The organism is Pseudoalteromonas thalassia, from assembly GCF_049257215.1.
Lineage (GTDB): Bacteria > Pseudomonadota > Gammaproteobacteria > Enterobacterales > Alteromonadaceae > Pseudoalteromonas > Pseudoalteromonas lipolytica_C.
The window spans coordinates 1-365,494 of the sequence record NZ_JBMMUE010000003.1; the positions used below are offsets into that span (position 1 = coordinate 1).

Sequence of the window (365,494 nt, forward strand, 5' to 3'; positions counted from 1 at the left end):
TTGAGGCAATAAAACCTCGTTGATAGCAAGGCAAAAATTTCGTTATTTAGTTGTTCTAAATCAGAAATTTTTAACGCAGATAGCGACAGGTTTAATCCCTCAAAATGATTAAGTATTATTGCGAATTGGTATTAACTAAGCATATACATCAACGCCAATAAGGCTTTGCACTTCGGCGCGGCGCTCTAAGTTAGCAAATTCGGTGTAGGTTGAAATTGCCCGGCTGATTTTTGGGTTGCTTGGTTTGTCATAAATTGTTTGCTGATAGTTTTGCGACTCAGCTTTAAACTCATCAGCAATAGCAACTGCTTGAGGGCTCGATTTAACATATTCGGTTGACGATTTTTGCTCAGCCGTTTGGTCTGATATCGCCTTAGGCTTATCAGTAACGGTATTTTTACGGCTATATTGACCGGGAATGTCACCGGTATAAAAGCCTGAGCCAATTGGTAAAGTCAAACTCGTAATTCCACATCAAACATGACTAAATTATGTGCCATAACTGACAAGCACGCAAGTCTCGTTATTCTCTCAGTTAATATCTCAGTTACTCTCGGCCTGGTAGCTTTTTCCAAGTCACTGTATCACGAACATATTTAGGCTGTGCATTGGCTGCTGTCACTGTTTCACCGTTAGCAAAAGCCGTTGCAACCGAGGCCAGCATGTATTTCGCATCAGGCAGTAAAATAGTTTCATTTAAACTTACATTTGCCGATTCTGAAACAAGCGAAGGATAGGTCTGCCAGCCAGTACCCACCGCAGTTGCTGCTGTTTCAGGTAGCGTTAGCAACTCAGGTTTAATAACTTGCTCTTCATCAACAAGTAGCATTAAGCCATTATCATCTGCTTTGTAGTGAGCGAAATAAATCTCACCCATACGCGCATCAATCGCAGAAAACACATCACTTGCTTGGTGTTGTTCAAATGCTTGCTGCGCCATCATCTGCAATGTTGATACGCCAACCAAAGGTAAACGTGCGGCGTAAGCTAAACCTTGAGCAATTGCAACACTGATTCGCACGCCCGTGAAGCTACCCGGTCCTTGACCAAAACCAATGACATCTAAGTCGGTTAATTTACATTGCGCCTTTGCGAGTAACTCATCAATTAAAGGCAAAATCTTTTGGCTGTGCTGCTGTGGGCACTCTTCAAAATGATGAAATGTTTGCCCTTGATAATGTAGCACCAGCGATAACGCTTCAGTTGATGCATCTAAGGCAAGAATATTGTGTTTAATCATCTAAGTTACTCTAATTGATCTGTTCTAAAAACGCGTTTGCCATTGCTAAATCGCGTGTGCGGCGCATGGGTGGCAAACTTTTTAAAAATACTTGGCCGTAATGGCGTGTTACTAAGCGATTATCGCAAATAACCAGCACACCTTTATCTTTACTATCGCGAATAAGTCGCCCTACCCCTTGCTTTAATGCAATCACCGCTTGGGGTAATTGAATATGCGCAAATGGGTCTTTACCTTGCAGCTGGCAATCTTGCATTTTTGCTTGCAATAAAGGGTCATCTGGTGCGGCAAACGGCAATTTGTCAATGATAACACAACTTAATGTGCTGCCTCTAACATCTACGCCTTCCCAAAATGAGGCTGTGCCGAGTAAAACGGCATTTCCGTGACGGGTAAACTTCTCAAGGATAATGCGTTTAGACATTTGCCCTTGCATATAAACCGGATAATCCATTTGTGTGGTTAAACCTTCAGCCACTAAGTGCATCATACGATAGCTAGTAAATAGCACAAAGCAGCGACCTTTTGCTGATTTTATCAACTCAAGGGTCAACTTAATAATAGCATGGGGCATATTATTCGCATGAGACTCAGGTAAGTAGCGCGGTAAGCAAAGTAGCGCTTGTTGTTGATAATCAAACGGACTTTCAACAATCATGCTTTGCGCTGGTTTTAAGCCAAGGCTGGCGTTAAAGTGCGCTAAGTCGTTATCGACCGATAAAGTGGCCGATGTAAACACAAAGCCAGCTCCCGTGTCTTTCATCATTTGTGCGAATTTAGCCGATACATTAAGCGGTGTAATGTTTACCGTTAGGTATCGGCGAGTGGTTTCGTACCAATAACTATAGCCCGTTTGTGCGGTATCAAATACCCGCTCTAACTGACCTTTAAAGGCCAGTGTACGCTCAAATGGATGCTCTATTTTTTCGCTACGGTCTAAGCATAACTTTAATACTTGGTATAAAAAGTCGAGGTCACTAATTACTCGGTGCAGTGCTGCACAAATCTCTTTATCAGCCAGCTTTTCACGCCAATCACCACGGCTACCATCAACCCCAAACTGCAAGCGTAAATCTGCTACGCTGGTTTCTAACTTGTTGAGGGTTTTACCTAATTGCAGCATATCCGGGATATCTGCACGGTATATTGCTCGTAAGTCATTAATTAAATCGACCAGCTTTTTAGTGCTAACACTTTCACCAAAATAGTCACTGGCAATTTCACTAAGCTGATGAGCCTCATCAAAAATATAGGCATCTGCGGTAGGCATTAATTCAGCAAAACCCGTGTCTTTCACGGCCATATCAGCAAAAAACAAATGATGGTTGATCACTACCACATCGGCTTCCATGGCGTTTAAGCGCGCTTTACGAATATAGCAATCTTGAAAATCGGGGCACTCTTTACCCAAACAGTTATCAGCAGTTGAGCTAACATAAGGCAGTACTTTGGCATCTTCTTCTATGCCTATACAATCTGCTAAATCGCCCGAACGGGTTTCACTTGCAAACTTTGCCACCATCGCGAGTTGATGCATTACATCAGGATCATCTGTTGGCACATGCGCAACATGCTGACTTAAACGATACGTACACAAATAATTCGCGCGGCCTTTTAAAAGGGCAACTTTTTTAGTGGCGCTCAGTGCTTTGACTAAATTGGGTAAGTCACGGTGAAATAACTGCTCTTGCAGTGCTTTTGAACCCGTTGAGATGATGGTTTTGCCTTTTGATTTTAACGCAGGCGCTAAGTAAGCATAGGTTTTACCCGTGCCTGTGCCCGCCTCAACCACTAATTGGTGACGTTTTTTTAAGGCATCATCAACTGCAACAGCCATGTCAATTTGTGGCTGCCGAGGAGTATATCCATCAAGAGAAAGTGCAAGAGGGCCCGTGGCACTGAAAAGTTGTTTGATAAACTTCGCCAATAGATTAAAAGTGATGGGCAGATTTTACGTAACTGACTTGCCAAGGGCAAGACTAAATGAGGAAGCAACGCTTCCTCATGGTTAAAAGTATGATTGCGTTTATATCATTGTCCTTGAATCGTTAATGTCACGCCTGATGCAGCTCTGTAACCTTGCAAATCTATGTACCAAGTACCACTTTGTGGGTTATCAAATTGACAACTTTCTTCGTTACCATTTTTGTAAGGTCGGCACAGATAATTTGAGCTTGTTGATGCTGAGCCATAGTTAACATACAAATCTGCATCGCCACTACCGCCAGTAATCGTCACCGTTAAATTACTAAGGCCTGCGGGTATTTGTTGAGTAAAACGCTGCCAACTACCGGTAGCCACACTCACGTTTGTCTCAGTTCGGTCAACGTTTTCGCTGCCACCTGAGGTGCTGTAGCTTCCCGTGAGTGACACATTCGAAATCTCATTCCACGCTTCGACCATGACATGATAGGTGCCAGTTTGAACTGACGACATCACACAACTTTCATTACTTGTAGAGGTAGTACTTTTACAGTCAAAGTCTTGTAAGGTCGGCTTACTGCCAAATTTAACGTATAAATCGGCATCACCGGAGCCGCCCTCAGTTACAAACTCAAGGTTACTGCTCATTGCAGGTACCTCGAGCGTAAAGAATAGCTGCTCTTTTGCTGCGCCAGCCAAACCCGTTTTAGCTACGCCATTTTCAAGCTGATTAGTCGGCTCAGTCACCACATCACCGGCATTTTTGGCCATTTCAGCAACATAACTCACTGCTAGTTTGGCAAATTTACTCGCGTGAGCCGCATCAAACTGGGCATCATTTGATGTGTGGATCAATGGGTTGATATCACTCATTGTTGATTCAAATGGCATTGAGGCGGCAAATCCTTGTTGATACCAAGAGGCATGATCTGAGCAGCCATACCCACATTGATCAAAGCCATAGCTCACTGTGGGTTGATAAGCATCGAGCAACTGCGATAGATACTGATTTTGCGATGAGTTTGTGTAGTCGGTCATCATCACAATATCTGTGCTGCTGCCGTTATTACCAGTCATATCAAACTGCACCATGCCTACAACATTCTTACCCTGTGCTTTATAACTTTGAGCAATATCTTTTGAGCCTCTAAGACCCACTTCTTCAGCAGCAAACCCCATAATTTGAATGGTTCGCTGAGGTTGGTAGTTATTTTCTACAATCGCTTTTAGGGTTTGTGTAAGCACCGCAATACCCGAGGCGTTATCATCTGCACCGGGAGCACGACCATTACTTGGATTTGACTGATTGATTGAGTCTAAATGACCACCAATAACGACGATTTCATCTGCTTTTTCTGCACCAGGAATAGTCACAATAACTGATGACTGCGAAAAGCTATGGTTAAAATATTCAACACTGATATCACTGCGACTACTGGCTATTTGTTGCCAATGGCTCTTTAACCAATCTGCTGCATCAACACCACTTTGCACTGCATAATAACGGTTATGAAAGTTCATCATACTATTAACCGTATCGCTTAGTTCACTAGTATTAATCGAAGATATTAATGCATTGACTGTCGCGGTATTATCAATGCTGTAGTTAACAAGGCTGGCATTCATCGCAATGTTCGATACCGCATTTAATTGCTGGGTATAAAGCTCTGCATCTGCTAATGAATCGTGTGCTACAAAACCACCACAGCGATGATAGTTATCGTGCATAAATTCACTTAATCCAGCGATATCCTGCTTGTTAACGCGCATAAAATTAACTTGATTTAAAGCTGATTTTTGCATCGCAAAATTGCTGTTTTGTTTACGTTTACTCACTGTATCTTGTTGAAAGTGCTCTGCAGCAAGGGCATCAATGGTGACCCAAATTGTTTCGTCTTGCGACGCATAACTTAATTGGCTTAGTGATAGTGTGGCAAAGCCCACTAGGCACTGTGTTAGGCGGGTTGTCATAATCAATCCTTTTATTATTTGTATTAATAAAAAAGGGAGCCGAAGCTCCCTAAAAGGGTGGCTAGTTAGCCGAAATGGTGAGTGTTACACCACTTGCAGCGCTGTAGCCGCGAAGGTCGATATACCAAGTACCCGCTTGTGGGTTTGTAAATGTGCAAGTTTCGCTATTGCCATTTTTATATGGGCGGCAATCATAGCTAGATGTTGTCGATTGCGAACCAAAGTTCACATACAAGTCAGCATCACCAGAGCCACCAGAAATAGTTACATCAAGTGACGAATAACCCGCATCTAGGTCTTGCGTGAAACGAGTCCAGCTATTTGTAGCAACACTTAAGTTAGACTCAGTGCGGTTAATCGGTGTTACACCACCACCGCTGCCAGAATCAAAACTACCTGTAAGTGATACACCTGAAATTTGATTCCACGCTTCTACCATTACGTAGTAAGTACCCGCTTGCACATTACTAATAGCACAGCTTTCTGTGCTGGTAGATGAAGTGCTTTTACAATCAAAGTTGCTCAGTGTTGGTTTTGCGCCATACATAACGTAAAGGTCTGCATCACCACCTCCACCAGTTGTATTGAATTGTAAATTCGTTGCACCTGCTGGCACTTCAAGAGTAAAGAACATTTGCTCTTTTGCTGCACCACTGATCCCTGTGCGTGCAACGCCATTGGTTAGTTCTTCATCACCGCCCGGAGGTGGCTCAGTCGTACCACAGCTACTACCCGCACTTAAGCTTGAAGTCACACCGACCGCTGCAAGTGCCGCTTGTACATCTGCTGGGTCATAACTTAAATCACAGGCCGCATCCATTACGCCGTTACCTGCTAAATCCCAGTTTGTGCTGGCTGTCCAGTAAAGTTGGTTAGCACGTGCCATAACAACGAACGCCTTTTGCGTATCCCAACCAGGTGTGGTTGCAAGGTTATAAAATGCCTTGTTGAATACACCTGAGCTGTAGTGCACATCCATGCCTGAGTAGTAACTGTTTTGATGATCAATGGAGCTGCCATCTTGGGTTGGGTTATTCATGTAACGTAATGCACCGTTACCTTTGAAAATTTCCTGACCTACTAACCAGTCGTTTGAGCCTTTCATGTAAAACTCAGCCGCTTCACCTGCCATATCAGAGAACGCTTCGTTCAAACCACCTGATTTACCAGAATAAATAAGCCCTGAATTTTGCTCAGTAAAACCATGGCTTACTTCATGCGCTGACACATCAAGACTTACCAGTGGATAAAACGTATTTTGACCATCACCAAAGGTCATAGCACTGCCATCCCAAAACGCATTTTCGTAGTTATTGCCGTAATGAACGCGCATTTTCAATTGGAAAGTTAATGGCGCAGTGCCTACCCAATCGTTATACATATTAAAAATAACGTTACCGAAATAATGCGCATCATTTAAAGGTGAGTACGCACCGTTAATTTCTTTAAAGGTATTTTCAGGGCATGTAAACGAATATGCTGTAGAACCACTCGTACTTCCATTTAAGTTAATGGTTTTTACGTTAGCGTTATTCATCGTACAAGTGTTGCCAGACTGGGTTACATCTAGGCTATCAAAGTCAGTACCGTAAATGTATTTACCGGTTTTTAAGTTACCACCTGGGCCTGTTGCACTAGCATGTTGTAAGTTATCGAAGCTGAATAAGACTTCACCGCTGTTGGCATCAATAATTTGATACGGACGAGATGGGTTATCACCATAAGTCACATAAGATACTTCATACACTAGGTGTGCAACGCTATCTTCATCTAGCCAAATAGCTAAACGTGATTGTTCATTATGCTTTTTTAACCCAGCTGATTTAATTGCAGCAGGTGAGTTAGCAAGACCTTTCGCCATTGCTTTTTTCTTGTTAAGAGCCGGAGAGACAGAATCGATGTCGGCGGCAATATCATATACCGCAGCACCATGTGCACGTTTTAATTGGCCATTACCATCAAATGTAAGGCTAACCGTATCGCCAATGACAGGTAGACCTTGATACATCTGTTGATAACGGCGAGTGGTGTTGCCGTTACTGGTTTTGATTTCTTTTAATACAACTAAATCATTCCCTGCACCTAAACCAACTAACTGATTAGGATTTGCACTCAATACCGATGACGCATTGGTTTGCAAAGCTTGGTTAATCCCTGTTTGTTCGTTTAGGTATTTCTTGTTCGCAGCTACTGCACCTGTTGCTTGAGTCAAAGCAAAAGCAGCAAGAGTTGCTAATGTGATTTTAGATAAATTCACGTTTACGCTCCGTTAGATTGTTATGTATTTAATATTTTCATAGTAACCGGACTGCACTGTTCCCGATTAGTGACCAGCCTAGATTGAATGGAGCGAAATTGAAAATGAAACAAAAAATTTACAAGTAAAGTATTAGCTCTAATTTAAAACACCTTAATTAACAACTAGATAAGGATTTTTAGGTTTATCAAATGTTAACGAGCACGGCTTAAATGTAAATTTATTGATACAAAAAGATAACATTTAATAAACATTTGTACCTTTTATTTATATTTATTTTGCTCACCTTACCATTTGTGATTCACCGCTAATAATTCAGCTATTAACCAAAAAGCCTAGGTACATAACTTGCAGCTATCGCAAGTATCTAGGGTTTAAGGACTAAGTATGATTACTGAACTAATACAAAATGAATGGCTAAATGAGCCTTGGCTGGTCGTCATTGGCGGCACTGTACTAGCCGCCATAACCCTGTTTTTATTAAAGTTTGTAATTATCTATTGCCTAAAAAAATGGACCCAACGAACTGATTTTGTGTTCGATACCTTGCTGGTTAACTCACTTTCTACGCCATTGACCTTGTGCACAATGATGGTGCTTGTGATCATTTTTGGTCAATTATTAAACATCACCGGCTTTATGGCCGAACACCCCTTACCCATTGCAGCCACCGCTAAAGCCATTTGTATTTTTGCCTTAGTGTTATTTTTAGACCATTTCTTATTTGGCACCGTTGATTATTACAGTGCCCGCTCAGTGGTTGTTTCGAATAGTCATAGCATCATTAAAGGGTTGATCCGCTGCGCAATAGTCTGTATTGGCTTATTGGTGTTATTGGGCACGTTGGGGATTTCAATCACTCCGATTATTGCCTCTTTGGGCATTACCTCACTTGCTGTTGCTTTGGCTTTGCAACCTACACTTGAAAACTTCTTTTCAGGCGTTCAGTTGGTGATTGATAAACCTATTCGGGTTGGCGATTTTATAGAACTTGAAAGTGGCGACCAAGGTTTTGTTGAAAAAATTGGTTGGCGCTCTACATGGGTAAAAATGTTGCCGAATAACATGATAGTCATCCCAAATAGTCAGCTGTCTAAATCACGCATCATTAATTACTTTTATCCCGAAAAAGAACTCAGCGTCCCCGTTGAGGTGGGTGTTCATTATGGCTCAGATCTTGAAAAAGTTGAGCAAGTGACTTTGGATGTTGCCAGACAGATTTTAAAAAGTCATCAATGGGGTGTTGATGACTACGATACTTTTGTGGTGTTTCATACCTTTGATCAATCAAGTATTAACTTTACGGTGATGCTAAGAGCAAAAGAGTACTTCAACCGATTTTGGGTTAAATCAGCGTTTATAAAAGCACTCCATAAACGTTACGCCGAAGAAGGCATTGTGATTCCTTATCCAATCAGGGCTATAAATACCAGTCAAGAATCTGCCCAGTTCAACAAATTGACCTAACTAAACTTATCAATGCTACATATTTTGCAGGGCTTTTTATGTCTCTTTTTAGACATTTTTAACAGCAATTATACATATGCAATCAGCATCAAGTATTTTTACTCTAAAAAGTCATAAAAATCGCATAAACACTGTGACATACCTATATTAGAGGCGTACTATATGCGGCCAGAAAGTGACAGCTTTCTGCGTCTTGTTATAAAAATATTTAAGGTCAAACAATGAATGCTTGGTACCTCATTTGTTTTCTTTCAGCATTAGCTATTTTTATTGCTTTTGCTAATCAATATATCCTCAAAATGCAAACCACGATTGCTATAACAACTGGCTCTGTTGTTATTTCTTTGCTACTTATTCTTGCCGTTAAAATGCTTGGTGATACAACGGCCCTCGAAATAACTCAGATTGTTTCTAGTATCAACTTTAATCAGTTGCTATTAAAAGGCATGCTTGGGTTTTTGCTATTCGCAGGGGCATTGGAAATCAACTTGGCAGCCCTTCGTAAACAACGATGGGAGATAACTGCATTAGTGCTATTTTCAACCATAACCTCCACGGTCATAGTCGGTTATTTAAGTTATTACTTATTTGCCTTTGTTGGCTGGCCAGTGCCGTTTATTTATTGCTTGCTATTTGGAGCATTAATAAGCCCAACCGATCCGATTGCCGTGTTAGCCATTATTAAACAAATGCGAGCCCCAGAAGGAATTTCTGTGCAAGTTGAAGGTGAGTCTTTGTTTAATGATGGTATTGGCTTAGTCATATTCACCACCATATTTTCAGTGGCCTTTTATGGCACCGAAGCCACTTTTGCTGATGTTGCTGAACTGTTCTTAGTGGATGCCATTGGCGGTATTGTGTTTGGGTTAGTCATTGCATTGGTTGGGCACTTTTTGATCATCAATAGCCGCGATGTGAATATTCGGTTACTTCTAACTTTGACCATCCCAACCGCTGGTTTTGCTGCGGCAAATATATGGGAAATATCGGGCGCACTTGCCATGGTTACCAGTGGTATTTTGCTTGGCAATATTACCCGCTCAAAGGCAACAGAGCGCACAGGGCCTGAAGATACCCGTTATGTAAAAGACTTTTGGCATGCCACCGATAGTTTTTTAAACGCCTTGCTGTTTTTGATCATCGGTATGCTCATCGTGACTATGCCTATTACCTTTGAAGAAATCGGTTTAGGTCTACTCATGGTACCTGTGGTGTTGCTAGCGCGATTTATAAGTGTAGGTGCGCCATTTGTATTCTTTAAAAAGTATCGTCAATACGATAAACACTCGGTAAAAATCTTAACTTGGGGCGGCCTGCGTGGTGGATTAGCACTAGCAATGGCTGCAGCTATACCTCGTGATCAAGTGATGATTGCAGGGTCTGACTTGCATGACCTAATAGTAATAGTGACTTATGTAGTTGTGATTTTTTCGATTATTGTACAAGGCTTAACAATCTCACCATTGATCCAAAGCAGTATTCAATCTGCTAAAACGCAACAGTGAGTATGCCATTAGTCATTAAAAAGGCTCATAATTGAGCCTTTTTTTGTACCTTTGCGTTATACATTCTACTATCAGCAATAGCTAATAGCTTTGCAAGTGAACAGGGTTGCTGGCCCGAAAAATCAGCAATTCCATAAGAAAAACTCAATATGCTTTGACCTGTAAAGCTCGAAGGTAAATTACAAAATGACTGCAGTAGACGTTGCATGATTGTTTCGCATTCTGAGGTGTTTAAATCAGTGAACAGAATCACGAACTCATCCCCACTCAAACGTGCATATAAGTCTGCTTTTCGGCAGTATTCTTTCAGTAATGATGCAAATTCTTTCAGAACTCTATCACCAGCAGAATGCCCAAAGTTATCATTAATGTATTTGAAGTTATCTAAATCTATAAATACCAATTTGGCATTTAATTGCTGCCTAATACACAAATCTAAATAATGCTCAGCAGTGCTTGTAAAACCTCGACGATTAGGGAGCAAGGTCAATTCGTCCATTGTAGCAAGTTGCAATATGGCAAATTCACGCTCAATAATTGCAGCAAAATCTTTCAGCGCTTGAAGATTTTTATTACTCAATGTGCGTGGTTTATAGTCAATAATACACAGTGTTCCAATACAATTACCTGATTTAAGGATTATTGGGCATCCCGCATAAAAGCGAATATGTGGCTCTCCAACTACTAGCGGATTATCTGCAAACCTTTTGTCTTTCAACGCATCATTAATCACAAAAGGTTCGTCTTGTAGGATTGCATGGCCACAAAAAGAGATATCTCGGGCAGTTTCAGTGACATTTAAACCAACACAAGACTTAAACCACTGACGTTGCTCATCAACTAAACTTATGATGCAAATTGGCACTGAAAAGAATTGCTGAGCAAGGCGTGTGATTCTGTCGAAAACAGGTTCACTTTGCGTATCTAATATTTCAAGCGAACGCAATTCGTCAAGGCGAGCTTGCTCATTCAATGGCACTGCGGGTTTATCCATTAATCTGCCCTGTAAAATATAAATGAACTTACTTAAACGTTAGCAGAAATTGCGCTACTGTTGCAGAAAAATTTGGCTTTCGTTTAAGCCCAGGTATCTAGGTGCTTATTACCCTCTTCATCTTCTTCAATAGCATTTTTACTGTTTTTATCGCCATTTTCAGCAGCTTTTTTACGTCGTTCAATTTCACGTTTTTGCCGTTTTTCGAGCTCAATTCGCTGCACGTTCGCGTCTTTTACGCCCGCAATATGAAACGCACCTTTACTCTCCAACTGTAAGCGCGTTATGCGACCTAAAAAGGGGATCATGATATCCATTTGTACCTCCTATCACTCCATTTATTATCGGCAGTTATAGCATATACTTTAATTTAGAAAAAAAATGCTTGCCAAAGATTAGCAAAGCATGTTTATCTATATACGTAAATTATTTAAACAGATATACGCACTGGTTTACACAAACGAGTGCAATACAGGAAAAATTATGCGTTTCAATCTGACAACTATCCATCATCACCATCATTCACCGGAATAGCCTGTCAGGTTTTTCGCTGAGAGGTTATTCCTAAAAGGAACCTCTGGCGAGCAATCAACCAAATTATTTATTTTCGCCCTGAGGTTCCCTCGGGGTTTTTAGTTTTTGAATTAAAGGAAAATAAATAATGAGCAATACCAACCGTTTACGAATCGCCATCCAAAAAGGTGGCCGCTTATCAAAAGACTGCCAAGAATTACTTAAGCAATTAGGCGTTAAATTAAACCTTCGTGAACAACGTTTAATCGCACACTCTACCAACATGCCAATTGATGTACTTCGTGTACGCGATGACGATATTCCGGGCCTAGTAATGGACGGTGTGTGTGACCTAGGTATCGTTGGCGAAAACGTACTTGTTGAAGTACAAGCCGAACGCGAACGCCAAGGCGCAGCATTCGAAGTAAATAAACTTTCTAAACTTGATTTCGGTTACTGCCGCCTAGCACTTGCATGGCCACAAGAACTTGGCCCGCAAGATAAAAGCTGGTTTGAAGGTAAACGCATTGCCACTACCTACCCAGAAATCTTGAGCCAGTACCTAAAACGCGAAGGCATTAACGCAAGCACGGTAATGTTAACGGGTTCTGTTGAAGTAGCCCCGCGTGCAGGTTTAGCTGATGCAATCTGTGATTTAGTGTCTACTGGTGCAACATTAGAAGCAAACGGCCTAATGCAAGGCGAGACCATCTTAGAATCAAACGCATGTTTAATTCAAAACAAAGACCTTAAAGACCAAAGCAAACTTGATTTAATCAATACGCTAATGCCGCGTCTACGTGGTGTTCGTCAAGCTAAAGAAAGTAAATACATTATGTTACACGCACCAAAAGCAAAGCTTGATGAAGTGTGCGACTTACTACCAGGTACTGGCCAGCCAACATTGTTAGCACTTGCTGGTAGCGACGATTACGTAGCACTGCACATGGTTAGCAGCGAAACTCTATTTTGGGAAACAATGGAACAGTTAAAAGCACTGGGTGCCAACTCAATCCTTGTTATGCCAATTGAAAAAATGATGGAGTAATAATCCATGTTTCGCTGGAATGAGGAAAATCAACAAGCACAGCAGGCGGTACTCACCCGCCCTGCTGTTACTGCAAGTAAAGAGGTCGAAGCAATTTGCATCGACATCTTAAATGCAGTTAAAACCGAAGGTGACGCTGCGTTGTTAAAGATGGCTAAAGAGTTTGATAAGCGCGAGACACCACGTTTATTAGTGCCAGTTGAAGAAATTAATCAAGCTGAGCAGTTATTATCAAACGAGTTAAAAGCCGCCATCGAAACGGCCTACGCCAATGTAAAACGTTTTCACCAAGCACAATTACCTAAAGACATTAAGTTAACAACGCAACCTGGTGTGTTATGTGAACTTAAATATCAAGCCATTGAAGCGGTAGGTATTTACGTGCCAGGTGGCAGTGCGCCATTGCCATCATCAGTGATCATGCAAGGAGTGCTTGCACAATTAAGCGGTGCACAAACTGTTGTGCTTACTACACCTGTAAAAGCCGATGAAACCATCAACCCTGCCATTTTATATGCAGCAAAACTATGTGGTATTAAAACCATTGTAGAAAGTGGTGGCGCCGGAGCGATTGCAGCAATGGCATACGGCACAGAGTCAGTGCCTAAAGTGAACAAGATTTTTGGCCCGGGAAATAGCTTTGTCACCATGGCAAAACAACTTGTTGCGCAAACCATTCCGGGCATGGCGATTGATATGCCAGCGGGCCCTTCTGAAGTGTTAGTGATTGCAGATGAGCGAGCAAACCCAGAGTTTATTGCGGCAGATTTATTATCGCAAGCAGAGCACGGTGCCGATTCGCAAGTTATTTTACTGTGTAACAGCGAACGTATTATTGAAAAAACACAGCAAGCTTTAACTGAGCAGCTAGAAAAATTAAGTCGTAAAGACACTGCCGAGCAAGCGCTTTCAAACTCAAGCTTGATATTAGTGGACTCGGTTGAGCAAGCCTTTGCGGTGTCTGCTCAATATGGTCCTGAGCACCTTATTTTACAACTTGCTGATGCGCAGCCTTATTTAAACTTAGTGAAAAATGCTGGCTCAGTATTTGTAGGCGATTACACCCCAGAGTCTGCCGGTGATTATGCGTCTGGCACGAATCACGTACTACCAACGTATGGTTACAGTGCGACCTATTCGAGCTTAAACTTACTGGACTTCTTTAGAACTTACACAGTACAAACCATCAGCAAAAATGGTTTACGTGAATTATCTAAAGCAATTTTACCTTTGGCCGCAGCAGAGGGGCTTGATGCTCACGCTAATGCTGTTTCAATTCGTCTTGAGGCTATGAACAATGAGCGATAATTCAAAAATAACAACGCTGTTGCCAGATAACATTGCAGCGCTTACAGCCTATAGTTCAGCGAAAAGTGAAAAACTAACAGGTACAACGTGGTTAAATGCCAACGAAAGCCCGTATTCACGTACGCCAAATATCAATTTAGCTGATTTAAACCGCTACCCAGATCCGCAGCCTCAGCAAGTGATCAATCGTTACGCTTGCTATGCTAATTTAGAGCCAGAGCAAGTACTGATGACCCGCGGTGCTGATGAGGGTATTGAACTATTAGTACGTACTTTTTGTAGCCCAGCTAAAGATAGCATTGCACTCTTTTTGCCAACTTACGGCATGTACAAAGTAACAGCTGATACCCACAACATTGCGATTAACGGTTTAACTCAAGAGCTGTTATTAAAAGGCACAGTTGATGAGATTGTCACTGCAGTTGCTGATTCAAAGTTGGTGTTTATTTGTAATCCAAATAACCCAACCGGCAGCATGACAAGCCTAGACAAAATCAGAAAAATCACCCAACAACTTGCGGGTAAAGCGATTGTGGTGGTGGATGAAGCTTATATAGAATTTTGCCCTGAACAAACAGCAGCAAGCCTGATCAACGAGTTTAGTAACCTTGTGGTACTAAGAACCTTATCAAAAGCATTTGCACTTGCGGGTTTAAGAACTGGATTCACTTTAGCCAACAGCGAGCTACTTGCGCCTATTCGTAAAGTGATTGCGCCTTATCCTGTATCAACGGTGGTTGCTAGCATTGCAGCAGATGCATTAAGTAGTGACAACATCGCTTCAATGCGCCGTCAGGTGACTATTCTAAATAGTTTAAAAGGCAAACTGAAAAGCTGGCTTGAGCAATCACCTGCCGTTATCAAAGTCCTGAGCGGTGAAGGTAACTTTGTCACCTTAAAATTAAAAGACAAACAATCATTTAATATCGCATTAGAGCAAGGGCTTGTGATGCGTGCCTTCACCTTATATGGCGAAAATGATTGGTTACGAATTTCTATCGGTAACGAGCAAGAACTAGAACAAGTAAAAATTTGGTTAGATGGCTTATCACTGACCAGCAATACAGTAGAACAGGAATTATCATGAGCAACCCGTATTTATTTATTGACCGCGATGGCACGATTATCGAAGAGCCTATCACCGACAAACAGGTTGATAGCCTAGAAAAATTAGTGTTTTTGCCAAATGTGATCCCTGCTCTGTTACAACTTCAAGCGGCAGGTTACCGCCTTGTAATGGTTTCAAACCAAGATGGTTTAGGCACTGATAGCTTCCCGATAGCTGATTTTGATATTGCTCAAGACAAGATGATGGATATCTTAAATAGCCAAGGAATTAAATTTGATGAAGTTCTGATTTGCCCTCACTTTGATGAGCAAAATTGTGAATGCCGTAAACCAAAAACCGGCTTACTTACAGAGCTTATGCGGTCAGGTAAAGTCGATTTAGCACGCTCATTTGTGATTGGCGACCGCCAAACAGATATTGGACTTGCCAATAACTTATGTTGTGAAGGTATTTTGTATGAAGGCAGCTGGGATGCCATTGTCACTAAACTGACAACCGCGAACCGTGAAGGCCGTGTCACTCGCAACACCAAAGAAACGCAAATCGATGTGCAAATTAATTTAGACCAAACAAAAAATGGCGAAATTAGCACTGGTCTTGGCTTTTTCGATCACATGCTTGACCAAATTCGCACTCACGCCAATATCGGACTTAATATTCAAGCCACTGGCGACTTACACATTGACGAGCATCACCTTGTTGAAGATATCGGTATTGCGCTTGGCCTAGCCCTTAAACAAGCCCTAGGTACAAAAACGCAAATTGGTCGCTATGGTTTTGCATTACCTATGGATGAATGTAAAGCAGAAGCGCAAATTGACTTATCGGGCCGTGCCTCGTTTGTATTAAATGCCGATTTTAGCCGTGAAAAAGTGGGCGACTTAGATGTACAAATGGTTGAGCACTTCTTTAAAAGCTTAAGTGATAATGCCGCCATGAGCCTAATTCTATCGGTTAGCGACGGTAACTGTCACCACCAAGTTGAAGGCCTATTTAAAGCGTTTGCAAGAGCACTTCGTGCTGCGATTGCAAAAGATGCTTCGCAACAAACTGCCAGCTCTAAGGGGTGTTTATGATTGCCATAATTAATACCGGTTGTGCCAACATTAACTCTGTTCGCTTTGCCTTTGAACGCTTAGGTGAAAAGCCAGAGGTGATCACCTCACCTGAACAACTAAAAGGCTTTGAACGTGCGATTTTACCTGGTGTAGGCCATGCTTCCGTTGCAATGAAGCGTCTAAAAGACGGTGGTTGGCAGCAAGCAATTGATGAATATCAACGCCCGCTGATGGGAATTTGTTTAGGCATGCAATTACTTTGTGATAGCACAGAAGAAGGCAATGTCGATTGCCTTGGCAAAATTCCGGGTGTTGTTAAGCACTTAGATGTGGGTACATTAACTTCTCCACACATGGGGTGGAACGACTTAAGCGTACTAAAAGAGCATGCCCTTACCAAAGGGTTATCGGCGCAGGATCAAGTGTACTTTGTGCATAGCTTTGCTCACACAGTGAACGATGCCACCCTAGTAAGCGGTGAATACGGGCAAGCTTTTTCAGCAATTGTTGCCAAAGATAACTACGCAGGCATGCAGTTCCACCCAGAACGAAGCGCCAAAGTAGGCACACGACTTTTACAAAACTTTTTAGATTGGCAGCTGTAAGCGCAGCAAAAAATAAGAGAAATAAACGTGATTATTCCAGCACTCGATGTATTACAAAACCAAATTGTGCGCTTATACCAAGGTAAGTATGATACAGCACAATTTTACCCTTACGAACTTGGCGCACGCTTACAAGAGTACGCAAGCAGCGGCGCAGGCAAACTGCACCTAGTTGATTTAGAAGGCGCGCGCGATCCAAATAAAAAACAATGGCAGCATATTCAAGCCGCAACCAAAGCGCTTAATGTACCTTATCAAGTGGGCGGCGGTATTCGCTCTGAGCAAGATGTTGCTGACTGGCTTGAAGCCGGTGCTAACCAAGTTGTAATAGGCTCAATGGCCGTTGAAAAGCGTGAGCAAGTGCAGGCGTGGATTGAAAAATTTGGCAGCGAACACTTTGTTATCGCATTGGATGTTAATAAAACTGACAACGGCTGGGCGCCAGCAACACATGGTTGGTTAAGTGAATCTGAGTTTGGTTTGTTCGAACTTGTTGATTTTTACGTGGCACTTGGTGTGGTTGATTTTCTGTGTACTGACATCAGTAAAGACGGCACCATGACCGGCCCTTCGTTTGCACTTTATGAAGATTTAACCAACCACAACAGCGAGATTAAAGTTCAAGCATCAGGCGGTGTAAGCTCTCTTGATGATATCGCAAAGCTGAAAAAACTAGGCGTTGGCGGTGTTATCTTAGGTAAATCATTGCTCGATGGTGCCTTTAATGTTGAGGAGGCGTTAGCATGTTATCAAAACGCATAATCCCTTGTTTAGATGTAAAAGACGGCCAAGTTGTTAAAGGCGTTAAATTTAAAGGCCATGAAGTAGTTGGTGATATTTTAACGCTTGCCAAGGCTTACAGCGATGCTGGTGCGGATGAACTGGTGTTTTATGAAATCAGTGCCAGCGTCGAAAAACGCCTACTTGATGTCAATTGGGTAGAGAACATTGCACGCCACATTGATATTCCATTTTGTGTGGCTGGCGGTATCAAATCTGTTGCCGATGCAGCACGTGTTTTAGAACGTGGTGCAGATAAAATCAGTATTAACAGCCCTGCTATCGCGCGCCCTGAGCTTATCAAAGAGTTACACGATGAGTTTGGTAAACAGTGCGTGGTTGTGGGTATCGATAGCTTTTATGATGAAAACACTGGCGAGTATTTAGTCTACCAGCTAACTGGCGACCCAAATGCATCAAGCCGTACTCGCTATAAAACCGAAGAATGGGTTAAGCGTGTGCAAGACCTAGGTGCTGGTGAAATCGTACTCAATTGCATGAACCAAGACGGCGTGCGTAAAGGCTACGACAATGTTCAGCTATCAAAAATGCGTGCACTGTGCGATATTCCACTTATTGCTTCGGGTGGCGCAGGGACGATGCAAGACTTTGTTGATGTATTTCAGCAAAGCCAAGTTGATGGCGCGCTCGCTGCCAGCGTATTTCACAAGAACGTCATTGATATTGGCGAACTAAAACAATTTTTAATCGATAATAATGTAGCGACAAGACTATGCAATTAACCAAAGACACTCTTTCTCAAGTCGACTTTGCCAAAAGCGAATTGATCCCAGCTATCGTGCAAGACGCACGCTCTGGGGTGATTTTAATGCAAGGCTTTATGAATCAAGACGCATTAGCTGCCACTTTCGACAAACAAAAAGTAACCTTTTACTCGCGTTCTAAAGAGCGCTTATGGACGAAAGGCGAAACATCAGAAAACTACCTTGAAGTAGTTTCTGTACACACCGATTGTGATTACGACTCACTATTAGTACTCGCAAACCCTCTTGGGCCAACATGCCACCTTGGTACACAAAGCTGCTTCGGCGATGATGCTAAGCCTAGCTTGTCGTTTTTAGCTGAGCTTGAACAAGTGATTGTCTCGCGTAAAGACGATGATCCAAGCAAAAGCTACACAGCGTCTTTGTTTGCAAAAGACTTAAGCCGTAGTTGCCAAAAAGTGGGTGAAGAAGGTGTCGAAGTTGCCCTTGCAGCCATGAAACATGATAACGATGAATTAACCAATGAATCGGCAGACTTACTGTATCACTTAACTGTGTTATTGCAGCGCCAAGGCCTATCGTTGGCCGATGTAGTGAGCTGTTTACAAGGCCGCCATAAGTAATTGAAATTGATTAAGATGCACCTTTTTAGGTGCATCTTTTTTAGTGCATCTGAAATCTGATTTTATCTACCCAGAGCTTTTAGAACATCACGAGTAAAGTCATGTTCACTAAAGCCTTTAAGACCCGCAAGGTCATACCCTCGCCTAACAATAACTAGCTGCTCGCTTGGAATAATCACCAAATATTGACCACGGTTGCCTCGCGCAGCAATAGTATCGTTTGGTAATTCAGGAAAACGTTCGTTATAAAGCCACCACTGTGCACCGTAGCCCGGTGCCGTTTCTGGGGGTTGAGCAGGAGCTGGTTTACTAATATAACTTAACCAGTCTTTTGGTAATATTTGCTCATCTTGCCAGCGACCATTGTTCAAGTGTAATAGCCCTAAGCGAGCAAGATCCCGTGAAGTAGTCCACACTTGCGATGACAAAATAAAGTCACTTTGCCAATCTGACTCTAAAAATGTGTGCTGCATGCCGATTTTATCGAGTAAATTGTCATACGGATAACGCAAATAGCTCGATTCATCGTTGAACGTTTCTCGTAAGGTGCGTAGCGCTAACATGGTGTCGTTATTGGCGTATTTCCAGCGGCTACCTGGCTTTACTTCTAATGCGGTATGCGTTGCAGTATCAGACACTAAACCGCCGCCCATATACACACGGTCTGTCCGGTTGCCCGCTTTATTACTGTCTAAGCCTGATGCCATGTGAAGCAAGTTTTCAAGGGTAATTTCGCCACGTGGGTCAAGCGGGTGAGACCAGCTTTCAAGCCCCGCAGGCTTAGTAACATCAAGTCGCTTTTGCGCTACCGCCACACCAATGATGCTCGCGCCAATACTTTTTGCAACAGACCAAGTACGCTGTGCGGTTTCTGGGGTAAAGCCTGCTTTATATTGCTCTGCTAAAATCGCCTGAGGGCTTGCTATTAAAATAGCTGAAGTGCGTGCGCCTTCACCATAATGACTAGTAAAAGCCTGAGCAATAACCTCATCAAGCGCCTTATTACCCGTTGCTTTATTAACACCATTTAGCGTTTGCCAAGGCTTACCGTCATCCTTTTGGTAGGCTAAGTTTTCTTTGAACGGCGCTTGCACAAGTGGTGTAGCTTTAAGGCTTGCCCCTACTGGCAAATCAACACAACCTAAACGAGGACGCCACACCGATATGCGTTGCTTATCTTTATCGTAATCAACAATGACTCGTTTATGCTCGTTATCAATGTTCGCTTTCAATGTTTTTACAGTATCTGCAATTAAAGGGTAAATACCGGTTAGTTCATCAATATCGATTTGATCTTTGCTTTTGCCCGCGTTAAAGGTGGCACTACAGGTAAAATTGGCGACGTACCCGGCGGCATAAGCGTTTAAAGTTGTATCTGTTTCTTCGCTACAAACAAAAAAGCTGGTGCACAACAACGCGCTTAGGAAGGTTATTTTTTTCATTATTACTCCTTGAAGGCCAAAGAGTTTAAATTAGCAAAAGAAAAAAATAATGGTATATTTTTACGGCAGTATTCGCTCCTTGAGCGACAAATAACCCAACAAAATAGGTTCATTGTTAATAAACAAAATGAATTTAGAGTCCGAAGCTCCTATTGTCTACGCAACTTTTTTTCTATTTATGTAAAAATTTTTTAAAGCCTTTAAACCTTTTTTATCAGCACTTGCGACTAAGCTAATAACACCACACATATGAAAGGGAACAACCATGTTAAGTACAGTAAAAACACTCTCGCTAATTGCCGCAGGTTTATTATCAGCACAAACTTTTGCTTGGGGTGAAATGCCACTGCAAGCAACTAAAAACCTAACGCTTGATACAGCAACATTAAGTGCTTTAAAAGTAGAAGCGGGCTCAGGTTTTTTACACATTACCGGTAGTGACAGTGATGAAGTGAGCGTTAAAGCCGAGATTTATCAGGAGCAGCCACATGATGAATATTGCTTAACGCTTGAAGCTAAAGGTAAGAGTGCAGCGCTAAGTGCAGGTCAATGTGAATATCATACCAATAAGCAAACTCGCATTGATTTAACCGTTGCGATCCCTCGCTCATTTAATGTCGATGTGCACGATGGCTCTGGTGAAATTATCATTAGTATAGTTGCGAATACCGTTATAAACGATGGTTCTGGTTCTATTACCGCAAATGACATTGAAGGCACATTAGAAATCAATGATGGTTCAGGCAGCATAGATGTTCGTAATGTTAGCCGTGATATTAAAATTCATGATGGCTCTGGCAATATTGATGTTGCAAACGCACTGGGCAATATTGAAGTACACGATGGCTCTGGTGGTATCGACTTAAATGATATTTCGGGTGATGTTGTCGTTTCAGATGGCTCAGGCAGCATTCGCGTTGATACTGCAGCAAACTTTGAGTTACTAAGTGATGGCTCTGGCTCAGTAAAAGTAACCAACATTGCTGGTAAAACTAAGATGTAAGCTTACGCTTTTTTTTAATATACGCAACTAAAATGCCTTCCTTTGCGAGGGCATTTTAAATTGTAATCACCAATCTTTATTAGCATTTTTACAAGGGCTTAGGTATCCTTTAGGAAACGTTTAAGGAACTGCTATTTAAAAGGATAGCCTGATATGAAAAAGCCACTCGCCGCCTTACTAACTGGCCTTGTATTAACAGGTTGTACAGGACTGACAACTGAACAACAAGCAGCCATTGATAACTTAACCCCTTGCGAGAAAATTAACGCCCTGTTAGGTGCTTACGATAACCGCTTTGAAGGCTTAAAACGTAGCCGTGTAAATACTAAGTACATGGAAACATGGACAGCAAAATACAACCTAATTGCCGATAACTGTCAAATCACGGCGCTTGATAAAGACAATGTTACCTACCGCTGTGTAGGCAACTACGAGCAACAGCAACAAGCTGTCGCCGATCACACCCGTGCAGTTAATTTTACCCAAGCTTGTTTAGCAGGTAATAATTGGCATCAAACACAAAAAGAGTCAGCTGAATCGTTACGCACCACGTTTGTGCTTGACGAAAACAACCCTGTTATCTCAATTCATTCGGGTAAAACCCTATCGCGTAAACAGCCTTGGTCTACTACCCTTGAAATTGGTAAGCCAATTGAAGGTAAGTAATACACTCATGAAGGCTAATATTAGCCTTCACATCACTATGACAAATTCAAAAAAACCAACCAGCCAATTTAAAACAGATTGCATCGGTCAATGTCATCGCCTCAATGGTTATTGCACTGGCTGTGGTCGCAGTAATGATGAGATTTTTGATTGGATCATTTTATCCGAGCAAGAAAAACAAGCGATTTTAAATACTCCTCGCCCTGACATAAAAGCGAAATAGTTCTGACACCCAAGCGTCATTAAAGCTTGTTAGCCTGATTCAAACTGACCATCAGGTAACGATAATGACCGCTATTTTTGTAATTAACTTAGCAAGCTCTACTGAACGATTACACCGTGTGAGCCATGAGCTAAATGCACAAAATTTGGCATTTGAACGCCTTGATGCAATTGATGGAAGAGAGCTGTCTGATACAGAGATAGCCAAGCACTATAATGCTGATTTAAACCTAAAAAAATACCATAAGCCATTGAGTAAAGGTGAAATTGGCTGTTACCTGAGTCACAGAAAAGCATGGCAAACCATTGTCGATAGGCAATTAGATTACGCCATTATTTTAGAAGATGACTTTGTGCTCGACCGCTCTATTCACAGTGCAATTGAAAACATTAATACCTTGAAACAGCCTTGGCAGATAATAAAATTGGCCGCTTATAAAGACCGAAATCGGGAAATTGCCTTTACAAAACCCCTCGCTGATGAGCAGCATTTAGTCATTCATAAAAAGCTTATGTCTGGCTGCTGTGCAACGGCTGTTAGTTTAGCTGGTGCAAAAGCGCTATTAAAAGCCACTGCTACATTTGGCCGCCCTGTCGATTGCGATTTACAGCATGTGTGGGAAACCGGCGTATACGGTTATTCTTTACTGCCCTACCCGGTATCACAACCTGATAATTCACAAAGCGATATTCGTGATAGATCAGACAAAGTTAAAAAGTCGTTTTGGCGACGTAAAAATCAGCAACTAAATAGTGCACTACTAAATGCAAAATACACTAAGCAGTTTATCAAGGCGCAGCAAACGCCGAATAAAAAGAAAGGAGCCGCAGCTCCTCTCTTACCAATTAAAGATCATTAACGAGTTATTTTGCTAGGTTTGGGTGGTCAACGCCCATCCACGCTTTAAACAATGCCATTTGAGCTGGTGTTGCATCTTTTAATGCTTTGACCTTTTTCTCTTTATCAAAGTCTTCGCTCAGTGTTAGCGTTGTGCTTTGTAATGCATCACGTCTAATAAAATCAACAGTCACTGTGTCGCCTGCTTTAAACGTTTCAAGGCTGGCTGTTAAGTCTTTACCAACATGCTTTTTGTTAAACGCAACGATTTTATCATCTGTAGTTAAGCCTGCTTGCCATGCAGCGCCACCACGACGAACATGAGTTAGGGTTAATAACTCACCGCTGTTTTTAGCAAACGAGTCAATACTAGGTACTGATTTAGCGTCTTCTGGGCGAATTAAACCTAAGCCCACTTTTTCAAGTAGCAAATCAAAATCGATAACTGCTGGTTCATCCACATTTGCTTGCCACCAAGCACTGTAATCACGACCTGTAAGTTCTTTTAAAATCGCTTTAACATCATCAGGCGTAAAACCATCAGGTAAACGATGCTTGTTGTACAGTTCACGGTGAACATCGCGGTAACTGATTTTGCCATCGCTTTTTTCTAGCAAATCAATATCAAGCGCCATTGAGATCAATGAACCTTCTAAATAGATATTGGTGCTATAGTTGCGAGCGTGGTCACCGCCTTGGTTGATCCACTTATCAAAACTGGTTTCGGTTGCGCTTTGTACTTCGCGACCCGGTGTTTGTAAGTGACGATTAATCGTTTTCGTTAACGTACCAAAAAACTCATCGGTTGTTTCAATTCCAGAGCGAACCATTAAGTGATCTTCAAAGTAGCTGGTTGAGCCCTCTGCAATCCATAATGTTTTAGCGTAGTTAATATTGGTGTAATCGTATGGAGCAATACCTTTTGGACGGTATGCTTTAACGTTCCAAGTATGAATAAATTCGTGAGCTGCAGTACTGATAAACGCAAGGTAGTCTTTACGAGAACCAAAACGGTCACGTGGGCGCTGGATAATCGTAGAGTTTAAATGCTCTGTTGCGCCACCGGCACCAGACGTAGCATGGACCATAAATACATAGCGCTCATATGGGTAACCGTCCCAAATTACATTGCCAGTTGTCACTAGCTTTTTAAGGTCAGTTAGCATTTGATCTACGTCGTAGTTGCCATCGCCCCAAATAACTAATTCGTATTCACGGCCATCAACGGTGAACTTGTGTAGCTCATTGATACCACTTTCGATTGGTGAATCAACTAAAATGTCGTAATCAGCGGCTTTAAAGCTATGTTTAGAGCCCGCATTTTCCATACCCGATACTGAGCGCCATTGTTTTGGTACGTTTAATTTTACGGTTACCGGGTCTTGACGGAATGATTCACTAAACATGAAAAAGCCAGATGCATCAATAAATGCATGGCTGTCATCAATATGACGAGCGCGTTTACCTAGCTCGTTAGCGTAAACTTGGTAATCTACATTGACTTGAGTTGGCTCGTTTAAGTGAACACGCCACGTGCTGTGATCAATTTTTTCCCACTTTAATGGCTTGCCGTCATCATCTTTTGCTTCGAAAAAACGTACGCCATTAGCAAGATTCAAAATTTCATAACGACCAGTACGCCAAGCGGGAAGTTTAACATCTAAATGTGCTTGTGCAGTTTCAGGAAACTCAACACTCACATTACCTAAATGATGCTCTGGCTCAGTAATCGACAGTGAATAGTTTACATCTGCAAACACACTGCTTGAGCACGCTGCCAAAATTGACAGTGCCAAAAACTTTTTCATAACAACTCTTTTTATTACTTTTAAAATTGCGGACAAGCCTAACAATTGCGAGAAAAAATGTGAATTAAAAACCGATAAACAGCCATTGCAACAGGTTTGATATACAAATTAACTAAGTTTTTGACTTGGAACCTACATTTCGTATTAATTTGTTGTAAACTTACCCTATAGATAATTTGAATCTTGACGGCGGTATTACTAGGTGCAGCAACAGCATGATGTTCTTAATAAAAAGTTAAAGCAGGCTATCGACGCACGCACAGTGGTCGAAGATGCACGCAAACATCAAGTTGAAGTGCTTTCACAGTTTGCGGCAAAACTGTCGCTCAGCTGTAAAGGGCTAGACATTGAGCTAGATAACCGTTTAGCCAAATTTAGAAACGCACTAAAAAAAGGTGTTAATTTTGAATTACTAACACCTTTCATAGATGATGTACTTGGTCTTCTAAAACAACAAGAAACCAAGCAAATGGCTCAACAACGCGAGCTTAACAAAAGCATCACTGATGCAGGTAAACAATTACAAAAAGTCCAAGGTTTACCTGATAATGCCCGTCGAACATTGCGTTATCTGCTTGACCACGAATTGAATAATATACAGTCTAATCATGACTTTATACCTTTATTGTCTAAGCTGGTTACTATTTATCACCAAGCACTTCAAGCAAAGCTCGCTAAAAGTAGTCAAGCCGAGGCATTAATCAAACCTGAGTTAGCGTCTGAGCTGCTGTCTCTTGCTAATGAGCTTGTGCTCGAGGATGAAAGTGCAGAGCAAATAAATATAATTAAAAGCAAAATCACTCATAATGACAGTGTTGACGATTTACTTGATTCTGCGCTGAGTATTATCACCATCATCACGCGTAATATGAGTAAAGAGCGTCAATCTGCACAAAGCTTTTTAATCTCATTAAATCAAACTATTGAAGATTTACATCACTCTATTGTTTCAACCAGTAAACACTCAGAGTCGATTAGCGCAGAATACGATTCGCTGAACAAACAGATTGAAGCAAAAATTAAGAATCTTCATACGCAAACTCAGCAGGCTACCTCAATAACATCACTTAAAGAATTAGTAGAAGAAGAACTTAAATCTTTAAGTGATGATTTAATTGCCAAAGAAAAACTAGAGCAAACGGAGCGAGAAAACTTGCTCGCTAGCTTTAACGATATCAATAGCCGTATTAGCCATTTAGAAACTAAACTTTCAACTTATAAACAACGCTTAAATGAACAGCGATTTAAAAGTTTGCTAGATGGTTTAACAAAATTACCCAACCGCGCAGCGTTTGATGAACGGTTTAATCAAGAGTTTCAATTATTTGATCTACAAGAGTCGGCAGTGACATTTGTAGTAATTGATGTAGACCATTTTAAATCAATTAATGACCAATATGGCCACAGTGCCGGTGACAAAACATTGCAAGTCATCGCTAAAGCACTACAAAAATCAATACGTAAATCAGACTTTATTGCCCGTTACGGTGGCGAAGAGTTTGTGTTACTAATGAGCGGTATGTCACTTGAAAGTGCAGCAGCTCCACTTGAAAAGTTGCGTAAGACAATTCAGGGTATTCCATTTAAATTCAAAGATAAGCAAGTAGAAATCACCATTTCTGCTGGCGCAACCCAGTTGAAAAAAGGTGATACCCCACTGATTGCCTTTGACCGTGCAGACGAAGCACTATACAAAGCCAAGAACGAGGGACGAAATAAAGTTTGCATTAGCAAATAAAGGCCTCATCTTGTTAGTAAGGTCTTTGACACACAATGATAAAGGCTCATTGACGAGCCAGGAGAGTGCTTATGTTAAAACAACTGAATCCTACAGGTGTACTGGATTTACTATCGCAACTAGAAGTTGATCTACTCGAACAATCATCCACCAGCGAGCGCTATAAATTATTTAGGAACTGTGTGCTCGCGGTTCTTAATGTGGGCAGCCACACTGACTCAAGCTCTGAAATTTACAACAAATACGAAAATTTCGATATTCGCTTATTGAGCCGCGAACGCGGGATTAAAATTGAACTTGAAAACCCACCCGAATCAGCCTTTGTCGATGGCGAAATTATCACTGGTATTCATGAACATATCTTCTCGGTTATTCGCGATATTCTATTTATTTGTCAAAAATACGAAAAAGATTTAACTGAGCAAAAAGCCATAACTCATATGGTGTTTGACATGCTCAGGAATGCAGGTGCACTAAGAGTCAATAGCGATCCGAGCATGATAGTTTGCTGGGGTGGCCACTCTATAAACGAAGTCGAATACAAATACACCAAGCAAGTTGGCTATGAGCTTGGGCTTCGTGGCTTAAACATTTGTACAGGTTGTGGCCCAGGTGCAATGAAAGGCCCAATGAAAGGCGCGACGATAGGCCATGCCAAACAGCGTATTACTAATAATCGTTATTTAGGTTTAACTGAACCAAGTATTATTGCCGCTGAGCCACCTAATCCAATTGTAAACGAATTAGTGATTTTGCCTGATATCGAAAAACGTTTAGAGGCGTTTATCCGTACAGCTCATGGCATTATTATTTTCCCAGGTGGCGCGGGTACCGCAGAAGAGCTGTTATATCTTTTAGGTATTTTGCTGCACCCTGAAAACGAAAAACAATCTTTACCTGTGATCTTAACTGGCCCTAGAGAGAGTGAAAATTACTTTATTGAGCTGTGTAAATTCGTTGAGAAAACGCTTGGTAAAGAGGCGCTTGATAAGTTTGAAGTGATCATCGATGACCCAGAGCGAGTTGGCAAAACACTCAAATCAAAAATGGCTGAAGTGCGTGAATACCGCAAGAGTCAAGGTGATGCATACTACTTTAACTGGACGCTAAAAATCGATAATGATTTTCAACAGCCGTTTGCACCGACTCATGCCAATATGGCGAGTTTGGATTTACACTTAGATCAGCCGACTCAGCAACTAGCCGCTAATTTACGCCGTGCGTTTTCAGGTATTGTGGCTGGTAATGTTAAAGACGAAGGCTTGCAAGCCATCAAGCAACATGGCCGATTTGTATTAAGTGGTGAGCCTGCATTAATGGCTGATATGGATAAACTACTTGCTGCTTTTGTTGAGCAAGGGCGAATGAAATTACCCGGTAGTAAGTATATTCCTTGCTATGAGATAAAAGCTTAACAGGAGACTATGTGACAACCCAGTTACTTTTAATAGATGCGTTAAATCTTATTAGGCGCATCTATGCTGTTGATAGTAATCAGAGTCATCACAGTGAAGAACATATGATAAAAGCAAGCTGTGCCCGCGTGGCACATGCTTGTAAAAAGTTACGTCAGCAAACTAATGCTACTCACGCGATTGCTGTGTTTGATGGTGAAAAAAGCTGGCGTTATCACTACTATGAGGCGTACAAAAGCACTCGCTCACCGATGCCAGATACCCTGAAACAAAACTTATCGCTTTTTAAACAAGCCATTGAACAAACAGGCATTGTGGTGTTTTCACCTAACAATGATGAAGCTGACGATATAATTGCCACGCTGGCACATAAAGCCGCGACTAATGATGTACCTTCTACTATCGTTTCTACAGATAAAGGGTTTTTACCATTTTTATCTGAGCAGATTGCTATTTATGATTACTTCAAAAAACAGTATCTTGAAGCCGACGACATTAAACAGCGCTTTAATGTTCCAAAGCATCGACTCGCTGATTTTTGGGCTTTAGCTGGTGATAAAACCAATGACATACCCGGCGTGAAAGGTATTGGTAACAAAACTGCGCAGCAATTAGTAAATGAGTATGAGTCAATTGCAGCAGCAATCAACGACGATGAACTAAACCCTTCAGTAAAGCGCAAATTGAACGATGAGATGGATATGTTTGTTATTTCGAAAAATCTTGTGATGTTACGCACAGATATTCACTTAGGCTTTAGTTTAAAGCAGTTAAGGCTCAATTAATCGCAATCTCGTAGCGCACTTGGATATCACAGCGTATACTGCAAATTCGCGTTAATTTTAAAGAGTTACACATGTTTAAAAAGGTTTTCCAATATCTGGTGCTGGGTTTAGGTGTTTATGCACTTATCGCCACTCTTGTGATCACTTTTTATAAAGATGACCCACAAGCCATGATCTGGCAAGACCGTGAAGCTTTTAATAAACGTTACATCTCGAAACTATCTATCGATAAGCCTGAAAACTTAAACGCCGTACTTGATTACTTAGGCAGCCCAGATCTAACCTATGCTAAACGAGTCGAAGATAATGTTTGGCAAATCATTTTTTACCGCACACAACACGTAAAATCGGATGGTATTACAACGATAGATGAGTGCACTGGCTTGCTGTTTAAAAATGGTCAATTAGTATTGTGGGGACCAAGTGCCTATGAAAGCTATCAACAAGAAACCTAACCGCTTATGATGGAAAACGTGACGCCTCGTGAGTTGGCACGCTTATTTGATAGTACGCACCAGTTGCTCAAGCTTTATTATCAAAAGCAGAAATGGTCGCAAATTTATCCTTTATTAAGCAACCTTGCTGAGCGATATTACTTAATCTACCAAGCCTGCCCAAAGGGTATGCAAGCGCAACTTAGCTTATATGTTCCTAATCATGGCTACACAACAAATTTAGTTGTAAACCAATGCGTTATTGCTTGTATTCTATGTCGCAGCCTAAATTACAACCAAGCAATTAGTGAACAAATTATTAGCTGCTGTTTAGCTAATTACCTGTGCGTACAAACTCAAAGCAATAAGTTAGCTGCCTGTGAAAAGCTAACATTACAAGATAAAAAACTTTGGCAGAGTCGTCACCAGCTTGCTGCAAAATTACTGCAAAGCTCAGGTCCTCATACATTATCTATTCAGCATTTATTAGCGCGGTTAAATAAATACAAACAAGCACTTTTAAGTGCGCCAAAAATTATGATTTATGACGGAGCAACAACACTTGTAGCTTTAGCTAACATTATCGCCATGAATACCACTTATCGTGAATCTGGTGGGCATATTAGTATACATAAAGCATTGGCTGATATTTATCTTCGTACACCTAATGAGTTTGCTCAAAATGCAATAAAGGCGCTCATTGCGCACATAGGCCCATACATTCCAGCAAGTGAAGTAAATTACGCTGAACGCATTCTTATCTATTTAACCACCGATGAGCAAGGTAGGCATATTTTAGTCGATGCTAGCCGCCCAGAAAAAGTACGCTGGCATCGCATCAAAGCTAATTTAAGCATTTTAGACAAACAAAGAACATGTAAAGACACGCGTTTGCTCTACACCGTATGGTTTAGTGAGAACATCAATTTTACAGAACCACCACCTATAAATCAGCAACGCAGACAGCAATACTTAGCATTAATTAGTGACTTAAAAGTCTCAAAAGAATACAGCTATCGTGGTTTAAATAAGCTGTTAAGTCCCTACCCTGAATTAATTACGCAACTTACAATTGCCGCTAAGCCCTATAATAAAGAGCAGCAAAGAGCCAAAGACTTGCGTCATTGTTTATCGATGGTTGGATACGACAATGCACCGGCAATCATTCAGAAAGTATTGTTTCAACGCTTAGTAGCAACAACTACTCACCCACTGTTTCAGCATATTTCTAAACGACTTGAAAATATGGTGCGGATTATTCAAGCATTGTTTAAACACTCTGACTCAGTGCAATTTGAACACGTTAGCTTGCCATTATATGCCTACGTTTTATACCTTTGCGAATATCAAGCTACGAGCCTGTCTCGAAAAACTATATTTGAACAAGCCGAAGAGCATGTTATTAGCCCACCATTGGCCTGCCTATTTGGTGTGAATCAACTAGATCAAGCCCTATTGACTGAATATTTAAATCAGCTAATTGGTGACAACGTCTGGACTCAACATTTACTGGCTAGTGAACAACACAAAAAACAGCAACTCACCATAAATGAGAAACATTGGATAGCTATTAAATTATTTACTTATTATGTTTTTCAACCAAAAGCTTTATTTAGCAGCTGGCAAGAGCAAATCATTTTCGACAGCCTATCGGCTGCTGGTTGGGACTCAAAAGCTAATTTTTATGCATATTTGAAAAATTGCGAGTTTGCAGACAATTTTTAGAATGTGTTGTTAAAAAGTGCGAAAACGTTAAATAAATATGAACTTTAGTCTGTTTATAGTCAGTATTCACAGGATAAACTGGTAAAAAGCTGAATAAATTGCTATAAAAGCCGCTTAAATTTTCAAACACATCCACGTAAACCTTCTAACAAGTAAATCGCATGCTATTTCGCGACGAGTTTACGTGTTTATCTACTCATAAATAGGAAAAGTAAATGGCTAAACAAACCATCACAGTGATCAAAGGCGACGGCATTGGTCCTAGCATTATTGATTCAGCACTTGAGATCCTTGAAGCTGCAGGTTGCGATTTTGATTATGAATTCGTTGATGCTGGCCTTGCTGCCCTAGAAAAAACTGGTGAGTTACTTCCGCAAGAAACAATCGACACAATCGCGCGTAACAAGATCACTTTAAAAGGCCCATTAACTACACCAGTTGGTGAAGGTTTCACTTCAATCAACGTGACTTTACGTAAAAAGTTTGGCCTATATGCTAATGTTCGTCCTGTTAAATCATTTGCAGGTACACAAGCTCGTTACGATGATATCGACATCATCACTGTTCGTGAAAACACACAAGGTATGTACTCAGGTCTTGGCCAAGTTGTATCTGAAGATGGTAACGAAGCAGAAGCAATGTCAAAAATCACCCGTGAAGGTGCAGAAAAAATCGTAACTTTTGCATACGAGTTAGCAGTACGTGAAGGCCGCAAAAAAGTAACGGCTGTTCACAAAGCTAACATCCTTAAATCAACATCTGGTTTATTCTTAAAAGTTGCACGTGAAGTAGCTGAGCGTTACCCGCAAATCGAATCAACAGAAATGATTGTTGATGCAACATGTATGAAACTAGTTATGACTCCAGATGAGTTTGATGTAATCGTTACTACAAACTTATTCGGTGATATCTTATCTGACCTATGTGCTGGTCTAGTTGGTGGTCTTGGTATGGCTCCTGGCGCAAACATTGGTGAAGATGCAGCTATCTTCGAAGCAGTTCACGGTAGTGCACCAGACATCGCAGGTAAAAACCTTGCAAACCCAACTTCAGTGATCTTAGCATCAATCCAAATGCTAGAGCACTTAGGTATGGCTGACACTGCAGAGCGCATCCGCAGTGCAGTTGCAGATGTTATCAAAACAGGTGACCGCACAACGCGTGACCTTGGCGGCAGCCACGGAACTACAGACTTCACTCAAGCTGTAATTGAGCGTCTATAAGAGAATAATTGTTTAGGGCTTAAGACAACCTAACCCTTAAACACTCCCTACCCAAAGCCAGTCTAAGACTGGCTTTTTTATACCCTCAATTAATTGGACATCCATATTAATTGAACAGCCACATTAATTAGACATCCATAACACACACATAAAACTAGACACCCAACTTAATAGTTCTCACTTCTCAAAATTATGACTAAACTTACATAGTTCACTCATGGAGGAGAAGAACATGGCAACCCCTCGCAGAAACTTAATTAGCGTTTCAAACACACCCTATTATCACTGTATTTCACGCTGCGTTCGTCGCGCTTTTTTGTGTGGGCATGACCCACTAACAGGCCGCTCATATGAACATAGGCGGGATTGGGTTGAAAAGAAACTACTTCAACTTGGTCGGATATTTTGTATTGATATTTGCGCCTACGCAGTAATGAGTAATCACACACATCTGGTTCTGCACATTGATATAGCAAAAGCGAAGCGTTTAAGTAATAAAGCTATTTTGATTAGGTGGCACAAGTTATTCAACAGTACATTCCTATGCCAACGCTTCTTAAATGGCGAATTACTAACACAAGCAGAGCTCTCGGCAGTTAATGACAGAGTTAATTTATATCGAGAAAGGCTAAGTAGTATTAGTTGGTTTATGCGTGTTCTTAATGAGAGCATCGCACGAAAAGCGAATCAAGAAGATGATTGCAAAGGGCGCTTTTGGGAAGGTCGCTTTAAATCGCAAGCCTTGCTTGATGACGCAGCACTTGCAGCTTGCCTTGCTTATGTTGACTTGAACCCTGTGAGAGCAAAAGCAGCTAATTTACCAGAGCAATCAGACTACACCAGTATAAAGTCACGTATTGAGTAAGCTCAAAAAGCAAAGCAACCGAAAACACTTATGCGCTTTGCAGGTAAACTACGCAAACATATGCCTAAAGGACTCCCATTTGAACTTAAAACCTATTTGCAACTTATTGATTGGACTGGCCATTCTATAAGAGAAGGTAAACCTGGTGTAATCCCCCTAGATGCAGCACCTATATTAGAAAGATTAAATATCTGCTCTGATAATTGGCTTACACTCACCACTTCCTTTACCCGCTCATTTAAAAATACTGCAGGTAAAGAGCAAGCTATCACGGCTTATGCAAATAACATGAAACGAAAGCGAAGAAGTTCAATTACTAACAGCTTAGCTTTATTTGCTTAATTATAAATTAAACCTCCAGAACATAATTAAAGATCACAACCTCGTTGCAAACCTGAGGTAATCACTCTTTACAACTAATTCTTAGCAAATTGTGTCCAAGAAGAAACTAAATCCATCATTTTTAGTGTTAATTTGCATTTTAGTGGGCAAATATTATTCATACCTTAATATCCACACGCTCTTTTAGTTAAAGACCATATAGATTGTTAATTACGATTGAAAAATAAAACTGGGTGTCTTGTTTAGTTAAGTCGCGTATTGGCTGTAAGTAAAAGTTAAAGTGGGTGTCTTATTAAAAGAGTTTTAAAAAGTGGATTTTACTAGGCTAAGTTATGCGTATCAGTGATAAGTACGCATTATCTATATGCAAAGCTCAACATTCATCACACAATCAATTTAATGCATAGTTACACCTGCAAAAACATAAAACCACACTTTAATTTGCAATAAAAACATACAAAAATGAAAATATAGAAAAATTAATGCAAAATAACACTTTTGCGGTTGACATCAGTTTCTAAAACACTTAAAAATACATCTAACATTTTTTAAACAACAGCCTTCTAGTCGGCTGTGATTTTTAGAAGAAATTAATAAACAATGAATATTAGCCGTCACCTTTTAGTCGTCAATGTACTCGTACTGGTCTTAGTTACAAGCCCAGCGGGAGTCTATTAAAAGGTGAAAGCACGCTTTTTAAAAAACCCCCGCCCTATGCGGGGGTTTTTTTATGCATTTATGCTTGCACACACAGAGGAATGAGGATGAGTACAACAGAATATAATGGATCCGAACTAGTTGTTCGGGCACTTAAAGAATTGAATGTAAAGTATATTTTTGGTTACCCTGGTGGTTCTGTACTTGATTTATACGACGCGTTATTTCAGCAAGAAGATATTGAGCATATTTTAGTTCGACATGAGCAAGCCGCAACACATATGGCCGATGGCTATGCCAGAGCAACAGGTGACGTTGGTGTTGTTCTTGCCACCTCAGGTCCGGGTGCAACAAACTGTATTACCGGTATTGCAACCGCTTATATGGACTCTATTCCTATGGTGGTGCTTTCTGGGCAAGTGCCTACAGGTTTAATTGGTGACGATGCTTTCCAAGAAACAGATATTGTTGGTTGTTCTCGTCCAATCGTTAAACACAGTTACAACTGTCGCAGCGCAAAAGATATCCCTACTATTTTAGCTAAAGCATTTTACTTAGCGAGCACCGGACGCCCAGGCCCAGTTGTGGTTGAATTACCAAAGGATATGTTAAACCCTGAGCTTAAGTTTCCTTTTGAGTTTCCAAAAACAACTGAACTACGTACTTATAATCCAAATACCAAAGGTCATTCAAAACAAATTCGTAAAGCTGTCACAGCAATTTTAGAAGCGAAGAAATTAGTGATCTATTCTGGTGGCGGTATTATTTTATCAAACACCTCTGAGCAACTAACTCACTTGGTTGAATCATTAAACGCACCAATCACTAACACCTTAATGGGCCTAGGCGGTATCAGCGGTACCCACCCTAACTTTATTGGCATGTTAGGAATGCATGGTAGCCTTGAGGCAAATAAAGCCATGGCGAACGCGGATGTGATCTTAGCGCTAGGTGCACGATTTGATGATCGGGTTACGAATAACGTTAAAAAATTCTGCCCAAATGCAACCATAGTACATGTTGATGTCGATCCAACTTCAATCTCTAAAACAATTAAAGCGCATATCCCGGTTGTTGGCTGCTTAAAGACCGTACTCGAACAATTACAAACGGCTATTGATAAGAGCTCAATATCGATAGACCGTTCTGCGCAAGAAGATTGGTGGCGACAAATCATCAGCTGGCGTGAGCAAAAATGCCTTAGCTACAGCACAGATGGCGATAAAATCAAACCACAAGCAGTTATCGAGGCAATTTACAAAGCAACCAGTGGCGATGCTTACATCAGCTCTGACGTAGGCCAGCATCAAATGTTTGCAGCTCAATATTATCCATTTAAACATCCGCGCCAATGGATTAACTCTGGTGGTTTAGGCACCATGGGCTTTGGTCTACCAGCGGCAATGGGTGTTAAGCTTGCTTTTCCTGACAAAGAGTCAATCTGTGTAACTGGTGATGGTTCAATCCAAATGAACATTCAAGAGCTATCAACATGCTTACAATACAATTTAGCAGTAAAGGTTGTGTCGTTGAATAACCGCTCATTAGGCATGGTACGTCAATGGCAGGATATGATGTATTCAGGACGTCACTCATCTTCTTACATGGAATCACTTCCAGATTTCGTAAAATTAGTAGAAAGCTATGGCCATGTAGGTATTCGCGTTGATCATATTGATGAACTACAGCCTGCTATTGAAAAAGCCATGTCGATAAACGACAGACTGGTATTTTTAGATATCTGTGTTGATGAAAAAGAACATGTTTACCCAATGCAAATTAAGCTAGGGGCTGTAGATGATATGTGGTTACGTAAAGGAGTAAAAGCATAATGCGCCGTATTTTATCAATCTTATTAGAAAACGAACCTGGTTCACTATCGCGCATTGTTGGCTTATTTTCACAACGCGCTTATAACATCGACAGTTTGACTGTTGGTACAACTGACGATCATTCATTATCACGAATTACCATTACCACCATGGGTGATGATCGTATTGTTGAGCAAATCACCAAGCAAGTTAATAAGCTAGTCGATGTACTAAAAATTATCGATCTAACTGAGATGGCACATATTGAGCGTGAACTGTTATTAGTTAAAGTATTCGCACAAGATGAGAATACACGTGCTGCTGTTACACGAGTTGTTGATGTATTCCAAGGGGCTATCTTAGATATGGGCCGTCACAGCTATACTCTGCAGCTTGTAGCGAGCACAGAGAAGGTTGAATCCTTCCTTGATACATTACGTCATGAAAGTGATTTGATTGAAGTAGTTCGCTCTGGCGCGGTTGGTATTGGTCGTGGTGATAAAGCGTTAAAGGCATAAGCCTTTTTCGCCACTTCGATTCAAATATAACAAATACAAAAAAAGGGCTATAAGCCCTTTTTTCAATATAAACCTAGTTACCCAATTATGGATTAACTTGGTCTTTAAGACCTTTACCCGCTTTAAAGCTTGGGATAGTTGCTGCTGCGATTTGAATTTCTGCACCAGTTTGTGGGTTACGGCCAGTACGCGCTGCACGCTCTTTTACTGAGAAAGTACCGAAACCAACTAATGCTACTGAGTTACCTTCTTTAAGAGAATTAGTAACTGCGCCAGTGAATGCATCTAGTGCACGCGTTGCTGCCGCTTTTGAGATTTCTGCATCAGTAGCAATTTTTTCAACTAATTGAGCTTTATTCATTGTTAGATTCCTATTCGTTATTATTTTGCCTTCGCAAAACCTATCTTTATGCATTTTTGAGAAGTTAGCAACAGCAAATTGCTATTTTTACGTAATTTGTTCAAAAATGACTACTATTTAACTATCAAAAACGAGGTTAGCGACGTTGATATTAATAAAGACTTAATTTAACCAACATCGCGAAGTTTTCTGGTAATTAAACGATTACTCGATTTTCTCGATAACTAAGGTTACTTCCCCGACCTCGATGCCAAACTTATCAATAGCAGTGCGGTTTATCAAGCGTGATTGTGTTACCAAGTACATCCAATCATCGAAATTTACCACTAAAGTACTATCATCATATGGAAGCTCGACAGAATATGTCCAATGGAAAACACTGCCATTACTTTCACCTTTTGCTTCGCCAATAACATCTGATGCCGTACCTGTTATACTGCCATCATCATTAATGGTGATGTACCAAACACGTGTTTGCGTTTCACCGTCATCATAAACAAATTGCTCGTCAATCACGCCTTTGTTGCCATCCCAGCTTGCTTGCATGTCGACTACCAGCTTACGAGTTAATTCGCCTTTGTGGTCCTGTACTACCCCATAGGCTTTTAGCTCACCACTAAAAAACTGCTTAAAGTTAAATTCAGGTTCTGTACCTCGATAATAATCAACATCGGGCGCAGAGCAGCTGGTAATTAACATTACCATAGCTAAAATAAGGATTGCTTTGAGTTTAATCATGTTTCCCTCCAATAAGCTGTTTGCGTAGTGATGGCTCAGAAGTCCCTGCGCTTAGCCAAATTGCTAAAAAGTTATCGGCAAACTTGTCATCATTTATCTGTCCAAGTGGCTTGCCATTAAAGTAAAAGGTTCCTATTGCCTGCTCATTTGTTTGAAACGTTAATGAATCGTTTTTAGAAATATCAGGCCATAAGTCCAACAGTTGTTTGTCGTAAGCCCCTACCATTTCATCCAAGCCTAAATGCTGCCATTGCTCGTTAGTGGCTTTAACAATGTCTTTGGCTTTAAAATCACGCAAATAGGTAAGTGTTAATTTACTAGGGTGTTGACCGAATGTGTAAGTGCCGTTGGGAGTTTCAAGTTTGGCGTTATAAACATCCCAAAATAAATACTCCATTTTAGCTTGGCCAACGGTTTTAAAACCATTTGCAGCAACATCTGCCATAAACAATGAGCACATAAATGCCGCTATAGTCATAAACTGTTTCATCGTCTTATCCTAAAAAACTAGTTATGCAATGTTACGTAAAACCATCACTAACTGATCATTTAGCGGCTAAAAAACGCTTATTAAAGGTAATAATGCATACAAACATCGTTGCCCAGCCTACACCGTAATACAGCCAAAAACTCACAACAGTCAGATCCGTGCTTAATACGCCAAATCGTATACCTGCATAATAGCTAGCCGGAGCAAAGGCTAAACAAACCAACCAAGCGAAATACCAAGGAAGCTTTTGCAAAAACTGCATAGACGTATTAACGGTGAGTAATAGTGCAGCCCAAAGAAAAGCGAGCCACAGAGGCAATGGAGATACTTTATAATTAATTAGCTCAAAACCACTTGCAAGCCATTCATAGCCCAGCGCAATTGGTAGCCCACATGCTAAAAGCAGTATGTCTTGCTTGCGTTGCTCTGATAAAAAAAGCATTAAACAAATAATAAAAGAGGCGGGGATTACCGCATCGCGCTCAAGGAGTAAGGCACTAAACCATACTCCTTGAAACAACACGAAATTAATAATCGAGCGCAATGCCATCGTCAGAGTGTCCAAATCGCGGTTTACGGGCTACGAGGTGCACAGTGCTTATTGCACGAGTTCTAAATGCACCTTCACAATAGGCTAGGTAAAACAACCATAAACGATAAAAGCGCTGATCAAACTTAACTTTATCAATTTCAGGCCAGCTGGCAACAAAGCGCTCTCGCCAATCAGCCAATGTTCTTGCATAGTGAACACCAATATCTTTTACACTATGTACCACCATGTCTGTTTGCTGTTTAATTTGCTTATTCATTTCGTCTAAGCAAGGGAGACAACCACCCGGGAAGATATACTGCTGAATGAAGTCAGAGTTTTTCAGATAATGACTATAACGTTGATCAGCAATGGTAATGGCTTGGATCAGCATTGCGCCGCTGTCTTTCAACAAAGAGTGACATTTGGCAAAAAAGCCTGGTAAATACTCATGCCCAACAGCTTCAATCATTTCAATAGACACGAGCTTGTCGTATTTGCCCTCTAAGAGACGGTAATCCTGCTTTAATAAGGTGATTTTATGCTCAAGATTTAGCTCTTTAACTTTTTCTTCAACATAGGCATATTGCTCATCTGAAATAGTTGTAGTCGTTACATGGCAGTCAAAATGCGTTGCCGCGTAAATCGCAAAGGCGCCCCACCCTGTGCCAATCTCAATAACTGAGTCACCTGGCTGTAGATCAACTTGCTCACAAATTAATGCCAGTTTGTGATCTTGGGCTTGTTCAAGAGTGGCTTGTTTTGAAGGGTACACGGCACATGAATACAACATTTCATCGCTTAAAAACGCACTATAAAGGTCGTTACCTAAGTCATAATGCGCTGCGATATTTTTCTTAGAACCTTGAGCTGAATTTCGATTTCTAAAATGGTTTAAGCGATGAGCTAAACCACTAAAAAAAGAGAATTTTTTCTCAAAAGCATCAAGCTCGTCTTGGTTTAGGGCAAATATTTCAATTAATTTAGTAAGGTTATCACAATCCCAGAAACCTAGAATATAGGCTTCACCAGCCCCAACGCTTCCTGACAATGCAAACAATTTGTACATGGCCGAATCGTTAACTGTAACAGTGGCGTGTATATCACTGGCAGTATCACCAAATTGTGTACGGTCATTTCCTTCAATTAAAGTAATGCGACCAATTTTGATGCTATTAAATGCACCTATTACTAATTTTTTGTATAGTTTTGCCACCCAACCTGTTGCTTGAGTCTCAGTCAAATTTGATACTTTTTCCATCACATCACCTAGTTTAATTCTCTTGTTTGCCCGAATGACCAATAAATGGCACACGTTTACAAAATAGTTTCAGCGCGTGAATATAAATACCTTTGAATATACTCAACGTCATTGCTGGAAACTGCTTGAGCACCGCACTCATCCTCTCTTTATTGAGTGGATGCTTTTGTAAACGTAGCGTTGCGTCAAACAAGAGTGTGTCGTCTTTTTTATTTTCAATATGAATCATGGTGTTATCAGGATTCATTCTGATATGCCAATAATAGTTCATATCTAAGTTCATGAAAGGTGATACGGAAAAAACCTTTTTAAAGTTCACTTTTTTTTCGAGCGGCACGACATAATAATGACGTTCATTCCACGGAGTATTACTGACTTCAGCAAGCATATGCGTGAAATTACCATCATTACTTTGATAGAAAAAAAAGTTAACAGGACTGAAATATATTCCCATACAACGAAGTTGCCCAAGCATATACACTTTAGTAAAGGTTTGCTTTACGCCTAATTCAGCTATCTTGGCGAGCGCACGTTGCTGTACTGATAGCTGCATGTTTGTCTGAAAATTAAAATAGTCGCTTTGTTTAAACTTTAGAGCTTTAAAGCCTGAACAACCCAGCCATGGGTGAATGTCATTAAGTTCTTCAGGCTGAGCTAAATCTACCCACATCATGTAAAGTGGGTATTTGAAATGATGTTTTTTAACTGCAAAACGTCGGTGTCTTACGTCACCAACATAAATGGCGCTATTCAAATTCAACCCCAAGCTGCTTTGCCACGTTGACCGCACTTCTTACACCATCTTCATGAAAGCCGTTATACCAATAAGCGCCACAGAAATAGCTATTATTTTTGCCGTCTATTAATGACTTTTGCTGCTGTGCGGCAATCGACTCTTTATTAAATACCGGATGGTGGTAGGTAAACTCGCGTAAAATTTTATCTTTATTGATACCGTCAAGGTGGTTGAGGGTTACACAAAATTGCTTGTCGCTTTGAATACCTTGCAGAATATTCATTTGATAAGTCACAACAGCCGCTTTGTCTGTGTTGTTATTCAACAAGTAGTTCCAGCTAGCCCAAGCTGCCTTGCGTTTTGGCAACAACGCTGTATCAGTGTGTAAAACCACTGAATTAGCAGTATAAGGAATGGCTGAAAGTACATTCTTTTCGTCTTCACTTGGGTCAAGTAATAACTTTAAAGCCTGATCAGAATGGCAAGCAAACACCACTTTGTCGAATATTTCGCTATGACCATCATCAAAATGAACGTGAACACTGTCATCTTTTCGAGATACCGAGCTGATATTGCTATTTAAACGAATTTTATCAGCGAAGCCTTGGATCATGGGTTTAATGTATTCGCGAGAGCCACCCGGAATAACATACCACTGCGGACGATTAGTGATATCCAGCAAACCGTGGTTATAAAAGAACTTAACAAAAAACTCTACGCCAACTTGTGCCATTTCTTTAATACTGGTTGACCAAATAGCAGCGCCCATCGGCAAAATATAATGGAAGCGAAAGAACTCGTTAAAGTCATGCTCATCCAAAAACTCGCCTAATGTTTGATTGGCCTTGTAGTTTTGTTGTGCATGCAATGATTTACACACTTCATTGAAGCGCACTATGTCTTTTAAGAGTTTCCAAAACTTAGGACGAAAGATATTACGCTTTTGAGCGAACAAGCTCCAAAATGTATGACCGTTATATTCAAAGCCCGTTTGCTCGTTATGCACACTAAAGCTCATTTGAGTTTTCTGACGCTCGACACCCAAACGCTTAAGTAATTTTTCAAAATATGGGTAAGTGCGGTCGTTAAATACAATAAAACCTGTGTCTACAGCGTATTCAACGCCATCAACCTTTACGTCAATGGTTGCAGTATGGCCACCTATGTAGTCGTTTTTCTCAAATACGGTTACATCGTAGTGCTTATGCAATAGGTGCGCACAGCTTAAACCCGCTATGCCAGATCCAATAACAGCCACTTTTTTCAACGTGATAATCCTTTTGCAAGCTTCAGCCAAAGTGGCGTAGGAAGCATTCTTAAAAATTTCAAAATGAAGGTAAAACGGTGCGGAAAGTGCACTTCTTTGCGCCTTTTCGCGACCCCTTTATAAATATAATTTGCCGCTTTTTCAGCACTCACCGCCATTGGCATTGGAAAGTCGTTTTTATCAGTCAGCGGCGTTTTAACAAAACCAGGGTGAACTAAAGTCACATCAACATCTTTTAAATCAACCGCTAAGCTATTAGCTAAATAACTTACACCGGCTTTAGACGCGCCATAAGCCTGGCTGCGCGGTAGCGGTAAGTAAGTCACACTAGAGCTTACAATCACCAGCTGACCACCGGGTTTTATCTTTGGTAGTAATGCCTCAAGGCAATAGCCCATACTGAGTAGATTAGTGGTGATCACACGTTCGAACAAACTGCTATCAAAATTACGAGCATCATCAATATATTCACAATTGCCTGCATTTAGAATGACACGATCGAATTGTGTATAGGCGACTGTGCTCGAACGTATATCCTGAAGGTCTGTTGCATCAAATTGGCAAGACTCAATGTTTTGATGTTGGCTCAATTTAGCAAGCTTTTCTGTATTCCTGCCGCATGCAATCACATGCTCATTATTGTCTGCGTATAGCTTTGCTAATGACTCGCCAATACCGGAAGTTGCGCCTGTAATTAATGTTGTCATTATGCACTCGCCCTTTTATCAATAAATTTAACAGCCGAGCCAAGTACAGGGATATGCCTGTATAGCATAGCGCCTACGTCAAAATAATCGCGATGATTAATTATTTTATCACCAGCAAACTTTAAACGGCTATGGCCTGCAACCGAGATTGCTTGCCCTTTATTGAGCTTGGGATGACGGTATTGCATGGTCCAATAGATAAAGGCGGTATCATCTTTGCTCTGAGTATTTTCAGTAACATAGCTGTCTTCAATAACAAATTCACAAGATATAACGTTAGCATAGAGGTTTTTGAAATACTCACGTAGCTCCCCAAGACCATTTACCGCATGCAAGGGATCTGCAAAGTGAATATCTGGATGATAGATTTCATCCAGTAGCTGTAAATTGTCTTTATTGAGTGTTTGATAAACATCAATAAATCTATCAAGGATCGCCTTGTCCATGTCACACCTTAAATGCGTTTAGCGCTCGCTCTCGCGCGGCTTTATGATCAACAATTGCTGGCCAATAACTGCTCGACTTACCGTGTTTCGCTAAATAATCATGCGGAAAATGGATTTGCTTTGCAGGTATTTTTTCCAACTCTGGTAGATATTTACGGATAAATTCACCATCTGGATCAAATCGCTCACTTTGGGTGATTGGATTGAAAATTCGAAAATACGGCTGAGCATCACATCCCGTACTTGCAGCCCATTGCCAGCCACCGTTGTTAGAGGCAAGGTCGCCGTCTATAAGGTGCTGCATAAAAAAGCGCTCGCCTTTACGCCAATCAATTAATAAGTGCTTAGTTAAAAAGCTTGCGACCACCATGCGTAAACGATTATGCATCCAACCAGTTTGCAGTAACTGCCTCATTGCAGCATCAACTAGTGGGTAGCCTGTTTTACCTTCGCACCACGCTTTAAAGTCGCTCTCATCATCACGCCATTTCACAGCGTTGTATTTATCATTGAAGTTGGCGTATTTACTTAGGTTTGGATAAATCGCGATAAGGTGACGATAAAACTCACGCCAAATCAATTCGTTAACCCAACAAAACAAGTTACTTTTGCTGCTACGTAGTACATCAGGATGGCGCTGCTGAATAAGTGCCAATAATTGCTGAACGCTAACAATACCCAAGGCTAAATATGGGCTTAAACCTGAGGTGCCTTTAATGCTTGGGATATCACGCTGGTCTTGATAGGTTGCTAGCTTTTCTTCAATAAAGCGTGCGCAAACGTGGCTGAGGGTATCATCATCAACAGGCCATTTTTCTGAGCTGCCGTCTGAGTCTAATAACTCATTTGGCTGCCATTCAATGGCCTCGAACATCTTAGGCGGCTCAGCAAAATAAAAGTGGGTGTCTTGATAAGTTTTAAGCCATGCATTTTTAAATGGCGTAAATACTTTGAACATTTCACCACTTTGATTTTTGATGCTTCCAGGTGGCGCAATTACATCGCCGTCGTATGCATAAAAAGCAATATTTTTACTGTCAGCATGCTGTAAAAACGCTTTATCACGGTTTACTTCGTTAAGCTCATATTCGTTGTTAGCGTATACATTTTTTACCTGATTTTGCTCACAAAATGACGCTAATTTTTCAACGCACCCATCGTAATCAACCGCATCAATGACATGTAATTTAATACCTTTACTGGCTAAAAGCTCACCTAAAAAGCCAAGCCTACGCTTTAGTAAATCAAGCTGTATAGCTGCCACATCATGTTTTTGCCATTGCTTTTCAGTAATAAAAAAAACTGCATTCTCGCAACCATTTTCGATTGACTGATACAGTGCATCGTTATTAAAAAGGCGCAAATCGCGCCTAAACCAAAATAAAGTGTTCATTAAATTCCGTAGCGTAGTTTTAATTCGTTCGGATAGGGGTCTAGATAAACTTGTTTCGCCAAGTATTCATTTGGGTGAACTTTTAAATGATGCTTAATTAATGTCAGTGGAACATAAAGTGGTACGAGACCTTTACGGTATTCGTCGATTGCATCTCTTAGTTCTTGCTTTTCTATTTTAGAAAGTGACTTTTTAAAATAACCCTGTAAATGCATCAAGGTATTTGCATTATTTTTGCGAGAAGCTGGTTTTTTGAGGGCTGTCATTAATCCTAAAATATATTCATCTGCCAAGGCTTGGATATCTTCACCATCAAAGGTGCCCAGTAAATTCCCTAAACTACGGTAAGCTTCGTAATTATGTGCCATCAATAAATACTTATATTGAGCATGAAACTGGGTCAATCTATGAACTGTGAGTGGCTGCTCACATAGTGTTTGCCAATGCTTGTAGGTGTAAACGCGCATAACAAAGTTTTCGCGAAGATGCATATCGTTTAAACGACCGTTTTCTTCACAAGGCAACAATGGATTGTGCGCCATTATTTGCTCTGCAAAAAAGCCGACACCTTCTGAGGTATTACCTGTACCCGCTTCGTTGTAGATTTTAATACGTTCCATACCGCAACTAGGGCTTTTTGCACAAAACACAAAGCCGCTTAACTCTGCGGTTTGCTCTGTTGCCACTCGTTTACCATATTCCGTAAGCTTAGGGCCAACATCGCCAGTACCATCAGGGCGGCACACTTTAATGGTGTCACCAACTCGCACTTGGCGAATCGTTGGTCTAGGGATTGGCAACCCTACCGCTACTTCAGGGCAAAACTTTTTATACTCAACATGGTTAGCCAACTCATCCATGCAAAAATTAGATTTTTTGTGTCCACTGTCAAAGCGAACTTTGTCGCCTGCTAAACAGGCGCTTAAACCAATTTTAATTGTCGATTGCTGCATATAAACTCTACTAATAGATTAGATTACCAATTGGATTTAGTAATTTACTAATACCTTTATTGAAGTGTAGGGCACTACTAACAACTGTAAAGCACAAGCACCCTTCAATTGTTTTTGGCGTGTGATTGTGGCGACCATCTAACATCATAAAGTCACCTGGTACATAGTGTCCGTCTTCATCACTAAACTCACCATCTAATAATAAAGTTAGCTCAAACCCCGTATGTGTGTGCTCAGGTATTTCACCACCCGCATCAATGTGCAATAGACTTGCTCGTAATGGGCCGTCGTCTAAATCAATGCGAGAGCGGGCAAGTTTACCTATTTGCATAAAGTTACTGTGACCAATACGCGTAAGTGCTCTAGGTAATGTGTAGGTTTTATCTTTAACATCAACCGATACCTGTGCTTGCTCGTATACCTCATCGATTGACTCGTCAGCTATGATGGCATCAAAAAGAGTTTTATCGAACATATCATCCATATCATTAGCAGATTCGATAAATATGTCGTCAGCATTTTTTGCCTCAAGCGCGGCTAACTCTTTTTGGCACACAGGACACATTTCAACATGAATAGCGACTGCAACACTCAAAGTGGCAGGTAAATTACCTTCACTGAACTTGGCAAGTAATTCGTTGCTAGGATGGTGCTTAATCATGGTGATCTCCCATTTCATTGCGTAACTTCTGCAAGGCTAAGCGAAGACGTGACTTCACTGTGCCTACGGGGATATTTAAATGTTCAGCAAGTTGCTCTTGCGACATATCTTGAAAGTAAACGCCACGCACGACTTCACGTTGTGCAAGTGGTAATTTATCAAGATATTGTTTAATTTGTTTATCTTCTAAGTGGTCACTAAATTCGTGTTGACCCGGCTGGGCTTCATCAATTAGAGGCCAAATATCTTCACTGATACACTCTTCTTTACTGCTCTTCATTTTTCTGAGCATGTCGAAAGACGCGTTACGCATCACGGTATAAACCCATGTCGTCGCCGCCCCTTTCTCTTTATGGTAAAGATGTGCTTTACGCCAAACTGAGGTTAACGTTTCTTGAACTAATTCCATTGCTTGTGCTTCAGAGCCGAATTGCTTTATCCCAAAACGTTTAATTTTTGGTGAGAAATATTGGAAAAGTATTGCAAACGCACGTTTATCACGGTGCGTAGCAACAGCAAATAATGCATCAGCAAGCTCTTTGCTTGGTGTATCTGGCATGGCAGAGTATTGACCTGTGTTAGGTTTACAACCTGTTTGAAGTTGTTGACTTACCATCTTTATGTCATCCAATTATTGTCGTTTGTAGTAATACGCCAAAAAGTTGATGTTAGATCACATTAATCAGTAAATTCGTTGTTAATTAGAGTATGGAGGAAACTTAGCAAGTTTTCAAAGCTAGATTTATAAGCAAGTTGTTGTTTTTTAACTAACGATATAGGCAGGATCTCTAGCCAACGAGCAGCGACCCAAGCAAGGTTATCAAATTGTGGAGTTTTATATAGACCCGCTAAGTCAGGTTGATTTGCAAACACAGCACGAAGTGTGTCGCTTAGTAAGGTGTTTTCGTCATTAATTGGCGCGCTTACATACCATGAAGGTGACGTAATTATTTCGATGTCAGCATGGCGTAGCTGCTGCTTATCCTGACTAGCGTTGTGAATAGAAACCGCATGTTCAGCATAAACATCAATTAATAGTTGGCCATTATCATCTTGATTGAAATCGGTTATTTGCATTAAACAACCTATCTCGGGCAAGTTAAGATCTGTGTCGTGTTGGTAAGTGCAAAGCACAAAACCTGTATTATCTTGCACAGCTTCTTTGACCATTGTTAGATAACGTTGCTCAAAGATTCTTAGCTTGGTGAACCCTTCAGGTAAAATAAAAACCGGTAAAGGAAAAATCGCACGCTTCATAAAGTCTACTATTCTAAAACCACATGCCTTTAATTACGTGCGCTTTCTATCCGCCGATCAATATTTCATGAAATCTTAATATCTACTTGTACTTTAGAAGTTGAACCATTGCGCAACGTTCCGAAATAATTCGATTGATGCATATGCACTGAGTAAACTCAAAACCGGTGCAACCATAAGTAAAAATAAGCTGATTTCACTACTCATTGTCTTGTTTCCTTACTGCTTGTTTGTTGCTTTAGGAGCTTGAGCAATTTTTAACTCTTCTTCTTTCGAAGCAATTGCATCTTCACTCATGTAAGTATCTAGTAACTTTTGAGCATCAAACTCAATGCTGTTCATTACGCTTTGTTTCAATTCGTTACTTGCTTGTTGAACATAGCTTTTAACAGATTGTGTAATTGTGTTGCTGATATCTAATTCAAAGTCAGTAGCACTTGCTTGAGTTGACGCAAATACAAGTAACGCAGCAGTAGTTAATTTAAGTGAGTTATTCATAGTGGTATTCCTTGTCTCTTTAAGTAATTAGTCGTAATTACTTAATCAAAGGTTGTGCCACCCTGAAAATAAATTTTAAGTTATTGATTTCAAACAATTTAAAAATATATTTATTTTTTAACCCCATTCAGTGTTGGTTAATAAAACCAACCAATTTAAATATTTTGACCAATATTTAGTGAAAAAATAAGCATTGCCAACTTCGGCGTACACTTGTACACTGAAACTGTTTTAATCACTCATTTTTAGTAGATAGATATGACAGAACAACTCCCCTACTCACGCCAAGAAGAACAACTTAACGTGCTCACTCATGGCCTAGGAGTCCTGTTTGCGGTATATGTGCTGTGGGATTTAATATCACAATCTAACGTTATATCAGCTACGGTAAGTGCCATCGTCTATGGAGCAAGCCTACTGGTATTATTTTTAGCTTCAACTTTGTATCACGCAAGCACAAAGGAGCGTATACGGGCCATTTATAAAAAATGTGACCACTGTGCTATTTACTTGCTTATTGCGGGTACTTATACGCCTTATTTGGTTATTTCGTTATCAGGGGCATGGTCAATTGCAGCTTTGGTGTTTATTTGGTCTTTAGCACTTGGCGGCGTTGCGTATAAATTACTAGTCAAAAACACCAATAAAAAGGTCTCACTCGCTACCTATTTATTAATGGGTTGGTTTGCATTAGCGCTTGTTTACCCACTTTATTTAAACCTTGATTTAAGCGCTTTATGGTGGCTGCTAGCAGGTGGGATTGCTTACAGTTTAGGCACTGTGTTTTACAGTGCTAAAACTCGCCATTACAGCCATGCAATTTGGCATGTATTTGTGCTGGTTGGCTGTGTTTGCCACTACTTATCAATTAGTTTGTATGTTTATTAGTGCCACTGATGCAAGCGCATATTAATTTTGGCCTTGTTAAAGGTAACGCCTTCACTGAGTAGTTTTTGTCGTTGCTCAAGATGTTTATTGCTACCCTCTGGAAACGATATTTTGCCTTGGCTATTTACTACTCGATGCCACGGAATACGTGAACCTTCAGGCATCACTTTCAATAACCGCCCTACTAACCTTGCGTTATTAGGATAACCTGCAAGCTTTGCAACTTGCCCATAACTGGCTACTTTTCCCGCTGGAATGGCGCAAATAATGGTATAAATTAAATCTTCTTTAGTTGCCTGCTGCACGACTAGACTCCAAATACTGTTTGCTGACTTCGCTAAAATCTTGCCAAATTGCTCTCGCAACAGGGCCATGATGGACAGAGTGCTGCCTAAAAACACGTATTTCAGCGCCAAACTGGTGTTCACGGTCAGTAATTTTTATTTGCTGCAACAAACCGGCTTCAATCTCAGCTTGGCAATGTTGCAAACTAATCATCGCCCAACCCGCACCAGACAGTAAAAACGACTTTACACTGGTTATATCGTCAATTTTCATTAATGCAGAGCCCAATGTATAAGACAACCTATCACTATCGAAACTCAAGTCACTCTCAAACATAGCCAAGCATGGGTAATTTTGAATATCAGCAAAGCTAATTTTACTAGGTACCACATTAGGTGCGCTGACTATACCGATATCAAATTTACCTATAGGCAAACTTTCAAGATCCCCTGTTGCATGGAACAGGTCAAACCAAGGCCCAATCCCTAAATCCGCTTGATGACTGTTTACTTGTTCAAGGGATACAAAGCGTTTACCTGAAGAAATACTAAACTCAGTACTAGCAAAACGTTGGAAGGTTTCACTTATGACTTGATTGTAACTATGCTGGTGGCAAAGTTGCTCGTAGCAAATTTTATAATTAGCTTCATTTCCTAGCGCCAACTCTTTAGCAAGCGAGCTCAGTTCACTGTTTGCGTTTAGTAACTGACGTGCCTCACGATAAAAAATACGGCCTTTTTCAGTAAGATGTAAGCGATACTGGCTACGGTCTAAAAGCTCAAACCCAAGCTCAGATTCGAGTTTTTTTATCGCCAGTGTTAGTGCAGGTTGGGTTTTATGAAGTTTTATAGCGGCTTGGCTCAAACTAGCACTCTGTACAATTGCATCTAAAATAACGAGTTGATTTAGGTTCATGATATAAAAAACACTATATAAATAAAATTAATGATGTTTCTAAAATTTAATAATTTTTATTTTATATGTTTGCAGCGTATCCTGCAGCTAATTTATGCATCATATCTATGGAGAAGACAATGAAATTGGCATTCGTTGCGATAACTACGAGCCTAATTTTGATGCTTGCGGCATGTTCTGAGCAGGCATCTAATACTGAGGTTGAGCCAGTTGTGCGCCCGGTAAAATTATTCACTATAAGTAATCTTTCAGATGAAACTATACGTAGTTTTCCAGCTGAAGTTGTTGCTAACCAAGGTTCATATCTCGCCTTTAGAGTGAATGGTGAGTTACTTGAGTTCCCAGCGCTTGCCGGTCAGCATGTTGAAAAAGGACAACTGCTTGCCAAACTCGACCCTGAAGACTTTCAACTACAATATGATGAGCGCAAAGCGCGCTTTGAACTCGCAGAATCTCAACTTGAACGTGTACAAAAGCTTTTTGACCGTTCAATCGCCAGTCAATCTGAGTTAGACCAAGCTCTTGCTAACAAGCAAGTAGCAGAATCAGCATTAAAGATAGCCAAAACGAATTTAGATAACAGTGAATTACGTGCGCCGTTTGCAGGCACTGTAGCAAAGGTGTTTGTTAAAAACTTTGAGAACATTCAAGCCAAGCAGAATATTTTACGACTTGAAACCCGTGATTTAATGGATGTTGTTATTCAAGTCCCAGAAAAACTCATTGCACGCATCGATAAAGATGTTGAATATCAACCTGATGTTGTCTTTGATGGCTATCCTAACAAATCTTATAAACTGTCTGTGAAAGAATTTGATACTCAAGCAGATCCCATCACCCTAACCTATAAAGTGGTATTTTCTTTACCGGTTCCTAAAGATTTTAATCTACTTGAAGGTATGACTGGCCGCGTTGATATTGATTTAAGCAAGATCACCAACTCACAATCACCCTATACATTATTACCTGTAGAAGCTGTTTTCTCTGAGCCAACCGAGCCTGAAAGTAACAATAGTTATGTATGGATTTATGACGAAGAAAGTGGCCTTGTCCATAAGCAAGTTGTAGAAGTAGGACAGCTACATCGTGATAGCATTGAAGTATTATCGGGTATCAAAGCAGGACAAAAAATAGTCGCTGCAGGGGTTAACTTTTTAGAAGAAGGCATGAAAGTTCGTCCTTGGCAAAAAGAGCGAGGCTTATAATGAGCTTTGCTGCACTTGCTATCGAAAGGAAAGTGGTAAGTTGGATGTTTGCGCTGTTTTTGCTTATTGGCGGAACAGTGGCTTACTTTGGCTTAGGACAACTTGAAGACCCTGAATTCACCTTAAAAAAAGCCATGGTGATCACCCTGTATCCAGGTGCGTCGCCACAACAGGTTGAAGAAGAAGTTACATTTCCCATAGAGAATGCGATTCAACAACTGCCGTATGTTGATTACGTAACCAGTATTTCATCACCGGGTAAATCGCAAATTACCGTCGAGATGAAAAGCAATTATCGTAAACAAGACTTACGCCAAATATGGGACGAACTGCGTCGTAAAATCAACGACCAAGCAGCCTCAATGCCATCTGGGGTTTATCCGAGCAAAATTATGGATGACTTTGGTGATGTATACGGTGTGATGTACGCGGTAACTGGCGATGGTTACTCTTACGATGAACTGAAAGATTACGTTGATTATTTAAAACGTGAGCTTGTGTTGGTTGATGGCGTTAGTAAAGTAACTGTTGGTGGCGAGCAACAAGCACAGGTTATGGTTGAAATTTCAACCCGTAAACTTGCCCAGTTAGGTATTTCGCCTAATCGTATTTATCAACTTTTACAAACTCAAAACAGTGTGTCGAACGCAGGTAAGGTACGCGTCGGCGATGAGTCAATTCGCTTACACCCAACCGGTGAATTTAAAGACGTTAAAGAGCTTGAAAATCTTCTTATTTCAAAGCCAGGTGAAAATGAACTTATTTATTTAGGTGATGTTGCTAAGGTATTTCGTGAATACGCTGAAGTACCAAACAATATTATTCGCTATAACCAACAGCAAGCATTACTGGTAGGTGTGTCGTTTAGCACAGGCGTAAACGTCGTTGATGTAGGAGCAAATATTGATGCTCATTTAGCGTCACTCGAATACCAGCGACCGCATGGTATGGAAATCAACAGCGTTTATAACCAACCAGCCGAAGTTGAGAAGTCAGTAAGTGGCTTTATTATCAGCCTGCTTGAAGCGGTTGCCATTGTTATTATTGTACTTTTAGTCTTTATGGGCTTTAAAAGTGGCGTATTGATTGGTGTAATACTTCTGCTTACCGTATTAGGCACCTTTATTTTCATGAAGTTGTTCGCCATAGATTTACAACGTATCTCATTAGGCGCCCTGATTATTGCCTTAGGTATGCTGGTTGATAATGCCATTGTAGTAACCGAAGGTATATTGATAAACCTCAAGCGCGGACAAACAAAACTGCAAGCTGCAACTAACATAGTTGATCAAACCAAGTGGCCGTTACTCGGTGCGACGGTTATCGCTATTACGGCATTTGCGCCAATTGGTTTGAGTTCAGATGCCAGTGGTGAATTTGCTGGCAGCTTGTTCTGGGTGTTGTTTATTTCATTATTATTAAGCTGGATCACAGCTATCACCCTGACGCCATTTTTTGCTGATTTAATGTTTAAACAAGCAACTGAAAAACAGCCACATCATGATGAAGACCCTTATCAAGGTGTTATTTTTAATGTCTACAAAGGCGTGTTACATGCGGCAATGCGTTATCGTAAAACCACATTGTTACTAATGGTAATTATGCTAGTGAGTGCTGTGTTTGGTTTTAAATTTATCAAGCAGTCGTTTTTCCCTGCATCTAATACACCAATGTTTTATGTTGATTATTGGCATACACAAGGTGCTGATATTCATACCACAATGGATGGCGTCGCAAAACTTGAAAAATTCTTACAAGCAGACCCTCTTGTAGAAGAAGTAACAACGACAGTCGGCCAAGGTGCGCCTCGCTTTATGCTGACTTACGCACCTGAAAAATCATACCCAGCTTATGGGCAATTGATTATTCGTGTAAAAGACCGTGAAGCCGTCACCACTATGATCAAAAAAGTACGTGATTACCAACACGAGCATGTACTTGATGCTCAGCTTAAAGTTAAACGTATGGAAATTGGCCCATCAACTGATGCAAAAATCGAAGCGCGTTTTTCTGGTGCTGATCCTGTGGTACTTCGCCAGCTAGCAAAAGAGGCAAAAGACATTCTGCATCAAGATGCAGGAGCATTTAACATTCGTGACGATTGGCGAGCACGCTCTAAGTTAATTCGTCCTCAGTTTAACGAGCAAAAAGCCCGTCGCTTAGGGATTGCCAAGTCTGACCTTGATCAGCTGCTGTTAACCAGCTTATCAGGTAAGCAAGTGGGTGTTTATAAAGATGGCACGCAAATGCTGCCCATTATTGCCCGCTCGCCTGCAGAAGAGCGCTTAAACGTTGAAAGCCTGCGTGACTTACAAATATACAGCCCTGTGTTAGGTGTGTTTGTACCCGTTACACAAGTGGTTGATGACTTTGTGGTTGAGTGGGAAGACAGCTTGATCATGCGACGTGATCGTAAGCGTACTATCACAGTGATGGCCGACCACGATGTTATTGGTGATGAAACACCAGCAAAGCTCTTTGCACGTGTTCGCAAAGATATAGAAGCCATTAAACTTCCTAATGGCTATGAACTGCAATGGGGCGGCGAGTTTGAGTCGTCAAGCAAAGCACAAAAAGCCATTTTCGGTTCATTGCCACTTGGTTATTTAGCCATGTTCGCAATCACAGTACTGCTGTTTAACTCTGTTAAGCAACCATTAGTAATATGGGCGACGGTGCCGTTAGCAATCATTGGTGTATCGGCAGGTTTATTACTAATGAATGCAGCATTTAGCTTTATGGCACTGCTTGGCTTACTTAGTTTAAGCGGCATGCTCATCAAAAACGGCATTGTATTAGTTGATCAAATTAACCTTGAACTCTATAGCGGGAAAGACCCTTATAAAGCAGTGTTTGACTCTGGTGTAAGCCGTGTTCGCCCTGTAGCGATGGCCGCAATTACTACTATCTTAGGCATGATCCCACTGCTATTTGACGTGTTCTTCCAGTCAATGGCGGTAACCATTATGTTTGGTCTTGGTTTTGCAACAGTGCTAACACTGATTGTTGTGCCTGTGCTTTATACCATGCTGTTTAAGATCAAAGTACCTAAACAGCGTCACGCTAATTAATACAGATTGACTCTCAACCAAAAGCCCTAACAGCAAACTGTTAGGGCTTTTTCTTTATTAGAATGACTGGTAACTAAAACCGCCACAGCATAAAAAGCTATTCAAACACTACATTTTAAAAGCTCAAGCTTACTTTTTCAGGCTTAATGTACCTGTGCGTTTGGTGCTGCTACGCTTAGTTTGATTTGGTTTTGCTGAGTGCGAATTGCCAGCCTTTGATCTTGATTGACCTTGTTTGGCATCATTGCGTGCTTTTTTCACGTATTTTGAAAAGTCGCGCTTTTTTTCTTCTTCATTGCGTGGTTTTTGCTTGGCACGGGCTTGGGTTGGCTGTTTATTTTCATCAATTGAGCGCTCTTCTGTTTTACCTGAGTCGGCAATTGAGTTATTGATCTCTGCCATTTCTTGCTCGGTTAAATGACGCCACTGCCCTACTTTTAACCCTTTTAGGGTAACGTTCATGATACGTGTGCGTTTAAGAGTCACCACTTCATAGCCTAAATATTCACACATGCGGCGAATTTGGCGGTTTAAGCCTTGTGTTAGCACAATGGTAAATTGCTGTGGGCCAGTTTGTTTTACCTTACACTTTTTAGTAACAGTATCAAGAATAGGAATACCGTTTGCCATCTTGTTAACAAACTGGCGGTTTAGCGGTTTATCAACTGTCACTACGTATTCTTTTTCATGATTATTACCAGCACGAAGGATTTTATTAACGATGTCGCCTTCGTTGGTTAAAAAAATCAAGCCCTCTGAAGGCCTATCTAAGCGTCCGATTGGGAAAATACGCTCTGGGTAGTTAACCGCTTTAACAATGTTACTTTGAATTTTTCGCTCAGTTGTACAAGTAATACCAACAGGTTTGTTATAGGCGATATAAACTCGTTTAGGTTTTGCTTTTAATGGCTGACCATCAATCAGAACGTCATCATCATTGCTGACTTTTACGCCCATTTCAGGCAAGTTGCCGTTAACAGTTACACGACCTTCTTCAATATATTTATCTGCCTCACGGCGTGAACAAAAACCTGTTTCACTGATAAATTTATTTAATCGCTTTAACTCTGTCATGGCATACTTCTGTCTGGATTTTAAAGCCGCTAGTTTATACCAGAAGCCTTTGCCAAGCTAGGTAGAATCTAGGCTCTTTCGCAGCACTTTTAGTGCAGCGCTGCATTTTTAGGCTTTTCACTCAATAAACTATGCAGGGTATCAAAATCGAACGCGTACTCGCTACTTTTAGTGTTTTGCAGTAAAAAGGTTTCAAAGGGGATAACCGACCAATCTTTAATATTTCTAAGCCAGCCATAACTTTTTATGTTGTGCTGTGTAATGACCCCAAGTTGAAACTTAATCGCATTATGGTTTTGCCAATAAGGATTACCATTATTATGATCGACTAAGCTTATTAATGCCCACGCCCCCATCATAAAGTGCCCGCCAACACTGGCCGTGAGTTTTTGCTGTTCAATCAAGTCTAAATTTTCATCAAGCCAATCTATACCACCAATAAAATAGGCTTTCTCTGCTTTTTCTTTTACTGCTTCAAGTGCACCTTGTGCCATTAAATCAGAAGCGCACCAAATTACATTAGTATCTGGATATCGTTGTAATAAACGACTTACTTTATGCACTGCCTCTTGCTTGCTCCAATTAGCATAAACAACTTGCTCAAGCTCGACATCTTGTTTACGTAAGTAATGAACAAGGCCATCACTGCGGGTATCTGATTCGGAGCCATAATGACCATTAATCGCAACAAAATGCGGCGTTTGCTTTGCAGCTATTGCCTCATTAAGCAAAGCTTTGCCAAGTTGCTCTCCCGCTTTAAAGTTATCGTGAAAAACCTCTCCTAACCAGTATTTAAAGCGCTGGCGAGGCTTACCAACTTCATCTCGCTCAACGCCGACAATAGTTTCTTCCAGTGTTATAAAGTTAACTTTGTGCTGCTCAAGTAGAGTCATTGACTGCTCAGCACCACCTGGGTAATTGATCAAAATAGCGTAATCTGGCTTGGGGTTATATTGTAGGTACTGTTTTAATTCAGCTAATTGAATATGACGATTACCACCGCCATAAATGGTCGTGAGATTGACATTATTTTGCTCGGCAGCCACGTGCATAATATCACTCACTTTTTGCCAAAATATGTCGGTTTTAACTGATGGATTAACGAGCAACACAGAAAACTGATCGCCTGCATAAAGTGGTGAACAGCAAAGCAATGTTAAAACTAACCAGCAAGTCCGCATAACCACTCCGTTTTGTTTTCTTTTATTGTAGTATACGAGACATTATCTCGACAATTTTCGCCAGATTAATTCACACGGACCATGTTTAAAGTACTGGCTATAGACTTTACAAAATACCAATTGAAAAACAAGCACACCCGCAATAACCAACCAATAATCTATTCGGTCGAAATTAAGTGCAGCGCTTGAGAATGCAACTTTAAAAAACAGTATAAATATTACTGTTTGCATCAGATATAAAGTCAATGACATGCGTCCAGCCTGCTGTAGCAGTAACCATTTACTGGATTTATTTTTAACTATTTTTACAATGATATGGCAATAGCAAATGGCCATAGCTAAAGCTGCTAGCCAATTTATAGGCTCGACAATCGCGTACATAAATACACTACTGTTAGGGTCTATCATCAACCTTACGAGTGTTAAACCAATAGCCGCTGGAACAATCATGTTAAGCTGAGCTTTCGTTAAGCCGTCAACAAAAACCCCTTGTTTATATAGATAAACGCCCACTAGCATTAGCCCTGCGGCCATCCACATAGTGATCAGCGGCACTGCAATAAGCATCACAGTAAACATTAATACGTTACTGACAAATCCAGCAAAGTAGGAAGAATAAGCCGCATCATAAGCCATCAAAAACTCGTCTGAGCTTCGCGTTAAAGGCGTTAATTCAGGTTCGACAAAGGCAAGTAAAAATGAAATAAAGGCACCGAGAAGTAAAAACAACATGCCCATACGCAGTATTTTTTCGTTATCTTGCTGGCTAAATTTAAGGGTTAACCAACCAGCACAGGCATAAATAAACAAAATATCGCCGGCCCAAAGCAAAAAGCCGTGAGCAAGGCCAATATAAGCAAGCACTTTTAAGCGATTGTGTTGTTTATCTATACTTTGCCAAAGATGCCATTGAATAACCAATGAGGCACCAAATAATAGGCAAAAAAGGCTTCTAAAACGTCCATCAATAAATAACACATTAATGATGTTTATGACGGTATCAGAAAGTGGTGGCGATGAGCTTGGGGTATAATCATACTCAAACATAGCAAAGGTATAGATGTTCATAAACATCAAACCTAGCACCGCAATACCTCGTAAAACATCCATATTTATATTGCGCATAGTTCCCTTATAAGTTTTGTCTACAGCTATCGCTCCAATTTACCGCATTTTCGTATATTTTGGGAAGCTCCCCACTCTCAATATTTAAATAGGCAACTGCTTGCTCCAGTGCCCACCAGCTTCCTGTTTCGTATGCTTTAACAGTTTCGAGAATGTAATAGAGAATATTCTTTTCTTGCATTAATGCTGCATGTATTTCGTCAGGAAACGGCAATCTATCCAACAGCTTTTCCATCGGCTGATCTAATATTGCATCGAGTAATGAAAACAGCCCCGTTAAAAATGCCTCTCCGGTTTGTTGTTTTGCGACACGCTGCGCTATTAATTCACAAAAACGCGCTCTGACAACACAAAGCCGAGTAAGCTCGGCTGGTTTTGATTGGGCGCTATGGGCGGTGATGATCAAACTAACAAACTTTTTCAGTCGTTCATGACCTAGGTACACAAGCGCTTGCTTTAATGAACCTATTTTACTTTTTATTGGAAATACACCACTGTTTATTAAGCGTAATAGCTTGTAGGCAAGTGCAGTATCTAAAGAAAAAAGTCCCGCGATTTCGCTAATATTAGGATCTGGACGCATTACTTCAGCATAAATCGACAAAACTAATGCATAGTTGTAATCAATATCGCGATGTTGGATCATTTTTGGTTTTGCAAAAAAGTAACCTTGGAAAAAATCGAAACCCATTTTGTAGGCTTTCTCATAATCATCGGCAGTTTCAAGCTTTTCTGCTAATAGTTTTATTTTTTTATGCTTTTTCAGCTTCTGTAAAACAGGCGCAATGTCCTCAAAGGGGGTTTGCTTCACATCGAACTTAATCAAGCGAATTAACTTTAAAAAGCGGTCCCATTCAGGTTGGTATACGAAATCATCAAGAGCAAGTTTGTAGTTATTATGGAAAAGCTCCCGACAAAATTCATAGTTTTCATCTGTTGGCTCCATCGTTTCGAGAAGCTCAATAACCACGTCTTGAGTTGGCAAAAACGCGCATAGGTCCAGTTTCAACGATTCTGGACCTATGTTAATTAACGCCTTTTTGCCCGACGTAATATGGCGAGTGCCTAGATTGAGCTGGTTTTCCATAATCAGACGCGCAGTAGCTGTGCTCTCTGAAACATCCGGGAAACTGTTTTTTAAACTATCTCTAAATAGTAGCTCATAGGCGACAACTTGTTGACGACGATTAAAGACCGCTTGCCTAGCAACAAATACAGCCACTTTACCTACTTTTGAATTTTTATATCACACTAAGTAATTAATAGCTGAAATAGACAAAAAAGTCACTTAATTACCATGAATCACGCAATATTTATTGATATAAGCCTGATAAATAGCCATCTGCAACAGATCCCCATGTAAAACGAGCATTTTTAGCTTGTTCACATATCGAGCGCCATTGCTCAGGTTGAGACTTTTTAAGGTCTAGCGCATCACTAAAACCAGTAATAAGTTCGTAGCTTTGAGAGGCTAAACTCTCACCTCTAAAACTAAAACCACTGACATTATGCTCGACCGTATCCTGTAAACCGCCAACACCATGAACTAAGCATGGCTGTCCAGCGCGCATTGCTAACATTTGACTTATTCCACATGGCTCAAATGAGCTTGGCATTAAGAATAAATCACCCAAGTGATACATATATTCACCAACCAAGTGTGCATAGCCTTTTAAAAATAGCAGATTCTCTTGGCGTGCCATGACAGTTGTCATGATTTGCTCAAGTTCAGCATCACCAGAGCCAAGAATTATCATGTAGCCATCATGTTGCTTTAAGCGTTGACATAACTCATCTAAAACCAATGCTTTTTCATAAGGTTGACGCAGTAAAAGTGCCTTTTGATCTGTTAATCGGCCAACACTCGTAACAAGCGGACCCGCAAAAGGTTTTGTTTTGAACTGTAATAAACGTTGGTGAGCAAGATAATAACTTGAATCTAAGATGGGGCTCTTCGCCATCCATTGAAATAGTGCCGACTCTGCATGATGGTAAAGTGTTGCAAGGCTGATATCTTTGAGTTCCATTCCTGGATATTCACAACCATTTAGGATCCCTACCACACGACCTTCACGATAGGCTGCCTGCAAATCAGCTTCTAGTCCTTCTCCACCAAAAAAACCATTTGCAGCATCACTCGGACGCAATACTTCTTGACAGTAGGTTGGTGAAACAAGGTGCACTTTATCAACTAAATTAATCGCTGCTCGCATCGGATTAAAACAATCGTGATAACGCGGATCGCACAATTTCTCGCCGTTATAATTTAAGCCCGGAAACCATGCTTCTAAACTTGAGCTATCGCCTTTAAATGGGCGAATACCCTGCAATGCCAAATTATGAACGGTATAAGCTAAAAATAACTTAGATAATGTACGGTAACGACCGTCATTTTTTAGTAATAATGCCACACAGGCGCTATGCCAGTCATGTAAATGCATTACATCAGGGGTTCGGATAATTCCTTGTAGTAAGGCTTCACACACCGCCGCATTAAACAATGCAAACTTACTCGCATCGGTTGCAAAGGGCCTGCCAGGTTCATCATTACAATACACAGCACCATTATGGCGACTAAATTCCCAATGAGAAATAATCAGTTGCGTAACACCGTGTTCACTATTGGCAAGTTTCCACACGTCTAGTTGCTGCATATGCCCTGCAAATGGAACATGTACAACACCGATATGATGACGTTCAAGATAATGAAATCCGTAATCAGGGATCACAACATCAACAGTAAGGCCTTTATCAACTAACGCTTTAGGACAATCCCTAACAACATCCGCTACACCACCGACTTTAGCATTCGGTAATGCGTCATTCTCTGCAGCCACCATCAACACATGCATGATTAGCAGTACTCCATAACATTAATTCTTACTATGAAACAAGGAGTAGCAATTGCTACTCCTTACTACACTATGACTTTACCATTAAACAAAGTATTTATTACTTTGCTTTTGTTGCCTTTGCTTTTTTCTCAAGCTCATTCAACATGTCTCGGGTAACAAGTACGATCCCCTTTTTCGACACTCTAAAGCCATTTTCTTTATCAGCTTCATTATCAAAACCAATTTCAAGGCCAGCAGGGATCTCACAGTTACGGTCTATAATAGCACGCCTAATGCGGCAATTACGGTTAATTTTAACCCCAGGTAAGATCACTGACTCTTCGATTTCACAATATGAATGAACATATACATTCGAAAACAGCAGTGATTTTCTAACCATTGAACCAGAGATAATACAGCCACCCGATACCGTTGAATCCACAGCCATACCACGTCTATCATCATCATTAAAAATGAATTTAGCAGGTGGTAATTGCTCTTGATATGTCCAAATCGGCCATTTAGGATCGTATAAGTCAAGCTGAGGCTCTGGCATAACAAGCTCCATATTGGCTTCCCAAAACGAATCCAGGGTACCTACATCACGCCAGTATGGCTGGCCTTCATTTTCATCTCTAAATGGGTATGCAAATACATTGTGCTCTTCAATGATGGCTGGGATAATATCGTGACCAAAGTCACGACCAGAACCCTCTGTTTCTGCATCTTTTTTTAACTGTTCAAATAAGAACTCTGTGTTAAAAATGTAGTTACCCATTGACGCTAAACAAGTACCTGGTTTACCCGGCACTGAAGTTGGCTCAGATGGTTTCTCATCAAAACGGCGAACTCTGTTATTCTCATCAACAGTCATTACACCAAAGGTACCTGCGGCTTCTTCACACGGTACTTCGATACAGCACACTGTCATATCTGCACCAGTTTCAACATGCTTAGCAAGTAAACCGCCGTAATCCATGCAGTAAACGTGGTCACCGGAAAGAATCATCACGTATTTAGGCAGCTCATGACGAATGATATCCATATTTTGGAAAACGGCGTCTGCCGTACCACAATACCAATCATCACCTTTACGTTGTGATGCCGGCAGTATTTCTACCGACTCACCGAGTTCTTTCTTAAAGTGTCCCCATGCACGGTTTACATGGCGGATTAATGAGTGTGACTTGTATTGAGTTGCTATACCAACACGACGAATGCCTGAGTTAATACAGTTTGATAGAGGAAAATCGATTATTCGATGTTTCCCGCCAAAATACACTGCTGGCTTAGCACGCCAGTCTGTTAATTCATGTAAACGAGAACCACGCCCACCTGCTAAAATGAGTGCATACGTTTCTCTTGTTAAACTACTTATGTATCGATTTGCATAACTAGGCATAACTCTCTCCGTCTTAAGTTAGCTGCTTTTCTTCTGTGTGTTTTGCTTTGCGCTAATGTCTAACAGTGGTTCCAAGTGCCAGATGTCATCACTGTATTGACTAATTGTTCTATCGCTCGAAAACATGCCACTAGCCGCCGTATTTAAAATACTCATTTGCGTCCAGTGAGCAGTGTCTAGGTAAGCTTTTTCAACTTGCTCTTGTGCCTCAACGAAGCTGGCAAAATCATGTGCAACTAACCACGGATCGTGCGGGCTCTTAATCGCAGCAATAATGTCGTCGAATAGATTTGGTTCAAACAAGTTAAAGTGACCGCTTTCAAGTAACTGCATTACCTTGTATAGGCTGTCGGTTTGATGAATAATTTGCTCAGGATTATAGTGCGCTTTGATATCATCAATTTGTTCTGCTCGAGCACCAAACAAGAAGAAATTATCAGCACCTACTGCGTCACGGATCTCGATATTGGCACCATCTAACGTACCAATGGTCAAAGCACCATTCATCATGAACTTCATGTTACCGGTACCCGATGCTTCTTTACCTGCTGTTGAAATTTGCTCAGACAAATCCGTTGCTGGGCAAATAGTTTCCATTGCTGTCACGTTATAATTCGGTAAAAAAGCCACTCTCAAGTACGGTTTTGCCAATGGATCTTTATTGATCACTTCAGCAACATTATTAATTAACTTAATTATCTTCTTCGCCATGTAGTAACCAGGTGCGGCTTTACCACCTAATAACACACAACGAGGGACAATATTTGAAGTATCACCTTGGCGAATACGATCATATAAGTGAATAACATGTAATATATTTAATAATTGGCGCTTGTATTCATGAATACGTTTTACTTGCACATCAAACATCATTGATGGATCAAACTCAACGCCACAACGAGCCTTAACAAGTTCAACAAGGCGTTGCTTATTGCTATGTTTAACTGCTTGCCATTCTTTGTGGAATTTAGTGTCGTCGTATAAGCGACGTAATTGACTGACTTTACTGAAGTCACCTACCCACTCATCACCTATGTGCTTATTGAGTAGTTTGGCTAAATCAGGGTTACAATGTGCAAGCCAACGACGTGGCGTAACCCCATTGGTCTTATTATTGAATTTTTCTGGCCAAAGCTGATAAAACTCATTGAATAAGCCCGCTTTAAGTAGCTCGGTATGAAGTGCAGCAACGCCATTTACTGAGTAGCTACCAACAATTGCCAAATACGCCATGCGGATTTGTGGCTCTGGGCCTTCTTCAATAAGCGATAATGCTCGTTGTTTTTCAACATCTCCAGGCCATGCTTGAGCAACATCTGCTAAGAAGCGGGCATTGATTTCATAGATTATTTCTAAGATACGCGGTAATAATCGCGCAAATAATGATACTGACCACTTCTCTAATGCTTCTGGCAGTAAAGTGTGGTTAGTATAAGCCATGGTTTTAGTGGTAATAGACCAGGCTTCTTGCCAATCTAGCTCATACTCATCAACCAAAATACGCATCAGTTCTGCTACAGCTATACTTGGGTGTGTATCGTTTAATTGAAAAACATGGTAATCAGCAAAGTCAGAGAAATCTTCGCCATGTTTGCTAACCCACGTATCTATGATGTCTTGTAAGCTCGCCGATGATAAGAAGTATTGCTGGCGTAAACGAAGCTCTTTACCATTTTCACTGCTATCATTTGGATAAAGTACCATGGTGATTTGTTCAGCAAGGTTTTTACGAGCAACAGCTTCTGAATAACTCCCTGCGTTGAATTCACTCAAATCAAATTCGTCAGTCGCCTCTGATTTCCATAAACGTAGCGTGTTTACGATATCGTTTTTATAGCCTGGAATTGGCACATCATAAGGCACAGCTAAGACATCGTGAGAATCAAGCCATTGACGGTGCTCACGCCCGTATTTATCAGTATAACTTTCAACATGACCAAAGAATTTTACGCGCTTTGATTGCTCTGGGGCACTTAGCTCCCAAGGATGACCTTCGCGTAACCAGTTATCGGGCTGTTCAATTTGATGGCCATTTTCAATCGCTTGATTAAACATGCCATATTCATAACGAATACCATAACCAATCACAGGTAGTGCCAAGCTTGCACAACTATCCAAGAAACACGCAGCTAGACGGCCCAAACCACCGTTACCTAAACCTGCGTCGTGCTCAGCTTCTGCAACTGTCTCTAACTTTGTACAGTAATCTTGTAATGCTTTTGCAACTTGATCGTCTAAATCTAGGTTTAGAATGGCATTACCAAGAGCACGACCCATTAAAAATTCAAGAGATAAATAAGCAGTTTTACGACGCTTTTGTCCGTGAATTTGCTGATTAGTTACACGGCAACGTGCAACCAATCTGTCACGAATAGTTAATGCTAAAGCATGATATAAATATAATTGCGATTCACCGACTTTGTCACGCCCAAGGGTGTAATAAAAATGGCGAGATAAATCATCATCTAAGGTGCTTTCATCAACGGTAGGGGCATCCTGCCAGCCCTTAACAACACATACTTGATCGGCATTTTTAGCCATGATTAGGATCCTCTGAATTGGCGGTAAAAACCCAGCTGCTCATTGCAGCAATCTGTTGTTCCTTATCAACATCATAAGTTGACATAGGATGTATACTTGTCAGTGCTAAATGCCACTTCCCTTTCGCAAGAGGGGGTAATTGACAAGTAACAGACTCTGACCCAGCATTTAAAATGATCAATAAAGCTTGGTTTGTGTGTTTATCAGTCAGGCTATAAATCAACACTTGGCGATCACCTTGATGCCAATCGTCTTGTTCCATTACAGTGCCTGATTCGGTGAACCACGCGACGTCGTAACGTGGATCATTATCATGAACAAAAAAACGATGCTTAAAGACACTAAACTGCTTTCGTAAACGCAAAACATCATCGATGAATCGGGTTAATGGATGATTAATTTGCGAGTCTTTCCATGCAAGCCAGCTAGTGCGATTATTTTGGCAATACGCGTTATTATTACCACCTTGTGAATGGGCCATTTCGCTTCCTAGTGAAAGCATTGGAACCCCTTTTGAAAGTAATAACGTCAATAGAATATTTTTTTGTTGCTGCAAACGTAATGCGTTAATTTCTTTATCGTCAGTAAAACCTTCTACACCACAATTAAAGGAGTGGTTGGCACTGTGTCCATCTCTATTTTGTTCACCGTTGGCTTCATTATGTTTCTGTTCATAACTCACTAAATCATTAAGCGTGAAACCATCGTGGCTCGTCACAAAATTAATGCTGTTAAGTGGTCCTCTGAGATTATGCTCAAATAAGTCGAACGAACCATGTAAACGCTTTGCAAGCTCACCTATAACCCCCTGCTCTTGTCGCCAAAAACGTCGGATAGTGTCACGATACTTGTCGTTCCACTCACGCCAAGGTGCAGGAAAAGCCCCTAATTGGTAACCGCCCGGGCCAATATCCCATGGCTCAGCAATCAGTTTTACTTTACTCAAAACAGGATCTTGGTTGATTGCTTGGAAAAACGCATGCGCTTGATTAAAGCCATTAGGATTACGAGCAAGAATCGTTGCAAGGTCGAAACGAAAACCGTCTACCCCCATTACTTCAACCCAATATCGCAAGCTATCAAGCACCAGCTGTAAGGTTCTTGGTGAGTCAATATTCACAGTATTACCACAGCCGGTATCATTGATATAATGCTGAGGTTTATCAGCCACAGTGCGATAATAGCCAAGGTTATCTAAGCCGCGTAAAGAAAGAATAGGCCCATCAGTTCCTGCTTCAGCAGTATGGTTATAGACAACATCCAAAATTACTTCGATATCAGCCTTATGAAGAGCCGCAACCATTTGCTGAAATTCGCCGATATCATCATTCACTAGATAATCTTTGTGCGGCGTGAAGAAATTAAGCGTGTTGTAACCCCAATAGTTTTGTAGGCCTTTAGCCGTTAAGAACTGCTCACTTATAAATGCGTGCACAGGGAGTAATTCAAGACAAGTCACCCCTATAGTGCGTAAATGCTCAATAAAACTCGGATGGCTTAAGCCTAAAAACTTACCTTGTAGTGCTTTAGGGATCATTGGGTGTCGACATGTTGCGCCAGTAACATGGCACTCATAAATCACCGTTTTACCCCAACTATGGTTAGGTTTTTTACCCGTATAAGGTGCAAGCTCGCGAACTCGAGACTTGGGCATATCAACAGCGTTATTGACTTGACTCAACTTACCTACAGGCATCTGACCATAATGGCGCTCACTCCAAGTAAACTCACCATGCAAGTCTCGCGCATAAGGATCTAGTAGTAGCTTGTGATTATTAAAGAAAAGCCCTTTTTCTGGTGCATATTCACCATCTGCCCTGTAACCATACAATGCCCCTGCTTTTAAAGGGCTAACGTGCAATGTCCAAATGCCACCTTCGTTAAGGTGCATTGAAAGAGTCATTACTTCTGAATGACCGCTATTGTCAAATAAACACAATGACACATGCTGAGCTTGGGGTGCATACACAGCAAAATTAACACCGTTTTCAACTATAGATGCCCCCAGAGGCATCGTTGAACCGATTTGAAGCTCTACTCTATGACTCATCGTTCATCTTCTTCAGGTAAATAGTTGCAAGCCCAGGTAAAGACACGCTTATACTTTGATTGTAACCATGACTCGCAGTAGGCTGACTAAAGATAAGTTGTTCTGTATTACCGCTAACTTCAACACCCGAACCAAAGTATTCTTCATTGTCAGAATTAAAGATAACTTGATAACGACCTGGCTTAGGAACGCCTATTACATAGTCATGATAAACTTGCGGTGTTAAGTTACTAATTACCAGAACAAAATCGTCAGCATGCTTGGCATAACGGATGAAACTAAACATGCTTTGTTCTGCATTAGAACTATCTAACCATGCAAAGCCCGCTGGGCTAGTATCTTGCTCATAGAGTGCAGGAGTCGTGGTATAAATATTATTCAGTTGTTTAATTGTTTGTTGCATACCACTATGACTAACATGCTCAAGCAAGTGCCAGTCAATTGATTGGTCATGATTCCATTCACTACGCTGAGCAATTTCAGCTCCCATAAATAACAGCTTTTTACCCGGATGAGCCCACATAAATGCGTAGTATGCTCGTAAATTAGCAAACTTCTGCCAATCATCACCTGGCATTTTCTCTATCAATGAGCCTTTACCATGCACAACTTCGTCGTGACTTAAAGGCAAAATGTAGTTCTCGCTATAGGCATACACCATTGAAAACGTCATTTCATGATGATGGTGGGCACGATATAAAGAATCACGCTGCATATAATGCAAGCTATCGTTCATCCAACCCATATTCCATTTATAGCCAAAGCCTAAACCGCCATGATCGACCTGCCGTGTCACTCCCGGCCAAGCAGTTGATTCTTCAGCTACCATCATAATGCCAGGATTTTTACCGTAACAGCGCAGATTAACCTGCTTTAAACATTCTATTGCACCAAGATTTTCACGACCGCCATACTGATTTGGGATCCATTGCCCTTCTTCTCGGCTGTAATCGAGATACAACATTGATGCAACCGCATCAACACGCAAACCATCAATGCCAAATTCATGCAACCAATACATTGCATTAGCAATCAAAAAGCTGCGAACTTCAGCACGATCATAGTTGTAAATATAGGTATTCCAATCAGGGTGAAATCCTTGTCTTACATCTGCATGCTCGTATAAATGCGTGCCATCAAAACGATGTAAACCATGTGGATCACTCGGGAAATGACCCGGCACCCAATCTAAAATAATACCGAGATCAGCGTCATGGCATTGCTCAATAAAATATACAAAATCCTCAAAACTGCCATAACGGCTAGTTGGGGCAAATAAGCCCACAGGCTGATAACCCCAAGAACCATCAAATGGATACTCACTGATAGGCATTAATTGTAAATGCGTAAAACCAAGATCTTTAGTGTACGGAATAAGGTTATCGGCAAGCTCACGCCATGTTAAATAGCGGCCCTCATCATCGCGTCGCTGCCAAGAGCCTGCATGCACTTCGTAAATACTGATAGGAGCATCGATACTGTTACGCTTTGCGCGATTTGCTAACGCTTCATCAGACAACTGTATCTTCTTATTTAGCTTTTGTAAGACAGAAGCAGTGCCCGGCGCTTGTTGCATTTTAAATGCAAACGGATCGGCTTTATCAAGTACTTCACCAGAAGGTGTACTAATCGCAAACTTATAGCACTGATGCTCTTTTAAACCTGGGATAAATAATTCCCAAACGCCACTGGCTGGGTGAAAGCGCATAAAATGACGGTTGCGCTGCCAATAATTAAATTCGCCAATAACTGAAACGCTACTCGCGTTAGGTGCCCAAACAGTAAATCGCACACCTTCAACACCTTGCTGGGTTACAAAGTGCGCACCAAAGTGCTGATAAGCGTGTTCAAGACTACCTTCGTTAAATAAGTACATAGCTTGTTCATCAAGTGTACTTGTAAAACGATACTCATCTTCTTGAAGATACTGACTGCCATCCCCATAATTCACATTCAGTTGGTAATCAGGGATTGATTTTGCTTTGACAGTTGCAATAAATAAATCGCTGTCACCTTGCTTTTTGGCCTCAATAACCTGCTTGCCTTGCAAAATTGACAACTGGCTTGCCCCAGGTAAAAAACAGCGAATCTCAAAGCTTGATGCACTAACTTTATGGGGTCCTAAAAAACTGAAAGGATCTTTATAACAACCTGAAGACAATGCATCGATATGTGCTTGATAAACCATGGGTTCAGCAAAAGGCTTTTGACCAACACGACTGCTCATTTATTGATTCCTTATCGAAATTAAATTGGCTAAAAATGCATGCTGAGCACGAATAATTTGCTCAGTTGGGCGTGAAAGAACGCGCCGCCAATTTGGGTATTCTTTATCAGTTCCGGGAATGTTCACCGGCAAAATTTGCTGATCTAAATCGTCAATTTGAATGGTAAATAATCTGGCTGGAGCAGCTGCTAACGATGAGGCTAATAACTCATACACCACAGACGCTTCAGAATCTAATGATAAGTGCTGCCCTGATTCTCTTGCGATAAAATTAAGCATACGATGCTTTTCGACATTTCTCGCTTCAAGTTGCGCAGCGCTTTGTGCACTATCAAGCAAACCATACTCTTGCTTAACAGTAATATCATGACCAGTCCACCACCCTTTAAATGGCGGTACATCATGATTAGCAATCATCAACAAACTATGTGGTGCAAAGTGCTCTGATGCTAAAAATTCACCTTGATAATCTTTTTCAAAATAGAACAAGCCATTTGAATAAATTGCACTTGCTTTTAGTGCTTCGCGAACCTCACTTGGTACAACACCTAGATCCTCACCTATCACGACACAGTGATTAAGATAAGATTCTATTTTCAGTATCGCCAATAAATGTTCAAATGGGTAGTAAACATAACAACCATCTTGCTGGGCGTTATTTTCAAAACACCACCATAGCCTTCTGATTGCCATCACATGATCTATGCGCAATCCACCAACATCTTCCATATTGGCGCGGATCAAAGAGCGATAGAAGGCAAAATTATTTTTACTTAACTTTTGAGGATTTAAAGCTGGCAACCCCCAATTCTGACCTTGTTCAGCCCAAGGATCAGGAGGCGCTCCCACATTTGCCCCCACAGCAAATAACTCTTCTTGGCTACGAAACTCACTGCCATCACCAGCGCAACCAACAGCTAGATCGTTAATAAGACCTATCGCCATATTTGCTTCATTTGCAATATGCTGACAATGATTTAGCTGTAAATGTGCCTGCCACTGCAAGTAACTGGCATATTCATTATCTTCAACTACCAAGGTTGCTAGACTGTGCTTATGATTACTACAAAACTGCTTAAACTCTGCTTTTCGTTCAGCTGACGCTGTCCGGCAAAATTGAGTGTATAAACAACGAAATGCATCATATTTAAATCGACTAACAGCAGAATAATCTATAAAAGGTTCAGTTGTAGCGGGTTTATCACTGAGCAATTGTGATAATGGGTCATTATTCAATGCATCTTCACACAGAGAAATCGAAATATATAGCGGGTTTAACAACGCTCGGCTGTTAGGGCTATAAGGGCTAGCTCGCTCAGGACTGTGTTCAAATAATAAATGCAATGGATTAAGTAAAATGTAATCCATTTCTTGTTGCGCCACTTCACGGATTAAAGTTGCTAAATCAGCAAAATCGCCAATACCTAATCCTTGCGCATTACACAAACTGTAAAGTTGGATGGAAAGTCCCAAACGCTTTTTATCATCAATTGAGTAACACTCTTTAGGTGTTATCCATAATTGGCTATGAGCTTGTTGATCAGCAACAGTTATCACTGCATCATGATAACCAATTGGCATAGCAGGAACAGGTAAAGCGACTTCAAGGTAACGAACCCCATTAAAGCCATAGTCTCCTGTCACAGCAAGTCCTTGCAGATTTTCACGTGTCAGATTTATGGACAAGGATGGTATGCTAAGGTGGCAAGCTCGGCTCAACAAGCGTTCATCGATACGAACTTTTAAGTAAGGGTCATGCGCCTCAATAATGCTAGTTTGAGGCAACAAAGTCAGCCACGTTCCTGCATCTAAAGCAAAATTTAACTGATTTATTTGATCAGAATTAGCTGTGTCTATACCACAACAACTTAGTGCCTGGCAGCGTGTATTTTCTTCGAAAATAACATGCTCGCCAGTATACTTCGTATATTCATAGCCTATGCCATGCAGATAATATAACTGCGAAAGTGACTGCATCAACTCACCTAAACGCGTTGGGTATTAACAATACTATTATCTGTTCCAAATTCATTTGGAATATAGCCATCAGCCTGGTGGTCGTTATCCCACTCTTGACCATTAATTAGATAACGAAAATGAAATTCTTTATCAAGCGGTAGGCGTTGTTTACATTTAAACACTTGTTCTTTTTTATTGAATTTCATTGGCACTGGTTGCCAATCTGTAAATTCTGCAACTAACTGCACGTCATCTGCATCGGGATGCTTAAACTCAAAGGTAACTTCTGTTTCGTCTTTAGTCTTAAAAAAACGTTTACTTAACATAGTGGGCTCCAATCAACCAATTGGTAAATTTATCCTTGTCACAGTACCGCTTTTAAAAACTTACTGCGCGAAACTGTGCGTTTAAGGTTTATTTATCTAGATACTTATGAAAATAAGTGAACTTAGTAAATCAAACCTATGTTTACGCATTATGACAGTGCATCAGCTTATTTTTTGCACCAAAAAAGAGCAAAAAACAAACTATCCTAACACCCATCATCTTGCTAACTTGTTATGAGCAATAACTGAACCAAGTTGGCTATAAAATATAGTTTAATTTCAATATGTTTTTTAGGTGTTGCTTTTAAAGCATTGTAAAAGTAGTTAACTTGCGGACTTTGGTAAAGTGAATAAATTTGAAGCTTATTTAGAGTAAAAACACTAAATACAATATTACACTTAATACAACAAACTGCATGAGTAGTTAATTTCTAAAATAAAAAAACACATTCAACAGCGACGAAAACTCAACCTTTATTTTTACTTATATTTTTAGTTTAAATAAACACGATAAAAACAGTATCACCTCATTATATTGCAAACAAATATATAAAATAAAAAGACCACTATATAAGCTGGCGATACAATTTACATTTTTTAAAAAATATCTCAGCAATAAAACGAAGACAATAAGTAGAAAAGCGTAAATTTTAGACTTACATGCAGTCCCTTTTGAAAAAAACTTTCCAAATCTATGCAACAAGCTAATGATTTTTCCCTACAGTTTAAAATCAGATCTCTCACTAGTCTGTAAACACTTGAAAGCTTGAAAACCACAAAAAACGCAACTTTTATACAAAAACAACCACAGGGGTAAAGTTATCATACATATTATTATTATAAATAAATTGATCATGCACAAAGAAATCACCACCTCAAATGCGCTAAACTAGAATATCTGCTCGATAATACGCTTACTCTGCCGCACCACAATTCAGCAATTGGCAACAATGGAAGAATCATTTGAGAATGAAAAGGTTAGAGCAAATATACTAAACAATGTGAAATTTCACATTTACTTACACCCATTGTTCCATTAGACAAGAAAGGCTTTGTTAATTAAATTTACAAGCAATATACTCAAGGCATTAAGCTGGTGAGTTTTATAGTAAAAAATTAACACCAAAACGGTAGTAATCTATGACCAAATCTTTTCGTATAACGTGCATAACCATAATAACCTTAATGGCTTTTTGTTATGGCTGTAACATACTGTTAACCAAGCAAGTTAATGATATACAATTCAATATTAATACTGCAGAATTGAGAACATTTGAGCGAACGTTGTTAAATGTTGAGCCATCGCCTTGGTACAATGTGATACTATATGGTCAGAAAACGTTTCTCGCTGATGACTCTCAATTTGTCGTAATTCAAGCAACCCCAGTTGCAATTAATGCAATTGAGGCGAATAAACTTATCAAACTAACACTTTTATCACCTGTTAATATTATTGTGTTTCTTCTGCTTGCATTAGCAATAAGCCTGGTAGTTACAAGAAAAAAGCAATCAAGTAGTGAAAAGTATTTGTTAAAGGAGCTAAATAAACAAACGACAGAGCTATTAGAGAACTTAAATGTTGTCCATGTGCCATCTGAGCCTACAGTAAAACCTATTATTCAACTTAAAAAAAATGTTCAAGCACTTAGCTCGCATATAACGACCTATACGAGAGAATCTGAAGTGAGTATTCATCAAGACAAACTCACCTTATTACTTGACCGCCATGCTTATATTGAATACCTCGCAGAACAATTACAAATAGCCGAAAATAACAAACTCAGATGTTCTTTATTATTCATAGATTTAGATGGCTTTAAGCAAGTTAATGACTCTTTTGGGCACAGCTTTGGGGATGAAGTGCTCATTCAAGTTGCAGCCCGTTTAAGTAGTGTATTACGTCATCATAAATTAATAAATTTGTCTCCTAAAAGTCAGCTTGAACAAAACTTAGCTCGATTAGGTGGTGATGAGTTTTCAATATTTATAAGCCAACAACTAGATCAACAAAAAACTGTTGAAGTTGCTCAAAATGTGTTGAGAGAGATTGAACGTGATTTTGTTCTTGGTAATAAGTTAATAAAAATTAGTGCAAGTATTGGTATTGCCGTTTACCCTGATAGTGCGGCTACACCGCAATCTTTATTACAGATGGCCGATGTTGCTATGTACCGCGCTAAAACAGATGGGCGCGGTATTTTCAAAGTTTATTCACCTGAAATGGGTAAAAAGATCCGCCGATACCACTATTTACTTGAAGAAATGCGTTTAGCAATCGCAAGTGAAAGCTTTCATTTGTCTTTTCAACCCATCGTACATGTTGAGGATTGCGCGATAGATTACTTTGAAGCGCTGATCCGTTGGGATCATCCAGCTGAGGGCTCTATTGCTCCTGACGAATTTATACCAATCGCTGAAGAATCAAACCTAATCTTAGATTTGGGTGACTGGATAATGCTTGAATCGTGTCGACAAATGTCAGCATGGCATAACGCAGGCTTAAAGAAGGTTAAAATTTCAGTAAATATCTCTGGTGTGCAATTAAAGCATCTTGATATTTATAAATTTATCACAGAAAAACTAGCTAAAACAGGTCTACCAGCAACGGCACTGATGCTTGAAATCACAGAGTCTACGCTGATAAAAGCTAGTAATAAAATCATTCATTCTCTAGAGCGCTTGCGTGAAGAAGGCGTCACTATTGCAATTGACGATTTTGGTACAGGATTTAGCTCATTGAGTACATTGGCTGAATTACCAATTGATGTTATTAAACTCGATAGAATGTTTGTCTCACAGGCTGATCAAAATCCTAAATATAACCAGATATTACATACGTTGAGTGAATTAGGGCAAAAACTTGGATTAAAAATTGTTGCTGAAGGTGTTGAAGATCACAGCCAGTTTGAGCTTGTCAAATCACTTGGCATAAGAAGTGTGCAAGGCTATTTAGTTAGCCACCCTGAATCATCCGTTTATGTAGGCCATAAAGTTTTACAAGACAACTTAAACTTTATGTCTGTAACAGGCACTGGTGTTTGGAATATACAGTAATTATCGTTATGACTATAATAGCGTGTACTTTTCCAAATATGTGCCTTAAATGTTAAAAAAAAGCCTATTATCTATATTACTGTTTTCCATCACGTTGATGGGAATTTTTGTAGCCTCTTCAATTTACACGCTTTACAGTAAAAAGCGTTTAACTGTTGACCCTAAAGTGAAAGAAATTTCAGGAATTGAATTTGATAAATATAAACGACTATGGGCTATTAACGACAGTGGTGACCAACCGAAGCTCTATCGGCTCAATAAAGATGGCTCTATTGCTAAAGAAATCTTAGTAACAAATGCCAAAAACATTGATTGGGAAGATATGACACAAAATAAATTTGGTCATTTTTTTTTAGGCGACTTCGGCAATAATAACAATGATAGAAAGTGGTTAACCATTTATAAAATCGAAAACCCTATTGATATCAAAGGCGACACCACTGAAGCCGAAATTATCAAGTTCACCTATCCAGAAATGGATGGTAACCCCATTACTCCAGATCAAAAAAACTTTGATTTGGAAGCGTTTGTAGCTCTCGGTCGTCACCTCTATTTATTCACTAAAAACAGAACAGAACCATTTGATGGTATCACCAAAGTATATAAAGTAGGCGATCATGCCGCTAATTTTGATGCAGAGCTAATTGACTCATTTAAAACCTGCACCACCATGGAAAAACTCTGTTGGATCACTTCTGCAGCACTTAGCCCAGACCGCTCCAAGTTAGTACTGTTAGATTCAACTAGCATCTGGCTATTTGAGAATTTTCAGGGTGATAAGTTTTTTTCTGGCGACGTTTCGCTTATAGATTTAGGTATCGTGACCCAAAAAGAAGCGATTACTTTTTATGATGACAATACGATTGTTTTCACTGATGAAGAATTTAAAGGTATTGGTGGCAACGCTTATGTGATTGAACTTGATAAGGTTGAGAAAAAAGTCATCCGAAAAGCGCCTAAACCTAATCACTAAGGGCTACTTACTTTATTTGAAAGTGCCTTTTCAATATCGATTCCCAAAATCAGCACACCAATGTGCTGATTTTCATCATCTAATATGGGTACACTAAACTGCACCTGAAAGTGCTTTGTCGACTCATCAAACTCAACCGAGTCAATGTAGTAGTCATCATCTTGCAAATACATATTTAAAAACTTAGCTTCATCACCCTGCCAATAATCGGTTGTGACTTCACTGATTATGACATTCTTGCCTTGTTTGTCGGTGACGATTGTTTCTGTAATTAGGCCTTGCATTTGCTTTTGCCACACTTGTAAGAATTGTGAACCCTCAAGTTTGAGAAAGCGCTCTGCAAGTATTGGTTTATTGTCAATAACTTGCTTAGCCCACTGCTGATCAATCTGCTCTAACTGTTTGATATCAATTGGTTCTTCATTACTTTTTATTACCGCCTGTTGCACCTGTTCTGAGCTTGCTAAATGCTGTATTTTTTCTAGGAGCACTTTCACTAATGTTAGTTTTTCAATTTTTGACAATATGAAAGGGTTTTGTGAACAGCTACTTATGTGGCTATTAAATATGTTTAAAAACTCGGGAAACTCCTTGAGCGTTTTATTTGCCGCAAATAAGCCAAGTGGAACATAGCGGTAAAATGCCTGCGCGTACTCGTCAGGTTTTATTTGCAGTTGCACAGCGTTGTATTCAAATTCTTCTAAATCAAGCAAAATTCTGTCTACACGCTGCTTTTTAAATACTTTCAGTAGTTCATGTGTGGTGTTAACTTCTACTTCAATATTTTTATTGCTTAGTTGATACCAGTCAGCCTGATGGCTTCCCCTAACAACCCCATAACGAAGGTCTTCTTCAGCGATCGTCGCTGAATCTGCATGGGTAAACCAGTACCAATTTTCTAAATACATAGGTGCAGAAAGTTCACCATACTCTTGCATTTGCGATAACAGGTTTGCGGTAAAGTAACCATCGAGCCGATTTAACTGCACTTCCCTTTTTGCTCTGAGCCAAGGTAGCTTATGTAACTTAAATGGCACATTGATTTGCTTAAATATACATTCAACATGACTTATTGCATTATGAGGTACGTTAATTGGCAGATTCGTTCCTATCTGAAGCGGTTGAGCCACAGTGAGAGAAAGCAAAAAAGAAGCAAGCATTAATATCAGCCTAAACAACTAATAAATTAATTTTATTATAGACAATAAGCGCATTTTTACTTGCTAAACAATTAACGCTTAAATTTTGTCTCTAAAATCACCGACGAGGTCGTACGCTCAACACCATCTAAGTTACCAATGTCATCTAAAAGATGGCTCAGCTTTTCAAGGTTTTGGGCTTGTACAACAGCAATCAAATCAAATTCACCGCTAATTGCATAGAGCTGTGAAATAGCATCAATCTGCTTTAGCTCTATGTTAGTTTTAGTGGTGAGTTTCTGTTTAACCTTGATTGAAACATGCGCTGACACCATTTGGTTCAAGTAGGCATCTCCATAATCAACGCTGTAGCCTTTTATTACACCTGACTCTTCTAGTTTTAACATACGACTTTGTACTGTTGAGCGAGAGAGATTAAGCGCTCTAGCTAAGTCTGAAATACTAGCGCGGGCATTAGTTCTTAAGATAGATAAGAGCTTTTCATCTTGAGGAGTTATCACTTTGTTCACTTTCATCGTTAATTTGCTTTTTATTTTAGTCATTTTTCACAAAATAGCACTGCAAATTTAAGTTCCTAACCAAGATAATAAGAAAAATAGATAAGAAAAATAATCTCATCGTGCTTAATTAGGCAGGAACGGCTTAACTGATCTAATTTTCGCAATATACTTTTTTCATACTAAGCCAGATTTAGGTGCAACAAATGCAAGTAACAAGAGAACTTTTTAACGACGTAATGGTACCAAACTACAACCCATCAGAAGTGATCCCTGTAAAAGGTCAAGGCTCGCGTGTTTGGGATCAAGACGGTAAAGAATTTATCGATTTTGCAGGTGGTATTGCCGTTAACTGTTTAGGTCATTGTCATCCAGCTCTTGTCAATGCGCTGAAAGAGCAAGGCGAAAAAATTTGGCACTTATCAAACGTAATGACCAATGAGCCTGCACTGCGCTTAGCTAAAAAATTAACAGACGCAACGTTTGCAGATAAAGTGTACTTTGCAAACTCAGGCGCAGAGGCTAACGAAGCAGCATTAAAATTAGCACGTCGCTGGGCATTAGATGTACACGGCGAGCAAAAAAATCAAATCATCGCGTTCAACAAGGGCTTCCACGGTCGTACATTCTTTACCGTTACCGTAGGTGGTCAAGCCGCTTACTCAGATGGTTTTGGTCCTAAGCCAGCTGCAATCGATCACTGTGATTATAACGATTTAGCTGCTTTTGAAGCACTTATCAGTGACAATACATGTGCAGTGATGATGGAACCTCTGCAAGGTGAAGGCGGTATTATTTCACCTACAAGCGAGTTTATCGAAGGTGTACGTGCATTATGTGATAAACACAATGCTTTACTTATTTTTGATGAAGTACAAACAGGTGTTGGTCGTACAGGCGATTTATACGCTTACCAAGGTACTAATGTAACTCCAGATATTCTTACAACAGCTAAAGCATTAGGCGGTGGCTTCCCAATTGGTGCGATGATCACAACAGCCAGTATTGCAGAGCATCTAAAAGTTGGTACACATGGCTCTACTTACGGTGGTAATCCACTTGCATGTGCTGTAGCAGAAGCTGCTTTTGATACCGTAAATACAGCAGAAGTACTTGCTGGTGTGAAAGAGCGTGAACAGCTTTTCCGTGAAGGCTTAACGGCAATCAACAACAAATATGATGTATTTAGTGAAGTTCGTGGTAAAGGTCTTTTATTAGGCGCAGCACTAAATAGTAAATTTGAAGGCCGTGCACGTGATTTCTTAGTTGCAAGCACAAAGCATGGCTTAATGAGCCTTGTTGCTGGTACAAACGTTGTGCGCTTTACGCCATCTTTAGTGATCCCACTTGAAGATATCAAAGAAGGTTTAGCTCGCTTTGAAAAAGCGGTTGCAGACGTTGTAAACGGTTAATTCTAGTTGGCGCATGCTTTTAAGTGTGCGCCATTGGAGTGCAATTAATGCAAGTATTACGTCCTATCACAGCAAATGATTTTGCTGCGTTGAAACAAATTGCTATCGAGTCAGGCCATGGTTTTACCTCACTGCCAGTCGATGATAATTTATTACAACAAAAAATCGAACGCGCAGAACGCAGTTTTGCTAAAGATATAAATAAACCACAAGACGAAACCTACTTATTTGTACTAGAAGACAGCAAGACCGGTGACGTTATTGGCACAACAGCTATCGAAGCCGCTGTGGGTATGTCGGTTCCTTTGTATCATTATCACTTAGGAAAAACCGTTCATCACTCCCCTACACTAAATGTTTATAATACTGTCGATATCTTGAGCATGTGTAATGATTACACCGGTTGCTCTGAGATTTGTACATTGTTTTTGCGTGAGCAAAACAGAAAAGGCTTAACTGGTCGCTTTTTATCGCGTTCACGTTTTTTGTTTATGGCGCAACATAGTGAGCGTTTTGCCGATACCATCATTGCAGAAATGCGAGGTGTTAGTGATGAAGACGGTCACTCACCTTTTTGGCAATGGCTACAAGAACACTTTTTTAGCATTGAATTTCCACAAGCTGATCACTTAGTTGGCCTTGGCGATAAAGTGTTTATCAGTGAGTTAATGCCTAAGTACCCTATCTATGCCAACCTGCTTAGCAAAAAAGCACAAGCTGTCATTGGTCAAGTTCATGAAAAAACCAAACCTGCACTGAAACTTTTAGAAAAAGAAGGGTTTGAGCATCGTGGTTATGTCGACCTATTCGATGCAGGACCAACTGTAGAGGCAAAACTTGGTAATATTCGCAGTGTTCGAGAGTCACAAGTATGCCCTATTACTATAGGTGAACTTGATCATATCAATGAGAAATGCTCAGACACACTGGCAATTTGTAATCAAGGCGTGAATGACTTTAGAGCCACTTTTACTAAACATGCTCATTACAATCACGCTAAGCACACCTTAATCGTCAGCCAAGAAGTGGCAGAAGCACTTAAATTAAAACAAGGGGATGCAGCGCGGTTCTTCCGTCTGTAACCACTTAAGGAGTTTAAAATGAGTGTAACAACTCAACTTATAGATAACCAATGGCAAGTTGGCCTTGGTCATGATTTTAGTTCAATCAACCCAAGTAATGGCGAGGTTGTTTGGCAAGGTAAAACCGCCACAGCTGAACAAGTAGCTGATGCAATTAAAGCAGCCCGCAATGCGCAGCTTGGCTGGGCTGATATGAGCCTTGAAGATCGTATCGTTATTCTTGAAAACTTTGCAGCCGAGCTTAAAGAAAACAGCGAAGAGTTTGCGACTATTATCGCCCGTGAAACAGGAAAACCACTTTGGGAAACACGTACTGAAGTAGGTGCAATGACGGGTAAGATTGCTATCTCTATTAAGGCATACCATGAGCGCACGGGTACGACAGAAAACCCAATGCCGGGTGCTAAAGCGTTTATTCGTCACAAGCCACATGGTGTTGTTGCGGTGTTTGGCCCATACAACTTCCCAGGTCATTTACCAAATGGCCATATTGTTCCTGCTATTTTAGCGGGTAATACAGTTGTATTTAAGCCATCAGAACTAACGCCTCATGTTGCTGAGTTCACTTTAAAGCTTTGGCTAAAAGCAGGCTTACCAGCCGGTGTCATCAACCTTGTTCAAGGTGAAGTAGACACAGGTATTGCTCTTGCATCTCACCAAGATATTGATGGCTTATTCTTTACGGGTAGCTCAAATACAGGTCACCTATTACATAAGCAATTTGCAGGTCACCCAGGTAAAATTTTAGCGCTGGAAATGGGTGGTAATAACCCACTGATCGTAAAAGATGTCGCAGATGTAAGTGCGGCTGTACACGACATTATTCAGTCTGGTTTCATTACGTCAGGCCAACGTTGTACCTGTTCTCGTCGTTTATTTATTGAGAACTCAGCAAATGGTGATGCAATTTTAGAAAAATTAATTGCTGCAACAAAAAACATCAAAGTGGCAGACAGCTTCAGCGAGGATCAACCATTTATGGGTGCAATGATCAGCGAAAAAGCAGCACTAGGTATGGTTGCAGCTCAGCAGCAGTTACTTGATATGGGAGCGACCTCTCTTGTTGAGCTTAAGCATCTCGAGCCGGGCACAGGTTTTGTAAGCCCAGGTATTATTGATGTTACTGCCGTCAAAGATATGCCAGATGAAGAGCATTTTGGTCCTCTTATCAAGGTATATCGTTATACAGATTTTGATAGCGCGATTAATGAAGCAAATAACACCTCGTTTGGTTTATCTGCAGGTTTATTAAGTGATGATAGCAACGACTACCAGCATTTCTTAAAACGTATTCGTGCCGGTATCGTTAACTGGAACCGACCAATTACAGGCGCATCAAGCGCTGCACCGTTTGGTGGTATTGGTGCCAGTGGTAACCACAGAGCAAGCGCGTATTATGCTGCTGACTACTGTGCATACCCTGTTGCTTCTGTTGAAGCCGATAAAGTTAATTTACCACAGACCCTTGCGCCGGGCTTAATTATTGAATAATTGATTGGCGGCCTTGCCGCCTTAATTGAAGGAATTAAACATGCACACAGATGTAAACGCCCTATTTGAAAATCTATGGGAAAACTATTTATCAGTTACGCCTTCGGCGGTAAAAGTACACGAGCTACTAGGCTCTACACAAAAAGATGACGTGATTAACGATCACATCGCTCTACGTACTTTTAATCACGAAAAAATCGGTTTAGAAAAACTAGCTGCGCACTTTTTAGCTGTTGGCTACAAAGAATGCGGCGAGTATCATTTCGAAGCGAAAAAACTATACGCTAAGCATTTTGAACATTCAGATCCTAAACAACCTAAAGTTTTTATCTCTGAATTACTTGTTGAGCAATGCTCAGAAGAATTACAAGCTATTGTGAACGACATGGTTGATCAGATTGACGAAAGTGCAGTAACAGCTGATAACTTCCTTTACTCTGGAACGCACTGGCAAGTAAGTTCAGACACTTACAAAAAGCTGTTAGCAGAAAGCGAATATGCAGCGTGGATGTCGGCGTGGGGTTACCGTGCTAATCACTTTACTGTGAGCATCAATGAATTAGCAAAATTCGATGATATCGAAAGTGTTAACCAAGCACTTAAAGATGCTGGGTTTGCTTTGAATACATCAGGCGGCGAAATCAAAGGTTCGCCTGAGGTATTGCTTGAGCAATCTTCAACCCTTGCTGATGACAGCGAAGTGGAATTCAGCGATGGCAAAATGGCTGTACCAAGCTGTTTTTATGAGTTCGCACTACGTTATGCAAAACCAGATGGCGAGCTTTACACAGGCTTTGTAGCAGCATCTGCCGACAAAATTTTTGAGAGCACCAATTCTCGATAAGTAACGGCTTGTTAGCTAAACCAATAATTAAAAAATCCCCTTTTTTGGGGATTTTTTTTCGTTTAATAAAATCTATTTCTCTAGAGTATCAAAAATTTAAATCGTTATAATCATTTAAAAATCAACAGGTTAAAAATATATTTCTGTTTTTGAAATTTTTTATTGCGCAAATAAAAAAGCAGATCTATTATCACGCCGCTTCTTGATGATAGCCAATCCGAGTACATTACAAACACTGTTTGTAGCAAGGCGATAGAGCAACTATCCAAGAGTGTATTTGATTGCACAGAACATACTGTGCGCTTAATAACACTCAACTGACTCGGACTTCCATTTTTTTCCGGGCAGTTGCTTAATTGCCGGAGAGTAAAATGGCTATTTCAACCCTTACACAAGACTTAACAATCAAAGTACCTGCAGCGTCGGTTGCTGCAAATGAATCAATTGCACAACCATCAAACCAATTTATTGAGCAACTTGTTGCACAACATGGCGCGCCATTAATGGTGCTAGATTGTGAATCTGTTCGTCATCAATACCGTGCATTAAGCCGTGCTTTACCTGGCGTTGTTTTACACTTTGCATTAAAGCCACTGCCTCATCCTGCGGTTGTTCGTACGCTTTTAGAAGAAGGTGCCAGCTTTGATTTAGCAACCAGCGGTGAAGTAGACTTAGTCGCCAGCCAAGGCGTACCAAGTGACCGAACGATTCACACGCACCCAATCAAACGTGATCGTGATATCCGTGATGCACTTGAATACGGTTGTAATGTGTTTGTGGTTGATAACATCAATGAATTAGAAAAGTTCATTGCATACAAAGACCAGGTTGAGTTACTTGTTCGCTTAAGTTTTCGTAATGCGGAAGCATTCGCTGATTTATCGAAAAAATTTGGTTGCAGCCCAGCAATGGCCATTGAAATCATTAGCTACGCGCAACAATTAGGTATCCGTATCAAAGGGTTGTCGTTCCATGTTGGTTCGCAAACAGCGAGTCCAACTAAGTATGTCACTGCTATTGCTGCATGTAACCAAGTGATTAACGACGTAGCCGCATTAGGATTACCTGCGCTTAGTACGCTTGATATCGGCGGTGGTTTCCCAGTGCCTTACAACAAAGATGTGCTGCCAATTGATGAGTTTTGTGCGCCTATTAATGATGCCTTAGCACAGTTACCAGAGACAGTTCGCGTAATTGCTGAACCAGGTCGCTTTATTGTAGCTAGTGCTGTAACCAGTGTTGCATCGGTAATGGGTCAAGCGTTACGTGATGGCAAGCCTTGGTACTATTTAGATGATGGAATTTACGGCTCATTCAGTGGTTTATTGTTCGATGAAGCCTCGTACCCTATCGACTCGTTCAAACAATCAAACGAACGTGTTGAGTCAGTGTTAGCAGGCCCGACTTGCGATAGCATCGACGTAGTAAGTGAGTCAATTATGCTACCAAAATTAAACAATGGTGATTTAATCATCAGCCGTATGATGGGTGCATACACATTAGCAACCGCAACAGATTTTAACTTCTTCAAACGTGCAGAAGTTATCGTACTGAATGATGTAGTGCAGGTTGACGCACTCACCGGTTAATCGTTTCCTCGACTAAAAGCATGTAAGGCAACATGCTTTAACTCTTAAAATGCAGCTGCTCATTCCAGCTGCATTTTTTTATATATTTATTCAAATAAAGAGTGGTTTATAGTCGTTTTCTAATTGCTCAAACGATAAGTTGCCGATAAAACGGCCAAAGCTTAGCCAAGTTGCTAGGCCTCGTAAGTCTTTAAAGTGTGGCGGAATAAATTTAGGGTCTTCAATCACACCTAGATCATGCAATTGTGATATCAGTCTGAAATCATCAATCGAAATTTTACCAACCAATAACAAGTGCAATTGATCAATTCGACCTAACTGAATGGCAACTCGGATAAGGTTATACACCAACACGAAACCTTTGATATAAGCGATATCTTTGGTAAAAGGTAAGCCTGTTGCTGTACTGCCTCTAAACACTCGTTGTGTGAGTGTATAGCTGTCGTCTTTACTCAAACCTTGCGCTACATAGTCACGATAAATATCAACAAACTCCGCGCCATCAATAACCTTAGTAATACCTTGAATACGGTTCACTAATTTTGCTAAACGTCGTGGCGTCGACTTTAAAGTAATAATTTCGGTTAAGACAGCAAGGCCTTCTTGGGTGACCGTGGAGCTCGGTGTGCCTTTACTTAAACAAGTTAAATATGGCTGAGCAAGACCGTTTTGCGTCGTACCCACATGGATCCAGCCTTCATGCACTTCAAGAATATCAAGCTCACGCTGAGAGAACTTAACATCTTGATTAAGTTTAATATTATTTGCACCAGCTGCGGCATCACTGACGATACCATCACTCAGAATGACCTCAACATCAATGCCTGGCATCGTTTGAGACACTTGAGCTGCTAGAATTTTCACCGCATCTTCTGCATCGATATTTTTTGGATCATCAGGCAAGATATCGGCATCAAGCATACTCTTTAGTGGCTGCTCAAGCATAGTTGCAAGCTCTGAAAGTGACGGCTCTCCAGCATGGAATAAATCTTTAGGGTGACCGAACAGCTCTACAGACAGATCATGAAATTCAGGGGTACCACGATACTCAATCATACTAAGTACGGTTTTATATTCAGTACACATCTTGCTCATGTATTGCGCAATCGGGTTTAGTTGCCCTAATTGGCTGATGATATCGCGATTTAAATCAGAAAACGCACGGCGCAGTTCGCTTGGTACAAAACCAAGGTCACGCTGTTGGTAATAGGCTTGATCAACTGTTGGGTTTTTCTGGCATTTATGCTTAAAAAACTCTTCTTTGATTTGTTTATCCCAGTTGATCGCATCAAGGATACGAATGGGTGTTTGCAGTGCGATTAATCGGTCAGATAACTCGCGTGTTTTTGCTAATAATGCCTTATCTATCATGCTCTAGGCTCACTGTGTAATGAGCCTTGAGCATAGGCTAAATTTGCATAATTACAAAGCAAAATCACACGGTTTTTATTAAAATTTAGCCTGTGTTGAGACTATTTTTCCATCGTTGTAAAGAAGTAAACTTGGTACCGAATTAATGCCATTTTCGATAAATAACTCATTTCCATAATCGATTGAAACTGGCATGGTTACAGAGAATTTATCAATATATTCTTGCACTGCACTTTGATCTGTCCATAACTGACTCACTTTAACCTCGACATCAATTCCTTGCTTTGCCAACTGATTAACATGTTGCTGCGCCAATTCACACTGCTTTGCCATTGCAGGGCGAGTGTCTGCTAAGTACCAGTCGCACCATGTTGCGGTGAATAGCACTGCTTTTTTGCCTTTATTCGGAATAACCAAAGGAGCCGCTTTACCTTGCTTTTCACCTAATAATCGCGCTTTTTCAACTTTACCATTGTGTGACAACAAGCGTAACGTGTTATCAAGCGGCTTATCAGCTTCGTGGCCTTGAAAAATAACCTTTTCATCGCTATCAATTAACACATGAAAAGGGGTGCCCATAAATTCATAATGTTTAGCAACCCGGCCTGTATGATCGGTAAATAATGGCATGCTAAGTGAAAAACGCTCTTTAACCTTAGCAACAGCGTGTGCATCATCATTGAGGTCGATATTAATTGCTACAAATTGAATTTTATCGCCATACTGTTCGTAAGCATGCTGAAAATGCGGCATCTGCTCCATACATGGCTTGCACCAAGTAGCCCAAAACTTTAAGTAAACTGGTTTTTTGCCTAAGTAGCTTTCAAGTTTGACTATTTTCCCTGTTTCATTTTCTAAAACAAGGGGGGCTGTATTTGCTGATATGCTTTGGCTTACAAGCAACAAGCCTGTTAGTAGTATCAGTAGTATTAATTTATAACTCATTGTGCGTCCCTCAAATAAAACCAATTTTAAGTTTAAGGTAAGACAAAATATTGTAAATTTTCGACATCTGCTGGCTAAATGCAGATTTAATGATTTATCGCAAACTAAGCCATAGAAACACTCAAAACATTAAAAATAGCACTAAACTTTTTATAGATATGAAACGTACTACATTAAAAAGGAGTCATCATGAAAAATGAACTAGACGGTAAATTAATTCTTTCTGTGTATGAAAAAATCATTCAACACGGTGAAGACCATGAAGATGGAAAGCTTTATGAAGGTATTTGCGCTTTTTCTGATATCGATGGATATACAGTCTATCTAAAAGGCAGTGGTGTATTACTACGCTTTGGTTTTCATAATACCTATCACCTTGACTATCAACACGAAAAAAACAAAGAAGACTTTATGAAGAAAGTGCTTTATATCGCAGAGCAGGAACTATAAATAAGTAATGAAACGACGGGTAAAAGCTGAATCCAAGCAGCAAGTTGCATTTATAAATCAGGTTATTAATGAATTAAAAAATGACCCAAGTAAGCTAGATATTATTCGCGACAATCTTAGCTACTATCGTGAGCAACAGTTTCTTAAACGAGGTTTTTTACTTGCTATTGAGCGTTTTGATTGGGTGTTTGAAGCAACGAATGATGTAGAGCAAGTCTGTGCGCAAATTTTAGCCGATGATTACATTGGTAAGCGTTTGCGCCGCTATCCCTTGCTATACAAGGGCGTATTGGAACGTACCTATTAGATTTCCCACCGCTAAAACATGATCTGTCCGGTAAAAAATGCTAGGTTAGCGCCATTTTGAAATAACGAGAACTGGACATGTCAAAAACTATAAACTCTCACAACACCCATGAGGGTGGCAATAATGGGTTGTTTAACCGATTTTTAGCCACCGTTGAATTTTTGGGTAATATGCTCCCTCACCCAATCACATTATTTGCAATGTTTTGTGTTGCCATTATTGTATTTAGTGGCATTGCCGATTGGTATGGTTTAAGTGCCATCGACCCACGCCCAGAAGGCGCTGCTGGACGCGACCCCGATGGTGTTATTGAAGTTGTCAGCCTGCTCAGTGCCGAAGGCCTGCAGCGTATCGTCACAGGCCTTGTTACAAACTTCACGAGCTTCGCACCTCTTGGTACAGTATTAGTTGCTTTATTAGGTGTGAGTGTTGCAGAGCACTCAGGTTTACTTTCTGCAGCTATGCGAGGCATGGTAATGGGCGCATCTAAACGCCTAGTTACTTTCATGGTGGTATTTGCTGCGATTTTATCAAATACAGCATCAGAGCTTGGTTATGTCGTACTGATTCCACTAGCAGCCATGATATTCCACAGCCTTGGTCGCCACCCACTTGCGGGCCTTGCTGCGGCATTTGCAGGTGTTTCAGGCGGTTACAGTGCCAACCTATTGCTAGGCACCATTGACCCTCTTCTTGCAGGTATTACTACACCTGCAGCACAAATGATTGATCCAAATTACCAAGTTGGCGCTGAAGCAAACTGGTATTTCATGATGATCTCAGTATTTTTAATTGCCATTTTAGGCACTTTCGTTACTGAAAAAATCGTCGAGCCACGCCTTGGTAAGTACAACCCTGATGAAGCAAGTAATGATTTGCCAAAAAATGACATTGCAGGTTTAACCGATAAAGAAAAATCAGGCCTTAAGTGGGCGGGTGTTTCACTGTTAGTGGTTTCATTATTACTTGCATGGACAATTGTTCCTGAAGACGGCATTTTGCGTAATCCAGAAACAGGCCTTGTTGCACACTCGCCATTTTTAAAAGGCATTGTGGTATTCATCTTTGTTACTTTCGGTATTCCGGGTTTTGTTTACGGCCGTGTTGTTGGCACTATGAAAAACGATAAAGATGTCATCGATGCCATGAGTAAAAGCATGAGCTCGATGGGGATGTACATTGTGCTGGTTTTCTTTGCCGCGCAGTTCGTTGCCTTTTTTAAATGGACTAACCTAGGCACAATTTTAGCGATTAACGGCGCTGCTCTGTTACAAGCTCTAAACCTAACAGGTCCAGAAGTATTCGTGCTATTCATTTTAATGTGTGCATTGGTAAACTTAAGTTTGGGATCTTCTTCAGCGCAGTGGGCTGTAACTGCACCTATCTTCGTGCCAATGTTAATGCTAATTGGCTACGCGCCAGAAACTATTCAAGCGGCGTATCGAATTGGTGACTCGGTTACTAACCTTATTACACCAATGATGAGCTATTTTGGCTTGATACTGGCTGTTGCAACTAAGTATAAGAAAGACATGGGTATTGGTACATTGGTTGCGACCATGCTTCCATACAGTATGATTTTCTTTGTTGGTTGGGTGGCGTTATTCTACTTATGGGTGTTTGTACTGGGCTTCCCTGTTGGCCCTGAATCACCGATTTACTATCAGCCTTAATCTCATCAAAGAGATGAAAAAAGCCAAGCTAATGCTTGGCTTTTTTATTTTTAACGGCGTACTTTTTGCGAGTAACGTCTATAAAGCGTATAGAAGAAGAGATAAACAATTAAACCTAGAGGCAATGAACCTCCACGTGTTTTACTCTCAACAGTTACCCGTTTTTTAGAGTTCACTAAAACATTAAATTGCCCTTCAACAGTACCACCATCACCGTCTGATACTGTAAATGTCACCGTATCGATCCCTTCAAAACCAACGTTTGGTGTATAGGTTAAGGTGTTATCAGCATTGATAATGACCGTACCATTATTTGCCGATGCGAAAATAATAATGAATGAATTATTATCTTCATCTGACACATTTGCTAAAACGTCTACAGTTACTGGGTTTTGATCCTCAGTGCTCACATCCACGATGAGAGAAATACTTGGTGCTTCATTTTCAACAACATCAACATTTACCTTAGCGTAGCTTGAACCACCTTGACCATCAGAGATTGCATAGGAAATGCTTGCCGTTCCTAGATGCTCTGCTTGTGGAGTGAAATACAATTGATTATTAGCGATACTAACTTGGCCAATATCAACTGAGGCAGATGTTAAGGTCAATGAGTCGCCATCAGCATCACTATCATTTGATAACACATCAAGATAAGTAGCTGTATTACGTTTAACCACTACAGTATCGTTTTGCGCATCAGGTTTAGTATTTGTGCCGGCTAACGTTGCTAAACCACTTGGGTCTTCGATTGCACGATTGACTAGTCCATCCGCATCATTAGGACCACCATCTTCGATAGTCAATTGCACACACCAGTAGCCTTCTTTTAAGCCTTCTTCATATTGTTCATCACGAGGTGGTGGGCAGAACCCTTCAACACCCGGTGCTGAAGCGATACTATTCTTACTATCTACGACAAACTCAGTCCAACCTGTAGGCATCAACTTGCGATAAACCGCATTGCTCGGAACCGGAGAAAATTGCGCCATAACAATACTCACAGATTGCCCTGGCACTGGTATATCAGTCACATTGAAATCAAATACACCATTTTCATAGTTAAAGCTTGCGTCAACAACGTTGTTTTGACTGTTATTTGCATATTGCTCAACTTCTTCTCCAGTAATTCCCGTTTGCGTACCGTGTGCAACAAAGGCAACATGTCCTAGGCTAAGCTGCAAGCCTGGCTCTGTTTCCATTAAGAAAAACTCACTTTCGTTGAACTTCTCTTGCAACACATTTTTCGCCAAAGAGACTGAATCGATATAATCAGGAATACCGTCATTATCACTGTCACCATAACCTTCTTGTAGATCACTAATACCGTCAAAATCTGTATCTTCTGAAGTGAGTAAAGGTGCAGACTCTAAAATTGTTAATTCTAATTTCATTGAGCCTGTTTTATCACCATCACTGGCAACAATGGTAAATTGATAAGTACCATTTTCCACATTGCTAGGGTCAAAGCTAAATTGATCGTCAATCTGATCGATATCTACAATACTGTCGCTCGACACACTCCAATCATAACTATGGGTATCAGCTAAGTTTGCATCGATCACTAATGCACTAATCGTCACTTCACCGGCATGCTTATCTATTATTCGTGTAGTAAGGCCGTTTTGACTTGCAAATAATTGTACGCTTGGTGCGACATTACCCTCTGCAATAGTCAATGTATGTGTACCTAAAGGACCAATTACAGCACTTTGTGGATCAGACAGGCTAACTACGACTGTTTCGCTGCCTTCTTCAAACTCATCTTGTGCTAAATTTACAATAAGTTGCGCCTCTCGCTGTCCTTTGTTAAAGACAAACTCTCCATCCACTAAATCATGGTCAAGCCCTTGTGTTGCATCGCCTGACACTGAGTATGGAACAATAACAGGGTAACTTACTGCATCACCATTGAGAATGGCTTTAATCGTCACTGTTGTCCCTTCTGTAGCTGTTTGGTCTTTACTAAAGTTGACTTGGGGTACAACATGGATCAGCTGTGTTGCCGAGACTTGGTCACTGCCTTCACCAGCAGTCCACACAACGGTATGGGTACCTGATGCAAAAAATCCTTTAGAGCTAGCTGTTACTCGCACTGGATTACCTAAAGAATCAAGTGCAATCGCCGTTCCCATGTTTACTTTTGTGAATAACCCCTCAGATGCAATTGTTCTGTCATCTGGCGCTATAATTGTAATGTTCTGTGATGTTGAGACTAACGAAACAACTAAAGTCACTTCGGTTATTTCACCACTGCTATCTCTAATTTGATAAGTGATTACAACTTCACCAGTCATTCCAACAGGTGCGAGATACTCAAGCTTATTATCAACAATCCGGACAACACCTGCACTGGCTGTAGCATTGAGAATAGTTAACTCATCGCCATCTGCATCACGATCATTTGCCAGCACGTCTAAAATCATAAACTCATTTAAGTCAGTATTAATCGTAAAGCTATCCGGCACAGAGATAGGTGCATCACTTACTGGATTCACTATGATAGTAACGGTGGCAAGCTCTGAACTTACTTTTCCATCTGATACTTGATAACTAAAACTGTCAGTACCGTAAAAGTCAGCATTCGGCTGGTACGTGAAACTATTAGCATCCATCGTTAACGTACCATTACTAACCGGTGTCACTAGGTTGAATGTCAGATCATCGCCATTTTCATCAAAATAGCTGAGTGTAAAGGTGATGCTCTCGTCTTCATTTGTGCTAAGTTGTTCACCGTTAGCCACAGGCGCAGTGTTTGCAATAATGACAGGGCTGGTTGCACCCGATGTAAAGGTCTCAGTATTACCGTTGCCATCAACATAGGTTACTACAACCGTTATCGTCGCGCCGATATCAGCATCGGTTAGCATGTACTCCGATAGTGTTGCACCTGAAATTAATACCCCATTGCGCATCCATTGATAAGTAAATTCACCCACGCCATCAGGGTCTTCAATGGTTGACTCAACACGCAAGGTTTGGCCTTGTTTAGCCTCGCCACTGATACTAATACCACCGGTTGCTTCATCGTTAACATCGGCAACTGTGATAACAAAGGTTTGTGTATCAGTTAACCCTTCGGCATCAGTTACTAATAAAGTAACAGCATGAGTGCCCACATCATCATTAGTGGGTGTACCACTTAGCTCACCTGTTGCAAGATTAAAATTAAGCCAACCTGGCAGTTCTGGGGCGCTCAACTTATAGCTATCAGCACTGTCTACATCATTGATAACTAATGTATAACTATAAAACTCATCTTGTGTCGCAGAAGTTAACGCTGCCGATTCAATAACAGGCGCATCATTTACAGACAAGATGGTAATAGTCACTGAAGCAATATTGGATTTAGCACCTTCGTTATCAAAAAGGGTATAACTGAATGAATCGATTCCTACATAGTTACTAGTATGTGTATAAGCAAACGTACCATCTGCATTGTTCACAACCTGCCCGAAAGAAGGAGAATTCACGATTTGCAGTGAAGAAACATCAATGCTGCCATCTACGTCATCATCATTGATAATCACATTTATCACTATTGATTCATCTTCATTTATTTGCACAGTATCATTGTTAGCTAACGGTGCATCATTTACAGGTGTGACCGTTAATGACACGCGCGCTGCGTTTGACCATTCACCTAGATCATCTTTTACCCGATAGGTAAACGTATCCTCGCCATTGCTATTGGCATTAGGTGTGTAACTTATAACTCCCTGAGACGCGATAGCAATACCTTGAAGTGGAGCGTTCACAATTTCAATACTGCTTTCATCTAGACTACCATCAACATCAGAATCGTTTCCTAACACATTGATATTATGAAGTGTGTCTTCCAAAATCACGGCTGTATCATTGTTAGCTATTGGAGCATCGTTTATGCTTTTAATAGTTAAGTTAACAGGTGCAATATTTGACATAAGAGATTGTTCATCTTTAACCGCATAGCTGAAGCCATCACTACCAAAATAGTTACTTTGTGGTGTGTAGGTGATTTGTCCTGATTCACTATCAATATTTAAAACACCATGACTTGGATCTTTTGTAACTGTTACATTTTTTACCAATAACTCACTGTCAACATCGACGTCATTATCTAAAATAGAAAGTATCGTAGGGATATCTTCGTTTAACTCAAACGTATCAGCGCTTGCAACCGGTGCGTCATTAATCTCACCAATAGTGATCAGCACAGTGGCACTTTTAGAAAATGCCCCTGCTTTATCAGCAATACGATATGTAAACGAATCGCTGCCACTAAAGTTGGCTTTTGGTGTATATATAATCAGTTCATTACTTACTTTGGCATCCCCATTTTCAGGCAATGTAACGACTTCGAGAGTTGATAGATCAATTGCATCATTACTATCAATATCTTTATCGTTTGCCACCACATCGATTTCGACCGCCATGTCTTCGTCTGTTGTGATCTCATCACCTAGAGCAATCGGAGCATCATTCACTGCATTGATAGTTATCGAGACAATTGAAGTATTCGAACGACTGGCTTCCATATCCTCTACAGTATAAGTAAAACTATCTTTGCCGTTGTAGTCCTTATTCGGAGTATAGGTAATTACCCCCGTTGCTGTATTAAGACTCGTTTTACCATGCTCTGGGGGTGTGACAACCATCACACTAGCAGGGTTCAGTTGACTATCGACATCAGTGTCATTCTCTAAGACATTTATCGCAACAATATTATCTTCATCAACACTAGCTGTATCATTTTGGCTGACAGGCGCATCATTAACATTCAAAACTGTCAGCGTATATTTCTGAGTACTTGCTTCATTCTTTGAATCAACAGCAAGCAAGGTAATCGCATGTTTCCCAACATTTTCGTTTGTGGGAGTACCACTTAAGACTTGGCTGACACTATTAAAGGTTAACCAAGAAGGCAGATTTAAACCTGAGTATGTGAGCGAATCACCAGGATCAACATCTACTGCAGTAAACTTATAACTATAGAGCTCGCCCTCTTTTGCTGTTGTGACAGGAGTAGATGTGATCGTTGGTTTATCATTAACATTAGCAACATTAATAACAAAATCCTGTCTGTCCGATGCATTTAAAGAATCTGTTACAACAACGGCAACATAATGCGTGCCAACATCATCATTTGTTGGTGTGCCTGATAAAACGCCAGTTTTTGAATCAATTGTTAGCCAACTAGGTAAACCAATGGCACTAAATGTAAGGGTATCACCTATATCCGCATCACTTGCCTTAACTGAATATAAATATTCAGTGTCTTCAGTTGCCCAAACCTGTGCAGAGGAAGTTATAACAGGCGCCTCGTTCTTGCGAGTTACATTTAAAGAATATTCTTGTTTAAGTTTTTCAACTCCATTTTCAAGTACATGAATCGTGATAGGGTAAATACCAATATCCGCTTGTTCTGGGAGACCTGTTATCGTTCTCGTTGAGTTATCATATGCAACCCAGCTAAGAAAAGAGTCGCCAAAAGAAGCGGTTATAGATATCTCATCATTCTCAGCATCGGTAACTATAATTTGATATTTATATAGCTGATCAACTTGCACAGCTGTTACAGGTTCAGATTCAATAACGGGTAGATCATTAACTGGGATGACTGTGGTACTAAAGACTTGATTTGTAATTGGTTCGACAGAGTCTTCTCCTCCATCAGCTAAGTCAAAATTAAAACTATCTGACGTAGTTTCACTACCATCATGCTTATAATAAAGCTTTGAATCATCAAGTGTTTGCTGGGTAAACGTGCCATTCACAGCAAGCTTTTCACCTGAGTCTAAACTACCATTATCATTAGCATCGACAAACAAACTACCATTCGTAGGTACTGATTTAAGCGTATATGTTAACCCTGTACCAGAGTCATCACTATCTTTTGCAGATAACATACTATTAGTAATAACTTTTGAATCGCCTTCATTAATTGAAAGTCCTGTATTTATACTAACTGAAGGTGGGTCATTAATTTCTTTAACAGAGTAGTTGCCAACGATAATTGAACTTGAGGCCGTACCATCGGTTACAGAAAAGCTAATTGTAAAATTCCCAGCTCCATTTGTAGAACCATTAAATACAATACTTGCAATTGACGCATTAACATCAGTTAGATTTCCAGAGAGTGTTAAGATACCCGTAGCTTCATCATAACTAATTGATGCTGAACCGCTTGCTGTACCAGACAACGAGCCAAACTGTGTATCTGAGAGTGTTACAGTTAATGTGACCTCATCATTATCTGCATCTGCAATACTCACATTATTGAATAAGGTTTCGCCTGTAGTGCCTTCTGAAATATTTTTACTGTAGTTTTCAAAAGCAGAATATGTTTTTTTAACAACGAACGGAGAACCAATCTCAGTCGTTGTATCAATTGCATAAAACGTATTAGCACTATCGAGTGCCGCCCTCATTCTGATACCGAAATAAAACGCTTTATCTGCAGGGGCAACCTGACCTAATGAACTCCATGTATTGTTTTCATAAATATATAATTGCCCTCTCCCGTTAGTCGCTTGTTCACTAAACGCAATTAAAGGTTTATCGTTTGAATCTATTAACAGATTCAAGATTCTAATTGCCGAAAAGGTTGAGGTATCCCCCACTTCAGACCAGCTATCATTGACAAGTTTAACTACCTTAACTGGGCCCTGATATGACGTTGAATTAATAAGTGAGACGTAAGCGGTGTCTTGACTATCAAATGCAATTTGAGGATAACCACCTGATAGACCACTTAAACCTGTTGAGCTTAGACTGTGCCAATTGGCGCCATCAAATTTTCTAACTTCTACAAAGGCAGGAATACGCTCTGTTATTCGAGATACTATATGTAGCTCATTCATTGAGTTAAATGCTATTTCAGGGCTTTCTGAGCGTCCGCCACTTGCCTGAGAGCCTACACTAACCCAGTTCGTGCCATCCCATTTTTTTACATAAGAGTAAGAATTACCATAAGCAAGATATAGCACGCCATTCTTATCTGTTTTCAAGTCAATATGATTTAGGTTTGAGCCTGTTATTTGATCAGAACCAAGTTCATTCCAACTACCATTTACCAGCTCTTTAACCACAACTTTCTTCGAAACACTCGTGCCCGAAATGAATGCAGCGTATAAACGGTTATTCGTATCAAACGCTATATCGGTGTTAGAGGCTGAGTCTGTTGAAAGCGCACTTCCTCCTACTAATTCCCATGTATTTGTATCGCTAAACTTATAAACAACCGCCTGACTTTGACCATTTTTAAAAATAATGTAAGGGATATTGTTGTTATCTACAGTAATGTTTAAATTTGTCGAATCCCCCACTGACGAAGGAATTGAACCTACTTGCTGCCAAGGACTATTAGCACTAAAGCTAGGTGCTGCATTCGATTTAGTTACATTGAGTGTTGAATTTTTTTGCACATTATAATCAGACAATGACCGACCATTTTCTAATGTTTGACCATTAAAGGTGATAGTCTGCCGAGCTTGCGCAATACTCGTCTGCTGCTCAACAAGCCCTTTTACCGTATCAATGCTGTCACTTGGCTCAACATCGAGTGTGAAAGTCTCGTTCGGTGCAATGATTGTTATTGGCATAGCCAATATAGACATAGGCGCAATAAGCGCTATTAGGTATAGGTATTTAATAATTGTTGATAGCATGACGTAGTGTTCCTGTAGAAACTTCAAGCTGCGAGTAATATCATCAAGAGTGATTTACTCATGTTCTCAGCTATTCCTTGAGATAATTTAAAATGTACGCCCCTTGCGCACATCGATAATGAGTTAGTCGAAGTAATATCTTGCGCCAATAGAGAGCATCGAAGCATCAGTTGCATCCAGCGCTGCATGGTCGTAACTAATAAAAACTTGAGTACTTTTAAAAACAGCAATACTTGCTTCAATGCCAAAGGTGACATTGTTGCCACTTCGTTTTGCATTAAATAGCTGTGAAGAGTCTATTTGGTATTGGTAATCTTGTTGCCAATCTAAATACCCCAACTTACCAGTCAGTGATATCTCTTTGGTAACAGGCCACGATGCTAAAAGTGATATTTGCGGCCCCTTTGCTGATTCTGGGTAAATTTGTTCCATGGTACTGTGTAAGCTGTCTATGTCGCTGACTTCACCAGTAAAGCTGAAATGTCTTTCGCCAAAATCTACATAACCAACTTGCAGTGAGTAGAACGAATTGAATTTATAACCAATTGCAGCTTGATAACCTGTATCTGAGTCCTTAATCGACACAGAGTTAATTAAGGCTCCTTGTTCAATTAATGATGACGTTAGTTTTTTTTTGCTGAGGTCTGTTGAAGCTGAACCTATTTGTCCTGATAAAAACCAGCCTGTTTGCTCAGCTTTGCCCTGTTGACTGCAAAATAAAGAACCAGCAAATAGGATGAATGTAGTAAGCTTTAAAACAAAGCCATTTGAACTAGCATTAAAATATGAAGCATTCAAAGTGGGACCTCTTGAACAGATTGAATCTAATTGCAACGAATCCACTGTTAATTACGAACATCCACTTTGTACATGCCATTTACATTAGATTAAAATATTACGAGTTCGAATGAGAAAATTCTGATTCGAGGTGAGTTTGTGAAAATTCCGACACCCTTTGTTGCTAGTTCCGAGGAAGGAGTTTTGTATTACATGGATACCAATTAGGCACCAACACAACAAGATTCATGCTGCTGAATTTACAATGCTTTTATATGAGATTTAAAGTTTTGATGAATAACCGTATTAAAAAGGTTTTTACTCTGTGCACAGTGTGGGCTTTGATCTACTGCTCATACAGTGATGCAAATCCAACGAAACAACTTGAATCAGCATTTTCCACCTCATTGGTTTTAACTGATGGTGACAGCATTACTTTAGGATTTGGTGATTTTGATCCTCAAACCATATTTAACCCACAAAATACTGTCAATGAAGAAGACAGCATAGCACTGAGAAAGAAGTTAAAACTCTACAGCATCCCGCTTAAATGGCAGGTAAATACCCCTATCTACCAACACAACATTAATGTAGTAAGTCGGATCAGCTACCTAAATCAATCAGATTTCATTTCGCTGTTTGATAATGTAGCTGACGACTATATTTCTGAAACTGTGTATAACGGGATGCTCGGCTTTAACGCAGAAAAAGCTCTTGGCTCTAAGTGGTCATATCAATTTGGTTTGAATACTCACTACTTACATTACAACAATGATTATGAGTACAACTCTCCCGAGTCTAGGCGTAATTTAAAGCCTTTAACTGATAACCTTTACACCAATCTTAATAGCAATGCACTGGTGTTAAACCCTAATGCAACCATGATTTATCGCCTGCCTAGATATTGGGGCTATTACGAATATAAGCTTAACTTTAATTATTACTATGGCTGGGCACTATCTCACCCTGACGGTATACATAATGCAGCCCCTGAAACTTGGCGAACACTAAATGGTATTAAAGCAACGTTTAACATGTTTAAAATTGGACCATTTGAGCAAGCATTTTATATCAAAGGACAACGTATCGACTTAGGTGGTGATAGTCGAGTTGCATTCGGAACTGATCACTTTTATGAGTATGGTATAGGCTTTTTATGGGATGCACAGCGCTGGACGTCTTGGTTCAACAATTTTGGTATTGGCATCAACATCCATAACGGTAGCAGCCTAGATGGTGCTGCAATTGTCTTATACTTTAATGAAATTTAAGTCCATTTTTAAAAGAAAAAATTTTTAAACAGACTATATTCTTATATTACTCAACGACATAATTATTAGCTAATATACATGGAAGATATATGAAACATCACCTCGCACTTGCCTGTTCATTACTCACTTTAACGGCCTGCGATAAAGCCCCAGAACAAACAGCTAAAACACTACCACTCCAAGTTAGCGTAGCAGATGCTATTTATTACGGTGGCGATATTCTCACCATGACAAGTGATGAACCAAAGTACGCACAAGCAATTGCAACGCAAGGCGACAAAATCATCTTTGTTGGTGATAAAAGTAAAGCACTTGAGCATAAGTTTGGCAAAACAAAGCTAGTTGATCTACAAGGTAAAACCTTAATGCCGGGCTTTGTCGATGGTCATAGCCATGTCTATGGTGTTGGGTTACAGGCTATGGTAGCCAATTTATTACCGAGCCCTGATGGTGATGCCAACAGTGTTGAGCAAATCGTTAATATTCTTACAGCCGCACAACTTAACCCTGATTACACAACATTTATCGAAAAAACCGGTGCTATATTAGGATTTGGTTACGATGATGCTGAGCTTGATAGATACCCGACTAAAATGGACTTAGACCGCGTTAGCACCGAAAAGCCGGTCATTATCATTCATACCTCGGGTCACTTAAGTGTCGCAAACAGTAAAGCCTTAGCCATGGCGGGCATCGACGAAAACTCAGAAAACCCTAAAGGCGGGCTAATTCGTCGTATGTCGAACTCACAAGAACCCAATGGGGTGCTCGAAGAAAATGCGCACTTTGGTTTACTGTTTAAACTCATGCAGTCTTTTGATCCTGAGTTACAAGATTTAATGCTACAAGAAGGACAAAAACTCTATACAAAATACGGCTACACCACAGCACAAGAGGGCCGAGCAACTCAAGAAGCCTATGATTCAATGGTAAGAGCTTCAAAAGCGAATAAATTTTTGATTGATGTGGTTGCATATGCCGATATGGTCACCAGCAGCAGCTTTATGGACTCAGCCTATAATAGTAAAAGCTACACGAATCAGTTTCGGATTGGTGGTGTAAAACTTAATTTTGATGGCTCTCCACAGGGTAAAACAGCCTGGTTATCAGCCCCCTACCTTAAAGCACCTGAAGGTCAAGAAGCTGGCTATTTAGGTTATCCTACCTTTAATGATGAACAAGCATTTGAATATGTTGAGACTGCCTTTGCTAATGGCTGGCAGGTTATGACCCATGCCAATGGAGATGCCGCAATTGAACAATTTTTAGATGCTGTTGAAAATGCCAACAATAAATTAGGGAAAAAAGACCGCCGCCCGGTGCTGATTCATGGTCAAACAATTCGTCAAGAGCAGGTAAATCGCCTTAAAGAATTAGGTATTTTTCCGTCGCTCTTCCCAATGCATACCTTTTATTGGGGCGATTGGCATGTAGATTCGGTACTTGGCCATCCGCGTGCTGATTTTATTTCACCAACCAATGCGGTCAAAGAGCAAGGGTTGATGTTTAGTACCCATCACGATGCACCGGTAGCATTGCCAAATGCGATGCGCGTTCTCGATGCGACAGTTAATCGCACAACACGCACTAACCAAGTACTTGGCCCAGATCAACGCGTCTCTGTGTATACTGCACTACAAGCAATGACCACTTGGCCTGCATATCAACATTTTGAAGAAGCATCAAAAGGGCAATTAAAACAGGGGATGCAAGCTGATTTAATCATTTTGGATAAAAACCCACTTAAAATTGAGCCAGAAAACCTACATAAACTGCAAATTTTATACACTATCAGTCGCGGTAAAACCGTTTACACAAAACAATAATGGAATAGAAAGATGATCAATAAACTCATAAAAACAATGTTCATAGTCTTATTATCATTTACAGCACTAGCTGAGCAAGCAACCAGCATACAACTCGATATTTTAAATTTACATGCCCAATCTGAACACGTTTATACATCAGGTCAACCAAGCCAATCAGACTTTGCAAAATTAAAAGCGCTGGGGGTTGATACCATTATCAATTTACGCGGCGACAATGAAACGAGTTGGTCAGAGCAAGAGGTAGTTAAAGGATTAGGGTTAAACTACTACCCTATTCCAGTGCAATCAAAAGCCGACATCACCCTAGAAAATGCGACCAAATTACACAACTTGTTGGATCAGGAATCTCAGCATACTACCTTAGTTCATTGCGCCAGTAGTAATCGTGTAGGCGCGCTAGTAGCGCTCTATCAAGGTGTCACTTTAAAAAAGCCAATTGATGATGCTGTTGAAATTGGAAAACAATGGGGACTAAAGAGTTTAGAGCCTGTGGTAAGAAACAAAATAAAAGAAGAAATTGGTCAGCACTAAGCTGACCAATTTTAAATTTATCAAAGCTGCCATGCATAGCTTAGCTTGGTAAAAAATGTACGTTGATCGCGCTCAACACCTTGCAACGAATCGTCTTGATAACCTTTGTCTGAATAACCTAAGTAAAACAGCGTCTGCGAGTTAATTTTGTATGAATACACTAACTGACTGCCATAATCACGGTTAGTTTGGCTTACATCAAACCGATAAGCTTCATTATTTCGATCAACATCTTCAAACTGCAAAACAAGCTTTAACATTGAGCGCATATTAAATTTATAATAAACACGTAAATCGGTTAAGTTCACCGTATAAACACGTTCATTTTGTTCGTTATCTAGGTAGCTATAACTATGCTCAAGTTGCACTTGCCAATGATCGTTAATATCCCATGTCATCTCAGGTTCAATTCGTACCATAGTACCTAGAGCTGCATTACTGTAGTCAATTTTGCTGCCATATTGAGCATACAATAAGAAACGAACATCCCGAATGGGCCTAAAACCGCCGTAGATATAACCTATGTTCTGATTAAAGAACTCACCAGCATAAAACTCATTACGATGAATAAAACCAATTTCGGTTTGCGACTGCATCTTACCTTTAAAAGTAAAATAGCCATCATATTCTTCTTCAAGTAGGTCACCATTTTGTGCCCACGTTTTATCCCACTCGGTATTATAGCTATACTCAGTAATAGCATCATCAGCGTTGCGATACCAAGTTTGCCCACCGCCTAGTTCAATTTTTTCATAATCGACTTTCGCCTGATAACCGAGATCTGAACGATACTCTTCGCCGATATTTTCGTAGCTCGCATACAGCTCATAGTCACGTTTAGATCTTGTAAACTCAATGGCATAAGCTTGATCCGATTGATTTTTATCAACCCCGTAATAGTCTACTAAAAAGTCTGCATTCGTAGTGTCTGTCGTTGCTACTTGATACTGCAAACTATCTGACTGGTTAAACCAATAACTCCCATCTATCGATAATACCGTATTATGGTAATCATCATTTTCGCGGTGGGTGCTCATTACGCCAATCGTCCCTTTTTGGCCTATATCAAATTGATATCGCCCTGCCACAGCTTGCGTTTTATCCGCCAAATTCGCAAAACCTGAACCTTGATTAGTCGGTAACAATACACTGGTATTCTGATCGTCAGCGTACATAAAGCCATAACTGTGTGCGCCGGTTTTGCCTGTTAACTTCAAACCGACATCAGGTTCAGCAATCATTCGCGTATATAAAAGCTCTAGTTGGCTTGTATTAAAATAAGAGGCACCATCTAAAAAGAATGGACGCTTTTCAGCATAATAAATCGAGTAAGTTGTATTTACATCAAGCTCTAAAGAGTCTGCTTCTACTTGAGAAAAATCAGGGTTAATAGTGGCGTTAATTACCGCATCTTGAGTCACCCCCCAACGTAAATCTAACCCCGCTTCAGTATCAATATCACCATTTTGCCAATCACCTGGCACTGTGTCTTTGGTATCATGACGAAGCGCCGTTAAAGTTGGTGTAAGCTGAATGTTTTGGCTTTCAGTCATGTTGGCAAAACCAGTAAGTTTATCAAACTGACAAAAACTACATTTTACATCTCGGTCAAAGCCAACATTCGACATCTGATAATACACATCACGCGGGTAGTTTCGCCAAACTGCAAAGCTCCACGTTAACTCTGTTTGGTCTTTTGGAAACCGAAGTGCTGTGAATGGAATACGCATTTCAACCACATACCCATCGTCAGTTATTTGCCCTGCACTATCCCAAATAGCATCCCATGATGGGTCTTCCACCCAATCATCAATATCAGTCATGCGCATATCGCCTTGCGCACCAAGGGGGTTTACGTAAAACTCATAGCCGGTACGTTCATCATTGAAAGTATCTATCATCAAGGCAACATTATCGTCTTGCCAAAGAGTATCGCGATCACGAAGAGCGGCGCGAATTTGTGAAGGGTCATTGTCTTTTGCAATAAACCCAACATACAAGTATTTACCATCTTCGTATATAAACGCATCAGTTTGAACAAGTGGTGTGCCTTTTTCGGTCGGTTCATTTTGATATTTCAAAGGCACTTTTGTCGCATATTTCCAGTGAGGCTCATCCATCACACCATCAACACTAATAGACTCTTTAATATGGGCAAGCGAAAATTCTGCTTTATCAAATGCATGTGTGTAAAAAGGCATGCTGATAACGCTAAATAAACAGGTAGGGGCGATGATTTGATTTATTATTCTTTTTAAGTACTGCATAAACATCCATTTAGAGACTGATGCGTTAAAAACGCTATTTAACTGATTTCAAAGCGATTGTAATTCAGTGAGGTACATTTGTTAACCTAATTCTACATTTCGACAGCCAAAAATTAACAAAACACGCCTTTTGTATTAATTTCAGAGTAAAAAAAAGCCCCATCACCTTTCAAAGTGATGGGGCTTTTTTTACAACTAAATTATTTTTTAAGACTTAACTTATTGCCTTTTAATGATTTACGCACATTTGCAATACGCGAACGGTTCTTTGCGCGGGCCTCACCTGTAGCTTGGCCTGATGGCTTGTTTGTACGACTACGGCGTAAATGCGATGGCTTTTTACCTATTTTCTCAATTAATACATCACGGTTACTTACTTCGTAACCAGGCAATACGATTCGTTTAATGCGTTGACCAATCAGCTTTTCAATATCGAATAAAGTATTTTCTTCTTCACGACTAACAAATGAGATAGCCTCACCTGGTTTTCCTGCACGACCAGTGCGGCCAATCCGGTGAACATAGTCTTCTGCAAGCCATGGTAAATCGATATTAATAACACGCGGCAAGCCTTCAATATCAATACCACGCGCAGCCACTTCGGTTGCTACTAGTACGCGAACTTTGCCTTCTTTAAATTCACGTAATGCGCGGCGACGGTTACCTTGAGTCTTATCACCATGACAAACAACAGCAGGGATACCATCAAGATTAAGCTCTTTAACAAGCTCATCAGCTGTTTCTTTCATGTTCACAAAAACCAGTACTTGCTGCCAGTTTTTCTTACCAATTAATTCAGATAAAAGCTCTTGTTTACGGCGCTCTTCGACTGGATAAACAACGTGTTGCACTGTTTCTGCGGTACTGTTTGTTTGGTCTACATGAATGATTTCTGGTTGTTTTAGAACTTTACTTGCAAACTGTTTAATTGCCGCAGGAAAAGTGGCAGAGAATAATAAAATCTGACGCGCTTCATTACAGCCGTTGATGACTGTTTGCATATCATTGATAAAGCCCATATCTAGCATGCGGTCAGCTTCATCAAGCACTAAATGTTTTACACTTGCTAAGCTGATATTACCTAAACGAATATGATCAAGTAAGCGCCCAGGTGTTGCTACAACAATATCGACACCCGCTTTAAGATCATTTGCTTGGCCAGCTAAATTTATACCACCAAATAAGCACACTGTTTTAAGTTCGGTATACTTAGCAAACGATTTGAAATTATTAGCAATTTGTTCAACAAGTTCACGAGTCGGCGCAAGCACTAATGCACTCGGGGCATTATTATCACTAACTGCTGATTCTGATAACTTTTGGATTATTGGTAATGCAAATGCCGCGGTTTTACCCGTACCAGTTTGCGCACTAACCAGTACGTCTTTGCCTTTTCTTACCGCAGGAATTGTACTACGTTGAACGGGAGTAAGCGTTTCGAAATTAAGCTCATCTAATGCCTGTAAAAGCTCAGAAGAAAAACTAAATGATTTAAAATTCATGCTGTATAACCTGCGGCCATTATATCAAGGGTCGCAAATTATACAGAAAAAAAATGATTTTAGTTAGTTATAACTTAACTAAATATGCGCTAAATGACTTAATCTGCACTTAAAGCAAAATAACGTCTTGCTCAGCTAAAATATTTGCCTCACTACCCACAATATCAGCAACATTAAGTTCGTTAATATAACCTAAGCCAATTTCTTGCTGCGCATTTGTTAGTGGCACATAAGGTAAACGGAACACAGGGTTCACCGCACCAGTCATCATCAGCGCCGTATTGATCGCAATCGGATTAGGCTCGCAGAATAACCAGTTCATAAGTGGCTGTAGTTTTGTATTTAGTGCCTCATTTTTTTCATCCATCAATTGACGGAAAAGGCCGGGAATTAAGTTAGATGTAACTGAGATCACGCCATGGGCATTATGAATATGCCTTGCATCATGCGCTTCATCGTCATTACCTGACCAACAAGCTATGCCTTGCTGTTCATAATGTGCGATACGCTCATTACCACCGCACTCTTTTACACCGATAAAATGCTTGTGTTTTGCCAAAGGTTCAATGATATCAGGTGTTAAGTCTTGACCTGTGCGACCCGCAACATTGTAGATAAACGCCGGGCCAATATCGAGTAAACGATTAAAGTGCTCTTTTACACCAGCCATTGACGTACGGCCATAGTATGGATTAATTTGCAGCGCCGCATCCATACCTGTTGCAAAACCATATTCAGTTGCTTTTATAGCTTCACGCGTATTGTTACTTCCTGTGTTACCAACAATTAATAAGCGGTCAGAGAATTTGCTCACACTGTGTGCGATTAGCATTAAGTGCTCTTCCCAATTCATTAGTTGACCTTCACCGGTCGTCCCACCGACAATAATGCCATCAACTCCAGCTGCAATTTGCTGTTCAACAAGGTCGTCATAACAAGCAAGATCAATTTCACCATTGGTTAAATAAGGTGTTTTAATAGCTGTGATCAAGCTTGCTTGTTTAATTGTTTCTAGGCTGCGCATAACTTTTTTAATGTTTGGAAAATTTGCGCTAGTTGTATCATAAACCCAGCCATTTTCCGAGTAGTCTGATGCAATAAATAAAAAAACTTGAGAAAAAATCAAACTTAAGCCAAAATAAAACACTGTATAAATTAACAGTATTTATTGTGAGTAATTGATAATGCAACTTTCCAAATTTTTGGCAACCTACTTTTATACTACTGAAGAGCTATGTCAAACCCTCTCAATTGATGAGGATACGCTTGCAAACTGGCAACAAAGTAGCTTATTTCCCAAACCTAGTTATTGTTTGCAGAGTCAATTAGAGTGCAGTTCATATTCAGGTATTTATCAGTGTGAAGAGTATCAAGACTATTACCCGCGTGGTGCAGCAAGTTGGGGGCAATTAATCATAAAACATGACATAAGCTCATCATGCCAAGCATTTAATTATTTTGCTCAACATTACTCAACACAACTTGCTAAACTTGCTGAACAAGGGTTTGCCATTGACGAAGAATTGTTTGGTAGCGACATAGATGAGCATTTACAACAAGTATGGCAGCAATTTCTATGCAGCAAGTATGGCGTGCTAACACAAAATGGTCTCGTTGAAGAAGCTGTGCAACTTGATGTTGCTAAACTGCTTATTGATGATATTACTGAGCTTCGGACAAAGACTGGTTTGAGCGTGGAAGAGCGCCAAACCCTGCATAAAGCACTCAAACTCATGAATCGCGCATTGAGTCACGGTACCGGGCACGAAGGTAAAAATACCCTTCGCCATCGTTACATTGATGATTTGGTGGCAAAATATGATTTATCAGTAAAATAACTGCTATAAAATCCGTTTTTTCTTGAAAGTGAACATACCATGAACCCACGCACAAAGTTACAGCAATGTATCACTTGTTAATTTTTGGTTAGTACATTTTGCTACTTTTGTTTTGTAGGTTTTCAGCTAGATAGCCGTTAAATTCATCTCGAAGAGTTATCTTTGGGTCATTAAAAACATGACAGCCTCTCGATAACTCCTTTCTTCCCAATAAATTATATTAAAACGAAGGATGAATAGATGAAACCTTTCCCAAGGCTTGGTCGCGTCAAAGCGACCTACTTGGCTATGCTCGGTCTAACCTTTGCTCAGCCAACTTTAGCGCAAACTAATGTAGTAACTAATCAAACTAAAGCAGATGCGCTTACATTTACCCTGATCACCGGTGATAAAGTCTCTGCTGTCGTAAACAAAGATGGCGAACTAAGCGGCATTCGTTTGCTCAATGCTGATGGCTCCGATGCAATTACCAGTATTTTTAAACGCGGTAAAAGTACATACGTTGTACCTAATCATGCACAAGCGCTTGTTGACTCTCAAGCAATCGATTTAGAACTATTTAACATTAATAAGTTGTATGAATCTGGCTATGATGATGCGTCAACAGATGCTTTACCTGTGATTGTTGAGTACAAAGACGGAACTCTAGCTGGTGCGGCCGTTCCATCAGCCTTAGCAGGCATGTCTCTGACTGGCGAAATCGAGCTAATCGATAGTGCAGCGTTTGCTATTAGCAAAGAAAAAGCGGCACAAACCTGGCAAACTTTGGCTTCACAAGCTGATGTAGAAGGTATTTGGCTGGATGCTGTAGTGCATGCGCACAAAGTAACTCAATCAGCAGCCCTAACACCTACTGTGCCATTAACAGGTGCCTATGGTGAATCTGCAATTAACTTCAATGGTGCAGGCATTAAAGTAGCCGTACTTGATACAGGTTATGATACTGAACACCCAGACTTACAAGGTCGTGTTATTGCATCTCGTGACTTTACCTATTCAAGCAATGGTGTAGATGACTTAAACGGGCACGGTACGCACACAGCTTCAACTGTTGCAGGTAATGGTCATGAGTCAGATGGGAAATGGGTAGGTGTTGCCCCAGCAGCTGATCTCATCATTGGTAAAGTACTGAGTAATACTGGCTCTGGTTCAACCTTCGGTATATTAAATGGTATGCAATGGGCTGTGCTTTCCGAGCAAGCTGATATCGTAAATATGTCATTAGGTGGCTCGGGCACTAGCTGTGGTGGCCCACTTGTAGAGATGGTGGAAGCGCTGAGCGACAAAGCCCTGTTTGTTATTTCTGCAGGTAATAGCTTTACCCGCGAGACAATTGGTCTACCAGGCTGCGCGCCAAGCGCACTGACTGTTGGTGCAATTGATAGAGAAGGTAATACAGCTTCATTTTCATCACGAGGCCCATCGCCAGATGGTCATTCAGCAAAGCCTGATATTGCCTCACAAGGTGTGTCTGTTGTAGCTGCTGCTTCAGGTGGTCTAGGCGATACTGCATACCGCGTCTATTCGGGTACCTCAATGGCTGCGCCTCATGTTGCTGGTGGTGCTGCGCTTGTTATGCAGGCTCGTGCAGAGCTTAGTCCACAAGAAATTAAAGACGTTCTAACTTCGTCAGTATTTAGCGGTGATTCTCACGTTCTTGAGCAAGGAGCTGGCGCGATGAATATCGACCGTGCCATTAATCAAGCTATAGTTGCCCCTGCCAACCGTGAACTAGGCTTTTTTGAAAACAGTAATAGCGATGAGTTTACACAAACTCACATCACACTGACTAATACGTCTGATTCAGATATTACCCTTAAACTGAAGCTAGATTTAATTGGAGAGGATGGCAAAACGCAATTACCTGCTACGCTGGCAGGTTTAGATACCAAAACAATCACCATACCAGCTCAAGGTGAAGCAAATGTGCCTATGTGGATTGACCCACGCGTTGCACTTAATAACGGTGCATATGGTGCTATCACAGGTCGAGTTACAGGCACGACTGTTGGAACAAGCGATCATCAAGTTACAGTTCCTGTCTCTTTTTGGGTTGCTCAACCTACCGTTCAATTATCTGTTAACTTAACCGACCGCTGGGGCAATCCAGCCACTTCACCATCAAAGCTTTATCTAATCAACGAAGAAGATGATTGGGGTAGCTTGGTCAGATTATCTGGCGGCAAAGCGAGTATTGATGTTCCTGCAGGTTACTACACACTGATTGCAAACATCATGACATTCGACAACCCGCAAACAAGCTCAGGTTTAGTTGAATCAGCAGCACAGATGGCTGTTTTAAACCGTAAAATTGATGGCCAAACGCATATCGATTTTGATGCCCGCAGCGCTCAAAAGGTTACCTTTAAAGCCGATCAGCCACTCGATCCACAAGGCTATTCTTTTGGTTTTACCTATGCAATTGACGATGAAAAAGTAGCTAAACTCGCAGCGATTGAGATGGCACCAGATTACGTCAATGAGATGTATGCTTGGTCACAGGGCCATGATGATCGTTTTCGCTCATTCATTACCACTCGCGCCGTTGCACCTGAGACAACGGTCATGATGCAAAATGGCGAAAAGCTTGATTACATCAAGCAAGGTTTAGCATTATCATTCCATGGTGAAGGGTCTGCTGAAGTTCTCCCTGTCGGTGATGCTGGTTATAGCACGGATTGGAGCCAGTTTGATCTGGATGGTAAAATTGCACTTATTGCAAATCCAAATTATCTCACCTCTTACATGGTAGGTAATGCTATGAAACATGGCGCCATAGGCGTGATTTTCTATCGTCCAGACCGTGGTGGTCGCTATAAAGGTGCAATTACAGGCACACCAAAGGTACCAGTTATCGGTATCAGCACTGAACAAGGCGAAAGATTAATGGCCGAGATTGAAGCCGGCAACAATCTTGTTAGTTGGTCAGGTATAGCGGCTGAACGCTCGCCATACGCTTATTCAATTAATCACATTACTGATGGCAGGATTGAGTCAGGGCAAATCAATATCGCTGACCATAGAATGCATAAGATCACTGCCTCGTACCATTCACAAAATGATGAACGTCCAGCTTGGACTGATGTAATGGCAATGACCAATAGTACCGGTGAATTTTATTCGACGGGTAGCTCACAACTTATCATGTTGCCTCAGGTACGAGACGAGTATTACACCGCGACAGCTAAAAATGCCTGGACTAACGTTGTTATGCCTAATTACCAAATTCAAAGTGCGGGCGCTTATTTTGACGGTCCTCGTGCTATGACCGAAGGGGCTGAAGAAACAACAACATGGTTTAAAGGCCCTCGAGCAGGTAGCTTGGGCAGCGGTGGTTCACCGATTATTCGTCGAGATACTAATGTACTTTACTTTAATCTTGCCTCGTTTGGCGATGCGTCAAACCATGACGGTATTTTTGGTTATATGGGCAGCTCTGCATTTGGTTTACGTTTAGATGGCGAGCCAGTATTTCCATATCAAGGAACCTTAACACTCGAGCCAGGCGACCACCAAGTAACCCTTGAAATGCGCTCTTATGCTCGTGGTGTTGGTGAGCGTTCACCTGTTAAAGATCATTTAGGGTCACTCTATCAAGGCTTCTACACCTTTACTGCTAACGAACAACAGCAGGGTGCACAACCTATCTTGGTGCCTATGATCGACTTACCTGTTGATATTAATAACAGCATGCAAGTGGGTGAAGCGGCGCATATTAAACTAACAGGTTTACTCGATGGAGTTGGTGAAGTACCGCTTGCAAACGTAGAGTTCCAATACGCTTACGGTCAAGAATGCGGTATCGAAACAGTCCCTGCTTATATTTATTGTCCAGTATCGACTCAGTTTTCAACCGAAAATTGGCTTGATGCTAAAGTAGAACAAATAGACGGTGAATGGGTTGCTACTATTCCAAATACCGGCGTTAAAGGAGACTTTGTACATATCCGTACTATCGTTTCTGACTATGGTTCAAGTTCTGCCGAACAAATTACTATGCGAGCATACATGCTTGACTAATAAGTTAATGCTATAAACTAAAAGCCGCCTTTGGGTGGCTTTTTTAGTTCAAAAAAGCAACAAAACAGTTAATATGTTTAGGTAATTCAGCTATCAGCTAATCTAAATGCTCATAGTGTCCACGATAGACTTCAAAGGTTTTAACCACGGTATGTTGTTCTTTACTTAGATTATCAAACCAATGATCAAAACGCTCATCATCGTCCTGCTCACTAAGTGCTAGATACTGAGCCAAAAGCTCTATTATGTCGTTATGTGAACACAGCAAAGTATCAACTTGGTTTGCTAATGTAGAGTGATCTTTATCGCGAAGCGTGTTCATTACATTTTGATCTAGTTCTTCGCGGCCAGCTATATCATTCACTTCCATATCTCTCTCTTAAATAAGCACGCATACCTAGTTATAACAGCCTTATTAACAATAGCCAGTTTTTTAAATTCAACTGCTCACTGATTGTTCACAATGATTAATTTTAAGCCAACCAACCTACAAATAAGAATTATTTTTACCTTGAAGCCTGTCTCTTTTTGCTTTATATTTGATATATTATCACATAACACAAAAGGTAAATAATGAAGCCTAATATACACCCTGAATACCATCAAGTAGCATTTCACGATACTGCTGCCGACAGCTACTTTATTATCGGTTCGACGATTAAAACATCGCGTACTATAGAGCTTGATGGTAAAACATACCCTTACGTACCAATTGATGTATCGAGTGATTCACACCCATTTTATACCGGCAAGCAAAAAGCAGTAGCAAGCGATGGTCGTGTAGCTGCATTTAATCGTCGTTTTAAAAACTTAGCGAGCAAGTAAATCGCGTTTAGGAGTTAAAATGAAAGTATTAAGCTCTCTTAAAAGTGCAAAATCCCGTCCGGGTTGCCAAATTGTCAAGCGTAAAGGCCGCGTTTATGTAATTAATAAAGACAATCCGCGCTTTAAAGCAGTTCAAGGTAAAAAGAAAAAGCGTTAAAAAAGGTGCTTCAGCACCTTTTTTAAGTCTAATTTCGAAAATTAAATAATATTATTTTCCAAATAACAGCTGCCAAAAACCTGGCGGTTCATGGAGTTCATGGTATTTTTTTCGTAAATCATCTATTGATTTAAGAGGTACTTTCGCTGCATCAAGTCCCTGCTTGCTGGCTAGTTCTTTAGCCAGATTTGCCTGTTTGATTACTTTATCAAGTCCTTCAAGAGATGCTGTTTTATGCTGTTTAAAATCGGCTGTCCGTGCTTTTTCTAACAAGTGAATAAACTCATCAATTGATGTATTAAACACTTCAATACTCGTTGCACGAACCGAGTTTTTATAAGCCAGCCCCATGTTCTTCATATTTGCTTCAAGATCGAGCTCTTCTGCTACACAGACTGCCGAGAAAAATACCAATAAGGTAACTAGAATAAATTTCATAAAGTACTCATGTGGAAAAACTTGGCCGCATTATATGTCGAAACACATCATCAGCCTAATTCAAAAAGTTAGCATCAGTTTATAAAGCATTATTACGATACCAAAAATCACATCTATTGATAATCATTTTCATTGCATAAAAGCCAACTATAAATAGCCACATTATCAATCTAAAAAACCAACTCAACAATAAACCATTGTTATAAAAAAGTTTTAAGTGGCTACATTTTGCTACGAACTTTTGATTTGGGAACAATAGGGACAATGCTAGAGTGATCTCGTTAACATTTGGAAAACATAGTTAACACCCCACCCAGGGATAGAACAATAAAGTAACAGGTGAAATAATGATAAAAAATAATCTTTTAGGTGATAGCATCAAGCTTGCTCTATGCTCATCGGCGCTTGCCATTTCTAGCCAATCTATAGCTGCTGAAGAAGAAGTAAAATCAATCGACCGTATAGAAGTAACTGGTTCACGTATTTTACGTGAAGGTGCTATTGCCCCTGCTCCAGTAACTGTTATCAGTGGTGAAGACTTAGTTAACACAGGTGCTGTAAATATTGGTGAAGCACTAAATAAATTACCAGCCCTTGGTAACACTTATTCACTAGCAAACTCAGGTCGTTTTATCGGTACTGCTGGTCTAAACATTCTTGATTTACGCAATATGGGTACAGACCGCACACTTGTACTTGTTAATGGTAAACGCCATGTTTCTAGCTCTGCAGGTTCTCAATCTGTTGATACCAATACAATTCCAAGCACATGGGTAGAGCGTGTTGAGATCATCACAGGTGGTGCATCAGCTGTATACGGTGCCGACGCTGTAACAGGTGTAGTTAACTTTATTCTTAAAAAGAACATCGAAGGCTTAAGTGTTAGTGTTACTAAAGGCGCCTCTGAACTAAGTGACTACAAAAACGAAAAAGCAACGTTTTCATACGGCACGAATTTCGATAATGACCGTGGTAACGTAGCCTTTGCTGTTGAATATTCAGGCCAAAATACATTAAATGCGCTTGATCACCCATGGACTGATGGCTCTTTCTTTAGCTTGCGTAACCCAGCTCAAAACGAAGAAAACAAAGACGATCCAAATTTCCCTGATAGAATTTACACACCCAACGCTGGCTATTATGCGATTAATAATGCAGGTGTTTTTGCATCAAGCAATGGCTATGTTAACTCATTCAACCCAGATGGCAGCCTTCGTGACATTTATATAGGTGACCGAGTAGATGGTCTTGCATGTGCTGACTGTGATTCATTCAACCTTGCACAATTCAATGAAATTCAGCCTGAATTTGAACGCTACAACGTAAACTTCAAAGTAAACTATGACGTTGCTGAAGACATGAATGCTTATTTCGAAGCAAAATATGTAAACAGCGAAGGCGAAAGCATTGGCCAGCCAGCATTTTTCTTCTTTAACCCAAATAACAGCATCAAGATTGACAACCCATATCTTGACTCGAGTGTTAAAGATCTAATGGAACAAGAAGGTGTTAGCTCAATCATGGTTAACCGTATGATGACAGATTTAGGTCGTCGTATCGAAAACAACACTCGTGAAACAACCCGTTTTGTTGCTGGTTTGAGAGGCACAGTATTCACTGATTGGGAATTAGATGCATCAGTTGTTCATGGCCAAACAGACTTAGAGCGTATTAATGGCGCTAACATGATTATGGCAAACTACTACAATGCTCTTGACGCTATTGATGATGGCGAAGGTAATATTGTTTGTCGTAGTGAAGAAGCACGCGCTGAAGGTTGTGTACCGGTAAACATCATGGGCTTTGGCACACCAAGCCAAGAAGCAATTAATTACATTAATACGGTATCAACAGGTACTTCTGAGATTACTCAGACAGTAGTAACTGCATCACTTGCAAACTCAGCAATCTATGAATTACCAGCGGGTTATGTTGGCTTTGCTGCTGGTGTAGAATACCGTAAAGAAGAAAGTGAAACTAAAGAGCCAGATAATGCAGTAGGTACATTCTTCAACGCACTGGGTGAAGATAAAGGTGATTTTGATGTAAACGAGATTTACTTCGAAGCATCTATCCCATTACTAGCTGACTTACCACTTGTTCAAGACCTAGTACTTGATACAGCAGTACGTTACGCTGACTACAGCACAATTGGCGATGCAACAAGCTGGAAAGTTGGTTTAGATTGGACAGTAAACGATCAACTACGTGTTCGTGCAACACAATCTGAAGCACTTCGCGCACCTAACATTGGTGAGATCTTCGGTGCACCGAGCCAAACATTCTACAACGTTGATGACCCTTGTTTAGCTGATAACCTAGATGATTTACAAAATTCAGAGGTTCGTCGTGCAAACTGTGCTGCTTTAGGTGTTCCTGCAGGCTTTGAATCAGATTACGACTCACAAACCCTAGAAGGTTTAGTAAGTGGTAACAGATACGTTAAAGGTGAAGAGTCAACTAGTACAACTATTGGTTTAGTTTACCAACCGTCATTCCTAGAAAACTCTGTTATTACAATCGACTATTGGAAAATTGAATTAGAAGACGCAATCTCAACAATTGCCTCTCAAGAAATTCTTGACCGCTGTGTTGACGCTGAAGGCGGTATCAATAACCAATATTGTAATCTAATTACACGTGATAGCACATCACATGAAATTACACTGATTCAAAACTCAGTATTAAACGTTTCTGGTCAAGAAGCATCGGGTGTTGACTTTGAGTTAGGTTATGATTTTGACGCACTAGAAGGCAACTTCTCTACACGTTTAATTGGTACATACCTAATTGAACGTAAAGACTTCCCGTTCCAAGATCAACCTGAAGATTACATCGAGTATGCTGGTACAACTGGTGAAGCGAAATGGCAAGCTAACTTAACTATCTCTTATAAGCGTGATGGTTTCTTTGCAACGTTTGATACACGTTACCTAGATGAAGTAAGCCTTTACACAGACCAAGAGTTAGAAGATAACCCGAATCCAAATAGCTTAATGAAGTTTGGTAGCTATGTTATTTCTGACGCAACAGTTGGTTATAACTTCGAAAGCGGCTTTGGCGTTAAAGTAGGTGTTGATAACATCTTTAACCGAGAGCTTCCATTCGGTACTCGAGGTACAGGTTCTGGTAGTGCAAGTTACGATAACATCGGTCGTTTCGGCTACTTAAGACTATCTTACGATTTCTAATCGTTAAAAACTTTGATTCTCTTAGGGCTGCACATTTGTGCAGCCCTTTTTCTATCAGATATTAAAAAAATATCCTATTCCAATCATTTACTTAAAATCTACCAATTCGCGCTATACTCTACCCTACCGGTCTTTTAACCTAATAAAGCCATGCTTAAAACAGTATTTATCACTATCTGTCTATTTTACCTGCCTGGTGTTTTTGCCAAGCAAAGTATTATTTTTATTAATCCAGGTCATGCAGATACCAATGTAACAGGCCCGTTTTGGTTTGAAGTGTCGCAGTTGATGCAAAACGCTGCAAAAGACTTTGATCTCGATTTAACTATTCATTATGCCAATCGAAATCATATTGAAATGAAATCTTTAGTGGCTAAAGCAATCAAAGCTAAGCCAGATATGCTCATTTTAGTTGATGAGAAAAGTGTGCTTACGCAACAGCTTTTAAGCTTGTCTCCTGTACCTACACCCATCTATTTTTTACTCAACCGCCCATCTAAGCAAGAGCTAAAACTTATGAGTGATCATGGTATTAATGTCGCTGGTAGCGTAGTACCCGATAACAAACAAGCAGGTCAATTATTAGCCAAAAAACTAATTGAAAAGAGCCAGCAAGCTGCCAACATTTTCGCAATTAATGGAGACTACACCACCCATGCAGCCCTTGATCGGGAGCAAGGTTTAAAGCAAAGTGTGGCAGCTAATACTAGTGCAAACATTACTGCTAATACAGTTGCCAATTGGTCAACCAAACAAGCCTACCGTCAAAGCCTTGGTTTTTTTAGGCATCAACCAACTATTAATATTGTTTGGGCGGCAAATGATGCGATGGCGTTAGGGGCAATTGCTGCGCTTGATGAGTTAAACAAACGCAAAAACGTAGTGGTTGGAGCAATTAATTGGCCGCTTAGGGCGGTGGCCAAAAAAATAGATGTCACAATCGGTGGTCATGTTACGCTCGGAGCTTTAGCTATAGTAAATGTTCATGATCTACTCAATAATTACTCAACTGGAGCAATGCATCAAGAAGTGGCTATTTTCAGCCAACATAACGAACAAACGCTAAAGCTCGTTGAACAAATTCACAGTAATAACGTGGCAATTAACTTTCGCGTTTTCAGTAAAGCACATATAAACCCTCTTCCCTTTAGTGTTGAATCTCTTCTCTTAGAGTCAACAAAAAGCGCACTGTAAAGGGCGTTGACAGTGCGCTTTTAAAGGGGTTTACAGCTATAGTGATTGTAAAAAGCTGATTAACTGTGCTCTTTTTTCACTGCTAAGCTCTGTAAATTCACGCTTACTTTTTTCAGCTTCACCACCATGCCATAAAATCGCTTCTTCAAGTGTTGCTGCACGCCCATCATGTAAGAAACCAGCGGCAGGGTTAACTGTTTTCGTTAAACCAATCCCCCAAAGCGGACGCGTTTTCCACTCACGGCCTGTTGCCATAAAATCACGGCGGTTGTCTGCGAGCTCTTCACCCATGTCATGCAACAACATGTCGGTAAATGGCCAAATTTCTTGCCCTTTTACTGCCGCAGGCGCTGCAACACCGCCCAGTAATAAAGCGGCACCATTTGCGGTTACAAAACGAGGCGTATGGCAACCAGTACAGTTTAAATCATCGAATAAACGTGCACCGGCTTTAACACCTTCGTCTGCTACATTACGACGTGCTGGCACAGCAAGTGTTTCTGCGTAAAACACGACCGTATCAGCAAACTCATCACTGGCTTCTGGCAATCCTTGCTCATCAGAACCAGTATCTTGATAGTTAGTACGAGATAAATAACTTTCGTGCATTAATGTATTGGCAATGCTTTCTTCAGGGAACAATGAGTTCGTTACCCCCATGTCACCACGCAATGCACCCAGTGATTGCTGTCTGACTGACGGTGTACTGGCTTTCCAACCAAATCGTCCAAGTGATACAGGGTTTTCATCACCCGCTTGAGCCTTAACAGCATCAAATACCCAGTTTGCTTTACCAGAAATTCCATCGTTGTCGGCATCATCGACATCTTCAAGCGCTAGAATATCTTGCTCTTCAATCGCTTCAAGCAATCCAAGACCAAAGACAGGCATACCATTACGGGCACTAAAACGTACATCTTCATTGGCAAGGGCACTTAAACTGAAGTTTTCAGGTGAGTCCCATGCATTGTCGATAGTAAATACCGGCTTTTTCAACGTGACAGTACTGCCATCTGGGTAGCTAAACTCCGTGTAATCATAGCTTAGATATACATCAGCTTGGCCACCAAAATTATGCGTTTGCCAGTCTTCACGGGCTTGTAAAATCCCCCTGTGAAAGAGTTGATCCCCAAACCCTTCAACGCCTGTAACCTGACAAAAATCATTGATACTACTTGGCATTTCACACACGTCATCGGCTAAGCTAACGCGTAAAAAGATCCCAGCATCATTCTCTAACTTCACAGTTAGCTGTTCAGCGGTTGGAACAATAGTACTTGGGCGACCATCTCGTTGGTGACACGCATTACAGTTATTGTTATTAAAAACAGGCCCTAAACCATCGAGTTCCGGGTGTGCATCATTCGGGGCTGTCGTAAAGGATGTTTCAAAATTAGCATCGCCAGTTAAGTGAATATCGCGTTCTGAATCACTTAAATTAGGCATAGGTGTAGAGAAACCATGGCCTGAATTATTGGTATCGAGGGCTGTCGCATCACCTGCCAACGCAACGACATCAATATAATTTGGATCCGTTTCGCTACTTGTCGGTGGTGGTGTTGTCGTTTCGGTCGCGCTTTTATCGCTGGTTTTACTTCCACATGCCACTAAAGATAAGGCTGTGAAAGCAAATAGAATTGGTTTAATTGCTTTTACATTCATGACGGTATCTTGCAAAGTGGGGAAGCAAATGCTTCCCCAGCGATTATAAATTCCACTCTTTGATAAGTGGCACAACTTCTTCTTCAAGGGTCGCTTGTAATTCACCTAACGCATCAATCGCAGTTTGAATTCGAACGCGACCAGCATCATCCTTAATCGCTTGTCTAAATGGCATATCATCTGCACCTGCAATGGCATCAATCGCTGCAATCGCTGCTGTAATTTGAGTTTCAACTTTCGCAGCTAGCTCAGCGTCACCGGCAGTAATGAATGCTTTTAGGCCTGGGCTGTCGTTTTCATCGCTGAATGTGCCTAAAAATACATTTTGTACACCTACAATGTTGTTGCTAAAGTCGGTTAATGAGTTCCAGCTATATTGTGATTCAACCAATGATGTGTCAGCTGTGTCTTTGCTAGTACCAAATGGTTCTGCAATTTTACCGTTACCTACCTCATCAACAATACCGATAACACCATTGACTAACTCTTCAATAACACCTAACTCAGATGAGTATTTATCATTACCCGGCGTTAATAAATAATCTTTATAAGCAGGTTCATCATCCGCATTTGCTGATATACTCCATGCATCAACAAGGCTTTGTGTATGAATATTAAATACTTCAGCACATGCAATTAAGTATTCCATTTCACGCACAGTCATTTCGTCAATTGACTTATCGTTATCTTCAACGCCATTACCGAATAATAAGAACTCCATAGTGTGGAAACCTTGTACACCATCGTCAAAGTTCTTTACATTATCAGCCGAGAACGTTGTGTTACTTGCAAGTAGTGCTTCTAAATCAGCTGTATTAAGTGGCCAAGTATCAAGGTGTGGATCAATTGATAAGCTATCAACAGGACCAAAGATATGCGACTCACCTTGCTCCCAGAATACACGTGCATCTTTCCATGCTTGTTGAGCAGCAAGCAGCGCGGCTTCGTTTTTGTTTTCTAATAATGTCAGTGTCGCATTATGTAAAACAGCCGCCTTGCTGTTTAGCATTTCATAACCATCTACAATTACTTGCTCAGTTACGTTTTCAATTAAATCTGTTGCGTCATAGCTAAAGCCTGTTACTTCAGTAACAGGTGTGCTTGTATCTGAAGAATCGTCCGAAGAAGACGAACCACATGCAACAAGTGTTGACGCTAACATTACAGCTGTAATGCTGTTTAATACAGTTTTCATCCCAAGATTCCTTTATAGTTCTGTAGAAAATTTATAGCCAAGAGAGGCGCTAAAGTGAGTCGTGTCATCGATATCGTCTTGTGCGTAATAACGTTGACCGCCCTGAAGTTTTAGAATTAAGTTTTTGTTTGGAAGGTAATTTAAACCAAAGTTAAGCTCACGAATGTCGTAACGATGGATAGCCGCACCACTGGCCACTTCAAGCATTGGGTTGGCATAATCAAACGAGGTAAATACATACAGCGGCGAAGATAAATCAAACAGCCCCTGCATATTATAAGCGGCTTCTACAAATGCAGATTCTGCTTTGCTACCAAGCTGTGCAAAGCTTCCCGGACGCAGACCCGGTGTTGTTTTATTCGCAGCAGTGATAGCAACTGAGTCTTCTAACTCGCCATATAAGTACTGACCACGGAACACAAGATCATCTAACGTCCATGCACCATGTAACCCGAGGATAGATACGTTTCCATCCTCATCGAGCTTGCCCTGATTGCGACGGTTATCTGATGTGTTTGCCGTATAGTAACTAACACCAAAACCTTTACCATCTTTAACATTGCCATAATCAAGGCGTAATGTGAGCGCTAAATCATCTGCGGTATTTTCTTCAAAGCGTTGCTGTGCACCACCCTCGACCCAATTAGTCGAACGGAAGTATTCAGAGTTAAGACCTGTCGTCACCAATGTTTGCAGTGTAAAGTCAGACCAACGAGAAATTAAGTTAACTCCAGTTTCGTGCCAAACTTGCGGGATCATGGTTGCCTCACCCCAGTGGCGAGTCGTGGTAAAGTATTGATCAGGCTTGTTTAAGTCTGTGCCTAAGCCTACCGGAACATATATATGACCAAACTTGACAGTAAAGTTAGGGTTATATTCATATTCTAGTTGCAGCTTTTCGACAATAACTTCACCACCCGCTTCGACTTCTGATTCAAATTCGCCAAATTCTTCAAAGCCATCGTATTCAAGCGTGGTACCTGTACCGCCATGCTCATACTCAAGTTCAAATTCGACTTTCCACTTATCATCAATTTCATATTCAAACTCAGTGACAACTCGCTCTAAGTCTGTAGTGGCGCGGCGCTCTGGTGAAGTATCTTGAACGTTGGCAAACACTTCGTCACTTTTGTAAAGCAAAGTACCATAGCTTTTAAAAGTAAGTTTTGAGTCTTTTTTGCTTGCGACTGAAGCAATTGGGGCTGCTTGCTCAGTAACAACTGGGGCTTTTTGCTGCACTGCAATTTGCTGGGTGTTTTTCGCATCTAATTGACTTTTTAAGTAATCAATCGCTTTTTGTTGTTCAAGGAGTTGTTGTTGAAGTTTTTCGAGTTGGGCTTGCATGTCATCATTCGCAACACTATAAAGTGGAGTCAAAGCCAATGACACCGCGAGAGAAAGTACTGCTTTGTTCATTGTAAAGTGCACCTGAAAATAAAACCAAATGATAATAGTTATCTTTTACATTGTAAATATTGTTAACTTTACTTTTTACTAAAAACGGTAAATTAGATTAAATAAGATTTAATTTCTAAGACTATTTCATTGAAAATTAAGCTGGAATGATAATCTGGTGTGCAATAAGGGAGCAATTTACGATAACTGTAAGTTACTTGTTAACAAGCAAACCTACCTGATAGGCTTACTTGTTAACGATAAGACTTGTATTATCTTGATGATAGGATTATTAATTGCTGAGCCAAACTGCTTGATATGGAGTCAGCGACAATGTTTGTGTTTGCTCAGTAATTTGCTCCCCGCTTATTAAATCTCGCCACTGCTCGGTACCAATCAAATTTAAGTCTGCAAGAGTAAGAGTTTGCGTCTCATCACTAATGTTATAAACACAAAACATGCTTTGTGAACGGTTAATACTTTGTCGCCAAAAACCAAACAACCCCTCACTTAAATGTAACGTATATTGCGTCGCATTAGGGTGAAATGCGCTTTGCGCCTTACGAATAGCCATCAAGTTTTTCATCGCTTTAAACACAGTACGGTGATGGGCATTTTCATTACTCAGTTTTGCTAGTAAATCTGATTCTTGCCAACGGTGACGGTTAATAGCCCGATTATGTTGACTATTTTCAAAGCGCTCATAATCGTTGGTAGTACCGAGTAAGCTATGAATATACAAACCAGGAATGCCTTCAAGCGCAAACATAATGGCATGTGCACATAAAAAGCGAGCAACTCCCCACTTATCAGGGCCTTTATGAGTACCTTGCAATGCATCAAATAAAGCAATGTTTAACTCATAAGGGGTGTTAGTTCCATCTGGTGCGGTACGAAGTGAGACTTTACCGCCATACTTTGCAGTCGTACTGACCATTTCGGCAATTTCACTTTGCTCCAATAACCCTTCGACAGGCCTTAAACCAATACCATCATGTGAAGCTATAAAGTTAAAGTATGCGGTCCCTTCTTGAGGAGGTGGCATACTCATCATCCAATGCTTTAATGCCGTGCTGTCGCCACTGAGTAAAGTGTGTAACAACAACGGTGGCAATGAGAAGTTGTAAATACAATGCGCTTCGTTGGCATTACCAAAGTACGATAGGTTTTCGCGATTTGGAATATTGGTTTCAGTGATAATAATCACATTAGGCTCAAAGTGCTCAATAAGGGTGCGAAGTAGCCTGATCACTTCGTGAGTTTCAGGTAAATTAATGCAACGGGTATTGAGCTTTTTCCATAAAAAAGCCACCGCATCAAGGCGGAATATACGCACACCATTATCTAAATAATGACGAATAATACCCACAAACTCGTTAAGTACATCTGGGTTGGCAAAATCAAAATCGACTTGGTCATGACTAAACGTACACCACACATGTTGCAAACCATCTTTTGTTTCGACCGCTTGTAAAAGAGGCGATGTACGCGGACGAACAACCTGCACCAGGTCGTCACTCGGGCTTGCCGTTTTAAAATACCCTTTACCCGGCTCTTTGCCTTGAATAAAGTTTTCAAACCAGACACTTCGGCTTGAACAATGATTGATCACCAAATCAGCCATCAATCTAACATCTGCTGAAATATCACGAATATGCTGCCAACTGCCTAACGCTTCATTCACTTGCACATAATTCATTACCGCAAAGCCTTCATCTGAGCTATATGGGTAAAATGGCAAAATGTGCAGTGCATTAAGCTCAGGCAAGCATTGGCTTTTTACAAACCGATGTAAAGTATGCAAAGGTGGCTCTTCAGGCTTTGCCACGGCATCATCCGTATTCGCATGGCGAATGATTGAATCACCATAAGCAATTAAAATCATGTCTTGCTCATCCCAACGGTTTTTATGCGGCGTTGGGTCACGTACAGGATCATCACCTAACATGGTATTGATAAGCCTGTCTGCAAGTTGTTCAAGCGAGGTTGATAACTCAACCTCGGCGTAGATACAGGTTAAATGCTGTATAACCCTTTGTTGGAGTAGCTCTAAAGTCACGTGTCTTCTCCGTTAAATAAATTCTTTGTTATCAAGCTCTACGGCTTCTTCTAAGCGAGCAAATACATCTGGCATTGCCGAAGCGACTCGGTTCCAACTCGGCACAAATGGTGCCTCCATTGGGTTTTCTAAGAAGTGCTGACCCGCATTCATAATGTTTTGCGCAAACATTTCAACGGCTTTTTCTTCATGGTGAATATCAAGTGTTAAACCATTCATCAGCGCATCGTTGTGATAAGTTTCGATAAAATCGAGTGCGATACGGTAGTAAGTTGCTTTTAATGAACGAATTGTTTCGCTGGTAAAGGTCACCCCTTGGGTAGCCAGCTTTCTGAATAAAGCTTTAGTAATATCAATCGACATTTTCGACAAGCCCGCTGCTTGGTTTTCAAGCGATAGGTCTTGGTGTTTATGATCATAGTTATCAGCAATATCGACCTGACATAACCGGTTATGCGAATAGTTACGATACATCTCTGATAACACGCCAATTTCGAGACCCCAGTCACTTGGAATACGAATATCATTAAGTACATCGCGACGGAATGAGAACTCACCCGCTAGCGGATAACGAAACGAGTCCATGTATTCTAAATAATCGTTGCTACCTAAAATTGTTTTAAATGAGCGTAATAGCGGTGTTACCAGCAAACGTGACACACGGCCATTAATTTTGCCCTCAGCGGTGCGCGGGTAAAAGCCTTTACAAAATTCATAGTTAAAACGGGGGTGAGCAACAGGATAAATTAAGCGTGCTAAAAGTGCTCTGTCGTAAGTCAAAATATCGCAGTCATGTAGCGCAATTGACTCTACTTTTGAGGTTGCCAACTTATAACCCATGCAATACCAAACATTGCGACCTTTACCTAGCTCTCGTGGCGCAACGCCAAGTTTTTGTAGTTCTTTATCAAGCGCTTGTAAACGCGGGCCATCATTCCAAAGTACCTTATGATGCTGATCAAGCTCAGCAAAAAACTGTAACGCATGGCGATATTGGCTTTCGTCAGCGCGATCTAGGCCAATGGTAATTTGTGATAAGTAAGGCACATGTTTGAGCTCAGCTATAATATTTTGCAAAGCGGGTCCTTCTAACTCACTGTAAAGTGAGGGTAAAATCAAACCCATAGGACGCTGTTTTGAAAAATCCAATAACTCTTTTTCTAGTTCTTCGACTGGACGGTCAGCAATATTGTGTAAGGTCGTGATAATGCCATTTTGATAGAAATCAGCCATGAGATTGCTCCTGTTTTGCTGCAAAACGCGCTTTGATGATAGTTAACGCAGAAACTTCTTGAACCCAACCTGCTGGGGCTGGTTTTTCGCTTAGCTGCCAAGCTTTTTGTAATATTTGCGATTGTACTTGGCTGCCAGGGTTATTAATTAAAATGGCGGTGTCGGCCGCTTTTAGCATGGCGACATCGTTTTGACTGTCGCCGAGCGCTATTACAGTGAATGGATTGCGATAAGCTTTTTTGAACTGATTTAACAACCATTTTTGTGCAAGGCCTTTGTTGTTACCTTTAGTTAGGTGAATGAAGCGACCACCAACAAGCACTTCGTATCCTGCTTGACTCATTGCCTCTATCAAACCTTGTTTCTCTTCATCACTGCCAGAAAAGCAAATTGGGTCTGAATATTGACGCTTTAAAGCCAGTTCGCTTTTATCAACGGGTAGCCCTGTTAGTTTGGCTATTTCTTGTGCACTAAATTGACTAAATAAGCGCACACAATGGCTAAATTGACTGGCATATTGTTTAAGATCTTCATGCAATTTATCGGTGCTTTGTGTCATCGCAAAACGCCAATAACCTTGATATTCATCACAGCCAATCGGCTTTACTTTAAAATAATCTTTCGGGATATAAACGGCCGCGCCATTTTCCACAATAAAGGGTTGGTGATGATTTAAAGCTTTTTGAATATCAGTGACTTCTGCAAATGTTTTGCTGGTATTAAAAATGACATTGACACCGGTATCATTCAACTTAGCCAAAAATGGTTTGATCACCTCACATTCGTAACTATCGTGATCAAGCAATGTGCCGTCTAAATCAGTAAAAATAAGTGGTTGAGCAATTTGGTCAGCGAGTAGTTCCATTTTGGTAATATCACGCTCAGTATCAAGCAACAATAAAGCATCAACACTGTGCGCAAGAGTGGCTAAGTTTTCACGCGTAATACGTTCAAAATGAGAGATAAAACGCTTTAAACTCACTTCGTCAAACGTGCCCTGCCCTTGGCCTTTTTTGGCAATTAACTTTTGCTCTTGCTCTAAGCGCCAAGCATACACATCTTCAAATGATGGCGCTTTTAACATAATGGTGTAATCGGCCATTGCGAATACATTTTGATATTCATTTGCTAAGCAGCTATTTACGCAGCGACGCCAAATGCCGTCGGCATCTTCTAGTTGTTCTAATTCATTAACTGGAGTTTGCAGTTGATAAGGTTGCTGAGGTGTACTGGCTACACACCAACCTTCAAAAAACACGATATCTACGGGCTTTTGGTTGCTCGGCCACAGGGCTTGTGGCACTGGATCATCGGTTAGCTTATCAAATTGAGGTAATGGCACATCCACTTTACCTGCCAACAAGGCCGATAAGGTTTGCTCCATTAATTGCGTATCATGCGTGCCTGGTACACCACGACTGGCAAACAAGGGATGAACATCTTTAGCAAGCTCAGTGCGTGCATCACGACTTAAATAAAAGTCATCGATTGATAATGACACACTGTTAAATTCAGTATTGCTATTAACCCAAGTCACTAAAAAATCAGCGAGGGTTGTTTTTCCTGAGCCTTGGCAGCCGTTGATAGCCACCAGCATAGATTGGCCGGTCATTTTTGCGCTCAAGATATCTTGCGCGAGGGGTATAAAAAACTGCTCACTTAAGTATTGATACTTGAGTGGTAACTGATGCTTCGCTAAAAACGGGGTAATATCCACAACATTTGCCTCTTGCATAATCGCTCCTACCAGTATGACATAGAGATAAATGCAGTTAGTAGACCAGTTTTATAACTCGTTATTTTTTATATAGTTACAAAAAAAGCGCGTATTTAACGCGCTTTTTTGGTGCAATATTTAAGCAGTTTTTAAGTTCTAATCAACTTGTTGCACTGCTTTGGGGAGGACAGCATTTAAGATAATCCCTAAAATTGCGCATAAGCTCACACCTTGCAAACTAAACTCGTCACCGCCAAGGTGCATGCCACCAATACCAAACACTAAAATCAGTGCGATGATAGTCAAGTTTCGAGGCGCGGTAAGGTCTTCACCTGATTTTACTAAAGTATTTAAACCTACAACGGCAATTGAGCCAAATAGTAAAATCATGATGCCGCCCATCACAGGAACCGGAATAGTTTGTAAACCCGCCCCCATTTTTGCCACAAATGCGAGCACAATCGCGATAATAGCAGTCCAAAGCATCACTCGAGGGTTGAAGTTACGCGTAAGCATGACCGCCCCCGTTACTTCAGAGTAGGTTGTATTAGGTGGACCACCAAAAACCGATGCCGCAGAGGTTGCTAAACCATCACCCAATAGAGTGCGATGTAAGCCCGGTTTCTTTAAATAGTCTTTACCCGTGACTTGGCTAATTGCCATCATGTCGCCAATATGTTCTATAGCTGGCGCAATGGCCACAGGCACCATAAATAAAATAGCTTGCCACTTAAACTCAGGGTAAGTAAATGCAGGTACAGCAAACCAGCGAGCTTCAGTAACCGCATTAAATTCCACAATACCTATAAATAACGAAGCAAGATAACCTGCGATAACACCAGCAAGAATAGGAATAAGTTTAAATACACCTTTACCCCATACCGCAAAAATCAACGTAACCAATAATGATAAACCAGACACCCAAATAGCTTGTTCATAAGGAACTAGTTGCGCGCTGCCATCCCCTGCTTTACCCATTGCCATATTCACAGCAACGGGCGCTAAGGCTAAACCAATCACCATAATAACTGGGCCAACAACCACAGGAGGTAACACTTTATGCAGTGCATTCACGCCTTTAAATTTTACAATCAAGCTAAGTGCGAAATAGCAAAAGCCTGCCACCATTAAACCGCCCATAGTTGCAGGAATACCCCACATTTGTACTGAGGCGATAATAGGTGCAATAAAAGCAAAAGACGATGCTAAAAAGATAGGAACTTGGCCTTTGGTAACCACATGAAACAGCAAGGTTCCTAGGCCTGCGGTAAATAAAGCCACATTGGGATCAAGGCCTGTCAGTAACGGCACAAGTACCAGTGCGCCAAATGCAACAAACAGCATTTGCGCGCCGGTTAGAATTGTTTTTAACGAAAATGTTTGATGATTTTCCACGTGCACGCCTTACACTGTACCAAAGATCTTGTCACCGGCATCTCCTAAGCCTGGGATGATATAGCCTTTTTCGTTTAAGTGACTATCTAGTGATGCCGTGAAGATTTCAACATCTGGGTGCGCCTCAAGGGTTTTTTCTACACCTTCAGGTGCTGCCACTAGTACAATCACTTTAATATCTTTACAACCTGCTTTTTTCAGCATATCGATTGTGGCGATCATTGAACCACCCGTTGCCAGCATTGGGTCAATAACAAGGCTTAAACGCTCATCAATTTTACCAACCAGTTTTTCAAAGTATGGCACAGGCTCCAATGTTTCTTCGTTACGCTGCAAACCTACAACACTAACTTTTGCAGCAGGTAATAATTGCATAACGCCATCCATCATACCAAGGCCGGCACGTAGAATCGGCACAACAGTAATTTTTTTACCTTTAATGTGCTCTACATTGAGGTTTGAACCATCCCATCCAGTGATCTGCACGCTTTCTAATGGTAGGTTTTTTGTTGCTTCGTATGTAAGCAAAGTACCTACTTCAGACGCTAGCTCACGGAAACTTTTTGTGCTAATACCTTGTGCGCGCATAAGGCCAAGTTTGTGTTGAACTAACGGATGAGTAATAACATGGATAGACATAAGTAGAACCTAAATGAAATAAATTACGCCTATTTTAGCGCAAAATAGTCTACTCGACTGCAAAAATTGCATACTTACTGCATTAATTCGAACAACTGGTCTAAAATTAAACAGCTGTGTGCAAATTTTAATTTTTTTGCAACAACACGTACGGTCAATATTTAAGATTTAATTATTTTTTGGGTTAAGCTGTAATGAAAACACTCACATTTACCTTAATACTATTTTGTTGCATTTCCTTACCAACCCACAGTGAAACACTCAATATTCAAATGATGGCTGACTTTATCCCTCAAGATGGCGGCAATCCAGAAAATGAAGCCACTACGTTTTTACTTGCTGCTGCCGCTGAGTTAGGTGATGAAATCAGCCTGCACTTTATACCGGCAAGTCGGTTAAGAGAATGGCAGCAGTTGAGCAAAATGAATAATGTTTGCTTATACAATAAATTAAAAACCCCTGACCGTGAGGCCCAAGCCGTATTTAGTCAATACCCTCTGATGGCTTTTCCTGCTAACAAATTGGTGGTATTCAACAAGCCAAAGATCCCTGATTCCATTACCCTGCTACAAGCTATTAATGACTTCAATTTAACAATAGGCATCATCAAGGACCGCTCATATTCAGAGGAAATTGATAACTTTATACGCTTAGATGATGAGCACTTTTTTATGTTAGAAGGGGCAACCAATGCACCTCGGCTTGGTCAGATGCTATTTCAAAATAAAATTGATGCAGTTTTAGAATACCAAACTGTATTTAACAATCGCTATAAGCGAGCACCGGGTCTAAGTCACATTCGCTATATCAGCCTTAAGCCAGAAAAAGCCGCGTTGTTTGGTTATATTGCCTGTTCACCGACAGAGGTCGGCAAACAGGCCGTTGCACTGTTCGACAAAGCACTTAAAACAGAAAAGGTACGCACATTAATTAGTCAGCGTTTAATGGCGCTATTTCACGAAGGTGAAAACACACAAATTGTAAATGCCTTCAATGCAGCGTTTGAGCACTAAGCCGATAAAATCTGCTCCATAACCCAGCTTGTATGTAGTGCGGTTTCACCAGTTGATGGGTGTGGTTGCTGGGCATGAAAATAATTCGCCATGTTTTCAACATGATATTGTTGAATGTGTGCTGGGTTATCAATTACAAACTGTTTTGTTCCCTTTACGTTGTTAAGCACAATGGGCTTTTCATCAAATACACTAAAGCTAAGCTCGCCTTCACTGCCATAAATCATTACATCATCAAAACGATTTGCTGAGGCAAAGTTCCAGCTTCCGGTGCCAGTGACGCCGGATTCATGCTGCCAGTGCGCGGTTATGGCATCGAATGCAGAATATAAGCCTTGTTGATTAGTACATAAACCATGCACCTTATTAAAATCACCTAAAAGGTAGGCAAGTAAATCAAGGCCATGGCTGGCTAAATCGTCAAAGTAACCGCCTCGTGCTACTGTTTGATCGGTACGCCAATTATACTCTCCCGATAAGTCTAGGGGATTCGGCGATTTACTTAAATGCCAACTTACATGACGCGGCTTACCAATGGCACCTTGTTCAAGTAACTGTTTAACTTGATTAAAGCGCGGTAACGAACGACGATAATAAGCCACAAACAGCGGCTGTTTAGCTTCTTTAAACGCTGCGACAATGTCAAGGCTATCTTGATAACTTGGCGCAAGTGGCTTTTCTATACAACAAGGTTTACCTGCCGCTGCCACCTCAAGAGCAAACGCTTTATGGCTATCTGGCGGCGTGGCAATATACACTGCATCAACACTGTTATCGTTTATTAGTTCACTTGGCGATGTGTACACCTTTGCTACATTATGGCGTTTAGCATAATCATGGGCTTTTTCTAGGTCGCGGCGTGTCACCCCAATAAGCGCAATACCTTCTGCTTGCTGATAAGCAGGGCCGCTTTTCACTTCGGTTACAGCACCACAGCCAATAATGGCAAATCGCATTGGCTTATTCATTGTTATTCCTTTGTATTTGTTAAGTACGTTGCAAATTGCTGCTGCATGTAGCCATTTATTTTTGCATGAGTTGGGCTCCAACCTGCTAAAAAGCGATAAAAATCACTCCATGCGTAACACCATAGCGCTCGCCAACTACTAACAACATGCACAGGATTTATACTCGGTTGATAGCGTTTTAGTGCTATGGTAAGAGTGTCAAAATAACGATTTAAATAATCATCTGCAACTGATTTTAATGCTGTATCATCTAAACAACTGCCTAAAAAATACATCACATCAATCACCCCAACACCCTTGCCAATATATTGAAAATCATAGCCAAGAACATGTTGGTTTTGTGGCGCAATAGCAAAGTTGGCAAGCTTAGCATCACCATGAATTATCGTTTGGTAAGGTGACTCACTCAGCGCAGTATCAATAGGTTGCGCCTGCGCTTTTAAGCTTAAATCGCTCATACGCTGTAACTCATCTGGCCGTGTTGCTAAATGCCAATAACTACCTCGAGGCCAAAGTCCCTCTGATGAGCTTGCTAAATGAAAAGCATGAAAATGTGCAAGCCAGTTTATAATTGCTTGAATGTGGCTGTGTGTAGCATGTGCTTGCTGGTAACCATGTGCTACGAAATCACTAAATAATAACGCTTGCTTAGTGCCCTCTTGTATTGCATCAATACAGTGGATTGTTGCAGCTTCATGGGGTAATTGCTCAGCGTAATGCCGATACCAGTTAAATTCGACTAAGTACGATTGGCGCTTTCTGGCAAGAGCAAAATCACTTTGCGTTATACGGCTATGATTAATCTGGCTAGGCACTTCAATCGCTTTAATTACAGTCGCTGCACCGTTCACTTGGCAACGAATAATCTCACCGCACCCGCTCCAAACTGACGCGGCTTGCTGTAAATTTGTAATGTTTGATAAGTGAGAAGTAACAAATTGCCTAAGATCCATAACGCTCTATGATTTAAAAAACGAATGGCAATGGTAGGTGAAATTAGCTATTGGCACAACGGCCCGTAGGCAATAAAAAACCCGTGCTAAGCACGGGTTTTCGAAGATAAAGTCCTCATACTGCTAAGGACTTGCATTGTTGAATTACTCGTTTACCACACTTTTAAGTGGGTTAACTGGCTTTGCATTGTCATCCAGTAAGTTCATATCAAAATCGAACTCATCAACACGAATCGCTTTCTCACGTTTCTTGTTGTAGTCAATCAGTTTTGCATATTCTTCTTCGTTGATAACACTTGCAACAAGTGCATTATCAAGTGTTTCTGCAAAACGAACGCCCGGCTTGATAGTTTTAGCACGCAGTGCTTTTTTAACTTTTGCAAGTAAATCAAGACACGCCATTTTCGCTTTGTACGCTTGCTCATTGATGTAATGACCATCACCTTCAATTGGATTAACCAAGTGAGTGATTTGCGCTTTAAATGCCGTATCCATTTGCGCTTGAGTCGCAAGTTCACGGATTAAATCATCGCTGATCTTAGGCATTTTCTTTGAGTAGTTCATAGTAATGAAACGCATAAACTTACGAGTACCACTTGCAGGGAAGTTATCTAGGAACTTATGCAATGCTTCTTCAGCGCTTTGTAGTGCAAAGCGAGTCGCATAGTGGAAGTAAGGCGCAGCTTGCTCACGTTCACTGCTTGCTACTTTTTGCTCGTAGTATTTAATCGATGCCATCGCGGCATACAAGAAGCTCATTACGTCACCTAAACGTGCAGATAACATTTCTGCTTGCTTAAGTTTGCCGCCCAGTACCAATAACGAGAAGTCAGCGTAAACTGCAAGTTTTGCAGATAGTTTGTGTGCTGCTTTTTCGTATTCACGTACTTCTGGTAGTGACGATTTAGCACCCGCAGTAAACGGTAATACACCTAAACGGAAAGCACGTAAGCTGTTAGCTACGCTGTAGCCCACTGTTTTACGTAAGATACTGTTGAATTCTTTGTCTGCATTTTTGTCTTCGCTATGGATAGACTCAACCATAGATTGCAGGTAAGGGTGACAACGCATTACACCTTGACCAAAAATCATTAGGTTACGAGTAAGGATGTTTGCACCTTCAACCGTGATTGCGATAGGTTGAGCAACATAACCACTTGCTAATGTATTTTGCGGCCCATTTTGAATCGCTTTACCTGCTTGAATATCCATTGCTGAATCAAGCACGTTACGGCCAATTTCTGTCATGTGGTATTTAGCAATCGCAGTGACTACAGATGGTTTTAAGCCCATGCCTAAACCTTCTGTTGTTAATACTCGCATTGCTTCTTGAAGGTAAGTTTTACCTGCAATATCAGCAAGCTTCTCTTGAATACCTTCGAATTGACCAATCGCCAGACCAAACTGCTCACGCACTGCTGCGTACTCAGAAGCACCTTTAAATGCCACTTGTGATGAACTAACACCTAGTGCCGGTAACGAGATACCACGGCCAGCACCTAAACAGCTAACCAGCATTTGCCAGCCACGACCGATGTTCTTTTGACCACCAATGATGAAGTCCATTGGTACAAATACTTTTTCACCGCGTGTCGTACCGTTGTAAAAACGGATGCCCATAGGGTCATGACGATTACCAAGCTGAACACCTGGGTGATCTTTAGGAATAAGCGCACAGGTAATACCTAGGTTTTCTTTACCACCTAGTAAACCATCAGGGTCAACCACTTTAAATGCTAAACCTAATACTGTCGCAATAGGTGCTAGAGTGATGTAGCGTTTGTCCCAAGTAATTTCTAAACCTAAAACTTCTTCGCCATTGAATTGACCACGTTTAACAACACCGATATCTGGAATACCACCAGCATCTGAACCCGCTTCTGGGCTAGTCAGCGCGAAACATGGAATATCACGACCATTTGCAAGGCGTGGTAAGTAGTGATCTTGCTGCTCTTTAGTACCGAAGTGTAGTAATAGCTCACCTGGGCCTAGAGAGTTAGGAACCATCACGGTTACCGCAACCGCAGAACTCTTAGTCGCAATAGTCGCAACAATTGTAGAGTTTGCATAAGGGCTGAACTCTAAACCGCCGAATGATTTAGGAATGATAAGCGAGAAAAAGCGCTCTTTTTTCAAGAAATCAAGAATGTAGTCAGGAAGATGTACACCATTTTGAATTTCAGAATCATCAATCATTGATAATAATTCTTTAACTGGGCCATCTAAGAATGCTTGTTCTTCAGCGCTAAGCTTAGCTGCTGGCACGTCACGAAGTGCATCGAAGTCAGGTTTACCTTGGTAGATTGAACCTTCTAACCAAACATCACCCGCATCTAACGCTTCTTGTTCTGTAATTGAAATACTAGGTAATACTTTTTTTAATTTTGTACGTAAGCTCATAATAAACTCATCCGACCAGATAGTAATACCTACATTACGTCACAAAATGAGCAATAGATCAATTGGTCCAACCAGTTTTTTTAACATTTTTTTATATTTATTTTTTCTTTGTATGCTAAGCACTTGAATACAATGGGTTTACACGTGTACGCTCAATTGCAATTTTTTATCCCTAAATAGTTAACAACTAAAGACTGAGAACAAAAAGCCCAACTAAAAAGTTGGGCTTAGATACAAATACTGAGTGAATGATTTAGAGTTCATCTTCTATGGGGAATAGCGAAATAAACCAAACCTGAAAACGCCGCCAAGATGATGTTTGTGGTTCTTCATCAAACTGCTCATTACTTACTGTGTCGAGCCAAACTAAGTCATCATCTTTAAGTGCAACTTTCCAGGCATATTCGGGCATTTGCGTATCAACCCACTGGGCTAAAAAGCGACTAAGCTTTTCGCTTTCGATTAACACTCCCATCTCGGTATTTAAATCAAGTGAGCGAGGGTCTAGATTCATGGTACCCACAAAAATCCTTTCATCATCAAAGGTCATGGTTTTTGCGTGTAAGCTTGCTTGCGATGACCCTGTAACTTTACGCCCTGCTTTGCGCTTAATAGCCATTAGATCACTGGGTTTTAACTCCCAAAGCTTTACCCCAGCCTTGATGAGATCTTCTCGGTATTTTTTATAACCAGCATGCACCGCGGATACATCCGTAGCGGCTAAAGAATTCGTTAAAATAGTGACATCAATACCTTTTTGAGCCCAGTTTGTTAACAGTTTCACACCTGAATCGCGAGGAATAAAATAGGGTGAAATAATAATTGCTCTGTGCTTGGGCTCACCCATTTCTTTAAATAATAGTGGTGACATGTTTGCAGAGCGCTCATTGACATCATTCATCACTTTATCGGGATGGTCGTAAAACAGCACAGATTTTTGCCAATCAAACTTAATATCATCATTTTGAAGCCGTTTTACAAACTCACTTTCACGTAATTGTTCAACATAATTACTTTGCTGGTTTTGCTCAACATAGCTTGAAAGTGTGTTTGTAATATCAACCAAAGATTGCTCATCTCGTGAACCATGTAACTCTTCAACAGGGTAAGAAAGTTGATGATTCCAATACAAATCAAAGGCTTTTGATGCCTCTGGAACAATCTCTCCAGCACTCATCACATCTAAATCAATAAATTCAGAATGATCTTCTGCCGAAAAATAAGCATTGCCAATATTTCGGCCACCAGTGATAAAAATCCGATTATCAACAATAAAACTCTTATTATGCATTCGTCTTGAAAGTTGACTGTAATTACTTAGAAAGCCAAGCGCTTTAAAACGACGGTTAGGAAATGGATTAAATAAACGAACTTCAATATTAGGATGAACAGCCAGTGCAGCGAGGTCTAATTCACTATCTGCTTGCGATAAATCATCGAGTAGTAAACGTACTCTTACCCCACGCTCCGCAGCTTTTAATAAAAAAGCCGTAAATAATATAGTGGTTTGCTGTCTGTGGTATAAATAGTACTGCACATCAATGGTGTGCTCTGCAGAATCAATAAGTGCCAATCTAGCTACAAAGGCATCGACCCCATCTGCTAGAGGATAAAAACCAGATAATCCAGGATGATTATTACCCACCGCATCTCCTATAGTACTGGGTGTATCTGCTGCAATGGCATAACTTGGTTGAATAGACTCTCTTGAAGGTAATTGTGCGCAACCAGAAATATACAAAAATAATACACAAAAAAGGAGTTTTGAAGAGTCTAGTATCATGGCTTCCTACCATTGATTTAACGTGAGATACACGTGATCGTTATACTATTACCCTAATAAATGAACGGATTAAAAGCAAATAAAAACTAATATGGAGGGATAAAGAAGTAAAAAGTAGTAATAAAAAGGTTTTAACGGCTTTAAGAGCAAATAGATTAAGCTACTTGCTCAGTAATATCAGCAATTTCGATTAGTTTACGATTGAGAATTTTTTTACAACAACCACAACACTTGCCGCACTGGGTACCCACCTGCAGCTCTTTTGATAATTCACGCATAGTCATCGCGCCATCATCAATTGTTTGTTCAATTTTTTTGTCAGTTACACCATGGCAAAGGCAAATATACATGAATGCAAACCACTCTCATTTCTGTTGATGGAATGCATATTAATCTAAACGGTAATAGTTCGCAATATTGTTATAGACAATATTTGCATAACTTTTGAACCAGAACTGTCTAAATGGCACACGCATAAAAATTTCCCCTTATGTTATGGACGGTTAGTCAAAGGCGGGGAAAGAAAAATTTTTAAATTTTTTTGTAAGATCTAATTTGCTAGTTGTTGTTTGTCAGTAATGTGGGCAAGTAGTTACTTAAGACGACCGCACCAAAAGCATAATTAAAGTTAATGATTTGTCAGTAACTCCAAATTAACAGGCTTAATAATTTAGCTATTAAAGCCTGCGGCAATTTTGCACTACTTACCCAAACGTTGAACCGCAAAAGAGTCCCTCTAATTACACTTTATGCTTTGTTATTGAAAAGCATACCGGAGTGATTATTGCTAGGCATTGAAAATAGTGAATTGATCATCGAAGAAACATTGCTTTTCACTGCTCGCTGAACAGCGTTAACCTCATCGTCTAACTGCTCATTTAATTCTTTTAGTTGCACTTCACGCTGCTCAGGCGTTAACTCTTCATTTGTCTCTACAATATTAATTTTATTTTGCAGTTCTTTAATCTTAGCAACTAACTCTTGCTGAGTGAGTGGGGTATCTGGTTTTGTCTCTGTGTCAGAATCTACATTGTTATTTTGCTGATTATTTTTGGCATAGCTGTTTGTTGCATTATTGGTGTTTAGATTTAGATCATTTTTATTTTTCTGACCCACAGGGTCTGACAATACAGAAGATGAAAATGGAGTAACTTGCATGATATTCCTAAGGTTATTTTTTTGACACTTTTAAGCTGTGCTGTTTAAAAAGAAATTAATGCACAAAACGTACCTATTAAGCATCCAAATCTTTCTATTTAAAGTCTTAAGGCATACTCAAGCACTCACCTTGTACTTATTTCCCTAAAGCATAATTTAGTTAATTGCAAAAACTAGTTATAAATTACTATTTGATAACTTTTTAATAACCTTTTGTGATCGCTTTTCAAATCTCCCTCGTTCACTTTGTTGTGATGGACACGTCGTAACGTCCGAACATACAAATATATAAGGAAGAACGATGAAATACTTACTCTTGGCAACAAGCCTGCTATTTATCACAGCATGCAGCGATGATGACGACGATAAAACCGAAGTGGTTACTCCACCCCCAGTTCAAGAATTCAGCCCAAGCATGACCTACTCCGTTACATTGAGCGGCAAGCAAGAAGTGCCGATGAATAACTCAATGCAAACAGCAACTGCAACAGTAGAGCTTGACGAAAGTTTAATGCAATTTCGCGCAACACTTGACGCAAGCTCAGTCGAGGGCTTTAGCGCAGCTCACATACATGACGGCGACTTAGGTGCTAATGGCGATGTTGCATTCACATTTGAAGCCACCACCGATGGTATGTATGAAGTCGCAATTACCGACCTTGATGAAAGCTTAATCGCTGATTTAATGGATGGCGATTGGTATATAAATCTACACACTGAGCAGTATGCTAATGGTGAATTACGTGCGCAAATTGTGCCTGATACAACCAGTATCATCACGTTTGTTTTAAATGGCGATCAACAAGTGCCTATGAACGACAGCGACGCAATGGGTTATGGCTATGCGTCTTACGACAGTGCCACAACAGAATTGCGCCTTCGTGCAGTGACTATGGGTGTTGATGACGCAACGGCGGCTCATATCCACACTGGAAAATTAGGTTCAAATGGTGATGTTTTTGTTGCTCTAGAGCAAGATGATGAAGTAATGACAGATTGGGTAGTCCCAGAAGGTACAACAATCGATAGTGATACCTTAGCAATCCTTTTAGATGGTGGTCATTATGTCAACGTTCATACGCCGGAGTATGCCGGTGGTGAAATCCGCGGCCAGATTCTAACGGATAACTACGCTGTTGCTACATTCGCTTTAAGTGGCAATCAAGAAGTACCAATGGTGAACACAATGGCAAGTGGTGATGGCTATGCATTAGTTGATACTACCGACTACAGTGTCGAGCTTACTGTTGTAACCTCAGGCTTAGACGATGCCAGCGCTGCGCACATTCATACAGGCCGTATTGGTACAAATGGCGATGTATTAGTCGCTCTTGAACAATCGATGGACGACAGCAACGTGTGGATGACGCCAAGTAATACTCAAATCAATGCTGATATTTTTGCAGTACTGGCTTCTGGAGGTCATTACGTAAATGTCCATACTCCGGGTACCCCTGGTGGCGAGCTTCGCGGACAAATTCTTACCAGCAATTATATCTTCACAACCTTTAAACTTAGCGGTAAGCAAGAGGTACCTGCCGTTATGAGTAACGCTAGCGGCGAAGCTTATGCATTAATTAACATGGATAATTACGGCTTAGAACTACGTGTTAGCACCATGGGCGTTGATGATGCAACAGGCGCTCACATTCATACAGGCCGGATTGGCACAAATGGCGATGTATTAGTTGCGCTTGAGCAATCAAGTACTGATACAGGAATGTGGATGACACCGGAAAACACGCAAATTAATGCTGATATTTTCGCAGTACTTGCTTCAGGTGGCCATTATATTAATGTTCATACGCCAGCTAACCCAGGTGGCGAAATTAGAGGTCAGATCCTAACAGACAACTATCAGCTTGTTACTTTCCCACTCAGTGGAATGCAAGAAGTTCCTGCTGTCGACACTATGGCATCAGGCAGTGGTTATGCATTAGTGAACATGGATAATTACCATCTAGAATTAAGAGCATTAACTGAAGGTGTTAGTGATGCTACTGCTGCACACATTCACACTGGCCGTATCGGTATGAATGGTGATGTACTTGCTGCGCTAGAGCAGTCAAGCGAGAATACAAATCTGTGGCAAACACCTGAAAACACCATGATCAATGCCGACATTTTCGCAATACTCGCATCAGGTGGCCATTACGTTAATGTGCATACGCCTGCTAACCCAAGTGGTGAACTGCGTGGCCAAATCCTTACCGATAACTATGTATTCGTGACCTTCCCACTAAGTGGTGAACAACAAGTTCCTGCGGTGACAACAGATGCCTCTGGCGATGGCTATGCATTAGTAAACACCAATGATTACAGCGTTGAATTGCAAGTACTTACATCAGGAGTAAGCGATGCGAGCGCTGCGCACATTCATACCGGTTTTGCAGGTGAAAATGGCCCAGTGCTAGCTCCTCTTGAGCAAGACAGTGATGATATGAATCGCTGGATGAGCACTACAGGCTTAATGATTAATGCTGAAATTTTCTCTGTTCTCGCTTCAGGAGGTCATTATGTAAATGTACATACTCCTGCTAATCCAAATGGAGAGATAAGAGGCCAAATTCAATAATTCCCGTGTTACTGAGGCCAATAGTTAATTGGCCTCTTTATCTAATTAAGCGAAAATTAGACCCTACAATTAAAATTATACTTTCAACTTTATTGTAAATAGCGAATGTGTAATTTTCTTCCTACCTAATCTCACAATAACACCCCTCGGCATCTGAATTAATAAACCGACTATTAAACCCAGCACGTAAGTTTGCAATTACTAACTCGACAAAGCCATCTAAGCTTGAACACGCTAGTCCTTTTGACAATGGACCTGCGTATACAAGCTGTTGATTTTCTGAAATTAGTACAGCAGCCGGGTAAGCGGGTAATAGTGCCGCCACTGCTGAGGTTGGTTTAAGATTTATAACTTTAACATCTTGTTCAGTAGCATAATCTGTAAGGCTAGCAATATGGGCTTGGGAGCGAGCTGAACAGACACAGCTATTATCATCAATAATATATAAAGTATTGCTGCTCTTTGCGCTAAGCCCCATGGAGGTTTGAAATAATGACAGCCAATTTGGCTTTGCTAGTTTTCTATCTGGGTCAAAAAGTGTGATTTGTTGAGAGTAGGCAATCGATAAAGCAGCTACAACCAAGGCAATCCAAACTAGGATTGCCACAATCACTCTCTTGCTACTTGAATTTGGCAATACCCTGCTCCATCACATCAATACTTTCATCAATGAGTTGCACGCGCTCGGTAAGCTTTTCGATCATCAGGTTGTCTTTGGCTTGGTTAGCAATTAATGCTTGTGAATTCTCGGCAATGGCACGTGTATTTCCCGCTTGGCTCTGTACTACATGCGCAACCGATTGAGAGCTGTTTGCAGCAAGGTTAACTTGCTCTGTCATTTCAGTAATTTGTAGTTTCATCTGTGAGCTTATCGCTGACAGTTGCTCAATGAGTGCCACACTGCCTTGCATTGATTTAGTTGATGAAGCACTATTTTGCATCAAGCTTTCGAGCGTATTGGTTATTTTATCGGTGGTATGTTTACTGCGCGTTGCCAAGTTTCTGACTTCATCAGCCACTACCGCAAAGCCGCGGCCTTGTTCACCAGCACGCGCAGCTTCAATAGCTGCATTTAGCGCAAGTAAGTTAGTTTGCTCAGCAATTGATGAAATCTCATTAAGTAGTTCAGAAATATGACTACAAGCATTCACTAACTGAGAAATATTCTGATCAGCTTCTTGTAAGTTGCTTGCCAACTCTGCTGCTTTGGTATCGGTATTTGCAACTTCATTTAATGCGTCTGCGGCACTAACATGCAACTGCTCAAATTGCATTTGTAATTCATTACTTTCGTGTTCAACATGGGCAAAACCTTCAGCAACACGCTCGCCTGATTGTGCAATATCTATAGACAACTGCTCACGCAACACGGCTTGCTCATGCAGCTCATCATGAACCTCAAGCAATTGTTTAGATTGATTTTTAAGAACATTAGTTTGACTTTTCACATCCCCCACAACCCGAGATAAAAAGCCAAGTAAACGATTAAAACCCGCCACAGCTTTACTATGGCGCTCATCTGCTCTTAGGCTAATATTTATACGGTTTTCATCAGCCATAATTTGTTCTGTTGTATCGCTTAAAGAAAGACCTGAGCTTCTCTCCCGATGCAGAGTTTTGGCAATATAACCTGCCACAAATGCTTCAACGATGGCATATACAGCATGAATAAGTACAGTGCTAAAATACAGCCTGTCTGGATCGAAAACATAAAAACCAGCCTCGTTTATCTGTAAAAAGTAAAAGCTCAAATGGTGAACGGCAACAAAGACAAGCGCTGTAATAAACACGCGCCAATCAACAAACATGATCAACACTGCCATTAAAATAAATATTTCAAAGTGAACTTCAATGAGGCCGTAGCTTTGTTGGATGTGTAAAAACGAAAACATCATGCAACCGGCAGCGACTACATGAGCTGTTAATTTGCTCGTTGGATATTGATAGAGCATCCAAAGTGGTAAAGACAGCAGTAATAGGCCTGTTACCACACCCGTTATTAGCGTCGAATAAACAAAACTTAAAACCAAAGATTCAATAAACAACAACAGGAACAAATAAGTAAAAAGGCGGCGCACACTCGTCATAGTTAAAGCCTTAATTATTAAATAATTTACAAAAACACAATTAATCGAGCCAATACGGCTTGATGCGCATCACGGTTCACTTTATTAATTGCAATAATGCTCTAAATTGATCGGTCCCTGCTTTTTCTAGCCATTGAAATATCACACTCTCTGTACAAGTAATAATAGCACCCGCTGCAGATAGCTGCTTAATAGCTAGCTTTTTGTGGTTTTGATTTCGAGAAGCAATGGCATCTTCAACAACGAATACTTGAAAACCTGCAGCCAGCAAGTCTAAACATGTTTGCAACACACACACATGTGCTTCAGTTCCTGTGACTACTACCTGAGCTCGTTTATAGTCAGCTAACTTGTGGTTAAAATCATTTTCTAAACAGGCGCTAAAATGAATTTTATGGTAACAATTTTCTGCTGTAATAAACGGCACGAGTTCTTCACTGGTATGGCCTAATTTCGAAGGATTTTGTTCTGTAAATAAATAGGGGATCGCCAGTAACTTAGCACTATTTAACAAGGTAGCTGTGTGTTGTACAACATTAGTAAAATCGTCAATAACAGGGGCTAATCCAGCTTGCTCATCAATGATCAGCAGCATTGCTTGGCTTTGTTGGCATATATATGAATGGCGCATTACTTCCTCAAACTATGATAATTACTAAAGTTATAGCATAGCTTTCTAAATATGAACTAAGCAGACATTGTTACTAAATTATCTTTTCAGAACCATAAATTACGTTCATAATTGTGCTATATTTTGTTAAAAATTATGCGCAAACACTAATTTAGGGTTAATCAGTCAGTGCCTAAACGTTTTCTTTTTGTTTTCTTATTTGTCTTTTCCGCGCTCATTCCCACTGCGTTGGCACAAAACTATGCACTGCAAATCCAACGCATTTCTACCGATGAAGGCCTAACACAAGGTAGCGTAACTAAAATTGTTCAAGATGATCTGGGCTTTATATGGATTGGTACTTATCAAGGTTTAAACCGTTATGATGGCTATAAAGTAAGCTCTTTTGCTGGCGAGTATATTCTCGATCAACGCCAAATTACATTTCTAGCCAAAACACAAAACGGTAAAATATTTGTGAGTACGGAGTTTTCTGGGGCGTTTTTTATTGATCCAAAGACTCTAAAAGTCGAAAAAATATATTCAGGCAAACTCAATCCAGAAGATCCCTACTTTTCACCGATTTTAGCTATCACAGAAGATGATAATTTTTATTATTTTGCAATCTCTCAACACGTTTACTCTTACAATAAGCAGTCGAAAAAGTTTTTACATGAGTTTTCAATAAATAAAGAAGAACATATTGTTCGTGCGCTTACTATTTACGATAGCTTTTTATACATAGGGACATCGACGGGGCTCTTTTCTAAAAATTTAGCGGATGACCATGTTTCTCATATCCCGCTCACCGAGAAAAAAAATATCACCGAAGATAATAGAAACGTCAAACTTCTTCATGTTGACCCTCAACTAGGCTTACTCGTAGGTACAGTTGAAGGAATGTATGATATTCCCTTTAACGCTAATCGTTTACTTGCATTTGAAAAGGTCAATCTCTTAATTCCTCAGTTAAATATTTGGGACTATTCTGCAAGTTCATTTGGTGAATATATTGTCACCGAAAAAGGATTGTATGAGTTCAACCGTGAATCTTTAGCTATCGACTTTATCCTAAGCTTCGACCAAAGTAAGTTTTTGATGACTGATAACACCATACCTGATGTGATGGTTGATAAAACTGGCTTGCTTTGGCTTGCTTCGCGCTCGCAAGGGGTGTTTACATGGTCAACACTAGCAAGGCGGTTTAAGCATATTGAGTTAAAAACACCTCAATATAGCTATAACAATAATGTATGGACCGTATTACAAGAAGATGATGTGTTGTGGATAGGCACTGATAATGGCCTTATAAAGTATAACCAAAACAACAAAGAGCTAACGCCCTATTTAGTAAGCAATGATGAAAAAGCTTTCCATGGTGAACATGGGATTTATGGAATAGCTAAAGCCGAACTTAATGGCAATAACCGCTTTTTATGGTTAATGAAGTACATAGGGCTTGGCCTATTTGATAAACAAACAGGCAAGCTTGTGCAACTAAACGGTGACCCAGAAACAATCGAGGCGCTTACCAAAACGCCTAATTGGGGTTTTCATACCATGGGACCAGACCAGTTTGCATTTGTAGATGAAGAGAATTTTTACAAATACAATGGTAAGTCAGGTGAGCTTAGCCCTATAAAAGGATTAAAAGAACAGCTAGAGGCCGCGAACACTTACACTTTTTTAAAACCTCTATCAACTCACCCTGACGAGTACCTAATCAGTATGTCTAGTAAGCTGTTTAGGTATAATGAAAGCACGCAAAAGCTCACGCTTGTCTACGAGGCTACAAACTTTAACCCATTAGCTTTTGCGACTATCCATGATTGGGTGATTGATTATAACAATATACTTTGGCTCGCCTCTTCTGATGAAGGGTTAATAGGTATTGATGCAGATACATACGAAATAAAACACCGTATTAATCGTCAATCAGGTTTAAAAGCTAAATCAGTATTCGGTCTTCAAATTGATCGTTTCGGCTTTTTATGGATGAGTACACAAAATGGTCTATATCGTTTAGATTTGAGCTCACTTGCGCTCGATAGCTATTTTATAAGAGATGGTCTGGCTGTTAATGAGTTTAATTTCGACGCAGATACGACTTTCGAAAACGGTGAGATTGCTTTTGGCTCTACCCGTGGTGTACTTATCGCAGCTCCCGAAGACTTCTTATCATCTGCTGTAGAAATAGGTAACATCACGACCGAAATAACGGATGTATCATTACTATCGCGAGAGCTCAATTATCATCCTTACAAATATGTAAACTCGCCTTTGCAGATCACCTCAGAAGATATGGGCTTAGGTGTGAGTTTTTCTAATTTTGATACCATTAATAAAGATAAGACACTGTATAAGGTTACGCTGGATGGCCCAACATCGTTGCAATACGATAAATTAAAGACCAATGAAGTTTTCTTCACAAAATTACCTCCCGGTGATTACGTTTTATCGATTTCGTCTTCATCAGAAATCAGTGAGGCTATTTCAGCAACAAGACAACTGCGCTTTAATGTCGCTCACGCCCCTTGGACATCCCCCATAGCAAAGACCTCATATGGTGTAATTATTTTCACAATATTACTGATCATCTTTTGGCAATATCGAGCTCGCCAACAAGCGATCAGCCGTGCTCACGTTGAGGTTTTAAAATCACAACAACAAACAGAGCTTGCCTTAAGCAGTAACAAAAGTGGCGTATGGGAGATCAATCTAGACAATGACATACTCTACACCAACCGTTTTTCGGCTGAACTTGGCTATAATGAGTTCAAAGACCGCATAGCGATTAAAGACTTTATTGCCTTAATTCACCCACACGATCGCAATTATGTTATCAATAAATGGCAGTTGTTCTTAAAAGAAGCCAACAAACAACAGTGGAATATTACCTATCGTTTAAAACATAATAATGGCGATTGGCTTTGGTATGAAGATGTTGGCCGGGTAGTAGAAACGAATGAGACAGGCGGCCCCTTAAAGGTTGCGGGCTTTTACACTAATATCACCGAACAAAGAGCTAATGCCCAGCAAGCAAGTGTACTTGGGGAAGCCTTTAGTCAAATTAATGATTGGCTGCTTATTTTAGATAATACACTCATGCCTTTTTCTGCAAACGCCAGTTTTAGCGAAACATTTGCAACACCAGCAAATATTGCTGACTTAACAACGAGAGACTTTATCAACGCGATAGGTCGAACTAAATACTTTGAATATGTAAGTATTTTAAAAACACTCAAACCCAAGCAAAACTGGAAAACAGAAGCCTTTATTCGCACCTTAAAAAATGCTTCGCATCCAGTGCATATTAGTGTCACAGCGGTTGCTAAAGACAGTCAAACGATTAACTATTACGTCATCGTGATTTCTGACTTAACGGAACAAAAACGCGCTGAGGATGAGTTAAGATATTTAGCAAATTACGACTCTTTGACTGGGCTACCAAACCGTACCTTAATGTATGCAAAAATCAATAGCAGCATTAATCGCGCTAAAAAGCACAATAAGTTAGCCGCCCTGTTATTCATTGATTTAGATAAATTTAAACCTGTAAATGACTCATTTGGTCATGCTGTCGGCGACCAACTGTTATGTAATGTAACACAACGAGTTAAACAGATACTGCCACAAAGTGCGCTCGTTGGCCGTCAAAGTGGTGACGAATTTTTAGTGCTTGTTAAAGATTTACAATCTCCTCAAGCATTGAGTGAGCTAGTTAAAAAGCTCACCAAAGAGCTTGCCAATAAAGTAATCATTGATGATTTTTCTATCAATATATCAGCAAGTATCGGCGTAGCACTTTACCCATTCGATGCAAAAACAGCAGATGATCTCATTCGAAATTCAGATATTGCTATGATGCATGCCAAACAATCTGGCAGAAATAACTTTAAATACTTTACTGAGCAAATGAATAACCAGTTAACTAAAAAGTTATTGCTAGAAAATGCGTTAAAAGACGCATTCAAAGACGATGTTTTATTCAACAATTATCAACCTATTGTCAATGCAAACACGAAAACCATTAATGGTGCAGAACTTCTAATGCGCTGGAAAACCGTACAAGGTTATGTGTCTCCTGCAGAGTTCATTCCTATTGCCGAAGAAATTGGTTTGATTGATTTAATGACCGAGCAAGCACTTGACCGAGCACTGACAGAGTTAAAACCTATACTGCGTGCCAACCCAAAATTTTACTTGTCTTTGAACTTGTCGCCCACCCATATTCTAAAGTCAAACTTAACTGAACGTTTGCTAATGATCCTCAACAATCATCTAGTTAAACCTATTCAGCTGCGTCTTGAAATCACCGAAAACACGTTACTCGAAGACAAAGACAAAGCATCAAAACAACTGCAAAAACTCAAAAATGCAGGCTTTAAGTTGTTACTTGATGACTTCGGGACTGGTTACTCGTCACTAACCTATTTAAACCAATTCCCGATAGATGTGATAAAAATTGACCAAAGTTTCGTACGTAACATTGGTTCTGATAACAGTAATGAATCAATCATTAAGACCATTCACGCCTTATCCGTTAACCTAGGCTTGTATTGTATCGCCGAAGGTGTTGAAACACTTGAGCAAATTAACTTTTTACGCAATATGGGTTGTGATGATTTACAAGGCTATTATTTTGCAAAGCCAATGGAAGCTGAAGATCTAATCAAAGAAAGTACCATTCAAACTATTGTAGATCGTTTAAACGAGTTGTAAGCCACTTATTTAAACACTGATAAAGCTCATCTTTGTTTATTGGTTTAGATATAAAGTCATCCATTCCCGCGACCAAACAACGCTTTTGATCTTCTTCAAACGCATTTGCAGTGATAGCAATAATGACTGCATCACCATAACGTTCAGGGTTTTGTTTTATTTTTTGAGTACATTGGTAACCATCCATATTTGGCATCTGACAATCCATTAGAATGATATCTACATCAGACTTTTCTAAGTGCGCAAGCGCTTCAATACCATCATTAGCTTGATGCAATGAACACGAGGTATCTAACATCATTTTTTTAAGGACAATTTGATTTATAGGATTATCTTCAACAATTAAAACTTGGATCCCTTTTAAATCAGGTTTTTGTATATTTTGGCTTTGCATTACTTTTGCATCACTTTGCACAATAGGCACTTTAATTGTAAATTCACTACCTTGGCCTTGTTGACTTTCCAGTGATAACGTACCGTTCATCAACTCCACAATACGCTGGCTGATTGTTAAGCCTAAACCCGTTCCACCGTATTTACGGGTAGTTGAAATATCTGCTTGGGTAAACTCATTAAATAGTTTGGCTTGCTGCTCAGCTGAAATACCAATACCGGTATCACGCACTCGAATAACTAAATACGGCTCTTCAATAGTGCAGTTTAATGAAATTTCACCAGTTTCTGTAAACTTACCCGCATTACTCAAAATATTATTAACGACTTGGCTAAATCTTAATGGATCTAAACTAATATAATTTGGAATGTCGTCTGCTATAGACAAGCTGAACTTTACCGTCGGCTTAACACTTGTATTGCTAAACACCTTGGCGAGTTGACTAAGCAAAGCTTTGATTTCAACGGCCCGATACTCTAATTTAAGCGCCCCTGCTTCAATTTTTGAAAAGTCTAAAATATCATTTAAAATCAGCAGTAAATTATTGGCACTTTGATGTATCATCGCCAACTCTTCACGCTCAGTCTCAGGTAAGGTTTGGTTATCTAACAACAGTTGCGTCATCCCTAAAATGCCGTTGAGTGGGGTACGTATTTCATGACTCATATTTGCTAAAAACTGTGACTTAGTTCTATTAGCCTGATTGGCAAGCCTTGCCGCTTCAACAAGCTCATTCGTTTTATCATTTACTTGCTGCTCGAGTTTGGCGTTAAAGTCTTGTAATTTATTATTAAGCTGTTCATTTTCGTGATTAGCGTGATGTAAGCGACTAAAGCTCAAGGCAAGCTTATTTGCCAAACTCGAAAACAGAGCCTGCAATCGACTTACTTCTAACCATGTTTCGGGTAAGTGAGCTTTGGTAATTGCATTTTCAGGATCAAACTTATCTATTTGCTCTGCCAACTTTAATATTGGCGTTGTAAGCCAGCGGCTAAGTTGAGTGATGAAAATACTGGTCAGTAAGATAATAAAAATAATCATCACAATAGATTGCCCCCATGCACTGACCGCAACGTCATTTGCATAACGACGATTAAGCATGGTTACAACCAACCAATTATGCTCACTTGAACGCGCCTCACGAGCATAAAATTGTTGCTCATTTTCAATATTAAACATTTTAAAGCGTGTATCATCGGAAAAGGTTGTTAGTTCATCAGTTGTCAGTTGCTGTAGCTCAGTAAAATCATCTAAAGTGCTATAAACAACCTTGTTTGATGCATCAAGTATTAATAGCTCACCTTCGTGCGTAAACAAGCTTGGTCGCAAGCCAGCAAAATAATCAAACATCAGTGAACCTTCTACAACACCAGAAAACATCCCATCTTTGTAAATTGGCGCAGATACAGCCACTATAGGTAAAGAGCCAAATCCCCTGCCTTTAAAGATTGTTGATATGTAGCCGTTGTGATTGTTAGGGGCGTTAATGAAGTAGTCTCTATCTGCAACATTGGCGCGAATATTAGATTGCTGTAGGCTGACAGCTAATGACTTAGGATAAAAATGTGTAACATCAGCAAGCGCATCAACGATGATTTGTGTTCTAAAACCAGGATATAACTGCGCCATGTTTTCGAGGGCAATTTGCTTAGGAACACCACTGGCAATACTTTTTGCAGTTAGAACAACCCCCTTCTTGTGATGATCAAGATGAGCATCAATATTACGTGTGATCTCCTTAGCTTTTTCTTTTAATTGGGCATTTATCTCATACTCAATCCGTGCATAGTGATTGTTGGTTAATACTATTGAGGTCAAAATAACAACTAACACAACGAGTAGGGTAACAACGTAATTTAAAATTTTATAAAGAGACGAGTAATGTTTATGCCAAGAGTAACGGCTGAAAAAGAAACTTAATAAGTCGATAACCGAAAGATAAATCGCGGCATTTAAGCAATATTTAGCCAACGCAATTGCGATAGTTAGAATAGGAAGAGCTAAGAAGATGTGCCCAAAGGCCCACAATGCAGGTAACCCTAAAGCAAACCAAAACATCATCCCTCTGAGAAAAACCGGCTTTGCTTTAGATAAACAAACTATCTGCAGATAAATTAATTCGAGTGCAAAAACAATGGATGGCCATGCATGACCCCATCGATAAAAGATAAAACCAGTGCTCAAAATAAAGGTGATAACTGCAAATCGCCAGCCTAAAAGCAATAAGCTTAAGATAACGAAAAGCTGACCGAGTAAAAATTCAGAGCTATCTAGAAACCAAATAGGCAGTAAATTAACAACACCTGCGATGCATCCTAAAAGCACCGCAGTCATAAAGTTAAAATATACTGGTTTATTTTTAAGCAAAGGCGCTATTCCACTAATATGTTCTACCTTTAACTTAAAAGAAAAATTAACATTTTACCAATTTAATTAACATGGTGACATTCATGACTTTCTACCTGCAAAACACTTTTTTCGATATTAAAGCGCACACGCAGTAGCGTCTCAATTTTTAAGCGACAGGCCTCATCATGCTTTTCAACAGTACAATGGCGCTTTAAGACCACGTGCGCACCAACCACGATGTCTTTGTCATGGCGTACCACTGTAACATTATGAACATTTTGTACATGCTCAACTGAGGCAATACTTTGCTCTATCTCTGAAACATCTGGAAGTTTACTCTGGTTTTCCATAAGTCCTTTGATACAGCGGGTAATTACTTTTACTCCCGTAAACAAAACAAAGGAAGCGATCAACATACTTGAGATGATATCGATTTCAGGCCAGCCAGTTAAATGAATTAAAATACCTGCAAAGAAAGTAGAAACTGTAGAGATTAAGTCAAAAAATGAGTGCAGAAATACCGCATACACATTAATACTGGCTTTACGTCCTTTGTACAGAACCCACGCAGCAGCACCATGAAATAAGAAGCCAATCGCTGAAATCACAGACATTAAATAGCTATTAATCTGTAAATCATGTCCATCAGAATGGTGTAAAAACCGCTCTCCCCCTTCAAATAAGATGATCACACTAATGCTCAGATACAAAATGCCATTGATTAGGCCCCCTGTCAGTTCTGCACGCTGGTAACCATCGTTATAATTTTTTGCAAAATGAATCGCCATGCTTGAAGCGATCAAAGCAATAAATAAAGAGCTGTTATGAACAAATAAATGCCCAGCATCGGCAAGTACAGCAAGCGAATTTGAAAAGTAGGCACCGATGATTTGAATAACCATAAACGAGCATGTTATTGCTAAGGCAATTAACAAGCGGCGTCTAGATGCTTGGTGCGTAGTAATATCTGTCATGAAGAAGTGAAAAACCTATTCGCTGTATAAAGAAATGATATAAAGTAGCAATTGTAATACGAGAAGCACTTAAACGCACTAAAAACTTAGGTACTTAGCCCTTTTTGAAAGTTATTTGCGCGATTCATAAGTTAAAAAGAGTTCAACCTACAGAAGAGAGTAAAGCGTTAACAACGAAATGGTTAACGCTTATGACAATGACAAATCACACCTTAAATTGGCTCACTAAATCTTTAAGGTGCTGTGCACGCGATAATAAGCTTTGCGTACCACGTTGTTGTTGCTCTGCGTTATCATGAATTTGTGTTGCACTGTCTGAAATATCATGTGCCGACTGATTGATATGTTCAACGACTGTACCCTGCTCCTCAGTCGCAGCAGCAACTTGATGATTACCTTGACTAATAACTTCAAACTTTTGCTGAATAGATTGCAACGCAGATACTGCAATATGTGTCAGCTCAGTCACCTTTTGACTACTTTGAGTACCTTCAGCTATCGCTTCTTGTGATTGCAATGAAGAACTTTGTAAACGTGATACCTGCTCTCTTATTTCTGATGTCGACTTTTGCGTACGTTGTGCAAGTGAACGCACTTCATCTGCAACAACAGCAAAACCACGTCCTTGTTCACCTGCTCTGGCGGCTTCTATAGCTGCATTGAGCGCCAACAGATTAGTTTGTTCCGAAATAGCATTGATCACTTCAACAACTGAGTTAATTTCTGCAGCCTGATTGGCAAATTCGCCGATACTCTTATCAACCGTGAGCAGAATGTCGTTAAGTTCATTCATAGTTTGAGCGGTCGCAGCCATGCTTTGATTCGTTGCAACGGTTTCTTTTACGGCCTCTTCGGTGTCGTTAGCAGTACGATGGGCGATATCAGACACTTCATTGATCGTTTGTCCCATTTCTGTGATAGCTGTCGCAACTTGATCGGTCTGTGCTCGTTGGTCATCAGTTGCGGTAAATGTCTTGTTTGCAAAACTTGCTAGCTCATCAATGCCTTCACGCATGGCTTGCTCTGTAACACTGATTTCATCAACGAGCTCAGCGACTTTACCTATAATTGCGTTAAATCCCTTAGCAAGATGACCCAATTCGTTATCAACGCTATCGTCCAAACGCTTTGTTAAGTCACCACCGTGGCCGGCCATACCGAGCAGTTCGTCTCCCACACCGCGTATTTTCTTACTTAACCAATTCGCAAAATAAAGAGTCAGTACCAAAAAGATAACAGCAAGCACAACGCTAACAACAATAGATATCCAAACAACCTTATTAATCGCACTGGAAATCTCTTGCTTTGGCTGTATCGCAACTAAGGTCAAACCTGTTCCCTCAATTGGCATAACCCCAGCGTAAACATCTTCACCACTCAGTTCTACTTGCGATAATATAAAACCATCATGTTGGTTTTTCATTAGCTGCTGCAATGTGCTCAATGAACTTACATCTGAAACTGGTTTGCCAATGTAGGCATCATTTGCATGGGCAATAATGCGCTTACTATCGTCAATTAAAAATAAGTAACCTTGCTCGCCAATTTTGCGCGACGTGACAATACTAGAAATATCTGAAATATCATATCCAAGCCCAGCAACACCAAGACGTTGCCCTGCTATTTCAACCAAAGTATTTACATATAGAGTCAGGTGTCCACCTTGTTCACTGACATCTAATGCGAGCGCTTGGCGTTTATCTGAGCGGATGAAATCAAAAAACCAACTGTCTCTTGGCTCACTTTGTGAGATTGATTTAAAAAAGCCATCTTGTGTGTAATAACTCATCGAGTTTTTACTCACCCAAAACACCGATGATGCCCCACTCTTTTTTTGTAAATCAGCAAAGTAAGCCATTACGCGTTGATGGATAGGCGAGTTTTTCTCACCTTCGGTCATCCACGTATGCAGAATTTGGTTTCCTGCCAATGATTTTGAAACAGAGATGGGGTAACGCATCTGTGCATCAATTTCAGCAGCAACTTTACCCACAGCATCTGGCAGAAGCTGTTGTTCAGTTTGTTGATAATAAAGCCCTGAAAATTGGCTGGTGTTAATTAAAGCACTAACCACAGTGACAACAAATAGTGCAATTAATACAAAACTAATAAAAATAGTCCGCAGCGATAGATTTCGCATGTGGCAAACCTCACACTTTAATGGTGGATTTTCAGGTTAGAGGCCATCCTTGCGTCTTATTTGCAATTTTAGGTAACAAGTCAATGTTAAGCAATTGCAATTTAAGCTTTTATTATTGTTTTAAGTTAAATGACTATCAAACTCAAGCACACCATTAACAGATTCCACGCTGCTTCTCTCCTACTCTAAAAGACTCACTAAATTAACGCTGATTGTCGTAAATACTTTGACTCTAAGGTTCGGTGATTATTGTTATTTTTTGTTTATATGCTTTAGGTGACATGCCGTACCAGCGATTAAATGCATGATGAAATGCACTAACCTCTGAATAGCCACACAAAAAAGCAATTTCTGTTAGTGATAAGTCTGTTTCGCTTATAAGCGAAGTACTTTTTTGTTGTCGAAGTTTGGTTAATTCTTGACTAAAAGTCGTGCCCTCTTTTGCAAGGCGCCTTTGCAGCGTTTTCTCGCTCACATTTAGTGCGTGCGCCATTACACTGCAACTAACTTGTCCTTGGGTTAAATGCTCTTCCAGTAAAATACGCAAAATATCTGTGACATTAGTTTGTGTTGTGATTTTAATTTGACCTGACACGACTGACTGGCTTTCTACTAATTCACTAAAAAATAAGCTATGGGTTTTAGCGCCATATTCGATTGGGCAGTTAAAATGTTCATTAATTTCGGCATTAGGCTCTTTACGTTGTAAATAAACTCGACTTGGACACCAGTCCTTTCCCTTTACTGTTCGCGCTATTTTTAAACAAAATGCCATTGGCGCTTCATAGCTAAGTAATGACATATCGCGTTCACCATCGTTAAAGTTAAATCGCAACTCATACTCGTTACCATGATCAATTAACGACACATTATGGGTATCTCCCATCAGTTTTTGATAGCGTAAAATCAGTCGAAATGCACTCAGCAAATGTGTTGCTTGAATAATGGCCATACCAACGACAGGAATAGCACGTACATTCATATTGCTGCCTACATACAACCCCAAGTGCGTATCGGGCAATAAAGCTTGTGCTTGTTTCCATAGTGTACTGACATTAGCCTGTGGATACCGTGCTGTTTGACTGCTCAAATCGGCTAACGGAATATTAGCTTGTGCAAATAACTCATTAATCGGCAAACCTTGCCACTTAAATGACTCAGCCATAGCCCTAAGCCACCAGCTTGATAGGGTGCGCATACATGTCCTATAAAAACAATTTAATGACCCATATTATCAAGTAAAATAATAAATAAAAGCCTATTGTTTACCTGTAATTAACAAAGGAGACAACAATATGGGCACTGTAGCAAGTAAACGCGAGTTCGCGAGCTTTAAAGAGTTTTACCCCTACTACTTACAAGAACACAAAAATAAAGTCTGTCGTCGCTTACATTTCTTTGGCAGTTGGTTAGTTTTGGCAATTTTGTTTGCCGCTATTTATCAACAGCAATATAGCTGGCTAATTTTATGCCCACTTGTGGGTTATGGCTTTGCTTGGGTGGGGCATTTCTTTTTTGAGAAAAATCGCCCAGCCACCTTTACGCACCCATTTTATAGCTTCATAGGTGATTGGGTGATGTTTAAAGACATTATTATTCGTAAAGTGCCATTTTAGGAAGCTATCATGACCATAAAAAACACAGTATCAGAGCAAGAATGGCAGGCCCGTGTTGAGCTTGCTGCCGCATATCGATTGGTTGCATTGTATGGCTGGGATGATTTGATTTTTACCCATATTTCTATGCGTGTACCAGACACTGAAAACGAATTTTTGATCAATCCTTACGGCATGATGTTTCACGAAATCACTGCATCTAGTCTTATCAAGGTAGACCAACAATGTAATAAGCTGCACGACAGTGAATACCCGGTCAACCCTGCGGGGTTTAATATTCACAGTTGCATTCATATGGCGCGCAATGACGCCCATTGCGTTATTCATACTCATTCACTGAATGGCACAGCTGTGTCGGCTAATAAAGATGGTTTACTACCAATTTCACAACAGGCTGTCGTGGTGCATTCAGGGTTAAGCTATCACGACTATGAAGGCATTGCGCTAAATCCCGCTGAGCAAGACCGATTAGTTAATGATTTAGGTAGTAACAACTTTTTAATGCTGCGCAATCATGGCCTATTAACAGTAGGTAAAACTGTTGCTGATGCATTTTTATTTATGTACGTATTTGAAGCAGCGTGTGCTGTGCAAACCCGTACGTCACAAAACACCGAGCAACTCGTGCAAGTGCCAAGCGCTATCATTGATGGGATTAAAGGGCAAACAGAAATAGCAACTAAAGGGCTAGGTGGTGCAATCGCATGGCCTGCGTTACTGCGTTTATTGGACAATAAGAGCCCCGGATATGATCAATAAGGATTACCTATGCAAGTAGATATCATGACTAAAGTAGTGCTGCCTTTAGCACTATTTATCATCATGTTTGGCATGGGTTTAGGGCTTAAAAAGAAAGACTTTGGGGCTTTATTTATCAGCCCCAAAGCGCTCAGTATCGGTCTAAGCTGCCAACTGTTATTACTGCCTTGTGTGGCGTTTCTACTAGCTGTAAGTTTTAACTTACCAGCAGAGCTGGCGATAGGCTTGATTTTAGTAGCCTGTTGTCCTGGAGGAGTGACCTCTAATTTATACACATACTTATTTAAGGGTGATGTTGCCCTTTCAATTAGTTTAACAACAATAGCAACCTTTATATCGCCATTTACACTGCCAATAATTATGCATTTTGCAATGGAAATGTTTAGCGTTCCAGGACACGAATTCCAGTTACCTATCGTAAAAACAATTGTGCAAATGTTAGTCATCACCTTACTACCAGTGAGTTTGGGAATGCTGTTTAATCATTATCGCTCACACATAAGTAAAAAACTTGAGCCTCTTACTCGCAGTTTTTCTAGTATTTTTTTAATCGTTATTGTCATTGCAATAATTCATAAAAATTCAGAGCAAATGATTGGCTTCTTCGCCAGTAGCGGTATCGCAACATTCACATTAAACGTGAGTACCTTATTACTTGGACTCTTGATTGCTAAAATGTCGGGGTTATCAAACAAACAACAAATGAGTATTGCCGTAGAGGTTGGCTTGCAAAATGGCACACTGGCGATTTTAATTGCCAGCACTTTAATGAATAACCCTACGATTGCTATTCCAGGGGCAACTTACAGCTTATTTATGTTCGTAACGGGGTATGCTTTTTGTGCTCTATTCAAGTTACAAAATAACAGACAAGCGCTACAACTTATTAAAGATAAGCCATAACAATCACACCTATTTCTGATCAAAAAAAACAACCTTAAAACTAAAGCATGCCAAGGACTTGCTTGGCGCTTTTTACATTTGTAATCGTTCTTGTACATCGGCTTTTTTTGGGTCAATATCTCTGTATGGCTGTTTTTATAGGGACATAGTGTGGCCAAATATAACGATACTCAATTACCAATTCATACCGCCGAGTTAAAGCTAGCGCTCGACAACTTACCTGCGTATGTGTACATCAAAGATGATTACTCACGATATGTTTATGCAAACAAATTAACGTTAAACCTATTAGCATGTAATGAATCAGAGCTGCTTTTTAAAACCGATATGGATCTATTTCCGCAAAGTACTGCAGAAAAACTATTAAACATCGATGCGCGTGTTCTTAGTGGAGAGCGCACTCGTGAAGAAATTGAACTTACTTTATCAAAAGGAGAGAAAAGTATTTTCTGGGAGGTAAAATCCCCCATCTTTTCCGATTCGGATCCTAATAAAGTCATTGGCATATTGGGAATTTCAACCGATATAACCGAACGAAAAGAACTTGAACAACAACTCCTATACGATGCCTCCACAGACCCATTAACCGATTTATTAAACCGACGTTATTTCTTCCTTCGCCTTGCTCTAGCGCTACAATTAAGTAAAAGCAAGCAAACTTACGGTGCTGTTATCTTTATCGACCTCAATAAGTTTAAAAAGCTAAATGATATGTATGGCCATAATGTTGGCGACGACTACTTAATAGAAATTTCAAAGCGAATGAAAACCACTATGCGTGATAACGACTGTATAGCGCGTCTAGGAGGAGATGAATTTGTTATTCTTTTAGAAGGACTTGGCCGTGAAGAGCAACATGCAAAAGATAATGCGCGTAGAGTAGCCCATAAGATCCAATCAGCAATAGAGGTCGAATTTAGACACCCTCATGTTACGTATTACGGTTCGGCTAGTGTTGGGGTTACCATGTTTTATGGTAATACCAAAAGTGCTGAAGAAGTCGTTGCTCAAGCTGATCAAAGCATGTATCTCATAAAACACTCTCTTAACAAACGGATTGATTGCTAGCCTATTAGCAAAAAGAGCTTAGCTAGAGATGTGTAATGAATAGCATAAATCATAAACACCACCTCATTAATGCAATAAGGTGGTGTTACTCGCTGATTTGTATCTAGTCATAGGCCCATTTTTCATAGTGCCATGTTTTGCTTTTACTCGTTTGTGACACCAGGCCAACACCGGCATTTTGCTGAAATGAAAAAACGTTCATTTACCAAAGCTTTAAATACTTCTTTTTAAAAAATGGGAGCTATCAACTGTATTTTTTATATTGCAAAATGATGGCAGCACTTACCCTGTAGTGATAGTCTCAATATTTGGTAAAAACATTAACCGTATCTAAGGAAAGTACATGGATCCAGTATCACAAATTCTCGACTTACTTTTGAATGTCGAAACCTTTATTCTTATTTTTGTATTAGTGCTACTAAAAAGCAGCGTTAAATTCGTGCCACAAAACCGCGCTTGGCTTATAGAGCGATTTGGTAAATATCATTCAACCAAAGAAGCGGGCTTAAACTTTATTGTGCCATTTATCGACCGTATTGCAGCAGACCGAAGTTTAAAAGAGCAAGCACAAGATGTGCCTTCTCAGTCAGCTATCACTAAAGATAATATCTCACTTATCGTCGATGGCGTACTGTATTTCCGAGTACTTGATCCATATAAAGCAACCTATGGTGTTGATGATTATGTATTTGCCGTTACTCAGCTATCGCAAACAACCATGCGTTCAGAGCTTGGTAAAATGGAGCTAGATAAAACCTTTGAAGAACGTGACATGTTAAACACCAACATAGTTAGTGCTATTAACCAGGCTTCTGAGCCTTGGGGTATTCAAGTTTTACGTTACGAGATTAAAGACATTGTGCCGCCTAATTCTGTAATGGAAGCCATGGAAGCACAAATGAAAGCAGAGCGAGTAAAGCGTGCACAAATTTTAGAATCTGAAGGCGACCGTCAGTCAGCTATCAATGTGGCTGAGGGTAAAAAGCAAGCACAAGTCCTTGCTGCAGAGGCTGAAAAAGCAGAGCAAATCTTACGCGCTGAAGGTGAAGCAAAAGCAATTATCGCCGTTGCAGAAGCACAAGCCGATGCACTTCGTAAAGTCGGTGAAGCCGCTGACACTGAACAAGGTCAAAAAGCAATTCAACTCGACCTTGCTACTAAAGCCATTGCCGCTAAAGAAGCGATAGCTCGTGAATCATCAGTAGTTTTATTACCTGAGAGTGGCACTGATCCAAGCTCGCTGGTTGCTCAAGGTATGTCTATTATTAATTCTTTAAATAAGAAACAACAAAATTAGGTGGAGCGATGGCGTTTTTAGATACCCATTTAGCCGAAGCATTAATGATTTTAGGTGTTATCGCGCTAATCGTTGAGGTTGCCGTACTGGGTATGAGCACCTACGTATTATTGTTTTTAGGCTTATCTTTATTTGCCAGTGGCTTGCTTATGAATATAGAGCTACTTGCAAGTACTTACACCACGGCACTTTGGAGTAATACTGTGTTTACTCTTGGTTTTGCGGTCGTGCTGTGGCGTCCCCTAAAACGCATGCAAGATAAAACAGAGACTCAGCCTGTTCACAGTGACTTTGCTGAACTGACCTTTGTTGTAAATGCAGATGTTGATGACCAAGGTTTAACCACACACCAATATTCGGGCATTCAGTGGCAACTAAAAAGCCACTCCCCCATTGCGGCTGGGAGCACTGTAAAAGTCACCGACAAACAAGTCGGTGTACTTTGGGTTGAAGCTATTTAACTCGCTTAGAGTCAAAACTCTATTTAATTTTGTAACCGTGTTTGTTATGGTTAGTAGCAATCACGGTTATAAGCAAGGTAGCAGTAATGGATAATAACAAGGCACTCGTTGTAGAAGGCGGCGCTATGCGCGGTATTTTCGCCACAGGTGTGCTTGATACGTTTATTAAAGAAAGCTACCAACCTTTCAAGCAATGCTATGGTGTTTCAGCAGGAGCCACCAACATCGCAGCTTATTTATGTGCTCAATATAAACGTAACCATGCGGTGATCACAGATTACTCGTGTCGACCTGAGTTCATTAATTATGTTCGCTTTTTAAAAGGCGGTCACCTGTTTGATTTAGACTGGCTATGGCAAGAAACCATTCGAGATATTCGCCTTGATTTAGACACCTTCGAAAAACAAGCGAGTGAGTTTTATATCGTTGCAACCAATATTAAAACAGGTAACGCTGAGTATTTAAAAGCAACTGCTGAACTTATTGAAGAGCAATTGAAAGCCTCATGTGCACTACCAATTGCATACCGCCAATACCCACAGATCAACAGTATGCAATTAACAGATGGTGGTGTAGCCGATTCTATTCCTATTCGTAAAGCTTACGAAATGGGTAATAAGGAAATTACAGTTATTTTGTCTCAGCCGATTGGCTATCGAAAAAAACCATCGAAAGCACCTTGGCTTGTTAAACGACTTTACAAAGAAACACCCGCGCTTGCTAAGGCATCCATCTTACGAGCAGAAAACTATAATCAAAGCATTGACTTTGTTATGAATCCACCGAGTGACTGTAAAGTTAACATCATCGCTCCTCCTCCTGATTTTGCTGTAGGTCGAACAACAAAGTCTTACGCTAAGTTATCAGCAGGATATGAAATGGGTATTGCGGCAGGAAAACAGTTTTTAAGCAATTTAGCTTGATAGCTAGTCGCGTATAGAAACGAATTATTGCAATACACACCCCAAATTATTGCAAAAACTTGCTTAAATAATATTCTCTATTAGTTTTAATACTAAGTCCTTACAAACATTCTAATGCTCATGTTAAACAACTATACCGTTCGTACGCGATTAGCCATTTTGGCTTTGTTACCGGTCTGCGTTTTTGTGATTACGTCAATATTTACGATGTCCATTATGTCGAGCATGGTAAAAGGCATCGACAGTCTTTACGACGATAGAGTCATCCCGCTTGAACAAATAAAAACAGTATCGGACAATTATGCCGTTAGCATTGTCGATTTGTTTCATAAATACCGTGCTGAGCAAATTTCAAAAAATGATTTTCTTGCTGCGGTTGAAAACGCAAAGGGTGTTGCCGACAACAAATGGAAAAGCTATTTAGGAACCAAGCTCACAAATAAAGAGCAACGCTTAGTAAATATCGTTGAAAAGAATCTCACTGTGGTAGAAAGCGAACTAAGCAAACTTTTAAATCAAGTTAAAAACAATGAATTAAAAGCAATTCCTAATGAGGTGTTTGTAAAAAGCCTTTACGATGTGTTCGACCCACTCAGCGAAAGCTATCAAGGGTTGATAAACCTTCAAATCAATGAAGCTAATAAGTTTAAACTTGCATCTGAAAAAGATTTTAAACAAGTCACTATAGCCATGAGCGCATCCATCAGTATTTTAATAATCATCTTATTATTTATTGCATTTGTCATTTACCGCTCTATTCATAACCCTCTGTTATCATTAAGTAAAACTATTGGTTCTATCTCTAAAAGTGCTGACCTACGGCTCAGAGCAGAAACTTATGGCAACGATGAAATAGCTCAAGCAGCCACTCATTTCAACGCGATGATGAAGCGAATACACGACCTAGTAAATGATGTAACTAATGCAACATTGACCTTATCTTCAGCAGCAGAGCAAATGAACTCAATTAGTGATCAAGTAGCAAGCACTGCCACAGAGCAAGAGCATCAATCAGCAATGATTGCTACCGCAATTACACAAATGAGTAGCGCGATTGAGCAAGTGGCCGCAAATGCGCTTTCAACCTCAGAAAAAGCCACCCATACAGATAAAACAGCTAAACTTGGCCAGCAATCGGTGCAAGAAAACATTGATGCAATAAACCGCTTATCGCAAATAGTTAATGCAAATACACAACTTATCAATGAGTTAAATACACAAACAACTGATATAAACCAAGTTGTGATGATGATCCAAGGAGTCGCAGAACAAACTAATTTATTAGCTCTTAACGCGGCGATTGAAGCAGCTCGTGCGGGAGAATCAGGTCGTGGTTTTGCAGTTGTGGCTGATGAAGTCAGACAGCTTGCACATAACACCCAAAAAGCGACCGCTAATATCAATGAAATGATTACTAAACTACAAGCAATGGCACAGCAAGCAGTCACCGCCATGGGTAATGCAGATGACAGTGCCAAACAAAGTGTTGAGTACGCTGAGCGCTCTTCACAATTACTCACTGAAATCACTCAAGAAATGGCACTTATTGCCGATATGAACAACCAAGTATCCACCGCAACAGATGAGCAAACGACTGTTGCAAACGAGCTAAGTTGTAATATTAATGAGTTCAGTAGCAGCATTTCACTGGTTAGCGAAAGTTCGCAACAAAATGCACAAGCCAGCCAAGAATTGGCTTCTTTGGCTTCGCGTTTACAACAGCAGGTGCATGTTTTCAAAGTATAAATGTAGAGACTCAAATAAATGAATAGAACAATATTTATTTTATTGATGGTATTCGCGCTATTCATTAAACAGAGCTTTGGTCAAGAGCAAATTGTTATTCAACTTGCAAAGCCGAGCTATACCGACGCGGTAAAAAATCAATACATCCACGATATTCTCATTAAAAGCTTCGCCGCAATGGGCGTAGACGCTGTATTAATGTACAACGCCAAGCCAATGAATGATAAACGCATTATTGAACAACTTAGTCATAATAAAACAATTACCTTAGCTTGGCTGTCTTTCCCTTATAAGCAACCCACTTCATTAGTTAACACCACAATTCCTTTATACAAGGGTTTGCACGGTAAGCGTTTGCTTATTATTCGTGGTGATGACCAAGCAAAGTTCAGTGCAATAAAAAGCCTTGATCAATTAAAACCATTAATTGCATTACAGCAGCAAAGTTGGTCTGATTATACGGTGCTAAGAGACAATGACTTAACCGTTAATGGTGAGCTTGATTATCCTGGCATGATCAAAGCTCTAGAGACAGGCTTTGCCGATTACTTTCCACGCTCAGTACTGGCTATTGGCACTGAACTCAATAGACTCAAACAGTTCAACTTTATCATTGCACCAAACATTATGCTGCAATATCCCAGCGACTATTACTTTTACTTAAGTAAAGAGAATCAACACATTAGGGATTTGCTAGAACAAGGTATGCAAAAGCTAAAACAATCAGGTGAACTTGAGCGGCTCTATTTGCAATATTTTGGTGATGTTGAAAAACAATACTCTTTAAATCAACGCCACACCATAACGCTAAAGAACAAGGAGTAAGCATGCTAAAAGCAGTGCTAATTATCATCATGGCATTGGCTATTTTTGCCATGGGCTTCATGGCTGGGGTTTACAGTTTGCCTATTTTAACGGAGCAACCAGCGCCCGATGTTGCTATTTTGAAGCAGCATCAAGATAGAGCTCAGTTTAGTGCTGCGTTTAAGCCGGACCTTAAAGGCTCAGATCGCCTTCATTATGGTGATGGGATGGTCTATCTAACAAATGATGCTATTTCTATGCAAGGTACTTTATCACCAGGACCTGACTATCAAGTATACCTATCGCGCAACTTTGTTGATAACGAAGCTGATTTTTTAGCACAAAAAGGCACCATGCAACGTGTTGCAGGAGTACGTTCATTCAATGGCTTTAAATTAGTTGTGCCACAAGGTATTGATGTCAGCGATTACAATACAGTGGTTATTTGGTGTGAAAGTTTTGAGGAATTTATTACTGCAGCACAGTATCAATAGCTGGATTAATAAAAACAAAGCCGCCTTTGGAGAGGGCGGCTTTAAAGCGGCAGCTATGGGTGTGAGCTGCCTAATCAAGAGTCGCTAATTAAGCTGCATCTTCAGTGCTTTGTACCTCTTCGCTGTGGCGAATTAAGTAATCAAATGCACCTAAACTGGCCGTTGCACCACTGCCCATTGCAATAATGATTTGCTTGAACGGCGTTGTTGTTGCATCACCTGCCGCGTAAACACCCGGTAATGATGTCGCACCTTTGCTATCAATTTCAATTTCACCAAAGCGAGTTAGTGATAACCCAGAATCTTTTAACCATTCAGTGTTTGGCACCAAGCCGATTTGCACAAAGATACCTGCAAGCTCAAGTGATTTTTCATCGCAAGAGATGCGATCAATATAGTTTAAGCCTGTTACTCGTTTACCATCACCAACAACTTCTGTTGTTTGCGCGTTTTTGATAATCGTAATGTTGTTTAAGCTATTTGCTTTACGAATAAGTACTTCGTCAGCACGTAAGGTATCTGCAAATTCAAGCACAGTGACATGCTCAACAATGTTTGCAAGGTCGATTGCAGCTTCAATACCTGAATTACCACCACCGATAACCGCTACCGCTTTGCCTTTAAATAACGGACCATCACAGTGAGGACAGTAAGCAACGCCATGACCGCGATACTCTTTCTCACCCGGTACGTTCATTTCGCGCCAGCGGGCACCGGTTGCTAATACCACTGACTTCGCATTTAAAACCGCGCCATTTTCTAGCGTGATTTGATAATTACCTTGCTTAGTAAGTGATGCCGCACGTTGGTTTTGCATAACATCAACGTCGTATTCTTTGACATGCTCTTCAAGTTGAGCAACTAATTTAGGACCTTCGGTCGCTTTCACTGAAATAAAGTTTTCAATTGCTAAAGTATCTGAAACCTGACCACCAAAACGCTCTGCAACCACGCCCGTGTTTAAGCCTTTACGAGCTGAGTAAATTGCCGCAGAAGCCCCTGCCGGACCACCACCAACAACAAGTACATCGAATAACTCTTTGTCGTTTAGTGCTTCGGCTTGGCGTGCAGCCGCTTTGGTATCTACTTTATTTAAGATATCAGTCAGATTAACTGCACCTTGACTAAACAGCTCGCCATTTAAATACACCGCTGGCACCGCTAGAATATTGCGCTCATTCACTTCGTCTTGAAACAAGGCACCATCAATCATAGTGGCCGTAATGTTTTTATTGTGTGCTGCCATTAAGTTAAGTGCTTGCACTACTTGCGGGCAGGTTTGACAACTTAATGAAATATACACTTCAAAGTTAAGCGGCCCAGGTAATGATTTAATTTGTTCAATTTCACTCTGTGATGCCTTACTTGGATGACCACCAGTGTGAAGAAGTGCAAGGATCAAGCTGGTGAATTCGTGGCCCATAGGCACACCCGCAAATGTGATTTGCGTGTTGTTAATAGGTGAAGATACCACCATAGACGGACGTCGTACGTCTTGGTTAGGGTTATCTCGCACCGAGAATTTGTCGCTTAACGATGCTAAATCGTTTGCTAAGTTTTTAAGTTCTGTTGATTTATTGCTGTCATCCAAGGCGATAAGCAGCTCAACAGGGCTGGTAATAGAAGCAAAGTGGCTTGTTAATTGGTTTTTGATATTCGTATCTAACATGGCTTAGCCCTTGAGTTCAGAATAAATAATCTAGAAAAATTTTGGGTGTAACTGCCCACCACCCGCTAATGTGCTTAATGTGAGTTGTGATGGGCAATTAAGGTTGCATTGGGATAGCAAAGCAAAGCTTTGCTATCGTTTAATGCCGTGGCAAATTAGATTTTGCCAACTAGGTCTAATGAAGGAGCAAGTGTCTCTTCACCTGGCTGCCATGATGCAGGACATACTTCACCGTCGTGGTTAGCAATGTACTGTGCAGCTTGTACTTTACGTACTAACTCTTTCGCGCTACGGCCGATACCTAGGTCGTGAGTTTCGATTACTTTGATTTCGCCTTCAGGGTTCATTACGAATGTACCGCGAAGAGCAAGACCTTCGTCTTCGATCATCACACCGAAGTTACGTGTAATACGACCTGTTGGGTCACCAATCATTGGGAATTTGATTTTACCAATTGTCTCAGACGTATCGTGCCATGCTTTGTGAGTGAAGTGCGTGTCGGTTGATACAGAGTAAACTTCAACACCCATTTCTTGTAGTTGCTCGTAGTAGTCTGCAACATCACCAAGCTCAGTCGGACATACAAAAGTAAAATCTGCTGGGTAGAAGAAGAAGATTGACCACTTACCTAGCACGTCTTTTTCTGTTAGTTCTACAAAGTCACCATTGTGGTAAGCTGTTGCATTGAATGGTTGTAGTTTTGTGTTAATTAATGAAGTGCTCATAGTATTCCTCATTGATGTACTTAAAAAAGTTTAATTAACGCAGCCTTGCGTCTGCTTGATTAATACAATAGAGGTGTGAGCGATTAAAATAAAATTGATTGTTTAGATTAAATTGATTTGTTTTTTAGATTGAACTACATATAATCCTTAATAAACATAAAGCCCTCAATAGCTTACTGCAATTAAGGGCTTTGCTTCAGGGAATAAAATTATTTACTAAAGCCGTATAAGCTCTTAGGTTTAATGTAGTTAGGCTCAATTCCTTGCTCTTTTGCAGCTGCTAACATCACTTGCTCAATCCAACCTGCATCCATAATGTTCATATAGTTGCCATCAGGGTCAAAGTTGATGTTAGATCCCATAACCACCATAAAGGTATCTGTCACTTCAGTGTTGTCTTCAGGTACTTGAAATTGATGAATCGAACCGCCTGGCTCAAATAAATAACTGCCCGCTACTTGTAAATCATCTGGATATTCAGTGTAGTGCCAACTTCCCGCTAACGTATATAAGTGCACAACACCAGTATGAAAATGTTTTGGTAAAACCGTACCTGGTTCAAATAAAACACGCAAAACCCATACTCCATTTTCAGAATCCAGCATCAGTGGGTAGATATGCACGCCCGGTAAGGCGTTTTTGATTAGCTTTTCATCATTGGTATGAATTGTCAGTAAGAAATCTTGATGGTTAATAATATCTGGTAATGCCATGTGTGTGCCCTCTTTTCAATTGCTTTCAATAAGTTAACTAGTTGTCTTTAATTTGCTTCTACGGTATTGGTGCGTGGCTCTTCTTTACAAAGCCCTTGCTCATACGCCCACTGCAACGCATGTTGCATACCTTGCTGTAAGGTAAATTCAGGTTGATAGCCAAAAACACGGTGCGCTTTTTCACTACTATATGCCGCACTTTTTCGGCTTAGCATGCGCATAGTTGATGGATTGATATCGGTGGTTTTACCAAAAAGGTGATAACACCACTCTATAAAGCCCGTTAGTTTTAGCACTAAGGACAAGTTCACAACTGTGACGTGCTTTTTCCCTTGTGCTTGCGCTAAATAATTAAAATAAGTTTGATTAGTTACTTGCTCTGGGCCCGATAGATTAAAAATCTCACCATTTGCCCCCTCGCTCATGGCACTTTGATAAATGCCTCTCACTAAATCATCAATATAAACAGGGCCGAACATGCCCTGTGGTACCATAAACGTGCCTTTAGCGATTTCTTGCAATGGGTAAGCTATCCAAGGCTTTGAACCAGGGCCATAAACATCGCCAGGACGAATTATTGTTACATTGAGTTTTTTACTGGCGTGATAGCTTAGCGCTAAATGTTCACTCATCATTTTTGAGTCGTTATAGGCTCGCCCATCAGGTAACAAAGGCGCGTCTTCTTTAATATCTGTTTGCCAATTACTGCCATAAATGGCAGTCGACGAAATATGAATAAAACGCCTTACTGTGTTTGCTGCGACCGCTGCATCAAGTAAGTTTTTCGTCCAGCCTACATTCGCCTGCCATGTTTGCTTGTAACTAAACGCATTTGAGACAATTGCCGCAGTATGAATAACCAAATCACAGTCATTCAATAATGAACGCCAGCCAGCAGGCTCATTCAAGTTACCTGCAACAATATTGAATTCTTTACAGGGCGTTAAATCTACGCCGCATACATCGACTCCATTCGCTTTAAAGTAGCGCGCCAGCGTGCGGCCAATAAAGCCATTACCACCACTTATAAAAACTTTTGAGTAGTTCATTGTGTGTTCCTCTAAGCACGTTACAGCCTCAATTGCATTTAGCAGGCCATTTGGTTAATACATTGTTAAACTTTAATGACCTGTATTACTTTACTTTTTACGCAAAATTTTTTACTTTTTACGCCAACGCACTAAAAAAGAGCAAACTATGCCTCGCAAAACACACACACCCGACCTAATTAGAGCATCTGCTTTACATGGCTATGTCGAACTGATTGAAAGTAAATTAGTAAACCCAGATGCACTATTAGAGCGCGTAGGCTTAGACAGAAAACAGCTCATTGAGCCCAATAATTTTGTGCAATATCAGCAGCTCATTGAGTTACTAGAAATCACAGCGAAAGAATTAAACCTGCCCTATTTCGGCCTAGAGCTAGGTCGCTGGCAAAGTCTTAACATCTTAGGTTCGGTTGGTTATTTGATGGGTAACTGCGAGACTCTTGAAATGGCGTTAAAAAACTTAACCAAGTACTATCATATTCATCAAAATAGTGCTGATCTGTTGCTCGAAAGTGGCCAAGACTTTGTAAAACTGTCTTTTTTAGTGCGCAGTAGTTTAAAAGTCGGTGTATATCACGGAGCAGACCTAGCTCTGAGTGTTGGGGTTAATCTTTTAAAACAATTAACCGATGACCAAATAAAGCTTCACCGCTTAGAACTGCCTCATAGCTGTGATGCAAACACCAGTGTATACCGCCAAGCCCTTGGTCAAATACCGGTATTTAACTGTGCTCATACCGCATTAGTGTTTGAGAAAAAATACCTAAAGTTAGCCATTAAGAACTCAGATAAGCAGTTGTTTTCTATTCTTAGCCAACAACTTGGACACCCGAACGAGTCTAAGCGAGAGAATATTTGTGAACATGTTGAAGTGCTTATAAAACAATATCTACTTCATGAACAATTTGGTGTTAATTTAATCGCTGAAAAGTTGTCAATGAGTGCGCGAAGTCTACAGCGACATTTAGCCCAGTATGACACAACATTTCGCGAACTCGTTGATGAAGTTCGTTGCAATTTAGCTCACCAATATTTAACTGAATCAAGCCTAAGCTTATCAAACATTTCAGATATCTTAAGCTTTTCTAATTACAGCGAATTTACCCGAGCATTCAAACGCTGGTATGGCATGCCACCAAAAGACTATCGTAAGTCACATTGATTATAATGGCGCAAAAAGCTAAAAACAGGTCGTATAAAGTTAATTAATTGATTAACAATTTATATATATTGACTAGCTAGTTTCGCTAATCAGTGGTCGTGTAATGTTAAGAAGAGTGTTTATTACCGGTAGTAATAGTGGTATTGGGTTCGAATTAGCAAAGCAATATATTCGTCGTGGTGATGATGTTGCGTTATTCGACAAGCAATTTAGCGATATAACAAAGCAAACCTTGTGTAGCCTTGCACACAGCAATCAATATATAGAATTTTTTGCCACCCATATCTGCGATATTGAAGGGTTACAAATCCAAGTAAATAATGCAATTGCCGCTATTGGTAAACCCGAATTGGCTATTTATTGTGACCGTTCGGATGAAATAACCAACAGTGATCACGCTCTTGCACTACGAAACATTGCCACAGTTATAAGCCCAGAACTGGCGATGAATAGCCACCTTGCATTAATGGTTCCTGTTACAAATAAAGCTCAAGTTTCACCAGAACCAAGTGTATTGATACTTGCAAAGGAACTACGCCAAACATTTAAGCCAAACAAAATTAAACTCAGCTTGATGTGTTTCAACAAAGCACATAACGCCTCAGAAAATGCTGCAGACACAGCTAAGCAAATAGTAAAAAGCTTAGATAAACAAAAACGAATGGTGATCCTTAGCTTACAATCTAAACTAACTTATGTCATGAGCCATTATTTACCTAATTGGGTTATGGACTCTGTAATGGATCGCCTCATCAAACAACAACTAATAAGAACAACACGCTAAGGAACAACCATGAACACACATGATAACCTCACGCAATTGATAGACCAAACATGTCAAACCTATGCAGAACTCCCAGCCTATAATAGTGCGGGTAAAACACTTACTTATTCACAAATCGAACAGCAATCTCGTTACTTAGCTCAGTGGTTTCAACAGCAAAGTAACCTTAAGGTTGGCGACCGAATCGCGATCCAATTGCCTAATATAGTTGACTACCCTGTCGTTACTTATGCTGCATTTCGTGCCGGATTAATCGTTGTTAATACCAATCCGCTTTATACTGCTCGTGAAATGCTTCATCAGTTCAATGACGCAGGCGTAAATGCCATCGTAATACTGGACGCACTAACCGATAAACTAGCCACTATCATTAGTCAAACCTCCATAGAAAAAGTGATTGTTACTTCAGCGGTGGGTGAACCTTCACTGCAACCGGGCCAATTGTCATTACCTGAACTCATTCACCAAGGGGAAAAACTCGCTCCACTTAAACCACACCAAGCAAGCCGTGATGATATTGCCGTTTTGCAATATACGGGGGGAACAACAGGAGTTGCTAAAGCTGCAATGCTTAGTCATGGCAATATCTTAGCTAATGCCGAGCAAATGAATGAACGCTTTGACGAAATTTTAACCCCTGGCCAAGAAACGGGTATTTGTCCGCTTCCGCTTTATCATATTTACGCCTTTACGGTGAATATGGTTGGCCTATTCGCAATGGGGCAATTTAATGTGCTTATACCAAACCCTCGTGATTTAGATGCCTTAGTAAAGCAAATTGAACCATTTGAAATTAATTACTTTTCTGGCATTAACACCTTATTTATTGGCTTGTGTATGCATCCTGGTTTTAAAGCCCTGAATTTTTCAAACCTAAAAATGACAGTCTCAGGGGGCGCAGCTCTAACACATGCAGCTGCTGATGCATGGATGAGCACCACAGGTTGTACAATCACAGAAGGCTATGGCTTATCAGAAACCTCGCCAGTTGCGACGTTAAACGACTTTAAAAAAGAAGAGATTGGCAGTATTGGCCGCCCATTATCAAACACCACAGTTGAGATTTGGGATGAAAATGATGAACCTGTTGCTGACGGTGAGTCTGGCGAGATAGTCGTTAAAGGCCCACAGGTGATGATGGGTTACTGGCAACGCCAAGATGAAACCGATAAATGCATGAAACGCGGCTTTTTCAAAACCGGAGATGTAGGCCTAAAACTGCCAAGCGGTAACTACAAAATTGTAGATCGTTTAAAAGACATGATTATTGTCTCTGGCTTTAATGTTTACCCTAACGAAGTTGAAAATGTACTTTGCCAGCACCCGGCTATCTGCGAAGCCGCTGTAATAGGTGCAAAAGATGAAAAAACCGGCGAGCGTGTCTGTGCCTACATAACCTTAAAAGAGCAGGTTAATGAGCAACAAGTGACTGATTATTGCCGCGAAAACCTAAGTGCTTATAAAGTACCTAAGTCAATCGTTTTTATGGAGCAATTACCAAAATCAACGGTAGGCAAAATTTTACGTCGTGAATTACGCCAATAATAAAGCGATCGTTTTAGCCGCATAACTGGTATAAAATAGTTAAAAGATAAAAGCATGCCGTTAGGGCGTGTTAACCTTTTATGATTAATTTTGCAGCAGTGTGTTTGGTATTTAGGCAAGGCAGAGCCTATGTAGTGTGGTTGTTCCACATAAATAGGCGATAACGCCGCATCAATGCCAAACACGCGCTGCCCTTCGGGTTCTTCCTAGGGGCGATTAACTCTTTGTTGCTCGATTTTTACTTAGCCCACTAGGTTACAAATCTCGCGCCGCGATTAAATCGCCCCTAGAGTGAACAAATTTTAATCTACAAAGGTCAACACGCCCTATTTGCTTTTTAATTTAAGCGGTTTAAAGGTCATTATGGAAAAGTTTATTAATCACATTCAACTTGGTTACTTGGGTTTACTACCGTTTTTAGGTTGCGTTAGTTGGCCACTTATCGCAGGCAGTAGCGCAGTTAATTTAGAGTTTTTCACCTTTTACAGTATTGCTATTTTGGCCTTTATGTCTGGTAACTTATGGCATGCAGGCCAGCAAAGCCAAGCAGATGCAATCAAAGCGATTATTCCTATTTTACCTATTGGGTTTTTAAGTTTTCTGCCAACACCATGGGCTTTAGGTTGGTTAGCAGCAAGTTTTTGGCTTGTATTATTATTCGAGAAAACTTCACCGCAGTGGCAAAATTACCATGTTGATTACCAGAAAATGCGATTTGTTTTAACCTCAGTCGTTTTTGTTTGTCACATCTTTGTAATTGGCATCAGCATCTATCCTGAGTAGCCCTTTAGCCCGGTTTGCGGTAACATCCGCGGCTCAGTTTCTTAAGGACTTGCTATGATAGATCAATTGCGCGCCAAACTAGACCTACTCGGCGAAAATTACGTTGAAAAAGGCGCTCACTTTAAAATTAAAGTGATTCCTTTTTTTTGTGCTATCCACATTAAAAAAGATCACAAAAACCAAGGTACTTTAAAGATATATTCTAATCAGTTGATTGAGATATTTTTAGCCACCATGTTTTTGCTTTTCGGTTTAATGCTCTTTGACACCGACGCAGGGTTTACGCACGGTCCTATTCATATCGTTATTGCCGTTTTGATTAGCTTTAACTTGATCTTTAAACAAATTGCCATTGAAGGGCTAAAAACTCGTTTAGCGCTTTGCCCAAAAACTGCAGTTGAAACAGCGCCAGAACAAGGCAAATAACGACATGTTTTTAGACCCAAGTTGGCGCATTTTGACGGTAGGCGATGGTGATTTGTCATTTTCGCACGCCATAGCTCGTCATATAAAACCAACCAAGCTTGTTGCTTCGACTTATGATGATGCAAACACTATTGAGCAAAAATATGCCGACAATGCACTAAGCGCATTGCAACAACTAAATGTAGCTACACTCACTGAATTTGATGTAACAAAGCCAGACTCGTGGCTGAGCTTAGTCGGTGCACGTTTCGATGTAGTTATTTTTCAATTTCCACTTATACCCGCATTTAAAGGTGAGGCAGCATTTAAAGCAAATACCCAACAAGGTGGTATGAATGTTTTAAACCGTGCCTTGTTGCATCGCTATCTAGACTACGCAAGCCAATTTGCATTAGATAAAAACGGCCCAATGCTGTGTTACATCACCTCTAAAGATGTAAAACCGTATCGCGAATGGAATATTGAAGGCAGCTTAAATCAGGGGCTAAACTGCCATTATTTAGGCCAAATGCCATTCGATATTAATTTATTTCCAGGCTATAAAATTCGCAATGTTGACCGTGATAAACATGTAAAAGACACCAGTGGCATTACCTATGTATTTAGCGAAAAAACTGATAACAACATTACTACTAAGCTGACTTTACCCGCTTATTTAGGTGATAAACACTGTGCATTATGTCGCGTTGGCCCTTATATGGCCCAAGAAGACGAAGACAAACATTTGTTAAGCAAAAAGCACAAACAGATGGAAAAATTTGAACAGGATTGGCAAACATGGCTTGCACAAAACAACGAGGAGTAACCATGAACTTTGTGATTGTAGGTACCAATTTTATAAGCGACACGCTTTTGAGCGCAGCCAAACAAATTGAACAATTCTCCTTATATGGCGTTTGCTCTCGAGAGCAGCAAACAGGCGAGTCTTTCCTTGCAAAGCACGATATGACAGACGCTAAAGTGTTTACCAATATTGAACAAGTATGCCAAGACCCTCTGGTCGATGCCGTCTACATTGCGGCACCAAATAGCTTACACAAAGACTATGCTGTTATGTGTTTAAAAGCGGGGAAACACGTTTTAGGTGAAAAGCCTTCGGCAACAAACAGCGTAGAGCTTGAGCTCATTATCGAAGCAGCTAAAGAAAATCAACGCTTATACATGGAAGCGATGATGACCACGCATTTACCAAACTTTGCGCGCTTAAAAAATGCCCTCACTAAAATTGGCGTACCTCGCAAATATATTGGTCAATATAGTCAGTACTCATCACGTTACGATAAGTATAAAAATGGTGAGCGCCCAAATACCTTTTTACCGGAGTTTGCTAACGGCGCATTAGTCGATTTAGGTATTTATCCCCTGTATATTTTACTCGCTTTATGGGGCGCGCCTCAGAGTGTGAAAGCCAGTGGTGTGTTACTTGAAACCGGTGTTGATGGCGCCGGCGATGTATTATTAAATTATGCCGATAAACAAGCAGTAATAAGCTACTCTAAAATCTCACAAGGCGATAATTTTACTGAAATTCAAGGTGAAAAAGGCCGTATTCGTATCGAAGCTGTCTCTTTATTAAAGCGTATGCAATATATTGGTAACGATGGCACGGTCGAAGAACTCTCTGAGCCATTTGATGAACACTTTATGCGCCATGAAGTAAGCCACTTTATTCAAGCGGCCAATGCAGGACAAATTGAGTCGTCAGTTAATACCCATGCACTTTCAAAGCAAGTCATGGCAGTGCTTGATGAAGCGCGAAGTCAGCTTGGTGTTGTCTATCCTGCAGATAAAAGCGAATAGCGTTTAAGGGCAACTATTCTAGTTGCCCTAACAAACTCAAAATTCCATTCTTAGTAATATCTCTTGCTTGCATAGCAACACTAACACTCGCTTGCTGAACAATATCTAGAGATACTTTTTCTGCCATTACTTTTGCAAAATCAGTATCTTCAATTCGCTGATTTGCTGAGCTTAGCATCGACGATTGATTAGATTGATTGCGCATAGTTGACTCAATAGCGTTCATTTTTGCACCGATTTCAGCTCTAAATCCACCGATTCGCGACAATGCAGTGTCGATTCTGGCAATTGCATTTTGAGCTAAGTCTTCGCTGCTTATAGTAATGCCGTCAATCGTTAAAGAGCCAGCACTGGCATCTATATCATCAAATATAATATAACCATCTTCGCCAATTGCTTGGTCTGTTGATGTTACCATCATAGGACCATCACTTGATTCAGCAGATGATGAATTTAAACTCCCCAAAGAATCCCAACTAGCAGTAATTCGAAACATACCCGAGCCAATTACAGTAAGAAGCAGCGGCTCGGTTACATTATCAATGAACAATTCTTCATTTGAACTTCCTGAGCTTGGGTTACCATTCCCCGAGTAGGTAAAGTTCATTCCATTGATGGTTTGACTATTTACAGCTGGGAAATTAAAACCTCCCCCCGTAAATAAATTGCCATTGCTATATGTTTCTGTTCCTTGGTAACCATTTGCTGGAGTAAATAGATTTGCCTCAATTCTAGATTGCACAGACGATAAATCTTGCCCCACTAAATGTTCGCCAGTTTGGGTAAATAGATTTAAATCATCATTCGCACCATTATCATTTATTTGAATTCTAACGTTCGTTGAACCTGCAGGTATTAGGCCTAAAGAAACATCCCCTGATCTCATTCCTTGCTGAACATTATTAGAAAACACCTCATTCAATACAGGTACATTATCTAAATTCGTCTCTTGCTCAGGCTTAGACATTAATGGTTTTTTACCAAAAATTTCTGTATTGGCTACAACGCTGTTTATATGATCTCGTAACTGTGAAAACTCTTCATTTAACGCTTCCCTATCGATATCTGTATTTGAGCCATTTGCGGCTTGAAGGGCTAAAGTTCGCATGCGTTGAAGCGAGTCTGTTAGCTCGGATAAGCCAGCATCTGCCACTTGCCCATAGCTGATCCCATCTTGTAAATTTCTAAGCGTTTGCTGCTTTACTGCTATTTGCGTTGTTAATCGATGGCTTATTTGTAGGCCTGCAGCGTCATCTTTAGCAGAGTTTATACGCTTTCCAGAAGCTAACTTCTCATAGGTTGAGGTGATAGATTGCGCATTTTGCAGTAAATTTGGCGTTCGTAGTCGTGGCGAATTGATCGTCAACATTTTGTCTTCCTTGGCAAAAAGGCTAGACACAGCAAAACTCATACCATTTTATTAATAATTAAGACTTTTAACTTTCCTTAAATTAACCTTTTTATAAATAATCATTTGTAACAATATTTTTTGCGGTTGTAGGTTATTGCACTATGTTTAAATCATGCATTATTTAATTTGTGAGAATTAGCCTTGTCTATAAGATTTTTATTAAGAGCGGTTTTTGCGGCTACCATTACCCTTGCAACCGGCCTACTCCTCATAATTTTATTTCTACAATCAGGACAAGAAGAAAGTATGGAGTCGGCTCAACAGCGTTATGAACTAAGCCACCTTGCTAAGTTTTCATCTTCAAATTCGATTCACCTTACAGAACTTGCTCGTCAACATGTTGTAACCTTAGATCCTCGCTATGAAGTTGAATACCATCAACTTGTTGATCAAATTCAAGGAAAAGCTGCTTGGCTAAATGGCGAAAAGAAAAGTTATGAACAGCGTTTAAGAGCTTTTAATGTGGCTGCTGATGATTTAGCTCTCTTGCAAAAATCCAACGACTTATCACTCAAACTAGTCGAAACAGAAGAACAAGCATTTAGCTTAGTCAGTGATTTGCTTGGTCGTGATACAAATAACTTAACCGTAAGCGAACATAAAAGATGGGTACAAGCTATCGAGCTTTTAACCAACGCGGCTTACATGGCAGAAGTTGAGAAAATTCAGCAGCCCGTGAAAGTATTTTTAAGTTCAATTGAGAAAAAAAGTGCCGCAGAAGTAAAAAGTAATCATGACCGTGTGATCACCTTAAGTTTAACTAGCACCATTTTAGTGCTAACCATTATAGCTACCTTGATAGTGTGTTACTGGCAATTAGAGAAAAAAGTGATTAAAGCAACCCATGCCTTAATTGATGAAGCTAAGCGTATATCTGAAGGTGATTTATCTTGTTATATTGACCATAAAGCTAATGACGAAATAGGTCAGCTTGCGAGCACCTTTAACGTTATGGTTGATAAGCTTTCCCAGCTTCTTAAAGAAATTCATGATCATTCAGAGCAGGCCCAAGTAGCAGCAAAAAGCCTCGATGAAATTTCACGACAGGCCAAAACGTTGAATGATATTCAAAGCCAAGCAATTGAAGTGATTTCAAGCTCTGTCTATGAAAACTCAACGGCCGTTAAAGAAGTTTCACAAAACTGTGCAGAAGCAGCAAACAGTGCGACCTCTGCCAATCAAAAAACCAAAGAGGGTTTGCAGGTTGTACAACAAGGAGTGAGCTCTGTTGAGTCAGTGGCCGATACTTTAACCAAATCACTAACAGACCTTAACCAACTGGAAGTCTCAGTGAATGAAGTAACCGCTATTTTAAGTGTTATAAGTAACATTGCTGAACAAACTAATTTACTGGCACTTAATGCCGCAATCGAAGCTGCAAGAGCCGGTGAACAAGGGCGAGGGTTTGCAGTTGTTGCTGATGAAGTAAGAACTTTGGCTAGTCGTACGCAAAGCTCCACTCTTGAGATCCAAGATAAAATTAACTCGTTACAAACGGCAACCAATGCTGTGACGCAAAGGATCCGCGCAAGTGATACGCAAATAAAAGAGGCGGTGGTAAATTCAGAAAAAGTGGGCCATATGCTTGATGAAATTAGCGTGCAAGCAAAAGCTATTTCGGATGCTAATATGACCATTGCTTCTGCATCTGAGCAGCAATCTCAAGTGACCGAAGAAATAGCCCAACGCTTAAACGAAGTACAAGACACCAGCCGAAAATCACAGCAACAAACGCAAAGCATATCGGATTCATCGAGTAAACTGGCTAGCTTGGCAAATAATTTAAACAAACAGATAAATCGTTTTAAATTGAGCTAATTAAAAGATAAATTATGCTGGCTTTAATTAACTTAAAGACAGCATAATCCAATCTAATTTAGACTACATTTTCCGCAACTTGACGTGTTCCGTTACGCACACAACAGCTTTATCGATAATCCATGTCCATTTAACGAAAAACGTTTCTTATAAACTAAAACATCAGTAAAATCGCCGCAAACTTAAGCTCTTAATAATTCATAAGGACAGTGATGCAACGCACCATCCCACCGTTTTTTGTTGCTGTTATTTGCGTACTTCTTGCAATGGTTACCATTCAATCGGGAGCCTCTGTTGCAAAGCAATTATTTCCTGTAATAGGCCCTGAGGGAACCACTGCCCTACGCTTGGGTTTTTCAGCTGCCATTTTGTGCCTTGTGTTTAAACCTTGGCGCGCGCTTCCGCCAATGGGTCAACGCATGCCAATAATCATCTATGGTCTGAGCTTAGGTGGTATGAATATTCTATTTTATTACGCAATTGAGCGTATCCCTTTAGGAATAGGTGTTGCGCTGGAGTTTACTGGTCCCCTTGCGGTTGCTCTCCTTTCGTCACGTAAAAAACGCGACTTATTTTGGGTAGCCTGTGCTATTGCAGGCATTATTTTATTATTACCTGATATGAAAGGCGAAGACAGCCTCGACCCCGTGGGGGTGATTCTAGCCCTTGCGGCTGGTGCCTGTTGGGCGTTTTATATTTTGTTCGGCAAAAAAACAGGTAACCAAGGCTCTGGCGGGATGACGGTTGCTATGGGGATGAGCGTTGCTGCTATTGTACTTGTACCTTATGGCGCAGCTTCACAAGGCGCAGCAGTCTTGAGCTGGGAAGTCCTGCCGCTTGGTATTTTAGTCGCCATCATGTCAAGTGCGCTGCCATACACTTTAGAGATGGTTGCGCTGCGTAATATGCCAGCACAAGGCTTTAGCATCATGATGAGCCTAGAACCTGCCATTGCTGCACTTGCTGGATTTATTATTTTAGCTGAGCTGCTTAGTGTATGGCAGTGGTTAGCGATTTTATTGGTTATCACGGCTTCTGTTGGCAGCTCAATGTCTCACTCATCGGAGCAGGATCAGAAAAGTCAGAAATGTGATTGATTGACTCTAAAAGAGCCTATTTTTAATAGTAAAGGATTAATTTCAAAACTTAAAAACAGCTTTTCTCGGCATTCGTAAAGTTACTGTTCTCACTATAATGCTCATTATTAATACAAAGCCCACTTTTTTGCTTTGTATCCTAATGTACTAACTAGTGGATTATATTTATGTCTAAGAAAAATAACTTGTTATTATCGACCCTTGCTGTTGCTGGTGTGATGACAGCAAGCAATGCAACTGCAAATAGCTGTCAGGGCGAGTTGTTTGCGATGAATTCAGGCCGAGGCGAACTTGGCATTATGTTTAGCCTAGACGAACAAAATAAAACAGCTAAAGCCGATTCAATCGCTAAATTTAGCTCATCGGCTATTGCTTATGATGAAACAACAAATCGAACTTATTATGTTTCATCACCTATTCCACTAGAGTACAAAGTTGATACCTCTCACCTTAATATTAGTGAAGAGCAATCATCACAATTGCCAATCCAAGGCGAAAAGTTTAAATATAGTCGTTTAGCGTATTTAGACCATGCTACAGGTGAGCATGTTTCTGTTGGCAGAACGAGTTCTGTTATTGGTTTAACCTATGACCCTCAAACTGACTCATTAATTGCAGTTAGTTATTCTAAGCTACTAAAAATTGATAAAAATACTGGTAGTACAACTGAGCTTGCAGACTTTAGTGATGTTGATGGCTTAAGTCGAGCTGATTTAGTTATCAAAAATGGCGAACTTTTCCTGATCACTGCGACATCGGTTTACAGTGTTGATCGAAGCAATTATCAATACACAAAGCTTGCTGAACACAACTTAGTAAATGTTGGTGGTGCAACACTGAGTCAAAAAGGTGACATTATCATCAGTCGCTCAGTTATCAATGACCATGGTGACAAAAACGAATCAAAACTTTATAAATTAAGCCCATACACAGGTAAATCATGTTTTGTTGCAAGCTTGCCTGTACGTATTAATGATTTAACGACTAACACGCAAAATACGACTGAATGTTACACCCAAGCGCCTTGTTTAATCGATAACGAAGGTATCGCTTATTATTCAGAAAAAGTGATGGACCAACTGGGTGCTAAATGGCAGTCATTCGACTTTGCTGACCAATATTTTACCGCACCGGCTATCTTCACATCGGCGCCTACTAATAATGATCCTAATGGTGGAGCACTAAGATTAACCAATGTAAGCGACAATAGCTATTCTGTCTCATTTCAAAAATGGCAATACATCAAAGATGCGCATAAAGATGTTGAGTCGTTTGACTTTCTAGCAATGGATGAAGGCCGCTACACTATGAATGATGGCACTATTGTTGAAGTTGGCAGCTTTACGTTGAGTGACACAAGAGAATATAAAGCTGTTGAGTTTAAAGACTCATTTTCACAACAGCCTTACTTGTTTTTACAAGCACAGACTTTCAATGGTAGCCACACTTTCTATACTCGCGCTACTAACCTAACGAGCACTGGATTTGATGCAGCATTTTACGAGCAAGAAAGCTTGAATGACGGGCACTTTGCAGAGCGTGTTTCGTACCTTGCTATTTTACCTGGCTCTGGCAAATCTGGGACGCTAGATACAGTTGCTGGCTACAAAGAATACAGTCTCCACGAAGCTTATATCGATCATAGTGGTGGTCAGATTGGTAATCACTTCTATATGCTTCAAGAAGAGCAATCTCTTGACTCAGAAGTCCTTCACACTAGAGAGCGTGTGGTTGTAATGGATATTGAAGAGGTAAGTCTTGCGCAAACTGTAACGCTTAGAGGTAATGATACGTATTCTCTGCGAAGAAAATAAAATACCCCGAATTTAAGGCGCCAACTGGCGCCTTTTTTGTGTTTACTTCATTTGAATTTCATTAATTGGCAATAAAGCTTAATTATTTTAAAAAATAACACCTTTCACTACTAGCTTTAAAATTAGCTTATTTATAGCTTTATAGGCGTCCCAGCTAAAGCAATCAAGGTTCAATTGCAGAGAACAACTAAGCAACAAATTTTTGCCTAATATCACTCAGGTTTTATTACCTAAAAACCCTTCTCTTAATTAGCCGAATTAATATAAGCACCTCAAGAGCATTTCAAAAAACTAATTTTTAAACTTATTTGTATTAACATACCACCATTTGCGATAAATGGTGATGATAGTTATTATCATTTGTGATAACTTACCCGCAAATTGCTTATCAAACACAAAAACCCTAAAAACCAGCTAAATAACACGCGGAGATAAAAATGAAATTCACTCAGTTGCCTGTTGCAACCGCTATTCTTTGTGCACTGTTCCCTCAAATCAGTTTTGCGGAGCAAACAGCTGACGTAGAGGCAAAGCTCGAAAAAATCGAAATTGTTGGCATACGTCAAAACCGTATTAGTGAAGGAGCGACAGGTTTAGCGCTAGAAATTGATGAAACGCCGCAATCTATCAGTGTGATCTCTGCTGAGCAACTAAAAAATTATTCCGCTTTTAACATTAATGATGCTTTACGCTTAGCCCCAGGTATCAATGTTGAAGAATGGGAAACTAACCGTACCAACTATACATCGCGAGGTTTTGAAATTAAGAATACACAAATCGATGGGGTTGGCTTACCAAATGACTGGGGTATCGTTACCGGCGCAATGGAAGCATACGGCTACGAAAAGATTGAAGTTATTCGTGGTGCCAATGGCTTACTTACCGGCGTAGGTAATGCATCGGGTACCCTTAACTATGTACGCAAACGGCCTAAAAACGAAAACGGCGGCGAAATCGGTGTCTCTGTTGGCTCATGGGATTTTAAACGTTTACAAGCTGACTACTCACTATTATTAACTGAATCAGGTAGTTGGGCTGCTCGCTTTGTGGCTGCCGCAGAAGATAAAGAGTCATACCTAGATGGCCTTGAGAACAATCGTGAGTTTTTCTCTGCGGTGGTAGATGGTCAGCTTACAGATAACTCAACGGTTACTATGGGTTATTCTTACCAAGATGCTGATACCGATGGCAATACCTGGGGCGGCCTAGTTTATAACTACACAGATGGTACGCAAGCTAAATGGGATGTCAGCGACACAACCACTCAAGAGTGGACTATGTGGGACACTATTAACACCTCAGCATTTGTTGAATACAACTATATTTTTGCAAACGCGTGGCAGCTTCAAGCGAGCTACAACTTCCGTGGTTTTGAAGAGCAAGACAAACTATTTTATGCCAGCGGCAGCATTGATAAAGACACCAGTCTTGGCCTAAGTGGTTGGCCGGGTCGTTATGATAGCGAAGTGGATGCTGACTTATTTGAAATCAAAGCATTTGGTGCCTTTGAATTGTTTGGTAAAGAGCACCAAGCAAGCTTTGGGGTAAGCCATGCAAAAAGTGATGATGTGATGTATCAACACCCGTTTGATTTTGCAAATACACCGGCTTACGGACCAACGCCTGCGTTCCCGTACGATTTAGATGCGATCCCAGAACCTGATTGGTTAACGCCGGTTCTGTATTCAGATATTGAACAAAAGCTAACCCGTTACTTTGGCTCGGCTCAGTTAAATATTACTGATAAATTATTTACCGTGGTTGGTTTTAACGCTATTGAGTTTGAACGCTCAGGCATGAATGCCGGTGCATCTATCGATAATGACGAAAGTGAAACAAGCCCATATATCGGTTTTACCTATAAGTTAAACGACGATTTAAATCTATATGCTAGTTACTCTGATATTTATCAGCCGCAAGAACAAACTGATTTCAACGGCCAATACTTAGCACCGACTAAAGGCACTAACTTTGAAACCGGTGTAAAGGCTTCTTGGTTTGATGATGCCTTAATGACAACATTTGCCTACTTTACTGCTGAGCAAGATAACTTTGCGCAATACGCGGGCCTCACTGAAGATGGTATTTATTACTATGAAGGCGTGTCTATTGAGTCAGAAGGCTATGAATTTGAAGTCACAGGTAAAATCACCGACGCTATGAATATCGTTGCATCTTATACACATATTGATGTAACTGATGAAAATGGTGATGACACTAATAAATGGGCACCTCGCGATGTTGTCGCTGTAACAGTAGATTATGCGGTGACCGATGCGGTGGTTGTGGGCTTAAATGGCCGTTGGCAATCTAAAATCGAAAGCACTGACTACAATGTAAAACAAGGGAGTTATGGCTTACTTAATGCCTTTGCTCGATGGAATATCAACGACAACATTGACATACAAGCAAACGTCAACAACATCACTGACGAGCAGTACATTAATAGTTTACAAACTGTGGGTTATTATGGTGCGCCTACAAACGGCAGCCTAACCTTAACTTATAAGTTTTAACTCGGTGGATGTGTCGCCCATCGGGGCGACACAATTTTATTAATTAGGGCAACTGCCTAACTCGTAATACCCCGCACTAGTTTGCGCTAAGGTACTGATATAAAAAGTGTTTTAAAGACCTAAGCTATCACCTGAGCCCAACGCATAAGCGTATGATCCGTTCGTCGTCGCACGATTAGCCTGTACATGTGCATAGTTACTTGAAGTCGTCTCTGTACACATATAATCGCCAGTAACCCCAGCATCGATGACAAAACTAATGCTGTCAGTTGATGACTAACCCAATGTAGTAGAACAATTAAAAAAGCGAACTATAACTATAGTGCTATAAAATTAAGGACAATAAAGCCAAAAGAAGCAACGCGTTTATAATGTCAATATGTGAAATTACACCAAAACCGATTAACAAAACCCAATAAAAAAGCCTCACAATCTTATTGTTAGGCTTTCAGTAAAAAATACAACTTAACGCTCAAATTTAACGCTTTAGGTGTTTAGGGTCTGGCTTCCTAACTTTTGCAACCAAGGGATGATTCATCTTCTTTAATTCTGTTAACACAAGCTGAGCAACCTCTGTTGCACCCAGTTGGTTCAAATGGGTGTCATCTGTTACACCTAACGGGTAATTAGGGTGCAAATCAGGGGCAATATGCATGAAACGTAATGCAGAGCCGTCATCACCTAGCGCTTGAAAGTAGCGTTTAGTAATTGCTTCCATGTCAATAAAATCAACCTTTGTTTGTTTAGCAACATCTCTTACCGCATCTGCATACAGCGGGTGCGTCTCTTTAATCGTTCCGTCTTCATTAAAATAGCGGCGCGTTACCGGTGTCATTAACAGGGGATGAGCTTGCTTTTCGCGCACATCTTTGATGAAGCCAAGTAAATTTTCTTTAAAGTCGGGTACGGATGTGTAGCGGTCACCTTTTTGTTTTGATTGATCATTATGACCAAACTGTATGATGACGTAGTCTCCTTGCTTAATCTCGTCCATAATCATTTGCCAACGACCTTCTGATTTAAAAGTCCGTGTGCTGCGACCATTTTTAGCTAGGTTAATTACCTGTACTTGATCATTAAAGAAGTATTGAAAAGGCATTCCCCACCCTGTTTCTGGGTAATCTTTCACTTCTTTTATTGACATTGTAGAGTCACCCGCCATAAAAACGTTGATCTTTTCACCTGCCTGAACTGAAGACGAAAGTGCAACACCGACACATAAAAACCTTAAAAAATGCTTAAACATCGACCTACTCCTGTAGAAAATTAAATCAATTAAAATGACCCTAGCATACAATGCCACCGGTGGCAAATAAAATAAATAAAATCAACCTACTATTGCACCATCATGTAACTTGCAGCGGTTTTAAAAACGTTAATTTGTAAAGGAAATATTAATATTATTGGTTTATTTGGTTTGACAGCACGAATTTTTACGTATAATTTCTACCTAAATGCCACCGGTAGCAAAACAGGGATTAAAGTGGCATTTTACTCTTTGCGTAATTGAACACACAATCGCATAAAAAAATAACAGGATATGACTTATGCCGTTTGAAAGTCATGTAATTTATAACAATAAACTACAACTGGAACAGCAATGACAACAAGTAAGCAAACATTCAAACTAAGCTGCCTTATGACCTCATTAATGCTTAGTGGTGTAATGGGTAGTTATGCAGCTAATGCACAAGAGCAACAAAATAACGTAGAAGAAGATGATGGCATCGAAATCATCCAAGTCAAAGGCTATCGTGGCAGTATCAATGCAGCCCTAATGTCTAAACGTGAAGCGGTAGGCACACGCGAAACTATCATTGCTGAAGATATTGGTAAATTTCCTGACCTTAACGTCGCAGATTCACTCTCTCGCGTTCCTGGTATCTCTATTGAAGAAGATGCTGGCGAAGGACGTCAAATAACAATACGCGGATTAGGCTCTCGTTATGTTAAAACGACAATAAATGGCATGGAATCAGCTTCCGCTGGTGCTGCAACTGATGCAGCTGGCGGCTCTAATACTTCACGCGCGTTTGACTTTAACGTCTTTGCATCTGAATTGTTTACTCAAATTGATATTAACAAGACTATTTCTGCCGAATTAGAAGATGGCGGTATTTCTGGTAATGTTAATTTACAAACTGCGCGTCCATTCCAATACGATGGCTTTAAAGGCTCATACAATGTCAATGCGCGCTACAGTGACGTTGATGAAGATGTATCACCCCGTGTGTCATTTATGCTGAGCAATAATTGGGATAACAAATTTGGTATCCTTGCTTCTGTTGCATACAGTGATGGCACAGTTCAAAGTGAAGGTTCATCAACTGGTCGTTGGACTGTCAATAACCCAAATTATGTCGATGGCGGCTCACCCGTAGGCCAAGGTGGAACAAACTACTTATCGGCAGAACCAAGAACCCTACTCGTTCCAAATGGTAATTATACCAATGACAATTTAGACGGTTTATATCTACCACGGATCCCGCGTTATTCTTTATATTCAAAACAGCAAGAGCGTATAGGTGCAACGCTTGCCTTACAATATGCACCAACTGACGACCTTTCATTTAACCTTGATATACTGCATGCCAGCCTTGAAAATGATATGGAAGAGTTCCATTACGAAGTGCTATTTCGTGATCAAAAAGACATTGTTCCTGAAAATATTTACGTCGATAGTAACAACACAATCGTTGCGGGTGCATATTCGAACGCGATTATTCGTTCAGAAACACGACGCGACGCATCTGAATCAGCATTTGATCAAGCTAGCTTCACGGGTGATTGGTACATTAACGACCGTTTTAAAATGAACTTTCTAGTTGGTCAAGGCAAGTCTGATTTAGATATTCCTTACATGACAACATTTGCTTTAGATAGCAATCAATCAACTGTGGCTTATAGCTTCGACAGTAATATTGATCCGCTAACGTTAATAAATAACACGGGTGGCGAAGCTATTGGTAGCGGTGAATTAAATACCAATATGCCATCTTTTGCATTTGCGGCAGCTCAACCTCCTGGTGGCAACTACACCAAAGAACAAATCGAATCAGTAATGACTGATCCTAATAATTATACGGCAGGTTTGGTAAGAAACCGCTCGCAAACGATTGTTAGTGAAAATAAAACTATCCGTATCGATTTTGATTATGAGATTTCAGATGAATACAGAGTTAAGTTTGGTATTGGTAAGCGTAGCTTTGAAACTGAGCAACACTACAACTTAAATAACTGGCGTGATATTGATACTGAAACGAATAAGACTTCTGGAGAAAGCGCCGAAGAACGTGTTATGTACTTAGATGAAGAGCTCATTAATGGCAGCTTATTTAACACGACTCTTGATGAGCAAGGTGTTCATTTTGGTAATAACGCATCAATTCCAAGTAATTCAACACTCAATGCAGGGACTTGGTTAGCTCCCGATTTCAACGCCATGTACGACGCATTCTCTGACCGCGATTTTTTCCAAGCAAAAGAAGATTATCGCCGTACCTATTACATTAAAGAAGAAGTCGCAACGGCCTTTTTACAGTTAAACTTTAGAAAGTACATCTTTGATAATGAGCTAAGAGGTAATGTTGGTGTGCGCTATGTAGATAATAAAAATACAAGCCGCATCGTAAATACCGATCACCTATATAAAGACAGATTCACCGCAGGACGCGGCGATGGCGCCAACTTTGAAAATGGTTATGGTTGGCGTGAATCAGTGAGCGAAGGAGATGAGTGGCTACCTTCTCTAAATCTTGCTTATGATATCACTGAAGATTTAGTCGGTCGTTTTAGTTATTCACACGCCATTACCCGACCAAAACTATCTGACTTGCGTTCATCAATTAGTATTAATACCCCGAGTATTGAAGATCCAACTGCAACAATAAGAATGGGAGCAGGCCCATCACTGCAACCGTATAAAGCTAAACAATATGATGTAGGTTTAGAGTGGTACTTTGCTGATGAGTCACTAATTGCATCGTCGCTGTTCTTCAAAGACATTTCTGGCTTAACAACATCAAGCAAAGATGAGGTCCTTTCACAGGCTGAACTTGACAGACTGGGTATTGACTTGGGCGACACTGATCCAAGCACGGTAACATGGCAAATTTCGCAACTAGTGAATACCGATCCTGAAAGTATGTGGGGAGCGGAGTTTATCTACCAACAGCCCTTTACATTCTTACCAGAACCGTTCAATGCATTAGGTATACAAGCTAACTATACATACATTGATTATACTCGCGATATCGAAGATCCATTTTATGGTACACCTTTGAATTTAGTCGAAGAAGAAACGTCTAAAAACACTTTCAATGTAACGATGTATTACGAAGTAGATAATTGGTCAGCACGTTTCTCATACAACTATCGTGGTGGTTATAACAAACAATACCTCGATGAATACAAAGATGAATCAACGTTTGTACGTGGCTATGATGACAAAGCAAAACTCAACTTCTCTGCTCGCTATGAACTGACAGAAAATATGAGCTTGTCGTTTGAAGCCGTTAACTTAACTGATGAAAAGCAAGAGATGTGGAATGATATTTACACACCTCGCCCATACGAAAGCTTATCATCAGGACGCCAATATTTAATCGGCTTGCGCGGATCATTTTAACAAATGACTCCCCTCCAAATAACCAATACTGTGTGGTTGGTTATTTTTTATAAAATCTCTAGCAACAATTGCCACCGGTGGCAATTGTTGCTAGAGTACTTCAACTATAAAAACAATTAGCACACACGTTGTGACTACAGGAACCTTGAGTATGAACAATAATCGCCGATTTTTTCTTAAAGCCTTCGCCTCGAGTAGTTTAGTAGGTACTGCTGCATTAATGGGCTGCAAAAGTGCGGGTGTAAATACCTTACTGACGCCAACAGAAAATAATGATTGGTCAGCAGCCGAAGCGATTAAAAAGAACATTAAAGTACCACAGTTCGCCGAGAGTGCTTTTAATATCGTTGACTTTGGCGCTCAAAGTGGCGGTACGTTTAATAATAGCCATGCTATAAAAAAGGCTATTTTAACCTGCCACCAGCAAGGTGGTGGAAAAGTTATTATTCCTGAAGGTGTATTTTATACCGGCCCGATTCACTTATTATCGAACGTTAATTTACACCTTGAAAAAAACGCAGTGCTAAGTTTTAGTACTAATCCAGATGACTACCTACCTGCAGTATTCACTCGTTGGGAAGGCCTCGAGATGATGGGGTATTCCCCTTTAATTTATGCGTATGGCCAACAAAATATAGCTATCACTGGCGAAGGTATACTAGAGGGTAATGCGAATAATACCACTTGGTGGCCATGGAAAGGTCCGCACAAAGAAAAACACTGGGAATTACAATACCAAGAAAATGGTCAATTGATGGATCAAAAACCAGCACGTAAACAATTAATGGTTGATGCTGAAAACGCCTTACCTGTTGCTAAGCGAATCTACGCTGATGGTGCATATCTGCGCCCCCCTTTCATTCAACCCTACCGCTGTAATAATGTGTTAATTGAGGGAGTGACTATCAAAAACTCTCCTTTTTGGTTAGTAAACCCCGTGTTATGTAACAGTGTGACAGTCAGTGGTGTCACGTTTTCAAGCCATGGACCAAATTCCGATGGTTGCGACCCAGAAAGCTGCAATCATGTGCATATAAAAGACTGTACGTTCGATACGGGTGATGACTGTATTGCAATTAAATCAGGGCGAAATGCTGACGGTCGTCGCGTCAACACGCCATCTGCCAATATAGTGATCGAAAACTGTCATATGAAAGAGGGTCACGGTGGTGTCGTCATTGGCAGTGAAATATCAGGCGGTGTGAACAATGTTTACGTACAAGATTGCACGATGGACAGTCCACATTTAGAACGTGCCATCCGTATTAAAACCAATTCTGTCCGCGGTGGATTAATTGAGCATATTCGCATTCGTAATGTTGAAGTTGGCACAGTAAAAAATGCAATTGTTATTAATTTCTTTTACGAAGAAGGTGATGCAGGCCAATTTGACCCCACCGTACGCGATATCGTTATAGACAATCTGCACTGTAATAACGTGCTTGATAAAGCGTTCTATTTAAATGGATTTGAGCGGGCACCTATCAAAGATTTTACAATTATAAATAGCCACTTTGATAACGTCGCAAAACAGTCAATCGTTAAAAATATCACCGATTTCAATGTTGAAAACGTCACCTTGAACAATCAATCAATTAGCGCAAAACAATTATTAGCGGAGTCAATCTAATGGCACAGAGCGCATTTTCTAAATTAATGGCAGGACAACCGATTTTGCCAATCATCCAAGCACATGATCCACAGCAAGGAGTCGCCGTTGCTCGGGCTATGCAAGATGCTGGTATTAATTTAGTCGAAGTTGTACTTCGCACTGAGCAATCATTAGCTGCAATAACAGCGATAAAATCGGCATTACCAAATCTCATCGTGGGTGCGGGGACAATTACCCGTAGTGACACATTAAATAACGCCATCAATGCAGGCGCTGATTACATTGTAACGCCAGCAGTATCGCCTCGCTTGCTAGATGCTTTAGCAAGTTGTGGCAAACCATGCTTACCAGGCGTATCGAATAATGCCGATATTCTTCTCGCCAGTGAATATGGCTTTACAGAACACAAGTTATTCCCAGCTTCATTGTGTGGCGGAATCGATTTTTTACACGCTGTCTCGAGTGTTTTTCAAGAGATACGCTTTTGTCCTACAGGCGGTGTAAATGCTCAAAATTTCAAAGATTTTTTAGCATTAGATAATGTATTTGCTGTGGGTGGAACGTGGGTCGCAAAACCTGATTGGGTGAATACAAAAGACTGGCAAAGTATCACTCAAGCCTGCGCTAACGTACTAACAAAATAAATTGGCCTATTTTGCCACCGGTGGCTAATAAGTAAATGAATAAAGGAAACACTATGACTCGTCAATCACAGTCTCTTAAACTACATCCTGATCGCCTATTTTCAAGCGATCCCGCTGTCGTAAGCATTGCCCGTGAACTTTACAATGAAATAAAAGGTCTCCCTATTGTAAGCCCACACGGACACACAGACCCTAAATGGTTTAATGAAAACCCTCATTTTGGTAACGCTACTGAGCTTTTCATAAAACCAGATCACTATGTGTTTAGAATGCTCTACAGCCAAGGCATCGACTTAACAACGTTAGGAATTCCTGAGCATGGCTTAGAAGGTGATATGGCACGTTCTAAAAGCGTTGATCCAAAAAAAGCATGGCAAATTTTTGCGGACAATTATTACTTGTTCGCAGGTACACCCAGTGGCTATTGGCTAGACGCTGTATTTAGCGATGTTTTTGGTTTTACTGAAAAATTAAATTCAGAAAATGCGCAAGACTATTATGACAAAATAACCGCAGAGCTGGCGACTGATGCCTATAAACCGCATGCGCTAATGGACCGTTTCAATATTGAGCTAATTGCAACCACAGAAGGTGCGCTAGACTCGCTCGATCATCATCGTGGCATGGCTGGTACAAACATGGCAAAGCGAGTTATTACAACGTTTAGACCAGATGATGTGGTTGATGCAAGTCGCGAAGACTTTATCGATAATGTCGCAAAACTAGGGGAGCTAACCGAGCAAGATACCACAACGTGGCAAGGGTATTTAGACGCTATACGTATTCGCCGTGAGTACTTTAAAAAAGAAGGTCGCGCAACAGCCACTGACCATGGGCACCCCAGTGCAATAACTGCCGACTTGTCACTGAGTGAATGTGAAGCATTGTTCGAAAAATGCCGAACTGGTCACGCAAATGAGCAAGAACAAGAGCTGTTTCGTGGACAAATGCTGACCGAGCTTGCAGGCATGAGTATCGAGGATGGTTTAGTAATGCAAATCCACCCAGGTGCACACCGCAACCATAACCAACCGATTTTCAATCAATTCGGTCGTGATAAAGGGGCAGATATCCCAAGCCAAACAGAATATGTAAACGCGCTTAAACCACTATTGAGTAAATACGGTAATCATCCAAAGTTAAAAATCATCTTATTCACTCTCGATGAAACCACCTATAGCCGCGAGCTTGCGCCACTTGCAGGCCACTACCCTAGCCTAAAACTAGGGCCTGCATGGTGGTTCCATGATAGTCCGGCTGGTATGCTGCGTTTTCGTCAACAAACCACTGAAACAGCGGGCTTCTATAATACTGTTGGTTTTAATGATGATACGCGTGCATTTTTATCTATTCCGGCCCGCCACGATGTCGCGCGTCGTGTGGATTGCCGCTATTTAGCTGAACTTGTTGCTAATCACCAAATTAGTATTGAGTCAGCACATGAACTCGCTTATCAGTTAACCTATGGTTTAGTGAAAAAAGCATACAACTTATAATAAAAACACTTAGGCCAAAGCTTTGCTTTGGCCTTTTCAGGGGAGAACAACAATGAAACATTTACCCTCACGTCACCTGATACACACATCACTGATTACTTTCGCTGCTTTGTCTGTTACCGCTTGCCAACAAGCAGAACAACCCCAGCATCACAGCATAAAAGAAGCACAGACAGGTTCTGTTGCCACTGTTGATATTGCTAATCCCAGTCCGTTTAATCGCGAAGATGAAGCTATTTATTTAAGCTACTACGACTTAGGTGTAGCACCTAATACAACGCTTGCGGTAAATATCGGCGATAATCAAGTTGCCAATCAAGCGATTGATAAAGATTTGGATGGAAAGAACGATGGTATTTTGTTCGTTACTGATCTTTCTAAAGGTGAAAATATACACGCAGAGATAATCTCAACAACACGTCTCGCACCTTCCAAAAAGCGTGTACAAGCAGATTTAGCCCATAAAGTGGGTGGTGAATGGGTACCTCATACTCGCCCACCAAAACACCAACAAAATGCTGGAATGAAAGAATATGTCGGTGGCCAGTTTAAAAATGTTCAATCCATAACCCCTCCTGAATATTACACAGACCATTCAAACTGGATCCGCTATGAAGGACCGGGGATCGAATCAGATAAGGTCGGTTATCGCATTTACCTCGATTGGCGTAATGGTTTTGATATCTTCGGAAAACTGACTCCAGAACCCGTATTGCACAACGTTGGTTTAGATGGTTATAAGTCGTATCATTCGTTGCAAGATTGGGGAATGGACTTATTAAAAGTAGGAAGATCGCTAGGTGCAGGTGGTTTTGCCTATACCAATGAGAAAGGTAAGCTTGAACATGTCAGCAAAGTAGATACTCGTACTGCAAGCATCACTGCGAATGGCGATCTATTCGCCCAAATTCAACTTGATTACCATGGCTGGCAAAACAGCGTACAGCAACAAGACCTCAGTGCATTTATCAGTATGCAAGCGGGTTCTCCACTGGCAGAAGTCACCTTAAAACTCGACAAACCACTTGATAACATCACCGCAGGCCTTGTAAAACATCCCGATACAACCTTTTTAAAAGCCGATTTACAAAGCATGAGCAATTATGGCTATGGGTATATTGCTAGTTGGGGCAAACAAAGTCTCGACGGTAAGGCGCTAGGCATGGTGGTTTTTTTCAAAAAAGGGGATGTAAAAACAGTACGCCAAGATGATAAAAACTACTTAGTAGAATTAACACCAAAAGGCCAGCAAGGCAGTCAGCAAGTTCACTATTATTTTGCATCTTTATGGCAAGCACAAAGCGGTATTAATACCGTAGAACAATTTGAGCATTATATTAAACAACAAGCGCAAAAGCTGACCATTAAGCCTCGAATTCAGCTCAAAACATCGTTGACAAAGAATGCAATGCAAGCGTCTATCTCCGCAGAGTCTGCACTTAAGTGGACACAAGCATTCGCAGATTCTGAACTGGCGCGTAAAACGCTAGGCTACCACTACAATGGATGGGATGTTAACCGTAAGCGCTCTCCAAAGTTTGAATATGACATTATTGGTATTCAACCGTATGCTTATTACACACTTGGTGAACTCACAGATAATGCGGAATATAAACAAGTAATTGAAAAAGTGACCGGAAGCTTTATTTCTGAAGATGGCCTTATTTTAGCCTATAAACAAAGCAATTTTAATATTGATAATATTCCGCCTGGTCGCAATTTAATTACGCTATACCAGCAAACAAATGAACAAAAGTATCTAAAAGCAATTCATGCGCTAAGAGAGCAATTACATAAACACCCTCGCACGTCGACAGGGGCTTTTTGGCATAAGAAAAAATACCAAGGCCAAGTATGGCTTGATGGTGTGTATATGGGTATGCCTTTTTTAGCTGAGTACGCAGCCTTATTTGAATCGGGTCACCAACAACAAGAGACCTTTGCCGAAGTGGTGAACGAATTTAACTTAACCCGCGAGTTTTTAAAAGATACACAAACAGGGCTTTATTATCACGGCTGGGATGAGCTTAAACAACAGGCATGGGCTAATAAATCAACGGGACTTTCACACGAGGTATGGGCTCGCGGAATGGGCTGGCTTGCGATGGCCGTTGTCGATGTACTTGATTATATTCCTGAACAAAATAGTCAGCAACGAAAACTCTTACTTACCATGGTGCAAGAAATTGCCGACAGTCTAGAAAAAACGCAAGACCCAGCAACCGGTACCTGGTGGCAAGTAATGGATAAACCCAATGCGATAGGTAATTATAGAGAGTCATCAGCAACGGCGATGTTTACCTACTTCTATGCAAAAGCAATAAATAAGGGCTACTTAAGCACCGATTACCTTGCTACTGCATATAAGGCCTACCAGGGATTGTTAAACGAATTTACCTTATTGCACCAAGATGGCACTGTGTCTATGACTAACCAATGTTATGTAGCGGGGCTTGGCTATGGCCGTGATGGGAGTTATGACTACTACATGAGTGAACCTGTTGTTGCAAACGACCCTAAAGGCAACGCGGCGTATATTTTAGCTGGCACAGAAATGGTAAAATTGCTTCGTCAGAAAAGTAAATAATCATGCAAACATTTCGCTACTTATCGATTTTATTAACCTGTATTTTAAGCGTTTTTTGGTCAGTAAACAGCATTGCAAGCAATGTTAAACCCCCCCCTATTATGTGGTCGATATGGATGGCTGAATCAGAAATGCAACGTCATCCGCATGCCTATTTGATTGACTGGCGCACTGCTGCTCGCTGGGACTATACCCATGGCTTAGAACTTATGGCATTTGCTAAGCTTTATCAAAAAACAGGCGATACACGCTATTTCAATTACATAAAAGAGTATGTTGATAGCCTCGTTATGGACGATGGCACGATTAAGACTTATCAACAGAGTAAATACAACATCGATATGCTCAATGCTGGTAAGTTATTGTTTTTCATGTATGACGAAACTGGCAACAAAAAATATCGACTCGCCATCGACACACTAGTAAAGCAATTAGAAAAGCATCCCCGCACTACAGAAGGGGGATTTTGGCATAAAAAACGCTACACCTCACAAATGTGGCTCGACGGTTTATACATGGGCGCACCATTCTACGCTGAGTACATTCGTCGTTATGGTCAAAAAGAGCAATTTAGCGATGTTATCAAGCAATTCCAACTTATTGAAAAGCATTTATACCGACCTGATACCCAACTCCCTGTTCACGGCTGGGATGAGTCAAAGAGTCAAAAATGGGCTGACCCAATCACTGGACAATCAGCAAATCACTGGTCACGTTCAATAGGTTGGTATGCCATGGCGATGGTTGATGTGTTAGCGCAATTGCCAGATGATTATCCTGAAAAAGCATGGTTATCTCGCCGCTTTAAACACTTAATCGATCGCTTATTACATTATCAAAATGACACTGGAACTTGGTATCAAGTCACAGATAAAGGCGATGAAGCCGGTAATTATCCTGAATCCTCTGGAAGCAGCATGTTTACCTACGCAATCATCAAAGGAGTATTAGATAACGCCTTACCTGCCTACTACTTAGTGTACGCAGAGCAAAGTTATGCTGGATTAATCGATGAATTCATCGCTGTCGACAAAAAAACAAAACGTATTTCAATCACATCAGCCTGTGAAGTCGCAGGGCTTGGCGGCAAGCCATATCGTGATGGTAGCTATGATTATTACTTAAGCGAAAATATCCGAGATAATGACCCTAAAGCAGTTGGGCCTTTTATTTTAGCGAGTCTTTTATTAGGCAGATAAGGAAATCAAGTGAAAGCGATTTATGTCTTAATAAATACCCTTTTTTTTGTCAGTGTTACTTTACCGGCTATTGAACTGATAGAGTTCCCCACTGAAAAAAATAACATGCCGCTCATTTGGCAGGCAGATTTAGAAAATGGGTATTACCAAAACCCTATCATTCATGCTGACTTTTCAGATCCTGATATCGTTGCCCTGGGTGATGATTATTACATGACGGCATCAAGTTTTAACTCTGCGCCGGGGTTGCCTATTTTACATTCAAACGACTTAGTTAACTGGCAACTCATAAATTACGCACTCCCTATTCAACAACCGCGTGAGCACTACAACACGCCACAACATGGTAATGGCGTTTGGGCACCCAATATTCGTTATCATAATGGCTTATTTTGGATTTTTTACCCTGACCCAGATTTTGGGATCTATGTTATTACAGCCAAAGACCCCGCTAAAGCATGGTCAACACCCACATTAATTCTAAAAGGGAAAGGAATTATCGACCCTACACCCTTATGGGACGATGATGGCAAAGCTTACTTGCTCCATGCGTGGGCAAAAAGCAGGGCCGGATTTAACAATATTCTCTCAATTCGTGAAATGAGTGCTGACGCCAGTTGGGTAAGTGACGAATACCAGCATATCGTCGATGGCAATACCCTGCCCTCATATCGTACCTTAGAAGGTCCTAAGTTTTACAAGCGTAATGGCTTTTATTACATTTTTGCTCCTGCTGGCGGAGTCGATTTAGGTTGGCAGTCAGTTTTTAGAAGTAAACACATACTAGGCCCGTATGAAGACAAAATTGTAATGGCACAAGGAAACTCGCTAACCAACGGCCCACACCAAGGAAGTTGGATCAACACGCCATATGGCCAAGATTGGTTTGTTCATTTTCAATCTAAAAATGCCTACGGCCGTATCGTGCATTTACAACCGCTTCAATGGCTTAATGATTGGCCCGTGATTGGCCGAGATCCCGATAAAGATGGCATCGGCGAGCCGGTTTTAAAGTATCGAAAACCCAAAGCTAAACGGTTCTTAAGCACTCAAATACCCAACAGCGATGAATTTAACGCTGAGCAACTTGGTTTACAATGGCAATGGAACGCAAATCCACAGCCACACTGGTTTTCTTTAACTGACAGTGCTGGCTATTTAACACTATCCCAACAGCAAAAAGTAGCAGACAGTTTGTGGCTTACTCCTTCGCTGTTATTGCAAAAACTACCGGCAGAGCGCTTTTTCGTTGAAACAAAATTAGTATTTAATCCAGAAACTTATCAGGGCGACAGCGGTCTTTTATTGTTTGGCGAAGACTATGCGTGGATCGGTATATCGCGTTCAGATGAAGGCGCACTCCACCTTGTTTATAGCCAATGCAAAGGAGCACGAAAAGGATGTACAGAACATAAAACAATCATTACAGAGGTTACCACTGAGACAATGTATTTAAGATTGCTGGTGCAACCTGGCGCTCATGCGGTATTTAGTTATAAAACGTTAGAAGCCTCACCATATCGGGCCATCGGAGAGCATTTTAGTGCCAAAAAAGGCCGTTGGGTTGGTGCCAAAGTGGGCTTATTCAATGTCAATAAGTTGGTCAGTCGCAATTCTCACTCTGTACATTACGATTATATTCGCTTTTCTAAGGTAGCTGATAAATGAAACACACACTCCCCCTTATCGCTTTTCTATTAAGTGGAATATCAAACCACGTTTATAGTGCGTCTTATACTCTTGAAAACACTTATAAAAAGTTAAAACCACGCTACAGCGAGTTGCATCTACCAGATGACAGCCCAATCAGTAATTTAAACGTCGAACAGCATACGTACCAAGGTAAATTGCGCTTCCAGTCAATCACTATTATTCGACCTAATAACAACACCGTATTACCACTGATTGTATTGGTGCATGGTGGTGGATGGGGCTCGGGTTCACCGGCCATTTTACAAACCCTCGCAGCAAAACTTGCCGCTAAGGGCTTTGTTGTGGCAACCCCTGCTTATACACTTTCGGATGAGGCGCAATACCCTGCATCGATTCATGATATTGCACTAGCAACACAGTGGTTAAAAAGTAACGCTTCACGCTTTCACTTAAACGCTGAAAAACTGACCCTTGCAGGCAGTTCAGCAGGCGGGCAAATAGCTGCCCTACTGGCTTATAGTCATGGCACGTTATTGAATCAAAGTGCCTCATTGGCAGTGAATGCGCGCGTGTTAATCAACATTGATGGCCTGTCTGATTTCACTACCCCTTTGGCACTGCGCTACGAGAATGATAAAAGTAAGGCGGTTACATCTGCCAGTAAGTGGCTAGGAGGTCGTTATGAAGAAGTCCCTGCAATTTGGCAACATGCATCCCCAATTAATTACATCTCAAACACAAGCCCTGCGACTTTATTTATCAACGGTGGCTTTGCGCGATTTTACGCAGGAAAAAAAGCAGTTCAAGAACAATTAACTGAGCGTGGCATTACAAACAAGGAGCATGTGTTTAAAGAGGCTCCCCATTGCTTTTGGCTATTTCACCCTTGGCAAAATAACACGGTTGAATTAATCAGTGAGTTTATTAATAAACAGTTAGCCGTTGACCCTTCCCGTTGACTCGCGTGTAACGAGGTTAGGTGTCACTGTCTTTTGTAAGGCTAACTTTTCCTGATTATTACGGGATTTATTGATCAACTTTTGGACTGCCAAACACGCCATATTAAACACAGGGCGTCGGATAGTTGTTAATGAGGGAATAATACGTGATGCCAAAATATTATCGTCGAATCCAGCCACTGAGAGCTCATCGGGCACTCTAATATTTAAGTTGTTTGCAACCCGAAGAACCGCTGCAGCCATTTCATCGTTATTTGCAACGATTGCAGTGGGTCTTGGTAAAGTATTAAGTAATTGCTCAGCACACGCCAAACCACTGTCATAATTGTTTTTACCTTCAACTATGCGGTCTGTTGGTAGCTTAACGTTATATACCTGCAACTCAGCCAAAAAGCCTGCTAAACGTTCAATCGACGAACGGTAATGTTGAGGGCCCGAAATAAACCCAATATCTGTATGACCTAACTCGACTAAATGTGTCGCCATATCACGCATTGCAGCACGCTCATCAGACACAACAATATTGTCTGCATCATCTAAATCAACTGACGCAAGACGAACATAAGGACAATTAATTTCTCGAAGCGCTGCTGCCAATGCTTTATTTTCAGAGACAGGAGGTAAAATAATCACGCCATCTAGTTTTGAGCGCGAAATAAAACTAAGGCAATCACTAATGAAGTCATCGCGTTTTGATGATCCAGGGTGCACAACAAGCTCATAGCCAAGCTCAGCACAAACACTCAATGCGCCACGTTGCACTTCATCAATATACAGTGCATCGGGGTTATCATAGATTAAGCCCAGTAAGTAAGAACGACTCGACGCCAAACCGCGCGCTTGCTTATCTGGCGAGAACCCTGTTTCTTTAATAATTTCTAACACCCGCTCACGGGTTGCTTTACCGACCGCCGGTGAGCAGTTTATCACTCTCGAAACAGTGCGTTTAGAGACCCCTGATAAACGAGCAATATCGTTGATTGTTACAGACATATAAAATTCCAGAGTCAACTACTTAGCGACAGTAGTGTTCAGCTTTTAATTATTAAAAGTACACAAATTCGTTACATTATAAATGACAAAAGAGGCGACATGCACCTCTTTGGTGATTTTAATCTAATAAACCGAATAAGCGTGGTAAAAATTCACTAATTGCAGGTACATACGTAACCAACATTAGTACCAGAAACATCACTAAATAGAGTGGCATCATGGGTTTTATTATTTTATGTATCGCTGTTTTTGCGACTGCACAACTTACAAATAATACACTCCCCACTGGCGGAGACACTAATCCTATCGATAAATTGAGAACAATCATGATACCAAACTGAACAGGAGACATACCAAATTGCATTGCCACCGGTAAAAATATCGGTGTGAATATCAGTACAGCTGGCGTCATATCAATGAATGCGCCCACAAGTATCAAAATTAAATTAATTAATAACAAAATAATTATTGGGTTATCACTTAATGTTAAAAAGAATTCACTGACCATTTGTGGAATATGCGTATAGGACAAAAGCCACGACATTGCCGAAGATGCCGCAATAATAAGCATCACAATGGCGGTTGTTTCGCAGGCCTTAAGTAATAACTGAGGCATTTCATTTAAACGAATTTCTTCATACACAAACACAGCAAGGACGAGAGCATAAATCACGGCAACGGCCCCGGCTTCTGTCGCCGTAAAAACACCACCAATAATGCCCCCAATCACAATAAAAACAAGTAATAAACTGGGCAATGCTGCGATTATTTTTTCGAACATGACCGAAAAAGGCAGTCGCGCTGTCACAGGGTAATTGTTCTTAATAGAATAAATTGCACACACCATCATCAGTGCTAAACCGAGTAAAATACCCGGCAAATAACCAGCAATAAATAAGGCTGCAATCGATACTCCCCCACTCGCAATAGCGTAAATAATAAGAATATTACTCGGGGGTATTAGCATACCTGTTGTTGCCGCACTTGCTGTGACTGCTGCTGCAAAGTTTTCGCTGTAACCGTGCTTTTTCATTTCTGGCACCATAAAACTACCGATAGCCGACGTAGCAGCAACAGCAGAACCCGAAATAGCACCAAACATCATGCACGACATTACATTCACAAGCGCTAAACCACCGGGTAAGAAGCCAATCATTGCCATAGCACACTCAATTAAACGCTTGGCTATGCCTCCTTGGCCCATAATTAAACCAGACAAAATAAAGAATGGGATGGCTAACAAGGCAAAGCTATCCAGACCGCCCATCATCTGTTGGGAAATCGTAATACTTGCTGGCGTAAAATCCATATGTAACGTAAGCGCAATCAGTGTCGATAATGCGATACAAATAGAAATAGGGACATTAATAAACAGTAAGATGAAAAAACACACAATTAGAATTATGGCTGTCATTTCCATTATGATTCCTCCATCACATTCATTAAGCAATTAACAATATTTTCAACGCAGTTAAATACAATTAATAGGCCACTTAACGGCAATACAGCATAAACAAAGCCCATATTAATACCCAGAGCTGCCGAGCTTTGTTCAAGCTCAAAACTCAGCATCATTAACAAACTGCCTCCATACACTAAAATGCAAGATGCGGTTATCAATACCGATAATTCAATAATAAAGGTGCATTTTCTGCGTAGTGTCGGAACCATTTTTTGATAGAACAGATCAAGTCCTAAATGGGCGCGAGTTCTGTATGCGTACGATGCGCCTAAAACCCCAATCCACATTAATAAAAAACGTGCTAACTCTTCTGTGTATGAACTTGGCGAACGCAAAATAAAACGCGAAAACACCTGCCAAGTCACGACAGCCACGATGGCGATCATCGCTACTATCAAAATCCGTTCTATTAATGAGTTAAGATGTGAATTTAGCTTTGTCATTTTGCCTCCCCCATCGCTTTGATAGCCTTGATATGTTGCTCAACAGGCGTACCTGCAAATGAAGCATGAAAATCGGCGACTTTATCCTGAAACGCTTTTTTGTCGGGGTAGGTAACTTCAACGCCGGCCTCAATAACCGCTTTAAGCGCTTCATCCGATGCTGATTGCCAGAGTGAACGTTGGTATTCAACAGAATCAGCCATGGCTTTAGTTAGCCATGTTTGCTGTTGTTCACTCAAGGACTCCCACACTTCTTGGCTGGCCAAAATAACATCAGGTACAAAGGTATGTTCATCTAACGAGTAATACTTCGCAATTTCATAGTGGCGAGATAAGTAATAACTGGGTGGGTTATTTTCAGCGCCATCAACAACCCCCTGCTGCAGAGCCGAATACAGCTCAGCCCACGCAATAGGTGCTGCAGCACCGCCCAGTGCTTGTACCGTCGCAACAGCCGTAGGGCTATTCAATACACGAATTTTCTGACCAATTAAATCGTCAGGCGTGTGAATGGGTTTTTGGGTCGTATAAAAGCTTCGGCTACCTGCATCGTAATAACCTAACCCTTTGAGTCTTGCAGAAGATACTTTATCGAGCATGTCTTGACCTAACTGACTGTTTAATACGCGCCAAAAATGCGCACTGTCATTAAACAGATAAGGAATACCAAACACCTTCATTTCTGGCACAAAGCCCTCAAGCGGACTCGCAGACACTTTGGTAATAGCAAGACTACCTATTTGTAGCAACTCGATAAGCTCTCGTTCTGACCCTAATTGACCACCGGGATAGATCACTATTTCCATACTTCCGTTGGAATAGTAATCTAAACGTTTTGCCATATACTCCATCGCTTGATGCACCACATGCCGGGTATCCAGCGTGTGGGCAAGCGTCAAGCGTGTGGTTTTGTTGTCATTGCTGCAGCTGGTTATAAAACCAAGCGTAAAAACCACGAAAACGCTGTAAAGAAGATTTCTATTCATTATTATTTCTTCATTGTGTGTTCTGTTAAATGTGGACTATCTCAATTGTTGCGGTTGATACTTGTCCATGTCGTCATAATCTAAGTTTTCACCAGCCATCCCCCAGATAAAGCTGTAATTCTGTGTCCCTGCACCAGAATGGATTGACCACGGTGGCGAGACCACAGCTTGCTCATTATGAATCCATAAATGCCGCGTTTCTGTTGGCTCGCCCATAAAGTGGCAAACCGCTTGCTCTTGAGGTATTTCGAAATAAAAATACACTTCGTTACGACGATCATGTTGATGAGCTGGCATGGTATTCCACACACTACCAGGCTTAAGTTCAGTTAAGCCCATTTGAAGTTGACACGTTTGTACCACTGTATTGATGAGCATTTGGTTGATATAACGCTCATTCGATGTCTCTAAACTTCCTAAATGAAGTACATTAGCATCTTGTTTAGTAACGTGTTTATTTGGATAACTGTGATGCGCAGGTGCTGAATTTAAGTAAAATTTAGCTGGGTTTTTAGCATCATCACTGCGAAAAGACACTGATTTGTTACCCCGACCTAAGTAAAGTGCATCTTTATAGTCTAATGAGTAAATTTCACCATCCGCTGTAATACTGCCTTTGCCCCCAACATTGATAATGCCCAATTCGCGACCATCAAGAAAATGGGCCGCTTTTAAGTTATCTAATGTTTCAAGCGTTAATGCGTTATTTAAAGGTACTGCACTGCCAACCATAAAACGTTCATAGTGGGTATAAAGCCAATACACTTTGTCTGCTTGCATTAATTTGTCGACTAAAAACTCGCTTCTCAATTGCTCAGTGTCAAACCCCTTTACTTCATTTGGGCCTACTGCGTAACGTGATTCAATTTCTGTGTTCATTGTTTTATTTTCCTACTAACGTGCTAACCATCCGCCATCAACTGCCAAAATATGTCCATTGACATAATCACTGGCTCGTGATGATAAAAAGATTGCGGTACCAATTAAATCTTCAGCTTCTCCCCAGCGCCCTGCTGGGATACGTTTTTCTATTTCGCTATTACGCCCAGGATCATCCTGAAGCGCTTGCGTGTTATCTGTTCTAAAATACCCAGGTGCTATCGCGTTAACCTGAATGTTATATTGTGCCCATTCATTTGCTAAGGCTTTGGTAACGCCTGCAATAGCATGCTTACTTGCTGTGTAAGCGGGCACAGTCATTCCGCCACTGTATGACAGCATGGATGCAATATTGATAATTTTACCTTGACCCTTTTCGATCATTTTCGGTGCTAATGCCTGAGCAAGTAAAAAGCTGGCATCAAGGTTAACCTTTATCACCTTTTGCCATTCATCGTAGGGGTAATCGATAGCGGGACTTCTAAAAATAGTGCCACCCACATTGACCAGAATATCGATGCCATCATTAACCGACAACGCCTGTTCTGCTAATGCTGACACGCTTTTGGCATCGCTCAAATCAGCGGCAATATCCCATGTTTTCGATGCGCTTTTAGCTATTTCGCTGCATGTTTCTTCGCAACCATGCTCACGACTACTGCTACAGATCACATCAGCCCCAGCAGCGGCTAATCCCTTTGCAATTTGCTTTCCTAAGCCACGGCTCGCACCTGTTACTAAAGCCGTTTTCCCCTTTAAATCGAATAGCTGTGTTGTCATAAAATTAACCTTTTTATCTGTTAACTCTCTGTATCAGCCTCTCCAAACAAGATGATACAAAAGTTTTAATGCCTGTTTTAACACCACTTTAATAAACAAGTTGTAAAAAACATTCATAAAGTTGTTAATAGCCATTCTTCGCTACCGGTGGCAATTTGTCAAATTTTATTTGCCACCGGTGGCAAATATGTCTAAGATGTAAAAATCAACACGCCAATTAAGGTTAAAAATGGGTCAAATGTATGTACACACTAAATAGAAAAAACGTCAATAAAAACAAATACCCGACGACTATAATGCAATTCGGTGAGGGGAATTTCTTACGCGCTTTTGTGGATTGGCAAATCGACAAATTAAATGAACAAACAGGTTTAAACGCGGGTGTCGCCATTATTAGACCAATTGATTACGACACATTACCGCTACTTAATACTCAAGATGGTCTCTATACCAGTATTATTCGAGGCATTAATGAGCAAGGTGAATCGGTATCTAATGAACGCATTATTAGCTGTGTAAACGAAGAAATTCCTATTTATAAAGAATTCGATAAATATTTACAGCTCGCAGAAAGTGAAGATCTAAAGTTAATTTTTTCTAATACAACCGAAGCAGGCATCGAGTACATTAGCGAAGACTCACTCACTGATAAGCCAGCAAAAGCCTTCCCTGCGAAATTAACTCAATGGTTATTTCACCGCTTTAATCACTTTAACGGTGCAAGTGATCGCGGCATGATCATCATTCCTTGTGAACTAATTGATTATAATGGTGAAAAATTAAAAGAAATTGTCCTCAAGTACTGCCAACTATGGGATTTACCCAGCGAGTTTGTTAGCTGGCTTAACGAGCATAATCATTTTTGCTCATCGTTGGTTGACCGCATCGTGACGGGCTTCCCACGTGATGAACATCAACACTTGCAAGAACAATTTGGCTACTACGACAACTTCATGGTCACAGCTGAATATTTTCATTTATTTGTTATTCAAGGGCCGCAACATTTAGCTGACGTATTATGTTTAGAAGGCAGTGATGTCAATATTAAAATTGTTGACGATATAGCCCCTTACAAACAACGTAAAGTCGCTATTTTAAACGGGGCACATACTGCGATGGTGCCTTTGGCCTATATGGCAAATATCGACTCTGTGGGCGAAGCGCTCGCCTCACCATTAATCGAGAAATATGTAAGTAAACTGATTTTTGACGAGATTATTCCCACACTATCTTTACCTAAAGATGAATTGCAGGTATTTGCCAATGATGTGCTTAATCGCTTTAGAAATCCGTATATTTGTCATTTACTTATGTCGATATCACTGAATAGTATGACCAAATTTAAAACGCGATTACTGCCGCAGTTAGAGCAATATATTGTAGATAATAAAACCGTTCCAGCACTTATTGCGACAGCAATTGCGGGGCAAATTTTGTTTTACCGCGGCGAGCGTAATGGTCAACCCATTGAGCTTTCAGATAGTCCTGAGTGGATCACTTTATTCAAATCCATTTGGCAACAGCACCAAGATGGTGCGATAACATTGAAAGAGCTTGTCAGCAGTGTGCTTGGCGCTGAGTGGCATTGGGATAAGGATCTCAATGAACTGACAGGATTGACTGATCTAGTAACAGAACAGCTTAACAGCATGCTTACGACCTCTGTTGAAGAGACACTATCAAAACAAGTGGAATTATAATCATGGCACAGTTATTAAGACTTCATAATACTGATGATGTTGCTATTGCCCTAAGCCCAATTAGTGCGGGTGAACACATTGAGTTTGAAGACTTCTCGTTCACCGCATTAGACGACATCGACAAAGGACATAAAATTGCGTTAAAGCCAATTTCAAAAGATGACCGTGTTATAAAATATGGCGCTCCTATCGGCTTTGCTCTTGAAGATATAAAGCAAGGCGCTTGGGTTCATACGCACAGCATTAAAACGACCCTGCATGATGAGTTAGAGTATCAATATCAGCCTGAATTTGTCAGTCAAGCTCCTGCTGAGCCCTCACCCCCCGTGAATATATACCGCAGAGCGAATGGCGAAATTGGTATACGTAACGAAATTTGGTTGATTCCAACGGTTGGCTGCGTCAACGGTATGATCAAACAAATGAAAGATGAATTTCTACGAAATCACCCCGATCTTGGCATTGACGGGGTTCATATATTTCCTCATCAATTTGGGTGTTCACAGTTAGGTGACGATTTAGAAACCACGAGAATTTTACTGCAAGATATGGCATTACACCCTAATGCCGGTGGTGCATTAGTTGTCGGTTTAGGATGCGAAAATAATCAGCTTGCCGCCTTTAAAGCGGGGTTAGGTGATATTGATGAGAATCGAATAAAATTTTTAATATCTCAACATTCCGATGACGAAGTAGAAGATGGTGTCGCGCTGCTAGAACAAATTTACGATGTAATTAAACATGATAAACGTGAACCCGGTCTGCTTAGTGAAGTAAAGTTTGGTCTTGAGTGTGGTGGCAGTGATGGTTTATCGGGTATCACAGCAAACCCAATGCTAGGTTATTTTTCTGATTACTTAATTGCTCAAGGTGGAACGACCGTACTGACCGAAGTACCCGAAATGTTTGGTGCAGAAACCTTACTAATGTCTCGCTGTAAAGATGAAGACACCTTTAACCAGCTTGTCAGCATGGTAAATAATTTTAAAGGTTACTATAAAGCGCATAACCAACCCATTTATGAAAACCCGTCTCCGGGTAACAAAAAAGGCGGCATAACTACATTAGAAGACAAATCGTTGGGCTGTACTCAAAAAGCAGGTACCAGCAAAGTACAGGCAGTGCTTGATTATGGTGAACGATTAAGTACTCCAGGACTCAATTTACTCAACGCCCCCGGCAATGACCCCATTGCCACCAGCGCACTTGCAGCTGCGGGCTGTCATATTGTGCTCTTTACCACTGGGCGAGGTACGCCTTACGGTGGTTTTGTGCCTACCTTAAAAATAGCCACTAATTCAGAGCTTGCGAAAAAGAAAACCCGCTGGATCGACTTCGATGCAGGTGTGCTGGTGAATGGCAAAACCATGCCTGAAGTTCATCAAGAATTTGTCGATTTGTTGGTGGATGTAGTGAATGGTAAACCGACCTGTAATGAAGTGAATGATATTCGCGAAGTAGCCATCTGGAAAAAAGGAGTAACCCTCTAATGTCAAAAAAGAAAATTGCCATTATTGGGGAGTGTATGGTGGAGTTGTCAGGGGCTATTTTTGGCGAAATGCAACAAAACTTTGGTGGCGATACCATGAATACAGCCATTTACATGAAAAAATTGGCAAGCGAACGCATTGATGTCAATTACGTCACTGTGATGGGAGAGGATGCGTTAAGCCAAGCAATGATTGCTCGCTGGCAAGACTATCAGGTTAACTGTGACACTGTATTAACCGACAGTAACAAACATGCTGGTTTATACATGATCCAAACTGACGCCCATGGCGAACGCACTTTTCAATATTGGCGCAATGATTCTGCGGCAAAATACCTCGTTCGCCATGCTAAATTTGCTGATATTGTTAGCCAGTTAAAAGCAGTCGATGCAGTTTATTTGTCGGGTATTTCACTCGCAATTTTGCCCATCGATGATTGTAATGTTTTACTAAATGTATTGGCTGATCTAAAAGTTCATGGTGTTAAAATTATCTACGATAGTAACCACCGGCCAACGCTTTGGGCATCTCAATCTCATTGCCAACAGAGCAACAACCGTATGTATCAGCTTGCTGATTTAGCCTTGGTGACATTTGAAGATGAAGCCCAAATTTGGGGCTTTAACAACCTCACAGAATGTCGTGAGCACTTGCATCAACAAGGTGTAAGGCAGCTGGTCATTAAAACCGGTGAAAAGGGCTGTCAATACAGTGAAAATAGTCACAATATTGTCAATCAGTATGATGCCAGACTGGTAGATAATGTTGTTGATACCACTGCAGCAGGTGATTCATTTAATGCGGGGTTTTTAAGTTATTGGTTGCTAGACCATGACATTGCAAGCTGTGCAGAGGCTGGAAATCTCGTTGCAGGACAGGTTATTCAACAACGAGGGGCCATCGTTCCAATAGATAACTCAATACTGAACAGCACACTTTAGGAGACAAGTATGCGTTTATTTTTATCATTGCTCGTGGTGTTATCTATTGTTCAGAGTGTTTTTGCTGCGACGCCTGCAATTGGTACCGAGCCTGTCACATTTATGCATGTAGAAAAAAATAATAAGCATGCCTATAACAGCATTCAAGCTGCAATTAATGCGAGTAGCCCCTATAAAGAGGTGGTGATCACTGTTGCAGCTGGTGAGTACAACGAAAAACTGTTTATCACCCGCAGTAACCTCAGTATTGTCGGTGAATCCGCCGCTAATACTATCATTCGTTACGCACAGTTGAGGAATAGTTGGCGAGAACACAATGACAGTGACTGGGGAGCTGCCGTGGTTAATATCACTGGCAGTGACATAACACTCGCCAATATCTCCGTTATCAATGATTACGGAAAAATTCATAACACACTTGAACATCAGTTTGCGATCCGCGGCTTTGAAAACGCATCACGAATCATCTTTCATCAATGTGACGTACAAGCCTATGGTGCTGATACAGTGAGTCTTTGGAACAAAAAAGATGGTCTTTATTACCACTCTTACTGCTCTTTCACTGGGGCTACAGATATGGTCTGCCCAAGAGGTACCGCCCTCATTGAGCATTCTCAATTTTACAACTTAAAACAAACCGCGACTCTTTGGCATGATGGCGAATTGAGTAGCGAACAAAAGTTTGTTGTTGCTAATAGTGAATTTAATGGCGTAGAAGGCTTTTGGCTTGGCAGACATCATTATGATGCCCAGTTTTATTTATTAGGAAATCAGTTTTCTGATAACTTAGCAGATAAACCTATCTTTAAAAAAACCTATGCGGATAAGCAAAGAGACCAACCAAATCGTTGGGGATCCCGTTATTTCTTCGCCAATAACAAAGCCCCGTATGCTTGGTTAGATGATAACTTCCAACCGAAACAGCTAAACATAGAAGAAAACAACCTTGTTGACTGGGTTTTCAAAGGCGAATGGCAACCCAAACAACAATTGCAGATGCTGAAACAACAGCTGGCTACTCAAAATTTTAAAACTGATGCATTTCAGTTGAAATAAGTTGCGTTAACTTTAGAGTGCATGCTTTGGGTTTCAATGTCACTGTAAGTTATATCGTTACTCACCTCTCACAGGTATGCACTCAACCTCGTTCGATAAAGATGAGTGTGGCATAATTACGCCACACTCATATTACTCATCACATTTAGAAGTTAACACCCACTGACAACCAATAACGGCGACCATCTTCAACATAGCCGTATTCAGCTTCGGTGATTTCTTTATCAAACAGATTATAAACACCAAATCCTAACTTAATGCTGCGGCTTAAATCGTAGTTACCACCAATATCAGCCAAGGTGTAATCTGGCGCAATTAGGCTACTTTGCGATGGGCCTGTTGTCGGCTGGCTTTCTTCGCCGCGGTAATGTACACGAAGCCACGTGCCTAATTTATCAACCGGGCGCCAATTAACTGAAGTTTGTAAAATATGCTTAGGTAATTGGTTAAGTGGGCTGCCTTTGTATTCACCGGTTTTTTGCTCAGAATCGGTGTAAGTATAGTTGGCACTGACATCAAGCTCACTGGTAATGTCGTAAGATACTGATAACTCAAAGCCTTGTGTGACGGCCTCATCTACATTGACATAGGTCGTTGGCATCGAGCCAAACTGGTTTGGACCATCGGCACACTGTGTAACTGGGCACGAAATGCGGGTAATTTTATCTTCAAACTCGTTGTAAAAAACCGTGCTTGAAAGCGATAAATCACGGCTGGCATCATAGTAAATACCCATCTCGTAGTTTACTGATTTTTCAGGGCTTAAATCTGGGTTACCGTAAATATTACCACCTCGGCTCACTTGCCCCCAGGCCGCGGTAGATTGACGAATATTCGGCGCTCTAAAGCCTGTAGAGATACCACCTTTTACAGTCAACGATTTAGTCGCTGTATAAACACCATACAAACGTGGGCTGAAATGGCCTGAAAAATTGCCATCATGGTCATAGCGAAGTCCGCTTGTGAGTTTAAATTGCTTCGTTGCTGCCCACTCATCTTCTGCAAATACTGACCACTGCTCGTTCTCAACGTGCGTTAAATCACTAATGCGGTTACTGGTATAATCGTCCAGCTCTTCTTTTAAATATGACGCACCAAATGCTGCATTATGATTGGTAAACGGTAAAGTCCAACTTGTTTGTGCATCGGTATTTTCGACGTACATTTCACGAGAGGTATTATCGAATTTATCGTACTTTAAGTAACTGCGTGATGAGCCAAAATCATAAAAACCATTATGACTTAGTGAGTAGCTTTCTTGGTCATACTCTGTAGTGGATGACTCTGGGCAACCATTACGGCCACAACTTTCACCTTCAGCTAAGGGAGCAACTGTTTTACCTAGTGTTTCGTCGAGTTTTTGTTTTGCAGAGCCTACTTCAAGCATAATTTCATGGCTATCAGAGGGGGTTAATATAAACTTTGCTTTGATATTGCTTTGCTCTTTACCACGAAAACCGGCTACAAAATCGTCTTCGTCACGTTTTGAGAACTGACCCGATAACTGCATACCTAATAACTCAGGAATTAAGCCACCCGCAGTAAAGAAACTACCTTGATTAATATCACCCGATTCACTTGATTCTTGAATGGTGCTATCTAAACGTAGCTCGCCGTACCACTTTTCTGGTGTTTTACGGGTTATAATATTGATAACCCCACCAATGGCATCTGAGCCATATAACGACGACATAGGGCCACGAATAACTTCAATTCGATCAATCGCTGAAATAGGCGGAGTCCATGCCCCTTCAACACCTGGGCCATCACTATTTGGTCGTGTTTCACGTGAGGTTTGACGCTGACCATCAATTAAAATCAAAGTATATTGACTTGCCATACCGCGAAGGCTGATATCTTTTCTGTCGCCACCACCTGTAACAACCACACCGGGTACGTCAGTCATCGCATCGGTTAGATCACGATAAAAACGTTTTTCAAGTTGTTCACGATCAATAACGCTGATACTGGCTGGCGCCTCTTTTAGCATTTGCTCGTAACCGGAAGCCGATACAACGATGACCTCCATGTCTTGTTTTTTGTCATCAGCGTATGCAAAATGGGAAAGACCTGCTAACACAGCAGCGGTGAGTGGTAAAACAGAAGAAACAACCCTCGTCATAATAATACTCCGTGACTTTTTGTTTATAAATGATAATAATTAGCGTTTGCATACTAATTAGAAGTCCCGATTTTCACAATTTACGATTTCTTAAAACTGAATTAAGAAGGCCTGAACCATGAATTCCAAGCTGATCAAAACATTGCGTGTATTTTCTCGTACTGTTGAAACGGGCAATATGAGCAGTGCAGCGGCAGAGTTATCGATGACCACATCGGCTGTCAGTCAACACATTAAGCAATTAGAGCAAGAAATCGGATTAAGCCTATTTAACCGCAGCCCTCGCGAACTCACTTTGACTGAAGCTGGCCACCTGTATTATCAAAGCTGTTTAAAAATGCTGGCACTGGCAGATCAAGCCAGTACGCAGTTACAAAATCTACAAAATAAGCCAAGTGGTGAGCTCAAATTAGTTGCGCCTGTGGGATTTGGTGGTGGATTGCTAAGTGAACCACTAGATCGCTTAATTAACGAGTTTGATGATTTACGTATTCAGTTAATTTTGACTGATGAGCCAATTGATATGATCAAATGCGGCGCTGACTTAGCGATTGCGATTGGCCCGTTAACTGACTCTAACCTCGTTGCTCGTAAATTAGCGACTTGGCCGTTAAAGTTATGTGCCCATAAAGACCATGCAATTAGCAAACTCGATAAAGCCAGTTGGGATGACCTTGGTAACTTTGCCCGTATTGCACACAGCAACGCCGACAGTAATGCATTTAACCCGTTAACGCTGGCAAGTAAGCCATTACCGAAAGCGAAAATCACTGTAAATAATATGCAAAGCTTAATTAAATTAGTGTGTGACGGTGTTGGCTATGGCGTGCTACCAGAGCCAGAAGTAAGGCATTTACTAAAATCGAAAGAGCTGGTTGAAATTGCACCCGAGTGGGCAATGCCTAATTACACTGTTTACGCAGTAACGCCTGCCAGAGACAGCTTAGCGGCAAAAACAAAAACCGCCATTGATACTTTAAAACTGTGCTTTAACCATGTATCAAAGCAAGTTGAGTTAGTTGATTAAGACTCAATAAGGATAATACCCATATGCGGATGGGTATTATCCAAATTAGCGTTAACCCAGCGCTAGCCAAACGCCCACACACATCATTAGCGCGCCAGCAATACGGTTTAACCACTTCACATTATCGCCTTTATCTAAAAACAGCCTTAAGCTCTTTCCGCCTGCTGCGTAAATCAACATACAGATAAATTCGCTCAGCATAATAATGCTCACTAATACAGCAAGCTGAGGGGCAACCGCTAAATCAACATTAATAAACGGAGGCAATAGAGAAATCATAAATGCCCACCCTTTTGGGTTTGCAATGGCAGTGATATAACCCTGCGAAAATAATTGCCCACGACCAATTTGTTGCTGTGTATCATCGTTAGGTTTAAAGCTGGTTTTAGCGCGCCACATATTAACACCTAAGTATATTAAGTACGCGCCACCTAGGTATTTTAAAAAGGCAAATAACTCAGGGTAATTAAGCATAATACTGGCAACCCCTATCACCGCAGCAATGGCTACCGTGGCAACGCCTAACACCTCGCCTACCATCATCCAAAGCGTACGTCTAACGCCCACACTCATCCCCAACGTCATAGCGAGCGTCATACACATACCGGGTGTAATAGAAACAAAGAAAAAGGTCGGAATAAAAACCGCGAGTACTGCTAAATCGAGCATATATGCAATCACATGATTATTACTTAAAAAGAGAAAGCGATTAAATCACATTCACTTAAATAAGCAAACAAACACGCGATTGCTAACAGGGTTATAAATACACATTCAAAAGATAGTTTCCGCTAAATCTTAAGAGGCTTTATTATAAGCAAGTAGCCAATACAAAAATCCCCACTTAAAAGCGGGGATTTTAATTTAAGTATTAAACTAATTACTGAGTGACACCTTCAACGGCAACTGGTTCTTCGGGTTTTTCGTCACTTAATAAGTATTTATCTAACCACTGCTCTTGCTCCCAGAGCACATGTAGCAGGCTCTTACGAGCGCGATAGCCATGCGCCTCATAAGGCAACATAACTAAACGTGCCTCTTTACCTAGGCCTTTTAATGCAGCGTACATACGCTCACTTTGCATTGGGAAGGTACCCGAATTTGGATCTTCTTGACCGTGGATCATCAGCATAGGCTCATTGATTTTCTCAGCATGGAAAAACGGTGACATCGCCGCGTACACATCTTGTGCTTGCCAAAAATCACGCTCTTCACCTTGGAAACCAAATGGCGTTAGGGTACGGTTGTAAGCACCACTGCGTGCAATACCCGTTTTGAATAAATCGCTATGCGCTAATAAATTCGCCACCATAAAGGCACCATACGAGTGACCGGCAATGGCAATTTTGTCTTTATCTGCCACACCCTTTTCAACAAGTACATCTACCGCAGCTTTAGCACTTGCCACCAGCTGCTTACGGAATAAGTCGTTTGGCTCTTTACCGTCAACACCCACAATTGGCATTTTCGGGTCGTCAAATACGGCAATACCTTTTGCAAGATAAGGCATTGGACCCCAATAACCGATATAGGTAAATTCATACGGCGATTCGCGCATTTGTGACGCAACAGCTTTATCTTTATATTCAAGTGGATAAGCCCACATTAGAACTGGTAACGGGCCTTGTGTTGAATCATAACCCGGCGGCAAATAAAGCGTACCACTTAGTTCAACGCCATCGTCACGTTTGTATCGAATTAACTCTTTAGTCACTCCTTTAAATTCTGGGTAAGGGTGCTCAAAGGTCGTAAGTTGAGTGAGGGTTTTATCGTCTAAGTCGCGAATAAAGAAGTTAGGCTGCTCAGTTTTAGATTCACGAATGGTAATTAAACGTTCGCCTTCGTCATCAAGCATTGCACGCACACGCTCATAGTATGGCGCTTCTGACTGCCAAACGCGTGTTGTGGTATTGGTTTTTACATCATAACGGTCTAAAAACGGAATATTGCCTTGTTCAGATGCACCGTTACCGCGTAAGAAAAGGTAACGACCGCCAACCACTTTTAATACATCAGCACCTAAGTCATTCTTTTCATAAATTGGATAGCCGGGATCTTTGTAGGCATCGTTATAGCTACGCTCAGAAAATAGCACGCGGTTTTTATCTGCATTACGCGGTTGAATAACAAAAACTCGTTTTTGTCGGTCGCTAAAGCGCCACTCAGATAATAAGGCTACATTGCCATTGCCCCAAGCAATTGAGTCAAAACGGCGTTCAACTTTGGCAAATAACTTAGCATCGCGTTTAAAAGGGGCTTTTAAACTATAAAGATGATCGTGATAAGGCACGTCGTTTTTCATATCGCCGCCGTCTTGGGCCTCAGCCCAAATAACCTCAGCCCCTAGATCTGCTCGCCATTGAAAATCACGGCGACCGGTTCTAACACTGTCATAGCCTTGTGGAATGTTATCAGCTAAAGGCTGTTTTGCGAGCTCAGCTAAAGTATAACCACGCATCCCCCAAATTTGCCATGTAGCAGCAAAACGACTGAAAGGTACTTGATATGAAAAAGGCTCATCAATCATACCAACCAAAATGTTGGTTGAATCAGGCGAGACCGAAAACGCTTTAATTAACCCAGGTTGACCAATCGGTTGGCCCTGACCACTGAGCGGAATATAAGTTAATTGGCTTTGTGCGTAAAACTTAAATAGGGCTTCATCAAATGGGCTGGTTAATAAGTTTTGATAAGTTCTCGCTGGTGCTTTCTCACCACTACTTTGTTGAATAACAGGCATCACTTGCGTGCTATCGTTTGTTAAGCGAGCTTTACCAATATTAACCGCTGCATTAGCAACAATGGCGCTGCTATCTGGTAGCCATGTATAAGGTGTGCTGGTTAAAACCGAATTAAGCGAGGTGTCACTTAACTGACGGGCTTGTTTAGTACTAACATTATAAACCCATAAATTAGCACTCGACTCTTGCTCAACCACAAACGCTAAGTACTGACTGTCACTTGACCAACTTGGTGAGCGTAAAATGCCATTTGGCAAACCCGATACAACAATTTCAGAGCCGGTTTCAACATGCTTAAGCACTAAAGATGTAAACTTATTACGCACTCGTGAGCGCGAAAAATTAGCAGGGTTAAGCTTAATACCCGCAAGTTTTAACTCTTCTTTAGCTAAATCTTGTAGTGTATCAATGCGTTTTCTATCAAATAACGCCAGCCACTGACCATCATTTGATAAATAACTACTCGGCGCAAGCTTAGCGTCAACCACAGCAGCTAGCGCTGGCGATGGAGTTTGATAACCTTGATTAGCAAAACTTGGTATGCAAACAGCTGCGCCAATGACTAGCGCAAAAAGCAATTTAAATGCTTTCATGTTCGTTCCTTTTTCGTTTTTATTTTCGATTATGTAAACAAGTAGAACATGTTTGCAGCATTTCATAAAGAGTTTCGGCTCTTTTAGCAGCCAATCAGTGACTTAAACACCTACTTTAAGCTAAAATAGACACACGCTATTCACCACTTTTGCTAATAAAAATGAAAAAATCGACAGGCAAAGTCACTATCTGGGATGTTGCTGAACAGGCACAGGTTTCAAAATCAACCGTGTCTTTGGTCCTTACCAACAGTGATAAGGTCAGTAAAAAGAGTAAAGAAAAAGTGCTGGCAGCCATTGATAAGCTAGGCTATGTGTATAACCGTGATGCAGCAGCGCTTCGCAGTAAACGATCAAACCTAGTCGCGTTGGTTATAAATGATTTAACCAACCCCTACTCAGCTCAACTTGCTGTTGGCCTCGAAAAACACATTTTTGAGCTTGGTATGTTGCCGATGCTGGTAAATATTGCAGAGTGCGTAGAAAGACAAACCCAAGTGGTGAAAACCTTAAAAGAATATAATGTAGCAGCATTTATTATGTGTCCGGCTCCGGGCACACAGCAGCAGTGGCAAGATGATCTCATAAATAGTGGTTTTCCGGTTATTAATATCATGCGCGAAATTCCATTTTCAGCAGCGCCATGTATTTTGCCTGATAACAAGAAAGGCACACACATTTCAACCAGTCATATTTTATCGCAAGGTATTGAAGATATAGCCTTTTTAGGTGGCACCGCAGAAATATCTGATTACCATGAACGTTTAAGTGGTTTTTTATCTGCGCTTGAGCAATTTAATATCACTGACGAAAAACCTGTTATTCAAGCGCCGACCAATCGCCAAGGTGGTAGAGAAGCCTTTAATACCCTTATAAAGCAAGCACCAAATACCAAAGCCATTGTTTGTTTTAATGATGTTATTGCCTACGGCGCGATTGAAGCAATGCGTCAACACGGTCTCGAGCCGGGTAAAGATATCAGAGTTATTGGCTTTGATGACTTAGAAGATTCGCGCTTAATGCTGCCTTCTCTTTCGACCATCGCTATTAATGCCGACGAGATCGGTAAACGCACCTGTCAGGTGCTAAAAGAACTATTAGATAAATCAACACCCCCAGTTCGCACCTTGGTGGATGTTAACTTAAAAATACGAGACTCAAGTCAATGAAAAAAGTGTTAGTGATCGGCTATGTTTGGCCTGAGCCTAATTCGTCTGCAGCCGGCACCCACATGATGTCACTCCTACGCGCCTTTCGTGCAGAAAATTGGCAAGTTGAATTTGCAAGCCCAGCGCAAAAAACCGAACATATGGTAGATCTCAGCGAAGATGGCATCACCACGCAGGTAATTGCATTAAACTGCTCAAGCTTTGATGAGTACGTGCAAGCGTATAATCCTGATATTGTGATGTTTGATCGCTTTATGATGGAAGAGCAATTTGGCTGGCGAGTCGATAAATACTGCCCTAACGCACTTAAAATTCTTGATACCGAAGATTTACAGTGCCTCAGAAATGCACGCCACGAAGCTCACAAAGCAGGCCGAGAATTCAGCCATAGCGATTTACACAGTGATATTGCAAAGCGAGAAATTGCCGCTATTTTACGCTCAGACATCAGCTTAATTATCTCGCACTACGAGATGCAGCTGCTAAATGATGTTTTCAACGTCGATAGCGCCCTACTTCACCACTTACCATTTTTGGTTGATTTGCAGCATATTCCTACCAGCACCAAAGCATTTGCAGAGCGTAAACACTTTATGACCATAGGTAATTTTCGTCATGCGCCAAACTGGGATGCTGTTTTGTACTTACAACAAATTTGGCCGCTGATCCGCAAACAATTGCCCGATGCCGAACTTCAAATTTATGGCTCTTACCCGCCACCAAAGGCGACAGCGCTGAACAATCCAAAAACCGGTTTCTTAATCAAAGGCTGGGCTGATGATGCCTACAAAGTCATGGAAGATGCACGTGTGTGTTTGTCTCCACTGCGTTTTGGTGCAGGTATTAAAGGCAAGTTACTCGAAGCAATGATCATGCAAACACCAAGCGTAACAACTCCGATTGGCAGTGAAGGCATGCATCAAAACGAGCCGTGGTCAGGTGCAATATGTGAAGATGCACAGCAATTTGCTGATGCAGCAGTGGCACTTTATCAAGATGAAGCGTTATTTACTCAGGCACAGCAAAATGGCCAGCTGTTATTGCAAAAATATTATGATAAATCAAAACTTCAGTCGCAGTTAATCGCTAAAATCACCACCATTAGTGAGTCATTAGCACAGCATAGACAGCAAAATTTTACCGGCCAAATGCTCAAACATCACACCATGCGATCTACCCAATATATGGCGCAATGGATTGAAGCTAAAAATAAGTAATTTTGCTGTAAATAACACTAGACATAGCGGCTTTTGTCGCTAAAATCGCGCTGGTCAATTTAAGCGATATTGTCTTACGACTAGACTATATCTTATTGAATTTTGGTCTATCCTTAACTGAACAATTTAACCTTTGGTTCAAAACGCCTTTGAAAACCGCAACGTTTACTGAAAAACGAAAATTTATCGTGAAGCTTGGCAAAATGCTTCATAAATACGGTACACCTGCTTACCGACTAGAAGCGCACTTAATGGAAGTTGCGACTTACCTCGGCTTAAAATCATCTTTTGTTATGTCGCCAACATCAGTGACCTTTGTTATTTGGACAGATGGTCACGAAGAAGAGTATACCCATGTTGCGCGTGTTGATCCGGGCGATCACGACTTAGGCTCGCTGGCAGATACCGATGATTTAGTAAACAAAATGCTTAACGGTGAGCTAACGCTACAAGAGGTCGATAAACAACTCGACATCATTTACAACCTGCCAAACCCGTATAATAAATTTATGACCGGCGTTGCTTTTGCAACCTCTGGCGGTGCATTTGCCATGTTAATGGGTACCGGTTGGAATGATGTGTTTTGGTCAGCTCTGATCACCTTAGTGGTGTACTTATTTGTGCTTTGGTCAACACGCTCAAAACGCGTTGCGCATATGCTTGAGCCTTTAGTGGCCATTGTTTCTGCAATTATCGCGTGTGCGGTCAGTGTTTACCTAGACGCCGAAATAAACATACGATTGGTGGTGCTATCAGCCATCATTGTGTTTATACCCGGCTTAGCATTAGCTTTGGGGTTAGCAGAGTTAGCAGCTCGGCACTTGGTGTCTGGTACAGCACGGGTGATGGACTCATTCATGCTGCTGTTTAAGCTGTATTTTGGTGCTTTTATTGGTATTGGAATTGGTTTCGCTATGTTTGGTCAAGCAGACTACGTGCAACCAGAGCCTTTACCAAAATGGACAGCATGGCTTGCTATATTCATGCTATGTAGCAGCCTAATCGTGATTTTTAGAACCAAACTAAAGCATGCGGGTTGGTCTATTGCCTCTGGCTTTATCGCCTATGGCACAAGCATTGGATCTGCCATGTATCTAGACTACACATTAGGCACATTTGTTGGCGCTTTATCTGTAGGGGTTTTTAGTAACTTGTTTAATCGTGTTGCTAATGCACCTGCCTCCATTGTTGCTATGCAAGGTTTAATCGTATTAGTACCGGGGAGTAAAACCTATATTGGTTTGAACTCATTAATTGAAGGTCAAGATTTCGTCTATGCAGAGCATATTGGCCAACAAACCTTCTTGATATTTATGTCATTAGTGGCGGGACTTATTTTTGCTAACGTCGCACTTCCACCAAAGAAAAGTCTATAATCTACTAAGCCCGAGTTTATCGGGCTTTTTTACACCCTCGTTTTAATAAGCCGACTTTGCTTATCAGTAACAAACTGATATAACTCATAAGTGCATGTGGTAAAAATAAAAAGGATTTATTTAGTGATAAGATTGGCTTGGCTGCTATGCAGCTTGTTCGCATTTAGTGTGTTTGCAGAATCCCAGTGTGTTAACTGTCATCAGAGCCAAGTTGAAGACTGGCAAACATCCCATCATTTTCATGCTATGGAAAAAGCCACTCCCACTTCGGTGCTTGGTAATTTCAATGATCAAACTCTAGACTACCAAGGCCAACCAGCGCGCTTCTATCAACAAGGCCAACAACTTTTTATAAGCATGCCAAACCTTAACGGCAAGCTGACCGACTACCCTGTTTTATACACATTTGGCTATGAGCCATTGCAGCAATACATGTTTGATATCGGCAATGGCCACATACAGCTATTTCCGTTTGCGTGGGACTCACGCAGCAAAGCGCAAGGCGGTCAGCGCTGGTTTGTATTGCATCCTGAGCAGAAACAGCATGACCTATTTCATTGGGCGCAAAAAGGCCAAAACTGGAATCATATGTGTGCTGATTGCCACTCAACTGATTTCAAAAAGCAATTCGACCTTAAAACGAATAGCTTTAACTCAAGTTATTCAAGCATTAACGTGAGCTGTAAAGCGTGTCATGGCGATAGCCAAGCTCATTTAAAATGGGCTGATGGCGATAGCAGTATTGCCGATAAGGGCTTTACCCATAACATTAAAAAGCAAACCCCACTGTTTACTCAACAAGCTGATGGCAGTATGCAAAGCGTACAGCCACTGGTAAAAAGCGAGCAAGTGCAAGTGTGTGCAACCTGCCATGCTCGCCGCTCACAGCTTGATGACCGTAAAGACCCACATAGCTTTTTACAAAACTTTCAAGGCTCATTACTCACTCCTGAGCTTTATCACGTTGATGGTCAAGTATGGGATGAAGACTATGTATGGGGCTCGTTTTTACAAAGTAAAATGTTCAATGCAGGGGTTACCTGTACTAACTGCCATAACCCTCATTCGGGTAAATTAAAACTGCCAGGGAATCAAACTTGTACGCAATGTCATAGCCAAGAGGTGTTCGATACACCTAAGCATCACGGCCATAAAGTGGCAAGTACAGGTAGCCAATGTGTCGATTGTCATATGCCCACCACGACCTATATGCAAGTAGATGCAAGGCGCGACCACAGCTTTCGAGTTCCTCGCCCTGATTTAACGTTAAAAACCAATGCTCCCAATGCCTGTAATAGCTGCCATGAAGATAAAACGCCGCAATGGGCGGTTGCCAAAATAAAAGACTGGCACCCAAATTCAAAATATCTTGGTACTGCACATTTTTCTGAGGCGTTTTATGCCGCCGATAACCGCCTACCTAATGCATCGACCATGCTGACTAAAATTGTGCAAGATAAGGGCTTCCCTGAGATTATTCGCGCATCAGCGCTCAGCCGCTTAGCCGCAAGCCCCGATAACAATGCTATCGTTGCGATTGCCCGCTCAATAAAAGACAACGAGCCATTAAAACGCCAAGCAGCCATTGAAGCGGCAATGCCTTTTGATATCAACCAACGCTGGCGCCTATTAAATCCTCTTTTAGATGATGAACATTTACCAATCAGAGCCGAAGCTGCAAGAGCTCTGGCGGCCATGTTAACTCAGCCGTTCCCAGCAGGCCTCAATGAGCAAGACACTAAGCGCTTAAATTCAGCGCTCGATGAGTACAAAGATATTCAACAATACCAAGCAGAGCGCGGCTACTCGCATACTAATTTAGGGAATCTGGCGCTCACATTACAAAAGCCAGAACAAGCCAAAGCACATTATTTACAAGCAATCAGTGTTGAGCCTATTTTTGCTCCTGCTTATGTCAATTTAGCTGATTTATATCGCAACCAAGGCGATGAAAAAGCAGCGCAAGCTATCTTAAAACAAGGCTTAGCAGTAAACGCAGAAAGCGGCGATATTCATTATGCCCTGGCAATGAGCCTTATTCGCTCTAAACAAAAGAACACCGCGCTTAATCATTTACAAAAAGCTGCACTGTATGCACAAGAAAATGCAAACTATCAGTTTACCTACGCATTACTGTTACAAGATTTAGGTAATATGCCAGCAGCTATATCTGCACTTGAACGCGCCTTTAATCTGACTCCGAATAACCCGGATATTAGCTACAGTCTGGCACAGTGGTATGTGGCAGAAGAAAACTACAGCCAAGCGTTGTTTTATGCCAGAAACTTAGCGAGGTTAGTGCCCGGTAACCAGCAAGTTCAGCAGTTTGTGAAACAGCTCGAAATGATGAAGAGTATTAATTAATAAGCATTAAAAAAGGGCCAAGTAGGCCCTTTTCTATTGAACTTAAGGAGAACTATTAATGTCCATAGTTCAGTGATTTTGCTTTTTCGATTGCTTCATTCACGTTAAGTGACGCCGCTTCCTGACGCGGTGGAAACTCAACAAAAGTTTGTACATGTTCATTTAGCTTAGCAATGATCGGCTGTAGCAACCAACTCTTACGCATAATTTGGTGAAAGCCAGTGATACCGTCGTAGTGCTCTAATGGATCTTTACGTAAGTTAAATAGCTTAGGCATACTGTGCGTTACCATATCATCGTAATATAACCCTGTTGGTTTGGTTGCAAAATGCATTTTCCACGGGCCAAAACGAACAGCTGTTAGCTGTGATTCATAGTAGTAAAAGAAGAAGTTACGCGCCGATTTATCCGCCTTACCAGTCCAGTACGCTAAGTTATTCTCACCATCAATATAAACTTTATCTGACTTTTTAAGCTTTTCACGTAAGTTGTTCTCGCCAAGTGCTGCGGCAATCGTTGGGAAAACATCTTCATGCGATGAAATACCATTTAGCTTTAAGCCTTTTGGTATTTTGTTTGGCCAACGAACTAAGAAAGGCACACGCACGCCCCCTTCCCATGTTGTCATTTTTTCACCGCGGAACGATGTTGTTCCAGCATCTGGCCAACTTGATTGTTCAGGGCCATTATCGCTGGTGTAAATAACAATGGTGTTATCGGCAATTTTTAGCTCATCCAGTTTATCCAGCAGCTTGCCAACATGACCATCGTGTTCCATCAAACCACTACCAAAAATATCTTCTTCAGAGCTAATGCCCGTCGCTAAATTACGACTTTCAGGTTTTAAGTGAGTGTATACATGCATTCGGCTTGTAGCGTGCCAAATAAAGAATGGCTTTTTCGCTTTAACTGCACGCTCCATAAAGTTAAGTGAACGCTCTAACACTTCTTCGTCAAAGGTTTCCATACGTTTGCGAGTAAGTGGACCCGTATCAATGATTTTGCCATTGGCGTAAGATTCGATAACACCACGTGGGCCAAATTTTTTCACAAACTTAGGATCTTTTGGGTAATCCGCTTGCTCTGGCTCTTCAGATACATTTAAGTGATACAAATTACCGTAAAATTCATCAAAGCCATGCTTTGTTGGTAAGTGTTCATCTAAATCACCTAAGTGGTTTTTACCGTATTGCGCCGTCATATAACCGCGATCTTTTAAAAATTCAGCTAAGGTAGGATCAGCTTCTTTAATACCAAGAGGATTTCCCGGTTGGCCTACCGTTGTTAAGCCAGTTCGAATAGGTAATTGCCCCATTAAAAATGCGGCACGACCCGCTGTACAACTAGGCTGAGCATAGTGATCTGTAAACAACGCACCTTCGTTAGCAATGCGATCAATATTAGGGGTTGGGTAGGTCATACCATGTGAGTAGGCACTGAGTGAAATTGGCGCAACGTCATCAACCATAATGGCCAATACGTTTGGCTTATCTGACGCTAGGCTTACTGTTGAAACCAAGCTGCAAATAGCCGCCGCTATTAGTTTTTTCATAAATTATCCTTTTTTATTAATAGTACTATTTACTCCTAAAGAGCTCAGTTTAGTATAAGATGAAAACAAAATACGTCTAGTTTCTAATCTAGTAAAAAACGATTTAAATCAATTATTCATAAAATCAAAACTTTTTTATTAAAGTATACTCTCTACTGTTTTTACTAGGTTAGCCATTATCATAAGTAAACCCAAACCCACTTTATTATATTGCAGCGGGTAGATTCTAAACCGCTATATTCATTTAAAATACTCCAAATTATTTAGCGGCTTGATGATTGAATTCAATAAATAAATAGACTATAAGTACCTTAAGAATTAGTAAGCAACTTTTTATTACTTGTGTAAGGAGAACACATGCCTTTTCTACGAATTTCGTTCTTATTTTCACTTGCGTTTCAACTATCAAACTTGTCAGCTAATGAAAAAGAAGTGCAAGATATGTCGGACCCACTTGCGGTATATACCCAAATAGGCGCAGGCTCAACTAACAAGGGGATTAACCTTAAAGTAGGACAAGCCTATGACACCGGTATAACAACAACTGCTGGCATGAATGTTATCGAAGTGAAAGGGATTTACGGTGATGCGCTAGGCTGGGAGAGTGATAACAAAACCACTGATTCCATTGATTCTTTTCGCTTTCGTAACTTTTCGGTTGATTTAACTTCGATGAGCGCTAAACAACTTGATGCTTCCTACAACCTAAATGCGAATTTGGTTGCAGATGAAAGTATGGATGTTTCGTATAGCTACATAAAAGCATTAAAACCAGTGGGCAAGTTTAGCTTTTACCCGCTTGCCGGAGTCGGAGCATCGATTGGAGAAAATGCCCTTGAAGATGACGATAGTCGAGACAGTGGTTACTCCATAATGGGAGCCTATGGCTTAATTGGCATGTACGCAAAAGTGACTATAACTGACAAAATATGGCTTAATTACAATCCTTTTTGGCTAACCACCATTGGTGGAAGTGATAATTATAAAGACCATTACTATGGCCTAAACCAAAGCCATATTTTAACTCATGAGTTTGCTGCAAGTTATCAGATTAACCCGCGTATGAATCTACGCTATTTCGCTAACTGGAATAGAAACGTTGACTTTATGGATGGCGATCATCGTCTAGAATTTAACTATCAACTTTAACAAGACAGCAATTGATATTTAAGGTAAGGGATTAAGTGAAAAAAGTAGTAGTAATAAGTGTATTGTCAACAAGCTTACTAAGTGATTATTGCCTTGCCTCTAGCTATGATGAATACGCAATTAAACCAGCAGAACAACAATTAAGTAATCAGCAACAAAAAATTGATGAGCCCATTTCGTTTTTGCCCATCCCCACGTTTATTACAGAGCCAGCAGTAGGGCCTGGTCTTGGTGTGGTTGGTTTATTTTTTCACGATAATGAAAAGAAAGCTAAAAAAAAGAAAGAGGGCTCTACCCTACCTCAAAGCATCAGTTTAGTTGGCCTAATGGGCACTAAAAATGGCACAAAAGGGGGTGCCGTTGGCCACATAACGTTTTGGGACGAAGACAGAATTCGCTACCAAGGGATTGTTGGCTGGGCGAGTATTAATCTCGATTTTTATACCTTTGATGAAATAAAACTACTCACACCACTTTCGCTAAATATTGAAGGCCCTGCAGTATTTCAAAATCTTAAATTACGTTATGACAACAGTAACTTTTTTTATGGTTTTAAGCAGATTTATCGCCAAGTGGATATTAGTCTAGCAGAAAATCCAATTGAAGATTACTTGCTCGAGAATGGCATTATCAAAGAACACCTGTCTCTAGATGTAAATACGTCAGGTATTGGCCCCTTGTTAGAGTACGATAGCCGAGATAACCCACTTAACCCTGAGCGTGGCTTTAACTATAAAGCCGAGTACTTATATTTCGATGAGGCGATCGGCAGTAAAGTTGATTACAGCAGCTTAAAATTAACTGCTCTTAATTACTGGCGTTATACCGATAAGTTTAACTTTGCATTACGTATGCAATATGACTCTGTTAATAATCGAGGTGAAAAACGCTTACCAGTTTATATTCCGCCAAGTATTAGCCTGCGCGGTGTGTCTGCTACCCGTTATCAAGGTTTGGATGTTTTTGTTACTGAAGCAGAAGCAAGCTATAAAATCACCCATAAAATAAAGCTTAATGTGTTTACTGGCATGGGCTGGGCTGCTGATAATTTTTCTGACTTATCAAAGGCAGAAACCATTGATACAGTCGGTGCGGGTTTTCGTTATCTCATCGATGAGCATTATGGTATTACCATAGGGTTAGATGTAGCACATGGCCCAGAACAGAATGCTATTTACATTCAAGCCGGTTCGACTTGGTAATAAAAAAACAATACTTTTATTGTTATTTTAGCAATCTTGTTGGGCTAAATATTGAATTAATCTATTACACTGCTATTATCAATAGCTTAATAAACATTCAGGGATTGAACGGATGCATAACAAAGTATCAACTAACCATTATCCATTCAAAGATTTTAAGCCACATGGTCTTGTCGAGTTTTACCAACGAGAGCACACGCTTTTAACGACAGCTACAGGGCCGTTCAACGAAGAAATAATTGAAGCTCACTCTTTCATGCAACAAGATTATATCAACAAACTCACCACGGATTATGGTCAATGGTATGAATTGGTTGAATTTGAAAACTCATGCATGGCAACACCTGGGGCTCTTGAAAAACTAATGGTGTATTTTGTTGAGCTTCGACGCAAAGGCATTGCGCCGGCTAAAACAGCCTTAGTCATAAAAGAGGGGCTTGAAGGTGGTAGCTTGCTCACCGATACCTACTGTAATTTATATAAACGAGCAGGTATGGTGATGAATGTATTTAAGTCAAAAACAGCGGCTCTAAATTGGTTAGCAGAAGAGCCTGTTGCTGAATTAGCTTAAAAAGTGGTGCTCTTCTTCGCGCAAGGTTAGCACTTCAACGCCCTCAGCCGTTACCGCTAAAGTGTGCTCCCATTGTGCCGAGAGCTTTTTATCCCTTGTTACCACTGTCCAGCCATCAGGCTTAGTTTTCACTTTAGCAGCCCCCTGATTGATCATTGGCTCTATCGTGAAGGTCATACCCTCTTTTAACACCAGCCCAGTGTTTTTCTTACCGTAATGCAATACTTGTGGCTCTTCGTGCATTTGCTGGCCGATACCATGACCACAATATTCTTTAACCACGCTGTAACCATGTTGATGAGCAAAATTTGCAATCGCATTACCAATATCCCCCAGCCGCACACCGGGTTTTACCATTTTAATCGCATGCCATAGCGCTTGCTGAGTTGTGTCAACCAAACGTTTCGCTAACGGCGACACCTCTCCAATTAAATATATTTTGCTAGAGTCAGCTAAATAGCCATTTTTCTCAAGAGTGATATCAATATTAACAATATCACCCGCTTTCAAAATGCCTTTTTCGTTAGGGAAACCATGACATACCACCTCGTTGACAGAGGCATTTAGTACATAAGGGTAGTCGTACTGCCCTTTACTAGATGGCCTTGCTTGTAACTGATCAACTATGTAACGCTCAACGAGATCGTTTATTTGCATTGTAGTCACTCCTTCTTTTACCAAAGGATCAAGGTAAGCAAATACATCGGCAAGTAATCGGCCAGATTCTCGCATCAAAGCAATTTCGTCTGCATTTTTAATCACAACCTTACTCATCACGCACATCCTTAGCCTTCACATCAGCTAGGCGAAGTTGCTCTTTGATAATATCGCTGTAGGTCATAGTTGGATTTAGCTCAGCAAGCATGCCGATTTTAATCCAATACTCAGATTGTGAGTTGATTGAACGCACCATCGCTGTGCTTGCTTTACGGATTTCTTCGTGTAGCTCATCGCTAATTTTAACAATACCCATTATATGACCTATATATAAAACGTATACAGATCGTAATCGTATAATATAAAAAAGCAAGTTAATATTATTTAATTACAACTCAGCTATCATTTTAACAAGCGCTTGTGTTGTCCATTCAAGTTCGTTGAATTTAATATCAGGTTGATAGTAAAAGCCTTTTTCGCGAGGCCTATTTACATATACTTTAATAGGCAGTATGACTTTTGCAAAGCCTGAAGGTAGGGTTTCGAGCCTCACCTCCATGTAGGTAGAATCTGTACTACTTGGTGCGCCAACTAATTGTGTGTTTGCAAACAGCTTAAAACTATCCAGCGCATCTAAACAAGCACTGGCACATTGCCCTGGCACAATCACATAAACAGGTGTAGTAAACTGACTGACGTTTTTTGGCATTGCTTGTTGCTCTGCAGAGACTATCTCGACATAAAATTGTTCACCCTTTTCATAAGCCGCCTTCATACTTTCGTGGGTTGTCTTTAACCATTGATACCAAGGACTAGCCGTATCATAGCTTGCGACTACATCGCCAAAATAGTCAGTATTGCCTTTAGAAGTTCGCCACCACACTTGGGTATTTTTGTGTAGCTTATAGCGGCCATATTTGAATTGTTCACTGCCCCAAAGTGCTGAGGCTATTTGCTCACTCCACATCGATGAGCCACCTTGATTATGGCGAAGATCAAGCACCACAGCTTTAGCTTGCATTAACTTATCATGTTGCTGTTCAATGGCACTCAGCATCGTTTGGTAATCCGCTTGCTGCTGCTCATTAGGTGCATACGTTGGCATACTGATCCAAGCAATATTCTCTAAAGGCCAATTAAGTTCAATTGGCAACTTATCGCCATTGTAGGCATTTTTAAGTTTTTCAGTGACATCATCAGGCCTAACAGTCCAGTTTAATTTTAGGCTATAGCTAGAACCGTCGGCTTTTTCAAATGTACAGCTTTCAAGCGGCGACAAAAACGGGTTGCCATCATCAATTGTTAGTCGCCAGCCATGGTTCCACCAACTACCAGGCTGCTGAACTTCGCCGTAATAGCGAAAAACACGCTCAACCAGCAAAGTATTAATTGCTGTACTGTCACAACTCACTAGCTTATCGCCCTTGGCAATTGCATCTAACTCACTGTAATACACTTTTAACGCATCACCGCGCCATACTGTTGAAAAGCCCGGCCAGCTTTTTTGTGGCTTAAGTTCTCTGGGCAAGGTATCGATAGCTCCTGCATGACCATCTTGTAGAACAGTTCTAAAACGTGAAATAGCCGCAGCAAAAGCTTGTGAACTATGCGCTTTTACTGCCAGCTTTAAGCCTTCTTGCTTTGCTTTTTCGAGCTGTTTAGCAAAGCCTGGATTACGTACATCATACATACCAGGGTGATTGATAACCGATAACTGATAGGCCGCTTCAACATCTTTTACAGCAAGTTCAGACCAATTAATCTCAGAGTTAGTTACTGAATGGCTATCTTCGCCATTACATAAGCTCACACCAAGTTGGCTGAGGTTAAGAGCTGTAAAAATAAGTGATGAGTAAAGCGTCAAGGGTTTCATAAAAATCCATTTTAAATAATTATTATGTTTAAAAAACATCCCATTTAAACACTAAGGCATTGTTGTGGCAATAAAAAGTACAACACATGCCAATAGATTAAAAAAATTCATCTATCAAGTTTATTTTAATCGTTTGTCGGTTTAGATGGATTACTCTAAAGTTAACTCATCAGCAAACGATGCTGCGATTAATGAGGAAACCAATCATGTTTAAACCACTTTTAAAACGACTTGCTCTTAGCTCTTTACTGACATGTTCAGCTTTTGCAATCGCTGATCAAAGTGACTACAAACTGATGGTAATTAGCGACTCAGATTCATCGCAAGCTATTATGCAAGGCCAATATGAAGCAGTGTTAAATAACACAACTAAAGCCTCTGACGTAAACAGCCAATACGAACTTGCATTTAATCGTTGCGCAGCAAGTGTGAAGTCTAAAAACTTCAGCCACGCAGAATCACTTTGTACTGAAGCTATCAAGCTTCTTAATCAAAGCGAAGTACGCGGATACAAACGCCGAGAGCTTACTTCATTCGCTTTAAGTAACCGTGGTATCGCACGCATCATGTCGAAAAACGACACTGCTGCACTGTCTGATTTTTATGAAGCGGTAAAAATGTCGGGTAATGATTTAGTTAATCACAACCTAAACCGCGCTAAGCGAAACTTAGCTTTATAACCGAATTGTTGTCACAAAAAGTCTAGTTTGTGTGTTCTCTGGGCTTTTTTATATACCGAGTCATTGCACACGCGGTGACTCAACCAAATTGTTGTCAAAAGCTTAGTTTGTGTGTTCTCTAAGCTTTTTTATTCCGAGTTACTGCACACGCGGTGACTCAAGCAAATTGTTGTCAAAAGCTTAGTTTGTGTGTTCTCTAAGCTTTTTTATTCCGAGTCACTGCACACGCGGTGACTCATCCAAATTGTTGTCAAAAGCTTAGTTTGTGTGTTCTCTAAGCTTTTTTATTCCGAGTTACTGCACACGCGGTGACTCAAGCAAATTGTTGTCAAAAGCTTAGTTTGTGTGTTCTCTAAGCTTTTTTATTCCGAGTTACTGCACATGCGGTGACTCAACCAAATTGTTGTCGAAAAGCCTGGCTTGTGTGTTCGCCGGGCTTTTTTATGCCCGTTATAAAATAAAAACGCCACTAGATGTGGCGTTTGGGTAGTTTCGACAACAATAAGAAATTGCTTTTAAAAGAAGCCCAGTGGGTTTTCGCTGTAACTTACTAATAAGTTTTTGGTTTGTTGGTAATGATCAAGGGCGAGTTTATGTGTTTCTCGACCAATGCCTGACTTTTTATAACCACCAAACGCAGCATGCGCTGGATACATATGATAGCAGTTGGTCCAAACACGGCCCGCTTCAATCTTACGACCAAAGTGATAAGCACGGTTCATGTTTCGACTCCACACACCCGCACCTAAGCCGAACTCTGAGCTATTAGCAAGCGCTAACGCTTCATCTTCATCTTTAAAAGTCGACATTGAAATAACAGGGCCAAAAATCTCTTCTTGGAACACACGCATGTCATTGGTGCCTTTTAATAGTGTTGGTTGAATGTAGTAACCGCCGTTAAACTCATCTGACAGTTGCTCGACTTCACCACCAGCAAGGACTTCTGCCCCTTCCTTTTTACCGATTTCGATGTAGCTTAGGATCTTATCAAACTGAGCTTGTGATGCTTGAGCACCTACCATGGTTTCAGTATCAAGAGGGTTACCCCGTTTAATTTGTAAAGTGCGGGCAAGTACACGCTCAATAAATTGCTCGTAAATATCTTCTTGAATAAATAAACGCGACGGACACGTACAAACTTCGCCTTGGTTAAAGTACGCAAGTACAGCTCCTTCAACAGCCTTACTCAAAAACTCATCGTCTTTTTCCATAACATCATTAAAGAAAATATTTGGCGATTTACCACCTAACTCAACCGTCGAAGGAATAATATTATCAGCTGCACATTTTAAGATATGCGACCCTACGGGTGTTGAACCTGTAAAGGCAATCTTCGCAATTCGAGTACTGGTTGCCAGAGCCTCGCCTGCTTCTTTACCATAGCCATTCACCACATTTAATACACCTGCTGGTAATAAATCACCGATTACTTCAAGCAGTACTAAAATTGATGCAGGCGTTTGTTCAGCTGGTTTTAAAATAACACAGTTACCCGCAGCAAGAGCTGGAGCAAGCTTCCACGCAGCCATTAACAATGGAAAATTCCAAGGAATAATTTGCCCTACTACACCTAATGGCTCATGAAAATGATAGGCAACCGTGGTTTCGTCTATCTCACCGATTGAACCTTCTTGCGCGCGCACACAGCCTGCGAAATAGCGAAAATGATCAGCCGCGAGTGGCACATCTGCTGCAAGTGTTTCACGAATTGCTTTACCGTTATCCCAAGTTTCTGCAACCGCGAGCATTTCTAGATTTTGTTCAATGCGATCGGCAATTTTTAATAAGATATTGCTTCGCTCTGTGACTGACGTTGTTCCCCATGCTGCTTTTGCATCGTGTGCTTTATCAAGTGCCAGTTCGATATCTTCTTTTGATGAGCGAGGTACTTTACAAAACACTTTACCGTTTACTGGGCTAATGTTTTCAAAGTATTCACCCTTTACAGGGGCAACCCACTGGCCGCCAATATAATTCTCGTACTGCGCTTTAAAGTTAACTTTTGCGCCTTCACTACCTGGGTTTGCATAAATCATAATGTGTTCTCTCTTCAAATTGTTGTGTTTCATTTAGCATTGACTAAATTATGCGGTAGGTTATTGTTTAATGAACCGCTAGCATTTGAAGTTAGCTCAGTTACTGAAAACACACTTGATTCCTAGTCCAGACTTTTTGACTATTTGTCCAGAATTTAGGGCAACAGCGAGGCAACAATGAACACATCAGTTAGCAACAGAAGTTTAGATAAAAAACGACAACGTATTGATGTGCTTATTGAAAATAAAGTTAGTTTTGCTGGCGAGCATGCTGAGTTAAGTATTTACGACACCTATTTAGATGCGCAAAAAGTGGCCTTACATTCCACTGAGTTACTATTTTGTGGCATGATCAGCGGCAAAAAAATCATGCATGTTGCCGACAGTGATTATCATGAAGAATTTTTGCCAAACCAGTCTTTTGTGCTTGCTCCAGAGCAAGGGGTGTTAATCGATTTCCCTAATGCGTCTCTTAATCAACCAACAACCTGTTTAGCGATTGAAATCAGTACCGATAAGATAAGCCAAGTAGTTGATGCTCTTAATTTTAACCAACAAATTACACAGGATGACTTTTTCCAATATCAAGCAAAGCTAGTTCATGCCCAGCATAACCAGCAAACTCAACAACTACTTGAACGGATGATCACCCTGTTTAGTGAAAATGAGCAACACCGGGATTACTTAATTGATTTATCACTCAATGAACTGATAACCCGCCTGTTACAGCAGCAAAGCCGAGATTTAATGATAGCAAGCTGTAAACAAGGCAAGCTTGCAACCCCGCTAAGCCATGTAATTAGTTATATTGAACAGCACCTTGCTGAGAATATTGATATTGATGTGTTATGTAAGATAGCGTGTATGAGCCGCAGTAAGTTTTATCAGCAATTTAAGCTAGCGTTTGGTGTTACGCCAGCTCTTTGGCAACAGCAATTACGCTTACAAAAAGCGTATAAACTACTTCAAAAAGGTGAAGCGATTAGCCAAGTTTGTTATCAGTTAGGCTTTAATAACCCAAGCCATTTTAGTCGTGTGTTTAAACAAGCCTTTGGCGCAACCCCCAAAAGTATCGCTAATCATTAATTTTTGGGTTTCGATGAGAATAAACCCGATAGGTAAATGCCAACAATATACAAATGGCGCTTGGCACATAAAGCGCTGCAAAGCTTAATTTAGCAAATAACCATGCCCCAGCTAAGCCACCAAAGATAAAGCCTAAAATGATTAGGCCAAACAGTTTAGCCTTACGTTGATCAAGCGCCTCACCGCGGAAAACTCGACCAAACATAATACCTAAATCGGTAAAGATACCAGTTACATGGGTAGTGCGAACAATTGCGCCGCTGTAAGTTGTTGCTAATGCATTTTGTAACCCACATGCCGCAGAAGCTAAAAAGTGCCCGTAGCCAGAGCCATTACACAGTAACCAAAGTGCACCGAGTAAAAACCCTGCCTCAATAAATAGTGCGGTGTCGTAATGACGCCCTAACTTAAGTGCTGAACTGTGCAGTAAAAACCCAGCAATACCAGACCCTACTAAAAATGACAGTAATACGCCTAATAAATGTAAAGCATCAAGGCTATTGCCATGCATCAGATCTGCGCCAAGCAAGGTTGCAGTTCCCGATAAATGCGATACCGCTTGATGCTCAAAGCTAAGTAAACCAACCGTATTCACGCATCCGGCAACCAATGCCAAAATAAATGCGCCTACTTCAACCCATTTTGGTAACTTAGAAATCACTCGCTCTTTACCTTTTTTATGACCTGTTCTCTCATTCTTTTATGGTACGCCTATTTTTATGACTAAAAACACTTTTTTTCGACTCTTTATATGGTAATTTACAGGTAAGTAAATCGATTAAGTGACGATAATGCCCAAGCCAAAAAATTGGACGCTAAAAAGTATTGCCCAAGAGTTAGGCGTTTCAAATGCCACCGTATCAAATGCGTTTAACCGCCCTGATCAACTATCAAAATCTCGCCGCGAGGAGATTTTGGCTGCCTGTAAAAAACTCGGCTATTTTGGCCCTAACAAAGCGGCGCAATCACTGCGCAGAGGGACCTTTAATATCGTTGCCTTGGTGTTGCCAGACAGTGTTGAATACATGGTATCAGATCCGGTTGCAAGCAGCTTTATGCGGGGCGTATCGGCGGTACTCGAAAAAAATGGCATTAACCTTTTATTATTTTCTGGTAATAGCAATAACCTAAATAGCGTAGTCGATTTTGTAGATGGCTTTATCTGTTATGGCCGCCCTCGTAATAAGCAACTTGTTGAACAATTGAAACAAGTACCAAAACATGTGGTGACAGTTGATTTTAATATCGGTCGCGATGCCTCGGTAAACGTTAATAACCAACAAGCCAGTTTTGATATTGCCAAACACGCACTCCAAAAAAATGATGATCGGGTGGCAATTTTAGGGCTGCGCTTACTTGATAACGACGTACTATGCCGAGTTTACGAGCATCACGAGTTTGAAGCTGGTCAGTCTATCGCTCATCAGCGACTACGCGGTTATCACCAAGCAATCAGTGATGCTGGCATCACCCTTGGTGATGATAGAACATGGAATATTCCAGAAAGTAGTGAGCGTTTTGCTAGTATTGCCGCCAAAGAAGCGCTTAGCAGCACACCAAGACCAAACGTTTTGTTGTGTATGAGTGATTTAATCGCCCTTGCTGCAATGCGTGAAGCATTAAAAATGGGCTTATCGATTCCAGAAGATGTCAGAATTGTTGGTTTTGATGGCATCGATGAAGGACAACGATTTGTGCCAAAGCTTACGACTGTTCACCAAAACAGCGAAGAAAAAGGCCGCTTAGCAGCGACCTTATTTTTATCGAAAGAGCAGCAAACAGCCGAAATCGACTATCAACTGCAATTGGGGCAAAGTAGTTAAGCTAAAAAGTCAGCCAAATCAACTATGCTTTGTTCGCTGTCGCGGTGATCGACAATGAACACTTCACGGCTAGTAAAGTCGACTTTTAACTCAATTGAGCTGGTATCATTATGCCAGCTTAAACGACACACACTGCCTTCACCGTTCACTGTGAATTCACCGTTAAAAGCTGGGTGCTCATTTCGCAATTGAATAAGTTTAATCAATCCTTTAACCACAGGTTTTGCTAGAGCAGCTTCAATATCTTGTGCATTTAAATAAGGACGATTGATATCACGGCCAACATTTGTACGTGCCAGTAATTCCATATCGTTTTCACAAGCGAACAGACCGCCATAATAAACTTGTGGAATACCTGGCGCGAAGAATTGAATCGCACGCGCTAATAGATAATCAAAGTCATCTGCACCCAGGGCATTATAATACGTACAATTTACTTGATATAAATCAACGTTACTGGCTGCAGCCCCTGTTGCAAGGCGACTTTGCCCATCACTTTTTTCATGAATGGTTTCAACCAAGTTATCAATTTGATCGGCGTTTAGTAAGCCTGGTTTATCACCCATTGGACCTGCGTCAATAATGCCAATGCCATCATGAGTATCAAGCACTGTTAAACAGTTACGCGGTGAAATTGTTAGCCAATTCACCAATGCTTGCGCATCATTGCTAAATAAACTGTGCAAAATAAGCGGTGGAAGTGCAAAGTCATATACCATATTTACACGTTTTGCGACTGCTACCTGAGTTTGATAATGGCTATGAATTTCGGCAATAGTCTCCATACCAGCATCATTTGCCTGTGCTGAAAGCTTATTTAAATACTCAAATGTTTCGTCCAGCATAAAACAGTTAGTGCCTGCTTCTTTGATAGCATAACCAGCGGCGTCTAAACGAATGATGTTGACATTATTATCAGCAAATTTGCCAAGTACAGTGTTTAAATACTCAATGCCTGCTGTTGATTTCACATTAATATCAATTTGGTTATCGGTAAATGTGGTCCAAAAATCATAGGTTTGGCCATCTCCACATTTAATTGGTGTAAAGCAACTACCTGGACGCGGACGATAAATCGCTTTTTGTTCAGCCTCCGACATGCCATTTGGGAATACATCGTCTTTGGTTAGAAATAAATCCCAAAATTCAGATTGTTTGCCTTTTGCTAGCACGTCTTTAAATTGAAACGACTGTGCTGAAACATGGTTAACAATCAAGTCAGCCATCAAATCATAGTTTGCACCAAGCACTTTGATGTCTTCCCAGCTACCAAGACGCGAGTCTACTTCACTATGATCAATAGGATCAAAGCCAGCATCACTGCCATCAATCGGATTATAAAATGGCAACAAATGTACACCTGCAAACACATTGTTAAGTGGGCCATTTAATAAATTACTTAATTCATCAATACCTTGACCGGTAATACGGTCTGCGTAGGTGATTAATTGCACTTTATTGTTGATCATAATTGTTAATACCAAGTTGAAACTTAATCGATTAAGATATATCTTTAACCACGACAGCAAATTATTCAAGCAGTTTTTACAACTTTTATACACTAAGATACATAGTAAAGGTGTAAGCCTTCACATGAGGATACAACAATGAATAGAACACACGATCCTTTGCAAATGATTAGATGGTTGACATACATGATGTTTTTTATGTTTGCCATGACCTCTGATGCGGTTGGTATGATCATTCCTGAGTTAATAAAAGAATTTGACCTCAGCATGACACAAGCTAGTGCATTCCATTATGCCCCAATGGCACTGATTGCTTTTAGTGGCCTATTTTTAGGATTTCTTGCCGACAGTTTTGGCCGTAAACAAACGATAATGTTGGGCCTGGGTTTATTTACGATTAGTTGTTTTTTATTCGCGATAAGCAGCAGCTTTAGCATATTTGTAGTGCTACTTAGCTGTATTGGCCTTGCTATTGGTTTATTCAAAACAGGTGCTTTAGCATTGTTAGGTGATATCTCTAAAAACAATTTAGAGCACACAAAAACCATGAATTTAGTCGAAGGCTTTTTTGGTATCGGTGCTATCGTAGGCCCTGCTTTAGTGAGCTTTTTAATTACGCAAAAAGTTAGCTGGACTTACCTATATGTTATTGCAGGGGTTTTATGCTTAATTTTAACCATTATAGCTTGGCGTGCAGATTACCCTAAACCTAAAAAGCAAGAAGAACACGCAAAACCTGCCTCCCTTGCCACTACTATGAGCATGATGAAAAACCCTTACGCACTTGGTTTTTCTTTAGCGATTGCCCTTTATGTAGCAACCGAAGTGGCTATTTATGTGTGGATGCCTACTCTACTTGGCGATTACACTGGCCCATGGCAATTACTGGCAACCTACGCATTGACCTTATTTTTTATTTTACGCGCTGCGGGACGTTTCTTAGCGGTATGGCTTTTAAACCACTTAAGCTGGCAAGCGGCGATGCTGTATTTAAGCTTAGGGATCGCACTATGTTATTTAGGCTTAATATTTGGTGGTGTTGATTGGGCAATATTCTTATTACCCTTGTCAGGTCTGTTTATGTCAATGATTTACCCAACCTTAAACTCGAAAGGTATTTCTTGCTTTGCCGTTCAGCAGCACGGTGCGGTAGCTGGGGTCATCCTGTTTTTCACTGCATTATCTGCAGCTGCAGCCCCACTTCTTATGGGTATGATCAGTGATTTCTTTGGCCACATTCGTTATGGGTTTTATCTCGCAACAGGTTTCGCATGTTTACTGTTTTTAGCCATGCTATATAACTACTTACGCAACCCTGCTGAGCAAGCTTTAGCGCAGCACAGTGCATTAAGCCACTAAATAAAAATCGTTAAAAATCAATTATCGAACATAAATTGTGCAAGTTTTTCGCTAAAAAGACTTGCACTGTGTAAAATTATTGTTATCTTTACTTAATCGATTAAGATAACAATTTAGACAACAAACCATCTGGGATTGACACGAGGCACATTATGACAACACACAAACATGCCCTTTACACATTAAGCGCGCTTGCGCTAGCAGTAAGCCAAAACTTACACGCCGAAGAGCAAGCACAACCAGCAGAGGCTAAAAAAAGCGGCCTTGAAACAATCGTTGTAACAGGTGTACCGCGCCGTACAACGATTATGGCATCAAGTTCATCGGTTAGCAGTGTTACATTAGCAGAAATTGAAGTATCAACACCACGCTCTACAGCAGAAGCATTCAGAACAATCCCGGGTGTTCGTTCAGAATCAACAGGTGGTGAAGGTAACGCGAATATCGCAGTACGTGGTTTACCGGTTGCATCGGGTGGTGCTAAGTTCTTGCAACTACAAGAAGATGGCTTACCTGTTATGCAGTTTGGCGATATTGCCTTTGGTAATGCAGATATCTTCATGCGTTTAGATTCAACAGTACAAAGTGTTGAATCAATCCGTGGTGGCTCAGCTTCGACAGCAGCAAGTGACGCACCAGGCGGTATCATCAACTTTATTTCAAAAACGGGTGAGAACGAGTCAGGTAGCGTATCAACCACGGTTGGCCTTGATTATGACTCTATTCGTACTGAATTTGAATATGGTACGTATTTAAACGACAGTGTGCGCTACCACATTGGTGGCTTTGTTCGCCAAGGTGAAGGCCCACGTGAAACCGGTTATACATCAAATAAAGGTGGTCAAATTAAGGCAAACCTGACTAAAGAATTTGATGCCGGTTATGTTCGTGTTTACTTTAAACACCTTGATGATAAAAGCGTAGGTTACCTACCTATGCCAATGTACTCAGATGGCGATTCAATCCCAGGCTTTGATTCGCAATCAGATACGCCGCATTCAGCACTTTTCACACAAACTCTGCGTTTAAATGGCGATAACCAAATTAGTACTGGCGATATGACCGACGGTATGAATCCGGTTGTTACCTCAGTCGGTTTTGAAGCGGCATTTGATTTAGAAAACGACTGGCGTATCGAAAACCGCTTTAGAACATCGTCAGTGAGCGGTAACTTTATTTCTCTTATTCCAGCTGAAGTTGCATCTGCAAGCTCTATTGCCTCTAGCATTGCTGGTGATGGTGCATCACTTGTTTATGCAAATGGTGGCTCAGCAGGCGAAGCTTACGGCGATGACGATTTAGCAATGCGTATTCACACATTCGATGTAACGCTAAATGACATGGGTTCAATTGTTAATGATCTTAAGTTAACTAAGTCGTTCTCTGATGACACTAGTGTTACTTTTGGTTACTTTGCATCAAGCCAATCAATTGATATGTCTTGGCTTTGGAACTCGTACGTTATGGAGCTAAAAGGCGACAACGCAGCATTACTTGATGTTACCGCTGCTAATGGCGATAGCTACTCTGATAATGGCTTGTACGCTTATGGTACTCCATACTGGGGTAACTGCTGTCAACGTAACTACGACACAGAATACGAAACACGCGCACCTTACATTAACTTAGCCACTAAGTTTGGCGATTTAAGCATTGATGCAAGTGCTCGCTATGATTCAGGCGAAGCACGTGGCAACTACGCAGGTGCAGTTACATCTACGATTGATATGAACGGCGACGGTACCATCTCAATTCCAGAGCAAAATGTTGTTGGTATTGATAACGCAAATCCAAGCATCGTTAACTACGACTGGCACTACAGCTCATACTCAATTGGTGCGAACTACCAAATTGACCCAAGTTTTGCGACATTTGCCCGCTTAAGTAAAGGTGGCCGCGCAAATGCAGACCGCTTACTATTCGGTAAAGTAGAAGCTGACGGTTCAGTTGCCGAAGCCGATGCAATTGATGAAGTAAATCAATATGAGTTCGGTGTGAAAAAACGTTTTGATTCACTATCAGTATTTGCAACAGCATTCTACGCAGAAACTGAAGAGCAAAACTTTGAAGCAACATCACAAAAATTCTTTGACCGTGAATATGAAGCAAAAGGTATTGAGGTTGAATCAACGTACTACGTTGGTGATTGGGACTTCCGTGGTAACTTTACTTGGACAGATGCAGAAATTGCTAAAGATGCGTTATCGCCAGAGTTAGTTGGTAATACACCACGTCGTCAAGCTGACCTAATCTACTCATTAATGGCAACTTACAACTTTGACAAAGGTGCTGCTGGCCTGAGCTTTATTGGTACAACGGATGCTTACGCACAAGACAGTAACGATCTTAAATTTGATGGCTATACACAAGTGAATGGCTTTGTAAGTTACAACCTGTCTGAAAACTTAAGCCTATCGCTTAACGTGAACAACCTGTTCGACACCGTAGGTATCACAGAAGCAGAAGAAGGCTCTGTACCAGATAACGACATTATTCGCGCCCGTACTATTAACGGCCGTACAACGTCGCTTACTTTAAAATATTCTTTTTATTAATACCTCTCCTCCCTCTTTTAGCCCAGTATTTACTGGGCTTTTTGCGTTTTATGTGTTCTTACTAACAGCAACAAAAGGGCTTTGTATAAGACTAGGTTGTTGCTCTTTTCTTTTGACATAACTAAACAGTATTAAGCAGCCTAAAGCTAAACTTGCAGCAAGCATTGAACCTAGGCTTGCAAATCTAAAGCTGTGAAACTGTGCAATAACTCCTGTTGCCCCTGCCCCACACATAACCCCTAATTTAATCGCGTTCGTGTAAAACGCCGAAGTAAACCCTATACGCTCTGGAAGCTGATCTTGTAATACGGTTAAACCAATGCCCGCAAAAATACCGTAAAACAGGCCATTTAAAACTTGCAGCGCGATTAAATGCCATACCTGCGTGGCAAAAAACACCCCTAAATAAAATACAATGGCGCAACAAAATGCGACTACAAGCATCGAAACCTTACTGTATCTTTTAGCAAGCTTTGCCCCATACAGCATGATAGGAATTTCTAACAGTGCCACAACACCCATAAATAGCCCTGGCGTATGCTCAGCAAATCCTAGTTCAGTAATGCTATAGAGCGGCAGTGCCGATGAATACATAATATTGCCCGTTGAGCCAAGCATAATAGCTAAGCCCATCAACCAAAATGATAAACTCGCAGCGGCTGCTGGCTCTGAGCTATATTGTGACTTTTTAGCGCTATAGTCAGGAATGAACTTAAATGCAAAGATAAGCGCAACCAATGCACACGCTGCAGCAAAGTAAAACGAGCGGCTAAACTCGCCTCCCGTGGCTAACAAATAGCCAAGCGGCGGGCCGCCCACCCAAGCAAAAGAAATAGCGGCACGTAAACGTGAATTAAAACTGGTGATGTCGATGTTCTGTTGACGCCCTGCCCATTGCCTTGCCACGGTCATCACTTGCGGAATTGCTGCATTTCCCATAGCTAGAAATAACACGCCCGCAAGTAACACTTGCCAAAATGCAGTGGCATTAGCAAAGGTCACTAACGCACAAACCATACCTGATACAGCCACCATAAATAACTTACGTGCACTAGTTCCTTTATCAGCCATACCACCCAGCCACTGACTAATAATTAACCCCGTAATAGTTACTGCTACCATATAAACACCCAAATAAACGGGTGGTGTCTGTAGCCCTTCTATGATGAATAAACTCATCAAAGGGTTAACGAATGCCCCCATTAATCCCGTTAGCATGCTTAGAAGAATAAAAATTACACCATGCTGTTTAAGCAATGCTTTCACCAACAACCCCACATCAAAACGACAATTTAATAAACAAATTAAAAGGCGCAGATTATACACAGCTTTGCTGTAATTTTCATTTTGTAATACAAATAATAGAGAAGGAGTTTCGCATAATGAAGCTATGCTTTTAAGAAGAGACAATTAACTGTTAAGAACAAACAATTACTTGCCAATAGGGTTATCCCTTAAGCTGTAACTATGACTGTAACAACTTAAGAGAACAGCTTGAACTCGTGCAATATACTTACAGCTGCGAGAATTGCTTGAAGTGATAAACCAATACCTTTAAAGCGTGCTATTTAGTAATTTATAAAAGCGAGATGTCACCCCGTTTGTCCAGCCAAACCCTTGTTGCACAGTATATTCACCGCCACCGGCTCGACTAACTAAATCACAAACGTTATATTTTTCTAATAAGCACTTATCTTCAGTAAAACGCATTTCAATCATGCTCAACCAATTTTTCATAATTGCCTGCGCTTCACTAACATAACCATAATCAAAGAGCCCTTTTACAGCAAACCACTGCAGAGGAGCCCAGCCATTAGGGCTATCCCATTGTTGTGAAGTGCTACATAAAGTTGTTACTAATCCACCCGGTTTTAAAAACTCTGACATCAGCTTTTGTTTTACCTGTTCGGCTTGCCTAGCAGACGCTGCGCCAACAAACAACGGCACCGCTGTTGCCAATGAATCAACCTCACTTTGCTGATTTAAACGAATATTAAAATCTCGATATACCCCAGCCTCACTATGCCAACAATATTGGTCAATTGCTTGCAAACGAAGAGCGGCTAATTCTTCTATGGAATGACATTTTTGATCCTTACCCAGCAGTCTATAAAAGTCTCCAAGTGTTCTTTCAAGGTTATAAAGCAAACAGTTTAGGTCAACTGGGACGATATTGGTGGTTTCAATCGTTTTTAAATCATGATGATCTACAAGCCAGCGACTACTGAAGTCCCATCCTGACTCGCATGCCGCTCGTATATGTTGAAAATAACTTAACTTTTGTACCTCATCGAGACCTTCAGCATCGTGTAAATCTTCTTTTAATGATTCAGGTCGAGGAGTTGTAGAGCTATCCCAATAACGGTTTAAAATTGCGCCATCAGGCATTCTAACAACTCGCTTTATTAAAGGTGTTTGCGTTGATAATTCGCTACAATCTTGCATCCAAAATTGATACTCAGACTCTAAAGCTTCAATAGCACTTGCAAGCCAAGTTAAATCATCCTGATGCTGATACTTAGCTTTCCAAAGCATAGTAAGCATGAGTGCTAATACAGGTGGTTGTGAACGACTACTGTAATAAATTCGATTACCATTTGGTATGCAACCATTGCGATTTTGCAGGTCAATAAAGTTGTTTACCATTGCTTCTATTGTTGCAAGATCACCAATATCCTCAAGGCCTAATGCGGTAAAATAACTGTCCCAATAATATATTTCCTGAAATCGTCCACCAGGCACAATATAGTCATAAAACAACGGTAACAATGAGCTTGATAAGTCTGTATCTGCACTTCGGTGTAAGTGAGGCCATAAATCAGCAATATACTGTTGTACTGAAGAAGTATCTATCTTAGCTGTTGGGATTGTTTGGTCGGCAAACATAAAATGAGTCATTACAAACTCACGAAGCTCCTCGCCTCTCAAAGGCCCAACGAGCACATATAATTCACAAGCACTTTGCCAAGACAAATTAGGAATGGCATCAGCAAACATCTTAGAATCGGCAAACACCTCTTCTAACTGCACATCTTTAAATAATTGACTATCAAGAAAGCTCATAAATACCCTTTATTGTTCAGCTGAAGAAGTTGTATGAGAAAGAGGTTTTAACGTGTGTTTCTTGAACACTGAAACACTCACCAATAACAATGCAATAGGTACCAAAGTTAAATAAAAGGCATGTTGGCCACTAAATTTATCAAATACCAACCCTGTAATAATTGAGCCAGTAGTCCCTCCAAGAGCAGAAAAAACAACTATCAGTCCGGTCATTGCTGCGTGCTGATACTTAGCTAACGAACTCAACATAACTGAATTAAGTACCGGATAAATCGGTGCCATAAAAAAGCCAATCAGGGGTAACATGAATGCCGCAAGTGGTACATCAAATATTGTTTTTACTTGGCTACCATCAACGATGTGCGTCATAGGTAATACAAGTAAAACCAGTACAGCCATAGATATTAAGCAACTGATTAATATACTAAACCAATTTAGATAGCGTAGTAATTGACCAGCAACCAAGCGACCTAGCGCAAGCGCCGCAGCAAATATACTTGCTAGCTGAATACTTACATCAACGGGGAGCATTAAAACTTGATTATTAAAAGTAGGTAACCAAGTACCTACTCCCTGTTCGATTAATACATAAAGAAAGGCACTGATAATAAAAATTAACACCAACGGTTTATACGCAAGCCTTAGCATGTCAATAAACGCGTGAATTTGTGAGTAGTTCGAGCCCTTTAATTCAGGTGATTTAATTGGTGCTGTAAAAACAGCTAAAAAGGCTACGGCAACAATCAAGGCAAGCAAATAATATACATTTAACCAATGAGTGCTCTGCACATCATTTGGATCGATAAATAAAGCAAAGATCCAATAGCCTGCTAACACACCTAGCATAAACACCCCTTCAATGGTGTTTAGCAACGCTGAGTGCTTATTAGCACTGTCTGTTACCTGGCCAATCACTGAATAAACAGAAATTTTCATCACTGCAAAGCTACAACCAATTGCTGCAAACAGTGCCTTTAGTACCCAGAACTGTGCAATTGTTGGTACAACTAAACACATAACAGCGACAAAAACTAAGGCAGCCAACATCGCGATTTTATAACCAACCCGAGGAATAAACGACGCAACTAAGAATGAAACAATTGCTATGCTTAAGTCTTTAAAACCCTCTAAAACAGATGCGTCTGTCTTAGTCACACCTAAACTATTTATTGCTTGCAAAATAACAGTACCGACACTGTTTAGCATAATAGCAAATACAAAATAGCTGCACGCCAATGCGACTGTTATTCTGATCGGATTCATTCACTCAAACCTAAGATTATTTTTATTTAGTCTAGTTTAGCAATCAAGCAAATGCAAACGTTTGCAAACGCATTTAAACAAATATTTAACAACAGCCCAAATCAACGCTGACTGGATTGTCTACAAATTAATTCAATATCAACAACTTGAGAGGTAGTTGTTTGCCCCGAAAACTGCGCTATTAATTTTTCCACAAGAATAACTGAGGCACGCTGCGTATTCTGTTTAATACTTGATAAGGAAGGATGGCTGATATCTGCCATTGCGATATCGTCAAAACCGACTAAAGCGACATCATTTGGAATACTAATATAACGCTCTTTTAACGCTTTCATAGCGCCAAGTGCCACCATATCGCTACATGCCATAATACCGTCAAAATATAGGCCTTTTTCAACCAAGAGTTTATTTATACTTTTGTAAGAAGCGCCGCTTGTAATATCAATAGAAACCACATGAGGTGTGGCTTTCGCACTCGCTATCGCATCTAAATAACCTCGGTGGCGCTCACCTATTTCGGCATGCCCAGGATCGCCTAAAAACAAAATATTCTTGGCTCCTTTATTCAATAAATGCTCAGTAGCAAGCCGACCACCTAAATAATTATCGCTCCCTACAATAGGGTAATTGCTGGGCGATTTAGGATCTCCCCAAACCACTAGGGGCACACCAGCATCTGCTGCAGCTTCGATATTTGCTTGATTCTTACCCTGCCCAACTACTATAAGACCGTCAGCACGACGACTATTTATGAAGTAGTTGGCCCAATCGTCGCTCGCCATAAATGAGTTTGAAAGCAGTAATTCTAAGCCAAATTTATTCAATGCAAGATTAATTTCGCCAACAACTTTAAGTAGAAAAGGGTCATTTATAGACTGCTCGGTGTCCCCATCTAGGTTAATTATCACGGCAACAACATTGGTTTTTTGTGTTCGTAAACGACTTGCAGCAGTGTTTAAACTAAAATTATGCTGTTTGGCTAAGCGTTGAAGTTTTACCCTTGTTTCCTTTTTAATCAATGGGTTATCATTCAGGGCGCGAGACACAGTTGATGTCGAAACCCCTGCTAATTTAGCCAGATCAGCGAGCTTCAATTTTTTTTCATTCATAATGCTAAAACACTGGGTGCTGTCCTTAGAATATGTGCCAGCAATATAACATCATTTTAACTAAACCGCTGCGTTTCAGCAGATAATATTTTTTCAGTAGCACGCATTTCATACTCTAATCCTGTGTTCAAATTTACAACAAAAAGTTATAAAAACCATTTGCAAACGTTTGCATTGATCTTTATGGTTTAAAAAAGCAAGGCATTAACAATTGCAAAAATCGTTTCAATAACTTGCTTTACACACAAAAGGAAATGGGAACACACAATGATGACAACAACATATACTCGCAGTGCATTAGCCTCTGCAATCCTGCTAGCAATCAGCGGCCAAACTGCAATGGCCGAAGAGCAGCCGCAAAAATCAGCAAATGAAAAAGTAGAACGAATTGTCGTATCGGGCACACCTGCCGGTATCGGTGTTCGTAAAATCGACGCTGGTTACGCCGTGACAAACATTGATGCCGATCAAATTGTTAAACTATCGCCAAAAAGTACAGCTGACTTGTTTAAAGCCGTACCAGGTGTGTGGGTAGAAAGTTCAGGTGGTGAATCTGGCGCAAACGTGTTTGTGCGTGGTTTTCCCGGTGGTGGCGATGCGCCATTTTTAACATTGAGTCTTGAAGGCTCACCAATTTACCCTGCACCAACTTTATCATTTTTAGAAAACTCGTCGTTATTCCGTTTAGATGAAACCATTGAAACAATGGAAGCACTGCGTGGTGGTCCAAACCCTGTTGTATCAAACGGCCAGCCTGGTTTAACAACGAATTTCCGCTTAAAGCGTGGTGGTGAATACACCGAAGGTGTTTTCAAATACACGACCTCAGATTATGACTTGCAGCGACTTGATGCTGTGGTAAGTGGTGAGATTTCTGATGATCTATACTTTATGGTGGGTGGTTATGTTAAAAGCTCACCAGGTATTCGTGATGCTGGTTTCACATCAGAAAAAGGCAGCCAGTTCACAATTAATATCACTAAAGAGTTAGAAAACGGCACCATTAATTTATACACCCGTCAAACAGATGACCACGGTGCTTGGTACTTACCAACACCACTGAATGTTGACGGTATTGATGCTGAGTACACGCAACTAGGTACTTTAAATCGCCAAGCAACTATTTACACAGGCCCAAATAATGACGAACGACAAATCGACTTAGGTGAAGGCCGTGGTTGGAAAGGTCATGTTTCTGGCGGTAGTATCAAACTTGAATTTGATAACGGCTGGAGCTTTACAGATCGCTTTAACTTCACCAAGGGTGATGCTAACACATACGGCTTAGTACCGGCAGGCTCAGCGACAACTGTTGGTGCAGTAGCTGAAAACGGTGTAACAGCAACAGGTGCAGTAACTGGAACAGAATACGGCGCAGACACGGCGGTGCAACAACTTGGCCGTTGGGTAGTATTAAAAGAGATCAGCGCATTCACCAATGATTTAGCATTTGCTAAAAAGCTTGATAACTTATCACTGGCATTTGGTTACTATACAGCAAGCACATCAGCAAATGACTGGTGGAGCTTAGGCAACACAGCATATCACGTACTTGAAGCTGGCGGCGAACTACTGACTGGTATTGAGTGTAATGAAAGCTATGATGGTTGTGGCTTTAACTACGATATCAATTCAACAGGTGATGCACGCACCAATGCGTTTTACACAACAGCTCGATATAAATTCAACGATGACTTTACGCTTGATGCAGGTATTCGTTTTGAAAACCACGAAGTGGAATACTCAGTTGATGAAGGTCTTGACGGTGTGATCACTAAGTCTGTTCAATATGACGAAAGCAAAACATCGTGGACAACAGGTATTAACTATTCAATTACCGATGACATGGGCGTATTTGCTCGCGTAAACCGCGGTTATAAAATGCCTTACTTCGACGACTTCCGCGATAACTTTAGTGCATATGAAGGTGGCGAAAAGCTAATTAAAGAGGTAACACAAGCCGAGTTTGGTTATAAATTATTAACAGACAGCACCGACTTTTACGCAACATTCTTCACTAACGAAGTAAAAGGTGACACCTTTGTGCGTCGCCCGGGTGTACCGGCTGAAATCTTAACCAACGAAGCATACGGTATTGAGCTTGATTATAACTACAACCATGAATCTGGTTTCTCAGTTAACTTAAACTCAACACTTCAAGAAACTGAAATCACAGAAAGCCCAGGCAATGAAGGTAACGAAAGCCAACGTCAGCCAAAATGGCAAGTACGTGTAACACCAAGCTATGACTTTGAAGTAAGCGACATGTATGCAACCTTATACGGCACAATCTCAGCGGTTGATGATCGTTGGGGTGACAACGAAAACACTGTTGTTTTAGAAGGTTACGAAAAAGTAGACATAGGTTTAATTGTTGAACCTATGGAAGGTATTAAAGTGCAGTTAGCGGTTGATAACTTAACTGACGAACAAGGCATAACAGAAGGTGACCCTCGTAATGCTGATGCACCGAATGGTCGTTACATTATGCCGCGTACTACACGCTTAAGTATTAGCTACGAGTTTTAAAAATAACTCCCTAATCCCTTGATTGTAAAATCAATACCCAAGCCACTGAGTTGTTAAAACCTGTGGCTTTTTTCATTTATTAGTAACTCTAGCAAATGCTCTGCAATAGCTCGATGCGATTCAAGGGTTAAATGTATACCTTCTTGCTGGCAAGGCGGAGCTATTGCTGTGATATCCAGGAACAGAGTTTGCTGTTTCACACACAGTTCAGAAAAAGCCTTAACTAGCTCATTAGACTTTGCAGCCGCTCCCGCATAAATAGATTGATATGCGCCAACTTCATAAACCCTAGGAGCGCTTAGTATTATAATTTTGGGTAAGTCTCGATGTAGATAATATTTCTTTATGTCTGATATGAAAGCTTCTAGTGCCTTGGCAATATCAGCAACCGACAGCGCAAAACGGCGCTTTAAATCATTAGTGCCGAGCTGAATAATAATCACATCTAAATGGTAAGCCGCTAGAAAAGGCTCTAAGTACTTAATACCCAGTTTATCGCCACTGAAAGGCGGGTCGTTCACCAGCGTGCGATTAGGCTGGCCAGCTTCAATAACTTGATAACCGGCACCTAATTTAATACCAAGTAAACTAGGCCAGCGCTCATCAGCAGCAAAGCGCTTACCATCGACGGGCGAAATACCATAAGTGTTTGAGTCACCAAAACATAAGATATTCATTAGAATGGATTAAGTGTGTAACCTTGCTGTTGCAGCTGTGCATGCGCGGTCATTGCCGATAACGCCATTTGCACACCAGGAATAAGCTGTTGCTGCTTTACCTTCATGTGCGTTGCAGACTGCCCACACACATACACAACGGTATTATGTGCCAACAATTGTGAGATCAATTGCTGATTTTTATTGTCACTGTCAAAGCGCTGTTTATAAAAACTGTTTTCCAGTACATCAACACTTGCGCCACCATGCACAACTAAAGCAAGTTGAATGTTCTCAGGCTTCACACCATGGGCTATATGCATATTAATGAACCGTGCTAATGAGTTCATTTTGTTATTCTGCGCCCCTTTTTCTGCCGCATCAGCTACATCAAATGCCACTTTGAACACCGTTTGATCAGAGATTGGCGCATGATTTGGCACATCATAATAAAAACCAAAACCTTTGATAGCAGGCTCAGCTTGCTCTGCATAACTAAACGAAGATAATAAGGCTAAAGATAAACCTAATAGTGTTGATTTCATGAAAGTTCCTGTTGTTTTTTACTTTAGCCTACCTTGTTTAGACGCGTTTAACTAGCATCAATATGTTGATGCGCTTTAAAGGTCATTCCTAAGTAATTGAAGGTGCTTTTAAACATCTCGATAAACGCGTTAGGTGCGTGTGCAGAACCTGCATTTGACAGCAATGAAAACTGCTTTTCACGCAGTGTTCTCAGTTTTGGTCTTAGCGTTTCATCATCCATATAATCAGTGATCCGGTCTAAAAATGCTTTAAACTGCGGTGTGGTGTTATACCAATACACTGGCGATGCCAGTACCCAGTGTTGATAATTTAACAGCGCTTCGAATACCGCATAAAAATCATCATTTTTATATTGCTTATCGTAGCAATAAGGCGAGATAACATAATCATCTAGGCATACCACATCGCCACCATACTGCGCTTTATAATCATTAACTTGTAAACTCGTATTACCCTTTTTTCGCGCACTTGAATAAATAATTACCGTATTTGTTATTGGTTTTTGTTGCATGACTATCACTCCTTTTTTATGATGTGCGCAGCGTAAAACCTCAAGCTAACTTTAGGTCAACACCTTGGAGAAAATTATGTCAGATAAGAAACTTATTGATGCAAACCTAGCGGTTGGCCTTGTGGCAAAACGCAGTGGCGTAAAAGTTTCGACCTTGCATTTTTATGAGTCGAAAGGGCTTATTCGCAGCTGGCGTAATAACGGCAACCAGCGCCGCTATAAACCCGATGTATTGCGCCGAATTGCCGTTATAAAAGCTGCGCAAACCATGGGCATAACTCTTGAAGACATTAAACAAACGTTAAGCACCCTACCCGAGCAACGGACACCCACTAAACAAGATTGGGCAGCCCTTTCTAAAGTTTGGCAAACGCAATTAGATGAACGAATTCAATACATGCAGCGATTGCGCGAGCGCGTTAACGGTTGTATTGGCTGCGGCTGTTTATCAATGGCAAAATGCCCTATCTACAACAAAGACGACTATTTAGGTGAAGAGCACAGCGGCGCTGTGCTTTTAGAAAGAGATTAAAGTTTATAAATCAAACAGCTGTGAAATACTAAGTAAAAATAATAAAAGGAATTTAATAATGGATATAGGAAATAAAAATACCCCAAAGATAACCACCGCATTTAAAACCGTTGATAATAAAGAGCTAAAAAGTACTGGCTTTTGGCTAAACCAATTATTCCTCGTTTTTTCAACTATTTTTGGGGTTTATCTTGCAGCCCAAAGTGGTTTAGAGCAAGCTTTAAAATTCGACTCATTCAGTAAAATGGAAGATAATTATTATCTTAGAACCTCTCTATATGATGAAGTTAAAGATAATGCTGAACATCTCAAAAAATTTGCTAACTTACTAGCAAAAAGCCCGCCTAAATCTGAACTTGAATATAACAAGCCAACAATCGAAAAGTATATTTGGCAAACCATGCAATATTCCCCCACGACTTTAGAAACGCCCAGTGAGTTCTTAACTGAAATTCGTCGTTTTTATAGCAAAAGTCAATTTATTGTTGATTCAGCAATCAGTAGAAAAATGTCGGCTAAACATGCTTCAGAGCTGTTAAATGAAGAGGTCGATAGCATAAATAACAAGACGCTACCAAACTTAAAAAGCAGTGCATTAAAGCTACAAAATGAGCTGAATAAGAATGGAATACAAATAAGCTCATTAAAAGAAAACTAAAAATGATAAGAAGTGGGCATGCTATTCAGCATGCCCACTTTGTTATTAATCTAAGCCATTTAAGCCGTCTTTTGCGGCGCGATAAAGAGCACCAAGAGTCGAGTCAAAAGCCCACTTAATAACACTGTATGTTAGTTCTACGGCTTTGCTAACAACTTTACCAGCAAAAACCAACATATGACCAATGAGGCCCAGTGTTTGTGCAGCAAATGATGCTGATGCTTTCGCAATTTTATCTAAAGTTCGAGCAAGCATATCGTAAAATGTCAGGCCTGTTCCAATCGCTGCTTGTGCAGCGACAGCACTGTAATAACCAGCGTCTTTTAATAAGGTAACAAGCGCCGCACCTAATTTATCTGCCCAATGTGAATTGAATGATGCTTGATTACGATCTTCAAAATTTAAACGCACAGGTGTATTTAGATAATGATTCGCACGAATTGTCAGGTTGCCCCAATCATTACTATTTGCGGTATTGATGTAGCCAGGTGTACCACTGAGTTTGTGGGCAGCACCTTTTAAACCTTGCCCGCTGTCTAAACGAATTTCTTGGCCCTGATATGGAGCATGAGAAAATGGCCATAACGGCACTTTAGTGACAGGATCGGCACCATGAGTACAACGATAAATCTTATCGATTCTGCCTGTTGCGGCTCTTGAGAAGTTATCTAGACCAACACGAGGAGAGCCAAATGTATACAGCTTTACAGGTAACGAATATTCAGCTTTGATCCAATCTGCCGCTAACGTTGCAAGTGCACCACCTAAGCTATGGCCAACTAAATGTACGCATCCTGTTACTTTGTCTCGTATATTTGCTGTTACAAACTCTTGCAAGCCCGGCTTCATTGTGTAAAACGTTTTATTAAAACCCGCATGGACCATACTACCGTTTGAACCACCACTTAAACCGAAGTTTGCGTCTGTTAAACCATCTCTTAAAGAGGCTGTGCCACGAATGGTGATAACAGAATCACCTTGAAACTCATTTTTTCCGTGTGCAACTAAACCAAAGCCTGTGCTTAAACCAAATAGATGAGAGAAAAACCCACCCGACACACCTTGTACAGCACTTGGGTTAATTGAGAAATTAAAATTATTTCGCAAAGATGCATGCAATGAGTGATTAAGTAAATTTGTTGTTTTAATACTTTTTGCTTTATAAGCAAGCTCAGCGAGTTGCACCGCTTGAGTAGGCGTCAAGGTATTCATATAAGTTCCCTTTGTATGAGTCGTGTTAGGTTAAAGTTTACATGATGTATAAATCGCAAAAGTATGGCTTGTATCTTCTTCGATAGGAATATCGTATGTTTCTGGCTCTTTAGAGATATCGCATTTTAAATCAGCAAGTAATCGTTTGAGGGTTTTACTGTTTTCATGAAGTGACACAAGTGTATACCACAATACTATTCCCTCTGGCGTGCCATTCTCTAAATAAATGTGCTGTACCAATGAGTCATTATCGAACATGTTAGCTGGCTTACTGGTTTTAATTGTTTTTTCTGAAAACGTAAAATAACCTTGCTCATCTGTTACTGTTTCATCAATATATTCATCACCGTAAGTAAGTGAACGCATCACTTTGGTATTTGCAACAGGTTTTCCACCATCAAATAACTGTCCTTTTACAGGAGCAGACAAAATAAAATCACTTTTATTAAAGAAACCAAACATATTCGCAAATACCTGTGTTGTAGTAAATAAAACAAATAACGTAGCAATTAATATAGCTAAATGACTAATCCTTGATGAAAACACACCAAGCCTCCTTGCAATGCAATTTATGGCAACAAAAACCTTATTATGCTGATTTATACATTATTAATTCACGCAGAATAAAAACACAAAACAGGTACAAATAATAACTGATAAATAAACCTACTTGCAAGGTTAAAAAATCAGACTTCAGTACTAAAAAACACTGCATATATAATTTTCACGATAATAGCTAATCCTATTCCCATTGATAATACATATGCATAGAAGAAAGCAATAGCGCCGCCAGAGGGATCATTTAGTTTATCAATTGCTATACACATTGAGCAGAAAATAAAAAATATGGCTATATTTATAAACAAGCCAAGAATAAAACTGCCATCAACGAGTGGAGATATACCTATTAACGCAGCCGCAAGTATCAAGAAAGTACCTGATAATGCTGGCTTTAACTGAAAGCGAAACTCGAGTACTTTAAGTAAAAATGTAAAAACCATTAAACCTAAATAGTAAAATGAAGGCCAAAATAGCTGATAAAATGGCTCAACTAACTGATCAGTATCAGCAATTGTTGTCTGAACTTCTGGTGAGCCTGTAAATAATGAAATTAACCAATATATAACGCCAAAAATAAGCAGCCACGACGTCACAAAACGCAAAGTTAGGATGATATCCAATGGCCTTTTGCCCTTTGACTCTAAAGTTTTAGCGAGTGTTAAACCTAATAGTGTGACGCCACTTAACATCCCAACTGCGAACCAAAACTGCTCCATGTAAAAATAAGCAACACTAGGTGTGATACCCAAAAGACCAAAGTTAAATAGCATGACAGTCGAATCTTGCGAGTCTTCATTAAGATCAACTTCTTTTGCAAATAACGCAAAGTAAATAAACAATGGCTGTAACAGCAGCATTAAAATGCACGCATTCATTAATGACATAAACCATCCTTGTACTTTGTTTACCTAAACTCGGGCTTTTGTAGATTACTGATTAATTCTTTGAAAATAAGGCTTAAGCTTTAAAAGTCCTGACTCAAGTTCAAACTTTTGAATGTTTGGATTGGTGGATTTTAGGCCATTAACTAAATGACTATGGATCATCGTAGCCATCCCCTCAAAGCCCGCTGGCGCACTGGCTAGCAAGTCTTTTAATAAGGGTTGAATAAGAACCTGATGTTCTTCGATTAAGTCCGGTTTGTTATAAACATCGTTAACTAGTTGAGTGAGTGTTTGTTGATGTTGTTGTTCCATACTGTTTCTATAGCGCATTTAACTGCGTTTATAGCTCCTTGCTGTGAGATTAAACTTCTTGATTTAAAATAGGTGAATAAAGCCCATGAGTTCTAAATTACCGTATATGGGCTTCATACAGTATGACCTTGTTTAACTAATTCCAATATAAGGCGATACTTTTACTGCTGCTATTACTAACTGATTGAGTTTTTCTAGCATCCAATAAAGTATTTTCTTCGCTTTGGCATAAGTAATATCAACCAAAGTAACGCCTGGCTTACCAACAAAGTTAAGTATATGGCCTAGCACCCCTTTGCAATCTTCTGCATATTTCGAGGACATTTTTGATATTTCAACCAAACTACGTGCTAAAGCATCATATATAGTTAAGGTACCAGCAACGACACCTTGCGCTAATATGCTTGTTATTTTGCCACTCTCTCGTAAGAGCGTTAATAGTGCGCTCGTGATTTTATCTGCCCAGTGAGCATTAAATGATGCATGATGGCGATTAACATACTTTAAACGTGTCATCGTCAAATTAGATAATGAGCCTCTTTCCATACTTTTATAGTCTGGGTAACGAGATGCGGTATTAATATAACCTGGTGCATTCCCTGCCATTTTGTGAGCAGCCCCCGTTAAAGAAACACAAGTACTAAGCCTATACTCGCTCCCAGCATGTACAAATGGCCAAACAGGTACCATAGGGACAGGATCACTCCTGTGTACTGCACGGTAAATACCATTTAAATTTGTTTCAGTTTGAATCGCAAATGGGTTGCAGCCGACTCTAGGAGCACCAAATGTGTATAACTTTACCGGCACCTTAAATTGCGCCTTAATCCAATTAGCAGCCAATGTTGCAATTGCTCCGCCTAAACTATGACCGACACAATGAACTGGTCTGCTACCTAATTTACTGAGTATTTTTGATAATTGTGGTTTAATAGATTCAAAAGTACGATTAAAACCTGCATGTACGGCTTTATAGTTTGGCCCCACCGTCATTCCGCAATGTAAATCTGTTAGTGTGTCAGCAATGCCTGCAGTACCACGGAAAGTGATGACAATTTCATTTTCATAAATACCACCGTTTCTTCCTTCACCAATATACCCAAAGCCACTACTATGATTTAAAACATGCTCCAAACAGGTTCCAGTAACCCCTTTTAGTGATGACTTACTGTTAAAAAGAAACTGCTTTGCCAGAACTATAGGTACATCTAACTTACCTGTAAGACTTTCATAAGCAAATTCGGCAAGGTTAACTGCCAATGTTGGGCTCAACGTTTTCATATTCATCCTTAATTAGAAAAGTTAACTACTAAAAAATTGTGTTCCATCATCCTCAAGTTCAAAAACTTCAAAATCATTTTCCCACCTGCAAATACTTAACCCATCGAATTCCAAACTCGGGTTTTTCTTATTGGGAAAAGTGAATCGCACTTCTTGTGAACTTAAATCACCATTCAGGGTAAGTAATTTTTCTTCTATCTCTTTGAATGGTTCAATACCAAGTTGTTTTGTGTTCCATAAAACATACGTTTCTTCATTACTTAAAATTGTAATGCGTTGTAATACAACATCGTGAACAAACATATCTCCAGGCTTTTTTGACGTTATTAATATTTCGGGCATTGAAAAATGGCCATTAGCATCTGTTACCGTTTCATCAACTTCAACAACTGAGTGAGCATAAGTTAACTCACGACGTATTCTTGCTCCATTTACCGGCTCTCCATGATTCAAAATACAACCCTTAACCTCAGAGCACATATGAACATCGTATTTTTTTATTAAGCCAAACATACACTTAAATCTCCCTTTAACTTATGACAGAAAGAATTTGTTACCTTCTCGGTATTATCAGTTTTAAGCTAAGATGCTTTATCCCTGAAAAATTATATAGTATTACTTTCGATTCTGATTTCTATTGCGCAACACTTCTTGCTCAATTGCTGCTCGAGCCTCTTTTATATCCTTAAAAAAATCAAACTGATATTGAACTAAACTTTGGTATTTTTCACTTTTAATTATATAAAACGCGAGTAACATCAATACGATATTGATAGCAGAGGCTATTTTATAGGGAGCTCCATCAATTAATATAAAAGCAGGCATACAAATAAGTGCTAAAAATAACGCGTAATACTTTAAAATTTTTGCACACGTATAAGAGCCGTGACTCACTTTAAAGTTTAATAGACAAAACGCTGTGCCAACAGAAAACAAAATACCGATAATCCATTCAGGCTCGGCACTAAAATATTGCGTTAAGAAAGTCATTCCAGAAAAAACAGTTCCCAAAAGTAAAAGCACGGTAACAAATAAAAATGACCGCAATAATTCCCAAGGTGGAAATATCGACACTCTATAGTTTTTTGACACTATTTACTAAACTCCTCATAAATTCCAACAGCAAGAGAGTTTACACCCCCTGATAATGCACTTCCGCTAAAGCTAATAGATGCACCTACAGCATCTTTGATTTGCAGCTTTAAAGCTTGTGTAATCTGAAGTCCACTATACCTTTTAGGAAATTGCCCTGTTCTGACCATTCTTTTCAAAATATTATTAGACACTCCTGGATGATTCATCCTAATTATATCCTGCGTTAAACGCTTCCTTTCACTACGAGTAAGCCCTTTTAGTAATACATCTGTACTCTTGTTTGTATTTGCTTTTAATAATTTCACAGCTTTTAATGTTGCAGCCCCCGCAGCTGCTGCACCTGCTAATGAAATCACATCTAACGCCATGGTTACATTTTGATACCATTCTTTAGAGTCGTACAAATCATTTAACTCTGGATTTACGCTCTCGTTATAAGTTCGTACCCCTCCATTAATACATTGAAGTGAGCTTGCCGTACTTGCTGCTACAGCCAAATAAGTAACTGCTGAACTTGTCCCTCCAGAGAGTGGAATTGCAGCAGCACTTCCAAATACAACGATCCATCCTAACACTGCAGCGCTACAGCTTAAGACTGTTCCAGCAATTTCACCGACTAAACGAGATTCTCGTACATTGTTTTGACTATTTTTAAGATGGCCTGCAAACTCAGCCTGATTCATATTTCTAGGCTGTTCACGAAGTACTATTTTGGTGGGGGCTAAAGACGTGCCACTATAAGGTCTTAACTCTACGACAGTAAAACTTGAATCTATATATACAACCCCGGCACCTGCCAAGCCAGGTATCTTATCGATACTTTTAAAAAGCCGCTCTTGATCCATTTCAAAACTAAGGCGTGCTCTTAACCCCCTTTCTTTGTAACGATGATAGTCACTATTGAACATTATTGAATCCTTTCCAACATATTTAATTTACTTTTAAAACCAACAAAAAAGTTCATGTTATAAACACAAAAATCATAACATTGAGAATTTTAAACTCGTCGCTACAATTTCATCATAAGCTGACTATTAGATAATTTATCACGCTTTCCTCAAGCAATGTAAAAATAGATTTTATTCAAAAAAACCATCTAAATAATATTTAAATGGAATTACGTGAAAATAAATTTTAACACCAAAATATCAACTAGCCATTTCAACTCCATTAGAATGAAAACATTTATATTACTATTGACTATATAAATTAACTCACACTATTTTCATATTACTTTTGCATAAAAGTAGCTTTTAAACACTCTCTTCATTCCCAACCCATTCTTTAAAACATTTACTACAAACGCCTCCACCTTCAAACAAAGGAAGTAAAACTGTTTCGATATATTCTTCTTCGAATTTATTACGTATGCTATACACATCTAAATTTAATAAAGGTTCTGGCATTTCATTTTTGACCAAATAGTAACTCACAGAATCAAAAATCATATCATTATCATAGTAATCAAGGGTTAATTTTACGTATTCAACTCTTTTGTTTCTTAAAACTGCTGTTTGCAATAACTTAGAGACATATGGATTGCCTCCTGTTTCTCCGTGCTTTTTACAATAAACCAACGACATAAAAGCCTCCTAATCTGTTGGTAAACGACCAAAATCATTTTCTTTGAAAAATTGAAAATAACCTCTTCTCGTTTTGTCATATTTTGGTCCTTCCCCAGCTGATAAAATATCTACAACATGCGATAAACAACTATTTTCATATACGTTATAAGGTCCAAGCTCCTGCCTTATCATATTCTTTTGAGTCATGATTGCTAGTTCAGCATTTGGCAGTGGTATTTTTGCTTCCCTCACTAAATGCCCTTTTTCGTTGAACCCTCCAGCCCTAACAATAGTAGTTTCACTCCAATCTTCAGTAGTTATAACTTGGTGCGTAGCATAGTTTAGATCACTATGTAATACTTCTATCGTAAAGTGTCCCTCTTGGCGCCCATTTATAAACTGCCTAACAACCGCATACCCTTCCTTACAACTCAATCCTAACGGGTCTACCCAATTAACCGGGTTCGGCGCATATTGGTAATGGTTTATCCCACCCACTAAGCCAATGGGGTCTTGATTTATAAAGCGTTGTTGCTTAGGGCTGTAATAGCGGTAGCGGTTGTAGTGTAGGCCGCTTTCTTCATCAAAATATTGCCCTTGGAAACGTATTGGCTGAGTGAAGCTGTTTTCTTTATTAAAGCCAGCATGGGTTTCTGGTTCTTCATAGCCGTACACATCAGCATGGTTTTGCCATACAACTTCTGCATTGTTGTTTGTAACAAAACGTGGGGTGTTTAATTGGTCTAGGTGGTAGTAATACAGCTCACCTTGCTTAATCAGTGCGACCGGGTGAAATTGATTGGGTAGGTTGATATACCAGGTATACTCGCCGTGCTGGTATTCACCAATTAACTGGTCGTTATCCCAAATATAATCAATCTTGCCATGCTCAGTCTGCTTAGCAATACGGCGACCCAGTGGGTCATAGTCGTAATGTGTTAGCGTGCCATTGTTGTTAAAGCGGCTTAATTGGTTGAACGCATTGTATTCACGGTGCGTTTTTATGCCTTTGCCCGTTTCGCGTACTTGGTTACCACAGTCATCGTATTCAAAATCGCTATCGCCAAAATGGGTTAACCTATCGGCATCCACTTGGCTATATGTAACAGCATCATTAGCTTCTTGTTTATTGACTGCTTCATCATGCTGCGCTTGAGTTTGGCTAATCGGGTTACCAAAGCTGTCCCACTGAAATTGCTTGGCGGTTTCTGACGCTTGTGTACCCGACTTTGCATCAGCTAGATTTTGCTGAACTAATTGGCCAAGGCTATTGTATTCAAACTGTGTATTTTGGCAGCTAATGCCTTGTTCTTCACGCGCAATAAGTTGATTAACCGCATCATATTGATAATCACAGCTATCAAATAATGTGTGCTCTGGATGCGATAGTTGCTGCTGCGTTAAACGCCCAAATACATCAAATGTCTGATTAAGGGTAACCTGATTACCGAAACGTTGAGTTTTGATATTATTTTGGCTGTCGTAGCCAAGCTCGACGAGTTTTGCTAACTCACCATCCGCTCGCTTTACCTGTATAGCACTTAACTGGCCAAAACTATTGTAGTTATAATAAAGGGTTGTTGAATCTGGCAAGCTAAGAGACTGTCGTCTGCCATAGTCATCGTAGCTATATGCGAGTTTATGGGTTTGAGACTGGTTGTGGATTTGCTCAACACTGAGTAGTCGTCCGCCTTTATCAAACGACTGTTTAATCGTTGATTGCTCATTATGAGCACGCGCTATTTTACCCTCTGGCGTATAACTGTAATGGTTAGCGTTATTAACTATGTGTTTATTTGTGGCTAGACTTGCGTGCTGCGAAATGACGCGGCCTAGCTTATCACGCTTAATATTTACATGGCGTTTGTCGCTTTGCGTGACAGCCACTAAACGATTACATGCGTCGTACTTAAATTGCTGCTCAGTACCATCAAAACCCGTGATTTGTGTTGGGTTTTCATTTGCATCGTAATTGATGCGATAAATATGGCCGTCACTACGCTCGATTGCGGTTAAATTTCGCTCTTTATCATACGTTAAATGCAGTGCACTGCCATCTGGCTGGATCACGCAGTGAGGTTGGCTTAGCCCCTCAAAGTGCTGCTCTGTGGTATCACCATTACCGTTTTGCGAACTAACTAATCGACCAGCATCATCATAAGTAAAAAGCTGCTGTTGTTTGTTATCAGGGTTACTTTGCTCAAACGCGGTTGTTTCAACTAGTTGCCCTTGCTCATTATATTTATATTGAGTAAGCAGACCGGCTTGGTTAATGGTTGCGTTTACACGACCGAGGTTATCGTAGCTGTAACGAATGAGCTCATCATTATGCTGCTTTGCAAGTAGCTCACCTTGTTCATTCCATGTGTATTTTAATACATGACCATTTGGCGTGACATGCTGGGTCAAATTACCTTGTTTGTCGTAACTGTAAAGTGCTATTCGCCCATCTGCTTGGGTTTCACTTTGTAATAACCCTGAGGCACTGTATTGGCGTTTAATCTTCTCGCCATTTGGCAAAATAACAACGACTTGTTGACCAAGTTGGTTATAGCCAAATTGAGTGCGGTTACCATCAGCTTGGGTGACTGATTCAAGTTGGCCGTATTCAGTATAGGTATAAAGCGTTTGATGACCTAAGGCGTCTGTTTGCGCTACTTTTTGTCCAAGCGAATTGTAATCATAGCGTGTGATATTACCATTGGCATCAGTGTGCTCAATCAGCTTACCTTGCTCATTGTGAACAAAGTGCTCTTGGTTGCCGCGTGAATCTATACTGGTTGTTTTATTACCTTGATACTCGAACTGATAGCAATAGGTATTGTCATCACCCCACTGTTTAATACATTTGGCATCATAACCATATGAGTCCCACTCAAAGTGATGACTAAAACCGCTTGCTCTAGTTCGCTTTATTAGTAAATTTGCTGCGTTATACTCATAACGCTCTTGTTCAGCAAATTGGTTTGTTGCCGCCACTAAGTTTGACTGTTCATCATACTCATAACTGGCTAACGGCTGATCTAAAAGAACTAATTTTCCTTGTTCATTAGTACGATAAGCGTGCACCGTTTTGAGCAAACCGTGCTTATTATATTTCAGTACACAGCCGCGTACTTTGTTTACTTCAATACGTTGTAAACGCTCCATCGAATCATAATAAAAACGGGTGCTTTGACCTTTTTCATTGATGATTTTTTCGAGCAACCATGCTGATGCACCCGGCATAAACGTCAGGTGTTTATCATCTGGTGTTACTAATACTTGCTTGCCATTTTCTTTGTAATGAAGCACCAAGTTACTACTTAACTGATAACTCGATTGCCCCGGCTTCACTTTTTCAAACTTATGAGTCGCACCATGTTCGTCGTGATACTCAAGCCAGTAGGTGCCCTTTTTCTTTGGGCCCACTTTCGGCGGTGGTAGGTAATGCTCGGTTAATTGCACTAAATAATCGTGACGCCAGCCATTACCCAGTATTGTTTTTTGATTACAGTGAGACGAACGATATAACCGACGCCACGTTAAAGGCCTATTTGCGGCTAATGAGAAGTCAGTTAAAGGAAGAATTTCTTCGCCTGTTAGCATCGAAACCGGGTCTGAACGGCATTCTTGTTCTGTTATAGGCGTTTCACTTGCGGTTGTGTTACTGGCACTGCCCTTATTGCTAGCAGGAGCTTGTGTTGCTTTTTTGGCATTACTTGGCACAGCCGAAGATGATGAGCTGCTACTTTGCGATGAGCGAGTATTATCACTGACTTGAATGGTGCTTTTTACTTGCTGCTGGTAGCACGTAATGGCACCTGAGGTTAAGGCTTTTATCAAAGCCGATGCAGTTTCGCGCGCTGTTGCTTGCCTTGGACAATTAATACCAGCAACATTTAACAATTGAATAAGATCTAATCGTTTAGCAGCATCGCCACTTAATACCGCGCCAACCTCTGCTACAAATTTGTAGGCACTATCCGGCGTATTCGTTGCGACAGCAATAAAACCACTGGGGGCTGGCTGTTTAGCTAACACGAGGCAGATGGGATAACGTGTTCCCTGTAACACAACTGCTTTACTATCCATTAGTTGCACATTTCCTTACTTATCCATAAGTATGACGCGACGGCTTGGTACTTGTTGTACTCTTGCGAAATTATTAACGCCTGCCCAAAACGCTCAGCATAAAGTGAGCTATTTGTCAGGCTTGCGAGGTTTACAACCCCTTCTATTGCTCCCATTTTGCCTAATTTATAATTAGGAAGTTGGAACATCGTTTGTTCATTAATTTTTTTACTTAAAACAGGTAAATAACTTACCCAATCATCACTTTCTAGGCCATTACCTGGGGCAAACACTAAATCTATTTTTTGTTCATTTAGCGATAAAATACGTTCAAGCTCTGCATGTATAGGCTGATGTTTTGCTATATCCACAGAAGAACACATGCTCGTAGATTGCAACGCCCAGCCTACCTGAGTAAATTCAACATATGCCTTACAAGCCGCTATACCTAAATATTCAAAGCCGTTATGCTTTGAGGCTTTAAACACACCATCAATTGCAATCACATTAAAAGCACTAAAATTTTGCTCTTTAGCTAATGCAATCGCACTGTGTATAGCGTTTGCGCCTTCAAAAATCATCTGTTCGACAGCAATGCCATAACGCTGCTGAAGGCTATTTATAAACAGTGTCTTGTGCTCAGTTTGAAAAGGCAGTGCCGGTAATAACCAAATTAACGGTTGCTGAACGTCTGACTCTTTCAATACTGACTTTGCTTTTACAATACAGTCATAAATAAAGGCATCAAATGAATGCCAGTTTTGCACTTGCTCATGACCCGAGCTCCCCTCTAGTATTAATACTTCTGGGGCTACTTCATAAGGTGTATCAAACTGCTGTATTGAAATTTTAAATGCACTCAATGCTAACTCGCTTGACTATTTCGACAGTCATATTTAAGCGCATTTAAAATTGTAATCACCTGCCAACTAAAAAAATCAACACCTTGCAGGCTTGCTACACTGACAGGCCTATTCATCGCAAAGCCATAAACCAGGGTTTGATCATTAAAGTTGATCTTTTGCTCTGGCCAACTCAATGCAAATTGGCGCTGAAAATCAACAGCGGCTTGCTTACAATCGCCAGCCTGAATTTGAGTATCAAATGCAACTAATTCATCGAGCTGACTACCTAAGCAGCGTTTAATACCAGCAACAAGATTCTTGGCCGACCTCACTTCGGTCAACAGCGCAACAGCCATGGGGACATATTTTGTTGCCCCAGTTTGCAATAGCACCGCAATAGCTTGCTCTCGAGTAAACTGCTGGCTCACATAGTTGCAAACAAAATTCATCCTTTGTGGGTCTAGTAATAATAGGTACACAGACATTAACGGTGAATTAATCATCGCAGCCTTTTCAAATGCGTTTACTGTTTCTTGCATTTCAGGCATATCAGGGAGTTGTTTTACAGCACGTTTTATTGCTTTATAAATAATCGCCTGTGTCTCTGAATTACCGTACACATTTGCCCAATTCAAAAAGTCGCTATTGACTGACTTACTTATTGTTAAGCTTTTCTCCAAAAGCTTATTTTTTAAAAATGTAAACTCATGTCGGCTTAATAACCCCAAAAACTTCTGCTTTTGAGAGCTCGACATTAATAGCAGCGCAACCAAGCACGCTTCAGCAATGTCATCCAATAAAATTTTTTGTTGTTTTAACGTCTCAAGCTCTTCAAAAATGCGTTGCACAATTTCAAACTGTAAAATACTAGCACCTTGATAAGCTTGAACTTTTAAAACTAATTGCTGACGAACTTGGTCAATAAACCCAACGCTATAAAACGCACTTTGCTGCATCACATTTAAATTTGAAAGAGCTGCTTTATGCTCATTTAAAATGAGTGATAACACCTTATCCACCAATTAAAACTGTCGGGTTACCTAAAACAATTTTGCCGCCATGTGAGGTACTATCTCCCATTCGAGCAGCGGGTTTTCCATTTATTTTAACTGTGCCAGAACCACTATTAATGCTATCTGGCGGGCCAACACATACAAGCATGTCGCCTTTTCTTGCGGCAGGCATATTACCAATCAACACATTAGCCGAACCCACTACAATTGGCCCTCCAACATGAGGAACTGTACCTGTTACTTTTGGACAAACATGCATATGCCCTAACGTTGAAGCGGGTTTTCCCATAATGCCTTCCTTGTTTTTGGCTATTCGTTTAAAGGAATAACTTGTAACTTATTTGTGCACACGAGTTTTGCTAACTCCTGCGCTATTTCGTCGTACGAAAGATCATTTATTATTGAGCTTGTTTGTGTAGCGTATTGGTAAATATGCGACAACACATTGCTACTATTGAGTACAGGGTGAAGGTTTATAAAAAATTGCTCAGCAAAATAACCATCTAGGCCCTTAAAATAATCTATTGGCAAGTTCAAAAACGGATCATCGGGGCGGTTGACACAAAGACATACCAAATGAGGTAAGCCATAACGGCAATAAACGGTAAAGCCATTGCTTGCTGCACCATGAAAGAAACCTGATTGAAACGTATTATGTAATTCCATGCTAGTTCAACTTTATCACGCCAGCAGAAAGGGTTATTGCACTTCCATCAACCTTCACGTTACTGCCTTTAATATTGATATTTGTGCCTTCTATAGAAATATTACCGCTACTACTCATAGTAATTTTTGCCGAACCGGTCTTAATAACAATTTCTTTTCCAGCTTCAATATTAAGTGATTTACCCACTTTCAGCGTGTCATTTTCACCAATATCAACCGTGCGATTCACTTTTACTTTGGCATCATCGTTGTTGCCCACTTCAAGAAAACGATCATTATCAATTTTTTCTTTTTGATCATTTTTTACATACAGCTGCTTATCTTTTTCTGCTTGCATGTAAACAAGTTCATTGCCTTTTTTATCTTCAAAACGCAGTTCATTAAAATTATCTGCACCACCCTCTTTTGTTGAGCGTGTTTTGATACCGCTTTGTGTTTTATCTGCAGGCAATGCATAAGGAGGCATTAAATCAGCGTTGTATACTGCACCGCTAATGATTGGCTGATCAGGATCGCCATTAATAAAGTCGACTAACACCTCTTGCCCTACACGAGGAAAGAAAAATGCGCCCCATTTTTTACCTGCCCAATTTTGCGCAACCCTGATCCAGCATGAACTTTGCGAGTCTTTCTTACCTTCTCGGTCCCAATCAAACTGCACTTTCACACGCCCGTATTGGTCAACCATAATTTCATCTGCGCTGTCGCCCGTCACTATGGCTGTTTGCACACCATGAATAACAGGCTTTCGCATGCTGTGCGCTGCACGATATGGCACATCTTTTGGCACACATTCAAAGTGGTTGGTAAAAACTTCTTGTGCACCAGATTGCTGAGATCCTGACTGATTTGGCACCGTAATAGAGGTTAATAACGAGGTGATAGCAAACGTTTTACCTTCTAGGCGCGGGTCTTCATGCTTTTTAAAGCTAAATAATTTACCCACGGAGAAAGAGCGACAATCACTTCTACCGCTACTTAACTTCATGTTACGCTGTAATGATTCTAGCTGTACGGCTGCTAAACCTGCAGCTCTTGGATGCGTTTCGGCTTCGGCTGTGTATTCAAAAATTTCAGCGACTGACTGAGTCGGTAAATCTGCTTTTTTGTGATCGCCATCAGGGTATCTTGGTGGTTGTTTAAAATCATAGCCAATACGCTTGTAGCTGCCAGGCGCAATACTTAAACCACCTTGCCATTTATTAATGTGTGACTCACTGAGATGACCTGACGTAAACTCAACTTTTGCTTCTGCGCACTCTTCGTAGGCCGTTATATCATCTGCGAGCACTAGGGTATGTGCACTGTTACTATGCTCGAAAAAATAAAAAATACCTTCTTGCTGAAATAAGCGTTGAATAAAGTCAAAATCTGACTCTTGGTATTGAACACAGTACTCGTACTTGGGATACGTTTTAGTTGTATTATCTTTAAAAGCGACACTGTGTTGACCAAACAAATCGGCAAAAATATCTTTTATTGTTTTCTTTTGGAAGATCCGACTGTTTTTGCGGTTTCGCATTGATGCTGCGAAAGGAACAATAGTGGCGTGGTAATCTATATAATTTTTTTGCTCATCAATATCAGCAGTGCGGCTACCATTAGATACTAATTGGCTAACTATGCCATGAAAATAACGCTCACCTGCGCTATCGGCATTTTTTACTTTAATAGAAACAGGTTTTCCCACCAGATCTTCATGCGCTATTTGTGTGCCTATAGTGAACATATTCACTGACATCACAAACAAATCAGACATAGACTCTTGCACCACCAGCCGAGTTAAGTAAAGCGTATCTTTACCTGCTGGGGTGTTAATCTGAATTACATTGTTATCTTGTGTTGCTTTTTGCATTCCATGCTTCCTATTCCTAAAGATCAAAAAAGCTCTGAGCAAAACTCAGAGCTATTAGGTACTGCAAAAAATTACATTTGCTGGCCTTTAACACCGCTGTAACCATAAACAAGTGGTGCAGTGATGTTATTTTTGTCGTCAGTAGGAGTAACAGTCATCATCATTTCTGTGTAGCTGATAGTGATTGTTTCAACTGGACGGTCATTTTGAACAGATACAGAGTAGCTAGAAATCATTGCATCTGTAAGTTCGATTTTCATGATTTCTTCAACTTTATCACCTTGCTTAGTGATGTGGAAAACAGCCGGTAGGCCTTTACCAATTGTCGCTTCTTTGAAAAGGTCTGGAGACGCTTTATCTTGAAGTTTAGTGATAGTTACATCACCTAAGCGAGTTGAGCTAGATTCACGGTCCATTGCTGTACCAGTGTGTGCTGAAATTTCACGACTAACGTTCCAATCTAATGATAAAACTGTGATTAAATCTTTAAAAGACTCAGCAGTAGTTTCGCCTTTAATTGAACCGTATTTTAAATATGTATTTGATTGCATTTGATAATGCTCCTTTTAATTTATAAATAATATCCATTACATTGGATCATTTACTTTTGGTTTCCCAAAATTCCTTTGAAATCATTATCTCTAACTGCGCAACGAAAAGGTCTTCAATATCCTTTCCCTAGACGAAGACAATGTCTCAATGTTCCATCAACTAATGAAGACGGACAAATTATAATCCGACTCCAAAAAAGAAACAAGAAACTAATTTAAATATATTAATTTATATTAACAATAAATGAATCATCATTTAAATCTAATAATATACTATTGATTTTACTACCAGTAACAAGGCTTTCAAGTAAAGATTCAGATAATAACGGCAGGACATTATTTTGCAATAATGCATGAATATTCCTTGCACCCGAACCAGAGTCATTACAATTGTTAACTATATAATCTACAACAAAATCTGAATATAAAAAATCAGATTTGTAATTTTTGTTAACTCTATCTTTTATTTTACTTAATTGAAGTTTTGCAATTTCCGCAAGAGTTTCTTTATTAAGTGGCAAATAAGGAATCACATTAATGCGACCAAGGAATGCAGCTTTAAATACTTCCAGTAAATCACTTTGAATAGCCTTTTGCAGACCCTGAACGCTTGGCGCTGTTTCTTCGTCTTCAAATAAGCTCATTGTTGTATCAGTACCCACATTCGAGGTCATGATGATAATCGTGTTTTTGAAGTCGATATCTCTACCTTCTCCATCTTTAATTGTGCCTTTGTCAAACACTTGGTAAAAGATGTCATGTACGCCTGGGTGCGCTTTTTCAATTTCATCTAGCAAAATAACACTGTATGGCTTACGTCTGATCGCCTCTGTTAATACGCCACCCTCGCCATAGCCTACATAACCAGGAGGTGATCCAAGTAGTAACGATACTTTATGCTCTTCTTTGTATTCTGACATGTTGATGATTGTGATGTTTTCTTCACTGCCATACACTTCATTCGCTAATGCAAGTGCCGTCTCCGTTTTACCAACACCACTAGGACCCGCTAGCATAAAAATTCCATTCGGACGGCTTTCGTCAGCTAATTGCGCTTTAGATGTCTGTACAACTTTTGCAATTAACTCCAGCGCATGATCTTGGCCAACAACACGCTCTTTCATTGTGCTTGCTAAATTAAGAACACTCTTCACATCATCTTCATGCATCTTGCCAACAGGGATACCAGTCCAGTCAGAAATAACTTGCGCAATTAACTCATCATCAACCTGCCAATGCACCATGTTAGAATCATATTTGGCCAAGCTTTCTTTGCATTGTTGAAGCTTTTCAATTTCTGCACTTGGCTGTTCTGTTTCATCATTCAGGCCTGTGATGACTTCTTTTACATCTTTAATAAGTGACATTTCATTTTCGAATTGCGACTTCAATGGTGAAAGCTGCTCTGTAATTTGCTGGCACTTATTTGTTAAACTCTCAAGCACCTCACTGTGATTTAACCCTGTGCGTTGCTCACGAGTTAACATATTGATTTGCGACTCTATTTCTGAGCGTTCATTTTCAAGAGTTTCGATAGAATTAGGAGTTGATGCTTGGCTCATTGCAACGCGAGCGCAGGCTGTATCAAGTAAACCCACCGCTTTATCAGGAAGTTGTCTGCCGGTGATGTAGCGGTGTGATAAATGTACTGCGCTTTCTAGTGCTTGCTCGGAAATGAACACATTATGATGTTTTTCCATAACAGGCACTAAACCACGTAACATCGCAATTGCTTTTTCTGGTGTAGGCTCTTCCACTTTAACGACTTGGAATCGACGAGCGAGTGCAGCGTCTTTTTCAAAGAACTTCTTATATTCAGCCCATGTAGTGGCTGCAATTGTTCTGAGTTCGCCGCGCGCTAGTGCCGGTTTTAATAGGTTTGCAGCATCATTTTGACCGGCTTGACCACCACTACCGATCATTGTGTGTGCTTCATCGATAAATAAAATAACCGGAGTTGGGGTGTTTTTAATTTCCGATATTAAAGACTTTAGCCTATTTTCGAATTCACCTTTCATACCGGCACCGGCCTGTAATAAAGCGAGATCTAGGGTGTGAATTTTTACATTTTTTAAAACATCTGGAACACTGCCTTGAGCAATTCTTAGCGCTAATCCTTCAACAACAGCGGTTTTACCAACTCCAGCCTCACCAGTTAGAATTGGGTTGTTTTGTCTACGTCGAGTAAGGATATCGACCATTTGTCTAATTTCAAAATCACGCCCCAAAATTGGATCTATTTTTCCTGCTTTTGCCTGGGCTGTTAAATCAACTGTAAATTGATCTAAACTAGGCGTTTTAGAACTTTTAGATACCGATTTTTCAGCTTGGCTCTTTGCCACAGGGCTTTGCTCCTGTGACTTAGCGACCATTTCAGGCCAAGCATGCAATAATTGCCCTGCTTCTATCTTATTAAACTCTTTACTACAACGACTCACTAAACTTGCTAAGTTGTCATCTTTTACCAGCGTGTAAATTAAGTAAGCACTACGAATTTGTGTATCTGTAAAATCAATGCTCGTACTAAGCCACGTTTGCTTGAGCAAACTGGTAACATGCATCGATAAGCTCGGTGATGAATTACAACCCGTTTTGTGCATTTCTAAAGACTTATTTAAATCATTTTTTAACGAGTCTCTATCAATATCGTAAGCGCTCAAAATAACTCTAAAGTCATCAAGTTGTTGCTCAAGCATCGCTAGTATCCAATGCTCTAATTCAACAGTAAAGTGGCTTCGGCTATTACAAATTGCAACAGCCTGTTCAAGACTCTTTTTGCACTCTGGGCTTAGTTTTTCTACGAGTGTATTTAGCGTCATTGTAGACATAATATTTCCTTGTATTTATTTATCCTTTGAACGAAAGTTCAGAGACTTTGCCATTTTGAGCTGCGTTTTCAGATAGCAGAAAACTATTACAGCCTAATTGACATCGTTCTTTTAATAATTGCTTTGCACCAAGCTTATAAAAGTTTGCTTTTACTATCAGTGAATGCTGGATTTGATTACCAACAAAATCACCCACAATTTGATGGGCTAAATTCCAAAGATCTTGCTTTGGTAGAAGACGGGCTGTTTGGTGCTCATTTTTGGGCTCGATAATAACTTCGATCTTTGTCGAGATATCCCAGATTTGCTTACCTGCTATTGCATCAATACCAAGCCTTGCATGTTGGCCTGCAAACCCTCCACTATTTATGCGTGTTTGCTCAGATTGTTTTAGCGGCTGCCACTGGCCTACAAATTGGTTTATGCTGACATCACAGTCTAAATAGAAAGTTAAAATATTGCGCAAATCTGCCATATTTCGCGTCTTTCGACTGAAAAGACCACTGAAATAAAGCTGATGAGGGGCATTCCCCCCACTCAGAAGTGCCAAAATTTTTGTGTGGTTATCTTGATTACTATTAGCAAAGTTAAGCGCGGGTTTATACTTTTTCCAAGCTCGGTAGTACAACGAAATCAAACGATGATTAAACATATCGTAGAAATCTCTCATTGTACTGTCTTTATAGCGCAATCGTTGCATCACCAGTTCACTATAAAAATGTGGCAATGCTCCTGAACAGCCAGTCATTCCCATAAATGATACTTCCATATCAAATTGGGTAATTCCTTCAACGTTTTTAGCGGGCTTTAAATTAGTAATTGCATTACCCGCAAAGCCAAACTTTTGTGTTGAACTAAACTTAATCAGCTCTAGTTTTGGCTGACAATCATAGCCAACTTTACGATATTGCTGGGCCACACTCGACAACTGAGACTCGATCACAAACACGGCTTTGTAAAAATCTATTTCTGTCGCGTTCTCGAGCAATTTTGCAATCATAGTAGCACTCCGGAACCTACTCTAGCTGGCCACTGATGATAAACTCGATCTTGTTCTTTTAACTTTAGACTTAAGCGTGTAAAGCTATTAATTGATGCAAATTGCGAGAAGAAACAATCAAGAACTGAAGCAAAAAAGAACACCCCACTACCAGCGTAATCATCATTTGCAAATGTAATTTCAATGTCAGTTCCTGCTGCAAAAGCGACTCGACCGTTTTGCACGACACGCGCAGTTGCAGGTTCAATTTTGACGCTATAGATGTTATCTATCATCCCTTTTGATTGGGGTGTTGCTTTAAAATCATATAGCCTCAATGTTTCTTTTAATTTCTCTGCACTTTGCTCACCACTAAATGAATCAAGAGTCAGATGATTGATCAATTGCCAGCGAGTATTACTGCCAAGCACAGGTCTTACCGCATGAGTTGGTGCAACTAAACACCTGATTTTTTTTATTACATCGCCACGCTTTGGCAATGTAAAACCAAGTTCATCATCACCAAAAGGTAAACTAGCTGGTAGATTACGATTACTGCATTGAGCGCGCGCTGTTACCACCGTATTTCCCTCACTGAGAGCTTGTGCACTATTTTCGAAGCCACCATTTACTAATGATAAATAGGTTTCGGTTCCCGCCTCAGCATAGCCACCAGCCCAAAGTGCTGTTTCTCGTCGAGTATGCCAATAGAGATCTTTATGCTCTTGATATTTAGGGTGTGTTTGCGCATAAAAAGGCGTCACTATCTGTTTATTCCCCTTGTGGTCAAATGCAACCACCTCTTCAAGGCTAATAACTTCAGATATTTCAGAGTCGATATAGCGTGGTGCGAGCTTATACTCATATTCGCTTAGCTCTGGGCGGATCGGTTCAAGTTCTTGTTCATATAAATTTATGATTGGCGTGCAGCCCATCAAGAACATGTCTTTATCTACTTGCTTCTCCAACTCGCTAGACTCAACATCTAAATAAAAATAAAGTGTTGTTGTACTGGCATTGCGAGGGAGTACCGAGCGAATATTTTGTAACTCAAAGAACTTGAACTTTTCAGGGAAAATAAAGTTTTCGACTAATAGCCTATATGCTGATGAAGAACGCATTGAGTAAGGAACAACAGCTTCATGCTCCTCAAATCCAACTGATTTTAAATGAGTTTTCGAGAGGTAATGCACTCCCTCATCGCCATTATCTACTGCTATTCCGATGCAATGTTTAAACAATAGTTCGTATACTTTGAGCGCATAATGCCATTGTCCATGAATATAAATTTTTAGATCATTTAGCTCTGTTTCATGTAATGAAACGCCATCATACTGACCTGTCAGTTGTAACTTAAATATCGCTTTAGCAGGTTCATTAAACTTTGGTTTAGGCGCAATAAAAGGACTGTTATCAAACTGAGCAGCTGTTATCTCTACGGGCCACAAATTGGTATCAAAACAGCTTTGAAATTTACACTGTTTCATTCCTTCTACATTGGTTTCAAGCTCACTCCCGCGAGGAATAATGACTCCTGTCGTTGATAGGTTTTCTGACTCTAACTTTACAATTGATAATGAAGGGATAGGCGCTTGGTAGTCTGGATAGAGCTGGCCTAAAAGCGCATCCGTTAACTCAGGAAAGCTATCATCAAGTTTTTGCCTAATGTTGGCAGTTAAAAATGCAAATGATTCGACTAACCTTGAAACATGAGGATCTTCTATCACTTCGTCTGTAAGTTTTAACCTGCCTGCCACTTTTGGGTATTTTTCTGCAAAGTCTTTCCCAAGGTGGCGCACATACGCTAATTCACGATTGTAATATTTTAATAATTCATCATTCATAGTGAAGACTCATAGATTTTCATACCTAAACTAACTGGCTCAACTTCAGAGTTAAAACTGATATATTCAGGCTCTGGATCGGCATATAACAAGGCATTAATTCTTAGGTTTAATACTCGGTTAAGGGGGAGTTCTTCATCAACTAACACTTCAACTTCAATAAACCTAGGCTCAAATCGTAAAATCGCATCTCGAACTTTTTCACATAACGCTGCTCGCCCCTCATGCGAACTTACAACCATGCTCGAAAAATCAGGCAATCCGTATGATAAACACGATGTTGCAAGCTCACTGTATTGACTTGGCCATGTATGCCACTGGATCCGAGCATTTAGTAACGCCTCGATATCTCGTCTTACGTAACTTTTTAAAAGTGATAAGCTGATACCATCCGTTCGCTGTGGCGAGTCCTGTACATCTGGCTCGTCATCAATCAAACGATCTAAAATTGATGCTTTGAGCGGCTGTTTGCTTGCAATCATGAAAATTTCACACTCAATTGATGAAAGAACCAAGTTCAGACAATAAGACTGCTTCATCATTTATAAACAGCATTTTCATTCCGCGTCCTAAGTACATTTCTTCACTTAATTCTTGCCATTCAGTCACTTGGCCTAGTTTTTCTATTTCACTCTTTGAGTGTGGGTAAACAACTGGGATATGAGCTGTACCTACAGGTCCATCTTTAATAGTGACCTCAACACGAAGCCAAATTTGCTCAACGATTGACTCTATTGGTTGAACTTCAAATTTTTCGATTTCATCAAAGCGAGCTAAATAAAACTCACCGTTGGTCCCCAAAATTTCCAGAAATGGGTTTAATGAATCATCAATATCTCTGATTGCAGTAAGTTGCTCATTTGCTGAATTGGTTCTGAAAGACTCAACTTTGGCTGCTTTTTCAGTAGCCTCTTTTAAATTTTCTTCACGTAAAGCAATATGCATCTGCAGAAATATCTCATCGAGTTCATCTGCTTCATGAAATAGTTTAGGAGCCGCTTTACCTTCATAAAAATCTTGTCGTGCTTGCTCGGCCCTGATTAAGTGTCTTAAATTAACAGCACCAACTGCTAACTCAGGTGATTTAGTCACCATAAAATCTAATTGTTTATCCGCTTTTTCAAGTTCACCATTAACACACAACAATTCCGTATAAGCGCTGCGGATATCAAAATTCAGTGGATCATCTTTTAGTTTTTGTGCGCAGTACTCTAATGCATCTGCTAATTTTCCATTGCGGATACACTCATGGATCTTTTTCATTTTTATTCCTTTATTTGATGATGAGGACTTAGTTCAGTCACTAATTTGATACTTGATACCATTTGATCAAGCTGAAAATGAGGTTGTAGTTGTAAGACAGAAAAGTAGTGGCCTGGCTTCGATTTATTTTCGGTCACTTTCACTTTCGCATTTGCCAAAGGATACTTACTTCTTATTTGCTCTGAGGCAGAATCCGATGCTGTCGTGTAGTTATTAACCCATGCTTGCAAGCCTTGTTCACAAGCTTGAGCTGTACTATAAGAACCAACCCGATCACGCGCTAGCAGCTTTAAATAGTGAGCAAAACGTGACACACATAAAATATATTGCAGCATAGACGATAAGCGGGCATTTACTGTCGATGCTTCACTATCGTAGTGCTTGGCTTGCTGAGCCGAAGCGTTACTATAAAAAACCAGATGCTCAGTATTAGTCACGGATGAGGCAGGTATAAACCCAAGTTCAGAAAATTGCTTTTCTAATTTACTGGTCACAATCAAATCTATTGGTGGCTTAGCTTCTTTTCTATATACATCGGTTGAAAAGTAATTTTTCGTCAACCCGGTAACGATACCTTTAGATATTTTACCTGGCTCAATGCCTCTGATTTGACCAAACCAACCACTTTCAGCATAAGCACGCACTAAAGTCGACACAAATTGGTACGCGGCGTTTCCCCATAACATATCTGTTTCTGGTGCTGTTATTTTTTCTGTATATAAAAAGTCTAAGTGGCGGGTACCGTCGTTTTTATAGGGTGCTCTGACTAAAACATGCGGCAATACAAGACCAACAAAACGCGCATCTTCCATGGCTCTAAAGCTACGCCACTTGGTATATTCGACCTGTTCAAATTGATTATATAAATCGAATTGGTAGCCAAGATCAGTAAAACTGTTTGTACCAAATAAGCTTGCTGACACAGCAGTAATAAATGGCGAAAAGGAGGCTGCGGCTACTTTCGAAATTTCTTTTAAGGTGTCTATATCGTTGTAAATTGTACCCGGTGCATTCCCGTTGGTAATTTCGTAATCACCAATCAATACACCAAAAGGCTCTCCACCTGGACGGTCGAACTCATTTTGATAAATTAATTGAAAGAGGCTACTTTGATCGAAATCGATAGCCTTATTAACATCTCTCGATAATGTATTCCAATCACAATCTAACAGGCGTAACTTTACTTTTTTTTCTTTATCACTGAGTTCTGTTTGTAAAGTTAACCACCACAAATTGCGCCAGCTAGCTTCTAATTGTTGTAACTTTGGGTGGTGTAAAATCTGATCTAATTGCTTTGAAATAAGCGAGTCTATTTTAACAATGGTCAGTTGCAAATATGAACTGATTGACTCTTTATCCCACTGCAGTGGCGAATCAGAAGAGCCTTCAAGCCATAATAACAGTGCTTTAAATGTCTCTTTCTCATTTAGAAAGCGTTCCAATAAAGCACTATTTTCGAAGATATCAGACGCTGTATTATGAGAAAATACAGCGTCAGCTCCTATGAATGAAAACTCTTCACAATTCATTTTGCATCATCCTTAATGCAGGAAGGGTTAACCAATCTCAGGGATTTTGGCAACCAATCTAAGTGATGACGTTAACTCTTCCATTTGTAACCATGGTCTTAACCACGCAACAGCATTATAAGCACCAGGCTGACCAGGAATTTCTTTAACTGAAACTTTTGCATCAGCTAAAGGATAACGAGCTCTGATATCTTGACCACCACCCTCTGTCGCATTTACGTAAGATAAGATCCAACGATTTAACCAAGATTCAACGTCTTCAGCTTCCATAAAGCTACCAATTTTATCACGTGCCATTACTTTTAAATAATGAGCAAAGCGAGAAGTAGCCATAAGGTAAGGCAAGCGTGCTGAAATAGCAGCATTCGCAGTTGCATCAGGTGTTGAGTAAACTTGCGGCTTTTGGCACGATTGTCCACCAAAGAACACAGCGTAATCTGTATTTTTATAATGACACAGTGGTAAGAAACCGAGCTTACTTAACTCTGCTTCACGTCGATCAGTAATACCAATCTCTGTTGGGCACTTAAGATCAGGATCACCATCATCACTAGTGAATATATGGGTTGGTAAACCTTCTACTTTACCGCCGCCTTCAGCACCACGAATAGCAGTACAAAAACCATATTGAGAGAATGCTTTTGTCATGTTCGTCGCCATCGCATAGGCAGCATTACTCCAGCAATAATCACCGTTATCAGTACTTACAGAGCGACCGGCAAGCTCATCAACTTCAAACTCTTCATAGTTGAATTCTTCAACAGGTTTAGATGCTGCACCGTAAGGTAAACGAGATAAAAATCTTGGCATCGTGAGTGAAACAAAGCGTGAATCATCGCTGTCTCTAAATGAGCGCCACTTAGTATATTCAAGTGATTCAAATACTTTTTCAAGATCTCTTGGTTTAGTGAGCTCTTCCCAACTATCAAAACCAAAGAGTGAAGGTGATGATGCCGAAATGAACGGACAGAAACCTGCAGCAGCAACATTTGACATTAAGCTGAGTGTTTCAACATCTTCTGGGTGATTAGTAAACTCAAAATCACCAACAATAGTGCCGTAAGGTTCACCGCCTGGTGTACCAAATTCTGACTCATAGATTTTTTTGAATGTTTGACTTTGATCAAACTCAACCGCTTTACTTAAATCTTTATGAAGCTCTTTCTTCTTCATATTTAGTACACGGATTTTTAATGTTGAGCCTGTATCTGAATTCATCACCAAATGATTAAGACCACGCCAAGAACCTTCTAATTTTTGAAAGTCTTCATTGTGCATGATAACACTAAGCTGTTTCGAAATTTTTTGATCGATCAATTGAATAGCTTCATTGAAAGTCACCGTCATGTTTTTATTCCATTGAACAGTGCCTTTTAAAGCTTCTTCAGTTAAAGTTCGAAGTAGCTCTTCAGCACGACTTGCATCGGTTTGTTTCGTTGCGCCAATCGCTTGGGTTAATAACGACGCCGATTCTGTCGTTGCTGCTGTGTCTAATTCTTGTGCTAGTGTTTCGGTGCTCATTTTTCAGACTCCTCTAACTTTAGCTCTTTTGCAATTGAATCTAGACTCGCTGTGTTACTTAACACTTCTTCTAAAACATTTTCTAGTTCTTCTGAGCGGTCAATCTTAGTCATGAGGTCACGAAGTTTATTGCGTGTCTCCATAAGGTTACGCAGTGGCTCAACTTGATTTACTACAGCCGCTGGCTCAAAGTCGTCGATACTTTTGAAGTTAAGGTTTACACTAAATTTAGTACCATCATCAGTTAAAGTATTATCAACATCTAACTTAAGAGACGGGCTCATTTTTTTTAAAACATCATTAAAGTTTTCTCTATCGATTTGAATAAAACGACGGTCTTTTAAAGGTTTTAATACTTCTTTATTATGACCAGAAAAATCCCCCATTACCCCAACTACAAAAGGAAGCTCTTTTTTTACAATTGCACCTTCAGTTTCAACATCATAGGTAATGTGTACTCTAGGTTTACGTACACGTTTTAATTTGTCATGGATACTCATTCAAAACTCCTTTTACTCGGTTTCTGTTTCGCTAACTTTGATGCCAGACAGCTTAAAGTATCCGGTCCTAGCATCACTATCGGTTATTAATTCATTTAATAATTCTGGTAGCGATAATTCGCTCCATCGAATAACTTGTTCAATGGTGTAAGACATAGGTGAATGCGGTTCTGTCTTTCTGAAAAACTGTGCTATTTCTTGCAACTTATTTATCGCACTTTCTCGGCTGTTGATTACCGCATCATTGCGATTAGTATTCTCAGCTATAGATGCATCATCTTCCACTCGCTCATTGTCTTGTGGTTCTTGTATTGATTTGACTTCAAGAGATTTGAGCTTATCTTTGCCTAAATGCAAAACTGCATTTAAGCATTCCTCGAGTGCTTGCTTAATATTAGAAGTGGGTTGTGACTGTTCAGTAGCAGCATCAAGTGCAATGCTTAATGCACTAAATTCTGTGAGAGCCTCTTCAATGCCGTTTTTTAAATCGAGGAAAAACTCAGCAGGAGTTTCTTGGGCACTTTTTTCTATTAATTCAAAATCAATAGCGCCTTGCGCTATTTTCTTTTCTCTTTTCTCATCATTGAGCCTAGATATGTCGTAAGCTTGCTGATATTCCCAGTAAGTAAATGGTTCATAATTTTGGCTATCTGTTAGAGCGATACTTTTGATAGGGATGATAAGCGCGCCATCACCCGCTACGCCATTTAAACCAACAAGAGCAGAAACTTTATCAGATATCTCATCGCCTTCATCAAGTGATGGATAGAGTAACTCAAAATGATTACTTATAAGCTCATGTGCAACTCGAAAGCCAAATGCCAAACCTTTAAAACCATATACACGACATAGTGCTTCAATAAACCAGGCTAAATATTCAATATCTTTACTTTCTGATTTTAATGCAGCGCTACATTGTTCTAACAATGGCTGCCAATCACGAGCAAGAGAAGCTATGCCCTCATCATCAACGAGTGCAAGGCGCTCGGCAGCACGTAGCTGATTACGCATATCTTTTAAGGAATAATACGTTGAGGTAGGAGATACATCTGATCTAGGCTCAATGCCCGCGAATGCATCTTCGCTAATTGGAGCTATATATTCATCAAATACAAACATTCCATTGCCTTACAAATTCCTTTTACACCCAAAATAGAGACGACGTAAAATAATACATCTCTTATTTTTAATTTCAAGCCACAAAACCATTAATTAAAATAAAATTACAAAAAATAAAATAATAAAACAAAGCATCATCCATATTATTTTAATAATAGGCTATTTACTCAATAATAAGGGTACAGTCAAATCATCATTAACTAGTTTTTTATTATTAGATTTATCCGATTCTTCATTTTTCACTAAAATAAAAGTAACATTATCTCTTGCACCACGCACAAGAGTGGAGTGAATTAAAGCCATACCAGAATCAATTATATTTTTAGGACCTAAAGCAATACTAATTTCTGAGTCACTTAACTCACCAGTTAATCCATCAGAACAAAGTAGGAAAATATCATCAGTTAATAAATCACCTTCAACACAATCGACTGATAATTCATTTTGTACCCCTACTGCGCGTGTAATTACATTCGCTAATGGGTGATTTATTGCTTCTTGCTCTGTGAGTAAGCCCTCGTCAATTAAATCATTAATTTGGCTATGATCTCGAGATAACTGTAGTAAAGCATTCGATCTGTAAAGGTATATCCTGCTATCACCTACCCATATTGCTGAATATTTATTATCTTTAAAAAACAAAACAGTAACTGTTGTACCAGCCGTTTTGTTCCCCAAAAAATCACTGCTATACTCAAGTAGTTTTGTATTGGCGCTTTTTATTGCCTTAATCAACATCTCAGTCGAAATTAATGAAGCAGGTAACTCTTCGACTTCAGCCTTAATGACATCTACCACTAGCTGGCTTGCAAAATCGCCCGCTTCATGCCCCCCCATACCGTCCGCAACAACCCAAATGTTATACTTATTAAGTTCGATATAAGCATCTTCATTTAATTCACGAACGACTCCGCGATGAGACACGGCATAACTAATAAAATTTTTATTCACACTCACTTACCTGGGTATAATTCCATTCCCAATGCTGCCAACGTCCATCTAGCATTGCAGCCACCTGATTTACTGGCGGTAAACCTGCTGTCACAAAAACAACAGGTTTAATATTTATAGAGCCGTGGGTCCACCAAACGCTGTAATCTCCATACTTATTGAGTAATAGCGAATGCAAGACATCGTTTAATGTCCCGGCACCCAATTCATCTCCTTGAAACTCAAATACTGCAGCTGATTTATTTTCATCTGGAGAAAGGCTTTTACTGAATTTTTTAGTTGGTGAATGATTACTTTTAAGCGTACTGAGTACCTTTTTCTGCCAAACACTTAAGTCTACACTGTCATCTAGAACAGTTAACACTGCGTCTTCATAATCAAGCGAAAGCTGGTTTGAGTTTAATGTCGCAATCGGTGTGCTATCGCTATCAACAAGAACAGTAAAGGGATAATGACGGCCTACAGCATCAACACTTGGCAAAAGCGTGCCCATTTTTGCATTCTCTGTAATTAAGTTTTCGCATAGTGCAAAGTGCCAAACAGGACTTGTTAAATAACGCTCTTGCCACTGGGCACCTAGTTGTTCTTTGCTTACTGCTATCGCAGCCTGAAGCCAATGCTCCCAATGCTCTGAAAACTGTTGACCAATACCTTCTTGAACAAAGTCACCCAAAAATGGAACTTTACCCAAATAGCCAAAACCTATAACCTTGTCGGACATGAGAAGCTCTCTATACTTGCGTTCCAAAATGGGTGTCGAATCGAATTAGGTAATAATTCAACCGTTGCATTATTTCCTTGTAACGAAAAGTGCAGCTCTAAGTCACTCTGGGTTTCTGCTCGCTGAGCTTTAAGATCATCCAGCATTCGATAGAGAGACCATTCACCACTGTAGCTGGTATTGATGGTTCTCCCCCCATAAGGTGGTGTAAACACAATTCTAGTTTTGCTTTGAGCAACTTCCCCAGGCCAAACAATACTTTTTACTTTCGGTGGGCCATGTCGATAAATCATTGACTGACCATCAATTTCGATCATGAAGCTGGAAATTGTTTGGTCCAGTTTAATCGGTTTTAAACCAAACTCTATTCGTGGCGTATTACTGTTGCCATCAAAAAACACCTCTCGAATTCTGGCCGCTTGTTCAAACATTCTGAGTGCTGACTCACTCACACCTATGTTCTTTTCAAATCGCCAAGGGCTCTTACTGGTATCAACACTAGGCGCAATATAGGTAGTGAAAAAGTTATCTATCGTGCCCTTAGGACCAAAAAAGTCTGAAAAATCTTTAAGATTGATCTCCTTATCTGAATTAGGAACCAACGGGTAACGCCCAACGATTGCAGCATTGTACTCACGTAAAACACTGCTTCTCCAAATTTCGTTTAAGTGCTGATTGGCACTTTTTCGAGTAATATTCGACGTATCTTGGCTAATGTCTAATAGCCACTTATTGGCTGGGTAAGGTAGTCCTTTACTTTGAAACTCAAGCTGACTGAGGAATTCCGGTTTATTCTTGCCACTTAACTGATTCTTTACTGATGACTTAAGTAACCCACCTCGATCAAGTTGGTTTAAGTAAATATTTAGCTCTCTTAGATTGGCTTGTATTGTTTCAAGTTGTTCTGGTTCAATATCTAAAATATCACTGAATGCTTCCTCTACTTGGTAGCCTGGAAGTTTAACTTCAAATTTCGGTGTTTCATTAGGCAAGTAACGTTTAAGTCTATTAGCTTTAGTATGCATAGCGACTTCAGCAGCGTTTGCAGCCACTTTACCGGCTGCCTTTTGATTTTCCGAAATAGGCAGTTTAGTTAACTGAACATTTTTTTGAACGGTGATAATTATATTTTTTATCGGCGCTTCAGGTCCTGCCAAAACATTAGTTACTCGAACACCTTCTGTTGGTGAATTGAACTCTTTTAGAGTCAGCTCATTAACAAACGAACGCCAATAATAGATATAATCTTGAAAATACTTTTGCTCTAATTTCTTTTCGATTTCAGCTTTTGAGATATCGTATGTGTTTGCAGCTTCTTCACCGTAAACCCAACTACTTGCCATCAAGTTACCCAACATCTTGCTTTTCTCGACATTAAAAATGCCATGATAACCATTGTAGGTATAAAGACCTGGGATACCTTTCATCGCGACTTCAGGGTTTTGAAAACTAAATTCTCGTGCGCTTTCGTAACTTATAATGTCTGTTAATTTTATTGGTGGAATGCTGCTTTCCATAAAGTCAGCTTGCAGTCTTTGATAAGCTCTTTCTGCAATTGGCAGTTTTGTTAATTCAGCTCGCGCAAGACGAACAGCTTGATGATCAATTTCCTGCCCAGAAAAACCATGATCCAGTAATGCTCGTGTATGAGCCATAAGATCACTGCGATTAGTTACGTTCACATCCCCAGGAAGAGCCCTTTCGTAATAGGCACTAAACCATGCAAGTAAATCATCTTGGTTGTAATGCTCCGGTTCAAATAGCATCAAATAGCTTCGTAAAGTCTCATATAAATAACTCAAGTAATCCGCTTGTTGCTCCATCTCTGATGTTAGCGAATTGAGTAAAAATGGTTCTAGATATGTTTTTAGTGAACGCAAGTAGGCGCTCTTTGAGGCCTCTGTTAGCTCTTCTACCTTACTAAAACCATAAGCCTCAAAATCTTCAGCATTAATTTCATTAACAGGGAAATTCTTTAACTTATTAAAGCGCTGATTCAAAACAAGCAGATTACCTTTATCTACTGTATTTTGATCTAGCACTTGATATTCAGCTAATGCTTGATTTGTTTCATCTATCAAATCACTATTCCATGAAAAGCTCACGTACCAAGAAATACTTAATGCTATTAAAGTGATACATGTCACAGCTAAGCATGACACGCGTAACCACTTACTTTGCTTTTCATGATGTTTGTTGGTACTTGCTAGGTTTTGCTCAGGAAAAATAACGCTCTCTAACAAACGCTTTATAAAGAAGCTTCTAGTTTGGTTTATATAATCTTTTTTCGTTGAATTTTGTTCAGTCAACAAATTAGAAGGAGTCCCTTCTTGCGTTGCACTAGTAAGGTATACACCACGAAATATTGGCAGACTTTCATACGCATTTGGTGTAAATATTTCTTTTAAAAAAGAATAACCTACACTTTGAAGTGCACGAAGTTGCTTTGGAAACTCAAATACCTTAGAGCGGTTTGCTAAATCATGCTCATTAATTAAACGTCGATTTAATAACGAGGTTAAATTTGAAATTAGCCCATGAAATTCCCTGTTAAACACTTCAATTTGATTGTCAGATTCAGCATCAAGCTCAAAAGTAACCCCCCAAACTTGTTCGGTTTCTTCATCACTCAGCTCACTAAAAAACTCTCTAAACCCTTCAATTAAGTCAACTTTTGAAAAAATAACATAAACAGGAAAGGTCATGCCCAGCTGCCCTTGAAGCTCCTGTAGTCGTTGTTTAATCGCGCGAGCATGCAAATTACGCTCAGTTTTAGTTTGATTCATCAGTTCAGAGATACCCATACTGATGATCACCCCATTTACAGGTCGTTTTGGCCTGTATTTTCTAAGTAGTCCTAAAAAACCTTGCCATGCTTTTGAGTCGTGTAAAGCATGACTGTTTTGCGTGGTGTAACGTCCTGCGGTATCAATAATCACTGCTTTGTTGGTAAACCACCAATCACAATTCCGCGTACCACCAACACCGTGAATTAAGTCTGTGCCTAGCTTCTCCTTTAAAGGAAAATCAAGGCCTGAGTTATTGATAAAGTTTGTCTTACCTGAACCAGGAGGGCCAATCATGATATACCAAGGAAGCTGATAGATATTACGGCCGTTAAAGAGCTTGGCATCCTTCAATAACTCGATCGCCTCAACCATTCGAGTCTTTAAGGTTTTAATTTCTTCTTGGACTTCATCTGCAGAATTAGCATCAACCTCTATCAGCTCTTCTGTCATGCTAGTATTTCGCTTGCTTTGATTTCTAAATTCAATCAGTTTAATAACGGTATATACCAGTAAAATTGCTAAAATAGTGATTGCACGAGCAGCGACACTTTCAAACGGTTTATAATCAGCGATCGCTATCAAAGGACCACCAAACCAAATAAGTAGGAAGAGAGCTAAAAAGCCAACTACGATCATTACCTTACGAGAAGTAGCAGCGTACATAGCGCGCTTGCACTTTTGAATAAAACTCATCACAACTCCATTAAAAAAGTAAGTCGATTTCAATTCGGCGGTTTAATGCCTTATCTGAATTCGTATTGCTCACTAAAGGCTCTGCAGAGCCTTTTCCTTCTGGCCATAACCTCCCCATTAAGCCCGTGTTCTTGGCCATTGAGTTTGCTACTTGTGTAGCTCTAGCTAATGATAAATGCCAATTAGAAGGATACTGACTGGTACTTATTGGACTATCGTCGGTGTGACCTGTGATTAAGATTTTGCCTTTTGTTCCTTCAAGGCTTAGCGCCAACTTCTCTAAAATTGGTTGGAAAGATGGCAGAAGTGTCGCTTCGCCTGAGTTGAACAAACTCTCATTATTAATTGTTATTCTGATTCTGTCTGCTTGCTGCTCAACGCTCACTATACCGCGTTGTATTTCAGTGTGTAATAATTGGGTTAACAAGTCGAGTTGCTTACTTTTGTTACCTTCGACTTGTGAAGATGACAAAGGATGAACTAATTTCAAGTTTTCAGCAGTAGCGTCAACTTGCTCATTGAGACGCATATTGAAAAATAAATAAACCACTAGCGCAATTAAAGCAAGAACCGAAATTACAACCCAAAGAGGAATTTGGTTTCTTAACTCTATCCCTGCTGCAACACGGCTTTTCCAGCTAGGTGTTAAAAATTGACTATGAGGCCCATCAAGCTGATTGAGGATGTGGTAAATTCTATTACGGTAATCTTCTAACTTACTTTCACCGCTTGCAGCAACTCGAAATTTCCCCTTAAAACCTAAATTTAAACAATGGTATTGTAACTCTAGAAAGTTTCGATTCATTTCTGGATGCGCTAGCGCTTCATCCAGCAAAGTAAAAAAGTACTCACCACCAAATGTTTCTTTATGAAAAGTAGATAATAAGCTCTCTTCTGCCCATTCTAACGAACTCCACTTTGCATTTAAGACGGCTTCATCAATAGCTGCACACAAACAATAGCGCGCATTATTAATTACTGTAAGTTCAATTGATTTTGCACGTAGATTCGTTTCGAATCGCTTGATTGATTCAATAGCACGATGTTTTAAAGCAGCTAAACTGTCAATTTGTGATGACTGATTAATAAAAATGATCAATGAAAAGCTATCATTAGCAGCATCGAGTAATTCATTTTTAAAAATTGATACAGAACTGACACTCGCCTTTTCTGGTGAAGAGTGACTAAACGAGACAACGGTTTTATCACTCGAACCTTTAGATGCTTCTAAATTTGACTTGTCTCGGCTCAAACGTCCTGGACGTGGTTTAATTATTGTTTCATCCATTGAAACGCTTCCTTATTAGCTTCTAATTGCCCAGAGAATTAAGTTTAAATCAGGGTAATTACCTGATAAATGAATAGCGATACCTCCACTGGATTTTAGTTTGCTCCAGTGCTCACTGTTTTTATTTAGCTCAAAATAATGATATCCAGCATGGTAAGGTACTTGACGTGGAGCTGTAGGCAAGCCATTAATTGAGATCCCTGGTAGCTGGTTATTTACTAAATCTCGAATCGACTCTACGCTACCAATTTTAATTTGCGAAGGTAATAACTTTCTTAACTCTTCATGCGGAATGCTCGCTTTAACAGCTAATACAAATTGAGCAGAATCAAGAATTGACTTATCTCTTAATGAACCAAATGAAATACCAAACTTACTTTGTTCTAGCTTAATTTCTGTGGCTGTTTGTTCAATCACTTGGCTTAATGATTGGTAAAGAAAGTTAACAACTTCTGCAAAAACAAACTGTAAGTTTGCATGATCATATTTTGGAAGTTGCGGCACCCGTTTATTTACAGCACTAAATGTTGCAAGCTCTCCAGCAAGCTCAATTAGCCGCGCGTACAGTTCTCGAGGATGAACACGAGAGTGCGTTAATAAGCTTTGAAAAATAGCATCATATTTATTTAATGTTTGTAGCATCAAAAAATCAGCCACTGATGTGCTACCTGCATACCCTTGACATAGCCTGACTGCAATACTTTCTGCACGTTGCTTTATTAAACCTGAGACTTCTCTAACAAGAGCGGTTAACGCCTTATTACTGATAACAAATAAGCTAGGAGGAACATACTTAGAATCAAGTTTAATTGCTCCCTCATTCGTTACTTCCGTGATTCTTGCCAGCGGCAGCAATACATACCCGGATGTATCATCTGACATTAACATCAATTTACTGTGAAGTTTTGCCACTTGGATGACTTCTTGAGCCTGAGAACCTAAGCTATCATCACTTACTGATAAATCTGCAACCCTGTAACGCGTAACTAACTCGTCGTCACTAGCGGAGATATTTATTCCACTTCCTTTTAGGGCTGGAATCGCTAGACACACAATTTCATCATAAGCACTTTTCGCTAACACTAAGGGGTCAGGAAGAAACTCATCACCTGGCATCTGAACTGGGCATAAATCAGGCGAGATAGCCGTCAATTTATCAATAGCAAATTGACCAGTTACAAGTAGCTCACTATCAATTTCAAGCTCTATTACTCCCCACGAATCAGGAACAGTTCCCTCTACAACCCTTCTTATTACACTAGAAAAATGCTTATCTGCTTGCTGAAAGTGCTGAGGTCTTAAGAACATTCCTTCTGTCCATGCGACCCGCGTGTAATCACTCATGTTTATTCCTTTAATCTTTCATATATACAGCTAACGACTCAACATTTACGTCAATATCATCGTAGCCTGTCGGATCAACCTCTATAACAGCTCGCCAACGGGCCTTTTCAATATCTCTATAAGCGACTACCACACCAACAAAGCGAGTATTTCTGTTTAAATTCATTTTGTATTCAATGCTTGACGAAGGTTGTAATTCAAGTTCATCTTTTTTAAGAAGATCAGGCCCAAGTACCGCTTCAGGATTTTCATATAAACTAAAAAAATCTTGCGTATCAAAAATAGTTCGGGAGCTTAGTTCAAACACTTTATAAACGACAGGTGAAGGACGGCCAGAGATATCTGGATTCACATCTGAGGCCACTGAAATGTTTAAATCAGTAGATGGGGGCACAAACTTGTTTACCGTTGTACAGGCTGTTAAAAATACCCACATAGCACCTACAAAAGTAAGCTTGAACTTCAACATTGCATTATTCCTTTATTGTAATACAACTAATTACCACTATTGTATGCCTTCAGAAAATCATCAGAAAATGCTAAAACCCCTTTAGCTTTAACATCATCTGCAATGTCAGCATACAATTCGTTATATATACGCCAGCTAGAAGCACCGCCATATGCAGGCAAAGAGCTAAGTAGACCACCTTTATTACTTTGCGCTTTTATATCACGCGGTGATAATTGCTCTAAAAGGCCATTAAGCGCCCCTGTTGCTCCTGCTAGTAACCCTTGCTCATGAAGTTTTATATCAACAAAACTTTCTTTTACAGCTTGATTCGCTTGCAAAAAACTTGCGCTATTACGAACAAAAAGATTCTGCATAACATCATCAATGGTTGCTGAAAACTTAAGAGGGTTATTTTGCTCAACTTTAAAAGTTGTGTGATTCAATTTAAGTTGATTCTTAATATTTGTTCGCTGACGAATCAAATCCATCGAGCCTTCAAGAAAAAGCTTAAAGCACTCGCCCATATGCTGCCATGTGTCTTCATTTTGCAGCTCTGCAGTTAATTTTTCATTAACACTTAAGCCATTCAAAAAAGAAATAACTAATTTCGAAGAGTTTGAAATTTGATTATTTTTTATTGGTGCACTTACAGAGCTATAAGAGCTATTATTTAAGGCATTTGTACTATTGCCACTATTGCCACTATTGAACTGCTTACTTTCATTAAGTGATGATGTGCTACTTACTGGCTCTTCAGAAGGTAATACAGTCATTCTATTTTCTTTTTCTTTAACTGTACCTGCTAGTTGCACTAGATCATCCCAGTCCTCTGGAATGGGTTGACTGAGGTTTTGTTGTGAAAATATGTCAATGTTTTCACTCGGTGCTTTCTGAAAAGTAGGAGCAAGCATTGCCTCTTCAAGTTCACTAGAACTGTCGTAAGCCAATTGCTGCTCAGAAGAAGCATTAAAATTACCGCTTAAATTTGTTGGTAGTTCTGTAGGCGGGGTATTGAAAGAGTTGACATGTGGCTCAAAATTTTGAGCTTGTTCATCTTGCTGTAAAGTTGATTCAATTTGAAAATCACCAATAGTGAGAATGTCACCATCATTTAGTCGGTGTTTATTTTCTTTACCAAGCGGTGAAACTGAAAAGTTTATAAACAATCCATTTGTCGAGTAGTCATAAACATAGAAGCCATCTGTTTCTTTTACAATTTTACCATGGCGACCTGATATTACTTTTTCCGGATCAGGTAAATACCAATCACAATCTTCTGACCGACCAAAAGTTAACTCATTTTTTACTACTTTTTTCGCATCTATCTCAGGAGAAAGCCTGTGATAACTGGTAACATTTAGAATCACTTCCATTTGATTGTTAGTCCCATAAATACAAACATTCTAATAGGATAAAATACTTCGCAGAATAAAGTCAACGCGGAAAAATACCCAAAAACAGAATTTAAATAATTTTAAAAAACAAAATAAAATACAAAAACAAATAACCAATCTAAGAACTAAACCTTAAGTACCAGTTCATTAATATAAACTGAATGATTGCTTATTGTTGTATTTTTTGTAAAATATGTCCCCAGTCAAAAGGATATTGATTTTTATAAAAGGAATTATAATGACTGCTGAGAATGATAAAACACGTATTGCCTCAATAAAAAATAAAAATGCGGTATCTAAAGGAAGCAAGCTTCATTTAATTGGTAAAACACTCTCAAACCGCTACTTAATTGAAGAATTAATTGGTGAAGGTGGCATGGGTTATATTTATCGAGCACGAGACACCTACCTAAATACTCAATTAAATCAAGATAATATAGTTGCAATTAAAGTATTACACCCTGAGTTAGCTGACTCAGAGGATGCTTTATTATTGTTAAAAGATGAAACAATAAAAACTCGCACTCTTTCTCACCCCAACATTGTCAAAGTATTTTCAGCGTCTTCAAGTGACACCTATCATTTCGTCGTAATGGAATGGATTGAAGGTGAAACTCTTGAGCAATTAATCAAAAGAAGTAAACCAAATGGTTTGTCTCAAAAACGAGCTAAACCTATTTTAAATCAGCTTATTGACGCCCTAACTTACGCTCACTCTAAGGGAATTGTACACAGCGACCTAAAGCCTTCAAACATAATTCTTGATTCGCAAGGAAACTTAAAGATCTTAGATTTTGGTATTGCAAAAACAAACCTTCAAGAAGATAAATATGCAGCCCCTGCTAACAATGAGCAACCAAACAGCAATGGTTATACCCCCACATATGCTAGTCCTGAGCAACTAAATGGAGACAAATCTTCAGCTAAAGACGATATATTTGCATTTGGTTGTATTGCATTTGAGCTATTAACGAGCAAGCATCCATACAATAGAGTCGCTGCAAATCAAGTAGCAAAAGATACAAGTGTAAAAAAACCCAGCAACAGTTCATTAAGTGTTTGGCTTAAAATCAAAAAGTGTATTTCACTTGATGCTGCTCATCGCCCTAAATCATTGTCTGAAGTTAAATATGAACTAAACAATAATAGAACTTCATTATTAATCCATGCAGCTTGCTACGCATTACTTATTGGTGGTGCTGGGTATCAGTTTTTATCCCAAAGCGATAAACAGCAATTGATTGAAGCAAACTATCAAAACTCGCTCGCAAAAGTTGAACAGCTTGAAACATGGATGAATTGGCCTAGTGATGGTTTACCGCAACGATTAAATGAAATTCCACCACAATACAAAGTATTAAAAGAAGGGCTTTTAGCTGTTCATCAAAATAAAGTCGTAGAAAAATTTACTAAACAAGTCGATGATTTACCAAGAACCGCCATAAATACAAGAGCCTACGATGAAGCTATTGCTATTTATGACGAAGCAAAAAATTTCTATCCTGATTCAGAGACATTAAATAATAAACTCGAAAGCTTGCTTACTGAAAGACAGTCAATTCTATCTGATCTAAGTTACCGTTTAGATGTACTGTTATCGCAATCTAGATACGATGAAAGTGGTGACAACAACATTCACGGTCTTGTATCTCAAATAAAAATTATCGACTCTAGTTATACCTATGTACCCAACCAAGAGCATATAAATAATTTCAAACTGGCAGTTTTAGCGTCTATTGAAAATGAAGATTTTGTTACACAAAAAACACTACTTGATGTAGGTGAATTAGTTTTTTCCAATACTTCAGAACTTGAGCCACTCGTTACTGCATTGCGAAAAAAAGAGTCAGCCATGGTCGCATTAGCTGAATATAAGAGAAAAACGAGTGAAGGGATGACTGTGAGTTACCCTGACGACGATGCCAAAATATTTTATCAAGAAAAATTAGAAAGATTTAACACTCAACTTGCAAATGTTTCGGACTATAAACAGCTTATCGAGTTTGATGAGTCATTTAGCAAAGAAGCTGAAATCTTCCCTGAATCATTTGAGCCCATTTTATTAATCAAAGATCAAATAGCAACGACTTATATTTCTATGGCCAGTAGTTTAATGAAACAAAAAATGTATAGAACAGCCGAAAGACTTGTAGAACGGAGCGAAGAAATTAGAAAGAGTCTAGAAAATACAATCTAGATCAGAAGATTAAATAATCAAACGTCAGGGAAGAGCGAATTTGCACAAATAAATTTTTGAACGCCATTCTTTTTCTTTAACGTCTAATAAATAGTGTAATTTAATGGAGTAATTATGAAAAAATTAAGTCTTGCCTGTGCACTGATGATACTAGCAGGCTGTTCATCAACCACAGAAGTTTCGCCAGAACCAGAGACTATTGTAGAACCTGTAGCTGAAGTGATAGAGGAAGTGCCTGTAACTTCATTAACGGTCGTTACTACACCTAACGATGCGCGTGTTCGTATCATGAATATTAAACCTGTCTACGAAGATGGTATTAAACTTAATGATGGTAAATACGATATTGAAGTAACCAAGCCTGGTTATTTAACCTATCGCAAATGGATTGTTGTAGATAAAAAAACAATATTGACTGTAGATCTTAAAAGCATAGAGTCTAATCAAGCTACTCAATAATATGAAATTACTTCCCACCAAAGGAAAGCAACGGCTTTCCTTTTTTGATCTACTTTTAAATTAACTGCAAATAATGCAGTGATAACAGCGCACTGCAATTAGCAATAATTGTTAACCAAAGCACGGCAATAAAACTGCGTTTTTTGGATTTGTGTCTTAACCATTGCTGTGCAATTAATGAACCTGGCCAACCACCGATTAACCCTAAAATATGCAGTGTTCGCTCAGGTACTCTTATTGTATGCTCGCCATGTTGCATCGCTAAACGTTTATCCCAGCCGTATACCAAAAAGCTTATTAAGCTCGCTACGCTGTAAGTGCCTGCAATAAAGTAGGTAATATTAAGTTGCCACGATACCAGCCATAACAGCGCTAAAAACAACAATGAAAATGTAATTAATGTTTTCTTAATCAACGAATTATCACCTATACTTTGCAAAACAAATTAATTTTATCGGGACGCTATTATGGCATACCTAAAATCACTTTTACTATCAATCTGCCTGTGTTCACTTTCTGTTTTGGCGGCGGAGCAACAACTTGATGACAAGCTAAAAGTGTTTGAGCCTTACTTAGGCACATGGCAGTCTGACTTTAATGTCGCAGCAGGTAAACCTGCGGTGCAAGATGTGAGTACCTGGCAACGCGCGCTCAATGGCACGGCTATTAAAACCATTCATTCTATCAATGAAGGTGAATATGGTGGTGAATCGATGATTTTTTGGGATAATAAAAATCAATCTTTAGTGTTTTATTACTTCACTACGGCAGGTTTTTATACCCAAGGCACAATGAATGTACTTAGCCCTACTCAGTTTGTTGCTTATGAGAATGTGACAGGCAGCAAAGAGGGGATCACTAAGGTAAAATCGACAAGCGAGTTTAAAAACAACAGCTTTGTGGTGTCGACCTCTTACCTTAAAAAAGGTCAATGGACAAAACCAGATACCCGAACTTACATCCGCAGCGAAAAAACAGTTAAGTTTAAATAACAGCTTTGAAAAAGGGTAAGGCGTTTATCACCTTACCCTTTTTTATCAATGCCTAAAGTCAGCCATTAATGCTGGGATCCCTGGCAGCATACCCACCAGCGCCATCACGCTTGTTAAAATTACAAACATTATTAATGGAATGATCCAACGGCTCATTGGTGATAGTTCAGAGCTTCGCTCTTTACAACCAATTAAGCCCAGGTTGTCGAGCAACATAGTTAACGACCAACCAAATGCAGGATTCACCAAAGTAGATGAAAACACCACAATAGCAGCCGATTGGGTGGTTTTACCTTCGCGGGTCATTTCCATGCCAGCTTCAAGAAGTGGGATAAACACACCTACAATCAAGGCGACACATAACACGGGTTGCCAAATAGCTAAATCCATTGGGTAGCCCCAAATACTGGCAATGATACAAAATAATGCCGTTAACACCGCACCTGCAGGAATGGGTCGCTTAGCGATGGCTGCTGGCACAATGTAAGTTCCCCATGATGAGGTAAAGTTAGAGCCGCCTAATAAGGAACCAAATGTCTGGCGGATTGAAGCACTAAACATGGTATCGTCAATGTTCATTTGCACTTTTTCTGTGCGTTCTGGGTAACTAATTTTTTGGAATACTTGGTGCCCTAAAAAGTCAGGTGACCACATAGCAACCGCAAGCACTGCAAACGGCAATACCACAACAAAGCTCTCAAGAGTTGGTAACCCCAGCATCCAACCGGTGTTTTCACCCCACCAATACATTGGGTTCATATTTGGTAAGCCCGGTGCTGTTTTAAACTCAAACGGCGCCCCCAGTAAAAATGCGATTAAACCGCCAAGTAAGCAACTTAATGGCACAGCTAACCAACGTTTTTTGTAGTGCTCAAGTAATGCATACAACACGATAGTCGATAAAATCACAATAAAAGCGATATGGGTCATATCAATGCCTTCAGCCCATGCAAACAGCTTTTTAACCTGCGAAATCGTGCCGATAAAACCAAGGTAGAGCAGTAAACCGCCACACACTCCTCGGCTGGTTAAGCCCGCCAGTAAACTCCCCCCTTTACTAAGCGCGAGTAACAGACCAAACGCCCCTATCAGTAAACCAAAGGCCATTGGGTGACCACCCGCTGCAACCACAATCGGGATCAATGGAATAAGCGGCCCATGCGTACCCGCCAGATTTGCCGTTGGTAAAAAGAAGCCCGAAAATAATAAAATGAAGATCGATACAATTAATAGCTCATAGCGCACGTTTTCTAGAATAAAACCTTCACCTAGGCCCAGTGGCGCTGCAAACGTTGCAGCAATAGCACCGACCATGACCACCTTGCCTATGGTTCCTGCCATTGCAGGGATAGAGTCTTCTAATTCAAACCGGTAATCACGAAATGGTAAATTAGGACGCCAGCGCTTAGGCTGCATAATTTGTAATTCGTGTTCAAGGTATTCGTCGCGACTCGAAAATTCACTGCTAGGTTTATGAAGAGCTTGATAGCTTTGCTGATCGGCATGAGTATCCGATCCTTGCTCAGCAGGCGCTGTTGACGCTGATTGCTGCCTCGTATTCATGAGTTCTCCTACTGCCTATCTTGAAAAATTATGTGAGTTTTTATTATGCAGTTAGGGTAAAGCAGTCAGGCCAAAAACACGATTAGGCAAAAGGTAGGGTATGAATTTGTAAAAAAGCCGTTCTTATAGTATTAAAAATGCAGAAAATCATTATAACCTATTGAAATATAACAACTTACCTTAATTGATAATTTAGACAACATACAGCAATTGTTAATAAATGCCTATTAATCAAGCACATTAACTATTAGTCTAATAAATCGTATGAATAGCAAACAGGCAAACTATGAGGTACGGGAATGCAGGCATCACACTTGCTTGGCGCGCGAAACAAGGTCTAGAGATGCGAGGTGCGAGTAGGTAACAGCGATTTCACATCGCGTTTTATCTCGCACCTAGCACCTCGTAACTAGCCCCTTTACTCTTGCAACTAGCAGCTTAAAGCTATTTCGTCTTTAATTTATTCAGCTCATCATCTTGCTGTGCAACAAGGGCATTAAGCGTTTGACTGCCGTCTCCAGCCTGCGTTGATAACTCTGCTAATTGCGATGCAGCATCTGAGATTAAAGTAAGATTCCTATTAATCTCTTCGGTTACAGAGCTTTGCTCTTCAGCGGCTGTTGCAATATGGGTAATTTGTTGCGTAATTTCGTCTACCTTAACAACCACTTCATGCAGCGCATCAAAGGCAACGGAGGTTTCATCTACCGCGGTTTGTGCACGCACAACACCTTGTTCAATCACTTTAGAAGCGTTGCCTACTTCAAGCTGTAAGCTGTCGATTAGACCGCTGATGTCATCGGTTGATGAACGTGTTTTTGAAGCAAGCGCACGAACTTCGTCGGCGACCACGGCAAATCCACGTCCTTGCTCACCAGCTCTTGCAGCTTCTATAGCAGCATTGAGGGCAAGCAAATTGGTTTGCTCTGCTATCGTTCTGATCACATCTAATATCTGAGTTATGTCATTACTGCGCGCTGCAACCTTTTCGACCGCTTTGTTTGCTTCTTTTATTTCATCCGACATAGTCTTAACTTGTGTTACAGCTGAAGACAAACTTTTTTCACTACTAACTACTAAACTATTTATTTCGTCAGCTTGTTGCGCCGATTGTTCAGAAGCCCTTGCAACCTCAAGTGCTGTTGCACTCATTTCGTTCATTGCGGTCACTACGCTTTCAATTTCTTGAAATTGCGCTTGTACATTATGTTTAGTATCAACAGCAACACTGGTTGCCATGTGAGCTTGCTCCTTGGTTTGCGTCGATACATTTTTAAGCTCACCAATTAAGTCACGCAATTTAGCAAGAAACGCATTAAAACCTGTTGCTAGTGCTATTAATTCAGCATGGGTATCAACATGCAGGGTTTGAGTTAGGTCGCCTTCAGCACTAGCAAGGTTATCAACACGCTGTTGAATTTGTTGTAATGGTGCCACGATGGTGCGGATCACTAAGGTCATGATAACAAAGGCTGCACCAGCAATAATAATACCTGTCACCAAGATTAAGCCGCCTAACGTATTGGCGTTTTCACTCATGCTATTTGCCAGCGCATGAGGGCCCTCAAGTGCAAGCTCAGCTGGTACTTGAATCAATAAGTTCCACTGGGTTTTAGCAAGCTTAATGGTGATTGGGTAATTAACTAAATACTCATCACCGACTTTAAATACACCACTTTGATTTTTCGCTTTAACGTAATTGTCTAAAGTGCTTTTAGCCACTGCCTCTTTTAGCGGTCTGCCTAGCTTATCTTTGTAATGGCTACTACCAACCACTAAATCAAGTGAGCTTAATAAGGTGACTCGGGCTTTACCATTATATAGCTCTTTTGACAATTTTTCGGTCATGCTTTGAAATACAGGCAAAGTTAAATCAACACCAGCAACACCAATAAATTCATTATCACGAAGAATTGGCACAGTTAAAGAGGTCATCATTTCTGAATACCCTGGGGTGATTTCGTATAGGTAAGGTTCCATTATGCAGGGTACTTTGGTGTCTTTTACACACAGGTACCACTCAGCTTCTCGCTGACCAAATTCATTAAGTGTATCGACATATTTTTCAGCCGCATCATCTACGACTTGTTGCTCAATGGCGCCATCTCGATTGCGTGTGAAATAGATTTCTAAAGTACCAACACCCGCCACAGAGTGATCATAACCACTAATAAAATTAGCATCACGGCCATCAAACGCATTTGCTTCAAACTGCGAATAAATAGATGAAAGAATGGTATTTTTTTTAAGTAGTGAGCGATTCAACTCAACCACCGCATCGCGAGTTAAAGTACTTGCTGCATCATGATCACCTAAGATAGCGGCAAATGAATAAGGCACTCGATATGCTTCGTTAATAAATCCAGCGACTTGTTCACCATATGCGGCAGCATTGGAGGCTAGTTTGTCTTCAACTTCTGCAACAATCAGCTTTTCTGATTGTGCAGCTAACTGCTGGTTGCTGTTTGACAACTGCCACCATAAAACACTCGATAAAACAAACACAGTAATAAAAATACTGCCTACTGTGAGCCATAATAACTTTTTCGCTAATGCTAACTGCCGCATCGAAATGTCCTGTTTTTATTGTAGGTTTGCTAATAGTTTAGACTATTTAACTAATTTTACAGCCCAAAAAAGGAGTAAAGCATTATTTTTAAGTAATTTATTGAAAATGCCCTGTTCGACAACGGAATTTTGCTAGCATGCAATTGAAATTTATAGCTTTGTTATGATTCGGTTTATTTAGATTAACGGCGTACAAAGCATGACAAACTATTTAATTAGATGGCTTAACATATAGCGAGTAAGCGCTGCTGAGCACTAAAAAGTTGATAAATTGCCTTTCTTTATTACTTGTTCTAAGACAAACAACCGACAAGCTTCTATATTACTAATATGTACATCCCAAATCACAATAGATAAGCAGCTAATTTACAGCGTATTTTGTAACGAGTTAATTATAATAATAAATATCAACAAGCGATGACCATGCAGCAAGACACATTTGATTTTGACCAAATAATTATAGGCTCTGGGTTTGGAGGCTCAGTGAGTGCGCTACGCCTAAGCGAAAAAGGTAACCGTGTTTTAGTACTTGAAAAAGGCCTTCGCCGCGACGATAAAGAATTTCCAAAGACCAACCTAGATATCAAAAATTATATGTGGCAACCAGAAATTGGCTTAAAAGGCTGCATTCAATTTTCGTTTACCAGCAAAGTCACTGTGCTGCATGGTGTGGGTGTTGGCGGTGGCTCACAAATTTATGCCAATGTGCACCTTATTCCTGATGATGAGGTGTTTCAATCTCCAGCTTGGACACGCATAAAATCAGACTGGAAAGAAAGCCTAATGCCCTACTATGGCCTTGCACAGCGCATGTTAGGCAGTGCCAAAAATACCTATACCAATGTTGCCGATCACACCCTTAAAGAGATTGCTGAGCAGATGGGTCAAGGTGACTCGTTCAAAACCGTAAACACCGGGGTGCTTTTTGCAAAGCCCGGCGAAGCCTATAACAAAGAGCTACCCGACCCTTACTTTAACGGCGATGGCCCAAGGCGAAATACCTGCCATTACTGTGGTAGCTGCATGATTGGTTGTCGCCATAATGCCAAAAACACCTTGATGAAAAACTATCTTTACTTTGCCGAGCGCAATGGCGTAGAGATAAGACCAAGCTCTGAAGTAATCAAAATCACCCCGCTTAATGCAGATGGCAGCGCCGGATACAAAATTAAGATTAAAGATACCAGTCATCGCGATAGCCATATTTATACGCTAACAACACGTGGTGTTGTGCTAAGCGCGGGGGTAATGGGCACCGTGCCTTTGCTTTTAAAAATGCGCGATAAAGACAAAACACTACCTAATATTTCAGCTTGGCTGGGTCAGCAAATTCGTACAAATTCAGAAACCCTCACCACCGCGAACAATACCACTAAAAAAGTTGATGATGGCGTTGCGATCAGCTCATTTATTTCGGTCGATAAAGACACCAACATTGAAATTTGTCGGTTTAAGGAAGGCGCCGATGGCACATGGCTTTATTTACCTTACGTTCCTATGGTGACAGGAAAAGGCCTCAAGCGTATCGCTAAGTTTTTAGTGAATACACTGCGCCATCCAATAAAAACAGCCAAAGTATTGCGGCCAAAAGGCAAAGCCCGCAGCTCGATTCTATTTTTGGTGATGCAAAAATCCGAGGCGTTTATTCACCTTGAATGGCGACGCAAATGGTATCGGTTATTTAAAAGCGGCATTACTGCGGTGCAAAAAGACAATGACACACCGCTTAGCGTTAGTTTTCCAAAAGCAGAAGAAGCAACCAAACTCTACGCCGAAAAACTCGGTGGTGTGCCAGGCTCTGCTTTAACTGAAGTGCTCTTTGGTGCCCCGATGACGGCACATATAATGAGTGGAGTTGCCATGGGGACTGATGCCTCTAACGGCGTAGTTGATAGCTCAGGAGAAGTGTTCGGCTATCAAAACCTGCGTGTTATTGACGGCTCAATCATACCGGGTAATTTAGGGGTAAACCCATCATTAACCATTACCGCATTGTCTGAATACGCAATGAGCCAAATACCGGTATTCGATGCAGCCCGAGCCAGTAAGATAAAGCCAATCGAGTTCAGTGAGCCGCGCGAAGGCTTAGTGTCAGCGCTTACTGGCTCAGGCGATTTAGCAAAGTCGATTGCTGAAAAACAAAAAAGCCGTGCATAAAGCACGGCCTAATTTGATCAATAGCAATTAGATAACTGATAGCTCTACAGCAATGTTACCGCGCGTTGCGTTTGAGTAAGGGCATACTTCGTGCGCTTTATTAACAAGTTCAAGAGCGGTGTCTTTATCAAGATCACCCACCGATACCGCAAGCTTAACAGCAATACCAAAACCACCTTCGATAGGACCAATTGATACTTCAGAGTTAATGTGAGTATCTGCCGGTAATTTAATTTTTGCTTGGCCAGCCACTAACTTTAATGCGCCGATAAAACAAGCTGCGTAACCTGCTGCAAATAATTGCTCAGGGTTTGTACCTTGACCATCATCACCACCTAACCCCTTAGGAGTTGATAGTGCCACATCTAAGCGGCCATCATCTGATTTTGCTGTGCCTTCACGGCCACCTGTTGCTGTTGCTTTTGCTGTGTATGCGACGCTTTGTAGTTCTTTCATGATTACTCTCCTAATTGAGTGAAAATATACTTTGCATGCAAAATATATTAGATCAGCTTTTTCGGGATTGCAAATACTTTGCATGCAAATTAAAATGCTCGTATTGAATTTTGAGGATCGAGTATGAAATACCCACAGCTAAAATTAGATAACCAGCTATGCCATCGCTTATATATGGCATCGAATGGGATTGCCCGTGCGTATCGAGATTCTCTTAATCAATTAGATTTAACCTACCCGCAATACGTAGTGATGATGGCGCTGTGGGAAAAAGATCAGATCAGCATTGCTGAATTACTTGAAAAAACCGCTATTGATGGCGGTGCGATGACGCAAATTTTAAAAAAAATGAGCGACAAAGCATTGTTGTCGATCACCAAAGATAACCAAGATAAACGCAAACGACTCGTACAGCTCGAAGCCAAAGGCAAAGCCATGCAAGATCAAGCCGCCGATGTACCGTCGCAAATTCGTTGTCGCTTCCCAAGCATTAACGAACAACAAGCGTTACAACTGATCGAGTTACTCGATTTAGTAAATAGTGACCTTAATTAACAAAAATTATTTGAAAGTGAATTTGGATTACACCGCTTTTTAATAAAACTAGATGCGCTATAGTGTTCAAAACTCATCAATACGGACACCATCATGAAAGCATTTGGATACACCACAGCAACTCCAACGTTATCAGACTCATCACTACAAGCGATTGAATTACCAGATCCCGTTGCCACAGGTCACGACATTCTTGTAGCCGTACAAGCAATTTCAGTAAACCCTGTTGATACTAAAATTCGCGCTAATGTATCACCAGACAATGGCTACAAGGTTATTGGTTGGGACGCCGTGGGAACCGTTAAAGCTGTTGGCGACAAAGTGTCGTTATTTAATGTCGGTGACCGTGTGTTTTATGCTGGCGACTTAACGCGCCAAGGCAGTAATGCTGAACTGCAACTTGTTGATGAGCGCATTGTTGGTCTTGCACCAACAAGCCTTAGTAATAGTGAAGCAGCCGCCCTGCCATTAACCAGTATTACGGCATGGGAGTTACTGTTTGACCGCTTACAGATTGAAAAATCTAAAAACAATAAGCCAGCCTCTGTATTAGTGATAGGTGCCGCAGGTGGTGTAGGCTCAATTTTAGTGCAACTTGCCAAACAGCTTACCAATTTAACAGTTGTTGGTACCGCCGCACGAAAAGAAAGCGCCAACTGGCTTAAAGATTTAGGAGTTGATCATGTTCTTGATCATAGCAAAAACCTTAACGAGCAGCGTCTTGCGGCCGACCTGAATGAATTTGATTACGTAGTGAGCTTAACGCACACCGAGCAACATCTTGATAGCATTATGGAAGTGATCAAGCCACAAGGTAAATTGGCTCTGATCGACGACCCTGCAAGCTTTGATATTTTAAAGTTAAAGCGTAAAAGTATTTCGTTGCATTGGGAGTTTATGTATACCCGCTCAATGTTCCAAACCGATGATATGATTGCCCAGCATCAGCTTCTTTCTGAGCTCTCGACCTTAGTTGATAGCGGCACAATCAAAACAACATTGGGTGAGCATTTAGGTAAGATAAACGTAGCAAACCTTGTTAAAGCCCATGGGATTTTAGAATCTCATAAAGCTCGCGGAAAGCTTGTTTTGGAAGGGTTTGAGTAACGAGTAACGAGTTACGAGGTGCGAGTATGTAGCAGCGATTTTACATCACGTTTTATTCTCGTATCTCTCCGACCTCACCCATTTCGCGGCATAAAGCCGTTGCTACCTGTAGGCGTCACGCCTGCTTGGCGCATGAAACAAGTTTCACGCCTACGGCCAAGGTTTTACTTTTGTGTGGTAGTTAATTATTCATGACTAAAGTCATTCCTGCGAGATGCGAGTATGTAGCAGCGATTTTACATCGCGTTTTATTCTCGTATCTCCCCTACCTCACCCATGTCGCGGCATAAAGCCGCTGCTACGAAAAACAAAATGCAAGCACGCATCATTAAAGTGCATTATTACGGTTGTCTTTCACTATTTTAGTGCCTGATTTTAGGGACGCTCTAGCCACAATATATTAACCAATTGATTTCTAATACATTTAAATTTAATAACGGTTTGGCACAGATCTTCCAATAGCTAAAATGAACTGGCACTAACAAGGAGACTAACGTGACTAACTTCTTTCACACTCTTTATCTACTTTGGCGATTAGACATCAGCACATGGCAAATGCATGAAGCAAACGATCCGCATAATGTTGCTGATTTGGAGCGTCGCTATGTTAAATAATGACCCCGCATTTATTGAAGCACTTAAAAAAATTTCGGTTCATCAACTAACAATCACCGAAGCGTCTGAGCAGTACGACATTCCTAAGCGTGTGTTATACAAAGCCGCACGACAGCAACAAGTTAAACAGAACAAACAAAAAGCGTATTTAATTGCTACCCAGAAGCGTTTGCAGCAAAGCTTACGCAATGTAGAAATGGAGTTAGCTAGCTTCAGCTAAATAATTTCTGTATGGTTAAAATTTACGCACAACAATGATGGAATAAGTATGCACGCAGTAGAAGTAAACTTTGATGGCTTAGTGGGGCCTACTCACAATTACGCGGGATTATCGTATGGCAATGTCGCTTCACTAAGTCACGCCTCTTCGCATTCAAACCCCAAAGAGGCCGTGCTACAAGGCCTTGAAAAAATGAAGGCGATGCACGAATTAGGTCTAGAGCAAGGTATTTTTGCTCCTCATGCTCGCCCCGACATTAATGTGCTAAGACGCCTAGGCTTTACAGGCAGCGATAAGCAAATTATCGAAAAAGCATTTAAGGCAGATCCGATACTATTAAGAGCATGTTACAGTGCATCAGCAATGTGGACAGCCAATGCAGGAACAATTTCACCTTCTGCCGATACCCTTGATGGCAAAGTGCACTTTACGGCTGCTAACTTAAATAACAAATTTCACCGCTCACTAGAGCCGGTTACAACTACGGCATTGTTAAAAGCCATGTTTAACGACGAGCGTTATTTTAGCCATCATACTCACTTACCAGATCAAGGCTTTTTTGGTGATGAAGGCGCAGCAAACCATAATCGCCTATGCGACAGTCATGCAGATACAGGACTTGAGCTTTTTATATATGGTGCAAGTAGTTTTAATAGTGCCTTACCAAAGCCTGTTAAATTTCCTGCAAGACAATCTCTTGAAGCTTCGCAAGCAATTGCCCGTCTACATCAGCTTAAGCCAGAAAATCAGTTATTTATTCAACAAAACCCTGATGTAATAGACCAAGGTGTCTTTCACAACGATGTAATTGCGGTAGCTAATGGCAATGTACTTTTGTGTCATGAACAAGCATTTTTGAACCAGCCCAGTGCGCTTAAGCAAATTAAACAAGCTTACCTTGGCAATAAACCACTGCATATTATTGAGGTGCCAACCAATAAAGTAAGTATCACAGATGCCGTGAGCAGCTATTTGTTTAATAGTCAGTTGATCACTTTGGCTGATGGCAATATGTTACTTGTTGCACCAAAAGAATGTCAGCGTAATCAGGCGGTACACGACTATATTCAAGAAATGGTTTTAGCGGATAACCCAGTTCAACAAGTACGCTTTTTTGATTTACGCCAAAGTATGCAAAATGGTGGCGGTCCTGCTTGTTTGCGCTTACGCGTTGCACTCAACAGTGATGAATTGGCAGCGGTCAATCCTGGAGTGCGTTTTAGTGAAGAAAAATATAACCAATTAGTGAGTTGGGCTAATAAGCATTACCGCGACTCTTTAAGTAGTGATGACTTTGCTGATCCACTGCTTTTAACCGAAAGCTATCAGGCACTTGATGAGTTAACCAGCTTACTTAACTTAGGCTCTGTGTATCCATTCCAACAAGAATAATTAATGAAAATTAAAGCAGTTCATTCTATTAAAGGAGTGTCTAAATCACTCAATAGTTTACTGATTGATAGCGTTGCCAGTGGCGCATCAATCGGCTTTATTGCCCCGCTATCATTACAGTCAGCCCAAGACTATTGGCAAGGGGTCGATGCCGATTTAACGACCCCTTTCCGTAGGCTTTACCTTGCCCTTGATGGTGATACGGTGATTGGTTCAGTGCAGCTTTCTTTGTGTGCCAAAGCCAATGGTGCTCATCGTGGCGAAGTAGAAAAGCTAATGGTACATAGCGAACATCAAGGTAAAGGCATCGCAAAGCAGCTAATGTCCAATCTAGAAAACGATGCCTATACTTTAGGCATTAAGTTACTGGTACTTGATACTCGCCAGGGTGATACCGCCTCTTATCTCTATCGTAAACTTAATTATTTAGAGGCAGGCACAATCCCAAACTTTGCGAAAAGCTCAACAGGCGAGCTCGATGCTACCGTGTACTTTTATAAGCAGCTTACGTAAATCGCTTAATAGACCTTTTCATATAACCATAAAGTCGACTAATAAAATTTTTTAATACCACTAAAATAGTATTGCGAATTTCTATTAGGAGCGATAAATGGCGCTATCAATAAAGGAACGGGTACTTTTTTTAGCCTTACTTCCCCCTTTGCTCATTGCGATTATGCTGACACTCTACAACTATGTGCAATCAAAACAAAGTGGCGCACAAACAGTAGAAAGTTTTGCTACACAAATGGAAAGCGATCGTAAATCTGAAGTCAGCAATTACCAAAAAATTGCCATGAGTTCAATTGCTCATCTAATAGCTCAAGATAATGGCTCTAATACTGAGGAGCTACAAGATAAGGCAAAAAGCATTTTACGTAACTTACGCTTTGATGATGCTGGTGATACAGGTTATGTATTTGTCTATGACGTTGAAGGCGTCAACGTTGCTCATGGCGTTAACGCCTCACTTGAGGGCAAAAACCTTTATGATTTTAAAGATCCTAATGGGGTTTATTTGATACGAGAGCTCATTGATGCCGCTAAAAGAGGCGGTGGCTATGTGCAGTATTCTTGGAAAAATACCAATGGTAGTGTGAATCCTAAACTCGGTTATGCCGCTTTAGTACCTAAATGGAATTGGGTACTAGGAACGGGTTTTTGGATCAGTGGCCTTGAACAACAAGTTGCAATGACAGAACAACGAGTTAATGAAGGTATCGATAATGCCTTTATAAACACAGTTATCGCTTCAGTATTCGCAGTAGCAATTACCGCAGCTATTGCAGTGGTGGTATCGCGCAGTATTACCAACCCTCTTCACACAACCGTGCTAGCAATGAACGATATATCACAAGGTGATGGTGATTTAACCCAACGATTAATGGTTAAACGAGACGATGAGCTCGGCAAACTTGGCAGTTCATTTAACCGCTTTGCTGATGACGTGGGTAAAATGGTTATTGATATTCGCCAATCATCGCAATCGATGAATCAAGCGTCACATAAACTCAACGAGCTTCTTGCCAATATGCATGCTGGTATTAATCGTCAACATGAAGAAAGTGAGCAAGTTGCAACGGCAATAAACGAAATGTCGGCGGCGTCAATGGAAGTCGCACGAAGCGCCCAAGAAGCATCAACTGCAGCAGAACATGCCGATCATCTAGTAAAACAGGCTAATAACCAGTTACTTATCGCTATAAAAGTAATTAACGGCCTTGCTAAGCAAGTTGATGAAGGTGCCAATGCGGTTGATCAGCTAAATCAGCAATCTAGCCAAATTGGCAGTGTACTTGATGTGATCCGAAACATTGCAGAGCAAACTAATTTACTGGCACTTAATGCAGCAATTGAATCGGCACGTGCTGGCGAAGCTGGCCGAGGCTTTGCGGTGGTGGCTGATGAAGTGCGTACCCTTGCCAAGCGAACTCAAGATAGTACCCACGAAATAGAGGCAATGATTGAGCAGGTTCAACAAGGAACAACAACTGTAAACAGCATTATGCAATCAATAAAATCAGGAAGTGCAACCAGTGTGAACGAAGCAAGCGAAGTCGAAAAAGCGCTCAATGAAGTACTGCTTTCGGTTAATACCATCACCTCGCAAAATGCACAAATTGCCACTGCCGCTGAAGAGCAAACTTCAGTTTCAGAAGCGATTAATCAAAACATGACCACTATTGTAGATATTGCCAACAAGACTGCTAATGATACCGATGTTGCGACCTCATATATGGATGAATTAAATAACACCGCAACGCAGTTAGAACAGAATGTAAGTCGATATAAAACTTAAATATTTAACGATTGTTAAGCAGGTCAAAATAACCTGCTTAACAAAAATCATTGGTTTTTTGTAGCGTTTTTAGCCAGTCAAATAAGTCGTTGTCATAGCGTTTTAGTCGCTGTTGGTGCTTATCATTTAGACTATAAAAAGGTGCAATACAAATACGCTTCTCAGCCATAACTATCACAGTACGAATGCCTAACACTGAATAGTGATGAATCGACTGTACTTTTTTTGCATCCATTTGACGGCATTGTCCTAGTAAATTACGGTAATGCACACCATGGCGGCACACAGTAAAATTACGTTTAGAATTAACAACTAACAAACCTAATAACAGCGAAATGCCGCAAACTAAAAAACTAAAAATAAAACTACTCACTTCTGCTTTGCTATTAATAAAACCCACCAATAAAAGCATGTTAAGTGCACTTAACAGTGCAAAGCTCCTAGATTCATAGCGTTTCTCTAAATCGATGACTGTCATTCTTGTTCCTAAGATTTTATTTTTTGCCATGTTGACAACAAAATGTGGAAGAAAAATGGATTTGTTCATTATTGAGATTTTATTTGCCAGTTTTTATTAAACCGCCTTTCACTAGCTTTTAAAAAGGTACAAACGCGCGAATCTTAACTCAGTTAAAGCAATTCAACTTACATTAAGTTTTGGTGACTAAACTATTAATAAATTTTTAGAACACAAGGGAAGAAACAATGAACTTCAAAACTACATTACTTAGCAGCGCCGTTTTATTTGCACTTGTTGGTTGTGGCTCAGACAACGACAAAAAAGAAACTGTAGATCCGCAGCCACAAACTGCGCAATTCACGCTTGGAGTTTCTGACGCACCAGTAACAGGTTTAAAAGCTGTGAATGTTGTGTTCGATTCAATCACGCTTAAAAGCCAAGGTGGTGAAGAGTTCACTTTCGAAACTCGTGAGCAAGATGATGAAACCATGCCTGAAATGGTTAACTTACTAGATTACACAGGTGATGACATTTTCTCATTATTAGAAGATGAAGAAGTGCCAGCAGGTGATTATCAATGGATCCGTGCCGATGTTATTAATGGCGACACAAACGATTTAACTATGACATCGCATGTTGTGTATGAAGATGACAGCATTGCACCACTTGTTGTTAAACGTAAAGGCAACGATGGTATTGGTGAAATCCAACTTGATGGCTTCACACTTAACCAAGCTGGTAATGATTTTGTTCTTGAGTTTGACCTTAAAAAGTCATTAGTTGACCCACAAAATAGCGACGAGATCTTCTTAAAACCTCGCGGTGTGAGATTAGAAAACTTAGCTGAATCGCAAGACATTGAAGGAACGGTAAGCGAAGAGCTAATCGCTTTTTGTGAAACAGATAACATAGACATTGCAATGACTGATGGCTCGTTTGGTCACGCTGTTTATCTATACAACAGCGATATAGAAATGCCAATGGACAACTACGAAGTAAGCGAAGACGACACGCCCGCTGATGCACCACTTGCAACCGCTAACGTTGTTTTCGATAACGAAGATAACCAATACGAATTTGAACTTGCGTTCATTCAACCTGGTGATTATCAACTTGCTTATACCTGCGCTGCGCAAATCGATGACGTAGAAACGCAAGACGAAGCATTTACGCTTTATCAAGTAAAACCAATTACAGTAACATCGGGTGAAGACTTAGACGTATCTTTCACTGTTTCTGAATAATATTGGAATATTGGAATCAATACCCCATTAAAAAGCCCGCATTGCGGGCTTTTTGTTGTTTATATGTATCGTAACGAATTATCACTTCGGATATCTGATCTACCACTTTATCCGCACCGGTTTTAATGTCTTCCATGATCATGCTGACTTCTTCAACATTTTGCTGAGACTCACCAGACAGTGTTTCTATTTCTTCGATAAGAGCCGTCATTTTTGCTGCGATTTCTTGCGTTTTTCCAATTAAGCCTGATATTTCACTGGTCGACACAGAAGTACGTTGCGATAAATTTCTAACCTCATCGGCAACCACTGCAAAACCACGACCATGCTCCCCGGCTCTGGCAGCTTCAATCGCTGCATTTAAGGCAAGTAAGTTTGTTTGCTCTGCAATGCTATTAATGGTCGTTACAATTTCACCTATTTGTGATGACTGCTGCGCTAACTCATCCGACAGTTCACGGGTTTGATGAACTTGCTTACTCACTTTTTTTGATGATTCAACACTGCTTAAAATTCGTTGCTGACCATTCGTCACAACTTGCGAGGTTTCTTCCGACGTGTGTCCGGCATTTTCTGCTGCATGTTTCACTTCTTCGGTGCTGTTAACTCTGGCGGTGACATCAGATGCAAACTTAATGATCTGTGTCACTTTACCCTGTTTATTAAAAATAGGGTTATAGGTTGCCTCTAAATAAAGCGGGCTGCCATCACGTTTTTTACGAGAAAATTGCCCAGAAAAAATGCGCCCGTTCGCCAGCTCTTGCCAAAAGTTAGGGTTCTTTTGATAAAAGTCGTCATAACAAAACAGTTTATGATGCTGACCTTGGATTTCAGCGAGACTGTACCCTACAACATTTAAGAAATTATCATTCGCAGAAATAATATGACCATCCGGCGTAAAGCGGATCATCGCGGTGCTTTTATTAACGGCATCATAAATTGCCGACATTTCATCAAGTTTTTCGACTTCTTTGGTTATTTCTGAAGCAAACTTAATTGCACAGCGTACCTTGCCATCATCACCGCGTACCGGAAAATAGGTTGCACGCAGCCAAATGGCTTCGCCTGCCCCATTAACTCGCGAGAAAACCCCAGACTTTGCTTGGCCTTTAGCGATATCTTGCCAAAAAGTTTGATACTCTTTTGAGCTGCTATATTCAGGCGCACAAAACTTACGATGATGCTGACCAATAATATCGCCAGCTTGCACTTTCATTGTTTTGCAAAACAAATCATTAGCTTCGAGAACTGTTCCATCTGGTGTGAATTCGATATAAGCAATATTTTCTCTGATCCCAGCTAAATATTGCTGACTTCTATCAACATCATGCTGCAACGCATCAATGAGTTGATCTTTATTTTTACTAAACCACATTGAAACACCAGTTATTAAGGTACTTAGCTAAAGTTTAGCTCAGCAGAGCGAGGAATAAAATTACAAAATAATTCTTTTTTCTTAATGATTAGCAGCTTAACCTATAGATAGCTTTTACACTAAAGCGCTTTCCTCTTAAAGAATGGCCAAATATATAATATTATAAGCCTTCCCCAAACAGCCTAGGCTTTGTTATGACATCGCGTATTCTAAAATCGATTTTTTACTCATCTTTTCTATTAGGTTCTGCCGTATTTTTGCAAGGCTGCCAAGAGCAACCTCAATCTGATCATATCGCCGTCACTGGTGGGCTTATTCAAGGGCAGCAGCAAGGGCGATTTATTGCGTATAAAGGCATTCCGTATGCAGCAGCTCCGGTGGGAGAGTTACGCTGGCGAGCACCGCAACCTGTGCCTAAGTGGCAAGATGTAAAAGTACTTAACGATTACGCGCCTGACTGTATGCAAAAGCCGTTTGCAGCCGACGCTGCACCGCTTACAACAACCCCTTCGGAAGATTGCCTTTATTTAAATGTGTTTAAACCCACTAAACACAGCGATGCTCCTTATCCCGTTGTGGTATGGATACACGGGGGTGGCTTTGTAAATGGTGGCGCATCACCCGCTGTTTACTCGGGTGAAAGCTTTGCTAAACAAGGGGTTATTTTTGTTAGCTTTAATTATCGCCTAGGCCGATTTGGCTTTTTTGCGCACCCTGCCCTTAGTCGTTTTGAGAACGATGCACTGGGCAATTACGCTTTGATGGATCAAATTGCGGCCCTTGAATGGGTGAAACAAAATATCGCTCAATTTGGTGGTGATGCTTCAAAAGTGACACTCATGGGAGAATCTGCTGGCGGCGCATCGGTACATGCGATGATGCAAACGCCTGCAGCAAATAACTTATTTCAACAAGCGATTATTATGTCTGCTGGCGGGCGAGAGTTATTTAACGAGTTGCCACTTTATAGCAATGATGACTCAGTATTAAGCGCCGAAAAAATTGGTGAAAACTTTGCCAAGCAACACACTATCTTAGGAAGTGATAAGAATGCGCTGGCGGCACTACGTGAATTATCTGCTGAAGAAGTCGTTGGAAACCTCAACCTAAGTACATTAAACAAACAAAGTACTAATGAGTCTACTTACGTAGGTGGGCCAATCATTGATGGCATCATCATAAATGCTTCAACTGAAACACGCTTGAGTAAAGGCACATTTAGCCATGTTGCTACCATGGTCGGCACAACTGATATGGATTTAGGCTTTGCAAACTTTTCTTCAAAAGAGGCGCTATTTGAAAGCTTTGCTCCTCACTCGATACAAGCCAAAATGGCTTACGATGCACAAGGCGACACCCCACTGCCAATAATTAATTACCAAGTCGGACAGGATGCTTTAATGCAAGAGCCAGCAAGGTTCGTTGCAAAGCGTGTGACAGATATGGGTAATGATGCCTTCTTGTATCGTTTTGGTTATGTAGCGCAAACCTTAGATAAACCCGGTGCTGAACACGCCAGCGAGATTCCGTATTTTTTTAATACTTTGGCAGCGAAATATGGCCATGTTACCACTGAGCAGGATAAGCAAGCTGCTAAAATAATGCACCGTTATGTGACTAATTTTATTAAATTAGGCACCCCCAATGGCCCCGGCCTACCAACATGGCAAGCATATAAAAATGATGAGTCTTTTATTCTGCAAATGAGTAAATCAGGGACTGCAGAATTTTTACCAGATCCCTTACAAGCGCGGTTAAACATCACAGCAATAAAAGCTGAACAGCAATAATGAAATAAGGCGCTAAATTAAGCGCCTTATTTTTATCCCTGCTGCTGGATATATTCAAGCGCAGTCATTTTTTGGTATGTCACATTAGGATGAAATACATGGGTAGGTTCGGGGTCAACTACTTCAATGGGTATGCCCTGGCTGCGTGCTATATCGAGTGCCATTTGCGTAATATTGACGCTAAAAGAGGTGCCTATAAACACAATTTTATCGGCATCGAGCATACGCTGTTGCGCCTCAGAAATTCGATAAAGTTCAGTGTAGTACTCATCAAATAACAACACGTAAGGCTTAAACGATTCGTTTAGCTTGGGACTTTCATTATTGATATTGAACACCTCAAGCAATGAGTTGTGTAGGTTGTCTTCGTTAACTTTATCCCACGGCGCGTTGAAGGCCATCACATCATCACCTTGATGGTGAAACAGTGTCATTTGATCCAAACGACCATGAATTGCAATATAATCCGTGTTACCGGCTTTGCCATCGAGGCCATCAATATTTTGTGTAATGAGGTTTTTATCGCTCAACCAATGATGCACCTCATTGGGACCATGGTGTCGATACGTTGCAAAGCGATGGTAATACCAAGCTAAAAATTCTCGCGGATTGTTTTCGTACATAGCGCGGGTTGCCATTTCCATCGGCGTATAATTTTTACTGCCTATGGTCCAAAATCCATCTTCGCCACGAAAGGTCGGTATACCGCTTGCGGCACTGACTCCGGCACCTGTGATATAAAGTGTATTCATAGTGATAATTCAACCTTATAGCCAAGTGCATCGGCAGTCACTTGTTGATTATTGTCCATACCACCAATACGGTACAAACTACCTTGATGCTCTAATAAACCACGATGATCCATACTTGCTGTTTTAGCTTTTGGCATCATTTGCCAATTGTTTTTATCAATATCAAAACGCCAAACATGATTACTCGCCGGTGCTGGCTTCCCGTTGTATCCTATACCATTGTAGTTATATGGGTTTGCAGAACCGCCCAACATATAGATATCACCATTAAAACTGGTTGCAGCCATACGATAGTGGGCAACACCTGTTGGATGTGGCACGGTACGCCAATCTATTTTTAATGGATTATTAGCATCAATAGTGCCTTTTAAACACTGTGCAACCGCAGCAAAAGAACGACGTTTATCTGCATTGGCCTGCGTTTTTACACCATCACACACTAAAATTGTGTTGCCACTAATTGCCGCAGCCTGGCCAAATACTGGTTGACCTAAAAATGGCGAAGCCTGTTGCCAAGTATCTGTTTTGGTGTCATAAACTTGTACTAAGTTAACATTACCATCGTTATGCCAACCACTGACTAAATAGATGTAACGTTGTTGGTACGAAAGCGCCACACTGTCATCAACAGGCACGGGCATATTGGCGAGTTGCGTGTAAGAATTCGTAAGTACATCGTAGCGATATACATCAGGGGTAGAAATTTCTTGATGATCCGCACTTACAGTATAGCCACCAAATACATAGGCGTGTTGACCAACACCCACTGCGGTGCTCGCTAAACGTCCAACTAGAGGCTGGCTACTCGGTACCGCTTTTGCTGTTCGCCATGCCGACTCACCAACTTTGAGTACCCATACTTTATTGTGAATATCATGGTGTGCTTTCCCTTTTCCTATCCCCATAAAACTTAGGAAATAAGCTTGTTCATTTACAACAACTTTAGCGACAGCATTATTTGCAACTGCTTCGGGTAGGGCAGGAATTGTTGCAAGCGCAACAGAAAATAATAGGCTCATATCATGATAAAATCAGCTAAAAAACATCGCATAAGAATACCATTTTATGAGCCTGAGAAAAGTATCAATAAGCGATACTTATACGTTGATTTAAATGCGCTGCAGACTGCGCTTCATCAAGCATCGCTTTCGCATAATCGGTTACTGATATTTTGCTTTCGCCGTTGGCATCAGTAAAGAAGCTATCACCACCAACACGGTATGGGCGCTCTGACTCACCAGGATAAATAACCGCAGCTGGTGATACAAACGTCCATGGCGTATCTGTTGTTGACGCTTTAAATACTTCAAGCGCTTCGCCTTGAGCGATTGCTTCTGCTTTGTATTCAGCAGGAAAATCGGGGGTTGATACAAGCGTTACACCCGGTGCAACTTCTAAGCTACCTGCACCACCCACCCATAAAATACGCGTGCCAGTACCGGCAAATGCATTCAGCAATTGCTGTGCTGTGTTTGCTACAATTTCATGGTTACCTAATGCGCGACCACCAATTGCCGCAATAACAACATCACTACCTGCAGCAGTACTTGCAATATCGTCTTTTGTTAAATCAAATTCAGTTACAGTAACATTATCTTGCGTTACTTTACTTACGTCTCTTACTAACGCATTAACTTGATGACCACGTGCTAATGCTTCTGATGTAATGTGGCTGCCAATCCAACCTGTTGCGCCAATAACTGCTAATTTCATGAGGAATTCTCCGTTGTTTGTTTCAATGATGGCAGTTTACTTGTTCACTATTTACTGATAAATACACTATATAGATACACATTGTTTCACTTTAAGATACCAATGGATAAACTCAACTCAATTACTAGCTTTGTCGAAGTTGCCCGCACAGGCAGCTTTACTCAGGCCGCTGAGCACTTAGGTTTAAGCAGATTACAAGTTTCTAGGCATATTCAAGATATTGAAAAGTGGCTAAATTTAAGGTTGTTTCATCGCACAACACGAAAAGTCAGTTTAACTCTTCAAGGCGAAGAGGCCCTTAGCTATTGCCAGCAAATACTCAATCAAGTGTCTGACTTACAAAGCCGAGCACACAGCCACAACAACGAATTGGTGGGTACCATTCGAGTTGCCTCTCCGATTGGGCTTGGCCAACATAAACTGTTTGATGCCATTGAAGAGTTCACCAAGCGCCATCCACAGACGCGATTTGAACTGTTACTCTCAGATAGTTTATCGCAGCTGGTTGATGACCGCGTTGATATCGCTTTGCGTTATATCCACCAGCCCGATGAAGGACTCATTGCCCGTAAGCTAATGTATATCGCAACCGCAGTGTGTGCATCAAACGACTATTTAGCTGCGAGCCCACCGATTAATGAGCCAAATGACTTAACTGCACATAATTGCCTTATTCATAACAAACACAATATTTGGCAATTTCAACGCGACGACAACACTCAAAAAGTGACTGTTAAGGGCAACATTGTTGCCAATGATATGGGTGTGCTTTTAAAAGCAGCAAAACAAGGAATGGGGGTGGCTCATTTACCCTGCGATCTCGCCAATGACTATTTAGCATCAGGTGAGCTTATTAAAGTGCTACCAGAGCATACAACTATAGGCTCTCATTTATGGGCCGTGTACTTATCGCGGAACTTCCAACAAAATGTGGTCAGAGCGTTCATCGACTTTTTAGCTGAGCACTGGCAACACGATATCTTATAATCCAAATCTGCTGCATGTACGTATAAGCAACAAAAAGGAGTCGTAATGCAGCACTTAGATCATGAAATATCACGCATCATAGAAATGGCGTGGGAAGACAGAACCCCGTTTGAAGCAATAAACCAACAGTTTGGCTTAAATGAAAAAAGCGTTATCACGTTAATGCGTGAACAATTAACAAGCTCGAGCTTTAAACTTTGGCGAAAACGCGCAGCAGGTAGGCAAACTAAACACTTAAAACTACGAAACCCTGATATCACTCGCGGCTACTGTAAAACCCAGTACAAACATCGATAACGCTACTTGAGTTGTTCAGCAAACTGCCCAACAGCATCAACAACTTTTTGAGCGCCATTTTGTATATCGGCCATCACTTTTCCTGACTCAGTAGCAAGGCTGAAACTTTGTTCTGCCTTGCTTTTACCTAATTGAATGACTCCAACTGTATTTTGTGTAAGCACACGGTTTTGTTGCACCACATCAACAATCTCAATGGTTGCGTTTGAAGTTCTGCGGGCAAGTTGCCTTACTTCATCAGCAACCACAGCAAACCCTCTTCCTTGTTCGCCAGCACGAGCAGCCTCAATTGCAGCATTTAATGCTAATAGATTGGTTTGGTCGGCTATACTTCCTATGCTTTGCACAAGTGAAGCTATTTGTTGCGATTGCTTATCAAGGGCAGCCATTTCTTGCGCTGCTTGTTCCATTTGTTTTGCTAGCGCATCCATAACTTGCACCATGTTATGCAATACTTCAGCACCTTGCTGAGCAATCTTGTCGGTTTCTGTGGAAGTGCTATAGGCTATATCTGCGGCCTGAGAAATAGCCATTTCAAGCTTTACTTGTTCTGTAATGACAGTGGCAAACTTTACAACCTTATAAAGTTCACCTTGCTCATTAAAGATCGGATTATAAGTTGCCTCAAGCCACACAGGATCACCTTGCTTATCGACACGTTTAAAGCGTGAAGCAATAAATTCACCTTGTTGTAGCTTTTGCCAAAAATCGGCATATTGATCAGAGCCAACTTCATCAGATTCACAAAACATACTATGATGCTTACCAATAATTTCTTGTGCTGTGTAACCAACCCCCGCTAAAAATTGCTCATTTGCTTTAAGCACATAACCGTTTAAATCAAATTCAATCACAGCCATTGAGCGATGGATTGCCTTCACTAAATCCTGATTTTCACGGGAGGTTTCAATGGTCCGCGTCAATACGCTTGCATGCAGAGTAATTTTTTGAAATTGCTTATCTTTGTTAACAACACGGTGTAAAAAACACGCAACCATACTGGGCTATTTTTTGCGTTTATAAGCTGTACAGCTCCCACCCAAACGGTTTGTTCATATAGCGCTTGCTTAAAAAGCTCAAAGTAGGGTGTTTTTCGGGCAGTATCAGGGACAAAATCAAGTAAAGATTTGCCAAGCAATTGTTTTTCAGAATACCCAAGCTCAGTTAATACGTGCTCATTAACCGAGAGGATATAGCCATCTTCATCAAGCTCTAAAGTAAACATACTCTGGTCTAAAGTATCTTTTACTTGCATAACACTAAATAATTCATTCTCTAGATCGGCAATTCTATTCTTCAATGGCTGAGTAAAAAACATGGCCCTTCTCACCTTAAAATCATATGAAAACAACACAGAGCAGTACTCTAAGAACTACATGAGCTGTAACTTTTAATGATTTTAGCCGAACTGAATGAATAAAAACTCAGCTTTTACGACAATAAGAAGTTTCTCGGGTGAAAATAAGAAATAATTTAATTTTTTGAAATAATAAAAAGCCTAGTAAAACTAGGCTAAGCATATAAGACTATTTAAGTTTGTTTACAAACTGACCAATTGTATCAACCACCTGTTGAGCGCCATGCTGAATATCTTCCATCACTTTACCCGAGTCATTTGACAACGAGAGTCCTTGCTCAGCTTGTATCTTACCTTCTTCTATCACTTTTACGGTGTTTTTGGTTAGTGACTGGTTGTGTTGTACTACATCAACAATTTCTTCAGTCGCTTTTGAGGTTCTTGAAGCTAACTGCCTTACTTCATCAGCAACCACAGCAAATCCTCGCCCTTGGTCACCTGCTCTAGCCGCTTCAATTGCAGCATTAAGCGCTAGTAAATTGGTTTGTTCAGCAATACTACTAATACTTTCTACGATATTTGAAATTTGCTGTGACTGCTTATCGAGCGCCGTAATTTCCTCTGCAGCTTGCTCCATTTGCTGAGCAAGATCTGCCATCACCTTCATCGTGTTACGCAAAACATCAGCTCCTTGCTGAGCCAGTTTGTCCGTCTCAACCGACGTGCTGTAAGCTATTTCTGCAGCTTGCGTGGTTGCCAGTTCACGGTTTACTTGTTCAGTAATAACCGTTGCAAACTTCATAACTTTATATTGCTCACCAAAATCATTAAAAATAGGATTGTATGACGCTTCAAGCCACACGGTGTTACCGTATCGGTCAACACGCTTGAAACGATCAGCAATAAATTCTCCTCGCCTTAATTGCTGCCAAAACTGCGCATATTCAGGTGACTCCACAACCTCTGATTCACAAAAAATACGGTGATGCTTGCCAACAATCTCTTCTTTCTTATAACCCATAGAATCTAAGAACAGCTGGTTTGCATTAATGACTTTTCCTTCAAGATCAAATTCAATAACAGCCATTGAGCGGTTTATCGCATTAATAACATCACTATTTTCACGAGATGTGGTAATTACATCCGTACATACAGAACCATAAATAGCATAATAATTAAATTCACCATGCTCATTTAAAACTGGTTGAACAATAATACACAGCCACTCAACCTGCCCATCATAACGAGCAACCTGCATTTGCCCTACCCAGTGTCGTTGATTTGAAAGTGCATTGTTTAAGTCTGAAAACTGATAAGTATTGCGTGATTGAGGGGTTACAATCGTTTGAAAAGGAGCATCAATTAACTTTTCATGTGGATAACCAAACTCATTTAAAAAGTTTTGATTCATGTAAGAAATCGTACGATCTTTACGAAGTTTCAATACCAGCATTTCTTCATTAATGCCTGAAATAAGGCCCTTGAGTGGATGGAGCTCAGCATTTAATGCTGCTATTTCATTTTGTAAAGCTTTATTGAACCACATATAACGCCCTAGATTAAATCACTAACATATTGTTGTTAATGTGATTGTAGAACATTCAGTATGAGATGCTAGTTTTGGGCACTTATATTGATAAGGATTAGCAAGGCTGTGAGGTTAATTTGACATACTTGTCGGCTAATTCATCTAGTGACTCTCGGTGATTTGGATCTGGCTTAATGCAGTCAATTGGACACACACTCACACAGGTAGGATTATCATAATGCCCAACACATTCAGTGCATTTGTTAGGGTCAATTTGATATATCTTCGCCCCCATATAAATAGCCTCATTCGGGCACTCAGGATCACACATATCACAGTTAATACATTTGTTATTGATGAGTAATGCCATGACACACCTTTAAGCACGATGATGGAGTATTGCCTTTAAAAGCTAACCTAGATTTCAAAAAGCAGCGAAAATTGCAGCCGCGTAATATAGATGGCTGCGAATGAAATTTCTTTGATATAGATCAAGTTTACAAGTAGTTAGGGTTTTCATAGCTCTATGTTGTGGAATTAATGCAATCATCAAAGCGCTCAGGGGTTTCTGGTTTTATCATTAAATGATTAATTTTATGGTCATTTTTGCGAATGATACTGTGTAAGGCATTGATTGAATTTATAAAGTTTAATGTACTTACATATCTTAGAGACATACTCCTTTCCTTTTGGTTTGAGTTATAAAAAGCTTTTAACTAAAAAAGAATGAAGAAGGGCGAATATTAAAAAATGAACCAGAGGCTTCACCAGTTTTAGCTTTTCGACGATTTCTAACCAGTTATCTTCAGCGTGACTGAAAAAAGTTGTTAGTTTAGTTAAAAATATCGCTTCGAACTCCGCCGAAAATACATTACCTACCCTATCTCTGAGCATATAAATGTAATAACTCAAACTTCCTGTCTACTGCAGAGCAACTTTCTGCTTATTATGGTTCTGAAGGGGTGTGATAAATCTTTCGGGCAACAAACAAAAGGTCACAAAGAGTTAGCAAGGTTCTACATAAAGAATCTTAACTAATTTAAAAACTACACAATTACTTTGCCGCAGATAGGCAGAATACTAAAAGAAAGTGCTTCAATAATATGAGCATAGAGCATTTCTATGAAGGCGAACTGCACAATGCATACATTATTGACATAAGCCTTTGTGAAAAAAGGTTGATACGGGAAAGTTTAGATCAAAGCATTTTTCAATGATGAAGCAAACATACAAAGTTATAATAGTTATAAATTCAACAAATCTGAGTTAGTTCACTTGAATGATAAGTCGTAACTCCTTCATCATTTGTGTTCATGAACGAGTTAAAATATCAGTCAGATTGTTCTTATCACATTGAGTTAGAAGTTATCTGAAACTGTCCTGCGTCAGCACTGCAAATGCACCCAAATACAATTGTTCTTTTAGATGAAGCAGCTGCGAGTCAACTAGATAATAAAGAATATCTTCAATGGGTCGCTAAACAAAATGAATCCATCGTAAAGAAACATGGTTACTTTAAGGATTTATAACAAACAGAATTATACTGGTTGTCATGCTTGCTCTTGATGAGTTAATCCTGTCCTCTTCTTGAGTAAGCATTTTTATCTGTAGTTGATAGTATGTATTTAATAACTACTTATTTGAGTAAGTTTTTAGCTTAGTCTAAATGCCTTACCCACTTTTTTCTTACCTTACATTCTTAAAATATGAAACCAACTTTTATTTAATAGAAACCTTTATCTATTACCTCTAAAGCATCTGTTTTATCAATCAAATAGATTTAATTTATTAGTTAGAGAGTTAAAGCGAAACTTGATAATTTTAATTCTAATTTCTCCAACTATAAATGAGGTCACATGTCTATCCGTAACATTTTACTTGGTCTATTTTTCTCAGGGGTCATTTCAGCTGCTCATGCACAAGACAATTGTACAGTCGATGTAGAAGCTACTAACAATATGACATTTTCTAAGGACAAAATAACCGTACCTGCAACATGCTCAACAATCACTGTTAATTTAAAGAACACAGGAAAATTACCCGCGGCTTTAATGGGACATAATTTGGTTATCTCCAAAAAAGAGGATTTAATAGGGTTAACGAATGACAGCTTTGAAGCTGGTTTTGAGAATAATTATGTCAAGCCTAATGACTCGAGAGCAGTTGTGGTTTCGAAGGTTATTGGTGGGGGTGAGTCTACTTCAGTGACTTTTAAAAGCGATTTATTCAATAAAGAAGATGAATATGTCTTTTTCTGCGCATCACCTGGTCATTGGTCAATAATGCAAGGGAAATTCACATTAGTACAATAACGAATCTATAACTAAGCCACACTTAAGTGCCTTCATATCTAATTATTTAAAGTATCCACTATATCTAAAATTATCACTGTATTCAGTGAACTAATAAATTAAAAAAGGAGTAGCACGCTACTCCTTCATTGCCCTTAAGCCTCGCCTTACATTATGGTTGGCAACACGCTTTTGCATTACCACAGTGGAAAAATATATTTGCATACAATTCCTTCACTAGTGTTATCAGAGTAAACTCTGACTACCCAGACATTGATTAGTGAGCCGGCAAATAACAGCTCGTTGCGTATTTCGTGATTAATGGTTAGGCCGCTATTTTTAAATGCAAAAATAGCTTTATTTATCCCATGAATGCGTTTTTTTGATTTGCGATATGGTCTCTTTTATAGAATTTTGAGCACGCTCATTATTAAGCTCTGGCTCGAACTCATGCTCAATTTTATCCTTATAGTCATCATCGAAGTCATTCTCTAACTCCGTATCGAATAAATCATCAAAACGCTCAAAGTTTTCGTAACAAAGTTGGTCATCGTAATCCGAATAATCAAAAGTGCACTCCTGAATATTTTCGAGTAGAAAAACCATCATTTTATAAAACAACACTTTTACACCACGATAGGCTAGTTGCTTATTTAAAACCCTAAAAAGAGCCAACTCATTTTTACTATCCGGTATTTAAAAACACTGTATTTCATAAAGTTACCATCTTGACTTTACTTTTTAACTGCCTGAACAAAAAACAGCTTTTAAATATTTCGTTGCGATAGAAGCTGTCAAAATCGACCCATTCCTCGTTTAATTTTCACACAACTTTTTTAACAATTTATTGATATAGCTGTTGACGTAAACTGCAAATCACACTACCCTCTTCTGGAAGCGCTTTCATAAGGGCGATTTTCAACCTCTTTATGGTAGCGCTTCCATATGCATTTAATAATCTATTTTCGACAACAATATCATGCCCTAATTGCATGAATAACAATGATAAAAATGAGGGAAACCTGATGCCAAGCCATAACTTCAAAAGAACAAAGTTAGCTTCTAGCTTATCTTTGCTTTTAGGTGCTAGCACCTGCTTTTCTGCCTATGCAGAGCAGTCTGAACACAACGATGACATTGAAGTCATTCAAGTAACAGGATTTAAAGGAAGTATTAAAGAATCAACCCAATTAAAGCGCTACTCTTCAGGTGTTGTTGATGCTATTTCATCAGAAGATATAGGTAAATTCCCAGATACTAACCTAGCAGAATCTTTGCAACGTATTACAGGTGTATCGATAGACCGTAGTAATGGTGAAGGCTCAAAAGTAACAGTACGTGGTTTTGGTCCAGATTATAATATGGTGACTTTAAATGGGCGTACTATGCCAGCAGCCTCACTTCCTGCTGGCGGTGGCTCTCCAAATTCTCGTGCATATGATTTTGCTAATTTGGCATCAGAAAGTGTTAAGTCAGTTGAAGTCTATAAAACCGGAAAAGCGAATATTGCATCAGGTGGTATTGGGGCCACAATAAACATTAATACTGCCCGCCCTCTAGACAATCCAGGTTTAATTACCAATGTTGGTGTAAAAGCTATGCACGATACAACTAATCGTGTCGGCGATGATATTACACCAGAAATCTCAGGTATCTTTAGTTGGACTGACGAAGAAGCAAAGTTTGGTGTATCACTTACTGCAAGCGTTCAAAAACGTGATAGTTCGGCAGCAGGTGCTTTTGTTAACGAATGGAGAACGACTGCATACGACGGCACAATTCCTCAATCTGCAGATGACATCATCATCGAAAATGCACCTGCAATGGGGCAATATTATTCAATGCCTTCCGATCTTCGTTACACAATCGCCGATCGTGAACGCACTCGAACAAACGCGCAGCTAACACTGCAATATAGTCCTGTAGAGTCACTTACCGCAACACTTGATTACACCTACTCTCAACAAGAGTTATTCGAGTCACGTGCTGAGCAGTCAATCTGGATGGATAACTATAAAACGCACTTAATCTTTGATGACAATGCGGTTAAAACACCAATCTACTATAAAGAAGAACGCCGCGATCTATCAACGCGTGATCTAGGCTTAGCGTTACAAGAGCTCAATCAACTTAATAAAAATGACTCTATTGGTCTTAATCTTGAGTACTTTGTAAATGACCAACTCAGTTTTGTATTTGATGCGCATAGTTCAAAAGCAACGAGTGAGCCCGATGCGCCTTATGGCAGCTGGGTAAATGCAGGGTTAGGAGCGAATATTGTCGCTTCTCAAGAAGTCGATTTTAGTCGTGATTTACCCTCTATGGTGATTGATTTTGATGATTGTAGTCGTGCTAATTTAAACTGTAATGGAGTGTTAGACCAAGATGATGTTGGTACTTCTATACTTGATTCTAACTTTGCACGCCAAGAATCAACGGTTGATGAATTCCGATTACTTGGTAAATATGAAATTGAGTCAGGGGTAATAGACTTTGGTATTGAGTCACGCTCAATGGAAAGTCACTCATTGCAGTCACTTACTCGTAATACGATGGGTAACTGGGGTATCGAAAACCCTGGTGAGTTACCTGATGGCTACCTTGACCCGACAAATTTCTTAAGTGAATTAGACGGCTACAATACCTCAGGTTCATTTGATCAAGGTTTCACTGGCAGCGCGTCAGAAATTGGTTATTGGGCAGCAAGCCAATACGGGTTTAATTTTGCTGCAGATGGCGCATTTGCAACAAATCGCACTATTAAAGAAGATATTCAAGCGGCATTTGTACAATATAAGCATCAAGGTGAAATTGGTGATATGCCATTTAACCTCTTAGTTGGTGCTCGTTACGAAACCACAGATATCACATCAACAGCAAATATTGACTTACCAAATGCAGTCGCTTGGGAAGGTAATAACGATTTTAATGTGCGATATGGCACTGACAAACAAGATTACTCTCTAAGCTCTGATTATAATCACTTCCTACCTAGTATCGATTTTGATATTAACGTGGTTGATGATGTAAAAATTCGTGCTTCATATAGCACCACAATCGCACGACCTACTTATGATAATTTAAGCTCTGCAGCAACGGTTGGAGTACCAACGGGGCCAAGTTTAATTCCAGGTACCACTAATGCACCAGCTTCAACCGGTAACCCAGGCTTAGTACCGCTTGAATCAGATAATATCGATGTTTCAGCTGAGTGGTACTACAGCGATGTTAGTTATGTTTCTGTCGGTTATTACAATAAAAAAGTTGATAATTTTATTGGTTTAACACCAATGACTCAAAATTACTATGACTTACGAGATGTTTCAGCAGGTCCCCGCGCTCAAGCAGCAAAAGCTGAACTAGAGGCTAGAGGTCTTGCCGTTACTGACTCAAACCTATTCCAAATGGTTGCGGCTATGGAAAATGGAGTTGCATTTGATTCAATGACTTATGAAGAATTTGAAGCAGCCTACGATATCTTGCCTAACAGCGATGATCCACTAATGGAATTTACAGCTCAAGTTCCTACTAACAATAAAGATGCAAAAATTGACGGATATGAATTTGCTATTCAACATTTCTTTGGTGATTCGGGCTTTGGTATTCAAGCAAACTACACGATTGTAAATGGCGATGTTGACTTTAATGTCGAAGCAGATCCTACGACAACGCAGTTTGCATTAGTAGGTTTAAGTGACACAGCTAACTTAATTGCAATGTACGAAAATGATAAGTTTCAAGCTCGTATAGCCTATAACTGGCGTGATAAATTCTTAAACAATGCAGCTCGCTATGTAAATGAACCTGCATTTACTGAAGAGTATTACCAGGTCGATTTTAATGTAGCTTATAACTATAGTGAGAAACTCTCTTTCTTTTTAGAGGGAATTAACATTACAGAGCAAGACAACCGCCAACATGGACGATACAAAGCGCAGTTATGGAATTTAGACAAAAATGGTGCTCGCTACAATTTAGGTGTACGTTATAACTTCTAAGCTATTGCTGAAGCAAGAGTATACGGTCTAATAGCAATTTACATAATATGTGGGCTCTTGGGGATAGAAAGGCGTTATTATTTAGTTATTCTTAATTAGATATTTTTAACGCTAATAGCGTCAATTTAGATCCCTAAAAGTTCACGATTAGCGTGAATTGATAAAAAGCCGCTCCTATTGAAGCGGCTTTATATTTAAAGTAAGCATATGAGCAAAATAATTAATAATATTGTGATCATTGGCGGTGGCGCTGCGGGGTGGCTTACAGCCGGATTACTAGCCAAAGAACATCCACATCTTCATATCACTCTCATTGAATCTGCTGATATTGGTATTTCTGGTGTTGGTGAAGGCACATGGCCGTCAATGCGAAATACATTACAGCGAATTGGGGTCAAAGAAACTGACTTTTTACGTCAATGTGATGCGTCCTTTAAACAAGGTTCAAAGTTCATCAATTGGCGAGGGGAACAGCAAGGAGATAACTACTATCACCCTTTTATGATTCCTGAAGGCTACTATGAATATGATGTTCATGCTGCTTGGAAGCAATTATTTTCTCAGCAAAAATATGCTGATGCTATGAATATGCAAAGCTTTATTTGCCAAGCAGCACTAGCGCCAAAACAGATTAATACACCACAGTATGCTGGTGTTACAAATTACGGCTATCATTTAGACGCTCATAAATTTGCACGCTTTTTAACACAACATTGTGTAAATACGCTTAACGTAAAACATATTGTTGATAATGTGATTTGTGCAAATAACGATGAGCAAGGCTACATTAAAAGTGTCAGCACACAGCATAATGGAGCGATAACAGGTGACTTATTTATTGACTGTTCAGGTAGTCAAGGGCTATTAATCGCCAAGCATTATCAAATCCCGTTTTTAGATCAAAGCCACATTCTATTTAATAACACAGCAGTAGCAGCCCAAATACCATACGAAAGCCAATCTCAAAATATTGCCTCTGCGACATTATCAACTGCACAATCCGCAGGTTGGATTTGGGATATAGGTTTACCAACCAGACGCGGAATTGGCTATACATTTAGCGATAAATATTGTGACGAAGCAAGCGCAATAGAAACACTAAAAAGTTACGCGGCACAAACGATAGGCACTCAACAAGCAGACACAATTGAAACACGAACACTTCGTTTTACCCCGGGTTACAGAGAAATATTTTGGCATAAAAACTGTGTCGCGATTGGCATGTCACAAGGATTTATAGAACCATTAGAGGCATCTGCGTTAGCCATGGTTGAACTTAGTATCAGTATGCTAAGTGAGCAGATGCCTGTAGACCAAGATCACATGCAGCTATTGAGTACCCGGTTTAATAAACGTTTTAAATACCGCTGGGAGCAAGTCATTAACTTCCTAAAACTTCATTATGTATTGAGTAATCGTGATGATAATGGTTATTGGCATGCTAACCGCAACCCTAATAGTATCCCACTTGAATTACAGAACTTGTTAACACTGTGGCAGTATCAAGCACCCAGCCGATTTGATTTGGTCGAAAATGAAGAAATCTTTTCTTCTGCAAGTTATCAATATGTGCTGTACGGTATGGGGTTTGAAACCAGTCTAACCACAAAACTTGATGGCCAAAAGTGCCACAAAGCAGAACAACTATACCAACTCAACCGCAACAAGATTGCACAATACTTACAAAAATTACCCACTAATCGACTGTTATTAGAACAATTACAAGGGAGTAAGGTGGCAACATGAGACAACAATCAATTAAACAGGTGATCATAGCTGGCGGCGGAACTGCCGGTTGGATGACCGCAGCTGCGTTAGCCAAATTACTAAATAAAGATATCAAAGTCAGCTTAGTTGAATCGGACGACATTGGCACCGTAGGTGTTGGCGAAGCAACCATCCCACCTATTCGTACCTTTCATAAATTACTAGGTATTGATGAAAAACTTTTTATGAAAGCCACCCAAGCAACCTTTAAATTGGGGATCAGCTTCGAGAACTGGCACAAGCCACAAAGTGACTATATTCACTCTTTTGGTATGACAGGTAAAGAATGTTGGGCTGGCGAGTTTCATCATTTTTGGTTACATGCAAAAAAAATGGGGAATAAAGACGACTTTGGAGATTACTGCTATGAATTACAAGCAGCTAAACAGGGTAAATTTGGTATTAGCCCTCATAACCCAATTAATTATGCATTTCATATGGATGCTAGCCGTTATGCGGCATTCTTACGAGAGTTTGCAGAAAATCTAGGTGTAAAACGCTTTGAGGGCAAAATTGAACGAGTAAATAAGAATGCTGATAATGGCTTTATAAAGAGTTTATTGCTCGATGACGGCACAGAGGTAACGGGTGACTTCTTTATTGATTGCACTGGTTTTAAAGGTTTACTAATAGAGCAAGCCTTACATACTGGTTATGAAGACTGGTCACATCTATTACCTTGCGATAGTGCGGTAGCAGTTCAAACGAAAGGGACACCCGAAATCGCTCCTTACACGCGATCCATTGCTCATCAATCAGGTTGGCAATGGCAAATTCCTTTACAAAATAGAGTTGGCAATGGCTTAGTCTATTGTAGCCGTTATTTATCGGACCATGATGCAACTCAGTTATTATTAAATAATCTAAGCAGTGAAACTCTCACCGAGCCAAAAATTATCAAATTTAAAACTGGCCGACGACGCAAGGGTTGGAACAAAAACTGTTTAGCGCTGGGTCTTGCCAGTGGTTTTTTAGAGCCTCTTGAATCAACCAGTATCCACCTCATCATGACTGGGATTATTCGCTTTATGCGATTATTTCCTTTTACAGGCATAACCCAGCACGCTATTGATGAATACAATAAACAATTACAGTCAGAGCTTGAAAGTATTCGTGACTTTATTGTTTTGCATTACAAAGTCACCGATAGGGATGACAGTGAATTTTGGCAGCATTGTAAAACAATGGAAACACCTAAGTCACTTGCCCATAAAGTCGCATTGTTTAAAGAGACTGGAAGAGTTTTCTTAGATGATGGTGATATTTTCCGCGTCGACTCTTGGGTGCAAGTCATGCTTGGGCAAGGCATAATGCCAGAGCAATACCATCACGTAGCTTCTTTAATGAATGATCAAGAGTTATGCCGATTTATGCAGGGGATCAAACAGCAAATAGCGCAACGCTTACAACAATTACCGACACATAAAGCGTTTATTGAACAATACTGCCCTGTAGATACTTAAGTCTAAAAAAGGCATTACTATTGCCAAAATATTTATAATTAAACAAACTGTAAAGCCACATCAAAAATGTCGGCTTTACCTTAATTGCAAGCTAAATGATGTCTCTTTTGACGATACTTATAAGCGTTAAACTTTCCTAACTATTGAAGAGCTGAGCGTACTGGCTGTAAAAAGTTAAAGCTAGCAACATAATACAGCACCTAGCTTAGTTACGTCGTTATTAGCTCTTGAATTAGCGCTAAAGTTATAAAAGTAATAAACCATTAACCTATTAATTATTAAAAGATAAAGCAGATTTTCACTGTATATTTAGGGCTAAATAAAATAAACGGTTGACCGTTTGCAGATTAGCCTCTAACCTAAATATGGAAGCGCTACCACAAAACACCAAACACCTTTATGGGTTATTACGGTAATTTTATGGAAGCGCTACCATAAAATTTTAAATTTAGCCGCAAGATTTACTTGCTCTTGTTTACCAAAGGTTTCATTTCATGACTCAGCTCACGTTACCAAAAAACTCAACAATGCTTAGCAAAGACTTTATCTATGGCGTTGCGACAGCTTCGTTTCAAATAGAAGGAGCTGCCGATAAGCGCCTTCCATGTATTTGGGACACCTTTTGCGCGACTCCAGGAAAAATCGCTGATAACTCAAATGGTAATTTCGCTTGCGAGCATGTTAAAAAATGGAAAGGCGATATTGAACTAATCGACTCTTTGGGTGTAGATGCTTACCGTCTTTCTATTTCATGGCCAAGAGTCATAAAATTAGATGGCACTTTAAATCAAGAAGGTATTAACTTTTACATTAATATTTTAGACGAGTTAATGCGTCGAAATATTAAAGCATTCGTCACTTTATATCACTGGGATTTACCACAGCATTTAGAGGATAAAGGCGGCTGGTTAAATCGCGAAACTGCTTACGAATTTGCGCATTATGTAGACCTAGTAAGTCAGGCATTATCAGGAAAAGTCTATTCATACGCGACCTTGAATGAACCTTTCTGCAGCTCTTATTTAGGCTATGAAATTGGTGTTCATGCGCCAGGGATCAAAGGCCGGGAATTTGGACGTAAAGCTGCTCACCACTTGCTGCTTGCACATGGCTTAGCTATGAAAGTACTAAATAAAAATAGCCCAGAGTCACTTAACGGTATCGTACTTAACTTTACTCCTTGTTATCCTGTATCGTCTAGCGAAGCCGATTTAGCTGCAACAGCTTTTGCTGATGACTACATAAACCAATGGTATATGAAACCAGTAATGCAAGGAGCTTACCCTGACATTATCGAACAGTTGCCAGCCGCTCATAGACCTGACATTCTAGCTGGCGATATGGAGATTATTTGCCAACCATTAGACTTCTTGGGCGTTAACTTTTATACCCGATTACGTTATGAAGCAAGTGACACTGATTATTATCATGAACTGCCTCATCAAGCGCCAATGACAGATATCGGCTGGGAGATATATCCACCAGCATTGACTGAGTTATTAGTCTCTTTGCATGAAAAATATGAGTTACCGCCGATCTATATCACTGAAAATGGCGCTGCGATGGCTGACAAAATGGTAGATGGAGAGGTAAACGATCAAGACCGTGTTGACTATTATAATGCACACCTAAATGCTGTGAATGACGCAATACTACAAGGCGTAAACATGGCTGGCTACTTTGCATGGAGCTTAATGGATAATTTCGAGTGGGCAGAAGGTTATTCAAAACGCTTCGGAATTGTTCATGTTGATTACGATACACAAGTACGAACAGTAAAGCTAAGTGGTAAAGCATATAGTCAGTTAATCACGCGCCGATAATAAGACAACAATAATGATAAAACACACACTTCCCATCTACGAAAAAATAGGCTACGCGATGGGCGATGCCGGCGCTAATTTAGTTTGGCGTGGTGCTTTGGCCTATTTAGCCGTTTTTTATACAGACACATTTGGTATTTCTGCCGCCGCTGCTGCGTTACTTTTTTTAGTTGTGCGCTTATCAGATGGCGTGACAGATATAATAATGGGGATGATTGCAGATAGAACGCAAACACGTTTCGGTAAATTTCGTCCTTGGATATTGTGGTCAACTCCTTTTCTAGCCTTGTTTATGGTGTTGTGCTTCACAACACCTGACATAAGCCCAGCAGCTAAGCTATTTTATGCTTATTTCACTTATATAGGGCTCACTCTAGCTTATACGGTAAGTAACGTACCCTACTCTGCTTTAATGGGGGTTATGACTGGTGATGACCTAGAGCGAACTAAACTGTCTGGCTTTCGCTTTGCCGGAGCATTTGCAGGTGGCTTATTAGTTATGGGCTTTTTACCTGATTTAGTCGCATACTTTGGGCAAGGAAATAGCGCACAAGGTTACCAATACACTATGTATGTATTTGCAGCCTTACTCACTGTACTCATGTTAATCACGTTTGTAAGTACAAAGGAGCGCGTTCAACCTGCAACAAACACGCAAGTTTCACTAAAAACTGAGCTAACTGATTTAAGTAAAAGCTTACCTTTTATCATTCTTCCTTTATTGGCGATCACATTATTTTTCTATTATCGCGAGCTCTACTCCGGTTTGTTTTTTGCGGCAACAATGATTTTTATGACTGTCGTAATTCGTCGCTTACTTGCAAGCGATCATAGTAAGCTAAGTGGCACTCAACGAGATATGGTTGATTTACTTACAAATAAACCATGGCTGATCTTATTAGGTATGGGCTTTTTAACAATGATGTTTAATGGCATTAAATATGGTGTCATTGCTTATTATTTTAAATACTACGTAGGTAATGAGCTTTTAACTGGCCAATATTTTATTGCTTTATTAATCGTCTCAATTTTCGGCGCGTTAAGTACAGGAAAATTAGCTGAGATTCTGGGTAAACGTACTTTGTTTATCGCTTCATTATTACTAAGTGCCTTCTTTACTGTTTGTTTCTTTTGGCTGCCAAATGATAACCTCAGCCTGATCTTTGTTATGGGTTGTCTGTCTGAATTCTTCGCAGCCATGATGCCTACCCTGTTTTTTACGATGCTTGGGGATAGTGCTGACTATTCTGAGTGGAAAAATAAACGCCGTGCCACTGGCCTCATATACTCAGCAGGAACTTTCGTGCAAAAAACGGGGGGTGGATTTGCCGGAGCCTTAGTGCTTGTTGTACTTGCAAGTTATGGCTATGACGGAATGGACGAAACCACCATTGCACACTCACTCGATGGCATGATACTACTAATGAGTTGGCTACCAGCAGCGTTTGCTCTAATAGCCGCAGCACTGATGGCCTTTTATCCATTAACATCTGAAATGACAGAAAAAATAACAGAAGACTTGGCAATTAGGCGTGCAAGTCTGTAAATTAAACAGTTAAGGTTTATATCAAACAGTAATTATGGCAACTATTTATCAGGTATCAGAGCTCGCTGGCGTTTCTTTATCAACCGTATCTCGGGTGTTAAATGAAAATGATTACGTCAGCAAAAAAACCAAACAAAAAGTCCTCGATGCGATGGAGCAGCTAGGTTACAAACCAAATTCGATAGCGCGCTCTCTTGCTTCAAATTGCACCAATAGTGTGGGGATTTTAGTCTCTGAACTAGACGGTGCATTTTTTGGTGAAATGATGTCTGCTATTGAAGCTCAATTAAGGGCAGCTGGTAAACATGTCATTATTACGCCTGGACACAGTGAAGAAGACAAAGAAAAAAGTGGCTTAGAATTTTTAATTTCTCGTAACTGTGATGCGATCATCGCCCACGTTGAAGCCGTAAGTGATGAATATTTAGTAAAATTAAATAAAGGTAAAACCCCAATCTATCTAATCAGTCGCTATGTAGATCAAATGAAAGAAAACTGCATTAGCCTTGATAACGTAATGGGTGGCTATTTAGCGACTAAGCACTTACTTGAGCAAGGCCATAAACAGATTAATTACATAGCAGGCCCTTTATTCAAGCCAGATGCTTATAACCGACTTGAAGGCCACAAAAAAGCGCTAAAAGAATATGGTATTGCATTTGACGAGCAGTCTCTTTTCGTGGGTGACTTTAAAGAAACTGGCGGATACAAAGGCTTACAGCATTTCTTCAACATCAATAAAGAATTTACAGCTGTTGTATGTGCAAATGATGAAATGGCCTCGGGCGTAATGAAATGTGCAAGAGAGCACAAGCTTGATCTTCCCAAAGATCTGGCAATCATCGGCTTTGATAATGTTCATTTCACAAATTATTTATATCCAACTTTGACGACCGTTGATAACCCTGTCGAAAAAATGGGTATTATGGCCGCGAACTTAGTGTTAAAACAGGTGTATAAACAAAATCGCGCTAATATTGAGCATATATTTACGCCAAACTTGTTGATCCGCGATTCAACAACACGTTTAACCAGATCTTAATAAAAAGCGAATACGATATCGCTTGTTAAAAAGTAACGAACAAAATTGCTATAGAAATGGAGAAGCAGGTGTTTATCGGTGAAGTAGCCAAAAAAACCAATTTATCCGTTAAAACAATTCGCTTTTACGAAGAAAAAGGCCTCATAACAACCCCTCAACGTCAAGGAAAGTACCGTGTTTATACAAATGAACACATAGAGGTATTAAAGCTAATCTCAGAAGCAAAATTACTGGGGGTTACACTCGCTGAGTTGAAGGGCTTTATAAAGTATGAAAACGGGCAAGCAAACTGGGCCGAGATTAGAGAATTTTTGTTGCATCTTAAGAGTCGTTTGCAAACACAAATTGAGCAGACAAAACAAAAAATCGCCCATATTGATTCATGTGTTGGCCTTATTAACATCAAATAGTTAGTTGACTTTCCCCTTAAGTGGAGAGTTTATAATCGCTGTAGGTTATTGATTTAATCAAGCTAGATAGCATACACAGTGTGCTTTCAATAAAGTCGTTTTTATATTTTCAAAAATTGGGCCTTTAATAACTTCGATTTCATACCAATTCGCTCTATTAGGTAGCAATTTAGACAAATTAAATCTCGTTGATAACGGGGCAAAGATTACTGAGTTAGTTGTTCTAAATAAGAAATCATTAATGCAGGTAGCGACAGGCTTAATCACTGAAAATAATTAAGCGTTCTTACGAATTAATTAAGGAAGATCATGGAAAAGTTAGCAACCGACATTTGGATTTTTGATGGTGAAGCAGTAACGTTCTTTTTTTTACCTTTTACAACCCGCATGACTGTTATTAAACTCGCGAATGGTGATCTATGGGTACACAGTCCTATCCACCTGAGCGATGCCTTAAAGAGCCAAATAGACCAGTTAGGGTCGGTTAAATACCTTATAGCTCCTAATCACTTACATCACTTGTTTTTACCACAATGGATTGCAGCATATCCCGATGCTAAAACTTATGGCACTAGTGAGGTCATAAAAAAGCGCAATGATATCTCTTTTGATGCATCCCTTAATGACGACTTGGACTGGCAGTGGCAGGCAGATATTTTCCAAGAGTTATTTACAGGCTCACCCTTTATGGAAGAGTGTGTGTTTTTCCATAACAACTCAAAAACATTGATTGTGACTGATCTGATTGAGAACTTTTCTGGTGACAACTTTAAGGCTTGGCAAAAATGGCTCGCAAAAGGTGCGGGGATCTTAGCTCCTAACGGAAAAACACCGATAGATTGGCGCCTCAGCTTTATGTTTAAAAAGCCTCAAGCTAGACAGCATTTTGAAAAAATATTGGCTTGGGAGCCGGAAGTTATCGTTATGGCTCATGGAGAATTAATAAAACACCACGCCATGGGGTTTTTACGTGAGTCGTTTAGTTGGCTTAATAAAACCTAACTATATTGCACCTGTTGACCACTTTATAAAAGCGTCTATATCAGTTTAGTAACTGCACTTACGGAAATTTCATCGGAACGTTGACTGAACAAAATTTCAAAATTTTTTCAGATAGTGATTGACTCTCCCGTTAAGGGGAGGCTTTAGAGTAGCAATTATTTCCTAACACAAAGGTCTTGATTGTGAAAAACATACTCATTTTAAACGGAAACCCAAAACCCAATAGCTTTGCTGACTCTTTAGTGGATGCATATGAATGCACTGCTAAAGAAACGGCAAATATACGTACTTTTAGACTGTCTGAAATGGACTTTAACCCAGATCTCAGCTTTGGTTATGATCAGGTACAGCCGTTAGAGTCATGCTTAGAAGCATTTACAAATGCACTCCTTTGGGCCGATCATCTCGTGCTTATTTCGCCGGTTTGGTGGGGTAGCCTACCCGCTAAATTAAAAGGGCTGTTTGATCGCGTTTTATTGCCTGGGGTTACCTTTACGTTTGAACAAAATAGTTTACTTCCAACACCACTTTTAACCGGCAAAACTGCAAGACTTATCCTAACCATGGACACCCCAAAGGAGCTAATAGATCAATTAGCACAGCCTATTTTAGAGCAGTTGGGTCGACACACGCTTGAGTTTTGCGGTTTTGCACCGCCAAAAGTTAACTTATTTGGTTCAGTTATCTTATCAAGTGACAGGCAAAGATCGGACTGGCAGACTACTGTGGGAGAACTGGGTTCTCAATGTGACTAAAGGCTTATGTTTTTTGTGTAAAATATAATATATTATTATTTCTATTAGGCATTGCTGTAATGATTGAGCAGTGCTTAATTAGAAGTTAGCTGGATAGGACGCATATGGATTATATTAAAGTAAATAGAGATACATGGAATAAAAGAACTGATCTTCATACCCAGTCTAGTTTTTATAATATACCAATGTTTAAAAATGGGAGAAACTCCCTCAACCCCATCGAGCTTGCCCTACTCCCAGATGTGAAAGATAAATCGCTATTGCACTTACAGTGTCATTTTGGTCAAGACACGCTCTCTTGGGCAAGGCTTGGCGCGTGTGTAACGGGTGTTGATTTGTCGCCTACTGCAATTGAGTATGCCAATGAGCTCAAACAAAACTTAAATTTAGAAGCCACTTTTATCGAAAGTAATGTTTACGATTTTGACGCTATCAACCAGCAACTTTTTGATATTGTTTACACTTCTTATGGTGTTCTAAATTGGTTACAAGATTTAAATCGATGGGCTAAGGTAATTGCTAACTCTTTACAAGCTGGCGGCACTTTATGTCTGGTTGAATTTCACTCTTTTAATGAGTTATTAAATGGCTACTCTTATTTTCATGACTCTGAACCTACCATTGAAGAAGAAGGAACATACACCGAAAATTGTGATGGTACAAAGTCAAAAACAGTAACCTGGAGTCACTCAATTAGTGACATTATAAACTCACTCATTCAGGCTGGTTTGACGATAGAGTCATTCGACGAATACCCATATAGCCCTTATGACTGCTTTGAAGGCTTAGAGTATGTTCATGATAAAGGCTACCAATTACTTCACAAAGGACATCAAGTTCCTTTAGTGTTTTCGATTAAAGCAAGAAAAGGATGTTAATTTGACCCATTTAATTTTTGAATATGGCAATTCACTTAATTAAGCAATCTACTCTGAGGCAATAAAACCTCGCTAGTAACACGGCAATAATTTCGTTATTTAGTGGTTCTAAATAAGAAACTTTAACGCAGCTAGCGACACGTTTTATCCCTTAAAATAATTAAGTATTGCAGATTGGTATTATTATTTTTTGAGGAATTTATGGATATTAATTTAATCAGTATATTTGTTTCGGTTGCAGCTGCACACTTTCTTGCATTGCTAAGTCCTGGGCCCGATTTTGTTTTGGTTGTTAAAAGTGCATTAAAAGGCAATCAAAAGAATGCGATTGGTGTAGCACTTGGGATTGCAACAGCTAATGCAGTGTATATTACCTTATGCTTAATTGGAGTTGGTGCCATATTATCCACCTCAATTGGTTTGATGGTAACGCTCAAAGTTATTGGTGGCTTATTTTTGATGTATATAGCCTATCACGCCTTAAAAGCCCCTAAAAATGCCTATGCTAATTTCTCCACAAATACCAAGGCATCCACTGAATTTTCATTATCATGCTTTTGCAAAGAGTTTGTAACTGGGTTTCTCTCAGGTATTTTAAACCCTAAAAACTTATTATTTTATTTAAGCTTGTTTACTGTTGCACTAACCCCTGAGGTCAGCATTAGCTTTAAAGTGCTTTTAGGAGTATGGATGGCATTAGTCGTCTTTTTTTGGGATGTGGCAATTATTTATATGTTGTCAAAAACGACTATCAGACAAAAATTCATTAGAGCCGCATTTTATATTGATAAAGTAACAGGTGTCGTTCTCGGTGCGATAGGGTTTAACATTCTAAAATCAGTTTGGTCAAAACAGCCATAAATACTACTGCATACTAAGGTGCTGTTTATAACGCGGTGTTGTAAAACAGCACCGATTTATTTAAATCAGCTTTTTTAATTGCTTACTGTAGGTTCGACTTACTTTTAAGGTTTTACCTGTAGTTAAGGTTGCCATGTACTCTGAGTTGCGCAATGGCTCAAGCTGTCTTACATAGGCTAAGTTAACAATTGTCGACTTATGGATCCGCAAGAATGCCTCAGGCAGCATATTACTTTCGAGTTCCTTTAATCTTGCTCGCATAACATGGGTATCGGTCGCGGTGTGCACACACATATAATCGCCAGCCGCATCAATCCAAAGAATATCGGTGAATGAAATTATTTGAATCGGGTTTTTAGAATCCCGGATAACCAAGTGATCACTGTCAAAATTATAATCAGACTGATTAGCAGAGTGTTTGTTTTGCTCTGACTTGCTACTCACTTCTTGTTGTAGCGCTATCAACTCACTTTTTTGAAATAGCTTTACTTTACTTATAACTCTTTCAATAGCTTCAGCAAGTCTATCTAGTTTTACCGGTTTTAATAAATAATCGATGGCTCTAACTTCAAAAGCTTGGACCGCATGTTGATGAAATGCTGTGACAAAGATGACCGCAGGACATGCTTCAGGTTGAAAATGCTTTATCAATTCAAAACCTGATTTAGAGGGCATTTCGATGTCTAAGAAAATTAAATCTATTTCTTTGTTATTTATCAGCTCAATTGCATCGTCAACACTGCATGCACTACCAACAATATTAATTTCAGGAAAATGTTCGAGTCGAATACGTAAACCTTCGACGGCGCTGTATTCATCATCAACCAGTATCGTGTTTAGTTTTATCATTTATTATGACCACTCATAGGTAATGTTATACATACCCAAGCGCCACCTTCGCTTAAGTTACCCTTTTCTATACGGTGTGACTTTCCATACATTAGCTTTAAACGTTGCTCACAATTAGCTAACCCGATACCTCTTTTGTTGGTACTTTCCTCACCAAATCCCTTACCAGTATCAGACACTTTTATATTTAAAAAACTCTTCGTTTTTTCTATTGCAATGGTGATACACATTTTCTGGTTTGAACACATGCCATGCTTTAAAGCATTTTCGACAAGGGGTTGAATCAACATAGAGGGGATCAACAACTCGTTGCAACCATCGGCAACAGAAATATCAACAACAAGCTTATCAGTAAATCGACACTTTTCTATATCTAAATAATTGCTAAGAATGCCAATTTCTTCCTTAATTGTTACCTTCTCAAGTGGATCTGTATATAAGCTGTGGCGCAATAGATCACACAGTTTTTCGAGCATTTTGACAGCTTCTAAACTTTCTTTCTTCAAAATCAATGTACAAATCGCATTTATACTATTGAACATAAAGTGGGGATTAAGCTGATAACGCAGCATTTTTAATTGTGACTCTTTTGCTAGGTGTGTGGCTTCAGCTGCTTTTTGCGTTTGCTCTAAGTTATCTAAATAAATCTTGATCCCATAATAAAACGCGGCCCATGTTGAAAGCACTGTTAATGACGCCGACGTCCATGTACCAAAGTCAAACCACGTCATTGGTTGCCAAAAGTTTCCATAAAACCACTGCAGCGTAATCCACTTTATTTGTGTCCAAATTAACGTCGCAGTTATAACAACGACAACATGAAGCGCAATCTTCAGTTTTAGCTCAATAAAATTGATATAGGAGAATACTTTTCGCAGGAACAGGGTAATTAAAAAGCCGCAGATTGTATCAATAATCAGATGCGGGATATGGATAGTCCAAGGCTCATCACTTGGTACTTTAATCATTAATTCGGTTAGCATTGCGTAAACAACCCAACCACATATCTGAAACAGCCAAAATAAGTGGCTGCGGGGGTTACTAGTATTCAAATTATTCAATCCATAAGGTAAAGCTGATGGGCATTACTTGCTCATCAGCTTTACTAAGATTTAGTCAGAGCATGAGAGTAAATAAGCATCTGCATTTGGTTTACTAGTCAGTGCTATATCCGCAACAGCTAAGCTGGCAGCATTTGCTGAAACGTTTAACACCTCTGTCACCTTGGTCATAGTATTTAACGCAGATGGACAATTTAACGGTATCGCTAACGTATGCCATTTCTTATCATTCATCAAGGCTTCTATTGATTCAAACTTAATGTTACGCATGCAATGGTTATTGTTACACATTAATTGTATTTGAGTCGCTTTACTTGGCGCTGTGTTAACTCTCATTTTAAGTTCAAGAATAGCTGACTTACTTGCATCACTGAGCACTTCAGGCTGCTGATAGCTTAAGCTCAAAGTAGCTTTCTTTGCGCCTGCTCGCCAAATGAATTGTCTTGCATCTTCCTGATAAGACAAGTTAACTGATTGCATTAACAAACTAGCACCATCACCACTGGTTGCTGAAGAACCTGTTGTTTCGATGGCAGCGGTATTTGCGTCTTTTAAGCGCCAAACTAAGTTCTCTGCTAAGCCTCTAACAAACAGTGGCTTTGCGTCTTCATTAGCTTGCTTTTTAGGTGATGTTTTTTCACTCAGTAAAGGCACATTAACCGTATCTTGGTAGGTTAATCCGTAGTCGTAAGCAAACAATGGATCATAGTTTTCATCACCTAAGTTTAATGTGTATTGCGTGTCATACTTTGGCCATGAAAAGCTCAACTTACCTGAAAAATCATGTTGAATGTTGCCCTTCGTATCGGTCAATAAAACATCTGCTACGCCCTCGCCTTCTGAGCCAGGTAACCATGCAGCAACAAATGCATCAGATGCATTGAGTTCTTTATTTATCCAAAGTGGTCTACCGCTCAAAAATACAGTAACAACCGCAATGCCGTCTGCTTTTAACTTTTTCAATAATGCTAGATCTGCTTTTGTTTTATGCTGATATTCAAGATATTCGATATCACCAAACCACTCTGCATAAGGTTCTTCGCCAATAACAACAATAGCTACATCAGGTTTGACCGAGTAGTTTCCGGCTTCGTTTAGTTCAATTTGCCCACCGGCATTTTCAACTTGCTTCTTTAAGCCAGCAAAAATTGACGTCGCATTTGGAAAGTCGTCATTGGTGTTGTCTGTGCCTTGCCACGAAACACTCCATCCACCTGCTTGCTTTGCAATACTATCGGCACCATCACCAGCAACCAGTATCTTGCTTGTTGCTTTAATTGGCAGTATTTGGTCATTATTTTTCAATAGTACTAATGACTTACGAACAGCTTCTCTAGCAAGCTCACGGTGCTCGGCAGCACCTAACCATTCAGGATGCTGAGATTCAGATCGGCTTGATGGTTTACCTCTTGAGAATAAGCCCCATCTGATCTTCGCTCTTAAAAAACGTCGAACAGCATCATTAATTCTTTCTTCAGAAATAGTACCCTCTTTCACTTGCGCAACCGTGTTGTGATAAAAGGCTTCAAAGTGCTCTGGAACCATAATAACATCAACACCTGCATTGATAGCTGCAGCACATTGCTCTAAATCACAACCCTCAACAAATTTGTGAGCATTCCAGTCACTGACAACAAAGCCATCAAAGCCCATTTGCTTTTTAAGTACCTCTGTTAGCAAGTATTTATCACCGTGCACACGTTGACCGTTCCAGCTATTAAAAGATGCCATAACTGACTGAACACCTTCATTTATTGCTGAAAAATAGCCAGGACTATGAATATCTCTCAAACCTTTTTCATCAATAATAGTGTTGCCACGGTCTATACCACGCTCAGTTCCACCATCACCAACAAAGTGCTTTGCTGTTGCAATACGATTTGTTCCTGTTAAGAAATCATTGTTGATGCTTCCCTGAATACCTACAACCATTTCGCCTGCGTAATCTTTAACTAAATCAGGGTTCTCAGAATAACTCTCATATGTTCTGCCCCACCGATCGTCTCTGACCACTGCGACAGTAGGCGCAAAACTCCATTCTATTCCGGTTGCAGCAACTTCTTTTGCTGTCGCTTGACCAATGCGTTTAATTAGCTCTTTATCTCTGGTTGCACCTAAACCTATGTTATGTGGAAATAACGTAGCTCCATAAACATTGCTATGTCCATGCATTGCATCTGTGCCCCAAACCGTCGGAATTGCGCTTCCATCTATCGATGCATCTACTGATGCCTGATACATCTCATCGGCATATTGAAGCCACTGTTTCATCGAGGCACGTTTATTACCATAAGGCGCGGTGTTACCACCATTTAAGTACGATCCAAAGCCATACTTGCGCATCTGTTCGACACTTAAATAGCCTATTTCAGGTTGAACCATTTGTGCTACTTTTTGCTCAATTGTCATTCCTTCAATGAGCTCATCAATTTGCTTCTCAACAGCAGGGTCTTGTTTGAGTTTAGTGTTTACATCAGGCCAGTTTACCTGTTCGCTGTCGATGGCATGTGAAAGATGACTATAAACAAGCCCAATAAGAACCAATGGGCTTAATAATAATGGTGAAAATTTAAATCTAGACATTTAAAACCTATAATACAACACGTTGAAAAATAAATAGTTAGTTAGGTATGTATTCAATAAAATCATAATATACCCAAGATGAAGCACCATAATATTGCCCAGGAAAGTAATTGGCTTCTTGTGAGTTATCGCCGTGCCAGTGATTAATCATAATTTTGGTGTTATCAACAGGCCAAGCGTATGCGGGTATCTCATTATTTGCCAGCACACCATCGCCATTATCTTTATAAACGGTACGAATAGTTTGCTCTTGGCCATTGGCATCATACAGATACCAACGAATAACACTGCTAGACCAATCAAAGCCTATCATGAGCAGATTTTCACGGTAATCAAGCCCAAATTGGCTTAAATCGATGTCTTGTTCCCAGCTTTGATATAAACCACCTTGCGGTTGATAGATAATATTTGTATGTACAACATTACCAAGTGAGGGCAGCAATTCAATGTCTATTTCTTGCCATGCTCGACCTGGACTATCCCACCATGAGGTATAAGTGAATATCGATGAAACCGTACCAGCAACATTGCCTGACTTTAATCGACCTTGTACCTTGCCATAACTGTAAAACTGATTGCTCTGTAATTCTGAGCATGTGCCTTGCGATAATGTTAGTGTTAAGCCATGCTCGCTGGGGCTTTGCATATTAGGCTCAAAGGAGCACCCAAATGGCGTGCCATTGTCACCTTGTCGTGCAGTCCAAATACTCGTGTTGTATCCCCAAGAAAAGTTATCTTTGAAGTAGTTTGCACTTAAACTAGGGGATAAAAAAGTAACACATAAAGTTGCTAGAGGTAGCCATAATTTTTTCATTTTTTTGCTTCTTAATCTGGTTAGCTCTCATATTGCTGAGCAATATGAGAGCGCTTAATCGTAAGGTTAAAATGAGAAACCGGCTCTAACACCACAGTATCTCGGCATGCCAAAACTACCTTTTGGTACACCTTTACTTGTGTTGTTCCAATATTGAATGGTCTCATCAGAAGCGTTGTTAATGAATAACTCCGCATACCATTTTTGGCTTTGAGGCTCATATTTCAAAGATGCGTTATAAACGGCGAATGCATCTCGGCTATCATCAATATATTTTGTCGCTTCGTCTGAAACTGCAAAATCCATATCATCTAAATGTTTATCAAGATTCCACACCGTTGAATACGATTTATCTTTCCAACTTGCGTTAAACCAACCATGAATAAAGCCATACTCACCTAAATTGAACGTATGCGTATAACTAATATTCGCTGTGTATTTAGGTGTCATTGCTAGGTTGTTACCTTTGAGGTTTGTCGCTAACAATGTGTTTTCTGGATCTTTTGATTCTTCATAAGAGATATCAAATAGATACTCTGAATCATAATCCCACTTAGTATTCCAATCTTCCGTAATTTTAGCATCAGTCCAAGTTACATAACCTGTAATGCGACCATTTGGATATGGCTTCCAGTCAAATTCAAATTCAATACCTTTAATTGTTGATGCTGGAACATTCTGAGTGTAATACGCAATCACAGGTTGATTTTGATAATCAAGAAGAGGCTCGCCATCATCACCTAAAATCGGTGTTCCGTTATCATCTTCCACCACTGATAAGCGTTCAACATTACCGATCGAACCAACCGATGCGTATTGCATATCTGTATAGTCTGTATAGAAAAAAGCAGCTTTTAAATTCAGTGAGTTATCAAAAAAGCTTGATTTAGCCCCTAGCTCCCACGTTAATACTTCTTCTGGATCAAACTTCGTTTCAAACCGGGTAACATCACCGGTTCTATCGTTAACTACTTCGTATACATCACCAATACCACCCGCTTTAAAGCCACTCGCTAAATATGCATACAGCATGGTTTCTGATGAAATGTCATAATCTAAGCCAACACGGAAGTCATGATGTTGCCAGCTTCCTTTGTTGTCATTTTCAAAGTAAGACGCATATATAGATGGGTCTTCGTAATAGTCGACTGGCAGATTGTTTAGGTCTGTTCTATTTAACCAACCTACAGCACACCCATCGGCATTTGAGCATCGATACGTTCTGCCGCCTTTGTCTTGCTTAGTTTCATCACTAAAACGATAGCCTAAAGTTGCATGTAACTTCTCGGTTAGTTTGTATGTTCCTTGACCAAAAATGGCAAATGCATCTGTTGAGCGATCAGGTTGATCCCAAAACGCTTTATCATCCATTGGATTATCATAATAACCCACGGTTGTGGTTTTTTCGTGGAAGTAGTTTGCCCCTACAATCCATATGAAGTCACCATATTCATCAGATTGAAGTTGTAATTCTGTTGAAAACGATTCAGCCCCAGTGCCGTTTAAAAAGTAGGTTGCACCATCCCATGGGTCAAGACCTACTTCACTGTCTTGTGCTGACTCTCTTTTCATGTCTTCATAACCCATCAACCAAACGATATTGTATTCGTCATTTAGGTTATAATTTAATGTGTTGCGAAGATAAGTGATGTCTAAATCTAATTGTCCAGGAACATTCACAACCGCTTGATAAGTGTTGTCACTTGGCAAGAAATTTGAGCAATCGCCCCCCATTTCAGCTGGACGTCCTCTTAACTTATCACAGTTAACTAAATCAAGATTATTGTTGCTGTTATTTACGTACTTTTGGAACACCGTATGGTTTGAGAAATTACCATTTAATGGCTCCCAAAGTGTACTCACACGGAATGAATATTCATCTGCATTGTTATAAAAATCACTTTTATCTGCAGGTGTTAATGCACGAACTTTTTGTGCTTCTGGATCGGTACCAGCACCATCAATCCACCAGTTTTCTCTTTGAGTAACAGTTTGACCAACACCTTGATAAGAGTCTTCTGATATTACAGGTGCATTTAATACATCATCAGAAAGCCTGCGAGTATCGTACTGGTTAGGATCATAGTAGCCTTCTAAATAAGAATCACGCTTCAAACCTTTTGCTGCGAAACGAACTGCAAATTCCTCGTTAATAGGAATATTAACAACGCCATCAATGTTTTTGCTGTTGTACTTACCTGCCTCAACATTCACATTGCCAAAGAAATTTTCAAATTGTGGCTTTGCAGATATAACATTAATACTACCAACCGTAGAATTTCGGCCGAATAAGGTGCCTTGAGGACCACGTAATGCTTCAACACGGTCAATATCGTACATCAATGCAAGCGCACCTTGCATTCTCGGTGAATACACACCATCTAAGTGCACACCAACCGCTGGATCACCTAGCTCTGTTAGATTGGTTGAGCGTACCCCGCGCATTGAAATAACGGGTGCTGATTGGTCAGTTGCTGTTGAAATATCAAGGCTAGGAACAAGGTTCGCAATATCCTTAATATTATTAACACCATTTTTTTTAAGCTCAGCTTCTGTTAACGCCGTAATTGCTACCGGTGTTTCCATCAACTTTGTTTTGCGTTTTGTTGCCGTAACAGAAATGATTTCTAAGCCACTTTGCGGCTCTTTTGATACTTTATTGTCAATATCCTGCTGATTTTCGTTTTGTGCATGTACAGGTAATGAGCAAGCTAAAGCGACAGCAACTGCTAATGCCTTTTTATTTATTGTGTGCATATTCAACCTTTAGATGTGTGTTCAAATTTAAAAGTATTTACTTTTAATTAACAGTATCTGCAGGTTCATTTTTCATTACCAGTCAAATTCGGCAAGACGAGTTTGAAATAATACAAAGCGAATTTAAAGTTACTTTCACGTTGGATTTTACGTACTTTTTGAGCGCAGACCACAAGGAAATAAAGGGGCTTTAAACTGTTCAGATTTAGTTTAAAGCCACCATCATCAATGTCTATTTAAGGTGATCGGATATTAATTTTTCTGTATGAGAGAGCAACTCATATCCGCCTACATCACCATGCCCAGGAACAACCATCACTGCGCTTTTAAATTGTTTATTTAATTGCTTTGTAATATTTAGCCAAGAATGAATGTCGCCATGAACTAAGTTACCAACAGATGATGACTGAAGTGATCGAACCGCACAACCACCAAATAAAATTCTTTTTTCAGGTAACCATGCCATAACATTGTCCATTGCATGCCCAGCCCCTGGATAAAACAACTCAAGTGAGCCAAATTTAACAACTGAGCCTGCTTCTTTAAGCTCTTTAATAGTATTGTTTGGCACTGCCGCTCCTTGCTCTGTCGTTAGCTGAACAGTTAATGGATGGGCAAAAACATCGATCCCCTTAGATTCAAGTACATCAACTCCTGCAGCTCGGTCGCCGTGGGCATGTGTAACAAATGCTTTGCTTACTGGCAGTTTAATTTCAGAGTGTATTGCTTCGAGAAGATCTAAAGTGAGTAACTCTCCCCACGCAGTGTCGATAAGTGTCAAACTATCTCCTTCTTTAACAATTAAACCATTTGAAGGAAATCGTGTACCATTTGGGTAAGTATAATAAGATGTATGCAGCCACACCCCTTCATCTAGCGCAGTGATAGTGACTTGATTAGGCTTGCTATCTTGCGCTGCACCATGAAAACTACATATTAAAAGAAAAAAAACAAAATAACCGAGCATCCTAAATTTCATCATCGCTCTATATATCCCTAAATTAAGACCAAAAAAATAAATTATAATAAAAACTACCAATAGGTAGGAATATAATTATGAAGCACTATTTATTTGTAAGTCTATAAGAAGTAGTACTATTTTTTAGTGATTTAGAAAGCGAGTATGAGAATTAGTCGGTTATAGCTTTTACGATGTTCGCTAACTAATTCTCTTCAGTGTGATTGAAGAAAGTGGCAATAGTGGCTCTTTGCGCCATAAACATAACACGATAAATCATGGTATGTGGCATCAAGGTTTAACTACTCAGACTTATCTAAATGTTCACTTTTTAGAGGTAACATACGTTTTAAGGTGTTATCTGCCAAAAAGTAATGGTGAACTAATGCAGCAGCGGCATGTATACCTATTAAGTAGTAGCCAACTTCACCCACTGTCTCGTGTAATTCTTTAATCGTTTTAGCAAGGTCTTTATTTTCACTTGCTAAAGGAGGAAGCTCTAAGCCAAAAAATGGCACTGCTTTACCAGCCATACTCAATATCAGCCAACCAGCTATTGGCATTGCAATCATGAAGACATAGAGCGCAAGGTGCACTAGTTTAGCCAATGTATTTTGCCACTTTGCGGGCTCAGGTTTTATCGCAGGCGTTGAGCCTGCCAGTACACGCACCACTAACCTTATACTTACTAGGGCTAAAACAGATAAACCCAACATAAAATGCCACATTTTAAAAGCGTCGCGGGTTTCTGTACCTTTATCAAACAACTCGCGCAATTCAATACTGCCAAAAACAGTGACGATTAAAATAAACATAAGCCAGTGCAATACAATAGAAAAAGTATTGTAATGAGTCGTTGTATTTTTAATATTCATAATGCCTCTTTAGTAAAAACGCCTTTAGATAAGTGCCCAATTTATACGTAATATAGACTCACAATTAAGCTATCCTTTGAGCGCTCTTGCTGTAATGATCTAAAACAAAAAATGAGCTATCTAAAAATATCTTGTTTACTTATTAGCGAAACTCTACTGTACTTGTTTAAACTTAAAATAAACTTAAGTCATTTAATTATATAAGCTTACTACTCTTTATAGCCCTCAAGATCCGCCTTAAATTGTCGTGAGCAATACGCAGTTTATTGCCCCACCTGACAAGCATATTTCCGAACAACTCTCACCATCTACTTCTATTTGAGTTCGTAGACTTTGAAATAAAACTTCCTGAGCATTACCGTGAAAATTACAATCCACTTTTCCGATTGCAATAATCTTTTTATTCCATTTTAAAGATTAAAAATAATGATCAATACTAAACTCATCAAATTATGAGAGTTAGGGTATTCAAAATGATTAAAACAGTTACTTTTGCAATAATGCACTTCACAATCGCGTTTACAGTGACCTACTTTTTAACAGATAGTTTTTTAATTGGTGGCTTGGTTGCCATTGTTGAGCCTGCGGTCAATACGGTTGCGTTTTACTTTCACGAAAAGGTGTGGCGCAATCTAGAGAGTAAGGATAGCTTCAAACAAAACCCAGATGGGATAATGTTTGCATAATAATTAGGTTGAATTGACTCACAAAGCAACGAATACCCCATCTTACATCTCAAACTGTCAATTTAGCTTTGCCACTAGGGCCAGTGGCAAAGCTGCAAACTAAACTGGCTATTGTTGTTAAGCTTTATAGCCAAATTCAAACACGTCCTGTAAATGAGCTCTACACTCTCACTTCCCTTAATAATTACCTGCATGAGCTGAACCTATCAAGCATATCCCTATGAATTAAAAAAAGCAGCTATTCCTAAAGCTCTCCTTATCACATTTTAAATTCTTAAAAGTTGCATATAGCTCCGTCAATTTAGAGCTAATACTCAAATTAGACTTGCAATTATCACTTTTCGACTTACACTTGTGCGCTAATTGAGCGTACACCTGTAAGCTAAGGCGAAAAAATGAGCGCGTTATTTAATTCATTATCAAAACACTTATTACATCATCAATCATGGGCTGGATACTGGGAACCTGTGATCCAGTGCTTTAAACCTGGCTGGCGAGAAGGCTACTTTCGTGCACAAGTAAAACACGTACAAGTGTTTGCTGAACAAAGTGTTGAGCTGGTTCTTGAACCAGAAAAAGCATGGCCAATTCATCAAGCAGGCCAGCATATTGCGTTAACTATACAAACAAATGGGCGATTACTAACGCGTGTATTTACTATAGCCAGCGAACCACACATGGCAAAACAGCAAGGTCAAATTAGGTTACTGATCCGCAGTCAAGAGATAGGCGCGTTAACATCAAAGCTAACTAGTCTGAAGTCTGGGCAATGGCTTAATATTTCTGAGCCTAAAGGCCAGTTTGTTATGCCAAATACTGCTCGCTCTTTAATTATGCTTGCCGGTGGTTCTGGCATTACGCCATTTATAGCAATGCTTAAATCTATACCCGCTGATAGCAAAAAAACCATAACCTTGCTTTATTACGCAAAACCAAACAGCCACTGGCTTAAAGATGAGCTTGAGCAACTAAAACAATCACTGAGCAATTTTGATTACCACTTACTTGAGCGCAGCAAAGATGGCGATGCGACGACATGGCTGACACCAAATGCGCATAAACACTGGTTAGTATGCGGCCCAACTTCTTTGTATAACCAAGCAGCCACTTTAGCTGAACAGTTAGATACACCTATAAATAGTGAGCATTTCAGTGCAGTCCCTGCTGTTTTAGCAACCACTGATAAGCACGAATTAACTCTCACTCATCAGGGCAAAACATTCACTATTGATAACCAACAAACCCTGCTTTCTCACTTACAAGCGAATAAGCAACCGGTGACAGTTGGCTGTGGTATGGGCATTTGCCATCAATGCCAGTGCGTTAAAAAGCAAGGCATCGTGCGTGATATTCGTACCGGTGAGCTCTCTGATAGCTCAGAGCAATTAATTCAACTTTGCATATCGCAACCAGTCAGTGACGTGGAGTTATCAGCATGAACACAACAAAAACAGTCAATTTTGAAAAATTAGCAGCTCAACTCGATAGCGTTAAGGCAGATGTAAAATCAAAACTCGGTGAGCAAGACGCGAAATACATTCGACGCGTTATTGTTTGCCAGCGAATGTTTGAATGGAGTGGCCGAATTTTATTAATGCTAGGCTTTATTCAGCCTGCTTTATGGCTCGTGGGTGTGCTTAGTTTAGCCACAGCAAAAATCCTCGATAACATGGAAATTGGCCACAATGTGATGCATGGCCAATACGACTGGATGAATGATAAATACATAAATTCAAAGTCTTACGAGTGGGATATAGCGTGCGATGGGGCTAGTTGGAACCGTGTTCACAACTACGAGCACCACACCTATACCAATATTATTGGTAAAGATCGCGACTTCGGTTATGGATTACTGCGCTTATCGAATGACTTTCGTTGGCGGGTAAAAAACCTGTGGCAATTTGTTACTTACCTATTACTCAGTGTGCTGTTCCAATGGGGAGTGTCGTACCATGAAATGGCAGCCGAGCGGGTGTTTTTTGGCAAGAAAAAAGATGACCGCGATTACAAAGTACCGCACAGCGAACTGAAAAAACGCTTTTTTAGTAAAGGAGCACGCCAGTTAGTGAAAGACTACCTGCTCTTTCCACTGCTTGCTGGGCCTTTATTTTTGTGGGTTTTCACAGGTAACCTAGCGGCTAATTTATTACGTAACCTATGGACCTCAACCATTATATTTTGCGGGCACTTTACCGGTGAAGTTGAAACATTTAACCAGCAAGACTGCGAAAATGAATCGCAAGGTCAGTGGTATTACCGCCAAGCGTTGGGCTCATCAAATATCAAAGGGGGTAACCTGTTTCATGTAATGACTGGGCACTTGAGCTATCAAATAGAGCACCACTTATTCCCAGACTTACCCGCAAAGCGCTACCGTGAAATAGCCCCTAAGGTACAAGCTATCTTTAAAGAACACGGCATCCACTACAATACCGGCGGCTTCTTTCGCCAGTACTTTTCTGTAGTAAAACGAATTGTGCGCTACTCTTTTCCGTAATTCAAAAACGCCAGTGCATTATGCTGGCGTTTCTATTATTAAAGCTAATCCTAACGATTAAAACACCTTTGCAAAAATGACAAAGGTGTTTTGTTATCCTTGCTGTTTTTCGCAAAGACTTTCCTCGCAATAATATCGCTATTCAATCATCCCTTAAGATGTACCAGCACTAAAAGCAGGGCAAATTTTAGTCCGCAACCTTGCAATTGGTATCAATCCAGTTGATTGGAAGTTTATCCAAGCCAATCCTATTAATTGGCCAGATACACACACGCCAGGCGTAGACGGTGCTGGGGTTGTTGAGCAAGTTGGCGATGGCGTCGACACTAAACTAATTGGTAAAACCGTCGCTTATCATCACAGCTTGAGTGAAAACGGCAGCTTTGCTAAACACGCGGTGCTTTATGCTGAACGTGTTATGCAGGTACCAAAAGAGTTAGCTGCTAATGTTGCTGCTGCATTGCCTTGCCCACTTCTTACTGCATGGCAAGCCTTTAGCAAAATACCATTACGCAAAGGCGAAAAAGTATTAGTTACCGGCATGGGGGCTGTTAATAAACTACTGACGCAAATGCTGAACCACAGTGGCTTTGAAGTTCATGCATTATCAAAAAGCTTAACGACAGAACAAGCTGAAAAACTTGGCGTTAAGTTAGTATTACGCGACGCGCCTTCTGAAGGTGGCTACTTTGCACTCTTTGATGCTAACGGCCCTGAAGAAGCTAAAAAGTTAGTGCCACTCCTAAAAGCAAATGGCCATGTGATCAGTATATTAGGACGTATTGAAACACCCGTAGATGAGCCATTTACGCGCACTATTTCTTATCACGAGATTGCCCTTGGTGCATTACATGATTATGGCGATACACAGCAATGGCAACGCCTTGTAAGTGATGGAGAAAAGCTCCTTAATGACATTGCTTCGGGTACTTTAAATGTTGAAGAACCTACTGACTTTGAATTTAACAATCTCAACGATGCGCTTGAGTTTTCTAGAATTCAAAAGCAAAAAGCCGTTGTCGTTGTTTAGTTCTCATTTTAAAGGCCTCTAATGAGGCCTTATTATTTTATTCTGCTGTCTGATTAGGTGTTTTATTAATTACAGCTAAGTGATAGATAATCACTAAGTTCGCAATAAACCACAGATCTTTAATCACAAATTGACCAAGTCCAGCTAAAACGGTTGTACTGCTAAGCGCATTCGGTGCGGTAATTAAAAACGTTTGTGTCATGATAAAAACAGCACAGCAGGCAAGCCCAGCTAACACTATTAGTTTGTTGTTCTTAATTAACAAGCCAACACAAAGCAACAGCACACTGACAATATCAAACACGCCAATAACATTCGATGCACCCTGCACACTAAAAACCTGATACAACCACGACATAAACGGCGATGTTTCTACAAGGCTCACAATTCCCTTCGCTTCAAAAGCAAAAAACTTCATGGCGCCAATCCAAACCAGCACTAATGCCACCGATGCATAATTCAAAGCAATATGCGCTTTATCAGTTAAAGCATCTTTGTAAAACACAAATATAAACAGTGGAATAACAGCAAAATACTTAATGATCCCCTGCCCCGAACCAATCACAGGGAAGCCCCCTTCACTTTCAAGCCAACGGTTAGCGCCAAACAGAGTTATTAAACATACCAGTGAGATAGCAAGTGCGGTGACGGTCGGAAGCGCTTTATTAATAAACCCCAAATGTGAATGAAGGCTGGTAATGCCAACAAAACAAAATGCAAAGCCTGCTATCAAACTCATTAAATGAGCAGGCACCTGAGCGTCTAAAGCATAAAACGAAAATATACTGCCAATGGCATTGGGGTTTGCCCCTAAGATAAAAGACAAGCCCAATAACGAAAAACTGATAGTGATAAGTGCAACCACTAAATTATTTGCTGTACGTAAATTCATTTAAACCCCACTTTACTGCTTATTTAAAAGACCCAAGTTAGGGATAAAAACATTCACACTAAAATCAAATATAAGAAAAGCCAGACCGGAACGATTTATAAGAAATTGAAAAATAAATAAAATCATCACTGCTATTTGCTGTTATTTAGTTAAAAATTAATCTCCTTAATTCAATATCAGCAATTTTGTTCAAGTTTTTTGGTTGCCTGCTTCGCTATATTGGCGTAGGAATAATAACGAAGCGCACAACCTTCAGGAGCATCTGTGAGCAAAGACAATCACTTTAAGTACATTAACAACGAACAGCATCAGAGCATCTCGATGTTGACTGCGACTATGAGTGATTTTACCTATGCAAAACATGCTCACGAAGAGTATTCAATTGGTATTACCCTACAGGGGCGGCAAGATTTCTTTTGTCGTAATGCGTTTTATAAAAGCGTACCTGGCAATGTCATTTTGTTTAATCCTGAAGATATTCACGATGGTCACTCTGGCACTGAGCAAAACCTAGAGTATCTAATGCTGTACATTCATCCCGATGAATTTCAGCCGTTGTTCAAAGCGCTTGGGTATAAGCAAGATTGCACATTACGTATGGCAAACACCTTGTATGCTGATCCATTACTGCGTAATCAAGTGATTAACTTATCGAGGCTTTTACAAACCAATAGCACCAGCAAAATAGAGCGAGAAGCTGCGCTATTGCAAATGGCGCAGTCTTTAGTAAGGCTCAATGGCAACCTTGATTTGCCAACTTTAAACACCCGTGTTGATAGCTTACTACTGCGCGCAAAAGACTACATTTTGGCAAATATCGACAATGACATTTCTATTGATGACATTGCCCATGCTGCCACTATGTCTAAGTTTCATTTTATCCGCCGCTTTCGCGAGCACTTCGGTATTACTCCACATCAATATGTTTTGAACTGTCGTATTAATTATGCCCGTAGAGCGTTACAAGTTGGCCGCGATGCCACCAGCGTGGCGGTTGAATCTGGCTTTGCAGATGCCAGCCACCTCAATCGTAACTTCAAACGAGTATTCGGTATGACACCAAAACAATTTCAACTGCAATGGGCTCGTAGATAGAGCTAAATTACTGATTTGGAGCTGTTATGGCAGATATTTTTGCATATGCTATTGGCATTATGTACACCCCTGGGCCAATCAATTTACTTGGTTTAAGCAGCGGCTTAAATAAACAAACTCGTTCACACCTTGGATTTTTTATCGGCGTGGGTAGCGCGATGTTTATCTTATTTGTACTGCTTGGCTACCTTGGCTTACAAGTGATCAATCCGCAGTTTTTGCCTTATGTGAGCTTAATTGGTTGCGGCTATATTTTGTACATTGCTTGGAAGGTTGCAAAAGCAAAAGTACAGGTGAGTGATACGTCTGCTGATGCATCACTTAGCTTTTTCGATGGCCTGTTTATGCAGCTATTAAATCCAAAAGCCTTGGTGGCTACTCTGCCAATTGCTACGATTCAGTTCCCAAGTGCAGATATTACCGGCGCTGCAATCGTATTTTGGTCTCTTATTTTAGCCATTCTTGCCTTTGGTGCGCCTACAAGTTACTCGTTAGCGGGCTTAATGCTTGGCAAACAAGTATCACGGCCGGGTATTTTTAATGTGTTTAATAAACTGATGGCTGTTTTGTTGGTTTATGTCGCGCTAATGATTGCCTACGAGCATGTGCTGACACCGTTATTGGCCTAAAATTGATCATCCCTAGCAAACAGGCATAATAGCGTTATTCAAAAAATGGTTATCACAAAACGATGCAAGGCAATCTATCTATCCGCTCATACAGTACTAAGCCTGTTAGTCATAGCCATGACTATCATCAACTTGTACTGCCCTTAAAAGGTGTGATTGCTATTAGTGTGGGTGATTTTCAAGGTAAGGTCGCCCCCGGTGAATGCGTGGTTGTCAAAGCCTCGCAAACACACCTGTTTACCGCAATGCCAGAGGCACGATTTGTGGTGGCCGATATGTCAATGCTACCTGATAACCTGGTCACTGCTGAGCGCTGCGTGTTTGCTATTAATCAATCACTTTTGGCATTTTTGCAGTTTGTGGCAAAGCAACTTGAGCAAGCGGTTAATCGTGAATTAGAACTTGCCATGTTTAACACCTTCAATTTGCTGCTAACTGAGCAAATTATGCAGCCAAAGGTCGACAGCCGAATTAGTGAGGCCTTGCTTTATATTGAAAGTCACCTAAGTACTCCTCTTCAAATCAAGCGCCTTGCCAGCATTGCCTGTTTGAGCCCAACACAATTTAAACTGCTGTTTAAGCAACAAACCGGATTGACTGTCATGCACTATGTAACTAAACAACGAATGGAAAAAGCCCAAGCCTTGCTGAGTCATACCGACTACCCGTTACAGCGTATTAGTGAGTTAGTTGGTTACAATGATCTATCATCTTTTAGCCGTAGTTTTTCAAAATACTTTGGCTTATCACCGAGCAAATTCAACAAATAACTTTAGTTTTTAACGCCAACAAAACCGTCCTTTTTGTCAAAAATTGTGCATCGATTTTGATTATGCTTTTGATATCTTAAATTTAAAGCGAATCATCAATGAATCATACCATCGCGACCATTGCCGTTTTAGTTGCCAGTGTGTTTTGGGGCACAACAGGCACGGCCGCAAGCTTTGCGCCAGACATTAGCCCTTTTGCAATTGGAGCTTTTGCGATGGGATTTGGCGGCGTATTACTTTGTTTAACCTCACTAAAACAGCTAATAAACAATGCGAGTACACTACGTAAGCACTACAGCCTAACCCTACTAGGTTCAGCTTGTGTGGCTATTTATCCGCTGGCATTTTATACCTCGATGAATAGCGCTGGTGTGGCAATTGGCACTGTTGTTTCGATTGCCAGCGCGCCTTTATTTACCGTCTTATTAGAATACTTAATTGAGAAAAAGCCCATTGCAACTCGCTGGCTAGTCAGCTTTTGCTTTGGTGCTATTGGTATTGGCTTTATCGCGTTAGGCAAAGAACATAACCTTGCTGCTAAGGGGCTATTTAGCCAAAACATCGGCATTTTACTTGGCTTAATTGCAGGGCTTACCTATGCAGGTTATTCATGGGTTGCCAAACGTTTAATTAGCAACGGCGTTCATTCAAGAGCGACTATGGCAAGCCTATTTGGCGGCGCAGCATGTGTGCTTTTGCCTTCGTTATTGATCACTGGAGATGCGCTTTTTGCCTCAGTTACCAACACCTGCGTGGCGCTTTACATGGCCATAGTACCGATGTTTTTAGGTTATTGGCTATTTAGTATTGGCTTAAAAACCATCGCGGCCAGCCAAGCCGTACTCATTACTTTACTTGAGCCTATCATCGCCACCATACTGGCTATTGTGATTTTAAATGAGCAATTTCAGCAAATTGGCTGGCTTGGAATTGGCTTAGTGAGCGTTAGCTTGGTCATTCAAACGGTCAATTTTAAACGAATATTAGTGCGCTACTCGAAACGTTTACTTATACCCTGAATTAAAATAATTAGAGAGGAAACTCAAAAGGACAATGTCTTGATAATATAGATTAAATGAACGCGCTAAGTCAGTTTAAACTCACTTAGCGCATGTTTACTTTAGGCCGTTTTAAAAGGATTACGAGTATCTTGGTTAGCATCAAGATTGCGCATCAAAATTGCGTGATCTAAATCGATGTCTTCTGGCAGAGGAATTTTAACAATATGGCCTGAGCCTTTTGCATCGCTAATGGCTTCGCCTTTTTTGTTTTCCATAAAATCTAGCTTGAAGTTGATATTCCCTTTTGGCGTCATAAGCTCGAGTGAGTGACCAGTACAGAATTTATTTTTTACATCAATTTCAACTAAGCCATTATCGTTGCGACCTAATACCTCACCCACAAACTGCTGTTTATCTGATACCGAATGACCGTACTCATAGTTTTGATAGTCTTGATGCGCATGGCGCTTTAAGAACCCTTCGGTATAACCACGGTGTGCTAAGTTTTCGAGGGTTTTAAATAAGTTTGCATCAAATGGGCGACCAGCAACCGCATCATCTATGGCTTTACGATATACTTGCGCAGTACGAGCAACATAGTAGAAAGACTTAGTTCGGCCTTCAATTTTTAAGCTATGCACGCCCATTTTTGTAAGCTGATCAACATATTGAACTGCACGTAAGTCTTTTGAGTTCATAATGTAAGTACCATGCTCGTCTTCAAAAGCAGGCATGTACTCGCCAGGACGGCCTTGCTCTTCAAGCATAAATACTTCGTTACTTGGTGCACCATCACCAAGTGTTGGGATCACCGCTTTAGGGTCGATTTTATGCACCATTTCGCCGGTTTCATTTTCGGTGCCGGGTTTCACATCGTAATTCCAACGACATGCATTAGTGCAAGTGCCTTGGTTTGGATCGCGTTTATTAATATAACCTGATAACAAACAACGGCCAGAGTACGCCATACATAGTGCACCGTGAACAAACACTTCAAGTTCTGTATTTGGGCATAGTTCACGAATTTCAGCGATTTCTTCAAGCGATAATTCACGCGACAAAATAACTCGCTCAATACCCTGCTGAGCCCAAAAGTTCACTGTGGCATAGTTGACTGCATTCGCTTGCACAGATAAGTGAATCGGCATGTCTGGCCATTTTTCACGCACTAACATGATAAGCCCAGGATCAGACATGATCAGTGCATCAGGCTGCATCGCAATGACTGGCTCAATATCACGTAGGTACGATTTAACTTTGGCATTGTGAGGAGCAATGTTCGACACCACATACAATTTTTTATTTTGCGCGTGCGCTTCGTTAATACCGATTTGCAGGTTATCTAAGTCAAACTCATTGTTTCGAACACGAAGACTATAACGAGGTTGCCCAGCGTAAACAGCATCTGCACCATAGGCAAAGGCATAACGCATATTCTTTAAACTACCCGCAGGTGATAACAACTCAGGCGTAAAAGGACGAGGGGTCAAAATAGGTGACGACATGAAAGCTCCATACATCGAACCGAGTACAAGTCGGTTGCATGAATTAATACGATAATGAAGCGCGGGAGTATAATAATCTGCCCAGTAATTTTATTGATCTAGATCATGATTCAATAAAACTCAACAGCACGGTTATACCAATACGCTTAATTAAGTGATCTCTTTTGAAGCAATAAAACCTTGTTAGCGACAGGTTTGATGCTTCAAAATGTTTAAGTATTATTGCGGATTGGTATCACATAGCATGCGTATGTATAAATGATGTCTAAAGCAAAAAGTGACCGTACGATGGTCACCTTTATAGCAAAGTCGACTGACAAGCTATTCTCATTAAAGTTATAACCTTAAACTCCTGATAAACGCTCTCTGCGCTTTTTCCAAAGTAAAAACTGATAGCCAAGTAAACCGTCAGCTTGCATATTAATACGCCCCCCTGCGGCTTTTTCAATTTTCAACTCAGCGGGCTTGCCTGCTTGCTGAAACTCAAATAGATAAAAGCGCGTAGTTTGTTTATTTAAGTGAATAGCGAGCTGTTGCCGAGAGTCATTATAAAAGCTTATTAGGCTATTATTCTCAAATTGATACCTAACATTTTTATTTGTCGCTATTAACTTAGTCATAAGTTTGGCGAAGCTGTCATTCCAATTTGCTGACTTTTTCGCATATTCTATCGATGCCGGCGCGTCTAATTCCCATACAGTCATTAATTCGCTGGGAAATTCACTTTTATCTTGGTAGTTATCTGATGTTGGGTTTGATTGTGCCCATCCATTAAACGAAGTAAAGCTTAACAACAAAGCGGCAGCATAGAGTGGGATTCTTTTAAACATTGAAAACTCTTTGATACTGTAAAAATTAAAATAAAGACCCACTTTTCAGTGGGTCTTATGCGCTTAACAAAATAAACGATTAGTCATCTAAGTGCGCGCAGCGACCAAATTCAGCACCTAGTTTAACTGCCTCAACCACTTGCTTAGGGAAGCTAAGCTCACGGTCGCGGCCGTTATCACATACAAATGCTTTATTGGCATCAATTTCGATTGACAGTGTTAATCCAGCCACACCAGCCATAATCTCAGAGCCATTCGCACTTAAACCAAACATGTTATCGGTTAAGATACCTTTTGCTTCGGTTACGCCTTGTTTACCAAAGAACTCTTCTGTTGACATCCAACCAATACCTTTAAGGTAAATAGCGCCAACAAAACCGCCTGCTAATGGGCTACCAGCACGACCCGTAATTACTGACAAGTCGTCGTTTGCATCAAGTACCATAACTGAAGGTAAGCCAAAACCTAATTCAACTAACTCTTCATGGCTGTAGCCTAGGTCACAGTAATTAGTCCAAAAGCTTACCGCTGGAATGTTGTCACACCAACGCAGGCTACCAATTTGCTCTGTGGTATTTGATACTGTGTCCCAAACTTTAACGCCAACAGCGCGACGATTTTCAATTGCACCAAACGCGACATAGCGACCATCAACAGAAATAACTGAGTTATCAATCGCACCAAACTCAGTATGAGTATCAACAAGTTCACCATTTACCCAAGCAATTTGGGTAAAGCCATTTGTAGAACCTGTAATAGTCTTACCATTGCCTGATATACGGTCAGCTCGAGCCCATGCTGTACGACGGATCTCGGTATCACCATCCACTAGAGCGATTTCTTTACCTGAACCATACGAACGGTCAACCATCTTAGTACCTGGTAACAGTGTTGCCTTACCTGTTTTAACATCCCATACTGTTGGCATACCGACAGAACGAGCGCCTTCACCTTCTGCACAGCGGTTAGTTCCGTCATAAGGGAAGCGTGTATTACCTACGACAAGTTTACCCGCATCATCCATATCCCAAACGCTTTGCGAGCTAAAACCTTGCTGGCTAGATAAGGCACAGCTATTACCAGTCAAGTCTTCAAGCATTGATACGTGGCCTGAGTTAATATCCCAGATACCGCCTTGCATAATTCCGTTGTCATTAAAATGTGCGGTGATTGCTGCTTTAGTTGCAGTTTTATTCATCGCAGTATTTGTAGAGCTCAGTAATGCGTATCCATCAGGGCTAACTAATGTGTCAAATGACTTAGTCGCGCTGTCATATAAAAATGGGATACCTGATGACGTTGTTCCTAGCGCCTTCTTACCATTTTTCGCGTGGTCCATAACAAATGCTGAAATAAGTGGTGTATATTGGATACCGTCTTGATAACCGTTAAAGATCATCTCAACTTGCTTTGTCTCGCCTGCTGAAACAACAATTTCAGTTAAAGCACACGCATTATCTGTACTTGGGTCCGCACTTTCATTTTCATTCCAATACTCTGCTTCTGAAAGAATATTTGTTTGCTGAGTTGGGTAGCCGCCAGCATTAATCTCTTGGGTATAAAGTGCATAACGCGCACCCGGAGTTAAACCATTAATAGTAAATGATCCATCAGGTCCAATACGACCTTGAGTCATATTACCTGACTGCTGACTGATCACATCTTCATAAGGATTATCAAGATTTCGAGCTATCAAGTTAATACCTGAGTACTCAACGCCTTCTTTTGTAAAAAGCTTGCCTTGAATGCTACCAAACTGTGATTTGTACTCGGCTGTTGGGTAAAGATCAGAGATGTTTACAATATCGTCTTTTACATTAATGGTATGCTGATTAGAACCTGCGCTTGAGCGAACATTAATAAACGGGAACATTGTTTCAATCGCTGAGAAATCTAGCATACTTGAGCTGGTAAACTTAGTTACACCAGCACAACCAGGCACACCATCGTATTGCGGACTATAGCTTGCCGACATATACACTAAATGACCATTTGCTTGAGAGTGAGACATATTAATCGCATGACCGAACTCATGGGTAAATACCCCACCTACTTGCGTGCCGTCAGTATCGTTAATATCAACATACCAGCCATTCATCAACGCAGTGGCTTCTAATATTTCACCTGTTTCTTCATCAGCCCATTCTGGGAATGCAATACCAAGCACTGAATTGCGAGGCACACCAAAATAGTTTTCTAAAATTCCACCGTCGGTGTCGTAGTTAACCCAAAAACCATAGCCGTTTTCAACGCCATAAATTTGGTCTACATTTTCAGCTGTCACATCAGCAATGCCGGTTTTTTCAAAGATTGTGCCTTGAATAGACATCTCAAATGTTGATGTTTCAACATCAGACCACTCTTTTACAGCGTTCGCTGTCACTGCATTTGCTTGCTCAACTGTTAAAAAAGTATAGTCACGGTCTAGCTCTGTATTCGCTGGGATCACAGTGCCATCAGGTAAGGTAACATCAATGTTAAATACGGTACCCTTTTCAAGCACACTAAATGTTTCAACATCATTACCATCTTTGTCTTTGATCAGCTGACCACCATCGGTCCAAACAGGAATACTGCCATTTGAAGTATCCCATTTGTAAGGCTGCATAGTTTGTTCATGAATATACAAAGGGCCGCCAGCTAATGCACCGGTTGATACTGTTGCTAGCGCTAATGCTGCTGCGATTCTTGAAAATTTCATTATTGTTGCACTCCAGATAGTTTACCCACTAAATCCATAAAAACACCTACATCAACCGCACCTGGTGTGGTTAAAAGGTTCTGTTGTTCAGCTGACAACTTACTGGTGTCTAACCCTTCAAAAACGCCTTGATTAGCAAAAATATTTTCTACCTTACCGTTACGTACAACAAACTTACCTTGTGCCAGACCTACCGTAGTTTGAAAGCCTGTAATCGATGCTGGTTTATACATAAAAGCAATCACTTGCTCGCCTTCGCGCCATTTAGAAAATCCCTCAGGTGTAGCCCCTAAGTAAACTTTGCCATTACCCATTGAACGAGGCTTAATCAAACCAAACTGGCGAAATGTATAAGTTGAGTCTTCTTTTACTTTGCCTTTTGCATCAGACGAAACTTCAATGGTCACTTCAGTGTACGGGCGGTTATTATCAAAACCGTCAGTAACACTAACTACGCGTCCTGAAATGATGCTTTGTGATTCCACCGTCATCTGTTGCAAATTTTGTTGTTTTAATTTCATTGCATTCGCTGCTGGCGAAAGTGTCAGCATCGTGCCTAAAGCAAAGGCCGAAGCACATGACAGCTTGGTAAACGCGCTGCGTAATTTCATTGATATCTCCTTCAATTATTAGAATTGTTTTCTCAGAACTGAACTTTGCCCATGACAAAGAAGCAATCCGTTACTAATTTATGACTGAATAGAAGTCGGAATTCACGTAAAACCATGTAGCGTTTTGTACACTCAAATTTAACATTTGAGTTACATTTTGATGTGAGGTTAATTACTAACCACCAATTAAAGAGTGATGCAAAAAGTAGAGTTAAAACACTAATTAATAGTGGAAAATAAAAAACAAAAGGATGATAAAGAATAGAAAACCCAGACTTAAATGAACCTAAAATTAACAACTGCACATTAATTGTTAATTATTTGTTTAAAATAAATAAAGCTAACTTCAGCTTTAAAATTTGAATGCCCTAAAACTAAAAAAACACCTCGTCATTGCTTAGTAAATATCAGTGAAAATAATGTGCTGATTTTGCACTTCAGGCCTGACATTTAGCATAGAGTTCGCAAAACATCTTTATCTACATCAGCGACATTAAAGGTAAGAGTATCGAGTACAAACTATGCACCAATTACTTTGGTATCATTAACTTACCATACGATTATTGGTTGACTGCATGACTTCTCTAGGGAAAATTTATACATTCATAAAAATGCCATCACGCTAATGTTTAATTAAATTAGGAATTTTCACGTAAAGCGCGTATAATTCGCGCCCGTTAATATTTATCCTTTTATATTCAAAATTATTGGAGCATAAAGATGGCTTTAGAGCGTACTTTTTCAATCGTAAAACCTGATGCAGTTGCTAAAAACCACATCGGTGCAATCTACAACCGTTTCGAAACTGCGGGTCTTAAAATTGTTGCAGCTAAAATGGTTCACCTTTCAAAAGAGAAAGCTGAAGGTTTCTACGCTGAGCACAGCGAGCGTCCTTTCTTCGGTGCTTTAGTTGAGTTCATGACATCTGGTCCAGTAATGGTTACTGTTCTTGAAGGTGAGAACGCAGTACTTAAAAACCGTGAAATCATGGGTGCTACTAACCCTGCTGAAGCACTAGCTGGTACTTTACGTGCTGACTACGCAGACAGCATCGACGAAAATGCTGTTCACGGTTCAGACGCTGTTGAATCAGCTGCACGTGAAATCGCATACTTCTTCGCTGACGAAGAAATCTGCCCACGTACTCGTTAATTTCGAGTTCACAGCTAAGTCTGTGATGCAGAAGAAAAAGGGCTTTCGGGCCCTTTTTTAGTCATTAGCTAAGCCTATTGTAAATCTGTTTAGCTAATGACTAAGTCGATTAAATAATATACAATCGCGCACCAAAACTACTTACCACCGTCACTGATTGAGGTTGTTTCATGACCACTGAAAAAAAGATTAATTTGTTAGATTTAAACCGAGACGCAATGCGTGAGCTATTCGTATCGTTCGGTGAAAAGCCATTCCGTGGCGATCAGGTGATGAAATGGATTTATCATTTTGGTGTAGACAATTTTGACGACATGACCAACGTCAATAAAAAGCTTAAAGAAAAACTAAAAGCTGAATGCGAAATTGTTGCTCCAGAAATCTCTGTTAAGCAAGTGGCAAGTGATGGCACCATCAAATACGCCCTATTGCTTAAAGGTGGCCAAGAAGTCGAAGCTGTTTGGATCCCTGAAAAAGACCGTGCAACTTTATGTGTTTCATCACAAGTTGGTTGTGCTCTTGAATGTACGTTCTGCTCTACAGCACAACAAGGCTTTAACCGTAACTTATCTGTGTCTGAGATCATCGGTCAGGTTTGGCGCGTGGCGAAAGACATTGGTTTAGACGGTGACAGCACAAAACGCCCTGTGACTAACGTGGTAATGATGGGTATGGGTGAGCCTCTGCTTAACCTTAAAAACGTCGTACCTGCGATGGAGCTTATGATGGACGATTGGGGTTTTGGTTTATCAAAACGTCGCGTTACTTTAAGTACATCTGGCGTGGTGCCTGCGCTTGACTTATTAAAAGAGAAAATCGACGTAGCGCTGGCTATTTCACTGCACGCACCAAACAATGAGCTGCGTGATGTACTGGTACCAATCAATAAAAAGTACCCAATCGAAGAGTTTTTAGCGGCGTGCCGTCGTTATATTGATGGCTCTAAAGCAAATAAAGATGTGACTATCGAATACGTTATGCTGCAAGGTGTGAACGACAGCACAGATCAAGCACATGAATTGGTTAAAACACTAAAAGGGACGCCTTCAAAAGTGAACCTTATTCCGTTTAACCCATTCCCGGGTAACGAATATGGTCGCTCAAGTAACAGCCGCATCGACCGCTTTTCAAAAGTACTACAAGCAGCGGGCATTACCTGTATTGTGCGTCGTACACGCGGTGATGATATTGATGCAGCTTGTGGCCAATTAGTCGGCGACGTTGTTGACCGCACTAAGCGTTTAGCGAAGAAGAAAATGCGCGAAGATAACGCAATTGCGGTAAATGTTCACCAAGCATAACCACAGTATTTAAAGTAAAGCCTTTGTGCTAAACCTTTTATTTTTAAAATAATAGATGCAACACAAAGGCTTTTCGGTAAGATAGGCATACGGAATCAAAGAAGAGATTAGGTAATGCGATCTATACTTGCCCTAACAGTTAGTACATTGGCATTAGCAGGATGTGTCACAGAAAATAGCTACGACGGCAGTAACAGACCCGTTGTTGAAAAAGAAATAAACAACAGTGGTGCGGCGCGCACCCGTATAGCCCTTGCTTTACAATACTTAAAAACAGGCAATAATTCTCAAGCTAAGTACAACTTAGAACGTGCTGCCGATTTTGCACCTGATATTCCCGAAGTTCATTATTCTCTTGCCTATTATTATCAACAGGTTGATGAACCAGAACTCGCCGATAAAGCCTATCAACGCGCATTAAAAATTGCTCCAAATGATCCAAACACCTTAAATAACTATGGTGTATTTTTATGTGGTATTGGCGAATACGACCGTGCCGCTGAAGAATTTCTAAAAGCTATCGCAATTCCCAGCTATATTCGAGTTGCAGAAAGTTATGAAAATTTAGCTTTGTGCGCAATTGAGTTTGATGACTTTGATAATGCAGAAAAATACTTAAAATCAGCTTTAAATCACAGTTCACAACGCGCTTCATCGCTGATCACTCTCGCTGGACTTCATTACGCTAAAAGTGATTTACACAAAGCAGAAAGCGTTTTAGAAAAGTACGAATCAACAGGCCGTGTTACCCCAAGAGCATTAATGCTCAGTTATTTAATTCAACAGCGAATGGGCCACATCGAGAAAGCTGAAAAAACAGCCGGGATCATTTTACAAACTTATCCAGGTTCGAGCGAAGCAAAGATAATTTCATCAGGCCAAAATAAACGCTCAGAATTTGAAATTTTACGCGAAAAATATCGTCAAGCTCAGTTAGAAGAGCTACAAATTTCAAGTGATAACTTAGCTGTGAGTAAAGAGCAGCCAAAAATTCGTATCGTAAAGAAAAAAGTACCGCAAATAAAGGCACGAACAGGTCAAAGCACGGCTCTGTCTGCTGAATCTAACTCAAAACCAGCTGCGCAAGCGCTAGCAACAACATCAAGTAATGATCAACAAGCGTACGGTATTGAACCATCAACAATTGATGAAAATAAAAGCCAGCAGACAGCTGCAAAGATTGAAACTGAAAATACCGGCTTTAAAACTGTTACTTCAACACCAAAAAATAGTAATCAAGCTGTCGATACGTCAGCCGTAGTAAGCGCGCTATCTGTTGACGTTAACCCACAAACCACTGCCTCAGCCAGCTTACCAAATACTAAAAATGATGACGTGACGATTGTCTCGTTTGGTGAACCACAATCTGCTTATAAGCCAGAGCCCTCGGTTTCATCAAATCAAGTCGAAGCGGACAGTTCAGGCAGTGTGGTATTTTACGAAGCACAAAAGGATGAAAGCGTATTTAGTACCGACTCTGGGTTTTCATCTACATCAAGCCAACCTAGCTATAATGTGAGTGCAGAGCAAGTACAACTCCCCATGCTAAACCCAAGTGTACCTGCGCTGAATATTCCCTACCATATTATTCAAAATGGCGAAAACCTATTTAGCATTTCGGTGCGATACAATGTTAAACTACAGCAGATTTTGCAGTGGAATGGCTTCAAAGAATCGGATCGGGTCGAAAACGGCACCAAAGTGTATTTAAATGATCCGAACATTTATCACACGATCACTGAAGGTGATACGTTGTACAGCATAGCCACCCAGCATGGCGTGTTAATTGATCAATTAATGCGCTGGAATAAATTGAGCCCAGATGTTGCCCTTGAACCTGGGCATAGACTCTTATTAGTGGACCCTGACTCATACTCATTATGAATGAAGAAAATAACTTAGAACAACCGCAAGAAACGCTCGGCCAAGCGCTAAAAAAGCGCCGCGAAGAAGCAGGAATGAGCCTTGAGCAACTTGCCAGTGCATTAAAACTATCCGTTTTACAGCTGCAACGCCTTGAGAACGATGAGCACGAACTTCTCGGCCCTATTACGTTTGTAAGAGGCTACATTAAAAGCTATTGCCGTGAGCTTAAAATTGATACTCAGGCAATTCTTGCTCTTTTACCTGAGCAAGTTGAGCCAGCTAAAAAGTCAAAGATGCAGAGCTTTTCGCGTCGTACAGAAAAAGAAGCAAACGATAACCGCTTGATGCTGTTTAGTTACTTTATCTTAGCAGTGATCATTGGCTCATCGGTTTTTTGGTGGTGGCAAAATAGCTCACCAGCACTTGAAGAACAAACCGCGACCATAATGCCAAGTCAGCTCGAAACCAGTGAACTTGCACCTGCAGCAGAACAGTTGAGCAGTGAAACTGAGCAACTTAACGCGCAACCAGCAACAAGTTCAGTGCCACCAGAGAGTGAAAACGCACAACCTGCTACCAATGATGCCAACGTTGTTGAAGCTAAAAAGCCTATTGAAGAGCAGAGTAATTTAGACCCGGAGCACAGCACTGTGGTAATGCACTTCAATGAAGACAGCTGGGTAGAAATTCACGATGGCAATGGCGATCGTATCGCATTTGGAGTTAAAAAAGCCGGTTACGTGATGACCGTAACAGGTCCTCAGCCGTTTAATGTTGTACTTGGCAAACACCAAGTGGTTGATATTACTTTTCAAGGTGAAGCCGTCGACACCTCACATTTTGCCAAAAATCGCTTAGCCAAATTTACTTTACCGTTATCAGAGTAATCGCAATGTTTTCAGAATCTCCTATTAAACGCAGAAAATCGACCCGTATTAACGTAGGTAATGTACCAATTGGTGATGGTGCACCAATTGCCGTTCAGTCGATGACCAACACCAACACCTTAGATATCGATGCCACGGTTGCGCAAATTCAAGCTATTCAAGATGCGGGTGCCGATATTGTGCGCGTATCTGTGCCGACCATGGAAGCGGCTGAAGCATTTAAAAGCATTAAAGAGCAAGTCACTATTCCACTTGTGACCGACATCCACTTTGACTACCGTATTGCGTTGAAAGTGGCACAATATGGCGCGGATTGTTTGCGTATTAACCCTGGTAACATAGGTAGCGAAGAACGTATTCGTGCCGTTGTAGACTCAGCGCGTGAGCACAATATACCTATTCGAATTGGTGTCAACGGCGGTTCATTAGAGCGTGACTTACAAGAAAAATACGGTGAGCCAACACCAGAAGCCTTGCTTGAGTCAGCAATGCGCCATGTTGAAATCTTACAGCGTTTAGACTTTGATCAATTTAAAGTATCCGTAAAAGCCTCTGATGTATTTTTAGCGGTGGGAGCATATCGTCTACTAGCTAAAGAAATCGACCAGCCTTTGCATTTAGGTATTACCGAAGCAGGTGGTATGCGTTCGGGCTCTGTTAAATCAGCTGTTGGCTTAGGTATGCTGCTTGCCGAAGGCATTGGTGACACACTACGCGTTTCACTTGCTGCCGATCCGGTACAAGAGATCAAAGTGGGTTTTGATATTTTAAAATCATTACGCATTCGCTCACGCGGTATTAACTTTATTGCCTGCCCGAGTTGCTCACGCCAAGAATTTGATGTGGTAAGCACCATGAATCAGCTTGAAGAGCGACTAGAAGACGTGGTTGAGCCTATGTCAGTGTCTGTTATTGGTTGTGTGGTGAATGGTCCAGGCGAAGCACTCGTTAGCGACATAGGTCTTGCAGGAGCTAACCGCCGTTCTGGTTTATACATTAACGGTGAGCGTCAAAAAGCACGTATTGATAACGATAACATTGTTGATCAGCTAGAAGGTTATGTGCGCGACTTTATCGCCAAAAAAGAGAAAGAAACGCCAATCGACATCAAAATCGTTGAATAATTCGCATATACTCGGCAAACCCTCAGGTTTGCCGTTTACCTTTATCGCCCAAACGGTATAATAGCGGGTCAATTTTTTAGTTTTTCTTGATGCGCGATTTTTTCAGCGCAAGTACAGTATTTAGGATTTATCAGTGGCAAAACAAATTCAGGCAGTTCGTGGTATGAACGATTGTCTGCCAGGCGATACGCAAATTTGGCAGAAAGTAGAAGACATTTTACGTGAAACAGTTTCATCGTTTGGTTATCAAGAAATTCGTTTTCCAATTGTTGAATCAACCGACCTTTTCAAGCGCTCTATCGGTGAAGTGACTGATATCGTAGAAAAAGAAATGTATACCTTTGCTGACCGTAATGGCGATAACCTAACACTTCGCCCTGAAGGTACTGCAGTATGTGTGCGTGCAGGTAATGAAAACGGTTTACTGTATAACCAAGAACAACGCTTATGGTACATGGGTCCGATGTTCCGCCACGAGCGCCCACAAAAAGGCCGCTACCGTCAATTCCACCAATTTGGCTTAGAGACATTCGGCATCGCCACTGCTGATATCGATGCAGAAGTTATTTTGCTGACAGCCCAATTATGGAAAGAGTTTGGTATTAGCGAACACGTTCGTCTTGAGCTTAACTCACTGGGCTCAAATGAAGCGCGTGCTGACTACCGTGATGCGCTTGTTGCCTATTTAGAACAGCATGTAGATGTACTAGACGAAGACTCAAAACGTCGTATGCACACTAACCCGTTACGCGTTTTAGATAGTAAAAACCCTGATGTACAAGCAATTTTGACTGATGCACCTAAATTATCAGAGCACTTAGACGCTGAATCAAAAGAACATTTTGCAAATTTATGTGAACGTTTAGACGCTGCTGGCGTCGAATACACGGTTAATGAAAAACTAGTGCGTGGTTTAGACTACTACAACCGCACTGTGTTTGAATGGGTAACTGATAGCCTAGGCGCACAAGGCACTGTTTGTGCCGGTGGCCGTTATGATGGACTAGTAGAACAACTTGGTGGTAAAGCAACCCCTGCAGTTGGTTTTGCTATGGGTCTTGAGCGTTTGGTGTTATTACTTCAAGCCTTGGAATGTGTAGGTGACATCCGCCGTAGTGCTGATGTATATTTGGCAGCCATGGGCGACAAAGCAAGCATTCAAGCGCCAATTATTGCAGCTCAATTACGCAATGACGTTGCTGGCCTTCGTGTTATGGTTCACGCTGGCGGCGGCAACTTTAAAAAACAGTTAAAACGCGCAGATAAAAGCGATGCACTCGTGGCCGTTATTATCGGTGAAGATGAATTAGAACAAGGCGTTGTGACAATTAAGTACTTACGTGAGCGTAAAGAACAAGTCACCTTAAAACTAGAAGAAGCGAAAACGCTACTAGCTGAGCTTATTTAAGCCCAGCTAGCAACAGAGGTAAGCATGGAAATTTATTCAACTGAAGAACAACAAGCAGAAGCAATCAAACGCTTTTTCCGTGAAAACGGTTTAGCACTAGGTATTGGTATCGTAGCTGGTTTAGGTGGACTATACGGGTGGAAAGCGTATAACCAAAGCCAAATCACCAATGCAGAAAATGCATCTGATTCATTCAATCAACTTGTTGAAAGTGGTGCCGTGCTAGAGAATGCGGATAACTTCATTAAAAACAATAGCGAATCAAGTTATAGCACATTAGCTGCTTTTGTTGCTGCTAAAGAAGCAGTAGAGAAAGGTGACCTTGATACAGCAAGCGAAAAGCTAAACTGGATCATCACTAATGAACAAAATAAAGAGCTAAAAGCAACGGCAACAATGCGTCTTGCACGTGTTCACCTTGCACAAAAACAATTTGAGCAAGCATTAACAACCTTGAATGCACAGCTACCAGCATCATTCACCGCTGCAGTTGCTGAATTAAAAGGCGACGTTTATGCTGCACAAGGCGATAAAGCAGAGGCGCGCAGTCAATACCAAGCTGCTGCCGACAATGGTGGCCTTGATAACAATCCGTTATTACAAATTAAACTTGATGACTTAGCACAAACTAGCCCAGCGGCGTAAGGGGTTAAGATGAAAAAGTTAACAGCGGCAACACTTGCTCTGTGTATCGCAACCCTAACTGGGTGTTCGTCAAGTGATGACGAAGAAGAACTTGTATTACCGCAAATTGTTAATCAATTTGAAACGGACGTAGTGTGGCAAGAATCAATAGGTGATGGTGTTCAACACTATTTTTCACGTTTAACACCTGCGGTACACGATGATGTGGTGTATGTTGCAAACCGTGAAGGCCTAGTTGAAGCGCTATCGCTTGAAAATGGCAACACACTATGGCAAACAGACGTACGTGAAAATTCATCTTTTTGGCCTTGGGAAACCACAGAAAGTGCCAAATTATCGGGTGGTATTTTACAAGCTTACGGCAAGATTTATATTGGCTCTGAACACGGCTATTTAACAGCCCTTGATCGCGAAACCGGTGAAATTGTTTGGCGCAAAACAATGCCTGGCGAAGTACTTGCTAAACCAGCTGCAGGCGATGGCCTAATTTTTGTAAACTTAGCTTCTGGCAAATTATTAGCTGTGCACCCAGATACAGGTGAAGAGCGCTGGCGCTTTGAACAAGAAGTACCACCGCTAACATTGCGTGGTCAAAGCTCACCAACCGTCGCAAATGGTGGTGTATTACTTGGCCTTGAAACAGGCAAGCTAAGCGTACTAATTTCAGAAAACGGTTACTCTGCATGGAGTGCTGAAATTGCCACACCAAAAGGGGCATCTGAATTTGAGCGTTTAGTTGATGTGGATACTCAAGCACTGATCAGTGGCCCATATGCTTACGCAATTGCCTATAATGGTAATTTAGCCGCTGTTGATATTCGTTCTGGTAATGTTGTTTGGAAACGTGAATATAGCAGCTACCGTGATTTATCTATGGATAGCCAGTCTATCTATGTAGTTGATAGCGATGGCGTTGTTTACGGTCTAGATAAGACATCAGGTATTGAGCGTTGGAGCCAACCGGCACTACGCGGCTGGTACTTAACAGGCCCAACTGTGGCTGGTAAGTATTTAGCACTGGGTGACCAAGAAGGTAACCTGCACTGGTTAGACAAAGAAACGGGTGAGCTTGTATCGCGCGAAGACTTTGACAGCTCAGGCTTCTTTATAGAGCCTGTTGTTGCCGGTGACAAATTAATTTTATACACCCGAGATGGTGAAGTTAGCGCGGTTAAAATCCCAAACTAACTTACTAATAGTAAACGTTATTTTTCTAAGGCTTCGCTTGGCGAAGCCTTTTGTTGTTTTTTTAAGAGGTAGTTTATGCTTCCCGTGATCGCTCTTGTTGGGCGACCCAATGTGGGCAAATCCACATTATTTAACCGTTTAACACGTACTCGTGACGCCCTCGTAGCCGACTTTCCAGGCTTAACACGAGATAGAAAATATGGCCAAGCTGACTACGATGGCTATGAATTTATCGTGGTAGACACGGGTGGTATTGACGGCTCTGAGCAAGGTATTGAAACCGAAATGGCTGAGCAGTCGCTATTAGCGATTGAAGAAGCCGATATCGTGTTATTTTTAGTTGATGCTCGCGCAGGTATGACTGCTGCCGACCAAGCGATTGCTAACCATCTACGCAAACAACAAAAGAAATGTTTTGTTGTAGCAAATAAAGTAGACGGTATTGATGCAGACTCATATTGTGCTGAATTCTATCAATTAAGCCTAGGTGAAGTGCATCACATTGCAGCGGCTCACGGCCGTGGTATCACGCAACTCCTTGATACAACCTTACAGCCTGTTATTGCTGAACTTGCAAGCGAAAGTGAAGAGCTTGAAGAAAGTGATAACGAACTAATTGATCTTTACAGCGAAGATGAAGAAGGCGAAAACAGCGAGCAAGCCTTTGCTGACAAGCCTATAAAGCTTGCTATTATCGGTCGCCCTAATGTTGGTAAGTCAACACTTACAAACCGTATCTTAGGTGAAGAACGTGTAATCGTTTACGATATGCCGGGTACCACCCGTGACTCTATCTATATTCCGATGACACGTAACGATAAAGAATACATCCTTATCGATACCGCAGGTGTTCGTAAGCGTAAAAAAGTAAGTGATGTTGTTGAGAAGTTCTCAGTTATTAAAACATTACAAGCAATCGAAGATGCCAACGTCGTGTTACTAGTGGTTGATGCGCGCGAAGGTATTTCTGATCAAGACTTAAGCCTACTAGGTTTTGCTTTAAATGCAGGGCGTTCTTTGGTTGTTGCTGTAAATAAGTGGGACGGCCTTGATGATTACGTTAAAGAGCGTATTAAGTCAGAGCTTGATCGCCGCTTGGGCTTTATCGATTTTGCACGTTTGCATTTTATCTCTGCTTTACACGGCACAGGTGTTGGTCACTTATTTGAGTCAGTAGACGAAGCCTACGAGTCAGCAACTAAACGTATTAGCACAGCTATGCTGCGTCGTATCATGGATATGGCACAAGCCGATCACCAACCGCCACTTGTTCGCGGTCGTCGTGTTAAACTTAAATATGCTCACGCAGGTGGCTATAACCCACCACGTATCGTGATCCACGGTAACCAAGTTCATGACTTACCTGATAGCTATAAACGCTACTTAATGAACTATTATCGCAAAGCATTAAATATCATGGGTACGCCAATCAAAATTGAATTTAGAGAAGGCGACAACCCTTATGCTGGTCGTACTAACAAAGTGACCTTATCGCAAAAACGTAAAATCCGTGCGTTTGCGAAAGAAAACCGCAACAAGTCTTAGCCAATTGCTAAACTAAGTGTAAAGTATTAAAAAAAACCTTGTGAGTATGACTGAAGTGACCCCATAAAGTTGGACTCTTTGCTAAGCGGTTGCCAAGGCCTGATTTCGATACTGTATCGGACTCAGGCCTTTTAGTTTCAGCTTAATACGCTCATTGTTGTAATAGTGGATATA

General features: G+C 40.4%; 295 protein-coding genes and 2 pseudogenes. 140 read left to right on the top strand and 157 right to left on the bottom strand.

What is annotated here, in order from left to right; all coding sequences use genetic code 11:
• Positions 1–135: 135 nt before the first annotated feature.
• From AAEU31_RS04700 to AAEU31_RS04720, 5 genes are all read right to left on the bottom strand, one after another.
• A complete protein-coding gene (locus AAEU31_RS04700; RefSeq protein WP_135926417.1) occupies positions 136–459 on the bottom strand; it encodes a hypothetical protein in 324 nt (107 codons plus the stop codon).
• Between the two features lie 88 nt (positions 460–547).
• Positions 548–1,240, bottom strand: coding sequence for a tRNA (adenosine(37)-N6)-threonylcarbamoyltransferase complex dimerization subunit type 1 TsaB (gene tsaB, locus AAEU31_RS04705; protein WP_421966610.1), 693 nt, complete (start codon positions 1,238–1,240; stop codon positions 548–550).
• Positions 1,241–1,250: 10 nt separating this feature from the next.
• Positions 1,251–3,167 (bottom strand): DNA repair helicase YoaA, encoded by a 1,917-nt coding sequence (gene yoaA, locus AAEU31_RS04710; protein WP_135926415.1) that lies wholly within the window; start codon positions 3,165–3,167, stop codon positions 1,251–1,253.
• A gap of 104 nt (positions 3,168–3,271) precedes the next feature.
• Positions 3,272–5,134: a M28 family metallopeptidase gene (locus tag AAEU31_RS04715; protein ID WP_421966611.1), complete on the bottom strand. Its 1,863-nt coding sequence runs from the start codon at positions 5,132–5,134 to the stop codon at positions 3,272–3,274.
• A 61-nt stretch (positions 5,135–5,195) separates the two neighbouring features.
• Complete coding sequence (locus tag AAEU31_RS04720) at positions 5,196–7,391, bottom strand: M4 family metallopeptidase (protein ID WP_421966612.1); 2,196 nt, start codon at positions 7,389–7,391, stop codon at positions 5,196–5,198.
• A gap of 387 nt (positions 7,392–7,778) precedes the next feature.
• On the opposite strand from AAEU31_RS04720, the gene AAEU31_RS04725 reads away from it, so the two are divergent.
• The gene (locus AAEU31_RS04725) at positions 7,779–8,858 is read left to right on the top strand and encodes a mechanosensitive ion channel family protein (RefSeq protein WP_135926412.1); all 1,080 of its coding nucleotides are present in this window, start codon (positions 7,779–7,781) and stop codon (positions 8,856–8,858) included.
• A gap of 221 nt (positions 8,859–9,079) precedes the next feature.
• Positions 9,080–10,363 (top strand): cation:proton antiporter, encoded by a 1,284-nt coding sequence (locus AAEU31_RS04730; protein ID WP_199527743.1) that lies wholly within the window; start codon positions 9,080–9,082, stop codon positions 10,361–10,363.
• Positions 10,364–10,388: 25 nt separating this feature from the next.
• Here AAEU31_RS04730 and AAEU31_RS04735 read toward each other — a convergent pair whose 3' ends face one another.
• Both AAEU31_RS04735 and AAEU31_RS04740 read right to left on the bottom strand, forming a co-directional pair.
• The gene (locus tag AAEU31_RS04735) at positions 10,389–11,357 is read right to left on the bottom strand and encodes a sensor domain-containing diguanylate cyclase (protein WP_421966613.1); all 969 of its coding nucleotides are present in this window, start codon (positions 11,355–11,357) and stop codon (positions 10,389–10,391) included.
• Positions 11,358–11,440: 83 nt separating this feature from the next.
• Positions 11,441–11,674: a hypothetical protein gene (locus tag AAEU31_RS04740; protein ID WP_063529102.1), complete on the bottom strand. Its 234-nt coding sequence runs from the start codon at positions 11,672–11,674 to the stop codon at positions 11,441–11,443.
• Positions 11,675–12,018: 344 nt separating this feature from the next.
• Between AAEU31_RS04740 and hisG the strand changes: the two genes are divergently transcribed.
• From hisG to hisIE, 8 genes are read left to right on the top strand one after another with little or no spacing between them, the layout of a single operon-like run.
• Positions 12,019–12,918, top strand: coding sequence for an ATP phosphoribosyltransferase (gene hisG, locus AAEU31_RS04745; protein WP_135926409.1), 900 nt, complete (start codon positions 12,019–12,021; stop codon positions 12,916–12,918).
• A gap of 6 nt (positions 12,919–12,924) precedes the next feature.
• Positions 12,925–14,226 carry a histidinol dehydrogenase gene (gene hisD, locus AAEU31_RS04750; RefSeq protein WP_421966614.1) on the top strand — a complete coding sequence of 434 codons (1,302 nt, stop codon included), beginning with the start codon at positions 12,925–12,927 and terminating at the stop codon, positions 14,224–14,226.
• Positions 14,216–15,313 carry a histidinol-phosphate transaminase gene (gene hisC, locus AAEU31_RS04755; protein ID WP_135926407.1) on the top strand — a complete coding sequence of 366 codons (1,098 nt, stop codon included), beginning with the start codon at positions 14,216–14,218 and terminating at the stop codon, positions 15,311–15,313. Before hisD ends, hisC begins: the two co-directional genes overlap by 11 nt.
• On the top strand, positions 15,310–16,371 hold the full coding sequence (gene hisB / locus AAEU31_RS04760; RefSeq protein ID WP_421966615.1) for a bifunctional histidinol-phosphatase/imidazoleglycerol-phosphate dehydratase HisB: 1,062 nt from the start codon (positions 15,310–15,312) through the stop codon (positions 16,369–16,371). The genes hisC and hisB overlap by 4 nt, the downstream gene beginning before the upstream one ends.
• Complete coding sequence (hisH, locus tag AAEU31_RS04765) at positions 16,368–16,958, top strand: imidazole glycerol phosphate synthase subunit HisH (protein WP_135926405.1); 591 nt, start codon at positions 16,368–16,370, stop codon at positions 16,956–16,958. The genes hisB and hisH overlap by 4 nt, the downstream gene beginning before the upstream one ends.
• 27 nt (positions 16,959–16,985) lie before the next feature.
• A complete protein-coding gene (locus AAEU31_RS04770) occupies positions 16,986–17,720 on the top strand; it encodes a 1-(5-phosphoribosyl)-5-[(5-phosphoribosylamino)methylideneamino] imidazole-4-carboxamide isomerase (protein ID WP_135926404.1) in 735 nt (244 codons plus the stop codon).
• On the top strand, positions 17,702–18,481 hold the full coding sequence (gene hisF, locus AAEU31_RS04775; RefSeq protein ID WP_421966616.1) for an imidazole glycerol phosphate synthase subunit HisF: 780 nt from the start codon (positions 17,702–17,704) through the stop codon (positions 18,479–18,481). Before AAEU31_RS04770 ends, hisF begins: the two co-directional genes overlap by 19 nt.
• Positions 18,472–19,086, top strand: coding sequence for a bifunctional phosphoribosyl-AMP cyclohydrolase/phosphoribosyl-ATP diphosphatase HisIE (hisIE, locus tag AAEU31_RS04780; RefSeq protein WP_054552013.1), 615 nt, complete (start codon positions 18,472–18,474; stop codon positions 19,084–19,086). The genes hisF and hisIE overlap by 10 nt, the downstream gene beginning before the upstream one ends.
• A 62-nt stretch (positions 19,087–19,148) precedes the next feature.
• Here the strand turns inward: hisIE and AAEU31_RS04785 are convergent, their stop codons facing one another.
• Entirely contained in the window at positions 19,149–20,528 is a 1,380-nt protein-coding gene (locus AAEU31_RS04785; protein WP_421966617.1) for a serine hydrolase domain-containing protein, read from the bottom strand.
• A gap of 265 nt (positions 20,529–20,793) precedes the next feature.
• Here AAEU31_RS04785 and AAEU31_RS04790 point away from each other — a divergent pair, with 265 nt between their 5' ends.
• From AAEU31_RS04790 to AAEU31_RS04805, 4 genes are all read left to right on the top strand, one after another.
• Positions 20,794–21,531, top strand: a complete 738-nt coding sequence (locus tag AAEU31_RS04790) for a DUF4097 family beta strand repeat-containing protein (protein WP_421966618.1) — start codon at positions 20,794–20,796, stop codon at positions 21,529–21,531.
• Between the two features lie 153 nt (positions 21,532–21,684).
• Positions 21,685–22,197, top strand: a complete 513-nt coding sequence (locus AAEU31_RS04795) for a hypothetical protein (protein WP_175080654.1) — start codon at positions 21,685–21,687, stop codon at positions 22,195–22,197.
• A gap of 7 nt (positions 22,198–22,204) precedes the next feature.
• A complete protein-coding gene (locus AAEU31_RS04800) occupies positions 22,205–22,420 on the top strand; it encodes a DUF1289 domain-containing protein (protein WP_421966619.1) in 216 nt (71 codons plus the stop codon).
• Between the two features lie 64 nt (positions 22,421–22,484).
• Positions 22,485–23,279, top strand: a complete 795-nt coding sequence (locus tag AAEU31_RS04805; protein ID WP_421966620.1) for a glycosyltransferase family 25 protein — start codon at positions 22,485–22,487, stop codon at positions 23,277–23,279.
• A 4-nt stretch (positions 23,280–23,283) separates the two neighbouring features.
• Here AAEU31_RS04805 and AAEU31_RS04810 read toward each other — a convergent pair whose 3' ends face one another.
• Entirely contained in the window at positions 23,284–25,065 is a 1,782-nt protein-coding gene (locus tag AAEU31_RS04810; RefSeq protein WP_421966621.1) for a M61 family metallopeptidase, read from the bottom strand.
• Positions 25,066–25,267: 202 nt separating this feature from the next.
• Between AAEU31_RS04810 and AAEU31_RS04815 the strand changes: the two genes are divergently transcribed.
• The 9 genes and pseudogenes from AAEU31_RS04815 (at position 25,268) to ilvN (ending at position 36,578) form a co-directional block, all read left to right on the top strand.
• Entirely contained in the window at positions 25,268–26,803 is a 1,536-nt protein-coding gene (locus AAEU31_RS04815) for a GGDEF domain-containing protein (protein WP_138557704.1), read from the top strand.
• A 71-nt stretch (positions 26,804–26,874) separates the two neighbouring features.
• Positions 26,875–28,218 (top strand): nucleotide 5'-monophosphate nucleosidase PpnN, encoded by a 1,344-nt coding sequence (gene ppnN, locus AAEU31_RS04820; RefSeq protein WP_138557705.1) that lies wholly within the window; start codon positions 26,875–26,877, stop codon positions 28,216–28,218.
• A gap of 11 nt (positions 28,219–28,229) precedes the next feature.
• Positions 28,230–29,003: a flap endonuclease Xni gene (gene xni, locus AAEU31_RS04825; RefSeq protein WP_199527752.1), complete on the top strand. Its 774-nt coding sequence runs from the start codon at positions 28,230–28,232 to the stop codon at positions 29,001–29,003.
• 71 nt (positions 29,004–29,074) lie between these two features.
• Positions 29,075–29,458: a DUF3192 domain-containing protein gene (locus tag AAEU31_RS04830; protein WP_075594547.1), complete on the top strand. Its 384-nt coding sequence runs from the start codon at positions 29,075–29,077 to the stop codon at positions 29,456–29,458.
• A 6-nt stretch (positions 29,459–29,464) separates the two neighbouring features.
• Positions 29,465–31,162, top strand: a complete 1,698-nt coding sequence (locus AAEU31_RS04835) for a hypothetical protein (RefSeq protein WP_421966622.1) — start codon at positions 29,465–29,467, stop codon at positions 31,160–31,162.
• A 215-nt stretch (positions 31,163–31,377) separates the two neighbouring features.
• Positions 31,378–32,385, top strand: coding sequence for an isocitrate dehydrogenase (locus AAEU31_RS04840; protein WP_130052654.1), 1,008 nt, complete (start codon positions 31,378–31,380; stop codon positions 32,383–32,385).
• 232 nt (positions 32,386–32,617) lie between these two features.
• Positions 32,618–33,592, top strand: a pseudogene (locus tag AAEU31_RS04845) (transposase).
• A gap of 764 nt (positions 33,593–34,356) precedes the next feature.
• A complete protein-coding gene (locus tag AAEU31_RS04850) occupies positions 34,357–36,081 on the top strand; it encodes an acetolactate synthase 3 large subunit (protein WP_421966623.1) in 1,725 nt (574 codons plus the stop codon).
• The gene (ilvN, locus tag AAEU31_RS04855) at positions 36,081–36,578 is read left to right on the top strand and encodes an acetolactate synthase small subunit (protein WP_135926385.1); all 498 of its coding nucleotides are present in this window, start codon (positions 36,081–36,083) and stop codon (positions 36,576–36,578) included. Before AAEU31_RS04850 ends, ilvN begins: the two co-directional genes overlap by 1 nt.
• An 85-nt stretch (positions 36,579–36,663) precedes the next feature.
• On the opposite strand, the gene AAEU31_RS04860 is transcribed toward ilvN, so the two are convergent.
• The 15 genes from AAEU31_RS04860 to AAEU31_RS04930 form a co-directional block, all read right to left on the bottom strand.
• Positions 36,664–36,939 (bottom strand): HU family DNA-binding protein, encoded by a 276-nt coding sequence (locus AAEU31_RS04860; protein ID WP_036972004.1) that lies wholly within the window; start codon positions 36,937–36,939, stop codon positions 36,664–36,666.
• A gap of 204 nt (positions 36,940–37,143) precedes the next feature.
• Positions 37,144–37,677: a DUF3833 domain-containing protein gene (locus AAEU31_RS04865; protein WP_138557710.1), complete on the bottom strand. Its 534-nt coding sequence runs from the start codon at positions 37,675–37,677 to the stop codon at positions 37,144–37,146.
• Entirely contained in the window at positions 37,670–38,167 is a 498-nt protein-coding gene (locus AAEU31_RS04870) for a chalcone isomerase family protein (RefSeq protein WP_295509927.1), read from the bottom strand. The genes AAEU31_RS04865 and AAEU31_RS04870 overlap by 8 nt, the downstream gene beginning before the upstream one ends.
• Before the next feature lie 55 nt (positions 38,168–38,222).
• Positions 38,223–38,717, bottom strand: a complete 495-nt coding sequence (locus AAEU31_RS04875; protein WP_421966624.1) for a DUF2878 domain-containing protein — start codon at positions 38,715–38,717, stop codon at positions 38,223–38,225.
• Positions 38,695–39,957 (bottom strand): class I SAM-dependent methyltransferase, encoded by a 1,263-nt coding sequence (locus tag AAEU31_RS04880; RefSeq protein WP_421966625.1) that lies wholly within the window; start codon positions 39,955–39,957, stop codon positions 38,695–38,697. The genes AAEU31_RS04875 and AAEU31_RS04880 overlap by 23 nt, the downstream gene beginning before the upstream one ends.
• A gap of 13 nt (positions 39,958–39,970) precedes the next feature.
• On the bottom strand, positions 39,971–40,711 hold the full coding sequence (locus tag AAEU31_RS04885; protein WP_421966626.1) for a DUF1365 domain-containing protein: 741 nt from the start codon (positions 40,709–40,711) through the stop codon (positions 39,971–39,973).
• Positions 40,704–41,960, bottom strand: coding sequence for an NAD(P)/FAD-dependent oxidoreductase (locus AAEU31_RS04890; protein ID WP_421966627.1), 1,257 nt, complete (start codon positions 41,958–41,960; stop codon positions 40,704–40,706). The genes AAEU31_RS04885 and AAEU31_RS04890 overlap by 8 nt, the downstream gene beginning before the upstream one ends.
• The gene (locus AAEU31_RS04895) at positions 41,957–42,667 is read right to left on the bottom strand and encodes an SDR family NAD(P)-dependent oxidoreductase (protein ID WP_135926379.1); all 711 of its coding nucleotides are present in this window, start codon (positions 42,665–42,667) and stop codon (positions 41,957–41,959) included. The genes AAEU31_RS04890 and AAEU31_RS04895 overlap by 4 nt, the downstream gene beginning before the upstream one ends.
• Complete coding sequence (locus AAEU31_RS04900) at positions 42,667–43,113, bottom strand: nuclear transport factor 2 family protein (RefSeq protein ID WP_135926378.1); 447 nt, start codon at positions 43,111–43,113, stop codon at positions 42,667–42,669. The genes AAEU31_RS04895 and AAEU31_RS04900 overlap by 1 nt, the downstream gene beginning before the upstream one ends.
• Position 43,114: 1 nt before the next feature.
• Complete coding sequence (phrB, locus tag AAEU31_RS04905; protein WP_421966628.1) at positions 43,115–44,506, bottom strand: deoxyribodipyrimidine photo-lyase; 1,392 nt, start codon at positions 44,504–44,506, stop codon at positions 43,115–43,117.
• Positions 44,506–45,459 carry a YbgA family protein gene (locus AAEU31_RS04910; RefSeq protein ID WP_135926376.1) on the bottom strand — a complete coding sequence of 318 codons (954 nt, stop codon included), beginning with the start codon at positions 45,457–45,459 and terminating at the stop codon, positions 44,506–44,508. Before AAEU31_RS04910 ends, phrB begins: the two co-directional genes overlap by 1 nt.
• A 10-nt stretch (positions 45,460–45,469) precedes the next feature.
• Positions 45,470–46,120, bottom strand: coding sequence for a ChrR family anti-sigma-E factor (locus AAEU31_RS04915; protein ID WP_135926375.1), 651 nt, complete (start codon positions 46,118–46,120; stop codon positions 45,470–45,472).
• Positions 46,113–46,736, bottom strand: coding sequence for a sigma-70 family RNA polymerase sigma factor (locus AAEU31_RS04920; protein ID WP_135926374.1), 624 nt, complete (start codon positions 46,734–46,736; stop codon positions 46,113–46,115). The genes AAEU31_RS04915 and AAEU31_RS04920 overlap by 8 nt, the downstream gene beginning before the upstream one ends.
• A 62-nt stretch (positions 46,737–46,798) precedes the next feature.
• Complete coding sequence (locus tag AAEU31_RS04925) at positions 46,799–47,377, bottom strand: LON peptidase substrate-binding domain-containing protein (RefSeq protein ID WP_421966629.1); 579 nt, start codon at positions 47,375–47,377, stop codon at positions 46,799–46,801.
• 219 nt (positions 47,378–47,596) lie between these two features.
• Positions 47,597–47,875, bottom strand: a complete 279-nt coding sequence (locus AAEU31_RS04930) for a hypothetical protein (protein ID WP_421966630.1) — start codon at positions 47,873–47,875, stop codon at positions 47,597–47,599.
• A 258-nt stretch (positions 47,876–48,133) separates the two neighbouring features.
• Between AAEU31_RS04930 and trhA the strand changes: the two genes are divergently transcribed.
• A complete protein-coding gene (trhA, locus tag AAEU31_RS04935; RefSeq protein WP_253039092.1) occupies positions 48,134–48,763 on the top strand; it encodes a PAQR family membrane homeostasis protein TrhA in 630 nt (209 codons plus the stop codon).
• On the opposite strand, the gene AAEU31_RS04940 is transcribed toward trhA, so the two are convergent.
• Together AAEU31_RS04940 and AAEU31_RS04945 are read right to left on the bottom strand one after the other, a co-directional pair.
• Positions 48,760–49,068 carry an MGMT family protein gene (locus tag AAEU31_RS04940; RefSeq protein ID WP_235383426.1) on the bottom strand — a complete coding sequence of 103 codons (309 nt, stop codon included), beginning with the start codon at positions 49,066–49,068 and terminating at the stop codon, positions 48,760–48,762. The two genes, trhA and AAEU31_RS04940, sit on opposite strands and share 4 nt — an antisense overlap.
• The gene (locus tag AAEU31_RS04945) at positions 49,052–49,963 is read right to left on the bottom strand and encodes a LysR family transcriptional regulator (RefSeq protein ID WP_421966631.1); all 912 of its coding nucleotides are present in this window, start codon (positions 49,961–49,963) and stop codon (positions 49,052–49,054) included. The genes AAEU31_RS04940 and AAEU31_RS04945 overlap by 17 nt, the downstream gene beginning before the upstream one ends.
• Before the next feature lie 119 nt (positions 49,964–50,082).
• On the opposite strand from AAEU31_RS04945, the gene AAEU31_RS04950 reads away from it, so the two are divergent.
• Together AAEU31_RS04950 and AAEU31_RS04955 are read left to right on the top strand one after the other, a co-directional pair.
• The gene (locus tag AAEU31_RS04950) at positions 50,083–51,168 is read left to right on the top strand and encodes an efflux RND transporter periplasmic adaptor subunit (RefSeq protein ID WP_421966632.1); all 1,086 of its coding nucleotides are present in this window, start codon (positions 50,083–50,085) and stop codon (positions 51,166–51,168) included.
• On the top strand, positions 51,168–54,239 hold the full coding sequence (locus AAEU31_RS04955; RefSeq protein ID WP_421966633.1) for an efflux RND transporter permease subunit: 3,072 nt from the start codon (positions 51,168–51,170) through the stop codon (positions 54,237–54,239). Before AAEU31_RS04950 ends, AAEU31_RS04955 begins: the two co-directional genes overlap by 1 nt.
• 129 nt (positions 54,240–54,368) lie before the next feature.
• Here AAEU31_RS04955 and rluF read toward each other — a convergent pair whose 3' ends face one another.
• From rluF to AAEU31_RS05010, 11 genes are all read right to left on the bottom strand, one after another.
• Positions 54,369–55,313, bottom strand: a complete 945-nt coding sequence (gene rluF, locus AAEU31_RS04960) for a 23S rRNA pseudouridine(2604) synthase RluF (RefSeq protein WP_421966634.1) — start codon at positions 55,311–55,313, stop codon at positions 54,369–54,371.
• A gap of 89 nt (positions 55,314–55,402) precedes the next feature.
• Complete coding sequence (locus AAEU31_RS04965; RefSeq protein ID WP_199527761.1) at positions 55,403–56,494, bottom strand: ABC transporter substrate-binding protein; 1,092 nt, start codon at positions 56,492–56,494, stop codon at positions 55,403–55,405.
• A 42-nt stretch (positions 56,495–56,536) separates the two neighbouring features.
• On the bottom strand, positions 56,537–57,619 hold the full coding sequence (locus tag AAEU31_RS04970) for a DUF418 domain-containing protein (RefSeq protein ID WP_421966635.1): 1,083 nt from the start codon (positions 57,617–57,619) through the stop codon (positions 56,537–56,539).
• 7 nt (positions 57,620–57,626) lie between these two features.
• The gene (locus tag AAEU31_RS04975; RefSeq protein ID WP_135926363.1) at positions 57,627–58,841 is read right to left on the bottom strand and encodes an EAL and HDOD domain-containing protein; all 1,215 of its coding nucleotides are present in this window, start codon (positions 58,839–58,841) and stop codon (positions 57,627–57,629) included.
• Positions 58,842–58,932: 91 nt separating this feature from the next.
• Positions 58,933–60,471 carry a glycogen synthase gene (locus AAEU31_RS04980; RefSeq protein WP_135926362.1) on the bottom strand — a complete coding sequence of 513 codons (1,539 nt, stop codon included), beginning with the start codon at positions 60,469–60,471 and terminating at the stop codon, positions 58,933–58,935.
• Positions 60,472–60,571: 100 nt separating this feature from the next.
• Positions 60,572–61,855 carry a glucose-1-phosphate adenylyltransferase gene (gene glgC / locus AAEU31_RS04985; RefSeq protein ID WP_135926361.1) on the bottom strand — a complete coding sequence of 428 codons (1,284 nt, stop codon included), beginning with the start codon at positions 61,853–61,855 and terminating at the stop codon, positions 60,572–60,574.
• 18 nt (positions 61,856–61,873) lie between these two features.
• Entirely contained in the window at positions 61,874–64,396 is a 2,523-nt protein-coding gene (locus AAEU31_RS04990; protein ID WP_135926360.1) for a glycogen/starch/alpha-glucan phosphorylase, read from the bottom strand.
• Positions 64,389–66,446: a glycogen debranching protein GlgX gene (glgX, locus tag AAEU31_RS04995; protein WP_421966636.1), complete on the bottom strand. Its 2,058-nt coding sequence runs from the start codon at positions 66,444–66,446 to the stop codon at positions 64,389–64,391. The genes AAEU31_RS04990 and glgX overlap by 8 nt, the downstream gene beginning before the upstream one ends.
• Positions 66,436–68,673: a 1,4-alpha-glucan branching protein GlgB gene (glgB, locus tag AAEU31_RS05000; protein WP_421966637.1), complete on the bottom strand. Its 2,238-nt coding sequence runs from the start codon at positions 68,671–68,673 to the stop codon at positions 66,436–66,438. The genes glgX and glgB overlap by 11 nt, the downstream gene beginning before the upstream one ends.
• Positions 68,674–70,650 (bottom strand): 4-alpha-glucanotransferase, encoded by a 1,977-nt coding sequence (gene malQ / locus AAEU31_RS05005; protein ID WP_421966638.1) that lies wholly within the window; start codon positions 70,648–70,650, stop codon positions 68,674–68,676.
• Positions 70,651–70,658: 8 nt separating this feature from the next.
• Positions 70,659–70,958 carry an isoamylase early set domain-containing protein gene (locus tag AAEU31_RS05010; protein WP_138557726.1) on the bottom strand — a complete coding sequence of 100 codons (300 nt, stop codon included), beginning with the start codon at positions 70,956–70,958 and terminating at the stop codon, positions 70,659–70,661.
• Between the two features lie 1,140 nt (positions 70,959–72,098).
• Between AAEU31_RS05010 and AAEU31_RS05015 the strand changes: the two genes are divergently transcribed.
• Positions 72,099–74,012: a putative bifunctional diguanylate cyclase/phosphodiesterase gene (locus tag AAEU31_RS05015; protein ID WP_421966639.1), complete on the top strand. Its 1,914-nt coding sequence runs from the start codon at positions 72,099–72,101 to the stop codon at positions 74,010–74,012.
• A 49-nt stretch (positions 74,013–74,061) separates the two neighbouring features.
• Positions 74,062–74,985, top strand: coding sequence for a hypothetical protein (locus AAEU31_RS05020; RefSeq protein WP_135926354.1), 924 nt, complete (start codon positions 74,062–74,064; stop codon positions 74,983–74,985).
• Here the strand turns inward: AAEU31_RS05020 and AAEU31_RS05025 are convergent.
• Both AAEU31_RS05025 and AAEU31_RS05030 read right to left on the bottom strand, forming a co-directional pair.
• Positions 74,982–76,145, bottom strand: coding sequence for a transporter substrate-binding domain-containing protein (locus AAEU31_RS05025; protein WP_421966640.1), 1,164 nt, complete (start codon positions 76,143–76,145; stop codon positions 74,982–74,984). The two genes, AAEU31_RS05020 and AAEU31_RS05025, sit on opposite strands and share 4 nt — an antisense overlap.
• 71 nt (positions 76,146–76,216) lie before the next feature.
• On the bottom strand, positions 76,217–76,645 hold the full coding sequence (locus AAEU31_RS05030) for an Lrp/AsnC family transcriptional regulator (protein WP_135926352.1): 429 nt from the start codon (positions 76,643–76,645) through the stop codon (positions 76,217–76,219).
• 203 nt (positions 76,646–76,848) lie between these two features.
• Between AAEU31_RS05030 and AAEU31_RS05035 the strand changes: the two genes are divergently transcribed.
• The 5 genes from AAEU31_RS05035 (at position 76,849) to AAEU31_RS05055 (ending at position 83,060) form a co-directional block, all read left to right on the top strand.
• Positions 76,849–78,054 (top strand): aspartate aminotransferase family protein, encoded by a 1,206-nt coding sequence (locus AAEU31_RS05035; RefSeq protein WP_135926351.1) that lies wholly within the window; start codon positions 76,849–76,851, stop codon positions 78,052–78,054.
• A 47-nt stretch (positions 78,055–78,101) separates the two neighbouring features.
• The gene (astA, locus tag AAEU31_RS05040) at positions 78,102–79,136 is read left to right on the top strand and encodes an arginine N-succinyltransferase (protein ID WP_135926350.1); all 1,035 of its coding nucleotides are present in this window, start codon (positions 78,102–78,104) and stop codon (positions 79,134–79,136) included.
• 18 nt (positions 79,137–79,154) lie between these two features.
• The gene (astD, locus tag AAEU31_RS05045) at positions 79,155–80,627 is read left to right on the top strand and encodes a succinylglutamate-semialdehyde dehydrogenase (protein ID WP_421966641.1); all 1,473 of its coding nucleotides are present in this window, start codon (positions 79,155–79,157) and stop codon (positions 80,625–80,627) included.
• Positions 80,628–80,667: 40 nt separating this feature from the next.
• Entirely contained in the window at positions 80,668–81,471 is an 804-nt protein-coding gene (locus tag AAEU31_RS05050; protein WP_421966642.1) for a DUF1338 domain-containing protein, read from the top strand.
• Positions 81,472–81,842: 371 nt separating this feature from the next.
• Complete coding sequence (locus AAEU31_RS05055; protein WP_421966643.1) at positions 81,843–83,060, top strand: type III PLP-dependent enzyme; 1,218 nt, start codon at positions 81,843–81,845, stop codon at positions 83,058–83,060.
• A 90-nt stretch (positions 83,061–83,150) separates the two neighbouring features.
• Here AAEU31_RS05055 and AAEU31_RS05060 read toward each other — a convergent pair whose 3' ends face one another.
• Positions 83,151–84,431 carry a flavohemoglobin expression-modulating QEGLA motif protein gene (locus tag AAEU31_RS05060; RefSeq protein WP_135926346.1) on the bottom strand — a complete coding sequence of 427 codons (1,281 nt, stop codon included), beginning with the start codon at positions 84,429–84,431 and terminating at the stop codon, positions 83,151–83,153.
• Positions 84,432–84,509: 78 nt separating this feature from the next.
• Positions 84,510–85,376 carry a TlpA family protein disulfide reductase gene (locus AAEU31_RS05065; RefSeq protein ID WP_421966644.1) on the bottom strand — a complete coding sequence of 289 codons (867 nt, stop codon included), beginning with the start codon at positions 85,374–85,376 and terminating at the stop codon, positions 84,510–84,512.
• 189 nt (positions 85,377–85,565) lie between these two features.
• Here AAEU31_RS05065 and AAEU31_RS05070 point away from each other — a divergent pair, with 189 nt between their 5' ends.
• The 3 genes from AAEU31_RS05070 to AAEU31_RS05080 all read left to right on the top strand — a co-directional run bounded on the left by AAEU31_RS05070 (position 85,566) and on the right by AAEU31_RS05080 (position 87,806).
• Positions 85,566–85,826 carry a DUF3081 domain-containing protein gene (locus AAEU31_RS05070; RefSeq protein WP_135926344.1) on the top strand — a complete coding sequence of 87 codons (261 nt, stop codon included), beginning with the start codon at positions 85,566–85,568 and terminating at the stop codon, positions 85,824–85,826.
• A 7-nt stretch (positions 85,827–85,833) separates the two neighbouring features.
• Positions 85,834–86,133 carry a hypothetical protein gene (locus tag AAEU31_RS05075; RefSeq protein ID WP_421966645.1) on the top strand — a complete coding sequence of 100 codons (300 nt, stop codon included), beginning with the start codon at positions 85,834–85,836 and terminating at the stop codon, positions 86,131–86,133.
• Between the two features lie 77 nt (positions 86,134–86,210).
• Positions 86,211–87,806, top strand: a complete 1,596-nt coding sequence (locus AAEU31_RS05080; protein ID WP_135926342.1) for an AbgT family transporter — start codon at positions 86,211–86,213, stop codon at positions 87,804–87,806.
• A 50-nt stretch (positions 87,807–87,856) separates the two neighbouring features.
• Here AAEU31_RS05080 and AAEU31_RS05085 read toward each other — a convergent pair whose 3' ends face one another.
• Together AAEU31_RS05085 and AAEU31_RS05090 are read right to left on the bottom strand one after the other, a co-directional pair.
• Complete coding sequence (locus tag AAEU31_RS05085; RefSeq protein ID WP_421966646.1) at positions 87,857–95,455, bottom strand: tandem-95 repeat protein; 7,599 nt, start codon at positions 95,453–95,455, stop codon at positions 87,857–87,859.
• A gap of 123 nt (positions 95,456–95,578) precedes the next feature.
• Positions 95,579–96,253 (bottom strand): outer membrane beta-barrel protein, encoded by a 675-nt coding sequence (locus AAEU31_RS05090; protein ID WP_421966647.1) that lies wholly within the window; start codon positions 96,251–96,253, stop codon positions 95,579–95,581.
• Positions 96,254–96,507: 254 nt separating this feature from the next.
• Here AAEU31_RS05090 and AAEU31_RS05095 point away from each other — a divergent pair, with 254 nt between their 5' ends.
• The 3 genes from AAEU31_RS05095 (at position 96,508) to AAEU31_RS05105 (ending at position 99,863) form a co-directional block, all read left to right on the top strand.
• On the top strand, positions 96,508–97,503 hold the full coding sequence (locus AAEU31_RS05095) for a Solitary outer membrane autotransporter beta-barrel domain (RefSeq protein WP_421966648.1): 996 nt from the start codon (positions 96,508–96,510) through the stop codon (positions 97,501–97,503).
• A gap of 89 nt (positions 97,504–97,592) precedes the next feature.
• Entirely contained in the window at positions 97,593–99,329 is a 1,737-nt protein-coding gene (locus AAEU31_RS05100; protein ID WP_421966649.1) for an amidohydrolase, read from the top strand.
• Between the two features lie 12 nt (positions 99,330–99,341).
• Positions 99,342–99,863 (top strand): protein tyrosine phosphatase family protein, encoded by a 522-nt coding sequence (locus AAEU31_RS05105; protein ID WP_421966650.1) that lies wholly within the window; start codon positions 99,342–99,344, stop codon positions 99,861–99,863.
• A 20-nt stretch (positions 99,864–99,883) separates the two neighbouring features.
• On the opposite strand, the gene AAEU31_RS05110 is transcribed toward AAEU31_RS05105, so the two are convergent.
• The 3 genes from AAEU31_RS05110 to dapA all read right to left on the bottom strand — a co-directional run bounded on the left by AAEU31_RS05110 (position 99,884) and on the right by dapA (position 104,656).
• Positions 99,884–102,130 (bottom strand): carbohydrate binding family 9 domain-containing protein, encoded by a 2,247-nt coding sequence (locus AAEU31_RS05110; protein ID WP_421966651.1) that lies wholly within the window; start codon positions 102,128–102,130, stop codon positions 99,884–99,886.
• A 200-nt stretch (positions 102,131–102,330) separates the two neighbouring features.
• Positions 102,331–103,632, bottom strand: coding sequence for a DEAD/DEAH box helicase (locus AAEU31_RS05115; protein WP_421966652.1), 1,302 nt, complete (start codon positions 103,630–103,632; stop codon positions 102,331–102,333).
• Between the two features lie 109 nt (positions 103,633–103,741).
• Entirely contained in the window at positions 103,742–104,656 is a 915-nt protein-coding gene (dapA, locus tag AAEU31_RS05120) for a 4-hydroxy-tetrahydrodipicolinate synthase (RefSeq protein WP_135926939.1), read from the bottom strand.
• A gap of 160 nt (positions 104,657–104,816) precedes the next feature.
• Between dapA and AAEU31_RS05125 the strand changes: the two genes are divergently transcribed.
• A complete protein-coding gene (locus tag AAEU31_RS05125; protein WP_421966653.1) occupies positions 104,817–105,470 on the top strand; it encodes a DUF6058 family natural product biosynthesis protein in 654 nt (217 codons plus the stop codon).
• Positions 105,471–105,710: 240 nt separating this feature from the next.
• Positions 105,711–109,490, top strand: coding sequence for a S8 family serine peptidase (locus AAEU31_RS05130; RefSeq protein ID WP_199527778.1), 3,780 nt, complete (start codon positions 105,711–105,713; stop codon positions 109,488–109,490).
• Between the two features lie 97 nt (positions 109,491–109,587).
• Here AAEU31_RS05130 and AAEU31_RS05135 read toward each other — a convergent pair whose 3' ends face one another.
• Positions 109,588–109,860 (bottom strand): hypothetical protein, encoded by a 273-nt coding sequence (locus AAEU31_RS05135; protein ID WP_135926332.1) that lies wholly within the window; start codon positions 109,858–109,860, stop codon positions 109,588–109,590.
• A 203-nt stretch (positions 109,861–110,063) separates the two neighbouring features.
• Here AAEU31_RS05135 and AAEU31_RS05140 point away from each other — a divergent pair, with 203 nt between their 5' ends.
• Entirely contained in the window at positions 110,064–110,315 is a 252-nt protein-coding gene (locus tag AAEU31_RS05140) for a type B 50S ribosomal protein L31 (protein ID WP_135926331.1), read from the top strand.
• 19 nt (positions 110,316–110,334) lie between these two features.
• Positions 110,335–110,472: a type B 50S ribosomal protein L36 gene (gene ykgO, locus AAEU31_RS05145; protein ID WP_138557741.1), complete on the top strand. Its 138-nt coding sequence runs from the start codon at positions 110,335–110,337 to the stop codon at positions 110,470–110,472.
• Positions 110,473–110,523: 51 nt separating this feature from the next.
• Here the strand turns inward: ykgO and AAEU31_RS05150 are convergent, their stop codons facing one another.
• On the bottom strand, positions 110,524–110,910 hold the full coding sequence (locus tag AAEU31_RS05150; RefSeq protein ID WP_295512054.1) for a cytochrome b562: 387 nt from the start codon (positions 110,908–110,910) through the stop codon (positions 110,524–110,526).
• Between the two features lie 347 nt (positions 110,911–111,257).
• Here AAEU31_RS05150 and AAEU31_RS05155 point away from each other — a divergent pair, with 347 nt between their 5' ends.
• Positions 111,258–114,101 (top strand): TonB-dependent receptor plug domain-containing protein, encoded by a 2,844-nt coding sequence (locus AAEU31_RS05155; protein ID WP_421966654.1) that lies wholly within the window; start codon positions 111,258–111,260, stop codon positions 114,099–114,101.
• 150 nt (positions 114,102–114,251) lie between these two features.
• Positions 114,252–115,295, top strand: a complete 1,044-nt coding sequence (locus AAEU31_RS05160; RefSeq protein ID WP_421966655.1) for an ABC transporter substrate-binding protein — start codon at positions 114,252–114,254, stop codon at positions 115,293–115,295.
• Positions 115,296–115,331: 36 nt separating this feature from the next.
• Here AAEU31_RS05160 and AAEU31_RS05165 read toward each other — a convergent pair whose 3' ends face one another.
• From AAEU31_RS05165 to upp, 8 genes are all read right to left on the bottom strand, one after another.
• Entirely contained in the window at positions 115,332–116,957 is a 1,626-nt protein-coding gene (locus AAEU31_RS05165; protein WP_421966656.1) for a di-heme oxidoredictase family protein, read from the bottom strand.
• 43 nt (positions 116,958–117,000) lie between these two features.
• A complete protein-coding gene (locus tag AAEU31_RS05170; RefSeq protein ID WP_421966657.1) occupies positions 117,001–118,152 on the bottom strand; it encodes an imelysin family protein in 1,152 nt (383 codons plus the stop codon).
• A gap of 12 nt (positions 118,153–118,164) precedes the next feature.
• Positions 118,165–119,568 carry a hypothetical protein gene (locus tag AAEU31_RS05175; protein WP_421966658.1) on the bottom strand — a complete coding sequence of 468 codons (1,404 nt, stop codon included), beginning with the start codon at positions 119,566–119,568 and terminating at the stop codon, positions 118,165–118,167.
• A gap of 271 nt (positions 119,569–119,839) precedes the next feature.
• A complete protein-coding gene (locus AAEU31_RS05180; RefSeq protein ID WP_421966659.1) occupies positions 119,840–121,606 on the bottom strand; it encodes a sugar phosphorylase in 1,767 nt (588 codons plus the stop codon).
• A 12-nt stretch (positions 121,607–121,618) separates the two neighbouring features.
• On the bottom strand, positions 121,619–122,839 hold the full coding sequence (locus tag AAEU31_RS05185) for a glycosyltransferase family protein (RefSeq protein WP_138557748.1): 1,221 nt from the start codon (positions 122,837–122,839) through the stop codon (positions 121,619–121,621).
• Positions 122,832–124,574: an HAD-IIB family hydrolase gene (locus AAEU31_RS05190; protein ID WP_421966660.1), complete on the bottom strand. Its 1,743-nt coding sequence runs from the start codon at positions 124,572–124,574 to the stop codon at positions 122,832–122,834. Before AAEU31_RS05190 ends, AAEU31_RS05185 begins: the two co-directional genes overlap by 8 nt.
• A 138-nt stretch (positions 124,575–124,712) precedes the next feature.
• Positions 124,713–125,951 carry a uracil-xanthine permease family protein gene (locus tag AAEU31_RS05195; RefSeq protein ID WP_135926936.1) on the bottom strand — a complete coding sequence of 413 codons (1,239 nt, stop codon included), beginning with the start codon at positions 125,949–125,951 and terminating at the stop codon, positions 124,713–124,715.
• 9 nt (positions 125,952–125,960) lie between these two features.
• Positions 125,961–126,590 (bottom strand): uracil phosphoribosyltransferase, encoded by a 630-nt coding sequence (gene upp, locus AAEU31_RS05200; RefSeq protein ID WP_135926935.1) that lies wholly within the window; start codon positions 126,588–126,590, stop codon positions 125,961–125,963.
• Between the two features lie 194 nt (positions 126,591–126,784).
• On the opposite strand from upp, the gene AAEU31_RS05205 reads away from it, so the two are divergent.
• Positions 126,785–127,603, top strand: a complete 819-nt coding sequence (locus AAEU31_RS05205; protein ID WP_421966661.1) for a hypothetical protein — start codon at positions 126,785–126,787, stop codon at positions 127,601–127,603.
• Here AAEU31_RS05205 and AAEU31_RS05210 read toward each other — a convergent pair.
• The 6 genes from AAEU31_RS05210 to AAEU31_RS05235 all read right to left on the bottom strand — a co-directional run bounded on the left by AAEU31_RS05210 (position 127,600) and on the right by AAEU31_RS05235 (position 134,865).
• Positions 127,600–128,571: a Gfo/Idh/MocA family protein gene (locus tag AAEU31_RS05210; protein WP_421966662.1), complete on the bottom strand. Its 972-nt coding sequence runs from the start codon at positions 128,569–128,571 to the stop codon at positions 127,600–127,602. The two genes, AAEU31_RS05205 and AAEU31_RS05210, sit on opposite strands and share 4 nt — an antisense overlap.
• A gap of 2 nt (positions 128,572–128,573) precedes the next feature.
• Positions 128,574–129,524: a phosphotransferase gene (locus AAEU31_RS05215; RefSeq protein WP_421966663.1), complete on the bottom strand. Its 951-nt coding sequence runs from the start codon at positions 129,522–129,524 to the stop codon at positions 128,574–128,576.
• Positions 129,525–129,668: 144 nt separating this feature from the next.
• Positions 129,669–131,924: an acyl-CoA dehydrogenase gene (locus tag AAEU31_RS05220; RefSeq protein ID WP_135926931.1), complete on the bottom strand. Its 2,256-nt coding sequence runs from the start codon at positions 131,922–131,924 to the stop codon at positions 129,669–129,671.
• Positions 131,925–132,177: 253 nt separating this feature from the next.
• Positions 132,178–133,707, bottom strand: a complete 1,530-nt coding sequence (locus AAEU31_RS05225) for a phospholipase D family protein (protein WP_421966664.1) — start codon at positions 133,705–133,707, stop codon at positions 132,178–132,180.
• 155 nt (positions 133,708–133,862) lie between these two features.
• On the bottom strand, positions 133,863–134,057 hold the full coding sequence (locus AAEU31_RS05230) for a (2Fe-2S)-binding protein (protein WP_135926929.1): 195 nt from the start codon (positions 134,055–134,057) through the stop codon (positions 133,863–133,865).
• Between the two features lie 397 nt (positions 134,058–134,454).
• Positions 134,455–134,865, bottom strand: a complete 411-nt coding sequence (locus AAEU31_RS05235) for a hypothetical protein (RefSeq protein ID WP_421966665.1) — start codon at positions 134,863–134,865, stop codon at positions 134,455–134,457.
• A 301-nt stretch (positions 134,866–135,166) separates the two neighbouring features.
• Here AAEU31_RS05235 and AAEU31_RS05240 point away from each other — a divergent pair, with 301 nt between their 5' ends.
• Positions 135,167–137,440: a CHRD domain-containing protein gene (locus AAEU31_RS05240; RefSeq protein ID WP_421966666.1), complete on the top strand. Its 2,274-nt coding sequence runs from the start codon at positions 135,167–135,169 to the stop codon at positions 137,438–137,440.
• A gap of 121 nt (positions 137,441–137,561) precedes the next feature.
• Here AAEU31_RS05240 and AAEU31_RS05245 read toward each other — a convergent pair whose 3' ends face one another.
• The 3 genes from AAEU31_RS05245 to AAEU31_RS05255 form a co-directional block, all read right to left on the bottom strand.
• Entirely contained in the window at positions 137,562–138,047 is a 486-nt protein-coding gene (locus tag AAEU31_RS05245) for a DUF6436 domain-containing protein (protein ID WP_421966667.1), read from the bottom strand.
• Positions 138,048–138,060: 13 nt separating this feature from the next.
• The gene (locus AAEU31_RS05250) at positions 138,061–139,527 is read right to left on the bottom strand and encodes a methyl-accepting chemotaxis protein (RefSeq protein WP_421966668.1); all 1,467 of its coding nucleotides are present in this window, start codon (positions 139,525–139,527) and stop codon (positions 138,061–138,063) included.
• 76 nt (positions 139,528–139,603) lie between these two features.
• The gene (locus tag AAEU31_RS05255) at positions 139,604–140,158 is read right to left on the bottom strand and encodes an isochorismatase family protein (RefSeq protein WP_235383700.1); all 555 of its coding nucleotides are present in this window, start codon (positions 140,156–140,158) and stop codon (positions 139,604–139,606) included.
• 168 nt (positions 140,159–140,326) lie between these two features.
• On the opposite strand from AAEU31_RS05255, the gene AAEU31_RS05260 reads away from it, so the two are divergent.
• Complete coding sequence (locus AAEU31_RS05260) at positions 140,327–144,859, top strand: EAL domain-containing protein (protein WP_421966669.1); 4,533 nt, start codon at positions 140,327–140,329, stop codon at positions 144,857–144,859.
• On the opposite strand, the gene AAEU31_RS05265 is transcribed toward AAEU31_RS05260, so the two are convergent.
• The 4 genes from AAEU31_RS05265 to AAEU31_RS05280 all read right to left on the bottom strand — a co-directional run bounded on the left by AAEU31_RS05265 (position 144,831) and on the right by AAEU31_RS05280 (position 151,914).
• Complete coding sequence (locus tag AAEU31_RS05265) at positions 144,831–147,620, bottom strand: ATP-binding protein (protein ID WP_421966670.1); 2,790 nt, start codon at positions 147,618–147,620, stop codon at positions 144,831–144,833. The two genes, AAEU31_RS05260 and AAEU31_RS05265, sit on opposite strands and share 29 nt — an antisense overlap.
• A gap of 62 nt (positions 147,621–147,682) precedes the next feature.
• Positions 147,683–148,576, bottom strand: coding sequence for a cation diffusion facilitator family transporter (locus tag AAEU31_RS05270; RefSeq protein WP_421966671.1), 894 nt, complete (start codon positions 148,574–148,576; stop codon positions 147,683–147,685).
• A 205-nt stretch (positions 148,577–148,781) separates the two neighbouring features.
• Positions 148,782–150,716 carry a methyl-accepting chemotaxis protein gene (locus tag AAEU31_RS05275; protein ID WP_138557770.1) on the bottom strand — a complete coding sequence of 645 codons (1,935 nt, stop codon included), beginning with the start codon at positions 150,714–150,716 and terminating at the stop codon, positions 148,782–148,784.
• Between the two features lie 232 nt (positions 150,717–150,948).
• Entirely contained in the window at positions 150,949–151,914 is a 966-nt protein-coding gene (locus AAEU31_RS05280) for an AraC family transcriptional regulator (protein ID WP_138557771.1), read from the bottom strand.
• A gap of 97 nt (positions 151,915–152,011) precedes the next feature.
• Here AAEU31_RS05280 and AAEU31_RS05285 point away from each other — a divergent pair, with 97 nt between their 5' ends.
• From AAEU31_RS05285 to AAEU31_RS05330, 10 genes are all read left to right on the top strand, one after another.
• Complete coding sequence (locus AAEU31_RS05285) at positions 152,012–152,332, top strand: Mpo1-like protein (protein WP_135926920.1); 321 nt, start codon at positions 152,012–152,014, stop codon at positions 152,330–152,332.
• A 9-nt stretch (positions 152,333–152,341) separates the two neighbouring features.
• Positions 152,342–153,091 carry a class II aldolase/adducin family protein gene (locus AAEU31_RS05290; protein WP_135926919.1) on the top strand — a complete coding sequence of 250 codons (750 nt, stop codon included), beginning with the start codon at positions 152,342–152,344 and terminating at the stop codon, positions 153,089–153,091.
• Between the two features lie 9 nt (positions 153,092–153,100).
• Positions 153,101–153,994: a bile acid:sodium symporter family protein gene (locus AAEU31_RS05295; protein ID WP_135926918.1), complete on the top strand. Its 894-nt coding sequence runs from the start codon at positions 153,101–153,103 to the stop codon at positions 153,992–153,994.
• Between the two features lie 150 nt (positions 153,995–154,144).
• Positions 154,145–155,062, top strand: coding sequence for a diguanylate cyclase domain-containing protein (locus tag AAEU31_RS05300; RefSeq protein WP_135926917.1), 918 nt, complete (start codon positions 154,145–154,147; stop codon positions 155,060–155,062).
• Positions 155,063–155,405: 343 nt separating this feature from the next.
• Entirely contained in the window at positions 155,406–156,359 is a 954-nt protein-coding gene (locus AAEU31_RS05305) for an SPFH domain-containing protein (protein ID WP_421966672.1), read from the top strand.
• An 8-nt stretch (positions 156,360–156,367) separates the two neighbouring features.
• Positions 156,368–156,820, top strand: coding sequence for an NfeD family protein (locus AAEU31_RS05310; protein ID WP_421966673.1), 453 nt, complete (start codon positions 156,368–156,370; stop codon positions 156,818–156,820).
• Positions 156,821–156,906: 86 nt separating this feature from the next.
• The gene (locus tag AAEU31_RS05315) at positions 156,907–157,743 is read left to right on the top strand and encodes a patatin-like phospholipase family protein (RefSeq protein WP_235383705.1); all 837 of its coding nucleotides are present in this window, start codon (positions 156,907–156,909) and stop codon (positions 157,741–157,743) included.
• A 120-nt stretch (positions 157,744–157,863) separates the two neighbouring features.
• Positions 157,864–159,489, top strand: coding sequence for a methyl-accepting chemotaxis protein (locus AAEU31_RS05320; protein ID WP_421966674.1), 1,626 nt, complete (start codon positions 157,864–157,866; stop codon positions 159,487–159,489).
• Positions 159,490–159,507: 18 nt separating this feature from the next.
• Positions 159,508–160,314 carry a substrate-binding periplasmic protein gene (locus AAEU31_RS05325; RefSeq protein ID WP_295511825.1) on the top strand — a complete coding sequence of 269 codons (807 nt, stop codon included), beginning with the start codon at positions 159,508–159,510 and terminating at the stop codon, positions 160,312–160,314.
• A gap of 2 nt (positions 160,315–160,316) precedes the next feature.
• On the top strand, positions 160,317–160,787 hold the full coding sequence (locus AAEU31_RS05330) for a DM13 domain-containing protein (protein WP_421966675.1): 471 nt from the start codon (positions 160,317–160,319) through the stop codon (positions 160,785–160,787).
• 88 nt (positions 160,788–160,875) lie between these two features.
• Here the strand turns inward: AAEU31_RS05330 and ahpF are convergent, their stop codons facing one another.
• The 4 genes from ahpF to AAEU31_RS05350 all read right to left on the bottom strand — a co-directional run bounded on the left by ahpF (position 160,876) and on the right by AAEU31_RS05350 (position 164,943).
• Positions 160,876–162,456 (bottom strand): alkyl hydroperoxide reductase subunit F, encoded by a 1,581-nt coding sequence (gene ahpF / locus AAEU31_RS05335; RefSeq protein WP_421966676.1) that lies wholly within the window; start codon positions 162,454–162,456, stop codon positions 160,876–160,878.
• 155 nt (positions 162,457–162,611) lie between these two features.
• The gene (gene ahpC, locus AAEU31_RS05340; RefSeq protein WP_135926910.1) at positions 162,612–163,181 is read right to left on the bottom strand and encodes an alkyl hydroperoxide reductase subunit C; all 570 of its coding nucleotides are present in this window, start codon (positions 163,179–163,181) and stop codon (positions 162,612–162,614) included.
• Positions 163,182–163,390: 209 nt separating this feature from the next.
• Entirely contained in the window at positions 163,391–163,894 is a 504-nt protein-coding gene (locus AAEU31_RS05345; protein WP_138557779.1) for a 2,4'-dihydroxyacetophenone dioxygenase family protein, read from the bottom strand.
• 47 nt (positions 163,895–163,941) lie between these two features.
• On the bottom strand, positions 163,942–164,943 hold the full coding sequence (locus AAEU31_RS05350; RefSeq protein ID WP_138557780.1) for an NAD-dependent epimerase/dehydratase family protein: 1,002 nt from the start codon (positions 164,941–164,943) through the stop codon (positions 163,942–163,944).
• Between the two features lie 148 nt (positions 164,944–165,091).
• On the opposite strand from AAEU31_RS05350, the gene AAEU31_RS05355 reads away from it, so the two are divergent.
• The 7 genes from AAEU31_RS05355 (at position 165,092) to AAEU31_RS05385 (ending at position 171,443) form a co-directional block, all read left to right on the top strand.
• Complete coding sequence (locus AAEU31_RS05355; RefSeq protein ID WP_135926907.1) at positions 165,092–166,105, top strand: AraC family transcriptional regulator; 1,014 nt, start codon at positions 165,092–165,094, stop codon at positions 166,103–166,105.
• 103 nt (positions 166,106–166,208) lie between these two features.
• The gene (locus tag AAEU31_RS05360) at positions 166,209–166,889 is read left to right on the top strand and encodes an SDR family oxidoreductase (RefSeq protein ID WP_421966677.1); all 681 of its coding nucleotides are present in this window, start codon (positions 166,209–166,211) and stop codon (positions 166,887–166,889) included.
• Positions 166,890–166,898: 9 nt separating this feature from the next.
• The gene (locus tag AAEU31_RS05365; RefSeq protein WP_421966678.1) at positions 166,899–168,434 is read left to right on the top strand and encodes an AMP-binding protein; all 1,536 of its coding nucleotides are present in this window, start codon (positions 166,899–166,901) and stop codon (positions 168,432–168,434) included.
• Positions 168,435–168,797: 363 nt separating this feature from the next.
• On the top strand, positions 168,798–169,217 hold the full coding sequence (locus AAEU31_RS05370; RefSeq protein ID WP_421966679.1) for a DUF3429 domain-containing protein: 420 nt from the start codon (positions 168,798–168,800) through the stop codon (positions 169,215–169,217).
• A gap of 54 nt (positions 169,218–169,271) precedes the next feature.
• Positions 169,272–169,643: a hypothetical protein gene (locus AAEU31_RS05375; protein ID WP_135926903.1), complete on the top strand. Its 372-nt coding sequence runs from the start codon at positions 169,272–169,274 to the stop codon at positions 169,641–169,643.
• A gap of 4 nt (positions 169,644–169,647) precedes the next feature.
• Complete coding sequence (locus tag AAEU31_RS05380) at positions 169,648–170,448, top strand: class I SAM-dependent methyltransferase (RefSeq protein WP_421966680.1); 801 nt, start codon at positions 169,648–169,650, stop codon at positions 170,446–170,448.
• A 2-nt stretch (positions 170,449–170,450) separates the two neighbouring features.
• Complete coding sequence (locus tag AAEU31_RS05385; RefSeq protein WP_421966681.1) at positions 170,451–171,443, top strand: Gfo/Idh/MocA family protein; 993 nt, start codon at positions 170,451–170,453, stop codon at positions 171,441–171,443.
• A gap of 13 nt (positions 171,444–171,456) precedes the next feature.
• Here the strand turns inward: AAEU31_RS05385 and AAEU31_RS05390 are convergent, their stop codons facing one another.
• Complete coding sequence (locus AAEU31_RS05390) at positions 171,457–172,812, bottom strand: flagellin N-terminal helical domain-containing protein (protein ID WP_421966682.1); 1,356 nt, start codon at positions 172,810–172,812, stop codon at positions 171,457–171,459.
• Between the two features lie 288 nt (positions 172,813–173,100).
• Between AAEU31_RS05390 and AAEU31_RS05395 the strand changes: the two genes are divergently transcribed.
• The 4 genes from AAEU31_RS05395 (at position 173,101) to AAEU31_RS05410 (ending at position 180,099) form a co-directional block, all read left to right on the top strand.
• Positions 173,101–174,672, top strand: coding sequence for a methyl-accepting chemotaxis protein (locus tag AAEU31_RS05395; protein ID WP_421966683.1), 1,572 nt, complete (start codon positions 173,101–173,103; stop codon positions 174,670–174,672).
• Between the two features lie 212 nt (positions 174,673–174,884).
• Positions 174,885–175,769 (top strand): EamA family transporter, encoded by an 885-nt coding sequence (locus tag AAEU31_RS05400; RefSeq protein ID WP_421966684.1) that lies wholly within the window; start codon positions 174,885–174,887, stop codon positions 175,767–175,769.
• A gap of 167 nt (positions 175,770–175,936) precedes the next feature.
• Positions 175,937–177,583, top strand: coding sequence for a hypothetical protein (locus tag AAEU31_RS05405; RefSeq protein WP_421966685.1), 1,647 nt, complete (start codon positions 175,937–175,939; stop codon positions 177,581–177,583).
• Between the two features lie 437 nt (positions 177,584–178,020).
• Entirely contained in the window at positions 178,021–180,099 is a 2,079-nt protein-coding gene (locus AAEU31_RS05410) for a TonB-dependent siderophore receptor (RefSeq protein ID WP_421966686.1), read from the top strand.
• Positions 180,100–180,577: 478 nt separating this feature from the next.
• On the opposite strand, the gene AAEU31_RS05415 is transcribed toward AAEU31_RS05410, so the two are convergent.
• Complete coding sequence (locus AAEU31_RS05415; protein ID WP_421966687.1) at positions 180,578–181,345, bottom strand: rhamnogalacturonan acetylesterase; 768 nt, start codon at positions 181,343–181,345, stop codon at positions 180,578–180,580.
• 354 nt (positions 181,346–181,699) lie between these two features.
• On the opposite strand from AAEU31_RS05415, the gene AAEU31_RS05420 reads away from it, so the two are divergent.
• From AAEU31_RS05420 to AAEU31_RS05455, 8 genes are all read left to right on the top strand, one after another.
• Positions 181,700–184,726: a TonB-dependent receptor gene (locus AAEU31_RS05420; RefSeq protein ID WP_421966688.1), complete on the top strand. Its 3,027-nt coding sequence runs from the start codon at positions 181,700–181,702 to the stop codon at positions 184,724–184,726.
• A 151-nt stretch (positions 184,727–184,877) separates the two neighbouring features.
• A complete protein-coding gene (locus AAEU31_RS05425; RefSeq protein ID WP_421966689.1) occupies positions 184,878–186,356 on the top strand; it encodes a glycoside hydrolase family 28 protein in 1,479 nt (492 codons plus the stop codon).
• Positions 186,356–186,982: a bifunctional 4-hydroxy-2-oxoglutarate aldolase/2-dehydro-3-deoxy-phosphogluconate aldolase gene (gene eda, locus AAEU31_RS05430; protein WP_065978971.1), complete on the top strand. Its 627-nt coding sequence runs from the start codon at positions 186,356–186,358 to the stop codon at positions 186,980–186,982. The genes AAEU31_RS05425 and eda overlap by 1 nt, the downstream gene beginning before the upstream one ends.
• Positions 186,983–187,035: 53 nt before the next feature.
• Entirely contained in the window at positions 187,036–188,478 is a 1,443-nt protein-coding gene (gene uxaC, locus AAEU31_RS05435; protein WP_421966690.1) for a glucuronate isomerase, read from the top strand.
• A gap of 52 nt (positions 188,479–188,530) precedes the next feature.
• Complete coding sequence (locus AAEU31_RS05440) at positions 188,531–191,065, top strand: DUF4861 family protein (protein ID WP_421966691.1); 2,535 nt, start codon at positions 188,531–188,533, stop codon at positions 191,063–191,065.
• Positions 191,066–191,181: 116 nt separating this feature from the next.
• Positions 191,182–192,264 carry a glycoside hydrolase family 88/105 protein gene (locus AAEU31_RS05445; RefSeq protein WP_227006884.1) on the top strand — a complete coding sequence of 361 codons (1,083 nt, stop codon included), beginning with the start codon at positions 191,182–191,184 and terminating at the stop codon, positions 192,262–192,264.
• A gap of 9 nt (positions 192,265–192,273) precedes the next feature.
• Complete coding sequence (locus AAEU31_RS05450) at positions 192,274–193,932, top strand: glycoside hydrolase family 43 protein (protein WP_421966692.1); 1,659 nt, start codon at positions 192,274–192,276, stop codon at positions 193,930–193,932.
• Positions 193,929–194,876, top strand: a complete 948-nt coding sequence (locus AAEU31_RS05455) for an alpha/beta fold hydrolase (RefSeq protein WP_421966693.1) — start codon at positions 193,929–193,931, stop codon at positions 194,874–194,876. The genes AAEU31_RS05450 and AAEU31_RS05455 overlap by 4 nt, the downstream gene beginning before the upstream one ends.
• Here AAEU31_RS05455 and AAEU31_RS05460 read toward each other — a convergent pair.
• From AAEU31_RS05460 to AAEU31_RS05485, 6 genes are all read right to left on the bottom strand, one after another.
• Complete coding sequence (locus tag AAEU31_RS05460; protein ID WP_036972278.1) at positions 194,853–195,869, bottom strand: LacI family DNA-binding transcriptional regulator; 1,017 nt, start codon at positions 195,867–195,869, stop codon at positions 194,853–194,855. The genes AAEU31_RS05455 and AAEU31_RS05460 overlap by 24 nt on opposite strands.
• Before the next feature lie 118 nt (positions 195,870–195,987).
• Positions 195,988–197,289 (bottom strand): TRAP transporter large permease, encoded by a 1,302-nt coding sequence (locus AAEU31_RS05465; protein WP_421966694.1) that lies wholly within the window; start codon positions 197,287–197,289, stop codon positions 195,988–195,990.
• A complete protein-coding gene (locus AAEU31_RS05470; RefSeq protein WP_036972283.1) occupies positions 197,289–197,774 on the bottom strand; it encodes a TRAP transporter small permease in 486 nt (161 codons plus the stop codon). The genes AAEU31_RS05465 and AAEU31_RS05470 overlap by 1 nt, the downstream gene beginning before the upstream one ends.
• The gene (locus tag AAEU31_RS05475; RefSeq protein WP_074988727.1) at positions 197,771–198,760 is read right to left on the bottom strand and encodes a TRAP transporter substrate-binding protein; all 990 of its coding nucleotides are present in this window, start codon (positions 198,758–198,760) and stop codon (positions 197,771–197,773) included. Before AAEU31_RS05475 ends, AAEU31_RS05470 begins: the two co-directional genes overlap by 4 nt.
• A gap of 36 nt (positions 198,761–198,796) precedes the next feature.
• Positions 198,797–199,639, bottom strand: coding sequence for a 5-dehydro-4-deoxy-D-glucuronate isomerase (gene kduI / locus AAEU31_RS05480; protein WP_421966695.1), 843 nt, complete (start codon positions 199,637–199,639; stop codon positions 198,797–198,799).
• A gap of 15 nt (positions 199,640–199,654) precedes the next feature.
• A complete protein-coding gene (locus AAEU31_RS05485) occupies positions 199,655–200,419 on the bottom strand; it encodes an SDR family oxidoreductase (protein ID WP_421966696.1) in 765 nt (254 codons plus the stop codon).
• Positions 200,420–200,661: 242 nt separating this feature from the next.
• Here AAEU31_RS05485 and AAEU31_RS05490 point away from each other — a divergent pair, with 242 nt between their 5' ends.
• From AAEU31_RS05490 to AAEU31_RS05505, 4 genes are read left to right on the top strand one after another with little or no spacing between them, the layout of a single operon-like run.
• A complete protein-coding gene (locus AAEU31_RS05490; protein ID WP_421966697.1) occupies positions 200,662–202,119 on the top strand; it encodes a tagaturonate reductase in 1,458 nt (485 codons plus the stop codon).
• A 2-nt stretch (positions 202,120–202,121) separates the two neighbouring features.
• The gene (locus tag AAEU31_RS05495; protein WP_421966698.1) at positions 202,122–203,609 is read left to right on the top strand and encodes a UxaA family hydrolase; all 1,488 of its coding nucleotides are present in this window, start codon (positions 202,122–202,124) and stop codon (positions 203,607–203,609) included.
• On the top strand, positions 203,609–204,550 hold the full coding sequence (locus tag AAEU31_RS05500; protein WP_421966699.1) for a sugar kinase: 942 nt from the start codon (positions 203,609–203,611) through the stop codon (positions 204,548–204,550). Before AAEU31_RS05495 ends, AAEU31_RS05500 begins: the two co-directional genes overlap by 1 nt.
• A gap of 9 nt (positions 204,551–204,559) precedes the next feature.
• Entirely contained in the window at positions 204,560–205,606 is a 1,047-nt protein-coding gene (locus AAEU31_RS05505; RefSeq protein ID WP_421966700.1) for a pectinesterase family protein, read from the top strand.
• A 145-nt stretch (positions 205,607–205,751) separates the two neighbouring features.
• On the opposite strand, the gene AAEU31_RS05510 is transcribed toward AAEU31_RS05505, so the two are convergent.
• The gene (locus AAEU31_RS05510) at positions 205,752–207,728 is read right to left on the bottom strand and encodes a ligand-gated channel protein (protein WP_421966701.1); all 1,977 of its coding nucleotides are present in this window, start codon (positions 207,726–207,728) and stop codon (positions 205,752–205,754) included.
• A gap of 118 nt (positions 207,729–207,846) precedes the next feature.
• On the opposite strand from AAEU31_RS05510, the gene AAEU31_RS05515 reads away from it, so the two are divergent.
• A complete protein-coding gene (locus AAEU31_RS05515; RefSeq protein ID WP_421966702.1) occupies positions 207,847–208,755 on the top strand; it encodes a LysR family transcriptional regulator in 909 nt (302 codons plus the stop codon).
• Between the two features lie 51 nt (positions 208,756–208,806).
• Here AAEU31_RS05515 and AAEU31_RS05520 read toward each other — a convergent pair whose 3' ends face one another.
• Entirely contained in the window at positions 208,807–209,424 is a 618-nt protein-coding gene (locus AAEU31_RS05520) for a LysE family translocator (RefSeq protein WP_421966780.1), read from the bottom strand.
• A gap of 211 nt (positions 209,425–209,635) precedes the next feature.
• On the bottom strand, positions 209,636–212,089 hold the full coding sequence (locus AAEU31_RS05525; RefSeq protein WP_421966703.1) for a S9 family peptidase: 2,454 nt from the start codon (positions 212,087–212,089) through the stop codon (positions 209,636–209,638).
• 161 nt (positions 212,090–212,250) lie between these two features.
• Here AAEU31_RS05525 and AAEU31_RS05530 point away from each other — a divergent pair, with 161 nt between their 5' ends.
• From AAEU31_RS05530 to AAEU31_RS05545, 4 genes are all read left to right on the top strand, one after another.
• Entirely contained in the window at positions 212,251–213,258 is a 1,008-nt protein-coding gene (locus AAEU31_RS05530; protein WP_421966704.1) for a LacI family DNA-binding transcriptional regulator, read from the top strand.
• Positions 213,255–214,475: a glycosyltransferase gene (locus AAEU31_RS05535; protein ID WP_421966705.1), complete on the top strand. Its 1,221-nt coding sequence runs from the start codon at positions 213,255–213,257 to the stop codon at positions 214,473–214,475. The genes AAEU31_RS05530 and AAEU31_RS05535 overlap by 4 nt, the downstream gene beginning before the upstream one ends.
• 149 nt (positions 214,476–214,624) lie before the next feature.
• Complete coding sequence (locus AAEU31_RS05540; protein WP_138557799.1) at positions 214,625–215,851, top strand: threonine/serine exporter family protein; 1,227 nt, start codon at positions 214,625–214,627, stop codon at positions 215,849–215,851.
• Between the two features lie 123 nt (positions 215,852–215,974).
• Positions 215,975–218,215 (top strand): cytochrome c3 family protein, encoded by a 2,241-nt coding sequence (locus AAEU31_RS05545; RefSeq protein ID WP_421966706.1) that lies wholly within the window; start codon positions 215,975–215,977, stop codon positions 218,213–218,215.
• Between the two features lie 55 nt (positions 218,216–218,270).
• Here AAEU31_RS05545 and AAEU31_RS05550 read toward each other — a convergent pair whose 3' ends face one another.
• Positions 218,271–219,767, bottom strand: coding sequence for an arylsulfatase (locus AAEU31_RS05550; RefSeq protein WP_135926884.1), 1,497 nt, complete (start codon positions 219,765–219,767; stop codon positions 218,271–218,273).
• Positions 219,768–220,124: 357 nt separating this feature from the next.
• On the opposite strand from AAEU31_RS05550, the gene AAEU31_RS05555 reads away from it, so the two are divergent.
• The 3 genes from AAEU31_RS05555 to AAEU31_RS05565 all read left to right on the top strand — a co-directional run bounded on the left by AAEU31_RS05555 (position 220,125) and on the right by AAEU31_RS05565 (position 222,689).
• Positions 220,125–220,916 carry a hypothetical protein gene (locus AAEU31_RS05555; protein ID WP_421966707.1) on the top strand — a complete coding sequence of 264 codons (792 nt, stop codon included), beginning with the start codon at positions 220,125–220,127 and terminating at the stop codon, positions 220,914–220,916.
• Positions 220,917–220,951: 35 nt separating this feature from the next.
• Positions 220,952–222,118, top strand: a complete 1,167-nt coding sequence (locus AAEU31_RS05560) for a BamA/TamA family outer membrane protein (RefSeq protein ID WP_421966708.1) — start codon at positions 220,952–220,954, stop codon at positions 222,116–222,118.
• Positions 222,119–222,230: 112 nt separating this feature from the next.
• Positions 222,231–222,689 (top strand): hypothetical protein, encoded by a 459-nt coding sequence (locus AAEU31_RS05565; protein ID WP_421966709.1) that lies wholly within the window; start codon positions 222,231–222,233, stop codon positions 222,687–222,689.
• Here AAEU31_RS05565 and map read toward each other — a convergent pair.
• The 3 genes from map to AAEU31_RS05580 all read right to left on the bottom strand — a co-directional run bounded on the left by map (position 222,681) and on the right by AAEU31_RS05580 (position 225,219).
• A complete protein-coding gene (gene map, locus AAEU31_RS05570; RefSeq protein WP_421966710.1) occupies positions 222,681–223,463 on the bottom strand; it encodes a type I methionyl aminopeptidase in 783 nt (260 codons plus the stop codon). The two genes, AAEU31_RS05565 and map, sit on opposite strands and share 9 nt — an antisense overlap.
• Positions 223,456–223,662 carry a ParD-like family protein gene (locus AAEU31_RS05575; RefSeq protein ID WP_135926880.1) on the bottom strand — a complete coding sequence of 69 codons (207 nt, stop codon included), beginning with the start codon at positions 223,660–223,662 and terminating at the stop codon, positions 223,456–223,458. Before AAEU31_RS05575 ends, map begins: the two co-directional genes overlap by 8 nt.
• A 72-nt stretch (positions 223,663–223,734) precedes the next feature.
• Entirely contained in the window at positions 223,735–225,219 is a 1,485-nt protein-coding gene (locus AAEU31_RS05580; RefSeq protein ID WP_421966711.1) for a S41 family peptidase, read from the bottom strand.
• Between the two features lie 206 nt (positions 225,220–225,425).
• On the opposite strand from AAEU31_RS05580, the gene AAEU31_RS05585 reads away from it, so the two are divergent.
• Positions 225,426–225,899, top strand: a complete 474-nt coding sequence (locus tag AAEU31_RS05585) for a hypothetical protein (protein ID WP_421966712.1) — start codon at positions 225,426–225,428, stop codon at positions 225,897–225,899.
• A gap of 515 nt (positions 225,900–226,414) precedes the next feature.
• Here the strand turns inward: AAEU31_RS05585 and exaC are convergent.
• Positions 226,415–227,935, bottom strand: coding sequence for an acetaldehyde dehydrogenase ExaC (gene exaC / locus AAEU31_RS05590; protein WP_138557127.1), 1,521 nt, complete (start codon positions 227,933–227,935; stop codon positions 226,415–226,417).
• A 177-nt stretch (positions 227,936–228,112) separates the two neighbouring features.
• On the opposite strand from exaC, the gene AAEU31_RS05595 reads away from it, so the two are divergent.
• Positions 228,113–229,021, top strand: a complete 909-nt coding sequence (locus tag AAEU31_RS05595) for an AraC family transcriptional regulator (protein WP_135926876.1) — start codon at positions 228,113–228,115, stop codon at positions 229,019–229,021.
• On the opposite strand, the gene AAEU31_RS05600 is transcribed toward AAEU31_RS05595, so the two are convergent.
• Entirely contained in the window at positions 229,011–229,682 is a 672-nt protein-coding gene (locus AAEU31_RS05600) for a YoaK family protein (protein ID WP_421966713.1), read from the bottom strand. The two genes, AAEU31_RS05595 and AAEU31_RS05600, sit on opposite strands and share 11 nt — an antisense overlap.
• 130 nt (positions 229,683–229,812) lie before the next feature.
• Here AAEU31_RS05600 and AAEU31_RS05605 point away from each other — a divergent pair, with 130 nt between their 5' ends.
• Positions 229,813–230,844 (top strand): LacI family DNA-binding transcriptional regulator, encoded by a 1,032-nt coding sequence (locus AAEU31_RS05605; RefSeq protein WP_135926874.1) that lies wholly within the window; start codon positions 229,813–229,815, stop codon positions 230,842–230,844.
• On the opposite strand, the gene gtfA is transcribed toward AAEU31_RS05605, so the two are convergent.
• The gene (gtfA, locus tag AAEU31_RS05610) at positions 230,841–232,313 is read right to left on the bottom strand and encodes a sucrose phosphorylase (protein ID WP_421966714.1); all 1,473 of its coding nucleotides are present in this window, start codon (positions 232,311–232,313) and stop codon (positions 230,841–230,843) included. The genes AAEU31_RS05605 and gtfA overlap by 4 nt on opposite strands.
• 138 nt (positions 232,314–232,451) lie before the next feature.
• Between gtfA and AAEU31_RS05615 the strand changes: the two genes are divergently transcribed.
• Together AAEU31_RS05615 and AAEU31_RS05620 are read left to right on the top strand one after the other, a co-directional pair.
• On the top strand, positions 232,452–233,672 hold the full coding sequence (locus AAEU31_RS05615) for an MFS transporter (RefSeq protein WP_135926872.1): 1,221 nt from the start codon (positions 232,452–232,454) through the stop codon (positions 233,670–233,672).
• Between the two features lie 152 nt (positions 233,673–233,824).
• Positions 233,825–236,227, top strand: a complete 2,403-nt coding sequence (locus tag AAEU31_RS05620) for a TonB-dependent siderophore receptor (protein ID WP_421966715.1) — start codon at positions 233,825–233,827, stop codon at positions 236,225–236,227.
• Between the two features lie 48 nt (positions 236,228–236,275).
• On the opposite strand, the gene AAEU31_RS05625 is transcribed toward AAEU31_RS05620, so the two are convergent.
• The 4 genes from AAEU31_RS05625 to AAEU31_RS05640 form a co-directional block, all read right to left on the bottom strand.
• The gene (locus tag AAEU31_RS05625) at positions 236,276–237,493 is read right to left on the bottom strand and encodes a sugar efflux transporter (RefSeq protein ID WP_421966716.1); all 1,218 of its coding nucleotides are present in this window, start codon (positions 237,491–237,493) and stop codon (positions 236,276–236,278) included.
• Between the two features lie 288 nt (positions 237,494–237,781).
• On the bottom strand, positions 237,782–239,290 hold the full coding sequence (locus AAEU31_RS05630; RefSeq protein WP_421966717.1) for a trehalase family glycosidase: 1,509 nt from the start codon (positions 239,288–239,290) through the stop codon (positions 237,782–237,784).
• A gap of 9 nt (positions 239,291–239,299) precedes the next feature.
• The gene (locus tag AAEU31_RS05635) at positions 239,300–240,553 is read right to left on the bottom strand and encodes an MFS transporter (protein ID WP_421966718.1); all 1,254 of its coding nucleotides are present in this window, start codon (positions 240,551–240,553) and stop codon (positions 239,300–239,302) included.
• Positions 240,554–240,654: 101 nt separating this feature from the next.
• The gene (locus tag AAEU31_RS05640; protein ID WP_135926868.1) at positions 240,655–241,662 is read right to left on the bottom strand and encodes a LacI family DNA-binding transcriptional regulator; all 1,008 of its coding nucleotides are present in this window, start codon (positions 241,660–241,662) and stop codon (positions 240,655–240,657) included.
• A gap of 270 nt (positions 241,663–241,932) precedes the next feature.
• On the opposite strand from AAEU31_RS05640, the gene AAEU31_RS05645 reads away from it, so the two are divergent.
• Positions 241,933–244,191 carry a TonB-dependent receptor gene (locus AAEU31_RS05645; RefSeq protein WP_421966781.1) on the top strand — a complete coding sequence of 753 codons (2,259 nt, stop codon included), beginning with the start codon at positions 241,933–241,935 and terminating at the stop codon, positions 244,189–244,191.
• A 53-nt stretch (positions 244,192–244,244) separates the two neighbouring features.
• On the opposite strand, the gene AAEU31_RS05650 is transcribed toward AAEU31_RS05645, so the two are convergent.
• Genes AAEU31_RS05650 through AAEU31_RS05660 form a run of 3 tightly spaced genes read right to left on the bottom strand, consistent with a single transcriptional unit; the run spans position 244,245 to position 245,904 of the window.
• Positions 244,245–244,868 (bottom strand): GDSL-type esterase/lipase family protein, encoded by a 624-nt coding sequence (locus AAEU31_RS05650; protein WP_421966719.1) that lies wholly within the window; start codon positions 244,866–244,868, stop codon positions 244,245–244,247.
• The gene (locus AAEU31_RS05655) at positions 244,868–245,392 is read right to left on the bottom strand and encodes a DsrE family protein (RefSeq protein ID WP_063701337.1); all 525 of its coding nucleotides are present in this window, start codon (positions 245,390–245,392) and stop codon (positions 244,868–244,870) included. Before AAEU31_RS05655 ends, AAEU31_RS05650 begins: the two co-directional genes overlap by 1 nt.
• Before the next feature lie 47 nt (positions 245,393–245,439).
• The gene (locus tag AAEU31_RS05660; RefSeq protein WP_421966720.1) at positions 245,440–245,904 is read right to left on the bottom strand and encodes a flavodoxin family protein; all 465 of its coding nucleotides are present in this window, start codon (positions 245,902–245,904) and stop codon (positions 245,440–245,442) included.
• A gap of 76 nt (positions 245,905–245,980) precedes the next feature.
• Between AAEU31_RS05660 and soxR the strand changes: the two genes are divergently transcribed.
• Positions 245,981–246,436 (top strand): redox-sensitive transcriptional activator SoxR, encoded by a 456-nt coding sequence (soxR, locus tag AAEU31_RS05665; RefSeq protein WP_421966721.1) that lies wholly within the window; start codon positions 245,981–245,983, stop codon positions 246,434–246,436.
• A gap of 58 nt (positions 246,437–246,494) precedes the next feature.
• Positions 246,495–247,094 carry a hypothetical protein gene (locus AAEU31_RS05670; protein ID WP_421966722.1) on the top strand — a complete coding sequence of 200 codons (600 nt, stop codon included), beginning with the start codon at positions 246,495–246,497 and terminating at the stop codon, positions 247,092–247,094.
• A 45-nt stretch (positions 247,095–247,139) separates the two neighbouring features.
• On the opposite strand, the gene AAEU31_RS05675 is transcribed toward AAEU31_RS05670, so the two are convergent.
• The 32 genes from AAEU31_RS05675 to tagH form a co-directional block, all read right to left on the bottom strand.
• Positions 247,140–248,306: a lipase family protein gene (locus AAEU31_RS05675; protein WP_105181749.1), complete on the bottom strand. Its 1,167-nt coding sequence runs from the start codon at positions 248,304–248,306 to the stop codon at positions 247,140–247,142.
• Positions 248,307–248,336: 30 nt separating this feature from the next.
• Positions 248,337–248,852, bottom strand: a complete 516-nt coding sequence (locus tag AAEU31_RS05680) for a DUF6795 domain-containing protein (protein ID WP_421966723.1) — start codon at positions 248,850–248,852, stop codon at positions 248,337–248,339.
• Positions 248,853–248,992: 140 nt separating this feature from the next.
• Positions 248,993–249,751: a hypothetical protein gene (locus AAEU31_RS05685; protein WP_421966724.1), complete on the bottom strand. Its 759-nt coding sequence runs from the start codon at positions 249,749–249,751 to the stop codon at positions 248,993–248,995.
• A gap of 45 nt (positions 249,752–249,796) precedes the next feature.
• Positions 249,797–250,063: a hypothetical protein gene (locus AAEU31_RS05690; RefSeq protein ID WP_135926863.1), complete on the bottom strand. Its 267-nt coding sequence runs from the start codon at positions 250,061–250,063 to the stop codon at positions 249,797–249,799.
• Between the two features lie 132 nt (positions 250,064–250,195).
• The gene (locus tag AAEU31_RS05695; protein WP_421966725.1) at positions 250,196–251,344 is read right to left on the bottom strand and encodes a lipase family protein; all 1,149 of its coding nucleotides are present in this window, start codon (positions 251,342–251,344) and stop codon (positions 250,196–250,198) included.
• Positions 251,345–251,365: 21 nt separating this feature from the next.
• Positions 251,366–251,857 carry a DUF6795 domain-containing protein gene (locus tag AAEU31_RS05700; protein WP_135926861.1) on the bottom strand — a complete coding sequence of 164 codons (492 nt, stop codon included), beginning with the start codon at positions 251,855–251,857 and terminating at the stop codon, positions 251,366–251,368.
• Between the two features lie 102 nt (positions 251,858–251,959).
• A complete protein-coding gene (locus AAEU31_RS05705; protein WP_119853107.1) occupies positions 251,960–252,436 on the bottom strand; it encodes a hypothetical protein in 477 nt (158 codons plus the stop codon).
• Entirely contained in the window at positions 252,436–253,347 is a 912-nt protein-coding gene (gene ssp4 / locus AAEU31_RS05710; protein ID WP_166338556.1) for an Ssp4 family T6SS effector, read from the bottom strand. Before ssp4 ends, AAEU31_RS05705 begins: the two co-directional genes overlap by 1 nt.
• A gap of 345 nt (positions 253,348–253,692) precedes the next feature.
• Positions 253,693–254,022: a hypothetical protein gene (locus tag AAEU31_RS05715; RefSeq protein ID WP_421966726.1), complete on the bottom strand. Its 330-nt coding sequence runs from the start codon at positions 254,020–254,022 to the stop codon at positions 253,693–253,695.
• Between the two features lie 9 nt (positions 254,023–254,031).
• The gene (locus tag AAEU31_RS05720) at positions 254,032–258,078 is read right to left on the bottom strand and encodes an RHS repeat-associated core domain-containing protein (protein ID WP_421966727.1); all 4,047 of its coding nucleotides are present in this window, start codon (positions 258,076–258,078) and stop codon (positions 254,032–254,034) included.
• A complete protein-coding gene (locus tag AAEU31_RS05725; protein WP_421966728.1) occupies positions 258,078–258,920 on the bottom strand; it encodes a hypothetical protein in 843 nt (280 codons plus the stop codon). Before AAEU31_RS05725 ends, AAEU31_RS05720 begins: the two co-directional genes overlap by 1 nt.
• Positions 258,921–258,922: 2 nt before the next feature.
• Positions 258,923–259,912 (bottom strand): hypothetical protein, encoded by a 990-nt coding sequence (locus tag AAEU31_RS05730; RefSeq protein WP_421966729.1) that lies wholly within the window; start codon positions 259,910–259,912, stop codon positions 258,923–258,925.
• Position 259,913: 1 nt separating this feature from the next.
• Positions 259,914–260,204: a PAAR domain-containing protein gene (locus tag AAEU31_RS05735; protein WP_135926857.1), complete on the bottom strand. Its 291-nt coding sequence runs from the start codon at positions 260,202–260,204 to the stop codon at positions 259,914–259,916.
• A 20-nt stretch (positions 260,205–260,224) separates the two neighbouring features.
• Positions 260,225–260,581, bottom strand: a complete 357-nt coding sequence (locus tag AAEU31_RS05740) for a hypothetical protein (protein WP_421966730.1) — start codon at positions 260,579–260,581, stop codon at positions 260,225–260,227.
• A gap of 1 nt (position 260,582) precedes the next feature.
• Entirely contained in the window at positions 260,583–262,436 is a 1,854-nt protein-coding gene (locus AAEU31_RS05745; RefSeq protein ID WP_421966731.1) for a type VI secretion system Vgr family protein, read from the bottom strand.
• Between the two features lie 71 nt (positions 262,437–262,507).
• Positions 262,508–262,987 carry an Hcp family type VI secretion system effector gene (locus AAEU31_RS05750; RefSeq protein ID WP_105181734.1) on the bottom strand — a complete coding sequence of 160 codons (480 nt, stop codon included), beginning with the start codon at positions 262,985–262,987 and terminating at the stop codon, positions 262,508–262,510.
• A gap of 224 nt (positions 262,988–263,211) precedes the next feature.
• Entirely contained in the window at positions 263,212–265,815 is a 2,604-nt protein-coding gene (gene tssH / locus AAEU31_RS05755) for a type VI secretion system ATPase TssH (RefSeq protein ID WP_421966732.1), read from the bottom strand.
• 19 nt (positions 265,816–265,834) lie between these two features.
• Positions 265,835–266,815, bottom strand: a complete 981-nt coding sequence (gene tssG, locus AAEU31_RS05760) for a type VI secretion system baseplate subunit TssG (protein ID WP_421966733.1) — start codon at positions 266,813–266,815, stop codon at positions 265,835–265,837.
• A complete protein-coding gene (tssF, locus tag AAEU31_RS05765; RefSeq protein WP_421966734.1) occupies positions 266,812–268,638 on the bottom strand; it encodes a type VI secretion system baseplate subunit TssF in 1,827 nt (608 codons plus the stop codon). The genes tssG and tssF overlap by 4 nt, the downstream gene beginning before the upstream one ends.
• Positions 268,635–269,120 carry a type VI secretion system baseplate subunit TssE gene (gene tssE / locus AAEU31_RS05770; protein ID WP_135926851.1) on the bottom strand — a complete coding sequence of 162 codons (486 nt, stop codon included), beginning with the start codon at positions 269,118–269,120 and terminating at the stop codon, positions 268,635–268,637. Before tssE ends, tssF begins: the two co-directional genes overlap by 4 nt.
• A 13-nt stretch (positions 269,121–269,133) precedes the next feature.
• Complete coding sequence (locus AAEU31_RS05775; RefSeq protein WP_135926850.1) at positions 269,134–269,901, bottom strand: type VI secretion system accessory protein TagJ; 768 nt, start codon at positions 269,899–269,901, stop codon at positions 269,134–269,136.
• A 2-nt stretch (positions 269,902–269,903) separates the two neighbouring features.
• Positions 269,904–271,430, bottom strand: a complete 1,527-nt coding sequence (gene tssC, locus AAEU31_RS05780) for a type VI secretion system contractile sheath large subunit (protein ID WP_135926849.1) — start codon at positions 271,428–271,430, stop codon at positions 269,904–269,906.
• A gap of 27 nt (positions 271,431–271,457) precedes the next feature.
• Positions 271,458–272,951, bottom strand: a complete 1,494-nt coding sequence (gene tssC, locus AAEU31_RS05785; RefSeq protein WP_135926848.1) for a type VI secretion system contractile sheath large subunit — start codon at positions 272,949–272,951, stop codon at positions 271,458–271,460.
• On the bottom strand, positions 272,948–273,451 hold the full coding sequence (gene tssB / locus AAEU31_RS05790) for a type VI secretion system contractile sheath small subunit (protein ID WP_135926847.1): 504 nt from the start codon (positions 273,449–273,451) through the stop codon (positions 272,948–272,950). The genes tssC (AAEU31_RS05785) and tssB overlap by 4 nt, the downstream gene beginning before the upstream one ends.
• 12 nt (positions 273,452–273,463) lie before the next feature.
• Positions 273,464–274,570 carry a type VI secretion system protein TssA gene (gene tssA / locus AAEU31_RS05795; RefSeq protein ID WP_135926846.1) on the bottom strand — a complete coding sequence of 369 codons (1,107 nt, stop codon included), beginning with the start codon at positions 274,568–274,570 and terminating at the stop codon, positions 273,464–273,466.
• Between the two features lie 159 nt (positions 274,571–274,729).
• A complete protein-coding gene (locus AAEU31_RS05800) occupies positions 274,730–275,521 on the bottom strand; it encodes a PP2C family protein-serine/threonine phosphatase (RefSeq protein WP_235382711.1) in 792 nt (263 codons plus the stop codon).
• Positions 275,514–276,242, bottom strand: coding sequence for a type VI secretion system-associated protein TagF (gene tagF / locus AAEU31_RS05805; RefSeq protein WP_421966735.1), 729 nt, complete (start codon positions 276,240–276,242; stop codon positions 275,514–275,516). Before tagF ends, AAEU31_RS05800 begins: the two co-directional genes overlap by 8 nt.
• Complete coding sequence (gene tssM, locus AAEU31_RS05810) at positions 276,224–279,724, bottom strand: type VI secretion system membrane subunit TssM (RefSeq protein ID WP_421966736.1); 3,501 nt, start codon at positions 279,722–279,724, stop codon at positions 276,224–276,226. The genes tagF and tssM overlap by 19 nt, the downstream gene beginning before the upstream one ends.
• 10 nt (positions 279,725–279,734) lie before the next feature.
• Complete coding sequence (tssL, locus tag AAEU31_RS05815; RefSeq protein WP_421966737.1) at positions 279,735–281,012, bottom strand: type VI secretion system protein TssL, long form; 1,278 nt, start codon at positions 281,010–281,012, stop codon at positions 279,735–279,737.
• 15 nt (positions 281,013–281,027) lie between these two features.
• The gene (tssK, locus tag AAEU31_RS05820; RefSeq protein ID WP_138557093.1) at positions 281,028–282,356 is read right to left on the bottom strand and encodes a type VI secretion system baseplate subunit TssK; all 1,329 of its coding nucleotides are present in this window, start codon (positions 282,354–282,356) and stop codon (positions 281,028–281,030) included.
• Between the two features lie 10 nt (positions 282,357–282,366).
• Entirely contained in the window at positions 282,367–282,825 is a 459-nt protein-coding gene (gene tssJ / locus AAEU31_RS05825) for a type VI secretion system lipoprotein TssJ (RefSeq protein ID WP_421966738.1), read from the bottom strand.
• Positions 282,826–282,851: 26 nt separating this feature from the next.
• Entirely contained in the window at positions 282,852–284,180 is a 1,329-nt protein-coding gene (gene tagH, locus AAEU31_RS05830) for a type VI secretion system-associated FHA domain protein TagH (protein WP_421966739.1), read from the bottom strand.
• Between the two features lie 259 nt (positions 284,181–284,439).
• On the opposite strand from tagH, the gene AAEU31_RS05835 reads away from it, so the two are divergent.
• A complete protein-coding gene (locus tag AAEU31_RS05835) occupies positions 284,440–286,398 on the top strand; it encodes a serine/threonine-protein kinase (protein WP_171040394.1) in 1,959 nt (652 codons plus the stop codon).
• A 114-nt stretch (positions 286,399–286,512) separates the two neighbouring features.
• Positions 286,513–286,857, top strand: coding sequence for a hypothetical protein (locus tag AAEU31_RS05840; RefSeq protein ID WP_421966740.1), 345 nt, complete (start codon positions 286,513–286,515; stop codon positions 286,855–286,857).
• 55 nt (positions 286,858–286,912) lie between these two features.
• Here AAEU31_RS05840 and AAEU31_RS05845 read toward each other — a convergent pair whose 3' ends face one another.
• Positions 286,913–287,272 carry a DUF1294 domain-containing protein gene (locus AAEU31_RS05845; RefSeq protein ID WP_269407274.1) on the bottom strand — a complete coding sequence of 120 codons (360 nt, stop codon included), beginning with the start codon at positions 287,270–287,272 and terminating at the stop codon, positions 286,913–286,915.
• A gap of 52 nt (positions 287,273–287,324) precedes the next feature.
• Here AAEU31_RS05845 and AAEU31_RS05850 point away from each other — a divergent pair, with 52 nt between their 5' ends.
• Positions 287,325–287,849, top strand: coding sequence for a hypothetical protein (locus AAEU31_RS05850; RefSeq protein WP_421966741.1), 525 nt, complete (start codon positions 287,325–287,327; stop codon positions 287,847–287,849).
• 45 nt (positions 287,850–287,894) lie between these two features.
• On the opposite strand, the gene AAEU31_RS05855 is transcribed toward AAEU31_RS05850, so the two are convergent.
• Both AAEU31_RS05855 and AAEU31_RS05860 read right to left on the bottom strand, forming a co-directional pair.
• Positions 287,895–289,412, bottom strand: a complete 1,518-nt coding sequence (locus tag AAEU31_RS05855; RefSeq protein ID WP_235382719.1) for a DUF3360 family protein — start codon at positions 289,410–289,412, stop codon at positions 287,895–287,897.
• A 444-nt stretch (positions 289,413–289,856) separates the two neighbouring features.
• Entirely contained in the window at positions 289,857–291,980 is a 2,124-nt protein-coding gene (locus AAEU31_RS05860; RefSeq protein ID WP_135926834.1) for a methyl-accepting chemotaxis protein, read from the bottom strand.
• 423 nt (positions 291,981–292,403) lie between these two features.
• On the opposite strand from AAEU31_RS05860, the gene AAEU31_RS05865 reads away from it, so the two are divergent.
• Positions 292,404–294,137, top strand: coding sequence for a GMC oxidoreductase (locus tag AAEU31_RS05865; protein ID WP_421966742.1), 1,734 nt, complete (start codon positions 292,404–292,406; stop codon positions 294,135–294,137).
• 27 nt (positions 294,138–294,164) lie between these two features.
• Here AAEU31_RS05865 and AAEU31_RS05870 read toward each other — a convergent pair whose 3' ends face one another.
• Positions 294,165–294,593: an organic hydroperoxide resistance protein gene (locus AAEU31_RS05870; protein WP_135926832.1), complete on the bottom strand. Its 429-nt coding sequence runs from the start codon at positions 294,591–294,593 to the stop codon at positions 294,165–294,167.
• A gap of 123 nt (positions 294,594–294,716) precedes the next feature.
• On the opposite strand from AAEU31_RS05870, the gene AAEU31_RS05875 reads away from it, so the two are divergent.
• The 6 genes from AAEU31_RS05875 (at position 294,717) to AAEU31_RS05900 (ending at position 300,781) form a co-directional block, all read left to right on the top strand.
• Positions 294,717–295,148 carry a MarR family winged helix-turn-helix transcriptional regulator gene (locus tag AAEU31_RS05875; protein ID WP_138558223.1) on the top strand — a complete coding sequence of 144 codons (432 nt, stop codon included), beginning with the start codon at positions 294,717–294,719 and terminating at the stop codon, positions 295,146–295,148.
• A gap of 93 nt (positions 295,149–295,241) precedes the next feature.
• A complete protein-coding gene (locus AAEU31_RS05880; protein ID WP_421966743.1) occupies positions 295,242–296,255 on the top strand; it encodes a zinc-binding alcohol dehydrogenase family protein in 1,014 nt (337 codons plus the stop codon).
• 604 nt (positions 296,256–296,859) lie between these two features.
• A complete protein-coding gene (locus AAEU31_RS05885; protein WP_054562555.1) occupies positions 296,860–297,090 on the top strand; it encodes a helix-turn-helix domain-containing protein in 231 nt (76 codons plus the stop codon).
• A 48-nt stretch (positions 297,091–297,138) separates the two neighbouring features.
• The gene (gene astB / locus AAEU31_RS05890) at positions 297,139–298,482 is read left to right on the top strand and encodes an N-succinylarginine dihydrolase (protein WP_421966744.1); all 1,344 of its coding nucleotides are present in this window, start codon (positions 297,139–297,141) and stop codon (positions 298,480–298,482) included.
• A 3-nt stretch (positions 298,483–298,485) separates the two neighbouring features.
• Positions 298,486–298,995 (top strand): GNAT family N-acetyltransferase, encoded by a 510-nt coding sequence (locus AAEU31_RS05895; RefSeq protein ID WP_421966745.1) that lies wholly within the window; start codon positions 298,486–298,488, stop codon positions 298,993–298,995.
• A gap of 97 nt (positions 298,996–299,092) precedes the next feature.
• Positions 299,093–300,781 carry a methyl-accepting chemotaxis protein gene (locus AAEU31_RS05900; RefSeq protein ID WP_421966746.1) on the top strand — a complete coding sequence of 563 codons (1,689 nt, stop codon included), beginning with the start codon at positions 299,093–299,095 and terminating at the stop codon, positions 300,779–300,781.
• A gap of 37 nt (positions 300,782–300,818) precedes the next feature.
• On the opposite strand, the gene AAEU31_RS05905 is transcribed toward AAEU31_RS05900, so the two are convergent.
• Positions 300,819–301,259, bottom strand: a complete 441-nt coding sequence (locus tag AAEU31_RS05905) for a hypothetical protein (RefSeq protein ID WP_138558229.1) — start codon at positions 301,257–301,259, stop codon at positions 300,819–300,821.
• A gap of 227 nt (positions 301,260–301,486) precedes the next feature.
• On the opposite strand from AAEU31_RS05905, the gene AAEU31_RS05910 reads away from it, so the two are divergent.
• Complete coding sequence (locus tag AAEU31_RS05910) at positions 301,487–302,485, top strand: DUF4382 domain-containing protein (RefSeq protein WP_421966747.1); 999 nt, start codon at positions 301,487–301,489, stop codon at positions 302,483–302,485.
• Between the two features lie 16 nt (positions 302,486–302,501).
• Here the strand turns inward: AAEU31_RS05910 and AAEU31_RS05915 are convergent, their stop codons facing one another.
• The gene (locus AAEU31_RS05915) at positions 302,502–303,860 is read right to left on the bottom strand and encodes a methyl-accepting chemotaxis protein (RefSeq protein WP_421966748.1); all 1,359 of its coding nucleotides are present in this window, start codon (positions 303,858–303,860) and stop codon (positions 302,502–302,504) included.
• Between the two features lie 194 nt (positions 303,861–304,054).
• Between AAEU31_RS05915 and AAEU31_RS05920 the strand changes: the two genes are divergently transcribed.
• Complete coding sequence (locus tag AAEU31_RS05920) at positions 304,055–305,650, top strand: carboxylesterase/lipase family protein (protein ID WP_421966749.1); 1,596 nt, start codon at positions 304,055–304,057, stop codon at positions 305,648–305,650.
• A 32-nt stretch (positions 305,651–305,682) separates the two neighbouring features.
• Here AAEU31_RS05920 and AAEU31_RS05925 read toward each other — a convergent pair whose 3' ends face one another.
• From AAEU31_RS05925 to AAEU31_RS05935, 3 genes are all read right to left on the bottom strand, one after another.
• Positions 305,683–306,402 carry an SIR2 family NAD-dependent protein deacylase gene (locus AAEU31_RS05925; protein ID WP_135926822.1) on the bottom strand — a complete coding sequence of 240 codons (720 nt, stop codon included), beginning with the start codon at positions 306,400–306,402 and terminating at the stop codon, positions 305,683–305,685.
• The gene (locus AAEU31_RS05930; protein WP_421966750.1) at positions 306,399–307,421 is read right to left on the bottom strand and encodes a Kelch repeat-containing protein; all 1,023 of its coding nucleotides are present in this window, start codon (positions 307,419–307,421) and stop codon (positions 306,399–306,401) included. Before AAEU31_RS05930 ends, AAEU31_RS05925 begins: the two co-directional genes overlap by 4 nt.
• Before the next feature lie 64 nt (positions 307,422–307,485).
• Complete coding sequence (locus AAEU31_RS05935) at positions 307,486–308,115, bottom strand: NAD(P)-dependent oxidoreductase (protein ID WP_421966751.1); 630 nt, start codon at positions 308,113–308,115, stop codon at positions 307,486–307,488.
• Positions 308,116–308,217: 102 nt separating this feature from the next.
• Between AAEU31_RS05935 and AAEU31_RS05940 the strand changes: the two genes are divergently transcribed.
• Positions 308,218–309,102, top strand: coding sequence for a LysR family transcriptional regulator (locus tag AAEU31_RS05940; protein WP_135926819.1), 885 nt, complete (start codon positions 308,218–308,220; stop codon positions 309,100–309,102).
• Positions 309,103–309,147: 45 nt separating this feature from the next.
• Positions 309,148–309,399: a TIGR03643 family protein gene (locus AAEU31_RS05945; RefSeq protein WP_063529390.1), complete on the top strand. Its 252-nt coding sequence runs from the start codon at positions 309,148–309,150 to the stop codon at positions 309,397–309,399.
• Between the two features lie 2 nt (positions 309,400–309,401).
• Here AAEU31_RS05945 and AAEU31_RS05950 read toward each other — a convergent pair.
• From AAEU31_RS05950 to AAEU31_RS05965, 4 genes and pseudogenes are all read right to left on the bottom strand, one after another.
• Positions 309,402–310,717: pseudogene (locus AAEU31_RS05950) on the bottom strand (methyl-accepting chemotaxis protein).
• Positions 310,718–310,925: 208 nt separating this feature from the next.
• Positions 310,926–312,242, bottom strand: a complete 1,317-nt coding sequence (locus tag AAEU31_RS05955) for a methyl-accepting chemotaxis protein (protein WP_421966752.1) — start codon at positions 312,240–312,242, stop codon at positions 310,926–310,928.
• 97 nt (positions 312,243–312,339) lie between these two features.
• Positions 312,340–312,594, bottom strand: a complete 255-nt coding sequence (locus tag AAEU31_RS05960) for a YfhL family 4Fe-4S dicluster ferredoxin (RefSeq protein ID WP_421966753.1) — start codon at positions 312,592–312,594, stop codon at positions 312,340–312,342.
• A gap of 154 nt (positions 312,595–312,748) precedes the next feature.
• Positions 312,749–312,901 carry a hypothetical protein gene (locus AAEU31_RS05965; protein WP_421966754.1) on the bottom strand — a complete coding sequence of 51 codons (153 nt, stop codon included), beginning with the start codon at positions 312,899–312,901 and terminating at the stop codon, positions 312,749–312,751.
• A gap of 1,179 nt (positions 312,902–314,080) precedes the next feature.
• Between AAEU31_RS05965 and azu the strand changes: the two genes are divergently transcribed.
• A complete protein-coding gene (gene azu, locus AAEU31_RS05970) occupies positions 314,081–314,536 on the top strand; it encodes an azurin (protein WP_421966755.1) in 456 nt (151 codons plus the stop codon).
• A 336-nt stretch (positions 314,537–314,872) separates the two neighbouring features.
• On the opposite strand, the gene AAEU31_RS05975 is transcribed toward azu, so the two are convergent.
• A complete protein-coding gene (locus tag AAEU31_RS05975; protein WP_421966756.1) occupies positions 314,873–315,124 on the bottom strand; it encodes a hypothetical protein in 252 nt (83 codons plus the stop codon).
• A gap of 416 nt (positions 315,125–315,540) precedes the next feature.
• Here AAEU31_RS05975 and AAEU31_RS05980 point away from each other — a divergent pair, with 416 nt between their 5' ends.
• From AAEU31_RS05980 to AAEU31_RS06030, 11 genes are all read left to right on the top strand, one after another.
• Positions 315,541–318,513 (top strand): TonB-dependent receptor, encoded by a 2,973-nt coding sequence (locus AAEU31_RS05980; RefSeq protein ID WP_421966757.1) that lies wholly within the window; start codon positions 315,541–315,543, stop codon positions 318,511–318,513.
• Positions 318,514–318,720: 207 nt separating this feature from the next.
• Positions 318,721–320,259: a tryptophan halogenase family protein gene (locus AAEU31_RS05985; protein WP_138558235.1), complete on the top strand. Its 1,539-nt coding sequence runs from the start codon at positions 318,721–318,723 to the stop codon at positions 320,257–320,259.
• On the top strand, positions 320,256–321,743 hold the full coding sequence (locus tag AAEU31_RS05990) for a tryptophan halogenase family protein (RefSeq protein ID WP_421966758.1): 1,488 nt from the start codon (positions 320,256–320,258) through the stop codon (positions 321,741–321,743). Before AAEU31_RS05985 ends, AAEU31_RS05990 begins: the two co-directional genes overlap by 4 nt.
• 494 nt (positions 321,744–322,237) lie before the next feature.
• Positions 322,238–323,566: a GH1 family beta-glucosidase gene (locus AAEU31_RS05995; protein WP_421966759.1), complete on the top strand. Its 1,329-nt coding sequence runs from the start codon at positions 322,238–322,240 to the stop codon at positions 323,564–323,566.
• A gap of 13 nt (positions 323,567–323,579) precedes the next feature.
• Positions 323,580–325,112, top strand: a complete 1,533-nt coding sequence (locus AAEU31_RS06000) for an MFS transporter (protein ID WP_421966760.1) — start codon at positions 323,580–323,582, stop codon at positions 325,110–325,112.
• Between the two features lie 34 nt (positions 325,113–325,146).
• Positions 325,147–326,154 (top strand): LacI family DNA-binding transcriptional regulator, encoded by a 1,008-nt coding sequence (locus AAEU31_RS06005; RefSeq protein WP_135926811.1) that lies wholly within the window; start codon positions 325,147–325,149, stop codon positions 326,152–326,154.
• Positions 326,155–326,222: 68 nt separating this feature from the next.
• Positions 326,223–326,564, top strand: a complete 342-nt coding sequence (locus tag AAEU31_RS06010) for a MerR family transcriptional regulator (RefSeq protein WP_063527686.1) — start codon at positions 326,223–326,225, stop codon at positions 326,562–326,564.
• 309 nt (positions 326,565–326,873) lie between these two features.
• Positions 326,874–327,566 (top strand): DUF4336 domain-containing protein, encoded by a 693-nt coding sequence (locus AAEU31_RS06015; protein ID WP_421966761.1) that lies wholly within the window; start codon positions 326,874–326,876, stop codon positions 327,564–327,566.
• A gap of 182 nt (positions 327,567–327,748) precedes the next feature.
• Entirely contained in the window at positions 327,749–328,321 is a 573-nt protein-coding gene (locus tag AAEU31_RS06020; RefSeq protein WP_135926810.1) for an NAD(P)H-dependent oxidoreductase, read from the top strand.
• 104 nt (positions 328,322–328,425) lie between these two features.
• Positions 328,426–329,199 carry a class I SAM-dependent methyltransferase gene (locus AAEU31_RS06025; protein WP_421966762.1) on the top strand — a complete coding sequence of 258 codons (774 nt, stop codon included), beginning with the start codon at positions 328,426–328,428 and terminating at the stop codon, positions 329,197–329,199.
• Positions 329,200–329,400: 201 nt separating this feature from the next.
• The gene (locus AAEU31_RS06030) at positions 329,401–330,060 is read left to right on the top strand and encodes a LysE family translocator (RefSeq protein WP_421966763.1); all 660 of its coding nucleotides are present in this window, start codon (positions 329,401–329,403) and stop codon (positions 330,058–330,060) included.
• 60 nt (positions 330,061–330,120) lie between these two features.
• Here the strand turns inward: AAEU31_RS06030 and AAEU31_RS06035 are convergent, their stop codons facing one another.
• The 7 genes from AAEU31_RS06035 to AAEU31_RS06065 form a co-directional block, all read right to left on the bottom strand.
• Positions 330,121–330,909, bottom strand: a complete 789-nt coding sequence (locus AAEU31_RS06035) for a LytR/AlgR family response regulator transcription factor (protein WP_421966764.1) — start codon at positions 330,907–330,909, stop codon at positions 330,121–330,123.
• Positions 330,906–331,877 carry a sensor histidine kinase gene (locus AAEU31_RS06040; RefSeq protein WP_421966765.1) on the bottom strand — a complete coding sequence of 324 codons (972 nt, stop codon included), beginning with the start codon at positions 331,875–331,877 and terminating at the stop codon, positions 330,906–330,908. The genes AAEU31_RS06035 and AAEU31_RS06040 overlap by 4 nt, the downstream gene beginning before the upstream one ends.
• Positions 331,878–332,021: 144 nt before the next feature.
• Entirely contained in the window at positions 332,022–334,553 is a 2,532-nt protein-coding gene (locus tag AAEU31_RS06045) for a glycoside hydrolase family 3 protein (protein ID WP_421966766.1), read from the bottom strand.
• 37 nt (positions 334,554–334,590) lie between these two features.
• The gene (locus AAEU31_RS06050) at positions 334,591–335,367 is read right to left on the bottom strand and encodes a family 16 glycosylhydrolase (protein ID WP_063528323.1); all 777 of its coding nucleotides are present in this window, start codon (positions 335,365–335,367) and stop codon (positions 334,591–334,593) included.
• A 66-nt stretch (positions 335,368–335,433) separates the two neighbouring features.
• Positions 335,434–338,124, bottom strand: coding sequence for a TonB-dependent receptor (locus AAEU31_RS06055; RefSeq protein ID WP_421966767.1), 2,691 nt, complete (start codon positions 338,122–338,124; stop codon positions 335,434–335,436).
• Positions 338,125–338,356: 232 nt separating this feature from the next.
• On the bottom strand, positions 338,357–339,106 hold the full coding sequence (gene bla / locus AAEU31_RS06060) for a subclass B1 metallo-beta-lactamase (protein WP_135926802.1): 750 nt from the start codon (positions 339,104–339,106) through the stop codon (positions 338,357–338,359).
• A 278-nt stretch (positions 339,107–339,384) separates the two neighbouring features.
• Positions 339,385–339,957 carry a cytochrome b gene (locus AAEU31_RS06065; protein WP_235383456.1) on the bottom strand — a complete coding sequence of 191 codons (573 nt, stop codon included), beginning with the start codon at positions 339,955–339,957 and terminating at the stop codon, positions 339,385–339,387.
• Positions 339,958–340,430: 473 nt separating this feature from the next.
• Here AAEU31_RS06065 and AAEU31_RS06070 point away from each other — a divergent pair, with 473 nt between their 5' ends.
• From AAEU31_RS06070 to AAEU31_RS06085, 4 genes are all read left to right on the top strand, one after another.
• Complete coding sequence (locus AAEU31_RS06070; RefSeq protein WP_421966768.1) at positions 340,431–340,643, top strand: DUF2061 domain-containing protein; 213 nt, start codon at positions 340,431–340,433, stop codon at positions 340,641–340,643.
• A 395-nt stretch (positions 340,644–341,038) separates the two neighbouring features.
• A complete protein-coding gene (locus tag AAEU31_RS06075; RefSeq protein WP_421966769.1) occupies positions 341,039–342,082 on the top strand; it encodes a flavin reductase family protein in 1,044 nt (347 codons plus the stop codon).
• Positions 342,079–343,140: a fatty acid desaturase family protein gene (locus AAEU31_RS06080; protein WP_421966770.1), complete on the top strand. Its 1,062-nt coding sequence runs from the start codon at positions 342,079–342,081 to the stop codon at positions 343,138–343,140. Before AAEU31_RS06075 ends, AAEU31_RS06080 begins: the two co-directional genes overlap by 4 nt.
• Before the next feature lie 184 nt (positions 343,141–343,324).
• Positions 343,325–344,170, top strand: coding sequence for an alcohol dehydrogenase catalytic domain-containing protein (locus tag AAEU31_RS06085; RefSeq protein WP_421966782.1), 846 nt, complete (start codon positions 343,325–343,327; stop codon positions 344,168–344,170).
• A 37-nt stretch (positions 344,171–344,207) separates the two neighbouring features.
• Here the strand turns inward: AAEU31_RS06085 and AAEU31_RS06090 are convergent, their stop codons facing one another.
• Positions 344,208–345,062, bottom strand: coding sequence for a DUF417 family protein (locus AAEU31_RS06090; RefSeq protein ID WP_421966771.1), 855 nt, complete (start codon positions 345,060–345,062; stop codon positions 344,208–344,210).
• A 264-nt stretch (positions 345,063–345,326) separates the two neighbouring features.
• Between AAEU31_RS06090 and AAEU31_RS06095 the strand changes: the two genes are divergently transcribed.
• From AAEU31_RS06095 to AAEU31_RS06110, 4 genes are all read left to right on the top strand, one after another.
• Positions 345,327–346,157 carry an AraC family transcriptional regulator gene (locus AAEU31_RS06095; protein ID WP_421966772.1) on the top strand — a complete coding sequence of 277 codons (831 nt, stop codon included), beginning with the start codon at positions 345,327–345,329 and terminating at the stop codon, positions 346,155–346,157.
• Between the two features lie 26 nt (positions 346,158–346,183).
• On the top strand, positions 346,184–346,786 hold the full coding sequence (locus tag AAEU31_RS06100; protein ID WP_421966773.1) for a LysE family translocator: 603 nt from the start codon (positions 346,184–346,186) through the stop codon (positions 346,784–346,786).
• Positions 346,787–346,848: 62 nt separating this feature from the next.
• Positions 346,849–347,556, top strand: coding sequence for a helix-turn-helix domain-containing protein (locus tag AAEU31_RS06105; RefSeq protein WP_421966774.1), 708 nt, complete (start codon positions 346,849–346,851; stop codon positions 347,554–347,556).
• A 98-nt stretch (positions 347,557–347,654) separates the two neighbouring features.
• Positions 347,655–348,575, top strand: a complete 921-nt coding sequence (locus AAEU31_RS06110; RefSeq protein WP_421966775.1) for a DMT family transporter — start codon at positions 347,655–347,657, stop codon at positions 348,573–348,575.
• Between the two features lie 101 nt (positions 348,576–348,676).
• On the opposite strand, the gene trhP is transcribed toward AAEU31_RS06110, so the two are convergent.
• From trhP to AAEU31_RS06130, 4 genes are all read right to left on the bottom strand, one after another.
• Positions 348,677–350,062: a prephenate-dependent tRNA uridine(34) hydroxylase TrhP gene (gene trhP, locus AAEU31_RS06115; RefSeq protein WP_135926793.1), complete on the bottom strand. Its 1,386-nt coding sequence runs from the start codon at positions 350,060–350,062 to the stop codon at positions 348,677–348,679.
• A 344-nt stretch (positions 350,063–350,406) separates the two neighbouring features.
• Complete coding sequence (locus AAEU31_RS06120; RefSeq protein ID WP_199527501.1) at positions 350,407–350,892, bottom strand: hypothetical protein; 486 nt, start codon at positions 350,890–350,892, stop codon at positions 350,407–350,409.
• Positions 350,893–350,971: 79 nt separating this feature from the next.
• A complete protein-coding gene (locus AAEU31_RS06125) occupies positions 350,972–353,593 on the bottom strand; it encodes a zinc metalloprotease (RefSeq protein ID WP_138558254.1) in 2,622 nt (873 codons plus the stop codon).
• Positions 353,593–354,204: a hypothetical protein gene (locus AAEU31_RS06130; RefSeq protein ID WP_199527499.1), complete on the bottom strand. Its 612-nt coding sequence runs from the start codon at positions 354,202–354,204 to the stop codon at positions 353,593–353,595. The genes AAEU31_RS06125 and AAEU31_RS06130 overlap by 1 nt, the downstream gene beginning before the upstream one ends.
• A 720-nt stretch (positions 354,205–354,924) precedes the next feature.
• Here AAEU31_RS06130 and ndk point away from each other — a divergent pair.
• The 9 genes from ndk to der all read left to right on the top strand — a co-directional run bounded on the left by ndk (position 354,925) and on the right by der (position 365,320).
• Entirely contained in the window at positions 354,925–355,356 is a 432-nt protein-coding gene (ndk, locus tag AAEU31_RS06135; protein WP_036972405.1) for a nucleoside-diphosphate kinase, read from the top strand.
• 170 nt (positions 355,357–355,526) lie between these two features.
• Positions 355,527–356,657: a dual-specificity RNA methyltransferase RlmN gene (rlmN, locus tag AAEU31_RS06140; RefSeq protein WP_135926790.1), complete on the top strand. Its 1,131-nt coding sequence runs from the start codon at positions 355,527–355,529 to the stop codon at positions 356,655–356,657.
• A 114-nt stretch (positions 356,658–356,771) separates the two neighbouring features.
• The gene (pilW, locus tag AAEU31_RS06145; protein ID WP_421966776.1) at positions 356,772–358,541 is read left to right on the top strand and encodes a type IV pilus biogenesis/stability protein PilW; all 1,770 of its coding nucleotides are present in this window, start codon (positions 356,772–356,774) and stop codon (positions 358,539–358,541) included.
• Positions 358,538–359,410 (top strand): RodZ domain-containing protein, encoded by an 873-nt coding sequence (locus AAEU31_RS06150; RefSeq protein ID WP_421966777.1) that lies wholly within the window; start codon positions 358,538–358,540, stop codon positions 359,408–359,410. Before pilW ends, AAEU31_RS06150 begins: the two co-directional genes overlap by 4 nt.
• Before the next feature lie 5 nt (positions 359,411–359,415).
• The gene (gene ispG, locus AAEU31_RS06155) at positions 359,416–360,534 is read left to right on the top strand and encodes a flavodoxin-dependent (E)-4-hydroxy-3-methylbut-2-enyl-diphosphate synthase (RefSeq protein WP_054553525.1); all 1,119 of its coding nucleotides are present in this window, start codon (positions 359,416–359,418) and stop codon (positions 360,532–360,534) included.
• A 133-nt stretch (positions 360,535–360,667) separates the two neighbouring features.
• A complete protein-coding gene (gene hisS / locus AAEU31_RS06160; protein ID WP_138558258.1) occupies positions 360,668–361,942 on the top strand; it encodes a histidine--tRNA ligase in 1,275 nt (424 codons plus the stop codon).
• Between the two features lie 24 nt (positions 361,943–361,966).
• Positions 361,967–362,587 (top strand): YfgM family protein, encoded by a 621-nt coding sequence (locus tag AAEU31_RS06165; RefSeq protein ID WP_135926786.1) that lies wholly within the window; start codon positions 361,967–361,969, stop codon positions 362,585–362,587.
• 9 nt (positions 362,588–362,596) lie between these two features.
• Entirely contained in the window at positions 362,597–363,775 is a 1,179-nt protein-coding gene (gene bamB / locus AAEU31_RS06170; protein ID WP_421966778.1) for an outer membrane protein assembly factor BamB, read from the top strand.
• A gap of 75 nt (positions 363,776–363,850) precedes the next feature.
• On the top strand, positions 363,851–365,320 hold the full coding sequence (gene der / locus AAEU31_RS06175) for a ribosome biogenesis GTPase Der (protein ID WP_421966779.1): 1,470 nt from the start codon (positions 363,851–363,853) through the stop codon (positions 365,318–365,320).
• Between the two features lie 81 nt (positions 365,321–365,401).
• On the opposite strand, the gene AAEU31_RS06180 is transcribed toward der, so the two are convergent.
• On the bottom strand, positions 365,402–365,494 hold a 93-nt coding region (locus tag AAEU31_RS06180; protein WP_421966783.1), incomplete at its 5' end, for an IS3 family transposase.

What these genes read in the sequence shown, in the direction of transcription:
- AAEU31_RS05405 (WP_421966685.1), top strand. Translation starts at nt 175,937, where the DNA reads ATGTCTAAGAAAAATAACTTGTTATTATCGACCCTTGCTGTTGCTGGT.
- AAEU31_RS05330 (WP_421966675.1), top strand. Translation starts at nt 160,317, where the DNA reads ATGCTAAAAGCAGTGCTAATTATCATCATGGCATTGGCTATTTTTGCC.
- tssH (WP_421966732.1), bottom strand. Translation starts at nt 265,815, where the DNA reads ATGTCTACAATGACGCTAAATACACTCGTAGAAAAACTAAGCCCAGAG.
- AAEU31_RS05960 (WP_421966753.1), bottom strand. Translation starts at nt 312,594, where the DNA reads ATGGCATTACTCATCAATAACAAATGTATTAACTGTGATATGTGTGAT.
- AAEU31_RS05440 (WP_421966691.1), top strand. Translation starts at nt 188,531, where the DNA reads ATGAAACATTTACCCTCACGTCACCTGATACACACATCACTGATTACT.
- AAEU31_RS05470 (WP_036972283.1), bottom strand. Translation starts at nt 197,774, where the DNA reads ATGACAAAGCTAAATTCACATCTTAACTCATTAATAGAACGGATTTTG.
- AAEU31_RS05875 (WP_138558223.1), top strand. Translation starts at nt 294,717, where the DNA reads ATGAAATACCCACAGCTAAAATTAGATAACCAGCTATGCCATCGCTTA.
- AAEU31_RS05840 (WP_421966740.1), top strand. Translation starts at nt 286,513, where the DNA reads ATGAAAAAATTAAGTCTTGCCTGTGCACTGATGATACTAGCAGGCTGT.
- AAEU31_RS06045 (WP_421966766.1), bottom strand. Translation starts at nt 334,553, where the DNA reads ATGTCTAGATTTAAATTTTCACCATTATTATTAAGCCCATTGGTTCTT.
- AAEU31_RS05715 (WP_421966726.1), bottom strand. Translation starts at nt 254,022, where the DNA reads ATGTCGTTGGTTTATTGTAAAAAGCACGGAGAAACAGGAGGCAATCCA.
- tssC (WP_135926848.1), bottom strand. Translation starts at nt 272,951, where the DNA reads ATGAGCACCGAAACACTAGCACAAGAATTAGACACAGCAGCAACGACA.
- ykgO (WP_138557741.1), top strand. Translation starts at nt 110,335, where the DNA reads ATGAAAGTATTAAGCTCTCTTAAAAGTGCAAAATCCCGTCCGGGTTGC.
- AAEU31_RS05910 (WP_421966747.1), top strand. Translation starts at nt 301,487, where the DNA reads ATGAACTTCAAAACTACATTACTTAGCAGCGCCGTTTTATTTGCACTT.
- AAEU31_RS05945 (WP_063529390.1), top strand. Translation starts at nt 309,148, where the DNA reads ATGCAGCACTTAGATCATGAAATATCACGCATCATAGAAATGGCGTGG.
- AAEU31_RS05355 (WP_135926907.1), top strand. Translation starts at nt 165,092, where the DNA reads ATGCCTCGCAAAACACACACACCCGACCTAATTAGAGCATCTGCTTTA.
- AAEU31_RS05660 (WP_421966720.1), bottom strand. Translation starts at nt 245,904, where the DNA reads ATGCAACAAAAACCAATAACAAATACGGTAATTATTTATTCAAGTGCG.
- AAEU31_RS04910 (WP_135926376.1), bottom strand. Translation starts at nt 45,459, where the DNA reads ATGCAGCAATCGACAATTAAAATTGGTTTAAGCGCCTGTTTAGCAGGC.
- AAEU31_RS04830 (WP_075594547.1), top strand. Translation starts at nt 29,075, where the DNA reads ATGTTTAAAAAGGTTTTCCAATATCTGGTGCTGGGTTTAGGTGTTTAT.
- AAEU31_RS05210 (WP_421966662.1), bottom strand. Translation starts at nt 128,571, where the DNA reads ATGAATAAGCCAATGCGATTTGCCATTATTGGCTGTGGTGCTGTAACC.
- ilvN (WP_135926385.1), top strand. Translation starts at nt 36,081, where the DNA reads ATGCGCCGTATTTTATCAATCTTATTAGAAAACGAACCTGGTTCACTA.
- bla (WP_135926802.1), bottom strand. Translation starts at nt 339,106, where the DNA reads ATGATGAAATTTAGGATGCTCGGTTATTTTGTTTTTTTTCTTTTAATA.
- astD (WP_421966641.1), top strand. Translation starts at nt 79,155, where the DNA reads ATGAGTGTAACAACTCAACTTATAGATAACCAATGGCAAGTTGGCCTT.
- tssJ (WP_421966738.1), bottom strand. Translation starts at nt 282,825, where the DNA reads ATGTTGAAGTTCAAGCTTACTTTTGTAGGTGCTATGTGGGTATTTTTA.
- AAEU31_RS05750 (WP_105181734.1), bottom strand. Translation starts at nt 262,987, where the DNA reads ATGCAATCAAATACATATTTAAAATACGGTTCAATTAAAGGCGAAACT.
- ppnN (WP_138557705.1), top strand. Translation starts at nt 26,875, where the DNA reads ATGTTAAAACAACTGAATCCTACAGGTGTACTGGATTTACTATCGCAA.
- AAEU31_RS06150 (WP_421966777.1), top strand. Translation starts at nt 358,538, where the DNA reads ATGAATGAAGAAAATAACTTAGAACAACCGCAAGAAACGCTCGGCCAA.
- AAEU31_RS05165 (WP_421966656.1), bottom strand. Translation starts at nt 116,957, where the DNA reads ATGAATGTAAAAGCAATTAAACCAATTCTATTTGCTTTCACAGCCTTA.
- AAEU31_RS06005 (WP_135926811.1), top strand. Translation starts at nt 325,147, where the DNA reads ATGGCAACTATTTATCAGGTATCAGAGCTCGCTGGCGTTTCTTTATCA.
- AAEU31_RS05380 (WP_421966680.1), top strand. Translation starts at nt 169,648, where the DNA reads ATGTTTTTAGACCCAAGTTGGCGCATTTTGACGGTAGGCGATGGTGAT.
- AAEU31_RS04790 (WP_421966618.1), top strand. Translation starts at nt 20,794, where the DNA reads ATGTTAAGTACAGTAAAAACACTCTCGCTAATTGCCGCAGGTTTATTA.
- AAEU31_RS05860 (WP_135926834.1), bottom strand. Translation starts at nt 291,980, where the DNA reads ATGCGGCAGTTAGCATTAGCGAAAAAGTTATTATGGCTCACAGTAGGC.
- AAEU31_RS05955 (WP_421966752.1), bottom strand. Translation starts at nt 312,242, where the DNA reads ATGTGGTTCAATAAAGCTTTACAAAATGAAATAGCAGCATTAAATGCT.
- AAEU31_RS05775 (WP_135926850.1), bottom strand. Translation starts at nt 269,901, where the DNA reads ATGAAAAAGATCCATGAGTGTATCCGCAATGGAAAATTAGCAGATGCA.
- dapA (WP_135926939.1), bottom strand. Translation starts at nt 104,656, where the DNA reads ATGCGCAGCCTAGAAACAATTAAACAAGCAAGCTTGATCACAGCTATT.
- AAEU31_RS05185 (WP_138557748.1), bottom strand. Translation starts at nt 122,839, where the DNA reads ATGGCTGATTTCTATCAAAATGGCATTATCACGACCTTACACAATATT.
- tssC (WP_135926849.1), bottom strand. Translation starts at nt 271,430, where the DNA reads ATGAATTGTGAAGAGTTTTCATTCATAGGAGCTGACGCTGTATTTTCT.
- AAEU31_RS05220 (WP_135926931.1), bottom strand. Translation starts at nt 131,924, where the DNA reads ATGAGCTTACGTACAAAATTAAAAAAAGTATTACCTAGTATTTCAATT.
- AAEU31_RS05310 (WP_421966673.1), top strand. Translation starts at nt 156,368, where the DNA reads ATGGCGTTTTTAGATACCCATTTAGCCGAAGCATTAATGATTTTAGGT.
- AAEU31_RS05360 (WP_421966677.1), top strand. Translation starts at nt 166,209, where the DNA reads ATGTTAAGAAGAGTGTTTATTACCGGTAGTAATAGTGGTATTGGGTTC.
- AAEU31_RS05085 (WP_421966646.1), bottom strand. Translation starts at nt 95,455, where the DNA reads ATGCTATCAACAATTATTAAATACCTATACCTAATAGCGCTTATTGCG.
- AAEU31_RS06080 (WP_421966770.1), top strand. Translation starts at nt 342,079, where the DNA reads ATGAACACAACAAAAACAGTCAATTTTGAAAAATTAGCAGCTCAACTC.
- ahpC (WP_135926910.1), bottom strand. Translation starts at nt 163,181, where the DNA reads ATGAGCACTTCATTAATTAACACAAAACTACAACCATTCAATGCAACA.
- hisC (WP_135926407.1), top strand. Translation starts at nt 14,216, where the DNA reads ATGAGCGATAATTCAAAAATAACAACGCTGTTGCCAGATAACATTGCA.
- AAEU31_RS05485 (WP_421966696.1), bottom strand. Translation starts at nt 200,419, where the DNA reads ATGACAACACAGCTATTCGATTTAAAGGGGAAAACGGCTTTAGTAACA.
- AAEU31_RS05105 (WP_421966650.1), top strand. Translation starts at nt 99,342, where the DNA reads ATGATCAATAAACTCATAAAAACAATGTTCATAGTCTTATTATCATTT.
- AAEU31_RS05020 (WP_135926354.1), top strand. Translation starts at nt 74,062, where the DNA reads ATGTTAAAAAAAAGCCTATTATCTATATTACTGTTTTCCATCACGTTG.
- AAEU31_RS04795 (WP_175080654.1), top strand. Translation starts at nt 21,685, where the DNA reads ATGAAAAAGCCACTCGCCGCCTTACTAACTGGCCTTGTATTAACAGGT.
- AAEU31_RS05125 (WP_421966653.1), top strand. Translation starts at nt 104,817, where the DNA reads ATGCAACTTTCCAAATTTTTGGCAACCTACTTTTATACTACTGAAGAG.
- AAEU31_RS06120 (WP_199527501.1), bottom strand. Translation starts at nt 350,892, where the DNA reads ATGTTTAAAAGAATCCCACTCTATGCTGCCGCTTTGTTGTTAAGCTTT.
- hisD (WP_421966614.1), top strand. Translation starts at nt 12,925, where the DNA reads ATGTTTCGCTGGAATGAGGAAAATCAACAAGCACAGCAGGCGGTACTC.
- AAEU31_RS04965 (WP_199527761.1), bottom strand. Translation starts at nt 56,494, where the DNA reads ATGCGGACTTGCTGGTTAGTTTTAACATTGCTTTGCTGTTCACCACTT.
- AAEU31_RS05855 (WP_235382719.1), bottom strand. Translation starts at nt 289,412, where the DNA reads ATGAATACGAGGCAGCAATCAGCGTCAACAGCGCCTGCTGAGCAAGGA.
- soxR (WP_421966721.1), top strand. Translation starts at nt 245,981, where the DNA reads ATGTCAGATAAGAAACTTATTGATGCAAACCTAGCGGTTGGCCTTGTG.
- AAEU31_RS05640 (WP_135926868.1), bottom strand. Translation starts at nt 241,662, where the DNA reads ATGAATGAAAAAAAATTGAAGCTCGCTGATCTGGCTAAATTAGCAGGG.
- hisIE (WP_054552013.1), top strand. Translation starts at nt 18,472, where the DNA reads ATGCAATTAACCAAAGACACTCTTTCTCAAGTCGACTTTGCCAAAAGC.
- AAEU31_RS05895 (WP_421966745.1), top strand. Translation starts at nt 298,486, where the DNA reads ATGAAAATTAAAGCAGTTCATTCTATTAAAGGAGTGTCTAAATCACTC.
- AAEU31_RS05555 (WP_421966707.1), top strand. Translation starts at nt 220,125, where the DNA reads ATGCCTTTTCTACGAATTTCGTTCTTATTTTCACTTGCGTTTCAACTA.
- AAEU31_RS05915 (WP_421966748.1), bottom strand. Translation starts at nt 303,860, where the DNA reads ATGTGGTTTAGTAAAAATAAAGATCAACTCATTGATGCGTTGCAGCAT.
- AAEU31_RS05115 (WP_421966652.1), bottom strand. Translation starts at nt 103,632, where the DNA reads ATGAATTTTAAATCATTTAGTTTTTCTTCTGAGCTTTTACAGGCATTA.
- AAEU31_RS05990 (WP_421966758.1), top strand. Translation starts at nt 320,256, where the DNA reads ATGAGACAACAATCAATTAAACAGGTGATCATAGCTGGCGGCGGAACT.
- glgX (WP_421966636.1), bottom strand. Translation starts at nt 66,446, where the DNA reads ATGAGTCATAGAGTAGAGCTTCAAATCGGTTCAACGATGCCTCTGGGG.
- astB (WP_421966744.1), top strand. Translation starts at nt 297,139, where the DNA reads ATGCACGCAGTAGAAGTAAACTTTGATGGCTTAGTGGGGCCTACTCAC.
- AAEU31_RS05850 (WP_421966741.1), top strand. Translation starts at nt 287,325, where the DNA reads ATGGCATACCTAAAATCACTTTTACTATCAATCTGCCTGTGTTCACTT.
- AAEU31_RS05025 (WP_421966640.1), bottom strand. Translation starts at nt 76,145, where the DNA reads ATGCTTGCTTCTTTTTTGCTTTCTCTCACTGTGGCTCAACCGCTTCAG.
- AAEU31_RS04715 (WP_421966611.1), bottom strand. Translation starts at nt 5,134, where the DNA reads ATGACAACCCGCCTAACACAGTGCCTAGTGGGCTTTGCCACACTATCA.
- AAEU31_RS06065 (WP_235383456.1), bottom strand. Translation starts at nt 339,957, where the DNA reads ATGAATATTAAAAATACAACGACTCATTACAATACTTTTTCTATTGTA.
- AAEU31_RS06110 (WP_421966775.1), top strand. Translation starts at nt 347,655, where the DNA reads ATGAATCATACCATCGCGACCATTGCCGTTTTAGTTGCCAGTGTGTTT.
- AAEU31_RS06000 (WP_421966760.1), top strand. Translation starts at nt 323,580, where the DNA reads ATGATAAAACACACACTTCCCATCTACGAAAAAATAGGCTACGCGATG.
- AAEU31_RS05350 (WP_138557780.1), bottom strand. Translation starts at nt 164,943, where the DNA reads ATGAACTACTCAAAAGTTTTTATAAGTGGTGGTAATGGCTTTATTGGC.
- AAEU31_RS05150 (WP_295512054.1), bottom strand. Translation starts at nt 110,910, where the DNA reads ATGAAATTTATTCTAGTTACCTTATTGGTATTTTTCTCGGCAGTCTGT.
- AAEU31_RS05965 (WP_421966754.1), bottom strand. Translation starts at nt 312,901, where the DNA reads ATGTCTCTAAGATATGTAAGTACATTAAACTTTATAAATTCAATCAAT.
- hisB (WP_421966615.1), top strand. Translation starts at nt 15,310, where the DNA reads ATGAGCAACCCGTATTTATTTATTGACCGCGATGGCACGATTATCGAA.
- AAEU31_RS05510 (WP_421966701.1), bottom strand. Translation starts at nt 207,728, where the DNA reads ATGACGAGGGTTGTTTCTTCTGTTTTACCACTCACCGCTGCTGTGTTA.
- AAEU31_RS05395 (WP_421966683.1), top strand. Translation starts at nt 173,101, where the DNA reads ATGGAGTCGGCTCAACAGCGTTATGAACTAAGCCACCTTGCTAAGTTT.
- AAEU31_RS05035 (WP_135926351.1), top strand. Translation starts at nt 76,849, where the DNA reads ATGCAAGTAACAAGAGAACTTTTTAACGACGTAATGGTACCAAACTAC.
- AAEU31_RS05110 (WP_421966651.1), bottom strand. Translation starts at nt 102,130, where the DNA reads ATGCAGTACTTAAAAAGAATAATAAATCAAATCATCGCCCCTACCTGT.
- AAEU31_RS05900 (WP_421966746.1), top strand. Translation starts at nt 299,093, where the DNA reads ATGGCGCTATCAATAAAGGAACGGGTACTTTTTTTAGCCTTACTTCCC.
- AAEU31_RS05140 (WP_135926331.1), top strand. Translation starts at nt 110,064, where the DNA reads ATGAAGCCTAATATACACCCTGAATACCATCAAGTAGCATTTCACGAT.
- AAEU31_RS05670 (WP_421966722.1), top strand. Translation starts at nt 246,495, where the DNA reads ATGGATATAGGAAATAAAAATACCCCAAAGATAACCACCGCATTTAAA.
- AAEU31_RS05720 (WP_421966727.1), bottom strand. Translation starts at nt 258,078, where the DNA reads ATGGATAGTAAAGCAGTTGTGTTACAGGGAACACGTTATCCCATCTGC.
- AAEU31_RS04930 (WP_421966630.1), bottom strand. Translation starts at nt 47,875, where the DNA reads ATGAATAACTCACTTAAATTAACTACTGCTGCGTTACTTGTATTTGCG.
- AAEU31_RS05365 (WP_421966678.1), top strand. Translation starts at nt 166,899, where the DNA reads ATGAACACACATGATAACCTCACGCAATTGATAGACCAAACATGTCAA.
- AAEU31_RS05015 (WP_421966639.1), top strand. Translation starts at nt 72,099, where the DNA reads ATGACCAAATCTTTTCGTATAACGTGCATAACCATAATAACCTTAATG.
- ssp4 (WP_166338556.1), bottom strand. Translation starts at nt 253,347, where the DNA reads ATGTTCAATAGTGACTATCATCGTTACAAAGAAAGGGGGTTAAGAGCA.
- tssK (WP_138557093.1), bottom strand. Translation starts at nt 282,356, where the DNA reads ATGAGTGATTACACGCGGGTCGCATGGACAGAAGGAATGTTCTTAAGA.
- AAEU31_RS04970 (WP_421966635.1), bottom strand. Translation starts at nt 57,619, where the DNA reads ATGCGCAATATAAATATGGATGTTTTACGAGGTATTGCGGTGCTAGGT.
- rluF (WP_421966634.1), bottom strand. Translation starts at nt 55,313, where the DNA reads ATGACAGAGTTAAAGCGATTAAATAAATTTATCAGTGAAACAGGTTTT.
- astA (WP_135926350.1), top strand. Translation starts at nt 78,102, where the DNA reads ATGCAAGTATTACGTCCTATCACAGCAAATGATTTTGCTGCGTTGAAA.
- AAEU31_RS05100 (WP_421966649.1), top strand. Translation starts at nt 97,593, where the DNA reads ATGAAACATCACCTCGCACTTGCCTGTTCATTACTCACTTTAACGGCC.
- AAEU31_RS05320 (WP_421966674.1), top strand. Translation starts at nt 157,864, where the DNA reads ATGTTAAACAACTATACCGTTCGTACGCGATTAGCCATTTTGGCTTTG.
- AAEU31_RS05280 (WP_138557771.1), bottom strand. Translation starts at nt 151,914, where the DNA reads ATGCGCACCCTATCAAGCTGGTGGCTTAGGGCTATGGCTGAGTCATTT.
- map (WP_421966710.1), bottom strand. Translation starts at nt 223,463, where the DNA reads ATGAGTAAGGTTGTGATTAAAAATGCAGACGAAATTGCTTTGATGCGA.
- AAEU31_RS05905 (WP_138558229.1), bottom strand. Translation starts at nt 301,259, where the DNA reads ATGACAGTCATCGATTTAGAGAAACGCTATGAATCTAGGAGCTTTGCA.
- AAEU31_RS05630 (WP_421966717.1), bottom strand. Translation starts at nt 239,290, where the DNA reads ATGAGCTTTCTTGATAGTCAATTATTTAAAGATGTGCAGTTAGAAGAG.
- AAEU31_RS05745 (WP_421966731.1), bottom strand. Translation starts at nt 262,436, where the DNA reads ATGCAAAAAGCAACACAAGATAACAATGTAATTCAGATTAACACCCCA.
- AAEU31_RS05675 (WP_105181749.1), bottom strand. Translation starts at nt 248,306, where the DNA reads ATGAATACCTTGACGCCTACTCAAGCGGTGCAACTCGCTGAGCTTGCT.
- AAEU31_RS04730 (WP_199527743.1), top strand. Translation starts at nt 9,080, where the DNA reads ATGAATGCTTGGTACCTCATTTGTTTTCTTTCAGCATTAGCTATTTTT.
- AAEU31_RS04875 (WP_421966624.1), bottom strand. Translation starts at nt 38,717, where the DNA reads ATGGCATTGCGCTCGATTATTAATTTCGTGTTGTTTCAAGGAGTATGG.
- AAEU31_RS06050 (WP_063528323.1), bottom strand. Translation starts at nt 335,367, where the DNA reads ATGAAAAAATTATGGCTACCTCTAGCAACTTTATGTGTTACTTTTTTA.
- AAEU31_RS05235 (WP_421966665.1), bottom strand. Translation starts at nt 134,865, where the DNA reads ATGCAAGTTACTCCATTTTCATCTTCTGTATTGTCAGACCCTGTGGGT.
- AAEU31_RS05995 (WP_421966759.1), top strand. Translation starts at nt 322,238, where the DNA reads ATGACTCAGCTCACGTTACCAAAAAACTCAACAATGCTTAGCAAAGAC.
- AAEU31_RS04990 (WP_135926360.1), bottom strand. Translation starts at nt 64,396, where the DNA reads ATGGCTAAAAATGCCGATCAAGTATGTGTTGTTAAGGGCTGGCAGGAT.
- AAEU31_RS05935 (WP_421966751.1), bottom strand. Translation starts at nt 308,115, where the DNA reads ATGAAATTAGCAGTTATTGGCGCAACAGGTTGGATTGGCAGCCACATT.
- AAEU31_RS05735 (WP_135926857.1), bottom strand. Translation starts at nt 260,204, where the DNA reads ATGGGAAAACCCGCTTCAACGTTAGGGCATATGCATGTTTGTCCAAAA.
- AAEU31_RS05160 (WP_421966655.1), top strand. Translation starts at nt 114,252, where the DNA reads ATGCTTAAAACAGTATTTATCACTATCTGTCTATTTTACCTGCCTGGT.
- AAEU31_RS05865 (WP_421966742.1), top strand. Translation starts at nt 292,404, where the DNA reads ATGCAGCAAGACACATTTGATTTTGACCAAATAATTATAGGCTCTGGG.
- AAEU31_RS04870 (WP_295509927.1), bottom strand. Translation starts at nt 38,167, where the DNA reads ATGAAACAGTTTATGACTATAGCGGCATTTATGTGCTCATTGTTTATG.
- AAEU31_RS05095 (WP_421966648.1), top strand. Translation starts at nt 96,508, where the DNA reads ATGAGATTTAAAGTTTTGATGAATAACCGTATTAAAAAGGTTTTTACT.
- AAEU31_RS05445 (WP_227006884.1), top strand. Translation starts at nt 191,182, where the DNA reads ATGGCTGAATCAGAAATGCAACGTCATCCGCATGCCTATTTGATTGAC.
- AAEU31_RS05155 (WP_421966654.1), top strand. Translation starts at nt 111,258, where the DNA reads ATGATAAAAAATAATCTTTTAGGTGATAGCATCAAGCTTGCTCTATGC.
- AAEU31_RS05880 (WP_421966743.1), top strand. Translation starts at nt 295,242, where the DNA reads ATGAAAGCATTTGGATACACCACAGCAACTCCAACGTTATCAGACTCA.
- AAEU31_RS05920 (WP_421966749.1), top strand. Translation starts at nt 304,055, where the DNA reads ATGACATCGCGTATTCTAAAATCGATTTTTTACTCATCTTTTCTATTA.
- glgB (WP_421966637.1), bottom strand. Translation starts at nt 68,673, where the DNA reads ATGAGCAGTCGTGTTGGTCAAAAGCCTTTTGCTGAACCCATGGTTTAT.
- AAEU31_RS05315 (WP_235383705.1), top strand. Translation starts at nt 156,907, where the DNA reads ATGGATAATAACAAGGCACTCGTTGTAGAAGGCGGCGCTATGCGCGGT.
- AAEU31_RS05230 (WP_135926929.1), bottom strand. Translation starts at nt 134,057, where the DNA reads ATGTATATTTGCCTTTGCCATGGTGTAACTGACAAAAAAATTGAACAA.
- tsaB (WP_421966610.1), bottom strand. Translation starts at nt 1,240, where the DNA reads ATGATTAAACACAATATTCTTGCCTTAGATGCATCAACTGAAGCGTTA.
- AAEU31_RS05270 (WP_421966671.1), bottom strand. Translation starts at nt 148,576, where the DNA reads ATGACAGATATTACTACGCACCAAGCATCTAGACGCCGCTTGTTAATT.
- AAEU31_RS05190 (WP_421966660.1), bottom strand. Translation starts at nt 124,574, where the DNA reads ATGCAAGAGGCAAATGTTGTGGATATTACCCCGTTTTTAGCGAAGCAT.
- AAEU31_RS05620 (WP_421966715.1), top strand. Translation starts at nt 233,825, where the DNA reads ATGACAACACACAAACATGCCCTTTACACATTAAGCGCGCTTGCGCTA.
- AAEU31_RS05685 (WP_421966724.1), bottom strand. Translation starts at nt 249,751, where the DNA reads ATGTCATTAATGAATGCGTGCATTTTAATGCTGCTGTTACAGCCATTG.
- AAEU31_RS06100 (WP_421966773.1), top strand. Translation starts at nt 346,184, where the DNA reads ATGGCAGATATTTTTGCATATGCTATTGGCATTATGTACACCCCTGGG.
- tssG (WP_421966733.1), bottom strand. Translation starts at nt 266,815, where the DNA reads ATGATTGCAAAATTGCTCGAGAACGCGACAGAAATAGATTTTTACAAA.
- AAEU31_RS05870 (WP_135926832.1), bottom strand. Translation starts at nt 294,593, where the DNA reads ATGAAAGAACTACAAAGCGTCGCATACACAGCAAAAGCAACAGCAACA.
- AAEU31_RS05500 (WP_421966699.1), top strand. Translation starts at nt 203,609, where the DNA reads ATGTCAAAAAAGAAAATTGCCATTATTGGGGAGTGTATGGTGGAGTTG.
- ispG (WP_054553525.1), top strand. Translation starts at nt 359,416, where the DNA reads ATGTTTTCAGAATCTCCTATTAAACGCAGAAAATCGACCCGTATTAAC.
- AAEU31_RS04900 (WP_135926378.1), bottom strand. Translation starts at nt 43,113, where the DNA reads ATGGACAAGGCGATCCTTGATAGATTTATTGATGTTTATCAAACACTC.
- AAEU31_RS05425 (WP_421966689.1), top strand. Translation starts at nt 184,878, where the DNA reads ATGAACAATAATCGCCGATTTTTTCTTAAAGCCTTCGCCTCGAGTAGT.
- AAEU31_RS05065 (WP_421966644.1), bottom strand. Translation starts at nt 85,376, where the DNA reads ATGAGTTATAAATTAATACTACTGATACTACTAACAGGCTTGTTGCTT.
- AAEU31_RS06025 (WP_421966762.1), top strand. Translation starts at nt 328,426, where the DNA reads ATGGATTATATTAAAGTAAATAGAGATACATGGAATAAAAGAACTGAT.
- AAEU31_RS05010 (WP_138557726.1), bottom strand. Translation starts at nt 70,958, where the DNA reads ATGTTAAGTAAACGTTTTTTTAAGACTAAAGACGAAACAGAAGTTACC.
- AAEU31_RS05415 (WP_421966687.1), bottom strand. Translation starts at nt 181,345, where the DNA reads ATGTTTAAGCATTTTTTAAGGTTTTTATGTGTCGGTGTTGCACTTTCG.
- AAEU31_RS05170 (WP_421966657.1), bottom strand. Translation starts at nt 118,152, where the DNA reads ATGAAAACTGTATTAAACAGCATTACAGCTGTAATGTTAGCGTCAACA.
- tssA (WP_135926846.1), bottom strand. Translation starts at nt 274,570, where the DNA reads ATGTTTGTATTTGATGAATATATAGCTCCAATTAGCGAAGATGCATTC.
- tagF (WP_421966735.1), bottom strand. Translation starts at nt 276,242, where the DNA reads ATGTCCGACAAGGTTATAGGTTTTGGCTATTTGGGTAAAGTTCCATTT.
- AAEU31_RS05530 (WP_421966704.1), top strand. Translation starts at nt 212,251, where the DNA reads ATGAAAAAATCGACAGGCAAAGTCACTATCTGGGATGTTGCTGAACAG.
- upp (WP_135926935.1), bottom strand. Translation starts at nt 126,590, where the DNA reads ATGTCTATCCATGTTATTACTCATCCGTTAGTTCAACACAAACTTGGC.
- AAEU31_RS05345 (WP_138557779.1), bottom strand. Translation starts at nt 163,894, where the DNA reads ATGGCATTACCAGATATTATTAACCATCAAGATTTCTTACTGACAATT.
- AAEU31_RS04800 (WP_421966619.1), top strand. Translation starts at nt 22,205, where the DNA reads ATGAAGGCTAATATTAGCCTTCACATCACTATGACAAATTCAAAAAAA.
- AAEU31_RS05690 (WP_135926863.1), bottom strand. Translation starts at nt 250,063, where the DNA reads ATGGAACAACAACATCAACAAACACTCACTCAACTAGTTAACGATGTT.
- AAEU31_RS05075 (WP_421966645.1), top strand. Translation starts at nt 85,834, where the DNA reads ATGAAACGACGGGTAAAAGCTGAATCCAAGCAGCAAGTTGCATTTATA.
- AAEU31_RS04955 (WP_421966633.1), top strand. Translation starts at nt 51,168, where the DNA reads ATGAGCTTTGCTGCACTTGCTATCGAAAGGAAAGTGGTAAGTTGGATG.
- AAEU31_RS06075 (WP_421966769.1), top strand. Translation starts at nt 341,039, where the DNA reads ATGAGCGCGTTATTTAATTCATTATCAAAACACTTATTACATCATCAA.
- AAEU31_RS05290 (WP_135926919.1), top strand. Translation starts at nt 152,342, where the DNA reads ATGACCATAAAAAACACAGTATCAGAGCAAGAATGGCAGGCCCGTGTT.
- AAEU31_RS05255 (WP_235383700.1), bottom strand. Translation starts at nt 140,158, where the DNA reads ATGCGCCATTCATATATATGCCAACAAAGCCAAGCAATGCTGCTGATC.
- AAEU31_RS05550 (WP_135926884.1), bottom strand. Translation starts at nt 219,767, where the DNA reads ATGAAAAAACTAATAGCGGCGGCTATTTGCAGCTTGGTTTCAACAGTA.
- AAEU31_RS05835 (WP_171040394.1), top strand. Translation starts at nt 284,440, where the DNA reads ATGACTGCTGAGAATGATAAAACACGTATTGCCTCAATAAAAAATAAA.
- trhP (WP_135926793.1), bottom strand. Translation starts at nt 350,062, where the DNA reads ATGTCGTCACCTATTTTGACCCCTCGTCCTTTTACGCCTGAGTTGTTA.
- AAEU31_RS05390 (WP_421966682.1), bottom strand. Translation starts at nt 172,812, where the DNA reads ATGTTGACGATCAATTCGCCACGACTACGAACGCCAAATTTACTGCAA.
- AAEU31_RS05400 (WP_421966684.1), top strand. Translation starts at nt 174,885, where the DNA reads ATGCAACGCACCATCCCACCGTTTTTTGTTGCTGTTATTTGCGTACTT.
- AAEU31_RS05975 (WP_421966756.1), bottom strand. Translation starts at nt 315,124, where the DNA reads ATGATGGTTTTTCTACTCGAAAATATTCAGGAGTGCACTTTTGATTAT.
- ahpF (WP_421966676.1), bottom strand. Translation starts at nt 162,456, where the DNA reads ATGTTAGATACGAATATCAAAAACCAATTAACAAGCCACTTTGCTTCT.
- hisH (WP_135926405.1), top strand. Translation starts at nt 16,368, where the DNA reads ATGATTGCCATAATTAATACCGGTTGTGCCAACATTAACTCTGTTCGC.
- AAEU31_RS05410 (WP_421966686.1), top strand. Translation starts at nt 178,021, where the DNA reads ATGAAATTCACTCAGTTGCCTGTTGCAACCGCTATTCTTTGTGCACTG.
- uxaC (WP_421966690.1), top strand. Translation starts at nt 187,036, where the DNA reads ATGACTCGTCAATCACAGTCTCTTAAACTACATCCTGATCGCCTATTT.
- AAEU31_RS05050 (WP_421966642.1), top strand. Translation starts at nt 80,668, where the DNA reads ATGCACACAGATGTAAACGCCCTATTTGAAAATCTATGGGAAAACTAT.
- AAEU31_RS05225 (WP_421966664.1), bottom strand. Translation starts at nt 133,707, where the DNA reads ATGATACTAGACTCTTCAAAACTCCTTTTTTGTGTATTATTTTTGTAT.
- AAEU31_RS06015 (WP_421966761.1), top strand. Translation starts at nt 326,874, where the DNA reads ATGGAAAAGTTAGCAACCGACATTTGGATTTTTGATGGTGAAGCAGTA.
- eda (WP_065978971.1), top strand. Translation starts at nt 186,356, where the DNA reads ATGGCACAGAGCGCATTTTCTAAATTAATGGCAGGACAACCGATTTTG.
- AAEU31_RS05605 (WP_135926874.1), top strand. Translation starts at nt 229,813, where the DNA reads ATGCCCAAGCCAAAAAATTGGACGCTAAAAAGTATTGCCCAAGAGTTA.
- AAEU31_RS05240 (WP_421966666.1), top strand. Translation starts at nt 135,167, where the DNA reads ATGAAATACTTACTCTTGGCAACAAGCCTGCTATTTATCACAGCATGC.
- AAEU31_RS05585 (WP_421966712.1), top strand. Translation starts at nt 225,426, where the DNA reads ATGTTTAAACCACTTTTAAAACGACTTGCTCTTAGCTCTTTACTGACA.
- malQ (WP_421966638.1), bottom strand. Translation starts at nt 70,650, where the DNA reads ATGCAGTCACTTTCGCAGTTATATTATCTGCATGGCATAGGCTATGAA.
- AAEU31_RS04880 (WP_421966625.1), bottom strand. Translation starts at nt 39,957, where the DNA reads ATGGAAAAAGTATCAAATTTGACTGAGACTCAAGCAACAGGTTGGGTG.
- tssM (WP_421966736.1), bottom strand. Translation starts at nt 279,724, where the DNA reads ATGAGTTTTATTCAAAAGTGCAAGCGCGCTATGTACGCTGCTACTTCT.
- AAEU31_RS05655 (WP_063701337.1), bottom strand. Translation starts at nt 245,392, where the DNA reads ATGAAATCAACACTATTAGGTTTATCTTTAGCCTTATTATCTTCGTTT.
- AAEU31_RS04840 (WP_130052654.1), top strand. Translation starts at nt 31,378, where the DNA reads ATGGCTAAACAAACCATCACAGTGATCAAAGGCGACGGCATTGGTCCT.
- AAEU31_RS05535 (WP_421966705.1), top strand. Translation starts at nt 213,255, where the DNA reads ATGAAAAAAGTGTTAGTGATCGGCTATGTTTGGCCTGAGCCTAATTCG.
- AAEU31_RS05325 (WP_295511825.1), top strand. Translation starts at nt 159,508, where the DNA reads ATGAATAGAACAATATTTATTTTATTGATGGTATTCGCGCTATTCATT.
- AAEU31_RS05740 (WP_421966730.1), bottom strand. Translation starts at nt 260,581, where the DNA reads ATGGAATTACATAATACGTTTCAATCAGGTTTCTTTCATGGTGCAGCA.
- AAEU31_RS06035 (WP_421966764.1), bottom strand. Translation starts at nt 330,909, where the DNA reads ATGATAAAACTAAACACGATACTGGTTGATGATGAATACAGCGCCGTC.
- AAEU31_RS05930 (WP_421966750.1), bottom strand. Translation starts at nt 307,421, where the DNA reads ATGAGCCTATTATTTTCTGTTGCGCTTGCAACAATTCCTGCCCTACCC.
- AAEU31_RS05925 (WP_135926822.1), bottom strand. Translation starts at nt 306,402, where the DNA reads ATGAATACACTTTATATCACAGGTGCCGGAGTCAGTGCCGCAAGCGGT.
- tssF (WP_421966734.1), bottom strand. Translation starts at nt 268,638, where the DNA reads ATGAATGATGAATTATTAAAATATTACAATCGTGAATTAGCGTATGTG.
- AAEU31_RS05645 (WP_421966781.1), top strand. Translation starts at nt 241,933, where the DNA reads ATGACAACAACATATACTCGCAGTGCATTAGCCTCTGCAATCCTGCTA.
- exaC (WP_138557127.1), bottom strand. Translation starts at nt 227,935, where the DNA reads ATGATTTATGCAAACCCAGGTAGTGAAGGCGCAAAAGTTAACTTTAAA.
- ndk (WP_036972405.1), top strand. Translation starts at nt 354,925, where the DNA reads ATGGCTTTAGAGCGTACTTTTTCAATCGTAAAACCTGATGCAGTTGCT.
- AAEU31_RS05370 (WP_421966679.1), top strand. Translation starts at nt 168,798, where the DNA reads ATGGAAAAGTTTATTAATCACATTCAACTTGGTTACTTGGGTTTACTA.
- AAEU31_RS05205 (WP_421966661.1), top strand. Translation starts at nt 126,785, where the DNA reads ATGAAAACACTCACATTTACCTTAATACTATTTTGTTGCATTTCCTTA.
- AAEU31_RS05575 (WP_135926880.1), bottom strand. Translation starts at nt 223,662, where the DNA reads ATGGGTATTGTTAAAATTAGCGATGAGCTACACGAAGAAATCCGTAAA.
- AAEU31_RS05465 (WP_421966694.1), bottom strand. Translation starts at nt 197,289, where the DNA reads ATGGAAATGACAGCCATAATTCTAATTGTGTGTTTTTTCATCTTACTG.
- AAEU31_RS05080 (WP_135926342.1), top strand. Translation starts at nt 86,211, where the DNA reads ATGTCAAAAACTATAAACTCTCACAACACCCATGAGGGTGGCAATAAT.
- rlmN (WP_135926790.1), top strand. Translation starts at nt 355,527, where the DNA reads ATGACCACTGAAAAAAAGATTAATTTGTTAGATTTAAACCGAGACGCA.
- AAEU31_RS05420 (WP_421966688.1), top strand. Translation starts at nt 181,700, where the DNA reads ATGACAACAAGTAAGCAAACATTCAAACTAAGCTGCCTTATGACCTCA.
- AAEU31_RS05515 (WP_421966702.1), top strand. Translation starts at nt 207,847, where the DNA reads ATGAATTCCAAGCTGATCAAAACATTGCGTGTATTTTCTCGTACTGTT.
- AAEU31_RS05985 (WP_138558235.1), top strand. Translation starts at nt 318,721, where the DNA reads ATGAGCAAAATAATTAATAATATTGTGATCATTGGCGGTGGCGCTGCG.
- hisF (WP_421966616.1), top strand. Translation starts at nt 17,702, where the DNA reads ATGTTATCAAAACGCATAATCCCTTGTTTAGATGTAAAAGACGGCCAA.
- tssL (WP_421966737.1), bottom strand. Translation starts at nt 281,012, where the DNA reads ATGGATGAAACAATAATTAAACCACGTCCAGGACGTTTGAGCCGAGAC.
- AAEU31_RS05215 (WP_421966663.1), bottom strand. Translation starts at nt 129,524, where the DNA reads ATGGATCTTAGGCAATTTGTTACTTCTCACTTATCAAACATTACAAAT.
- AAEU31_RS05070 (WP_135926344.1), top strand. Translation starts at nt 85,566, where the DNA reads ATGAAAAATGAACTAGACGGTAAATTAATTCTTTCTGTGTATGAAAAA.
- tssB (WP_135926847.1), bottom strand. Translation starts at nt 273,451, where the DNA reads ATGAGTATCCATGACAAATTAAAACGTGTACGTAAACCTAGAGTACAC.
- kduI (WP_421966695.1), bottom strand. Translation starts at nt 199,639, where the DNA reads ATGAACACAGAAATTGAATCACGTTACGCAGTAGGCCCAAATGAAGTA.
- AAEU31_RS05055 (WP_421966643.1), top strand. Translation starts at nt 81,843, where the DNA reads ATGGCTATTTCAACCCTTACACAAGACTTAACAATCAAAGTACCTGCA.
- AAEU31_RS06165 (WP_135926786.1), top strand. Translation starts at nt 361,967, where the DNA reads ATGGAAATTTATTCAACTGAAGAACAACAAGCAGAAGCAATCAAACGC.
- tagH (WP_421966739.1), bottom strand. Translation starts at nt 284,180, where the DNA reads ATGGAAGTGATTCTAAATGTTACCAGTTATCACAGGCTTTCTCCTGAG.
- AAEU31_RS06125 (WP_138558254.1), bottom strand. Translation starts at nt 353,593, where the DNA reads ATGAAATTTTCAAGAATCGCAGCAGCATTAGCGCTAGCAACAGTATCA.
- der (WP_421966779.1), top strand. Translation starts at nt 363,851, where the DNA reads ATGCTTCCCGTGATCGCTCTTGTTGGGCGACCCAATGTGGGCAAATCC.
- AAEU31_RS05305 (WP_421966672.1), top strand. Translation starts at nt 155,406, where the DNA reads ATGGATCCAGTATCACAAATTCTCGACTTACTTTTGAATGTCGAAACC.
- AAEU31_RS05700 (WP_135926861.1), bottom strand. Translation starts at nt 251,857, where the DNA reads ATGTTTGGCTTAATAAAAAAATACGATGTTCATATGTGCTCTGAGGTT.
- AAEU31_RS05695 (WP_421966725.1), bottom strand. Translation starts at nt 251,344, where the DNA reads ATGAAAACGTTGAGCCCAACATTGGCAGTTAACCTTGCCGAATTTGCT.
- AAEU31_RS05980 (WP_421966757.1), top strand. Translation starts at nt 315,541, where the DNA reads ATGCCAAGCCATAACTTCAAAAGAACAAAGTTAGCTTCTAGCTTATCT.
- AAEU31_RS05275 (WP_138557770.1), bottom strand. Translation starts at nt 150,716, where the DNA reads ATGCGAAATCTATCGCTGCGGACTATTTTTATTAGTTTTGTATTAATT.
- AAEU31_RS04980 (WP_135926362.1), bottom strand. Translation starts at nt 60,471, where the DNA reads ATGCATGTGTTGATGGTGGCTGCAGAGAATGACGCATTACCGAATGCT.
- AAEU31_RS04835 (WP_421966622.1), top strand. Translation starts at nt 29,465, where the DNA reads ATGATGGAAAACGTGACGCCTCGTGAGTTGGCACGCTTATTTGATAGT.
- AAEU31_RS05135 (WP_135926332.1), bottom strand. Translation starts at nt 109,860, where the DNA reads ATGGAAGTGAATGATATAGCTGGCCGCGAAGAACTAGATCAAAATGTA.
- AAEU31_RS04915 (WP_135926375.1), bottom strand. Translation starts at nt 46,120, where the DNA reads ATGATTAAGCACCATCCTAGCAACGAATTACTTGCCAAGTTCAGTGAA.
- AAEU31_RS06130 (WP_199527499.1), bottom strand. Translation starts at nt 354,204, where the DNA reads ATGAAATTACGCAGCGCGTTTACCAAGCTGTCATGTGCTTCGGCCTTT.
- AAEU31_RS05635 (WP_421966718.1), bottom strand. Translation starts at nt 240,553, where the DNA reads ATGAATCCGATCAGAATAACAGTCGCATTGGCGTGCAGCTATTTTGTA.
- AAEU31_RS05650 (WP_421966719.1), bottom strand. Translation starts at nt 244,868, where the DNA reads ATGAATATCTTATGTTTTGGTGACTCAAACACTTATGGTATTTCGCCC.
- AAEU31_RS04925 (WP_421966629.1), bottom strand. Translation starts at nt 47,377, where the DNA reads ATGAAGCGTGCGATTTTTCCTTTACCGGTTTTTATTTTACCTGAAGGG.
- AAEU31_RS05505 (WP_421966700.1), top strand. Translation starts at nt 204,560, where the DNA reads ATGCGTTTATTTTTATCATTGCTCGTGGTGTTATCTATTGTTCAGAGT.
- AAEU31_RS05375 (WP_135926903.1), top strand. Translation starts at nt 169,272, where the DNA reads ATGATAGATCAATTGCGCGCCAAACTAGACCTACTCGGCGAAAATTAC.
- AAEU31_RS05295 (WP_135926918.1), top strand. Translation starts at nt 153,101, where the DNA reads ATGCAAGTAGATATCATGACTAAAGTAGTGCTGCCTTTAGCACTATTT.
- phrB (WP_421966628.1), bottom strand. Translation starts at nt 44,506, where the DNA reads ATGAACACTTTATTTTGGTTTAGGCGCGATTTGCGCCTTTTTAATAAC.
- AAEU31_RS06030 (WP_421966763.1), top strand. Translation starts at nt 329,401, where the DNA reads ATGGATATTAATTTAATCAGTATATTTGTTTCGGTTGCAGCTGCACAC.
- AAEU31_RS05580 (WP_421966711.1), bottom strand. Translation starts at nt 225,219, where the DNA reads ATGAAACCCTTGACGCTTTACTCATCACTTATTTTTACAGCTCTTAAC.
- AAEU31_RS05060 (WP_135926346.1), bottom strand. Translation starts at nt 84,431, where the DNA reads ATGATAGATAAGGCATTATTAGCAAAAACACGCGAGTTATCTGACCGA.
- AAEU31_RS06090 (WP_421966771.1), bottom strand. Translation starts at nt 345,062, where the DNA reads ATGAATTTACGTACAGCAAATAATTTAGTGGTTGCACTTATCACTATC.
- tssE (WP_135926851.1), bottom strand. Translation starts at nt 269,120, where the DNA reads ATGATTGCAAGCAAACAGCCGCTCAAAGCATCAATTTTAGATCGTTTG.
- AAEU31_RS05475 (WP_074988727.1), bottom strand. Translation starts at nt 198,760, where the DNA reads ATGAATAGAAATCTTCTTTACAGCGTTTTCGTGGTTTTTACGCTTGGT.
- AAEU31_RS04950 (WP_421966632.1), top strand. Translation starts at nt 50,083, where the DNA reads ATGAAATTGGCATTCGTTGCGATAACTACGAGCCTAATTTTGATGCTT.
- bamB (WP_421966778.1), top strand. Translation starts at nt 362,597, where the DNA reads ATGAAAAAGTTAACAGCGGCAACACTTGCTCTGTGTATCGCAACCCTA.
- AAEU31_RS04920 (WP_135926374.1), bottom strand. Translation starts at nt 46,736, where the DNA reads ATGGTAAGTCAACAACTTCAAACAGGTTGTAAACCTAACACAGGTCAA.
- AAEU31_RS05250 (WP_421966668.1), bottom strand. Translation starts at nt 139,527, where the DNA reads ATGACGAGTGTGCGCCGCCTTTTTACTTATTTGTTCCTGTTGTTGTTT.
- AAEU31_RS05565 (WP_421966709.1), top strand. Translation starts at nt 222,231, where the DNA reads ATGCATAACAAAGTATCAACTAACCATTATCCATTCAAAGATTTTAAG.
- AAEU31_RS06105 (WP_421966774.1), top strand. Translation starts at nt 346,849, where the DNA reads ATGCAAGGCAATCTATCTATCCGCTCATACAGTACTAAGCCTGTTAGT.
- AAEU31_RS04735 (WP_421966613.1), bottom strand. Translation starts at nt 11,357, where the DNA reads ATGGATAAACCCGCAGTGCCATTGAATGAGCAAGCTCGCCTTGACGAA.
- AAEU31_RS05885 (WP_054562555.1), top strand. Translation starts at nt 296,860, where the DNA reads ATGTTAAATAATGACCCCGCATTTATTGAAGCACTTAAAAAAATTTCG.
- AAEU31_RS06055 (WP_421966767.1), bottom strand. Translation starts at nt 338,124, where the DNA reads ATGCACACAATAAATAAAAAGGCATTAGCAGTTGCTGTCGCTTTAGCT.
- AAEU31_RS04865 (WP_138557710.1), bottom strand. Translation starts at nt 37,677, where the DNA reads ATGATTAAACTCAAAGCAATCCTTATTTTAGCTATGGTAATGTTAATT.
- AAEU31_RS04785 (WP_421966617.1), bottom strand. Translation starts at nt 20,528, where the DNA reads ATGAAAAAAATAACCTTCCTAAGCGCGTTGTTGTGCACCAGCTTTTTT.
- AAEU31_RS04895 (WP_135926379.1), bottom strand. Translation starts at nt 42,667, where the DNA reads ATGACAACATTAATTACAGGCGCAACTTCCGGTATTGGCGAGTCATTA.
- azu (WP_421966755.1), top strand. Translation starts at nt 314,081, where the DNA reads ATGTCTATCCGTAACATTTTACTTGGTCTATTTTTCTCAGGGGTCATT.
- AAEU31_RS05455 (WP_421966693.1), top strand. Translation starts at nt 193,929, where the DNA reads ATGAAACACACACTCCCCCTTATCGCTTTTCTATTAAGTGGAATATCA.
- AAEU31_RS05520 (WP_421966780.1), bottom strand. Translation starts at nt 209,424, where the DNA reads ATGCTCGATTTAGCAGTACTCGCGGTTTTTATTCCGACCTTTTTCTTT.
- AAEU31_RS04725 (WP_135926412.1), top strand. Translation starts at nt 7,779, where the DNA reads ATGATTACTGAACTAATACAAAATGAATGGCTAAATGAGCCTTGGCTG.
- hisG (WP_135926409.1), top strand. Translation starts at nt 12,019, where the DNA reads ATGAGCAATACCAACCGTTTACGAATCGCCATCCAAAAAGGTGGCCGC.
- AAEU31_RS04945 (WP_421966631.1), bottom strand. Translation starts at nt 49,963, where the DNA reads ATGAACCTAAATCAACTCGTTATTTTAGATGCAATTGTACAGAGTGCT.
- AAEU31_RS04810 (WP_421966621.1), bottom strand. Translation starts at nt 25,065, where the DNA reads ATGAAAAAGTTTTTGGCACTGTCAATTTTGGCAGCGTGCTCAAGCAGT.
- AAEU31_RS04740 (WP_063529102.1), bottom strand. Translation starts at nt 11,674, where the DNA reads ATGGATATCATGATCCCCTTTTTAGGTCGCATAACGCGCTTACAGTTG.
- AAEU31_RS05595 (WP_135926876.1), top strand. Translation starts at nt 228,113, where the DNA reads ATGAACACATCAGTTAGCAACAGAAGTTTAGATAAAAAACGACAACGT.
- AAEU31_RS05175 (WP_421966658.1), bottom strand. Translation starts at nt 119,568, where the DNA reads ATGAACAAAGCAGTACTTTCTCTCGCGGTGTCATTGGCTTTGACTCCA.
- AAEU31_RS05615 (WP_135926872.1), top strand. Translation starts at nt 232,452, where the DNA reads ATGAATAGAACACACGATCCTTTGCAAATGATTAGATGGTTGACATAC.
- gtfA (WP_421966714.1), bottom strand. Translation starts at nt 232,313, where the DNA reads ATGATCAACAATAAAGTGCAATTAATCACCTACGCAGACCGTATTACC.
- AAEU31_RS05385 (WP_421966681.1), top strand. Translation starts at nt 170,451, where the DNA reads ATGAACTTTGTGATTGTAGGTACCAATTTTATAAGCGACACGCTTTTG.
- AAEU31_RS04850 (WP_421966623.1), top strand. Translation starts at nt 34,357, where the DNA reads ATGAGTACAACAGAATATAATGGATCCGAACTAGTTGTTCGGGCACTT.
- glgC (WP_135926361.1), bottom strand. Translation starts at nt 61,855, where the DNA reads ATGCCTAGTTATGCAAATCGATACATAAGTAGTTTAACAAGAGAAACG.
- AAEU31_RS06070 (WP_421966768.1), top strand. Translation starts at nt 340,431, where the DNA reads ATGATTAAAACAGTTACTTTTGCAATAATGCACTTCACAATCGCGTTT.
- AAEU31_RS05525 (WP_421966703.1), bottom strand. Translation starts at nt 212,089, where the DNA reads ATGAAAGCATTTAAATTGCTTTTTGCGCTAGTCATTGGCGCAGCTGTT.
- AAEU31_RS05130 (WP_199527778.1), top strand. Translation starts at nt 105,711, where the DNA reads ATGAAACCTTTCCCAAGGCTTGGTCGCGTCAAAGCGACCTACTTGGCT.
- AAEU31_RS05490 (WP_421966697.1), top strand. Translation starts at nt 200,662, where the DNA reads ATGTACACACTAAATAGAAAAAACGTCAATAAAAACAAATACCCGACG.
- trhA (WP_253039092.1), top strand. Translation starts at nt 48,134, where the DNA reads ATGACAGAACAACTCCCCTACTCACGCCAAGAAGAACAACTTAACGTG.
- AAEU31_RS04805 (WP_421966620.1), top strand. Translation starts at nt 22,485, where the DNA reads ATGACCGCTATTTTTGTAATTAACTTAGCAAGCTCTACTGAACGATTA.
- AAEU31_RS04860 (WP_036972004.1), bottom strand. Translation starts at nt 36,939, where the DNA reads ATGAATAAAGCTCAATTAGTTGAAAAAATTGCTACTGATGCAGAAATC.
- AAEU31_RS05495 (WP_421966698.1), top strand. Translation starts at nt 202,122, where the DNA reads ATGGCACAGTTATTAAGACTTCATAATACTGATGATGTTGCTATTGCC.
- AAEU31_RS05940 (WP_135926819.1), top strand. Translation starts at nt 308,218, where the DNA reads ATGGATAAACTCAACTCAATTACTAGCTTTGTCGAAGTTGCCCGCACA.
- AAEU31_RS06040 (WP_421966765.1), bottom strand. Translation starts at nt 331,877, where the DNA reads ATGATTAAAGTACCAAGTGATGAGCCTTGGACTATCCATATCCCGCAT.
- AAEU31_RS05460 (WP_036972278.1), bottom strand. Translation starts at nt 195,869, where the DNA reads ATGTCTGTAACAATCAACGATATTGCTCGTTTATCAGGGGTCTCTAAA.
- pilW (WP_421966776.1), top strand. Translation starts at nt 356,772, where the DNA reads ATGCGATCTATACTTGCCCTAACAGTTAGTACATTGGCATTAGCAGGA.
- AAEU31_RS05285 (WP_135926920.1), top strand. Translation starts at nt 152,012, where the DNA reads ATGGGCACTGTAGCAAGTAAACGCGAGTTCGCGAGCTTTAAAGAGTTT.